Source organism: Pirellulaceae bacterium (assembly GCA_019636385.1).
In the GTDB taxonomy this organism is placed as follows: Bacteria; Planctomycetota; Planctomycetia; order Pirellulales; family Pirellulaceae; genus Aureliella.
Genome location: JAHBXT010000002.1, coordinates 288,358 through 749,730, shown reverse-complemented (window position 1 = coordinate 749,730; position 461,373 = coordinate 288,358). Strand labels below are relative to the sequence as shown.

314 protein-coding genes, 5 tRNA genes, 1 other RNA gene and 4 pseudogenes (2 of these 324 cut by a window edge) are annotated in these 461,373 nt (G+C 54.5%); 172 read left to right on the top strand and 152 right to left on the bottom strand.

All coding sequences use genetic code 11. The annotated features are described in order from the left end of the window. The 3 genes from KF752_08500 to KF752_08490 all read left to right on the top strand — a co-directional run. Window positions 1-507, top strand: the 3' portion of a protein-coding gene (locus KF752_08500) for a hypothetical protein (protein ID MBX3421580.1). It extends 1,284 nt beyond the left edge of the window; 507 of the gene's 1,791 nt are visible here — the last part of the coding sequence; its start codon lies beyond the left edge, outside the window; it ends in the stop codon at window positions 505-507. Beyond that, a complete protein-coding gene (locus tag KF752_08495) occupies window positions 504-2,516 on the top strand; it encodes a hypothetical protein (GenBank protein ID MBX3421579.1) in 2,013 nt (670 codons plus the stop codon). Before KF752_08500 ends, KF752_08495 begins: the two co-directional genes overlap by 4 nt. 305 nt (window positions 2,517-2,821) lie before the next feature. Continuing rightward, window positions 2,822-4,765, top strand: a complete 1,944-nt coding sequence (locus KF752_08490) for a tetratricopeptide repeat protein (protein ID MBX3421578.1) — start codon at window positions 2,822-2,824, stop codon at window positions 4,763-4,765. A 225-nt stretch (window positions 4,766-4,990) separates the two neighbouring features. Here the strand turns inward: KF752_08490 and dnaK are convergent, their stop codons facing one another. Continuing rightward, window positions 4,991-6,919, bottom strand: coding sequence for a molecular chaperone DnaK (gene dnaK / locus KF752_08485; protein MBX3421577.1), 1,929 nt, complete (start codon window positions 6,917-6,919; stop codon window positions 4,991-4,993). A gap of 393 nt (window positions 6,920-7,312) precedes the next feature. On the opposite strand from dnaK, the gene pheA reads away from it, so the two are divergent. The 3 genes from pheA to KF752_08470 all read left to right on the top strand — a co-directional run bounded on the left by pheA (window position 7,313) and on the right by KF752_08470 (window position 9,663). Beyond that, window positions 7,313-8,386 carry a prephenate dehydratase gene (gene pheA, locus KF752_08480; GenBank protein MBX3421576.1) on the top strand — a complete coding sequence of 358 codons (1,074 nt, stop codon included), beginning with the start codon at window positions 7,313-7,315 and terminating at the stop codon, window positions 8,384-8,386. 52 nt (window positions 8,387-8,438) lie between these two features. Next, window positions 8,439-9,083 carry a hypothetical protein gene (locus KF752_08475; GenBank protein ID MBX3421575.1) on the top strand — a complete coding sequence of 215 codons (645 nt, stop codon included), beginning with the start codon at window positions 8,439-8,441 and terminating at the stop codon, window positions 9,081-9,083. A gap of 199 nt (window positions 9,084-9,282) precedes the next feature. Continuing rightward, complete coding sequence (locus KF752_08470) at window positions 9,283-9,663, top strand: FHA domain-containing protein (protein MBX3421574.1); 381 nt, start codon at window positions 9,283-9,285, stop codon at window positions 9,661-9,663. 58 nt (window positions 9,664-9,721) lie between these two features. On the opposite strand, the gene KF752_08465 is transcribed toward KF752_08470, so the two are convergent. Next, window positions 9,722-10,390 (bottom strand): RsmD family RNA methyltransferase, encoded by a 669-nt coding sequence (locus KF752_08465; GenBank protein MBX3421573.1) that lies wholly within the window; start codon window positions 10,388-10,390, stop codon window positions 9,722-9,724. 383 nt (window positions 10,391-10,773) lie between these two features. Between KF752_08465 and KF752_08460 the strand changes: the two genes are divergently transcribed. Continuing rightward, window positions 10,774-12,666 carry a 2-oxoacid:acceptor oxidoreductase subunit alpha gene (locus KF752_08460; GenBank protein ID MBX3421572.1) on the top strand — a complete coding sequence of 631 codons (1,893 nt, stop codon included), beginning with the start codon at window positions 10,774-10,776 and terminating at the stop codon, window positions 12,664-12,666. Between the two features lie 88 nt (window positions 12,667-12,754). Beyond that, window positions 12,755-13,783 carry a 2-oxoacid:ferredoxin oxidoreductase subunit beta gene (locus KF752_08455; protein MBX3421571.1) on the top strand — a complete coding sequence of 343 codons (1,029 nt, stop codon included), beginning with the start codon at window positions 12,755-12,757 and terminating at the stop codon, window positions 13,781-13,783. Window positions 13,784-13,819: 36 nt separating this feature from the next. Here KF752_08455 and KF752_08450 read toward each other — a convergent pair whose 3' ends face one another. Continuing rightward, window positions 13,820-15,415, bottom strand: coding sequence for a PQQ-binding-like beta-propeller repeat protein (locus KF752_08450; GenBank protein MBX3421570.1), 1,596 nt, complete (start codon window positions 15,413-15,415; stop codon window positions 13,820-13,822). 240 nt (window positions 15,416-15,655) lie between these two features. Here KF752_08450 and KF752_08445 point away from each other — a divergent pair, with 240 nt between their 5' ends. The 5 genes from KF752_08445 (at window position 15,656) to KF752_08425 (ending at window position 20,441) form a co-directional block, all read left to right on the top strand. After that, the gene (locus tag KF752_08445) at window positions 15,656-16,357 is read left to right on the top strand and encodes a replication-relaxation family protein (protein ID MBX3421569.1); all 702 of its coding nucleotides are present in this window, start codon (window positions 15,656-15,658) and stop codon (window positions 16,355-16,357) included. A gap of 96 nt (window positions 16,358-16,453) precedes the next feature. Beyond that, window positions 16,454-17,275, top strand: coding sequence for a Fe-S cluster assembly ATPase SufC (gene sufC, locus KF752_08440; GenBank protein MBX3421568.1), 822 nt, complete (start codon window positions 16,454-16,456; stop codon window positions 17,273-17,275). A 62-nt stretch (window positions 17,276-17,337) separates the two neighbouring features. After that, window positions 17,338-18,750 carry a Fe-S cluster assembly protein SufB gene (gene sufB, locus KF752_08435; protein ID MBX3421567.1) on the top strand — a complete coding sequence of 471 codons (1,413 nt, stop codon included), beginning with the start codon at window positions 17,338-17,340 and terminating at the stop codon, window positions 18,748-18,750. A 38-nt stretch (window positions 18,751-18,788) separates the two neighbouring features. Next, complete coding sequence (sufD, locus tag KF752_08430) at window positions 18,789-20,114, top strand: Fe-S cluster assembly protein SufD (protein MBX3421566.1); 1,326 nt, start codon at window positions 18,789-18,791, stop codon at window positions 20,112-20,114. Continuing rightward, window positions 20,115-20,441, top strand: a complete 327-nt coding sequence (locus KF752_08425; protein MBX3421565.1) for a non-heme iron oxygenase ferredoxin subunit — start codon at window positions 20,115-20,117, stop codon at window positions 20,439-20,441. Between the two features lie 55 nt (window positions 20,442-20,496). Here KF752_08425 and KF752_08420 read toward each other — a convergent pair whose 3' ends face one another. Further along, window positions 20,497-20,880, bottom strand: a complete 384-nt coding sequence (locus tag KF752_08420) for a PilZ domain-containing protein (protein ID MBX3421564.1) — start codon at window positions 20,878-20,880, stop codon at window positions 20,497-20,499. Between the two features lie 487 nt (window positions 20,881-21,367). On the opposite strand from KF752_08420, the gene rimO reads away from it, so the two are divergent. The 3 genes from rimO to KF752_08405 all read left to right on the top strand — a co-directional run bounded on the left by rimO (window position 21,368) and on the right by KF752_08405 (window position 24,552). Continuing rightward, window positions 21,368-22,804 carry a 30S ribosomal protein S12 methylthiotransferase RimO gene (gene rimO / locus KF752_08415; protein ID MBX3421563.1) on the top strand — a complete coding sequence of 479 codons (1,437 nt, stop codon included), beginning with the start codon at window positions 21,368-21,370 and terminating at the stop codon, window positions 22,802-22,804. A 24-nt stretch (window positions 22,805-22,828) separates the two neighbouring features. Further along, window positions 22,829-23,413, top strand: a complete 585-nt coding sequence (gene pgsA, locus KF752_08410) for a CDP-diacylglycerol--glycerol-3-phosphate 3-phosphatidyltransferase (GenBank protein ID MBX3421562.1) — start codon at window positions 22,829-22,831, stop codon at window positions 23,411-23,413. A 98-nt stretch (window positions 23,414-23,511) separates the two neighbouring features. After that, a complete protein-coding gene (locus KF752_08405) occupies window positions 23,512-24,552 on the top strand; it encodes a CPBP family intramembrane metalloprotease (GenBank protein ID MBX3421561.1) in 1,041 nt (346 codons plus the stop codon). 92 nt (window positions 24,553-24,644) lie between these two features. On the opposite strand, the gene KF752_08400 is transcribed toward KF752_08405, so the two are convergent. The 7 genes from KF752_08400 to KF752_08370 all read right to left on the bottom strand — a co-directional run bounded on the left by KF752_08400 (window position 24,645) and on the right by KF752_08370 (window position 34,445). Next, on the bottom strand, window positions 24,645-25,373 hold the full coding sequence (locus KF752_08400; protein MBX3421560.1) for a glycosyltransferase: 729 nt from the start codon (window positions 25,371-25,373) through the stop codon (window positions 24,645-24,647). Beyond that, window positions 25,370-28,210, bottom strand: coding sequence for a leucine--tRNA ligase (gene leuS, locus KF752_08395; GenBank protein MBX3421559.1), 2,841 nt, complete (start codon window positions 28,208-28,210; stop codon window positions 25,370-25,372). The genes KF752_08400 and leuS overlap by 4 nt, the downstream gene beginning before the upstream one ends. Window positions 28,211-28,353: 143 nt before the next feature. Beyond that, window positions 28,354-29,109, bottom strand: a complete 756-nt coding sequence (locus KF752_08390; GenBank protein ID MBX3421558.1) for a (Fe-S)-binding protein — start codon at window positions 29,107-29,109, stop codon at window positions 28,354-28,356. 38 nt (window positions 29,110-29,147) lie between these two features. Next, window positions 29,148-29,630, bottom strand: a complete 483-nt coding sequence (locus KF752_08385) for a Dabb family protein (protein ID MBX3421557.1) — start codon at window positions 29,628-29,630, stop codon at window positions 29,148-29,150. 267 nt (window positions 29,631-29,897) lie between these two features. After that, window positions 29,898-32,267: a DUF3488 domain-containing protein gene (locus tag KF752_08380; protein MBX3421556.1), complete on the bottom strand. Its 2,370-nt coding sequence runs from the start codon at window positions 32,265-32,267 to the stop codon at window positions 29,898-29,900. After that, complete coding sequence (locus KF752_08375; GenBank protein MBX3421555.1) at window positions 32,228-33,535, bottom strand: DUF58 domain-containing protein; 1,308 nt, start codon at window positions 33,533-33,535, stop codon at window positions 32,228-32,230. The genes KF752_08380 and KF752_08375 overlap by 40 nt, the downstream gene beginning before the upstream one ends. A gap of 13 nt (window positions 33,536-33,548) precedes the next feature. Next, a complete protein-coding gene (locus KF752_08370) occupies window positions 33,549-34,445 on the bottom strand; it encodes a MoxR family ATPase (protein ID MBX3421554.1) in 897 nt (298 codons plus the stop codon). Between the two features lie 242 nt (window positions 34,446-34,687). Here KF752_08370 and bshB1 point away from each other — a divergent pair, with 242 nt between their 5' ends. Continuing rightward, on the top strand, window positions 34,688-35,392 hold the full coding sequence (gene bshB1 / locus KF752_08365; protein ID MBX3421553.1) for a bacillithiol biosynthesis deacetylase BshB1: 705 nt from the start codon (window positions 34,688-34,690) through the stop codon (window positions 35,390-35,392). An 18-nt stretch (window positions 35,393-35,410) separates the two neighbouring features. After that, window positions 35,411-35,842 carry a DUF393 domain-containing protein gene (locus KF752_08360; protein MBX3421552.1) on the top strand — a complete coding sequence of 144 codons (432 nt, stop codon included), beginning with the start codon at window positions 35,411-35,413 and terminating at the stop codon, window positions 35,840-35,842. Between the two features lie 16 nt (window positions 35,843-35,858). Here the strand turns inward: KF752_08360 and KF752_08355 are convergent, their stop codons facing one another. From KF752_08355 to KF752_08345, 3 genes are all read right to left on the bottom strand, one after another. Then, the gene (locus KF752_08355; GenBank protein ID MBX3421551.1) at window positions 35,859-39,170 is read right to left on the bottom strand and encodes a hypothetical protein; all 3,312 of its coding nucleotides are present in this window, start codon (window positions 39,168-39,170) and stop codon (window positions 35,859-35,861) included. Window positions 39,171-39,181: 11 nt separating this feature from the next. Continuing rightward, window positions 39,182-39,718: an HAD hydrolase family protein gene (locus KF752_08350; protein MBX3421550.1), complete on the bottom strand. Its 537-nt coding sequence runs from the start codon at window positions 39,716-39,718 to the stop codon at window positions 39,182-39,184. A 344-nt stretch (window positions 39,719-40,062) separates the two neighbouring features. After that, the gene (locus tag KF752_08345) at window positions 40,063-40,221 is read right to left on the bottom strand and encodes a hypothetical protein (protein ID MBX3421549.1); all 159 of its coding nucleotides are present in this window, start codon (window positions 40,219-40,221) and stop codon (window positions 40,063-40,065) included. A 469-nt stretch (window positions 40,222-40,690) separates the two neighbouring features. Here KF752_08345 and KF752_08340 point away from each other — a divergent pair, with 469 nt between their 5' ends. Continuing rightward, window positions 40,691-41,083 carry a four helix bundle protein gene (locus KF752_08340; protein ID MBX3421548.1) on the top strand — a complete coding sequence of 131 codons (393 nt, stop codon included), beginning with the start codon at window positions 40,691-40,693 and terminating at the stop codon, window positions 41,081-41,083. Between the two features lie 814 nt (window positions 41,084-41,897). Next, the gene (locus KF752_08335) at window positions 41,898-42,881 is read left to right on the top strand and encodes a DUF1559 domain-containing protein (GenBank protein ID MBX3421547.1); all 984 of its coding nucleotides are present in this window, start codon (window positions 41,898-41,900) and stop codon (window positions 42,879-42,881) included. 219 nt (window positions 42,882-43,100) lie between these two features. Here the strand turns inward: KF752_08335 and KF752_08330 are convergent, their stop codons facing one another. From KF752_08330 to KF752_08320, 3 genes are all read right to left on the bottom strand, one after another. Next, window positions 43,101-43,307 carry a hypothetical protein gene (locus KF752_08330; protein ID MBX3421546.1) on the bottom strand — a complete coding sequence of 69 codons (207 nt, stop codon included), beginning with the start codon at window positions 43,305-43,307 and terminating at the stop codon, window positions 43,101-43,103. A gap of 390 nt (window positions 43,308-43,697) precedes the next feature. Next, window positions 43,698-46,004 carry an ethanolamine ammonia-lyase subunit EutB gene (eutB, locus tag KF752_08325; protein ID MBX3421545.1) on the bottom strand — a complete coding sequence of 769 codons (2,307 nt, stop codon included), beginning with the start codon at window positions 46,002-46,004 and terminating at the stop codon, window positions 43,698-43,700. Between the two features lie 32 nt (window positions 46,005-46,036). Next, window positions 46,037-46,738, bottom strand: a complete 702-nt coding sequence (locus tag KF752_08320) for a superoxide dismutase (GenBank protein MBX3421544.1) — start codon at window positions 46,736-46,738, stop codon at window positions 46,037-46,039. Between the two features lie 220 nt (window positions 46,739-46,958). On the opposite strand from KF752_08320, the gene KF752_08315 reads away from it, so the two are divergent. After that, window positions 46,959-47,032 (top strand) — tRNA-Val (locus KF752_08315). On the opposite strand, the pseudogene KF752_08310 reads toward KF752_08315, so the two are convergent. The 6 genes and pseudogenes from KF752_08310 to KF752_08285 all read right to left on the bottom strand — a co-directional run bounded on the left by KF752_08310 (window position 46,992) and on the right by KF752_08285 (window position 54,822). Beyond that, a pseudogene (locus KF752_08310) lies at window positions 46,992-48,647 on the bottom strand (site-specific integrase). The gene KF752_08315 and the pseudogene KF752_08310 overlap by 41 nt on opposite strands. A gap of 31 nt (window positions 48,648-48,678) precedes the next feature. Beyond that, window positions 48,679-49,083, bottom strand: a complete 405-nt coding sequence (locus KF752_08305) for a helix-turn-helix transcriptional regulator (protein ID MBX3421543.1) — start codon at window positions 49,081-49,083, stop codon at window positions 48,679-48,681. A 7-nt stretch (window positions 49,084-49,090) separates the two neighbouring features. Then, window positions 49,091-49,345, bottom strand: coding sequence for a type II toxin-antitoxin system RelE/ParE family toxin (locus KF752_08300; GenBank protein MBX3421542.1), 255 nt, complete (start codon window positions 49,343-49,345; stop codon window positions 49,091-49,093). 45 nt (window positions 49,346-49,390) lie between these two features. Next, window positions 49,391-49,678 (bottom strand): hypothetical protein, encoded by a 288-nt coding sequence (locus KF752_08295; GenBank protein ID MBX3421541.1) that lies wholly within the window; start codon window positions 49,676-49,678, stop codon window positions 49,391-49,393. Continuing rightward, complete coding sequence (locus KF752_08290) at window positions 49,675-52,413, bottom strand: hypothetical protein (protein ID MBX3421540.1); 2,739 nt, start codon at window positions 52,411-52,413, stop codon at window positions 49,675-49,677. The genes KF752_08295 and KF752_08290 overlap by 4 nt, the downstream gene beginning before the upstream one ends. A 378-nt stretch (window positions 52,414-52,791) precedes the next feature. After that, window positions 52,792-54,822: a hypothetical protein gene (locus KF752_08285; protein MBX3421539.1), complete on the bottom strand. Its 2,031-nt coding sequence runs from the start codon at window positions 54,820-54,822 to the stop codon at window positions 52,792-52,794. Between the two features lie 523 nt (window positions 54,823-55,345). On the opposite strand from KF752_08285, the gene KF752_08280 reads away from it, so the two are divergent. The 6 genes from KF752_08280 to KF752_08255 all read left to right on the top strand — a co-directional run bounded on the left by KF752_08280 (window position 55,346) and on the right by KF752_08255 (window position 63,857). Then, a complete protein-coding gene (locus KF752_08280; GenBank protein ID MBX3421538.1) occupies window positions 55,346-58,420 on the top strand; it encodes a type I restriction endonuclease subunit R in 3,075 nt (1,024 codons plus the stop codon). 131 nt (window positions 58,421-58,551) lie between these two features. Further along, complete coding sequence (locus KF752_08275; protein ID MBX3421537.1) at window positions 58,552-59,382, top strand: KilA-N domain-containing protein; 831 nt, start codon at window positions 58,552-58,554, stop codon at window positions 59,380-59,382. Continuing rightward, window positions 59,382-59,828, top strand: a complete 447-nt coding sequence (locus KF752_08270; protein MBX3421536.1) for a hypothetical protein — start codon at window positions 59,382-59,384, stop codon at window positions 59,826-59,828. The genes KF752_08275 and KF752_08270 overlap by 1 nt, the downstream gene beginning before the upstream one ends. Further along, window positions 59,825-61,030 (top strand): restriction endonuclease subunit S, encoded by a 1,206-nt coding sequence (locus KF752_08265; GenBank protein MBX3421535.1) that lies wholly within the window; start codon window positions 59,825-59,827, stop codon window positions 61,028-61,030. Before KF752_08270 ends, KF752_08265 begins: the two co-directional genes overlap by 4 nt. Then, entirely contained in the window at window positions 61,027-62,247 is a 1,221-nt protein-coding gene (locus KF752_08260) for an AAA family ATPase (protein MBX3421534.1), read from the top strand. The genes KF752_08265 and KF752_08260 overlap by 4 nt, the downstream gene beginning before the upstream one ends. Beyond that, a complete protein-coding gene (locus KF752_08255) occupies window positions 62,244-63,857 on the top strand; it encodes a type I restriction-modification system subunit M (protein MBX3421533.1) in 1,614 nt (537 codons plus the stop codon). Before KF752_08260 ends, KF752_08255 begins: the two co-directional genes overlap by 4 nt. A 284-nt stretch (window positions 63,858-64,141) precedes the next feature. Here the strand turns inward: KF752_08255 and KF752_08250 are convergent, their stop codons facing one another. The 3 genes from KF752_08250 to KF752_08240 form a co-directional block, all read right to left on the bottom strand. Beyond that, the gene (locus tag KF752_08250; GenBank protein MBX3421532.1) at window positions 64,142-64,729 is read right to left on the bottom strand and encodes a hypothetical protein; all 588 of its coding nucleotides are present in this window, start codon (window positions 64,727-64,729) and stop codon (window positions 64,142-64,144) included. After that, window positions 64,716-65,030 (bottom strand): hypothetical protein, encoded by a 315-nt coding sequence (locus KF752_08245; protein MBX3421531.1) that lies wholly within the window; start codon window positions 65,028-65,030, stop codon window positions 64,716-64,718. Before KF752_08245 ends, KF752_08250 begins: the two co-directional genes overlap by 14 nt. An 885-nt stretch (window positions 65,031-65,915) precedes the next feature. Further along, window positions 65,916-67,265, bottom strand: coding sequence for a Gfo/Idh/MocA family oxidoreductase (locus KF752_08240; protein ID MBX3421530.1), 1,350 nt, complete (start codon window positions 67,263-67,265; stop codon window positions 65,916-65,918). 202 nt (window positions 67,266-67,467) lie between these two features. Here KF752_08240 and KF752_08235 point away from each other — a divergent pair, with 202 nt between their 5' ends. After that, window positions 67,468-68,121, top strand: a complete 654-nt coding sequence (locus tag KF752_08235; protein ID MBX3421529.1) for a methyltransferase domain-containing protein — start codon at window positions 67,468-67,470, stop codon at window positions 68,119-68,121. Here KF752_08235 and KF752_08230 read toward each other — a convergent pair. Further along, window positions 68,066-74,050, bottom strand: a complete 5,985-nt coding sequence (locus KF752_08230; GenBank protein ID MBX3421528.1) for a protein kinase — start codon at window positions 74,048-74,050, stop codon at window positions 68,066-68,068. The two genes, KF752_08235 and KF752_08230, sit on opposite strands and share 56 nt — an antisense overlap. 56 nt (window positions 74,051-74,106) lie before the next feature. Continuing rightward, entirely contained in the window at window positions 74,107-81,387 is a 7,281-nt protein-coding gene (locus tag KF752_08225) for a hypothetical protein (protein MBX3421527.1), read from the bottom strand. A gap of 271 nt (window positions 81,388-81,658) precedes the next feature. Here KF752_08225 and KF752_08220 point away from each other — a divergent pair, with 271 nt between their 5' ends. Beyond that, complete coding sequence (locus KF752_08220; GenBank protein ID MBX3421526.1) at window positions 81,659-82,135, top strand: type VI secretion system tube protein Hcp; 477 nt, start codon at window positions 81,659-81,661, stop codon at window positions 82,133-82,135. Window positions 82,136-82,390: 255 nt separating this feature from the next. Here KF752_08220 and KF752_08215 read toward each other — a convergent pair whose 3' ends face one another. Beyond that, window positions 82,391-83,545, bottom strand: coding sequence for an FHA domain-containing protein (locus KF752_08215; GenBank protein ID MBX3421525.1), 1,155 nt, complete (start codon window positions 83,543-83,545; stop codon window positions 82,391-82,393). A gap of 245 nt (window positions 83,546-83,790) precedes the next feature. Here KF752_08215 and KF752_08210 point away from each other — a divergent pair, with 245 nt between their 5' ends. Next, entirely contained in the window at window positions 83,791-84,885 is a 1,095-nt protein-coding gene (locus KF752_08210) for a hypothetical protein (protein ID MBX3421524.1), read from the top strand. Window positions 84,886-85,056: 171 nt separating this feature from the next. Here the strand turns inward: KF752_08210 and KF752_08205 are convergent, their stop codons facing one another. Further along, a complete protein-coding gene (locus KF752_08205; protein ID MBX3421523.1) occupies window positions 85,057-90,123 on the bottom strand; it encodes a VWA domain-containing protein in 5,067 nt (1,688 codons plus the stop codon). Between the two features lie 383 nt (window positions 90,124-90,506). After that, window positions 90,507-91,925, bottom strand: coding sequence for a type VI secretion system baseplate subunit TssK (gene tssK, locus KF752_08200; GenBank protein MBX3421522.1), 1,419 nt, complete (start codon window positions 91,923-91,925; stop codon window positions 90,507-90,509). A gap of 263 nt (window positions 91,926-92,188) precedes the next feature. Between tssK and KF752_08195 the strand changes: the two genes are divergently transcribed. The 19 genes from KF752_08195 to KF752_08105 all read left to right on the top strand — a co-directional run bounded on the left by KF752_08195 (window position 92,189) and on the right by KF752_08105 (window position 117,235). Beyond that, entirely contained in the window at window positions 92,189-97,006 is a 4,818-nt protein-coding gene (locus KF752_08195; protein ID MBX3421521.1) for a hypothetical protein, read from the top strand. A 229-nt stretch (window positions 97,007-97,235) separates the two neighbouring features. Then, a complete protein-coding gene (locus KF752_08190; GenBank protein MBX3421520.1) occupies window positions 97,236-98,393 on the top strand; it encodes a hypothetical protein in 1,158 nt (385 codons plus the stop codon). A 272-nt stretch (window positions 98,394-98,665) separates the two neighbouring features. Further along, the gene (locus KF752_08185; protein ID MBX3421519.1) at window positions 98,666-99,424 is read left to right on the top strand and encodes a DotU family type IV/VI secretion system protein; all 759 of its coding nucleotides are present in this window, start codon (window positions 98,666-98,668) and stop codon (window positions 99,422-99,424) included. Then, window positions 99,421-101,055 carry a hypothetical protein gene (locus KF752_08180; protein ID MBX3421518.1) on the top strand — a complete coding sequence of 545 codons (1,635 nt, stop codon included), beginning with the start codon at window positions 99,421-99,423 and terminating at the stop codon, window positions 101,053-101,055. Before KF752_08185 ends, KF752_08180 begins: the two co-directional genes overlap by 4 nt. 156 nt (window positions 101,056-101,211) lie before the next feature. Further along, complete coding sequence (locus tag KF752_08175; protein MBX3421517.1) at window positions 101,212-102,153, top strand: FHA domain-containing protein; 942 nt, start codon at window positions 101,212-101,214, stop codon at window positions 102,151-102,153. Between the two features lie 294 nt (window positions 102,154-102,447). Next, complete coding sequence (tssI, locus tag KF752_08170; protein MBX3421516.1) at window positions 102,448-104,589, top strand: type VI secretion system tip protein VgrG; 2,142 nt, start codon at window positions 102,448-102,450, stop codon at window positions 104,587-104,589. A gap of 26 nt (window positions 104,590-104,615) precedes the next feature. Continuing rightward, window positions 104,616-106,076, top strand: a complete 1,461-nt coding sequence (locus tag KF752_08165) for an FHA domain-containing protein (protein MBX3421515.1) — start codon at window positions 104,616-104,618, stop codon at window positions 106,074-106,076. Between the two features lie 210 nt (window positions 106,077-106,286). Beyond that, the gene (locus KF752_08160; protein MBX3421514.1) at window positions 106,287-106,658 is read left to right on the top strand and encodes a PAAR domain-containing protein; all 372 of its coding nucleotides are present in this window, start codon (window positions 106,287-106,289) and stop codon (window positions 106,656-106,658) included. 12 nt (window positions 106,659-106,670) lie between these two features. Beyond that, entirely contained in the window at window positions 106,671-107,213 is a 543-nt protein-coding gene (locus KF752_08155) for a DUF4123 domain-containing protein (protein MBX3421513.1), read from the top strand. A 2-nt stretch (window positions 107,214-107,215) separates the two neighbouring features. After that, the gene (locus tag KF752_08150; GenBank protein MBX3421512.1) at window positions 107,216-107,584 is read left to right on the top strand and encodes a hypothetical protein; all 369 of its coding nucleotides are present in this window, start codon (window positions 107,216-107,218) and stop codon (window positions 107,582-107,584) included. Next, complete coding sequence (locus KF752_08145; GenBank protein ID MBX3421511.1) at window positions 107,581-109,020, top strand: hypothetical protein; 1,440 nt, start codon at window positions 107,581-107,583, stop codon at window positions 109,018-109,020. Before KF752_08150 ends, KF752_08145 begins: the two co-directional genes overlap by 4 nt. A gap of 2 nt (window positions 109,021-109,022) precedes the next feature. After that, window positions 109,023-109,478, top strand: coding sequence for a hypothetical protein (locus KF752_08140; GenBank protein MBX3421510.1), 456 nt, complete (start codon window positions 109,023-109,025; stop codon window positions 109,476-109,478). A 650-nt stretch (window positions 109,479-110,128) separates the two neighbouring features. After that, the gene (locus KF752_08135) at window positions 110,129-110,626 is read left to right on the top strand and encodes a hypothetical protein (GenBank protein MBX3421509.1); all 498 of its coding nucleotides are present in this window, start codon (window positions 110,129-110,131) and stop codon (window positions 110,624-110,626) included. 640 nt (window positions 110,627-111,266) lie between these two features. Further along, window positions 111,267-113,351 (top strand): type VI secretion system tip protein VgrG, encoded by a 2,085-nt coding sequence (gene tssI, locus KF752_08130; protein MBX3421508.1) that lies wholly within the window; start codon window positions 111,267-111,269, stop codon window positions 113,349-113,351. Window positions 113,352-113,379: 28 nt separating this feature from the next. Beyond that, window positions 113,380-114,417: a DUF2169 domain-containing protein gene (locus KF752_08125; protein MBX3421507.1), complete on the top strand. Its 1,038-nt coding sequence runs from the start codon at window positions 113,380-113,382 to the stop codon at window positions 114,415-114,417. A 12-nt stretch (window positions 114,418-114,429) separates the two neighbouring features. Beyond that, window positions 114,430-115,275, top strand: coding sequence for a DUF4150 domain-containing protein (locus KF752_08120; GenBank protein ID MBX3421506.1), 846 nt, complete (start codon window positions 114,430-114,432; stop codon window positions 115,273-115,275). 9 nt (window positions 115,276-115,284) lie between these two features. After that, window positions 115,285-115,578: a hypothetical protein gene (locus KF752_08115; GenBank protein ID MBX3421505.1), complete on the top strand. Its 294-nt coding sequence runs from the start codon at window positions 115,285-115,287 to the stop codon at window positions 115,576-115,578. 36 nt (window positions 115,579-115,614) lie between these two features. Then, window positions 115,615-116,610, top strand: coding sequence for a hypothetical protein (locus KF752_08110; GenBank protein ID MBX3421504.1), 996 nt, complete (start codon window positions 115,615-115,617; stop codon window positions 116,608-116,610). Between the two features lie 106 nt (window positions 116,611-116,716). After that, window positions 116,717-117,235 carry a DUF2169 domain-containing protein gene (locus KF752_08105; protein MBX3421503.1) on the top strand — a complete coding sequence of 173 codons (519 nt, stop codon included), beginning with the start codon at window positions 116,717-116,719 and terminating at the stop codon, window positions 117,233-117,235. Between the two features lie 106 nt (window positions 117,236-117,341). On the opposite strand, the gene KF752_08100 is transcribed toward KF752_08105, so the two are convergent. Continuing rightward, entirely contained in the window at window positions 117,342-117,968 is a 627-nt protein-coding gene (locus tag KF752_08100; GenBank protein ID MBX3421502.1) for a hypothetical protein, read from the bottom strand. Between the two features lie 264 nt (window positions 117,969-118,232). Here KF752_08100 and KF752_08095 point away from each other — a divergent pair, with 264 nt between their 5' ends. The 5 genes from KF752_08095 to KF752_08075 all read left to right on the top strand — a co-directional run bounded on the left by KF752_08095 (window position 118,233) and on the right by KF752_08075 (window position 124,559). Beyond that, the gene (locus tag KF752_08095; protein ID MBX3421501.1) at window positions 118,233-118,463 is read left to right on the top strand and encodes a hypothetical protein; all 231 of its coding nucleotides are present in this window, start codon (window positions 118,233-118,235) and stop codon (window positions 118,461-118,463) included. 135 nt (window positions 118,464-118,598) lie between these two features. Next, entirely contained in the window at window positions 118,599-119,231 is a 633-nt protein-coding gene (locus KF752_08090; protein MBX3421500.1) for a hypothetical protein, read from the top strand. A gap of 648 nt (window positions 119,232-119,879) precedes the next feature. Beyond that, the gene (locus tag KF752_08085) at window positions 119,880-120,638 is read left to right on the top strand and encodes a hypothetical protein (protein MBX3421499.1); all 759 of its coding nucleotides are present in this window, start codon (window positions 119,880-119,882) and stop codon (window positions 120,636-120,638) included. Between the two features lie 372 nt (window positions 120,639-121,010). After that, window positions 121,011-122,294 carry an acetyl-CoA C-acyltransferase gene (locus KF752_08080; GenBank protein ID MBX3421498.1) on the top strand — a complete coding sequence of 428 codons (1,284 nt, stop codon included), beginning with the start codon at window positions 121,011-121,013 and terminating at the stop codon, window positions 122,292-122,294. A 132-nt stretch (window positions 122,295-122,426) separates the two neighbouring features. Beyond that, window positions 122,427-124,559: an enoyl-CoA hydratase/isomerase family protein gene (locus KF752_08075; GenBank protein ID MBX3421497.1), complete on the top strand. Its 2,133-nt coding sequence runs from the start codon at window positions 122,427-122,429 to the stop codon at window positions 124,557-124,559. Window positions 124,560-124,752: 193 nt separating this feature from the next. On the opposite strand, the gene KF752_08070 is transcribed toward KF752_08075, so the two are convergent. Together KF752_08070 and KF752_08065 are read right to left on the bottom strand one after the other, a co-directional pair. Then, window positions 124,753-126,429: an aldehyde dehydrogenase gene (locus KF752_08070; protein MBX3421496.1), complete on the bottom strand. Its 1,677-nt coding sequence runs from the start codon at window positions 126,427-126,429 to the stop codon at window positions 124,753-124,755. A 276-nt stretch (window positions 126,430-126,705) separates the two neighbouring features. Next, the gene (locus tag KF752_08065) at window positions 126,706-128,358 is read right to left on the bottom strand and encodes a sulfatase (protein MBX3421495.1); all 1,653 of its coding nucleotides are present in this window, start codon (window positions 128,356-128,358) and stop codon (window positions 126,706-126,708) included. Between the two features lie 78 nt (window positions 128,359-128,436). Here KF752_08065 and KF752_08060 point away from each other — a divergent pair, with 78 nt between their 5' ends. The 4 genes from KF752_08060 (at window position 128,437) to KF752_08045 (ending at window position 135,868) form a co-directional block, all read left to right on the top strand. Then, entirely contained in the window at window positions 128,437-129,051 is a 615-nt protein-coding gene (locus tag KF752_08060) for a lipocalin family protein (GenBank protein MBX3421494.1), read from the top strand. Window positions 129,052-129,437: 386 nt separating this feature from the next. Continuing rightward, window positions 129,438-130,679, top strand: coding sequence for an efflux RND transporter periplasmic adaptor subunit (locus KF752_08055; GenBank protein ID MBX3421493.1), 1,242 nt, complete (start codon window positions 129,438-129,440; stop codon window positions 130,677-130,679). A gap of 158 nt (window positions 130,680-130,837) precedes the next feature. Beyond that, window positions 130,838-133,942 carry a multidrug efflux RND transporter permease subunit gene (locus tag KF752_08050; protein MBX3421492.1) on the top strand — a complete coding sequence of 1,035 codons (3,105 nt, stop codon included), beginning with the start codon at window positions 130,838-130,840 and terminating at the stop codon, window positions 133,940-133,942. 375 nt (window positions 133,943-134,317) lie between these two features. Then, a complete protein-coding gene (locus KF752_08045) occupies window positions 134,318-135,868 on the top strand; it encodes a hypothetical protein (protein MBX3421491.1) in 1,551 nt (516 codons plus the stop codon). Window positions 135,869-135,894: 26 nt separating this feature from the next. Here KF752_08045 and sdhB read toward each other — a convergent pair whose 3' ends face one another. The 6 genes from sdhB to KF752_08015 all read right to left on the bottom strand — a co-directional run bounded on the left by sdhB (window position 135,895) and on the right by KF752_08015 (window position 146,311). Next, window positions 135,895-136,734, bottom strand: a complete 840-nt coding sequence (sdhB, locus tag KF752_08040) for a succinate dehydrogenase iron-sulfur subunit (protein ID MBX3421490.1) — start codon at window positions 136,732-136,734, stop codon at window positions 135,895-135,897. Between the two features lie 54 nt (window positions 136,735-136,788). Further along, the gene (gene sdhA / locus KF752_08035) at window positions 136,789-138,762 is read right to left on the bottom strand and encodes a succinate dehydrogenase flavoprotein subunit (GenBank protein MBX3421489.1); all 1,974 of its coding nucleotides are present in this window, start codon (window positions 138,760-138,762) and stop codon (window positions 136,789-136,791) included. Window positions 138,763-138,989: 227 nt separating this feature from the next. Continuing rightward, window positions 138,990-139,778 carry a succinate dehydrogenase cytochrome b558 subunit gene (locus KF752_08030; protein MBX3421488.1) on the bottom strand — a complete coding sequence of 263 codons (789 nt, stop codon included), beginning with the start codon at window positions 139,776-139,778 and terminating at the stop codon, window positions 138,990-138,992. 156 nt (window positions 139,779-139,934) lie between these two features. Beyond that, window positions 139,935-144,743 carry a cadherin domain-containing protein gene (locus tag KF752_08025; GenBank protein ID MBX3421487.1) on the bottom strand — a complete coding sequence of 1,603 codons (4,809 nt, stop codon included), beginning with the start codon at window positions 144,741-144,743 and terminating at the stop codon, window positions 139,935-139,937. An 86-nt stretch (window positions 144,744-144,829) separates the two neighbouring features. Continuing rightward, complete coding sequence (locus KF752_08020) at window positions 144,830-145,102, bottom strand: hypothetical protein (protein MBX3421486.1); 273 nt, start codon at window positions 145,100-145,102, stop codon at window positions 144,830-144,832. Between the two features lie 6 nt (window positions 145,103-145,108). Continuing rightward, window positions 145,109-146,311, bottom strand: a complete 1,203-nt coding sequence (locus tag KF752_08015; protein MBX3421485.1) for a PQQ-binding-like beta-propeller repeat protein — start codon at window positions 146,309-146,311, stop codon at window positions 145,109-145,111. A 567-nt stretch (window positions 146,312-146,878) separates the two neighbouring features. On the opposite strand from KF752_08015, the gene KF752_08010 reads away from it, so the two are divergent. The 12 genes from KF752_08010 (at window position 146,879) to KF752_07955 (ending at window position 156,044) form a co-directional block, all read left to right on the top strand. Further along, complete coding sequence (locus tag KF752_08010; protein MBX3421484.1) at window positions 146,879-147,691, top strand: DeoR/GlpR transcriptional regulator; 813 nt, start codon at window positions 146,879-146,881, stop codon at window positions 147,689-147,691. After that, window positions 147,688-148,404 (top strand): phosphate propanoyltransferase, encoded by a 717-nt coding sequence (locus tag KF752_08005; GenBank protein MBX3421483.1) that lies wholly within the window; start codon window positions 147,688-147,690, stop codon window positions 148,402-148,404. Before KF752_08010 ends, KF752_08005 begins: the two co-directional genes overlap by 4 nt. Window positions 148,405-148,562: 158 nt before the next feature. After that, window positions 148,563-148,847: a BMC domain-containing protein gene (locus tag KF752_08000; GenBank protein ID MBX3421482.1), complete on the top strand. Its 285-nt coding sequence runs from the start codon at window positions 148,563-148,565 to the stop codon at window positions 148,845-148,847. A 47-nt stretch (window positions 148,848-148,894) separates the two neighbouring features. After that, window positions 148,895-149,164: a BMC domain-containing protein gene (locus KF752_07995; protein ID MBX3421481.1), complete on the top strand. Its 270-nt coding sequence runs from the start codon at window positions 148,895-148,897 to the stop codon at window positions 149,162-149,164. A 134-nt stretch (window positions 149,165-149,298) separates the two neighbouring features. After that, the gene (locus KF752_07990; GenBank protein ID MBX3421480.1) at window positions 149,299-150,519 is read left to right on the top strand and encodes an acetate/propionate family kinase; all 1,221 of its coding nucleotides are present in this window, start codon (window positions 149,299-149,301) and stop codon (window positions 150,517-150,519) included. Between the two features lie 85 nt (window positions 150,520-150,604). Continuing rightward, window positions 150,605-150,913, top strand: a complete 309-nt coding sequence (locus KF752_07985) for a EutN/CcmL family microcompartment protein (protein MBX3421479.1) — start codon at window positions 150,605-150,607, stop codon at window positions 150,911-150,913. Window positions 150,914-150,948: 35 nt separating this feature from the next. Continuing rightward, window positions 150,949-152,406, top strand: a complete 1,458-nt coding sequence (locus KF752_07980) for an aldehyde dehydrogenase EutE (protein ID MBX3421478.1) — start codon at window positions 150,949-150,951, stop codon at window positions 152,404-152,406. 29 nt (window positions 152,407-152,435) lie between these two features. Next, a complete protein-coding gene (locus tag KF752_07975) occupies window positions 152,436-152,723 on the top strand; it encodes a EutN/CcmL family microcompartment protein (protein ID MBX3421477.1) in 288 nt (95 codons plus the stop codon). Between the two features lie 106 nt (window positions 152,724-152,829). Beyond that, window positions 152,830-153,582 carry a hypothetical protein gene (locus KF752_07970; GenBank protein MBX3421476.1) on the top strand — a complete coding sequence of 251 codons (753 nt, stop codon included), beginning with the start codon at window positions 152,830-152,832 and terminating at the stop codon, window positions 153,580-153,582. Between the two features lie 16 nt (window positions 153,583-153,598). After that, a complete protein-coding gene (locus KF752_07965) occupies window positions 153,599-153,907 on the top strand; it encodes a carbon dioxide concentrating mechanism protein CcmL (GenBank protein MBX3421475.1) in 309 nt (102 codons plus the stop codon). A 53-nt stretch (window positions 153,908-153,960) separates the two neighbouring features. Continuing rightward, window positions 153,961-154,884 (top strand): class II aldolase/adducin family protein, encoded by a 924-nt coding sequence (locus tag KF752_07960; GenBank protein MBX3421474.1) that lies wholly within the window; start codon window positions 153,961-153,963, stop codon window positions 154,882-154,884. A 215-nt stretch (window positions 154,885-155,099) separates the two neighbouring features. Next, on the top strand, window positions 155,100-156,044 hold the full coding sequence (locus KF752_07955) for a lactate/malate dehydrogenase family protein (protein ID MBX3421473.1): 945 nt from the start codon (window positions 155,100-155,102) through the stop codon (window positions 156,042-156,044). Between the two features lie 101 nt (window positions 156,045-156,145). Here KF752_07955 and KF752_07950 read toward each other — a convergent pair whose 3' ends face one another. Further along, window positions 156,146-156,955: a sugar phosphate isomerase/epimerase gene (locus KF752_07950; protein ID MBX3421472.1), complete on the bottom strand. Its 810-nt coding sequence runs from the start codon at window positions 156,953-156,955 to the stop codon at window positions 156,146-156,148. Between the two features lie 289 nt (window positions 156,956-157,244). Here KF752_07950 and tmk point away from each other — a divergent pair, with 289 nt between their 5' ends. Then, complete coding sequence (gene tmk, locus KF752_07945) at window positions 157,245-157,883, top strand: dTMP kinase (protein MBX3421471.1); 639 nt, start codon at window positions 157,245-157,247, stop codon at window positions 157,881-157,883. 170 nt (window positions 157,884-158,053) lie between these two features. On the opposite strand, the gene KF752_07940 is transcribed toward tmk, so the two are convergent. Together KF752_07940 and KF752_07935 are read right to left on the bottom strand one after the other, a co-directional pair. Then, complete coding sequence (locus KF752_07940; protein MBX3421470.1) at window positions 158,054-158,392, bottom strand: tetratricopeptide repeat protein; 339 nt, start codon at window positions 158,390-158,392, stop codon at window positions 158,054-158,056. Window positions 158,393-158,523: 131 nt separating this feature from the next. Next, window positions 158,524-164,310 carry a hypothetical protein gene (locus KF752_07935; GenBank protein ID MBX3421469.1) on the bottom strand — a complete coding sequence of 1,929 codons (5,787 nt, stop codon included), beginning with the start codon at window positions 164,308-164,310 and terminating at the stop codon, window positions 158,524-158,526. 899 nt (window positions 164,311-165,209) lie between these two features. On the opposite strand from KF752_07935, the gene KF752_07930 reads away from it, so the two are divergent. The 3 genes from KF752_07930 (at window position 165,210) to rnpB (ending at window position 171,443) form a co-directional block, all read left to right on the top strand. Continuing rightward, window positions 165,210-167,651, top strand: coding sequence for a flagellin (locus KF752_07930; GenBank protein ID MBX3421468.1), 2,442 nt, complete (start codon window positions 165,210-165,212; stop codon window positions 167,649-167,651). Window positions 167,652-168,063: 412 nt separating this feature from the next. Next, complete coding sequence (gene fliD, locus KF752_07925; GenBank protein ID MBX3421467.1) at window positions 168,064-170,805, top strand: flagellar filament capping protein FliD; 2,742 nt, start codon at window positions 168,064-168,066, stop codon at window positions 170,803-170,805. Between the two features lie 243 nt (window positions 170,806-171,048). Next, window positions 171,049-171,443, top strand: an RNA gene (gene rnpB / locus KF752_07920) — RNase P RNA component class A. A gap of 2 nt (window positions 171,444-171,445) precedes the next feature. Here the strand turns inward: rnpB and KF752_07915 are convergent. From KF752_07915 to KF752_07890, 6 genes are all read right to left on the bottom strand, one after another. Beyond that, window positions 171,446-172,297 carry a hypothetical protein gene (locus KF752_07915; protein ID MBX3421466.1) on the bottom strand — a complete coding sequence of 284 codons (852 nt, stop codon included), beginning with the start codon at window positions 172,295-172,297 and terminating at the stop codon, window positions 171,446-171,448. Continuing rightward, on the bottom strand, window positions 172,297-173,250 hold the full coding sequence (locus KF752_07910) for an ABC transporter ATP-binding protein (protein ID MBX3421465.1): 954 nt from the start codon (window positions 173,248-173,250) through the stop codon (window positions 172,297-172,299). Before KF752_07910 ends, KF752_07915 begins: the two co-directional genes overlap by 1 nt. Beyond that, a complete protein-coding gene (locus KF752_07905) occupies window positions 173,247-174,233 on the bottom strand; it encodes an ABC transporter permease subunit (GenBank protein ID MBX3421464.1) in 987 nt (328 codons plus the stop codon). The genes KF752_07910 and KF752_07905 overlap by 4 nt, the downstream gene beginning before the upstream one ends. Window positions 174,234-174,235: 2 nt before the next feature. Next, the gene (locus tag KF752_07900; protein ID MBX3421463.1) at window positions 174,236-175,162 is read right to left on the bottom strand and encodes an ABC transporter ATP-binding protein; all 927 of its coding nucleotides are present in this window, start codon (window positions 175,160-175,162) and stop codon (window positions 174,236-174,238) included. A gap of 247 nt (window positions 175,163-175,409) precedes the next feature. Continuing rightward, window positions 175,410-176,585, bottom strand: coding sequence for a hydroxymethylglutaryl-CoA reductase (locus KF752_07895; GenBank protein MBX3421462.1), 1,176 nt, complete (start codon window positions 176,583-176,585; stop codon window positions 175,410-175,412). A 105-nt stretch (window positions 176,586-176,690) separates the two neighbouring features. Beyond that, window positions 176,691-180,299: a hypothetical protein gene (locus KF752_07890; GenBank protein MBX3421461.1), complete on the bottom strand. Its 3,609-nt coding sequence runs from the start codon at window positions 180,297-180,299 to the stop codon at window positions 176,691-176,693. A 1,090-nt stretch (window positions 180,300-181,389) separates the two neighbouring features. Here KF752_07890 and rny point away from each other — a divergent pair. The 4 genes and pseudogenes from rny (at window position 181,390) to aroB (ending at window position 187,002) form a co-directional block, all read left to right on the top strand. Beyond that, the gene (gene rny, locus KF752_07885; GenBank protein MBX3421460.1) at window positions 181,390-182,976 is read left to right on the top strand and encodes a ribonuclease Y; all 1,587 of its coding nucleotides are present in this window, start codon (window positions 181,390-181,392) and stop codon (window positions 182,974-182,976) included. A gap of 8 nt (window positions 182,977-182,984) precedes the next feature. Continuing rightward, window positions 182,985-183,944 carry a YmdB family metallophosphoesterase gene (locus KF752_07880; GenBank protein MBX3421459.1) on the top strand — a complete coding sequence of 320 codons (960 nt, stop codon included), beginning with the start codon at window positions 182,985-182,987 and terminating at the stop codon, window positions 183,942-183,944. Window positions 183,945-184,090: 146 nt separating this feature from the next. Continuing rightward, window positions 184,091-185,605, top strand: a complete 1,515-nt coding sequence (locus KF752_07875; protein MBX3421458.1) for a rhamnulokinase — start codon at window positions 184,091-184,093, stop codon at window positions 185,603-185,605. A gap of 37 nt (window positions 185,606-185,642) precedes the next feature. After that, window positions 185,643-187,002, top strand: a pseudogene (gene aroB / locus KF752_07870) (3-dehydroquinate synthase). Here the strand turns inward: aroB and KF752_07865 are convergent. Together KF752_07865 and KF752_07860 are read right to left on the bottom strand one after the other, a co-directional pair. Continuing rightward, window positions 186,896-188,077: a redoxin domain-containing protein gene (locus KF752_07865; protein MBX3421457.1), complete on the bottom strand. Its 1,182-nt coding sequence runs from the start codon at window positions 188,075-188,077 to the stop codon at window positions 186,896-186,898. The pseudogene aroB and the gene KF752_07865 sit on opposite strands and share 107 nt — an antisense overlap. Before the next feature lie 191 nt (window positions 188,078-188,268). After that, window positions 188,269-189,144, bottom strand: coding sequence for a carbon-nitrogen hydrolase (locus tag KF752_07860; protein MBX3421456.1), 876 nt, complete (start codon window positions 189,142-189,144; stop codon window positions 188,269-188,271). A gap of 104 nt (window positions 189,145-189,248) precedes the next feature. Here KF752_07860 and bioD point away from each other — a divergent pair, with 104 nt between their 5' ends. Beyond that, on the top strand, window positions 189,249-190,013 hold the full coding sequence (gene bioD / locus KF752_07855) for a dethiobiotin synthase (GenBank protein ID MBX3421455.1): 765 nt from the start codon (window positions 189,249-189,251) through the stop codon (window positions 190,011-190,013). Here bioD and KF752_07850 read toward each other — a convergent pair. From KF752_07850 to KF752_07835, 4 genes are all read right to left on the bottom strand, one after another. After that, a complete protein-coding gene (locus KF752_07850; protein MBX3421454.1) occupies window positions 190,010-190,246 on the bottom strand; it encodes a hypothetical protein in 237 nt (78 codons plus the stop codon). The genes bioD and KF752_07850 overlap by 4 nt on opposite strands. Window positions 190,247-190,707: 461 nt before the next feature. Then, window positions 190,708-192,333: a chaperonin GroEL gene (gene groL / locus KF752_07845; protein MBX3421453.1), complete on the bottom strand. Its 1,626-nt coding sequence runs from the start codon at window positions 192,331-192,333 to the stop codon at window positions 190,708-190,710. Between the two features lie 54 nt (window positions 192,334-192,387). Continuing rightward, entirely contained in the window at window positions 192,388-192,711 is a 324-nt protein-coding gene (locus tag KF752_07840) for a co-chaperone GroES (GenBank protein ID MBX3421452.1), read from the bottom strand. Between the two features lie 458 nt (window positions 192,712-193,169). Beyond that, the gene (locus tag KF752_07835) at window positions 193,170-193,523 is read right to left on the bottom strand and encodes a nucleotide pyrophosphohydrolase (GenBank protein ID MBX3421451.1); all 354 of its coding nucleotides are present in this window, start codon (window positions 193,521-193,523) and stop codon (window positions 193,170-193,172) included. Between the two features lie 176 nt (window positions 193,524-193,699). Between KF752_07835 and KF752_07830 the strand changes: the two genes are divergently transcribed. The 5 genes from KF752_07830 to KF752_07810 all read left to right on the top strand — a co-directional run bounded on the left by KF752_07830 (window position 193,700) and on the right by KF752_07810 (window position 200,299). Next, window positions 193,700-194,293, top strand: a complete 594-nt coding sequence (locus tag KF752_07830) for a peroxiredoxin (protein ID MBX3421450.1) — start codon at window positions 193,700-193,702, stop codon at window positions 194,291-194,293. Between the two features lie 244 nt (window positions 194,294-194,537). Next, window positions 194,538-194,610 (top strand) — tRNA-Ala (locus KF752_07825). A gap of 500 nt (window positions 194,611-195,110) precedes the next feature. Continuing rightward, entirely contained in the window at window positions 195,111-195,782 is a 672-nt protein-coding gene (locus KF752_07820; GenBank protein MBX3421449.1) for a FadR family transcriptional regulator, read from the top strand. Continuing rightward, complete coding sequence (locus KF752_07815; protein ID MBX3421448.1) at window positions 195,782-198,973, top strand: DUF1592 domain-containing protein; 3,192 nt, start codon at window positions 195,782-195,784, stop codon at window positions 198,971-198,973. The genes KF752_07820 and KF752_07815 overlap by 1 nt, the downstream gene beginning before the upstream one ends. Window positions 198,974-199,060: 87 nt before the next feature. Continuing rightward, entirely contained in the window at window positions 199,061-200,299 is a 1,239-nt protein-coding gene (locus KF752_07810) for a DUF1552 domain-containing protein (protein MBX3421447.1), read from the top strand. A gap of 27 nt (window positions 200,300-200,326) precedes the next feature. Here KF752_07810 and KF752_07805 read toward each other — a convergent pair whose 3' ends face one another. Together KF752_07805 and KF752_07800 are read right to left on the bottom strand one after the other, a co-directional pair. Continuing rightward, window positions 200,327-203,446 (bottom strand): efflux RND transporter permease subunit, encoded by a 3,120-nt coding sequence (locus tag KF752_07805; GenBank protein ID MBX3421446.1) that lies wholly within the window; start codon window positions 203,444-203,446, stop codon window positions 200,327-200,329. A 1-nt stretch (window position 203,447) separates the two neighbouring features. Then, window positions 203,448-204,851 carry an efflux RND transporter periplasmic adaptor subunit gene (locus KF752_07800; protein MBX3421445.1) on the bottom strand — a complete coding sequence of 468 codons (1,404 nt, stop codon included), beginning with the start codon at window positions 204,849-204,851 and terminating at the stop codon, window positions 203,448-203,450. A 989-nt stretch (window positions 204,852-205,840) separates the two neighbouring features. Between KF752_07800 and KF752_07795 the strand changes: the two genes are divergently transcribed. Continuing rightward, entirely contained in the window at window positions 205,841-207,616 is a 1,776-nt protein-coding gene (locus tag KF752_07795) for an ABC-F family ATP-binding cassette domain-containing protein (GenBank protein MBX3421444.1), read from the top strand. Here KF752_07795 and KF752_07790 read toward each other — a convergent pair whose 3' ends face one another. From KF752_07790 to KF752_07780, 3 genes are all read right to left on the bottom strand, one after another. After that, on the bottom strand, window positions 207,617-208,402 hold the full coding sequence (locus tag KF752_07790) for a phosphoribosylformylglycinamidine synthase subunit PurQ (protein MBX3421443.1): 786 nt from the start codon (window positions 208,400-208,402) through the stop codon (window positions 207,617-207,619). Between the two features lie 287 nt (window positions 208,403-208,689). Next, window positions 208,690-210,837 carry a carboxy terminal-processing peptidase gene (locus KF752_07785; protein ID MBX3421442.1) on the bottom strand — a complete coding sequence of 716 codons (2,148 nt, stop codon included), beginning with the start codon at window positions 210,835-210,837 and terminating at the stop codon, window positions 208,690-208,692. Window positions 210,838-210,986: 149 nt separating this feature from the next. After that, on the bottom strand, window positions 210,987-211,847 hold the full coding sequence (locus KF752_07780; protein ID MBX3421441.1) for a sirohydrochlorin chelatase: 861 nt from the start codon (window positions 211,845-211,847) through the stop codon (window positions 210,987-210,989). A gap of 242 nt (window positions 211,848-212,089) precedes the next feature. Between KF752_07780 and ppdK the strand changes: the two genes are divergently transcribed. After that, window positions 212,090-214,819: a pyruvate, phosphate dikinase gene (gene ppdK, locus KF752_07775; protein ID MBX3421440.1), complete on the top strand. Its 2,730-nt coding sequence runs from the start codon at window positions 212,090-212,092 to the stop codon at window positions 214,817-214,819. 153 nt (window positions 214,820-214,972) lie between these two features. Here ppdK and KF752_07770 read toward each other — a convergent pair whose 3' ends face one another. From KF752_07770 to KF752_07740, 7 genes are all read right to left on the bottom strand, one after another. Then, on the bottom strand, window positions 214,973-215,452 hold the full coding sequence (locus tag KF752_07770; protein MBX3421439.1) for a response regulator: 480 nt from the start codon (window positions 215,450-215,452) through the stop codon (window positions 214,973-214,975). A 92-nt stretch (window positions 215,453-215,544) separates the two neighbouring features. Next, window positions 215,545-216,078, bottom strand: a complete 534-nt coding sequence (locus KF752_07765; protein MBX3421438.1) for a hypothetical protein — start codon at window positions 216,076-216,078, stop codon at window positions 215,545-215,547. A gap of 370 nt (window positions 216,079-216,448) precedes the next feature. Beyond that, window positions 216,449-216,760 carry a (2Fe-2S)-binding protein gene (locus tag KF752_07760; GenBank protein ID MBX3421437.1) on the bottom strand — a complete coding sequence of 104 codons (312 nt, stop codon included), beginning with the start codon at window positions 216,758-216,760 and terminating at the stop codon, window positions 216,449-216,451. Beyond that, window positions 216,750-217,922 carry a M20/M25/M40 family metallo-hydrolase gene (locus KF752_07755; GenBank protein ID MBX3421436.1) on the bottom strand — a complete coding sequence of 391 codons (1,173 nt, stop codon included), beginning with the start codon at window positions 217,920-217,922 and terminating at the stop codon, window positions 216,750-216,752. Before KF752_07755 ends, KF752_07760 begins: the two co-directional genes overlap by 11 nt. Before the next feature lie 186 nt (window positions 217,923-218,108). Then, on the bottom strand, window positions 218,109-218,489 hold the full coding sequence (locus KF752_07750) for a hypothetical protein (protein MBX3421435.1): 381 nt from the start codon (window positions 218,487-218,489) through the stop codon (window positions 218,109-218,111). 129 nt (window positions 218,490-218,618) lie between these two features. Beyond that, window positions 218,619-220,019, bottom strand: a complete 1,401-nt coding sequence (locus KF752_07745) for a DUF1501 domain-containing protein (protein MBX3421434.1) — start codon at window positions 220,017-220,019, stop codon at window positions 218,619-218,621. Window positions 220,020-220,034: 15 nt separating this feature from the next. Continuing rightward, entirely contained in the window at window positions 220,035-222,560 is a 2,526-nt protein-coding gene (locus tag KF752_07740; protein ID MBX3421433.1) for a PSD1 domain-containing protein, read from the bottom strand. A 498-nt stretch (window positions 222,561-223,058) separates the two neighbouring features. Between KF752_07740 and KF752_07735 the strand changes: the two genes are divergently transcribed. Then, window positions 223,059-224,612, top strand: coding sequence for a hypothetical protein (locus KF752_07735; protein ID MBX3421432.1), 1,554 nt, complete (start codon window positions 223,059-223,061; stop codon window positions 224,610-224,612). A 243-nt stretch (window positions 224,613-224,855) separates the two neighbouring features. Here KF752_07735 and infC read toward each other — a convergent pair whose 3' ends face one another. From infC to KF752_07720, 3 genes are all read right to left on the bottom strand, one after another. After that, window positions 224,856-225,389, bottom strand: coding sequence for a translation initiation factor IF-3 (infC, locus tag KF752_07730; GenBank protein MBX3421431.1), 534 nt, complete (start codon window positions 225,387-225,389; stop codon window positions 224,856-224,858). A gap of 351 nt (window positions 225,390-225,740) precedes the next feature. Next, window positions 225,741-226,205, bottom strand: coding sequence for a hypothetical protein (locus tag KF752_07725; protein MBX3421430.1), 465 nt, complete (start codon window positions 226,203-226,205; stop codon window positions 225,741-225,743). Window positions 226,206-226,396: 191 nt separating this feature from the next. Continuing rightward, on the bottom strand, window positions 226,397-228,199 hold the full coding sequence (locus KF752_07720) for a SufS family cysteine desulfurase (GenBank protein MBX3421429.1): 1,803 nt from the start codon (window positions 228,197-228,199) through the stop codon (window positions 226,397-226,399). Between the two features lie 565 nt (window positions 228,200-228,764). Between KF752_07720 and KF752_07715 the strand changes: the two genes are divergently transcribed. The 6 genes from KF752_07715 (at window position 228,765) to KF752_07690 (ending at window position 235,810) form a co-directional block, all read left to right on the top strand. Next, window positions 228,765-229,034 (top strand): WXG100 family type VII secretion target, encoded by a 270-nt coding sequence (locus KF752_07715; GenBank protein ID MBX3421428.1) that lies wholly within the window; start codon window positions 228,765-228,767, stop codon window positions 229,032-229,034. Then, window positions 229,031-229,693, top strand: a complete 663-nt coding sequence (locus KF752_07710) for a hypothetical protein (protein MBX3421427.1) — start codon at window positions 229,031-229,033, stop codon at window positions 229,691-229,693. Before KF752_07715 ends, KF752_07710 begins: the two co-directional genes overlap by 4 nt. Then, complete coding sequence (locus KF752_07705) at window positions 229,690-229,932, top strand: hypothetical protein (protein ID MBX3421426.1); 243 nt, start codon at window positions 229,690-229,692, stop codon at window positions 229,930-229,932. Before KF752_07710 ends, KF752_07705 begins: the two co-directional genes overlap by 4 nt. A gap of 39 nt (window positions 229,933-229,971) precedes the next feature. Beyond that, window positions 229,972-233,814 (top strand): hypothetical protein, encoded by a 3,843-nt coding sequence (locus KF752_07700; GenBank protein MBX3421425.1) that lies wholly within the window; start codon window positions 229,972-229,974, stop codon window positions 233,812-233,814. Between the two features lie 165 nt (window positions 233,815-233,979). Beyond that, window positions 233,980-234,723 (top strand): ParA family protein, encoded by a 744-nt coding sequence (locus KF752_07695; protein ID MBX3421424.1) that lies wholly within the window; start codon window positions 233,980-233,982, stop codon window positions 234,721-234,723. After that, a complete protein-coding gene (locus tag KF752_07690; GenBank protein ID MBX3421423.1) occupies window positions 234,716-235,810 on the top strand; it encodes a ParB/RepB/Spo0J family partition protein in 1,095 nt (364 codons plus the stop codon). The genes KF752_07695 and KF752_07690 overlap by 8 nt, the downstream gene beginning before the upstream one ends. 81 nt (window positions 235,811-235,891) lie before the next feature. On the opposite strand, the gene KF752_07685 is transcribed toward KF752_07690, so the two are convergent. After that, entirely contained in the window at window positions 235,892-237,340 is a 1,449-nt protein-coding gene (locus KF752_07685; GenBank protein MBX3421422.1) for a carbohydrate porin, read from the bottom strand. A gap of 375 nt (window positions 237,341-237,715) precedes the next feature. Here KF752_07685 and KF752_07680 point away from each other — a divergent pair, with 375 nt between their 5' ends. From KF752_07680 to KF752_07670, 3 genes are all read left to right on the top strand, one after another. Further along, on the top strand, window positions 237,716-240,058 hold the full coding sequence (locus KF752_07680; protein ID MBX3421421.1) for an arylsulfatase: 2,343 nt from the start codon (window positions 237,716-237,718) through the stop codon (window positions 240,056-240,058). Window positions 240,059-240,202: 144 nt separating this feature from the next. Then, complete coding sequence (locus tag KF752_07675) at window positions 240,203-241,174, top strand: SgcJ/EcaC family oxidoreductase (protein ID MBX3421420.1); 972 nt, start codon at window positions 240,203-240,205, stop codon at window positions 241,172-241,174. 91 nt (window positions 241,175-241,265) lie between these two features. Continuing rightward, window positions 241,266-242,999 carry a hypothetical protein gene (locus tag KF752_07670; protein MBX3421419.1) on the top strand — a complete coding sequence of 578 codons (1,734 nt, stop codon included), beginning with the start codon at window positions 241,266-241,268 and terminating at the stop codon, window positions 242,997-242,999. Window positions 243,000-243,128: 129 nt separating this feature from the next. Here the strand turns inward: KF752_07670 and KF752_07665 are convergent, their stop codons facing one another. From KF752_07665 to KF752_07650, 4 genes and pseudogenes are all read right to left on the bottom strand, one after another. Continuing rightward, window positions 243,129-244,043 carry a hypothetical protein gene (locus tag KF752_07665; GenBank protein MBX3421418.1) on the bottom strand — a complete coding sequence of 305 codons (915 nt, stop codon included), beginning with the start codon at window positions 244,041-244,043 and terminating at the stop codon, window positions 243,129-243,131. 627 nt (window positions 244,044-244,670) lie between these two features. Next, window positions 244,671-245,210: pseudogene (locus tag KF752_07660) on the bottom strand (sulfatase-like hydrolase/transferase). 148 nt (window positions 245,211-245,358) lie between these two features. Beyond that, on the bottom strand, window positions 245,359-246,969 hold the full coding sequence (locus KF752_07655) for an arylsulfatase (protein ID MBX3421417.1): 1,611 nt from the start codon (window positions 246,967-246,969) through the stop codon (window positions 245,359-245,361). Window positions 246,970-247,355: 386 nt separating this feature from the next. Further along, entirely contained in the window at window positions 247,356-248,588 is a 1,233-nt protein-coding gene (locus tag KF752_07650; protein MBX3421416.1) for an outer membrane protein transport protein, read from the bottom strand. Between the two features lie 468 nt (window positions 248,589-249,056). Between KF752_07650 and KF752_07645 the strand changes: the two genes are divergently transcribed. Continuing rightward, on the top strand, window positions 249,057-249,314 hold the full coding sequence (locus KF752_07645) for a hypothetical protein (protein MBX3421415.1): 258 nt from the start codon (window positions 249,057-249,059) through the stop codon (window positions 249,312-249,314). Window positions 249,315-249,412: 98 nt separating this feature from the next. Here the strand turns inward: KF752_07645 and KF752_07640 are convergent, their stop codons facing one another. After that, complete coding sequence (locus KF752_07640; GenBank protein ID MBX3421414.1) at window positions 249,413-249,631, bottom strand: hypothetical protein; 219 nt, start codon at window positions 249,629-249,631, stop codon at window positions 249,413-249,415. 383 nt (window positions 249,632-250,014) lie between these two features. Here KF752_07640 and KF752_07635 point away from each other — a divergent pair, with 383 nt between their 5' ends. Then, window positions 250,015-252,177, top strand: a complete 2,163-nt coding sequence (locus tag KF752_07635) for an oligopeptide:H+ symporter (protein MBX3421413.1) — start codon at window positions 250,015-250,017, stop codon at window positions 252,175-252,177. Between the two features lie 160 nt (window positions 252,178-252,337). Here KF752_07635 and KF752_07630 read toward each other — a convergent pair whose 3' ends face one another. The 7 genes from KF752_07630 to KF752_07600 all read right to left on the bottom strand — a co-directional run bounded on the left by KF752_07630 (window position 252,338) and on the right by KF752_07600 (window position 262,431). After that, complete coding sequence (locus KF752_07630; protein MBX3421412.1) at window positions 252,338-255,973, bottom strand: AAA family ATPase; 3,636 nt, start codon at window positions 255,971-255,973, stop codon at window positions 252,338-252,340. Continuing rightward, the gene (locus KF752_07625) at window positions 255,970-257,238 is read right to left on the bottom strand and encodes a DNA repair exonuclease (GenBank protein MBX3421411.1); all 1,269 of its coding nucleotides are present in this window, start codon (window positions 257,236-257,238) and stop codon (window positions 255,970-255,972) included. Before KF752_07625 ends, KF752_07630 begins: the two co-directional genes overlap by 4 nt. 233 nt (window positions 257,239-257,471) lie before the next feature. Beyond that, window positions 257,472-258,320, bottom strand: coding sequence for a ThuA domain-containing protein (locus KF752_07620; protein ID MBX3421410.1), 849 nt, complete (start codon window positions 258,318-258,320; stop codon window positions 257,472-257,474). Window positions 258,321-258,694: 374 nt separating this feature from the next. Next, window positions 258,695-259,393: a hypothetical protein gene (locus tag KF752_07615; GenBank protein MBX3421409.1), complete on the bottom strand. Its 699-nt coding sequence runs from the start codon at window positions 259,391-259,393 to the stop codon at window positions 258,695-258,697. A gap of 446 nt (window positions 259,394-259,839) precedes the next feature. After that, a complete protein-coding gene (locus tag KF752_07610; protein ID MBX3421408.1) occupies window positions 259,840-260,634 on the bottom strand; it encodes a YkgJ family cysteine cluster protein in 795 nt (264 codons plus the stop codon). 67 nt (window positions 260,635-260,701) lie between these two features. Continuing rightward, window positions 260,702-261,547, bottom strand: coding sequence for a hypothetical protein (locus KF752_07605; GenBank protein MBX3421407.1), 846 nt, complete (start codon window positions 261,545-261,547; stop codon window positions 260,702-260,704). A 320-nt stretch (window positions 261,548-261,867) separates the two neighbouring features. Beyond that, window positions 261,868-262,431, bottom strand: coding sequence for a hypothetical protein (locus tag KF752_07600; protein ID MBX3421406.1), 564 nt, complete (start codon window positions 262,429-262,431; stop codon window positions 261,868-261,870). 704 nt (window positions 262,432-263,135) lie between these two features. Here KF752_07600 and KF752_07595 point away from each other — a divergent pair. Beyond that, a complete protein-coding gene (locus KF752_07595) occupies window positions 263,136-264,752 on the top strand; it encodes a solute:sodium symporter family transporter (protein ID MBX3421405.1) in 1,617 nt (538 codons plus the stop codon). 84 nt (window positions 264,753-264,836) lie between these two features. On the opposite strand, the gene lptB is transcribed toward KF752_07595, so the two are convergent. Then, window positions 264,837-265,667 (bottom strand): LPS export ABC transporter ATP-binding protein, encoded by an 831-nt coding sequence (gene lptB, locus KF752_07590; GenBank protein MBX3421404.1) that lies wholly within the window; start codon window positions 265,665-265,667, stop codon window positions 264,837-264,839. A gap of 233 nt (window positions 265,668-265,900) precedes the next feature. Continuing rightward, window positions 265,901-267,706, bottom strand: coding sequence for a signal peptidase I (lepB, locus tag KF752_07585; GenBank protein MBX3421403.1), 1,806 nt, complete (start codon window positions 267,704-267,706; stop codon window positions 265,901-265,903). A 518-nt stretch (window positions 267,707-268,224) separates the two neighbouring features. Between lepB and rsfS the strand changes: the two genes are divergently transcribed. The 4 genes from rsfS to KF752_07565 all read left to right on the top strand — a co-directional run bounded on the left by rsfS (window position 268,225) and on the right by KF752_07565 (window position 271,586). Beyond that, on the top strand, window positions 268,225-268,698 hold the full coding sequence (gene rsfS, locus KF752_07580) for a ribosome silencing factor (protein ID MBX3421402.1): 474 nt from the start codon (window positions 268,225-268,227) through the stop codon (window positions 268,696-268,698). A gap of 75 nt (window positions 268,699-268,773) precedes the next feature. Then, window positions 268,774-270,735 (top strand): arginine--tRNA ligase, encoded by a 1,962-nt coding sequence (argS, locus tag KF752_07575; protein ID MBX3421401.1) that lies wholly within the window; start codon window positions 268,774-268,776, stop codon window positions 270,733-270,735. Window positions 270,736-270,922: 187 nt separating this feature from the next. Continuing rightward, window positions 270,923-271,006, top strand: a tRNA-Leu gene (locus KF752_07570). Between the two features lie 13 nt (window positions 271,007-271,019). Beyond that, the gene (locus KF752_07565) at window positions 271,020-271,586 is read left to right on the top strand and encodes a peptide chain release factor-like protein (GenBank protein MBX3421400.1); all 567 of its coding nucleotides are present in this window, start codon (window positions 271,020-271,022) and stop codon (window positions 271,584-271,586) included. A gap of 12 nt (window positions 271,587-271,598) precedes the next feature. Here the strand turns inward: KF752_07565 and KF752_07560 are convergent, their stop codons facing one another. Further along, the gene (locus tag KF752_07560; protein MBX3421399.1) at window positions 271,599-272,174 is read right to left on the bottom strand and encodes a methyltransferase domain-containing protein; all 576 of its coding nucleotides are present in this window, start codon (window positions 272,172-272,174) and stop codon (window positions 271,599-271,601) included. Window positions 272,175-272,622: 448 nt separating this feature from the next. Continuing rightward, window positions 272,623-274,140, bottom strand: a complete 1,518-nt coding sequence (locus tag KF752_07555; GenBank protein MBX3421398.1) for a hypothetical protein — start codon at window positions 274,138-274,140, stop codon at window positions 272,623-272,625. Window positions 274,141-274,445: 305 nt separating this feature from the next. Between KF752_07555 and KF752_07550 the strand changes: the two genes are divergently transcribed. The 5 genes from KF752_07550 to KF752_07530 all read left to right on the top strand — a co-directional run bounded on the left by KF752_07550 (window position 274,446) and on the right by KF752_07530 (window position 278,403). Next, complete coding sequence (locus KF752_07550; GenBank protein MBX3421397.1) at window positions 274,446-274,955, top strand: RDD family protein; 510 nt, start codon at window positions 274,446-274,448, stop codon at window positions 274,953-274,955. 64 nt (window positions 274,956-275,019) lie between these two features. Then, a complete protein-coding gene (locus KF752_07545) occupies window positions 275,020-276,456 on the top strand; it encodes an AAA family ATPase (protein MBX3421396.1) in 1,437 nt (478 codons plus the stop codon). Further along, window positions 276,449-277,399, top strand: a complete 951-nt coding sequence (locus tag KF752_07540; GenBank protein ID MBX3421395.1) for a metallophosphoesterase family protein — start codon at window positions 276,449-276,451, stop codon at window positions 277,397-277,399. The genes KF752_07545 and KF752_07540 overlap by 8 nt, the downstream gene beginning before the upstream one ends. After that, window positions 277,383-277,697 carry a hypothetical protein gene (locus KF752_07535; protein MBX3421394.1) on the top strand — a complete coding sequence of 105 codons (315 nt, stop codon included), beginning with the start codon at window positions 277,383-277,385 and terminating at the stop codon, window positions 277,695-277,697. The genes KF752_07540 and KF752_07535 overlap by 17 nt, the downstream gene beginning before the upstream one ends. 16 nt (window positions 277,698-277,713) lie before the next feature. Next, a complete protein-coding gene (locus KF752_07530; GenBank protein ID MBX3421393.1) occupies window positions 277,714-278,403 on the top strand; it encodes a DNA repair protein in 690 nt (229 codons plus the stop codon). 4 nt (window positions 278,404-278,407) lie between these two features. Here the strand turns inward: KF752_07530 and KF752_07525 are convergent, their stop codons facing one another. Together KF752_07525 and KF752_07520 are read right to left on the bottom strand one after the other, a co-directional pair. Continuing rightward, complete coding sequence (locus tag KF752_07525; protein MBX3421392.1) at window positions 278,408-280,441, bottom strand: flagellin; 2,034 nt, start codon at window positions 280,439-280,441, stop codon at window positions 278,408-278,410. 357 nt (window positions 280,442-280,798) lie between these two features. Further along, window positions 280,799-282,256 carry a DUF255 domain-containing protein gene (locus KF752_07520; protein MBX3421391.1) on the bottom strand — a complete coding sequence of 486 codons (1,458 nt, stop codon included), beginning with the start codon at window positions 282,254-282,256 and terminating at the stop codon, window positions 280,799-280,801. A gap of 848 nt (window positions 282,257-283,104) precedes the next feature. Here KF752_07520 and rho (KF752_07515) point away from each other — a divergent pair. Both rho (KF752_07515) and KF752_07510 read left to right on the top strand, forming a co-directional pair. After that, complete coding sequence (gene rho, locus KF752_07515) at window positions 283,105-284,430, top strand: transcription termination factor Rho (GenBank protein MBX3421390.1); 1,326 nt, start codon at window positions 283,105-283,107, stop codon at window positions 284,428-284,430. 253 nt (window positions 284,431-284,683) lie between these two features. Then, the gene (locus KF752_07510) at window positions 284,684-288,445 is read left to right on the top strand and encodes an MMPL family transporter (GenBank protein ID MBX3421389.1); all 3,762 of its coding nucleotides are present in this window, start codon (window positions 284,684-284,686) and stop codon (window positions 288,443-288,445) included. A 103-nt stretch (window positions 288,446-288,548) separates the two neighbouring features. On the opposite strand, the gene KF752_07505 is transcribed toward KF752_07510, so the two are convergent. The 4 genes from KF752_07505 to KF752_07490 form a co-directional block, all read right to left on the bottom strand. After that, the gene (locus KF752_07505; GenBank protein MBX3421388.1) at window positions 288,549-289,334 is read right to left on the bottom strand and encodes an SDR family NAD(P)-dependent oxidoreductase; all 786 of its coding nucleotides are present in this window, start codon (window positions 289,332-289,334) and stop codon (window positions 288,549-288,551) included. A gap of 226 nt (window positions 289,335-289,560) precedes the next feature. After that, window positions 289,561-289,896 (bottom strand): hypothetical protein, encoded by a 336-nt coding sequence (locus KF752_07500; protein MBX3421387.1) that lies wholly within the window; start codon window positions 289,894-289,896, stop codon window positions 289,561-289,563. 66 nt (window positions 289,897-289,962) lie between these two features. Further along, the gene (locus KF752_07495; protein ID MBX3421386.1) at window positions 289,963-290,157 is read right to left on the bottom strand and encodes a hypothetical protein; all 195 of its coding nucleotides are present in this window, start codon (window positions 290,155-290,157) and stop codon (window positions 289,963-289,965) included. A gap of 427 nt (window positions 290,158-290,584) precedes the next feature. Next, complete coding sequence (locus KF752_07490) at window positions 290,585-291,448, bottom strand: hypothetical protein (protein MBX3421385.1); 864 nt, start codon at window positions 291,446-291,448, stop codon at window positions 290,585-290,587. Here KF752_07490 and KF752_07485 point away from each other — a divergent pair. After that, window positions 291,419-291,760, top strand: a complete 342-nt coding sequence (locus KF752_07485) for a hypothetical protein (GenBank protein ID MBX3421384.1) — start codon at window positions 291,419-291,421, stop codon at window positions 291,758-291,760. The two genes, KF752_07490 and KF752_07485, sit on opposite strands and share 30 nt — an antisense overlap. A 643-nt stretch (window positions 291,761-292,403) precedes the next feature. Here KF752_07485 and KF752_07480 read toward each other — a convergent pair. Beyond that, a pseudogene (locus tag KF752_07480) lies at window positions 292,404-293,012 on the bottom strand (hypothetical protein). A 629-nt stretch (window positions 293,013-293,641) separates the two neighbouring features. On the opposite strand from KF752_07480, the gene KF752_07475 reads away from it, so the two are divergent. The 3 genes from KF752_07475 to pyrF all read left to right on the top strand — a co-directional run bounded on the left by KF752_07475 (window position 293,642) and on the right by pyrF (window position 297,070). After that, window positions 293,642-294,943, top strand: a complete 1,302-nt coding sequence (locus tag KF752_07475; protein MBX3421383.1) for a PQQ-like beta-propeller repeat protein — start codon at window positions 293,642-293,644, stop codon at window positions 294,941-294,943. A gap of 9 nt (window positions 294,944-294,952) precedes the next feature. Then, on the top strand, window positions 294,953-296,020 hold the full coding sequence (locus KF752_07470; protein ID MBX3421382.1) for a Gfo/Idh/MocA family oxidoreductase: 1,068 nt from the start codon (window positions 294,953-294,955) through the stop codon (window positions 296,018-296,020). A 156-nt stretch (window positions 296,021-296,176) separates the two neighbouring features. Further along, on the top strand, window positions 296,177-297,070 hold the full coding sequence (gene pyrF, locus KF752_07465) for an orotidine-5'-phosphate decarboxylase (protein MBX3421381.1): 894 nt from the start codon (window positions 296,177-296,179) through the stop codon (window positions 297,068-297,070). A gap of 130 nt (window positions 297,071-297,200) precedes the next feature. Here pyrF and KF752_07460 read toward each other — a convergent pair whose 3' ends face one another. The 4 genes from KF752_07460 to KF752_07445 all read right to left on the bottom strand — a co-directional run bounded on the left by KF752_07460 (window position 297,201) and on the right by KF752_07445 (window position 304,542). After that, window positions 297,201-300,908 (bottom strand): DPP IV N-terminal domain-containing protein, encoded by a 3,708-nt coding sequence (locus KF752_07460; GenBank protein ID MBX3421380.1) that lies wholly within the window; start codon window positions 300,906-300,908, stop codon window positions 297,201-297,203. Between the two features lie 419 nt (window positions 300,909-301,327). Continuing rightward, entirely contained in the window at window positions 301,328-302,293 is a 966-nt protein-coding gene (locus KF752_07455) for an SMP-30/gluconolactonase/LRE family protein (protein ID MBX3421379.1), read from the bottom strand. 77 nt (window positions 302,294-302,370) lie between these two features. After that, the gene (locus tag KF752_07450; protein ID MBX3421378.1) at window positions 302,371-302,754 is read right to left on the bottom strand and encodes a nuclear transport factor 2 family protein; all 384 of its coding nucleotides are present in this window, start codon (window positions 302,752-302,754) and stop codon (window positions 302,371-302,373) included. Window positions 302,755-302,847: 93 nt separating this feature from the next. Beyond that, on the bottom strand, window positions 302,848-304,542 hold the full coding sequence (locus KF752_07445) for an alanine:cation symporter family protein (GenBank protein ID MBX3421377.1): 1,695 nt from the start codon (window positions 304,540-304,542) through the stop codon (window positions 302,848-302,850). Between the two features lie 371 nt (window positions 304,543-304,913). On the opposite strand from KF752_07445, the gene KF752_07440 reads away from it, so the two are divergent. Continuing rightward, window positions 304,914-305,909, top strand: a complete 996-nt coding sequence (locus tag KF752_07440) for a sugar phosphate isomerase/epimerase (GenBank protein MBX3421376.1) — start codon at window positions 304,914-304,916, stop codon at window positions 305,907-305,909. A gap of 78 nt (window positions 305,910-305,987) precedes the next feature. On the opposite strand, the gene KF752_07435 is transcribed toward KF752_07440, so the two are convergent. Genes KF752_07435 through KF752_07425 form a run of 3 tightly spaced genes read right to left on the bottom strand, consistent with a single transcriptional unit; the run spans window position 305,988 to window position 309,765 of the window. Beyond that, entirely contained in the window at window positions 305,988-308,363 is a 2,376-nt protein-coding gene (locus KF752_07435) for a hypothetical protein (protein MBX3421375.1), read from the bottom strand. Continuing rightward, window positions 308,360-309,313 carry an ABC transporter ATP-binding protein gene (locus KF752_07430; GenBank protein ID MBX3421374.1) on the bottom strand — a complete coding sequence of 318 codons (954 nt, stop codon included), beginning with the start codon at window positions 309,311-309,313 and terminating at the stop codon, window positions 308,360-308,362. The genes KF752_07435 and KF752_07430 overlap by 4 nt, the downstream gene beginning before the upstream one ends. Window positions 309,314-309,351: 38 nt before the next feature. After that, window positions 309,352-309,765 carry a GntR family transcriptional regulator gene (locus KF752_07425; protein ID MBX3421373.1) on the bottom strand — a complete coding sequence of 138 codons (414 nt, stop codon included), beginning with the start codon at window positions 309,763-309,765 and terminating at the stop codon, window positions 309,352-309,354. 354 nt (window positions 309,766-310,119) lie between these two features. On the opposite strand from KF752_07425, the gene KF752_07420 reads away from it, so the two are divergent. The 4 genes from KF752_07420 to KF752_07405 all read left to right on the top strand — a co-directional run bounded on the left by KF752_07420 (window position 310,120) and on the right by KF752_07405 (window position 318,175). Further along, window positions 310,120-314,013, top strand: a complete 3,894-nt coding sequence (locus KF752_07420) for a hypothetical protein (GenBank protein MBX3421372.1) — start codon at window positions 310,120-310,122, stop codon at window positions 314,011-314,013. 223 nt (window positions 314,014-314,236) lie between these two features. Beyond that, window positions 314,237-315,265 (top strand): ROK family protein, encoded by a 1,029-nt coding sequence (locus tag KF752_07415; GenBank protein MBX3421371.1) that lies wholly within the window; start codon window positions 314,237-314,239, stop codon window positions 315,263-315,265. 90 nt (window positions 315,266-315,355) lie between these two features. After that, the gene (gene lepA / locus KF752_07410; protein ID MBX3421370.1) at window positions 315,356-317,158 is read left to right on the top strand and encodes a translation elongation factor 4; all 1,803 of its coding nucleotides are present in this window, start codon (window positions 315,356-315,358) and stop codon (window positions 317,156-317,158) included. Window positions 317,159-317,164: 6 nt separating this feature from the next. Beyond that, a complete protein-coding gene (locus tag KF752_07405; protein ID MBX3421369.1) occupies window positions 317,165-318,175 on the top strand; it encodes a flippase-like domain-containing protein in 1,011 nt (336 codons plus the stop codon). Window positions 318,176-318,277: 102 nt separating this feature from the next. Here the strand turns inward: KF752_07405 and KF752_07400 are convergent, their stop codons facing one another. Next, window positions 318,278-318,601 (bottom strand): hypothetical protein, encoded by a 324-nt coding sequence (locus KF752_07400; protein ID MBX3421368.1) that lies wholly within the window; start codon window positions 318,599-318,601, stop codon window positions 318,278-318,280. Between the two features lie 157 nt (window positions 318,602-318,758). Here KF752_07400 and KF752_07395 point away from each other — a divergent pair, with 157 nt between their 5' ends. From KF752_07395 to KF752_07380, 4 genes are all read left to right on the top strand, one after another. After that, window positions 318,759-319,613 carry a hypothetical protein gene (locus KF752_07395; protein MBX3421367.1) on the top strand — a complete coding sequence of 285 codons (855 nt, stop codon included), beginning with the start codon at window positions 318,759-318,761 and terminating at the stop codon, window positions 319,611-319,613. Between the two features lie 155 nt (window positions 319,614-319,768). Beyond that, a complete protein-coding gene (locus tag KF752_07390) occupies window positions 319,769-320,722 on the top strand; it encodes an aminotransferase class IV (protein MBX3421366.1) in 954 nt (317 codons plus the stop codon). A gap of 278 nt (window positions 320,723-321,000) precedes the next feature. Then, window positions 321,001-321,648: a PEP-CTERM sorting domain-containing protein gene (locus tag KF752_07385; protein ID MBX3421365.1), complete on the top strand. Its 648-nt coding sequence runs from the start codon at window positions 321,001-321,003 to the stop codon at window positions 321,646-321,648. Window positions 321,649-321,863: 215 nt separating this feature from the next. Further along, the gene (locus KF752_07380) at window positions 321,864-323,045 is read left to right on the top strand and encodes a hypothetical protein (protein ID MBX3421364.1); all 1,182 of its coding nucleotides are present in this window, start codon (window positions 321,864-321,866) and stop codon (window positions 323,043-323,045) included. 185 nt (window positions 323,046-323,230) lie between these two features. Here KF752_07380 and KF752_07375 read toward each other — a convergent pair whose 3' ends face one another. Beyond that, entirely contained in the window at window positions 323,231-324,214 is a 984-nt protein-coding gene (locus KF752_07375) for a bifunctional oligoribonuclease/PAP phosphatase NrnA (GenBank protein MBX3421363.1), read from the bottom strand. Window positions 324,215-324,518: 304 nt separating this feature from the next. Beyond that, entirely contained in the window at window positions 324,519-325,460 is a 942-nt protein-coding gene (locus KF752_07370) for a bifunctional riboflavin kinase/FAD synthetase (protein ID MBX3421362.1), read from the bottom strand. 210 nt (window positions 325,461-325,670) lie between these two features. On the opposite strand from KF752_07370, the gene KF752_07365 reads away from it, so the two are divergent. After that, the gene (locus KF752_07365; GenBank protein MBX3421361.1) at window positions 325,671-328,067 is read left to right on the top strand and encodes a hypothetical protein; all 2,397 of its coding nucleotides are present in this window, start codon (window positions 325,671-325,673) and stop codon (window positions 328,065-328,067) included. 143 nt (window positions 328,068-328,210) lie between these two features. On the opposite strand, the gene KF752_07360 is transcribed toward KF752_07365, so the two are convergent. From KF752_07360 to KF752_07345, 4 genes are all read right to left on the bottom strand, one after another. After that, on the bottom strand, window positions 328,211-331,252 hold the full coding sequence (locus KF752_07360; GenBank protein ID MBX3421360.1) for a hypothetical protein: 3,042 nt from the start codon (window positions 331,250-331,252) through the stop codon (window positions 328,211-328,213). A 44-nt stretch (window positions 331,253-331,296) separates the two neighbouring features. Further along, complete coding sequence (locus KF752_07355; protein ID MBX3421359.1) at window positions 331,297-332,364, bottom strand: hypothetical protein; 1,068 nt, start codon at window positions 332,362-332,364, stop codon at window positions 331,297-331,299. A gap of 57 nt (window positions 332,365-332,421) precedes the next feature. Next, the gene (locus tag KF752_07350) at window positions 332,422-333,015 is read right to left on the bottom strand and encodes an RNA polymerase sigma factor (GenBank protein MBX3421358.1); all 594 of its coding nucleotides are present in this window, start codon (window positions 333,013-333,015) and stop codon (window positions 332,422-332,424) included. A gap of 196 nt (window positions 333,016-333,211) precedes the next feature. Further along, on the bottom strand, window positions 333,212-334,024 hold the full coding sequence (locus KF752_07345) for a glycerophosphodiester phosphodiesterase (GenBank protein MBX3421357.1): 813 nt from the start codon (window positions 334,022-334,024) through the stop codon (window positions 333,212-333,214). A 115-nt stretch (window positions 334,025-334,139) separates the two neighbouring features. Here KF752_07345 and KF752_07340 point away from each other — a divergent pair, with 115 nt between their 5' ends. The 5 genes from KF752_07340 (at window position 334,140) to KF752_07320 (ending at window position 341,220) form a co-directional block, all read left to right on the top strand. Next, the gene (locus KF752_07340; protein MBX3421356.1) at window positions 334,140-335,420 is read left to right on the top strand and encodes an efflux RND transporter periplasmic adaptor subunit; all 1,281 of its coding nucleotides are present in this window, start codon (window positions 334,140-334,142) and stop codon (window positions 335,418-335,420) included. A gap of 55 nt (window positions 335,421-335,475) precedes the next feature. Continuing rightward, complete coding sequence (locus KF752_07335; GenBank protein MBX3421355.1) at window positions 335,476-336,717, top strand: ABC transporter permease; 1,242 nt, start codon at window positions 335,476-335,478, stop codon at window positions 336,715-336,717. 23 nt (window positions 336,718-336,740) lie between these two features. Next, the gene (locus tag KF752_07330) at window positions 336,741-337,502 is read left to right on the top strand and encodes an ABC transporter ATP-binding protein (GenBank protein ID MBX3421354.1); all 762 of its coding nucleotides are present in this window, start codon (window positions 336,741-336,743) and stop codon (window positions 337,500-337,502) included. 106 nt (window positions 337,503-337,608) lie between these two features. Next, window positions 337,609-339,543, top strand: coding sequence for a TolC family protein (locus KF752_07325; GenBank protein ID MBX3421353.1), 1,935 nt, complete (start codon window positions 337,609-337,611; stop codon window positions 339,541-339,543). 30 nt (window positions 339,544-339,573) lie between these two features. Further along, the gene (locus tag KF752_07320) at window positions 339,574-341,220 is read left to right on the top strand and encodes an NAD(P)/FAD-dependent oxidoreductase (GenBank protein MBX3421352.1); all 1,647 of its coding nucleotides are present in this window, start codon (window positions 339,574-339,576) and stop codon (window positions 341,218-341,220) included. 63 nt (window positions 341,221-341,283) lie between these two features. On the opposite strand, the gene KF752_07315 is transcribed toward KF752_07320, so the two are convergent. Further along, entirely contained in the window at window positions 341,284-342,444 is a 1,161-nt protein-coding gene (locus KF752_07315; protein MBX3421351.1) for an exo-alpha-sialidase, read from the bottom strand. A 346-nt stretch (window positions 342,445-342,790) separates the two neighbouring features. Between KF752_07315 and KF752_07310 the strand changes: the two genes are divergently transcribed. Further along, entirely contained in the window at window positions 342,791-344,182 is a 1,392-nt protein-coding gene (locus KF752_07310) for a sulfatase (protein ID MBX3421350.1), read from the top strand. A 123-nt stretch (window positions 344,183-344,305) separates the two neighbouring features. On the opposite strand, the gene KF752_07305 is transcribed toward KF752_07310, so the two are convergent. After that, entirely contained in the window at window positions 344,306-345,649 is a 1,344-nt protein-coding gene (locus KF752_07305; protein MBX3421349.1) for a neutral/alkaline non-lysosomal ceramidase N-terminal domain-containing protein, read from the bottom strand. A 194-nt stretch (window positions 345,650-345,843) separates the two neighbouring features. Further along, the gene (locus KF752_07300) at window positions 345,844-347,412 is read right to left on the bottom strand and encodes an arylsulfatase (GenBank protein MBX3421348.1); all 1,569 of its coding nucleotides are present in this window, start codon (window positions 347,410-347,412) and stop codon (window positions 345,844-345,846) included. A gap of 260 nt (window positions 347,413-347,672) precedes the next feature. Here KF752_07300 and KF752_07295 point away from each other — a divergent pair, with 260 nt between their 5' ends. After that, a complete protein-coding gene (locus KF752_07295; protein MBX3421347.1) occupies window positions 347,673-348,722 on the top strand; it encodes an SGNH/GDSL hydrolase family protein in 1,050 nt (349 codons plus the stop codon). A 184-nt stretch (window positions 348,723-348,906) separates the two neighbouring features. Here KF752_07295 and KF752_07290 read toward each other — a convergent pair whose 3' ends face one another. Continuing rightward, window positions 348,907-349,977, bottom strand: a complete 1,071-nt coding sequence (locus tag KF752_07290; protein ID MBX3421346.1) for an NADP-dependent oxidoreductase — start codon at window positions 349,975-349,977, stop codon at window positions 348,907-348,909. 779 nt (window positions 349,978-350,756) lie between these two features. Here KF752_07290 and KF752_07285 point away from each other — a divergent pair. From KF752_07285 to KF752_07270, 4 genes are all read left to right on the top strand, one after another. Beyond that, window positions 350,757-352,265 (top strand): sulfatase, encoded by a 1,509-nt coding sequence (locus KF752_07285; GenBank protein ID MBX3421345.1) that lies wholly within the window; start codon window positions 350,757-350,759, stop codon window positions 352,263-352,265. A 331-nt stretch (window positions 352,266-352,596) separates the two neighbouring features. Continuing rightward, a complete protein-coding gene (gene nrfH, locus KF752_07280; protein MBX3421344.1) occupies window positions 352,597-353,091 on the top strand; it encodes a cytochrome c nitrite reductase small subunit in 495 nt (164 codons plus the stop codon). A gap of 58 nt (window positions 353,092-353,149) precedes the next feature. Continuing rightward, on the top strand, window positions 353,150-354,784 hold the full coding sequence (locus KF752_07275) for an ammonia-forming cytochrome c nitrite reductase subunit c552 (protein MBX3421343.1): 1,635 nt from the start codon (window positions 353,150-353,152) through the stop codon (window positions 354,782-354,784). 208 nt (window positions 354,785-354,992) lie between these two features. Continuing rightward, entirely contained in the window at window positions 354,993-355,331 is a 339-nt protein-coding gene (locus tag KF752_07270; GenBank protein ID MBX3421342.1) for a transposase, read from the top strand. A gap of 458 nt (window positions 355,332-355,789) precedes the next feature. On the opposite strand, the gene KF752_07265 is transcribed toward KF752_07270, so the two are convergent. The 5 genes from KF752_07265 to KF752_07245 are packed head-to-tail and all read right to left on the bottom strand — an operon-like array spanning window position 355,790 to window position 360,678. Then, window positions 355,790-357,304, bottom strand: coding sequence for a sulfatase-like hydrolase/transferase (locus KF752_07265; protein MBX3421341.1), 1,515 nt, complete (start codon window positions 357,302-357,304; stop codon window positions 355,790-355,792). A gap of 39 nt (window positions 357,305-357,343) precedes the next feature. Beyond that, window positions 357,344-358,603 (bottom strand): polysulfide reductase NrfD, encoded by a 1,260-nt coding sequence (gene nrfD, locus KF752_07260; GenBank protein ID MBX3421340.1) that lies wholly within the window; start codon window positions 358,601-358,603, stop codon window positions 357,344-357,346. An 11-nt stretch (window positions 358,604-358,614) separates the two neighbouring features. Beyond that, entirely contained in the window at window positions 358,615-359,568 is a 954-nt protein-coding gene (locus KF752_07255) for a 4Fe-4S dicluster domain-containing protein (GenBank protein MBX3421339.1), read from the bottom strand. Beyond that, a complete protein-coding gene (locus KF752_07250; GenBank protein MBX3421338.1) occupies window positions 359,561-360,274 on the bottom strand; it encodes a hypothetical protein in 714 nt (237 codons plus the stop codon). Before KF752_07250 ends, KF752_07255 begins: the two co-directional genes overlap by 8 nt. Next, window positions 360,247-360,678, bottom strand: a complete 432-nt coding sequence (locus KF752_07245; protein MBX3421337.1) for an Rrf2 family transcriptional regulator — start codon at window positions 360,676-360,678, stop codon at window positions 360,247-360,249. The genes KF752_07250 and KF752_07245 overlap by 28 nt, the downstream gene beginning before the upstream one ends. A gap of 160 nt (window positions 360,679-360,838) precedes the next feature. On the opposite strand from KF752_07245, the gene KF752_07240 reads away from it, so the two are divergent. Then, entirely contained in the window at window positions 360,839-361,300 is a 462-nt protein-coding gene (locus KF752_07240; GenBank protein MBX3421336.1) for a GxxExxY protein, read from the top strand. 43 nt (window positions 361,301-361,343) lie between these two features. Here the strand turns inward: KF752_07240 and KF752_07235 are convergent, their stop codons facing one another. Continuing rightward, window positions 361,344-363,014: an alginate export family protein gene (locus KF752_07235; protein ID MBX3421335.1), complete on the bottom strand. Its 1,671-nt coding sequence runs from the start codon at window positions 363,012-363,014 to the stop codon at window positions 361,344-361,346. 155 nt (window positions 363,015-363,169) lie between these two features. Between KF752_07235 and KF752_07230 the strand changes: the two genes are divergently transcribed. The 6 genes from KF752_07230 to KF752_07205 all read left to right on the top strand — a co-directional run bounded on the left by KF752_07230 (window position 363,170) and on the right by KF752_07205 (window position 368,377). After that, on the top strand, window positions 363,170-363,439 hold the full coding sequence (locus KF752_07230) for a hypothetical protein (GenBank protein MBX3421334.1): 270 nt from the start codon (window positions 363,170-363,172) through the stop codon (window positions 363,437-363,439). 81 nt (window positions 363,440-363,520) lie between these two features. Next, window positions 363,521-365,890: a molybdopterin-dependent oxidoreductase gene (locus KF752_07225; protein ID MBX3421333.1), complete on the top strand. Its 2,370-nt coding sequence runs from the start codon at window positions 363,521-363,523 to the stop codon at window positions 365,888-365,890. Then, a complete protein-coding gene (locus KF752_07220) occupies window positions 365,887-366,699 on the top strand; it encodes a diheme cytochrome c precursor (GenBank protein ID MBX3421332.1) in 813 nt (270 codons plus the stop codon). The genes KF752_07225 and KF752_07220 overlap by 4 nt, the downstream gene beginning before the upstream one ends. A 74-nt stretch (window positions 366,700-366,773) precedes the next feature. Next, complete coding sequence (locus KF752_07215) at window positions 366,774-367,241, top strand: hypothetical protein (protein ID MBX3421331.1); 468 nt, start codon at window positions 366,774-366,776, stop codon at window positions 367,239-367,241. A gap of 631 nt (window positions 367,242-367,872) precedes the next feature. Then, on the top strand, window positions 367,873-368,058 hold the full coding sequence (locus tag KF752_07210) for a hypothetical protein (GenBank protein ID MBX3421330.1): 186 nt from the start codon (window positions 367,873-367,875) through the stop codon (window positions 368,056-368,058). A 25-nt stretch (window positions 368,059-368,083) separates the two neighbouring features. Then, entirely contained in the window at window positions 368,084-368,377 is a 294-nt protein-coding gene (locus KF752_07205) for a type II toxin-antitoxin system RelE/ParE family toxin (GenBank protein MBX3421329.1), read from the top strand. 45 nt (window positions 368,378-368,422) lie between these two features. Here KF752_07205 and KF752_07200 read toward each other — a convergent pair whose 3' ends face one another. The 3 genes from KF752_07200 to KF752_07190 form a co-directional block, all read right to left on the bottom strand. Beyond that, on the bottom strand, window positions 368,423-368,761 hold the full coding sequence (locus tag KF752_07200; GenBank protein MBX3421328.1) for a DUF4870 domain-containing protein: 339 nt from the start codon (window positions 368,759-368,761) through the stop codon (window positions 368,423-368,425). A gap of 129 nt (window positions 368,762-368,890) precedes the next feature. Further along, a complete protein-coding gene (locus KF752_07195) occupies window positions 368,891-371,461 on the bottom strand; it encodes a DUF1553 domain-containing protein (GenBank protein MBX3421327.1) in 2,571 nt (856 codons plus the stop codon). 120 nt (window positions 371,462-371,581) lie between these two features. Continuing rightward, on the bottom strand, window positions 371,582-373,102 hold the full coding sequence (locus KF752_07190) for a DUF1501 domain-containing protein (GenBank protein MBX3421326.1): 1,521 nt from the start codon (window positions 373,100-373,102) through the stop codon (window positions 371,582-371,584). A gap of 257 nt (window positions 373,103-373,359) precedes the next feature. Between KF752_07190 and KF752_07185 the strand changes: the two genes are divergently transcribed. Further along, the gene (locus tag KF752_07185) at window positions 373,360-374,073 is read left to right on the top strand and encodes a hypothetical protein (GenBank protein ID MBX3421325.1); all 714 of its coding nucleotides are present in this window, start codon (window positions 373,360-373,362) and stop codon (window positions 374,071-374,073) included. 389 nt (window positions 374,074-374,462) lie between these two features. On the opposite strand, the gene KF752_07180 is transcribed toward KF752_07185, so the two are convergent. Continuing rightward, window positions 374,463-375,923 (bottom strand): hypothetical protein, encoded by a 1,461-nt coding sequence (locus KF752_07180; GenBank protein ID MBX3421324.1) that lies wholly within the window; start codon window positions 375,921-375,923, stop codon window positions 374,463-374,465. 548 nt (window positions 375,924-376,471) lie between these two features. Between KF752_07180 and KF752_07175 the strand changes: the two genes are divergently transcribed. Further along, window positions 376,472-377,602, top strand: coding sequence for a PEP-CTERM sorting domain-containing protein (locus KF752_07175; GenBank protein ID MBX3421323.1), 1,131 nt, complete (start codon window positions 376,472-376,474; stop codon window positions 377,600-377,602). A 219-nt stretch (window positions 377,603-377,821) separates the two neighbouring features. Then, entirely contained in the window at window positions 377,822-378,541 is a 720-nt protein-coding gene (locus KF752_07170; protein MBX3421322.1) for a hypothetical protein, read from the top strand. Between the two features lie 147 nt (window positions 378,542-378,688). Here KF752_07170 and KF752_07165 read toward each other — a convergent pair whose 3' ends face one another. Beyond that, window positions 378,689-379,963, bottom strand: coding sequence for an amidohydrolase family protein (locus KF752_07165; protein MBX3421321.1), 1,275 nt, complete (start codon window positions 379,961-379,963; stop codon window positions 378,689-378,691). A 216-nt stretch (window positions 379,964-380,179) separates the two neighbouring features. Between KF752_07165 and KF752_07160 the strand changes: the two genes are divergently transcribed. Further along, window positions 380,180-381,310, top strand: coding sequence for a WD40 repeat domain-containing protein (locus KF752_07160; protein ID MBX3421320.1), 1,131 nt, complete (start codon window positions 380,180-380,182; stop codon window positions 381,308-381,310). An 82-nt stretch (window positions 381,311-381,392) separates the two neighbouring features. Next, window positions 381,393-385,589 (top strand): carboxypeptidase regulatory-like domain-containing protein, encoded by a 4,197-nt coding sequence (locus KF752_07155; GenBank protein ID MBX3421319.1) that lies wholly within the window; start codon window positions 381,393-381,395, stop codon window positions 385,587-385,589. A gap of 153 nt (window positions 385,590-385,742) precedes the next feature. Here KF752_07155 and KF752_07150 read toward each other — a convergent pair whose 3' ends face one another. The 6 genes from KF752_07150 to KF752_07125 all read right to left on the bottom strand — a co-directional run bounded on the left by KF752_07150 (window position 385,743) and on the right by KF752_07125 (window position 393,021). Further along, window positions 385,743-386,201, bottom strand: a complete 459-nt coding sequence (locus KF752_07150) for a hypothetical protein (GenBank protein MBX3421318.1) — start codon at window positions 386,199-386,201, stop codon at window positions 385,743-385,745. 90 nt (window positions 386,202-386,291) lie between these two features. After that, window positions 386,292-387,020, bottom strand: coding sequence for an LON peptidase substrate-binding domain-containing protein (locus KF752_07145; GenBank protein ID MBX3421317.1), 729 nt, complete (start codon window positions 387,018-387,020; stop codon window positions 386,292-386,294). Window positions 387,021-387,304: 284 nt separating this feature from the next. Continuing rightward, window positions 387,305-387,682, bottom strand: a complete 378-nt coding sequence (locus tag KF752_07140; GenBank protein MBX3421316.1) for a DUF2237 domain-containing protein — start codon at window positions 387,680-387,682, stop codon at window positions 387,305-387,307. A gap of 48 nt (window positions 387,683-387,730) precedes the next feature. Further along, window positions 387,731-389,119, bottom strand: coding sequence for a DUF1501 domain-containing protein (locus KF752_07135; protein ID MBX3421315.1), 1,389 nt, complete (start codon window positions 389,117-389,119; stop codon window positions 387,731-387,733). A 120-nt stretch (window positions 389,120-389,239) separates the two neighbouring features. Beyond that, window positions 389,240-392,515 (bottom strand): DUF1553 domain-containing protein, encoded by a 3,276-nt coding sequence (locus KF752_07130; GenBank protein MBX3421314.1) that lies wholly within the window; start codon window positions 392,513-392,515, stop codon window positions 389,240-389,242. Window positions 392,516-392,947: 432 nt separating this feature from the next. Further along, window positions 392,948-393,021 (bottom strand) — tRNA-Ile (locus tag KF752_07125). A 164-nt stretch (window positions 393,022-393,185) separates the two neighbouring features. Between KF752_07125 and KF752_07120 the strand changes: the two genes are divergently transcribed. Then, complete coding sequence (locus KF752_07120) at window positions 393,186-394,271, top strand: Gfo/Idh/MocA family oxidoreductase (GenBank protein ID MBX3421313.1); 1,086 nt, start codon at window positions 393,186-393,188, stop codon at window positions 394,269-394,271. Between the two features lie 46 nt (window positions 394,272-394,317). On the opposite strand, the gene KF752_07115 is transcribed toward KF752_07120, so the two are convergent. Further along, window positions 394,318-395,142 carry a phosphatidylinositol-specific phospholipase C/glycerophosphodiester phosphodiesterase family protein gene (locus KF752_07115; protein MBX3421312.1) on the bottom strand — a complete coding sequence of 275 codons (825 nt, stop codon included), beginning with the start codon at window positions 395,140-395,142 and terminating at the stop codon, window positions 394,318-394,320. Window positions 395,143-395,440: 298 nt separating this feature from the next. Between KF752_07115 and KF752_07110 the strand changes: the two genes are divergently transcribed. The 3 genes from KF752_07110 to KF752_07100 all read left to right on the top strand — a co-directional run bounded on the left by KF752_07110 (window position 395,441) and on the right by KF752_07100 (window position 399,213). Next, a complete protein-coding gene (locus KF752_07110; protein ID MBX3421311.1) occupies window positions 395,441-396,901 on the top strand; it encodes an amidase in 1,461 nt (486 codons plus the stop codon). Between the two features lie 225 nt (window positions 396,902-397,126). Beyond that, entirely contained in the window at window positions 397,127-398,827 is a 1,701-nt protein-coding gene (locus tag KF752_07105) for a carboxylesterase family protein (protein ID MBX3421310.1), read from the top strand. Window positions 398,828-398,853: 26 nt separating this feature from the next. Continuing rightward, entirely contained in the window at window positions 398,854-399,213 is a 360-nt protein-coding gene (locus KF752_07100; protein ID MBX3421309.1) for a 4a-hydroxytetrahydrobiopterin dehydratase, read from the top strand. Window positions 399,214-399,289: 76 nt separating this feature from the next. On the opposite strand, the gene KF752_07095 is transcribed toward KF752_07100, so the two are convergent. Together KF752_07095 and KF752_07090 are read right to left on the bottom strand one after the other, a co-directional pair. Further along, on the bottom strand, window positions 399,290-403,147 hold the full coding sequence (locus KF752_07095) for a c-type cytochrome (GenBank protein ID MBX3421308.1): 3,858 nt from the start codon (window positions 403,145-403,147) through the stop codon (window positions 399,290-399,292). Between the two features lie 194 nt (window positions 403,148-403,341). Next, window positions 403,342-403,524 (bottom strand): hypothetical protein, encoded by a 183-nt coding sequence (locus KF752_07090; protein MBX3421307.1) that lies wholly within the window; start codon window positions 403,522-403,524, stop codon window positions 403,342-403,344. 27 nt (window positions 403,525-403,551) lie between these two features. On the opposite strand from KF752_07090, the gene KF752_07085 reads away from it, so the two are divergent. Next, window positions 403,552-404,931: a DUF1501 domain-containing protein gene (locus KF752_07085; GenBank protein MBX3421306.1), complete on the top strand. Its 1,380-nt coding sequence runs from the start codon at window positions 403,552-403,554 to the stop codon at window positions 404,929-404,931. 151 nt (window positions 404,932-405,082) lie between these two features. Here KF752_07085 and KF752_07080 read toward each other — a convergent pair whose 3' ends face one another. Both KF752_07080 and ubiA read right to left on the bottom strand, forming a co-directional pair. Further along, window positions 405,083-405,469, bottom strand: coding sequence for a type II toxin-antitoxin system VapC family toxin (locus KF752_07080; protein ID MBX3421305.1), 387 nt, complete (start codon window positions 405,467-405,469; stop codon window positions 405,083-405,085). Between the two features lie 485 nt (window positions 405,470-405,954). Continuing rightward, complete coding sequence (ubiA, locus tag KF752_07075; GenBank protein MBX3421304.1) at window positions 405,955-406,875, bottom strand: putative 4-hydroxybenzoate polyprenyltransferase; 921 nt, start codon at window positions 406,873-406,875, stop codon at window positions 405,955-405,957. Between the two features lie 392 nt (window positions 406,876-407,267). Here ubiA and ilvB point away from each other — a divergent pair, with 392 nt between their 5' ends. Together ilvB and KF752_07065 are read left to right on the top strand one after the other, a co-directional pair. Further along, a complete protein-coding gene (ilvB, locus tag KF752_07070; GenBank protein ID MBX3421303.1) occupies window positions 407,268-409,004 on the top strand; it encodes a biosynthetic-type acetolactate synthase large subunit in 1,737 nt (578 codons plus the stop codon). A 33-nt stretch (window positions 409,005-409,037) separates the two neighbouring features. Beyond that, complete coding sequence (locus KF752_07065) at window positions 409,038-409,820, top strand: hypothetical protein (protein ID MBX3421302.1); 783 nt, start codon at window positions 409,038-409,040, stop codon at window positions 409,818-409,820. Between the two features lie 181 nt (window positions 409,821-410,001). Here KF752_07065 and KF752_07060 read toward each other — a convergent pair whose 3' ends face one another. The 3 genes from KF752_07060 to KF752_07050 all read right to left on the bottom strand — a co-directional run bounded on the left by KF752_07060 (window position 410,002) and on the right by KF752_07050 (window position 412,562). Continuing rightward, window positions 410,002-410,532: a putative molybdenum carrier protein gene (locus tag KF752_07060; protein MBX3421301.1), complete on the bottom strand. Its 531-nt coding sequence runs from the start codon at window positions 410,530-410,532 to the stop codon at window positions 410,002-410,004. Window positions 410,533-410,561: 29 nt separating this feature from the next. Next, window positions 410,562-411,302 carry an RluA family pseudouridine synthase gene (locus KF752_07055; protein MBX3421300.1) on the bottom strand — a complete coding sequence of 247 codons (741 nt, stop codon included), beginning with the start codon at window positions 411,300-411,302 and terminating at the stop codon, window positions 410,562-410,564. 99 nt (window positions 411,303-411,401) lie between these two features. Next, window positions 411,402-412,562 carry an ATP-grasp domain-containing protein gene (locus KF752_07050; GenBank protein ID MBX3421299.1) on the bottom strand — a complete coding sequence of 387 codons (1,161 nt, stop codon included), beginning with the start codon at window positions 412,560-412,562 and terminating at the stop codon, window positions 411,402-411,404. Between the two features lie 173 nt (window positions 412,563-412,735). Between KF752_07050 and KF752_07045 the strand changes: the two genes are divergently transcribed. The 3 genes from KF752_07045 to KF752_07035 all read left to right on the top strand — a co-directional run bounded on the left by KF752_07045 (window position 412,736) and on the right by KF752_07035 (window position 417,070). Then, window positions 412,736-413,236 (top strand): hypothetical protein, encoded by a 501-nt coding sequence (locus tag KF752_07045; protein ID MBX3421298.1) that lies wholly within the window; start codon window positions 412,736-412,738, stop codon window positions 413,234-413,236. 104 nt (window positions 413,237-413,340) lie between these two features. Beyond that, window positions 413,341-415,041: a flagellar hook-associated protein FlgK gene (flgK, locus tag KF752_07040; protein MBX3421297.1), complete on the top strand. Its 1,701-nt coding sequence runs from the start codon at window positions 413,341-413,343 to the stop codon at window positions 415,039-415,041. 64 nt (window positions 415,042-415,105) lie between these two features. Beyond that, the gene (locus KF752_07035; GenBank protein MBX3421296.1) at window positions 415,106-417,070 is read left to right on the top strand and encodes a hypothetical protein; all 1,965 of its coding nucleotides are present in this window, start codon (window positions 415,106-415,108) and stop codon (window positions 417,068-417,070) included. Between the two features lie 10 nt (window positions 417,071-417,080). Here the strand turns inward: KF752_07035 and clpB are convergent, their stop codons facing one another. Further along, complete coding sequence (gene clpB, locus KF752_07030; GenBank protein ID MBX3421295.1) at window positions 417,081-419,741, bottom strand: ATP-dependent chaperone ClpB; 2,661 nt, start codon at window positions 419,739-419,741, stop codon at window positions 417,081-417,083. A 258-nt stretch (window positions 419,742-419,999) separates the two neighbouring features. Here clpB and KF752_07025 point away from each other — a divergent pair, with 258 nt between their 5' ends. The 3 genes from KF752_07025 to uvrA all read left to right on the top strand — a co-directional run bounded on the left by KF752_07025 (window position 420,000) and on the right by uvrA (window position 423,601). Next, on the top strand, window positions 420,000-420,356 hold the full coding sequence (locus KF752_07025; protein ID MBX3421294.1) for an STAS domain-containing protein: 357 nt from the start codon (window positions 420,000-420,002) through the stop codon (window positions 420,354-420,356). 101 nt (window positions 420,357-420,457) lie between these two features. Beyond that, on the top strand, window positions 420,458-420,979 hold the full coding sequence (locus KF752_07020) for an ATP-binding protein (GenBank protein MBX3421293.1): 522 nt from the start codon (window positions 420,458-420,460) through the stop codon (window positions 420,977-420,979). A gap of 21 nt (window positions 420,980-421,000) precedes the next feature. Further along, window positions 421,001-423,601: an excinuclease ABC subunit UvrA gene (uvrA, locus tag KF752_07015; GenBank protein ID MBX3421292.1), complete on the top strand. Its 2,601-nt coding sequence runs from the start codon at window positions 421,001-421,003 to the stop codon at window positions 423,599-423,601. A 224-nt stretch (window positions 423,602-423,825) separates the two neighbouring features. Here the strand turns inward: uvrA and KF752_07010 are convergent, their stop codons facing one another. The 8 genes from KF752_07010 to proB form a co-directional block, all read right to left on the bottom strand. Further along, a complete protein-coding gene (locus KF752_07010; GenBank protein ID MBX3421291.1) occupies window positions 423,826-427,854 on the bottom strand; it encodes a heme-binding domain-containing protein in 4,029 nt (1,342 codons plus the stop codon). A gap of 325 nt (window positions 427,855-428,179) precedes the next feature. Then, window positions 428,180-429,274, bottom strand: coding sequence for a 50S ribosome-binding GTPase (locus KF752_07005; GenBank protein MBX3421290.1), 1,095 nt, complete (start codon window positions 429,272-429,274; stop codon window positions 428,180-428,182). Between the two features lie 372 nt (window positions 429,275-429,646). Next, entirely contained in the window at window positions 429,647-430,837 is a 1,191-nt protein-coding gene (locus KF752_07000) for a hypothetical protein (protein MBX3421289.1), read from the bottom strand. A 67-nt stretch (window positions 430,838-430,904) separates the two neighbouring features. After that, window positions 430,905-431,777: a hypothetical protein gene (locus KF752_06995; protein ID MBX3421288.1), complete on the bottom strand. Its 873-nt coding sequence runs from the start codon at window positions 431,775-431,777 to the stop codon at window positions 430,905-430,907. A 60-nt stretch (window positions 431,778-431,837) separates the two neighbouring features. Beyond that, complete coding sequence (gene metK / locus KF752_06990; GenBank protein ID MBX3421287.1) at window positions 431,838-433,007, bottom strand: methionine adenosyltransferase; 1,170 nt, start codon at window positions 433,005-433,007, stop codon at window positions 431,838-431,840. A gap of 160 nt (window positions 433,008-433,167) precedes the next feature. Next, entirely contained in the window at window positions 433,168-433,851 is a 684-nt protein-coding gene (locus tag KF752_06985) for a hypothetical protein (GenBank protein ID MBX3421286.1), read from the bottom strand. Between the two features lie 344 nt (window positions 433,852-434,195). Then, on the bottom strand, window positions 434,196-434,927 hold the full coding sequence (locus KF752_06980; protein MBX3421285.1) for a UvrB/UvrC motif-containing protein: 732 nt from the start codon (window positions 434,925-434,927) through the stop codon (window positions 434,196-434,198). A gap of 163 nt (window positions 434,928-435,090) precedes the next feature. After that, window positions 435,091-436,227: a glutamate 5-kinase gene (gene proB / locus KF752_06975; GenBank protein MBX3421284.1), complete on the bottom strand. Its 1,137-nt coding sequence runs from the start codon at window positions 436,225-436,227 to the stop codon at window positions 435,091-435,093. Window positions 436,228-436,638: 411 nt separating this feature from the next. Between proB and KF752_06970 the strand changes: the two genes are divergently transcribed. Next, window positions 436,639-438,246 carry an amidophosphoribosyltransferase gene (locus KF752_06970; GenBank protein ID MBX3421283.1) on the top strand — a complete coding sequence of 536 codons (1,608 nt, stop codon included), beginning with the start codon at window positions 436,639-436,641 and terminating at the stop codon, window positions 438,244-438,246. Window positions 438,247-438,263: 17 nt separating this feature from the next. Here the strand turns inward: KF752_06970 and KF752_06965 are convergent, their stop codons facing one another. Continuing rightward, the gene (locus tag KF752_06965; GenBank protein ID MBX3421282.1) at window positions 438,264-439,388 is read right to left on the bottom strand and encodes an EAL domain-containing protein; all 1,125 of its coding nucleotides are present in this window, start codon (window positions 439,386-439,388) and stop codon (window positions 438,264-438,266) included. 379 nt (window positions 439,389-439,767) lie between these two features. On the opposite strand from KF752_06965, the gene KF752_06960 reads away from it, so the two are divergent. The 3 genes from KF752_06960 (at window position 439,768) to KF752_06950 (ending at window position 445,717) form a co-directional block, all read left to right on the top strand. Next, window positions 439,768-441,285, top strand: a complete 1,518-nt coding sequence (locus KF752_06960) for an AAA family ATPase (GenBank protein MBX3421281.1) — start codon at window positions 439,768-439,770, stop codon at window positions 441,283-441,285. A 113-nt stretch (window positions 441,286-441,398) separates the two neighbouring features. After that, the gene (locus KF752_06955; protein ID MBX3421280.1) at window positions 441,399-444,704 is read left to right on the top strand and encodes a protein kinase; all 3,306 of its coding nucleotides are present in this window, start codon (window positions 441,399-441,401) and stop codon (window positions 444,702-444,704) included. Between the two features lie 89 nt (window positions 444,705-444,793). Beyond that, window positions 444,794-445,717 (top strand): DUF4105 domain-containing protein, encoded by a 924-nt coding sequence (locus KF752_06950; GenBank protein ID MBX3421279.1) that lies wholly within the window; start codon window positions 444,794-444,796, stop codon window positions 445,715-445,717. Here the strand turns inward: KF752_06950 and KF752_06945 are convergent. From KF752_06945 to gnd, 3 genes are all read right to left on the bottom strand, one after another. Continuing rightward, window positions 445,707-446,771, bottom strand: coding sequence for an extracellular solute-binding protein (locus KF752_06945; protein ID MBX3421278.1), 1,065 nt, complete (start codon window positions 446,769-446,771; stop codon window positions 445,707-445,709). The two genes, KF752_06950 and KF752_06945, sit on opposite strands and share 11 nt — an antisense overlap. A gap of 69 nt (window positions 446,772-446,840) precedes the next feature. Then, window positions 446,841-448,295 carry a glucose-6-phosphate dehydrogenase gene (gene zwf, locus KF752_06940; GenBank protein MBX3421277.1) on the bottom strand — a complete coding sequence of 485 codons (1,455 nt, stop codon included), beginning with the start codon at window positions 448,293-448,295 and terminating at the stop codon, window positions 446,841-446,843. Window positions 448,296-448,428: 133 nt separating this feature from the next. Beyond that, window positions 448,429-449,907 (bottom strand): decarboxylating NADP(+)-dependent phosphogluconate dehydrogenase, encoded by a 1,479-nt coding sequence (gnd, locus tag KF752_06935; protein MBX3421276.1) that lies wholly within the window; start codon window positions 449,905-449,907, stop codon window positions 448,429-448,431. Window positions 449,908-450,153: 246 nt separating this feature from the next. Between gnd and KF752_06930 the strand changes: the two genes are divergently transcribed. The 3 genes from KF752_06930 (at window position 450,154) to KF752_06920 (ending at window position 452,480) form a co-directional block, all read left to right on the top strand. Further along, a tRNA-Cys gene (locus tag KF752_06930) sits at window positions 450,154-450,226 on the top strand. Between the two features lie 351 nt (window positions 450,227-450,577). Further along, window positions 450,578-452,041, top strand: coding sequence for a transcription termination factor Rho (gene rho / locus KF752_06925; GenBank protein MBX3421275.1), 1,464 nt, complete (start codon window positions 450,578-450,580; stop codon window positions 452,039-452,041). 4 nt (window positions 452,042-452,045) lie between these two features. Beyond that, window positions 452,046-452,480, top strand: a complete 435-nt coding sequence (locus KF752_06920) for a 6,7-dimethyl-8-ribityllumazine synthase (GenBank protein MBX3421274.1) — start codon at window positions 452,046-452,048, stop codon at window positions 452,478-452,480. A 268-nt stretch (window positions 452,481-452,748) separates the two neighbouring features. Here the strand turns inward: KF752_06920 and KF752_06915 are convergent, their stop codons facing one another. Further along, on the bottom strand, window positions 452,749-452,904 hold the full coding sequence (locus KF752_06915) for a hypothetical protein (protein ID MBX3421273.1): 156 nt from the start codon (window positions 452,902-452,904) through the stop codon (window positions 452,749-452,751). Between the two features lie 250 nt (window positions 452,905-453,154). On the opposite strand from KF752_06915, the gene nusB reads away from it, so the two are divergent. From nusB to KF752_06900, 3 genes are read left to right on the top strand one after another with little or no spacing between them, the layout of a single operon-like run. Further along, entirely contained in the window at window positions 453,155-453,670 is a 516-nt protein-coding gene (nusB, locus tag KF752_06910; protein ID MBX3421272.1) for a transcription antitermination factor NusB, read from the top strand. A gap of 33 nt (window positions 453,671-453,703) precedes the next feature. Next, on the top strand, window positions 453,704-456,838 hold the full coding sequence (locus KF752_06905) for a PSD1 domain-containing protein (GenBank protein MBX3421271.1): 3,135 nt from the start codon (window positions 453,704-453,706) through the stop codon (window positions 456,836-456,838). A 5-nt stretch (window positions 456,839-456,843) separates the two neighbouring features. Next, window positions 456,844-458,265, top strand: coding sequence for a DUF1501 domain-containing protein (locus KF752_06900; GenBank protein ID MBX3421270.1), 1,422 nt, complete (start codon window positions 456,844-456,846; stop codon window positions 458,263-458,265). Between the two features lie 146 nt (window positions 458,266-458,411). On the opposite strand, the gene KF752_06895 is transcribed toward KF752_06900, so the two are convergent. Next, the gene (locus KF752_06895; protein MBX3421269.1) at window positions 458,412-458,948 is read right to left on the bottom strand and encodes a MogA/MoaB family molybdenum cofactor biosynthesis protein; all 537 of its coding nucleotides are present in this window, start codon (window positions 458,946-458,948) and stop codon (window positions 458,412-458,414) included. A gap of 390 nt (window positions 458,949-459,338) precedes the next feature. Here KF752_06895 and KF752_06890 point away from each other — a divergent pair, with 390 nt between their 5' ends. Both KF752_06890 and KF752_06885 read left to right on the top strand, forming a co-directional pair. Continuing rightward, window positions 459,339-460,853: a sialate O-acetylesterase gene (locus tag KF752_06890; GenBank protein ID MBX3421268.1), complete on the top strand. Its 1,515-nt coding sequence runs from the start codon at window positions 459,339-459,341 to the stop codon at window positions 460,851-460,853. Window positions 460,854-461,070: 217 nt separating this feature from the next. Beyond that, window positions 461,071-461,373, top strand: the 5' end (the start) of a protein-coding gene (locus tag KF752_06885) for a sigma-70 family RNA polymerase sigma factor (GenBank protein MBX3421267.1). The gene runs 1,611 nt beyond the window's last position; only the first 303 of its 1,914 coding nucleotides appear in the window; the start codon lies at window positions 461,071-461,073; its stop codon lies beyond the right edge, outside the window.

Here is a 461,373-nt window from a genome sequence, read left to right as displayed (position 1 = left end):
GAGCGTTACAGCTACGAGTTGCTGGAGTCGCTAGCGGATGTCCACAGCACGCTTGTGCGTTTTTCGGACGCCATAGATGTGTTGCTGCAGTGCGTAAAACTAGATCCATCGCGCAAGTCGGCGCGATACAAACTAGCACTTCTGTATCGCCAGACTGGCGATATTGCCGAAGCTGAGCACCAGGAGCGCGCCATCGCACGCATCGAACTGGCTGAATTAGAGTCCCAACGGGCAGCGGATGCAGAAGCGGCCCAAACGTTAACCCCGCCCAGTCAGATTGAATCGTCCCCAGAAACTGACCTCCAGATGCGTGCAGAGCCGGACATAGCTCCGGAGGAGACTTCGCCACTTCCAGCAGATGCATCGCAAACATCGGGCGGCCTATCGAGGTCGCTGGTCGACACGGAGCCATTGCAGTCCGAGGAAAGTCAATCGTCATCTGAAGCGCCGCTTCAGTCACCCGCAGGTTTGACCTCAGCTAGTTCTGATACCGTACAGTTACCATGAGACCATTTGATCCGATCGAAAATCTGTATGCTTTGCTAGACTTGTTGTTGAAGTTAGCGCGGGTGCTTTCCGCCCCGTTCGTCTTCATCTATCACACTATCGCCTCGTTTGTGTTTTCGATTTTCGATCGAAATCTTGAAAAGCTACAGAATCTACGTGGACGACGAGAGGACGAAGCTGGCGGTGGTCCATCCCGACTAACTGAGTTAACGGACACGGTCTTGGAAACGATTCGGCGACCGTTTCAGTCGATATTGAAGACCGATGTACGGCCCGACGATCAAACCGGCTTCTGGGGCACCATCGCCGACTATCTGTTTGTAGTGCTCAACGTATTAGTTGTAGAACCTGCGAAAGTTGCAGCTACTTTTGCAGGAGCTATCTACGCTTGGCTGCTGTCGCGTGATTGGCCGCGCATTGCATTGACTGGGATTCCTGGCGCCATCATGCTTTTGGCGGGGGTTTTGGTTTCCCGCGGTGGTCAAATTGAACGAAGCATTTTGTCGCGCAAGTACTTAACTTGGGCCACTGACGAACTTAATGTACGGAATAGGAAAATCACCCCTGCAATTAGCAAATCGGAGGGCACAAAATCTGAATTGCCTGTGTCGCAGTATCTCGCGAACTTTGAAAACTTTTCTGCGGAAGACGAGCAATTGCCGTATTACGGAAAAATGCTGTTGAATCGCGTGCGGGTCCTGGATCCTAGTTTGCGTAGTCAGTACTTGGTTGGCACGTATATGATCCAGCTAGGAGCATTCCGAGAGGGCCAGGATATCTTGAGGCAAATTGCCCCGGACAACGCCGAGGGGCATGTGGCTGCTCATGGTGTTCTGGCGGAAGTCTACCGCTATCGCATTCAAGGGCACAATGAGCTTGAGCTTTTGCCCGCATTTGAACATCACGCCCAGATGGCCATGAATTGGCCTGATGTTAGCTACAGCGTGTTGCAATTCTTGAGCGACTTGCGATGGCAGAGACAAGAATTTGAAGCAGCGCTTCGGCCGTTGGAGCAGGCGGTTAAGCGGTTTCCAGAGTTGAATAAACTGCTGGCGACCCGTGCTGCGCAGGCTGGTGATCTGCGTTTGGCCAACAAGTCACTACAAGCGATGATGATTCATTTGCGAGCCGTCTTGGCTGCAAACCCACAGAATGAAGTCGCACGAGTTGAGATTGCTGATCTACTTGCCAGGAACCCCAATGGATTGGAAGAAGCTGCGCAAATATTGAACGAAGGCTTTGAGTATGGACAGAGCGCCCTACTCAGCCGAGCTATCTCGGAGGTCTACCGTTTGCGCTACAAACATACGTTGGTTAGCTCGCAAAAAACGAACATCGACCTGAACATGCTGGATATTGCGCTGCAGGCCGATCCTACGAATGCCAAAGTGGCAGAAGAAATTCAAGCGTTCGCGGCTTCAGATCTTAGGCCAATTGCCGACCTGACGCGGGACCTATACAAAATTCTTATTTCCGGCGCGGCGACCGTTGGAACTCATGCGATATTGGCAGAATTGAATCTACGGCAAGACAATCTATCGCAAGCCATTATCCATCTTGAACAGGTATATGCACTTGCACCAACAGCGATTCGTTATGCTCACCTGTTTGCCTCGTCGCTTGCTGCTTTGGGCAGATTGGACGACGCCTTTTTGGTTGCTTCTGAAGCGGTCAAGCTCTTGGAGCGGTCGGCAATGCTCAAAGAACGATATGCGGATGATCTGTTGGACACCTTAGGGGACATCCAAGCGGCCAAGAAGGAACCGGCAGACGCCGTTGTATCCTACGAGCGTAGTCTGGAGTCCAGACCGAACCGGCTAGAAACTCGCCGTAAGTTGATCGCACTATATCAGGAGCAAGGCGATGTAGCAGCTTCAGAACGACATATCCAGCTATTGGCGGAAATGGAACGTGATGATGCCAAAGCTACCGATTCAACACCCCAAAATGCCGATGCAGCCGGTCAGGAACAATTGGGAGATCCAGCAGATGTCCAGGAAGCGGGCTAAGCTGTTGCCATGGATACTCCGGAGCTACTACAAACGTCAACGCCCGCATATAATGAAGTGTCTCTGTTACGAATGTGCCCGGAAGGCGAGGTTCTTGCATTCTCACGGCTGAAATCTGTGCGGCACCTTAGAATAATGATGTTTTGATCCACCATCTTTGATTGAGTTCACCCCGGCTTGGCAGGTTGCGTTCTTTCGTAGCTTCATTCCCTTAGGACTTTTCGGTTATGGCAGGCTTTGACCCACTAAATTGGACCGTTTCATTTCTCGGCGCGTGCTACGATTGGGCGCTCTCCAGAGCCTGGATGAAAGTTCTATTGGGCGGGATACCCTGCGTTGCGCTTGTGCTGCTGGCGCTGACTGTTTGGATCGGTGGTCGACTAGACAAGGATACACTCGTCAACCGCTACCTTGAATTAGGGCGAACAGAAATCGGTGATTGGGAAGCTCGGCTGATCGACAGCTTTAGCATCAAGCCACAAGAAGCGGACCAAGCCGACAAGTCTCCGACCGGCGACAAATCAAATGCAGCGACAGCGGCCATGGAAAGTGTTGATCTAAATTCCGATCAACCACAGGCCGATGGCTCGTCGCCTGTCGCAATTGATACCTCCAGGGCTTCGATTGATGCGACACCAAGTTCGGCGGGCAAAACAACGAATGTTGCGCCTGCCAAGGATCAAATCGAGCAGGATGACCAAGCCGACTTAGCAGGCAGTAATGATCAAACCGACTCCACCGAAATGCAGAAGTACGTTGTCTCGCCATATGGCGAGATGTTGTACAAGCGAGCTCAATTATTGCGACCTACGCCAGAGAGTCAATTTGTGGTTGGAACTACGCTGATGCAGCGCGGTAACATCGTGCAAGGTCAGAAAGTGTTGCGAAGCCTGGCACCGGACGACAAGGCGGGTCTACCTAAGGCACATGCTATCATGGCTATGGGCTACATGGCGCAATATGCCAAGAATCCCAACAATGACTTAGTGCCTGTCTTACTGCACCACGCCCAAGAATCACTGCCTTGGGAGTACACCCCTAAGGAGGTTCTGTTTGTCGCCAGCGACATCAACTGGCAAAAACGCGATTTTGACCGCTCTCTGCAGATTTTCGAGACTCTCACTCAGCGCTTTCCGGAACATTACCACTTGCTGGCACAACGGGCCAGGGCGGCTAAACGCGACGAATTGGCTGACAATGCGATCAAGCATGCCATTGAATATTACAAGAACGAATTGGCAAAGGAGCCGAGTAATCACGGCATTCGTATTCAGATTGTTCAATTGTTAGGTGCCAGTCCAGAAGCTTTGGATGAAGGTGAAGAACTTCTGAATCAGGCTCCGGAAGATGACTCCTATAATGTAATTCGCCGCGCAAAATCAGATTTGTACCGCGTCCGATTTGGAAACTTTCTTAGGCCACTATTGGAGCAGCGGTTGATGGGGAAGACGGTTGAGCAAATCAAAGCCATGGATCGACTGACTGTCGACCTATCGTTGCTTGAGCGAGCATTGGAAATCGATCCTACCAATCCCTTAGTGTCTGAGCAAACAGCCATCCTGATTCGCGACAAAATTAATCGTAGTCCCAAATTGACTGCCGCATTAAAGGAGATGTTGGATTCAGACACTGCATCGGTCGGTACCCATGCCGTATTGTCAGAGCACTTTCTCAACGAGGGAAGGTATGCGGATGCAATCCGCCACCTAGAGAAAGTACACAAGGCAGCACCTCTCGCGGTTAAGTACGCCAACAATTTGGCGTGGCTGTACCTGGAAGAGAAGCGTATCGACGAGGCAATGGAAGTAGGGAAGAGAACGCTGGAATTGCTGCAACAAAATGGATTGCAAGGCGCGCAGTTCATCGATGAATTGTTAGACACATTGGGTATGGTTTACCAGGCCCAAGGTAAGGATACCGATGCCATCTCGCTGTTTGAACTAGCGCTACGCTACAATCCTAATCGGACAGACAGTCGCGAGAGGTTGGCAGCACTCTATCGTAAGCGAGGCAATGAAGGTGTGGCCGTAGCCCACGAACAAGCAATTGAGGCCATCAAGAAGGCCCAGATGGAAGCAGAAGAAAATGCCAAGCAAGCTGCAAGCCAATCAGTCGCGGCAGCCCCCTCGGACGCTTCTCCAGACACACCTTCTCAAGATGACTCAGCACCTTCTCAAGATGACTCAGCACCTTCTCAAGATGACTCAACTGAGGAATCTGCTTCTGAGACATCGGCAGATGTTCCGTAAGCAAATATTGGCTTTTGACACTAAAACGTATCACGCCTGCGGAATTTAGAGTCTTGGTCAACGCCGTCCTAGCTCTAATGCATCGAAATAGGGCAGCTCAGCGAGCTGCCCTATTGAAAATTTGCACTCGATTGCAAGGGCTACTAATCAAGAGGCCAGTAACAGAACCTGTCCATTAATTGCATGTCACGTCTAGGTTTGGTACCCGCCGCTGAACATTAGTAGTTACTTCACTTCAAATTCTGCGTCGATGGCATCATCGTCTGAGCCGCTAGCAGCCGGTTTGGGCTCAGCACTCGTTGCACCGCCGGCAGGTCCTGCTGAAGATCTTTCGTAAAGGATCTTGCTGAACGCTTGAGCCGCCTGTTCCAGTTCGGTGGTTGCCGCTCGAATTACCTCGACGTCGCTGCCTTCAGTGGTTTTCTTGAGTTTCTCGATGGCCGCCTTGAGTGGCTCTCGGTCGGCATCGGCCAGCTTATCTGCGTTTTCGGACATTTGCTTTTCGAGCTGGTAGACAAGATGCTGCGCCTTGTTGCGAGCTTCAGCCAATTCAAACTGACGTCGATCTTCTTCGGCGTGTTCTTCTGCATCTTTCTTCATGCGATCGATTTCGTCCTTGGAAAGTGCTGATGTCTCTTCCAGGCGGACTGAGGCCTGCTTGCCGGTGCTGACGTCACGCGCGGAGACATTCAAAATGCCGTTTTGGTCGATGTCGAATTTGACTTCGATCTGTGGCACGCCGCGTGGTGCTGGTGGAATCCCCTCGAGATTGAATTCGCCTAGCAACCGATTGTGATTGGCCATCTTCCGTTCACCTTGGAAGACGCGAATGGTGACGGCCGTCTGATTGTCCGAGGCGGTCGAAAAGGTATTCTTGCGCTCGGCCGGGATGGTCGTGTTTCGCTCGATGAGCGGCGTCAACACACCATGCTCGGTTTCAATGCCAAGGGTCAAAGGCGTGACGTCCAGCAGCAAAACATCTTTTCGATCACCCGACAGTACACTGCCTTGGATGGCAGCCCCAATGGCCACCACTTCATCTGGATTCACACCCTGATGCGGCTCTTTGCCGAAAATCTCTTTAACGATCTGGCGCACTTTGGGAACGCGCGTCGAGCCGCCCACCAATACTACTTCGTCGATATCACTGGGCTTGAGCTTAGCATCTTCCAATGCTTGCAGAACCGGCTTCTTGCAACGCTCAATCAGTTTGTCTACCAGTTCTTCAAACTTGGCCCGTGTAATCTTCATCTGCAAGTGCTTGGGACCGCTAGCATCAGCCGTAATAAACGGAAGATTCAAGTCGGTTTCCGGAACGCTACTCAGTTCCTTCTTGGCTTTTTCACAGGCTTCCTGGAGTCGTTGCAATGACATCGGGTCGGATCTGAGGTCGATGCCGTACTGGCGCTTGAAGTCGTCGGAAACGTAGTTCACCAGAGCCTCATCGAAATCGTCGCCGCCTAAATGAGTGTCGCCGCTGGTCGAGATCACCTCGAAGACTTTACTGCTATTGTCGCCATCGCCGGTGGAGGCCACTTCCATAATCGAAACGTCAAATGTTCCGCCTCCGAGGTCGAACACCACAATCTTGTGGTCACGCTGTTTGTCCAAGCCATACGCCAGAGCTGCAGCGGTAGGTTCGTTAATGATCCGAGCCACTTCCAGGCCCGCGATCTGACCGGCGTCTTTGGTTGCCTGGCGTTGGGCATCGTTGAAGTAGGCTGGTACGGTAATCACTGCCTTGCTGACTCGGTGACCGAGATACGATTCAGCGGCTTCCTTCAGCTTACGCAAGACCTTGGCAGATATCTCTTGAGGCGTGTATTGCTTGTCACCGATGCCGATCTTGACATATTCGTTGCTGCCACCGACGACAGAGTAGGGCACCATTTTCTCTTCAGATTCCACTTCCACATGCCGTCGGCCCATGAATCGCTTTGCGGAATAGACGGTCCGACGCGGATTCGTGACCGCCTGGCGGCGAGCTGGCTCGCCGACAATTACCTCATCTTTGTCGGTATAGGCGACCACACTAGGTGTCAGCCGATTTCCTTCAGCGTTCGGGATGACTTTGACTTCGCTGCCTTCCATCACCGCCACAACGGAATTGGTTGTGCCCAAGTCAATTCCGATAATCTTTTCGCCTTGTGCCACCTTTGTGTCTCCTTTGATTGTTCGTATCGAGCGGCGACTTTACGGATCGCCTAATTTTGTCCAGACTCAATGGCTTTCTCGCTGCCATTTTCTTCCGGAACCGGATTTCGCTCCCTTTGGATGCAATGCGCGTGCCAAAAAGCGACAAATCAAGCCCGGCTACTTACTTTGAGGGGTTGCTGATTAAGGGTTGTGACCTTGAAATTGCAAGCCGCTGAACTTTGATTTCTCTTGGATTGGATATGGACTCTAGAGTTGAGGGGTTGAATTGCCAGAATGACAGTGGATCGGACTTGGCCACCGTAGCGGCAGTAGCTATCGTTCCCAACGTAGAATATAAGGGATGTGAGCGGGAAAATCCCAGTTGGTGACTTCACGGGTAACAGGCGATTGATGAACAAAACATCCTCCCGGACGACCTGTCCAACCAGCAAGAGTCTGGCCGATCGACTCATCGAGATCGACAGGCAAATGTTGAAACTGCTGGCTGATCGCATCGGGCTGCTGCGATCTACCGAGCGACCGGTGGATCTGGAAGAGCAGCGCCGTGCTCTAATCCAAGAGTGCTCGGATGTCGGGCCGGCTCATCTATTATCTGACTGGCTCAATCATGCGTCGAGCTTGTCAGCTCGCCAAGCTTGGCCCAAGCGATCCGTGGCTTATCTAGGTCCGCTGTACAGCTTCAGCTATTTGGCGGCGGCCAAGTATTTTGGTATGGGGGCCGACCTAGTCGATGTGGCTTCGATCAGCGCGGCGTTCGAAGAGGTCGCGCGCAAACATACCGCCTTTGCCGTCGTCCCCATCGAAAACAGCACCGATGGACGAATCGTAGATACGTTGGGTATGTTCGCGCGAACTCCGCTGCAGATTTGTGGCGAAATCCTACTCCCAATTCACCATTGTCTGTTGGCTCGTGGCAGCCGCCAACAGCTACGCGAAGTACACAGCAAACCGCAAGCTTTGTCTCAGTGCCGAAACTGGCTGGCAACGCACTTGCCGCAAGTCAAGCTGGTGGAAGTCGCCAGCACGGCGCTGGCGGCCGCTAACGCGGCTGCCAACGAGCAAATTGCAGCGATCGCGTCGCGCGAGGCCGGCATTCATCATGGTTGCCAAATGATCGCTGAAAACATCGAAGACAACAGCCAAAACGTGACACGCTTTGCCATCATCGGTCAAAATCCCTGCGCGCCGACCGGAAATGACAAGACATCGCTGATGTTCGAATTAGGGCACCATCCTGGAGCGCTGGCCGATGCAATGATGGTCTTCAAATCCGCAGCGGTAAATTTGACGTGGATTGAGTCCTTTCCATTGCCCAATCGACCCAATGAATATCTGTTCTTTGTCGAGTTAGAGGGCCATCAGGATACCGAGTCAGTACGACTTGCTATTGAGAAGTTGCGTGCCATGGCACCTCGACTGGAGATGTTAGGCTCGTACCCCAAAGGTCGCTTAATCGAGACATGAGCTGTTTTGCACTCTGCTTGACGCAGTACTGCGTGTCGAGGACTTATTGACGATGGAACCGCTCAAGGTAGCCATCCTGCTATATTTTCTGGCGGTGGCGTTGGCTGCAGTAGATATTTTTATCCCCACTGCGGGAACGTTGCTGATCGCAAGCGCCCTGTCTGCCATCGCCTCAATCTACTTCGGCTTTTTAACGGGCGTCTACTCAGGAATGGCCATGTCAATCCTGGTCTTGGGCACCATTCCCGTGTTTACCTACGTTGCCATCAAGTTTTGGCCTCATACCCCGATTGGCCGTCGCATCCTGTTGACTCCACCGAAAATCCAAGCTGACTCGCATTCGGAGGCCCTGCGCCGGTGGATTGGTACGGTTGTTGTCAATCGCTGGCCATTGCTCCCCAGCGGCCAGATTCAGATCGGCAAACAACGCTTCAACGCGACCAGCATTGATAGTCGGCCGATCGAGGTTGGCCAGCGAGTCAAGGTGGTAGATGCTCGCGAATTGCTGCTAATCGTTGCCTCTACCAACGAGCAGGAAACAGAAATTCCAGAGGCAGATCGAATACCCAGCAGCTCCCTCGCAAGCCAAGGCTCGATGCCTTCCGAACAGGCTCTGCTGGAGGCACCGGCCGAACAACTGGGACTAAATAGCCTGGATGAATTACCACTGGACGAGACCGAGTTTCCGGCCAGGTAGCTGAGCCGACTTTTCCATCCAAATTCGAAAATATTCTCAAAATTAGGTCAACAACTGGCTGAAGTTCTTACAACCTTCAACGATAATAGAGAGAGTGAGTGAGTGAGACGACTGATTGCAGGAGGCAATTGCGACCGTTGCTTGCATTGGCAGGTTTGGGCTGTTTTTGAAGCGCAAACTCCATCGAGAGTCATAAAAGATGATCTGCATATTAAAAGTAATCGATGGCCCGGCACAGGGCGCGCAGTTGTGGATTAGCCGCAACCAGTGTTTGGTAATTGGAAGAATGTCGACGGCAGATTTCTCGATCCCAGAAGATCCTCACCTTTCCCGCAATCACCTGTTTGTGGAAAGCGGAGAGGAGTCGTTCCGGGTCCGCGATGCCGGCAGCAGTAATGGAACGTTTGTCAACAATGCGCCGGTGTCGACTGTCGAGCTCTGCACAGGCGATTTGATTCGCGCTGGCAAGTCGGTCTTTCAGGTAACTCTTAAAGATGAGATTCTGAAGCCGCAACCAGTGCCTAGCGACGTTGCGGTACAGACTCAGATTCCCAGCCGCAGCGTGTTCCAACGCGGCTAGGTCCGCCAAGGTTGACTGCTTTGGATCGGCACAACAGCAACTGTACGGCTGTCCGGGCTTAGCTGGTTGCCTCAGACGGCTTCTTGGCAATAAAAACTGTGGCCGGTTTATAGTGTCTAATGTCCCAGTCGCATTCCGGCCAATGACGGTCCAAATCAAAGGAGTCCGCTGTCTCGCAGACCAATTGCGATTCGGGAGGCATGCACTCGTAGAGGCTTTGTAGCCCTGCTAGCAGACGCTGCTGCTGATTCTGCCAGACTGCGTACGGTGGGCAGCAGAACACAACCCACGGGCAGCGGGGCAGGTCTGCGGATCGCAATTCACTTTGCCGTAGCCAGCGCAGACTGTCCACATTTTGAACATCAACCAGCGATTCCAGGGCCAAGCTGCGCATGTTGCACAGAATGGTTGATACGGTAGTTCGGGACAGTTCAAGCAGAATAGCTCCCTGAGCCCCACGACTGACCGCCTCGAACCCTAATATCCCAGTGCCAGCAAAAAGGTCGACCGCAAACTTTCCGTGAAGGTAGCCACCCAATAGGCTAAACACCGCCTCACGGGTCTTTTCTTTCATTGGCCGCGTGTCTGGGTCTCCGTTGTACTGGATATACCGGCCGCCCAGTTGGCCGGCCACGATTCGGAGACGAGTTGGCCGCAATTTTGGCGGAGCTTTACGGCGGATAGGCTGTACCGGCAAATCGTTGGTATCATCAAAATGCTTGGCCATCGTTAACTCGTGCTATTCTGCTGTCGTATCGGCGGCGGTAGACGCCATTTGGCTTGGCGCGATGCGACTAGAACCAAGTCATTGGAAAATGCAAAAACTGGCCCATCAAGCCATACTCAAAACTGAGTCGCTCTGTAGAATTTTCCAGTTGCGGAGAGCTTGCCCATTATGCCGAGTTTAATCCTACAGGCAACAGCTGGCGCTCGGAGTAGTCGTGGTGAATGACGATGTCCCTGTTCGTCAGCAAAAAAACTCCACAAAATCGGCAAAGTCTGCCGAATTGATTATTCTGGTACATCCAGCCTAGATCGCTCCGCACTATGTACCGCCATGGCAACTGCGCTCGCGGAGTTCACCGAGAAAACTTCACTACAGGTTCTTTCATGTCCACAGAGGCGCCGCAGGCTCCACGCTCCAAACAGGTTAAAGTAGTTACAGGTATCACAGTTCGCTTAGTTGGGGATTCAGGCGACGGCATGCAGTTGTTGGGAACGCAACTAACCAACACTTCTGCTTTGGCCGGAAACGATGTCGCGACCTTCCCCGATTTTCCTGCCGAGATTCGCGCACCGCGAGGTACGCGAGCCGGAGTGAGTGGTTTCCAAGTGCAGTTCGCTGCCCACGAAGTTCACACTCCTGGCGATACATTGGATGCGCTAGTAGCCATGAACCCGGCGGCGCTAGTGACGAATCTCGCAGACTTGAAGCCTGGTGGTTTGATTATCGCCGACGAGGATAGCTTCGAAGCCAAAGATCTGAAGCTGGCTGCACTGACTGCCAATCCGCTGGACGACGAATCGCTTACGGACAAGTACCGCTTGGCAAAAGTGCCAATCACGAAATTGACGCGCACCGCCGTCCAGGATCTTGGGCTGTCACCCAAGGAAGCCGATCGCTGCCGCAATTTCTTTGCCATGGGGTTGGTCTATTGGCTATACGGCCGAGGCATGGAGACAACCAAGCGATTCATCGCCAATAAGTTCAGCAAGAATCCTCAAGTTCGCGAAGCCAACGAACGAGCGTTGAGCGCCGGTTGGGCGTTTGGGGAAACCACTGAACTGTTGGACGTTTCGTATCAAGTCGACCGGGCCACTTTGCCTGACGGAAGATATCGCAACATCATGGGCAACCAAGCTTTGGCTTGGGGGCTCATGACCGCCGCCAAGCTCAGCGGTAAGCAATTGTTCTACGGTACGTACCCGATCACTCCCGCCAGCGATATTCTGCACGAGTTGTGTCGCTACAAGAATTTTGGCGTCAAGACGTTTCAGGCTGAAGACGAAATTGCTGCGGTCTGCTCGGCAATTGGCGCGGCCTACGGTGGAGCGATGGGTGTCACCTGTAGCTCTGGTCCCGGCATCGCTCTTAAGGCAGAGGCCATGGGGTTGGCGGTGATGATTGAACTGCCGTTGATCGTAATCGATGTTCAGCGAGGTGGTCCCAGTACCGGGTTGCCAACAAAGACAGAACAAGCGGACTTGCTGCAAGTACTTTATGGCCGCAACGGTGAGGCACCTGTTCCGGTCATCGCAGCATCCAGCCCTGGCGATTGCTTCAATACGGCCATCGAAGCCTGGAGAATAGCCACCAAGTTCATGCTGCCGGTCGTCATTCTGTCCGATGGCTATATCGCTAATGGTGCTGAGCCGTGGTTGATTCCTGACGTGCAGAAGATGGAGCCGATCAAGATTCTACATCCCGGGCCTCCTAGCCAGGATGAAGCACCATTCCGTCCGTACTCGCGAGACGAATTCCTGGCACGTCCTTGGGCTCTGCCTGGGACGCCCGGTTTAATGCATCGCGTCGGTGGGTTGGAAAAAGCCAATATCACGGGCAACATCAGCTACGATGCAGACAATCATGAATTGATGGTCAAGTTGCGAGCGGAAAAGGTCGAGCGCATCGCTGCGGTCATCCCACCACAGAAGGTGTTTGGACCATCCAAAGGTCAATTGCTGGTTGTCTCGTGGGGTGGTACTTACGGAGCTTGCCATACGGCAGTGCAGCAAGCGCAAGCCGAAGGCATCAGCGTTGCCCACTGCCATCTGCGACACTTGAATCCCTTCCCCAAGAATCTGGGGGAAATTCTTGCCAGCTACGACAAAGTTCTGGTACCCGAATTGAACCTTGGCCAGTTACGTAGCCTGCTGTGCGCACGCTACCTAGTCAACGCCTTGGGATACAACAAGGTGAAAGGTAAGCCGTTCACGGTAACTGAATTGGTCAGCAAGATCCGCGAAGTGACCGCGCCCAGTGGAAACGGCAAGCACGCTTGATTCAAGCAACCGGCATTGCGAAGCGTTGGTTGTACGATCGCCCATCCAGCATTAACCACAATCATTTTCTGTTATCCGACAAATTTTCATGAGCACTCAATTACCGGTACTGACCGACAAAGATTTTGCCAGCGACCAAGAGATCCGCTGGTGTCCAGGCTGCGGCGATTACTCGATCCTGGCGCAGATGAAAAAGATGCTGCCGACGTTGGGATTGCCGCTGGAGCAAATCGTCTTCATATCCGGAATCGGTTGTTCGAGCCGTTTTCCGTATTACGTGAACACCTATGGTATGCACAGCATTCACGGCCGTGCACCTGCATTTGCAACCGGTCTACGCGTTGCTCGACCTGACCTGAAAGTGTTCGTGATCACCGGTGATGGCGATGCGCTGAGCATTGGCGGCAACCACTTTATGCACCTACTCAGACGCAATGTGGACGTGACGCTTGTTCTATTCAACAATCGCATCTACGGACTGACCAAGGGCCAGTATTCACCTACCAGCCTAGAAGGGCAGGTTACCAAGAGTACCCCGATGGGAGCGCTCGATCATCCTCTAAATCCAATTAAGCTAGCCTTGGGTGCCGAAGCTACGTTTATTGCTCGTAGCATCGACGTGCATATCAAGCATCTGGGCGAGACGCTGTATCGGGCCGCCATGCATCGCGGCACTTCGGTGGTCGAGGTCTATCAAAACTGCAACGTCTTCAACGACGGTGCATGGAGTTACGCCCAAGACAAATCGACCCGGTCTGATCACACGATCGAGCTTGAGCATGGTAAGCCGTTAATATTCGGCAAAAATCGGGACAAGGGCATTCGACTGAATGGAATTACACCTGAAGTCGTTGATCTGTCCACCGGCAAGTTCTCTCACGATGACCTGCTTTTCCACGACGAGCAGGCTGATCCGGCATTGGTTAATATTTTGGCACGCATGAGACACCCCGAGTTCCCTGAGCCCATCGGAGTATTTCGAGCCATCGAATCGCCAATTTATGAGCACCAAGTTGAACAGCAAATCAACGATGCCGTCAGCTCGCGCGGCATGGGGGATTTGAACAAGCTGTTCAATGCCGGCGACACTTGGGCTGTACCCAATCAAGCCGTCTGAAGCAGTCGTGCTTTTCGAGCTACTTCAGTAATCCCGTCAGAACAGGCTGCTGTCGGCATCGAACTCGTTAGCAGGCAGACTGTTTTGACCATCGTCCGTGTCGCTATTTGGCTGGCTACTGTCGCCGAATGGGTCGTCGTCAAACGTATCGCCAGATGAAGGGGTGTCCTCCATCAGAGTCTCGGAGGGTACCGACCGGGTGGATGGTGCTGCGGCTGATGCGGTGGTAGCGGGCGAATCCGATGGTTGATCTGCCACGCGGTTAATCTTCGGCAGTACCTTTCCACGCGGGCGCAAGCATTGTAACTGGCCGTGGTTGCCGAGAAGATAGACGCGATCGGTCAAATCATTGACAAACATCATATCCATCAGCGGCAAGGACGGTGTCTCGGAAATTTGCCTGCCCGATTTGCTGTCATGAGCCACGAGAGTATTTGCCAGCGTACGGGTGACCACTGTCGAATTGGCAATCGCAATGGGGCCACGAATTCCAGTGGCGCAATAAGCGCTGCGAGCCCAGACTAGACTTCCCGTCGAATCGTCAACAGCATTCAGCTCACCGCTTTCTGAACAAACATAAGCAATTCCCTGTTGCTGATCCACCAGCGACATCGCCGAGATGCTCTGAGAAAAACGAATCTTCCACTGGGATACGCCATTTTCGGAAGTCAAAATCTTGCAGAATGTGCCAGCAGCGTCGCCAATATAGAACGCATCTCTCCCAGCAGCCAAGCTTCCGACAAAACGTGCACCACATTCGTAGCGGAATTGAATTGCGGGTCCGTCGGCGGCAGAGAACACATACATCCAGCCCTTGTCCGTTACGAAAGCCGTGTGTGATCCGTCGGGCAGCGAAATAGGAGTGTTAGCGACGCGCCCACTGAGTCGATAGGCCCATGCATTTCGTTGGCCCGAGACGCCGTAGGCATTGATCTGCCCTGCGAAGTCTGACACCAGCGCCACACTCTCCGTGCGCAATGTCTTCTCCTGTGCAGCCGAATCACTTGTCAAGGGTTGCTCAATGACTCCCACGGAATTCGAAGTACCCGAAGCAAGTTGTTTGGCGGCGATTTGTTTGCCGGTTCGCCAATCCAGCAAGTACAGCGAATCACCTTGCAGCACTACGACGCCGGCGGTCGCCAAACCGCACGAGTACACCGGCGCGGTTGCCGCTCCGCACACCGCCTTCCAGTGGAGCTTGCCGGTTTCGGCATCAAAGCAAGTTACCACCCCATCGCTACTTGCCACGACCAACTGAAGTTCAGGAATCGAGCGCTCGACCGCAGCCAACTCATACTCGCTACCTACCAGTCGCGCCGCTCGAGCCCGTGCGGTAATCTTGGCTTTTTCTATTCCCAGTGGCTGTTGTAAATCGTCCAACTGATCCACCGGTACACAAACCATTTGATCCGCAGTTTCTACGACTGCAAAATTTCGGGCTCGATGCGGGTCTCGCCACAGCCCCATCCACGCTACGCCTCGGCTTAAGTCGGACTGTGTCTGGGCGACCCAGGCTGTTTCCAGTCCGACCTTGACAACGGCTAAGTCGCTAACTTGGGCTCCTAAATCTCCTGGTGCTAAAATCGCAGCAATCAGCAGCGTTCGCCTCGCAAGAGCTTTCAAACTAGCCATTTAGGGGGTGCCCTTTATTGTCCTTTGAACATGGGACATTCGTGAACGCTTCACAGAATTGCCAGAGGGAAATTCCTATGTCGCAGTATAGTCAGAAGCCCAATTTTAGCGAGTTTAGCCTAGAATTGTTGCTCCCAGTTCGATTTTTCACAGCAGGGCTTGTCAAAAATGGTCTTGCACCTATAAAATCGGGCTGTGGCTAAGAGCGGTAGTCTTGGTCGCACCACCTAGGAGAGCGAGATGCGAGCCGCAAAAGCCGAGCATATACGTCCTATAGACCAAGCTGTTTTGGATCTGCTGAGGCAGCATCAGAATCTGACTGTCCAAGATTTAACCGAACGGCTTGAAGTGACGGCGACCGCCGTTCGTCAGCGCTTAGATCGCCTGGAAGAAGTGGGTCTTGTCGGTCGCAGCAAAGAGAGTGTCGGCCGTGGTCGCCCGCAGTTTCGCTACTTTCTCACGGCTTTGGGAATGCGGTACTCGTCGGTCAGCTATGCCGAGCTGGCCGCAGCCCTTTGGGCGGAGGTACTCGACCTTCCTAACCCTAGTCTGCGGTCACGAATTCTACTTCGTGTAGCACGACGAATGAGCCAAGACTTGATTCATGAATTGCCGCAAGATGCTAACGTCGACGACCGACTGGAAGAGATCGTTGTTCAGCTAGCACGGCGGAAGATACCGGCGACGCTTACACCTAAGGGCAATATGCCGGTACTGCACATGTTGGCCTGTCCTTTCCCGGATCTAGCCGGGGACCAAAATCAGCGTCACGTGTGTGAACTGGAACAGGAGATGTTGAGTGCTGCTGTTGGCCAGTCGGTACAACTTGAATGTTGCCGGCTAGATGGTCACGAGCATTGTCAGTTTCGTCCAGTTGCGGCTGTCGAGCCGCTGCCTGCAGAAAGTATCCGATTACTCAACGAGAATGAATCTTTGTCATAGCCCAACATCATTCGCGCCATAGAAAACGCGGTAGCAAACTGATGGTCATGGCAAGTAGTCCACTGAATTAATGATAGGTAGGAAAGAATCAACCCAATGAAACCGACACTGACTATTCATAATCTGCATGTGCAAGTTGAAGGCAAGCCAATCCTGCGTGGAGTCGACTTGGTGTTGCGCCACGGCGAGACTCATGCTCTGATGGGGCCAAATGGCTCAGGCAAAAGCACGCTAGGGCTGGTGATTGCCGGCCACCCAGGATATGAAGTCACGCAGGGGACCATCACTCTGGATGGACAAGACATTCTGGCGATGGAGGCCGACGAGCGAGCGCGGGCCGGAATCTTCATGGCCTTTCAACGCCCGATCGCGATTCCTGGCGTCCGGATGGCCGACTTCTTGAGACACGCCACCACCAACGTTCGTCGCCCCGACCGCAAAGAGGGCGAAGAGCTGATTCCAATGCGTGACTTTCGCAAAGAACTCAAATCCAAAATGGAACAATTGCAGATGGACGTTGAGTTTGCTCGACGCTACGTCAACGATGGCTTTTCCGGTGGCGAGATGAAGCGTTCTGAAATCTTGCAGCTGGCAATGTTGCAGCCCAAATTTGCCATCTTGGACGAAACCGACAGCGGTCTGGACGCCGACGCTGTTCGGCTGGCCAGTGCCAGTATCGCCGAGATCGGTCGCGAGAAGATGGGTCTGCTGATTATTACTCACCACGACAAACTACTTGAACACAATCCGCCCGATTTTACGCACGTAATGTTGGGCGGTCGCATTGTCGAAACCAGTGGCATCGAGTTGGCTCGGGAGCTTCACGAGCAAGGTTACCAGCGCATTCGACAGACCTACCCAGAGGCGGATCGAGCCAATCAGCAAATGGTCGGCGAAGAAGCCGAAGTCGGCGTGTAGAGAGCGCACACGGCCAGCGTCAGCATCTGTTTGATACTTTTCAAGATTAGGACTTAGTCAATATGTCAACTGACCTCGCACTCGAATCATCCGATGCCATCGGAGAAATTAATAAGTACAACTTCAGAACTGATTCGCCGGCTGTGTTCAAGGCTCGCAAGGGTCTAGATCGTGAAATCGTTGCTCAGATTTCCGAGATGAAAGGCGAACCGGAATGGATGCGTGAGTTCCGCTTGCATTCGCTGGACGTCTTTCACTCCAAAGCGATGCCCAAGTGGGGCGGTGATATTGATATCAACTTCCAGGATATTTATTACTATCTCAAGCCATCTTCAGGCCAGGAGCGTTCGTGGGATGATGTTCCCAAGGAAATCAAGGACACTTTCGAAAAGTTGGGCATCCCTGAAGCCGAACGCAAGTTCTTGGCGGGGGTCAAGGCTCAATTCGAGAGCGAAGTTGTCTACGGCTCGCTAAAGGAAGACTTAGCCCAGCAAGGCGTGGTCTTCCTGGATACCGATTCGGCCCTGCGTGAACACCCAGACCTGTTCCGCGAGTATTTTGGAACCATTATTCCGCCACACGACAACAAGTTCGCAGCGCTGAATTCTGCTGTCTGGTCTGGTGGTTCGTTTATTTACGTGCCGCCAGGGGTCAAGATTGAGTTTCCGTTGCAAGCCTATTTCCGTATCAACGCCGAGAATATGGGGCAATTCGAACGGACGTTGATCATCGTTGACGAAGGGGCTTCGATTCACTACGTCGAAGGTTGCACGGCACCGATGTACAGCACGGAGAGTCTGCACTCGGCCGTAGTAGAGATCATCTGCAAACGCGGCAGCCGCTGCCGATATACCACCATTCAGAATTGGGCCAACAATATCTACAACTTGGTTACCAAGCGAGCCGTGGCTTATGCGGATGCGACCATGGAATGGGTCGATGGCAATTTGGGCAGCAAGTTGACGATGAAATATCCTGCGGTCTACATGATGGAGCCTGGCGCCCGCGGCGAGATACTGTCGATTGCCTTTGCAAACCAAGGCCAACACCAAGATGCCGGCGCTAAACTGGTTCACGCAGCGCCTCATACCTCCGGTCAGATCATCAGCAAGTCGATCAGCCGCAACGGCGGACGCAGCAGCTACCGCGGATTAGTGCGTGCTGAGAAGGGGGCCTCCAATTCGCGCTGCAACGTCGTCTGCGATGCGCTTATCTTGGATCCACACAGTCGGTCAGATACCTATCCGTACATCGAGATCATGGAGCAGGATGTCAGCGTGGGACATGAAGCAAGCGTATCACGGATTGGCCAAGAGCAATTGTTCTATCTAATGAGTCGCGGGTTGTCGGAAGCCGAAGCCAGCACGATGATCGTCAATGGCTTTATTGAGCCGTTAGTCAAGGAGTTGCCGATGGAGTATGCGCTGGAGATGAATCGTCTGATCCAACTGCAAATGGAAGGTTCGGTGGGCTAGTCGCCATGCATGACTCTCGTGTTGAAATCGATTCGGTGATGACCGCCTCGGAACCCTCGGCAACGAATGCCTTCGATGATGTTGGCTTTGAGTGTTTTCTCAGCCAGCGCCAGGAACCCGATTGGCTGCTGGCCGCTCGGCGGACCGCCTGGGTCCAGTTCCAGTCGATGGCCTGGCCATCCCGCAGCCAAGAACAGTGGATGCGAAGTGACCTGCGCTCCTTTAAGCTTCAGCGCTACAGTCTTCCCAACAGCGAGGTTGCCGGATCATTCCAAGAATTGAATATCCCAGAGCGCCTAGCTGAAGGCGTTGACCCGGCAGGCGTCATGCAGACTCTTGACGGCGCAACCCTTTCGGCCACGCTGGATCCAGCGTTAGCCGCGCAAGGAGTGCTGTTTGGGGATCTCAGCCGCGCTGCAGAGGAGAATTCACAATTGTTACAGAGCTACTTGGGCAAGCAGGTCGACTATCGTAGTGACCGATTCGCAGCCTTGCAAAGTGCCACTTGGTCAGGCGGCCAGCTGTTGTACGTCCCACGTGGGATATGCATCGAGCGACCATTTCGCGTGGCCGCTGGGCTAACCTCCGGTGCCACCGATACCGGGCGAACCCTGATTGTTGTCGACGAGGGAGCCGAAGCTACTTTTTTATACGAAGGCAACAGCCCCAACGAGCAAGCCGATGGCTTTCACTGTGGTGCGGTAGAGATTGTGGTCAAGTCAGGAGGCAGATTACGTTACGTCAACCTCCAGGATTGGGGCAGGCGGGTGTGGCATTTTTCGCACCAACAGGCCCGCCTCAGTCGCGATAGTTCGTTGCAGTGGACCGTGGCGGCGCTGGGAAGTCGGTTCTCACACGTTCATCAACAGGTTGCATTAGCCGGTGCAGGTGCCTATTCGCAAGTCAACGGAGTGCTGTTCACTCAGGATAAACAACAACTGACTTACAATACGCTGCAGCATCACCAGGCTCCCTCGTGTCGCAGCGACTTTTTGTACAAGTCGGCACTGCAGGATCAATCGCGCACCGTCTGGCGCGGGATGATTCAAGTGGACCCCGTGGCGCAAAAGACTGACGGCTATCAACGTAACGATAATTTGTTGCTCAGTAATCAGGCTCGAGCCGATTCCATTCCAGGCCTGGAGATCCAGGCCGATGATGTGCGTTGCACACATGGCAGTACATCGGGCAAGGTTGACGAAGAGTTGATCTTCTATGCTCAGAGTCGAGGATTCACCCGCAAGGAAGCGGCGCGGATGATTGTCACCGGGTTCTTTCAGCAGATATTTGATCGCATTACGATTGAATCCGTTCGTGAGGCGCTGAGCCAGTCGATTGCTCGTCAGGTTCAGGAGTATCGCTAGGTGACTACCGGTCAATCGGATTTCGTTCAGGTAGCGTCGGTGTCCCAGTTTCCGGTCGACGGTCGACTGTGCGTCGAGGTCGATGATCGCTTCTTAGTCTTGGTGCATTATCAAGGGCAGTTTTACTGCCTGGATGATGTGTGTACGCACGACGGTGGGCCGCTAGGCGAGGGGGACTTGGAAGGTAATTGCTTGATCTGCCCGCGCCACGGTGCTCGATTTGATGTCTGCACCGGAAAAGCACTCACCATGCCTGCTACAGAACCTACAGCCACTCATGCTGTGCGAGTTGATGGCGATCGGATACTGGTGAAGCTATCCCATTAAACACAAGTGGAGTTTGTGTTGAGCCGAGGGTCGGACTCAAGCGGTGTCCCGTGCGTTAGCGGCCCAGAGCCAGATTGTCAGCGGCTTCAATCGTGTCTAGAACGCTCTGGTCAGCTAGACCCAAGAATTGAACTCCGTAGCACGAACGTTCTAGATCGAGCCGACTATTCCTTAGGCTGTGAACCACTTGCTGATGCTCGCGTACGACTTGGCATTGAATAAGCTGATCCTTGAGATCAGGAAGCATGATCCGTAAAAACAGCTCTTTGCTTTCTAGAGGTTTTTCGGTAACGATTCTTGCTCCAACCATCGACAAATCGTCAGTCCAGGCACGGCTTCGACGAAGTCCTCCTGTCTTCAGTTTTTCGTAGAGGACCACCGGTGTCCGCACGCCAATGCGAGTTGAGCAACGAAGTTCTTCACTGGTACTGGTAGACATAGGATTTCACCCGAAGCAATTTAAATACACATCAATAAAACATACGCCGCAGGCAACTCGCCACAGCCCATCGGCCCACCAATGCAAGCACAGGCGGGCAAATTCCAGGGCGGACTGTAGCGATTCTAACGGCGACAGGTCAATCGCAACCACGTAGCGTTGCTGGATAAACCGAATGCTTATCTGGTGTTCGCCAAGCAGCCTTGGCCCCAGTCTGGTGTCGATGACCGCTTATTGGCGGAACTTTGCTTGGAATGTGGTCGGAAACAGGGAATCAAGATGCCTGAAGATTAGCCCAACCTGTGGGACTTAAGGAGATTCGCCGCGTTACCGCAGATCGCCAAGTCAATGGGGGGTAAGTGGTATTCAATTTGCGGCACAGGACTATAATGCTTCGGCATTTTCAATCCACCTTGAACCCGCCGTCCGGCTTACTACACTGTTCCCACGCGGGGGATAGTGCAACAATCGTCGCGAATCCTTCCCCATGGCAATCAGATTACCCGTCGTAGAAACGCCGAATGCAGCTTCGGCAAACGCTGCGCAGAACCCTGTCGGGGATCGGCAGTGTCTGGGGCGATATGCTTTCGTTAGCTTGGGCTGTCCGAAGAACACCGTTGACAGTGAGCGCATGTTGGGGCAGCTGCACCGCCAAGGCTATGACTTGGTGGCCAACCCGGAAGAGGCAGAGTTTGTAGTGATCAACACCTGTGGCTTCATCGATCGGGCTCGACAAGAGTCGATGGAAGCCATCGATCAAATGCTGCAGCTTAAGCGGGATGGCAAGATCCGTGGAGTGATTGTCTCTGGCTGTCTGGCAGAGCGTGAGCGTGAAGCGCTGCTCGAAGCACGTCCCGAAATCGACTCCCTGGTCGGGGTTTTCTCCCGTGATGACGTGACGCTGATGGCCGCCCGCGTAATGGACGGATTGGACGAACAGCGCACCGTCTTTCGACCGGCTCCCATTCGCGCGCTGGACGATACCCACCGCCTACGGATCACTCCGCCTCACTTTGCCTATCTAAAGATTTCTGAGGGCTGTGATCGACTGTGCACTTTTTGCGCGATACCCAAAATGCGCGGCAAACATGCCAGCAAGCCGCTAGAGAATATTATTGACGAAGCCACCGAGCTGGCCAGATCTGGTGTCCGCGAGCTGATCGTTGTGGCCCAAGATACCACCTACTACGGCCGCGATCTGTATGGTGAAAACAGATTGTCGCAGTTGCTTGAACGGCTGAGCGCGATCGACGACATCCAGTGGATTCGGCTGATGTATTTCTATCCGATGTACATCGACGATCGTTTGCTCGATGTGATGGCAGACTCGCCGAAAATCCTGCCTTATATCGATATGCCACTGCAACATATTAACGGTGAAATGTTGCGACGCATGTCACGACGCGTTTCCCCTGAGGCAACTCGCGAGCTTATCACCAAAATGCGTGAGCGGATTGATGATCTGGTAATTCGTACCACCTTCATTACGGGCTTTCCAGGCGAAACGCAGGAGCACGTAGACGAACTGGCCGAATTCTTGCAGCAGTCGAAATTCGAGCGATTGGGCGTGTTCACTTATTCACTAGAGCCCGATACACCGGCGGCGAAGCTGCCAGGGCACGTTGATGAACAGGTCAAACTGGCCCGACAGCAGCAGCTTATGCAGGTCCAGCAGCAGGTCGCATTTGCTTGGGCTAAGCGACAGGTGGGCCGTGCCGTGGAAGTGATTGTTGACAAGGAACTTGACAAGTCGAAGAACGTGTGGCTAGCACGCAGTCCGGCTGACGCGCCAGACGTTGACGCTCTGGTCTATCTGACCGGATCGCCTCGCACGCCGCTATACGCCGGAGCGCTGGTGCCTTGCGAAATCGTGGGGCATCAGCAATATGACTTAATTGCAGCAGCGATTGGCCAGCCACGGTAGACGCTATTTTCAGGTTGCGAGTAGATGGCAAATTCGACCGATGCGACCGGCGATCCCAATCGTATTTGGAATGTGCCTAACCTATTGTCGATGGCGCGCTTGCTGCTGTCACTTTTCGTGGGCTTGTTGATCGAGTGGCAGTATTATCTGGTGGCTGCCATTCTGTTTTTGATTGCGGCGACTACCGATTTTGTCGACGGCTGGTGGGCTCGTCGATACGGACAAGTCACCAAACTTGGCAGGATCCTTGACCCATTCGTTGACAAGATCATTGTGACAGCAGCTCTGGTGGCCCTGGTCGGCCAGATCGGTAGCGGGGTGGCCGCTTGGATGGTTACGGTGATCGTGGGGCGCGAGCTGCTGGTGACCAGCTTGCGGGCGATGGTGGAAGGACGTGGCGGCGACTTTTCCGCAGTCTGGATGGGGAAATGGAAAATGGGACTTCAGTGCGCGGCCATCGTAGCCAGCTTGCTAAAGTTAGCTTATGGTAGCCAGTTTGCATGGCTAGGTTCGATCAGCAGTGTGCTACTATGGAGCGCTTTGCTGCTGACGGTTGCTAGCGGTATCGACTATGTAGCTCGCGCCATTTCATTAAGTCGTTCGCCGTAGGCCCCGATTGTTTCAGTGCGAACGAAATAGTCTCCGTCCGTCGTGTTACGCTTCCTCAGCCCCCGTCCAATCCACGAATAACGCTAAACACTATGGGAATGCGACAGACGCCTGAGATCACCCCAGAGATGCTTCAGCAACATCCGAGCTTGTTGCTGTACATGATGTTTATCGGCCTCCTGGTCTTCACAATCTTGATTAGCAGCTTGGCAAGTTGGGCCTGGCTGCTTTACCGCCAGTCCCATGGTCAGCCTTGGATTCCACGGCGTCTTGGCTGGCAGCCCAGTTGTTGGTCGCTCTTCGATGTGCTGCTGATCGCTGGCTTTGTTGTGTTGTTGCAATTAGGTCCAGCCAGTTGGGCGCTGCGAGCCATGGGTATCGGCAGCCAAGGCCAAATGTCTCTGGAAGCCATGGCGGTCGGAGGGGCAGCTAGTCTGATGGGCGTATTCTTGGGAGTCGCCTGGATTATCGCCCGCTATCGGCGAAGTATCGAACATGTGGGCTTGGGGGCGATTCCCGTTTCGCTGCTGGCACTTAGTATGGCAGCTGGCCTAGCCATGTTGCCGCTGGTCTATCTGATGATGACCGCCATTTCGCTAATGTCACAATCCGAATATAGTCATCCGCTGATTGAGTCCGCTCAAGCATCTGGATCGCTAACCGGGTTTCTATTGGCTTTCTTCGCCGCCGTTGTCGCCGCACCACTAACCGAGGAATTTTTGTTTCGGGGGATGTTACAAGGTTGGCTACAGTCGATTCCGTTCAAAAGTCTTCTAACCAATGTGCTCGGTGTCACTCCACAATCACAAGCGATGCCTCCATCGGTCATTGAACCACCCCTGGCAGATGCTAGTGCCGGCCATGCGACTGCTTTCCCAAGTGAAATGACGGAAGTCGTAGCTAAAGTCGAAGCTGTTCCCGCAGTTTGGCCAGCGGTGGTGACTGGCATTTTATTTGGGCTGGCACATATCTCTTACGGCATGAGTTTTGTGCCGCTGTCGGTACTAGGTATTTTTTTGGGGCTGGTCTATCGCCAAACGCAATCACTTTGGCCCTGCGTATTGATTCACATGTTGCTGAATTCGATTAGCATGTTGATGTTGGGCCTGATCATTTTTGTCACTCAAATCGCTGGCTAGCAGCCCCGAAGTTCATGACATTCGATCGGCGCAGGACACAAACGCCAAGCCTCGGAGCAAGATATTGCCTTTGCACTTCGAGGATAAGCCATCTACCGCTGGGCTAGTCTGCGGATCACTTGGATTGCACCCCAAGCATCTTGCAGGCTTAGTTTACTGCGCCCGGCAGTGCGCGGCTGAAACAGAATGGGGACTTGAGCCAATGGGCAGCCTGAGCGATGCAGTGCCACTAAAATCTCTTCCAGGAATCCGTAACCGTTGCAGGTCAGCTGCTGCAGGTTTACCTGACGTAATGCTGCAGCGCTATAACAGCGAAACGATCCGCTGCAATCGGTCAGGGGCAGCTTGAGTCTGCTGCCCGCGTAGCGGTTAATCTGACGGCTCATCCAGCGGCGATGCCAGGCCACGCCGATGAATCCGCCGCCCGGCAAATAGCGCGAGCCCACCGAGACGCCACCCTGCAATCCTCGGCAAGCCATCAACAGCGCGGGCGCATCGCTAGGACGATGACTCTGATCGGCGTCGAGGTTGATCAAGTAGTCGTATTCGTGTTCCAGTCCCCACTGGATGCCAACTCGCGTCGCCGAACCTAATCCGAGCTTGCCAGACCGGCTGAGCAAGAACAACTGCCGGTCGGTGGCCATCTGTTGCTGAACCCAGCGACCTGTTCCATCGGGCGAGTTGTCGTCGACTACCAGGATGTCCGCCTGTGGCAAAGCCTGATGCAATTGGCTGACCATCATTGGCAGATTGGCAATCTCATCGTAAGTACACAGCAATACTAGGACGCGCGGGGCCACCGGATGTTGCGACTCGCTCATCGAACCACAACATTCACGAGTCGCCCAGGGACGACCACGACTTTGACGATCTGTTTACCGCTGACGAGTTCCTGAATACGCGGATCTTCCATGGCCAACTTCTCCAATTCAGTCTGTGAGCACTCCGAGGGCACGGTAATTCTGGCTCGCAGCTTACCATTGATTTGTAGTGGAATTTCGACTTCGGCGGCCCGTGTCCATTGAGGATTGAACTGTGGCCACGGCTCATACGCCAGTGATGGTTGGTGCCCCAGCAACTGCCACAACTCTTCGGCTAAATGCGGAGCAAACGGCGACAGCAGCTTGGTGAACTCGCACATCGCCGCACGCGGACGCAGCTGTTCTTTGGTGAAAAAATTGACGAACTCCATCAGTCGCGCGATCGCCGTATTAAAACTCATCGACTCGATGTCTTGGGTGACGGCTGCAATTGTCTTGTGGAGCACCTGATTTTGCTGGTCGGTAGCCGACAAGTCCTGAATATTCTCGGAAAGTTCAACGGATTCGCGGCGCTGGTCGACGAACATTCTCCACACGCGATCCAAGAAATTACGAACACCGCTCACGCCCGCCATGCTCCACGGTTTGGTTGACTCCAGCGGCCCCATAAACATTTCATACAATCGCAGCGAATCGGCTCCGTACTCGCGGACAATCTCATCTGGATTGACTACGTTCCCTCGACTCTTGGACATTTTGTGTGCACGACTCTCGACGCGAATATCGGTTTGCTCAGCCAAGACAAAGCCGTCGCCCTGTTTTGTAACCTGAGATTCTTGGAGCTGAACCGACCGAACTAGACCGCCGGACTGCGCGCAACGCAGTTCACCTGTCTGGTCATCTCGGCGAACTTGATTGGGTTGAATCCATCGGCCATCCACCTGGTACGCGGTATACTCGACTTCGCCTAAAATCATTCCTTGATTAACCAACTTGCGGAACGGTTCTGGCGTGCTGACGTAGCCACGGTCGAAAAGAACTTTATGCCAGAAGCGCGCGTACAGCAGGTGCAACACAGCATGTTCCGCTCCGCCGACATACAGATCGACTGGCATCCAGGCTTGTTCTTTCTGTGGATCGCAGAGAGCATGATCGTTACGCGGATCGATAAAGCGCAGATAATACCAGCACGATCCAGCCCACTGCGGCATGGTATTCGTCTCGCGTCGATAGCGTTTGCCATCGCGCTCGACATACAGCCAGCTCGCTGGTGCCTTGCCGAGTGGTGGCTCCGGCTTGCCGTGCGGTTTATAGTCATCCAGCGGTGGCAGATCTAGCGGCAGCTCGGAAGCGTCCAAGGCGCGAATAGATCCTGTGGGCTGGCCTGCCGAATCCAGTTCGTGCAAGATGGGAAAAGGTTCTCCCCAGAACCTTTGGCGGCTAAACAGCCAATCGCGTAGCTTGTAGTTAACCGCTTGCCGCCCGGTTCCGGCCAGGGTTAGATCGGCGGTGATCTGCTGCTTAAACTGCTCGGTCGCCAAGCCATCGTAGCCTGGCGAGTTCATGGCGGTTCCAGCTGCAGCGTAACAAGCTTGCCCTGCCAGTACAGATTGGATGTCCACGCCACCATCCCTGATTGGCTGAACCACGGCAACAATCGGAAGTTGGAAAGTTTGAGCAAACTCAAAGTCACGCTCATCATGCGCAGGCACGGCCATGATCGCGCCGGTTCCGTAGCTGGCTAAGACATAGTCGGCGATCCAGATCGGAATGGCATTTCCATTGACTGGATTGATCGCATAAGCGCCGGTGAAAACACCGGTTTTCTTTTTGGCATCACTCTCGGTGCGCTCGCGATCACTCTTGAAGGATGCTGCTTGGCGGTATTGGTTGACCGCATCGCGCTGAGCTTCCGTGGTTAGCTGGGGGACCAGTGGATGCTCTGGGGCCAAGACGACGTAGGTGGCTCCGAACAGCGTATCTGGACGCGTCGTGTAAACACGCAGACAGCGCTCGCCGGGTTCCTCAGGAAACCCCTCCTGCCTACGCTGGCGTTGCCAAATTGCAAACTCCGCCTGAGTACCCAAGCAGAAATCGACTTCGGCACCGACGCTGCGACCGATCCAATCACTTTGCAGCTTTTTGATGCCAGGCGACCAATCCAAACCATCTAGGTCAGCCAATAATCGCTGGGCGTAGGCAGTGATTCGCAGCATCCATTGTCGCAGCGGTATGCGCTGAACGGGATGCCCACCGCGCTCGCTACGTCCATCAATCACCTCTTCGTTCGCCAACACCGTTCCCAGCGCCGGGCACCAATTGACTAGTGCGTCATCCTGATATGCCAGTCGATAGCGATCGCGATATCGGTTTATTGCATCCTGCCCCTGCTGCTGTACGTCGTCAGGTATACGCAACTCGGCGATCGGCCTGCCCTTGTTCGACACAGGATCAAACCAGGTATCGAACAGCACCAGAAATATCCACTGTGTCCAGCGGAAGTACTGCACATCCGTGGTCGCCAGGACACGATCCCAGTCATAACTGAAACCTAACATTTTTAACTGGCGTGTAAACTCAGCGATATTACGTTCTGTCGACACTCGGGGCGGAGTATTTGTTTTGATTGCATGTTCTTCCGCAGGTAGTCCAAAAGCGTCGAATCCCATTGGATGCAGCACACTCTTGCCCCGCATACGGCTGAAGCGACAGACGATATCGGTGGCCGTGTAGCCCTCGGGATGCCCCACATGCAGTCCGGCTCCACTGGGATAGGGAAACATATCCAAAACGTACAGTTTCTCAGCGCTAGGCAGCTCTGGAGTACGAAAAGTTTGGTTGGTTTCCCAAAATCGTTGCCATTTGGGTTCAATTTCGGCGGGATTGTATCGCGGCATAGTTGTGTTCAGTGGCGCTGCGGGGACGAATTGTCGGCGTCGTGATGCACCATTTTATAAACCGCGATTGCCTCGCCGACCAGCCGAATCGCACCTGGCGGTCGCACCAGAAGCCTCAGCCAAAACTACAGCCACGGCGTCAGCTAGACGCCGTCTAGTTTGGCACCAGCAAAAATTTGCGCAACGTGCAGCACCTTCACCGGCTGCCTGGCTCGACGAATCAGGCCCTCCAGGTGCATCAGGCAGCTTACATCGGTAGCCGTAATCACCTGCGCCCCGGCCTGCAAATGATCGTCGATCCGATCTCGGCCCATCATGACCGATACCGCTTCCTCCGCCACAGCAAATGTACCGCCAAAGCCACAACATTCATCAGCTCGCTGAAGCTGAACCAATTCAATACCGGGAACCTTCTCCAGCAAATGGCGAACTTTGCTGGGTTGCGCACCGACGCGCTCCGAGCAGCCATCTAGACGCAGTTCGCGTAGCCCATGGCAACTGCTGTGCAGTCCGACGCGATAGGGAAACGCATGTGGCATTGACTGGACATGCAAAATGTCCGTCAAGAATTCGCAAAGCTCCCATACGCGACTTTTAAGCGAGTGGTATTCAGAACTTTGCGGCAATAGACCTTCGTAGTGATGCTTGACCATCGACACGCAGCTGCCAGACGGCGCAACAACATGGTCGTAAGGAGCGAAAATTTCCACAAATCGTTCGGCCAATGGGCGTGTGTCATCGACGCAGCCGGTATTGGCCATCGGTTGCCCACAGCACGTCTGCTGCTCGGGGTAGCATAACTCGACATCCGCGAAGCGACTAAGTACGTCAACCATCGCCAGGCCGACTTGAGGATAGAACTGATCGATATAACAGGGAATGAACAGCGCGACTCGCATACACTACTCGCCCGACCAGAGCCACGAACACTTGTGACCTAACGCTGCGCCCAATAATCTACCACAACGGCCTTCTGCAAACGCGGTAGAACCACATCTACGAAGGCTTGATGGGCCGGATGCTTCAAGTATGTATCGCGATCTTTCTCGCTGCGAAAAGTAAGCAAAAAGCAGTGCGACAAGTCTGCGTTCAATTCCTCGGGGCTATTGTTGGTCCCGTATTCGTAGTCAACAATAACCTCAATCTTCTTCGGCAGCTCTCCGAATGCGTTGACCAAGCGCGCTACCTCTTCGGAGGTTGCGTCGGCTTTGAACTGAAACAGGACGACATGTCGCAGTAGCGATTTTTGCTGGCTCACTTTGGCACCTTCGAGTTTCTCATCATCGGAATTCAGACCTGTTAAGCGCTCCTCAGGCTGGTTCGCCTGGGCAATTCTGGAATACAGCAAAGGCACACTGCCGAGTGCACCGACCAGGGCAATGATTGTAAGTAAATTTCTAGGCTGGCTTAAAAAACGCATCTTAGGTGAACTCCCTGTCAAAGTAATACGCCGGCTGTACTCTGACGACATGCAGAGACTGCTGGTTGAATTAGACTTGTTTGTGTTGGAGGCAGAGTACGAATAGTTTACGCCTCGCGCGTGTTCTTGCGGCGGTATCGAATACTAGCCGCTAGTTCTAAACTACACTTCGCAGGCCATGGAGCGACAACAAAATCAGGACTCACACTGGGCGGCTGAGGGCTCTAGATTAACTGAGTTGCACATAAACGGGAAGGGTGGCCGCCGTCAGGACTTACCAGCTCTGACAGCTCTCTGGACGACTTGTAAGTGCTGCTCAAGTTGCTGTCTCGCATTAGCGGACAGGTCACGCCGATCGCCAAAACGTAAAGCGTAATACCAGTCCGTCAGGAATTTTACGGCACGATCCACTTCGGACGCGCTAGGGCCAGTCGGATGGTCAAGCTGGCCGCGAGCGCGATTCGTGTAATCTTCGATGGTCTCCCATGGATGCCGATATAATCTCAATGACTCCAGTAAATCTACGTAGCGTGCAAAGAAGGTCAGTTGGATGGAATTGGTGGCGCGCTGTCGTAGTCCGAATCGTCGCGAGAGCCCGGGTGCCAGTCGTGGAAGCCAGATAAGTAACTGCCAGAGGCCTAATGCAGCTACGCCCAACACAAAAACCCCAACCGCCAACTGCCATTGAAATCCAATAGTCCGATTTCGAAATAGGCTGCCGCTGATTGTTCCATTTAGAAGTTGCCATTCAGACATCAGCCAGCTGGCCATTTCCTTGCCACTGCCCGAGACGTTCTCGTACAGCCCACTTTGCTTGAGCATCTGAGAGCTGGCAACATAGTTATCCCATATTTTTTCAGCGAACTCCAGCGAACGGCGATTCTGGACAATCATTCGTTCTGGGTGATCACCTGGAGGTGTGGCATCCAACTGCACCCAATAGTACGGCGCGTCGTCTAAAAGCGGTTCAAGATTTGTGCCCAGCAATTCGTGACGGGCAAATCGGGCCTCGACCCATGCGTGCGCGTCGGACTGCTTAACGATAAAATGTTGGCCCATCCGATTGAAGTCGACCGGCAAGTAGCCAATCACAATACGCGATGGAATGTCGGTTTGACGTAGCCATGTTACAAGTCCGGCTGCATAGTTCTGGCACAGTCCAGCTTTCTGATTTACCAGAAAGTCTTCGATCGGATCGATGTCCGGGTCAAATGGCGGCTGCATATCGAGCGAGTAACGGTACTCGCCGGAGTGTTTCAGATGTTCCTCGAAGGCTTTTGCTGCGGCATAACGGTCTGTCGGCTGAATTTTAAGGCTGCGCAAAATCTCCATGCGCATTCGATCGGCTGCCGGCATTGGTGGTAGACCACCCGTCGCATCCAGACGACTCCTCTCATCGTAGTCCGCAAATATCCCCAGTTGCCGATGATCGGCAAAGCCAGCCGTAACAAAATGGTACGACTGGAGGTTGGATTGATGCAGTTCATACTGCACCAGTGTGGCAAACGCCAATTCGTCATGTCGATATTCTAATTTCGCCGGAAAGTCTGTTACCGGCGGCACGCTTACCAGATGGCGGCGTATGCCTTTCTTGAATTGCACCTCGACTTGCACCAAATCGCGTAGCGGATTGGAACTTGCTGGAGGTGGCGGCTCCGAGCCGTTGGGACTGCGCTGAGATACCCACACTCCGGGGTCGTACGCATTTCGTGGTGGACTGTATTGCCCCACGACTCCCACTCGCAGATAGGGCGGGTAAAACACTGGATAGGTTGTCCCATCTGCATTACTGAATTGCACCCGCATTACCGGAGTGGGATCGGACAGGATGCTGCCAAATTTGCCGACGGTAACCTGATCGGCAATTCCAACTTCGCGTACCTGAAAGCTGACGATCTCGTTGTACTGCGTGCGCGGTAGCAAATAAAATACTGCGCCACCGAATGCTAGTGCACCCAGTGCCATAGTTCCCGTCGTCCAGCCGGTCTGCTTTCGGTGAACGGTCAACAGATTGGGTTGAACTTGAGCAATGCTGGCTGCTATCGGCTTCGGCGGTTGCGCGCGCAACGAAGCCGCAAATCGTTCATAGATTAACTGGTAAAGCAGCGGCACCGGCTGGTCGATGTCCGGCGACGCATCTACCAGCGCTGCGTATCGCGCAAACAGCAAAAGTGCCGAGACCCACAGACACAATATCGGCACCATCAGGAGGCCATAGATGTAGTTGTCGTTGATCAGCGCAGCGACGATCATCTGCAACAATAGGAAGATCGACAATTGCTCGTAAACCCGCAGGCTCTTCTTCTGATAGAACAAGACACACTGGGGGTAGATCAGCAGACTGGCTACCGCCAGCAACTGTACCGACTGAAAGTCGCGATAGACACTGACCACCAAGGTTGCCATTGCTACCAAAGTAGCCAAGGCCATGCCGACAAAACTGCCGGTTCGACCCAAGTGTACGACGCCCAGCCAGTCCACCAGTACATAGGCGGACACAGTGACCAGTACGACCAGAACTGGCAAAAATAGACTACCACTTCCGCCATTGGCCACTAACACCGAGGTCAAAATAGCAATGACAGAAAACCGCTGCGTTAAGTAGCGGCGGATTCGTTGGACACGCTGGGGTTCCATCGAAACAACGGCTCCAATTCACCTCTCGAGGCATTCAACCAACGAATTGCCAAACGCGCGGCTGACTGTGGCCCCCAATCCAGCGCCAATTCGGTGCGCAACTGCTCGGCTCGACTGGCACGAGTGCTGATTACCAACAGACTAGGGTATTCTAACAGGATAGCAGACATTTTCTGTACTGCATCCCGGTGTTCGGGCCGAGCCGCAGGCTGAACGACGGCCAATTCATCCAGCAGATTGCGAACCAGCACTGGACTTTGGACGTTCGTCAATGTCAAACTTTCTGACGCTGCGATGGCCACAGCGATTCTCATTCCAGACTCTCTAGCAACGCAGCTAGCCAACGTTGCCAAGAAGGCAACCGCCTTCTCGCAGCATTCAACATTAGCAGGGCTTCGGTCGCCCTGAGCCAAGTACAGATCCAGTAATACGCAGGCCTGACGCCGTTGCAATCGATCGAACTGGCGCACAGATAACTCACCCAAACGTGCCGACGTTCTCCAGTGAATCCAACGACGCGAATCGCCGCGTGACCAAGGTCGCAACCCGTAGAACTCGGCCTCGTGAGCCCCCGCATGCATCGAAGTCTTGTGCTGCCCCTCTTTATCGCTGTGAAACAGACCTTTGGCCGCTGGCATCAGTTCACCTAGTCGAGGATGCACAATCACCTCCCCGTCCAATGGCAGCGTTCGCCAACTGCGTCCCAGACTCATCGGAAAGCGAGTTGACAATGTGCATGACTGGACTTGGTATCTGCCGCGCTGATGAAACACAATCCCGTAAGTTGCCAAGGATGTACTGCGCGGAAGGATTTGGTCGATCACAGCCATACATCGAGCCACCGAGCGCCGCTGAACCGGTGCCACTTGGTGAAAAATATCCTCCACTGTCACTAACCAAGCTCCTAACCAGCGCTTGGGATTTGTGACAGAGATCAGGCACTGATTGGTTGCGTCTTGCACGACGCGTTCGGGTAACTGGCGAGTCGCATTCAGCCCAGAGATCGTTCCAACCGCCAACCGCCAGTGGAGCAACAACAGCCCGATCATGGACGCGGCAAGCAAAATCAACAAATTGACATCACGCAAAACCGCGCCAATCGAGATGAACAATACGATAAACGTCAGGTGTGTTCCCTCGCGCGTCATGCGAAACCTGACATGCGACGCGGACCACGCCAGACGCTGTTGTCGGCGAACTTTGTATCGCCGCCACCAGCGGGTCAACCGGCTGCGGCTTACCCGCTCAATTGTCTTGCGCTTGGCCACGAGAGCTCAATTTTCAAATGGGAACGATGACGCTCTTGAGCAGACCGTGAATCACATTTTCAGCCGCTGCCCGGTCCGCCCCTGGCAACATGCCGCGCGGTACGATGCGGTGGGATAACACGGGTACAGCCAGGCGTTTGATGTCCTCGGGAATCACGTAGCTGCGTCCCTCGACCAAAGCCAGAGCTTGTGCGGCTCGGTAATACGCCAAAGCGCCTCGCGTACTGACACCCACCTGAACTGCATCCGACTGACGGGTGGCGTGCACGATATCCAGTAGGTAACCTGCCAGCGAGGCATCGACATGAATCTGCCGCACGCGCCGCTGCAATTCCAGAATCTGCGCCAAACTAATGACTGGCTGCAACCCATCTACCGGCTGTCCTTGACGGTGAGCTGCCAGCAAGTCCAGTTCTTGCTGACGCTCTGGATAACCGACGGTAATTCGCAGTAAGAACCGATCCAGTTGGCTCTCCGGCAGCAGATAGGTGCCCTCGAATTCAAACGGGTTTTGAGTTGCGATGACCAGCATTGGCGAGGGGAGAGCATGTGTTTCGCCATCGACGCTAACCTGCCCCTCTCCCATGGCTTCTAAAAGCGCACTTTGAGTTCGGGGGGGGGCACGGTTGATTTCGTCGGCCAGCACAACATTGGCGAACACGGGCCCTGGGTGAAAAGTGAACTCGCTCTTGGTGGAGTTGTAAACACTGCTGCCAGTAATGTCGCTGGGCAACAGATCCGGCGTGAATTGCAAGCGAGTGAACTTGCCAGAGATACTTTTGGCTAGCGCTTTTCCAATCAAAGTCTTGCCGACGCCCGGTACATCTTCCAGCAGAATATGTTCGGCCGCTAGAAGAGCCGTCGTAACCAGCTTGACTACCTCTGGCTTGCCCAGAACAGCTCTGCCGATGTTCGCACGAAGTTCATCTAATTCTCGACTGCTAGTGGCCAGGGTCATGAATTTCGTAATCGCTCACGGGTTTGTAGACGGCCCACCAATCGTGTAGGCAGAGTTTGGCTCGATTGGCAGTTGAATATCCTTACGCTTGCTCGCTGGACATAGTAAGCTAGTCATTTTATACAAAGAATCCGGCTCCGGGGGTACCCTGCCCAATCCGAGCTGACGGCAACTCACTCAGGCGTTTTTGGAAAATGACAGTGCAGCTCCCATTGGATATGCTGGTTGTTGCTCCGCATCCGGACGACGCGGAACTAGGGATGGGCGGAGCTATCGCCAAAATGATTCAACTGGGCTGGCGCGTTGGAATTCTAGATTTGACCGATGGCGAGCCCACGCCACATGGCGACGTAGCCACGCGCTGTGCTGAAACAATCCAAGCCAGCCAGATACTGGGCGTTACTTGGCGAGAGAATTTAGGCCTGCCCAACAGAAGTCTCGAAGCTACCCTGGACGCACGTACGCGCTTGGCCAATGTCATTCGCCTAACTCGACCGCGCTGGCTTTTCGCACCGTATTGGCAAGACGCGCATCCAGACCACATTGCAGCGACTGCGCTGGTTGAAGCGGCACGTTTTTGGGCCAAGCTCACCAAATCAAATTTGGATGGAGCACCGCACCATCCGGCACGCATCTACTATTATTACTGCGTGCATCTGAAACATCTGGCCCATCCGGCTTTTATTCTGGACATCAGCGATCAATGGACCACCAAATTAGCTGCTATCTCGGCCTACCAAAGTCAGTTTGTCGTCGGTCGGCAACAAGATAATCCACCTTTTTTGGATCGCGTACGTGACGAAGCGGCATATTGGGGACGGATGTCTGGTACGCTTTATGGTGAGCCTTTTGCTTCACGCGAGCCGATTGTGGTCCGCGATCTATGTGGCCTCCTGTAGCAGTTTCTAAGTCATTGGATAGACGTTGTTGCCGTGCGAACCCCAGTCGTTCTTCCTGATCCCAGCCAACTGCCCTCAGCGGACGTCGTGATTTGGGACGGCCACTGCAATTTTTGTAGAAGCGGAGTCGAACGCCTGCGGCGATTGGACTCGAACCAGTTGGCCTACCTGAGCTTGCACGACCAGCGGACGGCAACGCTGTGCCCAGATTTGACACACACCCAATTGATGGAACAGATGTGGGTTGTGACCGCACAGGGCAAGAAGTTTGGCGGTGCCGACGCAGCCAAATACTTGAGTCGAAAACTGCCCAAGCTGTGGTGGCTGATACCGCTGCTGCATCTACCGGGCAGCATGCCCCTGTGGCGATGGTTGTACCAACGCATTGCTCTTAGACGCTACCAGTTAGCAGGCAAAACGTGCGAGAACGGCACTTGCAAACTGCACTAGCATTATTCGTACTCGGCTATCGAGTCCCCGTTGGTTGCGGCAGCGTGCCGCGGAGAAAATTCTGAATACTGTCGCGGGGATTGGGAAGTGAAGCCCCACCGGCATTCGGCTTGGTCGTAGGGATTCCAGCGCTAGTCGCTGCGGATGATGCTCCTGCGGTATCAGATTGAAGATCCATTTGCAGTTGTAATCCCTGCGATTCTTCCAGCCCGTTTGTTTTGACATTTAGAACTGCCGAATCCACCTGAACCGTCGTAACGGATTTGTCCATCGCACCCGCTCGTGAATCGGCCTTGAGTAAGGCCGTTGATGGGATTCTCAGCAGCGCTTTGGTACGTCCATCACCGCTGATCGCCAAGCGATCTTTACCTTGAACAAACGTTACCTGGTACGCCGAACCTGCAAATTGGCCCGATATTGTATTGCCATCAAACACGACGTTACCGGTTGCTTGAGCTTCCCATAGCTGACCAGGATCGTTCGCTGTACCGGGTGACCTATAGCCCTGTGTTGAATTGAGCGGACTCGTGTCATACAGCTTAATCTGATCGCTCGAGAGACTCATTTGACCAGGTTCCAACCGCGACAGCACAAACGGATCCAGTTCCTGATCCCAATCCTGAATGGGAGAAGTCGCAATTCTGACGCTGCCATCGGCTACGATTTCGTTGCGAGCCAAAAAGGCAACTAAAGTATCGCGAAAAGCCAGATGGCCACTATACAGGCCACGCGACGACTCTGAGCTAGAACCTGCTAGCGAGCCCAGTGAACGCTGATTGCTGAATTTTGTTAAACCTCGCCCTGGACCGTTAGCTACTATCTTTTCCTGCGGTACGTAAACTGTCACCGTGGGCACTACTAAGCGCTGCAAGCTCAGTCGTTCGCCTGTTTCGCTGCGTTGAGCCATTCGCAAATCGACGTTGTTGCGGAGCGTGATGTGCGACAATTGTCCCTGGCTAGTGGCAGACGCGGCTCTAAGCTGCCTCAAGTCGATGGGCTGCGCTAGTTGCAAATCAAGCTGTTGACTTAAGCCTTCCAACAACCAGATGCGATCTTCGCGACGGAGTGCACCGGTCAGTTGAATATCACCCTCCAATCGAATGGTTTGGCCATCGAAGTTCATGTGCTGTTGCCAGGTACACTGCAATGGCCTGTCCCAGCGCAGGCTCGCATTGCCAGCCAGTGAATTGAGAGCTTCGGCGGGAAGCGTGAAGTCCCCCGGTTGATTCATCCACACGCTGCCTCGACTCTGGTTGAATTGAATGCTCGGCCCCCGAATGATTCCCCCAGCGATGAACACCTCTGCCGGTTGCCCAATGATTTGCAATTCGATATCGCGCTGCGGCGAACTGGACATCGTTAGCGATTGACTACGCACTTGAAAAGCCGAACCAGCGGAATCGGTGGCCGACTTTAGCGTAAGCGGTCCCTCTGCAGTCAAGCTGTCAATCCAAGCCTGGCCACCCACCATGGCAATAGCTGCTACCAGCCCGCGACCATCGATTTCCAACGGTTGCGGGTCGCTGCGATCACGTTCTGTGACGGGTAGCCCGCCAGTCCGTCTGGCCGCCATTTCACCGGGTTGGGCCAGAAAATCGATCCAGCGATCACCGCTAGAATCCTGCAGCTCCAAGCCCGAACTGGCCCCCATATCGACCATGCTCGGGTAAACAAACGACAAATCCATCGTCTCCACCGAGGCGCGCACGTTGCGAGCTGAAATCAAAGTTGGACCCGCTGTCAATATCCGCGACGGACGATAACTACTTTGGAACGGAGCATCTGCCGGTGCTGTCACGAATGTTTGATCAGGAGCGGCCAGATCGGGCGGCGCAAGCCACACTTCAAGACGCTCAGCCGTAATAAAGCCGTGCTGCGGACTTTCCACCAACGTTTTTCCGGACAGTTCGATCCACTGTTGTCGCCCCGACTGGGCGGGGGCCCACTTAAAGCTGTCTTGCCAGCGGGCGTGTGCTTGACCGATCGGAGAATCTGCCGTGGCGGTGATCTCGCCGGCACCCTGTGCAACCATCCATCCACCGTGCTGCGGGCGACCGTCCTCACCCGGAGGTGCCGCTTGATACTCCAGCAACGGTGCTCGAACTTGAAATCCTCGATAATTCAGTTCGGCGATTGATATGGTGGCACCTGGCTGATCCAGTTTTCCGGCCAGCTCAATTCTCTTCCGTGCAAAATCGTACTTCACACGTTTGGCCCGCGCGGTGGCACCTAAGATGGGCGATTGAAACTCGACCCACATTTCACCCACAAAATCCTCCAGCGAGTCGATTCCGAAGGCTTCTACTTCGCGAACATTCAGCTGTGCAAGGGGATCGGCGGAATCTGACCGTGCAGAAGCCGGGCTGGCCTGTTGACCCGCCAGCCTGATATTGATCTTGTGACAATGAAATTCATCGGCAGGCAATCCAGGCAGTACATGGCGAAGATGCACACCACCGCCCAAGGTCGCCAAATTCTTGGAGAAGTTGAACGTAAACCGGCCTCCGCACTCGGCCTGGATCATCGCTGGCAGCTCCTTGATTGGACCGGCTCCTTGCAATAACGATGGATTGAGCTTGGACCAAATTCCGCCTGAATCCAATCCGAGTTGGAATTGGGTCAAGTGCATCAGCTCCAATTCTTCGATAGGCATAGAAGCAGAATCGCTGCGGCCCAGTGAATCTGAATCTTTGCTCAGGATATCGCCGATTAAGCCAACTCGCAGCACTCGCCCGCGCACTTTCATCTGGGGCGACTCGATCTCGACTTCATCCTGTGTCCAAATGCGTCGGCGGTCGATCGTGATATTGCGAGTGTTGATTTGCAGCTGTGGTACGCCCGGTTCTACCAATGAAACCAATTCGACGCGAATATCTCCATCCAACTGTCCACGTAGAATGCTCGGAACTGTACCACTCTTGGGGTCCAGCGGCTGCTCAAAATGGATGGTTGCACCTTTATTACTACGGATCACCCACACCGGCCGCTCTGCGCGGGCGTTGAGTTCGTCTGACGGGTCCAACGCATCGGACATCACGATTGTCAGCGGTGTCAGCTTCCAGGTGCGTTGATCGACTTGCTCCCATGTCTCGGCTAATAGAACTCCGTTTTCATTCTGCACTACCGTGGGCTGCTTGAGCTGCCATGAGTTTGGTTCAAACAGCCCTGTCCACCAACGCTCGCCGCCCACCGAGGCCAGGAAATCAGGGATGGGATAGGATCCGCTGCGCTGAGGTTCGATGGCTGGCACAACCGTTAGTCGATAGACGATCATCACTGCAGCGACGACGCCCAAGGCTTGTAGATAGCGTTTGAAAAACAAAGCCATGCCGTCGCGACTTAGTGTTTGGAGTAAAGTGGCAGTTCGGGCTCCCACAGCCCCTTTGCCTTCAATAGCCGTTCAATCAGTTCACGCACAGCACCTTTCCCACCAGGGCGTTGCATGACCCATTGAGCCACCGCGCAAACCTCCGGCACCGCATCGGCTACCGCAACCGGTAAACCGACCTCGTTCAGTAGCGGCAGGTCCTGTAGATCGTCGCCGATGTAACATACTTCCTGGGGCTGAAGACGTAGCTGTAAAAAAATTTCCCGAGCAATTGGCAGTTTGTCGGTGAAGCCCTGACGCACCAATTCAATCCCCAACTCCGCAGCACGCAGTTTCACCGCTTGCGAGTTGCGCGCGCTTAGAAGGCCGAAATAGAATTGCTGCCGCTGCCAGAGTTTGATTCCTAAGCCGTCGCGAACGTGGAACGTCTTGCTTTCGATTCCCGAATTGTCGATGGTGATCGAGCCGTCGGTCAGTACACCATCGACGTCAGACAGCACCAATCGAATTGGCCGCGCAAGATCGGTGTCTTTGCCAGAAGCGAGCATCGTATCCGTACTGCCCAAAACGAAAAAATGGAGCTGCGCTCGCCGGTCCAATCAGCGAGACAACCGCAGCCGGTTGAAGCCCTGCGCAATTTGCTAGCGCTTCAAACATCTCCAGATTCTAGAGATCGCCTCGCACCACGACAACGTCGCTTTGCCGCCGCTAACCCAACTTAAGGCGATCCTGCATCGAAAGCAGAACCGCTCCGAACAAATCACAGTACGCAGCCAAGTTCGTCAGAACGTGGAAAGCAGCATTCCGGTCAATACGAGACACATAAACACGAGCACCACCCCCAACTCACCATCGCTAGCAATGAAACCACCGCCCCGCCACAGTGACCAAGCTAATACAGCAGCGATGCTGAAGTTGGGCCTGAACCCGTCAGCCCCGTCATGCCGGGCAAGAAAAAGCAGGCTTCACCAATCGCCAATTTGCTCTTATTGTGCGAAACGCAGCCACCAAACTGGCGAGCACTGTCTTGGCCATTTCGCCGATTTTTCATCTGTTTTCCGAATCTTCCGCTTTTCAAATCGGTAGCATACCAGCGGCCAATTGAACCAGACTTAATCACGAGTAGAGACCTACCCCAGTCACAGGTCCTTTTATTCTCCACATCGTGGTTCAGCCCGTTCTTTCGCCACTCCTTGGTCGACGTGATAACGACTGATTGCGACACCGTCTGCCTAACATCCGTCTGTCCATCACCCTCTTGTTTAACATCCCAGCAGTTTGTCTATCAGACGAATTCTACACTCGAAAAAGGCGTTCGTTGATGCCCCGAATTGCGCGGCTACGATCTTCAATCAAGATATCAACCCCAGACACTCATATTAGTGGCATCTGACTAATAGTAGTTCGTCAGGGCAGTCGTACTCGAACTCAGTGCAATGGTACTCGTACTCATACTCGAAAGGAGCGTGATGGCAGAACCGACTGTCAACCATTAAGAACGTGACGTTTATCGACTATCGATTGAGTACGTAGCGTCCTCGGGTCACAATGCGAAATCGCTAAGCGGTGCGAATCGACAGGCTCGTGACCAATGGCTGCGAGCGGCACAGTCGATTCCACTGAACATCGCACAGGGCAATGGTAAACTAAGTCTCAACGACAAGAATCGCTTCTTCGAAATCGCTCGCGGCTCAGCGCTCGAAAGTGTTTCGATACAAGATGCCTTGCGTGCTTGCGATGCCATCGACCAGGAGCCGAATCGCCGAGGCAAATCGGACTTAAAACGGATCGACTCGACGCTGACTCGACTGTTCCAACCACAACCAGCCACGACCAAGGCAAAAGAGACAATCGAGTACGAATACGAGTACCGCGATGCTGAGTACGAGTACGACCCTACCGGCGAAACCTGACGAAATCGGGTAAGGACGGTCATTGCTGACCGTCCTTATCACACCACCACGGCATGACGCCGTCGCGGTATCATCCGGTCAGACTGATGAACCTATAGTCCGCACGATTGCAGAGTCCAATAAACTCGCAACTCCTATCGGGCGGGGGTTCCCTCGCGACAAGTTGCCTGATGGCTCTTCCTTGTTCTTACTTGTCCTTACTTGTTTGGCCCTGCCTGTTTCGATTGGAGGTCGAAGCACAGTACTACGGCCACTGCTGAGTTCGGTCGGGATCAATGCTACTTGCACGGCATGGTTCCGAACTTTCAGGCAAGCCTTACTCCTCGCAACCCCACCAATCGCCCCGGATAAGGACATGAATTTCCGCCGCACGAGCTCATCCTTTACCTGATCGGTCGAAAGGGCAGGGCTTCGTGATGTTTGGCTCACTCGCCTGACCGGTCCGGCCTTATAGGATGTTTCTGTTCGTAGCCCTGCAGATTCGGTGTGAATGCATTCGAGTGGGCAGTGACGCACGGATGGCTGTCTACAGACTGGCACGCTTATCCATACATTCGCAGGCTTCCCTCCCACGGTCGGTTACCTTTCCGCAGTTGCCTTCACCATGGACTTCTTCTTTCGAAGCGGTCATTTGGTATACTGAACTCCTGGAGATTCCTATCTCGTACAGGGGATTTTAACCCCACAGACTCATGCCCATGACGGGCGTACCCAAGCCGTCAACTGGAGCACTCAAAAACGCGGCAACTGAAATCCAAGTCTTACGTTCGTGCCCGGTTACGGCAGACGTTTCGTCGGTAGGGATCAACTAGCTATGACTTTGCATCGTCGCAAGGCATTCACTGTAGTCGAGCTATTGGTGGTCATTACCATCATTGGTATCCTCGTCGGATTGCTGCTGCCAGCGGTGCAGGCTGCTCGCGAGGCTGGTCGACGTACTCAATGTTCCAACAATTTGCGTCAAGTCGGGCTTGCAGTCCATCTTTTCCATGATGCTCACAACGGCCTGCCTCCCCAAGCAACCTACACTCCGGGAGGTACTTTTAGCGGCTATTCTGTGCATGCGCGCATACTGCCACACATAGAGCAAGGTAATCTGCACTCTAGGGTGGATTTCGTTATCGGCTACGCTGCCCAACCGGACATCTGCAAGACGAAAATACCTTCTTATCGCTGTGCTAGCGATCCGATGGAAGGCACTCGAATGGACGGTGGCGTCGAGTTCTACCCTACCAACTACGGATTTGGTATCGGAACTTGGCTGGGGCTGGATACACAAACGGGTCAAGGCGGGGACGGAGCGTTCGGTTATAACATGACTCACAGCTTTGCAGCCATCATCGATGGTTTAAGCAACACAGTCTGTGCTGCCGATGTCAAGTCGTTTACGCCAGCCCTGCTAGATGGCGGAAGTCCGGGCAGTCCGTTTACTCCACCGCCAGAGTCACCTGCGGAGGTGGTTGCCTTCGGCGGAACATTTGACCCTAACTACGGTCATACGCAATGGGTAACGGGACGCACCTTGCAGAGCGGCCTGACAACCACCTTTCCACCCAATACGAAGGTTCCTTACACAATAGCTGGAATTACGTATGACGTGGACTTTACCTCGGCCCGCGTCAGTCCGACAGCTCCTCGGCATGGTTACCGAGTCGTTACGGCACGAAGTTTTCATTTTGGCGGCGTGAATGTGCTGATGATTGATGGAGCGGTACGATTCGTCACTAACAACATTTCGCAGGCAACGTGGCGAGCGCTGGGGACTCGGGCTGGTGGAGAGGTTGTTTCGCAGTACTAATAAATGATCCCCGGGGAACATAGCAATTTATCGCAAGTACTTGGCGGATAGAGTTGATAGAAGTGCAAGTCCGTTGTTGAGGAGCTTTGCAAGTCTGTTGATTTCATTGAAGCACCTGGCAGCCTGCATGCTTTGACAAGATTGGCAGGACCAAATGCTTTGCCCAAGTTTTCCACCAAAATGTAGCTCTATCCTCGATGGCCAGTCACGACTTCATAGTCACCCCTGAGTCTTGTGGCGTTGCTTCAGTTGGTCGCGCTCGCGTTGGTGCTTTGCTGGCGAGACGTCAGGCGGCGCTTCAATAGACTCGCTCAGCACGCGCTCGACTGCGGCCCCCAAAAAAGTCTGCCACAGTCTTTCCTCGGCAAATGTCTGGTCGCACAATCCAAGTGTCTGTCCGGAAGTTCGATATATGTCTAATGGCACTGATGACTTCAGCCAGTCATCAGCGCGTAGTCGGATGTGGGATTCGCTGGCTTGGACTCCAATGGCAGACATTTGAATGAGGCATTCGAGTATATGGAAGTGTTCGATCTGGGACGGTTTGTCCTCAAGACATAGAAGACGGCTTCCCGTTGGGACGCAACCGTCTGCTAGCCGTGCTTTGACTACTCTGAAACCCCCGAAGCGGTCTGAATTGATCGTTCCAGGCCGACTTTGATTGAGTACTCAACCCCAACAGCTAGCGCAATTCACCCTTGCGACGAGCGGTACACGAGAAGAACATCCGTTTCCCATCGCCTCTAAGCTTTAATTGCAGACAATCGCCATGCTTACGCAAGCCTCCACGTTCTGGCAAACGAGGCTACAGCGCTGCTAGGGCTGATTCCACATTTGACCTAGGATTCGCAGCACATCCTCGGCGGCTCGTTGCGGGTGCAGGGCGGTATTTGCAATGCCAGCGACAACGCGCGTTCGATCGTGATCGACCAGCCCTGACGAGGCCCATACGCTGCCCTCTGGGCAGCTAAAATAGACTGAGAATGTTCGATGGCCGGTGCCTGGACGCTCGCCAATGACATGCAGAATGGCTCGACGCCCCCCAAGTCCACCTAGCAACTCGTGGCCAATTTGATACCCCGCGCGGACTCGTCCGCGCTCCACTACAATTAGTTGCGGACTGACTTGGTAGCCAGCACTGTTCAACTGGTGCTGCAAACTTTCCAGGAACGGCTCTAACTGCTGGCGGTCATTCAGCGCCAGCGCATTTAATCCGTCGGAAACGACAATTTGCACATTGTACTGACCAGCTTGATGTTCGCGCAGCTCACCAAGTTTAGCCAGCGACAAGGCGCTCAGCTGTTCACCTGTGGCAGGGTGCAGGATGAAATCTTCGCGATCTTCGGAATGGGTTTCCAACCACACGGCGTCGTGATAGTGTGCACGAAATTCGGCATCAAATTCAGCTCGCAGGCTGCGCTTGGAATCGTCGTAAATGCGATTGATTTCATGAGCTAACTGAGGCTGCAAATCGCTGGGCTGCTGGCCATGACCGACGGCTAAAAACACTCCACGCTCGCGAATCTGGCGCATTTGCTGGCGACCGTCGGCCTGAATCTCGTGGTCACTGCGCTGATCGTTGCGGTGCCGACAATACTGCCTGTAAACCCACAGTGGATCGCCGAAATGCTCGGTGGGCCGCCCTTGGTCATCAATGACCTTCAAACGCTTGAAAAAACCCCACATGCGATCGTCGACGCGACAACCGAATTTCTCTCGCAGCCGAACGTGGTCCTGGTAGGCCGTAGTCAAATAGCCTAGCATCGGATCAATCTTCGTAGGCAGCGCCATCAAGTATGCCGGGCAGGCCGGGACAAGCTGCTGCTGGCACCAATCCAGATCATCTAGGCTGATGTCCATGTGCAGCGTCGAGCACACGTCCAGTCCAATGCACAATCCGTGCAGTTTACCCATGACAATATCTTCGAGGCAGCATCGCACTAACTGCTCTCGCGTGCGGAAAACCTCGGGACCAATGAATCCGGCGACATCATTGACGTGAACCCACGGTCGCCGCTGGAGGCCATTGGCTTTGGCAAACTGCTGGCTCAACAGGCGCGCCAGGCCATACTTGCGTGACTCGTGCAATACCATGTCATAACCATGGCCATGACCATTTGTAAAATCGGCACCTTGCCCCGTCTCGAAATATAGTCCAAATGGACCAGCTTTTATCGAGGCATAGCGGAGCATCTTCTCCAAGGAGATATCGAAGGTTGCATTGGCTGAATCGCTACCGGCAATACTTTGAAACCACAGCGCGGTAGTGCCCGGATGGTCATGCTCGACTTGAGCCTGCACATCAATGTGCGCAAGCACACAGTGCGGCAAAACATCGGCCAAACCAAAGGTTCGTAATATATCCTGCAAGCAGCGCTCGACTTGGGCAACAGATTCTGCTTCACTGGATACCGGATTGGTTCCCAGCAGCAGATCACCTACCGCAAATGCCCAGGCGTTGAACACTTGCCAGCGAATGTCATCCGGGTGATCGGTTGGCGAATTGGGTTGAATACGGGCACTCAAATAGCCGCGAGCGCCAATCTGGCTGCCCGGCAATGGATTGAATAGTTTCCCTCCAACAGCGATTAATTCAGCGTCACTGAGCAGCTTGACCACACAGCCGATCACATCGCTGGAAAGCCCAGTTGTTACCGCCTGTATCTCCCGCTCATCCTGCTCCAGCAGGAAGAGCTTCAACTGATCAAAGGTCCAGTCGGCAGTCCGCTGATGGGCAGCCGCGTCTAAACTCCCGCGCAGAGCGCGAAAGAGATCATCCTCAAGTGGCGGATGGGCGTCGACTATGTGAAGCGCGGTATTGGCTAGTACTTGGCGAGCCAATTCTCGATGCCGGTCATTCTTGGCGGCCACACCGACGATGCTATCGCCCTCCTTGAACGGATTGGCCGCACCCAGCAGATGCTTGTATAGACGATCGTCCCAAACTCTGCTGACGCGGGCGAGGTAGGAAACCAGATCGTCTTCCGGCAGTGCATCTGGCCAATCGTGCGTTGAACTGTCTCCCAGCACCGCAGCCTTCAGGAACGGCGAGTGTCGAACCGCAATGCTGCCGGCCGACGTTGCCGATACTGCACCGATAAAACGCCTGCGATCCAGGGGCATCGTTGTCGTCCTTGGCGCAAAAACTGCCGAACCTATTTATTCGCGCCGGCGAATAGTTCGTTGACGAATCTCCAATTCACAACGTTCCACCAAGCGGCGATGTAGTTAGCTCGTAGATTCTGATATTTCAAATAGTAGGCATGCTCCCACACGTCGATGCCCAGCAGTGGTACCTTCCCTTTGGAGATCGGCGTATCTTGATTGGGGGTGCTCATGACTTCCAGTTTGCCCCCGGAAGCTACCAGCCAAGCCCAGCCGCTACCGAATTGTCCCATGGCTGCTGCCGCGAACGCCTGTTGGAACTTCTCAAAGTCGCCAAACGTCGAGTCGATTGCCTTGCCGATGGCACCTCGATCCTGCTTACCGCCATCAGGAGCCATCATCTTCCAGAACAGCGAGTGATTCACATGCCCGCCTCCATTATTGCGAACCGCATTGCGAATCGAATCGGGCAGACTGTCCAAATCGGTCAACAACTTATCCAGCGGCTTTTGCTGTAACTGTGGATGGTCGGCCAGAGCTTTATTCAGGTTATTGATATACGCTTGATGGTGCTTGCCATGGTGAATCTCCATCGTCTGTGTGTCGATGTAGGGCTCGAGGGCATTTTTGGCGTAATCCAGGTCGGGCAAACTGGCTTCGGCTGCACGGCAATGAAGGGGACTGGACCCGATCCATGTCGCAGCCCCTACCGCGCTAGCTGCAATGACGAAATGACGACGATTGGCGTTCATTGGAAGACTCGACTCGATTTTGATTAACGTGTGAACTGAAACTAGCAAAGATTCGACCAACGGTCGGAGTTGTTTCGGCAGCCTCCACCGTTGAGCGACTTTTCTACGTTGAAGGGCATTGTACACGAAACTGCAAACATGCCTTGACGAGCTGGGCTCAAATCGACAAACTTTCACAAGCAAAGCAGGAAACGGGTGGAGTCTTCCAACCGTTTCCTGCGGGCGGTTAGCTCAGTTGGTTAGAGCGCAACGTTGACATCGTTGAGGTCACTGGTTCGAGTCCAGCACCGCCCACTACCAGAAACCCAGTATTTCTCAGTGTTTTACTGGGTTTTTTCGTGTCTTGATCGCCCAGTTCATCCGTCATCAAATTGACTGAAATGGACTGATTTTGACCACTCTGGCCCATAGTTGGTGCAAGCGTTGGTGCAAGCTTTCGAGGAGTAGTCGTTGCGTCGTTTTCCAGCGTTTCATCAGTCGCACAAGTAGTCGGTGCATTCGCAGTAACCTCCTCATTGGTGCAAGCTTTCGAGGTCGCTGACTGAGCGGGTTGATTGCGGAATATGGGTAATGCTTCGATCGCTTCGGATGTGTCGAGCAGCCGTGCATCGGTGTAAGTGCCCATCGTCAAGCCAATGTTGCTGTGACGCATGGCAGCTTGCGCCACACGCGGGGCAATCCCAGCTTTGGACAGGTGAGTCCCGAAACTGTGTCGCAACGCATGGACATGAACTACGTAACCGTCAGCGTCCTTCTTGGGGATGCCAGCCGCTTTCAAATCTCGATTCATAATTCGCAGCAATCCCGCCGGGACATCGAACACCCGGTCGCCACGTTCCCGGCCAGCGATCCATTCCCGCAGTTCGGCAGCCAAGTCCGATCGGATAGCCAATGTCGATCCTTGCCGGTTCTTTTCGTTGCCATGTTCCAGCTTGATGAACGGAACATCGCCGAACGACAAATCGCGACACGTTAGCGTTCGTAGTTCGTTCAATCGAAGACCGGTCAAAACAGCCGTCTTGTAGATCAGTGCGCGTTCAGCTCCTAAGCGCTCGAGTTCTTGCCGACGCTCCTCAGGAACCTTAGCAAGCAACTTACCCTTGTTAGCGCCACGGTAAACTGTCATCGCATGTTCAAGCGGGCGACGGCGCGCAGCACCCAGCAACCGAGATAGTTCATCCTCTGTCAATGCTCTTGCCCGTCGTCGTCGGTCGGCCTTTTCATTCAGTCGCGCCATACCGTCAAACGGATTGGCAAGCAGTCTCTTTTCGCCGTTGAAGTGTGTTTGTTTGCCAGTAACGCGCTTACCGATACACCAATTCCCAAACGCTAACCATGATTCTCGATAGCCGTTGTAAACAGCAGCCCCTAAATCACGATCGCCGCTCCGCTCTTCCGACAACCACCTTTCGAGCCGATCGACTGACAAATCACAAAGCGTCCGAAACTTGCAAGCGTTGGCAGTTTCGTAAAGTTTCGTTTCGTAATGCTTGACGCGGTCGGTATGTGTTCCTTTGCGGCGTTGATAATCCAAGAATGCATCGATGTGTTCAGAAAGTGGCGTTCCAGCATGATCGGCGATACGGTCTTGATCGGGGGACAACACCTTTGCTTTGACCAGTTCCGCACGTCGCAACAATTCATCAAGCACAGATTGAGCCGCTTGTTTATCGCGGCATCCCGTTGCCACTTCACAGACAACGCCTTCACCATCGCGATACTTAGCGGTCCATGTTGCCGCTTCCGATTTGATCCGCTCGCCGCCAGCAGTCAGTTCAGCCGATCGTCGTTTCCCTTTACGGTCGACCCACTGAGCAAACTGTTTCGATTCGCCGCTTACTGTTCGCGAAACAATCTTCGCGTCAACGGGTATTGGTTTAGTGAATTGCTTCTTGAAAAGTGTAGCCATGACTCTTATCTTTTCCGTTTGTGAATCGGTATTATCGCGTTGACTTCGGAGCCGCCCCCTTCGCTTTCAGCTTCGTTGGCTTCGCTGATTTCCCAGCTTTCTTCATTACGTCTTTGATCGCTCGATCAATCTTTTCGATTGTCGGCACACTGGGAACTTGCTTGCCTGTTTCGATTCGGCACAGATTCTCGAAACTAATACCAGCCAACTCAGCCAGCTTGCGTTGAGTCAGGCCAGCTGCCGCGCGATCACGAATAATTTTCCTCGCCAAACTTGCCGTCGCATACTCGACCGCCGGATAGTTTCCTTTCGCGTCGGCTTCTGGCAACGCAGGAAGAACAGCCGCTTTGGCAAGTATGGTCAATCTTTCATACTCATCCCGTGGTAGCAGGACATAAGCCTTGCCCTCAATCGTGATTGTTTGCTGTGTCGCCATGTGTGTTTCAGTCCTCGTAGAATTTGTCCCGATGTCCAACCTTCTCGACAACAACTTCGTCACCGCTCAGATTGAATTGCAATCGGTAGTCTCCCGTTCGTAGCCGGTATCGGCCCGCCAATCCGCCCGACAGCGGCTTAGCACCGCTCACGTCCGGCCAATTTTGCAAGCGAACCAACAACCTGATTACCCGAGCATGAATCGGATTGCCGAGTTCTTCCAACTGGCTGATTGCAGTCGGTGTTAAGGTCACTTTCGCCATAGTAGCATTCTACTCCCTTGTTGATTTTATCGTCAATACCTTGTGTTATGTTGATGGGCGATAGCCAATGAACCGACCGCAAACGCGACACGTCGTTCGAATCCAACCAGGTCGGTTAGGTGCACGCCCTTCGATGTAGTTCTCAGGCTTAGTGTGGGGTTGGCAGCTTTGGGATAGCAGGTCGATCAGTTCTGGTTTGCGATCCCGCGCTAACGCGACCGCGTCCGCTGGCACGTCACCCACTTTGGCAGTCAATCGAATCCGCCCCGGTGTTGGACAGTCTACGGAAATGCCCATCTTAGATAGTTCGGCGATCGTTTCGGCAGCCGTCATAGTTCCACCACCGATCCGCAGCCATGCGACGAACCAAAATCAAGGTCTGATTGAGTGGAGATTGACCCATTCAACCCACTTAACCCACTATCACCATTCTTGCCCGCATCGTTTTCGAGTGGGTTAGGTTGGTCAGGATGGATAATTTCCGGTCGTTCTTGGCTTGGTTGTGCGTTGTGTCGCACAGATTCAGCTTGCGACTTACCGGCATCGGGATTCAATCGGGCCGACTTTGACCTACTGAACCCACCTAACCCACTTTCGACTCTTCGGACCCGCCACCGCTTCACGCCACCTCCCGCCGATTCGTCATCGATATAGCGACCCTCCCAGACTCGCTTCCTGAACCCGCGAACCCGTCGACCGAATTGCCGAGCCTCAAACCTTTCGCCACAAATCTCAAACACCGCTTCGGCCAGAGCCTCGTTTTCGTCGAAGTTGCCCTGGCTGCCAAAAGTTTTTCGCTGAATCTCTTTCGTTGTCAGCCCCATGCCTGATGGATCAGCCTGTTCGATGCCCGTAATCAGCTTGCCGAGCAGAGCAGCCGTATCATCACCAGCGAGAGCCGTAGCCCGCGTCGGCAATGGATCAGCACCACCAGCCCAAACGATCGCCCCGCGAATAGTCGCCGACCAGAATTCAAAAGACCCCCACTCACCCTTGGGTTGAGAGGGGCAGCCCGCGACGAAGTATGCTCTTAGGATCGTTAGCGCGGCAACCGCAAGCCTTGGTCGTTGTGACTCGACCCACGCTAAGAGATCAGGATGTACGAAACCAGATCGGGTTTCCGGCGCTTCGAGTGGTGACTGCAGGCGAATGGGTAGGACGCGACGGCCCACGTCCGAGCCGAAAGCCATGTTGTTACCCGTTGCCGACCAAATTGTCCGCATTGGCAAATCGCCCGTCATCCGTGATTGTCCTAGGATTCTGTCAGACCAAGTTGAGGACGTGATTGCAGCATCCAGGGCAGCTCCGCCCAATTGAACGTCTAGATTATCAAACAACACGCTTGGGACGGCCCCAATAGCAACCGCTGTGATCGACTTTCGCATTTCGTCATCATCGCGGGTAAATGCTTTTCGAGCCGCACGCCGACCGTAAGCGATCAGCGTTGCCGCATCGACTAGCAACGACTTTCCAGCGCCGCGAATGTTGGCGGTGACTGCGAATAGTGGGACGTAGCCATCAATGCAAGATCGGCCAATCATGGACAATACCATCGATGCCCATGCCGCACCGTCTGCATCATCCTGCATCGGGAAATCGACTAGTACGTCCAGTAATTCTGCTAACGCTCTCGCCGCATCGTCCCTTGTTGGTGACTCAGGCACCGGCGGAAACAATGTTGACGAACGAAAGATCAATCCTGTTTGTCGATCGTACCCCGGCATCTGAACAATCGAGCCATCTACGCGAATCGTGGGTGACTCAATGATGCCCGACAGTGGACGTATCGCGCCGCCATAGCTTCCACGTCGATAAACCGCATCGACCAACCAGCCCGGTGGACGTGTTGGCTTAATGTCGACTTCCTCTTCGGATTCTATTTCCGTGATAAGAGAACATGCTTGCGTGATCCGCTCACGAACTAAGCATGGCGGCAAATCACGAACAGACAATCGTCCCTCTGTATCAACGTCGTCACTCTCAATTGCGTGCACCAGCACGCCACCGCGAACAAACAATCGCACCGATTCTGAATACCTAGCATTGATCCACGGTGAATCCCAACCTAGTTTACCGAGATGCTGGACCACTTCATCCGTGACAGCGGCCTCCTTCATGGTGATCTTGACTTTTGGCCTCGTGTCGTTACCGCACGCATCGGAGCTAGGCTTCCACGGTGTTGCCGCCTCGATCGTTGCCCGAACACTTTTTTCGCCGTCAGGCTTTTGCAGAACGTCGCGAACGTCATCGCCGTGTTTATCCTTCACCACGCCCGGCATTCGCGCGATTGAGACCGAAGAAGCTATGCTCGCCAGAACTCCCGCAGTTTGATTGGCCCCGAGCATTCCGGCAGTATCCAAGTCAGGCATGACAATCGCGTCCACGCCCTCAAACAATCGAGCGTATTTCGTCGCCAACTTGTTACCGCAATAGCCGAAAGCGTTGTAGCCGAGTCCAACTAACGCGGCAGCATCCTTCACGCCTTCGACGGCCAACCACTTTTCACCAGCCGCAGGTAATCGACCAGGAAAAAACAAACCGCTATTCCCTTTGCCTGGTTTCACACGGCCTTTGTCGCCCGGCCATAAATCAAAGTGCGAATGAACGACACCCGCTTCGTTGTAAAGTTCAACACGACAGACGACCAATCGATTCCTACCCCGCTGGACTTCCTTCACGCCGAACAATTTGAATGCCTCAACTGGCATTCGCTTATCGCGACACGTTGCCGTGATAATGTCCACGGGGGTAGTCGTTGGTTCTCCATTCATGCCGAGCCGACCAGCGATCCATTTTGCCGCTTCACCGTTGGTTATGTTCATCAACCAAGCAACGGTAGCAACACCATCGCCCGGCCTAATCTTCGAAGTTTTGTTGAAACAATGGCGGCAGAACACAGCACCTGTTTCGGCGACGTCTTTTGCTACGCCGTAGCGATCCGTTCCACCACACTTTGGACATGGTTGCGGGCGCTTTTCAAGGCAATCAGCAGGCAAACCGGCGTCTTGCAAAAGGCCAATCCACTGACCTCGTGCGGCGATTTTGACTTCGCGAATCGAAACGCTCATGGCTTGCCCCCTTTCGCTACGTTGCGAACATTGGGGCAGCCGTCAGCTTCCCATTGCTCGATAACAGCAACGGGAAATTTGAGCAGCGAACCAAATTTGATAGGTCGAGGACATCGACCCGCATCAGCCATGCGTCTTACATGACGTTCAGAGCAACCCCATCGCTTCGCTAAGTCCGTGATTGACAACATGGTCCGCCCATGCCCATTGGTCACCGTATTAACTACTTTGTTAGTCATAACTTTCATCCCATAACAGAGACACAAACCGTCCACTGCAAATCATGCGTGACGTGTGTAGTTATTGGGTGGCAAAGCAATGCCGAGAATTGTCACATTTGGAAGTGTGACGCAATGTGTGACGATGTAGGACGTTCCCTTACCGTCGATTCAAAGAAAACTCCATTGCAAACTTTTTTCCGATTCTTTCGGAGTGTGTCGCAGCCAATGAATAGTAACCCCGCCTGTCATCGCCTCGAATAACGTAGGTGCGTTCATCTCCATAGTAGATTCCGCCGACCCCCTCGAAATAGAACGATCTCGTCTTTCTACCTCGCCCTTCTTTCGCCTTCGCTTTGGTGCGACGGTCAACTTTATCGCTCCATTGATTATCGCTGAATCCCTCTGTTTCTTCTTTGAAGCTTTTTATCAACGCATCGATACGCTTCTTATCCGAAAGAGCGTCCAATGCCTCAATAGGTTCCTTTGCTGTTTCAGCAGTAGGACTTTCAATAGCAAAGCATCCATCACTTTCGGTCGTTCGTTCGCCACGACGCTTCAAACCCGCCAGTTCAGCAATCAGTTCATCGCTTGCTACAAAGAATTGATCGGCCTTCAACGCGACTTCACAAGCGTCAACAGGACGCATTAGTCGGCATGTTCGTCCGATCGTCCTGTCGTCATAGTCCCAAACGTGATAGATGAACCGTCCAGCTTCATCGCGATACAAAGTCCCTTGGCGCTTGTCTTGTCGAAGTAGCGAAGTGCATAGCTTCGTTAGTCCCGACAGATCAACCATGCCGATATGAACATCATCGTCATACAACGGAACCTTTGCCGACGATTGCACCGCTGAGCCGCCTTTGATCTCAGGCGATCGCTCATTCAGCAGTCCCGATTTCAGCAGTTCGATAAACTCGCCGTACTTCATTCGCAACCATCGCTCTTGATCCCAGCCAAGCACCCGCAAGTGATCCGTCATCCATTCCCATAGCTGCATGTTGGTTCGATCAGATCCAAACCTATCCCGCAGGTACGCCCGAATCGTCAGCCACTCGCGAATCCGTTCAGGGCTATCGTTCTCATTCCCGTACAGGTGTTGGCACTTAATCGCAACTTCCAATTCAGCCAACTTCCCTTTTGGTGATCGGCACTCATGGCACTCGTCACGATCGTAATCGCCGATCAGCTTTGAACACGTTCGGCAGTAGGACGGATTGTAGAAATACTCTGTTAATCGAAGGTTGTATTCGTGGGTCCCGAAATACCATCGAGTCGGCTTTCGTTCTTGCACCGGCGGTCGATACATTGGTTCGCTTTGGCGATTTCCAATGACTCCACCCCAAACAGGAATCGAAAGCTTAATCCAGCCATATTCCTGCATCCGAACTAGCGCCCATTCCACCGTATTTCGTTGGATACCATCCCTCACAGCAGCCGCAATGACATGGTTTACTTTTGCCGTTCCTGCATGGGGCAGCTTGTGAAACGACTTTTTCAGATACTCAATCGCATCATCCGTTAGCGAGTCGTTCGGCCTCGGAAACTTTGATTCGACGCGACAGTCGCCCTTGCTATGTTCCCCATTACTCAAAGCTTGATTGGCAATCGCCAGCGTATCCGATACCGCCTTCTGAGCGTCAGCAATCGCCGCGTTACCAGCCGAGAGTATTTGCAAGGGATGCGCGACTGATTTTTCTCTGTTGTTCGAACCGCTCCCTCGTTCAAACGACTTGGAAATAAACTCTTGAACCCGAATCTCTTCCTTGCGCAATTCTGCATCCAGTTCAGACCAAGCGAATTGAGGCAGGGTTTTAAGGGATTCCAAGACTTGCTGAATCGCTTTGCCAATCAAGCGTTGACGCTCTGCGGAATCCAGCTGACACAATCCTGCAAACCTGATAGTAAGCCTTGAATGCGCCTTTTCGAGCATCTCATAGGTTGCTTCGTGGACGCTCAGTGAAGTACGTCCATCCATTTCCACACTTGGCAAATCGGCGATGACGTTCATCCTGTTGAAAGGATCGAAGCAAACAGATGCCATCTTCCGCAACTTGACCAGATGAACAGTTAGAATATCGATCGAATTGGGGGCGATTAGCCGAAAGTGCTCGAACCGATCCGTTGCTTCGAACAAATCGCGAAGTACGTTCACGCACACGCGCAACCCGTCAGTTATCGTCACTGGCATTGAAAGCTTTCCAGAAACAAGAGTGATGACAGAAGGTCGCCTAGCCGACCGGCACCGCTCTTGTTCGGGACCGATCGGCTAAGGCGTTCGCGGGTAATTACTCCGCTCCCCTTTCATAGATTATGGCGGCTAAACTTACCAAGTCCACCGCGCCAGGCCCGGTTAACGGCTTTTAGCCTCTCCACATTTCTTGCAGGTTTTGATAGACTGTCTGGCCTTTCTCAGATCGTTTTGCGAGCGTGAGACCACAGCCCAAATGCCGAAACTAACTGAATACCTACACACAGCAACGGCTGCCGAGTACGTCCGTGTCGCTCGGAACACGCTTCACAAATGGTCTGCTTGCAGGGACATTCCAATGCATCGGAATCCTGCTAAGGGTTACCGGCTATTCAAGCGAAGCGACCTGAAAAAATTTCTTGGCCGAATCGAACCCACCGTTACAGCTACCAAGCGTCTGTAGAAAAATTCTGCTCCATGGAACCTGGTCTCGATCCTTATTCTACTTTCTCGCGTTTTTCTTATGTCCAAAAACGTTCCCTACACTAAACGAACCGATGCACCTCCGGCCATGGTTAGGGAGCACGATATTGAATCCGATTTCCAAAAGAGACTCGAAAGCCTCAAATACACCGTTCGCCCAGACATCCGCGACCGAGCAACCCTAGAGCAGAATTTCCGCCAGAAGTTCGAAGCACTGAACCGCGTCCATCTGTCCGATGCCGAGTTTGCCCGCCTTCTGGATGAAATCGTCACCCCGGATGTCTTCGCCGCCTCCAAGATCCTGCGCAGCATCAACAGCTTCACCCGCGATGACGGCACCCCACTGAACTACACGCTGGTGAATATCAAAGACTGGTGCAAAAACACGTTTGAGGTTGTCAACCAGCTCCGCATCAACACCGACAACAGCCACCACCGTTACGATGTCCTTCTCCTGATCAATGGCGTGCCGGTAGTGCAGATCGAACTGAAGACCCTCGGCGTCAATCCCCGCCGGGCCATGGAGCAGATCGTCGAATACAAGAACGACCCCGGCAACGGCTACAGCAAGACGCTGCTTTGCTTCATGCAGCTCTTCATCGTCAGCAATCGCGACCGCACCCACTACTTTGCCAACAATAACGCCCGCCACTTCGCCTTCAATGCGGATGAGCGTTTCCTCCCGGTCTATGAGTTTGCGGACGAGGCCAACAAGAAGATCACGCACCTCGACGACTTCGCCGACCGCTTCCTGCAAAAGTGTGCCCTCGGCAAGACCATCAGCCGCTACATGGTGCTGATCGAGAGCGAGCAGAAGCTCATGATCATGCGGCCCTATCAGGTCAATGCGGTGCAGCACATCGTGAAGTGCATCGAGGAAGACAACGGCAACGGCTACATCTGGCACACCACCGGCAGTGGCAAGACGCTCACCTCCTTCAAGGCTTCCACGCTGCTCAAGCTAAACGACGGCATCCACAAATGCGTCTTCGTCGTGGACCGCAAGGACCTCGACCGCCAGACTCGCGAGGAGTTCAACCGCTTCCAGGAAGGCTGCGTGGAGGAAAACACCAACACCGCCGCCCTCGTGCGTCGTCTGTTGTCCGAGGACTACGCGGACAAGGTCATCGTCACCACCATCCAGAAGCTCGGCCTCGCGCTGGATGAAACCAGCAAGCGCAACAAGCAGCGGAAGAAGAACGACCAGCCCACCTACAAGGAGATGCTGGCCCCGCTGAGCGACCAACGCATCGTCTTCATCTTCGACGAATGCCACCGCTCGCAGTTCGGGGAGAACCACAAGGCCATCAAAGAGTTCTTCCCCAAGGCCCAGCTCTTCGGCTTCACCGGCACGCCCATCTTCGAGGCGAATGCCAGTTTGCAGAAGATCGAGGACACCACCGCCTCCATGCGCACCACGGAGGACCTCTTCCAGAAGCAGCTCCACGCCTACACCATTACCCACGCCATCGAGGATGGGAACGTCCTGCGCTTCCACGTCGATTACTTCAAGCCCAATCGGGAAGAAGGCAAGACGCTCCCCAAGCCCGGCGAGCCTCTGGCGAAGCGAGCCGTCATCGAAGCCATCTTGTCCAAGCACGATGCCGCCACGGGCGGACGCCGTTTCAATGCGATTCTGGCCACCGCGTCCATTAACGACGCCATCGAATATCACGGACTATTCAAGGCACTGCAGGCCGAGAAGCAGGCTGCCGATCCTGACTTCAAGCCGCTCAACATCGCCTGCGTCTTCTCCCCGCCCGCCGAAGGCAATCCCGATGTCAAGCAGATTCAAGAAGACTTGCCCCAGGAACAGGCCGACAACGAAGTAGACCCCGAAGGCAAGAAAGCCGCACTCAAGGCGATCCTCACCGACTACAACGACAAGTACGGCACCAATCACCGCATCTCCGAGTTCGATCTCTACTACCAGGATGTGCAGAAGCGGATCAAAGACCAGCAATGGCCGGACGAGGATTTGCGCAAAGCCAATCCCAAGATTCCCCATCACAAGATCGACATCACCATCGTCGTCGATATGCTGCTCACCGGCTTCGATTCCAAATTCCTCAACACGCTCTATGTGGACAAGAACCTGCGGCACCACGGCCTGATCCAGGCCTTCTCCCGCACCAACCGCGTGCTCAACGGCACCAAGCCTTACGGCAACATCCTCGACTTCCGCCAACAGCAGGAGGCAGTCGATGCCGCCATAGCACTCTTCTCCGGGGAAAAGGCCGGTGACCAAGCCCGCGAGATCTGGCTTGTGGAAAAGGCCCCTGTCGTCATCCAGAAGCTGGAAGCCGCCGTGCAGAAGCTCGACAACTTCATGAAGTCGCAGGGGCTTGAGTGTACGCCTTCGGATGTGGCCAATTTGAAAGGCAACGCTGCCAAGGTCGTTTTCTGCGAGCAGTTCAAGGAAGTCCAGCGGCTCAAGACCCAGCTCGATCAATACACCGACCTCACCGAGGAAAACAAAGCGGCTATCGAGAAGGTTCTACCGGAGGACAGTCATCGTGGTTTTCGCGGGCAGTATCTCGAAACCGCCAAGAAGCTGCGAGACCCGCGACAGAAAAATACCGACACAGCCAATCCCGCCGATCAGCTTGAATTCGAGTTCATCCTCTTCGCCTCCGCCGTCATTGATTACGACTACATCATGGGCCTGATCGCCAAGTTCTCCGCCAAGGGGCCGGGCAAGTCGAAGATGACCCGCGAGCAGCTTATCGGCTTGATCAGTGCCGATGCCAAGTTCATGAACGAGCGGGACGAGATCGCCGAATACATCGGCACGCTCAAGGCGGGCGAGGGGCTGAGCGAAACCGCCATCCGCGACGGCTACACCCGCTTCAAGGCGGAGAAGAACGCCAAGGAACTGGCCGCCATCGCCGCGAAGCACGGCCTTGCCACCGCCGCCCTGCAAGGCTTCGTGGATGCCATCCTCGACCGCATGATCTTCGATGGCGAGCAGCTCAGCGACCTCATGGCCCCGCTCGACCTCGGCTGGAAAGCCCGCACGCAAGCCGAACTCGCCCTCATGGCCGATCTGTATCCCCTGCTTACCAAACGCGCCGCTGGCCGCGACATTTCAGGACTGAGCGCGTATGAGCAGTAAGAGCCCGGCCTTAATTATGGCGAATTCGCCACAATTAAAGTTCTCGAAGTCGCGACCATTAAGACTTTTGGCAGCTCTAATTCCCTCGAATTCGATGGAATTGGAACCACCTCAACCAACCAGCCAATCCCATGAGTAAAGCCAAACGAATCACCGTTGAAGTTCAAGGAGCCTCCGTCGCGATTATTTCGCAGAATCGGCAGGACTTCATCAGCCTCACCGACATCGCCCGGTTCAAGAACCCGGAGCGCAGTGACGATCTCGTTCGCAACTGGCTGCGTAACCGCAACACCGTCGAGTTCCTCGGCATCTGGGAAAAACTCCACAACCCGGATTTTAATTCCGTCGAATTCGACGGAATTAGAATTCAGACCGGACTGAACAGTTTCGTTCTCACGCCAAAGCACTGGATCGAGAAAACGGGAGCCATTGGCATCGTTTCCAGCACTGGCCGCTACGGTGGCACCTACGCCCACAAGGATATCGCCTTCGAATTCGCGTCCTGGGTCTCGGTCGAATTCAAGCTTTACCTCATCAAGGAATTCCAGCGACTGAAAGAAGAGGAAAACGACCGCCTCAAGCTCGAATGGAACCTTCAGCGGACGCTTGCCAAGATCAACTACCGCATCCACACCGATGCGATCAAGGAAACGCTGATTCCGCCCACGATCACCAAGGCTCAGGCCAGTTTCGTTTATGCCAACGAAGCCGACTTGTTGAACGTCGCTCTCTTTGGCCAGACCGCCAAACAATGGCGCGACGCCCATCCGGACGCCGAAGGCAACGTTCGCGACCACGCTCCGTTGGAGCAGCTCGTTGTCCTGACCAACTTGGAAAGCCTCAACTCCGTGCTCATCCGTCAGGGATTGTCCCAGGAAGAACGCCTGCGGAAGCTCAATGAAATCGCCATCACCCAGATGCGAACTTTGCTGTCCGACACCAAAATCAAGCGGCTGAAATAGTGAACGACCAACGACTGCCACAAGAGGCGGCTTCAATCGAGGCCGATGCCTACCAGGACTTACTCCACGACCTCTCGGCGATCATTGACCCGCTTCAGACGCTTCATCAGCAAGCCGTCGCGATCCACGCGCCTACGGTGCGGGAAATGGTTCGCAATGGCAGCCGGGATAAACAGTTGATTGAACACACGCTCGATCAGCTTCTGGACCATGCCTGCATCCCAAATGGACTGGTGCTTTTCAAAACTCTGTGTCGGTACTATTGGCCAATCGATCCACAAGCCACCGCCAGCTACGTCTACGCCTACCGCGAGATGTGGGATTCAGACGACGAAGTCGAGTCGAGTGAATATTCAGACCTTCAACAGCTTGAAGTTGCGAACGAGAAACGGGACGTGGGAGAAGCTCTCACAAAGATACGAAGGCACAGAGGAGGAAAGGAATGAAGAAATCCCGTTCGCCAAAAAAACTTAGTGCCTCTGCGCCTTTGTGCGCAACAAAACACGAAGACAGCAAACCCGCGCTGGTGCCGAAGTTGCGGTTTCCGGAGTTTCGTAACGCAGAGGAATGGGAGCGGAACGAAGTAGGCGACGTGTTTCAGGTCACGCGAGGCAATGTCCTTTCAATGACTTTGGTGCAGGATGTAAAAACTGAGGCGAACCCGTATCCCGTTTACTCATCTCAGACCAAAAACAATGGTTTAAGCGGATACTACTCAGACTTCCTTTTTGATAACGCAATTACTTGGACCACGGACGGTGCGAACGCGGGTGACGTGAATTTCCGACCGGGGAAGTTTTATTGCACCAATGTTTGTGGAGTGCTTCTCAACTCAACTGGCTTTGCGAATGCTTGCATCGCCGCGTTGATCAACGCTGTCGCCAAAAAGTACGTCTCTTACGTTGGAAATCCAAAGCTCATGAATGGCGTCATGAGCAAGATACCGATCCCGTTTCCATCCCTCGCCGAGCAGCAAAAAATCGCCTCGTGCCTGAGTTCGGTGGACGAGCTGATGGCCGCGCAAGCGCGGAAAGTGGACGCGCTCAAGACCCACAAAAAAGGGCTGATGCAGCAGCTTTTCCCCCGCGAAGGCGAAACCCAACCCCGCCTCCGCTTCCCCGAATTCAAAGGCGAATGGAATGATGCAACTCTCGGAGATCTATGTTTCAACGTCTCGTCTGGCAAAGACGCGCGGGATTCTGATGGAGCATTTGACCTCTATGGCTCAACAGGCGTCATCGGCAAAACTGCCAAAGCCAGTTACGACACTCCCCACATCCTCGTTGCCCGTGTCGGTGCGAATGCTGGCTATTTGACGAAGGCCAGCGGTCAGTTTGGCGTGACTGATAACACCCTCGTCATCAAACTCAAGCCAGCGGCAAGAATCGACTACATCTTCCATTACCTCGGAAACATAAACATCAACAAGCTGATCTTTGGTTCAGGTCAGCCACTCATTACCGGAAGCATCTTAAAGGCGCAGCGTGTGCTTGTCCCCTCTGATGCCGAGCAGAGCAAAATCTCGAACTGTCTTTCCTCCATTGATGACCTGATCAAAGCTGAAAGCGATAAGCTGGAAGCTCTCAATGCCCACAAGAAAGGGCTCATGCAGCAGCTTTTCCCATCAGCAGAGGAGGGTGAAGGATGAGCATTCCACCGTTTGCCGATTTGCCGGATTTGGCAGCTCATCTGCGGAAGGAACTCGCCTCGAAGAAGTTCATCCTGCTTTACGCTTACAATGGGACTGGAAAGACTCGCCTCTCGACCATCTTCAAGAACTTGGTCAAAGTCAGCGATGAGCCCGATACCCTCTATTTCAATGCTTTCACCGAGGACCTCTTTTCGTGGGACAACGACCTCAAGGAAGACCGTGAGAGGAAGTTAAAGATCAATCCCGAGTCTCGCTTCATTACTTCGCTCTGGGAAATCGAGATGGATACTCGCATTCGTCCCTTTCTCAGTCGTTACACAGACTTCGATTTCCGAATTGATACAGACAAATGGGAGGTCGTTTTCTCCCGCAAGGTCCCCAATCCCAATTATGTCGAGGATGCGGAGCCTCAGACTGAGGAGCGGACCAAGATTGAAACACACATCAAAGTTTCACGCGGTGAAGAGAACATTTTCATTTGGTGCTTTTTCCTGGCGGTGGTGCAACTCGCAATGGACGGCATCGAAGCCTACAACTGGGTTAAATACATTTACATCGACGACCCGATCTCTTCTCTCGATGAACATAATGCAATCACGGTCGCGAACCATCTTGCATACTTGCTCAAGACGCAGGGCAGCCATCTGAAGACGGTTATCTCAACCCACCACACACTGTTTTTCAATGTCCTCTACAACGAGTTCAGAGAGGAAAGCAGAAACAAGAAGGCATCCCAGTATTTCCTGAGCCGCGATAAGCAGCCGGGTAGCTATGTCATTCGAGAAACAGGCGAGACGCCGTTCTTTCACCACGTCGCTGCACTGGCTGAACTCTACGAAGCCGACCAAAGCGGAAAGCTCTTCACGCACCACTTCAATATGCTGCGTTCGATTCTTGAGAAGACCGCCAGCTTCCACGGTTATCGCCACTTTTCCGCCTGTATCAAAAAGGATGCGGACGACGAAGACGGGCTGCTTCACCAGCGCCTCATCAACATCCTCAGCCACGGCGGATACTCTCTATATGAGCCGCAGGAGATGCTGGAAGAGAACAAGAACTACTTCCGCAAAGTTCTTCACGACTTCATCAATCGCTATCCCTTCAATCCCGCTCTTTTCCCAACGACTCCAACGCCAATAGCGCCGCCTGCGGCTACACCAGCAAAGGCCCCGAAAAAGGCCCGACCAAAAACCGCAAAGCCTCCAGCATCATGACCGACACCAACCAAAAACAACTGGGCAACACCCTCTGGAGCATCGCCGACCAACTGCGCGGGGCGATGGATGCGGACGACTTCCGCGACTATATGCTGTCCTTCCTATTCCTGCGCTACCTCTCCGACAACTACGAGACGGCGGCGAAGAAGGAGCTGGGGCGGGATTACCCCGACACCCGTGGCGACGCCCCCAAGGTGCCGCTGTCGCTGTGGTATGCGAACAACGTGGACGACATCCCGGAGTTCGAGAAGCAGATGCGGCGCAAGGTGCATTACGTCATCCAGCCCGCCCACCTCTGGAACAGCATCGCCAACCTGGCCCGCACCCAGAACGCGGAGCTGCTGAACACGCTGCAAGCGGGCTTCAAATACATCGAGACGGAATCCTTCGAGAGCACTTTCCAGGGCCTGTTCTCCGAGATCGACCTGAATTCCCCCAAGCTGGGCAAGACCTACCCCGATCGGAACGCCAAGCTCTGCACCATCATCCAGAAGATCGCCGAAGGGCTGGCAGAGTTTTCCACGGACATCGACGCGCTGGGCGATGCCTATGAATACCTGATCGGCCAGTTTGCCGCCGGTTCAGGCAAGAAGGCGGGCGAGTTCTACACCCCGCAGCAGATATCCAGCATCCTATCCGGCATTGTCACGCTCGACAGTCAGGAACCGAAGACCGGGACCAGGAAGCGGCTGGAGAGCGTGATGGACTTCGCGTGCGGCTCCGGCTCCCTGCTGCTCAATGTGCGCAAGAGGTTGGCCCAGGCAGGCGGCACCATCGGCAAAATATTCGGCCAGGAGAAGAACATCACCACCTACAACCTCGCCCGCATGAACATGCTGCTGCACGGGGTGAAGGACACGGAGTTCGAGATCTTCCACGGCGACACCCTGCTCAACGAGTGGGACATGATGCGGGAGCAGAACCCGGCCAAAAAGCCGAGCTTCGACGCCATCGTGGCCAATCCACCGTTCAGCTACCGCTGGGAACCCACCGACGCGCTGGCCGACGATGTCCGTTTCAAAAGCCACGGCCTCGCCCCCAAGTCCGCCGCCGACTTCGCCTTCCTGCTGCACGGCTTTCACTACCTGAAAGACGAAGGCGTGATGGCGATCATCCTGCCGCATGGGGTGCTGTTCCGTGGCGGGGCCGAGGAACGCATCCGCACCAAATTGCTCAAGGATGGCCACATCGACACCGTCATCGGCCTGCCTGCCAACCTCTTCTACTCCACCGGCATCCCCGTCTGCATCCTCGTCCTCAAGAAATGCAAGAAGCCCGACGACGTGCTCTTCATCAACGCCGCCGAACACTTCGTCAAAGGCAAGCGCCAGAACCAGCTCAGCAAGGAGCACATCCAGAAGATCATCGACACCTACCAGCACCGGAAGGAGGAGACCCGTTACTCCCGCCGCGTGGACATGGCAGAGATCGAGAAGAACGACTTCAACCTGAACATCTCCCGCTACATCAGCACGGCGGTGGGCGAGGAAGAGATCAACCTGGCCGCAACGCATCGTGAACTAGTCAAAATCGAAGAGTCGATCCAGAAGGCAACGGCGGAGCACAATAAATTCTTGAAGGAACTTGGACTTCCTTTATTGCGGTAGCCCTTAGTGCAAACAGGAGTCTGTACGGGCCAGCTAAGTCTGCTTTCTCAGAGGCCAGTCGACTATTGATCTCACGGAGGTGACCAGCAAATACCCGCTACTGTTATTGCCGCTTTTTGAGCACATTATTGTTCTGAGAACTTGCCTTTGCAGCAACCCATTGAGCTGCGGGGGGCTTTTGGTTGATTTCTACCGCTTCAATTGAATGCAGTGGATTTGGTAAATTCGAGTACCAAGGCCGCCCGCCGCATTTGGACCAATTTCTTACTTACTATGCTGCGGGCCTAAGCCATGTCCTGGTTGGTTGAGTTCACTAAATCCAATTGGCTTCGCGGGCCAATTGCGGGTGATTTCGACTCCGCTACGGTCAATTCGGCTTTCAAGTCGATCCGCAATGGTAAGGCCATCTTACGAACTGTCGCCAGCATCTTGACCGCACGCAAATGTCGGCATTCGGCCCGTTCAACCCTTTCGGATTCATACTTTACACGATCGATCGATCGGTTCATGGACTGGGCGTCCACCATTTCCAACCAGTGGAGATAGAGCCAAGTTTGGCAGACACGCTCAATCAAAATGCGCTCGAGTTTCGGCGACTCATTCCAACCAAGTTCAGTTCGCATTTGTTCCAGCCTCCTCAAGAGCACCAACCGAGTCCCTTGTTGCCCGTCGCCAAGCATGGCATTTAATGTCGATTGCTCCAGACTGTTAGCGAGATTACCGACAAAGTCGATGATCGCGTTCGCATGTTCGCCGACAAGTTCACGCCTCAAAATTGCCAACGATTGTTTGTCGCCAGAATTGGCCTTTTTCACAGTTTCCACCAGGTCAACTTCGGCGTTGACAATGGCTTGTGTTTCAATCTTGCTCATGCCGTTTTCTCCATTCGCTTCGGTTGTGTTGGTGATACCCTGCCACGATCAATAACCCACGACCGATGTAGTCGGCCAGTTCTTCAAATTCGGCCAGTGCTTCGTCCATTCGTTCGGCTTGTCGTCGCGATTCGCGAATTGCTTCAGCCTCACGCAATCGCGATTCACGGTCAATTTCGTCGAGCGTTGCCACTAGCTCTCCGACTGTCCCGCCGCCGACATATTCCCGCTGAATCCGCCCTCCGACACGACGACTACGGGTATAGTACCGATTCCCGTCTGCTCTTGTTTCCCAACTCATTGTGTAACACCTATTTCGATTGCCCCGCTGTCGCTTGCATTCCTAGCAGGTTGGTTAAGTGGGTTTGGTGGGTTGGTTTGGGTCACTCGCCGTCCGAGTTCGCCTGTGTCGCACGCCTGGGACTGCATCACATTCCGTGAAAGACCTACCAAACAACAAGAGTGTGACTTGTAACCCACTGAACCCACTTCCATTCAGTCCCTTTCCGCACATCGGGTCAGAGCGTTGGCAAGTCTTCCCAATGCGTCAGGTTCGAGCGAATCCGCCAGCACTTCGGCCAGCGTTTGGAGCCTATTCCGTTCGACCAATTCAGCGATTTGGTGCAAGCATTGGTGCAAGCGTTCTCTTGTATCGCAATTTACCCAATGATTTACGGCATTTTTGATCGATCGCTCGGACGTTGACATCGTTGAGGTCACTGGTTCGAGTCCAGCACCGCCCATTGGTTACTACTATGCAGGTTCCCTCTTGGGCCATCAGGATCAGTCGTAAATGACTGTCTATTAGGTACTTCTGCCAATTCTTGACGGCTATTGCGAATTGGTGATGGCGGCTGATTTCCCCCAAATTCTTCTCCAATGTTCCGCACTGGCGCAACCTGCCTCTACAGTTTTTTGTCGTGCTGCCCTATCGGGATGAGGTGGTACCGGGCCTGGGGGACAGCAGTTGTCGAGGTGATCGCTGGGACGAATGCCTGCTAGACATCTGGAAACGACGATACGGCGTTGTGATGGTGGGCACAGAAGCCGTTCTTGGCCTATGGTCAATTCATGAGCTGAGGAGGAAGTGCCGAAGCGAGGGTTTGCGTAGGGTGCGGCGGACGAATTCGCGATTACGGATTTCGCTAAGGTTCACGAGATGTTGTAGCCGCTTGACAATTGACGATCAAACTTGCCAGCCTGAACGAAAGTCGGGCTGAATCCAGGCATCAGCTTCGGGGACTCCGATGGCTCGCATTTTGACCGGATCCCATTTGATCGGCTTGCCGGCGCGAATCGCCAGATTGCCTAGCAGGACAACTTCGGTCAATAGTGCCGCATAGGTGAAGTTGGATTGAGGCTGGGCTCCGCCTTTGCAGCCATCCAGCCATTCTCGGTAATGACTCGCCGCTACTAGGATGTCGTTGGACGCGGTCGTAACCCGAGGCAATGATGGCGCAGGTGGTTTGTAGTCAGCAAATTTATCGGCAGGAAACAATTGATATTTGTTACCATAATCGCCGGGCAAATACATACTGCCCTGGTCTCCGACCAAGATTGATCCACCTGATGCTAATTGGCTCTGCCCTACTAGTTTGGGATCTGGCTTCCGACCGCCGTCGTACCAAGTAAATTTAACCGGTGGCTGGTCGCCTCTGGCGGGAAACTGAAACTGAACGGTGCTCGACCTGGGAGGTGAATCTGGAGATTGACCGGTCGCATCGGCGACGACTAGGTCTGGATATTTCAAATCCAATGCCCAGAAGCCCATATCGACGATGTGGCAGGCCATATCTCCCAAGGCACCAGTGCCGAAGTCCCACCAGCCTCGCCAATTAAAGGGGCAGTAAGCCGGATGATAGTCTCTGTAAGCGGCACGTCCTAGCCAAAGGTCCCAATTCAAGTCGGCAGGAATTGGCGGCTGCTCGGTTGGCTTGCTCAATCCCTGCGGCCATGACGGTCTGTTCGTCCAAGCATGAAACTCAGTGACTTTACCGATAGCCCCAGACCGGATGATCTCTACCGCCTCGCGAAGTACTGGACTGGCATGACCCTGGTTTCCCATTTGAGTGACTAGATTCTTCTCCTCTGCGATCTGCTTCATCAGCCGCGCCTCATAGATCGAATGCGCGAGCGGCTTTTCGCAGTAGACGTGGTATCCCATACGAAGTGACCGAATGGCAGCTGGCCCATGAGAATGATCCGGCGTGCTGACAACAACACAGTCGATGTCCTTCAGATCATCTAACATTTCACGATAGTCCACATATCGCTTTGCCCGAGGGACCAGTTTGAATCCCTTTTGACCCCGCGACTGATCGACATCACACACAGCGACCACCTGCTCACGCATGACACCTAAAATGTTGGTCTCGCCCTTGCCCCCGGCACCGATGCAGGCAATGTGGAGTTTCTCCAATGAAGAATTGGAGTCTTTGGCTGGCAGCGACTCCGCAACGAAGCAACCACCGCCCAGCACTGCTGTGTGCCAGAGCCACTGTCGTCGATTTGATCTTGAAGTTGGCTGATTTTTCATTGAGATTTTCTGGTTACTTTACGATTTAGGTCGAATCGAAAGTTGTCCAATGGCAAGACCAATTGTGTCGGATTAGGTTATATGCTGTTGAGCGGTTGAATAGCGCTCAAACATTACCAAAAAGCTTCGATTTTTGTCAGCCAATCCCCGGTTGAAATTACTGGTTATCCCCAAAAGATGGCTTCGATGGAATGCACCACAGATGTCTAAATCTCCGCCAATTGACACTGACAAGATAACCGACATGTTTGATTCACTGGCGGACCAGTACGATAGCCAGTGCGAACAAGTCGGCTATCTGGGACCACGGCTCGTGGCCGACTTGTTGCGAGAATGTCAGTTGCCCGAAGCGGACACCATTCGCATTCTGGATGCCGGTTGTGGCACCGGCTTGCTGGGTCCGGCTCTGGGGAGTCAGAGTCGCTGGCTGGATGGAGTCGACCTATCCACGAGGATGCTTGATATGGCCCGACAGCGAGGTTGTTACCGAGGACTGATCACGGCTGAGTTGACTGAGTACCTGACGGGCACCGATACTTCTTATCACCTGATCGCAGCCGTCAGCGTTTTGCAGTACCAGGGATCGCTAGAGCAGTTCATTCAGGTCGCCTTGAAACGATTGGTACTCGGCGGCTGGCTGGTGTTCAACGTAGCCGCCGGTCCGTTGTTAGGCGATGGATATGATTGGCATACAGATGGATTCTATAGCCATTCACCGCAGTACGTTATGCGTCTGCTGGGCGAAGCCGGAGTTGCTGGGGGCGGCCTGCGGCGATTGGCCTGGCCCTGCCCCTGTCCGTTCAGCGAACACGCACTAGTATTTGCCGTTCAGCGTCCGGTCGGTTTGGCTGAATAGCTACCCCCGGAGCAACCGGAGCGGCCATGTTATCGGCAGAAAGCCAGCCAAACATGCGATTGCCTCGATCACCCGATAACAGAGTGCGACCGTCAGCGGTAAATTGGAGTAGGTTCACACTAGCCCCCGCATGTCCGGGAAGACTAAACAGCTCTTTGCCGGCTTCACCCAGACTGGGAGCGCTAAAGTAGATGGCTACCGTTCCGTAACCGCCAACAGCCACCAGTCCCTCGGTCGGCGAACACTGAAGGGACGTCACGCGCGAGGGCAAGTCGACCGACACGGGCTGTGCTCCGGGGTTGAGCGGGAAGTAGTGAAGCCGGTCGTAAGTGGCAGTCGAGGTTTGCACCAGCAGCCAGCGATCTTTGGGCTTGGCCGGGTCATTCCACGCTTCATTGAAGTATTGAACGCGCTTGGCTACTTCTCCAGCCGGCAATTTGATGATCTCAACCCATCCGGCTTCCGTTAGTCGTCCCACGGTACCATCGCTGCCCACTATGGCGAAGGTCGATGGCTGCTGGCGGTCCCAGGTGAACGCGGCAATCGGGCCACCAGCAAACTGCTGCAATAGCGCCCCGGTATCGGCTGAATATAGCCCTAAGCCTGTACCGGTCCGGATAGACAGTTGGCTGCCGTCTGGCGATAGGTCAATTGACTCGGCATCAGCCGATGCCAAAGGCAATTGCCGCCAGCTCCACTGACCATCTTGCCAGTCAGCTCGCCACAGTACTCCGCCTTCATGCAAGGTGATGATGGTGTTGGCCGACTTGTCGCCGGTGGCCGACAGTAACTTGGGGCGCCCGTAGGCTTGCAAATCAGCCTGCTGCGCAGCGACTCGTAGGACCGTTCCAGACTTGGTGGCCACATACGTGTGCAGACCTGCGGTACGCATACCAGCGATTTGTTGATCCAACCGAGGATGCCTATTCTTCATTTGCTCCAAGGGGCCTGTGATGGCCTGTGGTACTTCATCGTCGCTCAGCACGCAATGCCGGCTACCCAGCCTGGAATCGCTGTATTGCATCTGAACAGAACCGCCATTGACGGGAAAAGCAATTCGGGTCAACCGCGTCAGTCCGGACTTTCCAGGAAAGCGCACCAAAGCATATAGCAAGTTATGGCCAGATGCCGAGCGAACTTTCATATCCACGTTCCACCGCGAGGCGATGCGGATAGTGGGAGTTTGGCTTCGGCCAGCGTCAGCTTGTGCCGCAGCTGGCTGAGTCGAATCCACAGCCAGTTCAATCTTTTGACCAGCCTGACGCAGGTCGCGCTCGAGGGCCAAGCGACTTCCGTCCCACGACAATTCAATCACACGCCCAGATTCCCAGATCAGATAGAATCGATCACCAGCCGGGGACCATTGGCCAATGATCGGACGATCCCCCGTGGTGGCCAGCGCAAAGAATTCTGTCTGTCGCCACGAATCATCCAAATTGTCGACATCCACCAATTGTAGGGCACCATTTAGCTTGACGAGCATCACCAGGTTGCTCGACTTGGGACTAGCAACTCCAAAGAAACTACCAAAGTCGAACTTTGCGATTTCACTTTGGTTGGCGGTATTTCTAAACCGTGTCTCTGAATCGCTACCGTATAGTACGTAGTGGCCGCGGCCCACTAGCGAGACCGCTTGCTCCTCTCCAGACCGCCGATTCCAGCGGTCCAGCATCTTCATGCCGTTCAGGTCCCACTTGACAAATTCCCAATCCCACTCGAGCGACTTCTTCGAATCGGTTTTGTCAGCACCTGCGGACTGATGAACTTGCGTTCCCAGAGGCAATCTGGCCGAGGTAATCATGATGCCGGACTGAGGGTCGATGGACATATCGACGAATTGTGCTCGAGGATCATGCCCAACGTAGCCAATCGGAATCTGCCCAGTGTGTTCGGCCAGACCGGTATAAATGTTCCATCGGTCAATGGTGCCGTCCTCCAGAACTGAAACCGCACGCTGGCCATCTTCCGAGGTGACCATAGCCATGACCGGAGTCGCATAATCTAGCTCTTGTCCATCGGGCGTGACGCGACGCACGCGTTGCCGCAGCCGCTGGCGATTGACGTCCCAAACAATCGATCTGGTATCGCTTGATAGCGCCAGAATTTGCTGTGATGACTGTCCAAAGTCAGCCAATTGTACGTTGCTGGGAGTACCTGTCAGCCGAATGTCCAGGGTCCACCCGAGTTCCGTAGCCACCGGTCGCCAGACATTGACCTGCGGTTCCTCGGCGATGGTCAACAGCGTTCCATCTGCATGCGCTCTAATCGACTTGATTCTGGACTGGTGCTGTTGCGGAATTTCGCTGAGCAGACTGGCATCTATGTCGACACCGCGATCTGTCACGCCGCCAACTGCTGGTTGAGTAGAGGTGGTCGAGCCCAACATGTACGGCAGACTAAACAACTTGCCCGACTCGGTGCCCAGTACCAACCGCCCATTGGCGTATGCAACGGCCGACAGCCGTTCTCGGCCCAAGCCCTGCTGAGTTCGCAAGTATTGATGATCATTACTGTCTAGCAGAGACACAATATGCGGGTAACGCTGCCCATTGGGCATCTCAGCTAGCACCAGCACTGAATTATTAGGCAGCAACTGCATCGACAGCAGCCGCCCTTGAACCTTATCAATTCGTTTTGACTCTTCGTCTGAACCATTTCGACTCCACACCCACAGACCTTGGTTCAGGCCCGCCACGTCGGCAGTATCGGTGGCGACGAACCCTTGGAACGCACGCATATCGGCACCGGCGATCGGTTCGGCAGCGGTGCTACCCACCTGCCAGCGAAACAGCCTGGGCAGATCGTTCTTGCCGGCGGCCAACGAGTACAACACGCTCTGGCCATCCGGTGAAATCGAGGCGGCCTCGACGACCTCTGCTTCGAGCTTTAGCGAGTGTTGCGGATCAATAACTAATTTGTCATTGTGGATGCTGGCGATGTGCAGCCAGTTCTGCTGCTGGCGAGTCAGCGCCACCACGCCGCGATTGGCTGACTGAGAAAATGCCAACGCCGTCACCTGCTCACCGACCGGATCGCTCAATAGGTCCGAGTTGCTCAGCAGATTGATGCGATTCCAGGCCCAGTTCTTGAGAAGAGGAAGTTGCTGCTTGTCGGCTAACACTTGATGCTTACTTGGCGTGCCAATATCGCTAATAAGAGCGGTGGCGCGACTAAGGTCTGATTGTTCAACTTGCCCAAATGCAAGAGATAGATTGGATTGGATCGCTGCCAACTGCACCATGGATGTTTGGGTTTCCGCAATCGTAGCCTGTCGCTTCGCTTCTTCTTCGTTGTCTTTGGCCAGCGCTGCTTGTCGCTTCGCTTCTTCTTCGTTGTCTTTGGCCAGCGCTGCCTGTCGCTTCGCTTCCTCTTCGTTGTCTTTGGCTAACGTTGCCTGTCGCTTCGCTTCTTCTTCGTTGTCTTTGGCCAATTGTGCCTGTCGCGTAGCTTCTTCTTCATTGTCTTTGGCCAGTTGTGCCTGCCGCTTAGCCTCCTCTTCGTTTTTTAGGGCCAAGTCTTTTTGCTTTTCAGCAATATCTGTCTGCTCTACAGCAATATTCTTCTGTATGGAAGCATAAACTGCAAATGCTGTGGAAACAACGAGTCCAACTACTATCGCGCCGGCTAGGCCACTTAACGCAAACTTAAGCCATTTCGATCTATCCTCTACAGACTTCTTGGCTTTTTCAGCTTTCACGTACAACGCATTCTGATCCGGCGCATTGCGATCGAGCACTTCGAGGCACTGGCCGTAGTCCCCTTTGGTGTAGGCCAATTGACCGTAAGCGAACTTCGACGCTCGCAGACCGTCCGACGCAGCGGGGTTGTCGGGCCAGAGTTCCAGGGCCTCTTGAAATCCGAATATCGAGCGCGAAAATCGCTCATAGTCCTTATTCGCAATCGCCTGTTCCAGCAAATTCTCCGAGCGTGCGGTCATCGCGACGCTCTCGGAGTGTCGTTGATACAGCCGAATCGCCTCTTGCATCTCCTCGACCGTGGCATACCGATCTTCGACAGCGGTCTGCATGGCTCGCAGGGCGATTTTTAGGAGAGGATCGCTACTGGTAGTGGCGATAATTTCATTCTTGGCCGCTGAGTGCAGCACCTCCATTACCGTCCGACCGGCATGTGGCGGATGCCCCACGACGATCTGATACAGGATGGCCCCCAGCAAGTAGATATCGCTGCCGGTACCAATACGGTTGCGCTGGTGCAGCGCCATTTCGGGTGCCATCCACGGCGGCGAGCCCGCTCCGGAAAACTCTTCTTTTAGGCTGAGGTCGACCGCGCAGCCCCAGTCCACCACCAACACTTCACCAAACGGCCCCAGCATCACATTTTCTGGCTTCAAGTCGCGGTGGATGATTTGACGCTGGTGGGCAAAGGCCATCGCGTCGGCAACTTTCGTCAGAATATCCAGGTTCTCTTCTTTGGAGCGTTTGGAAAAACTCTGCTTCCATTCGGTACCCACGATTTTCTTCATCGTGTAGAACAGCAGACTGTTGCACATTCCCAACTCGTAGACGGGCACGATGTTCGGGTGATCCAGCTTGCCGGTAATCTGCGCTTCGTATAAGAATTTCTTTTGCAGATTGCGGGTACTGCTGGCGGTTCGCGTTCCGCCGGCGGAAGGTTGAATCATCTTGATGGCCACATCGCGACCAATGCCCACTTGGCGCCCTTGAAATACAACGCCCATCGCCCCGCGACCGATATAGCCGTTGATTTCGTAGTCCGGCGTCGCGGTCTCAGACACCTCCTTACCGCAGGCTTCGCTCAGGCAGGCTTCGATCAGCTTGGGATCACGCTGCTTGTCTTTGGCACGCTTGATAACGTCAGCTAAGATGTCCTCCCGTTGTGACGTCACCAGCAACCGAGGTGAGACGCGCTGAAAGATTGAATCCGACGCCTGCCCAACGCTGACCTTTAGGGTATGCATCGGGTCAGCCGATGACCCGCCCACCGCGCCCCAAACACGGCGCAATTGCCCTGAAGGAGTCGATCTGCCAGTATCTGCGGCCGCAGCCGCGACTTGGTCATCTGAATAGGGAATGGTGCCGGAACTGGTATTGTGCGAATCGAACGCCCGGCCCGTTCCTAAATCGAGCGTAATAGCGGACTCTTGAGCATTGTCTGATTGATCGAAGTCGATTGTGTTGACTTCGTCCGTCCGCGGGCCAGCGGTCTTGGGCGGAATGGGTTCTACAGGAAAGAAGGGCTGGTCCAAAGAACGAGTCGCCTGCTGGTCTCCAGCATTGTCGCCACCAGCCTGAAATTCCAAATCGAGCGTATCGCGCTGGTCAGAGTTGTCGAGCAGCGTTCCTGGAGGCAGCGTATCTGAGCTGACCGTTTTTTCAGGAGCAGCCGCCTGCGACAAATTCGGAATGGGGATAGTGCCAAAGGAGTCTGCCGACGAGCTACCTATCTGGCCTGACCGAACAGAATCCATGGCGGGAGCATCGGGTATCCGCAATGTTCCCTGTACCGAGTCTTCCCCCCAGCCGCTGCCCTCGGTCGATGCACTATCGGCTGCCAAAGAAGAATCAGTGTCCATCGGCAGCAATTCCGTGCCTGGCTCTTCTGCCTGCGCACCCGAAAAGTCCTGGGCAATTGCATCGACCGTTGGCGATGCTGGCTCCATGTCTATCGTCGAATCGCTGACAAAATCCAGCGTAGAGTGCAGCTTTTCAAGTGACGGTCTGTCGGCATCGTTTAGAGCGCTGGACCCTGGCGGCACCATCGCATCTTCAGACGAAAGATTGCTTAGCAGACCGCCTTTGGGAAAATCAAGCGTGTCGCTCAATTTCGCTGGTGGGTCGTCGTGCTGTTTGGCATCTTCAGTGACCGCTGGTTCCAACGTCCAACCACAGGCCAAACATGCTTTAGCGTCCACATCAAGCTGCTGATTGCATTGCGGACAACGTTGCATTTCCCAATCTCCCAAGTAAGACTACGTAGCGGTATGAATTGTCAATAATAAAGCTTCTACGAGTTGTCAGCGGTTGAAGCCAAGTATCTCAGCTTTCGCAACCGCCGTGCTCGACGACAAAACTCGGTAGGCGGGGCGCTGTTGGTAGCTGAATCTCCAGCAACGGGAGCAACGACCGAAGTGTGTCCTTGCGAACCGGACTGCAATCGACGGTACAACCACAGTGAACTCAACAGTCCAATACCTCCAGCAAACCGCGGTGATACAGAATCATCCAGCGCGTGTCGCGAATCGTTCTGACCCAAAGGATCGGTAGGCGGGAGGGGCAGGGGCCGCAGGTCGGCTGCCGGTGGCGGCAACGGCAATTCGACATCCGCTGGAGGCTCGACCGGAGTAAACGGCTTCAGCGCAGGTGGGGCGACTTCGTCGGCGGTACCATCGGCCTGGGCCGCATCAACCTGTTCTGGCCAATCGCGAATTGAGAAGACGTCCAGCACCTCTTCGCTGCCATCGAACAGCTTACGAATGATGGAATATGCGCCGCTGGGCTGATCCGGCTGGCTGGTAATCTGCAGCTTCTGCTGTTCAATTTCTCCCTGAGTGGGCGTACCGCCGTCCTGCGCTTTGATGACGATCTTTCCCTCGCGTTTCAGCTTGGCAAGCACGTCTTCATAATCCGGCAACTCGACCGCATCGACTTGACCATCGCCATTTTCATCCTCGTAATGAACCGGATAAATAGCCACTTCCATCGTTTTCGGCTGCAGGTATCCTGGCTCGTACTCAGGCCGCGCTTGATCCAGCGGCGGATCGAGCGGCAACGGATTCGGTGGGGTCACAGGTGCCGGAAGTGGAACCGTACTGGGTGGCGGGTCGGGTGTCAGTGGTGGTCTTGTTTCAATATTGGTTTCAACACCAAGTACATCTTGATGCGCGGAAGTATGATCTATCACCGCTGCGCTATTATCGGCTTGGCCATTAGAAAACAAGAAGAAGTCTAATGAGCGACGGATGACTACGTCCGTCGGCAAGTCGCGGTTATTGGCGAGGAACGCGGGATCGAAATTGCCATCCGTAGTCGCTGAGCGAGCGAAAAGTGCTTTGTTGACTGCCGGCGTATCGACTGTATTACTAATCGGTTGAATGACGCCACTTGCACTATCAAGTTTGAAGTTGCTGCCAGCGGCTAACTGGGCTACATCCGCTTGTTCAGTAAATTGTTGATAGCGATTGTCCGCGTAATGCACGATGGTCATGAATCCGCTTTCGCCAGAATTGCCAAACTCCATGCGCACTCGCTGCTGAAAGTGCGTTTTCTCGTTCTCCAAATTCTTGCGGCTGGCATCCACAACGAACTTGGTTGACACGGGATAAACGCTGCCGTCAACTATTGGTCCTAATCCGGCGTCGTAGGCATCGGCCTTGAGGTCGAGAGAATAAACAACTTGTCTATAGTCGCTCACAGCGCCTGGTGGTTGCGATTCCAGATTCAGCGATCCGCCGCCTTCAATGGACAATGTTTGTCCAGCAATCAAGACGATACCTGGATTTGGATTCGTAGTCTCACTGACTAAAGTAATCTCACCCTTAACCTTTAAATCTGAAGCACCTAACGTCTCAACATAAACTGCTGGTTTCGTGCCAGAGATTTCCATGGCCTGTCCAAAGTTGAATTTTTCAATGGACAGCTCTCCAGCGTTACGAACAAACAATGCATAGCCATCAACGAAGCGATTTGTAAATTCGAAGCTCGCTTTTATATCGTTAAAGCCTGGAGTAGTACCAATCGGATGAAGAGGATCAGGAAATGTAACATTCGCTGGAATCAGATCATGCTTCAATTCTTCCAGGATTAATGGGCCGCTGGCGTTTGCGTTAGCATTGATCAACACGGCGTTGATTTGTTGATCTCCTTCGAATACCGTCTTTTGATTCCTCGCGCCGACCATCCTCGCTTCTAGACTGTCTACGTGGGTATTCGGCAAGAAAACGGACTGTTGCGCATACAGCGTTAGCGATACTCCATCAACTTCGGCGAACTGTAGTAGTCCGTTTAAATCCGGCGAATATACAGACCCACCAGCCGCAAACCAAATATTCCCCTGGGCTGCAGAGCCATTTGATGTCACAGCAGCCTTAACAATCAAATTACCACTGATCGGACCGGCAGCCAACACGATTTGCGTCGCCGCAGTAACCGGCTGATCAACGGTGACACTGCCGGCTGATGACCACAGTTTGTATTGGCCACCCGAGGTTCCTCCAACCAACGCAGCATTGCCAACCTCCAATACGCCAGAATTAAAATGCACCTGGGTGACAAACGTTTCCGCTACGCTACCGATAACCAAAGGATCACTCTGGTAAAGATACGTGCCCTCCTTAGACACACTAGCCAAAGTTCCAATTCGTGTATCAAGCGGGTTATTCTGCGTACCGATGTTACCACCGGCTAACAATGTGCCGTCCACGCCAGATCGCAACTTGGCAGCATTAGCAATTATATTGTGAACGCGCGTGGAACCCGCCTCAACGACGAAGCCCGTAGTCCCATCAAAGCTCACTGTGTCATTGTGACTATCTAGAATATCTCGCCCCGCCGTGATCGAAACAGTTCCTGTGCCAGCGTTCAGTTGTCCCAGGCTCGCATCAATCGCTGCCATGTAGTCAATATTTCCGCCTGAACTCACTGTGAATGCCACAGCACCCATAATGACGGCGCCGCCTACGGCCTGCACATAGACCGTACCACCTCCCGTGCTGATGCCGGCGACTTGAGCGATGTCGTCTCGGGCTATCAGGCTAATATGTCCGCTGCCGCTGCCCACCGTCGCATTGACCAACACGTCACTGGCCACACCTCGCGCCTCCAGCAGCACGTCGCCTGTGCCCTGAGCACTGACGGCCGAGGCCACCGTCAGACTACCAGACTCAGCGACTACCTTCACCGGGCCGTTGTTGGTCGTTGTGCCTCCAGCCAGCCCTGCTAGCGTGCCGCTGCCTTGCCGAACAGTCTGCGTGCTGTTCAAGTTCACCTGCTGCGCATCGACTGTCACCGCTGCTACCGGAACAACTCCGATGATCAGTCCGCCTCCGGCCGCTAGCTCTCTGAGGTAAATGCCCTGCGCCGACGAGGCCGCCACCGTATCCACGTTCAAGTCCAGTGCGTTGGCGTTGATCCCGGGCGTGCCGTTGCCAGCATCGGCCTGGCCGATCGTCCCCGTACCGGCTCGCAGACTGACCGTCGTCGTCGCTGCGGCTACCGTCTCTTCTATGTTCACCCCACCACCGTTGGCATCTACAATGCTCACTCCCGCTGATAAGCCTATGCGATTGCCCGTAGCATGCGTGACCCGGATGACTCCTAACTGTAGCGTGCCCGCTGTCGCCTGACCTACTACATCTCCGCCTCCGGCCGTGAGCGTCGTCGCTGCGGCCATCGTCCAGTTGTTGCCCGCTCGTACCAGCACGTCTCCACCGCTGGCCGTAATATGACCCACCGCCGTGTGCGTAATGGTCCCACCGGCTACCAGTCCAATGTCTCCGCTAGTACTGGAGATGATTGCGCTCTGGCTAATGTCCTGAGCAGCACTTAGCAGAATGTCTCCCGTCTGCGTAGTCAGCGTGTTTTGCACGTCGATCGATCTACCGGACTGCACATACACACTGCCCGTGCCACCGGTGATCACCGCCGCATTGATGGCTACGTCTCGCCCGGCTACCAGGCTGATGTGTCCGCTGCCGCTGCCCACCGCCGCATTGACCAACAAGTCGCTTGTTACACCACCCGCAGCCAATAGGATATTACCTCCTGCCCCAACCTGAGAAGCTATCGTCTGTGTTCCACCAATCGTTTCAATCTTGATCTGACTATTGGCCGTGACACCGTTGCGACCTAGGACAGGAATGCCCGGCGCGTTGGAGTTCAGTTGAACTTGGGCAACTGCAATGCTGGCCACGGTGCCGATCGTTAGTGCATTGCTTTCGTAGATGTAAGTATTGCCATTTGAGCCAGATGCCAAACTGACGACCTGGGTGTCCAACGGATTGCCGGCGGCACCTACGTTGACACCAGCAAACAAATTGGCTGCATCCCCGATGATATTGACCTCGCGCGTTCCAATCTGCGTTGCGAAGCCGTTGGCATCTAGGCCGATCGTGTCGTTTTGGCCGTCCAAAATACTTCCCGTGGTGGCCGTAACCGCTACCGTACTGGTCAGCAAACTAGTGGAGGCATTCAGCACACCTACCGTTACATTGGCCTGCGCTAGATAGTGAATGTGCCCTCCCTGGGTGGTCGACGACGCATCGCCGGCCATGGTGATCGACCCGGTCAGGGCTCGGGCATAGATACTGCCTAGGGCACCGTTAGTGACTAAGACATTTCCACCACTGTTCTGAGCGATACTTCCACCTGCGCCCATGAAGATGCTTCCCGTATCGGTCTGCACCTGACTGTTGAGAATCAAATCACTGCCGCCCCCGCGAGCCTGTAGTAGAATATTGCCTGTACCGTGGGCGCTGACAGCTTGGCCGTTGGCACCGCCAATTGAGCCGAGGGCTCCATCGTTGATGGTCAAGTTGCCGGTCACGCTGGCTAGTAAAATGTTGCCATTGTTGGTCGTGACAAGATCTGAAAGAGAGCTTGCCGTCACTGGGTTGGTTATGAGTGGCAGAATCGAGACGACTTGCGTCACCGTGATATCGCCAGTGGAATCAACGGCTAATTCGTCAGCTTCAAGGATGTAGATACCTTCGGCGCTGCGGGCCGCCAGGATATCGACTTGCGTGGTCACGGCTTGACTGTTGGCTTCGGAATCAGCGGTCAGAGTATCGGGACGCCCGATCGTGCCCTGGCCGTTGCTGGCATTGGAGATGTTGGCATCGGCCCGCAGGCTAAGGGCCGAGGCGCGCACGTTGGTCAACTGAGTGGTGACTCGAGCTGATTGTGCGGTGGTATAGTCTTGCGCTAGGTTGCCTGACATCGTCAATACGGTTCCAGCAATGGCTGTGATCGTAAGGAACTGGGCGGGTGAGTCGGCATCTTGGATCATCAGCAGATCGCCAAGCTGAAATCCGACTGCGCTGCCTAAGGTCAATTGATTCTGACCAGCCAAGGCGTCGGCAGCCAAGTTTTCGCGTCGCGCGTTGTTGAGAATATCGCCTTCCGCAACCAAGCTGACGCGTCCCGCTCCGACGTCGATGTGGGTTAGCAGGATATCGCCGCCATTGTCAGCCACTAGCTGCACATTGCCGCCAGCGGTGGAAATGACTGCGCCAGCATTCATGACAATTCCAGCAGTGGCGTCTACCGTATTATTTCCGGCGATGAAGTATACGGTGCCTGCACCGCCGGCTGATACGAGAGCGTTTTGCACAATATCGTCGCCGGCGTTGACGGTAATATTTCCTGCAACGCTGGTGACATTGGCATTGATCGTGACATCCAACGCAGCCTCCAACAAGACGTTGGTGGCGTAATCAGCTACTTGGGAGTCGATGATCAAACTGCCATTGGTCGAGCGAACATGAATTGAGCCTGAGGGAGTGGCTTGCAACGCATAACCGTTACCATCCAAATCTGAGAAGACGACATTGCTAGGCGCGGTCACAACCAAGTCGCCGTGCGTACGTGCGTCTACCTGGACAGACTGACCGCTGATCGGATGACCGACAGTGAACTGCTCGGACTGTCCAGAGATCAGCAGGATGCGCTGGGCAACTAGCGAAAGGGAGCCGTTTGAGCTGACATCGGCACCCTGTACTCGCAAGTCGCCGGCAAAGTTCAGTGTATTCGGTAGAATAGCTGTACCTGTCGAATTACCATCCGCATCGGCGATTACCGCCAAATTCGTGGCCACGATATTCCAAGAGTTGAGGTCAACGTTATGGGCGGACATGACGATTGCAGTGGGAGCAGCGATCGATGCAGTGCCATTGAAATTGGCATTAAGAATGACGACTCCGTCCGGAGCATTCGCTGACAAGTCCTGGCTCGCCTGAACGCGCAGCCAGCGATACGCGCCTTGGAAAATCGAGCCCGATATTTCGCCAATGTTGCCTTGATTCGCTACCAAATGAACAAACTGACCTGCGACATCAACACTTAACTGGTCATTGTCGCCATCGACAACATGTCTTTCCGCAGTGATCCACACCTGCCCCAACTGCTGACCGGCTCGAACTTTGCCTACCAAGACGTCGCTGGACATGCTGTTGGCCGATAAGTTAACGCTATTGTCTGTAGAGTCGGTCTGGCTGGTATCCACTAGACGAGCATTCAAAGTACCATTGGTTGTGACATCAACTGCACCGTCCTGAGTGATCGCCGATGTCAGCGTCAGATCGCCAAGTCCATATAACCGTATGTCACCTGAAGCGAATGACTGCGCAATAACTACGCTGTCTGCCGACAGTTCCAAACGACCGTCAGCGCCATTGCCGGAAATATTAAAGGCGGCCTGCAGAGTAATCGTGCCGTTGGCAGTTAGATCGGCCAATTGATCGTCTTGCCAATCTAATATAGATCCATCAATTGCCGTAATATCGATCGTTGTTCCTGAATCGAGTGTACCAATTAAGACATCTCCACCCCGTGCCAGAACCGCCAATGCCCCGGACGTGCTGAACGACTCTAGGGATATGGTGTCCGCAACCAGCAGTGCTTGTGAGGCGGCGCTGCCGGACAGCACATGTAAGCTGCCATCGACATTCAACTGACTGGCACCCGTTGTGTTAAGCCGCAATGCGCCCACCGAATAGCTGTCGAGTGCATCTTCACCCAGCGTGACTCTGTTGGCTGCAATTATAAAATCACCAGCTACCACCAGACTCGTCCCGGATGAATCAGAAACATCTCCCAAAGTGGAGACATCGATGTTGCTGATTGTGCCAAGATCACCTTGGAGGAAGATGTTTGTATCCGTTAACGAATTGATATTTAACCCACCGGTTAGCGCGATCGACAGAATCGAGCTAGTCGTATCGATGCCATTGGAGTCGAACCACGTCCCTGAACTCAAGGTAAATTGATGATCTGAAAGCAACATCTGGATGTCTAGATGCGCGCCGTCCGCAAAGTTGGCAAGCTGAAGTTCGCCAGCAATGACTTCAAACGTCGCGTTCAAGACGCGGCGTGCCTCAAGCTTTCGAAAGTAAATCGGCGGCGCTGAACTTAACGCCTGGTGAAATTCGCGTGCTGCGTGAATTCGCTGACGCTGGCCGTTGGCCATCTGATTGAACCAGCCAATCAGAGCTGACAGAGCTGAGTAAGGTGATCGGTAGGCACCAGCCATGATGCCCATCCATTTCACGAGGAAGCCCATTCTTGTTCTCATGTCCTCGAATCCCAAAGTACGCGATCAACACTGGATTTCATGCTGATTTCGGTTTGCGGTCGCGGACCGCTGGCCATACTGAGGATAATTGGTAGGTGCGCGGATTGGAATACAACGCCAGACGGGGGAGTTTGGAGATTCAAAAAAATCACAGGAATCGAGGATTTGTTGGCAACTACCGACTCAGGCCTGCGATAACACTTGTGTGGCAGACAGGTGATCCAAGGCCGTTCTTGGATTCGGTTTCACTTCAAAGTAAGGAGAATCTCAGATGGCAGGTTATTTGAAAATTGGCGACATCAAGGGTGAGAGCACCGATGCCAAACACAAGGAATGGATCGATCTTGAGTCCATGAGCCAAGGGCTGAGCCGCCCAACTGGTGGAACGAACACTTCCCGCAATAAGGGTTCTGTTCAATGCGGCGATGTGGTCTGCACCAAGCGACTCGACGCCTCAACACCTAAGCTGATTCAAGCCGTTTGTGACGGCACAAACTTCAAAGAAGTGCTGATTGACGTGTGCTCCTCGCAAGGCGCCGGTGGTCGAGTGCCGTTCTTCCAATGGAAGCTGAAGAACGTACGGGTTTCCAACTACAACCTGAACGGATCGGCTAACGACAGCGACCTATACGAAACACTGTCCTTGAACTACGAGGCCATCGACTGGATTTACGACAAAATGGGTAAAGACGGCAAGTCGCAGGGGAAGGTGGACGCGACCTGGAAGGTCGAAGAAGGTGAGAAGTAGTCAGCTGCAACTGGCAGTTCAGGAGATCAACAGCCTTCGAGTCATATGCTCGAAGGCTGTCGGCGTCTGCAATGCGTTTGATCTTATTGCAGCAGAGCGACGCCTGCTCAGCTCACGGTCTTGACCCGTATCCGAGCTAGTGAACCGAGCAACCGGGTCTAGCGCAATTGTAGCTGACTCGCACCCTGTAGCTGATTCGCAAATTGAGATGGCCTGCGAACGATAACTGCCAGCAGGCCGTGGGCCGTATCCTAGCTAAGTTGGTCGAAACTGCGTGCAAGTCTCGAAATGAAAAGCTAACAGCGATTCGCTCAATTGCTGATTGGCAGCCAACAAAGCCGTGTGATTATCCCAGGGTGAAGCCATCAAAGCTCCGGCGATGTTACCTTGAAACAGCTGTTGGCAAGCGCTGGGCCCGCCAACTTCCAACATTGTCGCCAGTGACGACGGCCAAAAGCACGATAGAAACCCTCCTGGTTCAGAGAAGCCCTGCACTCCACGCTCTGTCAGCTCCCGTAATTCTTGCTGAAGCGGTGCGGAGTTCCGACCCAGATAGATCACCAGAGCATCTGCGGCCAAATAGCGTGGCATAAACGTGATGTAATGCACCTTGAACTCGGTCCACGATACTACGATCGGACCAATTTCTGCCGTTGCCGAATTCCAGTTCCACAAGCGAATGGTGTTGCTTGAGTGCATGGATATGTCGTGGCGAATTTTGCGTGGATGAAGGACGAATTGCACTGACCATTCTTTGCTCAGGCGATCAGCAATGATCGGTAGGCCCACGGCCAGTTCAGTTGTAAACCGCTTGCTGAATAATCGGTAGGTATCGGAGATGCCCTGATGCGCCGCACCCTCTGAGCTGGACACGCTTGGGTCCGTTGTGTCCGCCACGTTCACAGATTCGATCAGCGACGACTCGCTGATCGGCGAAATTGGCTTCGAGTCCTCCGCTTTGCGGGCCACGTCTTTGACCTTCGCAGACACGCTCGATGAATCCCGCGGGCTATCGGCATTTGCTAACTGGCGACTGGCTCCACTTCTGGACTCAAACCTGGAATCTCTGACAACTTCCGCCAGCGGATTGCTACTGGGCTGCTGTGTGCCCTGGTCGATGAGGACTTCAAAGGTCGTACAGCCAGCCCGAATTTTATCTCCTGAAGTCAATCGCTGCTTGCCGGAAATTTTCGATCCATTGACAAAAGTTCCATTGCTGCTTCCTCGATCACTCAATTCAGCGTGACGTCCAGTAAAGTCGATCTCAAAATGCACTCGCGACATATGGCGATCGGCTTCGTAACTGTTCTGTGCGTCACTGGTTCGACCAAACGTAATGCACTGGCCATGGCTAATCTCTACCTGACCCGCCGGCTCCAAACCGTGAAATGCAGTCAATTTCAACTTCATGGCTTAAATACAGCCCCGATTCAAAGTGACTCAGGCAAGCATTGGCACGGACAAGCGAGTCAATGTCGAACTTTGAAGGATTTTCGGAAATTCTGATTGGCAGCTCCAGCTCCGAATGCGGAAAGCTGAAGGTGGCGGTCGATACCCAAACTGAAGGTATGCATGTTTGCCATAACGGCAACCTCGTATTCTAGCCAAAAACCTGCGACATGTAGTGACTGCAGTTAAGAAAGTGGGGGGAGTCCATGACTTGGCGTCAGATACCATTATTTTTCCTTGTCACCACACTGCATTTGCCGGCTTTCGGCCAGACGACCGCGTCAGGTACTCGGCACAACCTGATTTGGAGTAGCATTCCCACGCAACAAGTTCACACCAGCGGTTCTGGCAGCGCGAATTTTGACTGGGTACAGCTTGCTGCCGGTGCAACCCAAAATGAGTCAAGTCGGCCCGCTGCTAAGCATGTTATTCCTCCGGCAAGTCTTCTTCTGAATTCATCGTTGCCGTGGATGCCACTGGAAACCCATCAAGCCGCCGATTCAGAACTTAATACAGTTAATCGTCATATCAGCACCGAAGCAGCGCCACTGCCTACCAGCCAGCAGCCGATGCAACTACCCGCTGGTAGCCTTGAAAGTCAATCCAGCGCAGCGGCCCCCGACCACTCCAGCCGGATCGAGCAGCCGCAACCGGGATGGTCCTCGACCACATCCAGCCGTTCAACGGTTACGACTACCGTATCGGCGAACTTGAAAGACGATTCGCAGTCACTAGAGATCGAAGTGCCGCCTTCGATTACCGCTAGTCAAGAGAAACTGGAAAAGCTGAGAACAAAGATACTTGAAGTTCGGAGCGTTGGGCACTTGTCAGTGAATGCGCAGTCTGGTGTCGATCAGATTCAGCTCAGGCCGCTAAAGAATTTAGCCGACTCCGATACCGCCAAGCCTTTGAGTGGCGATTTTAGCACAGAAAGGTTTACTGGACCGCTAAGCAGCAGCGAACAGATATTTTCGAACTTAGGGATTAGCGATCGATTCGAGGACATCGCTCACATGACCTCTGATCCAGAGTGCTCCGAGCCATACTTGCCATTTACGTGGGCTGCCCCTGGATTCTGCCATCGACCGCTGTATTTCGAGCAGGTCAATCTGGAACGCTACGGCATTGGTCATCACCGCTGCATTCAGCCATCGCTTTCCGGCCTTTCTTTCTTTGGTTCCGTGTTGTTACTACCATACAAGATGATTGTCCAGCACCCGAATGATTCGGTATACACGCTCGGACATCAACGTCCTGGAGACGCAGCCTGCTATCAGCGGCATGTTTCAGGCAAGAAGTAACAAGAAGTAATCTGTAAAGCACTGGAGCTCGCCCGGCGATACTCCATGATGCTCGCGCAACAACGCGTCAAGCCGGCATCAGCAAGATCGCGTTTGCAGATCAAGGGGCAACTGTAGTGCATGAACGACTTCAGTAAACCGCTGTACACTCGCAGCTTTCCGACTTGACTCTCACCTGCGCGGGGGGATGCCATCAAGCTCAATTTGCGTGATTGTACCTTTGCCAACTAGTTGCTTGAGCTGGTCGCTTGTGATTACAAAAATCTCTGCGTCCGCAAGCCCGTTGCTCAGCGTCAGAGTGTGCTCATCGTGCATTGGGAAATATTTGCGGCTCGCCTGACGTATATTTCGACTGACTACAAACACCCGATCAACAGCCGGCGCGGCTTTGTAATTCACCTGTGCAGTAACCATAGAACCAGACCGCGACAGCCGGATTCGTACGCGCTCACGATCGAACGGGACGTCAATATACTGTTCGTTTTGTAATGGCAGTGGTCTCAGTTCAGTAGGAAAACTGTCGGCTACCCACAGTTTGACATTTATCTTTTGGTAACCAGGGTCCAGTGGTGGAATAGGCCCCAAGGACAATAACGGATAGTGCTGATCAGGAAGAAACGAGCAGTCGGCGATGGGTACAACATCGCCAGGCAAACTGCCTGATGGCAGAGCCTCAATCAATCCCAGCACGAATTGTGGACGCGCGGTAAAATCTCGAGATTGCTTAGCGCGGAACGCCCACTTAAAGCGCAGGGGATTGGCGAAATCATTCATCCACCAGGCGTCGGATGTAAAACCTGCTCCCTGACGTTGGAGGGGCTGTACATCTCTCCAACCCGACTTTTCCGCTGCCGATACCGGATCGAATACCGGATAATCAAAGCGGCTGTCCCCATCCGTCCCTGCCAGTTTTAGCCTGATTTTTTCACCACCACACAACGCAACGCTAGTTGTGATCTCCGTTCCCGACGGACGTCTGGCAATGACTACGAAGCGCCCAGGCAAAGAATCTTGGGACACAGTAAATTCTCGCCCGTTAATAATCGGCGTGCTGGAATAACTGGCTGTTGAATTGTTACCTTGTACCTCGTAGGTCGCTCGTGGCAGTCGCTCGATCACTTCGTTGGCCAACCGGAGATGATTTGCAGATTCGTGATAACGCACAGACGCACTCGCACGATCTAGATTTTCCAGTTCTTTCTTACCTTCCACATGTTCCTTTTTCCATTTGTCTTGATAGTTCTTCGAAAACTTATCAAAAAAGTCGTAATGGAAAATATCTAGTGCCACCTTGGAACTAGCTCCCTTGAACTCGTCTTCCACGTGCTTGCTGGTCTGCCTGTAGGGTGAACCAGTGTTCACGTAGTTGGCTCCATCGGAAAAAACGTAAATCACCTTCTGAGCCCCCTCGCTACTGTACTTCTTGAAGAGGTTGCAGGCTTGGAGAATGGCATCATACAAGGGTGTATCTGTACTTGGCTCCAATGAGCTGATGATCTGCTGCAGGGATTCTCTTCTGGCTTCTGTCAGCTCTTGAAATCCAGTGGCATAAAACCGGCCAAAACCTTCTTTCTTCGTTGCCGATGTGGAGGCGGACCGTTCGAATTGTTGCCAATCGGCAGGATCCAGGTTTTCAAACTGCGCCGCCGCCAATCCGAACAACATCAACCCAACTCGCACCACCGCGTCACGCTTCTGATGTGACCGCTGCAATTCGGCCAATACCCTGAGCACATCATCGCGAACTATGTCAAAAATCTTCCTCTTGGCGGACCCGCCACCCTCAAGGGGAACTTCAATTACTTCGCTCATCGAACCTGAGCAGTCGAGCAATAATGCAAAGTCGATGAGAGGAGGCTTGTCAGCGGCTTCTACGCGAATGACCGCGTTGTTGTTAAGTTGAGATTCAAACTCGATGTGAATTGGCACTTCCGAGTCTGAAGACCAATCGAGCTCGTTCGAGCGATAATTGCCGCGCCAAGCCAGCGTACACGAAGGAAGCTTTGTTTTGCCCTTCCAGTGATCTGTCGATAGTAACTTAGTCCGGTCACCTGCTACCTGCAGATCTTCAACAGATTTGAGAGCTTCACCGTTGGATGGTGCGGGTGGCTGGGGCGCGAAAGCTTCGACTCGCCTTGGCTCCTGCGGGTGCCACTGATGGACTGCGCCTGGCGTTCCCAAATAGACCGCTGCCACGGAGTTGGCTGGCAGTCCCGAAACGGCAATCGGCACTTGCATTTCCTGTTCCTCTTGAGGAAGACGCTGATGCTCTTGCCCAATGCGAACCTGGAGCGACTGCAGATTGCTTACCGTTTCTCCCAACTGGCGCTCTACCTTAGCTTTGGCACTAGACAATTTCGTCTGCATCGGGTTCCGGTCCAGCGCTTGTAAGTACTGATCGGCCAATTGCCCAAAGTAAAAGTAATTCCATTGTTTCTCAGATGCATCCGGAATTTTCCTGTTACCCCATCCGGCCTGAGCCAACCGCTCAACTTGCCGACAACAACGCTCGAATTCAAGCTCGGCCCAGCGGTTTCGTGGCCCTGCTAACAGCTCCGTCACCGGCTCCAGTGGCGAGCTGCGTAGCGATGGCATGTCGCCTGCCAACCAAGAAAACATTCTCAAACCGTCCTGCTTGGCCAAGTGTTCGCGCCCTTGTGCATCGTACAACTTCGCATGCAGAGCAAAACGTCCGTCTCCACCCAGACCAGCCTTCCAAATATCGGGTAGCTTGAGATCGTCGATCTGGTCGAAAAACAACTGTGCGACGGACATAACCTCACGCCCGGACTCGCCGGGTTGTGCCGACCCAGTGTTTGACGAAGCAGAGGCAGTAGTCCCGAGTACAACCGCCTCGGAATTCAAAAACGCTACGACTCTATCATGCAGATCAACGCGCTCTCGCCACTCCAGCAGCGGACATTCCAAGGCGATGCGATTACGCCGAAAGGTTTGTGGAGAGCGTGCAGCGGCAGCGGTCTGTTTCAGTCCCGTATCATTCTGCACATATCTACGGACGGCGTTTTTTAGTCTCTCAATTCGCGCAGATAGCCACTGATCCTTACTCAGCGATTCACTCTCGACAGTCAATGAATTCCTCGCATCAGCCTGCAACAGAACTTGGCGTATCCCCAAGCATTGATTGAAGGCAACGCCCAGCTCCTCAAGCTGCTGTCTGACAGCAGTGAGGTCTTCGGTGATTTGAGATTCCTTTAACAACCACCCCAACAGATGAGGAGCCAAATATAGCAGCTCGCGCGAGGCCGCTGCCTCACGCGCCCATGTTTCCGCTTGCGCGTGCAGTTCCCCGAGCGACATGTGCAGCTTCTTCAATTCTCTGTCGGCTTGTTGGTATTGGCCGGCCAGCAATTGGTCGAGCGAGCGCAGAAATTCTGGCTCCCATTGCCCAATCCGCGTACTAATCCAGCAGTCGATTTCCGGGTCGGGTTGCGTACCGAGCCTCTGCAAGACATCGAATGTCTGTATTGCCTGCGCACACGCATCAGGACGCCAAGACTGTTGATTTTCAGAGTTTGCTTCCCAGTCGATATCGATCAGCATTCGCTGCAAGAGGTAGATTTCGATCGGAACCCGGCCTGCGGCCACGGAGGAGGCTTCCACAAGCCCTGGGTCGACCCAGCGTAGGGCATCCGTCAGCCGGGCTTTTGTAAACGCATCCTGTCTCTCTTTACCACCGGCCACAGCCCGATTTAAGTAAACCTGCCAGACTAGCCGCTGCTTATCAACCTCAGCGGTAAGCTCCAAGGGCTTGGGCGGCTCGGAATCAGGCTTCTTCCAAAAATCGGGGTCAAGCAATTGCGCATTCGGCGCGGACAGCATCATCGAATCCGACATATGCTTATAGAAGTCCCGTCTTTGGTCGTCCTCGATCAAGCTAACGTTCATTTCGACTGGTGGGCAATACAGCTTGTCCAGTGCATCGTCCACACGCATCGCTGCCGCACCAAAACTGCCGGGGCTATGTAAGACCAACTCCTCCATGGCTAACAATTGCGACTCGACCTTGGCGTATCCAACCGGATCCCAGTGAAAGGCCGACGTATACTTGCTAAATTTCTTCCAATACTGGTCTAACTTCTCGATTTGATTGCCATATTCCATAGCAACTGACGAGTAATATGCCCTATTGCCGGCCACTAATCCCATCGACTGATATTCTTGAAGATTCTCTGCTGGTAGCCACACCGGCGTTTGGATCGCAACGCGGTGATTGGCGACATCCGTGCTCACCTCATCGTGCAGGCGATTGCGGAATTCTTCCAGCGACAATGCACCGCGCCAAATCCGCCTGTACCACGCGCCACGGCGCGGAGCGTCTAGCAGCTTGAAGATGTGATGCCCGAAGAACGACGCCGAGTATTCCGGTGCCAGCCATGATGCTTGGCCGTCATCAGCCGGCAGCGTTACAATCAGTCGTTTACGTAGTTGGGGATCCATCCTTTCCAAGACCGTAGTAGCCGCTGTTCGCCAGCATGGATTCATATTCCCCAAGCCACCCGCCACCGATGGCAGACGCAGGTCTAAAATCACCCAGGAGTACGCGTGAGGCTTCTTGGCAACCGCTTGAACAAAGTTCTCGAGCACCTGCTTCAGGTCAACTAGCGCGCGTTCATCAGCAAACAGATCCTCAATCTGCCCGTGGTATAACCAGATTCCTTCGGGCGTCACCTTGGCATAGCTATTCACATACCAAGCCGTTACCGGGTCACCTAGCTTCTCCAAGGGATTGGTCCCCTGAAATTTCCAATCGACCTCGCCTAGAGAGTGGAGTTGCTGGTCGATTGCGGGCTCCGGGAAAACGTTAGACGAAATGTAGCGTGTATTGATAGTCTCGATTTGCTTGAGCTGGCTGGCAGCAAGGGGATTCTCAAATAGCTCCAGAATCCGCTGGTATTTATTGACGGCTAAAACGTGTAATGGCAATTTGCCAGGGGCAAAGAACAGTTCATAAATCAGCAGGAAGGTTAGGCCACAAGCCAAAACAGACATCAAGAAGACCTTGGTCCATTTCCAAGCCGAACCGGCGGATAAAGGCGGTTCAGCCTCCGGAGACATCTTCCAAGAACTGGTCGAAGTCTGGGCACTGGAACGGGCGACAGTAGGCTTCAGCTTGGACCGCCACCGCTGATCCTTGGCCGCTGATGAATCGCCCGCGTCAGGCATCTTGGGTGGCCGAACATCCAAAGGCCCGTCGTCTTGTTCACGCCAGTCAGCCATTTTCTAGCTCCCTTTACCTAGTCTCACAGCGGAACAGATGACGCCAGGAATTCTGATGGTGTTGATTTAGAAACCTCAGCGGCAAGGCGTTTACCTGGATATCCCCATCCAGTGAACTGGCGACCGGGCGGATGCCCTTCGGCTGCTCGAGACGCCGCAGTAAGTTTTGACTATTCAATATCACCTGGACAACGCGCTAACCATAGCCGTTAACAGGCTCAGCGACCACGGACCACACACAGCATTCTGCAATACCCGCTGCCCGTCAGCAACTACCGTCGCTAGAGGATGAGCGTGTTGCCTTTCCACCGCTTGGCGACGATAGCTACCATCTCAATCGCCTAGAGACGGTAGCCGCTGGCATATTCGAATTACCTGCTCACTCAAATGCGTTTGCGCACTGCAAAAATAGCAAACTCCAGACTATACATCTTCGAGCCTACCGAAAGCCGCAATCGGCGCGTACCCTCCAGTGAATCCAAATTGGCGACTTGCTGAGTCTTAACTCGCATGGCCATCGTTTGCGTGGACTGTACATGCTGCCAGGGGTGGCCATCGCGACGAATCTGGTAATAGACCCAATTACCTCGACTGGGCAAGGCGCGCGGGGCCTGCGGAACCGGCTTGAGCTTCACTCCCGGTTGACGATTGACCATGTACTGCTCAACCTGGTCGGCACTGCCCAATCGCCAGTCGACCAAGTTTGCTAACAGCTCGACACATTCGTCCTTACTTACATTGATCGGATCAACTCCAAAATACCAATCCCACTCCAGGCCAAACCAATCTGGCTCCAGTTGAACCATCATGCCCGTTCCAGAACCCACAAAATACCGTTGCTCGTAATCGTCTTCTTTGACGGCATAGATCAATTTGCGGATTTGGTCGTGAGCCCAGCGAAAAATCGTCGCCAAATCGTCGTGGTCATATCTAGGCACGTTATCAAGGCCAATCCGGTCGCCAAAAATCGTGCACATCCCCACGATTTTGCACAAAGCGGTGTAGGCTACCAAGGGATGTACACCGGCAGCAAATGCTAGGCAATTAAGCTCGCCATAAGCTTGATTCAACACCTGAATCAACAGCATCTTTTCGGCGTCACCTTGCGCCTGGCTCGACAGCGAAATATTTTTGTCTTTGATGATCTCGCTCAGCACTTGTAGCCGGCTGCCAATCAGATCGAAGATCGCCCTCATCACACCGGCCAATTGCGGCCACGACTGAATCGTCAGCACAGGCGGAAAGTAATCAGCATCAATGGCCAAGCCACCCTCTTCAGCGTGCACCTTCACGATCCGCGTCAGTGGAATAACTTCAAACCCCGTCAGCTCCTCATGGGCCAGCAACACGCGATAGTTGACCTTTTTTAATGAGACTTCCTGTCGATTGCCGCCTTCTGCTTCTTCATCGCATTGCCGTGGAAACTCCACGTAGCGACACATTCCGCCGGCGGTTCGCGTTAGATTGGGCTGCCCCTCTTGGATCATAGGAATCGCTAGATAAACCATTACCGGCTGCGCCCCGACAGAAGTCAAACGTTCCGCGAGCGCAATGCGTTCAACATGGTTGTCTTCCTGAGAAACGACCGTACCGCTGTGCCACCGCGCTCGCAGTCCCGTGAACTCCAAAATTCCGTTTGACAAAGCTTTGGTCGACAGATTGACATGAAACACGCCATATCCGTAGGCACCACCAAAGTTGACCTGTGTTGCCAACAGTTCGTTCCAGTAGCGGTCGGCCGCTTGAAAATGGTGTGGGCGAAGGAACATTCCCTCGAACCAATTCACTGCCGGGTTGCGCATGGCATTTTCACAAACAGAGGCAACTTCATTCCACAGGGGCGTTATGATAATATTATTCACCCTGGATTTCAACGCTCGTCCAAGACCCGAGGACCGTCGCCCACCTGCAAGACCGTTGGTCAAAGTTGACGTGTCGATTCGTATGATGTGGCGACATTGAAGACCAACTGCAGGTCGTTGCCCAGCCATTGATTTCCTCACCGCCGATGAATCGGCAATCGGATATCACGCGCATATTAGCTCTTTACAGGGTTGACCAAACCATGAATCAATCTGTGGTCAAACGCCCCATCAAGTCGTATGGTGAGCAACCTGCGGCTCCCACCAACAAATGGCTGGCCGTTGCAACCTTGACCGCACTGCTGGTTCTCGGCCTGGGATCATTCTTATGGATGCTCTGGCCTCGCGACGAAGAACGCGTCTTCTTATCCGGTGTGAATATCGCGGAATTTGGAGAGCGCATTTTGCCACAACCTGCATTCCCTAATTGGCAGGCCGACATGCCGGAGCCGGACGCTTGGAAGCCCTGGGTTCCACTGACCGGTCAACAGCGCACCGGATCAAGTCAGCATTCAATTACGGCTGCCACCAGTAGCCAACTACCGCAAATAGCCCAGACCATCCGCAGGGACTTCAGCGATCACAACGGAACTAGCAAAGACACGCTAATCGTCTATGTGCGTGGCCAGGCGCTGCAACCCAACGAGGGGGATACCACTGACGTTCTGCTGCTAGCCCCCGAATATCATCCCACCAGTGCCCCGAGTGCACGACTGTCCGTCAAGCAGCTTCTGGAAGAAATTAAGAAAACTCGGGCTGCCAATATTGTGGTGCTGGCAGATATTCAGGACATGTTGGTGGCACCCAAGCTGGGTGTACTGCGCAACGATGTCTGCAGCGGACTCATGAAAATCGTCAGCGACTTGCCCAAGCAGGGAACGCCTCTGTGGCTGATCACGGCCGCCAACTCTTCTCAGCCGGCTCACGTCTCTTATTTGCTTGAGAAAACACTGTTCCAAAGCGCGGTAGATTTTTCTCTATCGTTCAATCGACCGGACCAACAAAACCACTTATCGCTAGCTGACTTCTACGAAGTGATGCTGCGATATTGCCACAAGGCCAGCGATGGCTATCAGACTCCCCTGCTGCTGGCCAGCGGATACGGGCGATACTTGGATAACCCGCAATCTGACCAGTGGCGTCGGGCCGAGAAAGTCATCGTTGCTCAATACAACAAGCGTTGGAGCACCCAGCAAATAAAAAAGGTGACGCCCGAGCCCACGGAACCGCCGACAGTGGCTTCTCAAAATCGTAACTCCGCTGCGCCTCGCATGGTCTCGATCAGTCAGTTGCCTAGCTCGCCGGACGTCAGTCAACAGACTCTCTCCTCAGTTGCGAATTCACCGGCCGGCGCGGCTACAGCCACAACGGCCGGCCAAAACCAACAAAACACGCCACAGCCTGATTCACAATCCTCTGGTACCGAACAGCCCGGAACGGCCCTACCAACTGAAACAGACGCATGGTTGCAATTCTGGCAGGAACGCGACAAAGTTGCGCAAACCAAACCCGGTGCACTGCCGCCACCAATCAGTTTCGCTGCTGCACGTTGGCAGTTCGTCTTGCAGGAGGCCATACGAATCGAGCGATTGACACGATTAGGCTCCAGCAAAACCACCAATAACCGGGAATTGAACGAATTGCACCTGGAGTTGTCTGAGTGTTTGAACCATGCGCCTTCTGCTCGCAGCTTCAGCTCAACCCGTCGCGTCAACGCGGCCACGTTGTCCGAATTGTGGACTCAGGTGCAGCTGGATCTCGATAAGCCCAGCGATCCACGTCGCCCTTGGTTGAACCCGCAGCTATTGGCACCAGACATCCAGCCAATTTGGGAACAAGAGCGCGGCGCTCTGCTTGAGTTTATGTACTCCGCAGAACAGTTGTCTCAGTGGATGGAATTGTATTTGCAACCCGATATTGACGATCTGGCTGTCGGGCTACGAACATCCACAGACGCTCTTGCCCGCGAAATACAGCGAACCAAGAGAAAACTGGCGTTACGAGAATTCCTATTAGATGATGCGGCGCAGCTTTCACAAATTTCTACTACCCTGCGCGCGGCCCTCAACAATCTCCGACGGTCACTGGATGCCAGCTACAGTAAATTGTCCGCGTTGCTGCCTGGGGATCAACAGACAGTACCGCGTTCAAAATTGAGTTGGCGTGACGAACGCAAGCTTCAACTATGGCTGTCAACCAGCTTGTTGACCTATCCTCAGCGAAAGAGGTTGGCTGAATACTACCAGCTGTCCGCTGACGATCTCTTGGATTCGTTGCCCGAAAGGATTCTTCTGAGCCGTTCAAAACCTTGGTCGGAACTTTTGAAGCCGGCGCGCTCGGATGGTTTAGACGCCCAAGTCTGGCTGACGACCATTGATGACTTGTGTGTCGGTGAGAAACCGGTCGATCAATGGTTACACGGCTGCTTTAGCGAGCTGCGTCGCATTTTGCCTGATCCGTCCAGTAGCAAGGTCACCACTGGCGACTTGTTAATGCCCATTAGCAGCGATCAGCGCATTCAACTGGTGGGAATTCCAGATACGCACCAGCTTCCTAGCACATTGAATCTAGCTATTCGCCGACGCAATGGTACCAGTTTAGATAAGTGCTACCTGAAATGGACCGCTGAGCCGGTCGGTGGGCAGCCAGACTGGTGGATTGTGGGTTCTGGGGGAACTCGCGTTGAACCGGACAGCCCCGTACTTGTCGATATCCGCAATGATTACATCGATCTGGATATCCGCGTTGCTGGTGGGCCGCAGAAATTGACGTCTGCCGTCAGAGCGAGACTGCGGTTGTCAGAAGACAACGCTGATGCTGCAGACTACCTCGAACACTGGCTAACGATTGTCCCGCCAATTTCCGAGCGCGTCGAACTGTTCGTAAAGCGGTGGGATGGCAGTCAGCGCAAGCTAGAGGAAACTGTCGCTAGAGCGTCCTTCGATGAACAAGGCCATGGATGGCTAAACAATTCGATTACGGTTCCTGCCATCGGTCAAGCCACCGCGCAGTACCAATTCTATCTGTCTAATCGCTCTAACGAAAGCAAACAGTTCCGAGTGCGGTTGTATCCTGCTACAGATGACAAGCTGTCACTCGGTGATGGTCATGTGGTACCCGATAGCACAAGCGGCGTGATAGCTGGTTTGGACAAGTTAACAGCGCTGGCCGAGGTTCCATCAATCACCCTGCCAGCCTCTACGCCCAAGGACTTTGATTCTGTCCACAAGATTCCCAAAAATGCCCAGCAACTGGACTTGGCTCAACCTTCTCCACCACCTGGGGCTCCGGAGGTACTTAAGAAATCCAAGGAAAACTTGACTGGCGGCCTGCTACTGGAGCTTGCGGAGCTCGTGGAAGCGCAGGCCGTGCCTAGCCAGCCTGGACCGCAAGGTACTGAGAATGCTTCGAAGTGGACGCTAGGGCAGCAGCGGCACTATTTTTGGATCGACTGCACCTATCAGAATCCCTCTGGTTGGATCAACGGCCTAGCGTCGCAGCCCTTCATTAGGCTTGATGTCGTTCCAAACGACGAATCCGTATCGCTCCAGGCTCAGGTGGACAGGTCGTTTTGGGCATACTGGGATGTTGAGGACTTGAAGATTGTCGGCACATTCACCGACCAGGATGGTAATCCCTTACAAAACCGCCGGGCAGGCTCGGTGGACGCAGACTCTCCCGATGCTGGCTCTCAGGTCGTCATGTTGCTGAATCCTCAAAAGCCCTCGGACAAACGGCCATTTGAGCTAAGCACCGCCGGACTGACTGGTCGTCCCGAGAAGGTAGTTTTGCATGTCGACATTGGCAACTACCCGCGGGCCGTTGCCTACCAGTGGGAGCATGAAGTCTTCGATATTACTTCGTCGAATCAATCGTTCCTGTGGATTGATGAGTCGCGTATGAGTCTGACCACTGAAACTGAACAAGATACGAACTTAGTGCTTCCCAAATTTTCAAATGAGGAGGGACCTGCGTATATCTTACCTCGACGCAAGGGCGTCACCCACAATAGTCGCGGCACGGAAGTCAAGCCGCTGATGCTCAGCATTCCATTCCGGGTCGATCTACCGCGATCCAATTCAGACAGCAGCTTTACAGCCAGTCTATCTAATGACGGATTAAGCAGCCGTACTTACGATTGCGACAGACGATTCAACCCCAGTCTGCAGTTCTTCGAAGGCCGACTGGCTGTGTCTGCCAGTGCTGACGACCACGTCTTCGATGTCAAACCGGCAGAATTAGGTAGCAAATCTGGCGTGCGAAAATTTCAGGTTTCTGTCGGTGACAAATCGCGAACTTTAACGTTGATCGTGGACAATGAGCCACCGCGGGAGTCAGCAACTGTCAGGATTCGGGAAAGTGCTCGAGGAGTACTGCGAGAACGAGCGGACCTGTATGTAGGGGAATCAGTTGAAATCGCACTCCGAGCAGAAGATGTACTGAGCCCAATCAACCACGTGTACTTTGCGATCAACCGGAGATTGGATAACCAAGTAAAAATCCAATACGATGAAGACGACTTTGATCTGATCGAGTCCATATTGAGAGACGATGGAATCTGGTCTGCCTCAATCAGCGCCGAGGAGTTCGAAGTTAAACGCCGACCCAATTTAGGCCAAGAGTATCACGTTGTAGCCCGCAGCGTCGATGCGGCAGGCAATATTCAAGACCAACATCAACATGCTACGCTAGTTTGGATGGGCAAGCGTCCTGTTAAGCCGCCCAAACAGGTCGAGCCGCCAGCACCTCCGCCGCCGGAACCTCCCAAGACATTCACCATCACTGTGGTAGTCTTGGCTGAGGGCCAATCGCCGAACTACCCCGACCGAATCAAGGTCAGTGGCCCTGGAGACAGGCGGGCACCGTCGGAAAACCGTTTCCACTTCGACAATGTGCCTGCCGGAAACGCGGAATTCAAGGCCGTGTACACCACGCCGAACAACAAGATTTTTGAAGCTCAAGAAGCGATCAACGTTACCCGGTCTCAGACAATTCGGTTGAACGCGACCCCCAAGAAATAGCCAGTCAATTAGCTTGCATTTCGTGGCAAGTTGCTCGGTTTGCAGCCCCTCTGCCGTCGCCAGTTTTTCCTGCGAAGTAATTGACTGTAATGTTCCGATGCTATCAGAAGTTGCAATCAGTTCTTGCTTGAGCCCAAGAGGATCGGCGTGATTTGCGAAGCCATCAACTCTGCAACGCGTAAGATATCACGCTTATGTGACTAGACGAATGGTCGTGGGAGCATTCAAAATGAAATGGATATCAGTTGTAACCGCATTGATCTTAGCAGCAGGCGGCTGGAGCAACGCTTTTGGACAACAACCGGCAGCCGCAGTGGCTACCGCTGGTGGAAACACTGTCTGGCATCGGCTTGGCATCCCACAGGCTTACACCGGCATTCGCGACGCGGTGGTGAACAGGCGTGGAAATCTCCCGGGACTGGAAAGAAAACCGCCGGTCTTGGCCTTGGCCGACCCCAAGAACTTGGATCCCTCCAAGCCTGAGATGATTCAGGCAGCCGCGAAAATCAAACAGGATCAGGATCTAAAGAAGCAGAAGATTAAGGCTCTCAAGTTCTTAGCGGACGTCAACTGCGGTTGCTACAACAAAGACTCTAAAGTCGAGGCCGCATTCTTGGAAGCTCTGGACGACTGCGATCCCGACGTACGAAAACAGGCCATTGAATCCCTATCGGAAGCGGCAGGTAAGTGCACGAAGTGCCGTACGGGCTGCGAAATCACCTGCTGTACGGAAAAGATACTCAAGAAGCTGGATGACATCGCTAATGGCATGGAGGACGGCTGTTACAAGGAGCCAGACAAGGAAATTCGCAAAGCTGCTCAGGCCTTGTTCTGCAAGTGTCCACCACCCAAGTGCAAGCCGCTGGATCCGCCTGAAGAATTGATCGCGCCGCCACCAGCCTACCCAGAAGAACTGCTTGAAAAACGCGAGGGAGTGGACGAGTCCCCAGACGCAGAAGGATCTGTGGGCGAAGCTGACGACAATGATTCGCAGTCGTCGCGGCGCAGAAACTCTTACCGCTTCTCAGATCAGCCCGTGAGTGCCACCCCCCCGAACTCGACTGCCACAAAGACTTCTTTAATTTCCGCTCAGATCAGTCCCGCAGCACCAGAGTTAGTTGGGATTATCTCCAACCCAGAGTATCTCATCGAATGTCGCACCGTGTCCTACAACGCACACTTGGGCGAACTGGTGATACAACTTCCTCAAGCGCTGTCGCTCAGCGTCGGCTGGCAGGTCATTCTGGTGGACCAGTCCGGAAATGCATCGCGGGCCGAAGTGGCCGTTGCCGGAGGACGCCGCTTGCTCCTGACACTCGATGATCAAGGCTCTATGAATGTTGGCGTAGGCGACAAACTGAAGATGGGTGCCATCGAAAACCAATAGAGCTGCAAGCAGTTCAGGTCTTCGACAACAAGTAACGCGAACAGGCTCCGCACACAGATTTCGCTCCGAACCAGTGTTTCTTTCTGCGGATTGGCGGGTACACTAAGACGCAGCCGTTCAAGGCTTGAGCCGTTTCCTGCGGGGGAAAAGAATCGGCCGCAGGACGTTTGCTCCGATACAAGCCATAGCGCATTCGTCCAGATTCCCTGAACAAGGGCAGCCACAAGCGGGGCTAACGCGCTGCGGCCAATTCAGGCCTGAGCGGTTACACGATGGTAGGTCGCGCTCCCGTCAATAATCTGGGGAGCGAATGCGCCATACCTTGGCCGTTGTCGTCACTCCTGTTGGGAATTAGCGTGCGTCCTGAGTTTGCTGGACAAATCGATCCGATTTTTCTGTCTATTATGGACTACGTGGAGCGGATGGAGCGCCACGAGCGACTGGTTGAACGTCAGGTCCAAGCCCATATCGAAAACAAACTTGACGCCGCTGAGAACGCGCTGGGAAACACCGACCAGTGGAGGCTTTCCAAGTACGCATTATGCGCCCTGATAGACGACTTGTTCATTGCCGCCCCCTGGGGCGGACGAGCTTGGTGGACGGACAATTGCTTGGAGCGAAAGTACTTCGGCGATCGCAAGGCCCACGAGGACTTCTTCGGTAACGCTAATCGGGCTGGCGAATTGTCCTGCAAAGATGCCCTGGAAGTCTACTATCTGTCGGTGGTTCTTGGTTTTCGCGGCTTCTACGCTTCATCAGACGCCAGCTATCGGAGTTCTTGCATCAAGCGTTTCAACCTGCCCGAGTCGATCGAGGCCTGGTGCGCACGCGCCGCCCGCAGCCTACAGCTGAAACAAGGTAGGCCGCCCATACCTGATGAAATTCAAGTTGGTTCCGGAGCTCGACCGCTGGCGGGTCGTTCGTGGTTGATTACCAGCGCAGTGCTGAGTGTAGTGCTGCTGGGCTGTGCCATCGCCACGGCCACGCTGCTGATTGATTTCTCACAACTCTTTGGAGACCCTTCTCAGTGAATCCCAGCGGTCTCTTTTCAGCCATCAACTTCATTACGTCACCTGTGCGACGGTTGTTTCAACTGACACTACGCATCGTTCCTGGACTGAAGCGACTTCCGTCGCTTCCACTGCCAAAACTGGCCGCGCTAATTGCGTTTTTATTCTTGTTGATCGTGTATATCGCGGCGATAGTCAAGTATTGGATTGGCTACGATACCATTCAGCGCCAAGAGTGGTTTGTGTGGTTGCTACTGTTTGGCGGTGTATGCGTCATACCTGTCATCGTCCATTACCTGGTAAAATTCTGGATGATTCAGGAGGATTCTCGCTATCCCGAGATCGACCAACTGTGGAAGCTGGCCCTGCAGCAATGCGAACAACATCAGGTCGCGTTTAAGAACGTACCAATCTATCTCGTGTTAGGCGGCCGGGAATGTTCGACGGTACTAGAAATGCTCAATGCTGCTCAATTACCTCTAGTTATCACGTTACCGCCCAGCGAGCGGTCGGACATTGGCTTCTATGCCACGGCAGACGCGATCTTTATTTCACTCAATGGTTGCAGCTATCTGTCAGGCTTGGCCGGCGCCGAATTGACCGTCGGCAGCCCTACCAGCGCAGCAGTTCCTTCTAGCAACGCTCCAGACTTGGGAGCGACTATGGATCCGACTCACTACGCCAAATTGCTTGGCCAAACAACCGGGGCGCGCAGCGATTCCAGCGGTTTACACGATACCTATCTTCCCCCGGCAGAGGAACAAGTAGACAAAACTTTGATGCTGCCGGCCGATCTGACCGGCTTAGAGGATTTTGGCCAGGTCATCGAGGCCATCAAGCCCTCCGGATCGCTGACCGCCAGTTTGAACTCTGAACAAATCCACCAGCGTGATCAAAAACTGAGATACGTCTGCGGCTTGATTGCCAAATCACGGCAGCCCATCTGTCCGATCAATGGCATCGTTACTCTGTTGCCCTTTGAGCTGGTTGAGAAGGTCAGTGGCCAATTGCAGATCGGGCTAAAAAGTGATTTGCGAACCTTGCGAGAATTGGTCAAGGTTCGTTGCCCTCATGTGGTGCTAGTGACCGAAATGGAATCGGACGATGGATTCCAAGAGCTGGTCAAGCGCGTGGGCGAGCGTGAATGCCGCTCATCGCGTTTTGGTCGAGGAAGCGAAGTCTGGAATAGCCCAACCGCTGTGCGGCTGCAAGCCATCACCGCCCACGCGGTCGGAGCCTTCGAAGACTGGACCTATCTGCTCTTTCAGAAAGAGAACGCACTCAAGCAAAAGTACAATCTGCGACTACTGAAATTACTCTGCCGAATTCGAGGAAGATTTGCTGCAAACTTGGGCAAAATTTTGGCTGCCGGTGCAGGATTTGATCCCCAGGTAGAGCCGGAACTAGCCAACACCCAGTTCCTGTTCTCTGGGTGCTATTTTGTCAGTGCCGACCCACAGCGGCCAGCTTTCACAAAAAGCGCGATCAGCAAGATTATGCAACTTGATGGGGAGTTAGAGTGGACGGCGGCCGCCCGAGCCCGCGACCACGAATACATTATGGCCGCCAATTTGTTCGCCTTTGTCGGCGGACTGTCGCTGCTGTCCATTTTGGCCATGCTGATTTGGAAACTAGCATTTGCCGGAAGCTAACTACCTGCAAGTTAGAGTCACCGTTGTATTGCAGTTGTCCCAATTGCCGATCGGCCGCAATCGGTCATAATTCCCATTCATCCACAACTGCCTACCGCTCGCGAGCGCTGCCACTCAGGCCTTGAACTGTCGTTATGTCGCACCCTGGCACCGAACATGCTGTTCCTAACTTATCATAACGCGTCAGGCCAGATGCAAACGGTTTGGTTGAAGCCCAATCAAACTTTGATGATCGGCAGCGGCTTTGAAAGCGATGTGGATTGTCGGTTCGATCGGCAAATGGCCGACCTCCATTTCCAGCTTCAATCCGATGGTAACAGTTGGACGGTGCGACCGCTGCGGTCCGACCCGCTGTTCGTCAATGGCAATCCAGTGGCCGCCTCTCAGACGCTCCACGACGGTTGCCGCATTCGAGCAGGTGATACAGAGTTTACGATTAGCATCGAGGGTGCCTCCACACCGACTCCAACTCAACCCCCCGAAAAAGCTCCGCCACCTTCCGCTCCGAATATACCGCTTGCCTGGACTCAGCAATCGCCGATCGCGCTCGACATCCAGTGCGATCCAACCATGCAGCCGCTACTGCTGCAGTCGTTGTGCAAAGGCTACAACCTTTATGCTGCCGTCAATCAACTACGGCTCAAGCGCTCCATCGATGGATTGCCGCTGGTTGGTGACGACCTGTTTGAGCAGGCCCCGGAGGAGATTCGCGCCACCGACTCGTTGCATTTGATCTCCGTTCCGCTGGACAAACTGTCCGGACTGTCTCAATCGCTATTAGCATGCGGTCGGTCCGATGGACTCAGCCTGCTGATCGCCAAGTTGCCTCTGGAAGCAATGATTGAAGAGATGAGAATCCTGTGGGCCTGGTTCAGCCGTCCTAGCCTATTGCGATTCCATCTCCTTCAGGGTTCTAAGTTTCTTACCGACAAGTTGCTTGAACATCCACGCTGCCTAGTTTTATCGCAACCAGACGACGCCAACCGCTTGCAACTATTGGCCTCCACGGAACGGTTTGCGGATTTGACGAAACAAATTGAGCTGTTCGCTCAATCCCACCCGACCACCACCGGCAGCGTTGCGTCAGTGGCGCGCTGACTGAGCAGCCACCTACCGCCCCTCATCCATGGCGTCTCTCAATTGGCTGCCACCTGCCGCATGCTGACGATGCGATGACTGAACAGTTGAGCCGCTTCACCAAATTTGACAGCCGACTCTTTTATCCCTGCCCGACTGAATGAATTGGGGCAATCGTGCTACGCCGGTGATCCATACTTGTGGGTGGCCTTAGCAACGAAACATCCGCAACAGTCTTGACCTGAGCCCATATTATGGCTCGAATTGGGTTAGACTTGCCTGCAAGACTAAAACGAAGTTGAGGAGTATGTTGCCATGGCCTTGAAACACGCGACCCGCAATCTTCACCTGCAGAGTGCGCTCGGCCCTGACGTCCTGCAAGTCACTCGCTTTCAAGCCGCCGAAGAGCTGTCCGCGCCGTTCCACTTCAATTTAGAATTGATTTCCGACGATCCAAAGATAGCTCCCGAAGATATCGTTGGCACGAGCGCTACCATCGCCATCGATATCGCCGCCGGTGGCCAGCGGTTCTTCAACGGCTTCGTGCAACGCTTCTCGGCTCTGGACGAAGATAATCTTGGCACCCGCTACTACCGGGCTGTCATGGTCCCCTGGATGTGGTTTTTGACGCAGACCAATGATTGCCGCATCTTTCAGGAAATGACCATCGTCAAGATCATCGAAAAGATATTCAATGACCTGGGCTTCACCGATTTTGATACCAGCAAGATTTCCGGTAATCATCCCAAGCGCGAATACTGTGTCCAGTACCGGGAAACCGACTTCGACTTCGTCTCGCGGCTGATGGAAGAGGAAGGCATTTTTTACTTCTTTGTCCACGAAAATGGAAAGCATACGTTGCACCTGGCCGACAGCGCCAGCGTATACAAGGAATGCCAGGAATCAACGGTGGACTATCCTAAGAGCAAGCTGGACACGCGCGAGCTGAAGGCCCAAATCCACGCCTGGGAGCACGACTATCAATTCCGCCCCGGTGCCTGGGCGCACACCGATTACAACTTCAAAATGCCTCGCGACCGACTAATGGCCACGGAAAAGACAGTTATGAAGTTCAAGAACGTCAAGAACTTCGAAGTCTACGACTATCCGGGTGAATACGATGCTAAAGGTGACGGTACAGCTCTAGCCCGCGTTCGCATGGAAGAGATGGAAGTCGAGCACGATATAGTCACTGGCTCCAGTGGCTGCATGTCCTTTTCGCCCGGCCAAAAGTTCAAGGTCGGCAAGCACCGCGCCAAGACTGAAGAGGGTAAGTCGTATGTCATCAAGAAGGTGCTACACCTGGCAGAAGAGCACACCTACGAGACCGATCCGGTCGATCCCGGCTTTGCCTATACCAACCAGTTCGAATGCATCCCTGATAAAGCCACCTTCCGGCCGGCTCGACTGACCCCCAGACCGTTTGTTCGTGGCTGCCAAACCGCTGTGGTTACCGGTCCGGACGGCGAGGAGATTTACACCGACAAATATGGTCGCGTCAAAGTCCAATTCCATTGGGACCGCGAGGGAAAGAAGGATGAGAATACTTGCTGCTGGGTACGAGTTTCTCAGTTGCATGCCGGCGCAGGTTTTGGCGGAATTGACATCCCTCGTATCGGCGAAGAGGTGATCATCTCTTTCATCGAAGGAGATCCGGATCGTCCCGTCGTCACCGGCCGCTTCTACAACGCAGAGATGATGCCGCCGTTTGAATTACCCCAACACAAAACTCGTTCTGGAATACGCAGTAAGACTTACAAAGGCAAAGGTCACAACGAGATTATTCTGGAAGACAAGACCGATGACGAACGCATCTACATGCACGCCCAAAAGAATATGGATATCCGGGTTCTGAATGATTCGACGACGCGAGTCTTTGGGAATCAGCATCAGATCGTTGGTTGGGAAAAGGATGGTAAAAAGGGCGGAGATTACCGAGAACTGGTCTACGAGGACAGACACTCCCAAATCAAGCGTCATCAATTCGAGCACATCGAAGGAAATGCGGAGTTGCTTATTGGCGAAGGCGAAAATGACGACGGAGGAAATCTGGATGTCTTTGTTGGCAAGAAGAAATCCGAAACAATCGGCGCTGAATCACACTTGATTGTCAAAGGTCCGCACAGCGAAAAGATCGATGGTAATTTTTCAGCGACCGTGGCTGGCAATCACCATACCAAAGTCGCCAAAAACATTGCCCAAGAGGCTGGTGCTCTGGGTGAAATTCACCTGAAGGCAGGTATGAAGATCATCATCGAGGCCGGCATGCAATTGTCACTGGTTGGCCCCGGCGGGTTTATCGATATTGGCCCGGCAGGTGTGACCATCCAAGGAGTCATGGTCAAGATCAATAGTGGTGGCTCCAAAGGGTCTGGCAGCGGCTGCGAACCCATCGAACCCGAAGAAGCCAAAAAGGCCAAACCGGTTAAGCCCGCGATCGCGAAGAACTCGAAATGATCCGGATGCACCCGGCGAGACGTTCCATGGAAAGCTACGAACTGTTGGTTTTGAATGGTGAACACGCAGGACAGTCGATGCCACTGAAGCCTGGCGCTATCGTGTTGGGCCGGGCCGCAAATGTGGACTGGGCCTTCCCTCGCGATCCGCTGGTCTCGTCACGGCATTGCCAGCTATGGTGCGACACTGAAGCCTGCACGATCGTTGATCTATCCAGCCGCAATGGAACCTTCGTCAACGCCCGGCGTCTGGCAGACAAAGAAACTCTCTCAGCAGGAGACGTCATCAGAATTGGCTTGACGGAGATCGAGCTGCGAGCTGTTCCGAAAGACGCATCCATCCGCATCAGCCCGATTGTCCAAAACTTTGAAGATACATCGCTCTCGTTGCACATTGAAGAGCCCGCGCTAATGCACCTGCGCTCGGAAGGCGAGCATTCCGATTCGCAAGCTCGTTCCAATTCCGAAATGAAGGTGGATCAGATCGTTCGTTGCCAATTGCGGCAGTCAACTCGACATGGGGTTGGACAACTATGTTGGATTGCGTTAGATCAATCGATGGTGATCGGTAGAAGTGCCTGGACCGATTATCCTTTTGCCGATGATCAGAAGATGTCCTCCAAACATTTTCGAGTCACGCTGCAAGGAGATGGCTGTATTATTGAAGATCTGCGTTCTAAGCGTGGCACCTGGGTCAACGGGCAACGCATTGAGCGCTGCAAACTGTTTCATGGGGCGAGCGTCTTAGCTGGGGATACAGTTTTTGACGTCGAGCTGTTGGGGATCGACCAATTGGCAAACATCGCAGCCTCCGCTCCACCAAAATCTGTGCCGCCACCGCCGCCCCAGTCCACCCTAAAAATGACGGGCCTTCGCAGTTCGCTTGCTGACAACTTCCAACGGATTCTCGGCAACTGGGCTGACCAGCCCGCTCCGGTTGCGTGGATCGAAAAACTCCTGCTCCAAGAGGCGAATGCGTATCTGCTGTTGGACCTGATGCGCATGGACCTAGAATTGCCGGAGGAGCAGTTTCAGCATCCTTACAGTCTGTTTGACTGGCTACCTGCGCCCGCTTCACGCAAGACCCCATGTTTGTTCGATCTCAGGGCCTGTAACGACTGGCGATTAGCGGTCGATGAGGCGTGGGGCAGCGATGCTTTGATGGTCGTGTCGAGCACGAAATCGAAAGTCGAGCTGCTTGCCAGTTTGCAAGAACTGCTGCGCGGCCGGTCAGGTCAGCGTTCGGATGCCGAGGGAATTCAAGGGATTTGTTGGCCCTCAGTTTTGCGTTCGATGATTGAAGTCAATGCGCACGGATTTGCTGAAAGGTATTTTGAAGTCGTAGATGCGGTTTGGATGGAGGGAAGCGATGATCCGCTAGTCTGGGATTGGCTAGGGAAATCAACCGTTTTGGAGCCGCTGTGCGCTGCGATGGAGATTCGCGTTCGTGAAGCCTCAACGAATGATCCGCGCGAGGGCACTGTATGAAGGACTTTCGAGTCATAGATGCGGCTAATATGGCGAACGACAGACGTGTAGCATCCCTCGCCAGACTATGGATTTCCGGCTGGACCACCGTCCGACAACGGCAGCTACAAAATTGCCGACTGCCGCGTGGCTCAGCAATTCCCCGGTATTTGTCCAGCGTTCAGTTGGCAGTAAACTACTGCGATCATGAGTCTAACCGAGTAAACAACCATGCCTCCAGCGGCCCGCATTAGTGACTTGCATGTATGTCCCATGGTTGACGGACTGAAACCACACGTAGGTGGTCCGGTTGCGGTCGGCTGTCCGATGGTCATGATCGGTTTCATGCCCGCAGCCCGCGTGGGTGACATGTGCGTGTGCGTGGGCCCGCCGGACGTCATTGCCAAGGGCTCCCCCACCGTCCTGATCGGCGGCATGATGGCCGCCCGCATGGGAGACCTCACCGCACACGGCGGTTGCATCACTCTCGGCTTTCCGACCGTCATGATCGGTGAAATGGGTATGGGTGGAGCGGTAACGGTTCAGGGACAAGCTATGGTGGCTGCCAAGAAAGCCGGAAAACCGTTTTGCGAGCAGTGCTAAGAGAGGCTAGTTATGACTGACCTCGAATCGGCTGAATTATTTACAACTTCGGGGACAATCGACTCGATTGTTGACCGGTTGGAAAAAGGCCAACAAGTCTTCGCAATTTTAGATGCCTGTGATGATCCACGCGTCCCAATTGTCGTGTCGAAGCTAGGAAATGATAAAGCAGTCTCGCTCTTCAGTGGCAGCGCTGCAATGGAGTTTTCGTCAATCGCACCATACATTGCCAAATTAGATGCAGACTGGATTCGCTGGATCGCGATGGAATTCCAGGGAGCACCATGGGGCTTTCTCTTCACCGCCAATTCGAGACTAGACTTTGAGCTCGTGCGCCGTCATTGGAAAAAATTCCTGATGGTTCAAGCGCCAGACGGCCGCAAGCTCTACTTCCGCTTCTACGATCCGCGCGTCTTGGAAACGTTTTTGGGAGCATCGACGTCCTCCGAGTTGGATCAATTCTTTGGTCCGATTGAGGAGATCGTCCTACTGCGATCGAACAACGAGGTCTCTGTTTATTGTCGCACTAGCAATTCAGCCGCAGGGAATCGTTGATTGTGTTTCGAATCTCCGAGAATCAATGGCGGGCCTTCGAGGCTTCACAAGTTAGACGATTTGTGACGTTGCAAGCGAATCGGCTTGAATCTTCCTACCCGGAAAGTGTCACGAGCCAATTTAATGACGATCGTGCCAGATTCGAGCAGGCGATTGAATTATGGATCGATGAAGCCGCCACGTTTGGCGTGCACGGTGAAGATGACGTAGCCTACTATCTCGATTGTCTGTTTGAGATCGGCTTCGATTTTGCGAAGAATGACCAGTGGTCGTCGGAAATTCTTCGCCGTCGTGATATCGATGGAACGGCAAAAATGGATTTGATCTGGCAGCGACTGCATCCACAGGCAAGAGTGGAGCAAACCGAATGAGCAGTGGTCGACAAAAAGGCAACAACACTTCGGTCAAATCGCCGGTCGAACCGTGCCCAAAGCACACGATCGACTTGCTATACCTGGACTGCAAGGATCGAGGCATTGCGGGCGCCAAGTATCAAGTTGACTCTGTCGATTGGGACGGCAAGGAGGATGGTTACTTCAGCAAGTCTGGAACGCTCGATGCAGAAGGCAAAGTACACATCGACAATGTTCCTGAGATCAAAGCCTTTGTCTACTACTTCGAGAAGGACCCCAAGAATTATAAGCCGGAAGTGGTACCCTCAGTTCAGCCAGATCACCTGGCAACGAAGTCGATTTTCGACTCCATCGGTAACTGGCTGGTTGGCGCTGCCAAAGGGGACTTCAACCACGATCAGTCGGCAGGGCAGAACGCCTTAAACGCTTTCTTAGGACTGATTCCGGTTGTCGATCAAATTCTAGATGCCCGTGACCTTGCCGCTGGCCTGGACATGATCGTCGAATACTACATGGAAGAGGAGGGAAGTCAGTCGAAGCGCCCTGACGTGCTGGGGTTTGACTACGAGAAATGGATTTGGATTAACGTCTTCATCATCGCGATCGGCTGCATACCCATTGTAGGCTCGGCGGTGAAGGGGGTACTCAAGGGGCTCATTCACTACTTAAAATCGGTTGGCAAGACCGCTGGCAAACTCAGCCCGCGACAACTCCAGGCCGGTTGGGAATACCTAGTTGCCATTCTCAATAAATTCGGAGTTGGAAACGCTCACAAGTGGCTAAAGCACGAATTCCCCGCTCAGCTCGATGATTGGATGGCCAAGGGATCGAGGACTATCAGCGATGGCCTTGATCGCCTCAAAGACGCCGCTGACGCAGCGGTATCTGGCGCCAAGTTCTTTAGCCCTGCCCAAGCCGCTAAGATAGCCGAGCGTGTCAGTGCCTATAAGACCGCCATCACCAAAGCCAAATCCAAGGTAGACGTCATGGCCAACCAAGTCAAAGCTTGGTTGAAGGAGCAAGTCCAAGTACTGACTGGCGGCGCACACAAGTCAGAAAAATTGGGAGCAACAGGAACGAAAGCAAACAAAATAGAACATACTCGGCAGCAGCGAGCTGTCGACCCGCCTGAGTTATTGCCCCCATTACCTCCACTTAGAAAAAAATACGTTGATGAGGTTCATGCATTGCGTTCCAAAGCTGACCAGCTAAAGGCGAACGGCAAATCCACTGAGCAAATTGCGCGAGAGCTGCATGCTGAGCGACGCGCAATCGGGGAACGCTATAAAGATTTGACGCCTCCAGATAGGCTACGGGAGATTTATGCGCGCAACACTAAGAGATACGGCGACCCGCTCGGACCATCTATCGAATATTTACGTGGAAAAGGAAAATCGTGGGATGATATAATCGACAGTGCCTGCCGTCCGGGAGGAAAAGATTTAGGATACTGAATATGCTGAACCAACATAGTTTAATTTATTTGCAGGACTGGGATCAATATGATCGGATCGCCCAAATTGACGGCAAGTCTGGAGAATTGCAGTTACTTCCCATGAATGACAGTTCGCTTTCATTGCGAACGACGGGCCGCTTTACGGATCAAGTTGGAGCGATCCTGGCATTCTTTGCTGCTGATGGCGTGCTTTTTCTTCGATTAAATGATTTCGTCTGCGAGTTTACAGATTCAGTGGATATCCGACTTCTCGGTGTGAGCTCAGATCGAAGAATCTCTGTTTATCGCGACGGAGTCGAACTCTACAGTACTGCATGTCGAGTCAACGTCACAGACAAATTCGATGATGATCTGACTGCGTTCGTCGACGACGAAGATTTCGATTTCGGTCTGTTTCTGATGAATGTGAGCAAATCCCCGGATAGAAAGGCCATTCTACTACAACATTACTCATAGCGATGTAGACAACAAAGTGCTGCAAGCGCTAACGCCTCGGTCAGATGCAGGTTGTTAGCCTAAGGTTTTCCATCTCCTTAATTCACTTTAGGCACGCCTGAGCAACTGAAAGAATGGCGAAGGTTGCTTCGAGGCGCAATGGGCCGTAGATTCGGAGAAACGGTTGGCTGGCGCCGAGATCGCTCAATCTCAGATTTCATTGACTACTAACGCGTCAGCATGGCTTGCGAGCGACAAGGAGGTCTTGAGCCTCTCGCTGGAGGTTTATTTGAAGTTACTCGATTTTCTCGGTCGGCTCGTGCGACCGGTAAACGGAGATAGATTCCTTCTGAGCAATTGCCGATCTTGCAGCGGTTAGGGATCCAGGCCGGGATGTGGCGCGATTTGGCTTAGAGTTTCAATTAGTACTTTGGACGAAGTCGCGGCGCGGGAACGCCGGCTCGAAGGCACAAGATGGCCACCAGGCATAATCTTGCGTTCCATCTCGGTCAAAGGCGAGTGCAAGCTTATTTTAGTGGCTGCGAGCATTTTCTCGTTGCCAGTCAGGACACTGACCAATATCAAGATTCTGATTCGCGGCTAGGCAACTTTGCCAATTTTAGCACGATAACTCTTATGGCGACAGCATTCGGGGACAGGAGGAATTGACCATGATCAATGTAAACCAACTCAACACGTGGCTCGGAAAGAACATCAGCGACATCTGCTTAAACGGCTACACGGCGGCTGACTTGAATCACTGTGCTCACTTTGTTAGCCACGCGCTGGCACTTAGTGTTGGATACACGTGCAAGCACGCTACGCGGAAACAGAACTTTGGAGCTAGTCTGCGCGTCCACGAAATATTCGACCGCTGCACAGGTCATCAAGAAATTAACCAATCCAGCAATAGCTACTCCGGGCTGGTGTTTGTCAGTGCGCGAACCAATTTCCGCACAGTTGCTGGACGAATGACACTGGCAAATGTTCCGCGAAAGCATATGGGTATCATTCTTGGAGGCCAAGTTTGGCACTACTCCAACACTCGCGACATGGTTGTCGTTCAGGTAATGTCGCAATTTATCTTCCACTATTCCGGTCAAGAAAATGCTCTGTGGTGCGCCAACCCGCCCGCCGGCTATCGGGCGCTTTCTTTCGGGCAGTGCTAACTGCGAGGATTGGGACGGCATCCTGTCTTCGCAAAGAAACACTGTTACCGCGGTAAATATATCCGGGCAGGACCGGAGAGCCTCGCATCCGCCCTCCCCGTCTCGCGCCTATCGGGGCAGTCCCGATGGTCAGGAATTGGCGAGCCCATGCTGAGCCGGGGCATCCAATGATCGACGATACCCCAGATCGAAGTGCATGACCGGAATCGAAGACGGAGCAGCAAGCCTCTTGCCGCAGCCTCGAAGCATCTCTCCAACGGCCCGGTACGCCGACTACGATTGGCATCATGCCAGTGGAGCGATGACTGAGCAGCTACAGCCCGCCCATCCGCAAATTCATCTCTGTCCATGCTTTTAGTCCAGGCCCGACTGAACGATTGAGGACAATCGCTCTACATTGTCCCGCCATTGCTAGAGGGGGACGCCAGAATGCGAATTTGACCAATTCCAACTTTACCGTGCAAATTCTGGCAACAATCCTGCAGTGGCTACGATAACCACCTAGAGCTGCTGCATGGTTGCGTAGCATTTCCCATGACTCAGCTCGGGCAACGCTAGAAATCAGCCGCAGGGCGCTAGCCCCTGGATTTTGCAGCTACTAGCCCCGGTTCCCTGACCTTCAAGACAGGAATGTGATCCCATGGCCTTGAAACACGCGACCCGCAATCTTCACCTACAGACGGCGCTCGGCCCCGATGTCCTGCAGGTCACTCGCTTTCAAGCCGCCGAAGAGCTATCTGCGCCGTTCTACTTCAATTTGGAATTGATCTCCGACAACGCCAAAATCGCCGCTGAGGATATCATCGGTACCAATGCAACCATCGCCATCGATATTGCTGCCGGTGGCCAGCGGTTCTTCAACGGCTTCGTGCAACGCTTCTCGGCTCTGGACGAAGATAATCTTGGCACCCGCTACTACCGGGCTGTCATGGTCCCGTGGATGTGGTTTTTGACGCAGACCAATGATTGCCGCATCTTTCAGGAGATGACCATCGTCAAGATCATCGAAAAGATATTCAATGACCTGGGCTTCACCGATTTTGATACCAGCAAGATTTCCGGCAATCATCCCAAACGCGAATACTGCGTCCAGTACCGCGAGACCGACTTCGACTTTGTCTGCCGGCTGATGGAAGAGGAAGGCATTTTTTACTTCTTTGTCCACGAGAATGGAAAGCATACGCTGCACTTGGCCGACAGCGCCAGCGTTTACAAGGACTGTCAGGAATCGACGGTCGATTACTACAAAAGCAAATTAGATACGCGGGAGTTGAAGGCACAAATTCATGGCTGGGAACACAACTACCAATTCCGTCCCGGTGCCTGGGCGCACACCGATTACAACTTCAAGAAGCCTCGCGACCGGCTAATGGCTGCCGAAAAGACGGTCATGAAGTTCAAAAGCGCAAAGAACTTCGAGGTCTACGACTATCCCGGTGAATACCATGCCAAGGGCGACGGTGCTGCGCTAGCGCGCATTCGCATGGAGGAACTGGAATTGGAGCATGATACGGTTACTGGCTCCAGCGGTTGCATGTCCTTTTCGCCCGGACAGAAGTTCAAAGTCGGCAAGCACCGCGCCAAGACCGAAGAGGGCAAGTCGTATGTCATCAAAAAGATACTGCACTTGGCCGAAGAACACACCTACGAGACCGACCCGGTTGATCCTGGCTTTGCCTACACCAACCAGTTCGAATGTTTTCCAGACAAAGCCACCTTCCGGCCCGCGCGGCTAACCCCCAAGCCTGTGGTGCGTGGTTGTCAAACCGCCGTTGTTACCGGTCCGCCTGGTGAAGAGATTTTCCCTGACGAACACGGTCGGGTCAAAGTTCAATTCCACTGGGATCGCGAGGGCAAGTTCGACGACAAGAGTTCCTGCTGGATCAGGGTCTCGCAAATTCATGCCGGCAAGGGCTGGGGTTACATGGACATCCCGCGGATTGGCGAGGAGGTGATCGTCGACTTCATGGAAGGCGACCCCGATCAACCCATCATCGTCGGTCGAGTTTACAACGGCGACAACAAGCCCCCCTACGACCTACCTGCCGGGAAGACCCGCCGCGGCAACAAGACCAAGACCTACAAAGGCAGTGGCTTTAATGAAATGTCCATGGATGACACTCCAGGCAAGGAGCAAATCCGCATCCACGGCCAGTACAACATGGACACTGAAGTCCAAAACGATGAAACACACACCATCCACAACAACCGCACCAAAACCATCGGCGTCGATGAAACGATGACCATCGGCAATAATCAAAAACTGGATGTGGGGGTGAACAAGACGGTCAGTGTGGGCACAAACCACATGGAGACCATCGGATCGAACCAAAAAGTGACGGTTGGCAGCAACCAATCGATCTCGGTCGGTAGTTCGCAAACCAATTCTGTCGGCAAGACGAAGAACGAGACCGTCGGCATGATGAGCAACGAAATGGTTGGCATCATGAAAGCAACGAATGTAGGCGCGGTCTATTCGATCATTTCCGGCGCGGCGATGAATACGGCGGTAGGGTTTGTGAGTGCAGAAGAAGTCGGAATGAACAAGACGGTCATCGTTGGAAGCTCACTTAAGATCTCGGCTGGTTCAAAAATCGAAATCGCTTGCGGAGCCAGCAAGATCACCATGGATGCAGGCGGCAAGGTCACGATCTCTGGCACATCGTTCAACTTCAGTGCCAGTGGTCCCGTCAAGATCAACGGCGCCATCATCGACCTCAACTGACAGAGTCCAAGTAAGGTGTGAGACACCCATGTTATTTCGGAACTACACCCCCTTCCCACCGCTGCAATTCGAAAGTCGCGACGAGAAACGCAACGACTTTGGAGTCATTGTCTTACGTGGTACGTTTCAGATTGAAAGCGGAAAGCGGCTGAGGCTCGTTCAAAAACAAGAACCGCTGGTGATGGCAGACGAATACTACGGCCAGCCTGGCATGTCCAGCATCCGGTTGGAAAGCAGCATCGCTCCCTACAAGCCCAAAACCGACATTCTGGTCAACGCCACAGCTTACTCGCCCAGTGGTCAACCCGAAAAACAGTGGCTCGCCGGGATTCAATTCGGCAATATCCAAAAGGTAATCCAAGTCACCGGGCCACGCCGCTGGGAAAAGGGATTTGGAGGCTGGCGACTGACTGACATCGAGCCGATCAAATCGCTGCCCATTCGTTACGAATACGCTTACGGCGGAAACTACCGAACCGAAGACAAACACGAACTGTGCGACGAGAACTACGTGGGAGTTGGCTTTGCCAATCCTAAGACCACCGAACCTGTCCCCTGTCCACAGATACTACCCGCCAACTACGGCACACCCGAATTCGGCAAGCCCATCCCCGTCGAGGGCCTTGGCGTCATCGCCCCCGCCTGGAAGCCGCGTCGCGACCGAGCCGGCACCTTTAACCTGATTTGGGAAAAGACCCGCTGGCCCGATCTGCCCGAGGACTTTTCCTTCGAGTTCTACAACACCGCCTCGCCAGGATTAACCTTACCCGGATTCGCCGATGGAACCGAGACCGTCCACCTCAAGAACCTCACCCCCAACGGCACACTCTCCTTCCAACTCCCCCGCTTTGAACTCGCCACCTTACTTCGGTTCGAAGACGGGCGACTTGTGCCTGCCCCTATTAACCTAGACACTATCCACATCGACGGGGAAGCAAATCGGGTGTTTTTGACTTGGCGCGGAGTACATCCTCTGTCCCCACCTCTGCGAGTCGTAGAAGTTCGGATGCGAGCCCCAGACGACGTAATTGACCGTTCCCTGCCAACTTTAACAACTCCGGTATGAGGTAGGCAAACCATGGCACTAAAAGAAGGCACACGGCAAGATTCCCAGTTCATTGTTATGAGCATCTGTCCAGATGTTTGCAAATCGCCAACTGTTCCAGTTCCATATCCAATTGTAGGCTTCTTGGACAAATCGATTTTCATAAGCCCGAACGTGCGGTCGTTGGGCAAACCAGTTTTTCACATGGGCTCGCGAGTTGCGACAGTCATGGGCGACGAAGCTGGAGTGGGCGGAGGAGTGGCGTCCCAAGTTATCAAAGGTTTTTGCAAGCCGATCGTGCCCATCACCACAGTCAGAATTAACGGTCAGTTCGCAAATCACAACGACATCTGCTACATGCTAATGAATGGAGCCAGCCCAGAAGGCCCGTTCAATACGATAGGTCAAGTGCTCTTTCTGGGGCCGATGTTTTTTGCTGACGTCGGGCCTGGCGGCACAATCCCTCCTGGAACCAATCCACCGATTCAGGCGAACTCGATCGTTGAGGGTGGATGCTTGCCTGATATGAGTGGAATGCCGGGTGGTGGTTTTGGAGATTTAGGAGAGGTAATTGATATTGCAAAACAAGCGTATGCGCTCGCGACTACTGACTGGAGGAATCCGGCATCAGTTCTTGGTGCGATAGGAGGGGTCGCTGGCCTCGCAAATTTTGGTCAACTCGCGCAAGCTGCACAACTAGCTCAAACAGGTTACTCCCTCGCAACCGCAGATTGGTCGAATCCCGGCGCGGCCATGGGTGCGGTCATGGGCATTGCCGGGCCAATGCTGGCCGGCGCCACTAGAGGAGTATCCGATGGTGAGTCACTTTCGACCACAGGTTCGGCAAAAAATTTTCCACCTGGCATCGTTTGTTACTAGGATCGAGGCATGATTCAAATTGATCGACGTTTAGTTTTGACAGTCCGTCGCAATTGGAGGTCAACAAGGTTTATTTTGGACAACTCAATTGCAGCTTGCAAAATCGACGTCATGGGTCATTTACGTGGTGATACAGATAAAGAGTTAGCACCTGAGACACCCAACGAATTGTTTGCAACAATGGTTATGCTGACAATCCAAAGTGTTCGTTGCAGCGAAATCGAACCACTTAAAATTAGCGATTCAGGGCAAATTATTGGAATCATTGAGCGGCAAGAGTTTCCAACGTCTGTAAGCAATTAATAATCAAGACAAATGAATTGAGCTAGGGTTGTTTCGATGTCTGACAAAGATCAAAGATCAAATGGACTATTTGGGTCTGATGGCTTCAATCCTAGCTGGGAAGCTGCGGGGAACATTGCGTTCGGTGGCTTACAGGCTGCCGGTGGGGCGATTGTCGCAGTTCCGTCAGTAATTGGACTGGTTGCTCCCGAACCTTTAACGACCGCTGCAGGCGCGGTTGGTGCAGTTTGGTCAGCGGATCAAATACAAGCGGGTAGCCGGACTTTTTGGGCAGGTTTGTTTGGCGGTGATGCAGTTGAATCATTCGGTAGTTCCTTGCTGGGTGGAGGAGCTCTCGGCTTTTTGTACGACCTCGGACCAAGCGGCGTAACTCTCCTGAAGAAAGGCGCAGACTTTCTAAAAGGATGGAAAGCTTTGAAAGAAGCGGGAAAATTAGCTGATGAGCTAAAGGCGATGAGCCCTCAGCAGTTGGACGATTTTCTAGAGCAAGCCAAGAAAAATCTTTCCCCTGAAGAATTCAAACAACTTCTAGATGATCTAGAAGAATTAAACATTAAGCCGCCTGGGGTTAAGGCAAGCGTTCGACCCGTAAAAGTAGTCAGGAGAGTTAACCAAGATGAGGCAAGGGAGTGGTTGAAAAAGAATAGGCCAGATCTTAGCGATGCTGATATTGAGTCATACCTGAAATCATTCGATTCTAAGATGCCTCTTGAAATTGTGGAAGTCCCAGAAGGATTTAGGTTTGAAACCTATAAATATCCAAGTAGGATTGACCCAAATGCTGTAATGTCCGGGACTCATCCACCTGGGTTCGTTACGGATGTTGGTTCAGACCCTTCAATGTCCGCGATTCTATTACCAGGCAGAAGTCCGGGTGTCGCTACTACGATTCAACCAACCGAGGCTTTGCGGGGAACGACAGCGAATTGGACTGATTTTGATTACGCGTCGGGCATAGGTGGTCGGGGGGGGAACTCGCAGTATATCTTTCCGCAAAATTCAGCTTCATTCGACGGATTTGGCCCACATTAATTTCGTTCTCCAAGTTTTCAGGACGCAGCACCGTGCAGAAAGTGCCGATACCTTCGTGAAAACTAAATCGCTGATGGCAATTTCCGCATTTGTTGGTGATAGCAGTATGCTAATCTCAAATGAAACCCCATTTTCGCCATTCATCTTCGAAGCCTATTCGCAGCGGGATGAGTTGTTGCAGGTGGTGTTCTGCCGAGGGACGTTTGATATTCAGGCGGATGGGAAGTTGACGCTGGCGGCGGAGCAACAGCCGGTGGTGCTGGCGGATCACTATCGCACCGAGCCGCTGGTCTCCAGCGTTCAAGTCGATACCGATCTGGTCCCCCACAAATTCAATGCCGATATCACACTCAACGCCGTCGCTCATGCTCCCCACGGCCAGCCCAGCAAAGATTGGCTGGTCAATGTCCGCGTCGGCAAAGTCTCGCAATCGCTGCGAGTCACCGGGCCTCGACGCTGGGAGTATTCGATGCTGACCGGTTGGCAACTCACGCTACCCGAACCGACTCGATCCGTTCCGATCCACTTCGAGTACGCCTTTGGCGGCAAGTATCTCAAAGGGGAAGAAGAAGTAATCTTCGAACAAGGCGATGGCCTAGTGGTGCCATCTATCAAATATTGTTGAGCAACTCCTTGTCGGACAATTAGTTATTTACGCGCTGGCCGTAGTTCCTAAGAGCGCCTGATCTCAGTTGCTGGCTATGGAGGTAGCACCATCGCCCGCAATCGTTCTACGCAGTTACGTTCCGCCGTCTGCAACGAAGAATTATCGTTAATGGCAGTAAAACCAATGCCGCTGAACCGGGCTCAGGAACCGGTTGTCCCCAGTTCAATGAAACGTTGTCTAATCCCCAGGTTGATGAAGAACCTGTCTTGGTAAACCGCAGCCACAGATCGAATGGTAGTCGGTCACTCGTGTCAGGGTCTATTTCAGGCTGATATCTCAACACAAAATCAGCCTGAATGTTTCGCCGCCCCACTGTCACCAGATCCAGCAATGGTCGTTGAAAGATAACCTCGTCATTGGCGCGGACCGTAAATTGGTCAGCACTGCCAGGCAATGGGAAAACAGTTGGGAACACCAAGTCGAAATTCAGTAAAAACAGCCGGTCGGTAGTGTCCAACATGCTGGTACGCAAATTCAATGCTGGCAGCACATCCATCAGCCCCAATGAGACGGTGCCTGCAGCATATGGCCCAAGGAATACGTTACCGCCCGCCGTACTGCCGTAGGCTTCAGGAAAGAAATAGCCTCGGTGAACATCGAAGTCAAAGAACTCTGAATTGTGACCCGCTAAAGCCGGTTGGTGAAAAATTACCCAGAGCACCAAGACGCTTAAACTCATTTTTTTGGTCATATTGCATTCTCCATTTGTTCGGATGACTCTTCGCTCACTGATTACATGGGAGTTAGCTCGGACGTCAAGAACGTGTTGCCACGCTCTTGGGTTTGTGCCCAAGGGCAGATTTCTGATCTAAGTCGCAATCAACTCGGCTTGGCTCGCAAACGGCTACTCGCCGTGATTGCTGAGCATCTCAACAACCTGCCAGATTCTGGGACAACCCTCACCGAATTCAGGCAACATTCGTTGTCTGGTTTATGATAATCTTTGTACTTCGTTGTGCAAATCAGGAACAACCATGATGACACCGTTGGTGAAGAGATGAAGCTCATTAAAGCTGCTGTTGGTCGTGGTGGCATAAACCACCCTGAAGATGTTGTCGTGATCCAGCAATTGCTTGAAGGCTGTACTTGGCACTTGTTTCCGTTGAAACCCATCAATGTCACTGGCCGTATCGACGCAGTGACGCAAGCTGCGATTGAAACATTTCAGCCTAAGGTGGAAGGTTAAACCAGTCCTTCGGGATTAGTCTCGCCGCTTGGCAAGACGTTGGCACTGCTAAACGAATAGTTTTCAGCCAGCCCATGTCAATCAACGTCAACGGCAAAACTTAATTTTGCGTTGGACGGACTCAAATCGGAAGCATTGAATTTTGTAACGCGGTTCATCCAGGACGGAAGGGTAAGGCAAGGCTACATTCTAGAATCCAAAAAGTCTGCCAAATTGATTCTGGACGAGGTTCAATCTGGCAAGCTAACACCCTTGGAAGGTGCCGACGAGGCCAACAAAATTCGCAATTCAATCATGGACGCTGCCAGAATACGAAGCAGTGACATCGGTCGAGCGCAGGCCGAAGCGTTCAAAGGCTCTGGACTTACCCTACAGGCGTTGGAAGAGAAATACGCTCAGCGGCTATTCAATCAAACATTTGATAAATTGTCCTCAGCACAAAAGAATCAAGTTTGGTTGACCATAATCGAGTCATCAGGACGAGCCAATCCAGCGATGAATGCCAAGGCAGCCAAGGTGGCTAATGCCGGGAAAGCTTTGGTTTTCGTGTCGGCTGGTATCGCGGTTTATAACATTGCGACCGCCGAAGAAAAGGGCCGACAAGTTGTCAAGGAAGGAGCAACTGCTGGTGCGGGAATACTAGGAAGTATGGGCGGCGCGCTGGCGGAGTTGGCATGTGCTCCCGATGCTCCTGCATGCGTAGCGGTCGGAGTCTTTGTTGGCGGTGCCGCAGCCGCTAAAGTCGGTGCTGAGCCAACTGGGTATTGAAGCCTCGATATGGCGGGACCTGGTGTGGAATTTCAAGATGTACTTTGGCAAGAGCAGTTGTGCCGGTTCGCCGGGTTCGATGTCGGCAGAGGCTGAGCGTCATGGCAAACGTCGGCATCGCGGTCAGGCTCAGGTGCGCGAGTGTTTCGTGTAGCTCAATCGGGAGATTGAGATGAGATACGTGTAGCCGCCCAGTCATATTCCCATCGGGGCAGGCCCTTGTAGCTGCTCAGTCATGCTTCCATCGGGACAAGCCTGATGGCGGCCCGAAAGCTGGTAGCGACTATCGAATCCGATTTCAGTTTCGATTCGAAAACTAATGGCCACCGCTGGCCTTGTACCAGTGGAGCCATTCGCAATTCTATTGGTGAATGCCTGCACCCATGGGGCTCGCACCCCATGAGCAGGGAAACCGCTCGATGTTCCATTGGGCTATCTTTCTTCGCAGATGCCTAGTGGCTGAGTCATGATGCCGCTGTCAGAATTACTAGAGGTGTGAACAGCTCCCGATGAACTCTACCTACGGAGAAGTGTGTGCCTACATGGCCTAGCCCGTCAGTGAAGTGTCCGCAATGCGGCTGCACTATTGAGAATCGACTCGACCAGCTGATGGGCGTCTGTTCCGATTTGCGTTGTCGTGGGCGATTCTTGGCTGAAAGAAGCCGGGAGCGCGAGGCTGAACGCAGAGCTACCGAGCAGGCTTTGCTCGATCACGCGACCGAGCGACTCAGAGATGAGTTGGATGCCGAGCTTTCCAGCGTCGTGCAGGAATGCAAGAGTGCAGGCCGGCTGTCGAAGGTACCCAGTTGTGACGCACCAACTGCGACACTGCCGGCTGAACGAGTGGAAAAATTCAAACAGCATCTAAGACAGGTTCTTGAACAAGCACAAGCGATGCTTTCCCAGCCCCGGTACGTACAAGCCGTTCTGGTCGAGTACGCTCACCGTCAGGGACAAAGTGACATGGTTCCTTTGCTGCCCGTGATCAATGGTTGCACTACATGCCGGGGATACTGTTGCCGCAACGGTGCCGATACTGCGTTCCTGTCTGCGGAGTACATCGCCTGGCAGATGCTCTGTGACCCAACGGCGACGATCGAAGCGATTGAGAAGTGGTATCTGCTGCAGTTGCCGGACGAGTCCATTGAGGATTCCTGCGTTTATCATTCTCAGCAGGGATGCTCCTTGCCGCGCCAGCAGCGAGCCAGCATTTGCAACGACTTTCACTGCTGGGGATTACAAGATGCACTGGCCAAGCATCGCCAGGACGAAGTCCACCCCTGGACCTCGATCGCCTACATCGACCAGAGCGCCGTTCGGGTTGGCATCGTCACGCCAGCTGGAGATCGCATCGAGAGAGATATCCCAAACCGGTCGGTTGAAAGCCATGAGGTGGCCCCGAGCTAACGGACCAGCCTGCGCAAAAAAAATGCACTACCCAACGCTTGGACTGCCCCCCGAAGGCTGAATCAGGGGGCGTGAGAGTCTAAGAGTCTGCTGGCGCGACTGGATTTCGACAAACCTGGTAATTTGGTACAGGAGGGACGGTGCTGAGGTTGCTGGATGCTGTCCATTCCGACGTTAAATTGAAGAAAAACATGGCCTGCAAACAGGTCCTGGGGCTGAACGGTTGGCAAGGGCCTATTACAATCTGCGGTTCGCGCATACGGTGATCTGCGAGCCGGTCCCTATTTGAACGAGGCTGACCAGCCGCCGCTCGACCCACTCCAACGGTGCCGCTACTTAGGCACTTCACTTTTCCTTGCTGGACTGACAAGCATGAGCCAGAGAGTAGTGTTAATTGACGGTGCCCGAACACCCTTCCTGCGTGCCGGTACCGAATATTTTGATTTGATGAATTACCAATTGGGTGCGTTTGCCATCAAAGGATTGATCGACAAGACTGGCATCGACAATAAAATCGTTGATGAAGTTGTGTTGGGTACGGTCGTCCACAATGTGCAGACTCCAAATGTGGCACGCGAAGCGGCGCTGACTGCTGGACTGAGCTATCGCACACCCTGCCACACGGTTTCCCAGGCATGTATTTCTGCCAATCAAGCCATCAGCCGGGCGGCGGATTTGATTCGACTGGGCCACGCAGAAATTGTGATCGCGGGCGGAACGGAATGCACCAGCGACACTCCAATTGTGTATCGCAAGCAGATGCGTAAGAAGCTATTCAAGGCGCAGAAGCTCAAGACACCACTGGAGGTAGCCCGCTTTGCCGCCACGCTACGCCCTAGCGACTTTATGCCGGAGCGGCCGGCGGTGGCTGAAATGTTGACCGGCAAGCTGATGGGCGAAGATTGCGAAATGCTGGTGGCCAAATTCCAAGTCACTCGCCAGGCGCAAGACGAATTCGCACTGCGGTCCCACACACTGGCTCAGCAGGCTACCAATGAAGGCACCCTGGCCAAGGAGATCACGACGGTCGAACTGCCTCCCAAGTTTAAGTCGATCCAGCGCGACAACGGTATTCGCGTAGCCCCTTTGGATCAATTGGCCAAGTTGCGTCCAGCCTTCGTCAAGCCCCATGGATCGATCACTGCTGCTAACGCGTCGTTTTTGACCGACGGTGCCGCCGTGGTGATGCTGATGTCAGAAGATAAGGCTCGACAATTAGGCCTGACGCCCAAGGCGGTGATACATGACTACCTGTTTACCAGCTCTGATATTCGCGACGAATTGTTGTTAGGACCGGCTTACGCAATTTCCAAAATCCTCAAACGCAACAACTTGCAGTTGGATCAAATGGACGTCATCGAATTGCACGAAGCGTTTGCCGGCCAAGTACTAGCCAATATTGCGGCTCTGGCCAGCGACAACTTCTGCCGCGAAAAGCTCGGTCGCGAGCAGTCGGTGGGACAGGTGAATATGGATAAACTGAATCGGTGGGGAGGGTCGTTGAGTATCGGGCATCCCTTTGGTGCCACGGGCGCGCGAATAATGACTACCACTGCCAATCGACTCATTGCTGAGAACGGTAAATACGGCTTGCTGGCCGCCTGTGCCGCGGGCGCACATGGACATGCCACCATCCTGGAACGTTACGCTGCTTAAGCGAGCTGCTAATCAGAATCTACCTTTCGCCACCGTCAGTTGACGGAGAAAACCCAGTCTAACCACCGCGAGCGCGTCGGTAGTTACCACATTGCCGCAAGCCATAGCCTGAACACGAGAGCTGAATACGCCATGAAAAACGACTATTTTGAAGTAGAGAATCGCGACGGAATCGCTGTGATCTGGTTGGACCAGAAAGATAGTAAGGTCAATAAGATCGGGCCGGAGATGCTGGGCGTGTTTGGCCCTCTGGTCGATCATCTTGAACGCGATCCATCGGTGCGGGCGGCTGTCATGATCAGCCGCAAGAAGGACTTCATAGCCGGTGCCGATATCGAAGCCTTCAGCATGGTCAAGAAACCTGGTGATTGGCAACCGATTGCGCAACAGGCTCATGCTCTGTTGCGACGCATGGAGCACAGCCGCAAGCCGATCGTGGCCGCCATTAGCGGTGCCTGTATGGGTGGTGGACTGGAAGTCGCCTTAGCCTGTACGGCTCGCGTCGCCGCCGATGAGGGAACAATCTTGTCTGTGCCCGAGGTCAAACTGGGCCTGCTGCCGGGCGGTCGTGGCACGCAGCGATTGACGCAACTTGTCGGCATCCAAAACGCGCTGGACATGATGTTGACTGGCAAGAACGTTTATGCACGGCAGGCCAAAAAGATGGGCCTGGTTGATCGCCTGGCTACTCTGCCCGCCCTGCTATCAGCGGCTATCTACATGGCTAATGAATTGACCGAAGGCCCACTCAAGCGCAACGTCAAGCGACCCTTGGCTACCAAAATCTTGGAAGGCACCGGCTTCACGCGGGGCATTATTTTCAAGAAGGCCAAGGAGATGGTCGATCGGCAAACCAAAGGCAATTATCCAGCGCCGTACGAAATCATCGAGTGCGTCAAGGTTGGCTCAGAGCAGGGGGCCGAAGCCGGTTATGCCGAAGAGATCAAGCGTTTCGAGAAGCTCATTCTGACGCCTGAGAGCTTTCAGTTGCGGAACATCTTTTTCGCTATGACCGAAAAGAAGAAGAATCCACACCAAGACCTGGTGCGCCCTGTCAGTACCCTAGCCATGGTCGGTGCAGGTTTCATGGGTGCCGGCATCGCTGAAGTCAGCGCTGCCAAAGACATTCGCGTACTACTGAAGGATGTGAAGAGCGAAACATTATCGCAAGCTAAAGCGACAGTGTGGAGTACGCTGGGCAAGAAGGTCAAGCGTAAGGCGATGTCTCAACTGGAGGCGGATCAGATGATGAGCCGCATTGTTGGCCAACTAGACTATGCGCACTTTGAACAGGCTCAGGTCGTGATCGAAGCCGTGTTTGAAGACCTCGACTTGAAACATCGAGTCTTGGCCGAATGCGAAAGTCACATGAACCCACAAGCCATCTTCGCATCCAACACATCGGCGCTGCCCATCAAGGAAATCGCCTCGGCATCCAAACGCCCTGAACAGGTTATCGGCATGCACTACTTCAGTCCCGTGCCCAAGATGCCTCTGCTGGAAATCATCGTTACCGATCAGACGGCCGACTGGGTCACCGCCACCTGCTACGATATCGGTGTTCGTCAAGGCAAAACTGTGATTGTTGTCAAAGATGGTCCTGGTTTTTACACGACACGCATCTTGGCACCGCTTATGGGCGAAGCGCTTAACATGCTCGACGAAGGCGCGGACGCCTTGCAGGTCGACCGCGTTCTTAAGAAGTTCGGCTTCCCAGTTGGGCCGATTACGCTGATGGACGAAGTGGGCATCGACATTGGAGCGCACATCATGAGCGGCAGTTTGATGCAAACTTTTGTCGCCAATCGCGAAGGCCTTAAGTTATCGATGGGCCTCAAGCGAATGTATGACGCAGGCTACCATGGTCGCAAAAACAAGAAGGGGTTCTTCAAATACGACGCCAAAGGCAAAAAGGTGCGCGACCAACTGGACGACAACGTATACAACTACTTTGGTGGATCGCAGCGCAAGCAGTTCAGCGATCAAGAGATCACCGAGCGGATTGGACTAAGTATGGTTCACGAGGCCGCTCTGTGCCTGCAAGAGGGTATCGTGGCTAATCCACTGGATGGTGACATCGGTGCAGTGTTCGGACTGGGGTTCCCTCCATTTCGAGGCGGTCCATTTCGCTATATCGACTCCGTGGGCGCACGGAGCATTGTCGATACATTCAATCGCCTGACTCAGAACCACGGACTGCGATTCAAGACTCCTCAAATATTGGTTGAGGCTGCCAATAACAATCGCAAATTCTATGACAGTTGAGATGTAAATTGAAGTCGAGCGCCAGGCACTTTCTGCCTTACAAAACTCAATGCAGATGTAGGCTCGTAGTGGCCTGCCTGATGGGCAGTCCCGGGAGTGTGCCGCCCCACGTTCTGGGGAACTCAGCTACACTGGCGAATGTAGTTTCATTGGCAAACGTAGCTCTTCTGACCAGCGTAACGCTCGATCGCTCCTAGCCTGTTAGGGCTGCAGCCAAGAGAGCTGGAAGTCGCAGCGCAGAAGGTTTGGCACACAGAGCCAGCAAACGCTGGGCCACCTTGTCGGGATGTCGATGCGTGGAGAACCAGATGGGCTTAGGCGACATACACAACGGCGCGTAGATCACAGTCTTTTGTGGACGCTGTAACAAGTAGGTATTGTGCACCGACCCGATGCCACTTTGCACATCGGCCAACGTCGCGCCAGGATAGCCACCCCAGGGTGGCGACATCCAGGCAAAGCTAAGCCCCGCCCACTGATTGACACCAATCGTTCCATACCGCAGACCTTGCAACCCGCGATCAAATTCTTGCGATTCACGACGGCGGAAATCATCTGGCACTGTCAACTCGACAGCCAGTGTCCCAGTCATCTGTTGATTGGCAAAGTCCACTGCCCGTTGAAGGAATTGGGATGGCGAGTCAGCCTCTAACTGTGTCTCGCCAGCCACGCAAACAAACGACTCACGTTGGAATAATAACGGATCGTCCTTGATGTTCACACCGGCTCGCACTGTCCAAGGCAAACGCCCATGGCTACCCGCCTGACTTCCTCCGGAAAACTGTGCAAAGCGATCAGCCGCACCAGGATAATAGGCGTAACGCAGCGCAGTGCGTTCCAGAGCCGCTCGCAGCATGCCTAAGAATCGGTCGCGCTGACTCCAGTTCCGCGCCGTTAGAATCATCTTGGTCGCCACACAATTGAATGATGCGTTATTGGTGATCGAAGCCGCGATCGACTCGGCTTGGCTGGCGAGTTGTCGTGCCGAGTAATTCCCAGGCACAATGATCCACGGCGTCACATTGCCTAGCTCGCTGGAGATCGGTTTGGTCAGCAGGGGATCCCCCGCTTGCTTGCGTTGTTGTCGAATGGCTGCGTCGCATCCCCACACGATGGCTTCATGGGTATCGGTCGAACCGGTGATATGTACACTGCCGATCTGTGGATGTTGCGTGGCATAGGTGCCCTCAGCAGCCGCCCCATACATAATCCGCAACCAACCGCACTGAATCAGTGGCTGTAACGCATCTTGAAACACTGGTCCCAAATACTCGTTGACCGGATTCATCTTCAACAGCACAGTGCAATCGTCCTGGAAGATTTTGGTCAAGGCGTCGGTAATGGCGATGGAAGAAACGTTGCCAGCGCCCAAAACCAACTCCACTCGGGCCTCTGGCGTTTGCTGCCTCAAAAGTCTGGCTGGCGCGCTGCCAAAGATTGTCTCGGTAGTGACACCGGGCTCTAGCCAAGTATCGCCCTTGAGTCCGCGAAACGCCAATCCATCAAACAGTAGCGGTGTCGGAAATACGGGCACGCGCAATTGTCCTGCTACCTGCCGAGGCCTACCAGGCAATTGTGGTTTTCCATACTGCTTCAGATCGCCAAGGGTTTTGATGATCAATCGCAGGTACCGCAAGGTCGCAATTGGTCCCGTCAGTAACTCTTCAGCCCGTCCTACCGCTGTATCGCCGGACCGCTTGGCCTCGCAGCCCGCTTGTTGCCAGCGCTCCGCGACCGAGATCACTCCCTCCAGACACGCCTCGGCAGTCGCAATTCGCGTATCAAGCGAGCTAGAAACGAGACTGCGCGCACCCGCGATCAGATCGGCTATGGCCAAGTCGATGGCTTGATGAGTTGTAACCGCGTTCATCAAAAAAGTTCCTTTCGCAATTACACCAAAATGAATCCGCAACCGCCTACAATTCGCTTTTCCTGAACTAGGCTCACATAAAGCTACCACACCGTTAAGCCTCAATCAATCGGCAACCAATGCCTGGCAGGTCGCGCGGGGTTTCTGAGGGCTTTTCTTAGTCCCGCAGCGCTAGCGCGGAACCAACAATATCCCGCGCTAACATAGTGGGATACGATTTTCGCCTGCGTTACAACCTGCATTGTTGAGTTGTTCTGGCCTGACCGTCGAGCCTGACTAGGGCTGTGGCACGATCGGCGTGACTGATTGGCCTGAAGTGGCGTCGATCGGGAACACCGCCGAGTAGCGATGCAAGGCAGCTACCATGCCATTCATCATGCGCCCAAGCACTTCCGGCTCGCCATCCGACAGATCGGCTTGCTCAAATGGGTCTTGGGACAGATTAAACAGTTGATACCGCCGGCCCGCAGACTGCGCTGTAGGAAAATAGTGGTAGATGGCTTTCCAGGGACCTTCGCGATAAGTTGTAAAGTAGTCACTGCGGTGGGGTGCATGCGGATAGTGCATCAGAAAGTCTTGGCTGCGCCCGACGTCCGACTGACCAGTCAGCAGCGTATTGAGCGGCCTGCCGTCCACCACATGCTCGTGCGGGGCGGTCGCACCGGCCACGTTTAACAGCGTTGGAAACAGATCGTACACGGTTGCCAGTTGCGGCTGGATCGCATTCGCAGCGATTGGCAGCTCGACCTGGCACTGCAACGTCGGATTACTCTTGGCCCAGGCAACAATAAATGGAACTCGCATTCCGCCCTCGTAGTGCGACCCTTTGCGGCCACGGAGTGGCGCTGCACAAGCCACCGCGTGCTCGTGACCCAGCGGCGCATCGCTGCCGTTGTCGCCTAAGAACAATATCAAGGTATTCTCGGCGACTCCCAGCGATTCCACGTGGTCGAGCAGTTCGCCCAACGATCGGTCCATACCTTCGATCAGCGACGCAAACGCCTGCCAACTTTTCGGTCGCTCTGAATTCTGATAGTGGACAATAAAACGTGGGTCCGGATTAAACGGTCCATGAACTGCGTAGTGCGGCATATACAGAAAGAACGGCTGGTGCGCCTGCACCGCCGCAGTTACCAGTGATTTGGCTTCCTGCGTCAACGCTTCTGTCAGAAATGTATCAGTGCCATGATACTTTTTCAGCTGCGGCACGCCCCGCGGACTGTCCGGTTGCAAGTTGCCGTAATTCTGGTTGCCATAGTAGCTGCCAGGTGCTCCGATCGAGCAGCCTGCAACATTCACATCGAAACCCAAGTTCGTTGGGTCCGCACCTTCCGAGCCGCGTGGCCCAAAATGTCCTTTGCCAACATGAAAGGTTCGATAGCCACTGGTCTGCAAAATCCGGGCCAATGTAATGCTCGATTTGTTCAGCCCCTGCCAATTCCAACTTGGCGGCCCCTGCGGGCCACCATTATCTTGATCGGGGTTAATCCAATTCGTAGTCCGATGACGAGCCGCATTCTGACCCGTCATGATCGAAATCCGCGTCGGTGAGCAGACGCTCATCGCGCAAAAATTGTTGAATCGTATTCCGTGTGCTGCCAATCGCTCCATATTCGGCGTCCGATAGGCGTCGTTGAGCGGGTAACGAATCGGCTTGCGCTCAGCATCCGTCAAGAACGGAACCGATGTATCCATAATTCCCATGTCATCGACCAGGAACAGCACGATATTGGGCTTGCTCAATCGCGGCGCACCACTCTCACCGCTGCTACTGGATGCAGTACAGTCGATCAGGACGATTATAAGAAGCAGCCTGCACACACCAGCGGCGGCATAGCAGTGTCGCTTGGCTTGACGGTTCACTTCAATCCGTTCTCTATCGGGCACTTGGGGCGATACGTTGAACCCATCACCGATTGACTGTAACATAGGAGAATCATTTCGAGACATTCCAAATCGCAACTCTAAACTAGACAACATAGCCATGTTGATGAACTGCATTATTTTATGAACTGTATTATCACGCACGGTCGGATCGGTTTGGCAATCCTTCAGCTGCTGGTATTGCCTGAGATGCTTGCACACGCCCAACAGGCATTACCCACTGTACCGTATGTCGACCTCCAATCCTATTCGGGCACATGGTATGAGATTGCTCGCTTACCCAACATTTTCCAGCGAACCTGCCAATGCTCGACAGCCACCTACACCCTACATGCCGACGGTTCAATCCAAGTTGTCAACCGCTGTATTACACCGCGAGGTCGTACGCGGCAGGTCAGTGGGCGAGCAGAAGCGGTCCCGTGTAGTGGCAATGCAAGACTACAAGTGAGCTTTGGCCGCGTCTCATCGCTTTTCGCAAAAAACTCTGGGGGCAACTACTGGATCATTGCGCTAGGGCCCGCCGAATCCCACGCTGCATGTATCGACGCAACAATATCGCATTTAGACAGCTTTGCATTGAGCCATCATCCGCAGTATCAGTGGGCTCTGGTAGGCACACCAGATCGCAAGTTCTTGTGGATACTCTCGCGCACCCCCGACCTGCCAAGCGAAACCTACCAACAACTAGTTTGTCAGGCTCGCGAATTAGGCTTCGACGTTAGCCGCCTGATTCGCTGATTCAGTTGCTGAATACCAGTGCACCTGCCACCAGTACTATCTCTAGCGCCAGCCGCAGTGTGCCAATATGCGTTCTTGGATGAGCGCAGGCACTCCACCTTAAGCCAAAGGTCAGGACTCACGGATGATCTTTCAGCACAGCAACTCAAAAGGAATTGCCACTAAGCCTCAAACCGCTTACTGCAACGTACTTGTTCGGTGCTAGTGGCCAGACTACGATATCGGCTGGTGGACTGAACAGAGCTTCAGCAACCGAGCATCGCCGATCGTACTTGTTATCCTGGATAAACAGCATTGTGTTACGAGCCTGCCATCGATGCACAGCGACCGGCCCCCGTTGGCGTGCTGGCCATGTTCATCTTTTCCTAATAGTTGTTTCGGCACTCTTGTTTAGTAACGCTGGCTGTGCCTCCCGCTCCAATCAGTATTCGCCTGCTCCACCTCCGGAGGTAACGGGGATTCGGCCACTGGTCCAGGATGTCGTGGTTTTTCTGGATAAGAATGGCGAAACTGAATCGGCTGGTAAAGCCGAAGTGCGTTCTCGGGTACGAGGCATCGTTCAGAGAATTCATTTTCAATCCGGGCAGCTGGTTGACGAGGGAGCTGTGCTATTTTCGATTGAGCCCGATGCCTACCAAGCCGCAGTGTCGGCGGCGCGGGCAGAAGTGGTGGCGGCTCAGTCTCAAGTATTAGTGGCTCAGGCGAACATCGCAGTCAACGAGGCATCGGTCGAGCAGACGCGCAATGAATTCGCCAGACAAGAGCAGCTACTAGCCCAACGCGTAACTTCGCAGGCTGAGTACGATTCTGCTAAGGCGAATCTTGTGTCAGCTAATGCAACCTCCGATGCCGCGCGTGCAGCTCTGGCCACTGCCAACGCGGCGGTTCTACAGGCCCAAGCAAAACTGGAGAGTGCAGAGTTGGAATTGGGCTACACTGAAATTCGCGCTCCTATTCGTGGCCGACTGACTCAATCGTTAGTGTTACTAGGAAATCTAGTCGAACCTGGCACTTCGCTGGTAACAATCATCGACGCTGACAAGCTGTACATTAATTTTACTCTTAGCGATCGCGAAGCGCTAGTCCTGGCAGACACTCAACGGCAGGAGGGCGCTCAACCGGCTCGCAAGGGTCCCTTGGCCTGGGCAGAGACACCTGTCTTGATCGCCCGTGAGACAGATTCTCAATTCCCATTTCGCGGGCAATTAGAATATGTTGCTCAAGAAGGTGTAGATGCAAACACCGGTACGCTTCGATTGCGAGCAACGGTGGAAAATCGCGCAGGCCAATTGTTGCCTGGACTTTTTGTGCGATTACGAGTCCCGGTCGCACTACAACACAAAGCCATCCTGGTTCCAGAGACCGTGGTTCAAACCGAGCGTAGCGGCAAGTTCGTGTTGATCGCCGACGAACGCGGAAAACTTCAGCGCCGGCCGATCAGGCTGGGCCGCCGGTTGAGCGGCTGGGTGGTGGTCGAGCAGGGACTTGGCGCTGACGAACAGGTCATCAGCGACGGATTTCACCTGGTTGCTTCAGGACAAGTTACCGTCAGCCTGCGATCGTTTACCGATAGTGAATTACCGATTCAGGACGATACCGAAATTGTTGACCTGATGCGTCAGCGCTAGCCAAACAAAAGGGAGAATTGTAGCTCCCGTCAGCCGACGGTGGGCGAGCTGACTTTTCACCGTCTGGTGAAACTGGCAACGAGTACATTTTGAAGTGCCGCCAGCTTCACAGCGCGGACTTGCCATTTTGGCGAATGCCTACCGAGAGCTTCTCACGTATGTCCCACTTTTTCATCCATCGCCCAATCTTTGCTGCGGTCATCTCGATTGTTATCGTCATTGCTGGTGCCGTATCCTTCACGTCTTTGCCGATTGCCAAGTTCCCAGACATAGCTCCACCGACAATCAAAGTTTCCGCTGTTTATCCTGGAGCCAGCGCTACCACAATCGCTGAAACTGTAGCAGCTCCTATCGAGCAAGAGGTCAATGGTGTGGAAGGCATGATCTACATGTCTTCCAACAGCGCTGCCGACGGCTCGTATGGCCTGACGGTCACCTTTCGCCAGGGCATCGATTTAGATTTGGCCGCCGTGCTGGTGCAAAACCGTGTTGCCGTCGCCCTGTCAAAATTACCGCAGGAGGTAAGACAGCAAGGCGTCACTACCAAGAAGCAGTCAACTCAGATTTTGCAATTTATTACCTTAACCGCAAACTCACATTCAGATTCGGTGGCCGATGACTTATTCTTGAGCAATTACGCGCTCAATATCAAGGACCAGCTCAGCCGAGTCGACGGTGTGGGCGAAGTTCAAGTCTTTGGCGCTGGCGAATACAGTATGCGCATTTGGTTAGATGCCAATAAACTGAAGCAGCGCTCATTAACGACCGAAGAAGTCATTCTGGCTATCCGGGAACAAAACGTACAGGTTGCTGCTGGTCAGGTGGGCGCGGCGCCTGCGCCGGAAAATACCGGAGTCCAGTTAGCGGTTACGACACAGGGGCGTCTTAACCGCCCTGAGCAATTTGAGAAGATCATCTTGCGCACCGGGGATGGCCGAGCAACCTTGCAATTGTCAGATGTTGCTCGTGTTGAACTTGGTGCCAAAGACTACACGCTGACCTCCACGTTCAATGGCCGGCCGGCAGCCTCCATCGCCATCTATCAGCTACCTTCGGCCAACGCAATTTCTACCGCGCAATTGGTAAGACAGCGTCTGACTGAATTGGCTGATAGTAGGGACTGGCCGCAATCAATCAGTTATGCAATCCCCTTCGATGCAACGACTTTTGTTTCTGCTTCGATTCGTGAAGTGTACAGCACGCTGGTCGTGGCCGTCCTGTTGGTGGTAGTGGTCATTTTCATCTTCTTGCAGGATTGGCGTGCCACACTCATACCCACAATTGCGATTCCTGTTTCACTTGTGGGCACTTTTGCCGTTATGAGTCTGATGGGGTTTTCCATCAACATGCTTTCTTTGTTCGGCATTGTATTGGCGATTGGCATCGTGGTGGACGATGCCATCGTGGTCGTAGAAAACGCAACCCGACATTTGGCGGAGGGCTTACCACCTAAGGCAGCCGCTGAAAAAGCGATGTCTGAAATCACGGGTCCCGTGATTGCCACCACCCTGGTACTCCTGGCGGTTTTCGTTCCAACAGCATTTATGCCTGGAATTACCGGACAGCTGTTTCGCCAATTCGCGCTGACCATTTCAGCGGCTGTTGTTGTTAGCACCATTAATGCCCTGACTCTCAGCCCAGCGCTCTGTGGTCTGTTACTGCGCGCTCCCCAACCTGCTTCATTTTTTGGGTTCCGCTGGTTTAATTCCGGGTTCGACTTGGCTACTAAGGGATATCGCTGGAGCGTCGATCGCCTTGTGCGCTCTGCAATCCTCACGGTGGTAGCTTATTTGGGATTGGTAATCGTAACCGGAGGAACATTTGCGCGCATTCCCACCGGCTTTATACCTGAGGAAGACCAGGGCTATCTATTTGTGAACGCTCAACTGCCCGATGCGGCGTCTAATCAACGTACCGACGAGGTCATGCAGCGGCTAGAACAGATTTATCGGCAAGTCCCGGGAATTGCCGACTCCGTGACCATCTCCGGCTATTCATTACTGGGTGGAAACGCAGGATCGAATCTCGGGTTTTCCATATTGATTCTGGAGCCTTGGGAGAAACGTGAGACAGGCGATTTGTCCGTGCAGGGAATTAGGAATGCTCTACGAAAGGAATTCTCGGCACTGCGGGCGGGACTGGTATTTTCTTTTACTCCTCCAGCCATCGACGGATTGGGAGCCGCCGGCGGGTTCCAGATGGAAGTCCTCGATCAAGGCGGAGCGGGCTACACGCAACTGCAGGATACTGCAGCGGAATTGGCTCGGGAGGGCAATACGCAAAGTGGTCTACTGGGATTGAATAGCACCTTTCGAGCCGAAGTGCCGCAGGTGTTAGTAGATGTAGATCGTACGAAAGCCAAAACCATGGGCATTGCGTTGAGTTCAATTTACGGGACTCTACAAGCCTATCTGGGGTCGGTGTACATCAACGATTTCCATCACAACAATCGGCTGTACCAAGTGCGCGCTCAAGCCGATCCAAAGTATCGTGCCACCGCAGACGATATTCGCCAACTCGAGGTTCGCAATGGTGCGGGCGAGATGGTGCCCCTAGCATCAGTGGTCTCCATCGACGATACCCTTGGCCCCACCACGGTTCGCCGCTTCAATCTGTTTCCCGCAGCAGCCATCAATGGTTCAGCGGCACCCGGATTCAGCAGTGGACAAGCTTTGCGCGTCATGGAAAGTATGGCAGATGCCAAACTGCCAAGCGGTTTTGGATATCAGTGGACTGGAATGGCCTTTCAAGAGAAGTTAAGCTCGCAGGGACAACTAGTCGTCTTGGCGTTAGCGGTCGTGTTCGTCTTTCTAGTTCTGGCCGCGCAATACGAAAGTTGGACCAGTCCGGCAGTGGTCATTGCCATTGTACCGCTGGCCGCCGTAGGTGTCGTGGTTATGTTGCTGCTGTTTGGAGCTGACAACAATACCTACACGCAGGTTGGCCTAGTTCTGCTGGTGGGATTGGCGAGCAAGAATGCAATTCTGATAGTGGAGTTTGCCAGCGAATTGCGCAAGCAGGGACACAGCATTCGCGAAGCTGCGGTCAACGCCTCGGCCTTGCGGTTTCGAGCAATTCTGATGACCTCTGTGAGCGGTATCTTCGGATTCCTGCCCCTGGCCGTCGCCACTGGGGCTGGGGCAGCCAGTCGGCGAGCCGTTGGCAACGTACTGATTGGCGGCATGATTGCAGCCACCGTGTTTTCGTTGCTATTTGTCGGAGTGTTCTTCTATCTCTTGCGATCTGCTTCTGAGAGGCGATGAATGTGGCCGCTGGTCGCTGCCATAGTCATCGTTGTCATAGTCGATGAGTAAGCAAGACCCGATGGAGTCGCCTGACAAAACGGTTCGAAACAAGGCGGAAATCATCGGCCAGCTCATCTACCGGCCTTCATGCCCCCCTATTTACCTAGTTCACCAGTAATGCAATGCGGTCCGCTTGCATAGTGTCGAGCAAAGTCTTATGTTGAGTTCCATCTACTTTCTTCGGTCTTTGAATTTCGTCGCGCATTCGCGAAGTGAACAGCGACTCTCGGATCGGTAGCGCTACTCGATTCAAGTTTCCATTTCTTTTGCTGTATTGTCGGGAACAAGCATGGTATGATGCTGCCGGCACTCAACCTTTATAGGGGACCAATCATGAACGTAAAGCGGCGAGCGTTTTTGGCGGATGTAGGTCGCGGGATGATGGTTTCGACGCTTGGCACGTCGCTGGCCATCGAATTGGGGTTGGAACAAGCCGTTGCTCTAGAAACATCGCAGCGACTGACCTTTGGCGATATCGAGCCGCTGGTCGATATGATGCAGAATACGCCTGCCGACCAACTTCAGCGAGCGGTTGTCGAGCGCCATCGATCTGGCGTTGACTTGCGGGCGCTGACCTCTGCCGCTGCGCTGGCCAATGCCCGGGCTTTTGGCGGCCAGGACTACGACGGCTACCATACATTTATGGCGCTCGGTCCAGCTCTAGATATGGCGCGCGAACTGCCGGCTGACCAGCAATTATTGCCACTACTCAAGGTCTTCTATCGCAACACCAGTCGCATTCAACAGACCGGGGCCAATGCCAATGAGGTGTTGCGGCGTATCGAAATATCGAAGAATTCCGGGGCGGCGGCGGATGCGCGGATGCTGCAAGCGGCCACGCGCGATGTGGATGTCGATCATGCTGAAGAACTGTTTGCCGTAATGGCCAGTGCTCCGCCTAATGAAGCGTACAATCATCTTCAATTCGCTATTCAAGACGAGGTGGATGTGCATCGGACGGTACTGGCTTGGCGTGCTTGGGTCATGCTGGATATTGCCGGCCCACAACATGCCCACACCTTGTTGCGCCAATCGGTGCGCTACTGCGTTGACTCGGAAGATCGCCGTCGAAAGAACAATAGAACTCCATCGGATGTCCGCGAACTGCTGCCCAAATTGTTAGATGAATATCGCCTATTGGATCGAGTGCCCGGGAGCGCTCGATTGAGTGATGATAGCTTGAACGATCTAACACAGGTCATTTTCAGTGGCGATCGTTCGCAAGCTGCTACGGCCGTTGCCGCTGCCTTATCGGATGGGATTTCACCGGCGACGGTTGGCGAAGCGTTGTCACTGGCGGCAAATCAACTGCTGTTGCATGACCCAGGTCGATCCCCCGAGTACTCTACCCCAGACAAGCCAGCCGGCAGCGTTCATGGAGCCAGCGTTGGCGTGCATGCTATGGACGCTGCCAATGCTTGGCGAAACATAGCCAGCGTGTGCAATGTGCGTAATCAATATGCCAGCCTGATCGTGGGAGCCTTCCATACGGCTGGCCAGACAAAAACCAGTGGTCCAACCCCAATACCATTCGTTGATGCTGCGGAGTCGTTGCCTTCAAACGACAAACCGTCATTGCTCGAAAGACTAACGGCATCGGTGCGGGCTAACGATCAGGTAGGAGCAAGTGCTGCCGCCTATGGACTGAGCCTGCAAGCAGACGCCAGCGAAGATGTCTTTCGTGCCTTATTGCCGTTCGCTGTCAGCGAAGACGGGGCGCTGCATGCCGAGAAATTCTATCGCACTGTTCGCGAAGAATTCGCGCGTACTCGGCCTTCCCGACGCTGGAATCACCTGATCGCACTGGCGCGCGTGACGGCCAGCGAATTTGGAAATCCCGCCCCAGGTCGCAGTGAAGCACTCCAGCTCTTAAACCTGAGCTAACATTAACACTGCGGCAAATTCCTCAATTAGGCTCCAAACAGTTTTTTCAGTAGGTGGACCGTCGTCGCTCGACCGGCTCGTCCAATGGATGTGGTCAATGGAATAGCTTTTGGGCATACCGCGACGCAATTCTGTGAATTGCCACACTCATGCACGCCGCCAGGACCTTGCAAAGTCTCCAGGCGATCTTCTTGCAAGGCATTACCTACTGGATGCGCGTTGAATAACATCGCCTGGCTTATCACCGCCGCACCTAGAAATTGCTGATCAAAAGCGGCCTTCTGGCGTTGCGCAAACTGCTGATCCGTTTCCCCTGGATTGCGAACTAGTTCCGCTTTTTGATATTGCGGACATGCGTCCAAACAACAACCGCAACTCATACATTCACTCAGCGGGTAGGCCTGCTCTTGCTGCTGACGGCTTTGCCGAGGACCAGCCCCCAAATCACCGTAACTGTCGACCGGCACCCACGCTTTGACGCGCTGCAGTCCGCGAAACAGTCGGCTGCGGTCGACCACTAAGTCTCTCAGTACCGGAAACTTGGTCATCGGACGCAGTTCGATCTCAGTGCCATTTTCATCCAACAACCGATCAACCAGTGCCGAACAGCTCTGGCGAACGCGACCATTGATGACCATGGTGCAGGAACCGCACACTTCCTCGAGACATCCGCATTCCCAAGCAACTGGGCAAACGCTTTGGCCGTCAGCGGTCGTAGCTTGAGCAGCAATCTTTTGCAGCAAGCTAATGACGTTCATATTCTCTTCGTACTCTACTCGATGCCGCTCCCAGTAGGCGGGCTGGTTAGGGCTCTGTTGGCGAAGAATTTTGACCTGAATTTTACGGGCTGACTGACGAGCGTGCATGACTGCCGATTACCATCTTGAACTCTAAAGGAAACCAAACTTAATACAACTCTGTTACTGACTGGCGGATACTTCGCGGCGCTGAGCCAGCGAGGCGCTGCGCTCTTTCCACGCTTGGTCGATCTCCTCCGCCCCAACCAATCCATACAATCTGGGACGCGGCGGGATGAGTGACGTATCTATATCTTCATATTCGATGTGCACATCCATTCCTCGGCAAGTCGCAATTGACGACCTGAGGAATCTGCGGCTATTTTCCGCGAACCGATCGCACCAAGCCTGCGCCTCGACCCGGCGCCGCTCCGGCTCTCGTTCCGCCAAGCTAGGCATAGCAAACTCGGGCTTGAAATGCGCTCCACGACATTCGTCGCGCAACAACGCTCCCTGCAAAATCGCCTTGGCTATAGGAAACATATCTCGCAAGGCCTTGGTGAAAATCGCATTCTGGTTCGTCCAGCTGCCAGTGTCTGACAGCGAACAGTTCGTAGCCCGCTGGTGAAGCTCGGCGACCTTGTCGATGGCTTCTCGCAATTGATCGTTGCGGCGCACGACGGTGGCTGCACGAGTCATGACATCGCCCAACTCTTGGTGAATTAGATACGGATTCTCACCGCCCGTGTTAGCCAACAATTGCTGGTGTCGACGTTGCTCCTGAGCCACGGCTCGCTCATATACACTTGATCGCAAATCGACCGCCGCTTTAGCCTGACCGTTAATGTAGGTCTCAATGCACGGGCCGACGAATAGCCCGCTGAAGATACAGCTCAATAGCGAATTGGCTCCCAGGCGATTGGCCCCATGATATTGGTAGTCGCATTCGCCTATCGCGTACAGTCCCGGAATGTTGGTGGCTTGATTCCGAGGGTGACCGGCTTGCAGCCCACCGTCGCTACTCTTTGCATAATCCACCCACAGGCCACCCATCGAATAGTGCACTGCCGGGAAGATTTTCATCGGCACTTGGCGCGGATCCACCCCCTGGAACTTTTCGTAGATATCCAAGATTCCGCCGAGTTTGCGATCCAACTCTGGCCGTGCGATGTGCGTTAAATCCAAGTAGACACACATTCGCTGGCTCTCAACGCTCAGCCCCTCGTTGACGCAGATATCAAAAATCTCGCGTGTGGCAATATCGCGCGGAACCAAATTGCCATACTTGGGGTAGCGATCCTCCAAGAAATAGTAGCGTTCGGACTCAGGGATCGACTTGGGCGGTCGGCTATCCTGAGGCTGTCGCGGCACCCACACACGCCCACCTTCACCGCGAGCTGATTCGCTCATGAGCCGCAATTTGTCAGCCCCCGGTATGGCGGTGGGATGCACTTGAATGAACTCGGCGTTGCCGTACTTGGCACCGACTTGGAGACAACGACTTGCGGCACTGCCATTGCAAAACACAGACATCGTCGAGCGGCCATAGATCAAGCCACATCCTCCCGAGGCCACAATGGTAGCTTCTGCGGGAAATGCTCGAATCTCCATGGAGACCATGTCCTGTGCTACAGCACCGACACAACGACCCTCATCATCAAGCACCGGCCCCAGGAAGTCCCAGAACTCGAACTTGCGCACCATGGCGTCAACTTCCCATCGTCGCACTTGCTCATCTAGCGCATACAGCAACTGCTGGCCGGTCGTTGCGCCTGCGAAGGCGGTGCGCTTGTAGAGAGTTCCACCGAACCGACGACGATCGATAAACCCCTCTTGAGTGCGATTAAAAGGCACTCCCAGGCGATCCATTAAGTCGATAACTTTTGGTGCCCAATAAGACATCTCCTTGACTGGCGGCTGATGCTGTAGAAAGTCGCCGCCATAAATGGTATCGTCAAAATGCTTCCACTCCGAGTCGCCCAGTTGACGCGTCTGATCGTTGCAACTATTGATTCCTCCTTGAGCACAGACGCTGTGAGAGCGTTTAACTGGTGTCAAACTGATTAAGTCTACAGCAATACCCAGTTCAGCCAATTTCATGGAGGCGGCTAATCCGGCCAAGCCACCTCCCACAACTACAACTCTACTCGCTGCCATTTTCTCTCCACTTTACCGAACGCTCTAATCACCACGGCTATCCGCAGCAGGCGAAACACAGGTTGCTATCTATCAAACTAAAACTGAACGTATCACTGGTGTGCCGTTACAAGCTGAACTAACCAAAGTCTTAACGCTGCCTTTCGTCTATCTTGCGAAACACCATGCTGGCGCTGTTTGGGTGTCGCACTCTACAAACCCCAGTTCCAATTAGATATCGCACAGTGTCACTGGGGCTTGGATCGTTTTTCTGGAGCGGGTGTGGTTTGCCCAGACCTCACGCCCGCGTCATACATTTGATTTTCAATGGTCCGAGCTGCGTCGACATCGACGCGACGGGCACTGACCAATGCCGCCAAGCCAACCGTCAACAAGCCTACGCCCATGAGGCTGCATGCTCTGGAAGCCCAGCGCTGAGCCTGAGGGGAGACCCAGATCCCCCAGGTAATTCCCATCGTCCAAAGCCCGTTGGCCAAGTGGTACACGCAGGCCACTATTCCCACCACATAGAAGACCGGCCACACCATGCCACTGAGCGCCATCGCTAGCGTACTGGCCGCATTGTACGGGCGAAAATTCGCCATCCCCAACGGCTCCGCGATGCCGTGACGCCACCAATCAGCATGAATCCAGCCGTGCAAGTGAAAGACGTGCCCGAAGATAAACACAATAGCGATCATCCCGCTTGCCCGCTGAAGCGAATAGCGCCAATTCGACAGATAGGGATAACTGGCCGTGTTAGACCGACCGGTACGAATGATCCACAATCCAAACAAGCCATGAAACAAAATAGGCAAAAAGATGAACACCCACTCGATCAGCGGCAGCAGTCTGCCCAGCGAGTGAATTTGATTGACGAAGAACTGGAACCTGCCAGGTCCGATCACCAGCGAGGCGTTGACCAGCAGATGGACTACCATGTAGGCCCCCACCGGGATCAAGCCTGTTAGGGAATGCAGGCGTCGGATTAGAAATTCATGCTTACCCAAGAAATCGGTGGACTGAGGCACACTCATCGCATTGTCATGCTGCACAAAGGACTCGTCGCTTGCCAACAATCATCCTGGTACAATCGAAATCCTATGACCTCGACCACACTGGCAAGCCAACTTGTGCCAAATATACCGGATCCGGCCCGATTCGTGCAGTCCAACATCGGCCAGATCGGGCCGCTAGCGCCTGCGGCGATTGTGCGCTTCACGCTCAATTTGTTGAAATGCCATCCACCACAGTCGAGGATCGGCCGCAGCCCCTTGAATTGATGCAGCTTCACCCTCGGCAGGAAATGAGGCCGACTGGCGCTGTGCGGGATCGTTCAAGAAATTGACGACAATCAATGCATCCATGGCGGTCAAGCGATTGTCCCCATTGACATCGTAGTCAAACATTGTTTGCTGCTGTAAGCTGCGCGGTATCGTGAGCGGCTGTGAGGGCTGGGCATTCAGTCGATTGACGACCTGCAGCGCATCCTGCGCGGTCACACGACCGTCGCGATTGACGTCTGCTCGCAAAACGGGATTCTGCCAGGGTGGGCGATCAACAATCTGAATGGTCACCAGCAACTCCGCAAAACTGCTGGCGTCTGACTGATCGGTTACCAGCAAGCGAGCCGTTGTCGTACTGCCACCGGCCACAGACTGGAGATATTGATCGGGCTTAAGCGCCAAGTTGCCGTCACGAATTTCAAAGCGAGGATCCAGTGAGCTGAACGTGTAACCGCCATCTGGCGAATCCTCATCCTGCACAATCAAGGGAGTTGTTACCGCACCCAGCCGCGCGGTCAAAATGCTGACGGGCAGCAAACCGTGTGGAGGATCATTTACATCGCTCAATTCGATGGGGATTTCCGCTTCTATGTGCCGAGTCGCTCCGTTTACCTCTACGGTCTCCAGCACCCGCACCTTCAGAGCTTGGCGGATAGGGTTCTCAAAATTAAAGCGACTAGCATCCGTTGCGGTCACGGCTCCCGTGGCGGAATCTAAGCGCACCCAATTCGCTTCGCCTCCCAAGACTTCCAACAACTCGAACCGCAGCGGGGTCCCATCACGATCGCTGGCACGCACGGTTCCCAAGTACTGACCAGGCGGCGGATTCTCTTGAAATCTCAGCACCTGGGAGGGTTCAATCTCGGGCGGGTAGTCGTTGGGCGGTAAAACGTTGACCACGAACTGAGCCGTAGTCGCTTTTTGTGGTGTGCCGCTGTCGTATGCTTCCACAAACAACCGAAACTGGGGCTTGACTTGCCAGTTGACCCATTCCAGCAGTCGCAGTTCGCCGGTATCCCCGTCCAGCGAAAATGCGACCGCATCCCCATCTACTATACGGAATTGGACGACTTGCCGGATATCATCGTCGGGTGCCAGCAGTCTGGCGATCAGGCTGCCGGCGGCCGTCCCACTTGGAATACTAAACGCTTGGCCAGTCAGCTGTGGGTAATGCTCGTTGACATCCTCGACTTCAAAAGTGATCGCCAGAGAGGCTGACAATGGTGGGTCCTGGTTGTCAGTAGCCTGGAAGGTGACCCACACTTGAGGCTCGACTTCATGATCTAGCGCGGTGGTCAGGCGCACCTGATTGCCCACAATCTGAAAGCGCGGGTCGGACGAGGACCACGTGATCGGATCGCCGTCGGGGTCCACTGCGAACAGCGTCCCCACAATAAAATTGCTGTGATTTTCAGGCAGGCCCTGGCGCACCAGCCGCAGTTGCTCCGGCGGGTCGTTTACATTCTGGACCGTTAACGTCACAGGCAACGATGCGGAGTATTGCTGGTCGTTTACGATCAACCACAGATTATGCACACCTACATCACGATTGCGCGGCGTGCCCGTCAGCAATCGGCTGGCAGGCGAGAACGACAGCCAGCGCGGTAGCGGACCACCTCCCACCGCCTGCATCGACCAAGTCAGTGGTGAGTCAACGTCGAAAAACAAGTCTGCTGAAAACTGATACTCGAGCCGCTGATCCTGAACAATCGCGACCTGCTCGGAGCTGGACAGCGCCACAGGCGGATCGTTCACGGGGATCACAACCACGCCCAGCGTGACCGACTGGACAGCAATTGCAAATTGTTCACTGGGATTGATCATGCGACGGATGCCGGATTGCGTATCGCTAAAACCATCCAGATAGCTGTCATCCAGCGCGCGCACAAACAGTGGATCGGGCGTACCGTAGTAATCCACAGCCGGCGTAAAGCGCAGTCGGGTAAGCCGTGACAAAGCCAGCCCACCGCTAGCATCACCTACCTGACCGATGTCTTGCCAAGGACCGCCAGTTGTGTACTGCCAATGTCCCTGCTCACTAAGCTGCGGATTGGCCACAACAACGACGCCTGCCAGAGTCGCGCTGTCAGGATCAACAAAGCTACCGCTCCACAAAGCCGCGACTGTCGCACCCAAATTCTGGACAGCGTCTTCCAGTATTTCAGGCAAATTGGCTGAGCTAATGACTGGAGGATCGTTCACGGGCTGCACGGTTATATTAACCGACTGACGGAACGTACCGGCCAAGACAAACTCGACCGTTCGGGTAGCACTGGAAGGATTATCTGTCACGTGCACAAAACCGATGCTGCGCAACACAGTCTCCAAACTACTCGCATCCGCATTGTTGCCAAACTGTATGGACAGTCCTGTTCCAGCAAAGGCCGATGCCCAGGTTCCCAGGTCGGTATTGCCCAACAAAAGTCGATTTCCCAGTGTGCTAATTCCTTGGCTATTGATAAAGGTCAAGAAATCTCCTACCTGGGATGCAGATGTGATAGACACCGTCAACGTCACTCCCACCACGTTTTCAATCTGCAGGACCTGACTAGTGGCAGCTACGGCGACAGGCGGCTGATTTTCAACATAATTGGTCTGCGCCGGTGCAATATTCACTTCGATTGTCGAGACTTCAATGGCGAAATCAGCATTGGAAATGTCAAAGAAGATATTGTTGTGGCCGCGAACCATGACTCGCGCGCGTGCCGTAGAAACATTGGGAACTGTAATGGTGGCTGATCCCGTGTTGGGAACTTGATCGGCAATTACAATCGGGTATGTAAAACCACCGTCTAACGAGAGATAGATTGAAACGTTGACGGCTCCGATTGGCAATGCACTCGTCCCCGCCACATCCCACTGGACCGATTGTTGCGACAGACCGCGCCAGCGAACCGCCGCAGTATTGGGCTGGGTGACGGCAAATGGCCTGCCGGTATCGACGACTCGCAGTCGCACATTATCCGTATTGAATGCCCCCGCTCCTGGAAAATTGTCGCGCACCGTGACTCGGAAGTTTAAGTCGCGGTTGGTGGTGGGCAATGTCTCCGACGATTGCGATACATTATTAATCAAATCTGGAAGTCGCGGTACATAGCGCGTACTTTCGGTCACCGGAGCAAATGCGCGGATGATAGCTCCTTGGCCAGTGTCTCCCGCCGACAAGGCTCGCTGCGGTCCGAGATCAAACTGCTCCCAACTATAGGTCAGCGATTGTGGATTGTTGGCATCGGACCCAATGGCTTCCAGGACGAATGGCGTTCGAGCCGGAATGGACAACCCAGATGGCACCAGTGACTCCACTTGCGGAAGCGCATTGGCAAATGGAATTCTCGCTCCGACGTCGGGCACAATGTTATCCATATGGTTCATGAACAATTGTGCACTGAGACTGTGATAGTACGGATCGTAGTTATTCTGAATGTTATCAGCACCACATAGCCCTGCATAACTCATAAACGTGGACCCGCTCCCCGGCTCAATGGCGGTCTCCAGCGCAATATTGTCTGCACAGGCCCCACCGGCACCCGAAAACGTGTGACGCGAGCCCATTTGATGGCCGATTTCGTGCAATACAACGTGGTCAAATCCGACACTTGGCCATCCGGACGTGGCCCCCCCGGCTTTAAAAGGTCTGCCTAATGAAGACACGTATGCGACGCCATTACCCGCTCCCGACGCATAGACATGGCCAATATCGTAGTTATTGGGTCCAATCACTTGGTCCATCAACTGGATGTTCTCGTCAATGTTGGCGCGTACATTGTTAGCGGTAAACGGATCGTTACCTGCGTTCAAAAATGTCAATTGATCGTTGTTGGCAATCAATTGAAAGCTGATGGACAATTCGTTTTGCGTAATAGCGTTGATTCGATTGAGGCTCTCGACGATGGCCGACTGAACAGCCTGCATCGTGCCACCAATCTGCTGGGCATATCCACTATTGGCTGAAATTCCAATGCGGTAGACTCGCAAACTGGTTCCCGAGTTGACCGCTGCCGTTTGCCCGGCACTCACGTCTCGTATTTGTGCAAGGAATTGATCATCGGTGTCATGTCTAAGGGGCGTTGACCATGAATGATGGTCACCCAACGACTTATCTACCAGTAGTTCGTCAGACTCGAGCCAGGACGCGCGGGCCGATGGCTTATACGCCACATATTGATTGTCCGCGTGACCATCAACAACGCGATCGACAACGTAATCTCCGTCGAGAGAGCGGACGATAGCATGAAACCCAAGGTCTGATATCCCAAAGCGGAGTGTCGTTCCGGGATTGTCCTGGCTGTAACCTGCATAGGTACGAATACTGGGAAACTTCTCAGCAAATTCAGCCGCATAAACCGGTGAATACGCAAACGAAAACTTTTCGAATCCACCCTGTATCGTAGGCAACTCAATGCTTGAAAGTCGGTGGCTGGCGGACACTAAATCATTCAGCCCAGCAATCGCCTCTGCATCTCGCGGAATCTGGCTGAGCTGATTTGTTAGTTGCGACAAGTTCAACTGAAACACCAGCGACGCCTCCGAGACTGGTTGGCCAACTACAGCCTCTGTGGCTGGCGAACGCTGGTCGTTGGGCCAAGACTGAGCCTCCCACAGTTCACGGCCAATGGCCGCTGCCAACAATAGGCGCCCCTCCAACTTCTCGACTCCCAAGATGCGCTTGCGGTTCGCAGCAATACAATACCGACGGCTCTGGGGGTGACGACTCATAAGAACCTCAAAGCAAGTAATTCTCGACAGTCGATTCGATGCTCCATAGTATACACACCTGGCGGATGGTTTCCGCAAAGCGACTGTTATCCGAGTGTGTAAAATGAGCGGTTCTTGGTCCTGCTGGCTAATCGCCGATAGTTGATGACTGGACTATCGTACTCAATGAAATCAGGCTCATACTCGAAGGCGGTGGAGGATTCGGCCGCGAGTACGGTCACCTCCAACAGTAAGGTACTGGTAATAGTGAGCCGAACTCTGGGTTCATCTGAGTCTCTTTGACGCAACTGTTCACGACTCGACTGGCAATTATTGCGATCAGCCATAGCGTTTTCTTTTCGGTCACGTGATTCCGGCATCGAAAGCTACTGTGCAATTCGCACTAACTGTGATGTGGTTCTTAAAATAAGTGAATCTCGCAAGAGTGCCGGCGACGCGTTGCAACCTTCGTCGAGCCGATTTTCGCCAACCAATTGCGGTTGGTCGGCGACGGTGAACACATAGCCCGCACCATCATGATCCACGGCAATGACATGCTGGTCGGTGGCCACCAAAGAAGCACTGAATTTGCCTCCTAGACGTTGTTGCCAGCGAATCTCACCAGTCTGGACATCTAAACGCGAGATTACTCCGTCGTCGGATACTACAAACAACTTTCCGTTGACCAGGACAGGGCTCGGCTTGGAACCGATCGACTTATGCTGGCTCCATACGATGTGGCTGTCGGTCACATCTCCGCTGCCGTCGGCTCGCACACACAGCAATTTGGGTTTGCTGAAGCCGGTACTTAAATACAGAAATTGACCATCGAACAGCGGGCGAACGGTCGTCGAGTGCTCTTCGTAGCGGACTCGCCACAATTCTTTCCCGGTCAGCGGATCAAGCGCCAGACAGGCCATGCTGGCGGGGCTGATCAATTGGTCGTGGCCGTCCAACTGGATCACTCTTGGAGTCGAAAAGGCCTTGTAGTAATCGCCATTGTCAGTCCCATACTCAACTTGGCGATCGGCCTTCCAGACCGTCTGCCCGGAGACGCGATCCAGTGCGATGGCATACTGATAGTCAAACCCGTCCATGTGAAAAATCAGCAAATCGCGGTAGAGAATTGGCGAACTGCCGGGACCGCGATAGTGATTACAAGGCAAATCGCGTCGTTGCCAGCGCAGGCTGAAGTCACTCCTTCGCAAACAAGCGGTACCGTAAGCCCCAAAATGAACATAGATGTGCTGATCATCCAGAACCGGGGTCGGGGAGGCATAGCTGTTCGTGATGTGATAGTCTGGCTGGACGACTTCATTTTCGAAAATCAATCGATCGTGAACAATTGCACCGCTGTCCAAAGCAACGCACACCACATGCATCTTCAGCCCGTCTTCGGTTGCCGTCGTCAACCAAATCTCATTGCCATCTACCACTGGCGACGACCAACCACGACCGTGAATCGTAGTCCGCCAGCGTAGGCCGCTGGTCGGGCTCCACTGAATCGGAAATCTGGCCAATGGAGCGCGGCCGTCATCGAGATTTCCACGGAACTGGCGCCACGAATCCCCGGAATACTGAGCACACAATACCGTGTGACTGCTAGCACTAGCGAGGAGAGCCGCGGCTGCAATTACGCAGAATACAATCTTCCGGTTAACGTCCATAAACTCCTCAGCGTTTTGCGATGCCTGCGCTGAACATAAAGAATTCTGACACCCACTGCTGCTAGCAAGAGATGCGGCGCAAGCCCCACTTGTCCCCCACTTCCTGACCACCTGTGACAGGGCATGCATTATAGGCACCTAATTTGGCGAGCGTCTGACCAGGTGGCGTTTAATTGGATGGTTCAACTCTTGCGCTCGTTCGGCAGGCCAAGCCCAGGATCAATGAGAGTTTCACCACCAGCAGCCGTCACCAGAGGATGACCGCCCAAATCTCTCGCCGCCTGAACCGTAGTGTAGTCACCTTCACGCCACTGACCAAAACAACAGACAAACCACCCAAAAGAGCTACCAACATCAGCCAAACCGGCCAAGCCTAGCCATTTTGACTGAATTATTCCACACAAACGATTGATAAATGTCACGTACGTGATAGATTTGATTGTTGAATTGACATTCTGTGCTCAACACCGAGCTTTGGAGTGATTGATTTTGAGCACAGCTGGTATCACCGAATTGCGTCGAGCGAAGCTGAAGGAGCTGATTCGCAATCAGGGATTCGTGTCGATTCCCGACCTGCGAGCGGCATTGGACGTCAGCGAGTCGACGATTCGTCGCGATTTGGATTACCTGGAAGCCGAAGGCGAAGCGCAGCGGACGCATGGCGGAGTCTTTTCCACGGGACCTACGGCTTCGCTCAAGTTGTTTGAGCATCGCCGCGCCGAACAATGGGAAAAGAAACGGCAGGTCGCGCAGGCCGCCAGCCGCCTGATTGAAGATCACGATACAGTGCTGCTAGATGGTGGCAGTACAACCTACGAATTAGCCAAACAACTGGTGGGACGCCCACTGCAAATCGTGACCAATTCCCTGCCGCTAGCCAGTCTGTTTACTTCGAACGATCAAGTCGACTTGGTTGTCTTGGGGGGTTATGTACATAGTCGCACCGGAGTCACGATTGGGCCCTACACCAATCAGATGTTGGGCACGATCAACGTCCAGACCGCCGTACTGAGCATCGCTGGTGCCGATCATCGCGGTTACTACAACAGCAACTTGCTGCTGGTCGAGGCTGAAAAAGCCATGATGCGCTGCGCCGATAAGACCATGGTAGTGGCCGATAGCAGCAAATTTGGCAAGAGTTCCCTGGCCCGACTGTGCCCATTGCATGAAGTACACACCTTAGTGAGTGATGACCAACTGACCGACGCCTGGCGCGAACAGCTCAGTAACGCAGGGGTCAACTTGGTAGTAGCTCCGCCGGACAGGCCCGCGACAGATGTTCCCGAGGCAACCAACGCATGAATTCACTTGCGCATAATCCCCTGACCATCGACCGCAGCCGCGTAGAGTCATTAGTACGGCAGATCGTTCGCCAAGCTGCAACTGCGAGCGCTACACCACACGCGTCCAGCAGGTCACCGGAGCTACGCGTGAGCATCTCGGCGCGGCATGTCCACCTGACCGACGAACACGTCGAGCAATTATTTGGTAAGGGCCATCGGTTGACTCCAGGCAAGCCGCTTTACCAAGACGGCTTTTATGCGGCGCAAGAGACGGTGATGTTGGTCGGTCCGCGTCGCCGGATGTTGCCAGAAGTTCGCGTACTGGGACCAACACGACCGCATAGCCAAGTCGAATTGGCACTGACCGATGCCATATCGCTGGGCATCGACGCTCCCGTTCGGCATTCAGGCGCTATCGCCGGTACTCCGGGCTGCGTTCTTGTAGGTCCGGCCGGTGCGGTGGAATTGCATCAAGGCGTCATTCGCGCTGCGCGGCATGTACACATGAATTTTGACGAGGCCGCTTACTACGGGGTAAAGAACGGGCAGCTGATGGCATTAAAAGTCGTCAGCCCGCAGTGCACGATCACTTTCGACGATCTGCTAGTGCGGGCCGATACCAAGGCCAAACTAGAGGTACACATCGATACTGACGAAGGCAACGCCTGCAATTTGGATTCAGCCACCGAGGTCATTTTGAAACCTCAAGGTGATTGCAGGTGTCAACATTAATATTAGACCGGCAGCCGGTTTGGCTACAGTTGCCACCAAAACCATCGGCGATGCCAACTGAGCCTGTGCGCTTCATCAATACATTCCCAATTTCGTTTCTTTAGCTGCGACCTGCGAAGGTCGAACCAACAATGTCAACTGCCAGGAGAAAATCGAACATGGCACAAATTTCTGAAGCGCTAGGCATGATCGAGACCAAGGGATTCGTCTCTTTGGTCGAATCGGTCGATGCCATGATGAAGGCTGCCAACGTGCAGTTCTTAGGGTGGGACAAGGTCGGCAGCGGCCTGGTTTCCGCATTTGTATCTGGCGATGTCGCGGCTGTAAAAGCAGCTACCGACGCCGGAGCCGCAGCGGCCGGCCGCGTGGGTGAGGTTGTGAGCGTGCAAGTCATCGCTCGACCTCATCAAGACCTGCCCAAAGTTCTGAAGGTCAGCCTGTAACTCATTTTGTCGTACACACTCAATCAACAGTCTTAGGTTAGAACACCATGCAAACAGCAATTGGAATGATCGAAACAAAGGGCCTGCTGGCCTTAGTCGAAGCTACCGACGCGATGGTCAAGGCGGCCAACGTTGAAATCGTCAAGCGCGTCGATATTGGCGGCGGCTTGGTTACTACTGTGGTCAGTGGCGATGTGGGCAGCGTGCGTGCAGCCGTTGAAGCCGGCGCCAGCGCAGCGTCGCAGGTCGGCGAACTGGTCAGCAGTCACGTCATCCCTCGACCGGCTGAAGGTCTGTCGAAGGCTTTTTTCGCTTAAACTCGTCGACGATGCACTGGCCGCCGCCTGGCAATTTCATTCCGGTGGCGGTCGGATTAGCCACGCCGACCGAGGCTACGGGCACTGATTCGTATCAGAAACGTGAAATCGGCCGAAGTACACGGGAATCTGGAATGAAGGTCTTGGTTGCCAACCTGGGCTCGACGAGCTTCAAGTATCGACTGCTGGACATGTCTGGCCAGTCACAGAGCCGGCCTGCGCGCCAATTGGCTCGTGGCGGTGTCGAGCGGATCGGTTCTAAGAACTGTCCTTGTACAGTTGAAATTGGCGATCGACGTACCGTCATGGAACTGGATATTCCGCACCACGGTGCGGCGGTGCGTGCTTGCCTAAACCAATTGACCGATCCGCAAGCGGGCTGTTTAACCAGTGCCGACCAAGTTGCCGCTATCGGCTTCAAGGCGGTGCATGGCGGGCGATTGCAAGGCGTATTTCGCATTACCAGCGAAGTCTTGGATGCTATGCAACAAGTCAGCTCGGTTGCCCCAGCGCACAACCCACCTTACCTTGCGGCCATGCGACAGCTGGCCGAAACAGTTCCGGACATTCCACTGGTGGCAGCCTTTGAAACCGATTTTCACCGCACGATTCCGGAAGCTCGTCGCCGATATGCACTGCCCAAACACTGGGCCGATGCATTGCCAATTCGCAAGTGGGGCTTTCACGGTGCCAGCCATCGTTACATTGCTACTCGCGCCGCAGAAATATTGGGCTCTCAAAAACAGCGAATCATTTCATGTCATTTGGGCGGCTCCAGCAGCCTGTGCGCGATCGACAACGGTCGGAGTGTGGCCACGACGATGGGCATGAGTCCGCAATCGGGATTGCCTCAAAACAATCGCGTCGGTGACTTGGATCCTTTTTGCCTGCCGATGTTGATGGAACACTCGGGACAAAGTCTCCAACAGTTACTGACGACGCTGTCGACACAGGCCGGTCTGCTAGGCCTGTCGGGCGGAGTGAGCGGTGACATTCGCGATTTGGAACAAGCCGCGATGCAGGGCCATGCCGACGCCAAGCTGGCGCTGGATGTGTACGTCGAGGAAATCCGACGGCATTTGGGGGGAATGCTGGTGGCTTTGGGGGGCTGTGATGCCTTGGTGTTCACCGGCGGCATCGGCGAAAACAGCGAATCCATTCGCGCAGCGGTTTGCAATGGATTGGCCGAACTGGGATTTGTATTGGACAGTCAGCAAAACACGTCGGCCCGCAGCCGCGAGCAACGCATCGACGGCAGCGGCAGCCGCTGCCAGATTTGGGTCATACCCACCAACGAAGAACTAATTGTAGCTCAGCAGACCATAGCGCTGCTAGCCGCCGAGGACCGACGCTAAGAGTCCTGCCCATCAGGGTCGAGGCTCCGCAGACCAGAAGCCGCCTGAGTGGCTTCGCACTTCATACTGAATAACGGACCAGAACATGTTTGTTGCTAAAGTCACCGGATCGGTGGTTGCGACTCAAAAGGTCGAAACCATGCGCGGACAAAAATTGTTGGTGGTCGAGCCGTATCGTTTGGAGTCTGCCAACCGCAGCCAGTTGGTTACCACGGGCCGCACATTCATCGCCGTAGATACGCTGGGCGCGGGCGTGGGGGACTATGTGCTCATCGTGCAGGGAAGCAGCGCACGCTTTACGCCAGAAACTCAAAAGCTACCGGTCGACTGCGTGGTCATTGGCATCGTCGACACCGTCAATATCGGGAACTCCTCGGTTTATAGTCGCCAATAATTCCGTGACTCAATATTTCTAAGCAGATGTCCATTATGCAAATCACTGAAGACCTGATTCGTAGTGTCGTCACTCAAGTGCTGACCGAAGTACGCGGCCAAGGTCAAGCGCAGCGCCCGTCGCCAGTGGCAACTGGTGGTTCAGCTGGCGCCGAGCGATACGGCTTATTTACATGCGCCGATCGGGCGGCGGCGGCAGCGCGGCGGGCCTTCGAGCAATTGCGTTGTCGTCCCATGCAAGATCGCAAGAAGGCCATCGATCATATTCGCCGCATTTCCATTTCACAGTCCGTAGAGCTGGGCACGATGGAAATGAACGAAACCAAGATTGGACGCTTGAAGCACAAGATCGACAAATTAGAAACACTCGGACGACGCTCACCGGGTACTGAGTTTTTGTCGACTCAGGCTTACAGTGGAGATCGGGGTCTGGCGGTCATTGAGCACGCCCCGTTCGGTGTGATTGGGGCGATCACTCCGGTGACGCATTCGCTGCCGACGATTACCGGCAACGCGGTCAGCATGATCGCCGCCGGAAATGCGTTGGTAGTCAATCCACACCCCAGTGGTCGCAAGGTCGCCGCCGAGGGCGTCAAGCGATTCAATCAAGCCATCTACGAGGATATTGGCATCGACAACTTGATCTGTCTGATTACCGAACCGACGCTTGAATCGGCATCGGCTATTTTTCGCAGCCGCGACGTATCTCTGATCTGCGTAACTGGCGGTCCAGCCGTCGCACGAGCCGCCTTGAACAGTGGTAAGCGGGCCATTGTGGCGGGTCCGGGCAATCCTCCGGTCGTGGTCGACGAGACAGCGGATTTGGACCGCGCAGCGCGATGTATCATTCAAGGTGCCGCCTACGACAACAACCTGCTATGTATCGCAGAGAAGGAAGTGTTCGTGGTTGACTCGGTGTTCGAGGCCATGCTGGCAGCCATGGAACGCGCCGGTGCCGTGAGACTCAACAGCAGCCAGATCGAGCGACTAACGTCAGCCGCCTTCCAAGAGGTGGGAGAGGATCGGCACCTGACGCCGACCAAGGAGCTTCTGGGTCAGGATGCCGCCAAGTTGGCAGCAGCCGCTGGAGCGCACGTAAGCCCCGACGTGGAGCTGGTGTTCGGCGAAACGCCTGCCGAGCATCCGTTTGTGTCCGTCGAGCAGATGATGCCGTTTCTACCGTTTGTTCGCTGCCGCGATGTGCGACACGCCATCGAACTGGCGCAGCACTATGAACACGGTTATCGCCATACCAGCATTATTCACTCGCGCAATGTCAACAATATGACCAAGATGGCTCGCGCACTAGATACGACGCTTTTCGTCAAGAACGGTCCGTGCATGGCCGCTTTGGGATTGGGTGGTGAAGGCTATCTTTCATTCTCAATCGCCGGTCCAACCGGAGAAGGCGTGACCACGCCACTAACATTTACCCGTGAACGACGCTGCAGCTTGATTGACGATCTGTGGATTTTGGGTGGACCGGATCGCTAGTTTTATTGTTGACAACTGGATAAATCACTATGCAAGTAGCCTTGGTCGTTGGCCACGCACACGCCACCATCAAACATTCGACGTTGCGGTCACTAAAACTGCTGTTGACTCAGCCGTTGCAGTCCGATGGTGTAACCGCCGATGCCGCACCTGTGCTGTCAGTTGACAACATGGGCGCGGGCCCTGGAGATCGGGTGATGTTGACGACTGACGGTGCTGCGATTCGCGACCTGTTTGGAATTCAGAATTCGCCGATTCGTTGGGCTGTGCTGGGCATTGTCGATGGCCAATCCTGTGAAACCAACAACAGAGGCTGATATCCCTGATCACACTGAACCGCATCACCGCCCCTCAAGCTGAACCAACCTCCCCGCCACAAACCAACATCTCAGCCACTGTCTTGGTGACGGTGGCTACCGCGATATGAACCAGCCTTCTAATCCCGAAGTTGAACGCATCGTCCGCCTAGTGGTCGCACGCCTGAGCCAGCAGAATGCCGTGAGCAGCGCTGCCACAGTCGGATCGAGTGCCGTCGCTACGGTGCTCGAAGAACAGCAAACTTCAGTGTTAGGCGAACCGCAATCTGCGGCTGAATCGACAACCGCTGAGCAAACAGCTGGAGCATTGCATCTTTCCAATCGAATCGTCACCTTAAACGATTTGAAAGATCGGCTCACCGGTGTCCATAAGTTGCATGTAGGCCCCAAAACGGTTGTAACTCCGGCTGTATGTGACCTATTGAGGCGACTCGAAATCGCGCTCGTTCGTTCCTCAGGTCATACGACCAGTCGCGATAGCGCTGCGGGCCCAAAAAATGGCCAAGCTTTCATTGTCATTGCCAATCCTGAAAAACTACAATCGATTTCAGCACTGGCCAAACAACCGCTGAGTTTATTTCCTGCGGGGGCTGCGATTGATCAGGTTGCCTTGCAATTGTCTCAACAGTTGGAAAGCAATTCGCAGAGTGTGTGGCTCTCGACGCACCCCTTCGCTGTACAGATCGCCTGCGGGGCTAAATCTAGTCCAGCACTGCGAGCGGTTTCTCTGCATGCCTCTACCGATTTACCCCGAGCCATGGCGGAGGCGCGTCCAAATCTATTGATCCTTGATGATAGCCGTTGGTCTGCGTATCAGGTCGCGAAATTGATTCAATCTTGGACTCACAGCAAGCACTAACCGGGGAGCCCGAACTATGAAAATTCACAAGGTGATCGGTAATGTGACGCTTAGCCGCTGCCATCCGTGCTATCAATCGGCGCGATTGTTGGCCGCTGAACCTCAAGAACAGACGACACTCACCGGCAAGCCTACCCCACAACCAGAACTGGCTGTGGTGTGGGACGATTTGGGAGCAGGACTCGACAGTTTAATCGCCGTCAGCGACGGTGCCGAAGCCGCTCAACCGTTTCGACCAGACCTGAAAGCCGTTGATGCCTATTGTTCAGCCATTCTCGATAACGTGCATGTCGACGCGGTCGCCGTCGGACAACTCAAATTCTAATACATCCTTTCATTCCCTGGCAAATTCAATTCACAGTTAACTAAAGCACAATCATGCTCAACAGCCATAAGATTAAACAGGACATCTGCGAAATTGGCAGCCGCATCTACAACAAGGGATTTGCGGCCGCCAACGATGGTAACATTTCGGTGCGCATCGGCGAGAACGAAGTGTTATGCACGCCGACCATGCAATCCAAGGGATATCTGAAGCCCGACGATATCTGCCTGATCGACATGACCGGCAAGCAGTTGGCTGGCCGCAAGAAGCGCAGCAGCGAAGCGCTTTTGCATCTGGAAATATATCGCCAGCGGACAGACATTAAATCGGTGGTCCACTGTCATCCGCCACATGCCACAGCGTTTGCAGTAGCCCGCGAACCGATTCCGCAGTGTGTGTTACCGGAAGTGGAAGTATTCTTGGGAGATGTACCAATCACCAAATACGAAACACCGGGCGGACAAGCATTTGCCGACACGATCATTCCGTTCGTAAACAAATGCAACGTCATGATCTTGGCCAACCATGGCACAGTCAGCTTTGGTGAAGACGTGGAGAAGGCCTACTGGTGGACGGAAATTCTAGACGCCTATTGCCGGATCTTGATGCTGGCTCGTCAATTGGGCCATGTCAGTTACTTGGACCAGCAAAAGAGCCAAGAGTTGCTGGAACTGAAGAATAAATGGGGTTTCGCCGATCCGCGGCTGACCGAAGAGTACAAGAACTGCGACATTTGCGCCAACGATATCTTTCGTGATAGTTGGCAATCGGCTGGCGTGCAACGGCGAGCCTTCGACGCTCCACCGCCGATGCCGGCCCAAGCCCCCAGCGGCGCAGCAGCAACGCCCAGCACCGGCAGCTCGTCTTCAGCCAAGTCCGCTGCGGCTGCGGTCTCAGGCTCCACAGGGCTGGATGAGGAGCGACTGGTGAAAATGATTACCGATTTGGTGATGACCCAGCTAGCCGCCCGCAGTTGAAGGGCGGTGCAGAATACGAATGAACAGGCAGTGGTGCCTAAAGTGACGCAAGCGAAGCTGGTGCCGACTGCGTGTTACACTCCAAAACACGTGCAGTGAGCCCAAATCACTTCAAATGTGGTCGACTCCAGTTCCATGCCGGCCAGCAACTTCGCCCTGGGGAGCGTGGCCTGAACATTTACAAACTCATGGGCCCTTAACAGAACGAAACACACATGACTAAAGTAAGCATTATCGGTGGAGGTGGATTGGTAGGCAGTTGTGCTGCTTTTGCCTTGCAGTGCGGCGGCATTGCCCACGAAATCGCACTGTTGGATGTCAATCAAGCTCTGGCCGAGGGTCAGGCGCTGGACCTGCAACACGGTTCGCCGAGCGTGGCGGACCAGGTTTTGGTTGCGGGCTCGTACGAACACATTCCATCCAGTGACGTGATCTGCATCACCGCTGGCTTGCGACGCAAGCCCGACGAGTCGCGCCTGGACCTGATCAATCGCAACACCGACCTATTTGTCGATATCCTCCGCCAAGTCAAAGCAGCCGGAATCAAAGAATCCGCCAAAGTCCTGGTGGTCAGCAATCCAGTGGACATCTTGACTTACGTAGCGGCAAAAATGCTGGGCATACCTAATGATCATGTCATGGGGCTTGGGACGCAGCTTGATACGATTCGTTTTTGCAGCTTGATCGCGCAGCAGATTGCGGCACCAGCCACGCAGACTCGAGCCTTGATTCTGGGTGAGCACGGAGACAGCATGGTGCCGATTTGGTCAAGCGCTGCCGTGGGTGGGTTGCCGCTTGACAAGTATCCTGGCTGGAATCTGAATTTGGCAAATCAGATATTTGCGCGCACCAAACAATCTGGTGCCGAAGTATTGTCGCGCAAAGGTGGTGCAGGATTTGCTGTGGGAATCGCCATTCGCGACGTTATTGAGTCGATCTTGTTAGACCAGCACCGCATTCTGCCGGTCAGCAGTGTGCAAACTGGATGTTATGGAATTCGCGACGTAGCCCTGTCGGTTCCGACAATTGTCAGCCGGTGTGGTGTCAAGCAGCGTCTGGAAATAGAACTGTGGCCCAAAGAGTTGCAGGGACTTCGCGGTAGCGCTGCGGCACTGCGACCGACACTCGAGAGCGTCATGAAGCGGGTCAGTGCCGTTTAAGACGAGCAGAATCATAATATTTTGCGGCACCAGACCGTGGACTAACTGGAGTTCACCGTCGGGGACAGTGGCGACTGGTCTACTCTTATCGACCGCGCAGCCTAGGCCAGTTGCAACTGCCACTGGCGAGCCGTTTGATGGGAATGATCCAGCAGTTGCATATACTCCAGGTGCTGGACACCTTCGCCTTGGAGTTCAATTTCGTAGTAGCCGCCATAACGACTGCTTTGAAAGAGATCAATCAGTTCTAGCAGCGGCAAGTGACCATCGCCTAACGGGCAGCGATTCTGTTGTCCGACAGGAGCAGACTTGGCATCGCCCAGTTGCACTAATCGAACTAACGAGGCGGCGGCTTTCATCCACTGCCATAGCGACGAGTCATGCGCCACATGATAAATATCTATATTAAGTCCAAGGTTCGGACTACCGATTTCAGCGATCACATCCAGGCATTGTGGAATTGTGTTTAGATACGAATCGCTCGAACAGCCCAAGTGTGTCGGCTCGAGAGCCAATTGAACTCCCACAGCCTGAGCTGCTTCGGCTAAAACATGGAGAGCGGAACGTAGGATTCGCAGCGCATGATTGCGCGTGTGGCCGTTGCGGCTACCAGCCACAAGCACAACTGTGGGAGCACCGATATCGGCAGCCAGCTGGATAACATCCAAGGCTTCTAGAATACTCTGTCGATAGGTAACCCCACAGTGTCCGGTGAACCCGCTCACGTAAGACAACGAGGAAATCGAGAAACCGTACTCCTGCAGCAACTCACTGCCTTTCTCTTCTCCGTAGCGAGCCAACTTGGGATACCAGATGCCGATTGTCGAGAATCCCGCTTCATGGTAGTGAACAACATCTTCTTCGAAATTCCATTTCATCGTCGACAGTTCATTGACCGAAAGCTGCAACATCCTAAACATCCATTCTGGTTGAATCGCCTAAGCCTGCGGCTTGTGAACTTCATGTCCCACTCGCAGACTAATCTTATTGCATTGTCAAACGCTCGTCACTCACGGCATTGAGGCTGAGTATTGTGAAGTAGACGAGCGAAATTGTAAACTGCGACTTTCAAGATTCCTTCTATGCTAGCACGCGGCGGCCTGTTTGCACTGGAATTCAATTCACCCCTAGCTCATGACGATCACGCGTGATATTTTGACTGCCATCAAAACCTCTAACGCTCACATTCTTGCGCGGACCATGTCAGCATACTTCATTTCGATCGACGGCATTGATGGCTGTGGTAAGTCGACCCAGTGCCGGCTGTTAGCCGACTGGCTTGAGAGGCAGGGTCAGCCCACCATCACCTTGCGCGATCCAGGCGGTACGAAACTTGGCGAAAGCCTCCGAGAGATATTGCTGCATCGCCTCGAAATTCCGATGACGACTATGGCCGAGATGCTGCTGTACATGTCCAGTCGCGCCCAATTGATTCAAGAGGTGATCCAGCCCGCCTTGGCAAGCGGTCGCAGCGTTGTTTGCGACCGCTTTCTACTGGCAAATGTGGTCTATCAAGGCTGTGGCGGCGGACTGGAGCCGCAACACATCTGGGATGTCGGAGAGATTGCCACTGGCGGTGTCACGCCTGACCTGACCTTCCTACTCGATTTGGATCCGGTACTGGCGCGAAGTCGCCTAAAGGGTCGTCCCGACCGCCTTGAAAGTCGGGGCCTAGAATACATGCAGCGCGTTCGCGACGGATTCTTGCAACAGGGCAAACGACTGAGCAAACAACTGATGGTAGTCGATGCGACTCAGTCCATCGAAGCTATTCACCTGCAGATTACAGATGCGATTGCTCATCAACTGCTATTGCGCTCCAGCGACGCCCCGCGCTGAATATCTCGCTAAATACATATCGCTACTGCGCTTTACGGACCGTAGCTTGGCAGCGCCGTGCGCAACACGTTACAGTACGCGGCCTAATCACAAGCGGCTACCTTGTCTCTCGGTCATGCGGCGCATTGTGTATGCAGCCCATCGTGCCATGCAGCTGGGCGCTCTGGCCATTACCGGAGGGATTCCAAGCGGCGAGATTCGGCCATGGCATCTTCGGCTAGCTGTATAAATTGCGTGTCGCGGGTCCCGGCATACGTCCGCTGAAATGTCAAGCTGAGAGCTGTAAAATTAAACGGCTCGTTCGGCTCTAGTTCGCACGCCTTCCGACCATGCTCGATGGCTTGCTGAAATTCACCAGCCAACGTATACAATCGGCAGAGGGTCAAATGACTGAGGACGTGATGTGGGTCATCGTTTAGAATATCTCGGAGCGCCGCGATGGCCTCTTGCGATTTTCCCTCGTCCTTTAGTTTTTCGGCAGCGTTATAGCGCTCGCTGATCGTTGACATGAATTCCCATGTTCCTTTGCAAGATCGAGTACGTCGCAGGCTCATACCTGCGGAACGAGGATTGTAACCTCAATCACCAGCTTTGCGACAGTACCGTTGACGCCTGTGCCGCTGCAAAATCCGGGCAAAGGCTACTTCGTCAATAGCCGCTTGAGAGCCTGCTCCAGCGTCTTGGCATTGGTTGAGTGTAGGCGAATCAGTTCGACGCGTCGCGATGGCGTGTCAGCGGTCCTCTGATCTAGGGAACCGACGAATGCCTGGATTTCCTGTGACAAGTCAGGTGGCGCACGCACAATCAACGAATTCGTGGTTTCGTCGGCTGTGATGGTCAGCAAGGGGCTGGCCGATTGAGCATTGAGCTGCTGCAGTAGCGTGGCAACATCAGCAGATACTCCTTCGGGAATCGCAATGGGACGTCTGGAACCGCTGGTTGCCAATTGCGAGCGATAGATATCGCGCAGAATGTTGAGGACCTGATTGGCGGTGGCACTTGATAGCTCCAGTACCACTGGTACCATCTGCTGTAATCCTCCCATCAAGTCTTCCGAGTCCAGGACACCAATTAACTCTTCGACGACTTTGCGCTCGGCGGCAGAGCCTGAAACGACCAGTGAATTGGTACGGGCGTCGGCGACAATCTTGATTCGCCTATACAAGTCGCTCGAACTGCTTCGTGAGGACCGTCCGTCACTGGAACGCAATAAATCCAGTAGCAGCGTTTGCATATCGACGGCATTGGCGCGTTGTAGGAGGTACAGCGAATAGCTGCCGGTCGATACCAAAGGTTCGGCTTTCGGATTGCGAATCGCTTTTAGTACCCGCTCAAGTTCGGCGACGGCGAGCGGGTCTTCTGAGGCGAGCAACCATTGCTGTTCTCCAGTCACTATAACAACAGGCGCTGCGTTTGCCTCAGGGGCGCCGGACTGAGCAGCTGCCTGGCCAGAAGGTTGCTCCTCTGACTCCTGAATAGTATTTACTAGCCGAATCGTTGAGGACCGAACCTTGGCTGTGTCCATTTTTCTGTGAATTTGATGCAGTGCGTCCTTTGCTGCAACTTGCAGATTGCCATCCAGCCCTTGAAAAGCAGCCCCTTCATCGCTAGCAGGCGCCGACAGAGTCTCGGGCGAAACGATTCGCAACGGATTGGTGCGCAATGTCGGCCATATCTGTTGCAATTGCTCCAAAATTCGCTGCGAACCGCGAGGCATGGGAAGCACTCTGACATGGCTGTGCCCAGTTTCCATCGGACCTGCGGCCGGACCACGATCGTCATTGGCGGTCGCAGCTCCTGTCATCTGCCTCAGCAACGAGCGAATTTGTTCGTGCTGTGCCTCGGTTGCCTTGATCAGCAGACGTTGTTGGTCCGCGTCGACTGTGACTAAGGGAGTACGACTGTAGGGCGTATCGGTAAACAGCGTGTCAACCGCCTCTTTGGTCACGATCGGATCTAAGTCACCCAGCGCAATAACCTGCAACGTTCGGGGCAGGGGCGCAAGACTCTTGATCACTTGTTCGGCGCGGGACAGTTGGTGTTCATTGCCGAACACATAGAGCCGGCCAGCCGTATAGTCATGACGCATTTCCAGACGCTGGGGGTCATCGCGAAAGACCGCTTCCAGCGACTCCATCACCGAGCGACCATCCAGTCCATCGACTGAAAACACTTGCAACTGTCGCGGCTCGCGGTTTTGCCCGGGCACATCCACCATTCGCACTAGCTCTTCGGCCATCTTCAAGTCTTCGCGCATGCCGACGACAAAGACCGACTGAGTATCTTCGTTAAATGACACACTGGCTGTACCTCGTCGCCCCAACGTCTCGGTCAGCGCTTTTGCAACAGCCGGTGGTGGCACATGTTCGACTATAAATGTTCGCAAAGCCGCTAAGCGTCCGGGCTGTTCATTTAGTTGTTCTACGAGCGCGCGTATCTGCTCGTGCTGCTCTAGGCTGGCTGTAACAAACACACCGCCACTAGTAGTGTCGCCAGCCACAGTGGCTTTGGGAAAATTGACTTGCAAAGCCCCCGCCAACACCGTCGGATTGGCTGATTGCAGCACATAGAATCGCGTTACCTGCTGATCGCTGGCCGACCCGTCAACATCGGCAACAATCTGCTCGATTCGCTTCAGCTCGTCGTCCGTTGCAGAAACAATCAGAGTATTGGATGCCACATCAGCTGACACTTTGACATTGCGATTCCATTCAAGTACTGCGGCACGCAATGACTGCGCGTTACCTCGCTGCAGTGGAAAAACTCGTGTCGATGACGGTGGTGCAGCTTTTGCCAGTTGGTCAATCATCGGTTGAATCCGCGCGTGCTGTATGTGAGTCGCCACCGCCAACACCGCATTGCCTTCGCGATCCGGGAAGAAGCGCGCATCGGGAAATAGTGCCGTTAGAGCACTGGCCAGCGCCGTTCCACCGCCACTTTCCACGCGGTAGACCTGATAGATTTGGCCGTTCTCACGCGGAGTATCGAAGAGCTTCAGAAACTCCTCGATTTTCTGACGATCCATCGGAGTTGCCGTGACAGCTATGGTTTGCGTAGTTGCGTCCTGAGCAAGAGTTGCTTTGGGAAACAAGGCTTGTAACATGGCTAGCGTGGTAGCGGTGTTGGCGTGCTGCAATTTGAATACGCTGGGCTGCGGCAGTTCTCCGGCGGGCAGTTGTTGCTTCAGCGAATCAACTTGTCGGGCAATCTCAGCTAACTCCTCCGGTGTACCAACCGCCAAGATTGCTCCCGATTGAGGGCTCAACGATAGACGAACAGGCGACGGGACGAGTGTTTGAAGCGTCGCTAGAAAGCTGGCGGCCTCCGAACGATGCTCGTCCAGCGGAAAGGCTTGCACCGTCCGTTCAGCACCTCCCGCACCCGTGGCTAACATTTCCACAACCTTGCCAATTTCTTGATGTATGGGTTGCCCAGCGACGACGATTACTTGTCCAGTAGTCGCGTCACCAGCTAGACTGATTCCTGGGAACAGTGACAACAAGGTGTTCTGCACGGCCGTTAGTTGCGAAGGTTTGACAGAATAAGTAGTCGCCTGCTTGGAACTGCTGGCTGCCAGGGTGAGTTGCTCTAGGGCCTGCCGAACGCGCGCGTGTTGCGATTCATCAGCGGCTACTGTAACCGTTCTGGAAAGCGGATCGCTACTGATGGTGGCGTGCGGTGCAATCTGCTTCAAAGTCGCGGGCAAGGAATTCATTTCGCCCTGTGGCACCGCATACGTGCGAATAATATCCGGCGTTGCGGCCGGCGTGTGCAGCAGTTGTTCAAGCGACTTGCCAACTTGATCCAGTTCAGCGGATGATCCCGAAGCAATCAAGCGATTGGCCGTTGAATCGACGGACATCTTCAGGTTGGGCCACAGGGGCTGCAGTGTCGTCAACAATTGTGCAGCTTGAAATGACTTGACATCATAGCTGCGCACTAGCGGCTGGGGGCTGGTCGCAGACTGCCGGTCGATCTGCGCAATCACCGACTGCAAAATGCCATGATCGGCAATAGTCCCGGTGACGGCCAGTTGCCGGAGCTTGTCATCTGCCACCACCGTTGCGCTTAGCCCCAGCTGATCAAGCACCAATTTGACGTTACTGGCCAGAGCGCTGGTCAGCGGATAGACCACGACAATCTTTTGCCGGTCAGCGTCAGGGCGTTCACTCAACGTTTTCACCATGGCCGCGATACGTTCATGGATGTCTGGCGTGGCCCAGATCAGCAGTCGCTCGCGCTGAACATCCAACTGCACGGTACTGGTGGCCGTCGCACTGGTAAGGGCCTGTTGCAAGGCCACTGCAGTCATACCCGGTACATCGTACGTTTCCAACACCGCCTCTTCGCGCGGCGGCAATTGCTGATTCATTTGTTCGACCCGAGCACGAATCCGTTCGTGTAATTCCTCTTCCGCAACGCAAACAAGCTGTCGACCAGTGGGACTAAGATTGAATCCGGCAGCCGGAAACTCAGCTGTCAGCAGTTGCATGGCTGTAGCCGTATCGTGCATGGCCAACGGGTAAACGTGAGGCGATCGCACTTGGGCGGGTGGTGGCGATTGATCAAGCTGCTGCAAATAGTCCGCAAACGCGGCATGCTCTTTGGCTGTTCCCCACACGAATAATTCTGACGCTTGCCCCCCGTCAGCCACGGTCATGCCCGAGAGTTCTTTGGGCAATCGGCCGAGAGTCGATCGGCGCAGCATTTGTTGCTTGGTCAGCGAATAGATATGCAGCTTCCTTTCGCTGGACTCAGGCAATAGCTCATTCAGTGCCGGAAGTGACGATTCGACGGTCCGAATATCTTCTTCACTGCCCAACATCAACAAACGTGTTGCTTCCTGGGCTAGCCACAATTTGCCGCCAGGCACCAGCTGCGATGTTGTCGCTAGCCACTCGGAATCTGCCGGGCGCTGCAAACTCCAGACTTGCAATCTGAGCTGTCGCTTTTCAGTGGAACGTTTCCAGGCCTGGACAATCTCTTCTGCGCTGGCTAACTCTGCAGCCGATCCGCGAACGATTAAGCTTCCCTGCGGATTGGCAATCACGCGCCCTGCCGGCAGAAAACTGCGTAGCGCTGTGTCGAGCGAAGCGACATCAGCTGCGGCAACCTCAAAGCTACGTGTGTCTTGCTCGACTTGCTCTGGATGAATGCCAAGTGCCGCGAGTCCCTCCTGAATCAGCCCGTGCTCAGACGGCATAGCAACGATCAATCCGCGCTGGCTGGTGGTTAGGACCTTGACGTTTGGAGCAAGAATAGCCACCTGCGTCCGAAACTCAGCCGCCGTCATGCTGGTCAACGGATAAACCACTGACTGGAGTGCAGGTAGCTCGGACTGCTTCTCCTGCATGGTATCGAGAGCCCGTTTGATCGCTACATGTTGGTCGGGAACTACAAAAGCGCTCAGGACCGCTGTGCGTTGGTCTACCGACAGGTGCTCACTAGGAATTAACTGACGAAGTACAGTCAGTGTCTGGCTAGCCTCAAGATTGCCAATCGAGTAAGACGCGAAGACTGGCGATGGTGGGGCCGGTGGTCGATCGGGCGATTTTGCAACTGGCACCGATGATATCAACTCGTTGATCATCTGCATTTTGCCAGCGTGCTCTATAACCAATAGATGACTGCCACGCGCCAGCGGCAATACGCGGCCATAGCTGCTCAAATAAGGTTTGACCTCCGCTAAAACTGAATCGATCGGCCTGCCGTCGAGAGAGAAGTCAACCGTGACCAGCTCGAATTTGCCGCGCTCAGGTAACTGTTCGAGTCGAATTTTGGGTAACAATTCGATCGGCAATCCATCGCCTAATTCCATTAGCGTCAACATTCGTTCACGTCGCACCAACGTGAAACCGCGTGTCATCAGTACGCTATTCAACAAATCCAGGGCTTCGGCGGCCGAGTAAGCTCGAGTGTCGCTGTAAGTGAAACTGCCAGGTGGTGTTCGATCCATCACCAGAGTCAAATCCTGTTGAGAGGCAAACCAATTCAGGACTTGGTCCCATTTCATATCCCGGAATTGAAACATCAACTTTTCAGCCGGCCGTGACTGCTGCCAGCGCTCGAGCTGCTGAGCGGTCAGCAGCTTTTGCAGGCGGGAGTCAAATTCCCTCTTGACCGAATCGGCCGCCTTGGCGTCAGCAGCTGCAGCAATCTCATTGGCGCGCTCTAACAGAATCTTCTGCACCTCAGCCCGTTGCTGGTCGGTCAAGCTCAGACGCTCAGCCACCTCAGGGTGCGCCAAGGAGGTTATGTCTTGCTCTTCTTGAGCAGCGATTACTGTTGGGAATAGCAACAGCCCTAGAAGTGCTAGGTTCAACGAATTCTTCAGGCATTGATTCAGCATTTTCAGATGTACCCGGTTGGGTACCAAATAGGCGGGAAGGGCAGGGAAGGCGGGAGCTTCCAGTTTAGTCGATCGCATCCCCATACGCCAAGAAAAACTTAGTTTCTGCCAGGCTGAAAGAATGCGTTTTCTTTAAAATTTTGGCTATTTATCGCCAGCCAACAGAATTCTTGTCTTCCGAAAGCTTGTCTAGTGTAGGGCACTATGCAGCCTACGCCTGAGTCTGCTACCGGGCGTGAATCATCAACGGCTGCCGCGGGCGCTCCGAAGGCTTCACAATGCGCATCTTCAAGGGCCATCTGGAGCCGCTGCCGGTCGAGTTTGTGGCTAAGACAACCAACAGATGATCGGGGCAGAGCCTCTGATCAACATGAGTCTGGAACAGACTCAGTTGAGTTTTATCGGGCTAGATTCTCGATTTCTTGCCACGTCCCCGTATCGCAAGGTTCAACGTTAATGCCCCCCGAGTAAATGCATCACTAGCGCCCGTCAACTTCCTTTGACCTCAATTAAATTCAGCTGCTTAAATTCGGCTGCGCCGAAACCTTCAGAGCCCGCTGAGTTCACCAAGGCTCAGGGCCTTGTTCAGTGATTTATTGACTGCTGCGCGACTTCCTCCACGCGCTATCAAGCGCAACACTGGGCACGCCGCTGACTCTGGGACGCGTTAAAGGCTTAGGGTCGTAACGGTTCTGCGGATTGACAAGAGGCTGTCACCTGCACTGTCTCAGCTATTTGAGCAAATTTGTTGCACTTGTCCGACTGCGCTAGTGCTAGGTGCTAAGGTCTACCAGCACGTTTCCCAAGGTGTGTCTGCACTGTGAGGCTGGCAAGCGTGCTAAGGAACTGAAGCGTAACCAAAAACCAATTAGCCAAGCCTGACCGCTGGCAAACCTGTTCGATCGCCTTTCCAGAACGACTCAGCCCTACAGCGAACCTGTCTGTTCTAGCGATCCGACCAACCGGAGAAGTAAAGAATGACACGAATCAACACGAACGTGGGCTCGTTAGTAGCCCAAAACCGCCTGAATCGAACGAACATGGATTTGCAAACGGCGCTGACTCGCCTGAGCACCGGTATGCGAATCAACAGCGGCAAAGATGACCCGGCTGGTCTGATCGCCAGCGAAGCACTGCGCAGCGATATTACCAGCCTGAACAAGGCTATTTCAAATACGAAGCGGGCTTCGCAAATCATTGCCACCGCCGATAGTGCTCTGGGACAGGTCAGTTCGCTGCTGAACAACATCCGCGGTTTGGCCGTGGAAGCAGCCAACAGCGGTGCCATGAGTGAATCGGAAATCGCCGCTAACCAGTTGCAAGTCGATAGCTCGTTGGAAGCCATCAACCGAATTGCTCGGACCACCACCTTCCAAGGTCGCAAGCTGTTGGATGGCAGCATGGACTTCTTGACTACCGCTGGTACCAACTACGCTCAAGTCAAGGACTTGAAGATCAACCAGGCCAACCTGGGATCAACCGGTCAAATGGCGGTTTCGGTCAACATCAGTAGCGCTGCTCAGCAAGCCCAAGTGGCTGTAGGGGACATTGCGGCGACGGTTGACTCGGTGGCCTCCACAGGCTCGCTGACCCTCGAACGCTCCGTTACTGGAAGCGGTGCCTCGCGCACTCTCGAATTCACTCGAACCATCGCTGGCGCTGTCGCCGAAACTGGTGCCATCGACATCGACGGTGGTGGTGATCGCGTGTTCACCTTACTCACTAAAGAACAAACCGACGCTTATAACGGCTATACCGTCAACGTCACCACTACTGACGCTGGCAACTTCTCCTCCATCACCATCGACGATGATGCCCAAACCATCACCGTGCGACTGGAAGAGGGTAAGGCACTAGGGGCCATCGCTACCGAACTGGCAGATCATGCGGTTTTTGAGTTGGATGTCACGTCCAACACCGGCACCGTCACCAACGGCGACGCCGCTGCTGGCGTTGCCTTCGCTACCGCTGGTACTGCGGCTACCACCCAGACAGCCAGCATCACGGTGACCGCCGCTGTCGATGGTCTGACCGATTTTGACTTCGTAGTTGCCGACAATACCCCTCCGGACGCTGTTCCGTCGGCGGCGCTCAATGGTAGCAATATCGAAATCACCGTTGGTTCGGCCGGTAATACCCGCCTGGATGTGATCCTGGCTGCCATCAACGGCATCCAGGGCTTCAGCGCCACGCTGGACGATCCAGACAACATCGAGTACTTCGATCCCGCTGACCACACCACCGCCTCAGGCGACTTGGTCGAGGCCGTTGAAGCTGCCAATCTGTCAGCCACAATCAACCTGTCTCGTAACGGTGCCGCAGCCAATGGTGCTACCATCACTTTTGCTACCGGCGGTACGGGGGCTCCCACAGTAGCCGTGGATGTTGACGGCAACCTGACCATCACCGTCGATGACAGCATCTCCACGTCGATTGACGATATCGTTGATGCCATCAACCAAGAAGGCACTTACACGGCCGAAGCCGCTGAAGACAATACGCTAACCAGTTTCCAAAGCGGTGATGCTGATTCCAGCGTTAGTTTCGACAATGGTGTGGACGGCCAAGCCGGTGGTATCAGCCACAATGTGGTTTTTGAACTGCTGGGCAAGAACGGTTCGGAAGTATTCAACGTCAGTGCTGGTACAACACTCGCCGAACTGGTAACGCAGATCAACTTAGTTAGCGATGCAACCGGCGTTAGCGCTGCTGTTGATTCAGACGACAACACCCGATTGATTCTGAAGTCGACCGCTTACGGTTCAGAGGCTATTGTCGATCTGCGAGTAATCCAAGAAAACGCACTTGGCTCGTTCACCTCGGCGATAGGGGCCGGTGCCCGCGACTTTGGTGCAGACATCGCTGCCAAAGTTAACGGTACCAATGCCAAAGGCCGTGGCAATACGCTATCGGTTAACACCGCCAGTCTGGCCATGACTCTGACAGTTGCCGAAGGTTCCAGCGACAACATCGAATTCTCGATTACTGGAGGCGGTGCCCTGTTCCAGTTGGGTAGTGATGTAGTCAGCAATCAGCAGGCACGCGTGGGCATCTCCAGCGTCAGCACCTCTCGCTTGGGCGGCGTTTCTGGTCGATTGTTCCAGTTGGGTAGCGGCGAAATCGCATCGCTTGAGTCGAATCCAGGTATGGCGGTTCAGATCGTCAGCGAAGCGATATCTCAGGTGACCAGCCTGCGAGGTCGATTGGGTGCATTCCAATCTACAACGCTGGAGAGCAACATGGTTTCGCTAACCGACACCGTCGGCAATCTGACTGAAGCTGAAAGTTCCATCCGTGACGCCGACTTCGCTCAAGAGACGGCTCGTCTAACGCGAGCTCAAATCCTGGTCCAGTCCGGTACTACGGTGTTGGCCTTGGCCAACCAGAGCCCACAAAATGCTCTGGCTTTGCTGCGATAAGACAAAGCTAGCGTAAACTACTAGGGCGGCTGGTGCCGAGCGATTCTTTCCCCAATCTCGCTCGGTGCCGCCGCCTCAGATAACTGCAAGCCGCAGCGTGCCAGTTGGACACGCTGCGGCTTTTAGCTGTCGCAACGCTCATCAGAGCGGGGAGACGGCTCGGTGACTACGCTCGTTAGAGCGTGGAGGGCTACGAATAATCACGGTCTGACGGCCGTAGCTACCGAAGACATCACGCATCCGCACCACGCGCGCGTAACGATTACGCAAGATATGTCTGGCAGATACTCCTCTTGCGGCTTACTGTCTGCCAGGAACCCAGGGAATCAGCGGACGCTGGTGGAGCCGACAGACTAAAAAAGTCGATTTTAAGACTCGTGTCGCTGCCACAGAGACCAGTCAGGAAATTGCCATGGGACGCATCCAATCCAGCGTCGGACTCATAACCGGCGTTCCCATCGAAGAGACCGTCAATCAATTGATGCAGATCAATGCGCTGCCCAGGAACCGACTATCCAACCGCAATGCAGAATTGACCAAAGAACAAACCGCGATCACCACACTGACGACGTTGGTAATCGGAGTCCAACTAAGTGGCGATCGACTCGGCCAAGCCTCGCTGTTCAACTCGGCCAAAGTCACCAGCTCCAAACCCGAGACTATCGCCGCCCGCAGCACCGGTACGGCCGCCTTGGGCAACTATAGCTTTATCCCGGTCCGCCAGGCGCAAAGCCAGCAATTAACCAGCTCACTATTTGCCTCGAGCCAGCACAAACTGTCTGCCGGTGATATCACCATTCACACCGGTGGGTTCTTAGACCAGTCTGCCAACCTGGATCAGCTGAACGGCGGTCGTGGCGTCGAGCGCGGGATGATACGCATTACCAATCGCGCTGGAACCAGTCGCGAGATCGACTTGCGTTTTGTTCAAACCGCTGCCGATGTAGTTACAGCGATCAACTCAGCCGAAGGTCTGTCGGTCGTCGCCAAAATTAACGGAGGCCAATTCGAACTGACCGATGTCTCGGGCAGCGTCGTCCACAACTTGAAAATAGTCGATATCGGTAGCGGTACAACCGCTCGCGATCTCGGATTCCAAAATGTTGACGTAGCATCCAGTACCGCCGTTGGAAATAATATTCATATCCTGAGTAATGCCACGGCGCTGCGGAGTTTGCGGGATGGTATTGGCATTGATATCCCGACTCAAGGCACCGCGCTGCGATTGTCACTGCGCGATGGTTCGACAGTTAATTGGACCAGTCAATTAGACGCCGCCAACGCCAGCGTTGGACAACTGGTTCAGTCGCTTAACACGGCCTCCAACGGCAAGTATGTGGCTCGCATCAGCAACGACGGGCATTCGCTCGAAGTACAAGACTTGACCTCTGGCACTGCCCAATTCTCGATCTCCAGCCCAGCCGGCAACCTGGCGCAACAACTCGGCCTAACCGGTCCTGGAATGGGTGGCACGATTACGGGCAGGAAACTACTTTCCGGACTAAGCGATACGCTACTGGACAGTCTCAAAGGCGGGCGTGGTCTGGGAGAGATGGGTTCTGTCACGATCACCGATCGACTAGGTCAGAGCGACACGATCGACCTGGCGGGTGCCAAGACGTTGGGTGATGTGATTCAACGCATAAACGACGGGGCTTCTAACGCTTCATTCCGCGTGCAGCTCAATCGTACAAAAACGGGCATCGAAATCGTGGATACTAGCGGTGGCACTGGTAGTCTCGTAATCGAAGATGCTGACTCGAAGAACTCGGCTACCGCTCTGGGTATCGCCCGAACAACAACCGGTACCAGCATTGATAGCGGATCGCTGCAGCGCCAATTCGTGAGCCGCACTACCTCACTGGACGACTTTCTAGCTGGCGGAACGTTATCGCAGTCCTCATTTCGCATCACCAATTCCGCTGGCAGCTCGGCGACTTACAATGTCTCTACGCGGTCTCCCAAGACCATCGGCGATATCATCGACGGCATCAACGGCATGGCGATCGGCGTTACCGCAAGCATTAACCATTCGGGCGACGGCATATTGCTGGTGGACACTGCGGGAGGAGCGGGCCCCATGACCGTAGCTGACGTCGGCACGGGATCAGCCGCCAAGCAACTGCGTATCGCTGGTTCTGCATCGACAATAACCATCGACGACGATCAGGTTTCGGGCATCGATGGCAGCAAGACGCTGCGAATGACCACAACCGCCACGACTACTCTGGCGGATTTAACTCAGCAGATCAACGAACTGTCTGGCTCGCCCGTTAAAGCCAGCTTGATTAATCTGGGAGCCAGCGGAGTTCGCTTGCAACTCAACGGACAAGCGACCGGCCAAGCATCGCGAGTAGCCATAAGTTCGTCTTCAGACATCGACTTCGCTCAGACCTCCGAAGCTCGCGACGCGTTGATATCCTACGGCACCAACAACTCGGGAGGCGGAGTGCTGGTTAGCTCGCGCACCAATCAGTTCAAGAATCTCATCGATGGCGTTGATTTAACAGTTAATTCGACATCCACCACGCCGGTTACAGTGGAAGTCTCCAGCAACAGCGACAGCTTGAGCAAGCAGATCGAAACGTTTGTCGACCAGTATAACAAACTGCGCGAGAAATACGATGAATTGACGGTGTTTGACGCGCAGAGTAATCAAGTTGGCTTGCTATTTGGTTCGAACATTGCCATTCGCATGGACTTGGCCTATTCCCGGCTGCTGACTGGATCGATCCGCAGCGGGTCGGGAGGTGCCATCCAGTCTCTGCCTGAATTGGGAATACGTTTGAACGACCGAGGCCGATTAACGTTTGACAAACAACAGTTCGAGCAGGTATTAGAGAACAATCCCGGTGCTGTTCAGGATTTTTTTACTAACACGGAAAACGGATTTGCCCGCCGCGCTAAAGCCGTCGCCGATTCGTTGGCCAGTATCGAGAGCGGTTCGTTACTGGCCCGCAACAATTCGCTGCAACAAACGATCGAACAGAACGCAACTCGCATTCAGTCGATGGATTTACGACTGGATCGCGAGCGGACCCGTCTGCTGCAACAGTTCTACAACATGGAGCAAGCCATCTCGCGGCTCCAAAGCAACATGACCTCCGTCAATCAACTGCAATCCCTCGCTCAGTCGCTGCGCTCGAACCGGTGATCGTACTGAAAGAAAATTCAAACATTGAAGCACTTCTCGTGAATCGACAGTCCTCTTCCCTACTTCTATGGAGCAGCCTAATCCGGAAGATGTAACTGGTAGCTTCCGGGCTGGCTAAGTCACCTCCAGCCTTCGTCTTGGAATGCATTGGCACTGAGGCTTGGCCCTCACGCAGGGACTGGCAGTTCCATTTCGGAAGACTAACCTTGGGTCTAGCTCTGATTTTGTTACAATGCGCGTGCATCGGTTGGCCGGATGGTCGCTGTTGGATTCGTCTGATGGAGGAAAGTCCGGGCTTCGCAGAGCAGGGCGGTCGGTAACGCCGACCAGTCGCAAGACTCGGGAAAGTGCCACAGAGAATAGTCAGCCGAACGAGTACCTTGGTACTGCGTGGCGATGGTGAAACGGTGGGGTAAGAGCCCACCAGCGCTGCAGGTGACTGCAGCGGCTCGGTAAACCCCGCTCGAAGCAAGATCAAACAGAAGGCAGCCTCGGCCTCGGTCGAGCACCTGGCGGCTCGCTGGGTCAGACTTTCGGGTAGATCGCTAGAGGCCGCAAGCAATTGCGGTCCCAGATAAATGACCATCGGCGGTTGTTCGCAGCCGCCACAGAACCCGGCTTACAGGCTAACCGATGCGCTTTAGACTTCCGACTGCCAGCGATACTGCGATCGTTCGACGCGCCACACCGCAACGGCCAGCAGTACAGCAACCGCAACCGCCATCACGCTCAAGTGCATCACCGCATCTTGCTCCCAGACAAATGGCAGCTCATCGTCGATCAATGCTTCCAAGTCAAGATCCAACCAATCAATTAGTAGTGAGCGCAATCGAAACGAGATGGTAAAGCGATTGACCACCGCTGGCACCCAGCCGAGGATGGCCTCGACGGCAACGGCATATGCGAAAGCGTAGACCATCGCGCGGCGCTGAAACAGCGTACCAATCATCATAAACAGGGCGCCATGTGCCATTGCGGATACCCAGTTCACAGCGACGATGGCCATCCCAACTTCCAGCGATCGTTCGATTCCAGCTGCCGTCGTAATAACGACGGCCAGCACCGCTGAAATGCTTGTGCAGGTACCGGTCCACAACACGGCGATCAGATATTTGCCGAGCAACAAACTGAGCCGCGCTCCCGGTCTCACCAGGATGTAAATCCAGGTTTGACTCTCCAGCTCCTCGTTCACGATCGGTGCTGCCCACAACAACATGCACAGCACTGTAACCACTTCAGACAGCAACACGTACAGCAAACCGCTGAGGACCACATGATTGTATTCCGGATCACGCACTTGGACCAAATACAACATTGCGGCGACTAACGCCACTGGCAACAGCATCAGGCTGAGCCACAATACGCTACGAAGCGGTGTGAGTGTCCGCGCCGCTTCGTAACGGATCACGCCCCCCAGCGCCTGCCAGAATCGCATGATCGGTCCTTGGGCTTGTGGATTGTGACGGAGCCTGTTAGCGAATTGGCTGTTCATCAGGCCACGCCTTTCATCATCACTTCGCCGCGATGTTTCGAGATCAGAAGATGAAACAATGCGCTGATATCACCTTCGCTGCCCGATATCTGCTCGACGGCGACCTGCCCCTGGGCCACCCATTTGGCGACGCTTTCGTATAGTTCTAAAGGTCGATCCACAGCCACTGTTAACAACTCTCGTTCCTCGCCGGATCGCTGGATTTGTCGCAGCCAGTTCATCGTCGCCAACCGCTCCGCCAACGCATCCGGCGTCGAAGAGCGGATCAAGATCTCCTGGGGCAGCCCTGCTAACAGCCGCCGCAGCTCACCCGACGTACCGCTGGCCAGCAATCGTCCACCGTAGATTAACAAGAACGAGTCGGTAATGCGTTCTACTTCGTGGAGGACATGGCTAGCCAATAGCAAACTCTTGCCGCGCGAACTCCAATCGCGCAGCAATTGCCCCATGTGATGACGGCCGATGGGGTCCAAGCCGTTGAAGGGTTCATCCAGGATCAATAAATCGGGATCGTTGGCCAGTGACTGCGCCAACTTGCAGCGTTGCCTCATACCTAGCGAGTAACTATGAATGGGCCAATGTTGCGCCTCACGCAAACCAACCAAGTCCAGCAACTCATCCAGTCGCTTTGTACCTTGCCTACCCGCCCAGCCGCTGAGCGACAGTTGCAGCCTCAGCCACTGACGCGCTGAGACGCCGTGAATCAGCAGGTCGCTGGCGGGGCACAGTCCGATGCGTCGCAACACCTGAGGCTGTTTGAATGGATCGAAATCAAACACGCGCACACTACCGAGTGTTGGCTTTAGGGCTCCGGTCAGCAATCCGATGAAGGTAGACTTGCCTGCTCCGTTCGGGCCCACCAGGGCGTAGGCGCCTGAAGGCAATTCTATGTGAAAGTCGTTGATGCCGATGACGGTTCCATATAACAATGTCGCATGATCTAACTGAATCATGATTTCAACATCCTCGACACACGCCAATAAGCTGTCCAGTATCCAACAAGCGTGATGGCAACGATCGCCAGCAGCGGCAGCCATAAGGGCGCGTCGCCAGGCAACAATCCGAAGACCATCTTCTGCATGTACCCCAATAATTCATAGGGCGAAAAATAGATAAATCGACTATAGGCCTCGTCGACAACCCGAGTTCCTGCGGCCCATTGGGGCAATCGCTCGCTCACCCAAAACGCTTGAAAAACGACCTGCCCTAAGAGCCACAGAGCAAACCAGATGAACCCAGCGTACCGACTCTCTGCAACCAGCGCAGACAGCGCCAGTGCAATGGCGGATGTCGGCAGAATCAAAACCAGCGATGCGCCCAGAATGCGCAGCGGGATATCCCAGGTTTCGAAGAGGGCCCACGAATTGGTGGATAGAAACAATCCCATCAAATAGATGGCGAGCGCCGGCAAAGTGGCCACCAAGAATACGATCACATATAGTATCCCCGCCTTGCCCAGCACATATTCGGCGGGAGTTAGCGGCCGCGAAAGATACAACAGATAACCACGACTGCGAATGTCGTAGCTAATCAAACGTGGAGCTACCAGGCCCACCAGAAGTATCATTCCGAAGGCCTGCGGATAACGAAATAATGAAAAGAGTACATACGTCCATACAAAGTGGCGAGCGATTTGCGGGTCGCTTCGTACTTCGGCCATATCCAGGCCTGCGTTCAGGGCAGCCTGTCGCGCCCTTGGGAATTCATCCAGAAATCTCCAAGCATCACGGGTCGAACTATTCGAGAGTGTCTGCTCAAACGTTCCTACCAAGATGGCCGCAATCAGCGACGGAAATGTCAGCAATATTAACAACCGCCTGAACCAAGCCCCGCGCCAGACCAGGCTGACTCCTGTGCTAGCCACTACCCAAGCTCGCGTCCAAGCCGGGCGGCGTTCTCCCTGCCAACTACGATAGCCGATATCTAGGATTGGCACCGCTAGCCCCCTGCCACTGCGTCGAGAAACGTTTGCTCAAGCGAATTGCGAGCCGGTTCGATACGTTGGATCAATACGTTACAACTTTGACTTCCCGACCATATTCGCGAGACGTCCGCTTGATCGCCTCGGATCAACAACCCCTGATCGCTAACTAATTCTGTGGTCACACCGCTGTTTGCCAGCGCCTGTTGCAAGCGAACTGCATCGGAAACGACCTGCACGAACAGTGTCGCCTCCGACGGACGCTGCAGATTGGCCAGCGAGTCGACCAAACGGACTTGCCCGCGTACCAGAATGATGACTTGATCGCAGACTCGTTGCACATCGTGCAGAATGTGCGTCGACAGCAGAACCGATTTTCCTTTCTGGCGCGACAGCACACGGACTCGATCCAGCAAACTCTCACGTTGCGAAGGGTCCAGGCCCGTGGTCGGCTCGTCCAGCACGACCAATTCCGGATCATGGACCAGAGCCTGAGCAAACTTGAGCTTCTGTCTCATACCGGTCGAATAGGTTTCGACGTTGCGATAACGCTCTTGGCCCAGATCGCTGAAGTCAGCCAATTCGTGGGCTCGACGCAGCGCCTCCATGTGGTGCAACCCAGACAGCCGAGCCATCATCTGAATCGACTCAATACCCTGTAAGCCGTGAATGTAGCAATCATCTTCGGGCAAGAAGCCCACGCGATCACGAAGGGCGCGAGTCTGCCCCGGCCACGGCAGCCCCAAAACCTGACCGCTACCGGAGTCGACTTTTACCAGCCCTAAAAGTGCCTTGATGAGCGTGCTCTTGCCAGAACCGTTTGGTCCGAGCAGCCCAGTAACCCCTGGCGGCAACTCCAGGCTAACATCTGACAGCGCCCGACGGGCGCCATACGACTTACAAACAGATTCAATTCTGGCAATGCAGGTGTTCGACACGCTGATGAATTACTTTGGCATCCTGAGTGCTCACATCGACAAATCGCCGCAGGGAGTATTTTATTCAACCCAAATCTAAGTATTCGATACTCCTGGGCCGATCTTGGCTCCAAAACCGAGAAATCTCGTAAATCTCCACGGCTCGACGCGCCTCTTGGGTGGGCAACGAACTGCGATCTCTGCGGACCAGCCTGCCTGCGATTCAGGACGCTCAATGGTCCCAGGCCTGGTCTTGCGGGAACGGACACAGCCACTATCGATTGCGTCCTAGCCTTTCGTGAGCATCGACAAATTCGTCGGCAACGATGGCGCTAGACAACGAAATATCACCAGCCAGAATGGTGGCTCCGATGATTTCAGCCAGCTTGCGTGCTTTTCCCTTACCAACACAACCAACCATCGCCAAACACTCGCGTTGGGATGGCAGACTTGTACCGCCTCCGTGAGTCGCGCAAATAACCGACGGTAAAGTAACTGAATAGTACAGGTCGCCATTGTCATGCAGGTCCAAGAAATTCAGGCCTGCGTGGGATTCAACCACATTGGCTACGTCCTGTCCGGTCGCGAGGAATAGCGCGGCGATACCATTTGCCGAATGTGGACCGTTGTATGCGGATCCAGACAATACTGCACCGGTCATTGAACGCAGACGCACACGAAACAAATCCGCAGGCTCGGCCCGCGTAATTCTGACCAGGACCTCACGCGGAATGGTTACCTCGGCGATTACGCGTTTGCCGCGACTGTGCATCAGATTCATGTGCGAATGTTTCTTATCAGTTTCGATGGCGCCGGACAATTGAACCCGCATAAAGCCACCTGGAAAATGTTCCGCGATCCACATCATGGCCGCGCGCGTTGCACGGCTGGTCATATTCTGTCCGGCAGCATCACCGGTGCTAAAGTTGAATCTCGTGTAGAGCATTCTGGCAACCGGCCACCGTTGGATGTTCTGCAACTTGCCGATCCGTGTAGTTGCCTCTGCCGCAGCCGCGATTTCATGAAAGTTCTCATCGATCCAATTGCTCAGATCGCGTGTGTCGCGAGCGTCGTGGCACTCGAACATGGGCGCGCGCTGCATGACGTCATCAATCACGGTGACCTTGGCACCGCCACTCTCCGATATCAACCGCATGCCGCGACTGTAGGAGGCCACCAGTGTTCCTTCGGTCGTGGCCATCGGTACATAAAACCAGCCCTCAGCGTGCTCGCCGTGAATCAGACAGGGCCCCGCCACACCCACCGGCATTTGAACTACGCCGATAAAATTCTCAATATTGCCCGAAAAGTCGCTCGGTTTGGCACTGTAATAAGAGGTGTAATCGAAATTCGCCCCCGTTTCTGCCGACAGAAAGGTGCGACGCTCGGCTGCTGAATGCTCGGTATAGTTATCATCTTTTTGGCGAGGAATTGGCTTGCGTTGGTTCATACACCATGCCCTGCGATCTAGTTAGATAGTAGCGATTCGGCAATTCACTGGTGGGCAATAACGAGGCGGCAGCAATGGCATCGAGAGGTATCTGGGCGTGATGCGCTACTGCTGACGGAACAGCTTTTCGAGGCCTCGATTGAGGCCCTGTTGGATCAGACCTTGGGCGGCGTTTTCGATGGTCTGACGACCAAATTGCCGCATCAACGATGCGTCTAATTGCGGGCGTGTAATCGTACCGCGCATAGGAAATTGTAGGGTTTGACCGCGCATGGCGGCCAGCACCGGACCTTTTTGAGTCCAACTGTCGGGGATGGGCAGTGATGCCAACATTTCCAGCTGGCCCGAAACATCTACTGAACCAGCGGTCGAGATAGATGCGTCGCCAATCGTTAGATTTAGATCGCGATGGTACACCCGGCCTTCGACCATGCGGAATGAAATATTCTGTTGAGGCATTTGCAGCCACACGCGACTCTGCGTGCTGACAGCTTGAGCCGGCTCGAGCTTGCGAATGGCTTCGAATTGCCGAATCAATCCGGCGATTTCGTTTGTCAACGGGCCGGGACCAACTTCGGCTTTATGAATCTGCAGCCGGCCTTCTACGGTTTGTTTTGATAGATCGGTGGGTGTCAATTCGGCGCGATCCAATGCTAAGCTCAGGCGACCGTCAATGCTGGTGGTTTCCGCCACCAAGGGTGCCACGTACTTCAGCCAGCCACTACACATCTCGCGCGTGATCGCCACGTTCTCCAGGACTACCATGGGCTTTTGCCGGATGACTAACAGGTCTTGGGTTAAGTCGCTGAAAATGTCCCAGCGCAACGTGCCTCCACTGACTGGGATTTCAGCGGCCGTGGTTAGCTGGCCAGCTTGAATCATTACCGGAACATTCGCCTTGCCGACTTCAATTCCGACGACGCGTGCTTGCTCCCAACCCAAGTGAGTACTGGCCTGCAGTCCAGCCAGTGCCGATGTTCCGGGTGGGACTATTGCAGATTGTTGCCAGCGAACCTCGATGGGTGCCGTGTGTTGCCCAACAAGCTGAATATTGTGGCCGGTCATTGGGCCGAGTTTGTTGGACAACTGAGCCGCATCGTAGACAGCCTGACCATTGACGGACAGATCGGAGCCTTGGTCGCCACTGCGATAGGCGGCTTGGCCTTGGTAGCTCAGCCAAGCGGTTTGCAACTGCAGCGTCGGCAGATCGATCGCGTTGTGCTCAGCCATCCACTTGCCTGCCACAGAAATATCCACCGTCGGCTCGGACCACAGCGGTGCCGACTCTGCAGTATTTACACCTCGACTGCTCACGAGCATATTCTGGCCCTTGGCTTGAGCTGCAAACTCAGCTCCAGACTTGCCAATTAGCCACTGAAGGTTCCCCTGCAATGTTCCCCCAGCCGCATATTGGCTAGGCGAGTTGGCTGCCGACGATGTGGCTGGCATCGAGGGGGATGTAGTATGCGACGTGGCAACGTTGCTCATCAGTCGCTGCAGGTCCACCAAAAAGTTCGCCTGGCCAGTACGTGCATCGGACTGGTCAGCGGCTTGATCGCGAGCCACAATCCAAAATGAATTGGCCTGAACGGTCAATTGGTCGACTTGCAAGCGAGTCAAATCTGCAGTGTCAACACGCCCCTTAAAATTGCCGATCATTTTTGGTTCGGCCAATGCCATGTCGGACATGCGAAATTGAACCGGTTCCATGTCCCAGTTCGCCTGCAACAATTCAACATGCTGTCGATCCAGTTTGCCCGATGCCGCCAAGCGCATGGTTCCCTGGACGTCGATGTCAGGAGGTTCGCTGAGCCACACCCAGCCACGACGCTGCCAATTCGCCAAGTCGCCGGAAATAGTCAGGCTGAAGCTAGCCGGCGGCAGACGTGAGGCGGTGGCGGCTGCCTCAGCAGCCGTCGCATCGATCATCTGTAGCGGCTCATGCAGCTCAACAGTCAATTGTTCATCCGGTGCGACCAGTTCGAGTCGCATTTTGTTGAGCCGTTCAGGGATGCCATCGCGCAATTGAGCGTTGGCTGTAAACGAACCCTGCCAATTCGGCTCGCGCATCTGCCCACCAGCTGAGGTTGCAATTAGCAGCGGTGTTGTATTCAGGCTTCCCGTGGCGGTAACTTGCTGCTGATCGTCCATCTTCCACTGAGTATCCAACCGCGCGCTGCCGGACATCGAGGTCACTGGCAGTTCTACGAACTGGCTGAGCCGATCGTAGAGTTGCTGTAAGTCGACATCGCCTTGCAGCGATCCGTTTTCGATTGTGCCGTGACCGGTCAAATTGCAGAACTCGGCAGTGGCCACGACATCAAAGATGGCGGCTGGCTGGCCGTCAGTGGCTCGTAGCTGGACGCTCAAGGGCTGATCCCAAGTTAAGGCTTGGCCGCTGGCGACCGCCTCTAAACCCGATAATCGAACTTCGACACTGGCCTGCGCGGTGCCAGAACCAGAATGAGGAGGCTGTTGAGACGCCTTGAACTGCATTGCTCCAGAGACCAAGCGAGTGTCTTCGCGAACCGGTATCAGCGACTGAGCAGCCTGCGCCAACTTGGGTAAATCTACGTTGCCCGACGCAGTAAATGTGGCTCGCTCCAGAAATGGATTCTTGAGCGATGGAATGACCAGCGGCCAAGGCACTGCTGCTTGGGCTTGTAAGTTGCCTACGTCACACTGCAGTTGAGTCTGATCCAGCTGCATCCATTGCTTGGCTAAGGTGACACGCCCGACTGCCTCAATACTGTTCAATCGAGCGGGCGACTCGCCAATCCAATCGGGTGCCAGCATGGCAAAGTTGCTGACATGGACCTGCTGAAGGTCAAACGACCACTGCTCGGCATCCATCGCATGTCCAGCCAACATACCCGATGCGCGACCTTCCAGAGCCAAAATGGGTAGCTCAGGAATCCTGGATCGAGCAACTTGCCAAATTTCGAGCGGCAAATTCTCCAACTTGGCCCGTAACTCGATGGAGCCGTCGGCAGCATGTTGAGCCTTGGCCTTGATCTGTCCCGTGCCTCCAGGGGTCGCCCCCGAGACGTCGGAAATAGTCGCCAACAATTCGATTGGACCAAACAATTGATCCGCAGCAGGCAGCTCCGCTTGCAGATTAGGCAGTTCGATCAACCACTGCTGCGGGTTGTCCTGCTCAATTAACACAATGCGTGCATCGCTGATTACAACGGTACCACTTAATGTTAGGTCTGAGGTGGGCGTATCGGCAGGCAGTTCTTCAGGTTGAGGTAACAGCCCAGTCATCGCCTGCTCTAAATTGGTAGTACCCATCGCAGACACCACGGTGGCCTCTACGCCGTCGATGCGTACCGTTCCCAGTTGACTGTAACTGCTGAGCCAACCAAACAGGCCTTTCTCAGTGGTGATCGACCTGATTTTGGCAAGGTCTCGTCCATTTTCATCGCGCACCGTCAGTTCGCCGATCTTCAACGGCGAAAACCACCCTGCCGAAAAACTTCCAACTTCAGCAGTCAGTGGCTGCAATCCTCCAAAGCGTGCCACAAGGTTGTTGATGAGAGGTGCCTTCAGGAATAACCAGGGAGTTGCTGCGATCAGCGTTAAGAACAACAGTGTGCACCCCATGCACCCGCGAACCAACCAGCGCACGATTCCGCCATTTTGCCTTCCTCGCGAGGCTCGCGTCACTGCGGGGCGAGGATATTCGTCGCGACTCCTTGATTTTCCCGCCATAGGTTGCACTCCTTGATCTAGGTTTCGCTCATGAGGCGTTGTGCCCAACTAAAGTTTTTCGCTCAAAGCTTGGCGTTAGCTAGCCCCTCATAGACTGCGCAGGTTACGCACAATCCGTCATAGGCAGATTCTTGCAGTCTGACTTGGCTAGAGCTAGAGAGAAACGGTGCGGATTCGCCAAAATCAAAGATCGACGCCCACCGCGCTTGACATGGATGCGCCTTGTGCGCTGCAATGAGATATCTGGCTACCAAACTGGATAGTTACAGTACTCCCGGTGCCCCCCAATCGACTTGCAGCACACCACAATAAGCGGTAAACTGGCGATGCTCCGGGTACGGCATGCTATCATTTAATCTTGATTGTAAGCCGCCCGGGTTTTGGGAAGTTACGAATGCGCGTAGGTGCGGTGGACGGCCAGCCCGACGAAAATAAGCTGGCTTACCTAATTCCGCCGGTACCCTCGCCGATCCGTCAACCGTAATAGTTTTCGCATGGATTCTATTCCCAAACAGAAGTAGAGCTTCGAGTTAATTTTCGGGAATCAATGTTGTCTGCATGGTCGACCTTCGAGGTTCGTCCGGTCAGGCTAGGCTCAGTTTCGCAATGCTTATTTGGTTGCTCGTTCTGCTTGAATTGACCGGCATGTTGGTTATGCGCATGGGTGCGAGTGCGAGTCGCCGGCTTGGTGTGCGGCAATCCACCCGTTACGCTAGCCATGGCGCGAGCCCGAGCATTCTCCGGATGCTTTTGTGCGAGCCAATGACGGTGGGCTGTAAGATTGGCGTTGAGTGTCGGCAATTGACATGCGCCTGGCTTGTTCCCTGGTCATTGGTCGAACGTGGCTGGAATGCAACCGGTTGGTGGCAGACAAGCAAGCGTTTACTAGCGTATAGCGGTTGAGTTGCGGGCAGCCGCGTCGACAAGACCGAAGGCTGCCGACGAAAAGCGTTCCGATTGTTCCTGAAAAAGGCTTAATGCGACCTCTGTTGGGGATGGAGTACGTCAACAGAAAGGTCGCTCCATGAACCCTATTTCAGTTAATTCCAGTAGCCACTGGCTGCTGTATTTCTTGGGCGACAGCGCCAGCATGGGGAGCGATTGGCTCCTGATTGCTGAGACAGAAGTATCAAACGTCGCTGTAGTGATTATCGCTGGGGTGGGCTTGATAATTGGTGCTGCTGCCGTGTGGTTGGTCTATCACTTGCGCGGCTTGGACCTCAAAAATCAGGCCCGCATCATTTTGGATCAAGCGCGTGGCGAGGCGGACAATCTGCGCCGTAGCGCGGAGCTGGCGGCCAAGGAAACAGCGCTCAAGGAAAAGCAGCAGGCGGAAGCCGAATCCAACAAATTGCGTGACCAGTTGCAGAAGCGCGAGACGGCACTGGATCGTCGCGAAGAGACGATTCAACAGTCTGCCGACGGACTGAAGAAACAAGAGAAAATGGTGGAAGCCAATCAGCGACGCTTTGCTGAAAAGGTGCAAGAAGCCACGAAAAAGTCCGAACGCTTGGATGAGCTGCTCAAAGCGCAGTCAATCGAACTCCAGAAACTGTCTGGCCTATCGAAAGACGAGGCGGCAGCGCGGCTGCTCAAGAATATTGAACGCGATTTGCAGCAAGAGATTGGCGTTCGATTGATCAAGCATGAACGCCGAGTGAGCGAAATGGCCGAGCAGAAGTCGCGAGAAATCTTGTTGACCGCCATGCAGCGTTACGCCTCGGCTCATACCGCCGACAGTACCACCAGCAGCGTCGATATACCCAATGATGAAATGAAAGGCCGCATCATCGGCCGCGAGGGGCGCAACGTGCGCGCCTTTGAAAAGGCGACGGGCGTGGACGTCATCATCGACGATACTCCCGGAGTTGTCATCGTCAGCGGCTTTGATCCTGTGCGGCGTGAAATCGGCCGGCGGTCTCTGGAAAAACTGATTGCCGATGGCCGAATTCACCCGTCGCGAATCGAAGAGGTGGTCGCCGAGACAACTCAAGAAATTGACAAACTAATTCGCCGCAAGGGACAGGAAGCTGCCGAAGAAGTAGATCTCCATGGGCTTCACGACAAAGTAATCGAAATGTTGGGTCGCCTGTATTTTCGAACCAGCTACAGTCAAAACGTACTGCAACACAGCATCGAAGTGGCATTTCTCTCCGGCATGTTGGCTGAAATGATCGGCTTGGATGCCGAGCAGGCCCGGCGGGCCGGCTTGTTACACGACATTGGCAAGGCAGCCGATCACGAACTGGAAGGTGGACATCCCAAGATCGGTGCTGACCTACTGAAGCGCCACGGCGAAAAGGAAATCGTCGTTCATGCCGCGTTAGGTCATCATGATCAACTTACCAGCGACTATCCATACACCTTGCTGGTTGCCACAGCCGATGCTTGTAGTGCTTCTCGGCCCGGTGCTCGCCGCGAATCACTGGAGCGTTATATTAAGCGCATGGAGGAATTGGAGACGATTGCCAAAGGATTCGATGGTGTCGAACAGGCATTTGCCATCCAGGCTGGTCGTGAATTGCGAGTGATCGTTAGCGCCAAGGATACCGACGACGCACTAGCAGGCAAAGTTTGCCACGACATCGCTCGAGCTTTCGAGCAGCAGTTAACATATCCCGGCGAAATCAAAGTCACGGTAGTGCGCGAGTCGCGATTCACCGAGATAGCGCGTTAGTTCACGCCATGTCAACAGCCGATGGAAATCAACCGATCGTTCACCCGCGTAGCCCAATCCCAGAGGCTCCTGGCGCTAACTATCGCCGAGTCGTGCTGGTGGGTGATACAGTTGGCAAACCAGGCATGCGCATTGCCTGCCTGGCAGCCGACTGGTTCAGAGAGCAATTGAACGCCGATTGTCTATTGATTAATGCAGAAAATGCAGCCGACGGTTCCGGCTTGCGCCAAGCTGACTACCGCCGCCTGATCCAAGCTGGTTACAACGGCATCACCTTGGGCGACCATATCTACAAACGTCAAGAAATTGTGCAGACGCTTGAGTCAGAACCCAACATCGTTCGCCCTTGTAATTTTCCGGCAACTTCGGCTGGCAAGTCACACATGCTGCTGAATCTCGAGCGCGGCGGTCAGGTGGCAGTCATCAGTGCGTTGGGACGGGCGTTTATGAAACCGGTTGACTGTCCGTTTACGTCAGTCGACCGCGAATTACAACAATTGCCCAAGGCTGCCACGATTCGCATCGTTGATTTTCACGCGGAAGCCACCAGCGACAAGCAGTTGATGGGGCGGTATTTAGACGGTCGAGTCACCGCCGTATTGGGAACGCATACTCACGTGACAACAGCGGATGAGCAGATATTCCCAGGCGGCACGGGCTTTCAATGTGATGTTGGAATGACCGGGCCATTTGACAGCATCATAGGCCGGAGTATTGATGCTGTGCAAGCCGTTACTCTGACAGCCATGCCCGCGCCTTTTCATGTGGCAAAAGGCGATGTGCGACTGAGCGCTACCTGGTTGGATGTCGATCCCACCAGCGGACAATGTCAGGCCATCGGTCGCATCAGTTTGAAGCTTAATGATCTAGAAGACTACGCCAAGTCCCGTGAGTCCGACGTGCGAAAAACTAGACCAATCTCAGCCGTCCGCGCAAGACGTACGGCGGGACAAGCGGAGCCTGAATGAACGTTATGGAATTGCACAGCAGTCCCTGTGAGTCTGCAACACGACTTTGAACTCACCGGCTCCTGCCCCGCGAAGGTCCGCTCATAGCGCATTCGCAACACAATGCCAGACAGTACAAACACACGATTGCCAAGCGAGGCTGATGAATGAAATCGAATCAAGCTCCAGTTCACTTAGCGATTGACGTGGGGGCTTCCGGAGGTCGCGTTCTCGCGGGCTGCATTCAGGATTCCAACATTCTGTTGGAAGAGGTGCATCGCTTTCCCAACGGCCCGCTGCCATTGGGCAAACGACTGGTGTGGAATCTGCTGGCTGTCTGGGAAGAGATTCAGAATGGCCTGCAAAAATCTGCAGCCCGCTACGGTCAACGCATTGTCAGCGTGGGAGCCGATACCTGGGGCGTCGACTTTGTCTTACTGGATCTGAATGACGATCTAGTTGGTCCCGCCTTCAGCTACCGCGATACGCGCACGCGCGGCGTCATGCAGCGAGCCTTTCAGCGCATAAGTCGCCAAGATATTTTTGCGCATACCGGCCTACAGTTCATGGAATTCAACTCGGCTTACCAATTGTACTCGATGCGATTAGAGAAATCGCCATTGTTGGATGTGGCTCGCCAGTTTTTGATGGTGCCCGACTTCTTTCATTGGTTGTTGTGCGGTGAAAAAAGCAACGAGTTCACCAACGCGTCGACAACTCAGTTACTGGACCCACGCACTTGCGATTGGAGCCAACCGGTTATCCAAGCACTTGATATTCCCCAGCAGATTTTTAGCAAGCCCATTCAACCCACTACGGTGCTGGGCAGCGTGACATCGGCGGTGCGTGAGCGCACTCACCTGGGTTCGCAGGTCAAGGTCGTCGTGCCTGCCACACACGATACCGGCTCGGCAGTGTTGGCGGTTCCCGCAAAAGCGTTCGCTCAGCAACAGCCAGATTGGTGCTACATAAGCTGTGGAACATGGTCGCTGATGGGCGTTGAACTGGCCTGCCCCAATCTCACTCCGGAATGCCAGGCACTGAACTTCACCAACGAAGGTGGCGTTGCGGGCAGTGTAAGGCTGCTCAAGAATATTTCTGGCTTGTGGATAGTCCAGCAGTGCCGCGATCAATGGCGACGCGATGGTTTCGATTGGGACTGGAACCATTTGACTCACTTGGCCAGCCAGGCAGAGAGCATGGTTGCCGTCATCGATCCTGATGACCCTAGTTTTGCTGCGCCAACCAACATGCCCGAAGCCATTCGACAGTATTGCAAGAAAACAGGGCAGCGAATTCCCTCGACCGAAGGAGAAGTGACTCGCTGCGCTCTGGAGAGTTTGGCGCTACGCTACCGAATGGTTCTGGATTCGCTACAGCAGTTGTTGGGTGCACCGTTATCCGTGGTTCACATGGTTGGCGGCGGCGTGCAGAATCGGTTATTGTGCCAATTCGCAGCCGATGCCTGTGATCGTGCAGTGGTTGCCGGTCCAGTCGAAGCAACCGCGCTAGGGAATATGCTGGTCCAAGCCGTCGGCAGTGGCGGTCTGGACAGTGTGCAACAAGCCCGACAGCTGGTGCTTGGCCTGCCGGATATCGTGCGCTACGAACCTGCGGTTGATTCTGCAAGTCGTGAACGTTGGCAACAGGGTTTGGCGACCTTGTCACGCCTGACAGGCTAAATCTAGTCGCTAATCATTTCCCGCTGGATATTGACGGATGCCTCACATAGATAAACTGCTGGTTGAACTTGGTCAGCGCAGCTACGCGATTGAAATCGGCCACGGACTGTTGCCCGGGCTGGGTTCCGCGATTGGCAAGCTGGTACCCAATTGCCGACACACGGCGATAGTATTTGATCGTGCCGTCGCGACTCATGCCGCGCAGGTCAGCCAATCCCTATCGACCCAAGGATTGCGGGTCACGGAAATTGAGGTGCCTAGCGGCGAGGAGAGCAAGAGCGTCGAGCAATTAAGCGCACTTTGGCAGCAATTGCTTGACGGTCGAACAGATCGCGGCAGCTTGATCGTGGCCGTCGGCGGTGGCGTAATCGGTGATTTGGCAGGATTTGCTGCCGCTACTTTTGCGCGCGGCCTGTCACTCGTTCAAGTTCCAACCACGCTGCTCAGTCAAGTCGACTCGAGCGTCGGCGGAAAGACCGGCATCAACTTGCCGACTGCCAAAAACATTGTCGGCGCGTTTTGGCAACCGTTGCATGTGTGCATCGACCTGGCGACGCTTGTGACATTGCCTGATCGCCAGTTTCTGTCGGGACTGGCAGAGGTGGTAAAATATGGCGTGATCATGCTGCCAGAATTATTGGACTACCTGCAGCAAAATGCCAACTCGATTCGCTCGCGCGATCCGGCGGCGCTCAGGCATATCATTGCTCAGTCATGTCGAGCCAAAGCCAGCGTCGTGCAGGATGACGAACGTGAATTGACCGGACGTCGAGCCATCTTGAACTATGGCCATACCTTTGCGCATGCGATCGAAGCTACGGCTGGCTACGGCACTTGGTTACATGGCGAGGCGGTCGCGATCGGAATGAACATGGCTGCGATCTTGGCTGCCGAGTTGGGCCGCGTCGACGGGACATTCGTAAATCGGCAGCGACAGTTACTGTGCGACTTGGGATTGCCCATAAACTACGCTGATGCCGATCCGGAAGCGATGTGGCAGGCCATGCAGCACGACAAAAAGGTCCAGCACGGCACGCTACGTTTCATTTTGCCCATGGGTCGATATGGAAACGTGCAGTTGGTAGATGGCATTAGCAAGCAGCAGGCAGTCGCCGCCATCAATGCGGCTCTCGTGTAGGCTGCAACCGGCTAGCTGTTGCACAATCACCGCATTCCAGCGACGATTAAATCCATCGCACATCGCAAAACGTCAATCACATAAACTTCGGTCCCGCGCCAACCGACTTCCAGCCCCTAATGGCACTCAATCACTACTGCCCCAAAGGCCGCTTACTTCTCAACTGTCTCCGAAAGCTCCTGCTTCATTGCGTTTAAGAATTCACGCAATTCTTTGCTCCCTGGGCTCAGCGCGACGGCCTGTGTCTGCACTTCGATAGCCCGCTGTAGATGATCGCTGAGGTACAGCAGTCGAGCCAATGTATCCAGAATCATTCCATTGTTGGGTGACAACTTGACCGCCTTTTCAGCCGCCTCAATCGCTGCGGTCAGCAATTCCACCGGAGCCTCTTGGTCAGCTTCTTGTGTTAGTTCAATGACTGAACTGGCTATTCTATTGAGCACCTCTGCCTCCATTTGCTGAGCAGTGATCTTTTGCAGGGTAGCTACGGCCCGTTGCGGATGTAGCTGAACCAGCAGTTCCAGCTGCAGAATTCGTAGCTCGACCTGAGTACTGGTGTCCTTGGTTCGCGCGATGAGTTCGTCCAATTCTTTGAGCGCCGGTTCCGTTTGACCAGCCTGAAGCTTCTGGTAGATCTCCGTGATCGCCGCCTGGATCGCACGTTGTTCAGCACGTTTTTGGATGAGCGCTTGGCGATCCCACTTGCCAGCTACAACCTGTGCCAACGGTTCGTCCAGTTCCATGGGGTGCCCAATCCATTCCACGACGCCATCCTTGCCAACGATAAATGCCGTCGGAATCCCACCTTCCTCTGAAGCTTCCATGAAGTCACGATAGACCGACTGATCAGGGTCGGTGGTTAAGCAGTAGCCAGCAGTCAGCTCCCCAAACGTCAGCTTTGCTGGCGGATCGGCCGCTGCCGGTGGCTCGTCGGATTTAGACTGGTCGCCTTCTTTCTTTAGCGCGCGCGTGATCCCTTCTGGGACCGGTTGTTTCAAGAACTCCTGAACGGTCGACTGCTCCTCGTCGCTAATGCTGACAATTTGAACTCCGTGATCTGCATAGCTGCGCTGTAACTTAGCCAAATGCGGCATGCTGGCCACGCACGGTGGACACCAAGTCGCCCAAAATTCAATTACATAAACTTTACCCGGCTCGAATTCTTGCACCGGCTTGAATTTTCCACCACCATCGCTGATCCAGTACTGAACATTGATCGGTGGAGCCTTTAATCCGATATCCAAGGTCGGCTGTGCTGTCGCTGTGGGCAATTGCAAAGACATCGTTGCATGCACGGCCAATAATCCGACGGCGATCATACGAAACGGGAGCATGTGATAATCCTATCCATTCAATAAACAGTGTACCGATCACGCAATTCTTAGGATGGGTCAAGCGAGAAGGATGGGAGTCGGCGGTTGGACCCGAATCACGTTGTTCGTGACAAAGTTTGCTTTACTACAACCAATCTGGTCCCGTGCCAGCCCGCCACAGGCGTGTACAGTTACAAAACAACAAACCCTCATTAGTCGATAAACCGCTTGGTTAGATCGCCATAAGCATCAACGCGCCGGTCGCGCAGGAACGGCCAGTGGGTACGCACCGAGTCGATTGAATTCAAATCGCAGGCCACCAGTATAATCTCTTCTTCGGTGTGGCTGGCGCGGCGAAGTAACTGGCCATGCGGATCGGCTACAAACGATGCACCCCAGAACTGCAGGCCACCCTCCACGCCGACGCGATTGGCCGCTGCCACAAAACATCCGTTGGCGATCGCATGCCCGCGCATGGCAGTTTCCCAACTGTCGTGTTGCACCATTCCATATTGCTCACGCTCCTGATGAATCCAGCCGATGGCCGTAGGATAAAGCAATATTTCTGCACCACGCAAGGCCAAGAGCCGAGCCGCCTCGGGATACCACTGATCCCAGCACACGCCAACTCCCAAACAGCCGTAACGGGTACGAGCGACCGTAAATCCCAGGTCGCCTGGTGTGAAGTAGAACTTTTCGTAGTACAGCGGGTCATCCGGAATGTGCATCTTGCGGTACAGACCAACTCGCTGACCATCCGCATCGAAAGTGAGCGCTGTGTTGTGGTACAGCCCCTGCGCACGCCGCTCGAATATCGAGCAGACAATCACCACACCATGTTGCCGGGCAGCATGGCTGAGCCGTCGGCTGGTGGGGCCATCCACGGGTTCTGCCAGCTCAAATTGGGCATGCACTTCGCTCTGGCAGGGATACTGTGTGTTGAACACTTCCTGTAGGCAGATAATGTTAGCACCATCACTGGCCGCCTGGGCAATGCACTCGATCGCTTTGTCAAGATTGTGCTGCTTGTCGTGAGTGCATGTCATCTGGACTAAAGCAAGCTGGACAACGCGGGAGTCAGACGTCATGATTTTGGGACAGGCGGTCGCGAGTATTTGGGCAGGGCAAACTCAGGCATGGTAATGATATCGTTGCCGCAGCCTCTAAGCCACAGCTTGTTGCTCCTCTCGCTATGAAATCCATACTCAGCATGATTCCGCCCGTCAAACCGCCTCCTGGACTCTTCTTCGTTGGAACTGACACCGACGTGGGCAAGACCTATTGGGCCTCACGTCTAGTGCGCGAACTTCGACTCGGCGCCGTGCGCGTTGGCGTCTATAAAGCGGTAGCTAGCGGTACAGGTCAATCCAATGTCGCTGGCGACGCCGAACAACTCTGTGAGGCTGCCGACCTGAACCCTGACCTTATCGACCGCGTCTGCCCTCAGCGATTTGCCGCGCCCTTGGCACCACCAATTGCAGCGGCCATAGAGGGTCGCACTGTAGATGAAGAAGCTCTGGTAAGCGGAGCGACTTGGTGGGCTGGCCATTGTGACTTGCTGGTCGTCGAAGGTGCTGGCGGCGTGCTGTCGCCAATTAGCGCATCGAAAACAGTATTGGATCTGGCAGAGCAATTAAGACTACCGTTGATCTTGGTGGTTGCCAGTCGCGTCGGTTGCGTGAATCACACCCTGCTGACTGTCGAAGCCATCGGGCGGCGCGACCTGTCATTGAGCGCGATCGTTTTCAACCGCATTTCCGATCGTCCCTCACAGCCTCTCGCTAACAGCCTGGCGTCCGCAAACGATCAATTGTGGCTAGACGACATACATTCGGGCAATCTCCAAATGCTGCGTACTTTCCTGCCTGAGGTGCCGTTGATTGAAACTTCAGAGGATCTACTGAAGTTGGCTCTGACGCAGATGAGCAACGCTAGATCAGAAAACCTCAATAGCTAAAAACGAAGCCCTCTGCCGATTCTACCCGCAGCATTGAATCTCGCTGACTCGTATTGTGGCTCAGTAGGCTTCTCACTAGTCACTAGTTGCGAAGCTGCGCCAGACGGTAGCCGGGGGCAGAGCGCAACTTCGATACAAAATCCTGCGACTGCCCAATCTTGGCAGGCTACTGGCGACGCCGCTCCAATCTTCTCGCCTAGCTGACCGAGCAACTTTGCGCAGCGAGTCTTCAACCGCTGGTCAGGTAACTTGCACCCTTCGATCTCTAGTTCGCCCCCAGCCTTCCATGACGACGGCCTCCGCAGATCGCAAACTCAGAAATCAATTTCTGTAGTTGCCAATCAAACTACTATCGACTCGAATCCACGGATACGGCAATAATTGCGCGTAATTGAAAGCTTCACGGAACGCTCACGGCTTGCCTAGTGCCGTTCCATTTGACTAGCCGGCGCGCAACCAGCCACAATTGACTTTCTTACTTCGCAGCAAAATTGGCCCGATTCACTCCTGCAAATTCCTGAACGATTACGAGTGAATATATATGAAAAAAACGCATCCCGCCGAAACCGTTATTTCGGTTCAGCGGGATGCGTCTTATGAATGTCTCAGGACTGCTGATGCACTAGAGCCGAGCTTGACCAGACCAAACTTATAGGTTCGATTAGCCGGCCGTTGGCAGATGCATGCCAGCCTGTTAGTACATATCGTGATCGCCAGCATGTCCGGCCTTGGAACCCTTGTCATCCTTGGGCTTTTCAGCGATCAGGGCATCACTGGTCAACAGTAGAATGGATACACTGGCTGCATTAGCCAGGGCGGTACGCGTGACCTTGGTGGGGTCGATCACCCCGGACTTGACCAGATCTTCGTAGGTGTCGGTCAACGCGTTGTAGCCCTGGTTGCCCTTGGCTTCCGAAACCTTCTCGCACACAATACCGCCATCTTTGCCCGCATTTTCGGCGATCATGGTCAGCGGAGCACGGCAGGCGCGAAGCACGATGTTGTAGCCAACGATTTCGTCAGTGCTCAAATCATCGCTAGGCTTCAGACCCACGCTGGCACGCAGCAGCGCCACGCCACCTCCAGGCAACACACCTTCTTCTACAGCGGCTCGTGTAGCATAGAGTGCGTCTTCGACGCGGGCCTTCTTCTCTTTCATTTCGCTTTCTGTAGCAGCCCCAACGTTGACCTTGGCAACACCACCGGCCAGCTTTGCCAGACGCTCATCCAGCTTTTCGCGATCATAGTCGCTGGTCGTGTTTTCGATTTCACGGCGAATCTGATCGATTCGCGACTTGATATCGGAACTCTTACCAGCGCCTTCGATAATCGTGGTGTTATCCTTGTCGATAATCACCTTCTTCGCGCGGCCCAGTTCAGCCAAGCCAACCGATTCCAGTTTGATGCCCAGAGCTTCAAAAATCGCTGTCCCACCGGTCAAGATGGCAATGTCTTCCATCATCGCCTTACGACGATCACCATAGCCCGGAGCCTTGACTGCTGCGATATTTAGCGTGCCGCGCAGGCGATTGATCACCAGCGTCGCCAAAGCTTCGCCATCGACTTCTTCAGCAATAATCAGCAGCGGCTTACCCTGCTGAACCACGGCTTCCAGTACCGGCACCAAATCCTTGATGTTAGAAATCTTCTTTTCATAAACCAAGATGTAGGGGTCTTCTAACACAGCTTCCATACTGGAAGCGTCGGTTACGAAGTACGGCGACAGATATCCACGGTCGAACTGCATGCCTTCCACGAACTCTAGTTCCGTATGCAGGCTCTTGCCTTCGTCTACCGTCACCACGCCATCCTTACCCACTTTTTCCATAGCTTCAGCCAACAGTTCACCGATCTCGCGGTCGTTGTTAGCGGCAATCGAAGCCACGTTGGCCATTTCACTTTTGTCGCGAATCTTGATCGACATCTTCTGCAAGCGTTCGGAAATGTCGGCGACGGCCTTCTCGATTCCGGCCTTCATTTGAATGGGATTAACACCCGCAACTACCGACTTCAGACCCTCATTGAAAATGGCTTCCGCCATCACAGTCGCAGTGGTCGTGCCGTCGCCAGCCACGTCGCTGGTCTTGCTGGCGACTTCGCGCACCATGCGTGCGCCCATGTTTTCGTAAACGTCTTCCAGGTCGATTTCTTTGGCCACGGTAACGCCATCTTTGGTGACCGTGGGGCTACCAAAGCTCTTTTGAATAATTACGTTACGACCCTTGGGTCCCAATGTCACTTTAACCGCGCGAGCCAACTTGGAAACGCCACGCCGAATCGCCTCACGCGCTTCTTGTTCAAATGCAATTATCTTTGCCATCGCTCAATATCACTCCACGTTTAGTTATGTTGGTTAGAACTTGAAAGCGCTCGATTACTCGATGACCGCCAGGATTTCGCTCTCGCCCATCAGAAGCACTTCTTCGTCAGCGATCTCGATCGTCTCGCCGGCGTAGCTCGTAAACAATACACGGTCGCCAGCCTTGACCTGCATCGGCGCTCGCGAACCATCATCCAGCAGACGACCATCGCCGATACTGACGACTATGCCTCGAGTCGGCTTATTCTTGGCGCTATCGGGCAGATAGATACCACCTTCGGTTCTCTCTTCGGATTCTTCTCGACGGACCACTAGGCGATCGCCTAGAGGCTGCAGCTTTACTTGATTGGAACTCTTTTTCTTTGTAGCCGTCGCCATGAGCGGCACTCCTCCACAAGGTTCTTCGGGTCAGATTGTGATCGCAGGCTGCATCTCAGGCAGCCCAACAGACGATTGTTCAGGTCGATCGCTGGTTATTGGCCAATAATCAGCTTCGTACAGGGCCTCACCATCTCGGTTAGGCCCGACACCAGGTCCATGCTCCATGTTTAGATTCTCAGCCAGTCAAAACGGCATAGGCACCCAGCCCCTAACTGCAACAGCAAACGGCGTGCCATTCACTCGTGGACCAGATTCTCAGTCCGCGCTTGATTATTCGGTTCTTGCCAGTAATTGACTGTCGAAGTTGCCAAAAGCCTATGATTACTAACTCTGGTTGAGTCATTTTAAGAGCTGATTAGTTGGCTTTGTCAATTTGGCAGCGGCCCTATTCGCGTCGGTCAGCCAACAAGCTAACTGCCTAACCATACGGGCTTAGCTTCTATGGCCTTGGATGTTCAGAAGGAACTGCCAATTGGGTATTTTTGACGGTTCTTGACCATCTTTTCAGCCATGGCCGTGGACAAGTCAATTCCTACCGCGTTGGCAATGGCCAAAGTATAGCACAATACATCGGCCAACTCTTCGGACACGCGACTGCGGTCGACCTGCAGCCCGGATTCAATTTTGCCCGTTTCGACCTGACTGGTTGTCAGCCATTGAGTCAACTCCATCAGTTCGGCGGCCTCCACGGCCAAAGCCATCGACAGATTCTTCAAATTGTGGAAACGCTCCCACTGTCGCTCAGCCACAAACAGTCGCATCGCCTGTCGTAATTGGTCAACGGTCGTATGACGATCATCACAGGCCATTTGTTTGCCTCAAGCAGAAAGTGTCTTCCGGTGGCTCAAACTCAAGCGCCAGCTGGCGCGCCGAGGTCCTCCACAACTCTGCCGGTCAAGATTAGAATTTCAGCGTTCGAGAAGATGGCAGCGAATCATCCTCGACCAATCATCATCCCTATAATCTTCAGAAAAGGAAGTAGAACATGAGCGTTCTCGTTACGCAACCTGCGCCTGACTTTAAAGCCGAAGCCGTGATGGAGGATGGAAGCTTCAAAGAGATCAGCCTCAGCGATTATCGTGGCCAATACGTGCTGCTGTTCTTCTATCCGCTGGATTTTACCTTCGTGTGTCCCACGGAAATCATCGCCTTTTCTGATCGAGCCGGCGAATTCAAAAAACTTGGCGTGCAGGTGATCGGTGTCAGTGTCGACAGCAAGTTCTCGCACCTAGCCTGGCGCAAGACGGCCCGCGATCAGGGAGGACTAGGCGACATCCAGTATCCGCTGGTGGCTGACTTGAGCAAACAAATCGCCAAAGACTACGACGTGTTGGTGGGAGGCACCGTTGCCCTCCGCGGCCTGTTCTTGATCGACAAACAAGGAACGGTTCGCCATCAAGTCATCAACGATTTGCCGTTGGGTCGGAGCGTCGACGAAGCGTTGCGGATGGTTCAAGCCCTGCAGTACTTTGAAGCCCACGGAGAAGTCTGTCCAGCTAATTGGAAACAAGGCGCTCGAACCATCAAGCCAAGTGTAGACGGTAGCAAAGAGTTCTTCGCCGCCGAGTACAAGGGGTAAGACAAACCACACGGGGCGTCGCCGCGGCGGTTGCCAAGAACGTGCTCATGCTTCTTGACGCCCTGCTTTTTAAGACGCGTTTGGTACTACGGATTCCGCTTTCAGGCTGCTGAGACTTCGAATCGAATGTTCTAATCCGAATCGTCGTTACCGACGGTAAGAGGATCAAGATAATGCGCGACTAAAAATGGCAAGCCTCCTTCACTGGTCCTGTGGGCCAAGCTACAATCTCACGCCAAGTGCTGGGGGATTAGCTCAGTTGGTAGAGCGCTTGCATGGCATGCAAGAGGTCATCGGTTCGAGTCCGTTATCCTCCACTGCGAAGAACCCTGTATTTCCTTCGGATTTACAGGGTTTTTTCGTATCGAGACTCTAGTCGCCAGAACTTCCTGAATTGCCAAGAATTGACATGCCGCACAACGTTTGGACTGTGGTTAGTGCAACCTTTGGTGCAACGAAGACTTTATCCAGGTCGGTCCCGGTCGCTTGTACAATCCCCGCAGTGCCTGGCTGCTCGCGCACGCTTGTGTAGCCGGCGCCATTCCACCCAGGGCCTTGGCAATCAGTCGCCGTCTCTCGGGTATAACGGTTGATCATACCTGTCTGAATAATCGCCCTGCGACTTCACCCATTCAGTAGTCGGCAATGTTACAGACGGGGAAGCTGCGCTCATTGGCTACCTGCTGGTACAATTCCATTGCTGTGGAGGAGCTGGCAAGCGGTCCACCACGCTTGCGATCGCCTGACTTGACGACCATTCGATTGTCAGATAATCTGTCAGCCAGGAGATGGTGACACAATCCGCCCAGGCAGAAAAATGCAAGTCGTACGTCGCCCCAAAGTGCGTGACCAAGCCACTCAACAGATCAAGCAATACATAGTCGACCACAATCTGACTCCTGGCGATCGGCTGCCGACGGAAACGCAACTTGCCGAAACGCTTGGTATTAGCCGGCTCAGCCTGCGTGAAGCAACAAAGGCGCTCGAGTTTTTGGGGATCATCCAATCGAAGACCGGCGTCGGGCTCACGGTCGGGCGCATCGACATGAGACGTGTGACTGAGCATCTCGGTTTTCACGCAGGTCTGCTGGATGTCGATCCGCTGCAGCTCATTGACAGCCGTGTGATCTTAGAAACCGGTGTCGTACCGCATGTCATTCGGCGGATGAAGGAAGACTCGGCGATTGAATCCGGCCTGCGTGAGATCGTCCGGCAGTTTGAGTCGGCGCGCGACTTGAAGAGCTTTATCGCACTCGACATCCAGTTCCATCGGTCGCTGCTGGAAGCAAGCGGCTTGCAGCCACTGGCGGCTTTCGGCGATTTGTTGCATGTTTTCTTCCAGCGATTTCGCGAGAGCGTGAAGCAGGCTGGCTGGAAATTGGGGGTGGAGAGCCACCGTCGGCTTGTCGACTTCCTGGCAGGTGGCCAGTCGGAAGCCGCTACCACTGAGCTGCGTAAGCACATCGAGAGCCACAGGGAGCGAATCTGATGTCGCTCATGCGCATGGCAAGTGGAGATTTCCGAGTCCGGCGTTCGAGACGGCTGGCCAAATTCGTTTCCGTTGTGCCAGTGCTTGCGTGTCTCCTACTCTCTACGGCCTCAGCCCTGGGGGCGGACGACCTCGCGCATTCCTTTGACAGGCATATTCAGCCGCTACTTGTCAAAGCCTGCGGGGACTGCCACGGCAAGACCCCCAAGGACAACGACCTTGACCTGACGAGCTTCGGCTCTGCCCAGGTGATCCTGGCCAATTCTGAGGTGCTGAGCGACGTGGTCGAGCGGTTGCGGTTGGGGGACATGCCTCCAAAGGAATCGCCACAGCCAAGTGAGGCCGAGCGGGAGCAGCTGCTGGGCTGGATCATCGCGGCGCTCGATGCCGAAGCTGCCGCGCGCGCGGGCGACCCCGGGCCGGTGACGCTACGACGGCTCAGTAACACCGAGTACGACAACGCGATCCGCGATCTGACAGGCATCGACTTGCGGCTGACACAGGCTCGCGAGTTTCCTACCGACAGCGTCGGCGGTGAAGGGTTTGCCAACGTTGGCGATGCGATGCCGGTGACTCCCGAATTGGTCGAACGCTATCATCAGACCGCTCGCGATGTCGCCGCACGGGCCGTGCTGCTGCCCACAGGCTTCCGCTTCTCTGCGTCTACCGAGCGCCCGGATTGGGCCGAGGAGGCTCTCCAGCCGCTTCGCGACTTCCACGCCCGCTATGCCGGACCCAACGGAGAGCCGCCGCTGGAGAAGCATCTGGCGGCGACCCTGAAGCACCGTGACAGGCTCACCCGTGACGGCCCGGCTGCCATCGGCACAGTGGCCGCCGAAGATAAACTCAACGCTACCTATCTGGCGGCGCTCTGGACATGGTTCAACAGCGAATCCGCAAGCCAAGCGGAAGTCGATGCCCACCCTGCCGATCTTCCTCCCGACACCCTGGCCCTTGTACGCGCCAAGTGGCGAGAGGCCACCTCTGATCCATCACCGGTCCTGGCGGAGATCAAAGCCGTGCAGGGCCAGTTGTTTCAAGGCAATTACATGAGGAATGCGGCCCTCGCAGTCGGCAATGGCTTTCCAGCCTGGGAGGAATTGCGTCGCGTGGTCGCGGTGGAGCGAGTTCAAGGTGCCGCCCGTGAACCGCTGTTCCGCATGGTCGCTTTGCCCGTTCAGCCTGACACGTTCGTGGTTTGGGACCGGCTGCGACTGGAAGGTGGTGACGGACCGCCGCTGGTATTTGCCGAGCACCCCGAATTGGGTGCCGCCATCGAGCACGCGACCGGACTAAAATTCGGCCAGCACCCACAGGGGCGATCGGTGCCCAAGTCCGCTTTGGTCACAGCGGCCGGTGACGAGGTGGTCATCGATCTGAGCAACCTCTCAGCCGAGTTGCAAAAGGCGCTCACGCTGCCTCGGTTCCTGCGTGCTGACGTGAGCTTGGACGCAGCCAGTCCGGAAGCGGCCTCGGTTCAGGCCTTCCTCATTGCTGCGACAGGCGGTGGCGGCAATCTGGCCGAACCGGTCGCTACGGCGACGCCCGGCGATCCGAGGGCCGCCCAAATCGCGCATCCGCGCGTCGCCGCCCAACGGGCTCGAGCGGCTGCCGAGTTTCGCGCTTTGTTTCCTCCTGCGGTCCTCTTCCAACCGATTATCCCACGAGACGCTCAAGGGAGCGTGTTTCTGTACCGCCGCGAGGACGAGCCGCTACGTCGACTCCTGCTCGACGACGCGGGTCGGGCAGAGATCGATCGACTGTGGAGCGAACTGGAGTTCGTGAGCGAGCAAGCTCTCGCCACCCCGATCGCGTATGCGGGGCTGGTGCAGTATTACCGCAAACCGAACGACGGCGCACGGATCATGTTCTTCTACATCCAGGAGTTCGAGGAACAGATCAAACGCGAAGAGCAGGCCCTCGTCGCGGCCCAAATCGCGGCAGAATCGGAACACCTTGAAGCGTTGCTGGCTTTTGCCGCCCGTGCCTGGCGCCGGCCGCTGGACGCGAACGAACGCCAGGCGATTCTGGCGTCCTATCATGCCGACCGAAACGAAGGCGTCAAACACGATCCAGCGTTCCGCGACGCGCTGACTCGGGTTCTGTCGTCGCCGTGGTTCCTCTACCGGGTTGAACAGCCGGCGATCGGGTCGCACTGGCAGCCGGTCTCGGGCGACGAACTGGCGACGCGGCTGAGCTTCCTTCTCTGGGACTCGATCCCCGACGATGAACTCCGTGCCAAGGCCGCGAAGCTCCACGAACCTTCCGTCATCGAGGAACAGCTCCGCCGCATGTTGAAAGATAGCCGCGTGAGCGGCATGGCCGCAGAGTTCGGAGCCCGCTGGCTCGGCGTGCGAGACTTCGCCATGAACCATGGCCGAAACCTGCAGCACTTCCCCGAATTCACGCCGGTCTTGCGAGACGCATTGGCCGAAGAGCCGGTGCGGTTCTTTGAGGACCTGCTGGTCAACGACCGCCCGGTGGCCGATGTGATCGCCGCCGACGCCGTGGTCATCAACGATATCCTCGCCGAGCACTATGGCATCCCCGGAGTAACTGGTCCTGAGTGGCGGCGCGTCGAGAATGTCTCCGCCTACGGACGCGGAGGTTTTCTGGGTTTCGGCGCGGTGATCGCCAAGCAATCGGCTGCCGCGCGAACGAGCCCCATCAAGCGTGGGGCGTGGCTGGTGCAGATGCTCGGCGAGCGTCTACCTAAAGTCCCGCCCGACGTGCCGCCGCTGCCCGAGACTCCCCCCGCCGGGCTCAGCGTCCGCGAGATCTCCGAGCGTCACCGTCAGGACTCAAAATGTGCCGGCTGCCACGTCCGCATCGATCCGTTCGGCATGGCGATGGAACGGTTCGACGCCATCGGTCGATTTCGTCCGGCCAGCGAGTTGAAGCCGAACGACACCATAGGAACGCTCAGCGACGGCACTCAGATCGAGGACATCGCCGGTTTGCGGAACTACGTGGCTGGCCCGCGCCGCGAGGATTTGTTGCGGTCGCTCGCCCGCAAGCTGACGGGCTACGCGCTGGGCCGCGCCGTGATGACATCGGACCGCAGGCTAGTGGACGAAGTGACCCAGACCATGAACGGCGGTGGTCGCTGGTCGGATGCCCTGCTCCTAATCGTCCGCAGCCAGCAGTTTGGCTGCATGCGACCGACGGCCCAAACCAGCTCAAGCAAGTAACCAACTACCCACGACTGGAGACTTCTGATGTTTATGAAATCAGAGCCCTTCTCGCGACGCACTCTGCTGCGCGGGCTGGGCGTATCCATGGCACTGCCCTGGCTCGAATCGCTGTCCTGGGCTGCGGGTAAGCGAACTACCGCTGCCGATCAGCCGCCGAGCCGCACGCTGGTTACTTTCACTGGCATGGGCTTCCACTCGCAGCACTGGTGGGCCAAGGGAGATGGAGCCAACATGGAACTTGGCCCGTGCCTGACGCCACTCGAGCCCTGGAAAGAACGACTGATCTTCCTTCGCGGCCTGTGGAACGAACAGGCCAATAACGGCGTCATCCACTGCATGCAAACAGGGAACATGCTCAGCGGTGCCCCGATGTCGAAGACCGAAGTCCGCACGGGCGTCAGTTTCGACCAGGTGATGGCCCAACGAATCGGCGACCGCACCCGAATTCCTTCGCTGGTGCTGGGCTGCGAAGGACCGATTCCAGGTCTTCAAGATGGGCATCCGTTGCTCTACAGCTCGCATATTTCCTGGAGCACGGCGGTATCGCCGACGTGGACCGAGACGCGTCCGGCGCTCTCGTTCGACCAGCTCTTCCGCACTGAACCCAACCGGGGCGATCGTCGTGTCGTCGATGCCGTGCTCGAAGACGCCCGGTCGCTACGTCAACGGCTCTCCCTGTCGGATCGTCAGCGGTTCGAGGAATACTTGGGCAGTGTCCACGAGATCGAAGGACGCATCAAACGATCCGACAAGCAGCGCGATGCAAGCGGTTGGCAGCCGACCCTGGCCGCGCCTGATCATCCGCGACCGGCCGACGGGATTCCCGCCGACATCCCGGAGTATTGGAGGCTGATGAACGATATCGTGTTGCTCGCCTTTCGCACGGACACCACTCGGATCGCAACCCTCAAGTATTGCAACGACGGCTCCGCCGAAACTCACACTCACTGCGGTGCCCAAGATCAGCATCACCAGATGGCCCACACTCAGCCGCCTGAACTCATTCCACTCAACCAGTTCTTTATGTCGCAGCTCGCCTATCTCTGTGAGCGGATGTCGGAGGTCAAGGAAGGGGACCGCACATTGCTCGACAACACGGCTATCATGCACTGTTCGAGCATGTTGCACGGCAACCACGACGCGAAGCAGTTGCCGATCCTCCTGCTTGGCGGCGCAGGAGGCCAGCTCCGGGGCGGACGCGTGCTCGACTACCTGAACTCGCCGAACCGCCGCCTGTGCAGCCTGTTTCTGCATCTCATGGACTGGGGTGGCCTGGAACTGGACCGCTTCGGTGACTCGAACGAACGGCTGACGGGCATCTGATGCACGTCGCCCAGCGCCCATTGACAGTTAGTGCTGAAACTCACTCATATCCACTGGTTCAATTGCGGATACTTTGGGTTCAAACCAACGGTAGATCGATGGCAGCACTAGCAAGGTCAAGACTGTGGAAGTTATCAGTCCACCAATGACGACTGTCGCGAGTGGCTGCTGAACTTCAGCACCTGAACTTGCAGACAGTGCCATCGGTGTGAAACCCAGTGCGCCGCAAGAAGCCGTCATTAGTACTGGTCGCAAACGATCCATCGCCCCATTGACCACGGCATCGCGCTGACTGGCACCTCCGCGGCGCAAATGACGAACGTGTTCAATCAATACCACGCCATTCATGACTGCGATGCCAAAGAGGGCGATGAACCCCACGCCAGCCGAAATAGAAAATGGCATATCGCGAAACCAGAGCAACAGGACGCCCCCGGTGGCTGCGATAGGCACGTTGAGATAAATCAGCATGGCAAGTTTGACTGAGCTGAAAGTCATGTAGAGTAATGCAAAGATTAGAAATAGTGCTACAGGCACAGCGATTGCTAAACGCTTGGTGGCTTGTTGCAGATTCTCAAATTGGCCACCCCACCTGAGTGCGTAGCCTTCAGGCAGTTTGACCTCTCGCTCTACAACTTCCTGGGCTTCCGCGACAAATCCGGCGAGGTCTCTTCCACGCACATTGCACTGCACAAGAATACGCCGTCGAATCGAATCGCGACTTATCTCAACCGGCCCTTCCTCAACGAAGATCTGCGCCAGTTGCGAAAGTGGAATCTGGCTGCCTTGCGGATCTTCAATTTTCAGATCAGACAGCTTGGTTACATCTTTACGCCAGTCCCAATTCAGGCGAACCTGAAGTGGAAAGCGTCGCTGTCCCTCAAAGACCTGCCCGACAACGGTACCGCCTACCGTTCCAATCGCATCCAGAATTGGTCGCGCATTTATTCCGTAGCGAGCGATTGCCTTCCGATCGATCACCACCCGCAAATAGGGCAAACCGGCGATTTGCTGAGCTTGCACATCAGCCGCTCCTGGCACTTTATTAAGGGCCGCAACTAACTCATCGCCTTTGCGTTTGAGTTCTTGTAGATCGTCGCCGTACAAACTAAGCCCAATATCAGACCGAACACCCGCGACAAGTTCTTGAACCCTAAGTTCAATCGGCTGAGTAAAGCTGTACGTGTTGGCAGGTACTTGGTCACTCAAGCTAGCTTGCATTTCCTCCACCAATTGAGCTTTAGAGATCTTGCGTTTCCACTGATTCATTGGCTTAAGGCGAACGAAGATGTCAGTTTGATAGACCCCCATTGGGTCATTCGCGATTTCCGGACGTCCGGTCTTTGAGACAACTGTTTCTACTTCCGGGAACTTGAGGAGACAGCGTTCCATTGACTTGGTCATCTCGACAGACGTTTCAAGAGATACGCTTGGTAGTCTGGCGGCTTGAATGGCAAGATCGCCCTCATCCAGCCGAGGTACGAACTCAACACCGAACCCGGATGCGATCCAAATGCTGATGGCAAACACAGCTACAGACGACGACATCAATAATTTGGGGCGTTTCATCGCCAACGCGAGCATCGGTTGATAAGCGGCTTTTATCCAACGGACCAGAAATGTCTCCCTTTCCTTGATTCGACGGGCAAGTAACAAGGAAGCCATTACTGGCATTACCGTAACTGCGATCACTAGTGCGGCCGATAACGCCGTCATGAACACAAAGGCCATCGGACGAAACATCTTCCCTTCCATTCCTTGCAGGCTAAGGATCGGAATGAAAACAAGGATGACAATGATTCCCGCGAACAAAATCGGCTTCCCGACTTCACTGGCTGACTCGCGATACACTCCCAGTGGAACATGGTCCTGGTTATGAGTCCTGCGATAATGCGCAGCTCTCCGTACGCAGTTTTCGATCATCACCACAGCGCCGTCGACAATAACACCGAAATCAACCGCCCCCATACTCATCAGATTCGCAGACACCCCTGCGTAACGCATGGCGATCAAGGTGCATGCGGCAGAAAGTGGAATAGCAGCGGCCACGATTAATCCTGCACGAATATCACCTAACAACAGAAAGAGCATTATGACAACCAACACCACCCCCAGACCTATGTTCTCGGCCACCGTATGAATCGTCTTCTCGACCAGTTCGGTTCGGTCATAGAAAGTGTCAGTGTAAACGCCTTCGGGAAGAGTCTTTTCAATTTCATGGATTTTGCGTTTGACATCCTCGACGACTTGCCGAGAACTCCCTCCCATGATCATCATGACCATTCCCACGACTGCTTCACGGTCGCCATCACGGGTAACGGCCCCTTGTCGGAGCATAGGCGCATATTGCACATCGGCAACGTCCGTGACTAAAACCGGCACTCCATTGTTACTCGTGAGGATGATTGAGCCTATATCTGCGAGACTTCCAACCAAGCCTTCACCGCGTATTAAGCGTTGCTCGGCACCATGAATTATATACCCTCCACCTGAGTTGCCATTGTTCGCCTGAAGTGCTGTAAAAACATCGTAAAGGGACAGGTTGTAATTCTGCAGCTTAGCAGGGTCAACTTGCACCTCATAGGTTTTTAGCTCGCCACCAAATGTGTTGACTTCAATGACTCCGGGTACGCTCCGAAGCTGAAATGCGATCTGCCAGTCAAGTATGGTCCTCAAATCTTTCAGTGAGTGATGGTAGCCTTGTTTGGCGCGAACTTCGAATTGATAGATCTCACTCATCCCGGTTGCAATTGGGCCCAGCTCCGGTGTGCCCATGCCTGGCGGGATCTCCTCCTTCGCACGTAAAAGCCTTTGACTAACAATATTGCGAGCCCAGTAAATATCGGTGCCATCTTCGAAGGTCACTGTAACGGCACTTAGGCCAAAACGACTGATCGAGCGGATTTCATCAACCTGTGGAATGCCGCTCATGGCATTCTCAACTGGAAAGGTTATGAACTGCTCTACTTCAACAGGCCCCAGGGCAGGGGAATTGGTCAAGACCTGAACTTGGATATTGGTAAGATCTGGCACTGCATCCAGTGGAATTGTAGTGGCAGCAAAACCACCCAATCCAAGCGTGACGACTGCCAGTAAGATGACAATAAATCGATTATTCAGGGACCACTCAATGAGATGATTCAACATCTTATTCATCTCCCATCAATGATTCGAGCATCTTTGATTTCAGGACGAAGCCACCCGTCGTAACGACCATGTCCGACTTGGCAATGCCCCGGTGAATTACGGTGGATGAGCCATTATTCTCTCCAACCTCCACGTCGCGTCGTTCAAATGTTGAATCATTGAGCTTCACAAAGACAAACTGGGAACCTGCGTGCTCAAGTACTGCGCCCGAGGGCACTTGTATCACCGGTTTGTCGTTACTCTGCGATGCGAAGGAGATCGTCACAAACATGCCTGGCTTGAGTAGGTGGTGGGCATTGTTAGCAACGGCCCGCATCGAGATAGTTCGCGTCTTCTCGTCCATGATTTCACCAGTAAAGAAAACCTTGGCTGGAAAATCTCTCTCCGGCCAGGCAGCATTGCGGACGCTCACCGATCGATCCTTGAGTGACTCCAGTAGCCGAGCGTCCTTTTCGTAGACATTGGCTTCGATCCAAACTGTCGACAGGTCCGCAATTGCCATGATTTGTGAATCGGGCCTTACTTGTTCGCGCCAGACGACATCCTTTGAGATGACCGTGCCACTCAGTGGAGCGCGAATGAAATAGTCGGAAACCGCTTCGCCTTGCTGTAAGGGATCGAAATTCTCAAAATCCCTGAGCTCACAGCCCATAATTCGTAAATTGGTAGTGGCTATCGCCACACGAGTCTCGGCCTCTTTTACGAGTTGTGAAGCCTGCAGTTGAGAGGTGCTTAGTTCATAGTCGATTTGCTCCAGCCTCGCATAAAACGTGGCTGAGTCTGCATTTCGCGAGGCCTTGGCGTACAGCAGTTGCTTAGAAGAAATCGCTCCAGAGTCAGCCACGTTGATCAATCTCTGAACATCTGCTTCCGACTTAACATACACGGCGTAGGCCTGCAACAGTCGCTCTCGATAGTCCCCCATCGAACGGCCCGTAAATTGTTCTTGTAACTCCGTGATATCCATCTTTTTTGTTAGCGCGACAAGAAGCTCTTTCGTGTTACTGGCGATTTCAGCTTGCAGATTAAGCTTGAGTCTAGCCAGCTCTAACTGCAGTTTCGCTTGAAAGAGATCCAGCTTGGCGGCTCCAACTTCGCGGCTATTGACGATTACGAGCACGTCCCCTTCAGCCACGGTATCGCCCAAAGCTACCTTTACGGCCCCTACTTGGCCACTGACATTTGGATAGATGTGCGCTAGCTTCTCTTCATTAAGCGACACCTTTCCCGTCAAGCTGATCGAACTTGAAAACGGCCCTTCAATAGCTGGAGCCACTTTCACAATAGCGGCCACACGCTGAGACTCGGTGAGGTTTACAGTTACAGGCAATTGAACCGATGAACTTGGCCCGCCAGTCTCTTTGAAGTTTGAACTTTCTTGACAACACCCGATGTTCGGCATCATCAACCAGATCCCGAATAGCATAGGAATCAACATCGCATAGTGGCAGCATTCGCGGCCGGATCGTAAACAAGGAACGACCATCAGTAAATAATGTGACATAGTAGAAGTATCTCTATTGATCAATAAACGGAAGACGCTGGCTGTCGACGCAGCATAAGAGCGTTAAGGACTGCGGTCTTTGACAAAGAAGAGAGCGAATGAACGAAGTGTCGTTAGTCGCTTTTCGCGGTATCCGCGTCAGATATTCCAAACGCAGAAACAGACACGTCGGAAACTGCTTGTGCTTGGGTGTTGGGGATCGCCACAGTCGGCCACTAGTGTTTCAGATTTGCGATCGGGCTCTTGCAGAATTGGCTCAGACTGCCAGCCCTGCTCAAGGCGCTCGAGCAGCGTTGAGTAACCTCCAGCGCCGCTCCCGCAAATACTGACCACTGAAGTCCCACAGGGCACTTCGGAAGACAGAAGCGAAAAAGCCAGGTGCAAGTGGAACTGATTCTCATCAACTAGCGACTTATCCGAGCCGTGATAGCGCTCGATATGTACAGCCAAGCTTTGATTCGCTCCATCGAGTCGGACGATATCAGCATGACGATGACCGACAACTCGCGGCGCAACCAGCGAAGCTACAAGTAGCCATCGAATTATGGTAACACTTGTCACGGCTCTCGGTTTGGCGAACATCATTATTCTATCAGACGGGCAGCAGACCTGCGATTTTTAACGGCAGATCGGAACACTAGCCTTATTGTACTTGCCGAATTTACGACCGTCTATGTGAATCAGAAAACCGTCAGGGCAAGCCATCGTTTGACTACCTGAGAACCTTATCGTAGCATGGGCAGGCTTGATTAACGGGCTGAACTTTGACATTTTAAAGGGCAGTTATGCGCATTTTCCGCAGACGGGAGTTGGCAGTCAATGTTGGCGGCAATTCCCGAATTTCGCGGGCGACTTCCAATTTCGCGACGAGCTAGGAGTCCAGTTGAGTTATGGGTGTTTTGCTTCAGATTCGCGGTGCCCAGAAGAGTTACGGTGAGCAAAGGCTGCTGGATGACGCTAGCGTTTCACTGACCGATAAGACCAAAGTCGGCTTTGTGGGGCGCAATGGTGCTGGCAAGTCGACTCTGCTGCGCGTTTTGATGGGCGAAGAGGAGTTGGAAAAAGGAGAAATCATTCGCAGCACTCAGTTGCGCATCGGCTATCTGCAACAGCACGATACCTTTCTACCTGAAGAATCGGCCATTGATTTTTTGATGCGCGATAGCGGTCAACCCGATTGGAAGTGCGGTGAAGTGGCCGGCGAATTTGAACTCAAAGGCGCGTATTTGAACGGTCCCATTTCTGCACTCTCTGGCGGTTGGAAGACGCGAGTCAAGCTAACGTCGCTTCTGCTGAAAGATCCGAACCTGTTGGTACTTGACGAGCCCACGAACTTCCTCGACATTCGCACGCAAATATTGCTTGAACACTTCTTGCGCCATTTCGACAGAGCTGCGCTGATCGTGTCGCACGATCGCTCCTTCCTGCAAGCCACTTGCGATCATACGCTTGACTTATCGCGTGGCAAACTGACGATGTTTCCTGGCAAGATTGAGGCTTACTTGAAATTTGCAGCCGAGAGACGCGAACACTTCGAGCGATCCAACGCAGCGATCGTCGCCAAGCAAAAGCACCTGCAGAATTTTATTGACAAGAATCGGGCTCGAGCCAGTACCGCTACTTTGGCGCGCTCCAAAGGCAGGCAACTCGAACGCCTACAGACGATCGACATCGATGCAGATCTCCCGACCGCCGCGATTCGTGCGCCCATTGTTCAGCCGCGTAAAGGGCCGGCTGTGCGGATGATCGATCTATCGATTGGCTATCCTGAAAGAACCGTTGCCACCGGAATCGTGCTGGACGTTGAACATGGTCAACGAGCGGCCATTGTCGGTGACAACGGTCAAGGGAAAACTACGTTGTTGCGTACTGTGGTTGGCTCGCTGGCTGCAATTCACGGTAGCGTAAAATGGGGATTGCATTGTGAGATCGGCGTCTATGCGCAGCATGTTTACAGCGCTCTGGAACCGAAACAGATGGTGCTCGAATACCTTGAGAGCAAAGCTGCGCCTGGCACGACCAATCAGCAAATCTTGACCGTCGCTGGTTCGATGCTCTTCCGTGGGGATCACGTTCGCAAGAAGGTTCAAGTTCTTTCCGGCGGCGAACGGGCTCGGTTGTGCATGGCCGGATTGCTGCTGGGAACATACAACGTGCTCGTGCTGGACGAACCCGGCAACCACTTGGATGTCGAAACCGTCGAATCTTTGGCGCAGGCACTGAACGATTATAAAGGAACGGTTCTCTTCACAAGTCACGATCGTCACTTCATGAGCCGTGTGGCCACGAACATCATTGAAGTTCGGGATGGTTCCGTGCGAGCCTATGAAGGCGGTTACGAAGGCTATCTCTACTACATCAATCGGGAGATCGAAGAAGGTGAACGAATTCGCGCGCCGGCGAATCGCTTGACCATTCCTGCTTCTACATCTGTGACAGTGGCACCAAGCCCGCTGGACGCCAAGGCAGTTGACAAGGAAATGAAGTCGCTCAGTAAGAAGATCAAGGCGCTCGATTTACAACGAACCGAACTTCATGACCAACTAGTACAGACCAACGACGCCGGCGAGGCCGAGCGGCTGAGTCGAGTTGTCCAGTTACTGGAAATGGAAATTGGAATGGCCGAAGAGCGCTGGCTTGAATTGAATGCCATGCCACTCGAATAATCAAGCAAAGTAGCTAACAGCATTGTTGAAGATGGCTAGTCCATCACCCGCAGGAGGCTGGGGGAAGCGACGAGTCCAATAGGGATGCTGTGTAGGCTCGATGTGTCGCTCGGGGTGCGGCATTAGTCCAAAAACTCGACCGCTGGGATCGGAGATACCAGCGACATTCAGGTCGGCTCCGTTGGGATTGTCAGGAAATGGCAAGAGCTGATCGCTAGGCGGCGCGCTTTCAGCGCAATAACGCAAGCCGAGCTGCGACTGGGATGCTAATCGTTCTCCAGCCTCTGGATCCCGCAACACGAAGCGGCCTTCGGCATGAGCCATCGGTAGATAAAGTCGCTCGATACCGCGCAAGAAGACACTATTGGTTTTCGCCGTGCCCAAATGGACCCAGCGGCATTCAAATCTGGCTTGCCGGTTGAGTGTCAATGTGGCCGGGGGCGAGTCGAAATGATCGGGAAAGAAAATTCCCAAACGCATCATGACTTGAAATCCGTTGCAGATACCCAACACCAGCCGGTCGTGGCCACGAAAGTGCTCGATCATGTCACGCAAATGAACATTCAGACGTTGCGCCAGAATGCGGCCAGCTGCGATGTCGTCGCCGAAGCTGAAGCCGCCAGGAAAACATAATATCTGAAACGTGCTCCAGCCGCCCGGGTCATCCATCAGAGCGTTGACATGGACCGATTTCACAGTCGCTCCAGCCCGCTGGAAGGCATAAGCTGTTTCAACGTCGCAATTGGTACCTGGGGCTCGCAAAACGAGCACGCGCGGAGAAGCCATGAGTATTCCTAGGCTGCGAGGCAATGGTTCATCGTTCAACGAAGCAGCCATAAGCAAGAGCCTGCGGCGGAATAAAGTACTCGCGCGAAACCCAGTTGCCTACGTACTCTGCCTGTTCGTGAAGCTCAACTTTCTACACGATTTTTCGATGACCGCTAGGGCTTGGTCAGAAGATGCCAGCAAGCGTCGACTCGCAAATGGTAGCCGCCATCGCCAGAAGCTGGAGGGTTTCGACGGTTTTCCAGGTTTTGGCGAACACAGCTACATTTCTGGCGAACGCTGCGACTTTATCCGGCGTTGGCCAGATTGAGTTTGTTGAGCGCGTCGTAGTAGTCCTTGGAGATATTTAGCACTTCGCGGTTGTAGTGATCCATGCGAAATACCTCTTTCTTGGGAATTTGCGACTCCAAGCTTTGCTCTTCCTCTTCCCGCTGAGCGTCCAATTCCGCTCGCCGTTTCAAGAATTCCTCGCGGTTGAGTGAGATGAACTCTTCCCCTTTCTGCTGACGATAGAGGTCGATTCGTCGCAGCGTTTTGGCGAATCCATCGCTTTCTCGAACACGAGACATGCTCTTGGCGCGCAGATCTGCCAACAAAGTACTATTAACCAGGTTGTATTTGGAAAATCGCGTCGGAGTGACGGTGTCGTTAGGCAGCGCATAATCCAGGTCGGCTTCGCCATTGTCAATTTCGGCCGTGATCTGCGGCAGAATCAGGTCGGACATGACCCCTTGCCGCTGCGTACTCTTACCTGCCGGCAGATAAAACTGCTGAATGGTAATCTTCAGCGCACCCATAGCGGGGCCACCTCCACCTAACAACTCTTCACTCAAGTCGTACAAACTTTGCACCGTGCCTTTGCCGTGAGTGGCCGGGTCACCGACGATCAAACCACGACCATAATCTTGGATCGCACCAGCCAAGATTTCACTGGCAGAGGCGCTCTCTTTGCTGGTCATGACGATCAATGGACCGTTCCAAGCAACACCCGATTCTTCGTCTTCGTACACCTGAACCTGACCTTGAGGATTCTTGACTTGAACCACAGGTCCGCGATCTATGAACAGCCCCGTCAAGTTAATGGCCTCGGTCAAACTACCGCCACCATTGCGACTCAAGTCCAACACCACGACATCTACAGATTGGTCGCGGAAATCGGCCAAAATCTTCCGAACATCTCGCGTCGTACTACGAAAGTTATTGGAGTTCCTGCGTGCTGCTTCCATGTCCATGTAGAAGCTGGGCAAGTCGATATATCCAACTCGAAACGGAGTCGCCGACGCTTGTTGATCTTCCAGTGGATAATCGACAATCTGGCTACGCGCTGCACTGTCTTCCAGCGTGATCTTGGCCCGAGTAATGTTATAGACTTGGGATTCGCCGCCACTGGCCGGCAATACAATCAAGCGCACAATGGTCCCAGCCTGACCGCGAATCCGCTGCACGACTTCGTCTAGTTTCATATCAATTACATCTTCCACCGGACCTTCCTGGCCTTGCCCTACGGCTACAATGCGGTCGCCGGGCTTGAGTCGTCCATCTTTGTCGGCCGCCCCACCGGGCACGATGCTGGTCAGTTTTGTATAGCCGTCTTCACTGGTCAATTGAGCGCCGATGCCATCCAGATTCAGCTTCATGCTAATCATGAAGTTTTTCTGAGTGCTGGGGGACATGTACGAAGTATGAGGATCAAAGCTGGTGGTCAGCGCCGAGACATACAACTCCAAGAGTTCGTTGGCATCAAACTGTTGCCAGCGCTTATGCAAGGTCCGATAACTGCGATGTAAGCGCTCGCGGGGATCTTCGTTAGGATCGCCGATCAGAACTCGCTCCAGGTCTGATTGCTGCTTGCCGGCCTGAAGATCCTGCTCGGCGCGAATTCGGTCACTCTCCAGACTCAACATACGGAATTTTACCTGCTTCCGCATGCGATCGTTGGCTTCGGCTGTATCTTTGGGATATTCGATTTTCTTGGGTTCGCGAGCGATAGATTCTTGAATCGTAAAGTCATGTTCAGTATCCACGTACTGATGAGCCGCCGCAATGCGCTCATCGAGCCGCTTCAGAAACAGTTGGTAGAGCTCAATGGCGAAGTCCATCTTGCCTGCTTGAACAAAGTCGTCGATCTTGTCCCGATTCTTGGACAACGCATCGATATCGCTCTGCAGAAAATAGATCTTTAGCGGGTCCAACAACTTGAGCATCGAGTCATAGGCGCGCCGCGAAATTTCGTCGTCCAGCGGCTGATTGGCCAAGTGCACTTTGGTCATAAGCGCGGCTACTGTCTTTACGATGCGAGCATCTGAGGCTCGCTGGCCTGCCATGTCACTGACTCGCGGAGCTGCCAGCTTGGGGTCGTCCGCCCAACTCTGGCTTGTATAGGCGAGTGCAAGTCCTGTGAGCAGTCCCAGTATCAGACCAATTTTAAGTCGCATTTGGCAGCCTCAAAAAAAGTATATTCGCGGCGTGTAACAGGCGGTTGATCGCCTTTTCTAATTGGACGACCGATGGCTGGCAGTCAAGTTAGAGAGTTTCTACGGACTACACAATCCTATGAAATCACCAATTGGGCAGCAACATGAGTTTACCGCATTCCGACGTTGGGACCAGTTAACTGAGCTAAAGCCAATGAACCCAATAGTTCGGCCAGTCGCCAGTCGCCCCCCAAAGTATCGGTAATGACCCATGCTTGGCGTGGGTTGCGGCTGCCGCATTCCTGTACTTGATGCCGCAGTTCGTCCAGCAGCCTGCCCGAGAACAACAGATGTGGCTGGACGACGATGCGGCTGGCATCAGACGACAACAATCGGTCCAGCTCCTGCTCGACAGTTGGTGTTTGTCCAAAGATATAGGCTACCGACGCTTGCTCGACCGGAGTCCATTGTTGCCGGAGCTGCATGAATTGTTGCAACTTCAAGGCTGCACTTTGGCTGCTGCTGCCCCTACCGACCAGTAGCCAACGCGTTCGTGCACAGGCGCTGCCAGCGCAGTGTACAGCGCATTGCTGGCCGCATGACATGGCTTGGCGAAAACGGGTGGCCGATAGTTCGAGCACTTCCGTCGAGCACTCTAAAGTCGGCGTCTGCCCAATAATGTGAAGGTTGCACTTGTGCTCGAGCGAATCGACTGCTGATTGAACGGCCCGAGGAATATCCTCTTCTGCGTGACCGGCGGTGAACAGCAGAGCCGGGACAACGATCAGTCGTCGAATCAGTGATGATTCTGTAAGTCGCTCGACAGCCTGTGATATCGTCGGTTCAGCCAGCTCCAGGAAGGCGGGCTGGCTGGTAAGCGGCGAAACGAACCGCGCAAAGTGCCTAAACAGCTCCAGGAACTGCTCTTGACCTTGCCTATCGCGTGTCCCATGGCCAACTAGCAACACACCGATGTCGTCAGCGCTGGTGGTTTCGTAGCTGGCTTGGCCAGAACGTGGAGGCTTCGTCACAGTTTTCTGCCTTTGCGTAAACTTTTCCAATTCTCATTCCACCGTCGGGCGACAGTAGCTACTGGCACCGTCCAATTGACGATTACGGCGGTCAGCGTTACACTCGCCTGACCAATTTTATAGCTGAATTGCACGCCTAAGTAGCCTGCCAATCCTGGTTCGATTCAAGGCCCGGCAACAGCTTTTTAAGACACCACTTAGGGCAACTTACCAGCCCTTGAACCAAAAACGGATTCACAGCTATGTCTAGCAAGAAAACGATCTACTATTTTGGCAAGTCAAAGACCGATGGCACTGGCGACATGAAGGCGCTGATCGGCGGAAAGGGAGCGAATCTGGCGGCCATGACACGCATTGGTCTGCCTGTCCCTCCAGGTTTTACCATCACGACCGAGGTTTGCGTTTACTATTACCAGAACCGCAAGAAGTATCCTGCAGATTTCGATCGCGATCTATCCAAGGCAGTGGCTTGGCTGGAAAAAGAGACCGGAAAAAGATTCGGTGATCCCAAGAATCCGTTGTTGGTGTCGGTCCGCTCCGGTGCGCGGGATTCGATGCCGGGCATGATGGATACCATCTTGAATCTCGGATTGAACGACGAAACCACTGAGGGGCTGAAGAAGGCGACTGGTAACGGTCGATTCGCCTGGGATTCGTATCGCCGATTCTTGCAGATGTACGGCGACGTGGTGATGGGCGTTCAGAAAAAGCACGAAGACGATCACGAGCCGTTCGAGGAAGTAATTGCCAATTTGAAGAAAGAGGTCAAGGTCAAGGAAGATGTCGAGCTGACCGAAGAACACCTGCAGGAGCTGGTGAAGCGCTTCAAGAAACTGATCAAGGACTGGACCGGCAAGGCCTTCCCGACCGAGCCGATGAAGCAGCTTGAAGGTGCCGTCAGCGCCGTCTTCGGATCGTGGATGAACGAACGTGCAATTCTGTATCGCCAGAAGTATCGCATTCCCGATGACTGGGGGACTGCCGTCAACGTGCAAAGCATGGTCTTCGGCAACATGGGCGACGATAGTGCTACCGGCGTTGCGTTCACCCGCGATCCAGCCAATGGTGAAAATGTGTTCTACGGTGAATACCTGGTGAACGCCCAGGGTGAAGACGTGGTGGCCGGAGTGCGCACACCCCTAAAGATCGCAGAAATGGCTAAGGACAAGGTGATTGGGGCCGCCTACAAAGAGCTGAACGACGTTCGCAAGGTGCTGGAAAAGAATTTCGGCGACGTTCAAGACTTCGAGTTCACGATTGAAAAGAAAAAACTGTACATGCTGCAAACCCGCAATGGCAAGCGCACCGCCATGGCCTACGTGAAGATCGCTCACGATATGGTCAAGGAAAAGCTGATGACACCGGAGCACGCGATTAAGTCCGGTGATCCCGAAGCGTTGAACCAACTGCTGCAACCGATCTTTGATACAGTTGACTATGAGAAAGCGCGCAAGGCTGGGCGCTTGATGGCGACGGGCCTGCCCGCCGGTCCAGGTGCGGCTTCGGGCATGGTTGTGTTCAATGCAAACAAAGCCGAAGAGTTGGCCAAGAAAGGTCACAGCGTGGTGTTGGCGCGGATCGAAACCAGCCCGGAAGACCTGCGCGGCATGATCGCCTCTGAAGGAATTTTGACTTGCCGCGGAGGCGTCTCCAGCCACGCGGCACTGGTGGCTCGCCAGATGGGTAAAGTATGCGTGGCCGGTGCCGGGGATATCGACATCGACTACCGCAAGGGAACACTCAAGTGCAACGGGGTGACTTTGCGTGAAGGCGATCCGATCAGCATCAACGGTACTACCGGCGAAGTCTTCAATGGCAAGATCGCTACGACCGATAGCGAGCTGAAGCAGGTGCTGGTCACCAAGAAGCTGAAGCCCAAGGATAGCAAGATCTATCAGTACTACGAATTCATCATGTCGTTGGCGGACAAGTATCGCACGCTGGGTGTTCGCACCAACGCTGATCAACCCGATCAGGTCGAAAATGCGGTGGCCTTCGGAGCCGAGGGAATTGGCTTGTGCCGCACCGAACACATGTTCTTTGACGGCGATCGCATCATCGCCGTGCGACAGATGATTCTGGCTGAAAAGGAAGAGGATCGTCGCAAGGCACTGGCCAAATTGCTACCTTACCAGCAAAAAGACTTTGAAGGCATCTTCCGAGCGCTCAATGGCCTGCCGGCCTGTATCCGCTTGCTCGATCCGCCCTTGCACGAATTCCTGCCGCAAGCCGACAACAAAAAAGGTCAAGAGGAAGTCGCCAAGCAACTCAAGACCAGCGTTGTTGAAGTCGAACGCCTAGTCAACGAATTGCACGAGTTCAATCCGATGCTCGGATTCCGCGGTTGCCGCCTAGGTATCATTCGCCCCGAGATTTCGGAAATGCAAGCGCGTGCCGTCTTTCAGGCGGCTGCTGCGGTGATGAAGGAAGGTATTAAAGTTAAGCCGGAAATCATGATCCCGTTAGTCGGCTTCAAGCGAGAACTGGATTTGCAAGTCGAAATTGTGCATCGTGTAGCCAAGGAGGTCATGAAGGAGACCGGCAAGAAGTTCCCATACTCTGTGGGCACGATGATTGAAGTTCCGCGCGGCTGCTTGACCGCAGATGAGATCGCTGACACCGCTGAATTCTTCTCGTTTGGTACCAACGACTTGACTCAAACCGCTTTGGGCATGAGTCGCGACGATTCGGGGTCGTTCCTTCCGGCCTACCAGGACAAGGAGATCATCAAGGCCAATCCTTTCGCTTCGATCGACACCGCTGGTGTCGGTCAGCTCATGAAGATCGGCGTTGACAAGGGACGTAGCCGTCGGGCCGATTTGAAGATCGGCATTTGCGGCGAACACGGCGGTGACCCTGCATCGGTCGTATTCTGCCATCAGCTGGGTCTGAACTACGTAAGCTGCTCACCATTCCGCGTCCCCATCGCGAGACTGGCTGCAGCTCAAGCTGTACTCCGCAGTCAGAAATAAAGTGGTCCTGCTACGCACTGGTCAGTGGCTGCCACTGACCAGTGCGTAGAGTTTGGTACGATTGTCTGCCTTGCCTGAGCCTTCGATTCGTAGCTGCGCTCGCCAGAGCACAGAGGCTGCGTCAGAGACCTAGCCACCTTCTGGAAACATCAGCTACGTCGCGTTTTCACTCGGAACCTGTGGATCGGTGGAGGCCGCATCGAGCGCCAGCGCCAGTGAATTCAACTGGCGCATCACCGACAAGAATTTTTCTTCATTAAACGGCTTTACAATATAACTGCTGATGCCCAGCTTTTCACATTCTTCGCGATCAGCACAGTCCTCGCTGCCAGTTAGCACGACGACCGGAACATCTTTGAGCTGCTGATTTTCGCGGAGCATGCGCAAGAAGCTAACGCCGTTACTATCGGGCAAGAACAGATCCAGCAGAATGATCTGCGGCTTAGCGGCGAGCGCATACACGCCGCGCTTATTTAGAAATTCGATCGCTTCGCTGGCAGTCCGAAACAGAGCTAGGCGGTGATGATAGCCGCAATTCTTAAGTGCTTCGATGGTAATCTTGGCATCCAACCTGCTGTCTTCAATCAGCACGATGTGGATAACTTGATCTTTTTCTTCAGCATTTACAAACACGTGACAACTCGCCCATCAGCCTCGATTTCAGTTTTCAAGCAGTGTTACTCCGGGCAGCCGAGCTGCGTTTCACCTATCGCGACCGCCGAGCTTTAACAAGTTGGATCGGTTCGGCCAGCGCGATGGGCAATAAGTTCGGCCAACAGCGCTTCGTGGCTGCGCAGCGATTCCTCGAACTGTTGTAGGGCACCCGCATAAATCGGAAAATCGCGAATGATGGTGCCACGATATTGCGCTTCTTCTACCAGCTCGCACAACTCGGACAACTGAACGTATAGCTCGGCATGTTGGTTACGCAAGCCGGCAGGCTGACGCGCGTCGTCTGCTACTGAATAATCCAGGTCTTGAGCATCATCGAATTGTGGCGATGGCTCCTGACCAGCAGTCTGAGACATGTAGCCGTAGGAGCCTTCGGCACTGAACTGTTGAGCCAGTCGCTGGCGGAACTCAGCCAATTGAGCTACCCATTGATTGGCATCGATCGATAGCGGAACCCCATTGGCCGCAGTTTGACGGAGGTGGCTGAGTTGCTCGACCAAGTCGCTATAGGCTTCTTTTGTCTCGATCAGATGCGCTGGATTGTCGGCTGCTGTGCAGTCGGTCTGACGGCTGTCAAAGTTAGACATATGCGCGGATCCTGTTATGCGAGAAGAGTAATGCGAGAAGAGTTGCATGCGATCGGTGCCCAGCTCATCGCCTGGGTCGCACTGCCCGAGGCCCGTCTGAGCAGATTGTACCCCAACCGGCCGACAATTTGCAAACTCAAAAGCCACGACGGCCTGCAGCAGACCAGTGGCTACCGTTGCCGGACGGTTGGCAACAGAGCTTCCACCGCCTAGTGACGGTGGCTGCTGGCCAATTGCTGATGGCCGCTCAACTATCTAGGGCGGGGCCGCTGACTTGTACACAGCAGTTCATAGCTGCCACAGACCTTGGACCTGAAAACCTGCTCAGCCAACGTTAGGCAGAAGACTACCATGGCCTTACTACCCGGCCCTAAGTTTCAGATTCCGGCTTGGGGGGAGTGCCATGACCCTGTGCAATATAACGGGCGCGGCCGGTGCGGTAGTTTGCGCTGGCTGGGTATTTCTCAGCAAGCCATTGGTCCACTTGATCCGGAGCGGGGGGATCGTCTTGCATTTGTTGTACTAGACACTGCATGGAACGACGACACCAGCCGCAGCCTGTTCCCGCATTCTGGCAGTTGGCTAACTGACTGGGCAGCTTCACGCGGTGGACACGGATGTAGTTCATCACCTTGCGCCAGGTAACGTGAAAGCACAGACACAGTTCATCGTCAGGCCGCATGTGTTAGGACTCGCAGGGCGATCTTGCAGGCGGCCAGATAGTCTGGAATGTCCAATTGCTCCTGATTGGTGTGCACATGGCGCTGGCCGCAACCAAGGGTTACAGTTGGAATGCCATGCTCAACCAACCAATTGGCATCGATGCCTCCATTAGTCACGCCTTGCTCAGGCTGCATGCCCAAAGATTCAATCGCCCGTTGGGTCACGGCCACGATCGGGCTATTAGGGTCCAGCAGGAACGAATCGTAGTCCACTCGCCGCTCGACGTTAGCGCGCACCGCTTGTCCTTGATCATTGACCACCTGAGACGCCGCTTGATGAAAAGCAGACTGGATGGCTTCGGCAATCTCCGTGCGCATTGCGCGGTCATGGCTACGGGCTTCGGCCGCAATCTCAACCAATTCTGTGACGACGTTGGTCGCCAGGCCGCCACGGATGATGCCAATATTGCTGGTGCCTGTTCGTCGGCCCTTGCGAACGGCACCAAGCCAGCGGCCTTTGTGCAGCGCGGCGATGGCCAATCCCGCAGCTTCAATGGCGCTGGCACCTGTCTGCGGTGCTAGGCCCGCGTGAGCAGGAATACCGAGCAAGCGAATCCAAATCCGCTCACCGCCAGTGGCTCCTAAGGTCAACTTGTAAGGATTGCCTCCATCGAAGTTCAGCGCCATGCTCGGCCGACCGAGTTTGTTCACAGAAAGATGGCGACTGCCTTGCAAACCAATTTCCTCTTGAACGAAAAAACAAGCCGTTATCGGCGGCCGCTGCGGCATTTGCAGGACATGCCTGAGGCTGGTCAGCACGGCAGCTACCCCAGCGCGATCATCAGCCCCTAACCCGGTTTCACGGTTGGCCGAATAGATAACCTGGCCACGACGCTTCGGAACGCACCCCACGCAGATTGGCACCGTGTCCAGGTGCGCCGACAACATGATTCGCGGCAAGCGTCGGTCGCCAGGTAACTTGGCGATCAGATTGCCGACTTGCCCCGGCTGTGGCGTTCGCTGGTGAGCGTTATCGAATGTAATGCAAGTGGACGGGATTCCTAACTGCTCTAACTCGGCAACGACCGATTGGGCAATCAGCGATTCCTCGCAACTCTTACCCGGAATGGCCATCAGTCGCATGACCAGTTCAATAGCACGTTTCTCGTCGATGTTATTCATGAGGCATTCTAGGTTGCGTGAGCGGCCAAACAGTAGCTACCGTCGCCAGACGACAGGCAAGCTGACCGCCAACACTCTGGCGATGGTAGCGCGTGGGAAAATCGCATTGGCCGCTCAATTAACGAGTTCAGGTGGGGTCAGTTGCTTAAGGACCGCCGGGCCCTACTGGCCATTGATTGTCGCCTGTTAGGGTGCTTTGCGATAGGCGGCAATCTCAAAAGGGTTATCCAGATATGCGTGGCCGCCGCGCAACCAAACGTAGAGTGATGCCGACAGGTATGCCGGCCCCATCAACGGTCCCCACAGCTCGAATTGGCGGACATGAACCCGCTCATGCTCGGCCGCGTATTCCAACGCCTGCGCACTTTGTCCCAAGATTACATGCCCCCACGTAACGCCCAGGGTATGAGCACCGGTCGGCAGGTGCTGGACAAACCATCTGGTAAATCCACCGTAGAATTCCAGCACGCCTCCACTGAGGCGCACATGTCCCCCGGACAGCAATCCCACCCCTCCCACCAGTACTCCAAGCAAACTATAGGGACTCGCCCACACAATCCTGGTCAGCTTCCACAGCCACACCCAGAGTGTTAAACCAGCGGCACTGGCGGTTCTAGTATTCACGCTGAGTCCCTAAGGCAATCTGTGCACGACCATTCACCGCCGCCCAGGTGGTCGCCAAGACACGAACATTCATCAGGCCATAATTTGATGCACAACATTTCCATCAACATCGGTCAAGCGAAAGTCACGACCGCCATAGGGATAGGTCAGTCTCTCATGGTCGATCCCTAGCAGATGCAGAATCGTTGCATGCAAATCGTGGACGTGTACCTTGTCGTGGGTTGCGTAGAATCCAAAATCATCCGATTCTCCATAGCTGAATCCAGCTTTGACGCCTCCACCCGCCAGCCACCAGGTAAATGCGTGCGGATTATGGTCGCGACCATTTTTCCCTTGCGCCGTTGGCGTCCGACCAAACTCACCGCCCCACATCACCAGCGTTTCATCCAACATTCCTCGCTGCTTTAAATCCTGTAACAAGCCCGCGATCGGCTTATCCACTTCGGCAGCCAACTCCTGGTGTTTTTCTTTCAACTCCGAGTGCTGATCCCAATAAGCGTGCGACACTTGAACGAACCGCACACCGGCCTCGGACAGGCGCCGTGCGATCAGGCATTGCCGACCGTAGTTGTCGGTCGGGCTGCCATCGATACCATACAGTGCTAAGGTGGCTTCCGTCTCGTCCGTTATATCCATTAGGCTCGGTGCGGCCGATTGCATTCGAAATGCCAACTCAAAGGACTCGATCCGCGCGTCGAGTTCCGATTCGAGCCGGGCCGATGAACCGGGTCGCTTCAACCGGTCCAAATCCCCTAACAATTGGAGCTGCTTACGTTGTAATTCAGGAGAAACGCTATCGTTAGTCAAGTTTTCGATTTTCGCGCTCTTCATTCCTGAACCGGTCTGACCGATCCTTGTCGCTTGATGAATCGGCGGCAGAAACGCAGAACCGAAATTACGAACGCCGCCATGACCGAGTGTTGGGTTGATAGTTACAAAACTGGGCAGGCTTTCGTTTTCCGTTCCCAAGCCATAACTGATCCATGCACCCAAGCTGGGTCGCACGAAGGTGTCCGACCCGGTATGGATCTTTAGCAACGCTCCTCCATGCGCTTCGTTGGAGCCATAAATCGACTTGATAAACGTAATGTCGTCGACGCACTGCCCAACGCGCGGAAAGAGATCGCTGACCCAGGCTCCCGACTGGCCATATTGCTTGAATTTCCAGGGGCTGCGCAGCAGATTTCCTGTTTGGGCGAATTGAATTCGTGGCTTTTCGAAAGGCAGCGGCTGGCCGTCTTGTTTCACCAGTTGGGGCTTGTAGTCAAAAGTGTCGATATGCGATGGCCCGCCATGCATGAATAAGAAAATGACCCGCTTGGCACGTGGCGCGAAATGTGGCGATTTGGCTGCCAGCGGGCTACGGCTGGCTATCCCTTGCTCAGCGGCTGAGCATCGGGCCAATAAATCGATCAATGCCAGAGAACCAAAACCAGCGGAGGTTCTGTGCAAAAGTTGTCGGCGATTCCACATGGCAATCCGGCTGGATTAGTCGATGTACAAAAACTCATTCGCGGCGACCATGGAACGGCAGAGGGCCGCCCAAGTTTGTAAAGTCCGCAGGGAAGAATCAGTCAGGCTTTCAAGTTCGGTCTGGGCAGTTTCGATAAAGTGCATCGATCGGCTCAGTTCCGCTGGAGACGGTAAGCGAGCATACAGCATTCGAAATAATGCGGTGATTCGTTCATGCGGCGTCTGGTAATCAGCCATTATTTTGTTAGCAGCGGCGGTGGCTTGTTGGTGGACTATGGGACTATTCAACAGAAACAATGCTTGCTGAGGTACCGTGGTTGTGGGGCGTTGCTCGATATGGTTGGCCGTTTCGACGTAGTCAAAGGTGGAAAACATTTCATAAAACGAGGCGCGATTGATCGGCAAATAGAGCGCGCGGCGACCGGCGTTGGTATCGGGGGCTTTTCCGCCAAGTGTAGTATCGAGGCCACCTCCGATGAAGAACACCGCATCGCGAATCGGCTCGGCTTCGAGTCGCCGACGCTGGCGACGCCACAGCAGTCGATTGTCAGGGTCTTGATCGGCATATCGTCGCGATTCAGGGAATTCGATATCACTGGACATTTGATAGGTAGACGAATTCATGATCATGCGATGCATGTGCTTGAGCGACCAGCCGTCTTGGATCAATCGGCCGGCCAAATAGTCGAGCAACTCAGGGTGCGTCGGCTGGTCAGCTCGAAGCCCAAAATTCGATGGAGTCCGCAGCAGCGCTTGACCAAAGTGCCACATCCAAATTCGGTTGACCATAACCCGAGCAGTCAACGGGTTGCCGGGCGAGACCAACCAGTAAGCCAACTGCAATCGACCACTTTGGTCCGCCGGAATAGCTGGCGACGGTTCAACGGCAGTTAGTATCTCGGGCATGCCGCGACTGACCTTTTGATTGGCCAACGTGAGGTGGTTGCCACGAATGTGGATCGGCAGTTCAGTGGGTGTCGCTTCGTCCACCGCCATCACCTTGGTGAATGACGGCATCGTTTTTTCGAGCCCCTCTAGCGTCTTTTTTTGCTCGTCGACATTTTGTGTTAATGCGTCAACCTCGGCTTTGAGCGCCGCTAGTTCAGCCTCCGGGGGAGATTCAGCATTCGCCAAGTCAACCACCGTCTGTAACGCCGCTACCGTCGCCAGCCGGTGGGGGTCGTGGGGTGCTTCAACGGACGCTGAGTCAAGCTTGGCTTGCAGCTTTTCAAGCTTCTCGGTTTGAGACTTGAGTGTTGTGGCGGTAGCGGCCAATTCCGCTTTGGCAGCATCAACTTTCTTCTGGTGTTCGGAGCGTCGTGATTCGATCTCGGCCGATGGAAGTGGTCGCTCCAACCAATTGGATACAAAGGCCCGGTCGGCCATCGTCTGAGTGCTGTAAAAAATGCCCGCAAGCGCGTAATAATCTGTCGTGCTGATGGGATCGAACTTATGATCATGACAGCGGGCGCAGCCGATGGTTAGACCGAGCATGGTTCGGGAGACGGTATCAATCTGTTCGTCGACGATATCGATCACCATCTTATCTTTATCCTGTTCGGCCAACATCTTAGGGCCAATGACTAGCATTCCCGTTGCAGTCAGTCGATCTCCGTCGATCTGCTCGTCACCGGTTTTGGGCAACAAGTCCCCAGCAAGCTGTTCGATAATGAATTGGTCCAACGGCTGGTCCCGATTGATCATTCGGACCACCCAATCGCGATAGTGCCAAGCGTTGGGAAGTTGGTGATTTTCGTCGGCACCATTGGAGTCAGCGTAGCGAACCAAATCCAGCCAATGTCGCCCCCAGCGCTCGCCGTAGTGCGGCGATTCTAATAGAGATTCAACTACGTTTGCGAACGCAGCGGGGCATTCGTCGTTCAGAAAAGCATCAACTTGTGCGATTGTTGGCGGCAGACCGACGAGATCAAAATAGGCCCGCCGTATCAACGTCTGCCTGTCCGCTCGCGGGCGGGGTTGCATGCCAGCGGCTTCTAGTCGTGCCAGCACGAACCGATCGATGGGGCTTTGAATCCATGATTCTCCGATCACCTCAGGTGGAGTTGGCTCAGAGATGGGCTGGAATGCCCAGTGTGACTGGGCAGTCTCGAAGTCGACTTCGCGTGGTGGCTCGGCGGTCCCGGCATCGCGTGGGTCTAAAGCACCACTTGAAATCCATTGCTGAAAGTCCGCAATCACCGGATTGGGCAGTTTTCGATCCGGCGGCATCTCAAACGACTCGTGTTTCAATGCGGACAACAACAAACTTTCCTCGGGGTTGCCGGGAACAACAGCCGGCCCGCTGTCGCCGCCTCTGAGCAAACCCGCACGGCTGTCGAGGAGCAGTCCGCCGCGAATGATTTTTGAATCAGCAGCGTGACATGTATAGCAATGTTCGACTAAATAAGGCCGAATTTTGCTTTCGAAGAACTCGATTGCAGCAGTCTGGGACTCTGCATTTAGTTGGCTGAGTTCAATGCTAGACGCTGGAGGCTGGACGGCTGTTGCCAGAGGCAGACTGATCCAAGCAAAAATGGCCATCCAGCCGAATCCGGACCGATGGAGTTGTGGACCAGACTTCATCCAGGTGGGCATGGCGGGGATTGTTCACTAGTGGGGATTGGCAGGCATTAGCCAGCTTACTCAATCCCGACGTGAGTGGCAACAAGGGCCCTGGCCCAAGGGCTAGGTGCCAAGCTGGCTTCAATACGCATCATTTAAGAAATTTAAGAACATGGCCACCCTGGATATGCAACTGGGACTGTCCTTCCAACGCCATGAGCGCTCCAGGTGGCGACGTCGATGCTCCTGTCACCAGTGCGTTTCCAGCACCACCCCAAAAATTGCTAGCGAAGCTGCGATTGCTTTGGCAAACGCGATACCGACGAAGCGCAAAGTGCAACCGCCGTAAACTGCCGTGACCAGAAACAGTATTGACGATCCTGCTGTCAATCGACTACAGCAGACGGCGAGAAGTGGTGCGCAACGCGTGCGCGGTTGGGTTTCACTATTCCCGTTTCCATCATACGCCAATTCTATATGCGGTCGACTGCCTTACGATTGATTGCCGGCTTGCTGAGCGTGCTCGTGGGAGCTACGCCGAGCTGGGGGCAATTGTCTGGCGCACTTACACCGGCTCATGGATTGCGGATCGCGCAGAACGGTGCACCGTCTACTTCAATCCCTCCTATGGTACCGCTAAATTCGGGTTCTCCCCTGGGATTTGATCCGTATGCTCCGAGTACAGGGGCATTCAGCGGATTGCGACCACAAAGTGGCGCGGCGTTAGCTGTTCCAGCCAGCACGGTCCCGCCATCGCTACCCAATACCAGCTATGCACCCCAGGTTCTGCCTGGCTACACACCCAGCGTTCCCTACCCTACGGGAACACCTTTGGGTGGCATTGGACCGGGAACCTATCCATCCTATACAGGTCCGCCACCGCCTTTGCCTGGCGCAGGCCAAAGCGCGATCATCAATACCAATCCAGCATTGGCTCCTGGAGCGATTTCTGGGCCAGGCATGTATCCCAATAGCACTCCATCGGCGCTCTTTCCGGGTGCTTACAATTACGGAAGCGGCTCGGGAGGACTGTTTCAAAACTGGTTTGGAGGTTCCAGCAATAACGGCTTCGGTGGCGGCACGTATGGTGCGCCGGCATACAATCCAGGTTACCCTGGGGGGTGGCTGCCGGGACAAAGCGGAGGCTGGGGCGGCACGAACTGGAATCCGTCTGGCTCGATGTTCAACGGGCAGCTTGGCCAGCCCCCAACTTTTATCCGCTTGTTCCAAGGCCCGCGTTTTCGACACACATATATTCACGGTGACAAGAAGCACAATGACTTGGCAATTAACGATACGGACGTCTCGCTGGCATTTGCGATTCCCAACTTTCTGTTTTCGACGCAGCCTGTCTATTTGCTGCCTTCATTTTCGCTACATCTGTGGGATGGTCCGCGATCCTATCTGAATCCCGCCAATACAGCCGACTTACCATCAAACGCTTTTTCGGCGTTCTTGGACGTTGGCTGGCAATCCGATCCAGCGCGTATTTTTGGAGCTGAGCTTGGGACACGCGTTGGTATCTTCAGCGACTTCGATGCGATCAGCACGCGAAGCTTACGCATTCTAGGGCGTGGCATCGGTCGCGTGCGGTTGACTCCACAAAGCACCCTCAAGCTGGGCATCCTGTATTTGGATCGCAACCGGGTCAAACTGTTACCGGCTGGTGGCTTTTTGTGGCAACCCAATCCCGGCACACGATTGGACATATTCTTTCCCGAGCCCAAGCTGTCGTCGTATATGACAACTCTGGGTAATACGGACACCTGGTGGTACGTAGCGGCCTACTACGGAGGCGGCAATTGGACGGTGCGTCGCGATGACAGCACCAAAGATGCCGTCGACATCAACGATGTGCGGATCGTGTTTGGGTTGGAGTGGGGGCGCAACGAAATGATGCGCGACGGCCGCCGCGTCGGCTTTGCAGAAGCCGGTTACGCGTTCAGTCGCGAGCTACTTTACAAAGACCGACCGGCTGACAACCTGGATTTACGCGATAACTTTGTCGTGCGCATTGGCTTCGGATACTAGTGACTGTACGTTACGTTGCAGTCACCAGTCTGCGCACACACAGCCTCGGTGGTGGACCGGCGCTGCGCGAAACATATTACGGTTGAATGAGTCGTGTGGCTTGGCGCACACTTAAAGATGCAACCCCCCAGGCCACCTTGGACAGGCTTATCCCGCCCTACCAGTCAAATGGTCCTCAAGCAACGTCCGGCCAAAGCCGCCACTCTCTGTCGAGAGTGGCTCCTAAGCTGGTGGCGAGCGTAGCTACTTGGGGGCTACTGTGCACATCATGCGGCGGCCCATTTGTTGTGGGCTTGATTCAAGCTTACCGTGTTGCAAAAGCTGTTCAAGCACGCCCTCCATGACGCGCAAGCCCTCTTCGACGTGAGCCATCTCACGACCACGGAAGATAACAGACACCTGCACTTTGTCTTTGTGCTTTAGAAAGCTGACGGCTTGCTTGAGCTTGAACTGGATATCGTGATCGCCCGTCTTGGGACGCAAGCGTATCTCTTTGAGCTTGGTTTGATGAGCCGAAGATTGACTGTGCTTCTTCTTGCTCTTTTCATATTTGTACTTGCCGTAGTCCATGATGCGGCAAACCGGCGGCTTCTCCGTAGCCGCAACTTCAACTAGATCGAGCCCCACTTCGCGGGCTCGATCCAGGGCAGCGTCGATGGTCAGAACCCCCAACTGCTCCCCGGTCTCACTGATGACGCGAACTTGTCGTTCGCGAATATGATTGTTAATCCTTGTGGAATCGGCATTCCTCTCGTTTCGACGATTTACTGGAGTCACCACGTCTTCAATTGTCCCTTTCGGTAAAGTCAGCCAGCGCTCTGAACGTCGCCATAAACGGCTATGGCGGTAGAGCTGGTCAATGGTCTCGTTGGCGGCCAACTTCGGGTGAAGTCTGCCGCGCCCCTACAATTGTAACTCTTGGAAAGTGCGCCGCGCGGCACACACCTCCCAAGTATCACATATTTATCGGATTTAAGTCAATATTCCCTATCTTAATATCGCGCATTCTAGTGGATTCAACCAACGGCGTTGGCACAAAAAAAACGCATGCCCACCACGGGCACGCGCTATTTGTCCAGTAGCTCGCTTTACGAGCCCCGGGGTTGCAAAGTGTTAAGCAGGGCCCAATTACTTGGACTCGACCTTGGTGAATTTGGCTTTGGCAAACGCTTTCTCGCCATAGACCGTTTCCATCTTTTCGTCATCCTTCATGCTCTCAACTTTGCCCTTGCAGTTGCCACAGCAGAATGCGACTTTAGCGCCACCGACTTCAATGGCGGTGTCAAGATTCAGCTTGCCACCAGAAATCGGGCAGGCTTCTTGCTTATACTGCTTGGTAGCAACCAGCTGAGCGTTTGACTTGGCAGCCATCTTTTCTTTGTCGTCCTTGGACATCTTCTCGAACTTGCCCTTGCAGCCGCCACAGCAGAAGTAGACTTTGCCATCTTTCCAGTCAGCTGCGTTTGCTTCCTTAGCGTCCTTAGGCGCCATCAAGCATTTGACGCCTTCCAACGATACACCTTCAGCGAACACCAGGGAAACGCATACGACCAGCGTCGCGACTAGCGAACCAACGAGAGTTCGTCGTTTCATAATTCTTCTCCGTAGTTAGAAACACTTGACTTCGGCGATCGCTACTCGGACGCCGACTTGAGCCCATCAACCACTTTACTCTACGGAATGTGACAAACCGTCGCAACAGGTAGGAGCCACAATTCCTGAAGCTTCCCGGTAATTTCCCGAGCTGCTCCCACCTGCCAGGACCTGCTCGTCCTATTTACTCATCAACTGGCCCGCAGGCGGTCCAGTTGGCCTTGGGCGAGCACTTGAATCCGTCGCACCATTCCGGCCAAACCGCTACGGCGCTGGCTGGTAATGAATTGGTCCAGTCCAATGCGGCGAAAGAAGGATTCAACGTCAAACTCCAGGACGGCGGCTGCAGATTGTCCCGAAAACAGCTGCTGAAGCACTGCAATCAACCCACGGACGATCTGCGCATTGGAATCGCCAGTAAATTCAATACGCTGAGGATCGTCAGCCGTGGGGCGTCCAATCAAATACACTTCGCTCATGCACCCCGGCACACTAGTGGTGATTGCTTTGAGCTGTCCAAAGGTATCGGGCAATTGTTGACCTAATTCCAACAGAAACTTAGTCTTACTGGCCGGATCATCACACCACGAGAATTCATCGGCTAATGTTTGCGCGATAGCCTGCGGGCTGTCACCGGCGGGGCCAGCAAACGTGATTTCGGAAACCTCGGCAGATTCAGTAGCAGTTCTATTGAACCGGTCAGCGACGGAGGATGGCTGTTTCGATTTCTCAGTCAGGCCGATGCTATTTCTGCCCACGACTGCCCGATGGCGTTCGGCAATGTACTGCTCGAGCACATCTGCTAGCCGATCGACTTCCGCAATAGTATTGTAAATAGCAAATGAAGCTCGGCAGGTGCCGGCAATTCCCAGATGCTGCATCAGCGGCATGCAGCAATGATGTCCTGTGCGCACGGCAATGCCTTCCAAACTCAGTGCGGTGGCGATATCCAGTGCAGCGATCTCTGGTTCCCGAACGACAAAGCTCACGATAGCCGCCTTGTGTGACGATTGCCCAATGATTTGCAAACCACCGATAGCGCTCAGTCGCTTGGTAGCCTGACTGAGCAGTTCCGCTTCATGAGCGGCAATCGCACCCCATCCGATCTGGCGGATGTAGTCGATAGCGGCCGCCAGTCCAATTGCGCCCGCGATGTGCGGTGTGCCAGCTTCAAAGCGATTCGGCAAGGCGGCATAGGTCGTTTTCTGGAAAGTCACAGTGTCGATCATATCACCACCGCCCATGTACGGCGGTAGCGACTGCAACAATTCACGTCGCCCCCACAAAACGCCAATACCTGTCGGACCGTACAGCTTGTGCCCGCTGAAGGCAAAAAAATCGCAATTCAGCGACGTCAAGTCGGTGGCTTGATGCGCAACGGATTGCGCACCGTCGATTAGAATTGTCGCTCCGGCCTGTCGCGCCAAACGCGCAAATTGGTGAACATCGTGCACAATCCCTAGAGCATTGGACGTATGTTGCATCGCCACCAGTCGCGTGCGTGGGCCCAGGGCGGCCTGAAAGTCCTGGACGTGGATGACACCATTTGCATCGGGCTGCACCACTCGCAGGCAGGCCCCTGTTTCTTGACAGACCATTTGCCAAGGCACGATGTTGGAATGATGCTCTGATCCGGTCAGCAGCACTTCGTCGCCCGGCTGCAACTGGCTGCGCCCCCAGGAGCTGGCCACCAAGTTAATCGACTCGGTCGTGCCGCGCGTAAAAATGCACTCTTCTGGCGCGACACCGCCTAGGAACTTGGCCACTGCCACGCGAGCCGCCTCGTACTGATCCGTTGCCCTTTGACTCAATTCATAGACACCGCGATGAATATTGGCGTGATCGCACCGATAATAGTTGGCGATGGCGTCGATAACCGCCACAGGCTTTTGCGTACTGGCAGCATTGTCCAAATAGACCAAGGGCCGGCCGTTCATCGAAGTCGACAGAATCGGAAAATCGTCGCGCACGCGATCAAGCGTTTGGTCTGGCATAAGACTCGTTCATATCGATAGAGAAATACTGCACTTGACGTTTCACTTCAACTTCTGTCCACGCTGCCGGCTGGCCGTCACGCGGCCGAACCAATCGAATTCAATACTCGTGGGGCGATTTCAATGTACCTTGAGCGATTCGATGCCGCTGTGAGCGGCCCAGCTGGTGCCAACCGCCCTGCCCGTGAACACTGACAAAGCTAGCCCGGTTCATTGTAAGCTCAACAGCCAATATTGTTGAGTATGCACGGGCGTTGGAGGTTCGCTGCAACAATGGTGCGTGCACCCCACAGCATATACCAGTCGCCCAGCCTGGCGACGGTAGCTACTTTTACGCTATTGCCATTGCCACGGCTACCGGCATCCATCAGATTTACACTCATGGCCGTAGGAACAACAGCCATTGGGGCGTAGAATGGCTGGGAGGGCAAACGATCTGCCATCGTGAGCTGCTGCAAAGCAAATGCCATGCGGTGGCGGTCTAGCCAATTTGTGCGGCGGTTGTATGGCCGACTGCTGGTGCTGCTCTGCAGACGTTATTTGTTTTTCATGAATAAGACGTACCATGCCTCAGGCCATCGTTGACCCAGAACAGCTGCGACAGTTTGCAGCCATGCTCCAGCGATATACACAGTCTATTCGCGAGTCAACTGCGGCGCTGACACAAGCCCAGGCTCGTCTGAATGACAGTTGGCGAGACCAGGAGCAACGGCGCTTCAGCGACGAATTCGACCAGCAGGTCAAACTGGTTCAAAAGCTCCTGGAAATGTCAGAGCGGCATGTGCCGTACCTGGTCAAGAAGGCCGAGATTATTGAACAGTATTTGCAACGATGAGTGGTGCCAAAGTCTTTTCGCTGGAAGCCCTTGAGCGGTTTGCTCAGGATCTACAGCTGGTGCGTCAGTCGCTGCTGAAGGAGTTGGACGGACTGGAGCTGGAAACGCGACGCTTGACCGGGTGGATCGATAACGACGCCGATGCCTATTGGCGCGGTCAGTTACAATTGTCTCAGCGCCGGCTGTCCGAGTACTCGCAACAACTTTCGCGGTGCCTGGCCAGTGTCCGCCCAAACGAACAACGACCGTGCACTGAGGAAAAGAAACGGGTGGCCCGCGAAAAGGAACGACTCCAATTGTGCGAGCAAAAAATCAAACAGGGACAGGCAGCCAGCCTTCGCTGGCAGCAACACTTGCTCAAGGTACACACCAAACTGCATCGTTGTCGCGACCTAGCCGAGGCGGAGTTGCTGGTTGCCCATGACCGGCTAAAGTCGCATATCGAGAGGCTCATCAACTACACGCAACTGCGAAGTGGTGCGTCCGCGATCTCGACCAACAGGTCCGCTGCGACATCTGACACCATGCCCGTGGCAAATGACGCAAGCCATTTAGAGGGCTCAATGTTGTCTGCGGCTCCTCTGGAGGAACATCCGACAGAACAATCATCCGATCGCACAAGCTCGCTACCTACTCCGCAATCGGGGGAAGCTTTATGAGACGTTTCAGCCATGACTTGACGGGGGCTATACAGCGCATTAGCAAACTTAATGATCAGTTTGATAATCAAGTGCAGTCGATTGCCGAAGTCTGGAAGGACGATGTTGGTCGTGGATTTTTGAGGCAGCACACGTCTGATGTTCGGCCGCAGATTAGCCAACTGATTGCAGAGTTGTCGGTGTTGGTTGAACAATTTGAAGGTATTTGCAAGCAGCTTCAGGACCCCGACCTTTCGTAGCCGCTCAGTTCCCGCCAGTCCCAGGAGCTTATGAGCTCGATGAGCCATTCCAACGCTTACCCGCTGCCGCGACCACGGCTCGAACGCCTACTCAATGGATTGCAACAGCGCAGCGCGAGCAGCGCTCAGCAGTTATCCAGCCAAGTCGGGGAGCTTACCCAGCAGATTCGGCAACTGGAGCAAGCCCATCGTCAGCAACTTGGACAACTGGCCCATGAGTCTCAACAGCAACAATTGGCGACGACCGACCAGTGGGATGAAAGTAGACTCCAGTATTGGGACGCTGCTGAGCTGAAGGCATATCGCGCGGTCTCTGAAACACACAGCCGCGAAAAGAAGCTGCGCGAGGAGGCTCAAGCCGACTTGGAGCATGTTCGCGAACAGGCCAAATCGCGGGCAACTGACTTAGAAAAGCAATTCATGGTTGCAGTGGAAGCCGCGGGGGCCAAGTTGACTCAGTATCGCGGACAAATAGCGGCTTGCACTCGCACCATCGCCGGAATCCAACAGGCTGCCGACGCAGCTTTGGCGGTACACAATTTGTCACAACCCCAAGGGATCGAAAACTTTCCAGCGACTCAACCCGCCGATTCGCAGCAGGCGCTGAAGCTCGCAGAAGATGCCGTTCGCACTGCCGGTCAAGTTGTTCACAAACTCGAGAATCTACCGCTGGGCCGCTTCCTGTCCTCGGTCACCTGGTGGCTACTGTGTGGATTGTTTTTTGTGGTCACCAGCACCGGCTTGATCATGGGAGCCAGGCTACCACCGCTGCTGGCCATTCCCATAGGTGTTGGCGGTACGTGCGCTATGGTGGTCGCCGGCATGCTTGGTGTGCGGCCTTGGCAAAAGCGGGCTGCCGCTGCCGAGTATCCGCGAGTCCGAGGCCAATTGGCTGTGGCTCGCAAATACCAGGAACAGGGACTGGAATTAGCGACCCATGAACAGGAACAAGAGCTCAAAAAACGAGCGCAAAAGCGTGATGAACGACTGGAGCAGGTCAAATCATGGCAACGCTCCGAAAGTTCGGCGATCAAGCAACGACTGGAAACCACCATTGCCAGGATTCGCGCAACCGCACAGCAAGACAAGTCGGTCGCTGCGCAAGAATTGACCAGCCACCTTCAGGAGGTTGACCAACGGTTCACTCAGTTGATGCATGAGGGCAACCAGATCGCCCAACAGCGGGAATCGGACGCCAACCAGCAAGTGTTGGCGACCACTGCCGAGTTAAATCAGCGTATTGAGTGGTTAACCCGCCAAGGATCATGGCGATTAAATTCAGGAGTCCAAAAGGCATTGCGACAGATCAACCGCTGTCGCAATTGGCACCAGGCGAGATTTCCTGACTGGGCAAAAATGGAAACACTACCGGACTGGCCCGAGTTGCTTTCGCAACCGGTACTTCCCATAGGTCAATTGCAGCTGGATGGGGCATCCTTTGATTGGCTACCTGCAGAGCAATCGTCGCTGACGGTACCGTGGCTCTATTCGCCGCTGATCGACAACTATTTGGTCATTCATGGCGATCCCGCGCAACGGGCCACAGAGCAACTGGTGAGATCGTTGATTTTGCGTGCTTTGACCACGCTGCCGGCGGGCAAGACCCAGATTTGCGTCATTGATCCGCCGGGGCTAGGACGCGACTTTGGCTGGCTGATGTCCTTGGGTGATATTGATCCCGCATTGGTCTCACATCGCGTGTGGACTCAGCCCAGCCACATCGCACGCCAATTGCAGACGCTGGCAGCAGCTGCGGAAGATTTCATACAACAGTCGCTGCGCAATCAGTTTTCAGATATTTCCGCGTACAATCGCCAGGCTGGAGCGTTGGCCGAGCCGTTTCGATTGTTGGTCTGGTCTAGCTTCCCCAACGGCTTGGACGAGTCCTCGTGGAAAAGTTTGCAAAGCCTGCTGGACAGCGGCGCGCGGTGCGGCATCCTACCCATCCTGATTGTGTCTCCGGCCAGTGGTTGGACGGGGCCGCAGCGCGATTATGTGCAGCGTCGCGGCATGCATGTGCAGGTGGATGAACGCGATGGAATAAGCGTCCAATCACTAAGATTGGGTCAGCAGAAACTGATTTGCGACGCGCCTGCCACCCAGCAGCAAACCAATGCGATGATTGCCGAGGTAGGCCGACGAGCGCAGGCGGCAAGTCGTGTGGAAGTTCCCTTGGCTCGGATGATCCCCATCGATCCGCCACAGCGCTGGCGGGCGGACAGTTCACGACTGCTAGAAATCCCGATTGGTCAGAGCGGCGTTGGGCGCGTGCATTCGCTGAAGCTCGGTGTTGGCACGGCGCAGCACGCCATCATCGCTGGTAAAACGGGGTCGGGTAAATCCAGCTTGCTGCACGCACTAATTACTAGTGCGTTAATCAAATACTCGCCCGAACGCTTGCGACTGGTGTTGCTGGACTTCAAAAAGGGAGTTGAATTCCAGGTATACAGCGATGCACAGATCGCACATGCCGACATTATTGGCATTGAAAGTCATCGGGAATTCGGCCTCAGTGCACTTGAGTATATTGATGACTGTTTGCAACGCCGAGGTGAACTGTTCCGGCAAGCTGGAGTGCAGGATATCGCTAGTTGGAATCAAGCCCGGCCACCGCAGGCGATGCCACGCATGTTGCTGGTTGTGGATGAATTCCAAGAACTGTTTGTCGAAGATGACAAACTAAGCCAGGCCGCCAGCTTGATTCTGGACCGAATCGTTCGACAAGGTCGTTCGTTTGGTGTCCATGCGGTTCTCAGCAGTCAGACATTGGCTGGAGCTTACTCCCTGCCGCGCACGACACTGGGCCAGATGGCTGTTCGCATCGCCTTGCAGTGTGATGCTTCCGACGCGCAAATTATCTTTAGCGAAGACAATCCGGCTGCGGCGCGGCTGAAGTATCCTGGTCAAGCCATCTACAATGACGCAGGAGGTCGGATCGAAGGCAATCAACCCATGCAAATTGGCTGGCTGGACAAAGCCACGCAGGTCCAATGGTTTGCCGACTTGCCGCGCGGCTATCGTAATGCTGATGGCAGTACCAATCGACTGGGACGCACCGTTGTCTTTGATGGCAATCGACCTGCGTTGTGGCAACCCGATCAGGTACAACGGGCAATACAACAGGCTTCCAATGAAGTAAACGCCGAGGCGATTTGGTGCGCGGTTGGCGAAAGTGTGGCCATCCGTCCGGCTGTAGTCTTTCCGCTGACCAATCAATCGGGGCGCAACATGTTGATTGTCGGTGGCGAGGACTCGCTGGCCGCAGCCGTCATCCATGTAGTATCGCATTCGCTGATACAGGCATCGCTGGCCCGGCAAGTTCGGCCTCAAGTGGCCGTCATTCAAGGTGCCAAACCGACCGACACATGTTCGCTCGCGTTACCCAACCGCCTACGTAAACTGCCTTGCGAACTCAGCGTTGCCGACATGCGCACCGCCGATGTGTTAATCCAACAAGCTCACGGCTGGCTGCTGGAGCGCATGGCTGACCCCACAGTGCAACATCCTCCGGTGCTGTTGACGATCATCCAGTTGGGGCGCCTGCGCAGCTTGCGGCGCGAGGATGAGTTCAGTTTTGGTCAAGAACAGGTTACGCCTGACAAGCTGCTTGAAGAAATACTGCGCGACGGTCCGAGCCATGGGATGCACACTCTGATGTGGGCCGAAAGTTACTCGACCGTCAATCGCTGGCTCTCCCGAACTGCGCTCCGCGAAATTGAAATCCGCTTATTGATGCAGATGAGCGCCAATGATTCATCGAATCTTGCCGACTCCATCGCCGCCTCGAAGTTAGGTGATTACGTAATGCTGTTGTACGACGAAGCGACCGGTCAGGAGCAGAAATTCCGTCCCTACGCCTGGAATAGCCTGGAGACTTCCTAAGGCGAGCGGCAGTTGACAAATTACCGCTGCGACCGTCGCCAGCCGCTGGTCTGGCTTGGGATCAACCCGCTGGCGACGGTGGCTACTTTGCGGCCGCTTGCCTAAGTACAATTGCTGCCAGCATTGGCATTCACGCAGCACCAGAATTTTGGCACAATCGCGACCATGGCCAAAATCCTCTGCGTAGCAAATCAAAAAGGCGGCGTGGGCAAAACGACCACCGCCGTCAATTTATCGGTAGGGCTAGCTAAAGCCGGCCAGCGGACGCTGTTGGTCGACTTGGATCCGCAATGCAACGCCACTAGCGGAGTCGGACTAGCGCCAACTACTAGCCATCCGCTGCTGCTGGAAAAACCTCTCGCCGAAAGCCTGCTCGATACTGCCTGGCCAGAACTGAAATTGCTGCCCGGTAGCCGGAGCTTCACAGACGTCGATCGTCTGGAAAATTCGCGCAGCGACAGCTCGATGCTGCGCTACCATCTCGATGCCGGAATGCACGCATTTGATTATGTGCTGATCGACTGCCCGCCATCGTTGGGTCAACTGACGCAGACGGCGCTTAGTGCTAGCACTGAAGTGCTGATGCCGATCCAATGTGAATTCTACGCGATGGAAGGCCTGACGCAGATGATTCACGTAATTCGTGATGTAATGCAGCGCGGTGGTGGCAGATTGGCCTTTGGCGGAATCGTGTTGACGATGTATGATCCCAGTCTGGAGTTGACCAGCGAAGTGGATGCTGAAGTCCGCGAGTTCTTCGGCGATATCGTCTTCGACACGGTAATCCCGCGTGATGTTGCGGTATCCGAGGCACCCAGCCATGGTCAGAGCGTAATGGATTACGCACCGCGGTCACGTGGGGCCAGAGCCTATTTAGAACTGTGCATGGAGGTACTTGAACGTGACTAAAGATCGCCGACTTGGTCGGGGCTTGGCGGCTCTATTGGGGACCCCCCTTGAGGGCGACCTAGCTCCGGGTGGACTAGGCCATGCAGAGCTGAACGCGACTGGTCATCTGCCGAATTCTGCTGCCGCCCCCTCATCGCCGAGCGTACTTTCGGCCACTGCCGGTACGCCATCGTCATCTCCCGCCCATGGCAGCCAGGTTGTCAACCGTCAATCGGTCACCGGCGCAGTTCCACTGGCGACTACGGGCCGTCCAAGCGGCACGGCCACGCTGGAATTGAGCGTTTACGAGATCGACAACAATCCATTTCAGCCTCGACGCAAGTTCAACGAGGAAGAGATCGCTGCCCTGGCGGCCAGCATTCGCGAACATCAGCAGCTGCAACCGATCTTGGTGCGTCGCGTCGATGGCCGTTATCAACTGATCAGCGGCGAACGGCGACTGCGAGCTGCAATTCATGCCGGACTGAAAACCATCCGGGCCGAAGTGCGACAAGCCGATGATCGGCTGGTTGCCGAATTAGCCATTGTCGAAAACCTGCAGCGCAAAGACCTGGATGCCATCGAAAAAGCACTCTCCTTCCGCCGCTACATCGATGAACACAAGTGTACGCAAGAGGACTTGGCCAAGCGTCTCAAGATCGATCGCAGTACGATTGCCAATCTGATGCGATTGTTAGAATTGCCTGCCGAAATCCAGCAGTGGGTCCAGAGCGAACAAGTAACCGCCGGCCATGCCCGCGCTTTGTTGCCACTAGGCGATGAAACTCAACAATTGGTATTCGCGCAACAAATCCGCGAGGAAGGCTGGAGCGTTCGCGAGACCGAGCGCCGCGTGAGCGAACAACTAAAATCCGAAGATGATGCGCAATTGGCAAATGTTCAGTACGAAAAGCCCAACCGCAAGCGAACCTCGCCGCAATTGGCGGCTTTAGAGCAGCAGATTCGCCTGACGCTGGGAACCAAAGTCGAAATCCGCCAAACCACCACCGGGCGTGGCAAGATTTCAATCACCTTCAGCAGCCATGAAGAATTCGAGCGGCTTTGCGCTCAACTCTGCCCCAACAGCGACCGCCAACGCGCGGCGTAAGGTGACAACAGGCAAACTGCCCGCTGAACAGCCATTTGCCATTCGAGCTACGATGCAGCCGTCAGTTCTTGACTACAGTCCTCAAAAAGCGGCTACTAGCCGTAGCCCAGGTATAATTGCGGTTTGGAATTCGTCTGTGCTTGGACGGACTACCTGACAATCTCCGGTTAGTCGAATATTGTTAGTCAGCGCCGCATTGTAGAACCATTCAAGGCCGAACTCGTCCTGCTGCGCTAAAACAGGTGCCGTCAGTGCGCGGAACTGACTGCTAAGCCCCAGTTGGAAGACTCCGACGCCAAACGTGTCGGCTGGTCGGTTGGCACGCATGACTTGTCCGCCAAATCCTGCAATCGCAGTGTACTTGATTGGGTTAGGATTGCCGTCGGAAAGCCCCAGCCCGCCGAAAACTCCCCATCGCCGCTGTGCATTACATGGGTCCACCCATAGGGCTTGAAAGAAGTTTGTATACAGCGACCAGGAACCTGACTCTTGCGGGAACACAATCGGCGGTAATTGAATGTTCAGATAAGCGGCTGGATCGACCGAGGTGTAATTTGCGCTGCTGTAGGTGCCTCCGAGGTTATAGATTCCAGGCAGCCCCAACGGCTGGATACGGAAAATAAAATCAGGCACCAGCACGACGCCGCGTTCATACAAGTTTTCGAGGCCTTTGGTGGCTCGCTCTTCCGGGTCAAATACGCAGAAAGAGAATACGGGCTCCAGATCCTGCAAAATCGCAAAGCCAGTTCCGGCAGCCGCGTAGGGAACGGTGCGCGCCGCAATAGGATTGAATATTAGCGAAGTGTTCATGAAGCCGCTCAGGCCAGGCCGTCCCAACCCCATATCGCGGTTATAGCGAATCGGGAACTCGTCCAGCGTATTGATCTTCCCAGCAAAGACGGCGAAGTTTTCCGACAGTGCCTGGGTGACCTTCAAGCCCGTCAAGGCAATGACATTGCCTTCGTTTTCAGGAAAGGCCATAGCAATGTTGCTTGGGGTCAGCAATCCGTCGATGTTATTGACGGATTGGCCAAGCCGAGCTTCCAAGTGCGCATCGACGAACAGCCCCTGCCACAACCCCACCTTTTGTCCATCAACGTTGGTGAATAGGTCTAGCTTGCCACCGTAGGGCCAGCTCTGCTCGCGGCCCCCGGCTGCTAGACCTTGATAGAATTGGCTAGCGTAGAAATCAAACTTTAGGCCACGGCGAGCTAGTCGAGATTTGAATTCGGACAAAACTCCGTCGCGATGTAATCCATCGCCAAATTGCTCGAATTCATCACACAAGGCGCCACTGCTGCAGGCCGGTTTGAGATCGCAGCTTGTTGAGTTGTTAGCTGTAGAGACGTTGCCTGTTGGATCGCAGCCGCACAGTCGGATATCGCCAAAGTAGCCACCCACCGGTCGATTCGTATCTAACGTCTGAGCAGAGCAGTTTGCGCTGGATAAGAGTAGCAGCGCTGCGGCTGCCCTCAAGACAGGGGCATACCGCCGATGCCCAGCCCACATTTTAATGTACTTCAACAGCACGTTCGCCATTCCCTTGACGAGCCTTCGCAGACTTTCTGTGCAAAAAGCTAATTTTAACTGCATTGCAGTTAAGATCGTGTCAAACTGCCGGTCTAGTGAATAAACCTACCCGACGTGAGTCAATTTACCTAACCGACAGAGTCGCGGACATTGAGTCACAGGCTAAGGATTTGGAGATGCAGCCCTCGACTGGAGATCGCTTCTAATTGACCTGCATGTAAAATATGGTGGAAAGCTGCCATTGGCCAAGAATCAGCCAAAGTCGCGGCGTTGATCATTTTTTAGGTAAGCCGACTGTATTCTCAATACGAGATGGAGATTGATGTGCCAAATTCTAATTGGACTCAGGTGGTGCGAAGTGTTTTGTGCTTCGGAATGTTTGGAATTCCAGTTGTCGATTGTCCAATGCTGCGCGCGCAGGAGACCTTGCCATTTCCTCCCACTCCCACAGCATCAACGGCAGGTCTGACTATCCAGGACTCGGTCCATAAGAAGCGGGGCACAATTGATCGCTTACCGAGCGGCGCTCCTAACGTACTGATTATTTTGATTGACGATGTAGGGCCTGGGGTCGCGTCAACTTATGGCGGTGAGGTGAATACTCCTACGCTCGATCGAGTAGCCAAAGGTGGTGTCTCTTATAATCGGTTCCATTCCACAGCCATGTGCTCACCTACACGTGCAGCTTTGCTCACAGGTCGAAATCACACCCGCGTCTGCAATGGACAGATCTGTGAGTTGGCAAATGACTGGGATGGCTTTAGTGGCACGATACCGAAGTCAGCAGCCACTGTAGCGGAGGTACTAAGAAACTACGGCTACAACACGGCAGCCTGGGGAAAGTGGCACAACACGCCTGCAGAGCAGACTACTTCCAAAGGCCCGTTTGATTATTGGCCAACCAACTATGGCTTCGAGTATTTTTACGGATTTCTGGCAGGCGAAGCTTCACAGTACGAACCACACCTGGTGCGCAATACGACGATTGTAGAACCTCCGCATCGATCTGGAGGTAATGAACACTATCATCTCACAGAGGACTTGGCTGATGATGCAATTCACTGGCTGAGGGAACAGCAGGCATTTGCCCCGGACAAGCCGTTCTTGATGTATTGGGCCACTGGCGCCTCACATGGTCCCCACCATGTTACCAAGGAATGGGCTGACAAATACAAAGGCAAATTCGACGACGGCTGGGACAAGTACCGCGAAAGAGTTTTTGCCAGAGCCAAGAAGTTGGGCTGGATTCCTGGGAATACGAAACTCACCGCCCGCCCTGAGACCTTGGCATCTTGGGAGTCCATTCCTGACTCCGAGAAGCCATTTCAGCGCAGGTTGATGGAAATCTGGGCCGGGTTTACGGAGCACGCAGACTTCCATGCAGGTCGGGTGATTGATGAAATTGAGCGTCAGGGAAAATTGAAAGATACGATGGTCATCTACATCATGGGGGACAACGGTTCTTCATCCGAAGGCCAAAATGGAACAATCAGCGAAATGCTGGCCCAAAATGCAATACCAACTACGACTCCGCAACATATCCGGGCACTTGAGCAGCTGGGTGGCCTGGACGTCTTGGGAACTGCTAAGACGGACAACATGTTCCACGCAGGTTGGGCCTGGGCTGGAAGCACCCCCTATCGCTCGACAAAATTGATCGGTGCTCATTTCGGTGGAACTCGTCAGAATTTAGCGATTTCCTGGCCGGCGCAAATTAAGCCGGATTCAGTGCCACGATCCCAGTTCCATCACGTCATTGATCTAGTGCCCACGATTTACGAAGCCGCGAAGATCACACCTCCAAACTCGGTCAATGGCTTTCCGCAGGATCCAATTGACGGAGTGAGCATGGTCTATTCGTTTGCCGATGCGCAAGCCGCAGGACAGCGCAAGACGCAATTCTTTGACATCATGGCCAGTCGCGGTATCTATCACGATGGTTGGTTCGCATGCGCATTTGGCCCGCGAATTCCTTGGCTACCGGGACTGCCAGCCGGCTTTGAGACTTGGAGCCCCACAAACGACCAGTGGGAGCTGTACAACCTGGATAAGGACTGGAGCCAAGCCGATGATCTGGCGACACAGTTGCCAGACAAATTGGCCGAAATGAAAGGTTTATTCCTGGTTGAGTCTGCCAAAAACAAGAATCTGCCGATCGGTGGTGGGCTGTGGACTGCGGTATACCATCCTGAAGATAAACCTGGACCGACGGCAACTGAGTGGACATTGACCGGGCACATTACCAGAATGCCTGAGTTTGCCGCACCCGCCCTCGGAAATCGCTCCAATACTGTATCCATGGACGTAGATGTTCCGGCTGATGCAAATGGAGTTCTTTATGCACTGGGAGCCTTCGCTGGCGGCTTGAGTTGCTACATTCAAGACGGTGCATTGTGTTATGAATACAATCTGTTCCAAATCAATCGCACTCGTATTCGTGCACAACAGAAGCTTCCCATAGGCCGCGTTAAGATTGAAGTGGTTTCAACACTCAAGGAATCAAAACGTGCTGCCCCCATGGAGGTGGTACTGAAGGTCAATGGCACGGCGGTTGCCAGCGGCCAAGTGCCCGTCACAGCTGCGCTGGCGTTTACTGCCAACGACTGTCTGGATATCGGCAGTGACCTGGGTTCTCCGGTAGCTCTGGACTACTATGACTTAGCACCATTTAAGTTCAATGGTTTGGTTGAGGCTACTCAAATCAGCTATCTCAAGTAGCTGACCTGGCAACCATCTTTCGAATGTGAATCCCTACCCTCGATAGTTTTGAACTATACTGACAAGTGGTTCGTGAGCAACCTTAAGGCTGTGATGCGTTTGGTGAGCAGCGCTTTCAACTATCTTTTGCGATACTGAGTTCAGATGCGAAAATCATTGTTTCAGTTCATTGTCGTACTACTGTGCAGCCTGATGGGGTCGAGTGCATTTGCCGACGAAGCCGCAGTTCGCAAGGCGATCGCGGATTATATTGCCGCCTTCAATGGTGGAGATGTCAATTCGCTAGTAGACGCTTGGAGCGATGACGCCGTCTGGGTCAATTCTTTCGGGATGCGTTTTGAAGGCAAAGAAAACATTGCGGCAGAATTAAGAGCTGGTCTGGCGGGCAAGGCAACGCTGGATGTTCGCGATGTCAGCATCCGAGTCGTCGCTCCTCAAGTCGTCATCGAGGAGGGCACAGCGATTTTCAGTATGGAGGGTACGACTCTCAGCCAGGCTTCCTATGAAGCCGTCCATGTCCTAGGCGAGAAGGGCTGGAAAATCGCGACGTTACGCGAGTTCGTAGTGCCTGAGAGTTCTGGCCATCCCAACTTGCAGCCTTTGGCCTGGATGGTTGGATCCTGGATAGATGATTCAGTGGACTCGCGCGTAGTGACGCACGTAGAATGGGCGAAGAATGATTCCTTCCTGATCAGCAATTTCACTCTGGCGTTGCCGGATATGGATTCCCTTCAAGGTGTACAAATCATTGGTTGGGACGCTGCCCAAAAGAAGGTTCGTTCGTGGGTTTTCGATTCCGATGGAGGCCACGGTGAGGGAACCTGGAAATCAGTTGGAAATGACTGGATCGTTCGATCGAAAATGACTTTGGCGGATGGTCGCTTGGCAGAGAGTACCAACGTCTATTCCCCAGTGGACCAGAACAGCTATAGGTGGAGGTCCTTTGGGCGTCGCGTGGGGGCGGAGTTCTTGCCTAACATCGAGAATGTCCTGGTCGTTCGTGCTGGCGTAGAATCCGGTCAGCAACCACGCGCTAGCGACAGTCCTCATCAAGCAGGCGCAGCTAGTCAAGCTGAACAGCCTGACATAGAGTCTAAGCCTGATACTGAACAGTAATCCAAGAACCTTAGATTGCTGAAGAGCCGGGTCCTGTCAGTAATCATAGCGCAATCAAACATTAGCCAGAGATAATAACTAGGAGTTCGCGATGCGTTTTTTCAGTGTGGCTGGGCTGGGATTGTTGATTGCAGTATGGGTATTGAGTTCCCAGCTTGCCGTCGCTCGAGGTGGTGGGATGCGCGGTGGTGGCGGTGGTTTTTCAGGTGGTGGAATGTCACGTTCTGCCGGTAATGCGGGCTTCAGCCGGCCTGCAGCCAGCCCCGCGATCAATCGCGCTACAGCCGGTTCGCTGAGTCAATCTGCAAATCGCAGCCCTTCACTTAGCCGGACCGTACCGCATAACACGACGCTGGCGGCAACGACTGCGTCACGCCCCGCAGTGGCTGCCAATCGGCCAGCTCTTGGAACCGGTGAGGCAAGAGCCTCGAATGTTGCCGCTCGACCACATTCGGCCGGGACAGCCTTCCAATCCGGACAGTCCTTTCAAAGGCCAACCTCCAATCAGCTCGATGACTTCTTGAACCCATCGGGAACAAACCGCGCAGCCACGACCTCTGCGCGGAGCACTGAATCAGGAAGTGGATTTCAGTCAAAGTCCTTTACCACAGAGGGTGGTCATACGATTACTGTGGTGGGTGGTCGTGGAAGCGGTACTACCGAGGGCGGGGTCACAGTGGGCGGTGCCGCAGGCGGTGTCAAAATTGAAACTGCAGGTGGAGACACCTACGTTCGAGGTAAGGGAGCCGCTGGTGCTTCACAAGGTGACAACAAGGCAATTGCAGCCGGTTCACGCTCCGGTATCAAAACAGCCGAGGGGGCATCCGCCGTTGGAGGTCGGGGAGTGCGCGCGGCAACGGATGGTGAAAACAGTGCCATCCGTACTGGAGGAGGCTTCGCAGCTCAAGATGCACAAGGCAATGCCATTGCAGCTGGACGCGGCGGATACGCCGATTCGTCCGGCTATCGTCAAGGTGGTGTCGCCGTCGCTCAGAGAGACTCGTCGGGATATGCTCGAGTCAATGTGGCGGGAGGCTATAGCCAAAATGGAACTGGGCAAACCTTTCGCGGTGCTGCCGTGAAAGGTCCCAACGGAAACGTGGTCGCAACGGGCCGGGGAGCAGCGTATGTAAATGGGCAATTCGTGGGTGGCACGGCTTGGTCAGCCATCAACGGCAACTACACTCGCTGGAACTATTTTGGCCCAGGCTACTACAACAATTACCCCGGTGCTTGGTGGCCGGGGAAATGGGCCATTGCGGCTACTGCCTGGACGGCCGCTACCTGGGCCGTCGCGGGAGTGTACAGCGGATGTTCCAGCGAACCCATGTATTATGACTATGGGCAAAATGTATCTTACGAAGATGGCACTGTATTCTACGACGACCAACCGGTAGCCTCCGCAGAACAATACTATGATCAAGCTAGCCAGATCGCAGACACTGGCGAGCAGACTCGGGACGATGATTGGTTACCACTGGGTGTGTTTGCGGTGGTTGCATCCGCCGAGCAGTCATCAGCTGAAAAAGTCGTACAGCTAGCCATCAATCGCGAAGCGGCCATTCGTGGCAATCTACAAGATATGCTGACCGATCAGGTTGTGCCCGTAGTAGGCGCCGTAGATCGTGAAACGCAGCGGGTAGCGCTTCGACTTGAAGGTAACGATGACCTATTGGTTGAAACAGGTCTCTACAATCTGACCAATGACGAAGTGCCGGTGTTGGTCCATTTTGGTCCCGATCGCAGGGAAGAGCGCTCTTTCATTCGATTAAAGCAGCCCGAGTCAGACTCAAGCACACAGGAAGGCAGCCCTCTCCAGCCGTAGTGGCGCTCAATGTACGTCAATTGTCTTGGCGGAACTGAATCCCTATTGCCTTCCTGTCCATCATTGAATCGGCAACCAAAAAACGCGCAGTCAGACCCAATGCCAAAACGAGGAACCTGAACAATAGCTCTAACGGTTGGCTCGACGAACCCCCACCAGCACGTATCCTGGATATTTCTGTAAGGCTTGAAAAGTCGCTTGCTGGCTGTCTTGGGCTGGCACCATCACCGATAGCGGTCGGCCAATTACGCCGGGACCAGGCATTAGGCCGACTTGCCAAATGCTGACCACTCCAGTCGCAGTGGCTAACAACTGCAGTTTCATGACTTCAATCTGTCTGTGCTCAGCTTCGCGGTTGGCTTGATAGGCCCGGGCTGCAGCTTGCACCAAGAAATCTTGCTCCGACTTCCGGGACGAGCGAGATGAATCGCGAGGCGCCAGATCGTGATCGGCTAGCCAAGCATCCCAGCCGGGTTGCAGCACTTTTTGATCCTGCTCTGAGAAAAGAAAGAAGGGCACTCCAATGAGATCGCCCGTAGCCAGCTGCAACATGACGCCCTCGAGTGTGTAGCTCTTGGGTTCAGCTCCCAGTCGTATCGCCCATGAACGCAGTGACTTTTCATCCGATAATTCAGTCTTCTCCAGCTCGGAGATGATCCGCAGTACGACCTTTTGATGAATAGGATCCAAGCTGGAAAAGTCAGAACCGTTCACCTGAACCTTGCCTTGTCGGCGCCGAACTTCCAAATCCTTGCGACCAAACGCCCGAACCCGTCCCTCCACCTTCATACCGTTCTTGCTGGTCCAAATCTGCATTTCATCGGCAGCTTTTCGTTCTGCCTCCTGCACTTCTTTGGATAGAGTATACTGTCGATCTGCTTCACACAGTTCACTCAGGTCTACGGCTACTAATTCTCCCGAGGAACGTTTCAACACAACCTGTTCGTCATTGAAGCTAATCATTTCGGCCGACATCTCATAGACGCCAGTCGAACTCTTCCACACGCGCTCGGCCGCACAAATATAGCTAGCTGGCAGCAGCATGTAGGCCACCGCTAGGATTACGCGAATCGTCATGAATCACCTTTGATGAAAACGTCTCTCGACTGGACGGACTGACGACGTCAGACACACAACCGCAAGTCCGGCGGGCGTTTGCCCTTCATTCACGTCCAGCGCCGCCCATTTAGAACTCGGCAACTTCCTATTTCGCCAGCACCTTCCCCGGCAATTGAGAGTTGTCGAATGAAATTCACAGCGCCCATTATAAGATAGTTGGTCGAGAGTTAGCGTTGACGCGGCTAGCGGATTTAGGGTACGTCAATCCAAAAAAGGACGCAAGCCCTACACTTCCCATAGGGAAAAGGGAAACTCCCAACTGCATAGTAACACCGCTTGCCAGCGGCATTGGTTCAAGCAGGGTGAGAAGGTGGAAATGAGAAGACTGTGGACTGGTTGCTTGCTGTTGTTGTGAGGTCGTTAGCCCTCGGAATCATTCAAGATGATGTGTCGCAGCAAAATCGCGGTCGGACTCTTCTACTGTCTTCTCTGCCCTGGACACTTTACCAGGGGCCAAGACGCGTCATCGCCTGAAAATTTCTTTACTCGCTTGCAATCCAGCTCACCGAGACTAAATGCCAGCAATGCCGCGACTGCCAATGTTAGTCCCGGTTAGTACCAGTACACCGTGCCAGGCTTGATCACACCCGGCCAACGCACGACTTGCGGAACACGGAAGCCGCCTTCCCAGGTCGTTCCTTTTTCTCCATGAAATGGGGTGATTCTCCCATCTGGCGAACTTCCCGATTCCGCTCCGTTGTCAGTGCTGTAGACCACGATGGTGTTGTCGTCGACTCCTAGTTCCTTGAGTTTAACCAGGAACAACCCGACATGATCGTCATGTTCCACCATTCCATTGTGATAAAGCCCGATGCCGGTGCGACCCTCAGCTTCCCTTTTTTTTAGGCGAGTCCAAATGTGCATTCGCGTGGTGCCCATCCATACGAAGAATGGCTTGTTGGCTGTGTGGGCACGCTCGATGAAATCCAGACCCACAGTTGCGAATTCTTCATCGGCCGTTTCCATCCGTTTTCGATTTAGCGGTCCAGTATCCTGGATGCGTCCATCGGCTTAGGACTTGATGACACCGCGTGGCCTAAATTACTATTTGAATTCGAAGTCCCAAAGCCGATAGCTCCAGTAACGGTCCATCCAAGAAAACCCAAACCGGCCAAACCCACAAACCGGGAACCAGTGTCGACTCAAGCCCAAAAACTACCTAAAACCACATCAATCACTGGCTGGTCTTAATTCATAAACTGGTGGCTGGTTTTAACCCGCAAACTGACGATATTGCAGCTTAGTCGCCACCGCGGGTCATGTTCTTGATCTGTTTTTCCAGCGTATCCAGGCTCCAATCGCCAGGCGTCTGGCTGGGCGGATAGTCTTTCATTGTTATCAAGAACTTGCTTGCCAGTGCCTGAAGCGGAACGAGCACGAAAGCGCGATCGATCATCCAGTCGTGATAGGTGTTCGAGTTTTCCTGGGCCTTCTCGAATGGGTCACGTCGCAGATTGAAAAGTAACGGCAGACGCAGATGAACAAATGGTTCACGCCATACATCGAGTTGGTGAGCCCGATTTTCAAGATAGACGGCCTTCCAATCGCCCACGCGAATCGCTACGACTTGGCCCCCATCGTTGACATAGATAAACCCATCGCGCGGGCATTGATCGGTTTTGCCCGCAAGATAGTCGCTCAGGTCGTAGCCATCAATGTGGTTTTTGTAACTGCGGCCATTGAGTGTAACTCCCGCATGAAGCTGCTCTTTGATGCCAGGAGCACCGGCAGCGGCTGCGAAGGTTGGCAGCCAGTCCTCATGAGAAACAACGCCGTTGACGGTTACGCCAGCCTGATATTTGCCGGGCCATTTTACGAAGCAAGGCACTCGGAAAGCACCTTCCCAGTTCGAGTTTTTCTCGCTGCGAAATGGAGTGGTGCCAGCATCCGGCCAAGTGTTGTAATGCGGGCCGTTGTCGGTGGAATACTGGACAATAGTATTATCAGTGATGCCTAGTTCATCGATTAGTTTCAACAGTTCGCCAACGTGCATGTCATGCTCGACCATGCCGTCGCCGTATTCATCTTGACCGGAAATTCCAATATGGTCCTCCTTCACGTGGGTACGGAAGTGCATGCGGGTGCCATTCCACCAGCAGAAGAACGGCTTTCCCGCTTCATGGTGCCGGATAATGAAATCCTTGGCAGCGGCCAACGTTTCCTCGTCGATCGTTTCCATACGTTTCTTGGTTAGCGGTCCAAGGTTCTCGATTGTCTGGCCGCCGCGACCGTCGGCTTTGCACTTTAGAACACCGCGAGGGCCAAAGGTTTCAAGAAACGTCTTGCCGTTAGCCAGCTGCATATCCCGGGGATAGTCGCGGTTCTCTGGTTCTTCTTCGGCGTTGAGATGGTAAAGACTGCCAATGAACTCGTCGAAGCCATGCATTGTGGGCAGGTGTTCGTCCCGGTCGCCCTGATGGTTCTTGCCGAACTGTCCTGTGGAATATCCTTGTGCCTTGAGAACAGTGGCGATGGTCACATCCGTTTTTTGCCAGCCTTGTGGAGCACCCGACATCCCGACCTTAGTCATCCCCGTGCGAACGGGTACGGTACCATTGAGAAAAGCCGCACGACCGGCAGTGCAGGACTGCTGTCCGTAGTAGTCAGTAAAGGAAACGCCCTCACGTGCGATGCGATCGATGTTCGGAGTCCGATAGCCCATTATGCCACGGTTGTTGTGGCTGATGTTCCAGGTTCCGATGTCGTCTCCCCAAATCACAAGAATATTGGGCTTCTTCTTTTCTTGCGCCGACGCAACGCTCGATAGCCCAACCAAAATAAACAGCGCGATCGCTGAAACGACCTTTTTCCTGGTGTCGACAGGAATGGTGAAACGTAATCCCGATGTCATCGTAGCCCGCTTTCCAATTGTGAAATTCAATTGCAAAGCGCCGACTGATAGCACCTTGCGCCATCAGTATATCCCATGACTAATCCGCTGCCAGAGTTAGTTCAGAGGGCATCACGCCGATTTGATTGTTAAAACTGCAAGCCGGCCTGCGCTGACCATTGGATCAAATACAGTGTAGTCTCGGCATTCTGAATATGGCTGCTCAGCGTCAAGCTCAACCCCAAAAGCTGGAATGCGAACTGCTATCAGGTGCAGCTTTTTTGAGCTTAATCGCTCTGGAGAAGGAAACCGGTGAGAAGGAAGCTGGCAAGCCTGCCAGCATCGCCTGATGCTGTGTGCTTAACTACCGTGAACTACATTCACCTCCGTACTGGTTTGACAATTGTTTAGCGGCACCTCCCCCCAAATCGCCAGGTGGTACCAAAGCCTAACCAGTAATTGCCATCTAAGTTGACGCTTGTATCACCGAACTGGTCTTGTGCGTCAAATCCGTAGCCGGCGAACAAGTCCAAATCAATGCCCGGTCGTATATCCTTGACGCCAAGTCCGCATGTGATCCGGTGCTCGGTAATCGCCGCGAACTGAGCTTGAACGTAGCGTACGGCTGGAACGCCGTCAGGAAGATCGACGCCACCAATCGACTCAAGCTGCGCGGACTTCATCGGGTTTTGAGCGTAAACATATCCCATGCGAAGGCGAGTCTTGGACGTCAGCAGGAACTGACTTCCAAATTGAAAGCACCATTGGTCTCGATAGATGGCTCGTAGAGCATCTGCATTGCTGTAGTTCTTGAAGACGATATCCGACGCCAGTAGCAACCGTCCATCCATCAGTGCGTTGTTGGCGATGCCGAAAACAACGTTCGAAGGATGATCGAAAGCAACATCGCGAGCGCTACCCACAATCGGCAGCAGGAAGGCATCCTCAAACTTCAAATTCTTCTTAGACTGCCAATGTGCCCCAATGGAAGTCTTTCGATTGAGCCAATAGTTTGCACCGACGGTACCTCGAAAGCCATACGCTGTGGTCATACCGGCGAAATCGGTGAATGGACCATCCAAATAGGAAGTACCGATCGCCCCAGACCCACCAATGGTCAATCGATCGGTCAGGGAATACGCCACTCCTGGCACAATGTCCAAGGACAGGTACTGTGCGGCCGTACCGTTTGATTCGGGGACAGCGCGAAAGTTGACTCCCGCACCCGCGTTAGTGATCAACCCTAGTCCCATGGTGGCAGGCAGCCCTATGCCATCTAAGTCTCGCGTCAGGCCAATATTCCCCAACAACCCGCCGGGGGTCGAAGATGTTGCGCTGTAGGGACTTACCCCCAGCAGTGGAAGAGACGAATTCTGTGTGACCGAGTAACTAACGTCGGCCCAGGCACCCCCGAACGAGAACTGAGTACCCTCGAAGAGCCGCAGTGTTGCGGGATTTCCCGCAATGGCTGACTGCAAATCCTGCGGACGGCTGACGCTGGCGCCTCCCATGCCACCAGACGCCGGCATCGCGTTATTGTGCAGTTCAAGGCCAAAGGTTTGTGCGTAAGAACGCTGGCCATCGCAGACCCATACCGACAGAGCACAGGCCAGTGTCAACCAACGAATGATAAACAACATAGAGGCCCCAAAAATAAGACAAATGTACCTCAAGCGTATAGTCTGCTTGAGTCCGAGCCCACAAACAACAGACAGTCGCTGACTGTCACCCACAATTGCCCGTACATCGCCGCAGGCGCAGTGACAACGATCGACCCCTAGCGCAGCATATGGTTAAGCCTCAGATTCGATTCTTCACGTAAAATGCTGGAACAGTACTCCGGTGCTCGTTACCAATCGCAACAGTTTCAAACTCTGCTAAGAATAGAATGCATTGGCTGTCGGACTATCAAAGGTAGCGGCCGATTCAGCATCAGGAGGTTCAGGCTTTTCCTTCGTTGATAAGGTCGCTAACAAAGCTGGTATTCGTTTGGCGGTATTGGCAACTCGCGACATCAGTACAGCCCAGCAGATGCAATGGTCGGATTGACGACCGTCGACAGTTTTGACCTGTTGGTGATGGGAACTGACAGGGCTTGTGGAAGTTCAATGTTCAATAGTCCATCTAACTCCGTTACCGTGGCGCAACCGGTTCAACTGCCGACCCTATTTATCGCCGCTGGGGCTCATAGCTGCGTCGATCTCGAAACGGGGCAGGGTTCACTTAGCAAAATCCTGTTAACAGTTGATCACCAGCCCAAGGGCCAAGGGGCTGTCAATCGAGTCGTCACCATGCTAGGAAACTTAGGAGGCAGCGACTTCCAGGTGACTTTGCTAGATGTGGTTCAAGACGATGATTTTCCTTAGCTAGAGTTGCCTACCGACGATAGGATCACTTGGTCCCGGGCCGTTCGGCAGGGCTCGGCTGCTTCGGAGATTACGAAGCAGGCCCAGGAAAGTTGCTGCTATTCCCACTCTGAATGGGCGTTGGCCAGCATCCTGATACGATCCAAAACAAAGGCCAATTGCACATACATCGGCTGCTCCGACCAGAGAGTGCCATCGTTGGTGAACACGGCTATGCGCTGTGAAGGCGGCACGAAATCAGCTGCGGTCGGATCCGTCAGCCGTTCTACAAAAGCAATAATGGCTTGCTTCGATTTACCGGCATTCCAAGATGTCAATGCTTCCCCTGCCGCGCATGGGCGCACAACGATGGTGCACTTAGTCGAAGTACCATCAGCAAGATGATATGCCGTTGCATGGTTGTATTCATACTACTTTCGAGCCGCACCTTCAAACTGCCTGTACCAAGCGAGTGATGCTAACTACCCGTAGACCTCCCCGCAACGTTTGGGAGTGCCGTAGATTATCGGCACTCTCTCAAGCTGCTCCAACAACGCGCCTCAGATACTTCGAGTGCTACGAATGTTCGCTAACCACTAACGCTGCAGGTTGCGGTTTAATAATGGTACGCGCTCTGATAAACTACCTGGCTTTGACTCTGTGGGCAATTTCAGCCGCCAGGACGCGGCGTGCCGGCGGGGGTCTTTCGCATTAGGAGCATATGATGCGCGATGGTACTTCCCTAACGGCCTCTACCAACTCGCCTGCCGCCGGATTGCCGGAACTGTTTGGGCATCCCACCGGCCTGTTTACTCTGTTCTTCGCCGAGATGTGGGAACGATTCTCATTCTACGGTATGCGGGCTCTGTTGGTACTGTACCTCATTAAAGGCTTTTTGGGGTTTAGTGATAAGGATGCCAACGCAGTCTATGGAGCCTATACAGCACTGGTGTACATGACTCCGTTTTTTGGAGGCTTGATCGCCGACCGACTGCTAGGCAAGCGAACTGTTGTGATTCTGGGTGCGGCCTTGATGTCCTTGGGTCACCTGTTGATGACGATTCAGAAGGAGCTGTGGTTCTTCACTGCTTTGGGATTCTTGATCGTGGGCAATGGATTCTTCAAACCGAACATTTCATCCATCGTTGGCACGTTGTATGTCCCAGGCAGTCCCAAGCGCGATGGCGGTTTTACAATCTTTTATATCGGCGTAAATCTAGGTGCGGCGCTCGCGCCACTGATCTGCGGGTACGTGGGCGAGACCTATGGCTGGCACTATGGCTTTGGGTTGGCAACCATCGGAATGTTGTTGGGCATGGCGGTATTCGTAGCTCCCACGCGGCTGACGCAGGCTTTGATCCTTCTCACTTCGCTGGTCAGCGCGGCAGCTACACTGTACTTCAACGCTGGCGATCTATTTTCAGTGGCTTCCAATATCTTCGTCTGCCTGTCGCTGATTGCCAGCGCTTGCATCTCGGTGGCCGCGCTGGGGCGTGGCGGACTGCCCAAGTGGGCTGGCCAGCCGCCCTGCGAACCGGCACAGTGGCGGCTAAACCTGATCAAAGTTCTGCTGGGGACGCTGGTCTCGATACCCGTGTTTGTCCTGCTTGTGTCAGGCTTTTCCGTGCTGCCTGGATTCGACAAACAATTAATTCTGTTGCCAGAAAGTATCACAGAGCAACTGCGCAACAGCCCCAAACCACTATTGCGCGGACTGGCAGAGTTTGTAGCCGAAGTCAGCCGGCCTGCGGGCTTGGTATTGATCGTCTCCGGTCTGGTAGCCACCGTTATTCTGACCCGCGCTACCTTGAAAGAAAACCTCGTTGGTCGCCAGCGACTGTATGTGGCCTTCATTCTGACTTTTTTTTCGATGTGGTTTTGGGCGTTCTTCGAGCAATCGGGCAGCTCGGTTAACAATTTTACGGATCGCAACATCGATCGCGTTCGCGAACAACGGATGGTATCCGAGGCCGATGTAGGCCAGAGCGTGCGGTTAAGCCTAATGGCTAATCCGAAAGACAAAAGTCTGGCATACCTCAGCCAAGAGTTCCTTGGTCATGAAAACGCGGCAGATCTATCGGCCCAGTTGCAGCAATCCATCCGCATCGTCGAATCGGCCAAAGAGCCCAACAAACGTATGAGCGAGCAAAAATTGCAAGAAACCATCGACATCATCTGCCAACAGCCGCGATTGACGATGACCGCTCTGACCTATCTACGCGAAGCCGCTCGATCACACTCTGGTCCGGATGATGCTACCGTACCTTGGACATTCACTGCAGAAAACGTGGACCGCATTGGCTGGGGAGGTACCGAGATTCCGGCCTCGATATTTCAGTCCGTGAACGCCATTTACATCATGCTCTTCGGGCTGGCATTCACCGCAGCTTGGGGATACCTGGCCGCTCGCGGATGGGAACCCAGTACACCCGTCAAATTTTCGCTGGGCCTGCTGCAAGTTGGACTTGGCTTTGCCATGTTGTACATCGGAGCGCAAACCGCCGACCAGGACGGAATGGTGGGCATGACCTGGTTGCTGTTGATGTACCTACTGCTGACAACGGGCGAGCTGTGTTTATCTCCGGTGGGATTGTCGATGGTCACCAAGCTATCGCCCCAAAATCTGGTTAGCACCGTTATGGGTACCTGGTTTCTGGCAACTGCGTTCTCGCAGTTTCTGGCTGCGATCATTGCTCAATATGCCAGCGTCAATGAAGGTTCTAGCAATCTAATTCCAGTTCCGGCTGAGACTGTACACGTTTACGGCGACGTTTACGGATTAATCGCCATTATGGGCTGCTCTGCAGGCTTCGTGTGCCTGGCAATGTCACCGCTGTTGAAGCGCTGGATGCACGAAGAGCCAGACATGGCCGCTAGCCCGTAGCAACGCTCGCCTAAGCGAGGGGGATCGAACCGTAGCGTTGTGCACAATCTCCGTCATCTGGCGACGGTGACTATGCGGCGTTGCCACATTTCCCAGAGCGCAGACTCAACAGCAAGCCAGACGGCAGAGGCAGAAAATTCTGCCTCCGGCTAACCGAAACTCAGGCGATCTTCATGTGGCTGACGCCGTTTGGGCGCCACCATAAGTCCTCTGGTGTGGACCGCTGGTCAACCTCGTCTTGCGACTCGATCCAGCCCCAATCCAGCTTGCTTTCTGATGGGCTTTCAAATCTCATGGGACCGCGTTCGTACCATAACCAGTCGATCGATGGCGGTTGCTCGGCCTCCTCAAGGGGCTCTGACGTCGCCCAAGTATCTGGGGGTGTATCGGCGGCAACTTCCTCTACTGCGACAGCCTCTGGCACTACCACTGGTACGTGCTCTAACTCGTGCAGTTCAACCATTTCTGGTTGCGGTTCCAGCACTTCCTCGCCTGAGAGCATCCCAGGATAAAAAATCTCAGCTTCGCCAACGGTACCTTGTGCTGGAAGCACACGTACTTGGACCCCAATGTTGTAGAAGATTCGCATGATGTGTTCATGGCAGGTGAACATAATTACTTGATGCCCCAAGTCGGCGAAGTCGCGCAGCACCTTGGCGGCCGATTCGGCTCGACTGGAATCAAAATTCACCAGTACATCATCCAGCACTAGCGGCAGCACGACGCCACGCCGAGCGTACGCTGCAGCTAGCGACAATCGAAGCGCAATAAACACCGCTTCGCGCGTTCCGCGTGACAGCACTTCCAGCGGCAGCGCCTGACCGGCTCGATTGTCGATGCGAAGCTGATTCTTGCCCAGCGGCGTCCAGATGCGCGTGTACTTGCCCTCAGTCAATTGATTGAGAAATGCCGAGGCTTCGCGGAGCGTCTCGGGTTGGCGCTCGGTTTCATACACCTCGCAGACACGATCCAACATGTGCGTGGTCGTAGCCAACGTTTGCCAATGAGCCGCACAGGCCGACAATTGATTCTCGATGCAGGCCAGTTCCAATCGAGCTTCTGCCAACCGTCCGTCGGCGGCCAACGACTTCATCTCTTGAGCCAACTCGCCCTGCCGTTGGTGCAGTTGCTCGACACGCTGCTTGGCCTGTGTTGTGCGCTGCCCAATTGCCTCGCGTCTTTTCAGCAAATCTTCGTTGCTACCGCTCTCCAGCAGCCGGACCACCGTCTCCATGGGAACCATGCCGGCGATCATTTCTTGAATGCGCTCAGCGAAGCCAGTCTGTTCGCTCTGCAGTCGCAAATACTCTTGTTTGAATTTCAACTGCTGCAGCAGTTGCTCGTCGCTCTCACAACCGTATTCGGCCAGCAACGCACTGTGCCGTCGTTGCAGCTTATCGATCGCCTTTTCGATGGCGGCAGCATCTTTGGCAAATTCCGCATCCTTTTCGCGCAATTGCCGTTTCTGAATGATGTACTGCTGCTGTGAATTCAACAGTTCAGTCAGCTTGGCCAGTTGCTCTAAGGCTTTATTACCAGCTTCAACGCTGGCTTTATAGGCCCCTGGGACATCGCGAGGATCAACGCTAGGCCGTGAGCGGAGCTTGGATGGATTGGGGTCTTGCAGAATGTCACCTTCGTCGTTGCCGATCACCGCGTCGCCCGCTGCATTGACCGCGAATACTTGACGCGTTAACGCGTCAACACGTTGAGTAATCGCACCCAACTCGAACTGCCGCGACTCCAGCTCCTCGGTCAGGCTGCTTAGCCTGCGTCGGCTTTGCAACAAGGAATCATAACCATCGGCCATCAGTCGAATGCTCTTGGGAGACAGGCTCTCGGAAATCCCAAAGTGCTGAAGCGTTCGCTTCCAGGTTGCACGAGCTGACTGAAGCGACTCGGCGGCTTGTGCCGCACGCTTTCGAGCGGCTTGGTAGCGTTGTTCGAGCGCTTCCAGATTCTGCTTGAGCGGCAATAGGCTTTCCAGTGCCTGAATACCTTGTTCCATTTCGCGCAATCGCATTTCGGGATCGCCCGAATGCACTGGCAGCCGACGGTCCAACTCTTCGCGTTCCAACTGCGTTCGCTGAATTTCCTTGCGAATAGCGGCCAGTTGCTCCTCCACTTCGTCCAACTGGTCGTGCCCGCCTTTGCCCATCGTGATATTCATCATGTACACTAAGAACAGGGCACACATACCCATTACAAAGAACAGTAGTCCTTTATTTGGATCGACTGGGGCCGTCGAATTGAACATTCGCACCCAATAGCCCATGCCCCACAGGATCATGAAAGCACCGGCCACGAAGATCACGCCAAGTAGCAGTGCCCGTTCGACGCTAAACGCTTCATCTACTTGCAGGTCTACCGCGTCTTGATCCAATTGATCGCGGCGAGCGACTTGCTTCTTGAGCTGTTCTTCGATGGCAATTCGCTTGCGCAACAATGTCGTCAACTCACTGCCTTGACTGAGTCCGGCATGAATATCGCTCTGACCGCGAGCCTGCAACCCGGCAGTCAATTCTTGACGAAGCTTTTCAATTTCTCGTTTTTCGACGTCGCATTGGTCCTTGGCTTGTTTGAGCCGAGTGGTCCACATACGCACATCGCTGGCCGGCTGGGCCAGTTGATTGACGGCTTGGCGCGACAAATCAGGGACGCTCGTCAGTCGCTTGTCTTCCAGAATTCCTTTTTGATCTTCTTCGCTAAGTCCTAAACGAACCGCATCCTCGATCAACTGGGCACGCGTCTGCTCAATCTGTGATTCCAGACGCTGTTGCGCCTTTTGAATGGAAGCGATCCACGGACTCTGTTCGGCCGCAGCTTCGATCCGGGCAGCCAGTTCCATCAAACCGCGACGCAGCGGCAACCGCTGAGCCTGCTCGCGCAGTTCGCCACGACGTTGATTGACCTTGGACAATTTTGCCTGTTGTTCTTGGCGTTCTAGTTCGAGTTCGGCCAACCGGTCAGCCGATTCATCCGGCAGTTCCAGACGCGCGTTCAGTACGCTCATGCGCTGAGCTATCTCAGCCTTTTTGAGCCATGTCGGTCGAACCTGTAGTGACAAATCGTAGCTCTTGGCCTCCAGCGCCCACTGCTCGATGCGTTGCTTCAGTTCGTCCAACTCTTGGGACTGCGTGGTCCGCAACGACGCCAGTTCGGCCCAGCGTCTGCCGTGATGAACCAACTGCTCTATTTCATCTTTCAGCTTTTCACGTTGGGCCATCAGTCGCTGTAGCTGACTGGGCTCGCCACCGTCGCCGGCGATCTGCTGGCGGGCTCCGCGTAACTGGCGAATCACATCCACCAGCGACACACGATCTAGGCCGCTAGACAACTTGTACAATTCGTCGGCTGCTGCCGTATCGTCCAGCGTACTCAGCTCCTGCAATTCGCGGAGGCCGATGGCAAACACATTGGTGAAGATCGACTCGTCGACCTGTCCCATCAGCATGGCCAAGCGATGCGGCCCTTGTGACAGACCATCGCTCCCGGTGACCGACACAGCCCCCATCGAACCTTGCTGGTCCAACTGCGCTCGGCGGCAGATTTCGTAACCACCGCCGGGACCCGTCACGCGAATAGCCCCACCCGGCTTACCACCAAACACGGGCGGCAAGTATCGCGTGCGCCGATCGGCAGTGAAGCCGTAGAACATGGTCCGCAGGAACTGCATCAGCGTCGTCTTGCCGGCTTCATTTGGGCCGTAGAAGACTGTCATGCTGTCAGGCATCGAATGCACCGACAGTCCCGACCAGACTCCAAATCCATCGACTTGAACATCCTTTATTTTCACTTGGCAGCTCCTCCGAATCGGCGGGTGGGTGCTAACAGATCGACCTGATGGCCACGCAGCAAATCAACTCCCAACAACGTACTCTTTTGTAGCGTCGCCAACTGAATCGAAGCGTTGGCCGGCAACAGCGTCGCCTGCCACAAATGTGTACTGGGAACTTCGAGATCGGCAATTGACTTCAGATTTAGATGCTTGGCGCTCTCTTTGCGATGCTCGGCCGACGTTCTCAAGAAATCACCCAGAATCGTATCCTCTTCCTTCCATTTGGCTGGCAGTTCGCCAGGTGGCAGTATCTCGATGTCGGTTGACCAGCAACACGGCTGACCATGCCCGAACTCGCGCCGCAGCCAACTCAATAGTTCTTCTACCGCTGATGGTCCCACCATCTCCGCGTTCTCTAAATCCAACTTAATGCGCCATTTCACCAGCAAGTGTCGGCCAGCCGCGTCACTTTGCAGCCGCGCTACGCGCTTCGCCAGCGTTTGCCGCAAATCGCGTCCTAAGGCTACGTCATCAGCATCGATGTCTTGCTCCGAGTAGCGAATCAGGTCTACGTCTATGGTATGGATTTGGACATGCCGCTGAGCATCGACATCCACCAGCACAAACCCATGTGCCCCCTCCTCTTGCAAGCAGCGCGCCTGCGGAGATCCGCTGTAGCGAATGGCCGGCTCTTCGGTTTGCACGATGCTGGCTTGATGCTTGCCACCCAACGCCCAGTAATGGACATTTTCAGCAGCTAGCGACTCTGCATCGGCCTTGCCGTAGGCAACGGCGATAACAAATGTTTCATCAGGGTCGTGAGCGTGTTCTGCAGCGCGAACCATTTCATTGCCATCGACGCTACGCCCAATCAGCGTCGCCAAGCAGGTTTGATGGCGACGAAACACGAAGCTTTCGACAGCCTTCTTTGAGAATACATGAACATTGGCAGGCAAAGCCACTGCGGCTGGCCAGCGATCCATGTCGTCAGCGGTTCCTCCCAGCCAGTAGACCTGAATGCCGCGAGCCCGCAGCAGTTCAAATTGGTCCAACAGAAATGCAACGCCTTGTGCCCCGGCGGTCGCTGGATTCAAGATGTCGCCGGACAGGATTACAAAGTCAACGTTCTCGATGATCGCATGTTCAAATACGGCTTCAGCCGCTTTCCATGGGGCTTCGACCAACGTCCGCTTGAGGTGTTCGGGCAGGTCATAGATATCCTGCAGCGGTCGCTCTAAGTGAAAATCGCTAGCGTGAATAAAGCGAAATGATTCCTTGGCCATCTGTAACACCCTCCATGGCTGACAACAGGCTTTAGGGAACAGCGAGTCAGCGTAGCTTTCGCCACCTCAAACGTTCGCGAGGAACCTATACCTAAGCCCTCCGCCCGCTCACGCATCAGGTTACGCCGGCTTGCACCCTAAGATATGAGCCGTCCTGGTGGCGAGTTTAACGCATCACACCATCCTGTGCCAACAGCGTTTATTTGCCAATCCAGCTAAATTTGGCAGCTGACCTATTTCGGAACCGGCAGTTTGCTAGCTTCCGGAGTCACTTCGGCCATGTTCGGTTTGATATCAGCATCGAATTGCCGTGTGACCCACTGCAGCCCGCCAACAACGATCGACTGAAAGATAGCGTTGGTCCAAACGTCTTCACGGTGACCCATCGAAGTATAGAAGACGCGACCTTGGTTATGCCGGCGAACCCATGTAGCCGGGAAGGGTGGTCGATCGTAGTCCAAGTCCTTCATGCCTTTGGTTTCCTGCACCAGCAGCACGTGCATATCCTGAGCAAAATTCTTGAGCGAATACCACTCTTCGTGCATACGGAACTCCATTCCCGCCGGCCCCATGCCCGGGAATTTGGCATCCACCACGCGCTGCGTTGCCTCCTGCTGGCGGCCATGCCGAATGAACTCGCCCCCCAGCATATCAATATAGGGATCGCGCTCACTTTGATTCTCAAAGGCCGGCCCAGCCGAGTGAAAAGTGTCGCTAGCACAATGACTACCGAACATGCCCTTGCCCGCAGCAATCGCGTCCAGCAAGCGCTGCTTGCCCTTTTCCGACATCGGCGGCTGTTTGTCGCCACCGGATTTGGTCAGATCGCCGGTTGTGAAAAAGAAAAAGGCGTCGTATTGGTCCAGGTCGCCATCGAACACGCTGCCATCCTTGGTCTCATGGAATTCAAAACCGGCAGCCCCTGCAAACTCACTCATCACGCGGCCTGCGTGGCTAGGTGCGTCACTGATTCGTCGAATTACGGAGTGTTCAAAGGTCTGGCTACGAGTGAAAAACAGAATCCGCTTCTTAGGGGCCTTATCTTCGGCAAACAATTGAGCCGAGCCTCGCAGCAATGGCATCGCAACTGCCAATTGTGCTGTAGTTTTGAGCAATCGGCGACGGCTGAGTCTGGAAGAGCATGTTGGTTGCATGTGTTTACGTCTTTATCAAATAGTGTAGATCAATAGTTAATCGTGTACGGATTCCGACTTGTAGGGTGGGTGTGTAGGGTGGGACAAGCAGGCAGACTCACCTGGTAGCGTATTTCTACAGCTAAGCCCAATGCGACAACTGGACATATCAAGCGAGTGGTCGGCTTGCGCCGGCCCCGCCCACCAACATCGCCGCCCACTAACTTCACCGGCCGACCGTCATCGCCATTAGGCATGCAGCAATCGAACATCTACCGTAGCCAGCGTCTGGCGACGGTCGCAACGTTTTTTGCGGCTTGCCATCATGCCGTCAGCGGCAAGGCGCGTTGGGCCAGTCGCTGATAAGCTTGAGCAACATCCTGATGGTTGATTTTACTCGAACCCACCAGCAATTGCATCCGGGCGCGGCGGATTACGCCTTTCTCCAAGAACGCCCCAAACAGATTTCCTCGCTGACTCGATTCCTGAGGGCTGCTGACCCAGTGAACTTGCACTTGATCTCTGGGCTCGATCATCCACAACCAGGTCGCCTGTGAGTCTGTGCTGGACAGTACCGCCGTCGAATTAGAATCCAACTGCTCATCGTCGCCAGACTGAGCGGCAAGTTCGCCGTGTGTCCAGCGCTTCCACCCCGCCGACGACTGGCTCACGATTTCGACGCTCGGCGATGAATCCAACAATTGCGTCTGGATGCTGATCCACACTTCAACCGCAGCATACAGCGGTTGAGCGACCGGCAGCAACCGCCAGTCAACTTGAAATCCGTAGCCGTCTTGATCCGCCTGACGAAATCGAGCGATCAGGTCACAGTCGCGCTCATACAGTTCATCCACGGTCAATGAATGTTTCGGTAGCGGTCGAATCGCCAGCGCCTGCCAGCTTGATCCATTCTGGCCGGCGATCACCAACGGCACGTCAGGCCGGGCTGGATTCACCTGGATCGACCAATCACCGCACCGGGCCCCCACCGAGCCTCCAGACCACTTCCAATCAGCTTGCATCGAGTACTACCTCTACGTTGTCAACGCCAAACTCTGCTACAAACAGAATTATGCGCGACGTGATTCTTTCTGCGAAGGCCGTGGAAACTGTGTCGCTGCTGGATCTTCTGTAGAGCCGATCATGTCCACTAAAAAAACAGGTCGAGTCGAACTGGTCAGTCAGCGCTTCGAGAGCTTGTCCAATTCGAGAAACACCCAGAACCACAATCACAAATTGACTGGTCTGATCGTGGTCGGCAATTGAGCGATTATCTTGGGTGCCAAAGATCCAACAGGCATGGAGCGCTGGTTTCGGTTCTTAGCTGGGTATCAGTGAGTGTCCAGCCATGAATGGCACTGTTTCGCTAAGGTGTGGGCAGATTTCGTCTGGCACCGCCAAAGGCGACGATTGCCTGGCAAAGCCCAACTGCTCGAGGAAGTTTCAAGATAGTTCAATGGTCTGATGGCTAGCGAGGCTTAGGACGGCGGGCCAATCGAGCCAAAAAGTGCTGTATCCACTGTGGACCTGGTCGTGGGGTCGGTTCAGGTGTATCTTCGGTCCATTCCAGTGATAAGACCAGCGGCAACCAGCCTGCGCCCAAGGGCAGCGCATCCCAATCCATGGCACGCAGAACCCAGGAAGTGCTGACCGAAATCGGAACGCACCGGACATTGCTGGAACTTGGACGCGAACACTCCACTGCTGGCGACGTAACCAGATACTCCCGACAGGCCAGAGGTCGATCCTGATGGATCGAACATGATTCATCCTCCAGAAAGGGGCATGCAATACCCAACTGGAAATAATCGGAAGCCACTTGAGCTTCATCAATTTCCGACTTTGCGTCTCGTAGCGACTCCAACAAATTGGCTTCATCCAGGCGTTGGACAGCTTGTCGAAAGCGTTGACGAATGGTCTCACGCCGTTGTTCGGGAAGCGATTCCACTAACTGATGAACTGCATGGGCTTCGGATGGTGAGATCGGTACGATTTGACGACAACAGGCACCGCAGCCCGCCTTGCATGAAACCTGCTCATTAGCCTGAGCTGCTTTGGTAACTGCTGCAGCTACAATCTGATTGGCAAAGCCCTGTAGGATTGGCAGTATGCAGCTGAGTTTCACCGGTTCTGTTGGGACCGTAATCGACAACTGAAGCTGCTTGCCTTCAATGGCAACCGGAATTCTGGCCGTTGCGGAAGGTGCGCCATCGGCCTTTAGTTCGACAATTGGCGATTGGCCGTGCCCGGAAGGCTCAGTCATTTATCACTCCGCTGCTCGATTACAATTGGCAACTCCATCGCCATGCAGCCAAAGCCAACATCCAAGATTAGATGCTCTTAGGTACTGGTTTGGCGTTGGGCACAATTTCGACGTGCCAGCAGTTATTCGACTTGTTGGTTTCGTCGATGAACTCCTTGATGTAGCCATCGGATTTCGCCTTCGCGAAAGCCGCAGTGATCTTGGCTTTATTGAAAGTGGTGCCAGCGGCTGCTTGCGTCGAGTTGACTCCGATGTCAATGATGTTCTTTTGCTTGTAGGCTTCTGGGGTAGTCACATGCAGTGAGACCCGCTTGCCAGACTTCAGCAGCTCTTTCACTTTATCGACCATCAATTTCTTAACATCCGCCTCGGGTTTGGTCTTGTTGTTCTCGTAAACTTTGAGGACGGCGTCTCCATTGGCTCCATACAAAGCGTACTGGCCAGCCAAGTTGATTTTGGCATTCCTGTACATGATATCCACCTGCTCCTCCGGAGTGCGTATCGTGCTGGTTATCACGGCTTTTGAGCAGCCTGCGTTAATCATGACTAGGCGGATTACGTCAAAACAGTACGGATCGACGATTCGCTCGCCGCTTGGCAGAGAATCCTTGTATACCACGGCAGCCGAGCCGCTCACATTGCTTGTTGCGGGCGCGGGACCGTTGGCTGACAGCCAACGCCATGTTGTACCCCCTGGATCAACTCGGCCATCTGGAGCCGACATTTTTACAATTCGCTTCTGGAATTCCACGATCGCAGCAATAGTATTCGGCCCAACGCGACCGTCGACTGTCAATGGACGCAAAGGCGTCAGCTTGCCGATATGTTGATTCAGCAATTCCTGAATCACCTTGGCATCTTGTAGATTATTGACGCCGCCATGGCCTACCGCTGAAGTGATCGTACGATTCATTGGAAATCCTCCCTCAACACACGGTAACGGACGTTCGTTCGGATACTGTTGTTATCGCGGCTGTTGTCGCGGTGTTGTTAAATTTTGCTCCAGAATCGCAAAAGTGGTCCCAACTCGAGAGATCAAGCATTCTTCCGCTGTTTCCGGCACCGCAGCAACGAGACTTCGTCACGCCTCAAGACGCCTGCTTGGGACCGCTTGTCACTCTTTCACCCTCAACTAGGCACTCTCAGAGTCAATTTTTGACGACAGTGGATGGCAGTTAGTTGTACGCCCACGGATATTGTTGGCAAGAAGGCATCAACTTCGGTTTTTCTAAGTCATGACCGGAAACTGCGGATGTTCAGTTTTGTCAGTACCTTCGCACCAAGCAAATACGCCAAATATGCTGGAATCGCCGACGCGAATACAAATACAATCAACCCAACAAATCCGAACATGCCACCCAATTGATTGGCCAACCATCCGATACCTGGCAAAATTGCCAAGAGGATCGATAGGCCGAAAAAAGATACTGTCAGTCCAAATACTGCCGAAAATAGGACCAGCAGTAAGCCCGGAAACGAAAGAGAATTCACATCAAGGTCAGCGAACTGAGACAAGCTAGGCTTTTCTCGGTGGACGCACAGAGCTGTTTCGGCGGCCTCCGGCTCTCCCGTAGCCTTCTCTCGATTTGCACTCGCGTCCTGTGGCCCATCCATTCTCAACGCCAGCGCGAACAGTGTTAATCCGCCGAGCACCATAACGGCCGAAGCGGCTGCATAGAACATCGCGGACGGCCAGCTCGCAGCGATTTGCTCTGTGAACAACTTTATCGGATAGGCACTGGCCATTAGTACCAGTGTGGCGATTACAAACACTGAAAATGCAAACAGCCGGCGCACTACAGTTACTCTCCTTGCTTCACGGTTGCGGCCCCCGCCGCAGGCGCAGCTTACAGAAACCTGTGAGCTGCACAGCAAATCCTGGCGACGTTCCGCAATCAAGCAGACATCTTCCGATGGCAGTTTAACATGCCTTCAGATCGCTGTCATGACAGACCAGAGAGACTCACCCTGTTGTTGCGATTGTTCGTCTGTCCATTTTGCGTTTCTTGCAACAGCAATCGAGTGCGAAAGCCAATGTGGGAGATCACTTCAGAATTTGGTCGTGGCTCAGTCCAGATTTCGAATAACAGCCGCAACTGATGCGAGCCTGTACCGATGGGAGCATGACTGGGTAGCTGCACGTACATGATACATTAAGAGCAGCTTGGCCCTGCGCCAGCCCAACCCTGATCTGAACTACTCGCGTTCGAAATCGCTGCCTGGGCAAGAGCCCGACCCGTGGTGCTGCCTGAGGGCCGGAGGCGGGGCAGTGTAACCCGAGCTAGCATCGACGGTAGCCGACAACATTTGGCATGATTCAGGCACGAAGTTTGATTTGACTAGGCTTGTGGCCAGAGCATTGATGAATTCTTGCTACTCGAAGTTCCGGCGAATGTAGGCACGCGGAAGTACGGTTATAATCCTGGCCTCCGATTCTGAGACACAGGTGATCGGATAATTTCTCCACCAGTGGACGCTCCCAGGTACAGGATTCGACTTTTATGACTGTGGTTACTTTCTTGCTGTTTACTGGGTTGGTCGGGTTGTTGACGTGGTGGATCGTACGGGGCTCGAGTCTCGAGACGGATGTGGATTACTTTCTGGCCGGACGTAGCTTAACCGGAAAATACATTGCCGGGTCACTTTTGCTGACCAACCTGTCGACCGAACAGTTGATTGGACTGAACGCTGGAGCCTTTAAGGAGGGTCTGTCGGTCATGGCCTGGGAGGTGGTAGCCGGCTGCTCGCTGGTCGTGCTGGCTCTGGTTTTCCTGCCGCGCTACCTCAAGTCTGGTATCGCGACAATTCCCCAGTTCCTGGAGCAGCGTTACGGCACGGCGGTGCGGACATTGGCCAGCTTGATTTTTATCGTGGCTTACATGCTGATCCTTTTGCCGTTCGTGCTGTACTTGGGCGCGCGAGGTCTGACCGACATTCTAGATTTGAGCAACATACTGCCCGGCAGTGATTTGCAGATTATTTGGCAGGTGATTGCGTTTATTGCCATCGTCGGCGGAGCGTACGCGATCTTTGGCGGGCTGAAGGCGGTGGCGGTCTCGGATACGTTTAACGGAGCAGGGCTACTGATTGGCGGTTTGCTGATTACCTACTACGCGTTGGGGACCATTACCGAACCTGGTGAATCATGGCTTGACGCACTACAGAAAATCAAAGCACACGATCCCGATGCCTTTCAGTCGCTAGGTAGTCTGGATGAAGACGTTTCCTGGCCCACCCTGATGACCGGAGTCTTGCTACTGAATTTCTTCTATTGGTGCTCGAACCAACAGATCATCCAGCGCTCATTGGCTGCCAAAAACCTGGCGGAAGGGCAGAAGGGCGTTCTGATCGCAGCTTTCTTCAAGATATTGGCCCCCATCATTCTGATCCTGCCCGGCATCATCGCAGCCTATTTGGTGGCGACCCACCCCGAGTTCGCGCAGCGAGTCGGCGGCGATGCTAATCAGGCTTATGGTGCGCTGGTGGGTCATGTACTGCCGGCGCCGCTGGTGGGCTTTTTTGCTGCCGTCGTCGTTGGCACGATCCTGTCCACGTTTAATTCGGTACTGCACTCCTCGGCAACATTGTTTTCGCTGGATGTGCATCAGAAATTCCTGAATCCGCAAGCCACCAAACACCAATTGGTGCGCTCGGGGCAGATATGCAGCCTGATCGTAGGCATCTTTGCAGTGCTCGCAGCCCCCAACTTTTTTCATGGCCGTGAACAGGTATTCGGCTTTTTTCAGAAGCTTAACGGCGTGTACTTCATTCCACTGTTGGCCATCATGTTGGTGGGGCTATTCAATCGCACCGTTGATGGACGTTCGGCTCTAATTGCATTATTGTCCGGTTTGACGCTAATGGTGCTGGGTACATTTTTCCCGGGAGAATGGCTGAAACAATGGTTTGCATCTGGCTACCATTACATGGGCTGTGTATTCGCGGTGCTGATCTTCCTGCAGCTGGCGCTTGGCAAGCTTGGCTGTCGGCTACCCGCGCCCTACATACAGCGCGATGTACAAGCCGTCGATCTAACGCCCTGGAAGATGGCCCGCCCAGTCGGTGCCATTTTGATCCTGACGGTTATAGGGATCTATGCGGCGCTGGCGATTTGGTAAGTCGCCCATCTGGCTGGGACGAGCTGCAGAAAAATAACTACTGCCGCCAGACGGTGGCGACGGTGATTTGCAACTGCCGCTCGGCTAGACATCTGTGCGGCGCGATGGACGATGCGCCGGCTGGATGGTAGCACGCTGACTGCGGCGGAAGAAGTGTGGCCCGGACAGCGGCGCGGGCTGGCTGGAAATTTCACCCAAGTACTGCTTGCGCACCTCGGGATGATTCATGACGGAATCCGGCGAGCCCTCATGCAATACACTACCTTTGCTAATGACGTAGCAGCGATCAACGGTCTCCAGAATTTCACGAGCAGCATGGTCGGTAATCAAAATGGCGATGCCGCGCTCGCGTAGCTTAACAATAATCTGCTGAATGTTCTGAACTGTAACCGGGTCGATACCGGCAAACGGTTCGTCCAGCATGATGATCTTGGGATCGGAAACTAGGCAGCGAGCAATCTCCAGTCGCCGGCGCTCACCACCGGACAGCCGGCCAGCCTTGGAGCGGCGGATATGTGTGATCTCGAAGTCTTCCAGCAGCTTGTGAGTGCGTTGCTTGCGCTCGCGATACGGAACGCCCAGTAGCTCGTAGAGGCTGGAGATGTTTTGCTCGACAGTCAACTTGCGAAACACGCTGGACTCCTGAGCCAAATAGCCCATACCACCCTCACCTGCGCGGCGGAATAATGGCCAGTCAGTGACTTCAAGGTCGTTGAGCCGAACGCGTCCGCGATCGGGTTTTACAAGTCCGCAAGTCATTTTGAAGCTCGTCGACTTGCCGGCACCGTTGGGGCCTAACAGGCCAACGATTTCAGCCTCGCCTACCGACATACTTACGCCCGCTACCACCTGACGGCGGCCATAGGATTTTTCGAGTCCTTCGACCTCCAGTACCACATTCATCGCCGATGTCATCCTTGAAGCTATTTCCGTCCCAAAATCGAACTCGATTGAAACGCATGGTGGCCGGGTAACCGCTCACGACTGTGGTGGGCCGGCGCGAGGTCGAGACAATTCCTAATTCACGAACTCTGTCACGAGAAACTTACCTTGGTATAGATACGCACGTTAAACAGGCCCCGCTTGTCCCACCCTGTAAAACCCGGCAGCGGCTATATTGCCGGAGCAGGGATCATTGCAAAAACGAGCTAGCGGATCAAACCCATCCGGCCAAAGTCGGGCAAGAAAGGAATTGGGCGATTCCAATAATGCGGCCAAAATACTAGCAAAGCCTTGCCGAGCAGATACTTTTCGTCCACGAATTTACGTTCCCACATGCGCGCGTCAGAGCTTTGAGCGCTATTGTCGCCTAATGGAAAATACTGGCCTTCACCGAGGGTATACTCGTTCTTATTGCGCAGACTAAAAAGGGCAGTGGTTTGCCAAAGCTTAGGTTTTGCGTAAACGGCCGCAATGATCTCGTCGTCGTCCATGCCACTGGTACCATTGCCCAATACATCTGGGGCGCGCAATCGGGAGCGGGCTTGACCAAAGTCAGTCGAATCATAATTGCGATAACCGTGCCGCTGGACAGCGGTGTAGTATAAGTCGCGGAAGACTTGCGCCCGATGCACGGTCATATCAATGTCCTTCCCGCCAATGGCAATCGGTGCTGCGTCCAATGGCCGCGATTCCAGCCAAAACGGGCGCCGCTGCTTGTCGTCTCTGAGACTCCAGGAGTCGAATTCTGCCGGGCGATTGAACTTGACCAATCGCCCATTGACCCACAGAAGAATTTGATCGTCGACGTTGGCCAAGGCAACTTGGTAGCGTCCCGGACCGCGAATTTTACAAGCGGCCACCAATTCGCTTTCGCCGCTAAAAAACCCGTCCAGGTTGCTGCGTTCCAACTGACTTGCATCCCAGGCCGTCAACTGAACATCCCCAGTGGTGATATCGATGGCCACCTGGAATTCAAGCCCGAACTCGACAACTTGCAAACACAACTGGCCGCTAGACGATTCGACTTCGACATCGAATTCGCCTATCAAATCTCCGACCCAGTGAACGCCATTTTCCGACTGCGGTTGTTGGACAAGATCATCGACTTTGATCTCCCGGATATCTTGCTGCCTCAAGGATTTAGCGTAGTAGCTGTTATAGGCCAGAAAGTCAGTAATCAATTGTGATTGCGTGGGCGACACCTCTGGCAACTGTTGGCCTTGCTCGACAGCCAACCATTGTCGAGGAGTCAAATCTTTGTGATAGTAGCGGAGCCAACTCGTCTGTGGGTCAGCTGACAAATTGGCTGACCAAGCTTCCGGCGAGTGATTTACCTGCCAAGGCGTTTGTTTTCCGCCTTCAGACCAAGGTTGCCACAAACTTGGGAACCCTCGTTTTACCAATTCGGCAGCTTGATGGCTCGTATCCGCCACTGGTTGACGCACGGCCAAGACCTTGTGGGCCGGCTTGCGAGCGATTACCCAAGGAGCATTTGATTGGGTCCGCGTATAGATATCCCCCTCTTGAATCAGAATCTGCTCGCCGGGCAATCCCACCAGTCGCTTGATATAATTCATGCGCGCCTCTTCAGGGAATTTGAAAACCAATACATCCCAGCGTTGAGGCTTGCTGAGAACGTAATCAAATTTACTGACTAGTATGCGGTCGCCACTGAATGTGGCTTGATTGGCGTCGTTAAAGTCGATTGGATTCACCGCTCGGCAGATCGACGAATGACTTCCAATCACATAGTTACCGGTGCGAGCCCCCGATTGGCTGTCAAATTCAAGGCTAGCACCCACTTGATACCGCGAGCCACATTGGTTGCAGTATAAATCCTTGTGGGCCCCCATCAGTGTTGGTGCCATCGATCCGGTGGGAATGACGAAGGCTTCAGCTACAAATGCGCGGAACAGGAAAGCTAATATAAAGGCCACCACAATCGACTCGACGGTCTCGCGCAGGTGATGATTGGGCTGAATCGTTCCCTTGGGGATGGTCGCCGCCGCCATTGAGTCTTCATCCTATACTTGTAATTATTCTGTAATTATTCGCAGGCTTCGTAGGCCCACCATGGACTTGGAAGCCATCGAGGGTGACCGGATACAGTCTTCTCGACCAAGTCCGGCACGAACTATAACAGTAAATTAGCCAATCTAAAACGCCAATGGGAAGGTGATGTCCTGGCAGTGCTTGCGCTGCATGGCAAACCGCTGGCTTTCGAAAACCGTCGCGGGGCTTCATCACTCGTTGCATTAGCCGAGAAGGAATTTGATCCCTTTGAAACCGACATCTATTCCTCCCTCTGTCGACGGTAGCTACCTTAGCGACCCAGTGGCATTCGCCGGGCAGGCTCAATTCTTGATGCCGGACGACTGAACCTGAGCCTCAAATGCTGGTCTTTTCTGTCGAAACCTGGATTTTCGGCTCTGCGCGGTAGGAATTGGGCCAGTAGAAGTGTTTCAATTCGGCTGAGAAGTTATAATTTCGAGTTTAGGGCCTAAGTTCACCATATCTTGTCAAGCAGCGCATGTCCGCCGACCCCAATCAACATTCACCGGCCAATCCTTCGAATCAGGTTTCCGAGCCCCCTTGCTTGGTTCCTCAGGCGCAGCTTGACGAGTCGCTCAATATGGCTCGGGCGGCAGTAGAGGCTGCGGCGGAAAACCGAGGTCAGGACATTTTGCTGCTGGAGTTGACACGGCAGACGTCGCTGTTCGATTATTTCGTAATCGCCACCGGCGCAAGCAAGCGGCAGCTTGTAGCCATCAGTCACGAAATCGATCGACGTATGAAGACTCAGTTCGACCAGCGGAAGTTGAGTGTTTCCGGCGTCGAGCAGGGGCGCTGGATCGTCTTGGACTATGGCAGTATCGTCGTCCACCTGTTTGATCAGGAAACCCGCGAGTTCTACGACTTGGAGTCGCTGTGGGGAGACGCTCGACAAATCGACATTTCTGCAATTGTCGCCCAAGCATCAGCCCAAATCGCTCGACTTCAGTAACTCGCTCGAACTCATTCACTCGACTGACTCAAGCCACACGAGTTCACCAGCCCCCAGAGAAAAGAGACTTGCACGATGCAAATCCTGTCTTTGATACGCCAGCGTTTCGCCGAGGCCTTGGACGGTTGGGTTGCCAACCCGCAAGAACATCTGCAGCGCATCACGCTGGCTCGAGACCCGCAACACGGGGACTACCAGGCCAACGTGGCCATGCCGCTCAAGCAGGAGCTGGGCAAGCCACCTCAGCAGATCGCTGCTGAACTTGTCAGCCGATTGCGGCTGGACGACTTGTGCCATCCGCCTGAAGTCGCTGGCCCAGGCTTCATCAACTTACGCCTGCGCAGCGATTTTTTGAATCGCCAATTGGAGTTAATGGCCAGCGACTCACGGTTGGGAATAACGCCCTGCGCGGTTCCTCGCACCTATGTCATTGATTATTCAGCCCCAAATGTTGCCAAGCCCATGCATGTGGGCCACATTCGCACCACGGTGATTGGCGACGCACTAGCCAAGATTCTGCGATTCCTTGGACATCGCGTGATCACCGACAATCATCTGGGAGATTGGGGAACGCAGTTTGGGATGATTATCTACGGCTACAAACATTTTGTTGATGCGGAGGCCTATGAGCGCGATGCTGTAGCAGAACTCGGCCGTCTGTACCGACTCGTCCAGCAAATCATTGGCTATCAAGAGACGCTATGCAAACTGCCGCCAGCGGAAAAGAAGCTGGCGGACGCTCAACGCAAACTCGCCTCCGCAAAGGCGGTATCCGGCGTGCCTGAGCCACAGCAAAAAAAGGATATCGCGGCGGCTCAAAAGGCGGTGCGGGCCGCGCAGGAGCAACTTGAAGAACTCCAGGGCAAGGTTCAATTCGTTCAAGATTCCCCGGCGCTACTTGCGGTGTCCGCTGCGCATCCGAATTTGGAAAAGCGGTGTCAACTGGAAACGGTGCGACTACACGAAGGTGACGAGCAAAACCTAGCTTTGTGGAATCAATTCCTGCCCATCTCACTTCGCGAAATCGAGACCGTCTATCACCGGTTGGGAATTGAGTTCGACTACACGTTGGGCGAGAGCTTCTATCATCCGCTGCTTGGTGACTTAGTTGAACAATTCTTGAGTCGTGGTTTGGCGACGATCAGCGAAGGGGCTACCTGCGTCTTTTTAGACGGCTTTGACGCGCCAATGATTATTCGTAAAAGCGATGGGGCCTATCTGTATGCAACCACCGATCTGGCTACTATCCAGTATCGCATGCAGCAGTTTCGCCCTGATGTGATTCTGTACGTCGTCGATATGCGTCAAAGCGAGCACTTTGCCAAGCTGTTCGCGGCAGCCCGCAAAATGGGCTACAACAAAGTTCAATTGCAGCACGTCAGTTTTGGTACCGTGCTGGGGCCGGACGGCAAGCCGTTTAAGACTCGCAGCGGCAGTGTGGTGGGGCTGGAACACCTGCTGGATGAAGCCGTCGAGCGTGCGTTTCAAGCGGTGTGCACGCCGGAACGTCTGCAGAAAGCTGGCCTCGATATGCCGCTGGACGAGCAACGGCATATTGCCAATGTAGTTGGACTGGGCGCGATCAAATATGCCGACCTGAGTCACAATCGTACCAGCGATTATGAGTTCAACACAGAGAAAATGGTCGCGCTGGATGGCAATACAGCTACCTACGTCCAGTACATGTACGCGCGCACCCAATCCATCCTACGGCGTGCCGAGGCTCAGGGGTACTCGCTGATGGCCGTGCCTGACTCGATCGTTGTTCAACACCCGGCCGAGCGAACCTTGGCCCTGCAGTTGCTACAATTAGAAGACGTGCTGCATCAGGTAGTGGCCGAATACTATCCGCACCTGTTAACAGGATACCTGTACGAACTCGCCAAGCAGTTTGCCTCCTTCTTTGAACAGTGCCCAGTACTTACGGCCGACGACCATGCTCAGCGCCAAAGTCGTTTGAGAATTTGCCAAGTAACCGGCCGTGTCTTGGAGCATGGCTTGGGGCTGTTGGGAATCGGCGTCGTGCCCAGAATGTAGTCGCGGCAGCTTTGCTTGTCTGCGGTATGTCCTCGCTATTGGCAATCAATCGCTGCTGTGGGCAAAAGTGTGGCGCTATTCCCAATTCTGGCAGATGCTCCGAACGACATCGCGGCCTTGACGAACACGGACCAAATCCTATAGTGAACATCCGCCAGCCGGTCGCAGCGCAAGCTGGACATTGGCTGCCCAGGTGGCGAAATTGGCAGACGCGCAACGTTGAGGTCGTTGTGGGGGCAACCCCTTGCTGGTTCAAATCCAGTCCTGGGCATTGATGGATACTCATGCATCCAGCTTGTTTAGCTGAAGAACAGTTGATGAAGGCGTGCCTGTTTCGAACTGGTCGGCGCAGCGGTCCAGGCGGTCAACATCGCAATAAATGTGAAACAGCCGTGATTCTCGTACATCAGCCGACGGGCATCGAGGCGCAGGCAGGCGAGCGGCGCAGCCAAGCGGCTAATCGCCGTGTTGCCATAAGTAGGTTGCGATTGAAGCTGGCCGTACACCACCGCAGCCCGTGGGCCGATTCAATTGGCGCAGGTTTGCCTGGCTGCGACTTGACCGCGGCAGGAGTTCAACTGCAGGCTGCAAATGTTCCCGAGCCTAGTAGTCTGTGGTACCAGCGACTTAGCCGCCAACGCCTGAGCATTGCCTGCGATCATAGCGATTTTCCGGCTCTGTTAGCTGAAGCGCTCGACCATTTGTCAGCAGCCGGTTGGAAGCCAGCCGCTGCAGCAAAGAAATTAGATACCACCAGTTCGCAGTTGGTGGCGCTACTCAAGGCCCAACCACAAGCACTGCAATTGGTCAATCAGCAGCGGCAACAACTCTTGCTGCCGCCTCTGAAATAATGACCGCTGGCCTCAAGTCATAATCGTTCCCGCCAAATTCTGCGTACCCAAGACCTTGCGAGCTACTGCCCTCCGTTGGCAACAGCCGTCACCGGCGTGCTTTCGCCAACGGTAGATCTTTAACGGAGGCACATTTCGGTACTCACGAAACATCTCGCCGGGGCCGAAATAGGGTTCGGCCAGCGACACAACTACGTTCCGAACCTGATAGGCAATGAAATACCCGCCAGGCGCTAACAGCTCATAGATTTGCTGCATCAATCGCTGCGCTTGCTCAGGTTTGAGAGCGGAGAAGGGGATTCCAGAAATGATGCGATCCGGTTGGGGCAGCCGTCGATCGGTGAGAATATTTCGCAGTTCCACCGCATCGGCTTGCTCCACGACAAGCCGAGGCTCCTCAATGGTCTTCAATTGGCGAGCCAGTGAGGGAATCAGTTCGATGGCCAGTAAAGTCGCGCTGTGATCCATCGCAGCCAACAGCGATTGAGTTGTCCCTCCCGTACCGGGCCCCAATTCGACGATACAGCGGACCTGTGGCACCTCCGCGACATCGACCAGGCGTTGCTCTAAGAATCGAGAACTAGCCACGACGGATGCCACATGGCGCGGTCGACGCAGACACTCTCGCCAAAAGTCAAGGTGCAGCCCTAAGCCCCGCAAGGATCGGCGAATGTCACGGCCCATTGTCTGAACCCCAGAGTGGCGATCTTAGTTTGCCCACAACGGCCTGTTTGTGCGATCCTGCAGAACAGCAATCGATTTCAGTAGCTACTTTTAAATTTTACTGCGCAACCGAGCCCAGCGCATAGCCGTCCTTCCCATGCTCGACTGCTACATTTTCCAATTCTATGACCGCATCAGCCAACATGCAGGAAAAACTAATTCGCCTCGAAGCGGCCCGACGAATGGGTAGGCCACAGAACTGTCGGCTCATTTGCAGCGCCTAATGGAGCTTGACTTACGCGTGGACCAGAAAGGCGTGGAGCGATGCAAGTTAATTCTGTCTATCGATGCTTGACGATGGGAGCCTCCGAATCTACGGCTCGGTTGGCGATCCGTCGCTGCCAGACGATTCGCCTACCGTTCCGGCCAACATCTTGGCCAACCGCTTTTTGAATTCGATTTGCATCAGCCGCGCAATTTGAATGCGCTGGGCTTGCGGCGACCCGGCACCGTGCATCGACTCGGTCAAGTAACCGACGGCATTTCTCCCGAGCGTCATATTTTCGATCAAGCGGAGGATGCGCACTCGATTTTCCGTGCTGATCTCCGGACGGCCGCGCAAATACTTTTCCAACAGTGGGCCAGTGGTTGGCGATTCAAAATCTCGTTGTGAAGGCAATGTTACCATCAGCCCGCCGGCTAGGTCCTGAGCCAATCGACCAATCTCGTAGGGCATCTTGGTCACATGATGTTTGCAGACATTGGCCAGCATTTCATCATTTAGATAGACGCCTGAATCTAGCTGGCGAGCTTGATACGAGGAGGCGATGCCGGTGGCGTAAATCGTCTCATTCAAGTGCGTCATCTCGACCAGTTTTTCCTTGATGTGCGATGCGCGTTCAACGCCGTTGTAATCCGCCACGGTAGCCGCCGCACCGATCAGCACATCGCCTACACCGGCTTTACAGACATAACTGCGACGATGGTAACACGTAAAGCGATCGACCAGCATCGACGCAAACTCGTATTGGCCATCCATGAAAATGTGCTGGGTGGGGATGAACACATTGTCGAAAATCACCAGTGCTTCCTGACCGCTGTATTGAGCATTGCCGGCGTCAATATCGCCCTCGATCGCGCGCGTATCGCACGACTGTCGGCCATAGATATAGGTCAGGCCGTCAGCATCGACCGGAATCGCCCCCACGATGGCATAGTCGCGATCTTTTTCACCCAATCGTAGCGTGGGCATGACGACCAGCCAATGTGAATTGAGGCAACCGGTTTGATGCGCTTTGGCACCACTGATGTAAACGCCCTCGGCCGTTCGTCGAACCACGTGTACGTACAGGTCGGGATCGGCTTGAGCGTGCGGAGGCTGACTGCGGTCACCTTTGACATCTGTCATTGCACCACCGATTACGAAGTTGCGAGCCTGCACCCCTGCCAGAAACTTCAGGAATCTCGAATGATACTCAGTGCCATGCTGGGCATCGATTTCGAAGGTCACCGAATGCAACGCGTTCAACGCATCCATGCCGACGCAGCGCTGGAAGCAGGTGCCGGTGTTTTGACCCAGCTTGCGCTGCATCTGGTTCTGCATTACCAAGTCATCGCGACTAGTAGCGATATGCAAGAAGCGATTGATCCGCTGGCCAGTAAATGGGGACATCGCCGTCGCCAATTCAGGCTCTCGCACGGCCAAATCGTATGTCTCCGCCACTGCATTAATGGACGGGCGAATGATCGGATGGTCGACCGGCTCCTGAACTAATTCGCCAAAGAGATAGACTTTCAACTTGCGCCCGCGCAGACTGTCGATATACTGCTGGCCGTTGGCAATTGGGCTAGCTTCCGAGTGCGCCGGTTCCTGATTAGCGATACTTGCCATGCTCTACTCCATCGGCTGCGTCGATCGTATCGAAACAGTATACGCTAAAACTCGCCCTGTTTGTCCGGCTGTAGGCTGGCCCCCAACTGCGAACACCAGTCGCTCCAGGCACTGACTCAGCAAGCATGCTCAGTTTTAGCTTTCCGGGACGATTGCAACTGACATCAGCAATCGCTAGGTTATTGCTACTTGATGTTGAATTGAGTAGCCAGGCGTGTCGTAAGCGACCAGGTCACGGCTTGGATGTTTGCTCCACTGGCTTGGACATTTTGGTTTATTGTTAACATTTAGCTGATGAGGTTCCCATGTCGAATGCCTTCAACCCGTACTCTGCTCCTGCCAGTTCGGACCCATTCCGCGCACCCCGACGAACTGCGGATTTGGGCAAGCGGTTCCTGGGCGCGCTGGTCGATGGACTGGTGGGCTTGATTGTGCTGCCCGGCTACATTGCCGTGATCATTGGCGCACAGGCTGCGGAACGATCAGGAAACGTAAGTATTCCACTACTTCTGGGCATGGGCTGGATGGGTGTTACCATCATAGCGGTACTAGTCGTACAAATCTATCTGTTGGCCACGCGCAGCCAAACCATTGGCAAGTATGTGATGAAGACTCAAATCGTAGATTTTGCGACAGGTCAGCCGGCAGACTTCGTGCACTGTTTCGTGTTGCGCGCTTTGGTAAATGGCTTGATCGGCGCTGTGCCGTGCGTAGGTAGCATTTATGCCATCGTTGACATTTGTTTTATCTTTCGCGAGGATCGGCGGTGCATTCACGATCTGCTGGCCAGCACAGTGGTCGTTGACATTTCATGAGTAACTGCCCTTCGCGATTTGCCAATTCCAGACTCTCAGGGCATTTGCACATAGTGCCAACTTCATGATTCGCCGAATAGTGCTGGAAAACTACATGTCGCATGTGCGAACGGAGATCGAGCCGGCGCCAGGGCTGACAGTGTTGATTGGGCCAAACAATTGCGGTAAGTCGGCGGTTGTGTCGGCCTTGCAAACCCTGTGCTCGAAAACCGCTGGCGAGTTCATGGTCCGGCACGGTCAAAAAGAATGCCGTGTCACAATCGAAACGGACGACGGACACAGCGTCACCTGGCAACGCAGGCGAGGAGCCGTAAGCTACATCATTGACGGTCGTCAGATTCCGCGCGGGGTTATGCCCGATGACCTCCACGATATCTTGCGACTGCCGCAAGTTGTATCGGAGGATGGCAACGAAGAATTCGACATACACTTCGGCGCGCAGAAGTCACCGATTTTTCTGGTAAACGATTCCGGTCGCCGCACAGCCATGTTTTTTGCGTCGTCGTCCGATGCAGAATACCTCATGCGGATGCAGAAACTGCACAAAGATAAAGTTCGGACAGCAAAACGCGAAGCAGAAAAACTGTCCGAACGCCTAAAAATGCTGGATGCTGAGCTGCTGTGGCTAGAACCGGTGTCGGAGATTTCTGGCGCGATGCAAGCGGTTGTCAAACAGTATCAGGCCGTTGAGCAACATCAGCAGCTTTCGATTCAACTTTCCAGCGACCTGCAGCAGCTTGTACAGCTGAGTTCGGAGTTGGAGCAACATACAGCCGAGCTGAATTGCTTGAGTCGCCTCACTTCGCCACCGCAGTTGGTGACAACCCAACCGCTGCAGGACATTCTTTCTTTCTGGGAACAATCGGATCGGCAGCTACATCATGAAGCCAGTCGCTTGAAGGTGCTTGCCGAGCTTACAGAACCTCCAGCGCTTCCAGAAACGTTTCGTCTTCAGCTGACAGTGGAGGAACTGGCCAAGGCCCGCTGGGAACGCGACGTCTATAAGAATCTCACGATCGCGATCCAGCCGCTGGCAGTCCCGCCGCTCATGGCAGAGACGGATAGGCTTCAAGACGTCATGGATTCACTCGCGACCACTCTGCAGCAAGCTGAATGTTTCAGTCAACAAGTGACATGTTTACAAGCTCTACAACCAACGCCCCAACTGAATGAAGTTGTGGTCTTACAGCGAATGCTCGCTGAATTGACCGCCGCTGCCGAGTTGGCTGAGGAAACCGCCAGCGAGCACGCGGTCCTGACGATGCTGGCCGCACCACCGGAGCCGCTTGAGATGCAGCCGTTAAGGCAGCTCATTAAGGCATATGACTTGGCGGAAGTTGAGATTGCGAATTGCTTATTGGAAACCACACAACTAGACGAAGAGCTTGAGCGGGTCATCCGTTCCGTGGAGCTGTGGACCGTCGCCAATCCCATCTGCTCAAATTGCGGCGCCGAAATAGATCCCCAACGTCTACTAAAGTGGGGGCACACGCATGCATGAACCTAACTATCGCGGACTGTTAGCTATTGGTGATCCACACTTGGCCAGTCGAGTCCCCGGCTTTCGAAAAGACAATTATCCGCGCGCGATGCTCAGCAAACTGAAGTGGAGCCTTGAGTACGCCCGCCAGCAATGCCTGCTGCCTTGTTTGCTAGGCGATTTATTTCATTGGCCGCGTGACAATGCGAACTGGCTACTGAGCGAGCTGCTCGGTCTACTGACCACTGAAACTCTAGGCATCTGGGGCAATCATGACTGCACTGAGCTGTCACTTGGCAGCGACGATTCACTGAGTGTCATTGTCCAAGGAAGCCGTCTGCAATTACTGGACGAGACAACAACCTGGTCCGGCCAGATCAACGGCCGTTCGGTGATCATCGGCGGTACTCCCTGGGGTCAGCCAGTGCCAAAATCATTTGCAGCCCAGCGAGCTGGCGCTGAACTGGTCGTATGGCTGACGCATCACGACATTTTGTTTCCTGGCTACGATGAATCGGGGAGATTCAAGCCGTTCGAGATCAATGGCATCGACATCGTCATTAACGGCCACATCCATCGGCCGCTCTCGGATGTCATCCAAGGTCAGACAACCTGGATCAATCCAGGTAACATAGCGCGCATTTCGCGAAGCGATACTACGCGCGGACGAGCGCCACAAGTTTTGCGAATTGACGTGGCGGCCAACCGTTGGCAACAGCAGATTATTGAGGTTCCGCATTCACCATTTGATGATGTATTCCATGCCGAGGTAATCGATGAAGATCTACCTGGCCACGAATCGGCTTTCGTCAATGGTCTGGGCGAGCTGCTGACGCGGCGGACACAAACCGGAGCCGGCCTGCAAGAATTTCTCAACCAAAACGTGTCTCAGTTTGATCCGCGAGTAGCCGCTGAAATTCGCTGCCTCGCGCAGGAGGTATTGAGCAATGGCAAAAAAGACTGAATCGACTGCATTACCCGAAGGTCAACAGGATATTGAGGGACTCAAAAGACGCTACGAAAAATTGAATGAGAAGAAGATCGCGGCACAAACCAAGCAGGGTGCCGCCGAAGATCGACTGAAACAGCTCAAATCGCAAGCGCTACTTGATTATGGAACGGACGACCTGGAGTTGCTCAAAAAAAAGCTACATGATCTACTGGAAGAAAACGAGCGCCAGCGGTCGGATTACCAGCGACATCTGGAGGCGATCGAAGCACAACTTGCTGAAGTTGAACAATCGAACATGCCGACAAGCTAGCCTGACAGGGGTCCCCATGAGCATCTCACAGCCCCTTACGCCCGGGCCCACCAGCCTCCGTTCACCGCAGGTGGCTCAAACTCGTTTGGCGATCTTGCAGGATCGACAAGACAATCGTCGCAAGGACAGAGCTCGCGAGGCAGGCGAATATGAGCGGTTGAGTCAATATTTGGCGATCGCCGACACCGTGCATGATGCGCTGGACAAACTGAGCGAAGACATGTTCGGCCAAATCGTGCGGGTGTTGGAAGATAAGCTAACGCTGGCTCTGCAAGAGGTGCTCGAACAGCCAATTTTGCTGAAAGCCGACTGCAGCTATAAAGGCGGTAGCGCGAGTATCAGCTTTTACACCGAACGCAATGGCCATCGCGAAGACATCATGCGTGGTCAAGGGGGTTCCGTCGTTAATATCCTGTCGGTCGGCTTGCGGATGTTCGCACTGGCGACCCTCGATCCCTCCCAACATCGGCGGTTTTTGGTGCTGGACGAACAGGATTGTTGGCTGCGTCCCGATCTGGTTCCGCGGCTGGTCAAAATCGTCCACGAAGCTAGCCGAGCACTGGGGTTTCAAGTCCTGATGATAAGCCATCATGACCTGCCAGCCTTCGAGCAGTATGCTGACAAGGTGTACGAGTTCCAGCCCGACGCGAATGGCCTGCGGGTTACTGAGCGCTGCAAGACCGCCACAACGACAGACTGCCAGTGATGGATTATTGCAGTAGTCGCAGAACGTTTTCTGGATTCTGGTTGGCGATGCCCAGGACAACGTTGTTTGATTGAACCAGTATTTGGGCGCGCGTCAGTCGGGACGTTTCTTTCGCGAAGTCGGCATCGCGAATCATGCTTTCGGCTTCGGTTAGATTGCCAACTGTGTCGTTCAAGGAGGTTAGATTACTCTCCAAAGTAGTCGCCTGAAATGCTCCCAGACGGCCGCGCAGGCTTGTAACTTGGTTGATGGCTTCGGAAATGACTCGCGATGCTCCCCAGATATCACCTGTCAGCGCTTTAGCTTGGCCCAGGGCTAGTTCATACAATTTGCCGCTGATGCCACCAAGTTTACTAGTGGTCACGCTGCCAATACCCATGCGGGCCTGCTGGTTGCTGACCACGTCACCACCGAGTTGAAACAGGGCTCCGCCACCGGAAATCGCGAAATTCAAGCTGGTTAATATGGAGCTCGGATCGAGGCTCATTTGCAGCGAGAGGGCAGCGGTGTTGATCGACAGTTGATAGCCGTTGCCATTAGCCGGAACACCGTTGACCGTAGCCGCAATATCAGTTCCATGCTGGCGAATACTGCTGAGCGAATCGCGGAAAATGCCATTGGGACCCTCGCGAAGAATCTGGATGGCAACGCGACTGCGCGAGCCGTAGTCGGTGCTTTGAAATGTAATCTGGCCTGTGGTCGGGGACAGAGTGGCCGTAACGCCTATCGCATCGCTCAGCAAGTTTACGGACGCTACTAGCTGTTGTGCGGTTGTTCCAGCAGGTCGATTGAAGGTCTCGATGCCATTGGTACCTTCCAGTTCGAAAACAACGTCGTCGATCAGGATCCCACCGCCGGTCAACTCCGTGTTTGCGGTGGCTTGGCTATCGCCGGACTGCGTCAGATTGGCTCCACCGGAACCTGCCATGGCGCTGAATTCTGCCAAAGCATCGATTTCAGCCACAATATCATCGATCGTGGATGAACCGGCTGCATAGTCAATGGTCAGGGTCTTGGTCAGAGCATCATAAGCAGCCCCAGCAGCAGTACCCTCTTGGAAAACGATCTCAACGTTATTGAATTCCAAGCCAGCTTGCACGGCCTGGATCGTCAACGACACGGCATCCAGCACCGCGTCGACCGGCGGTGAACCGACGCCCGAAAAATCTCCAGCCGGGTCGGCTGCTGTACCCGCGTCGGCAGTCGCTGTGAAATCGTCAAGAGCGTCGATGGCTGCCGCAATCTGAGCCTTGGTAATCGAGCTGTCCGTGCTTCCCTTGGCGCGAACAGTAATCACGTTGGTGCCGGAATCGAAGTCTGCTTCAACCGTATCGTCAGCTAGCGTATTGTCGAACTGGAACTGGATTGTGGCAGGTGCGGTATTCTCCAGCGCCGCGACAGTAATGTCAGTCAGTATAGTGGAGGATCGGGCAGCAAAACTGACGGTTGCATGCGCGTTGTCGATAGCGAATGCTGAAGTGGTCAATTCGGCTTGGGTGGCAGGTGAAATAATGTTGACCTGCACGTTCATGATACCGGTAACGCCTAGGTTAGCCTGATCGATTCGCGAGTCCAGAACTTGGGGTATACTTCTCAAGTCACTGATAAAATCAAGCGAACCATCCAAGAGCTTGCGGCCCTGGAAAGTCGTGGTTTGAGCGATGCGGTTGATGGCGTCGAGCGAACTGTCAATCTGCAATTGATTGGCCGCGATTTCATCATCACTCATGGCACCCGAGTTGGCTGCTTCTACTATCAAGCCGCGCATGGTGTTGAGAATGGTGCTGACCTGCCCCAGAGCGCTATCGGCCGTGCCGATGATTTGTGCGGCACGCTGCGTATTAGAAATGGCCTTGTTGATACTGACGATATCGCTGCGCAGCGCTTCACTGGCGATCAGACCAGCCGGATCATCCTTGCCCGTGTTTATGCGTAAGCCGGTACTAAGCCTTGCCAGCGCAACTTGCAAATCGGAATTGTTCCGATTGAGGCGGTTTTGCGCGACCAGTGAGCTGACGTTGGTGTTGATGCGAGTCATCCGTGACTCTCCGGCTTTTAGGTAACCTCTCCTGAGGGCAAATTGCCCGTGAGCTAGTCAAGGCTAAGAACGGGGTTAGCTTGGCTGGTTCGTTTTGGTATCCACTGCCTCAGGCTGCGTGCTCAGCCTGTAACTGGCAAAGTTGCTAGCATCGTCACCTTGGGCCTAGGTGACGTGCCGAACTTTGGATTCCCAGAAAATCTGATCGAAAGATTTGAGTGCGCAATCAACATGAAAGGGTCAAACATTGCCGCAGCTGGTATTGCTACTAAAGCGTATTCGGATTCGTGCGTACAGACGCCCCAGACTATCAGCACAGTTTGTAGAGTCCAACCACCGTGTGGATAGTCAAGCTGCTTAGCGAGCGCTGGCCCGCGTCTTGACCGCTTCTAAAGCTTGCATATTGCGATCGAAGTCCTGCTGGAACTTGGTTTTCGATTGCGCAGAACTGAAAAGCAGTACTTGGCCGGTACGTGCCTCGAACAGCCCGTGTTGTGTTGAACCCGGTGACAACCGACCTTCCTCTAGTAGCAGCATGGGATCATTGCCTGATAGCGTGGGAATGAAATCATCCGGAGACTGCATGAATGCATCCACAGCAGCTTGACTGGAGAGTAGATAGACTCTACCACGGTGCCGTACGGCTAGATGCATATCGCCAGGCAGCCACTGTTGCCTCTTCAGGGACACTGGGCAGTAGCCATCCAGCGCTGGCGGACCTGAAGCGGATTGCGGTAAATTGACATTGGCCGCCTTGGTCGAACTGGCAACTTCAGTTTCATTCGGAGAAACGGATGTTGCGCTGATTGAAGGTGCTAGGGTCGAAGCTGCTGGTGGCTGATAATATGGGTTGGTTGATTCGGTGCTCGTGTTGCGAGGCGTGGAGACGAGCTGAGCGGATATCGACCGAGTAGCTTGTCCTGGCTGTCCTGTCGTACTTGCAGAGTCAGTTTTATCCACCGTTGGAACGTGCGGAGCGTTGGTAAATGCTGTTGAGGGGTTCGCGGTGCTGGGGTGGACCGTTTCGGATCGTGATAGCCCTGGCAGCGGTGGGAACGGGACCCCCTCCAGGCCGGCTGGCTGAGCGTCAGCCGACATGCCTGGATGCCGGGCTGCAGGTTGCGGGCCGAGGATCGAACTTGCTTGTAAACTGGCGACCGTTGGTCCGCTGACTATCTGAGGCGAGGCAGTCGAACCGGTGGCCAATTTTGCTCGGTGTTGGTTTTCGGCAGTTGCCGAATAGTAGTTGGGTGCCTGCGATCCCGACTGACGCGTTTCGCCCATTGGAGTCAACGTTGACAATCCCGGCTGTGGCGCTGGGACACCAGACGGAAGCGTGGGGGCTGCTGTACGATTGTTCGTTGACGTTTTTTCAGCCAGCAACGCCAACCGGTCGCGGTTCATGAGAGCTACGTTTTCAAGCGTTCTTTGGTACGAATTGGGATCCTGGGGACACACACCTTGATACAGTGGCTGGCCGTCAGGACTGACAAACACATCGGTCGGCCAACTGTGGACTCCATAACTGGCGGCGACCTGAGTTTGCTGGCTGCCGTTGATAGCAATGCAAATGAAGTATTTGTTAAGCGTCTGAATGATTTCGGGCCGCGACAGGACTCTCTGCTCTAGTGTTCGGCAGGGCAGACAGCCATCTCCATAGAAGTGAATCAGCAAGGGCACGTTGAACTGCCGGGACGCCGCCTCAGCGGCATGCAAGTCGGGCGCCCAACGAATGGTGGGGGAGGGTTCGTTAGCTACCGCTAGACCGCACAGAAATGCCAGCGTCAACCAAACTAGGTGGAAGCGGAGGGTCACGATTTCGATTCCTTCAGATCAAAGGGCGTTGGTCAGCACTTGGAAGGCACGGCCTACCGAAGTGCGGATTGGTTCCTGAGTGAAACATCGGCCTGGGAAACTTTACCGCTCAAGCCGAGTTTGCCGGAAAAATCGAAAAAATCGCCGAATTCGAGGCTAGCAAATCAGGTTTCGCTTGACAGTAATGCGGCAAGAGATAATATTCTTAGGCGACTCGACGATGGATGCTTCATGGCAGAGTCACCTGGCGGTCTGAATCAGTATTGGTGAGTTAGCTCTAGTATTGTTCAGACGCATTCAGCTTTTGAAGCCAAGATGGTTTCAGTCGTGGCGAATCGCAATGGAGCGAAGCGCTGACTGGCAAGACGCAGATTGGCAAGACATAAATTGATAGGCCGCCTTTCTGAAGGCGCTGTCAGTGCGAATGGTGGTGGTTTCCGCAACAGCTTGCGGACAGCAGTTGGTATACAGCGATAATTGGCATGGCAATCATAGGCCAGCTGCCTCTGTTGTAATCCTGGGCTGTTGATTTCACAGCAGCTTAATATGTGACCATCCGAGCTCCAGAAGCTTTCAGGTCCAAACTAGAGACAAAACAGTTCACGCGGGAGCGGAGCCGAATTGACGGCAACTCAATCTGCACTCGTAAATGCCCAGCTTCCCACACGTACTCAGTCAGATTAACGGGCGGTTGATTCTTTACTCAACCAGCGTTTTAGGCGGTGCGAAGAATTCCTTTATTGCGGACGGTCACTTAGCAATCGGCGTTTCTCTCTAGTTTAGCGACAGTTGACTGGCTGCAACGTTCAACAACCTGTCTCTCTTAATTCGGCGTTGGAAATCAAGTAATGAAGAAAAAGCGGTTTCGCTCGCGGTCGGGTTCTGGTTTTTCGGGCGCTCCTTCTGGGGGCTATTCCGGTTCACAGGGAGGCCCGCGTTCGGGCGGTGGTGGTCGGCGAGGCGGCCGGCATCGCCGCGGTTTGCCTTCACAAACCGGCAACGAACCGTTTCCGGAACCACAAGTCGACGAAAACGGTGAAATTCCGTTGGTTGAGTTTGTCGGCATCCTGGAGATGCATCCCAACGGCTACGGCTTCTTACGGAGTGCCGAAAATAATTATTCGCGTGAGCGCACCGATCCCTTTGTCCCCGGGACGATGATCGAAAAATTTGGCTTGCGACAAGGCGTTCGCATCACTTCCATGATGCAGCCGGGAAGACGCCAGCAGGGCCCACGGGTCAGAGAAATTATGGATGTCGATGGGTTGCCGCCCGATGACTACATCAATGTCCGCAATTTTGATGATGACAAGGCGCTTACTCCAATTAACCCTGAGCAATGGCTGCAACTGGAAGTGGGTAAGACTCCGCTTACCAATCGCGTTATCGACCTGTTGTCACCGCTGGGCAAGGGCCAGCGAGCGCTGATTGTCGCTCCGCCAAGAAGCGGCAAAACGATCATGTTACAAGATATCAGTCGCGGAATTGCCGAAAATCATCCGGACGTGCACCTTTTGGTGCTGCTGATTGACGAGCGACCTGAAGAGGTGACTGACATGCGCCGCAATGTCAAGAATGGCGAGGTCATCGCGTCGAGTCTGGATATGGATGTTGACAGTCACGTCCGCTTAAGCCAATTGGTGATTGATCGCTGCAAGCGTTTGGCCGAAGAAGGTAAAGATGTGTTTCTATTGATGGACTCCATCACGCGACTTGCACGTGCTTTTAACAAATGGGTGGGCAACAATGGTCCTACGATGACCGGCGGTGTAAACATCAAGGCCATGGACATCCCGAAGAAGCTGTTCGCGACAGCGCGAGCTTTTGCCGAGGGCGGATCGCTAACGATCGTTGGCACCGCACTGGTAGACACCGGTAGCCGCATGGACGATCTCATCTTTCAAGAGTTCAAGGGTACGGGCAACATGGAACTGGTGCTCGACCGCCGCCTAGCCGATCGTCGCGTTTGGCCGGCTATCGACATTTCTCAATCCGGAACGCGCCGCGAAGAGCTGTTGTTGGATGCTGAAACATTAGACACCGTGACCAAGTTGCGGCGAACCTTGAATTCGATGCATCCGGTCGAAGCCATGGAGCAATTGATCAAACAATTGGGGCGATTCGAGTCCAACCGTGAGTTTATCAAGCTAATTGCAGCCGCTCGACTGGATTAACTCGGGTGTGGGTGGCTGCAGGATTTAGGTGGAGGCAAGCCGCCGAACATGGACCACTATGTCCAAATTATACTGTAGCGGCTGACCCACACTCTAGGTGGTCCGCACCAGTCCGACCATAAGAATTCAGCCAATCGGTCCAGCTTTGCTGGTCGTTATGGAAGTCATCTGTCGAATGAAAAGAACGGTCTTTTTGATTTTAGATACTGGAATGGCTATGCAAGCAAGGCTACCTTAGAGGTTTCGACTGCGATTGCCCGGTGTCTCGGAAATCGTTCGTTTAGAGGGTGACCCGTTCGGCATGGATTACGGCTTCTTTCAGAGAAAATCGCTGTTCGGCGCGCCGATGGCGCTGCTGCTGTTGATGGGTGTGTTCTTCCTGGTCCCATTTGCCGCTCGCGGTGCACGCATGGCACTCCAGCGCACCGAGAACAACGTCAAGGACTGGCTGCCCAAGAGTTTTCGTGAAACTGAAGAACTCGAATGGTTCAACAAACGCTTCGTCAGCGAACAATTCCTGGTTGCCACCTGGGATGGGTGTACCGAGGATTCTGACGGGCTAAAGATGTTTGTTGCCAAACTGCAGCATGAGATGTCACCGCAGTTCGGTGATGAATTGGATGAGCAAATCGCATATGCTCAAGAGGCACTCAAAGACTATGCCCTATTCTTAAATGGCGATGACTACCGCAATTGGGGTGGTCAAGACGAGAAATGGCTGGTGGATGAAGACGGCAAATACTATTACATAACGCCCGAAGGGCATCTCTATCGATGGGATGGTGGAGCGAACCTGGTTTCGGGTATCGCCCATTGGCTACAGCGCGTCACAGGCAGTCTAAAACTCAAAGGACGATTTATTGCCGGCCTTGGGAAGCCAAGCACCGACGATAAGCCCAATCCGTTTTGGCAAGATCTACGTTTGGTAGCTTCGCCGCTGATCAAAACTGTCAGCACGGGGCCACAAGTGGTTCAGCAATTGGCTGGTCCAGGCAGATCGCTGTATGTCGAGAGCAATCCGATTGCCGGCGAGCGAATGGCTGTGGCTCGATTGACAGGAACGTTGTTCGGACCACCGGTGCCGGCAGACTTTGGCTGGCGCAGCGACGATTTGGCCAAGTTGCTCACTCCACAGAAGCTGGCTGAATTGCCCGAGGGTTGGCAGGAAGTATGGGCTCAGGTCATTCAGCGCGCAGCCGACAAGAATTACGGCGGTGATCTGGTTCGGCTGCGGAAGGCCGATCCAGTGAATCAAGCCGAAGTGTGGTACGAGTTCTTTGATGAAGTGTCGGTTACTGAGCCACCTCGTCAGACCTGTGTAATGCTGACGTTTACTCCGCCGGCGCGGCGAAATCTGGCGCGGGTTCTCGGACGTGGGGTGCTGGGTCAGCCAACCGGTCGCGTATTTGAGATTGCTCGGGAATGCGGCGTATCGCCCCCCCCCAAACCCACCATGGCTCCTCCGCCCTTCAGTTGGCTGGTAGAAGCACCTCCGATCGTCGGGCCGGTGCTGCGCGTGGGTGGGCCGCCGATCGATAACGTGGCGATTGACGAAGAAGGCACAATCACGCTCGTCCGGTTGATTGGTTATTCGTTGGCTGTAGGGCTGATGCTGAGCTATTTCCTGCTACGCTCACTGCGGCTGATGGCTATGGTGTTTTTCGTTGGCGGGGTAAGCGCCATGGCCAGTCTCAGCATGGTGTGGTGGCGCGGAGCTTCGGTGGATGCAATTCTGCTGACCATGCCTTCGCTGGTGTATGTGCTGGGGATTTCCGGTGCGATTCACTTCATCAATTACTATCGCGACGCGGTTCATGAACATGGTCAAGCCACCGCTGCTGGACGGGCTCTGGCTCATGCGGCGGTTCCAACTACGCTGTGCGCAGTGACTACGGCCATCGGCATGGCGTCGCTGGGTAGTAGCAATATCCTGCCGATCCACAAGTTCGGGATTTATTCAGCCATTGGTATTGTTGGGACGCTTGGATTGCTGTTCGTGTTTTTACCCAGCGCACTGACCATGTTTCCGCCACCGTCCAAGCAGGTTACCGGTGCCGGCAAACGCATAAACGACTTTCTGGCCGACAAGTGGGAACGGCTGGGTAAGTTTGTGATCCAGCGGCAAGCCTACGTCAATATCGTTATGGCGACTGTCTGGATCGCCATGGGGTTCGGACTGTTTAAGATTCAGACTAGCGTCCACCTCCTGAAGCTGTTCGATTCCGAGTCGCAGATCATCCAGGATTATGCCTGGTTGGAAGATCATTTTGGCCGCTTGGTCCCCATGGAATTGGTCGTTCGTTTCCCGGAATCATTGCAAGCTCCGACCGGAGAAATTGCGGATTTATCCAGCGATGAGATACGCCAAGCACGGACCAAGTTGACATTGCTAGAGCGGGCCGAAGCGGTGATGCGCATTCAAGATGTGTTGCAGAGCCGTTTCGGTTACGAAGGTGAAAATGTCGTGGGGCGCGGTATGTCTGCAGGCACTTTCATCAAAGACTTGCCTGAGCCATCGTTAAGTTATAGCCCCTCACGCAGCGGTGCCAACAATTTGCTGCTCAATAGTCGCGACGAATTGATGAAGAGCGAGTATTTAACGGTCGAGACCAGCGAACTATCGCCGCAGTCCGAGCTGTGGCGCATTAGTTTGCGACTGGCCGCTCTAAGCGACGTCGATTATGGTCAATTTGTGGGGTCTTTGCGCTCTGCCGTCGAGCCGATCGTGGCAGCATATCGCTGTCGCAAAGCGGTGATGGATGCTGTGGTAGCCCAGAGCGGCGAGCAGATCAAGGGGCGTGTGCTGGTGTTGGGTCAGGCTCGGCCTGCACTTCCAGCGGCCGGCAATCATACTGGCCACCCAATTGCCACCGCCAAGTCCGATGAAACAGTGTTGGCCGAGACGTTGCGATCGTGCCTCATCAATAACACAATTCGGGCTGTCGAGTGGCATGATCCGGTGAAGTTCCCGTTGGCCGACGAGGGGCGTGCCACCTCGGACAAGTGGGCCAAGTATCTGCGTGAATACGACTGCGTTGTCCTGCTGCGCAATCATTCCGACTACGATGTTGGCTTTGTCCGCGATAACGCAGTGAAATTTGTAGATGCCAGCTTGATGCTGGACGAGATACGACAGTTCAATCGCACGCCACGGCAGGCCGATGGAACCCCCGTGGAATTGCCTACGCATCCGGGAGAAATGGACGTGGTCTATTCTGGAATTATTCCAGTAGTCTACAAAGCTCAGCGAACGCTTCTGGAAAGTTTAGTGCAGAGCGTCGCGTCGGCGTTTGTGCTGATTTTCTTGGTAATGATATGTTTGCTCTCGCCTGCCAAAACATTTACTTCGGCTTTCCAACTCCGCAATATCATGCAGTCGATTGGTAGCGGCGCGGTATCGATGATCCCGAACATCTTCCCTGTCGTAGTGATCTTTGGTTTTATGGGACATGCCCGAACATTGGTGGATATCGGAACAATGATGACCGCCAGCGTGGCGTTAGGTGTGGCTGTCGACGATACAATCCACTTTCTGAGCTGGTTCCGCGGGGCCATGCGTCGTGGACTGGATCGCCAACAAGCCATACTGGAGACGTACCGCAATATGGCTCCCGCCATGACGCAAACCACGATCATTAGCGGTTTGGGCCTGAGCGTTTTTGCGCTCAGCACCTTCACGCCCACTCAGCGCTTTGGAACGCTGATGTTGGCGCTATTGGTTGCAGCGGTCATCGGTGACTTGATTTGGTTACCGGCACTGCTTGCGAGTCCACTGGGGCGCGTCTTTAATCTTGGACGCAGCCGTTGGCCAGCACCAGAATCCGCTGCAGATTTGGCAATCACAGTGAATACTGCACCTGACTCAGTTGAAACATCCGTCGGTGCACCAATCCATACTCAGCCCACTTCCGCACTTGGCAGACCTCCCTTGGACTTCAAATCGCCTGATGAACAGTCGGTGCCACCACCCAAGCTCCACAAGAATCGTTCCAATCAGGCGCGCAAACGCAGTTAACATTGCCATTGGCTTGAGTGTGTGCGACGTTCGCCAAGATTCGTTCCGCCGTAAATAACGCACTATCCGCGTTGTGGCCAGCGCAGTGACGCGCCACCCCGCTTCATGCTCTATACGATCGTAGCAGCAGGCGATCGGTCAGGCCGGGAAAGGCTTGACTCAACCAGACCATGGCTCTAGCGGTGAGGGATGGAAACGCGCTGAGTCGTCGTGCTTGCAGGGCACCGATAATGCAACTAGCAACCTGCGATGCAGACTGGCTCCCCATGCTACGGCTAGCCGTTCCAGGAAGCGTTTCGATCAGTGAATCCAAGAATTCGCTGCGCGTGGTGCTGGGATATACGGAAATGACATCGATTCCCAAGGGCATCAGTTCGACTCGCAGTGATTCAGCCCAGCCGCGCAGCGCGAATTTTGCTGCACAGTATTCACTCTTATCAGGCACACCACGATAACCCAGTACAGAGTTGACGAGGCAAATCGCGGGAGATTTAGCGTGCGTCAGCGGCTCTATGGCCAAACGCGTTAGCTCGACAGCCGCAAAAAAGTCGACTTCAAATATTCTCCGCAACCGATCGGGAGTTGCCTGGCGGAATGGACCGATGGCCCCAATTCCGGCGTTATTGATCAAGACGTCCAGCCCTCCCAACTGATTTACAGCAGCATCCATCAACCTTTGCCGATGAATTGGGTCGCAGATATCACCGGCAATCGCCATCAGTTGTTGCGGGTTCTGAACTGTTGATTTCAGTGTGTCCAACCGCTCGCTGCGTCGACCTGTAGCAATGACAATCGCACCCCGGCGAACAAGAATTCTTGCAAGCTCCCACCCAATGCCACTGGTGGCACCCGTCAAAATTACACGACGGCCAAACCATAAACCACTCATTAACCATACTCCACCCAAACTAACTAGACATCCTGCATTAACATTAAGGGGCAGCTATAGACTTAGATGCTTGCCTCGCGGCCCCGTTGACATAGTAGTTCAGGGCGTTAACCTTAGCCACAGTTCGTCAGCTTGCGTAAGCGAAACACTCTCTGTCAACGGCAGGATTTGCCTGCCAAGTGGGGGGAGCGTAACGCTCGCCAGAAGTTCGTTGAATTGAAGTAACCTACTGAACGCGGGACTGCGTTGGACCGCCAGTATCAGTTTTCGTCCCCCAACAAGGAGAATCTAGAATGAACCGATTGATGATCGTCGGGACCATTGCCGCAGTGATGGTAGTAACGCTTGCCGAGACCAGTGAGGCTCGCCTGCGTGGTCGTCGCGGAAATTGCTGCCCAGCGCCTACCTGCTGCTCGGCTCCTGCCCCTTCCTGCTGTGCCGCCCCTGCACCAACATGTTGTTCGGCACCAGCCCCAGCTCCTTGCTGCGGCGCGAGTGTTGCTCCAGACTGTGGCTCTTGCCATGTAGCCAGCACCTGCAATTCCTGCACAGCTGCGAGCACGTGCGATACTTGCAATGCTTGTGATTCTGGCTGCGGTCGCCGGATGGCTCGTCGCTCATGCGGTTGTCAAGTAGTTCTGGCTAGCCACTGCCAAGCGAGTACCTGTGGCGGTTGTGCGACGGCATGCGCTTCGTCATGCCCTTGCTCGGGCGCAGTAGTCACCAGTGGCGGTTGCCCAAACTGCAGCACGTCGGTCGATTCTGGCAACGTCGTCGAGAGCACTTCGCCTAGCTCGGCTCCGCCAGCACCACAGACCAGCACGACTACAGCTCCAGCTCCAGTTCCAGACGCTGGAACCTAAGCGATCCAAGTTGGCAAGACGAGCTATGCGAATCTGGTCGCTCGTGGCCCGTAGCGATAGATTTGCAGCCAGTTACTGCCAATATAACGAAGCTGAGTCTCGGGACTATCAGAAGTAACCGCCAGTTGTAATTGGTCGAAATCGAAATTCCAACGGTCGAGCTAGAAATGGCTCGGCCGTTGCCTTTTTGATAGCTAGCAACAGCCGCTACGTGATCGAACAATTGGTTCAGCGTTCGCTCCAAGCCGGCAACCGCTAACGCGAATTGATCAACAAACACTAACGCCCGCAACCAGACATGAAGCGGCAGCGAAAAAGAAACCGCGCTCAGCATTTTACCAAGCGCGGTTGTTCATGATTTTTGATAGCACGATCCGACGCTGGCGGCTATCGCAGCAGACCCAGCACGTTCTGAGGACTTTGGTTGGCGATGCCCAGCACGGCCGTACCGGACTGAACCAGTACCTGAGCTCGCGTTAGACGAGCCGTCTCTTGAGCGAAGTCAGCATCGCGGATCGAGCTTTCGGCTTCGGTCAGATTGTTGACGGTGTCGTTCAACGAAACCAGGTTGCTTTCCAGGGTTGTAGCTTGGAATGCACCCAATCGGCCTCGCAGGCTGGTCACCTGAGTAATTGCCTCATTCACGATCTGTGCAGCCAAATTGGGATTTTTGTCCAAAGCAGCGCTCTCCCCAGACCCCAATTGATACATCCGGCCAGCCGCACCGCCTAGTCGAGCAGTAGTGACACTGGAGATGCCCACGCGTGCCTGCTGATTGCTGACTACATCACCACCCAACTGGAACAGGGCACCGCCTCCAGTAATCGAGAATTCGATGTTGTCGCTGGAACCTTCGGCAACTGTCAGAGACATGGCCAGACTGGCGGTGTTAACCGACATGCTGTTGCCACGCCCATTGGCATTCACTCCGTTAATCTTGGCAACAATGTCTGCACCAAAGTCGCGGGCACCGGCCCCTATCGCCGAGGTGAACGAGCCAAGTGCGTTTTCTTGGATTACTCGCAGATCGACAATAGCCTCTGAACCGTAAGCGGTCGACTTCAGAATCAATCGGGTGTTGTCGTCTGAATCAACAGCAGCGCTAACGCCGGTTGCATCGCTAACTAAGTTGATCTGCGTTACCAGTTCGGCGAGTGTTGTACCAGCACTGACGTTGGACAACTTCGAACCGTTCTTGCCCAGCAGTTCAAAAACCACATTGTGGCTGATACCACCGGCTTGGCCGTCCACACCATTGTCAGGAAACTAACGCTGGAATCCAGCATCACCGCTTTGGAAACTGGTTGGCGTATTGTCTTCAGCGGCTTCGGCCGTGTAAGTGCCTTCTTGGTTGATGGCATCAACGATATCGTCAACATCGACGTGGAGATGCTGTCATCGACGGTGATGGTCAGGTTGCCGTCAGCATCCACGGCTGCTGTGGGAGCCCCCGTACCGCCGGTAGCAAAAGTGATGGTAGCACCATTGGCTGCGGCACCGTTACGAGACAGGTTGATTGTGGCTGACAGATTGGCAGCTTCGCGGCCTCGACCAAGTCACTGAGGCGGTGGTGTGGTCGGGATCAGTACTCGATGTTGTCTGGATCGTCAGCGTGGCTCCGAAGCCCTGGATGCCGTTGATGGCAGCCAGGATCACATCAGGCGGGTATTACCGGCCGAACCAGCGGTGATTTCGATATTGCCACCATTGAGCGCCCGCCGACGGAACAGCGTCCGGAGGGGTATTGTCGGCGCTACGAAGTCAAAATCAGTCAGACCCATCGACAGCGGCGGTCACCCATCGATGCTGGCTGTCTGGGTGGTAGCCGTACCAGCGGTAGCGAAGGCAACGCCAGCAGCGGCGTCGCCGTTGGTGACAGTGCCGGTGTTGAGCGTGACATCCAACTCAAAAACCGCATGATCTGCCAGTTCGGTAGCGATGGCCCCTAGTGCCTTACCTCTTCAAGTCGCACGGTGATGGTTTGGGCATCATCGTCGATGGTGATGGAGAGAAGTTGCCAGCGTCAGTAGTGGTGACGTTGACGGTATAGCCGTTATAAGCGTGGTTTTGTTCTTTAGTGAGTAAGGTGAACGCGATCCACCACCACCGTCGATGTCGATGGCACCAGTTTCGGCGACAGCGCCAGCGATGGTTCGAGTGAATTCGAGTGCGCGAGCACCGCGCTGCGTAACGGAGCGTTCGAGGGTCAGCGAGCTGTATGAGCCACCGAGTCAACCGTCGCCGCATGTCCCCTACAAAAGCCACTTGGGCTTGCTGAGCAGCAGCTACTGATGTTGACCGAAACCGCCATTTGACCGGTTGATCCCAGGTTGGCCTGGTTGATCTTCAAGTCCTTGACTTGAGCGTAGTTGGGTACCAGCGGTAGTCAAGAAGTCCATGCTGCCATCCAACAGCTTGCGACCTTGAGTGGTGGTCGAGCAATTCGGTTGATGGCTTCCAACAGCTATCGACTTTGCAACGGTTAGCGGCGATTTCCGATTCACTCATGGCACCGCTGTTGGCCTTCCCACGGCAAACCGCGGATGTTGTTCAACAGCGAACTGACCTGTCCCAGAGCACTATCGGCGGTGGCAATGATTTGCGAAGCCCGCTTCGTATTTGAAATAGCCTTGTTCAGGCTGGTAATATCGCTGCGCAGTGCTTCGCTGGCGATCAGACCAGCCGGGTCATCTTTGCCGCTGTTGATTCGCATACCGGTGCTCAGGCGAGTCAGCGCCGTTTGCAAATCCATGTTCGTTCGATTCAGGCGGTTTTGGGCTACTAACGAGCCCACGTTCGTGTTGATTCGTGTCATTCCAAGTTTCTCCTAGTGGTTGTTGATCGCCGCTAACAGTCAGGCCAATGCGGGCTGAATCCACCAGGCGGGATTGGAAGGTGAACGGCCAAGCAGCGGGTTATGCGGTTCCAGGCGATCTGATATGCAGCGAACACTCGTTGTTCGCGCTTAACGCGAGGCCCCTGGTCGCAGCCGAAACGGAAAAGATGCCTCCGATTCGAGCGACAGAGTTCTCGCTTCCTGAAATCGAATAGCTAGCATCTGAACCTTCGGAGATTCCGAGGGCGGCACAAGAAATTGCTAGCAACCAGGCTGTTCGCGCGGAGAAATCGCTGCAAATGCTAGCTCAAGCGGTCTTGAAATAGTTAGAAAATGTTATGCAGTCGGCAAGATTTGCCGCTTTGCATAACCCGGAGTGTTGGCTGACGATGCCGCGCTAAGCCGAACCATCCTGGTTGGCCAAGTCACTGAAATGCGGAAATACTCGTAACTATGCCAGTGGCTACCCTGATTTTCCCGATTGGGCCGGTGGCATGGTGACCTCGAAACCGTCATAATAGCAGCGCTTCAGAACACTGATGGCGGCGAACCCCAAGTCGATCGGTCCTCAGCGTTAGTAACCATATCGTTAGAGGGAGAGCCTGCACGTGTATTTCGAACAGCACCGCCGCGCAGACGGCCTAACATGCGCCTGCCTGGCCGTCTTGGCGACCGTAGGCTACCAAGCTTCAGGTCAGGACTGGCCGACATTTCGTGGTTCCAACCGTACTGCCGTTGCAGGCGATTCGGGCCTTCTGAACCAATGGGACGCTAGCGGACCAAGACTGTTATGGACGGCTAAGGGAGCCGGATCGGGCTACTCGAGCGCAGCTGTCGCCGCAGGTCGCGTCTACACGCTGGGCGATGCTCCTTCGACCGCTGCCGACGAAGACGAGTACCTAACGTGCTACGATTTATCATCTGGCAAGCAGTTGTGGATGACCAAGACCGGTCCGGCCTGGAATGGACATCCCAGCCAGCCAACCTGGAATGGCGCGCGCAGCACGCCAACCATCGACGGCGATCACGTCTACGTGCTCAACCCCAACGGGATGTTGCATTGCGTCAGCATTCATGGCCAGCCGATTTGGAATAAGAGCTTACCAGATGACTTGAGCGGAAAGAAGCATGACGGCTGGGGCTACGGCGAGTCACCGCTGATCGACGGCAATCTACTGATCTGTACACCAGGCGGTGAAAAAGCGACCGTCGTGGCGTTGGACAAAGTGAGCGGCGAAGTCGTCTGGACATGCGCCAGACCGAACGACGTTGGCGCCGGTCACTCGTCGGTGGTAACAAGCAATGTTGGCGGTCGTAAGGTATATGTACAGAACACGGGGGGCGGTCCTCTTGGAATTGACGCGGCTACCGGAGCGCTGCTTTGGAGCTATGACGTTCCCCCGCCAGTCGCGTTTATCCCTTCTCCTGTCATCAAGGATGATTTGGTGTTCACCGTCGCCGGCTACGGAACCGGCGGAGCACTGTTGCGACAAGTCCCTGGCGATGGCGGACGAGTAACGATCAAGGAGGTCTATGGGTTGAATAAAGACCTCGACAACAAACATGGTGGCGTGATACTGGTTGGCAACCACCTGTATGCCGGCTGCAGCGATCGCAGTCAAATCTACTGTGCTGAACTAGAGACGGGAAAAATAGTCTGGCGGGGACGAGGCAGTGGTAGCGGCTCTACGTCGGTCATCGCCGCCGACGGCAAATTGTTTATCCGCTATCAAAACGGCAAGGTCGGTCTGGCACCAGTCTCAACCGAGAGCTTCGACGAGGTCAGTAGCTTTCAAACGCCTGGCTCCGGCGATGGCAAGCCGCCGAGTTGGGCGCATCCGGTAATCGCCCATGGCAAACTGCTGCTGCGCGAGAACGATACGATTCTATGCTACGATATCAAGCGCTAAGCCAACGTTATGCCGTCAGCCGCTCTCTGTGAACTGGAATATCGGCCACAAAGCCCCGGCACATATTGTCCGCGAATCGGTTTGATCGGTTGCGGAGGAATTACTGCTGAGCACTTGGCGGCTTATCGCGATGCTCAGTTTAATATCGCTGCATTGTGCGATCTGCGGATGGATCAAGCCCGATTGCGCGCCGCACAGTATTTTCCAGACGCCAAAGTCTATCAGGACTATCGGCAGCTGTTGCGTGACGAGTCGCTGGAGGTGGTGGATGTTACCACTCATCCTGCCGAGCGACTGGGCATCGTCCGCGACTGCTTACTGGCCGGCAAACACGTGCTCAGCCAAAAGCCGTTTGTTACTGACATTCAGCAAGGGCAGCGGTTGGTTGAACTGGCCCAGCAGCAGAACGTCCTTCTGGCCGTCAATCAAAACGCGCGTTGGGCACCGCACTACCGATGGGCGTACAGTGCTGTTCAGGCGGGATTGTTGGGCGAGCTGTTCGCGGTGCATCTGGGCTGCCACTGGGATCATACTTGGGTGGAAGGAACTGAGTTTGAAAAGATTCGGCATGTGGTACTGTATGATTTCGGGATACACTGGTTCGACCTAGTGCGATACTTTCTTGGTGGAGCGATGCCGCGACGGGTGTTCGCTTCGACCGCGCGCGTACCTGGTCAAAAACTGTCGCCGAATTTGCTGGCTCAGGTCCTGCTGGAGTTCGATTCGGCTCAAGCCACATTGGTATTTGATGCTGGTGTCAGGATTGGACCATGGGATCACACCTATTTAGCGGGAACTAAAGGCAGCCTGCGAAGCACCGGTCCGAACCTGCACCAACAGAGTGTCGAGCTGCATGTGGCAGGTGGTAGTTGGCAACCAGAATTAACAGGCCGATGGTTCCCTGATGGATTTCGCGGTACGATGAGCGAGTTGTTGTGCGCCATACATGAGGGCCGCCAGCCCTGCATCTCAGCCGCCGATAACTTGAAGAGCCTGCAACTATGTTTTGCAGCATTGGCAAGCGCTGATACCGGTCAGCCGGTTATTCCAGGCAGTATCAATAGATTGCCAGATTAGCGCCCGTGGTGGGCCGTCGCACGCCGACCTGTTGATATCCGAGTTTCCTGTGGCACTGTTGACTGCCCCTTGATAGTTCACCATTCAGCCTGGCTTGCTTGTGCCACCCCATATCTGTCCCACCCTACATTTGTAACACTTACCTAAAAGATTGACGTGAAGAATAGCTTTGGAGATCGACTAGCTGCCGCTGTACTAGATAAGCGGTCAACGGTGTGCGTTGGCTTGGATCCGCGTTGGAATAATTTGCCTGAAGCGCTGCGAAATGGAGTTCAGCCGCATGATTTGTCGGCTGTTGCTAAAGTTACTGAGCGTTTCTGCTGCGAAGTCATCGACGCTGTTGCCACATGTGTTGCGGTGGTTAAGCCTCAGTCGGCCTTCTTCGAGCAGTTGGGGGTAGCGGGCATGATTGCGCTATCCGAAGTCGTGCGTTACGCACGACAGCAACAGTTGTTGGTTATCATGGACGGCAAACGCGGAGATATCGGCTCAACCGCCGAAGGGTATGCCGATGCCTATCTCGGTGCAGCAAGTGCGTGGGGTTGCGATGCGCTGACTGTCAACCCGTACCTGGGGGATGATACTTTGCAGCCGTTCATTTCGACAGCTCACGATCGCGGCGCAGGACTTTTCGTATTAGTGAAGACGTCCAATCCAGGCAGCGGCTTCATTCAAGACTTGACCATCGATGGCCAACCGCTCTATCGCCGCGTGGCTCAGGTCGTACAGCGGGCTTCAGCGGCCGAGCTTGGATCAAGCGGTTATGGCAGTGTGGGCGCTGTTGTGGGTGCTACCTACCCCGAACAATTATCCGAACTACGACAAGCCATGCCTAACGCTTGGCTACTCGTTCCAGGCTATGGTGCCCAAGGCGGATCGGCAGATGATGTGGCCGCCGCTTTCGATCCACACGGCTTAGGCGCCATCGTCAACAGTTCGCGGGGAATCATTTTTGCCTACCAGAACACATCCCCAGCATCGGCGGATTGGCAAACAGCGGTAGCCAAAGCCGCGCAGGCGATGTCGCAACAACTACCACGGCCCAGTTAGTTGAACGACCAGTACGAAAGCACTACCGAACACACGTAGCCACCGTCGCCAGACGGTGGACGAACCAGTTAACCGTGAACGAAACGGATAATCACCGTCTGGCGATGACAGCCTCTGATACGTGCACACCTCAGTTCTTCAAATTTCGATGTAGAAAATCGGTCATCAGACAATACAGGTGATAACGCTTGGCCGGGTTATCCACAGCGTGGCGCGCACGTGGATAGACCATCAGTTCGAATTGTTTTCCAGCCTTCTGCAACGCGTCCGCCAGCTGCAGCGAATTGCTCAGGTGTACGTTGTCGTCTACATCACCATGAATCAGTAGCAGCCGACCAAACAACTCATCGGCCGCTGCCACGACGGAACTGGATGCATAACCGGCTGCGTTGCGCTCAGGCAAATCCATATAGCGCTCGGTGTATATGGCATCATAGTTTTGCCAATCGGTAACTGGAGCGCCTGCTATACCAGCCTTGAACAATTGGCTGCGCGTCATGGCATAGGCTGTCATGTAGCCACCGTAGCTCCAACCCCATAGCCCAACTCGCTGTGAATCGGCCCACGGCTGTGCAGCGATCCAAGCTACGGCATCTTCCAAATCCTGCAATTCAATTCTGCCCAACTGACCGCGAATAGGCCACGAGTCGCTCAACCCGCGCCCTTGAGCTGAACGATTGTCGCACAACACCACAGCGTAGCCTTGTGAACACAGCCACTGATGCCACCGAAAGTCTCGTGGCTGCCAACGATCGCGAATCGAAGGTGCTCCGGGGCCACCATAAACATGCACCAACACTGGAAACTTGGCATTTGGATTCTGTCTCTCGGCCACGCCAATACTCTGCATCGCTTGGCCTGACGAACCGCTCGCTCTGCTCTCGGAATTCGCGGTGACAGCAGCATCGCTTGGTAGCCACGCTAAAGCTTGCAGCGGCTGACCGTCGCGGGCACTGATGGTTAGACGCAGCGGAAGCTGACCGATCACGTAGTCATGTCGATCTCCCACCGGGCAAGAAACGATCCGCGAAACGCTGCCATCCGTAGCATACAGTGTGGTAACAGGGCGATTATTCCAGCTACTAAATGTGTCCATATAAAACCGTCCGCTCGCCTCCAAACTCACATCGTGCGTTCCGGCTGTGGACGTCATCTGTTGCGTAGCACCCGTTTGCAGATCGACCGACAGCAGGTGTGCCTGAACTGAATCATGAGGACTGCCACCAATCAACGCATAACGCTGATCGCTAGACACACCATACAATTGACGGACATCCCAATCGCCGTTTGTGACTGGTTGCCTTTGTCCGTTGGAAGCACTGACCTTAAATAATCGTGTGCGACCTTCGGGCAAGTCGCTCAACCACAAAAAATCACCGCTTGCCAGGAATCGTGGAGTTCCCCGAATCTCGATCCAGTGCGGCGTCTCTTCGCGTAATACCGTTCGCGAACCGCCGGTTCGCGGATCGACTTCAATCAAGTCTTGGCGGTTCTGTACTCGATTGAGCACTTGCAGCCACAATCTGCCATTGGGTGCCCAGGTTACACGGGCGACCAGCCGATCCGAGTGATTCCCCATCTGTGGCAATTCGACTTCGCGTTTTAAACCGGTAGCAACATCTACGATCCACGCACGGACGACTGGTAGCGGCTGGCCGGCTTTAGGATATCGCGTCCTCTCCAGCGACTGCTGGACACGCGAACTATCCGTCAGCAGATACTCGGGCACCGGTTGTTGCCCCAACTGCAAGTAGGCCAATCGCTGGCTATCAGGGCTCCACCAAAACCCCTTGAAGTCACCGCGACCATACAACTCTTCCTGATAGACCCAATCTAATTTGCCATTAAGAATCAGCTCGCTACCGTCAGACGTCAATTGCAGAGTTCGACCAGAGCTGCAGTCAACTACCCATAGATTGTTATCTCGGACGAACGCCACTTGCCCTCCCGACGGACTAAGCTCTGCTAGCTCTTCCTTCTTTCCCACCGAATGCGTCAGGCGTTTGGTTGATTCTGCGCGAGGATCGACCCAATACAAGTCTTCGGCCTGCTCGACCAGCCATGGCCCTGGCGGATTTAGCCAATACCGGCTGTTTTCAAGCGACTGGCGAGCCTTGTCCGATGCAATGTTGGCGATCTGCCCAAATCGTTCAACGAGCCGTTGACTTGGAGCGACCGGATGCGCCTGGCCAGTCGCCGCATCGACGATAAGCCATTGGCCATCGTGCTGGATGGCATACTGAACGTTGGACTTCGTTGTGACCCAACCGCCGAATCTAGTTAATCGCTGCCCAGTTAAATCGACGGCCGTTTCAGGATGAAAGAGATGCTCTAGAGTCAACTGCTCACCAGCAGGAATGTGTTCGACTTGCTCAATCCAGGAGGGGATTTGCTCCAGCCGAAACACCGGGTACGTCGCGCCGGCGGCAAGATAGGGGTCCAAATAGTTCCATTTAGCCAGACTATCGCCTGATTCAGGCTCAAGCAGATAGGCGGCCAGGCGTCCCACCGGCTGGGTATGCGGAATAATGTAAGTGCCTTCAGCCAGTGGCAGCTCAACGGACTGCCACTGGACCTCGACTCGACGTAGCGTGTGCCCCTGAACTTTCGCATCGTTGTACGATTTGGCAATTATTGCGATCTGCGCAGGCGCCGATTGATTACGAGTCAATTGAAATACCGGAATGCCATGGCGCACCAAACGACTGATAGCCCAAGCGTGTTGAGGCGCGATTGCGTAGGCCATGGGCATCCTGATGCTTCGCTGACTGGCCGCCGACACGGACTCCTCGGCGGGAGTACCGGACTGGACAATCGGTATCTCACTCCCTGGAAGGGACCAATCTACGTGATTCTGCATCATCTGCTGGACTCGATCCGCATCCGAGGCTAAACGTCTTAGTGTCTCGTAGATAAGCGATCGAGACGTCTGATAGCTTGATGCAAAACCTTCAGCAGGATTAGCCGCAAGAACCAAGCCCAGTTTGCCGCGCAGTCCCATATAGCGGCTGCTATCTCCCCCCGAGCCGTTAGCGTTCAGCAACTTCCGAAACTCTTCACCCAGACTGCCACAAGTCACCGCAACATTATCGCCTTTAACAATCTCTCGAAATGCAGCCGGAAATAATTCATGGCGCAGATAATCCTCTAGCTGCGTTGAGGCTGTCGAAATACGTGGAATGTCAAAGGCTGCTTGGTGCTGTTGCAATTCTCGACTTATTGCGCGCATATCGATCAGCACATCTACGTCAAACTTGTGAATCGCGGATACAAGTGCTTGCGTTTCAGGCGATTCTAATTTGATGAAATCCATCCCCAAATCTAATCCTTGCGCGTTTGGAACCGCGCCAGAAAGCACATGTGCATTAGTCGATGGCACGGTCTTGGAGAGGCCGTACCTCGCATTGCCGTCGGCATTCAAATTAGGCACGACAATCAGTCGTACGGAATCGAGCCAGTCGCGAGACTGTGACAGTGCTAAGTCGCGGACCAGCCCTAAGACCGATTCTTTACCGACATATTCTGCCGCATCCGTGCCCGCCAGCAGCATGATGGTCAATCTATCGTCGACTGAAGTGCTCGTGGCTTCAGTAGCTGAATGCCCCACAGCGCTATCGATCACCAGAGCATCGACTGAACGTCCTTCGACGGTTGAACCAAGTGAAAGTAACCTCGCAGCCTCCCAGGACCGATCTATTTGAGCCAGCAGTTCTTGTACTTGCAGCGGAGTAGCAGTAGCCGTATAGGCACTGGCTTCAGCCACCGTTTGGAGCGGTTCAGCCTGCTGCGCCTGGCATATCGCTGACTGGAAAACTGCAACTGCCAGCCAGCAACTCATCGCCAGCATCTGCGAACAACAAACATGGTTCCCTCGCAGTGTCCGGCAGCTGTGCAGGACAGACACGCGGCCCGGCCGCGCGTAGCGACTCTCGCTAGGTGCGTAGAACATCTGCCACAATGAGGGCCAACAATCATTCCCGGTTTGCACCATCGTCCGATTCCTTCCAAGCCTCAAACGTCCCACCAAGCGGATCACACAGCAATTCAAGGCTGATTGCATTCGCAAACCGCAACCTTGTCTCGGCTGCACCGTGATATTCTTTCTTGGTTCTCGCAGAAACACGCAGTCACCGACCGCCTCACGGCTCACTGCACAGGATCAACATTCCACTTTCGTGCTCAAGCAACTCTGCGAATCTGTGCCTCTGCGACTTTGTGCCTCCGTAAGAAAGTCCGTCCGGGGGGCAAGATTTAGCGTCACCATTGCCCGCGATACAGGTGTCCGGCAATTGGCAGGCTGCAGCGATATAATCCGGTGCGTGCGGTGATATACAGCGTCTTGTTATCTGCACCACCAAATGCGCAGTTGGCTGGCTGTTCCGGCACTTGAATGATCCCCAACAATTCACCGGCGGCCGAGAAGACTTGCACACCCGCTTCTGATGTGATGAACAGATTGCCTTTAGAGTCAACCGCCAATCCATCGCCGCCACTAGCCGACTTACCTTCTAATTGCTGGAGTTGACAGAAGACGCGACCTGTCCCTAACTTGCCCGGCGCTTCGACAGGATAAGCCATCATCTCCGACTGCATAGACGGGATCACATACAAGGTGCTCTCATCTGGCGACAGCGCCACTCCATTGGGAGCTTTCAGGTCAGCGCCGAGGCGTGTCACGGTGCCATCGGGGGCACGGTAATAGAATGCTTCTACCTGTTGCGGCCACGGCTGAGGCGCTCGATAGCGTGGGTCGCTAAAGTAAATGCCGCCTTGTCGATCAATGACCAGATCATTGGGTGCGTTCAGCCTTGCGCCACCATGCTCAGACGCCAGTACAGTAATCTGCTTAGTGGACAAATCAATCTTGACCAACTGCCCAGCCATCTGGCAGGCCAGCAACTGGCCGTCGCCTCCATACATCAGTCCGTTTGCGAATCCTGAGGGTTTCAGGAATTCTTCAATCTTTCCATCCACCGTTAGCTTGTAAATCGCCTCGGCAGGAATGTCCGTAAAATACAGCGCCCCGTCAGGAGTTTTGGCAGGCCCTTCCAAGAATTGAAAGCCCTGCTGAACCAGCTCCACCGGCCCAACCTTACCTAGCGAAGGAATGTCTTGTGCGTTGGTCGTCGGAACTGGATGCGCGAAAAGAGTTGTCAGAACAAATACCCAACTGGATCGCAGCACGACTTTCCATTCTAAACCAAACAACAAACTCTTGATCATAACGCATCCACCTCAGTTCATGCACGTTGCTCTGGATTGCTTAACCGCAATGCGGGCCTGGCGGCTTCCACTCAAGTTTACCCAACCACGCAGCGATGAAAATGCACATGTTTCCAATTACCGCTGATCTTCTGCCACACACGTGTCTCCTCTGCCGACTTGGTGACCACAGCGCCCGCGGTATCAGCAACTTGAGTTAATCGAACGTAGCTAACGACCGCCGCGTCGCCCATCAGCCGCACATGAGGCCGCACCATGGTTACCTGTAGTTTCGCGCCACTTAGTCCCAAGTCAAAATAGAAGCGATGAAAATCCATTCCTTCAACAAAATTGCCACGCGCTTCGGGCTCAAAGCAGGAAATACTTGGATCGCACAACTCGCTATACGCCTCCCAATTACCTGTGATAATGCTTTCCAGCAGGCACTTCGTCAAGTTAATCAAATTCGCTTCTTCACTCATGGCTCGCAATTCTACTCCTGGTCTATTCTTGGTTACAAACAACTAGTCGCCGGCAAACTAAAACGTGATCCGACTACCCCAATGTGCAGCAGATCAATTGGGGCTCCTGCGCTCTTTGATGGCCTCCAGAAATCGGTTCAGTTCTTCGCGTACTTTTGGAGCCAGTAGGATCAAGCCCAGCATGTTAGGAAAAACTAGCGCCAAGATCATCGCATCGGAAAAGTCGATCACCGCCTGAAGCGAAGATGCCGATCCGACCACAATAAACGCACAGAACAAAATTTTAAACGACAGATCGGACCAGCGGCTACGCCCAAACAGGGCTTTCCAACTTGTCAAACCGTAGTACGACCAGGATATCATCGTCGAAATCGCAAATAGCACTACGGCCACGGTCAAGACATAGCGAAAATTAGGTAGCGCCGAATCAAAAGCCAACGACGTCAGGTCAACTCCACCGACTCTGTGGCCTGTCTCGAGCATCAAAACCTGACCGTTGACAACGCTGCTGTACTCAAATGCTCCATTCATGTTGTACAAAATGATTACTAGCGCGGTCATCGTGCAGATAACCACCGTATCCAGAAAGGGCTCCATCAGCGCTACAATTCCCTCGGAGGCGGGATAGCGCGTGCGAACTGCCGAGTGGGCGATCGACGCCGAACCCGCCCCGGCTTCGTTGGAAAATACAGCGCGCTTGAAGCCCACCAAGATCACACCGACCACCCCGCCCATTCCAGCTTCGTGAGTGAACGCACTGACCATGATGGTCCTGATCGCCTCAGGCAAGTGCTCAATGTGAATGACGACGATAATGATACAGGCCACCACATACAGCGCAGTCATCAGCGGGACAACCTTATCAGTGACGTTCGCAATCCGCTTGATGCCACCAATGATGATAAATCCAACGAAGATCGCCATTACGAGCCCAATCAGCGCGCCGCTGGACTTGGCCCACTCCGATTGCGTAGCCTGAATCCCAATTAACGTCTGAATCTGCGCGGTAGCTTGATTGGCTTGAAACATATTTCCGCCACCAAACGAGGCTCCCACGCACAGAACCGCAAAGAGACCACCTAACAACTTGCCCAGCGGAGCCAGGCCCATTTGTGCGAACCCTCGACTTAAATAGTACGTGGGCCCGCCGTGAACGGTGCCGTCGGGTTCGATATCGCGATATTTTACCCCCAGCGTACATTCGACGAATTTGGTAGACATGCCCAGCAGCCCACAGACGATCATCCAGAATGTAGCACCCGGTCCACCGATGGCAATCGCCACAGCGACTCCACCGATATTTCCCAGCCCAACGGTACCTGACACGGCCGTTGCCAATGCTTGGAAATGACTGACCTCGCCATGTAGATGTTCATCGCGAATGGTATCCACCAAGTCCCCATCGACTTCGTGCACCTCGACATGCTTGATCTCCGGCGCGCCGGCCTCCTCGGATATTCTGTACTTGCCACGCACGACGCGAATGGACAGCGGAAACAAACGCACATTGGCAAAGCCGAAGTAGACCGTAAAGTATGCAGCACCAGACACCAAGACGACCAACACCAGCGGAACGCTGGGGATTGGACCGAACTGCGGTATGGACCAAAAAACGAAATTGACAAACGCATCTGATACTGGCCGGAACGCATTGTCGATACGCTGGTCAAGCCCCAGTGAACGGTTTGCACTGCCGGAACTCTCCTCTTGCGACCACTGGTGGCCCGACTGACTGGAGTATCCCCCCTCGTCAACAGCCTGAGATTCGACAGTCAACGATGCGTCCATCTCCTGCTCGGATGCCGACTGCGCCGACACCGATAGCCCCGTCAGATTCAGCCACCAGGCAATCAGCAGGGCTAGCCTGACAGCTCGCAGCGTTACGAACAGCGGTGCCAACAACGAATGCTTGCAACAATGTCCGTCGTGACACATTTCCACGTGCTTTTCCTACGCTGCTAGTGTGAATTCGCGAGAGTCAACATGAACGAATCGCAGGCCCGCAATGCCATCCGGAGAACCCTGTAGGCTACTAGATTCGTCCCGTCAATCAAGACTAGCCGCTGAAATATCGCCAACTAAATCTACATGCCTGTTCCGAGTTCGTTATACTGCTTATCCCAATTCTCCATGGCTGCCCGATCAGGAAATCTGACCCAATGTTCGATATTGAAGACCAACCCCAGTCCCCAAAGCTTACTCGCCTCAGCCGCCGCTCGTTGGTCGGATGGCCGCTTTTCGCCGCAGCCTCAGCCGGTGCCGGAGCATTGCTCAGCCAGGCCTCGGCGGGATCGCCTACCGGCCAGTCGCCTACGGCAGCACCGCGACTGCGTTACTGTCTAAACACCAGCACCATCAATGGTGGAGTAATTCCCGTTCGGCAACAGCTAAAGATCGCAGCCGATGCGGGCTATGACGCCGTCGAATTGTGGACGCGCGACATTGAAAAACATGTCGCCGAAGGCGGCAGCTTGACGGATCTGCGCAAAGAACTGAACGATTTGGAATTGGGCTTGGATAGCGCTATTGCCTTCGGCAAATGGATCGTGGACGACGAGGCCGAGCGCGGTGCCGGTCTTGAGCAGTGCCGACGTGACATGGAATTGGTGCGGGAACTGGGTGGAAGCCGCATCGCCGCCCCGCCTGTCGGAGTTACCGGGCCGCCCAAACTGGATCTGGACGCTGCCGCCCAGCGTTATCATGCGCTGCTGGAAGTAGGGCGGCAGTGCGACGTCGTACCGCAGCTGGAACTGTGGGGGTTCTCGCACAACCTATCTACCCTAGCCGAAGTCCTGTACGTTGCTGCCGCTGCAAACCATAGCGATGCTTGCCTGCTGCTGGATGTCTACCACCTTTACAAAGGCGGAAATGACTTTCGCAACGTCGGGCTCATTCCAGCCAGTCAAATGCACTGCCTGCACATCAACGACTACCCTGGCACGCCAGAGCGCGCAAAAATTGCTGACAAAGATCGAGTCTATCCTGGCGATGGCGTTGCACCTTTGGGCAACATCCTCAAGCGACTCTTCGACAGCGGCTTCAGCGGCACGCTCAGTCTTGAACTTTTCAATCGCAATTACTGGCAGCAACCCCCCGACCAAGTTGCCCGCATAGGCCTGGAAAAAACCAAGCAAGCCGTGCAGGCAGCAGGGTAGCTAGACGGCGTATTGGTCACTCGCTAACGCAGCGAATTACCAAGCTCTTCGATTTCGAAACATCGTGCGGCCGCGCGCTCATCGCAGGTCCCATTCGCGATTGAACGTTCGCTGGTAGGCAAAGCCGATCGTTAGTGCTGCTATCGCCATCAAACCGACACCGATGATCCCCAAGTAATTCAAGATCACCGCCAGTTTTTCTGGCACCGCGCCCCATAAATGCTGCGCAAAAACGAACGACAGTGCGAGTGACGGTGCGACCAGCGCGGCGAGAGGCAGAAGATGCAGCACGAAGGCTGCCAAGCGATTTTGGGGATGAAAATAAGCAAACATCATTGAGCCCATCGCAACGGACAGAGCCACATTCCCCAACGTCCACAACAGCGCCATCGCAATAGCGCTCCAGGCCCAATGAGCGAGTATTCCATACAGCAGAATTACCAATGGCACCATGAGTACCGGTCCGATACTGCGAAGATATGCGAGAAAAACGGCTTGAACAAAGATCGTTCGTTTCACAGGACGCAGTATGTCGCAGCTCATATGTTGGAGTCGTACCGACCAATAAGTAAGCCCAAAATTCATTGTCATCGAGGCCGCCACGATGATGCCCAAGGCTAGTCCCGAGCTTGGTCGCCAATTACCAGCGATGACGGTGTCGGGAGAAAGTAAGATGATTCTTGATAACTCCCAAATTATACCGGTAATTAGGATCGGCATGAGAAAAAAAGCCGTTGTGCGGTAGATCGATTGTGGCAAGCTGTTGTACCACAGAGCGGCCATGTGACTGACCTTGTATTGGTGCCACTTCCAATCTCGCTGATCAGCTGTCTTCTGCAGGCAAGTAGACAACCAATGGATCAGACCCCTAGATTCGCTTGTTCCTACTTGGTGTTTGACGATAGCAGGGTGCCAAGTTTGTGTCGCCTCATTCACGTTGTCGGCTCCTCCCTCAGCCAGGACACGCGCGGTTGAACGCAACCAGCCGACAAACCGCGCAATCAACACACATTCCAACGACAGCACAATCAGGGCAATCCAATTGAGGTATCCTTGCCAGTAGGCGTAATACCAACTCGGGAACTGGGATAGTAGCACTAAGTGCGACATGAAGAACAGCAAAAGCAAAAGATATGCCAGGAAGTATGACCGCATTGGGTTAGTCAATGAAGTCCGGGAAACACGAGAGGCAATAATTGCTAGGGCGCAAAACAACGGGCACGCTACGTAGACTGTCAATCCAGGCAGCGGGTGAATGTGTGATCGAAAACAGGCATAGAGCATTACCAGACATCCCGTCGTGGCGATCAATGCCGCCACAATCCAGTGAGCACCTTCGAAGTGTGGTGTGGCAAGCAAACTTGGTAATGAATAGTGCGTATATAGTTGCCTCAGAAGAATCGCGAACAGAAAGACCGATGCCATGAAACTCCAAGTCAAACGTGCGTACCAGCCAGAAGAGGTTGAAATCGGTAACGCCCAGATTGGCTGCAGCTCTTGAAATGCCTGGCTATCTGTGATGCCCAGTTTATGCCAATCGGCGTACACCCATTTCAACGTCGGGTGAGCCGTTAGTCGCTGTAGGTCAGCAGTTGTTGGCCGCACCAAGCTGTCACTTTCAACGCTGGTTGTCCAACCAGGCAGCGGGGTATCAAGAGCGTTCGAAGAGGCAAGCCCGCGATACAAACAATCATCTACCACCAGTACGCGTAAATTGGGAAGCCGCATCGCCAGATCAATTATTTGTGTTGTTAGCAGCAACCCGTGCAACTCGAGATGTTCCAGCTCTAAGAACGATGACAATTCATCCAAGTTTTGAGCGAAGTCGCCGGAATTGCTACCGAGCGATAGTCGATCAACTGTCAAATAGCGAATCGGGAATCGCTGGCCAAATGCCCGCAAAACATTCTTGGCCAAACGGCAATTCTGCAGTTCTAGTCGATTCAATGAATGTGTGGAGATCACTTCCAAGTCCTGTGGTTGGAGGCGTCTGTGGGACCACCGCTTGATAGATTCGGAAAAGGCTAAGGGATCCTTTGGCAACGGTGACTTATGAGTCAACTGTGAGTCGACACCCGGAATGTTGTGCAATTCCAGTTCTCGTAAATCAGCGGCATGGCGCATCTGCGCCGGCAACAGTGCGTCGTCGGCTCCGTAGAGTTTCAACGATCTCAGCTGTGGCCAATCAAGACCGGGAGCGGGCGGAATAAATCTATCGAAGTGTGAGCTGGAGCTGGGATTTCTGTGCATGCTCTTCGACAGATACCAATTGCCCGCATAACCCACCAAACGGGTCACATCGCCGGATTTCGTTGGGAACTCAAAGTAGGCTGCTGTCATGCAAGCCAGCACTCCCGTCATCACGATCCACAAACCGCGACGATTAAAGTAGGTCGTGGCCACAGCCCAGACGCGGCCTGCCAATGTCGAAGTGCGCTGCCTAGTGGTTGTCATCGACTGGCTCCCTCAAGTCCAGCACGACTGCTGGCGGACGCCGGAAGCCAGCGGCCTTCAAGCTCTAAGAATATCTCTTCTAGATTCAAATCCTCGACGCTGACAGCTACACCAAACCGCTCTGCCAACATGTCGAGATCAACCTGCGCGGTATCGATGCTTAGCACGGCGTGTTGGCCATCAAAGCGTGCTTGAATGGCCTCCGGGCACTGAAGTCCATCGGGAAAACGTTCTGGACGTGACAAGCGCACGCGTTTGATCCGCTCCTTGAGTGAGTCCAGTTCGCCAAAGTAAGAAATTCTTCCGCCGGACATGATGGCTACATGCGAAGCCACTCGCTCAACGTCCGACATGATATGCGTAGAAAACAGTACCGTATGACGTTCGTCAGCCGTCAGCGCGATCAGCTCCTGCATAAACTGCCGGCGAGCCGCAGGATCCAGGCTAGCCACCGGTTCATCCAGGATCAACAATTCCGGACTGTGGCCCAACGCCAGGATCGTGGATAGTTTTTGTTTCTGTCCCACAGACAGCTTGCCGACGATCTGCTTGGGATCCAAGTTCCAATCACGTACCAATCCGTGTGCACGCTCGGGTTGCCAGTACTGGTAAAACGCGCCGACATAATCCACCAGTGAAGCCACTGTCATCCAGGGTAACAGTGAACTGATCTGCGGGACGTAACCCAGCCGCTCTTTGACATCCACGGTCAAATCCCAACTTGACTCACCCGCTAGCTCGACCGTGCCCGAACTAGGCTTCAGCAGCCCCAGTAAGCACTTGATCAAAGTCGACTTACCGGCACCGTTGGAACCCAACAAACCGACCGTCAATCCCCGAGGGATCTCCAGGTCAATTCCCTGTAGCACCTCGTGCTTCAAAAAACTCTTTCGCAATCGGCTTGTCCGAATCACGATTTCCCGGCCGTTAGACTGGTCCGCATGATGCATGTTTCTCTCCCCATGAAAAGCGCAGTTACTTGCGATGGCTACTTGCCGACCAGCGACTTACCCTTCCATACCTTCAGTGCGCTTTCCATGCAGGCTCGGATGTGTTGATCCGATAATCCGAGCTGACGCCCGCGAATAACCGCTTGTTCGAGCAGCGGACGCAATTCGGCGGAGCGCTGAGCCACTGAACCGCGAGGCTGCCAATCGCACAGTACCATTCCCTGACCGCGCACCCGGCGGACGATCCCTTCTGCTTCTAATCGCGCGTAGGCCTTCGAAACCGTCATCATATTGATGTCCAGTGCTGCTCCCAATTCGCGGACGCTGGGCAGCATGTCCCCTGGCTGCGCCTGGCCACCCACCAACAGCATCGACACCTGATCCATCAATTGTCGGTAGATGGGCACGCCGGATGACGGCTGCAAATTGAATTGTGAAGCGGATAAGGGCATAACCAACGCCTTGCCTTAGTGCATTACTACAATAATACACCTCTTGCAACCCAGGTCAAGGGCCATGCATCGGCACCGGCTGAGTTGACGTACGGTTCAGTCATGTAAATCAGCGACAGGGCTGGTACTATACTACGGGTGAACGTAGCGATCAGCCGATCGCATTTGAGGCCGCATCAAGTGCACTCCCAGTAAGAAAATGTTTATCTTAAATCCGTGCGATCGAGGACCAATCAGCGTGCAACTCAATCGTACGCTTGTATGCTAGTCATTGAAGCTAACCGATCTACCATCGCAAGTTAGCATTATAGGAGAGACAGGGCATGATTTTACTTTCAAGTTGGAGTGCTGCTGATGATTAGCCAGTTGGCCGCATGGTTGCTGACGATGTCGTTGGTCGGACAAATCGAATTGGAAACCGATGAACTGAGGCCGGGATTGGTGGCCGAATATCGCTCGGTGTCACATCCGGAAGTCTCTGTTCTGCGACTGGATGCCAAGCCCGCGCTGACTCTGGGTGATTCGAGCCCCCACCCACGAATTCCTCCTGGCCCGATCAACGTAACCTGGAATGGTGCAATCCTGATTCAAGACAGTGTTACTTTTTCAGCGTATGTGGGTGGCGCAGTCTCCGTGACGGTCGATGGCCAGGTTGTGTTGCAGGGAACCGGCAGATCGGACGACTCGCACATCACCGCGAGCACTCCGCTGAAGGTCGTTCCTGGATATCACCGGTTGGTAGTATCTTTCCGCTCTTTACCGGGCGTTGCCGCGCGTCTGCAACTATGGTGGCAAGGCGAGTCGTTTGCGAGCGAACCGTTAGCTGCATGGCGACTGGGACATCTGGCAGAGCAGGAAACACCGCAATTCCAATTCGATCAATTGGCCGAGCAGGGTCGCATCGTGATCGAACGTGCCGGTTGCGCGCGTTGCCATGCCGGCGCGTTTCCCTCGATCGACTTTGTACCAGGGCCAGCGCTGATCGATGCTGGCCAGCGACTGAATCAGCAGTGGCTAGTGAGCTGGCTGGCAGATCCAAGTGCCTTACGCCCCGATGCGCACATGCCAGCGGTTTTTTCAAATGATCATACGGGGTTCGTCGAACGCTGGCTGGTAGCGGACTGGTTAACTAACAGGCAGCCAGCAGTGTCGGCTGAAGTTAAGACAGCGGTTGGCGATCATCGCAACGGTCGCCTGCTGTTTATGAACTTGGGCTGCGCAACCTGCCACTGGATTCCGGATGACGTCGAGCGACAGCAGCAACCGTCAGTGGGCCAACGCGGATTGGCCGACATTGCCGATCGAATGTCACCGGCGGATATCGCTGGTTTTCTACGCGATCCCCACGTTCGCTTTCCCGATGGACGCATGCCACGAATTCCTGTGCAGGCTGGCGAGGCGGTCGACCTAGCTGCGTACCTGCTGCTGTGGTCCAGGCCCACCTTGCTGCCAAAGATGGTTCCGCCGACACAGGCTGAGATTATTGCCGTCCTTGGTAAACTAGGAGTTAACAGTCCGTCAGAGGCGGCCCAGCGGCTGATCGTTGATCGTGGCTGTGTGGCGTGTCATTCTGGACTGGGAGACACGCGAACTATGAACAATCCCATGGCAACCCAAGCTGCATCAGCAGTTAGTGACGAGAGTTCATCCAGGCAGAATCCGACCTCACCAGACACCCTCGCAAACTGTCGTGGAGCCCGCTATTCGCAATCTGTACTACAGCGCGCACAGCCCTACCTGTCAGTCGCCGCCAGTGAGCACCACCCATCTCCTTATTCAAACCGACAGCGTCGCTTGGCTAGAGCTGGCTGCGTCAAATGTCATCAGCGCGACAGCAGCCAGCGATCTCCACTGGAAGTCGTTGGTAGCGCGATCGTCGGCGCTTATCTGCAAGAAGTCCCCTTTCAGCGAGCGCCGCGACTTACCAATCCACATCAGAAGCTCACTCGCGAACACTTGCTGAACGTCGTCAGTCAGGGAACAACTAGCCTGCGCGGAGAAAATTATAGTTATCGTATGCCCCATTTTGGAGACGATGCGCATCTGCTAGTCCAAGCATTGGCCGAAGCGGATGGAGAAATAGTCGATACGCAGGATGCCGCAGTTTCGGCCAGCGATGATCCGACGTTGGCGACGCTTCACGGCGCGCATCTTGCCGGATTTCAGGGCTACGCTTGCGTTTCGTGCCACGTTTGGAATGGCAAGCTCCTCGGCGCGCCAGACCCAATCGCAATCGGCCCCGACCTAACGCGCACGCTCGGCCGTGTACGTCGTGACTGGTTCGACCGATTCGTCGAGTCGCCGATGCGGTTTGCACCAAACACCCCCATGCCCGACATTTTTCCACATGGACAACCAGCCACACTCGCGCACATCTTGGACGGTGACTCGGATAAACAAAAGGCAGCCCTGTGGGCCTATCTATCGCTTGGCAAAGACGCTCCCAGTCCAACACCGCCGCTACCAGTCCCCGTCCAGCCACCGCGTGAGGGAGTCATTGTTGCACAAATACCCATCCGCCTGCCCGACGGTAGCGTCGTGGACAGCATCAGCGTGCTGAACGCTCACCATGACTTGCTGGTGTACGATTTGCGTCAACACAAGCCCGTGGCACTATTCGTAGGAGGGCAAATTCAGCGCAATGTCATCGGTCGTATTCGCCAATTTCTGGCTCGTGGCCAGTCAGTTCCCCTCGAAATGCAGCCGCTGGATAATCAGCCGAATTTTTTGGGCTACCATCGGCTGGCTGACGGAGTGCGATTGATTTGGTCAGCCGATAAGGAGTTTAGCGAGACCATTCGCTTGGTGTCACCGGCTGGCGGTTCACGTCAGTTGATTCGTGACGAACAAACCATTGAATTGCCCGACCCGGAGGATCCCGCTGCCTGGCCCAACCAACCGCTTACATTTCCTGATGCGGAGGAAGGCTCGCTGGAACGTCCGGGCTATCGCGCGGTGATGTTGCCCAGGCCCAAGATCGTATCGGGCGAAGATCGAATCATGGCGGGGGCCTTGGCGGTGCATCCGACCGACGGACGCGTGTTTGTAGTTTCACTTAAGACCGGCGAACTGTTGGTTTTTGAGGCTGATAAGAACGCGTTTGAATTGTACGGTCAAGGACTCTACCAAGATGCACTGTCAATGCTGGCCGAAGAAGATGCGATCTACATTTTGCATCGAGGGAGTTTGACCAAGATTATCGAACAGAACGGCCAGCCATGGCGATTTGAACGGCAGTTTGCGCTGACTCATGGCATCGCCGACAGCTACGACATGGCTTACGGCCTGTGTCGCGACCAGAGTGGCGCGTTTGTCATTTCGTATGCTCCGTATGCCAACCAGACGCAGATCGGCTCCAGCAGCGCAATACGCTTGCGGCCAGGACAGCCACCTGAAGAATTTGCATTTGGGATGCGCAATCCGCTGGGATGGTGCAGCGGCCCTGGTGGGGAAGTTTTCTTTACCGACAATCAAGGTGAATGGGTCGCGACCAACAAGCTCTGCCATGCCACTGAAGGAAAATACTTTGGTTGGTTCAACAACTCCAAGCCCGGCGACAAGGACCGACCGAGGGGCCAGACCACGGTCTGGATTCCTTACGCTTGGGCACGGTCTATTAACGGGGTAGCCTACGAAAACACCCAAGGCAACTTTGGACCATTTGCCGGACAGTTGTTCATGGCCGAGTTGATGTTTGGGGGCGCAATCATTCGGGCCAACGTCGAAGAAGTCAATGGCGTCTATCAGGGGGCCTGTTTTCCGTTTTGGAATAAGGGCCTGCTGGGTCCGTTGACGATCGCCTTTGATCCACGCGGTACAATGTATGTGGGCAGCATTACCGAGCCCGGTTGGATGGCGCAACCCGACCGTGGCGCGCTGTTCCGCATCGACTTCACCGGCCAAATCCCGTTCGAGATGCAGTCGATCCACGCGCGCCCCACCGGCTTCCGCATCCGGTTTACCGCTCCGGTGAACCCCTCGTCCGCCGCTGATCCAGCTTCCTACGCCCTGGAAAGCTATCGCTACGAATACACCGGTGCTTACGGTTCGCCAGAGCTGGATCGACGCAGTGTGAAGACGGCAAGTGTAACCGTAGCCGACGATCGCATGAGCGTGGATCTGGTGGTGAGCGATTTAGAAGCCGATCGCGTATTCATGCTGAAGGCTCCCGCAGTTCGGTCAGCGGCCGGCGAGCCACTGGTCTTTCCGGCTGGTGCGTATACGCTGAATGAGATACCCAATGAGTGACATCCCTTCGAGCCCGCGAAAACGGAATTAAAACGCAATTCGCACCGTTTGCTAGGCGGTGGTTCCAGCTCTCGCTACACATTGGACTTACCTCTTAGGTTCAAGCCGCATTGGTTCTGCATGGTTGAGCGGGACGTCATTCCGGGTTCCTCTGGGCGTTTGAGCCCTAAGTACCTATACTGGGACTCTCGCCACCTCTCGTGACCGTAAAGCTTGCAACATAATGACCTCACAACCTATCGTTCCTCTTTCCCAGGCATCCGACCCCTTCTTTTGGGGAGTCGACCTGGGCGGCACCAACATTAAATTAGGAGTCCTGGATAACTTAGGGGCAACTCTGGCGTTTACTTCGATTGAGACGCTGGAGTCACAAGGTCCGCAACAGGCGATTGACAGGATAGTTGCTGCAGGTCGTGAACTGACCCGCAAGGCTGGCATTTCAATTTCCCAAATTGGCCGAATCGGATTAGGAAGTCCCGGTTCGATGTGTTTGCAACGCGGCATGTTACTCGAACCGCCTAACCTACCACACTGGCATCAGTTTCCGATTCGAGATGCTCTGGCCAAGGCCACCGGGCGACCGGTCAGCTTCGTTAACGATGCGAACGCTGCGGCATTCGGCGAGTTCTGGATCGGAGCCGGTTCGGCACACCAAAGTCTGATCATGTTTACGCTGGGTACTGGTGTGGGCGGAGGCGTGATCCATGAGGGCCGGCTAATCAATGGAGTGAACAGCTTTGGCAGCGAGTGCGGGCACATGATTGTCGACAGCTCCCCGGAAGCTCGCCTGTGCGTCTGGGGCGGCGGGCGCGGCGAGTTGGAGGCTTACGCGTCGGCGAGCGCTGTAGCCGCTCGAGCCCGAGAGCTAGCGGAGAGGGAGCCTTCCAGCGATCTATCGCGTCGGCTGCAAGAGCAGGGTAGGGTGTCAGCCAAAGACGTCTATCTATCAGCCGTTGGTGGCGACGGTCTGGCCTTGCGGATCATTGACGAGACAGCACATTTTCTGGGCATTGGAATTGCCACTGCAGTAGCCATCGTTGATCCCGGCTTGGTCGTTCTGGGCGGCGCGATGGATTTTGGCGGTCCCAAATGCGCTATAGGTCAGCGGTTCTTGGCCGCAACTACCGCCGAATTTCGCAAGCGGGCGTTTTCCAACGTTGCCAGTGGAACGAAAATAGAATTTGCGTCTCTGGGAGGAGACGCCGGCTACATTGGTGCTGCCGGCATCGCCCGAGCAGATAACGAGCACTGAGTACTGGCAACCTTCACAAATTTCAGTTAACAAGGTCCGCCATTCAACGGTCACCGTGGGAGTCAAGCGCTGAGCCAGCCACCGAACGATATACCGATTAGTAACATTCGTAATTTTTGCATTATCGCTCACATCGATCATGGCAAGAGCACGCTGGCGGACCGTCTATTGGAACGTACCGGCACGGTAGCGACGCGCGAGATGCGCGAGCAACTGCTGGACGGCATGGACCTGGAGCGTTCGCGAGGAATCACGATCAAGGCCAAGGCGGTCACGTTGCGCACACAATACGAAGGTCAATGGTACGAGCTGAATCTAATTGACACACCCGGCCACGTCGATTTTCACTACGAAGTATCGCGTAGCCTGACCTGTTGCGAAGGCGCATTGCTATTGGTGGATGCCTTCCAGGGCGTCGAAGCTCAGACGGTTGCCAACGCCTACGCCGCCATGGAACATGATCTGAAGATCATTCCGGTTATCAACAAGATCGACCTGGCCTATGCGCGAGTCAATGAAGTGATCGACGAGATGGCCCAGTCGCTGGGAACGGCTCCTGACGAAGTCGTGCTATGCAGCGCTAAGGCCGGCCTGGGCATCGACGAATTGATCGCAGCGATCATTACGCGCGTGCCACCACCCACAGGCGATCCAACTGGACCCCTACAAGCCATGGTGTTCGATTCTCACTACGATGACTTCCGCGGTGCCATCACCTATGTGCGATTGATGTCAGGCACGGTCGTCAAAGGTCAAAAGGTTCAATTGGTGCGAGCAGCAGCAACCTATGAAACTTTGGAGATCGGCCAGTTTGTGCCCAAGCGCCGACCAACCGCAGCGTTGCGAGCAGGACAGGTAGGTTATTTGATATGCAACATTAAATCGCTGCACGATGTGCACATTGGCGACACGGTTGTGGAAACCGGACCTCGGGCGGCACCGGCGCTGGATGGATATCAACAACCCAAACGCATGGTGTATTGCGGTCTATACCCCAGCGAAGGACAGGAGTTCACGGAACTGCGCGACGCTCTGGAGAAGCTAAGTATCAACGACCCTAGCTTCGAATTCGCACCGGAAACCAGCGAAGCGCTCGGTTTCGGATTCCGTTGCGGCTTTCTGGGGCTGCTGCACATGGAAATCATTCAGCAGCGTCTGGAAAACGAATGCGACGTGGACTTAGTGCAGACCGCGCCCAACGTAACTTATCTGGTGACCAACAAACGAGGCGAGGAACTGGAGATTCATAAACCACAGGATGTGCCGGATTCAGGTGACATTGAAGAATTCAAACAGCCGATCGTGCGCGTGAATTTCGTTGTACCTAACGATTATATCGGCCAGGTGATGAAGCTGAGTCAAGACCGTCGCGGCGTTCAAAAGAGCACGGAATATCTATCGGCAACGCGGGCAATGATAACCTATGACCTGCCGCTGGCCGAAGTCATTTACGACTTACACGACAAGCTCAAGAGTGCCACGCGCGGTTATGGCACTATGGATTACGAATTGATCGGATACGAACCCGCCGATTTGGTGCGCATGGACATCTTGGTCAACGGCAAGCGAGTAGACGCACTGAGCGTCATTTGCGACCGTCGCGATGCTGACCGCCGAGGTCGAGCCGTCGTAAAGAAGCTGAAGGATGAAATCGATCGGCACATGTTCGAAGTCGCGGTACAGGCGGCTATCGGCACGCGGATTATCGCTCGCGAAACCAAACCGGCCTTACGAAAGAACGTGACCGCTAAGTGTTATGGCGGCGATATCACCCGCAAACGCAAGTTGTGGGCCAAGCAAAAAGAGGGCAAGAAACGCATGAAGTCGATCGGCTCGGTCGATATTCCCCAAAAAGCCTTCATGGCGGTGCTGGATACCGGCCAGGAAAAGTAGCCGATCTTGAGACGCTCGTTGCTATATTTGATCAAACTCGGCCTGCCATTGGCCTTGTTTACATATCTGCTATGGAGCGTCGATCGCGCAGACTACCAGACGTTTTGGAGTCAGCCGAAGCGCTGGGATTTACTGCTCGGCGCGCAATTGGTCGCGCTGATCGCAATTATCATCAGCATCCTGCGGTGGCAACTGCTGGTACGTTGCCTGGATATCCCGTTCAATACGCGAGAAGCATTACGGCTGGGTTTCTTGGGCTACCTCTTGAACTTCATTTCGCTGGGCAGCGTGGGCGGAGACTTGTTTAAAGCCATCTTGGTGGCCAAGGAGAAGCATTCTCAGCGCCCGGAAGCGGTGGCCAGTGTGCTGCTGGATCGTGCGATTGGACTATTGGGGCTCATCATTTTGGCCTGGATATCCATTCGCTTCTTGGCTGATAACGCGATTCCAGCGGCGCTGCTGCGAATCGGGCAGTTGGCGGGCGCCTTGTCATTGACATCCATCTTCGCGTTGTTGGTAGCGGTGTATGCGGGCAGGTGGCTGGATAGTTTGATCGAGTGGGTCGGCCAGCGAATTCCGCGCATCGGCTCGCCGCTCTCCAGAATGGCGCATTCGGTTCGGCTTCTCAGAAGGCGCCCAGCTTCAATCGCTGTTTTGTTGTTCAGCGCCATTGTCGTACATGCGATGCTGACGCTAACGGTTTATCTCGTGTCACATGGCTTATATCCGCTGGCTCCCACTCTATCGCAGCACTTCGTGGTTGTTCCACCAGCCATGGCCGTCGGTGCGTTGCCGATAGCGCCGGGAGGTTTGGGGGTACAAGAAGGCGCTATCGTCGGGCTGTTTAGAATGCTACCGGATGTGCCTGAGGGATACTCGTCCACGCTGGTGGCCACTGTGTTCCGCCTAGTCACACTGACCATCGCTGGAATTGGTGTGGGATACTATCTGGCCAGCCACGGCCGCGAGTGGCGTTATGCACAGCAGGTCGTCGCAGAAGAAAAGTCGGACGATTAGGAGTACTGGTAAATTACCGACTACGGCGCACCGCGTTCGCAGGATGCCTGTTCGCAGGATGTGCGCACCGGACTCGCCGCCCAGGCAACAACCGCAACTGCTCTACCACCCCATGACCATATTGCTTTCGATCACCTTGCGGGCCTTTTCCAGGTCGCTACCGGTTTCGTGCATGTACAGCCGAATAGCGTGCAGCTTGTCACCAGCCGACTTCGCCAGGCATTCACGGGCGATCGAGCAGATGTCCATGCGGCTTGAGAGCCCCAGCACCCCCTTGGAAATGACCCATGAATCACGCGGTCGGCGAGTCAAACGAATTACTTGGTCCGACGGATAGGCCTCTTTGACCACATCGCGAGCTATCTGCTCGTCATCGGCCCAAGTAATAATAATGTGTGCGTCCGTTTCGACTTCGTAGAGTGGCATTTGTCAGTTCCTGTTCCAATTCAGTGGGCTTGAGTCACGCCAGCGTGAATACCGCTAGTCAACTGGCGCTGGCTAACGTTAATATAGCAGATCGTTCGAAAAGCGTTCACGGGGCGGAATCGAGAAACGGAAAAACTGCTAAAATGGAGCGGCTGCCTTGAGAAACTGGGGGATAGCCGGAATTGTCGCGCTGGCGGTAGCATTGGTGATTGTGCCGGTTGCGCTGGACCGTACCCAAGGTATGCGTGCGCGTTGGGCACTAGCTAGAGTTGCCAACTCCGTGGATCTGAATAGCGGAGATCCGGAGCGTGAACTGGCCGAAGCTATCCGTGACCTGCCTGCTCCAGAAAAAGAAGCGGACTACTGGCTTGTAAGGCTAAAACTGGCGTTACGGAATGATGATTCCGAGGAGGTCTTACGGGTACTGCGAAGGTCGATGGCCGAGCTGGGTGGCGCTCCCTACTTGGCTGGTATCGCTTTCAGGCACTATGATTCCAAACGCGAATTTGACAAAGCACTGCAAGTTCGACTGCTAACGTATTCGCCTCCGGACAGGACGTCTGTGTTTGTGCTCAATGAGATTGCTTATCTGCGCTCATTGGCCGTTGTCGATTTGGATCAGGGCTTGGAGGAAATCAATTTGGCGCTGGAAAGATTTCCTGAGGTTGCAGCATTTCGAGATACCCGTGCCTGGATCTTGTTCCAAATGGGCCGATTGCAAGAAGCGCTGGCAGACGCTGACTTTGCAGTCAAGCAAGGTGAAAACGACTATCAGCAAACCATAAGCCAGCCCAGCTTCCGAATTGTCGAGTGGCTCTATGGCAAAGCTCGCCCAGCCGCTGAAGATGGATTGCTGACCGAACGTGAGGCTGGACAAGCACTGTGGACTCTCGGCACGCTGCACTATCATCGCGGTAAAATTCTCGAAGCTCTCGGACGTACCGACGAGGCGGATCAGGAATGGAAATGGCTGGCCGACCGCCAACTTCCCAAAGACGAACGCTTGCGATGATGCTGGTGGCCAAAGCCACTTCAGGACGACCCGATATGATAGTGTTGCAGCGGAATCTTCTCGTCAAATACCAACTTTATTGTCTTGGATCGAGTTTGAGTCGGTGAGGCTCGACGGAATGGCTGCCTCAAAGTCCCCTGAATTCCGGAGTTTCCATGGACAAACCTGAAGCATCGTCGCCACCCTACGGATATCGCAACCAGCAGCTTGTGCCGTCGAGCCAGCTTGCGGTTCCGGTCTGCGACTTGGGATTGATCAATGGGACAACGATTGCCGAACAGGTTAGAACATTTGACGGCAAGCCGTTTATGCTCCGACAGCATTACGATCGTTGGCTTCGAGGACTTGAATTGCTGGATGTCCCCCCACCATGCACGTTTTACGAGTTGGAGCAGAGGACTGCGACACTGGTACGCCTAAACGGGGAATTGTTGCCGGAAGGAAGCGAACAAGGGATTTGCTTTATGTGCTCGCCTGGTGTTCACTCGGCATTCACCTGGGAGGCCGATATCGCCACGCCAGAACCACCTGCTATTTTTCTAGCACACACCTACCCTCTGAATACTCGACGATGGCAACCGTGGTACCAAACTGGCGTCGCTCTCCAGAGTACGCCGATTCGCGACGTTCCCCAGAACTGCTGGCCAAAGCAAGTAAAAATTCGCAGTCGTTTGCACTACGCGTTGGCGCAACGATATGCCCAGAGGTTGCAACCACAATCGTTCCCGATCCTCCTGGCAGACGATGATTCAGTGAGTGATTCCGCCACGGCCAGCTTCATCTGCTACACTGCCTCCAAAGGCCTAGTCGTCCGCCCGGCCGCCATGCGATTCGATAGCCTATCAGTAAACTTTGCCTGCCAATTGGCTCATCAAATCGGTATTCCCGTAACCGAGAGCGCGTTGAGCTTGAATGAATTCGTGAGGATGGACGAAGTAATGTTGGCTTCAACCCCCTTTTGCCTGTTGCCGGTAGCCAGCGTCGATGGCCGGCAGTTGGGCGGCGACAATCCCACCAGTAATCAGCGATTTCCAGTTTTTCGCCGACTACTCTCGGCTTGGTCAAAGCAGGTTGAATTCGACATCGCTGAGTCATCGGCTCACTGCTAGACTGCAGGCAATACGCTGTCTGGGCACAGCGCATTTCCCCAGCCTGTGTTAGCACCGCTCCAAGCCCCGTAGAATATCTAACTCCAGCGTACGCCGAATCGGTCCTAGATTACTTGACATTGAATTCGCGAAACATTAGGACTTATCCTAATGTTTCGACTACATTCCGTAGGAAGCCGAGCAGTGATTGGTATCCTGGCAACTTCATGAAGCAGATTGGGTAGCAATGGGTGCAGTCGGCGTGAACGCGGCAAATTCCATTCGGGAGTGATTGTCTGATGAGTCAACTAAGCTCCTGTGTCACAGGGTTGATTGTGGGTTTGGCTGTATTGTGCGCGACAGGTCGTTCGGCCAGCGCAGCGCTGGTCACGATTGACTTCGATGACTTGACGCCGGCCAACGGTAGCTTCTTCGTAGAGAACCTGGATGACCGCCCTAATCCATATCAGGGCCTATTTTGGTCAGATCTCAACATGTTCGCACACTCGTACTATTCAAGTACCTATGCTGATCCAACACCATTTCCGAGCCTGACCATGGCCGCGTTTACCGACTCGGCAGGTAACGGTGCGGCGGCTGAAGTCGATTCTACTTTGGGAAGTCCGCTTTTTGACTTGGTGTCAGTAGATATCTCCAAGAAGTGGCCGTGGATTGCTGGGTATGCCGCCGATGAAGTGACTATCTCCGGTTTGGTTGGTGGCGCGGTTGTTGATACGCGAGCCGTATCGCTTACCGGCAGTTGGCAGAATATTGTGTTGGGCACAGGCTTCAAGAACCTGGATGAATTCCGGATCAAGAGTAGCGCCGGTGGAGGTTACTTCATATTCGACAATGTCGTTATCCGCCCAGTCCCAGAGCCAAGTAGCTTGGTCTTAATTGCGACGTCACTGGTCGCAGGTCAACTGCGTTCTAGGCGACGTCGCTAGAAACTGTCGCTACATTGGCTAGAGCGTACACTCCCCAATTAGCTCCCAGACACGCGGCTTGTCAAACCTCTAGCACAACGCCGCCCGACACCATCCTTGCCTGGCACACTGACGCAGCCGCTTGTGCGCTGAGCAGCTCTTGGGCATAATCTGTGGCCTCTCCTAGATCCAATTGTCCGTCTGCCACCATCCATGTTCCCCGGAGATCCCCAGTCGTGTTCACAACACTCCGCGCTACGTGTTTATGGCTATTCTTTGCTAGTTCGCTGACTTACGCTGAACCGACCAAACTGATCGACTTTCAGCAGCACATTCAACCGATCTTGCAGCAGCGCTGCTTGGAATGTCACGGTCCCAAACAGGCCAAGAACGATTTTCGTGTCGACCAGCGTGAGAGCATAGATGCGTATATTGATCCGGGGAGTGCCGACGGCAGTTCACTGTGGACTGACTACTTGAGAACCGATGATCCCGACATGCTCATGCCGCCTGCAAACGAAGGACATTCTGGAGGTCTGCCGGTCGGTGAACTACTGCTGATCAAAGCCTGGATCGACGAGGGTGCTGAAGGCCATTGGCAGGCCGATCCCGCTCAATCTGAATCCATCCCCACAGTGCCGAGCAGTGACTTGGCTAAGTGGTGGGCCTTTCAAGGACTTTTTCATCCGGCCACCGTACATTTTCCGGTAGCGCTGCTGTCTGTGTCGGCCCTGTTCGTACTATTGTCGTTTCTTAATCGTCAGTCGTTCGAGCCGGTTGCCTACCATTGCTTGTGGCTGGGTGCCTTGGGAGCTGTGGTAGCTTGCTCGGCCGGTTGGTCATACGCGGTCTATCGGGGCTACGGTGAAGGCGTCGGATTCGATTTGGCTGCCAGCGCCATCGATCGCCATCGTTGGGCAGGCGTGTTTGTGGCAGTCCTGGGCCTGCTGACCATTCCACTAGCTCGTAGCGTGCGGCGAGGTGCCGGGTTAAATAAGCGAATCGTTTGGCTGCTGGCCAGTTGCATTCTAGCAGCCGCCGTATCGCTCAGCGGGTACCAAGGCGGCGAGCTAACCTACGGAGAAGATCACTACCTTCGCTACTTTGAAACTCTCTTTCCGCCAGAAACGGCTGAAACAAGCCAACCAGATGCAGCCGACGCTGAGAGCATGAAGGTCAACGAAAACACCGCCGAGGCTAACAATTCCGCGCCCGGCGAAACTCAAGAGACCGTTACGGATCAGCCCCAAGCTGACCAGCAGGAAGCTCAGCCAAGCGATGCAGAAACTAGCGATGCAGGTGCTCAGCAGAATAACGACGACAAACCTGAAGACGCCAGCGAAAATAAAGCCGAGCCTTCGCCTGCGGACGACGAGCCTGTAGCAACACCGAGCACTGAATCAGATGCTGGAAACTAAACTGAACACCCATACGCAGCAAGACTCAGCGCTGAATCATGCAAGTGGGGGACGGGTTGTGGCCAGACGCGGTACCATACGATCCATCGGTTAAACTTGCGGCGTCACCACCGCAGTCCTTGTCAGCCGTTGAGTCGGATTCCAGCTACAGTACCAGTTCACCGATAAATCGCTGATGCGCGAGGTTAAGAGACCATGGCTTGTCGGACCTGGGGCAGGACTTGCGATTGTACTTCGGCAAGCGTGCCTTGCAGGAATGCTCCGGCAGCGGCCTTGTGGCCACCGCCACTAAACTGCCGTGCAAGTTCATTGCAATCGACTCGGCAGCGACTGCGAAAACTCAGTTTAAATCCGCCGGCTAACTGCTCGACAAAAATAACTGCCACCTTCGCTCCGGCAATCGCCAAGGTCATGTTGATGGCATCCTCTGTATCGGTTGGTCGAGCGCCGGTTTCTGCAAAATCTTCCTTTAGAACATGGGTGTAGACCAACTGACCATCTAACTCCTCAGTCGTTCGCGACAAGATGCGACCGCGCAGACGAACTCGACCAATCGTATCGCGTTCGTAAAGGTCCGAGTAAATTTCGGTCGGTAGCGCACCGGCCTCCAGCAGATCGGCTGCTACTCGGTAAGTAGCTGCGGTGGTAGAACTGAAACGGAACCAACCGGTGTCGGTAGCAATTGCGGCGAACAACGCGGTGGCCATGGGCTTAGTTATGGTGACTTTTAAATGTTTGGCCAAGCGCGCGACCAAATGCCCGGTAGCCTCAGCACTGGTGTCTTTGAAGAACTCGGTGCCCAATTCATCCTCGCCTACGTGGTGGTCAATGCACAGTTTTTTGCCTGCGAATCCGCGCAGCACATCGCCCATCGGTCCCAACTGCGCCCAGGCGCTGGTGTCCAGAATGATCATGCAGTCAGCCTGCACATCCTCTGGAAGCACGTGTTCGTGAATGACTTCGATGATTTGCGAAGGGTCTAAAAACGCTAATACCGGCGGCGTTGGATGGCCGTTGATGATCCTGACTTTTTTGCCCAACTGACTGAGGATGCCCAGCATCCCTAATTCGCTACCTAAAGCATCGCAGTCGGGGCGAATGTGGCTACAAAGCACAAAGCTGTGGCAGGCGGCGATACGCTGAGCCAGAATATCCAAGTTAAATGACATAGGTACTTCTAAATTGTTGGTCGAGTAATCGTGTAGTTTGCACAGGCCTTATCGTGGCCGAATCGGACGAATTGAGCAACCATACCGGCCGAATGTGGCGCCAGCAACCCTGATGAACTTGCGATCGCACACATTATGGGGAATCCACCTTGGCAATACCTGGTGCCCACTGGGACGCAAATCTTGGCTTGCCAATTATTCTTGCCTAGGTAGCGGTCCCGTCGGGGCACCATCCCGGGATGTCCCGGGGTACAGCAGTAATCCCTATTCTTGAGAAAGTCACTGCCTTATGTTTTGAGCATTGCTAAAACGTACTTGGCAACAGCACGGTTTGTTGGACATGGAGGATGTCAGATTGAATTTGCTTCATCAGCGCATCTACGGAGTCAAACCGCAGTACAGAACGGATTCTAGTCAACAAATCGCAGTTTAGCGATCGTCCGTACAGATCACCGTGCCAATCGAGAACGTGCACTTCAATTTTGGACTGCTGATCGTTGAATGTTGGATTGGGTCCGATGTTGACGGCAACTCGGTGCGATCGTCCCTCCAGCGAAACCGATCCACCGTACACGCCGTGCGCTGGGATGATCGACTCAACCCCAACCAAATTGGCGGTGGGTACCAGCAATTGTCGGCCGCGACCTGCCCCGGGCTCGACACGTCCCGACAAACGAAACGGTTGAGTCAACATGCTATTGGCGGCCGCGACGTCACCTGCAATGAGCAGTTGGCGAATTCGAGTGCTGGAAATCATGCCAGCCCCGTCGTTTTCAGCCGATACAATTTGTAGTTCGATACCTCGATCATTGCACAGTTGATGGAGCAAATTTGTGTCTCCGGCGCGATCTTTGCCAAAACGAAAATTTGGCCCTTCGACGATCCCTGAGGCCTGAAGCGTGTCGACCAGCACCTGCCTGAAGAACTCACTAGGCGACAACTTGAGCAGTTCAGGCGAAGTGGGGAGCACTATCAGTCCGTCGACACCCAGTTGCCCGACCAGTTCTGCGCGCCTTGCCAGCGGAGTCAGCGGCGGATGAAGTTTGCGCTCCGGCTGCAGGATGGCTATGGGCGGAGGGTCAAACGTCATGACAACAGCGGGACCGCCCATCCGATTGGCCAGCTTGACCAGATGTTCGATTAAGCGCGCATGCCCTCGATGTACCCCATCGAAATTGCCCACAGCTACCGCGCCTCGCTGCAAGTGGGCTGGTACATCTGCCAAATCTCGGAACAATCCAATCATGCGAAATGCCACAGTGGTGCGGTGCAGAAACTCGCTTTCTCAAGCCAAACCACTGTCACCGAAAACCGGTATTATGGCAAGGCCAGGATGGTAGATAGACAATATGCAGAACTTTCAAGCTAACTCGGCGGGTGTAGGCTGTTACAATTGAAAAATATGCTCCGGCGATCCCTCTGTGAACCAATTTTCAATCTGGCAGCTGTTGTGGTGGTGATTTGCCTCACGACCACGCAGGCCGTCTGCCAGGAGATGCTGTTGGTCGAACTCCGCAACGGCATGCAGTTGGGACCGGGGACCGTCGAGCCGACGGATACGGTTAGCACAGACAGCATGCAAAAAGGCACTTCGGGTGAGGTCATTAGCAAGCCGATCGACGTTTTGAACGATGGTCTGCGGCGCACCTATTACAATGCATCTCCTCGAAACGTCATTAACAGTCAGGTAGTCGCCCCCGATCAATCCACCAAGATCGACTTTGCCGCTGCCAGCGAGGCCAACCGTACCAGCGGTATTCAATCGTTTCGCGCTATTGAGCAGATATCGAAATTCAATCGCAATGGGCGCCGCACGCTAACATGCCGCTTGGCCGATGGCAATACGATGGTCGCCCTGCAACAGATCACACAGTTGACGCCGCAGTATGCCAAGCTTGAGATACTGCGCGGCTCCGACCAACGACTGGCTTGGGAATCCCGCGAGGCAATCAGCTCGATTCCTGCTGAGGAATTACAATTGGTGCTCGAGAACGCATTGGACCTGACTCGATCAAGCGAATGGCTACGCATGTATGCGTTTTATCTAGAAGCGAAACGTTATCGCGACGCCCGGCGCACCATTGAAGAAGCGATCAAACGCTTTCCCGCAGAATTGGGTGGTCGCGCGCAGCTTATTGCTCAAACCGAGCAGCTTTTGGCTACTCAGCAATTCGACGAAATCAGCGTGCGCCGCCAGGCCGGCCAGACGCAGATGGCCTACAGCCTGTTGAGCGCCTTTCCGCGTGAGCTGATCGAGACACAATTGAAGGTCAAGAACGAACTGGAGCAACTATCACGGACTTTGGTGACCATTCGCAGCGTGACGCAGTCGCTCCGGGAACGACTGGATCGGCTACCAGCACCCGATCAGGAAATCGCTGGACCGCTGGTCGAAGAACTGCTGGAAGAAATATCGATCGAATCAGCGGTGCGGCTAGATGATTATATTCGATTGGGTGGCGACGACTCACTGGCCAATGAAAATCTGGTTGCGATGGCCATCGGGGGCTGGATACTCGGACCGGGATCAGGCATTCAGAACTTTGCTGTCGCCAAATCGCTGATTCGCGTCCGCGGACTCGTCGGCGACTACCTCCGCGAACCGGACGCGTCTCGACGTGAGGCCATTTTAGGCCAGATCCGTAGCCAGGAAGGTGCCGAGCCACAATTGTTGGCCAGAATGCTGGAGCACATGAAGCCTCCGCTGGACTTAGCCGAACATCAGCCGTCGGATGCCGAGGGCTTTTATCGACAATCGGTTACCGTAGGTCGCCAGCCAACGGAATACACCATACAACTGCCGCCTGAATACGATCCGCTGCGCAAGTACCCCTGCGTGGTAGCGCTCCCCGGTTCACTCAATGAATATCGGCTCAGTATCCCTATCGACTATTGGTGCGGGCAAACCATGGCACTGGAAGAATCGCAGGCACGCTTTGGCCAGGCGACGCGACATGGCTTTATCATTATCTGTCCAAAATGGATGTCTGATTCACAAGCTGCCTATGCCTACACCGAAGTTGAGAAGGCGCGGGTGCTGGCCTGTTATCGCGATGCGCTGCGCCGCTGCTCGATCAACACCGACCGCGCGTTCATCGCCGGGCATTTTGAAGGTGCAACCGCCGCCTGGGATATCGCTCAATCACATCCCGATCTGTGGGCCGGTGCCGTGTTGATTTCGCCAACTGCCGACAAATATATTTTGCAATACCATCAGAACATTCAGAGTTCCAAAGATGCCGCGGAATTACCGCTGGCGACGTACGTCGTCTACGGTCAGATGGATGGAGTGCGACTAAACACACCCGCCATCGGCACCGCTCTGGACCGATATTTGAAGAGTTTCAATTACGACTGCATGGTGGTCGAGTATATCGGACAGGGGCGCGGATTGTTTTCTGCCGAGTTGCCGCGCATCATGCAGTGGATGCAACTTTCCAGCCGTCAACGCCAGCGCACGCCACGCACCATCAACTGCGTGAGCCTGCGACCTGGTGACCGCTTCTTCTATTGGCTGGAGGCCCCGCAACTCGCTCCTGAAAACTCAAGCAACGCGATCGAATATGAACCATCTCGCGATGCAGCACGCAAGGGGGCGTTTGAAGCCACTTTGCTGGGCCCCGGTCAGAACGGGGTACGTGTCCAAAAAATCCCCTCAGCCGATCGCAGTGCGTGGGTGTGGTTAACACCCCAAATGGTCGATTTTGGCCGCGAAATTCAGGTAGTGTTCCGCAGCAAGTCCAGCAAAGTTACTCTGTCTCCTGACATCTCGGTCATGCTGGAAGACGTTCGTCAGCGCGGTGATCGACAACACGTGTTCTGGCAACGACTCAAGCTAGGCGGCAAGGGCTGAAACGAACAACGTCGCTGTCGCTTACAAGCATCACGCTCAGGCGAGCCTGCACATGGCTGCCATTGAAATCGATCTTCGCATAGTCCAGGTTGCGAATGCACGCGACCCAAGGGGTTGCACGATTGAGGACCATTATCCTACGATCAGAATTCTTGAACTTCACTGGCGGCAGGTTGCTGGTCTTTTGCCGGCTGCTTACCGAACAGCTTCATGGGAAGCTCAAAGATGTTCATGGCCGGCATCGGCTGCAGTAGTTTGCTTGGCGATTCCGCAGGCTGCATGACCAATGGTGGCAATTGTGTTTTCACAACTCCTACCACGGCCAGTGTGCTGGGCAGTTGAGTCACGTGAACTTGGGCCCCGCGAAACCACTGCAGCCAGGGTGCCATGTAATCTTCCGGAGGCAGCGGCCGGCCATGGGCCATGGTACTTGACGACCATGCAGAGCTCGCCCACCAGCCGCTGGTAATCCGCTGCTCCAACGGAGTGCTATCGACGTCTAGGGCCGATGCCTTGGATTCGGCTTCCGATTCGGTCCACTGCGACTGAAACTGATACTGGCCGCCAAGTGGGCACTGAATCTGCGCATCCAGAAGCCGCTCAGTTACTTGCCGACATTGGCCTGCGGGCACTTTGAACTGCTGATGTATTAAATCCATTACATGGGCGTTGGCGTGACTGGCAGTCCAACCTTGTTGCCACGACTCGCGATTGATCCAGCTGGCAAGTTGAGTATTATCCAGATTCGCCACTCTAAGACGAACTTGTGCCATATCCGCTGACGGCTTGAACTTCACTTGACCTACGGCACGGTCCAAAATGCTTTTGTGGAACGATAACAGACTCCACTGGTCGTCCTGCCAGCGCCACAAACCGCCAATCATACGTGAGTACCCGGACGAATCTGGCTTCCCCAACCGCGAACCGATTCCCAACGGCAAATTCTCGACGATATCCGGTTTGGGCCAGGCGCCTAAGTATGCAGGCGCTGACTTAAAAGCTCGTAGCGATCGGATCAGACCCTGCGTCTCTTCCTGGTCTGGTGGCAACATATCCTTTAAGCCACCAAACAGATAATAGGCTTGTTCATCGCCTTTGCCACCGTGAACTCGAGCCTGCAAGGAAACGATATCATCTGCCGGTAGAGCCAGCTCAACTAGACTGGCTTCGGCTAGCTGCTCGGCAATCCACCCGTACTTGCCGGGATGAAACGGAGCGATGTAGGCCTCGATCGTAAATTGTTGGTCGACCTCGGTTTGACCTTGAAAACGCCGCACTCCAAAGAAAATCGGATCGGCGTAGGCCCAGTTCTGCTGGTAGTAGTCGGCCAAGCCTTGGTATTGCTGCACTTCCTGAGTAGACACATGACCGATAGGCACGTCGACAATTGGTAAGAAACTGCCGCGCGCTCCTCGGCACGAGTCTAGCCAACCGTTCTGGCTGCGAAGCACGTGCGCTCCGTCAGCGCGGTGTTCAAACGTTACCGGCAATAGTCCAGCAGACTGGAGGTCGGCAACACTTTCCAACCGCTCCAGCCCCTCGGCAGATGCCACTAGCCCAGCCATTTCTGCCAGTTCAAGACGCGCCGCAGCACTCAATCGACGGCGCAGCTCGATTTGATACTGGGGGCTCAACAGCCGCTGAATGAATTCGGGAGGCAGATAGCCAAAAACGCTGTAGTCATTATCAACTGGCATCAAACTGCGAACCCAACGAAACATCGGACTAGCCGCCAACGACGCTACCTGCGCACCAGAAAGCTCTGCACCCGTGGCCTGCTCGCCCCCCGCACTAGCCCCTGCCTCTTGGGTGGCTGGCCGTTTATCAGCCACCGCAACGAACTGCTCAACCAGCGCTCGGCTTGTCGAAACCAACAAAAACTGGCCGTCTTGCACCATGAAGGATCGCAACCGATTGTCCGGCGTACTAAGCAATGACACCGACTGGCCAGCCATTTGAACTGTTTGCAGACTCGCATCGCTATTGTTAGCAATCAGTCCGCGACGATCCGATTCCAACGAAGCCTTGAGCAGTGCAGGGTTGGCAGCCTGAAACAGCACGCCTAGGCTAGCACCATCGGACACAAAAAAATCGCTGCCACATAGGGCCATATCTTGAATAACCTTGTCGCCAAACAGCTTGGCAATCGACGATGTGCCGATCGCCAACATCCGCTCGACACGCGCCGTCCCCCCGCGATTTAGCGCGTTCAGGGAAAACGCTTGCGACAACTCGCCACCAAATCGCCCGCCCAAATCTTGAAACCACAGATAGTTAGAGAACGAGCCAAACCGCAAATAAAACCAGTCTGCGGGAACTCGCTCAGCCAGCGGTTCAACTGCCACCTGGCCATCTACAATGGGCGCTGGCACCCTTTGCCATTGGGGCTCTGGTGGGAGTGGAAATTCATCAGAGATCGGTAAATCTTGTTGGCGGAGCAACTCGCGAAACGCATCATCCTTGAGGCTCTGCTGACCAGCCAACAACTGCATCGTCTCCGCTAACTGACTGGGCTCAGTCGGGGGGGCTTCGATTGGCGCGGTCAAATCGACGTCGGTTAACCCTAGCCGACTGGCAAGCATGGACGTCAGGTACCTAGGGATTTGTTGAGGCACTTGCAGGTCAGCCACTGCAGTTTTGGCTTGCTGAGTGTATTGAGTCCACCAGTGTTTCAAGTGTCGCTGATGCTCGGCCGGAACATCGCGTTTAACGGGAACCTGAATTGATCGCTGCACATCACCCAGTATTTGCACGGCCAAAGCCGCTTGCCCATGAAAAAGCGTATCAATCTGAATACTGACGGGCACCTGGTGCCTCGAGATTCCAGGACGAATAATGCGCCGCGCGCGATCGAGAAGCCCTCCAGGGCGACCAACACGAGGCGGTGGCAAGTCTTCGACCGGCAATGGCACCGACTGCATTCGATAACTGACGACTGGATAGAAAAGTCGATCATCTTCGGCACGAATCACGACCTGCGGCAACTGGTCGCCCCAATCACTGGTAAGCGGAATCTCGATGTGCAGCACGCCAAACGGCTCGCCATCGATCGCCTGAGCTGACGAGTTCTTGGCAGTCGAATTCGACTGAGCCCCTGCGATGATTGTGCCGAAAAAAAGCACGAGCCCAAGCGCGACTATCCCACCAAGCCCCCAGGTTCGGATGTGCAACGAGCGATCATGCATTTCTAAAGTCCAACCATGGGTGCCAAGAAAACGAACGGTCGGCGCTAGTTCCCAGCGGGGGCGAACGTCGCCAACCGCAGATTGGAACCCAGCGGGGCATATGGGCTTGGAGCCAGCGAAGCATCGCCTTGATCAACGCCGGCTTCCAATTGCCCACTACGGTTATGAAACGGATGATCGGAGCTGTGATCTCCATCCAGCAGTCGCTCACTAACTACAAAGCTCACGTGGCCATCATCGTACAGTAAGTTACTGCCACGACCATCGTGCGACACTATAGAAAAGCCCTTGTCCAGGATTTCCGGCGCATCGGACAGTACAGCGAAATAACTTCGGCCGTCGTTACGTGGAGGCACCAACCGTCCGTTTTCATGAACGCCCAAATTGTATGCATAGTCACCTCCCAAGATTTTCGTCCACTGCAACCAATGTGCTTGCGACGCCGCGCACACCTGGTCAAGCGTCGGCAATTTCGACAGGTAGGTTGTCATCGGCTGCTTTAGCCCCAACAAACTACTGCACTGCAACTGGCTGGTGGAATCCAGCAGTTGCGAGTCAGCAAGGTGAACAGCATAAATCCCCGAAAACGCCTGAGGACCGCTACTGGCCACTGCAGGAAATCGGCGGTTTTCGTTCCGTATCGCAAAAGCAATCAGCGCTGTACCGCTAAGTCGAAGGTTTTCGGCGCACTGAGCCCGCCGCGCCTGGAATCGCGCCGAGACGATGCTTGGCAGTACCAGACAACAAATGGCCGTAACGCTGAACGTTAGGGCGATCGAATCGGACCATTTATTGCGATCTCCCCAACTCGCCGTCGACGATCGCTCACAATTGGCAGGTTGCTGGCGTTTGGCTCCAGAATCAGTAGCCGGCTCAGACGGAATCTGGCTCGACAGCTGCATGCGTAATCGCTGGAGCGTAGCATCCACCAATCCGGCAGGTGGTTCAAAAAATTCGTCGGATCGATCCAAATGACTCAGTACCGATCGATAATGACCGATCCTGTCGGCCAGTTGGCGATCGATGGCCGCCTGCTGCCGAATCTGCTGAACCAGGACTTCGTCCGCGTCTCCAAGCAGAAAAGAAATGAGCTGATCATCGGAAAAATACATCGACTTGCTTCCGCAATTAACGATGAAACTTGCAAGCTTCAATCTGACGCGCCGCAATCATTTGCTCGGCTTCCTGTATCTACGTTGCCAAATGGCTGCAAGTTTTCGTACGGCGGCATGAATGCGACTTTTGATGGTACCAACCGGTACGTTTAGCGTTTGGGCAGCATCGCGATAGGCCATGCCTCGCAAATACACCAACTCTACGGCACTCTTTCCTGGTTCGCCCAACTCATCCAGCACCGCCCGAATCTGCTCGCGTTGCTCCAGAAGGTCTGCCTCGCGTCCACTCGGTTCACGATGGTCGGCAAGCTGGCTAGCGATGTCGGATATACCGTCCAAATGCGAGCTAAGGGAACTGTCCAGGCTCAACATCCGCCGAGCCGACTGATTACTGCGTTGGAAGTCGATCGCCTGGTGGGTGGCGATGCCATACAACCAGGGGCGGAATCGTCGAGTCACATCGAACTGCTGTCCACGCAAAAAGACTCGCAGGAAGGTTGCTTGGAATGCGTCTTCAGCGTAATGGTCGTTGCCAAGATAGCGCCGCAAATAGTTGTAGACTTCAAACTGATAGCGACGCATCAGGACTTCAAAACAGTCGCGGTCCTGTTGCCGTATAAACCGCTCCATGAGTTGTTCGTCGCTCATGTTGACCAAACCCAAGGGGGATTTAGCAGAAGTGAGAGCAGTTGAACTCTGATCCCTAGAGCGACTGAGTACTTTCCGTGCGCTGGGCATGATGCTGTGCCAAAGGAGTAAATCGAATGAATGGCCAGATTTAGCTCAAACAGGGCCGACCGATAGCCCAAGCCCAATTGTAGCTCAATCAGCCCCAATCGTGCAACTATTGACTGGCCGGCTCTGCCAGAGCCTGCCGCAAATCGCCTGGACAGTTGGATGTGATAGCAAACGCCCCAAGGTCTCGGTAATAACGTGCCCAGTCCGGTTCATCCACAGTCCAAATATGGAACTGGTCGATCCCGGCGGCGCGCAGTTTTCCGACAAACCGGTCAGTCACCACATTGGGGCGATGCTCCGAACCCAGTCCATCCGCCCCACAACGACTAAGGGTGGATATGACCTCATCGGCAGTCGGATGCCACTGTCCGCTCGTCTCATCGAACCGATAATCTGTCAGCCAATGTGCAGCAACATTAGGCAACAGGCGTTTCGAAAGTTGGACGGTCTGCTCGTCAAAGGCAATGACCAACAAGCGATCAGCGGGGAGATCCTCAGCTTGCAGCACAGCCTTTAATAAGGGTACGATGTCAGGACCAGTCTTCAGTTCCATGACCAGCCAACGATCCTTCGGCAATTCGCGCATGATGTCGCTCAGTAACGGCAACCTTTCGCCGTGAAATCGAGCGGCCTTCCAACTGCCATATTCCAAGTCCCGCAGTTCTGCCAAACTAGATTCCGCAACGATTAATGAACGCCCACCTGTGCGCTGCGTATCATAGTCGTGAATGCATACGATCTGGCCGTCTGCAGTAAAATGGAAATCACCTTCAACACCATCTGCTGACTGTTGCCAAGCCAGACGGAATGCCGCCAGCGTATTCTCTGGCGCATCCCGCGAAGCCCCTCGATGGCCAAATACCAAAGTCTGGTGGCGAGTTACTCTCGAGTCCGAATTGGCTGAATCCTTGGTGCTCATAGGCGTCTAATTTAGCGTCGCGACGATAGACTTCTACGGTGCCGTCAATCAGAATGAGTAGTTTTAACCAGACACCGATCACCCCCATTCAATTCAGCCACTAGAACCTTAACTCATGCGGCTTCTTGTAAAATTGTTGATTGGACTGCTCGTGCTAGCTGGAATTGGCTGGGCAGGATATAGCCCTACTATGAACTATTGGCGTGAGCGCAATCGCCCGCAATTCGAAACCTCCCAGATCATTCGCGGAGACGCCCGGCGCGTGATTACTTCTACTGGCAAGATTGAGCCGGTGCTTAAAGTTTCCGTGGGTGCGTTCGTTTCAGGTCCGATCACGGAGTTATACGTCGATTTTAATCACGAGGTGAAGAAGGGAGACATGCTGGCCAAGGTCGATCCCATGCTCTATCAGGCCGCAGTCGACCGTGACCAAGCTTTACTGATCACACGCCAAGCCGAGGTCAATCGAGTTCAAGCTCAATTGCTATTGGCAAAAAACAATTTACAGCGCGGTGAGCGACTGCGAGAGAAGAATCAAAAATACCTATCGGACCGCGAGTTCGATGCGTTGCGAGCAGAATTTAACGCACTGGAGGCATCGCTGAAGGTTGCCGAAGCTTCTGTCAAGCAGGCCGAAGCGCAGCTGAAAAACTCCCAAACTAATCTCGACTACTGTGATATCACCTCTCCGGTTGACGGTGTCATTTTGGAACGCAAGATCGATCCTGGGCAGACTTTGGCATCGCAGTTTCAGACCCCAGTACTGTTTATTGTCGCTCCAGATCTGCGCGAAAAACTATTTGTGTACGCGTCGGTAGATGAATCCGATATCGGTTTGATTCGCCAAGCTGCTGAACTGAAACTGCCTGTTACGTTTAACGTCGACGCCTATCCGGGCGAACTATTTCAAGGCACTATCGAACAGATTCGCTTCAGTGCCACCGAGGTGCAAAACGTCATTACCTATCCCGTGGTCGTGTCGGCAGCTAACCCCGAACTCAAACTGTTGCCAAGTATGACAGCTCAGATTTCATTCGAAGTCGATTCGCAAGACAACGTCCTGAAGATTCCCAACGCTGCCTTGCGATACTATCCGGAGAATCCGCGATTGGTTCGCCAGCAAGATCGCAAGTTGCTCGACGGCTCTCAGTGGGCTGGTCGGCGGCGATCGGAGCGTTCCGAAGAGGCCAACCAAGAGCCGCCTACGCTTTCGGCCCAAGAAAAGGCTGAATCGCAGCAGAAGGATAGCCGACGTCACGTATGGGTTGAGCGTGATGGAATCCTGCAGGCCATTGAAGTCCAAGTTGGATTTTCCGACAGCCGCTATACTGTGGTCACTTCCGGCGACGTCCAGGAAGGCACACCGCTGGTGACAGGCATCAAAAAGCCGACGTGACCGTACAAGTTTGCTAATCGCACTGGGCCAAAGTATTCTCAGGAAAGTTGTCTGGATGTCGTTTTGGGATACCTTCCGCATCGCTCTTCGAGCACTCCGAAAAAACAAGCTGCGTGCCAGCTTGACTGTGCTGGGAGTAGTCATCGGTATTGCTGCGGTCACCACCATGGTTTCAATTGGCCAAAGTGCCAGCGCACTGGTGCAGGGGCAGTTTGAGGCGCTGGGTACCAACGTGATTGTGGTCATGCCAGAATTCCAGCGACGCGGCGGCGTTCGGCAATCTGCCACCGTGACGCTGACCGCCGCCGATAGTCGCGAGATTGCACTTCAGTGCGACGATGTTCTGGCTTCGTCGCCGCTGGTCACCACCATGGGTCAAGTCATCTACGGCAATGCCAATTGGAGCCCCAATGAAATGTTCGGCGTAGGTGCCGACTATTTGACGGTTAGAAACTGGCCAATTGCAGCCGGTGGCTTTTTCACTGAAGACGATATCAAAGCCAACGCCAAAGTGTGTGTCATTGGCCATACGGTGGTGACTAAACTGTTTCAAACCGCCAATCCTCTGGATCGAATGATTCGCGTCCGCAATATCCCGTTCCGGGTCATCGGCGTCTTAGAGAAAAAGGGCGTAGATATGGTGGGCAATGATAAAGACAATGTTGTGTTGATGCCCTACACAACCGTCCGCAAGCGACTGCAAGGGTCGAATTTCGATGATGTCAACGCGATTATGCTTTCCGCCTCGTCGCCCTCGCGTATGGCCGAGGCCACCAGCCAGGTTGAACAGTTGCTATTCGAGCGGCATTCAATCACTCTGGGCAAGCCGGCCGACTTCCGGGTGCAGAACACAACGGAAATCGCTCAAACGCTGGGCGTGATTACTGGGACGATGACGCTGCTGCTGTCAGCCATCGCCGGCATTTCTCTGTTGGTGGGTGGTGTGGGTATCATGAATATTATGCTGGTGTCCGTTACCGAGCGTACCAAAGAGATCGGCATACGCATGGCCGTGGGCGCACGCGGTGGCGATATACTGCGACAATTCCTGGTCGAAGCGGTCGTGCTCAGTTCCATCGGCGGATTGATTGGCGTACTGCTAGGCACGAGTGCTTCGATCGGCACAACGATGATTATCAATCGCTTTACGGTAGGCGAGGACTGGCCGGTAATCATTTCGGCACAGGCCGCCGTGATCGCTATGCTGTTTGCCGCGGCAGTGGGCGTGTTTTTCGGCTTTTACCCGGCTCGCCGAGCCAGCCGATTGGATCCGATCGAAGCCCTGCGCTACGAATAGCCCCCCGAGACTACCAAATGCCGCTGATTGAACTGCGCGATGTGGGACGTTCTTATGACCTGGGCGAAGTCCAGGTACACGCACTACGCAATGTAACACTGAACATCGATCGCGGTGAGTTCGTAGCCCTGATCGGTCCTAGCGGATCCGGCAAAAGCACACTGATGAATACACTTGGCTGCCTAGACCGGCCAACCGAAGGCAGCTATCTGCTCGATGGTCAAGAGATCGTCATCATGTCACGCGATCAGCGCGCGGAAATCCGCAATCGACAACTGGGTTTCGTGTTTCAGAACTTTAATTTGCTCAACCGCACTTCAGCTTTAGAAAACGTTGAACTGCCGCTGATGTACAAGAAAGGCCTGACCGGTCGCCAACGCCACAGCACCGCCATCGAATTGCTGACCAAGGTTGGCTTGGGCGATAGAATCCACCACCATTCAAGCCAACTTTCTGGCGGTCAGCAACAACGGGTCGCCATTGCGCGCGCTTTGGCTAATAGCCCATCCGTGCTGATGGGCGATGAGCCGACAGGCAACCTGGACTCAAAGACGAGCCGCGAGGTGATTGCCCTGTTTCGTCAATTGAACCAACAACAAGGTTTGACGGTTATTCTGGTCACGCACGATCCGGCGGTGGCTCGCAATGCCAATCGGATGATCGTGCTGCGCGACGGCTATGTCGTCGAAGACACGCAGGATTTTCAACGCGCTATGTCGGCACTGCAACACGAAACTTTTGCCGACGAACCTGGCGCAGCGCACAAGCCAACCGGCGAGGCCTAGTCATGTTCGTTATATCCGGCACCTGTGGCAGGAACCGGTCGAGTGCTTTAACTGGCAAATCGTGATTGACTCGATCGCCAGGCATGAGCGCTCGATAACCCCCTGCATGAACAAACGATTCTGCCTTAACAACACCGTATTGCTAGCAGCAATTTGCTTGCTTTCCACAGTTTCGGCTCAAGAACCGTGGAGCTGTATTCTGCCCGAACAGCGGTGCCTAGAGTTACGTTCGCCCACTCAACTGTGCCGGGCGAGCATTGCTCCATCTTTGCCACCAGCCACCGTCGCCGACCCGCAGTGGGACGCCCAGCCGATGTACCTGTCGCTGTCGGATGTAATCAACCTGAGCCTGCAGAATATGGACGTGGTCCGCATTCTGACTGGTGTGGCTGCTAACACTACGGGACGCACGGTCTACGATACGGCCATCACCAACGCCGGCATCGATGCCGCGCGCGGGCGATTCGACCCGACCTTGTTTGCGAATAACGGTTGGTCGCGAAATAACACCCCCAGTGCCATCCCTGACCCGGGTGACCCGACGGAATCTCTGATCGTCGGCAATCGCTTTGATCGCCACAGTTTAAACATGGGACTGTCCAAGCGAACCGTCACTGGTGGCATCATCGACTTTGGATTGCTGGGTACCGGCACTCGGCTTCCCGGGGTTGTCGCACCACTGAATCCGCAAATCAATTCCAGCCCCGCCGTTCAATGGACGCAGCCTTTATTACAGGGAGCCGGGATGGCTGCTAACCAAGCACCGATCGTCATCGCCCGCATCGACACCGAACGCTCATATTTTCAGTTCAAAGATGCCGTTCAAACGCATGTTCAAAGCGTCATTCAGGGCTACTGGCAGTTGGTTCAAGCGCGCACCGAACTTTGGGCGCGGCAGCAGCAGGTTCGCCAATTGGAATTCGCCGTCAAACGTGCTGAAGATCGCGTCGAAGTTGGCGATGCGCGGCTGGGCGAACTATCGCAGGCACGAGTCGCTTACGAAAACTTTCGAGCCATCCTTCTGGTGGCCGAAGCGAATATCCTAGCTCGTGAGGCGGCTCTGCGCAACGTGTTGGGGCTAGAACCTTACAGCGGCCAGCGAATCATTCCTACCTCGCCCCTCGTTGATGAACAACTGCAGATTGACTGGGATCAACTGATGCGATTGGCAGAAATTCAACGGCCCGACATCATCGAATTGAAATTGGTCCTCGAAGCCGACCAGCAGCGGCTCCTGTTGCGCAACAATGAAGCCCTGCCGCGTCTGGATGCCTTGGCCCTGTATCGCTGGAACGGATTGGAAGGCACAATGCCCAACGGCGACACTATCGCAGGCAGCGGATTCGACGACTGGACGCTGGGAGTTAATTTCTCAGTTCCCATTGGCCTTCGCAGTTCGCGCGCATTGTTGCGGCAACAAGAATTATTGATCCAGCGCGATCAAGCCAACTTGCGACAAGGACTCCATCAAGCTTCACACAACCTGGCCATCAACGTGCGGAATCTCGACCTGTTCTACGCGCAATACCGACGTTACCAAGAGGTCCGTCAAGCGGCTCAAGCAAATCTCGACCAACAGTTGGAAATTGGCAACGCGCTGGAACAATTTATCGTGCTGCTGCAAGCCATCGTCGACTGGGGAAACGCCGTTTCCAATGAAGCTCTGGCGTTGGTGCAATTCAACTCTGAACTCGCAGCCCTGGAACGCGAGACTGGCACGATCCTCCAGTCACACGGAATTACGTTCATCGAGGAACGCTTCGGATCCATCGGACCGCTGGGCAGGCTCGCTCTACCGGTCGCCTATCCACGCTCTGTGACTCCCGTGGGCCCTGTCGATCGCTATCCCAGTGGCGACCAACCCAGCGAGCAACAATTTGATTTAAGAAATCCGCTGGAAGGGTACGATGACGAACTGCCAGGGGGAGATGGGCAGAGTAGCGGGGAAGCTCCCACTCCAACAGACTCTCCCAAATCCAGCCGTCGTCCGCGCTCCGGATCGCCCGGAATGGTTCAGCGCTTCAAAGACTGGCTACGTTAAACTCTCGCTCAAGCATTTCAGGAAGTCAACGTGCAGTATTCAAATTCCAAGCTGAGCGGTACCTACGACTTGATCGTTATTGGAGGTGGACACAATGGACTGACGACGGCGGCCTATCTGGCCAAAGCCGGCTGGCGAGTCCTGGTTGTCGAACGGCGCTCGGTGCTGGGAGGCTGCAGCGTCACCGAGCCGCTGTGGCCCGGTTATCGCGTTTCCACTGCGTCCTACGTGGTCAGTCTGCTGCTGCCGAAGATCATTCGTGACCTGAAGCTCAAGGAAAACGGCCTCAAGATTTTGCCGCGTAATCCGTCGTCCTTTACGCCGTCACTAGACGGACGTTATTTATTGCTCGGACCAGATTTTGCCGAAAACCAACGGCAGATCAGCAAGTTTTCGCCGCAGGATGCCCAGGCCTACCCACGCTACGAAGCGCTGCTGGGAAGAGTGGCTGAAGCCATCGAACCGATTCTACAGCAACCCGCTATCGACTTGTTACCGTTGCCTTCCAGTTGGCGGCGCATCGGTTGGCTCGAGCGACTGAAGCAGCTCAATCAGGCTCGCCACATACAACATTCACTGAAGCAGTTGGGATCACAACTACCCGAAGCCATCGAGATCCTAACGGGTGCCGCGCGGCCGATCCTCGAACGCTGGTTTGAGTCGGACATTGTGCGGGCCACCTTGGCTACCGATGCGATCATTGGTGCCTTTGCTTCCATCTCATCGCCGGGCACAGCGTATGTCTTGCTGCATCATGTGATGGGCACCGCTGGAGGGGCACGCGGAGTGTGGGGTTATATCCAGGGAGGCATGGGTGGCCTAGCCGAAGCCCTTGCCGCCACCTGCCGCCAGACAGGAGTGGACATTCTGACCGACGCACCGGTCAGCCGTATCCATGCCAATTCCAGCGGTGTCAGCGGAGTCGAATTGGCGGATGGTCGGTCATTTGATTGCCGTGTTGTCGCGTCGAGTATCGACTGCAACTGGACCTTCAACCATCTGCTGCAGGGGGTTGAATTGCCCGATGAGTTCCGCGCGGCCATCGGGCGCATTGACTATTCATCAGCTTCGATGAAGGTGAATCTTGCCGTTGGTGAGCCGCCGCGATTTTCCTGCCTGAACCAGGCTGGCGTAGGGCCTCAACATCACGGCACCATGCATATCTGTGATTCGGTCCAGTGGATTGAGCAAGCCTATGCCGACGCTCTGTGCGGACGCCCCAGCGATAAACCGATTCTGGAGATCACCATGCCCACTAGCGTCGACCGCACGATTGCGCCCGAAGGCAAACATATCTTGTCGATGTTTGTGCAGTACGCTCCCTATCGCTTGCAGCCTGGATTAGCTTGGGACGACATCAAAGAGGATTTTGGTCGGCGATGTGTCGAGCTGTTAGGCCAATACGCCCCTAATATCCCGGGCTGCATCGAACACATGCAGGTCTTGTCGCCACTGGATATTGAGCGCATCTATGGTTTGACCGGCGGTAACATTTTTCAAGGTGCAATGACGATGAATCAACTGTATTTGATGCGCCCTGTACCAGGCTGGTCCGACCATCGCACCCCCTTGCGCGGGCTGTATCTATGCGGCGCAGCCAGCCATCCCGGTGGCGGAGTCATGGGAGCCTGCGGCAGAAACGCCGCTCAGGCAATTCTGAAAGATGGAAGAGGTTGACAAGTCCACCGTTGACTTGCATCACCAGCCAACCTAAATTGCGGGTCGTGTGCCCGGGCAGGTTCAAGGGGCAGTTAGCCATTCAAGTTTAAAGCGGGACAATACAAGCGACTGATCGGCTTCATACAGACAGAGAATACTGCCGTCGGGCATCACAGCCAAATCGCTATAGGCACTGGGACCTGCATCTAGCGTCTTGTTTACTGGCCATGTCACACCACCATCTCGACTGAGCTTGACCGACAGATTCTTGCGTTTTCCCCTGCCGGCCGGCTTCTCATTTCCATTGGCGTCCAAAGCCAAACTGTGCGGATTGGAGAACAGCAGCATCCCGGGTGCTGAGGGATATGCCACAATGCCAGCCATACAAATTGGCTCCCAGAGTTGCTGGTGAAATGTGGGCTGACTCCACTGCGTGGCCCCGTCCAAACTGGTCGAAATGATCTTGCGATTGGGTTTCGAAACGCTGCGCGTGACCATTATGACGCGACCATCCGCCAGCGTCGCCAAAGCGGACTCGTTGGGATTGCCGAATTCACCTGCGTTAGGCACTGCGATATCGCCAGCCACCCAGCTGTGGCCATGATCGTCGCTAAAGATTGTGCCACAGGCTGATGGTGCATGGTCTCCAACGGCTCCATAGGCCAGCCAGATCGGAACGACCAGCCGCCCGCTAGCCAACTGAATTCCGTGCCCTGGTCCGGTAGCGATGACTTTCCAGTCGTACTTAGCGCGGAACGGTTCAAACGCATGGGTAATCTCCCTCGGAACGCTCCAGGTCTGGCCGTCGTCGCCGCTGGTCATGGAAAAACAACGTGCATAGTTGACACAGTAGAGAAACTGAATCTCTCCAGACTTCGCATCCACAATGGCTACGGGGTTGTTTACTGTTTGCTCGTGCTGTCCAGAGGCTTTGTTTCGAGGATTTCCCTCAATACGTTGACCGTGGTGGGCGATATGTTGAGTCGGTTGCCAGCTCTTCCCACCATCGACTGAACGTCGCAGGTGTATTTCGATTTCTCCCCAGTCCTGGCTGTCGTTGCGTCGGGCTTCGCAGTACGCCAGAATCGTACCGCGCTCCGTCACAACCAGGCCGGGAATGCGATAGCGCGCCACGCCGCCCAGGCCCGGTGGAAACAACTCGACACTCTGCAGAGAGTTGTCGTTTGCGCTTGCTAAACCAGCCAACCAGCACAGGGCCCCTACGAAACAATACCATTTCATTGGCTTACTCACTAACAACATTATGACGGTTAGGAGTCAATTACTCTAACCGATGAACCGCCTTAGGACCACGCATCATCAGCTACTATACCCTCGTATGTGCAAACCTTCCCTGATACACTCATCCAGAATCCCATCCGCTATTTGTAGGGCACAAGCTGGAAGCGCATGCGACAACATCTGTCGTGTTGGATGATTCCTCGTCAGTCGCCAGCCGACAGACGCTAACATCAAACCTATTATTGGTGGCCTTCAATTCGGAGCAGTTGGCGAAGAGGCATCGATGCGACTCATGAGACCCTGGATTTCTGTAGCACCTTTCATCTAATTCTGGCGATTCATATTTATGCAACTGACAAAGTATCTGATACTGCTCGCGTTCTTGGCTTGTTCCGCCGCGGGACTTACAGCCGAGCTAGCTGCGGGACCACCCAACGTGCTCTTCATCGCCGTTGATGATCTGCGACCGGAGCTTGGTTGTTATGGCGATACGCAGGCCCGAACACCTCACATCGACCAATTGGCAGCTTTAGGCGTCCGATTCGAACGTGCCTATTGCCAAGTGCCGGTTTGCGGCGCCTCGCGGGCTGCGTTGATGACCAGCATCCTACCGACACCCAAACGGTTCGTGAATTTCGATAGTCGTGTCGATATCGATGCGCCCAATGCCGCTACACTGCCTCAAGTATTCAGGCAGGCTGGCTATACGACGCTGTCCAACGGCAAGGTTTTCCACCATACAGGCGACACGAGCGAGAGAAGTTGGAGCCAGCCCGCGTGGCGACCAAGCAACACTAAGAACAGCCACGATTTGGAAACCATGCGACAACGCTCAACTAAGGAACGCGGACGTATTTTCGAGTTCCCCGATGTGCCCGACGACGCCTACCATGACGGACAGATCGCTATCAAGACGATCGACGACTTGCGGCGACTGAAACAAAGCGGTCAGCCGTTTTTTCTAGCTTGTGGCTTTTTGAAACCACACCTACCGTTTTATGCTCCGAAAAAATACTGGGACCTCTACCTACGCGACGAAATCGACATCGCCGATAATCGGCAGCCACCCCAGAACGCACCGACACAGCTCAAGGGCAGCGGCGAGTTCCGTAGTTATCATCTGGCCGACTTTGACGAGGACTCTGATGACTTCCATCGTCTGATGCGACATGGCTATCTGGCCTGCACCAGTTACATAGACAAGCTGATCGGAGATGTGCTGGCCGAACTGAATCGACTGGGGTTGGCGGATAGCACCATCATTGTCCTGTGGGGCGATCACGGCTGGCATCTGGGCGAGCATGGCTTCTGGGGGAAACACAACACCATGCACCTCGCCATGCGCATCCCCCTGATCGTGAAAGTGCCTGGCAAAAAGGCCGGAAGTTCGGCGGCGCTGGTTGAAACCATCGACCTCTTCCCAACTCTTTGCATGCTGACCGGTATCGCCATTCCGGAATCCGTCCAAGGCCGCAGCTTCACCGAACTACTTGACCATCCTGAACGCCGCCATCGCGAAGTCGCGTACAGTCGGTTCCAATCCGGAGACGCGGTCATCACGGATCAATTCACTTATACCTGCTACCAAGGTGGTAAGTCCGAGATGTTGTATGACCTGTCGCGCGATCCACTGGAAAACACGAACGTCGCAGGCGAGTCTGAGTATGCTGCGAAGCTGGGTGAGATGAGAGAGTTCCTGAATAATCGCAAAGCCCAAGCCGCTTCCGCTCAGTTCTGAGCTACCGCTAAGACAGGGTCGATTCACTATGAAAACGGCCTGCACCAATCACAACCATCGAACTGCAATTGCTGGTAGCTGGCAGGTAGCGTCTGTGCGGCTGTGCTTTCCGAGGCGGGCGCCCTATCGCTCACTCAGTTCCATAAGCCCCTGGCTGGCTTCAATAGCTTGACGAACAACTTCTGGCCCAAGAGTTTCGCCGTAGAAAGAAACGCCCGGTTCGTAGCCGCCTGCGTGGTACTCGTCACTGTCCAGCATGTAGCTGATCCACTCATTGCCTAGGCCAACTATCACAGGCCGCTTGGCGCCAAGCTGGCGAAGCGATTGCTTGATCCGAAGCCCCAAGACAGAGGTCATTTCACCTGGAATGGACACTGCAAGAAAATCGTCAATCTGCAGGACGCCAAGATACGAAGTTTCCGGTGCCATTGCGTTGACCACCTGCATAATATTCTCTTCGTTCAATCCATATTCTGGTCCAGCCGACTGCATGAGCGCCTTGGGAACCTTTCTCTCCGGCAACGTCAAGGTGAGCGTCCGAAAGGCAAAGCGGCTGACCGGGCGAGTTTGAATGGTCTTAACTAAGTCCACCGCGTGCGCTGCCAGTCGCTGGCCGTAGGACTCTGCCCTTTCAAAAGGAGTATTCCCCTGGCCACCAGCAGGTGCCACATCGCCTTCAGCCCCGTTGGAGTACATACAGGTCGTCCCTGGCAGGATTGACTCCATTGTACGCTGCAGGTAGCCAGGCCAACCGGCCGACAACTGCATCACCTTGGCGGTCATGTAAGTTGGGTGCGCCGTATAGTTCACATGAACTACTAGCGGTGAACCATCTAATCTGTCTAGCCTCAGGACCGTCATTTCGTTGTCAGTCAGTTTGCCGCCGCGTCGATTGCGGTTCATCCCCGGCAGTTCGATCGATGCCGTGCCAGCTTGGACCGGCACATAACTCTTATCTGCTGCCTGAATCGCTTCGGCAATCTTATCGGCCGTATACACCAGCAGTCGCTCATCGAAAATCCCGATCGCTGCATTGCCAAATACATTGGCGCGATTCATAGCCGCCATCTCGACGGAAGCATGCGTATGACTGGCGGCCAACATCAAATTGCTCGAATCAATACCTGTATCGGCGATGCGTGCGATGACTTCGTCACGCAAAGAACGCGGCACACCCAGTAGGTCCAACGTGACCAGCGCAAACTTTTTATCACCCTGACGGAGCATCAGCGCCTTGGCCATGGTGCTATCATGAATCCCCTCGGCCGGCGCATTCATGCGCTCGCCGTAGCCGCCCAGCGGAACATGAAACAACTGAGGATCAGGCGTAATGTCCCGCACTGCCAGACCAGCTTCGAACGGTATCGGGGCTTCCGTTCTGCCCTGCGTTGCAGTCAAGACAGCAACGGAGAAGCTAAGCCATGCCACAAGTCGCGATGCGAAATTTGGGCTCGAAGAATATTTCATGGTTAACAACTCCAGAGGTGTGCGAAGGCAGTTTACATGATGAATTCGTCCACAACAACTCGCCGCAATGCTCTGTCGCGGATGGAGTTGCGTATAGTTCTCTTAGTATTTCCAAGACCAAGTCGGCGTCTGCCAAGCCCAGAGGAACCCTGGAGAATCTCAGCATCCGGCACAAACGAGGCTGCCGCCTACGATCATGGCATCGCCAGGCGCGGAGCCGAATATCCTTGAGCGCGGATACTTTTTAGCAACGTTTGCATGCACTCGACACGCTGTGGGTGCTGGGCGGCCAGGTTGTGACGCTGGCCAATGTCTTCCTTCAGGTGATAGAGTTCGACTGGCAGTTCATCTTCCGCCGGGTGTCCGTGCTTGGCTTTCCATCCGTCTGGTGCTTTATGCCCTGTGTAGCCTGATCTGGCGTCAATCAGCAGCCAATCACCATCTCGCAAAGCATAGTGGTCCTTTTGGGTATTGTGGACTATCGACGTGCGCGGTCCTTGCTCTGACTGCCCGCTCAGGTAGGGCAGAAAATTGTGCGAGTCTTCAGCGGAATCATTGGGTAGTTCGTAGTGGAGCAGGGCAGCAAAGGTTGCCATGAGATCAACCTGTGAAATCAATGCATCTGACAGGCTGCCCGGCTGAGTGACGCCCGGCCAGCGGATAAGAAACGGGACGTGATGTCCGCCTTCGTAAATGTCGCGTTTCAGACCTCGAAAGGGAGCCGATGACCAATGATCGTATTTCTCGTCGCGTGCGTAGGCGTAGTTCTCAGGGCCATTGTCGGAGGTGAAGATGATGATGGTGTTTTCACTTTGTCCGATGTCTTCGATAGCATTGAGAATGCGTCCGCAGGCATCATCTGTCTGAAAAACAAAATCACCAAATGGACCGGCCAGCGATTTTCCGTCAAACTCATCATTCGGGATGATCGGCGCGTGAGGTGATGGAAAAGGAACATACAACAAAAAAGGCTGCTGCTTCTCTTTACGGGAGAGCACAAAATCGACGCATCGCTGCGTCAACGTGGGTAGTACCTGGTAAAAGTCCCAGTCAGCCAGGGCTGGACCGGGCCGAGCCTCCCACTTACCCTCTTTGGTGGGTGCCTTGAAGTTGCCATCGATGACCGCGTCGGGCGTTCGCAGCAGTTTACGGCCGTCGATCCAAGCGTAGGGCGGAAAATTGATTACGTCGTCTCCAAAATAGTGGTCGAATCCATGGTCTAGCGGTCCACCGGGTACCGGTTTGGTCCAGTTAAAGTCCTGAGGTTGGATAGAGTTCTTTTTCGTTCCGAGCCGTCGAATGGCGTCCCAGTCCCAACCAAGGTGCCACTTGCCGATACAAGCCGTGGCATAGCCTTTCTCCCGTAGCATTTGTGGCAGAGTGAGCTGACCCTCCTTGAATACAGAGGCTCCCAGGGCTCCGACAATGTCATGAAAGTCACGCCAGTGGTGCCGGCCCGTGAGCATCGCATAGCGTGAGGGAGAGCAGATACCGGAAGAGGAATGCCCATCGGTAAAACGCAAGCCTGTAGCAGCCAACCTGTCCAGATTCGGCGTAGGAATCTTCGAAGCCGAGTTGTTCGCCCCCAAGTCACCGTAGCCCATGTCGTCCGCGTACAAGATGACAATGTTCGGCCTACTTGAGTCTGCGGCACGGAGCGAAGCGGCAGAAATTAGCGTCGCTGTCAGCAGACAAATGACCATCGTATTCCCAACCGCAAAGCCGGGAGTTTGACGGCTGATGCCATAATTCGATCTGCACATGGACTGAGATGTACGCCGACTGTTCTCGGCTGCCATTTGAGGCCGTTTAATACGCTGCTGGACTTGCTCTTCAGACATGGTGCCACGCTTTCGGAATGCCTGTAGAATCATTGCTCGGCCATATCGTAGCTGGAAGAACGACTGAGTGAAAGGCAATCACTGTGAATCTTATATTTAGAGTTGTTCCGCTTGTGCTGGTCATTGCAGCCGCTCCTTTAACGGGGCAGGAGACACTAGATTTATCGAAGCTCGATCCGGCCATGGCCGCTAGCCAGAGAGCTGGCCGAACAGACTTGGACTGGCATGATGTATCCAAGTGGGGAATCGAAGGCCGAATACTGCCTGATCAGGAGAGAATTAGTTGGTTTGATCGCTTGCCAAAATCGGCTGAAGGCAAAGTGACCGACGCGGTGTGGAGTCTTAGCCGCGATAGCGCAGGCATGCTGGTTCGCTTTCGCACGAATTCTCGATCGATTTACGTCCAGTACAAGCTGACCAGGTCGCGTTTAAGCATGCCGCACATGGCTGCCACCGGGGTGAGTGGAGTTGATCTGTATGCGCGCAACGAAGCGGGGAAGTGGAAGTGGGTGCAAGTCGCCAAACCCGATACTCAAGAGGTTCTGGTCGAAGTCATCAGTGGTCTGGCCCCGGGCCTGCGCGAGTACGCAGCCTACTTGCCACTGTATAACGGTGTCGAGTACTTGAATATCGGTGTGGTTAAAGGTTCAGAGTTCGAAGGTCTGGCACCGCGTCAGCGGCCTATTGTGTTTTACGGTACCAGCATTACTCACGGAGCCTGTGCTAGCCGCCCCGGAATCGTACACACGGCAATTCTGGGTAGACGATTCGATGTGCCGGTGGTTAATCTTGGCTTTTCCGGCAACGGCAGAATGGATTTGGCAGTCGGTGATTTTTTGACTCAAATCGATGCATGCGTGTACGTGATCGACTGCCTTCCTAATATGAAGCCTGAAGAAGTTACTCAAAAGTGCATGCCGCTCGTGAAGCAGATTCGCAGTGTTCGACCGCACACTCCGATTGTGCTGGTCGAAGATCGGCGATTCACCAACGACTGGATCACCCCCGCCAAGCAAGCCTTTCACACCGCTAATCACGCAGCCCTGCGAGCCGCTTACGAATCGCTGTTAGCCGAATCGACTGTGAATCTATTCTACATTCCTGGGGACTATTTATATGGTGATGATACCGAAGGAGCCACCGATGCGTCGCACGCCAATGATTTGGGGTTCATGCGCCAAGCCGATGTATTTGAACCCATTTTGAGACAAGCTCTCGAAAAAGCACGATGACCAGCGTGGTGCGTGCACGGAGGACCACACAATTGGGGTGCTGGTTGTTTGCCCTCGACCTTTCAAGGCACTCTATTTGGCTCCCAAGTTGCTCCTTTGCTCGGTCTCAATTGGAAATCGCAGATCACCCAGCTTGACCGACGTCGTGGGCAAAGTGACCAGCGAAGTTTTATCTTAAGGCTTCTTATTCCTTGGCAACCTCTAGCACCAGCTTGCCGAAATTTTGTCCAGTGAAGAGCTTCAGCAGCGTGGCGGGGAACGCTCGCACTCCGCCTTCAACCACATCCTCGCGGCTCTTCATGCGGCCGTCTTGCAGGTAGCCAGCCATCTCGGCGATCGCTTGCGAGTAGCGATCGGCATAGTCGAACACGACCATGCCTTCCATCCGCGCTCGGTTGACCAGCAGCGACAGGTAGTTCTTCGGCCCCACCACGGCACCGCCGACGTTGTTGTACTGGCTGATTGCGCCGCAAATGACGATGCGCGCCTTGCGATTGATACGTGTCAGCGCCGCATCCAGGATGTCGCCACCGACGTTGTCGAAGTAGATGTCGATTCCATTGGGGCAATGTTGCTTTATGCCTTCTCGTACCGCGTCCCAGCGCTCGGCACCGGGGGGCGCTGGGGCCTTGTAGTCAATACAGGCATGCAGGCCCAACTCGTTCACGACCCATTGGCACTTGGCTGGACCGCCAGCGATGCCAACAGTCCGCAGACCCTTGATCTTGGCCAGTTGCCCTACCGTCTGGCCCACCGCACCTGCAGCGCCCGAGACTAGCAGCGTCTCGCCGGCTTTGGGCTGGCCGATATCGGTAAGCCCGAAGTAGCCCGTCATTCCGGGCATGCCCAGCACATTCAGCCACTGGCTGACCGTCCCTAGACGCGTGTCGATGTGTGCCAACCCCGAGTGCTTGAGCCGATCGGGGGCGATGTTCCAATACTCCTGTACACCGGGGCCGCCGGTGACCATGTCACCTTCCTTGTAACTTGGGTGTTTTGACGCGATGACGATGCCGACACCGCCCGCGCGCATCACCTCGCCCAGGCCAACAGGTGGGATGTAGCTCTTACCTTCGTTCATCCAGCCGCGCATGGCCGGGTCGAGCGACAGAGCCAGCACCTTCACCAGTAAACCGCCTTCGACCGGCTCGGCCACCGGCTCCTCGGTGAATTGCCAGTTGGCATCGGTGGGCAACCCGGTCGGTCGAGCGGCCAAGCGGACTTGGTGGTTGACGAGAGTGGCAAGCGTAGTCATCGAGGCGGTCCTTGGTTTGATCAAAGGCAACACCGCAAAATCGCGGCATCATCGGTGTTCACTGAAAACGAATTGAACTGATCATCAAAACGTGAGATTGTAATCCCAGACCCACCGATTGGCAGCGGGCTGGCTGCTCGCTAGACCTTTCTTGAGCGGGTTACCCTCTGAATTCACGCTGGTTAGTTAGAGCAGGATGCCTAGATCGAACTTTCGAGGGAGCAGTCGAATAGGCTGTCGCAGTTCAACTGTTACCCGTCGAATTGCAACGGCTACCGAAACATCCGGTAAAGCTTCATGTCTTGCTGGTAAAATCCCGTGGTTGAAGTGACGGGTATTACGTATTGGATTGTGGACGAGGATATAGCGGAACGGCACAAGCCGTTCGGTACCTTGCGGATAAAGTGCCCGCCTTGCGGACGTCAGAACCGGACGGCTCGCGCCCTAACGCATACAAGAAAAAGCAATTTACCATCATGTACTCGGACCCGCTCGCGTACTTCATAACTTGGACATGTTACGGCACGTGGCTACCAGGGTACTACACTCGATAGGCACCAGCGCGACGCGAAATCCGATGTGTTGGCGGTTGATTGGAGGCAGCGATTGACGCATGACTTCAAGTGTACCGAAGAGTACACTATTTTCATCACATTCGCACCGGACCTGGGTCTTAGAATCATTCCCTTTTGGTGGTAAAGTCGATCGTCTCTCGTTCGATCATCCCGTCAACACACGCTTCCAACATCCACTGAACAATCCAAGTCAAGACAGGAATCATGATTAGAGCATACCAGTTGGCGGCAAATCTCTTGTTGAATTGGTCACAGTGGATTGCCTGTGCATCGGGATTGTGGGTTGTCCTTCCTGAGTCTTTGGCTGGAGAGCGTCCACCGAACGTAGTCCTGATCTTGGCAGACGATTTGGGCTGGAGTGACCTAGGCTGTTACGGTAGCGATCTTCACCAAACTCCGCGACTGGATGAACTTGCGACACAGGCGGTACGTTTTGCTCAAGCGTACTCTGCCTCGCCGGTATGCACTCCAACCAGAGCATCCATCCTTACGGGACGTCATCCAGCGCGATTGCACATGACCATCTGGCGCGAAGCGTCCCAAGATCGCGGCACTCGCCAGCTACTGGAACCCGTTACCCTCGCCGACCTGCCTCATTCGGAGATCACTCTGGCCCAGCGACTGTCAAGTATGGGCTATCGCACGGCTCACGTTGGCAAGTGGCACTTGGGTGGCGAATTGGCCTATCCCGAAACCCACGGCTTTCAGTGGAACATCGGTGGTACCGGTTGGGGTGCCCCGGCCAGCTACTTCTATCCGTTTCGAGGCGATCAACACTTTAAGAATTTTCGATACGTGCCAGGGTTGGAGCCGGGAAAGGAAGGTCAGTATTTAACCGACCGATTGACGGACAAAGCGATTGAAGTCATCGATCAGTGTAACACGCAGCCCTTCTACCTGAACTTGTGGTACCATGCCGTGCATACGCCCATGGAAGGTAAGCCAGATTTGGCTGCCAAGTACGAAGCGCTCATCCAGCCACATCACCGGCATCGACACGCCCACTACGCGGCCATGGTTGAGACACTCGACAGCAATGTAGGTCGGGTCATAGACCACCTGCGCCTCCGCAATCTTTGGGAGCACACGATCCTGATCTTCTTGTCAGACAATGGCGGATTTATCAATGGAGATCGGTTGCGGGGCGGCATTCCAATAACCGACAACTCTCCTCTACGCAGCGGCAAGGGATCCTGCTACGAAGGAGGTATCCGCGTCCCCATGATGATCTACTGGCCCACAGTCAGTCAGCCGGGACTGGTGAGCCAGGTTCCAGTTACCACTTGCGATCTATTCCCCACGCTGTTGACCGGCATCACTGTCGATCGCAATACCAAAGGTACAGAAGACCGACCGTCGAACAGCGGAGTTGATTTTGAGCGTGCTGGTGGCCAGAAGCTTGTATTGGATGGACAGGACATCCGCTCGACCCTAGACGGCAGCATGGCTGATAGCCTCCGCCGATCACTTTACTTCCACTTTCCGCACTATTACCCAACCACGACGCCGGTCAGCGCGGTGCGACAAGACGACTGGAAGCTCCTGTATTTTTACGAGAATCAGACGTGTGAACTGTACAACCTGCGCACCGATCCCGCTGAGTCTACCAATGTTGCTGACAAGTATCCACAACGTACCGAAGAACTACGAAACGATCTGGTTGCCTGGCGTGTGCGCTTAAACGCACAGCTGCCCGAACCAAATCCCAACTAGGCCAGAGTTGTTTCGACCAGTTGGGTCAGGTGTGCGCGGGTCACCAATATAGAAGCTGAACGACATCCACTCCTGACAACTTAGGTAGAAATTGCAGCTTCCAAAGTTTACCTGTGACAATCCGGCACAGCAGCCGACATGCGACCAAAGTGCGCAACCGAATGAAGTTTTATTCACAGACGATTTACCGACGTTCCACAGCGCGGTACGCTCTTAGTTGCTGTTTGCCAACGGGATTAAGGTGGATTTAAGAACAGCGCTTCGCGGCGCGAAGCGTTTCCGGTTTTGGCTGGTTTGATTTTCGAGGTTGGCTCGCAATTGGATTAGATAAATGAGCGACCTGTCGCCTGAGTCTGTAGTACGGAATGCCCGAGGGCATTGGCGTTGGCAGGTATGGCTGTTGGCCTGTGCACTCGGTTCGATGATCGGCTTGGGCGGCTTTACGTTCGAATATGGTGGAGGAGCGTCGTATCTCTCCAACGATCCAGTCGCCTGTAAGAATTGCCACATCATGCAAGGACATTTCGACTCGTGGCAAAAGTCGAGCCATCATGCTGTGGCCACCTGCAATGATTGCCATCTGCCGCATGATTTCTTGGGCAAGTGGTTCACAAAGGCCGATAACGGCCTGTTGCATTCGTGGGCTTTTACTACCGGCGATTTCCATGAGCCGATCCAAATCAAGCCACGCAATCGTCTGGTTACGCAAGGTGCCTGCCTGCACTGCCACAGAGAGCTAGTACACCACATGCTTCCGACTGGGCCATACGCTGATATGCTCGACTGCATCCACTGCCATGCTGCGGTCGGTCACGCCCATCGCTAGCCAGCCAGCACAAAACCATTGAACCAACTTTTCCATCCAAACGAGGAAGCGCACGGCCATGTCCGAAACGGCTCGAACCACTAGTCGACTTAGCCTACTGCCCCTTTTTCTGGCGGTTGCCTTCACCGCTCTAGGAACGGCTGGCATCGCCTGGGTATTGGTGAATATGCATGGTCACAAGCAGGAAGCTGGCCGGGCCTTTGCGCGGGTCGTGGAATTGACCGAAATCAGTACTGACCCAGCTCCCTGGGGCCTGAACTTTCCGCACCATTTCGATCAGTACAAGAGTACGGCTGGCGACCGCTTTCACGGTGGTTCGGAAGCCATGCCCGACAGTAAGCTTGAAAAGAGCCCCTGGCTCAAGCGCTTGTACGCTGGCTACGCTTTCGCGCTCGACTATCGTGAAGCTCGCGGACACGCATACATGCTGTACGACCAAGTCGTCACCAAGCGCGTCAATGAGCGTCCGCAAGCCGGAGCATGTTTACATTGCCATGCTTCGCCCATCGTGTTGTATCGCAAGGTTGGCCTACAGTCGCTGGGGATGCCACACGACGACGAGGCTTTGGCCGAACAATTCAATATGCCAGCCATCATGAAAGGTTTTGAAGTGCTCAGCACGAAGCCCTATCACGAAGTACTGGAGATGCTCACGCAAGTGCCCGATGGCACTCCAACCGCCCAAGCTGGGCAGGTCTTTGAATCGCCACCGGTCGGTGGCTTTGAGGGGCAGCCGCCACCCGGGCATTTTGAGATGAGTCAAGCACATCCGGTAGGTTGCATCGACTGCCACGATCCGCAGACGATGGCGCTGCGTATTACCCGACCCGGCTTCATGACCGGCATCGCTGTGCTGGCCAGCAGCGATCAACCCTTGCCGCACATGCCTAGCGTCGATCGTTGGCGACGCGGCGATCGTAGCTCAGACTATGATCCCAACGTACTGGCTACTCGTCAGGAGATGCGCAGCTTCGTGTGCGCTCAGTGTCACGTCGAGTATTATTGTGCGACCAAAGATGTGCTCGAGTTTCCATGGCAGAACGGGCTGAAAGCAGAGCAGCTTGAACAGCACTGGCAGGACAAGAAATTCCCTGACGGATCTGCGTTTTTCGATTTTATCCACACCGAAACTGGTGCCCCGCTATTTAAAGTGCAACACCCGGAATTCGAGTTATGGGCGCAGGGAACGCATGCAGCGGCCGGAGTCAGTTGTGCCGACTGCCACATGCCCTACGAACGCGTTGGTGCCATGAAGAACAGCAATCACAACGTGCGCAGTCCGCTGGACAACATCAATCACGCCTGTCAGAATTGCCATCATGTGCCTGAAGCGCAGTTACTGGCCCGCGTGGACTTGATCCAGCAGCGCACGCTGGAGTTGATGGAGCGTTCGGCGGGCGCGATGGTGCAGATGTTAGACGCCATCCAGGAATGCAGACAAGCTGGTGCCACGCCAGAACAATTGCAGGCAGTCTTCGCACTGCAGCGAAAGTCGATGTGGCGTTTGGACTACATCAGCAGCGAAAACTCGCGCGGCTTCCACGCGGCGCAAGAGGCTGCTCGAATCCTGGGCGAATCTATCGACTACAGCCGCCAAGCCGAGGTCGCAGCGCTGCGACTGAAGTTCGATTTGTCAGCCCCCCCAACGGCCAACTCCAGCCCGCCTGCTGGCGACGAAGGGGCTCAGCCGTAATCCGAATACCGCAGTGCCCCTTCGTTTAACGTGTTAGCCCAAGCTGTCAGCGGAAGGCTGGCAACTACGGGCGAGTTGCATTACAGCTCGCTGGATACAACCGAATCGAAATCGCTAGCGCGAGCTGCGGCTAGAGCAGACCTCGAATTGATGTAGCGTCGGATGTAGCGGATTTGCTTTAATACATTTTGCCCAAGGAGGTGGCCAAATGCGTGCTTATTCGATGGATTTGAGAATTCGTGTACTCAAGGCCTGTGATTCAGGGTTGGGAACGACGGAAGTTGCCGAATTGTTTGACGTGTCGACCGCTTGGATTCGAAGGCTCAAGCAACGCCGTCGTGAAACAGGTCAAATCGGTGCTCGTGAGCAAAGACACGGCCCGCTTCCCAAACTACACGGACACGAAGAGGAGCTCGTGAGAATTGTCGAGGAACAGCCGGATCGAACGGCCAAGGAAATCGCGGCATTACTTCCGCTTTGCATCTCGCATCAAACCGTCGACCGCTTTGTTCGTCGTTTGAACTATCGATTTAAAAAAAGACATTGACGGCGGCCGAGCAGCAGCGGCCTGATGTAGCAGAGAAGCGGCTGCGATGGCGTCGTTCGGTGCCACACCTGGACGCAAGGCGATTTGTCTTTCTGGATGAGACTTGGGCAAAAACAAATATGTCACGCTTGCGAGGTAGAGCCCTCCCGGGCAAGCGAATCATCGAAATGATCCCCCACGGCCATTGGAAAACCACGACTGTATTGATGGGACTACGATCCGAAGGAATCGTATCTCCATTGGTCATTGATGGGCCGGTGAACGGTTCGGTCTTTCTAGCTTGGATAAAACAGCAGTTCTGCAAAGAGCTTCGCTATAAAGACATTGTCGTCATGGACAATCTCTCGGCGCACAAAGTCGCCGGAGTCGTCGAAGCCATCGAGTCGGTTGGCGCCGAGGTTCGCTACCTTCCCCCATACTCGCCCGACCTGAACCCGATCGAAAATCTCTACAGTAAACTAAAGTGGCTGATTCGAAGCGAGGCGACCCGGACCGTCCAAGCCCTCTGGAACGCAGTTGGCAAACTGGTCGACCGATTCCATCCGAAGGAATGCCTCAACTACATTATCCATGCCGGATATCGCCTGAAGAATACAGCCGCTACAACTACTTGAGGTCTGCTCTAGGCGGTGCATGAGTTCTGCCCGTTTCTCCGGATAGTCGGTAGCCACGTTGCGGGTCTCACTGGGATCATTGCTGATGTTGTACAACTCGACTCGCTCGGCCTCCTGATCGCTGTCGGAAAACTGAATCAACTTCCAATCTCCGACTCGCAACACCAACGCTCGAAATGCCGGCGTTACCGAGTACAGGGCACGCTGAGTCAGGAACTGGTCACTGTCTCCACGTCCGACGACTGCCGGCCAGATGTCGGCACCATCCCAATTCAAAGCTGCTGATGCGCTATAGCCGGCCAACCTACAGAAAGTGGGCATCCAATCAGTGATATGCACTGGTGTGTGACAGACGGATCCGGCGGGTATTACCGAAGGCCAGGCGACCAAGGTAGGTACCCGAGTACCGCCTTCGTAGCCATCGCCCTTCTTGCCTCGTAGCGGGCGGTTGTTGCCTGGCAATTTGCCTGAGGGATAGTCATCCGGCGGATAGTCTTGGCCATGATTCTCGGCGTTGCTGGCACCGTTGTCACTGGTGAAGACGATCAGCGTCTGCTGCGTCTGCCCCTTGTCCTGGATGGCTTGCATAATTTTTCCAACCGCCTCGTCCAAATGAATGATGCTGGCTGCATAATGCCTAGCAACCCGTTCGGTAATCGCGGCCGGCACTCGTAACAAATACTCATCCGGCTCCTTGACTGGCAAATGCACGGCGGTAAACGGCACATACAACAAGAACGGAGCCTCGCCGCTGCCAGCGATCCACTGAAGTGCCTCGCGCGTAATCAAGTCGGTGACATGGCCGGATTCGTCGATCAATTGGCCGTTGCGATGCCAAGTCCGCTGGTAGATGCCACGCTTGTACGAGTGGTCGTAGGGACCAACTCCGCCACCCAACGAACCATAGCTGTGGTCGAAGCCGAAATGTTGTGGTCCCCACTGCGGCAACGAGCCTAAATGCCATTTTCCGGCAATGCAGGTCTGGTAGCCGCATGCTTTCAGGGCCTTCGGCAATGTCACGGTTTCAAAGGGGAGTGCGCGAGTTGCCTGCGGCTGCGTCACACCATAGCGGCTCCAGTAACGCCCGGTCATCAGCCCGGTACGCGTTGGGCTGCAAACGGGTGCGACGTAATGCTGCGTCAACTCGACCCCCGCCCCGCGCAGGCGGTCTAGATTGGGCGTGGCAACATTGCCTCCGTGGAATCCAACATCGGCCCACCCCAGATCGTCCGCCATGATAAACACGATATTCGGCTGGGACGATTGAACTGCTTCTGCGCAGCAGGTGCGGCCAGGTTCATTCAGTCCCATCAGTAGGATGCATAATGACAAACAGCACATTACTATGTGTTTAAACATTAAGTCACTCTTTCGAATAACGGTGGCACACATCAGCACTCAATGCTCGGCCAGCGTCCGACGAAAGACGGCGATCGCCAGCTTCAATAATACGGTCAAGATCATCAGCCCCAATGCCCAGATGCCTACGCTGACCTTCCATTCGGTCAGACTCGGCGTGTACTCGACGATCTCGTGCAGCGTACTGGGAATGAAGCCGGGCACGACCAAGCCCATGCCCTTTTCAATCCAGGCGCCTACGAAGGCCAGACAACAGGCTATCCAGCGCACCATGGGACTTGAGTAAATCCACGGAGACAGAAATAGCCCGGCGGCCACGAGGTCAAAGGCGATGGCGGTCCAAATCCAGGGTACCAGCGCAGAATGTCCGTGCAATCCAAAGAACAGATAGCGCGCCGCAGCGGTATGCGCGCCGCCCGAATAGAACTCGGTGAACACCTCCGACACCACCATTAGCAAATTGACCAGCACCGTCACGCGCACGATGCCGATCAGCACGCGAGCAGGCCCCTCATCCAAGCGAATTCCAGCCGTCCGCTGGATGACTTGAAATAGAATCAGTATTAAAGCTGGCCCAGCCACAAAGGCGCTGGCCAAAAAACGTGGTGCCAACAGTGCCGTATTCCAAAACGGTCGCCCCCCCAATCCGCTGTACAGGAAAGCGGTCACCGTATGAATGGAAATTGCCCAAAAGATCGACACCATCACAAAGGGTATGTACCACGTCTTGTTGGGCGTTCGCCCCAAGAACCGCATGTACATCAGATATCCACAGATGTGCATGTTTAGCAGGAGGTAGACGTTCAGCACGATGACATCCCAGGTGAGCATTGACATGGGCCAATTGAACCGCCCAATACCGGGGATTAAGTGCCAAAACCTTTCGGGGCGCCCGAGATCCACCGTCACAAACAGCAAGCACATGACAATGGCGGCGATAGCCAATATCTCGCCGACAATCACCACATCGTGCATCTTGCGATCGTGGTACAGATAGGCCGGAATGACCATCATCACCCCGCCGGCCGCCACACCAACCATGAAGGTAAAATTGGCGATATACAATCCCCAACTCACATGGTCGGTCATGTTGGTGACAATCATGCCGTCGTGGACCTGAACAGCCCAGGCATTGGCCCCTACCAAGGCAACGGCGGTGAGCGCAAACATCCAAACATAGAACAGCAGATTGCCGTTGGTGGCTTCATCTATGCCCCACAGAATGAATTTGGGGTAACTGCGCACCACATGCTGGGCGTCTGCCGGCGTGATGTTGGTGACGGAAGTCCCTGACGACATGGCAGTTCTTTTCAGTCAAAGAAATAGAAAAAACTGGGCCGAGTTCCCAAGTCTTCTTTCAGCACAAACACGCGTTTGTGCTGGAGTATCCAATTGATGCTGGAGTCGGGGTCATTCAAGTCGCCAAACACGCGGGCTCCGGTCGGACAGGCCTCCAGGCAGGCTGGCAATCGCCCCTGGCGCGTGCGATGCAGGCAGAAGTGGCATTTTTCCATGGTGCCCTGAGGTCGCACGCGGTTGGACAAGTAGCCTTGATCGGGATTGATTTCGTCGGCTGGAATCTGTGGTGCTTCCCAATTGAAGCGACGTGCGTGGTATGGACAGGCGGCTTCGCAATAACGACAGCCAATGCACCAGTTGTAATCGACCACCACAATACCATCCTCTTCCTTCCACGTCGCTTCGACCGGGCAGACGCTAACGCAGGGTGGATTGTCACACTGCTGGCACTGGACCGGCATGTAATACTTGTCCGGCTTGGGCACCGTACCCTCATAGGTCGTCGTGCCATGCTCCATGTCCATCGTACCTTTGGACATCTCCAACACGCGAATATAGGATTGCTGTGTGCCACGATGATGATTATTCTCCTTTGCACAGGCCTCCATGCACTTGCCGTTTCCGTTGCATTTGCTGAGGTTGATCGCATAGGCAAATTTCACACCTGGAATCGGGCGCGGATCGGAGATGGTCACCTCGGCACCGTAACGCTGCTGGGTTTCATCCTGCAATCGCGCAAAGATTTTTTGCTTATCATCTTCGCTCAGCTCCTTGTAGTGCCGTTGCAGGAACTCTTCGATCGACACGTTCTCCGGAATCGTCCACAACGGGGAGATAGCTTTGCCAAAGGCAGCCAGCCCTAGCGCTGCTCCGGCCGCTTTAAGGGCCACTCGCCTGGACGACATTTGTCCAACTATCGGCAGCTGAATGGGCTCAGCTTGCTTGGGTGATGTCTGGTTAGTCATGCGATCCGCCTCCAGGCCTGGCGCTCGGACCGGATAGAAATCGATCTTGAGGCTTAAAATCGGTCTGCATCTTGGGAAATTTCGGATGGTGCGGCGGGTGGCAGTCGATGCAATGGTTTTTGTACTGCGGTCCTCGGCGACGATCCCAATAGCCGTTCATGCCACCATGTACACCATGCTGGTATTCGCGCAATTGCTGGCCATGACACTGGCCACACAGTTGCATGACGTCTGGCAGCGGTATCGGCGTGCCATCGGCTAGCCGCAGCGTCTGGTAATCGCTGGGATTGTGGCATGACAGACAACTGACGCTGCCGTGAGCTACGCTGACGTCGCGATGAAACTCCCTCAAGTCGCTAGCGGCGCGGATTTCAAAATTCGGCCTGCGGTTGGCGTGACAAACGGAACACTGCGCCGTTATCGAGTCGTCAGCACGTGTGCCCGCCTGGATGTTCAGCGCCAAAGTGGTGGGAAGCTGATTGATTATGACGGGATGCAATCCGTCATTCGGCTCCGCCTGGCTGGAGCCTTGCGCCCACTGATAGCCCGACGGTGGTGGATTGTGGCTCTGTTCAGTCGCTGTACCAACCCGCCAGCGTAACACCGCCAGCATACTCAACGTTAACACAATCACCAACAAGACCGGACTGGAAACATTACCTGTCGCATGCGACAGCGTTAGGAAGTTACGCGAGGAAAAGCGCACGACGATATACTCCGCTTGGTCCTGGCCAATTCTGAAATAGTTACCCTGCCAAATGCGTCTTCGACCCGTTGTGCCGCCTCATCCAGCAGTCGATGCAGCGGGCACAATTGAACATGCCCGGGAATGTCTAAGGGACAACGCTTGATGCGCGGAATCGTGTCGACAGCCTCGATGACTTCCAACGTCGTCAATGTTGCCGGATCACGAATCAGTCTATAACCGCCTCCTGGTCCGCGCTTGGGCTCGACGATACCTGCTTGGTCCAAGGCGCTCAGCACCTTGTGCAGGTAATCGACTGGCACGGCCACCGCCTCGGCAATTTCTTGCCGACTGACAACCGAGTCCTGGGACCCAGCCAAAAATACGATGGTACGCAGAGCATATTCGGCAGTCGTAGAGATCATACACTTTATTTGTAGACGTTGCTATCTACATTTCCGTAAAGAGAAAACGCAAATTCTATCGCATCCGCCCGTTCGTGTTAGGCCGGACATGGCATTTGGTCGCGAATCTGACGAATGGGCATTTCAGTTGAGGTTGGGAGCGCCATGAGGAAGAGCGGATATGGGCAAGACGAAGGAAGAGATTGAAGCCGTTACCAAACAGCTTGTGGATTCAACGCTCACCGTGCATCGTGCGTTGGGCCCGGGACTATTGGAATCGACTTATCAGACAGGTCTGGCCTTCGAGCTACGCAGCCGCAGGATCGAGGTTCAATGCAAAGTCGAATTGCCGGTTATCGTCAAGGGCCTGGACATCGAGACAGAGAATCGCAGCGGCATGCTGGTCGCGGGATGCATCCTTGTTGAAAACAAATCTGTGCCGTCTCTGGCACCAATCCATGAGGCCCAGTTGCTGACGTATTTGAGGGTTTCTGGTCGCCGGCTTGGCTTCCTGGTCAACTGGAACTCGCCCCTGATCAAAGACGGCATCAAACCAATGGTGAACAAACTGTTGGAAGGAGTCTCATGGCGGAGCCCGTCACGACAACAACCACCCTTTGCGAACTTCGCGCCTTCGCGGTGAATAAAATTCTGAATCGTCAGCATGGCATTGGTGCCCACCTGATTCAGTAGGCAATAGACCACTGCGTATACAGAAAATTGGCGTCGCTACTGGTCGGCACGCCTGGTGTTCGCGAGTAATACGCTCCGGACCAGAAGTAGGAGAAGCCGACCTGCAGTTGTTGGCGAGGTGCGATGGCATAGATACCTAGCAGGTCCAATTCATGGCCCAAGTCGCGGCTGCCCGGTGCATTACCTGGATTAAACGGGGTCATGACGACTGAGTAAGGCGTGTCGTTGCCATTGACTAGCCAGAAGTAATGATACCAGACGATCATATTCAGCTTCTTGGTTGGCTTGCAGGTCAAGAGTGCATTAGCATCGCCCAAATTGCGGCGACCATAGAGGTCCATCAAGCCGTTGTAGCGGTGGGCCAGCGGGAATAGATGGTGGTAGCCATTGCCGGCGCCACGTGCGTCGTCACCGGACGCCCAGTCAAAGTATAGCCACAGGATCGGATTCGTCTCAGAGGCACTCAGCTTGTGACCCGCACCGATGGTAAAGGCACCAGCATCATGGTCGGAGCCATCGGTGTTACGCCCGCCTTGGTAGGCACCTTCAAGATCCCATAGAAAATCACCGCTGCTGCCATTCCAGCGCGAGCCAAGTGTATTGATGTCGTAATCATTTGCGCCAGTATGGTTTAAATATCGCAAAGCATACAGGTCAATGGTCTCGTTCTTACGAGCTGTGCATGACGTATACAATCCCATAAACTCTTGATCCAAGGTCGGCGAGTCAAAGCGCTGGGCATCGGGAAATACCGGGTTGGTCCAAAATCCATCCACAGTTAAGGTTTTAGTTTTGGCAGTCGCGCGATATCCGTCAAAGGTTCGTCGCGTATTGGCCCAGTCCAAAGGCGAAATGACGCGTTGATCGCCAAATAGCAATTCTTGGCGGCCTGCACGAGCGGTCAGGGACTTATCACCATTAGACCATAACCGAGCATCGACAAATAAATTCAACATGTCGTACTCGTTGACTTCGATTCCTCGCGGATTGAAATTCTCGAAGTCGCTGCGCGCGTCAATCATTTCGGCAAATACGCGTAGATTTTCGGTGGGCTCGAAGTTTCCATACAACCGACTGCGACGCAATAAAAAATCATCGTCGTTGCCGGTTAACCCCAAGCCGCGCATATTGTTTTCACTGTGATAGCGCAGTCGATATTCGCCACCAATGTCGTAGCGACCGTTATGCAACAATGGACGGCGCTTGAGCCCATCACCCAGTTGGTAGCCGCGATAGGCCGGGTCAAGCACGTAGGAGAAATCGTTCAGATAGTAGACTGGCTTGTGAGCCGTCGCCACCTTTTTCTTCAACTCCTCCTGCTTCTTTCGGGCATCCGCAGCAGCTTTGGCCTTCTTTTGGGCTTCAGCCTCTGCATCCTCCGTGACTTGACCCGGGACAATCGAAGCGGCTCCCGCAACTCCTTCAGCGTTCGACGAACCTGCAGCCTGCGACGGCATATCCAAGGCGATGCTGTTAATGTCAGCTATCTCACCAACTGCGGTGGCGGTAGTAACCTGCGTTTGCCCCCTGACCGGCACAATGGGGCTGATTGCCAGCGCTATAATTGCCCCCAAGCCGCTCCCAAACGACCATAGCCATGGTTGACAATGCCGCTGAACGCGGATTGACTGGGTATTGTACCTGGGGAGACGTCGCGCTGGCATTGCTGAAGTACGTCCTTAAATTGTAGACTAATAGGTCATGATTTAGCTAGTGTCGGCCTACCGACAAACAGTGTCTGACTGAAATGCGTACTGCCAGGCGCTGACTGCGCAATAGTTGTGCCGCGAACAATTGATACTCTTTGTGAAAGAATGACATGATTAGCAGCTTGGTCATTCGCTTTGAATCTGTCAGCCTGCTCCAACAGGCTCGGTCAGTCCTGCTTCAGACGGATCATTGTGACCCCGGGCAGCCGGTCGCGGGTACCGCTCTGCCAATGGTCTGCGAGGCGGCCGATCGCCAGGAAATGCAGGGACTACACGATCGCTTGCGTGAACTGCCAGGCGTGATGTCAGTGGATGTGGTGAGCGTTTTCTTTGAACCTGCGGATACATTTCCGCAGACGGATGATATCCCCGCGAGGTAACCAATGAATACCAGTCCAATGGACCGCTCAGCATTCACGGCATGGGAGCGACGACAATTTCTAAAGTCCTCGGCGCTCAGCATGGCCACTGCGGCTGCCGCCAGCGGCAGTTTGTCGGCTGCTCCGATACTGCCCATCTTGGAGAGCAATTCAACAGCCGACGGGCAGAGCGATATTCAGTGGGATAAGGCACCCTGCCGCTTCTGTGGTACTGGCTGCCATGTGCAGGTCGGTGTGCAGGCTGGCCGAGTGGTTGCCATTGCCGGTGACAAGGACGCTGAGGTCAACCGCGGGTTGCTGTGCGTCAAAGGGTATCACGTCGGCGGAATCTTGTACGGCAAAGACCGATTGACTAAGCCTCTGTTGCGACAGGGTGACAGCTATCAAGCGATTTCCTGGGACCGAGCACTGGACATCATCGCCGATCGCATCCAAGCCGCACCGGCGCGGTTCGCCTTCTACGGTTCCGGTCAATGGACTATTCCCGAAGGCTATGCCGCCCAAAAGTTTATGAAGGCCGGGCTGTCCAACAACCACATCGACCCCAACGCGCGACTGTGCATGGCCTCGGCCGTCACCGGCTTCTTAGCCACTTATGGCGTCGACGAACCGGCTGGCTGCTACGACGACTTGGACCATTGTGATGTACTGATCATGTGGGGCAACAATCCGTCGGAAATGCATCCTGTGCTGTTTTCTCGCGTTATCAATCGTCGTAGTCAAGGCCAGCAAGTTACGCTGATCGACATCGGCACCCGCCGCACGCGTACCACCGAGCACTGTCAGCACTACCTGGAAATGAAAGGTCATGGCGACCTAGCCATCGCCAACGGCATCGCCCACCAGCTTATTAAGCACGGCACCTACAGCCGCGCGTTTGCAGAGTCTTACTGCAACTTCAAAGCGCCTGACGACAACAATCCCAATCTCCACGGCCAGTCGATCTCGTTTGAAGAGTATCGACGGCGCGTCGAGTACTACACGCCGCAGAAAGTGGAAGAATTGTCGGGTGTGCCCGCCGAGAAGATCGTGATGCTGGGAGAATTGTTCGGCAATCCAGCCCTGAGAATTACTTCGCTGTGGTGCATGGGAGTCAACCAGCATACGCGAGGAACCGCCATCAACAACTTGATTCACGGGATTCACTTGCTGAGCGGACATTTTGGCCGACCAGGGGATGCTCCCACGAGCCTGACTGGACAACCCTCAGCCTGCGGGACCGCGCGCGAAGTCGGCACACTAGCGCACGCTTTGCCCGGTGGTCGGCTAATCGCCAACGCCCAGCATCGCCAGCAATGCGAGCAGATGTGGAATGTGCCCGAAGGTCGCATCAACCCCAAGCCGGGCTTCCACACCGTGCAGATGTGGGAGAGCTTCTGTACGCCCACCGAGCAAGGCGGAGAAATCGGGACGCTGTGGGTCCAGGTGACTAACCCAGGTCAGTCACTGCCGAATCTGAACAAGCTGTTCAACCCCAAAGCCAATCTGGCCGACAAGTTTTTGATCGTCAGCGATGTCTACCCCACCGCTACCACGCGGCTGGCCGACTTGATCCTGCCGTCAGCCATGTGGGTCGAAAAGAACGGCATGTTTGGCAACTCCGAACGACGCACCCAGCAGTGGTTCAAACAGGTCGAGCCACCCGGCGAGGCACGTGATGACTGCTGGCAAACCATCGCCGTTGCACACCGGCTGTATCAGCGCGGCATGGAAGGCATGCGCAATCGCGAGGGCGGCTTTTTGTTTGAAATGACCGACGACAGTGGTCGCATCGTACCCGTTTGGCAATGGGAACATTATTACGACATCAACGTGGACGAGCGACTGTTTGAGGAGTACCGCCCGTTCTCGCGCATGAAGCACAAGGACCTGGCACCCTACGCAGAATATGTCAAGGCACGCGGACTGCGTTGGCCGGTCATCGAAAAGGACGGCCAGTGGCAGGAAACTCGCCTGCGATTCTCCGAAGGTTTTGATCCCTACGTTGCGGCAGGCAAAGGCATTCAGTTTTATCACTCTAGCACTAACGATGATCGTGCTCAAATCTGGTTTCATCCCTGGGAGCCGCCGGCAGAAGTGCCCGACCAGGATTATCCGCTGATGTTGTGTACGGGCCGCGTGTTGGAACACTGGCACACCGGCACCATGACGCGTCGCGTTCCACAGCTTAGCCGTGCCATGCCCGGAGCCTACTTGGAAATCCATCCAGACGACGCTCGTGCGGCGAATTTATCCAATGGCGACTGGGTTCAAGTACAATCGCGGCGCGGCTCGCTGAAGATCCAAGTCTGGATCAACGGTCGTGGTTATCCACCGCCGGGAACTGTGTTCATTCCGTTCTTCGACGAGACATTGTTGGTCAACGACCTGACATTGGACGCAGTGGATCCATTTTCCAAAGAGCCCGACTACAAGAAAAGTGCCGTACGAATCGCTAAGGTGTCGTCATGAACCGGAGCGAACAGAGCGGCCTGCGATGGATACTGGCAGCCACGGTCATGTCGTTGGCTGTCGTCGGCTATTTTACCGGCCTGCAATCTCCCATGCACCGCTACGAGACTGCGCTGGAGTCCGGCCCAGCAGCGGCTACCGTCATAGACAGACCAATCGCCACCACGCCGCTGAACTCGATAGTTGACAGCGTTGTACCTGCGACACACTATAGCCAAATGTCGCTGCTGACGCGCTCGCGCCGTTCACCACCTGCGAACTTCTCCGAGCTGCAAACTGCCAGGTCGCTTAACGAAACGATCACGATTGAACCGACTGACAAGGTCGCTGCACTGGCGCAGCGAAGCGCCAATCGGGCATTCAACGGTGCACCGCCCACCGTGCCGCATCCGATCGACCAACTCTCATCAGCCGCCTGTATTGCTTGCCACGGAGCTGGTCTGAGCCTATCCACGGTGCGTGCCTCGCAGATGTCGCATCCCTACTTGGCAGGCTGCACTCAGTGCCATGTCGAGCACAATCCGCAGCACCTGCCGCCGAATCTGTTTGGTGAGACAACCTTCGTCGGACTACCAGCGCCCAGCGGTGGCCCTCGCGCCTATCCCGGTGCTCCGCCGCAGATCCCGCACGCCACCTGGATGCGCCAGGATTGCCTGAGCTGCCACGGGCCGGGTGCGCTGCTTGGATTGCGGACCACACATCCTTGGCGTCAAGAGTGCCAGCAGTGCCACGCGCCAGCGGCGACTTTTGAGCAGGTAAAACTCAATCCCCAGCCAGCTTTCCTCGAACCCCCTAAGGTTATTGATTGATGAGTCTGCCATGTCCACCGTCTAGAGACGGTAGCTACAATTGGCTTCTTCAACCCGCGTAAGGTAATCCACTGATGAGCCAACCACAACTGAGCCGCCGCGATTGGTTCCGCTTACGATTATCCGATAGCGATAGCGAGCCAGCCATCACTGTGGATTCGGATTCCGATCGGCAAGGCATCGCCTCCAGTCGCCATGGTCTGCAACCACTGGAGCAACCGCCCAATCACGATGGCATGGACCTCTCGCAACTACCACCGATCAGTCAAGCGCTGATAAACGGTCAAGAGCTTGAGGATCTTTTCAATGACATCCCAAGCCTGGCCACCAACGTCACCTTGTTAGCCCCCGGGCTATTGAGCGACACTTCTTCAGAGCACCGTACAGCCTCGCCGCAACATCTGCAATTAGCGCTCGCCGGCCTGCTTGGCGGACAACTTCAGCGCCTGCAAATACGTTACACCTGGCAGTCCGCCCACTGGATTGACACCCTGGAAACCAAACCCGACGGCTACCGCCTCATCCGCATCTGTCATCGCTGAGCTACTTACGTCATGTCCCTACAGGACAGGTGCTGCGCTGGATCAAGCGGGCTTGCTACCAATATTGTGCCCCTACGGGAGGATTCGCTACCCCGTAGGCGTGCAATATTGGTAGAAACCATAGTCCATTGCGCTGAAGATTAGTCTTGCAGGGACGAGATGCGGGTTATTAACGCTCGTTCCCAGAATGACCGCAACACACCCCATGACCGGGAACCGTAAATTGCGCTTCCGCTCAAAGCAACAGGTCGGTTTCGCGGACAGAACATCGTCTCACAACTGAGCTGTCTGAGGCGGTGTTCGGGATCGAACAACGGCACTTCCTATTTCAGGCAGCGTTCTTCATGCTGTTCAGACTGCCTATTACACTCTGATGGATAGTTGGTTCCGCCCCTTCAGCGGGCCGGGGCCATCATTCTGACAATTGACACCAGCGGCTTGCGTTTGTGGTATTCCAATTTCAAGCGGATAGGTCGAAGAATAGTGGTGTACGGTGAGGGTACAAGAAGCAGGCGTTCAATTGTAGGACCCGCCCTGCCATAATGGAAATGTAAAGCGAGGAAACCGTGTCGACCGCTTTGTCACCAGAGAACAAGCCGTTATCTCCAGGCTAGTCGCAGATGGGATTTTCGTGAATCGCCAACAAGCGCTTGACGTGAGTGTGGCGCTGCTGCGCAAGAGAAATGAGTTGGTACAACGGATTGCCGAGGGACGCCGTCAATGGGACGCTGGGGGATTCGTCGAATTTGACGATGAGTCCCTCTTGGAATACCTCATTCAGCTGAAAAGCCGCTCGAAGGGCAAATCGAGTTTGTGATAAAAGGCTTGATCGACTTGCCAGAATCGCACTGAACGATCTTGAGTCGATTGCGATCGGGGCTTCTAACGACGTCGCCGCAGCGACCATCCCTGACCGGCTCTTTGATACCTTTCAGCTAATTGCCGAGCATCCGGAAATCGGAACTTGGCGAAACGACTTGGGAGCTGAGGTGCAAGTGTTTACACCTCAAAATCCGGCATGCAACTATCTTGTATTCATCTACACTATCCCGAAAGGAGTAGCAATCGCCGGAATTGTGCATGGTGCCAGAGACTGGAATTCGCTGTTTCAGTCCGATGAACGAATTGCGAGGTAAGAATAATTGGAGAGAGCTTCGCCGCCTAACTGAAGTTCCCCTGACTCACTTGACCAATTGCAACATGCCTGGATAGGTCCAAAGCACTCCGTTGTTGGCTTTGATGCCGCCGATGATCGGGAAAACGATCCCCACGATCATCAATGCGAAAAACAGGAACAGACCTACGAACACAAAGGTGAGCAGGAACGCAACCAAACTGTAGATCAACATGCTGATCAAAAAGTTCAACACCATTTTTCCGTGAGCTTCGATCTCCGGAAAATCTTCTTTTTTCAATTGCCAGATCAGGATCGGAGCGATGAGCCCTGCAAATGGAACCACGTACCCCAGGAAAACTGAAAAGTGAATGAGCATGGCCCATGTTTGCGAATTGGAATTCATAGCCTAGCACCTGAGTTCGAGGACGACGCAACCCATCTGGGATAGTAACGCGACTGTTGGGTAATCTGAACTCGTCTGAGTCTACCAATGAGGCTGGCTAAATCAAGGGTTACAAGGAGGAGCCTGTGTTTAGTCGAGGTACGCAAATTCATTGACGTTTAGGATGGCACGTGACAGTTCGCCCCATCCGGATCGATTCAATAATGGCAGACACTGCTCCACTTCGGCAACCGTTGGAGACCTCTGCAATGTCCACCGGAAGAGTTGCTCCAATCGCTGCAGGTCGCTGCCTTGGATGGCGTTCAGTCTCTGCTCAAGTTCGCGAGCAGCGGCGGAAGATAGTGGCCCGTTCAGCATGACCAAAGCTTGTGGAGCGACGACGGAACTGCGGCGTCTGGCACACGGCACCGAGTTTTCCGGTTGATCAAAGGCTTCCATGAATGGCAGCCGCGTGTTTCGCTTCTGAACTAGGAAAATACTACGGCAATATTGCTGCTGGGCCGGCGATGGATACCAGCCTTTGACTTTCAACTCGTTGTCGTCCAGAAAGGCAGGATTGGCTTCCAACACCTCACGTGGGAGATCGGGCCACATCGGCGGTCCATCCAGCTTGTCGGTCAGAAGCCCCGAAACGCTTAGCACAGCATCTCGCAACTGTTCTGCCGACAGCCTCCTCGGACGACGTACCAGGGGGGCCAGTTCATCGGACGGCTGACTGTAATGTGCCACCTGCTGATAGTGAGCACTGAGCACGATCGTGCGAATCAACCGCTTGAGCGACCACCCTTGCTCGACAAATTCAGCAGCCAACCAGTCCAGCAACTCAGGTTGGTCCGGCGGCAGGCCGGAAAGACCGAAGTCGTCCGGTGTGCGCACTATCCCTTCGCCAAACAGGTTCTGCCAAACGCGATTGACGATCACTCGGGCCGTGAGTGGATTTTCATTGGAGACAATCCATTCGGCCAGTGTCAATCGCCGTCCCGAACTGGCTGCCCGCAACGGTTTGACGACAGAAAGTGGGTTCGGGTTCAATGCAGAAAATACACCGGGTAGTACCGGTTGCCGAGGTGATTTGTAGTCGCCTTGATTCAGCACATAAGTCATCGGCATTTGGCTGGACTCAATCATCAACATGGCGGTTGTCTCTTTGAGACGGCGCTGCCGGAGCGCATCTAATTCGGTTTGCAGAGCTTCCATTTGCTGCCTTTCCGACTGGTTAGCCGCCGCCATCAATTCTTTTTCACTGAGTTCTGATGCCGCAGTGCTGTCATCTGCGGAGTTTGAATCAGCAGTGTTCGAACTCGATAGCACGGTGGCTGACGTATCGGACTCGACCTGCCTGACGCGCCGAGTAATCATTTGCACCAGGGCCTTTCGCGACTGGTCTAGTTCCTCAGCCTGCGTATCCAGTGGCTTGTTATGCTGCGCAATCGCCTGCAATTGTTCCGGAAGATCAATGGGCAAGTCATCTGCAAACTGCACGCCCGCAAAAAAAGCCCGCAATCGAAAATAGTCTTCGTGCGAAAGCGGATCAAACTTGTGATCATGGCATCGACAGCAGGAGAGCGTCATTCCTAATAGGGCGCTACCTGTCGTCTCCACCAAATCAGTCAATAATTCGTCGCGACTTCGATCCTGTTCATTGAACAACCCCGCAGCATTGTCGTGCGGTCCCATCCGCAGAAATCCGGTGGCAATCAGTCGGTCCTGCTCGCGGGGTGTTTGCGGCGGCCCCTCCAACAATTCATCGCCAGCCAACTGCTCGCGGATGAACTGATCCAACGGCTTATCGGCATTGAGTGAACGAATCACGTAATCACGAAACCTCCAGGCTTGAGGCCGGAATTCGTCCCAATCAAAACCGTTGCTGTCGCTGTAGCGGACGGCGTCTAACCACCAGCGTCCCCAGTGCTCGCCAAATCGCGGTGATTCGAGCAATTGGTCGACCAACCGCTGAGTATCGTCTGCTGCAGTGCCCTGTACGAACTGCTCGACTTGCTCGATCGTAGGCGGCAAACCTGTCAGATCGAAAAACAGTCGCCGCGCCAAAGTGCGGCGATCTGCAGACTTCGGTGGCACTGCCCCCATGGCTTCCAGCGCTGACAACGGAAAACGATCCAGATCACCACGAATCCAATCAAGCTGCCGAACTGGTGGCAAGCTAGATCGCTGAATTGGCCTGAACGACCATAGCTCCAGCCGCTCGCCGCCAAACAGCCGAACAATCGGGTTGCGAGGGTCGGTCCACGCGTCGCCCAGATGCTCGGCAGCCGGCGTTTCTGACTCCGTCATTTCACGATTCTGCGACGTATCGTTCAACGGGTTGTGAGCCTGTGCATCGTCGGGCTCCTCCCAAACTGCTCCCATCTGCACCCATTGCTTAAGGAGAGCGATCTCGCTCGCACTGAGCGGAAGCTTGGGAGGCATCTCCAGATCATCTTCACCCAAGATCGACCTGATCAGCCACGACCGATGGGGGTGCATCCTATCAATGGCCGAGCCGCGGTCCCCGCCGGTCAGTAGAGCTTCCATTGAATCGACTCGTAATCCCGATTCGGCCTTCTCCGGCCCATGACAGGACATACAACGGCTACGCAACACAGCCAGGGCTTGTCGCCCGATGGCTAACACACGACTCCTATCTTCCGATGGCGCTGGATCGCGAATCTGCTCATCCGCCAGTCCGACTGTTGGGCTCAAGAGCGCAGCTGCGACGGCAAGTATGATCCCTCTGAAAGCCAGCCCGCCATGCTCCCACCGATAGAGCGTTTGTAATTGAGTTTTTGTTAGCTTCAATGCAAACATCGCGGAAACGCTGCCTCACGCAAAAGCGTCCTGAATTACTTTGGCACCCCCAGCCACGCCGGTCAGTCGTTCTTGGCGACCACTGATCTCAAAGTACAACTCCTCGTGCCTCAGGCCCATGGCATGCAAAATGGTGGCATGTAAATCGCGCATCGCCGTGGGCCGCTCGATCGCTTGCAGCCCGAATTCATCGGTGCTGCCAATGCGACCGGGACGCACTCCGGCACCGGCCAGCCAAACCGTAAAGCCGGCCGCATTGTGCTGCCTGCCGTCTTTGCCTTGCACCGTCGGCGTGCGACCAAACTCGCTGACCCACAGGACCAACGTCTCCTCCAGCAAGCCACGCTGACGCAGATCGGCTAACAGGGCGGCTATCGGCTGGTCGGTCCAGCGTGCTCGCGGAACATGGTTCTCCACCAGCCCGGCGTGCGCGTCCCAGCCGTCCTTGTCTGGCATGTCGTACAGCTGAACGAATCGCACTCCCCGCTCTACCAATCGACGCGCCATCAGGCACTTGCGAGCAAAGCTGACCGTGCGTGGGTCGCTGTGATCCAGACCGTAGGCGCGATGGGTGGCAGCAGTTTCCGATCCCAAATCGCCCAATTCAATAGCAGACGTTTGCATGCGGTATGCGAGTTCATAACTTGCAATTCTAGCGTCCAGATCGGTAAAGCCAGCTCGGGTCTGGCGGTGCTGAACGTTCAACTGTTGGACCAGATCGATCGTCGCGCGCTGATGCTCAGCCGATTCCTTCGGCGGCAACAGACCCAGGACGGGACTCCCCGAGGATCTCAGGTGCGTCGGCTGGTAGGCGGCTGGCAAAAATCCGTTCGAGTAGTTGGCGGCTCCTCCCAGTGGCCCTGCATCAAACAGCACGACGTAGCCCGGCAAGTCCTGGTTCTCGCTACCCAGTCCATAGGTAACCCACGATCCCAAACTGGCCTTGCCCGCACGGATGTCTCCTGAGTGAAACTGGTAGCTGGCCGGAGCATGGTTGTTCGAGTCAGCCTGAAGCGAATGGATGAAACACAACTGGTCTACCTCTCGAGCGACGTGTGGAAATAGCTGGCTGACCCACATCCCCGACTGACCATGCTGACGCCACTGAAAAGGGCTGGCCAGCAAACGATCTTCCGTCCCATGCAGCACGTTGGCGAATTTGGTGTCTTCCAGTGACTGACGGAGCGAACGGGGAAGTGGCTGGCCATCCCTATCTTGCAGCACCGGCTTATAATCGAAGGTATCCATCGAAGCCGGCCCGCCGACCATGAAGAGCACGATGACCGATTTGGCTCGAGCCCCAAAATGCGGCGGGCGGGCAGCATTGGGACGTAGCGGGTCGACGGCTCCACCCAGCTTGGTTTGGCCACTGGCAACTTGATGGTTCAGCAGACCGGCCGCCAACCACCCCAATCCGCCGCCTGTTCGTTGCAGAAACTGCCGGCGGGAACTAGCATCACGCACAGGCAAGTCACCACAACCCCAATTTGCCAGGCCAATCGACTGCCGATCATGAGATGTCCGTGGAGTCTGCATGGCTCCGATGCTACTTGATACGTTTTGGCTTGTCCAGCAGCGTATCATTAGCCCCTGATTCGCAAGAGCCTTGCCCGCCCCAAGGTAACTCCCCAATTTATCGGTACAAACGCTACTACGCACGATTTGGGTTGAGCGTCATATTCTGTGCGGTTTGAAAAGATTGACTATCGACCTTCGGGTACTTAGACTGGGCAGCCTGAAGCGAATGGACCGCTACGGACGACAACTTTGACTTTCACCTTTGAGTTTGCGCGATGAGCTTGCTGAAGACCTATTTCACAGAGTCCCTAACCATACGTCGCTACCAAGTGCTGATCTATGGATTGGGAATCATACTATTTTCACTCGGTGCAAAAGGATTTATCGATGCACGGCTTGGAACAGACCCCTTGGATGTGTTAGTCATCGGCATGAATCAGCACCTGGGATTTGGGCTTGGTGTTTGTTCGTCTTTGGTAGCCATTTTTTTCTTGTCGTGGTGGATGATCTGGAACATGAAGCTTCCGCCCATCATGCCATTTGTCAGCACCTCTGCGGTCGGATTTTTGTTGGACTTCTGGAATGCTATTGAGCTTCAGAAGTATACGATCGAGTCATTACCGGTTTGGAATGTAACAGTGAACGAGGGCGTGATCAATTTGAGTTCCATCGCCTTGGCAATAGTATCACTGCTGATGTGCTCGTATGCCTCCGCGCTGATCATCATGAGTGGAATCGGGATTCGCATCATGGATTTAGTCGCAATTACCTTCCTAGAAAAACTGGGGTGGACCTTTTTTAGAGCCAAGATGCTTTTGGAAATCGGATTGTTTACCAGCGGCTGGCTGCTAGGTGGTCCGATGGGAATAACGACCGTCCTATTCCTGTTTTTGGTAGGGCCGTTTATTCAACCCTTTATGTGGGTCAACGCAAAGTACTTGAGCATCCCGAATCACGGCATCCAACCGCGCGATCTGCAAACTGCATAGTACCCACGGACATGGCCAAGCATCACCTTCGGACTTGCATCGCCTTGCTAACCAATGGCTGACGTGACCTAGGACATGGCGGTCTTGAATCGCTCGAGCTTGCCGGAGCCACCGGAATCTCCGAAGCAGCTCGTGAGTGCGGTAAATATTGTAACCCAGCCGTAACCGTTCACGCCTGTAGAGTATACGCGCTCATTCTGGCCTGTAGACTTGATGACAACGAAGCGGCAGGGGCAGTCCTTTGGCGTATAAGACAGGTCAAAGGTTGGACAAATTAACGCTGCGTTGCCGTGGAGTTGTGATCACCGGAATTGAACAACCGGTCATGCTATGTGCGGTGGAGTGGATTGCAACTGGCAGTAGAAGTCACGATTGCTTTAGGCGGCTGCTTATCGTGATTCCTCACTGTTCAAACGACGGGGCACCAGGTCGCGAGCAAAAACTTCATCGATGGATTCGGCTCGCCGAATGATCTCCGCCTGATCGCCATGAACCAGGACGGTGGCTGGTCGCGGGATGGCGTTAAAATTGCTGGCTGAGACCTCTTGGTAGGCACCGGTATCCAAGATGGCGATCACGTCACCCGTACGCAAGGGGGCCGTGGCCACGCGTGGCAGCAGTCGATCGCCGTAACAGCTCCGTCCAACGATGTCCACGATATCGCTTTTGACCGTCGAGGCGTTATTAGCGACCCAATGTTCGTGCAAGTGGTGTTCATAACGACCGCCTGTAAACCAGAACTCTGTGGTATCGGTGGCGGCAACTTTCCAGACGATCGGTCGTTGAAAATGTTTGATCGACTGTATGGTCGTCAGGTGAACACCACAATTACCGAACAGTGATCGCCCCGGTTCGACTTGCAACATGATGCCAGTGGGGTCCACACCATGCCGGCGCAGACTGTCACGTAAGGTACCAGCCGCCGCTTGAGCGTATTGGTCGATCGTGGGTACTGGTTGAGTATTGGTCGATGAGACCATTCCACTCAGAAACCGAGCAATCCAGCGGTATCGCATGGTTGGCCCCAACCGATGCAGCCATCGAGAAAGCCGGTTGAACCATTTCAGCAAGCCAGGCAGATGGTAGTCGGTCGCCGCGTTGAAGGGGTCTCTTGGCGAGGCAAATCCACCTCCTATATCCAGCTCCACAGGTCGCGGGATACCCGCTGCCTGGCATAACTTGGCTACGTCACGCGCATAGGATTTCATCTGCGACTGCCAGTATTGCGCTAGACGATGATGGCGACCATGATGTTGGTGAAAGCCAGTGATCTGAATCTGCGAATGCTGCACGATACGCGGCAGATAACCGAGTACTTCGTCCAGCGACAAGCCACCTTTGTAGGCCAGTGCTGCTATGTCCGTGGGCAGCGGGCCTTCAGCGACAAACTGTGAGGGCTCAATAAAATCATCCAGCGTTGGACGGATACGGATACCGACGCGCGCCTGCAATTGTGGCTGCTGCTGGAGTATCTCTAAAAGAAGCGTGACGTCTTCCAGAGAGTCAATGGTCAACCGAGCGCCAACTTCAAGCGTTCGCTGGATGTGCGACTTGGCTTTGGGGCAACCATTCACCGAGATGAGTTGTGGGTCGACTCCAGACCGCAATGCTACTGCCAGTTCACCCTCAGAATACGTATCGCAACCGCAGCCTTCCAGAGCCACGATGCGCTGGATCGCCGGTAACCAATTGGCTTTGGCCGCTGGCATGATTTTCACGGGTCCATCAGGCCAGTGGGCCGAAAAGGACTGCTGGAATTGCCGGATATTGCGCCGCAGTTGATCTTCGCTGAACACGAACAGCGGCGATCCGAACCGGCAGGTCAGTTTCGCCAGGTTCACTTGCTCCATGAACAAATGATCTCTGCGAATCGATAGACATTCATCGATCCAGGCAGTTGTATCTGGACCATCTATTGGCGGGCCTGCTTCGCTGAATTGGCTGGCGATAATGAAGCCGTTTCTGAAATTTGGGGCAGTTGCTTACTAGGTTGAATGCTGCATTGTAGCGGCTAACGGAATTCTAGCCAAATTGGGGGCCAGCGAGCTAAAAAATTGACATACACCTGAGACCAGGATAGATTAACGACCAATGTACCTGTCACGCCTCGCGGCAGCGCTACATCTAATAATTGCGACTATATGTCGATGCGGGACTGACCTGCTTTGCTCTCGTTCCGCGTTATCTGAAATAAATTAACGTCGTTCTGATCCGATTGTCGCCTTGATTGAATTGAGGCGCTGGTTGCGTTGAAAAAGCCTGAGGTCAAGACGGAGCTGTTGCACAGCACGAGGCCAAGTCTCAGCCAGATTGCCCTACAGACTTTGCCGCTTGAGTTAGCAGGTCGTTTGGTTTTTTGCGCTGGACTGTTTGTGTTCTTAACCATTAGGGGTGCTCTATGCTTCGCATCACATCATGTGCTCGGATTGAAAGTCGCCGTATGTTTGCTGGCTGGTTGTCCGGCCATCAATGTCTATCGAGCTGTCCAACTGTCAGACGAGTGTTGTGGCTGGTAGTGTTCTGTTTATTGCTGTCGCCGGCCTCGCGATGTAGCGCGCAGCTTGAGATATTTAATCCAGCTTGGTCGATTACCTTGACCTCACATGGATATGCTGACTTACTATTCGACCAGCGTCCACTATTTGTAGGACGCGAGTACTTGTCGGGAGAATGGGCGGCGGCTTTCAACTACAGCAAGGGCGGAGTCCCCAAGGGGACAACTTGGCTTGAGCCGCATTTCATCGCCCCAAATTGGCTGACAAATTCCGACTTTGCGATTGTCACACCGATTGCAGGCACCGGGGTCTTCAATGCTTCGGGATTTGAGGTGTTTACTTCCACGATAAGCAACGCGGACTTGAGCGTATCCATGACCTATCAATTTTTCGATACTGGTATCGGGATCGAGCAGGGGATGACTCCCAAGAGCGCGTTTGGCCCAGGTGTTAGCAAGACCAGCAATCGCTACATACTTCATCAAGCCTATGAACTTGTCAACATTTCTGGCGGGTTGTTGACGGATGTACATGCTTTTCAATTCCTTCACGGCCTGCAGTCAACGCGAGCCGTTTACGACGATCGACCCTACGGTGGGCCATTGGCAGCCTACCACTACGATGTGTCGTTGCGTGGACTAAGTGTAATCGGCTCATATATGCACGACGACATTTTGTCGATGCATTCGTCGCGACTGCCCACGGGCTGGGAAGTTGGGCGTTATGGTATCGAAGGGATAGACAGCCATGTAGCGGGCAAGCCCAGTGTTGGCGTGCATCTGTCGGTCGAGGCCGATGCACTGAGTGGGTTGGACCTATTTGATATGGCTACGCCGCCGAGATGGGTTTCCGGGGCGATGCGCTGGACATTCCCGGATATGCCCAACGGTGCAGTGCACCGCTACGACGTGCTGCTGTCTTTGTCTACCGAGACGGTACCCGAACCCTCAACAGGCGTGCTGGCAGGAATTGTCTTACTGACAACTTGCTTGCGACGTCGGCGCATGGACAACCACGTCCATCGTCTGTTCTGACGTAACCGTTTCAACTGACTGAACAAGCGTACTTTCGACTATTCGCGAGGAAACTGGCTCACCTTCAGTAGGTCAGCGATCGAGTTACAATGCTGTCATGACTTTGTTGATTGACAGCTGCCTAGTGACAGATCGGGACTTTTGAGTGTTGCCATGCGTGTAGCTTTTCTCACTAATCGTACATCACGCGATAACTTGGTCGTCCTAGATCGCCTGACAATGAGCGACCAGGTCGAGCTGGCGCATGTCTATTTCTTCGACACACTGACTCAAGGCCGACAATCACTACGGAAAACAATCCGTGAATTCGGATTCCGCAAGCTACTGACGAAGGCAGCTCAGTTGGTATTCGGCAAGTTGCGGATCGTGCTTAGCAAATGGCTACCCTGCGGCTGGATGCGACCGCAATCTCCTTTGGAACTGGTGATATTTAGAGGATTGCCGCATTCGATGGTCGATAATATGAACAGCCAGTTGGTGCAACAGCACTTGCAACAATCTGGCGTTGATTTATTAATTGTGTGCATCTGCAAACAGATTCTATCCAGGCCGACATTGGCGATTCCCAAATACGGTGGGCTGAATATCCATCCGAGTTTGCTGCCCAAGTATCGCGGACCAGCGCCAGTATTCTGGGTGCTATATCACGCTGAATCACAGTCCGGTGTGACATTCCAACGAATGACGGCCAAAATTGACCAAGGTCCAATCGTCGCCCAGTATGCGCTGCAGATTCAAACGGGAGTAGACGAGGCATCGCTGAGCCGACAGTTGTTCAACATGGCCGCAGAACATTTGAACGAGACGATATTGAGAGTCAAGAACAACGAAACTCAAACATCACTGGCGAATTGTTCTGGCCACTATTTTTCGTTCCCCACTCATCAAGATCGGCGTGAGTTATCGCAACGGCTGAAGGCGCGAATTCCATCCAGGTAATGCACGACGTTGCCCCCCTGGGCAGATCACGCCTGGCACAAGATTGAGGTGACCGTCACCAGGCAGAATTGCGGCCGATGCAGCACACTGACTTGAAAGTTCAGGTCGCTCACACACGCCTTCTGGGTAAAAACGTGATTTGCCACACTATGGAGTTAGCGGATTGGCCGCTGGATTGGCTGCTTGCCAGCGATGCAGGCGCTCGGCGACACCCGGAATTAGCCGAGCTGCGTTTGCATGATAGATTTTGCGAAGTACTACGTCGGGGAGGTCAACTCCATAGATTCGCCAAATCCCTTGCGGCGGGATGGCCTTCTCCGAGTATGGAAAATACTCGTCGCGCGTCTCAAGAAACCGCCAGTACAGTTGATAACGCGCTTCAGGCCACGGGCCATCGGTTGCGAACAAGATGCGATCCTGATAGCGGATCATAAATTCTCGCGCCGAATAGGGCTGACGTCCCAGCTCACTGATGCGCGACGCGATGTCTAGGACAACGTTGGGATAGATATCCAGCAACCGCGCCGTGGCGTCCAAGTCTTCACCGTCAAAAGCGGCATGAGCAGCGATGAAGGTCGTGCCGGCGTGTCGCGCAATGAGCCGCCGGCGAGCCTCATGCAAGGCGACTCGCGATGGAAAGCGATCCGCTGGAAAATGCCACTCGGGATGTCGCGATAGCTCTTCGTAGCGTTCGTTCTGGGCCGTGATCGGCTCGAAAAAGGCGCTGGGGTCGGCGGTGTGGATGAGCACTGGCAACCCAAGCTGTCCACACACGTGCCAGATCGGATCAAACCGCGGATCGTCCACTGCGATGAGCGATCCATCGGGATTGCGATACTCTAATCCAAAGGCCTTAAATACCTTGACACCAGATACACCACGCTGCTTGGCATTCTCAAGTTGCATTGACACGCGGTGTGCAAAATCGGGACGGTGGCAATCCCAACTGGCAGGATCATCCGCTTTTCCGTCACCCTGCCAATCGACATTGGCGAATATTACGAAGCGGTCGCGATACTCGGTCCACAGGTAGCTCATATGATCGTCCAACCGCTGTCCAAGCATTCCATCCAAACTGGCACAAACGGCGATGCGCTGGCGATCCATAAGTTGGATAAACCCATGCAACTGCTGCGGATCGTGGCGCAGTCGTAACCAAAAGTGGGAATGTACATCCACTACGGGAAATTTGGCGTGAGCGAGCTGAGTCGTTCGCAGTGCGGCCCGTGGCTGTGGGTGGAACCGGTCAAGCGTCATTACCCCGGGCGTCTCGCTTACCGGCTCCTGCGACAGCAGAGTTCCCGCGAAGGAAAAATAACACCCTAGAGTTAAAGCTGCGTACCCTTGCACTGCCCGAATTCTTCGGGCACCGTAACCCGCTGCCTTGCTGAGAATCTTCATGATTCGACCCCACCCTGCCATTGCTAGCCTTTGTCGTAATAGGTGTCGTAGCAGGGACCTGAAAACACGGAAAGGTTGACGCCAGTGTTAAAGTTTAACAAATCAGATTTAGATTGCATGTCGAAACTCCGATATTGGTTGAAGCGTGCAGATCGGTGTAGCCGCTAAGGCGTGCGGACTATTGGTTACTACCGACGCCAGCTGATGGCGGATGTCTTTCAAGGAGTGGGATTTAGCATGAGAATCAGGCGGATTCTCTTACCTGCGCAGTCATATGCAATCGTGGTAGCGATCGCTTGGCTCAGTGCGCTGCCCGTCGTGGCCCAACCTCCGGGGCGTCCCGTGAACACGGCCACGGTGGACAGTTCACACGCCATGCGCGATTTGCAATCACATGAGATTCAATTTGAGCGACTACCAAATTCAACTTCGGCTCCGGTCATTTCAGCGATTACCGGTACTGAAGATGGGCGGTTTTTAGCGGTCGCAGGAGACGATCACGCGATTCGCATTATCGACTGCCAAAGCGGTCAGACAGTGCAAACGGTTATTGGTCATCACGATTGGATTCAGTCGCTGTTGTTTGTCTACCCAGAAGGTGCCCAGACGCCTGAACTGTATTCGGCTGGAAATGACGGTCGCGTTTTACGATGGAAGTACACTGAGCCCCTTGAATCGCAAGAACTAGTGATCGTGCCCTACGCCATTCGCAGCATCAGCGTCACCACGGCACAGAATTTACTGGCCATCGGCGGTTTTTCCGATGAACTTCTGGTATATGATTTGCAAAACGAAGTCTACGTTCAGCGTTTGTCTTGTAGCACCAACGATCAGCGTTGTGTGCGATTTAGTCCCGACGGTGCGCGCTTATTGTCAGCCAGTCGCGATGGACATGTCCATGTGTGGGATGCAACCTCCGGTCAAGCACTGGTCAGTTACAAGGCACATCTATCCCGAATTCATACAGCCGCGTTTTCCGCCGACGGCAACTGGATAACCAGTGCCGGCGAGGATCGACGTGTTGTCCGCTATGACATTGCAGCCGGACAAATGTTGTGGAGCCACGAATTAGCCGCCTCCAAGATGATGTCGTTGTGCCTGGTCAACGACTATTTGGTGGCGGTGGCCGGCGCGGACAACAATATTCGACTATATGACGCTCAGTCGGCCACCATTATTGCAGAGTTAGAGGGGCACTACGGCACGGTATCCGTGATGGCTCCCTGCGGCGACTTTCTGGCAAGTGGCTCATTTGACACTACGGTTCGCGTTTGGAACCTGCTGGAGCTGGAACAACGCCGCGCGCAGCGCAGCATCCCAACTTCGCGGACGCCAATCAAGTTGGATTCAAAGTTGAAAATACGGTAACCCTCAGGACAAGGATTGTCGCGCGGCAACTTGACTGCAGAACCACACACCGCGACCGTTGCTTGCTGGCTGGAGGCCAACCTTGCAGATTTCACGAACATTTAGACGTATCCTGGGCTGGGCGGATTCTACTGCCTCGGCACCCGATCGCGCGCCACTCCGCACAACTGGGTCGCAAGCACTAGCCTCCTCAGGATCGGCGGCGGCTCGTCCTCCAAGACAGAGGCGAAATCGCCGCGCAGTGCTTGAGCAGCTTGAACCTCGGCAATTGATGGCTGCGGATATTCGTATCGGAGCGGTGTACACTGAATTCGACTCCGGTTCCGATTTAGAACCCGACAAGTTCATCATTACCTTTGACGGCGGGGCACCCAATACGCAGCTCACGCGCGTCGTGTTTGACGCCGACCTGTATGACCGCGGACTGAGCCGAGGCGATTTAATATTTGATACTGCGCCAGGAGGGCTGGGGGCTGATCGCTCCCATCCGTTCAAAGTGGTCCAATTGCACACCAAAAACCCTACGGCCACAGTCAAAGCAACAGTAGAAGATGGCAGCAGCCTGCTGATTTTGGAATTCACCAATTTTACCGCAGGCGATAAGCTGATTTTTTCGATTGATGTCGATGAAGTCGTACACATGCTGCCCGGCGAAACCGACATCGCGGAAATCAACGAAGGCGTCGATCCGATTGCCTCAGGCATTGAATTTCAGGGCACGAGGTTTACCGCCGAGTTTAAAGCACCGCACTATGAAGATGCCAGCGGCGTTGAAAAGTTTCTGAACGCTTATGACCGCCTGCTGGATCCGCTGCAATTGCCACTACCGCGCGATGACGATAATGGCTTGCACGATCGAACCACCGGCGTTGGCTTGGTCCTGAAACAGCAACCCAAGCCCATCTCGCTGGCGGGTACTGTGTGGGTCGATACGAACGAAGACCTGAAGATCGGTGCCAACGAACAACGGCTGGCTAATGTTTCTGTAGAATTGTTCGTCTTGCAAAACGGAGTCTACGTAACTACCGGACATACCACCCAGACTGACTCACAAGGTCGCTACTCCTTCAGTAGTTCACTGGGTCTGCGACCAGCCACCTATCAGGTTCGACAAACGCAACCGGCCGGGTACTACAGCGTAGGAGCCACCACCGGAAAACTCACATCCGGCGGATCGATCGGTCAACTGGTCAGCGGTAATCCGGACATGCTGACCCACATCGAACTGGTATTGGGTGACACCCACGCCATCGAGCTTAATTTCGCGGAGAATCTGCCTGCCAGCTTGAGTGGTCGTGTATGTTACGTCGTCAGTGGGATGGATTGCCTGAGCGAAGACGCGGTGCGTGCACCACAGGCGCAGGTGTTAATCGAGTTGTTGGACAGCAGTGGCAAGGTGGTCGCCAGCACGCGCACCGCAGCCGATGGAACTTACCAATTCAGTAATCTACGAGCCGGTACCTACACCGTCCGCCAGACGAATCAAGCGGGATTCATCGATGGAGTCGCTAAGCCAGGTTCGGCCGGCGGCACAGTGGCTGATCCCAATACCATTACGCAGATCATCATCGGTGGCGGCGGCCTGTTGACCGACTACAACTTCTGCGATTTGCAGCCCGCGCAGGTCAGCGGCCACGTTTACTTCGATGCCAACAACAACGGCCAGCGCGATAACGGCGAACTGCCGCTGGGCAACGTGCTAATTCAACTGTGGGATAGTTCTGGTAAGGTGGTCGGCACGACGCGTACCAATTCGGCTGGCTTTTATTCATTCAATAATCTGCGACCGGGCATCTACCGCATCACTGAGCAAACGCCGGCTGATTACCACCCCGGGCGTGCGTCAGCGGGTTCGTTGGGTGGCACCACGGACGCAACGGGGGACGTGATCGCTGAAATCCGCTTGGGTTCCGGTGCCCAAGGCATCAACTATGATTTCGGCGAACTGCTGCTGGGAAGTATTCAAGGTCGAGTGATTGCCGATACCAACGGCAACTGCATTATTGATGCACAGGGCGACATGCCCTTGCCCGGTGTGCGCATCGAATTGCTCGATCGCAATGGAACCATTATCACCTACGTCTTAACCGATGCTCAAGGCTATTACCGATTCGACAACTTGACTCCAGATACCTATACAGTTAGAGAGATTCAACCTGCAGGATACTTCCAAGGAGGCCAGCGTGCTGGTAGCGGTGGTGGCGACGCATCGATCGCCGATCTGATATCACAGATTATTGTCCAGCCCGGTGCCCGACTGGTGGACTATAATTTCTGCGAAGTTCCTCCGGCACAGATTTCTGGCCAAGTATTTTTTGATCGCAACCAGGACTGTGTGCGCAACGAAGATGAACCGCCCATAGCAGGCGTTGTATTGACGTTGCTCGACCCATCTGGCAACGTGATTGGCACGACCACCACGGACGCACAAGGCCAATACCAATTTACCAATCTGCGCGCGGGTAACTACACCATCCGTCAGACTCAGCCAGCCGGCTATCTGCAAGGCGGGCAAAAGGCAGGATCAGGTGGCGGAATTGACGCTGTGCAGGATGAGATATCCGCCATTATCATCGGAGCCGGCGCGAATCTGGTTCACTACGACTTCTGCGAACTGCTGCCCGCCAGGTTGTCGGGCTACGTCTATCAAGATGGCCCAACGATCAAAACGGTCTTCGGCCAGTTCCCCGCAAATATTCAGGGGACTCACGACGGTCGACGCACGGACGATGATCGTCCGATTGCTGGCGTCGTTCTGCGTTTGCTGGACCGCCATGGGCAACCCGTCTCCAGCAACCTGGCTTTGCCGGGCACCTATTCTGGTCCATTTATCGAAGCTAAAACCGACCACAACGGCTACTACGAATTCGCTGGTCTGCCGCCGGGAATCTACCATGTCTTGCAGACCCAGCCAGAGGACTATCTCGACTGGATCGACTCACCGGGGACTACTGGAGGGCGCGTGCTTCCCAATCAGGCGGACATTGACCAGTTCCTTGACTCCCTAGCCCCTGCTCACCCGTTGCGACAACTGGGCGCTGCTCAACTGCGGGATGCAATATTCGCTATTGAACTGCAGGTCGGCGAGCACTCGATGGAGAACAATTTCAGCGAGGTTCAGACCGAACCCATCTTTCCGCCACCACCGCCGCTGCCTCCACCGCCTCTACTGGAACGCCCGCTGGTAGACCGCGAATTATTCCCAGGCTTGCAGCCGATCTTGTGGCAGCCCCTGCGTTGGGCCCCATTGCCGCTGATCGTTGGCGGTGGTCATTTACCGGAAATGACCTGGCACCTGAGCGTTGTCAACGGCGGCTTCCCGCGTGGCATGCGCAATGGCGATCCTATCAGTCCCGAGACCGTTCAGGATCAAGCCAACTTGCTGGATGTCCAGTCATGGACAGTGCGCGGAATGCGCTCGAGTCAGTATCGCTTTACAAGTCTAACGCCAAACACTCCCGACTCCGAGTCACCAGCAGCATTCTATCTGCAGGGTGCAACACCCTTGATGGGTGACTTCAATGGTGATGGCTTCGACGAATTGGCGCTGTTCCTGGATGGCGAATGGTTTATCGACATCAATGGAAACGGGCGCTGGGACGAAGAGGATATCTGGCTCAAACTGGGAACCAAAGGCGACCAACCGGTCGTTGGCGATTGGGACGGAGACGGCAAAGATGACATCGGTATCTTTGGTCATAAGTGGACGGGAGATGATCGCGCACTGGCGGTAGAACCCGGCATGCCTGATCCGCAGAACTTTGTGCGAACTCAACGACCTAAGAATATTCCTCGGGGACCAGACGAAACTCCAGACTCTCCCCGCCTGATGCAACCACGACGAGACGGGCAGGGTCGTGCCGATGTGATTGACCACGTCTTCCGATTCGGAAGCGCACGCGATATCGCAGTGTCAGGCGATTTCAACGGTGATGGCGTTTCAACCATCGGCACCTTCCGCGACGGCCAATGGAATTTGGACACCAATGGCGATGGCAAACTGAACGAGCGCAGTTTCCTCGGTCAGCCCGGCGACCTGCCGCTAGTTGGCGACTTTGACGGTGATGGCATCGACGAGCTGGCCGTTGTACGCGGTAACCGCGTGCTGGTGGACAGTAATCGCAATGGTCGCTTCGACGCAACGGACCGCGTTTTCGAGCTAGATTCCACCGATGGTACCGTCATCGTCGGTGACTTTAGTGGCGACGGTTGCGATGAACCCGCGCTGTATCAATCACCGGACCAGCGCCGCCTGCAAGCCCGCCGCCAGGCCGGTTGAGACATTGCCGGTGCTAAGTCGCGCTGCCTACAGGCAAGTACCAGCAGCGATCATCATCAGTCGATCGCTGTTCAGTTCGACCAGCCTGGGGTGAACCGTAGCTGAGAATACACGGCTGACCTAGGTCACCGGCTGTCTCGGGCATTTGTGAGGCTAAGGTGCTGGTAAGACGATGTTGCCACTGACCTTGAGGTAGCCGGACACGATTACAATCGCCAGGCCCAACAGGCACACGATCTTCAGCCAGCGCGTCGCATCACGGCGCATTGTCTCGAATCTCGCGCTGCGGCCCACCAAGACGGAAGCCAGAAAAAAAACCACCACAGCCAGGAGAATCTTGGTACCAATCAGTGCATGGTACAAACCGTGACCTTTGTGAAGCGGCATGGCTCGAAAGTAATTGTAGAAGCCGCTCAGCAGCATCAATCCAATTCCCGCATGCACGATGGGCTGCCAACGGCTACGCAATTTCTCCAGCCACTGCGTTCGCTCAGCAGCCTCGCGCTGTTGCAACTCGGGCATCAACACCAGTAGGACATAGCTGCTGCCGCCCAACAGTACGATGGCCGTAGCAATGTGCACGACTCGCGAGAACACATCCAGCATCATCATCACAGCACTCCAGACAGGATTGAAAGGTTGTTATCTCAATTAGTAATCAGCCACTTGCCGGTGGGTGGTCGCCAAGCTGCCACCAGACTATCAATTCTCTGAAAACGGTGGCGGGAAGTTGCCTGCCAATACATCCTGGCGAAGCGAAATCTCTGCGGACGCATCCGAGTCGGCGCTGCGCTGTTCCAAGCAACGCATCAACAATCGACAACGACTATCGACATTCGCTTCGGCTAACAATTGCAGTTTGATAGCCATCGGCAAATTGGTTACATGTGCGATGGCATCGGTCAAAGTTCCCAGCGGAATAGGCTGTCCAATCAACTGTTGAAAGCTGTCTTGGGCGGCCAATCCATCGGGTACGAACCGCATAAACGAGTTCTGAAGATCTTGCGTTAATTGTTGGCGGAGTTGGTCCGGATCATCCGGATAGTAATCCTCCAGCACTTCAACTTCTGCCACACGATACATCTTGGGACTATCCAACTCGCGGGTGATCCGTGCTCGTTTTAATCCCAACATCAAGATGTTGTGTCGGTCGTTGTCGCAAGGTGTGTGAGACACAATTTTGCCTACGCATACCGACCGTTCTATCTGTGGACGCTGATCATAGTGAGCCTGCCAGTCGGGTTTCAACACCGCCATCGCAATTAACCGATCAGACGCCAGGGCGTCAGTCAGCATTTCGCAATATCGCGGCTCGAAAATATGCAGTGGCAGAATTGAATTGGGGAACAGAATTGCATTGGGCAACGGAAACAGACTTACACGACCGGAAAAATCAGATGGCCAAGCAGCCGAAAAGGGCTGGAGACTCATGATTTGCGTGCCCATCAAGAGAATTTACGAACGTATCCCAGTGCCTGCTGTGTAGACTATCCAGGGCAATTGAGCAATCGTGATTAACGTCAGTCACTTTACCGGATAACCGACAATAGCTCTAGTGGTCAGCCATCCATCGTTGCCGCATTTGCCAGAACATAAACGTAACTTCCTTCGCCAGAAGGTGGGCGTAGCCGTCTGTCTCAGATCATAGCCGCCAGGTCCAGTAGATAGACACCCGAAAAGATTTCAGGCACTGGCGCGCAGAACGACGAGCAGAGCTAATCGTCTAACGAGTCCCCAGTAGCATATTCTTTGAGAGTCTCCAAGTCGATAAACTCCAGAGCGCTAATGTGTGTTGCACGCAAATTGACCAGCGGAGCCATTCCAGCCTCAAACGCTTCCTTCCACCGCAGCACGCACAGACACCAACGATCACCGGACTCCAAACCTGGAAAGTCGTACTGCGGCATAGGAGTCGACAAATCGTTACCGCGACTCTTGGAAAACTTCAGGAACTCGTCGGTCATTTCAGCGCACACCAAATGCAACCCAGCGTCTTCAGGCCCCGTGTTGCAGCAACCATCACGATAGAACCCCGTCATCGGCTTAGTACCGCAGGCTTCCATCTCTCGACCCAAAACATTCTTGGCGCCCATCGCATTTCACTCCACTTGTGAATCGAAATCTCTTTTTTTGATTGTGTATTAACTCAGAATATCCTGGATGATGGTGCCATGCACGTCTGTCAGGCGGTAGTGCCGCCCTTGATACTTGAAGGTCAGCCGCTCATGATCGATTCCCAGCAGATGCATGATAGTAGCGTTTAGATCGTGGATGTGAACTGGTTGCTCGAGGATGTTATAACTGTAGTCGTCGGTCACGCCATAACTGGTACCTGCTCTCACCCCTCCGCCGGCCATCCACATTGTGAAACAACGCGGATGATGGTCTCGACCATAATCAGTCGCCGTTAGTTTGCCTTGACTGTAAGCGGTGCGGCCAAATTCCCCCCCCCACACGACCAGTGTTTCAGCCAGCAACCCCAGACGCTTCAAGTCTTGAACCAAAGCAGCTGAGGCTTGGTCGACTTGGCGACACTCGGCCCTGATAGCACCGGGCAATCCACCATGGTGATCCCAATCCTTGTGAAATAATTGAACGCAGCGCACATCGCGCTCGATCAATCGCCGCGCCAGCAAACAATTGGCTGCAAACGTGCCGGGCTGACGGGCTTCCTCACCGTACAGATCAAATGTACTCTGAGGCTCATGGCTGATATCAGCCACCTCGGGTATCGACGCTTGCATTCGAAAGGCCATCTCGCTTTGCGCTACTCGCTGCTCAATCAACGGGTCCATGCGCGATTGAAGCTCCAATTCATGCAGTTCATTCAGTCGATCGAGCATTCGGCGCCGCGAATCTCGTGAGATACCATCCGGATTGCTTAGGTAAAGCACTGGACTGGAGCCTGCCCGAAATTGTACCCCTTGATGATTGGCCGGCAGAAATCCGCTGCCCCATAGCCGAGCGTACAGAGGCTGGCCGCCTTTGTTTTTAGTCACTAACACACAGAAGGCCGGCAAATCCTGGTTGGTACTACCGAGCCCATAGTCTAGCCAGGCGCCCAACGACGGTCGGCCAGCGACCTGAGAACCGGTCTGGATAAAGGTGATCGCCGGGTCATGGTTGATCGCTTCGGTGTACACCGATTTGACGAAACACAATTCGTCAACGACTTGCGCAGTATGTGGCAACAATTCGCTGATCCACGCACCACTCTGCCCATGCCGGGCAAACTTGAAAGCTGACCCCGCTAGCGGCAAACTGGCTTGATTGCCGGACATGCCCGTCAAGCGTTGCCCCATTCGTACCGACTCCGGAATCTCAATTCCCTGATCTTGATTCAATCGCGGCTTGTAATCGAACAAGTCGATCTGCGAAGGTCCCCCGCTCATAAACAGATAGATCATGCGCGTGGCGCGCGGAGCATGATGAAAGTGCTGCAACAGACCACCGATTCCTGGATTAACCGCATTAGCATCGCTGGCGTGCAACTCGCGCTGAAATACTCCCGCCAGCGCCGCTGTAGACATCCCCAGGGCGCTACGTCCAAAAAAGTATCTTCTCGTCTGGCGCTGCTGCCAGGACTGGCACTCGGGCCCGGTCAGACCGATCGGCGAATTAGCTGATGACAACGGGGGCATGGCTGTTTACTACCTTTTCATGACGAATTCGTCGTAGCTCATCAATCCCTCGGCCACTACGCATAGCGCCGCCAACTCGGGACCAACCAGCTCATCCGGCGCTCGAAAGTCACCAACAGTTAAGAACTGCTCGATCGCCGACGGATTCGATTGGAAGTAATCGAATTGTTCAGCGTACAGTCGCTGGAGAACATCTAATTCTGCCGAGACAGGCTGACGTGCTGTCAGCCTGCGGAATATGGATTTGAGTCGATCTGGCAAGTGACCATGCTGCTCGGCGACATGGCTGGCCAGCCCGCGCGCCGCCTCGACAAACTGCGGGTCATTCAACAACACCAGCGTCTGCAGCGGTGTCAATGTCCTCTGGCGCTGGACCATGCAGACTTCGCGATTGCTGGCATCAAACGTCATCATCATCGGTGGCGGTGACGTTCGCTTCCAAAAAGTGTACACGCTGCGGCGGCGACTGCCTTCGCCGATGTCGCGTTGATAGGCTTGTCCAGACTTTTCCTCCCATAATCCGTCGGGTTGATACGGCTTAACGGGTGGTCCACCAAGTTTAGTGACTAATAAATTCCCAGCCTGTAACGCGGCATCGCGCAGCTGTTCAGCGCTCAGGCGCACGGCGGGCCCGCGCGCCAGCCAACGATTCTCTGGATCATCTCGCAGCAATGCCGTATTGGCAGTGGACGACTGCTGGTAGGTCTGGCTGGTGACAATCAATTTGATGAGCGCCTTCGTATTCCAACCTGAGCGGATATACTGCCCCGCCAGCCAGTCCAATAAATCGGGGTGTGTTGGCGGCGTACCTTGCGATCCAAAATCCTCGGCGGTACTCACTAGCCCACGACCAAACAAGGACTGCCAAATGCGATTGACGGCTACGCGGGCGGTCAGCGGATGTTGGGGACTAGTCAGCCACTGCGCCAGGTCCAACCGGCTGGGACGGACGCTAGCTACCGCAGGGACTACATCGCTAGTCTGATTGCTCTGCCCTGTAACGCTTGCCAACGACAAGATGCTTTCCGGCACACCGCGCTCAACAGCCTCTTGAGGCTGATCGTATGTACCACGACGTAGCACAAACGTTGGACGCGGCTCAGGCAACTCGCGCATGACCATCATTTCAGGTATCGGCTCCGCTAGTTGGCTCAGTGAGGTGCGCAACTCGAACAACTCAGATTCTAACTGCGTTTGCTCTGGCCCACAGCGGGCCGCAAACTGTTGCCACTGTTGTGGGGAGACCAACGCCATCTGCTCTGCTACCGAATCAGGGGCAGTGTCTTGCCAGTACAGATATTGGCATTCAAGTTCAGTAAGCGCTGCTTCATATAGACGCAGCTCATCGACTCGTCCGTCTTTGAAGCCGACATCTCGAAATCGCTGGCCAATCGTTAGCTCGCTCGCTTCTGAACCATGCGCCGACTGTGTCAGGCAGTCGCGGACGATGGAAGTCGCCTGCCGCTGGCCATTGACATAAAGTTCCATGCCGTCCGCCTGACTAGAACCGTCATAGACCCACGTCACTTGACACCACTGGTCCAGTGGCAGCGGTTGGTCGGCCAACACGCGCACAGCGTTGCCCGGCCAAAAGTGGATCATGGCGGCACTCAACTTTCCGTCTTCCAGCAGCAGTTCGTAGCCGCGACTACCCGCATCCGTCCAAGCCCGAGAACGATGGAAGACCACGCAGCGGTTAAAATGTCGTGGCACACGAATCCACAGCGAGATCGTAAACGGCTGATGGCGCGTCCACGAACCGCCTTCGGGGATGGTGGCGTTGTTCTCACCACTCAGTAACAAGCCTTGGCCGAGCACGCCGTCAATCAAACTGGGCGAATCGCTGACCTTGCCTGTATCTTGGGATTTGACCTCGTTACGCAGTTTATGGTCTGCGATGCTGTCGAAAGAATAGTGTGCAACTTGTCGCGTGTTGAGTCGCTGCTGGATGGCTGAAATTTGCTCAGAAACTTCGGGCAGCCTGGACAACGACTGAATTTCAGCAGAACCGGAACTTTGATCGGAGATCGGTTGCTGTTCGGGATGAATCTGATCTGCCGACAGCACTCTTAGCTGTTGTAGCTGCCGCCGCTTCTGCGCTATCCTGTCAGCCAGTTGAGCGATCTGCGATTCTTGCTCGGGAGTCGGCAACGGCAAGGCCGGCGTTGGTACGGCTGAGGTGAAATGCGAATACAATCCCGATTCATCGATATTGTTAAAAAACGCCGACAACTGATAGTACTCTCGCTGAGTGATCGGATCATACTTATGATCATGGCACCGCGCACATTCCATGGTCAATCCAAGAAATGCAGCCCCAAAGGTGTTTACCCGATCAGCCACGTATTCCGATCGAAATTCTTCTTCTACGCTTCCACCTTCGTTCGTCTGCCTGTGTAAGCGGTTAAAAGCGGTAGCGACTAATTGATCGCGGGTTGGATTAGGCAACAAGTCTCCTGCCAGCTGCCAGGTAATGAATTGGTCGAACGGTAAGTTATCATTCAACGCACGGACCACCCAATCGCGCCATGGCCATGTCGCACGATAAACATCGGCCTGGTAGCCAAACGTGTCGGCGTATCGAGCCGCATCCAGCCAATCTACCGCCCATTTTTCGCCAAAGTGAGGACTCCCTAGCAACCGATCCACCAGCGGCTCGCAATTTCCTGGTTGGCTCGTCGATAACCATTCATCTAGCTCCGCCTCGGTAGGCAACAATCCTGTCAAGTCGATGGTCAGTCGTCGGATTAGCGTCACTAGATCAGCGCGTTCAGACGGCTCCAGACCAATGGCTCTTAGCTGTTGGCCTACCCAAGCGTCGATAGGGTTTGAGCTTTCGTTCCATGCGAACGACTGCGGCATCGGCGGCGGCGTCAATTCTCGCAGGGGCTCGAACGACCAATGCCTGTCGAAAGTTGCCCCCAAGTCGATCCACCGCTGCAGAGTCTGCTTCTGTTGGTCGGAGAGAGCACTCTTGGTGCTCGGTGGCGGCATCACATAATCCGGATCGGACGACATGATGCGCTTGACCAGCTCACTACCTGCCGAGTTGCCTGGCTGGACCGCCCACTCGTAAGTCGATTGTTGATCGTCCAGCCGTAATTCGGAAACTCGCTGCGAGGCATCAGGACCATGGCACGTGAAGCAGCGATCCGACAAAATCGCCCGTGCCTCGGCAGACAAATCCGTTGGCGGCGAACCAGCCGCTGGTGTATCTGCGCGCAGGTGACCGTTACAAACAACCAACAGCCCCAAGCCGAACGCTTTGCGAAGTGAAACGAACATGAGAGCTAGATCACCGGAGAGCACGAAACCACTGAAGTTGCGAAGACTCCATTGTAGACAACGCTAGTCGTTTCTGCACCGCACTCAAAGACACAGTTAAACCAGCAGGAAACGCCGCAAAACCAGAATAGTTCCAACAAATTGTAGTTCTACGGGTAGTTCCACGGGGACATACAACGCAGACGCATGGTGTATGGGGACATACAACAGTCTTTCAGAGCACTACCTACTTAGACCAGCAATTGCGATCGCTAGAACAAGCGTCCCCGCCGAAGGCGGCCGTCGCGCGCGCATCACCCGCGCCCGACTAGAAGCGAGGAGCAATCAATTCGGCATCCGCTTGGCACTTTCCAAAACAGCGATGCTGAAATATCTCGCATACGTCCCAAACGACCTATTCTGCTACTTTCGCTTTCCCTGAAATCCCAAGAATAGGCCGGGCAGGACTTGAACCCGCGACCAAGGGATTATGAGTCCCCTGCTCTAACCAACTGAGCTACCGGCCCATGGGTAAGGGCGAACTCAAAGAATATACGCGGCAACCACTATCTGCCAACTCCCCTTAGTCTCCGATTATCGACTAGCATGATGGGGATTCTGCCGCCCACTGGCCTTCGGAAATATTAGGCGGGCGAACTGTCAGTACGCAAATGTAGAAGGAAATTGCATCGTGTCGACCGTCGGGGTTGGAATCATTGGTTCTCAGTTTATTTCCACGATTCACGCTGAATCGGTGGCGCGCTGCCCTCAGGCTCGTCTGGTGGCTGTGGCGTCCCCCACTCCTGGCAATGCGGCTCGACTGGCCGAGAAATATGAATCGACCCAAGCTGTACTGGACTACCGCCGACTGCTCGACATGCCCGAAATTGAGATGGTTGTAATTGGTGCACCAAACGACCTGCATTGTCAGATGACCGTTGATGCCGCTGGGGCAGGTAAACATGTAGTGGTAGAGAAGCCGCTGTGCTTGAGTCTAGCCCAGGCTGATCAGATGCTGGAAGCCTGCAGCCGTGCAGGTGTCAAACTGATGTACGCCGAAGAGCTGTGCTTCGCTCCCAAATATGTAAGACTAAAGCAATTGCTAGACTCAGGGGCCTTGGGCACCCCAACTTTAATTAAGCAATCGGAAAAACATGACGGTCCCCACGCCGACCATTTTTGGGATGTCGCGCGTTCGGGCGGCGGTGTGACCATGGATATGGGGTGCCATGCGATTGCGTTTTTTCGCTGGATGCTGAACAATTCACCGATCAGCTCTGTGTATGCGCAAATGTCAACTCAGGTACATGGCTCTAAAACGCGCGGCGATGACAATGCGCTGATCATCGTTGAGTTTGCCAATGGGACGTTGGGGTTGGCTGAAGAGAGCTGGACGAAGCTAGGAGGCATGGACGATCGCGCCGAAGTGCATGGCAGTGACGGAGTGGCCTATGCGGACCTGCTACATGGCAATGCGATCGAAACCTTCAGCCGTGCCGGTTATGACTACGCCGTGGAAAAAGCCGGCTCGACGGCGGGCTGGAGCTTCACCATCTACGAAGAGGCTTGGAACTATGGATTCCCTCAAGAGATTTCACACTTCGTCGATTGCGTTTTGAACGACAAGATACCACTGGTCACCGGGCAAGACGGTCGGGCCGTGTTGGAAGTGCTGTTTGCGGCATACGAGTCGGCGCGGCGCGGCTGCAAAATTCGGTTGCCATTTGAGACGCGTGCGGACAGACCGATTGATTTATGGCGCGCCCCGCTGCACTGACATGATTGGCGCGTCTCCACGCCCTGTTGCGATCCACGCCTAACACTTAGGGCACTTCTCCCGTAGCAGACCTCAGAAATTCGCTGAGCTTTGGCAGATCATCGGTCCCAATCAGATCGACCCCAGCTGCGCACAATACTTGCCACAGTGTTTCAGATTCTGGCGTGGCCCAGAACCGTACGCGCCGCTGACTACGATGAGCGCGATCCACGATATCTCGCAGCTTATCCCGTTCGGTCTGACTCATATCGCCTTGACCCCGATAGCGAAAATGCAACCGCCAATTGTCACTGATCAGTGGAAGCAGATCCGCTGGCAGATCACTATCCAAATCACTTAACCTTCCATCAACGCCTGCGTAGCGTGGCTGCGAGGCACGGATTAGTTCCGTCGGTCGGTTGCCACTAATCACGACGGTGACAGCACGGTTGGTATACAGGCCGCCTTCGGAAACCGACAGCATGTACGCGTAACCAGCCAGCAACTTATCGAGCGCTGCATAAGTTGTCGCGCCTTCGCTCTTGATATCAATTAACAGGGTCACTGTGTCACCTGCCGGATAAACGGCACCATACTCCTTAACACGCTGACTCAACGGTTCAAGATATAGACCTTCAAGCGTTCTAGTCGGCCGGACGTCTCGCAGGTTGTGCGCCACTAGCAATTGCCCATCGACCAAGAAAACATCCGCCTCAATACTGGTAAAGCCGTGGTCCAATGCTTCTAGCAGCGGCCGTTGATGCTCATAGTCGTTGTGGGCATGCGCAGCGGATAGGGGCCGCACCGGCACTTGGCCTGTCAACGGCACTTGACCGATGACCAAACATGCCAGGCCGAATACAAAGGCAATCAGCTTCTGCAATCGAAACATGGAAAAACACCTTTGACAAGTAGAAGCTGAACTATCAAGTACTCACGCTGCCAGTAGCTTCCAAAGGCTAGTGGCGATGAGCATAGCCCGACAGCCAACGTCACACGACTCCGAGTTTGCACCAACGGTGGGATAGTATAGGCTTTCGTGTTATATTGACAGCCTGCTGGTCGAGTTAGAATGGGCAGTCTGTCAGATTTAACTTTTTTCGCAATTCATTTGTCTGACGAGGTCGGGGCAGGGCGGACAGCGTCAGCCGCTGTATACTATTCGTCTCGCCTCCATTTCCTTGTCACTCGTGGCTAGCGTACTGCACGACGACATGTCCAACAATCAGATACATGCTTTCTGCGATGATGTCTTAGGCGACCACGATGCGGTGGGCTTGGCGGAACTTGTCCGTCGCGGTGATGTCAGCTCGCTTGAACTGGCAGAGGCCGCAATTGCCCGTGCCCAACGGGTCGACGAACAACTCAACGCCATCCAAGTACCCATCTTCGACAAGGCGCGCGAGCAAGCTCGACGGCCCAGTCAGGGCACATTTGCTGGTGTGCCTAGTTTCATTAAAGACAACACCAATGTGGCCGGCTTACCGACTCGCCATGGCTCCCGCGCAGTGCCCCCGACCCCGGCCCACAAGGATGGTGCCTTTACCAAGCAATACTTGGCGCAAGGTTTTATACTGTTAGGCAAGACACGGCTGCCGGAGTTTGGGTTCAATTGTAGCACTGAGTTTCAACATGAGCGCCCGACCTGTAATCCATGGCACAAAGATTACTCTTGCGGCGGTAGTTCAGGAGGGTCGGCTGCCATGGTCGCCTCAGGCGTCGTGCCAATTGCGCACGCAAACGATGGCGGTGGATCGATTCGAATTCCTGCGGCCTGCTGCGGTTTGGTGGGATTGAAAACCACGCGTGAGCGCTTTGTGATGCACGAATTGGCCAAGTCGTTGCCAGTGAACGTGTTTTGTGATGGCGTCGTAACTCGCTCGGTGCGCGATACGGCGCATTTTGTGGCTGGTGCCGAGTTGTATTGGCGCAATCTCAAGCTGCCTGCCGTTGGCTTAGTCAAAGGTCCGGGAAAAAAGCGGCTGAAGATTGGGCTAGTGTACGATTCGTTGACGGGACAGCCTTGCCCGCAAACGCGAGCAACCATGGAGCGCACGGTGGCCCTGCTTGAGGGGATGGGGCATCGAACCACAGAGATGCACAAGCCAGTTAAGTCGTCATTTGTGGATGATTTTGTGGACTATTGGGCATTCTTGGCGTTTATGACCGGGAAGATTGGCAAGCGGCAATTCGGCGGCGAATTTGATCCCGCACAATTCGACGACTTTACGCGTGGTCTGGCCAATCGCTTCCGCAAGCGACTTTGGAGATTGCCATTGATGTTGCTGCGACTGAAACGCACCTGGTCTCAATATGTACAAGCCATCCAAGAATTTGACGCTGTGCTGACCCCTGTGTTAGGGCACGTAACACCACAGTTGGGATACTTAGGCCCCAACGTTCCGTTTGAGGAACTGATCGGACGCCTGATGAAATATGCGGCGTACACGCCACTAAATAATACCAATGGTAGCCCGGCAATCTCATTGCCCATGGGAATGTCGCGAGAAGGACTACCAATCGGAATTCAGTTGGCGGCAGCGCACGGCGCCGAGCGAACTTTGTTAGAATTAGCTTACGAACTCGAGCAAGTTCAACCATGGCCGCGTGTCGGAACCACCCCGGCGATAGACGGCCAGTTGGCACGTTGAGTTACCACGTTTCCTACAACTTCCTAGTGAGTGACCCGACAGAATGTAGCCGGTAGCACTGTCCGTAGATGGTGCTGTCCCCAGATGGTGGAAATCCAGTTCGCCCGCCGTCTGGCGACGCCAGCTACTAATTTGCCGCTCGCCGTCATGCGTATTCGAAAATCGTATTCAGAAGTTTGGTTTATCTTTGTAGCATCTGCAATTATGCAGAAGAAGGGTGCCAGTATGCATACCAATTTTCAGAATCATTGGCAAGCTGAGCAGTGTACATCGAGTCATCGGCTGCATATCGACTGGGCTTGGTTGAACTGTTTGTTCGTGGTCGTTTGTTTGTCCAGTGCTGGATTTGCTGTCGAGCAAGCGACCGTAAACGCTAAGGCAGTGGCGGTAGCTACGACCGAAGTTCAGCTGGATTCTGGAACAATCCGTGGCCTAGTGATCGGCGCCGACCAAGATGTGCAAGCGTACAAGGGCATCCCCTATGCCCGCCCCCCAGTTGGTCAGTTGCGATGGCGGGCTCCCCAACCTCCGGAATCATGGACGGGTGTTCGCGATTGCTTTCAGTATGGTAGCGCCTGCCCCCAGCGCATACCACCGATGATGAGCGCCATCCCACAAATGGCAATAGGCGCCGAGCAAGACGAAGACTGCTTGTACCTGAACGTCTGGACTCCAGCCGAGCGCTCTGCGGAGAAACTGCCCGTGATGGTGTGGATTCATGGTGGTGGCTACACGATGGGAGCTGCGTCGCAGCCGCTATACGACGGCGAGGCCCTGGCGCGAAAAGGTGCTGTGCTCGTATCCATGAATTATCGTTTGGGCGCGTTTGGCTTCATGGCGCATTCCGCACTCAGTCAAGAATCTCCATTGGGAGTTTCCGGCAATTACGGCATTCTGGATCAGATTGAAGCCCTGCGCTGGGTTCAGCGGAATATTGCAGCCTTTGGCGGTGATCCTCAGCGCGTCATGATTTTCGGTGAATCTGCTGGTGGCGGCAGCGTACTGTGCCTCATGGTATCGCCGCTGGCCAAAGGCTTGTTTCATGCCGCCGTGGCACAAAGTGCTCCTGAAATGAATCTCGCGCATCTGCAAGCCGCCGGTGTCGGAGTGCCGTCGGCTCAAGACCAAGGGGCTCAATTGCTCCAGCAATGCGGACTAGCTGAAGACGCGACGCTCGAACAAATGCGAATGCTGGATGCGCAACTGCTAGTGGATGTCTTTCCGACATTGGAAATCGACAAGAACGTCGAGTTAAATCTACGACGGACCTCTCTGGCGATTGCCCCGATTGTAGACGGCGTTGTCATACCTGATCTTCCCAACGCCGTGTTCGCGGCTAATCAGGCGCATCCGGTCCCTTTGGCGATCGGCAATACTCGCGATGAGATGACGCTGTTCCTCACGCAGACACCTTTGCCAAAAGAAGTCGCCGAATACCAGCGCATCATACACACGAATTTTGGCGAACTGAGCGCCGAAGTGCTGGCGGCCTATCCGGCATCAACGACCAAAGAAATTCGGGAAGCAATCATTCACCTGGTAGGCGATGCAGTGTTTGGTGCGCAAGCCCGCCATGCTGCTCGGCTGCATACGAAAAACGGGCATCCGGCATTTCGCTATGTGTTCTCATGTGGCTCCAAGCAGTTCCCGCTGTCGATGCTGGGAGCTCACCACGCCTGCGAGATTCCATTCATCTTCGGACAGCCGGCCAATCCCAACGATGCCGATAAGAAAACCGTCGAAATCATCCAAAGCTATTGGATGAATCTGGCGGGTCAAGGCAATCCCAATGCACAAGGATTACCTGAATGGCCAAAATACAATCTCGCCAGCGAAATATTAATTGAATTCGACGGCGATGTGACCCTGCGTGAAACGCACCGCAATGTACAGCTCGATTTGGCTGACCGTCTTCTTGGGCGTTAGACGAGCAATCTAGTTTGGAGGATAGAATGGAAGTGATTTCTAGTGAAGCGCTAAAACAGAAGCGCTGCCTGCCCTGTGAAGGCGGCATCGAAGCCTGCCCGTTGGACTCGGCTACCGCCCAGCTCCAGCGACTCGATGGTTGGCGTTTGACTTACGATGGCAAGCGGATTCGCAAAGATTGGCAGCTGCAGAATTTCATGCAGGGCATCCGCTTCTTTGAGCAGGTAGCCGAGTTGGCTGAGGCCGAAGGGCATCATCCCGACTTGCACCTGGAAGGGTATCGCCACGTCTGGATCGAAATCTGGACGCATGCTATCGGTGGATTGAGCGAAAACGATTTTATCTTAGCCGCCAAGATCGACGGGCTACGATGTGAGCGTACTTAGCTGGCTCAAGCCATGCTGAGGTCCAGAGAACAAGCCAGCAGTGGCTCTGCATGCACTGGCTAGCGAAGCTGCAGGTTCAGCGAGTGCTCTTAGCGGGCGGCTGCTGGGCAACTTGCTGGACGCCTTCAGGTACATACCCCAAGAATGCCATCAGATCGCGAATCTCGGCGAGCGTCAATTGATCCAGCAAACCGCTGGGCATCATCGAGGTGTGGCTGATGCTCATTTCTTCGACATCCTCCCGCGCGATAGTGTGCTCCTGCAAATTGGAATCGCGCACTACAATCACATTCGAATCACTTTCGTTCAGAAGTCCGGTGTAAACTTGTCCATCGACAGTCAACACCCGCTGCGATCGGTATTGGTCGCTAATGATATGCGAAGGGAACAAAGTTGCTTCGAGCATTTCTTTGCGAGTAAACCGATTGGCCACTGATGTTAGATCGGGGCCAATCGACTGACCAATCGCCCCCAGACGATGACAATCGGCGCACTTGGCCTTCGAAAAGCTGAGTTTGCCCGCATCGCTGTTGCCTCGGCGACCTTCGCTGGTAGCCAGGTATTCACTGAGCGTTTCGATAGTCCAAGCCGAGTTCCCTGCCAATTTGGGTAGTTCGGCGGCAGGTTCATCGGGATATTGTTGCACGAACCATTGCTGCCACTGAGTCAATTGAGTCTCAATGTCTTCAGTGCTTATCTGAGCATCTTCGCCGTGCACCCAATAGTTCAATAGATCCACAGCGCTTTGCGGCGACTGACCATCGGCCTGCATTCTGAGACCATGCAAGATGACGTGTCGAATGGCTTGGGAGTCGTCCGTAGCTGCCGGAATTTTTAGCAGCGCCTGCATGACCTCTGCTACCGCGTACGTTTCCAGAACAGGGAAGCTGCGAATTAAGTAGTCCCAATTCTCGTCGCTTGGGAACTGAGCTAACCCCAGAGCTATTGCTTGCCTGCGTTCTGGACTACGCACCCATGCCTCGCGTAGATACGCTTGGGACTGATCATCTCCGTGTTGCGATAGTAGGGCAACAATACCTGTTCGCAATCGCTTGTATTGCTCGGCCTCGAACCCCTTCTGGTCGATCTCCATATCTACTTGCTTGAGCAACTTCAAATCCTCTTCCGTTAGGCGATCAGGAAAATGATGTAGACCGACCAGCGCAGCGTTTGGCCAACGAGCGCCCTCGGCTACAAAGACCCGTGCCTCTTCCAACGTCAAGTCCTTGCACAATCGGCGTGTCAGTTGCATGACATACAGTGGAACGCTACTGCCCGCATCTGCGGCAATAGCCTGTTCAAAGAATTTCACAATCGCATATCTCTGTTCGGTAGTCCACGAATGCTTCATCAAACTTAGATGCAAAGCTGTCAGCATCCGCTCCTCCAACGGCAAGTCTTGTTGCAACGTGGCAACGGCGGTAGGCACGATCTGCTGGCAATTGAGAAAGGCTAAAATGCGGAACAACTCTCGATTCAGAATGCGATCGCCCACCGGATATTCTTTAGCCAAAGATTCAGTCAGCTCCGGAATGGCCGCTGCCGACAGACCACCGCGATGTAGCGCTACCTCGGTTAAACGCAAAACGTCGATGAAGTTGCGATCACTAATAAATCCACCCAACATTTGTTGAACACTGTTTAGTACCTGCAAGCAATTTTCGCGACTTGGATCGACAGTCACCAATGCCAAACCAGACTGGAGCTTCACACGCTGGTCGCCATGATCCAGCATTTCCGCCGCCCACTGCTGAGTAGGCAGTCGCTGTAATAGTTGACGTGCAGTGTAGGAAAGTCTGCGGTCTGTGCTTTTCAACAGCGGCACCAGCTGGGTGGCGGTCACTTCATAGCTGGCTCGCAATAACGCTTCGGCTGCTTCCAATTGCACTTGGCGATCCGAGTCGTCCAGTAGCTTCGCCAGCTCAGCGCTCACCAGCGGATTGGCCTCGGCCAGCCCCAGCAGCGCGGCGGCTCGCGCGCGGACTTCGGGATTCGCGGCGGTGGTCAGCTCGGTTAGCAGCAGCGGCGTAGGAGCTGGCCCGAAGAGCTGCATCAACTCAAGCGCTCGAGTGCGCTGGGCTGGTGAGGCTTGTTCGTTGCGCACCAGCTCAGAAATTTGAGTATTCCACTGGTTACCCATTTCCCGCTTGAGCGCAGCAATTGCCTGTCGTGCCCAAGCAGAATCGAGTTGAGGTTGTTTGAGAGCGCTGGCCAAGCCACTGCCCAGGTTTTTTACGGAGTCGGGCACTTTGCCTTTCCAACTTATGCGATAGATGCCACCTTTCGTACCGCGACCACCAGTGCAAAAATAGAGTGCGCCATCTGGGCCTACGGCGATGTCCGTTGCATTGAGAGGATGACCTTGAATAAACACTTCCGAGGTTGGACCGTCTTTGTCGTTTAGCCGCACACACAGTATTTTGCCTTGCGACCAATCTGCCAGGAACAGGCTGTTGTGGTAGCGTTTGGGAAACATGTGATGTGCATACGTGCAACCACCCGTGGGTGAACCTCGACCTGTTTCTAAAGTCGCTGGCAAGCGATCGAAATAGTAGTTTGGCCAAGCCGCCCATCCGCTGCGCCAGCCGTATTCGCCACTTTGAGCAATTTCGTAAAGCGCGGTGGGCCGATACCAGACAGCGCCTTCATCGGCTTCCATGTCGCTGTCGTGCGCGAATATCTTGCCGCTTGGATGCAGTATCAGGTCGTAGGCGTTGCGCAGTCCGCCAGCTACCAACTCAACTCGATCACCTTCGGTATCGAAGCGAATGACCGAACCACCGGGAGCTTTAACACCAGCAGCATGTCCGCCTGGGTCTTCCATTCGTGGTTGAATCAAGTCCCCTTCGTACATGTGTTTGTAAGGGCTGGAGTCGGCGAATTCTCCATCGTACTGAACGTGATTACCCAGAACACAATAGATGTAGCCATCCGGCCCAAACACCAGACCGTGCGCGCCATGTTCGCCAAACTTGCCTTTGAAGCCCACAATCCGCGTGGCACGATCAATGCTACCATTGTGATCTTCGTCGGTCAGGCGATAGACGCCATGACCTTCTTCCCCCTGGCCAGTAACATACACTTGACCGTTCAGAGGCAAAATGCCCTGAATGCCGTGCACTGTATTGCAGTACTCGCGAGTCTTATCTGGGATCCCATCTTTATCTGAGTCGTAAATCAACAGCAGTGGACCAGACTCTTGAGCGGCGATGATATGGCCAAATTCATTGAAGGCCATATTGATCAGCGAACCGACTTTTTCTGAATCCAGAATCTCTTTGACTACAAATTCTGCGTTAATCTTGAAGCGACCGTCTTCGGTGGTCGTCTGTTTGGAGTTAGTCTCCGGATCGCGATCCCAAGGTGCGGTTTCGCCTAGCAGTCCGAGTACACGCGCAGACTTCCATGTCGAATCGTCAAAGCCGGTGCGCTGCCAACCCTCGGCCGCCAGCGTGCTGCAGCGCCAGGTTGCATCTGTTGAATAGTTCTGCCACGACTTGCCCTTGGATTTGACGTACATTCGCGCCGCCAAAGCCGCATGGCCCGCAACCAGATTGGTAACGCGAACGGCGACAACGTTGTTTCCTCGAATTAGCAGCTTACTGATATCGTACTGCTCCATCTGTCCCGTCGAGCGTCCGTTACCAACCAACCGACCATTGAGATATAAATCGTAACGGTCATCCGCCGTGATCGTGAGCGTCGCTTGCTCGACATTGTCAACCATCAACTGCTTGCGGAAAAACCCGTCGCCTGCGGGTATTTCGCCTTGTACCTGGTCGGCCGACCAAATCCAATTGGCCTCTTGCGCAGCGACGCGGTTCGTCGCCGCCAACGCAAGCAGAAATAGAACTGCAAGCAGAGACTTACGATCCATCAGCGGTCGGGTAATCGAGCCTTCCGCTATTGCACTGTTGAAATGAAAGATCGACACAGGGCAATTCCTTTTGCCAGAATGACAATTTCCATCGGTCAATCAGCCTGTCGAGAGACTGTCCTAGGGCCATTCTTAGCCAAAGGTGGTAGGGAGTGTCAAGGCAACGTAGAAACCGCAGCGACCGCTCCATGACTGCTTGCATTAACCACCAACCCAAACGCTAGCAAGCCTCCAGCGCTCGCTATCAGGTTTCAAACTTCTGTCAGCAGCCGCTGGAAACCCAATTCGACCACCGCCTGCCGGCGGTAGCTACATATTTGCTGCTCCGCCTCGATTGTCAGTTTTTCCTCGGTCCTGGCACCGTATCCGCATTGGTTGGCTATCGGCAAACGGTATGTTATGCTGGACGACGGTCCTGCGAGTTTAGACTTCATTCTCCGCATTCTGTCAGGATATGAACGATGGGGCAGACGAATCGCACCGCAGTTGGCGGGGCTGCAGGCAATGTGCTGCGTTGCCCTGGGACATTGCCGAGACGCAGCTTCTTACGCACGGGGGCTGTAGGACTGACGCTCGCCGATTTGCTCCGAGCCCAAGCCACCGGCTCCGAATCCTCTGCGGTGAAATCCGATAAGTCAATGATCGTCTTGTGGTTGTGGGGCGGCCCCAGTCACTTGGAAACATTCGATATGAAACCCGAGGCACCGCTGGAGTATCGCGGTGAATTTCGGCCGATTCGTACCAATGTGTCGGGTATCGAAATCTGCGAACATTTGCCGCGATTGGCGGCCCGAGCAGACCGCTTTTCACTGATTCGCTCCCTGAGCCACGATAGTCCGGGGCATGTCAACAGCACGCATACGTTGGTGACCGCTTATCCGGGCGAACTGAACGAGATGCCCCCCTATGAACCCAAGCACCCCAATGCCTGGTCGGTTATCACCAAGCTGCTCGGTCAAAAACGCCCCGACCTGCCGGCGCACGTTGCCAATCACGTCCGCTACGATGGCGCCGCTTACCTGGGTCACGGGCTGCAACCCTTCTTGGTTACAGCCGATCCAAACTTGGCTGATTTTCGCGTCGCCAATGTGGGAATCGAAAAGATTGCCAGAGAGAGGTTTCAAACTCGTGCTGAACTGCTGGCTAAACTTGATCAGTTCCGACGCGACCTGGATACTCATGGACACATGCAGGCGAGAGATCAATTCAACCAAAGTGCTATCGACATGCTGGTTAGTGATGCAGCCCTCAGAGCCTTTGACATCTCGCAGGAGAGCGACGAAACTCGCGATCGCTATGGACGAAACACGATTGGCCAGCGGTGCCTACTGGCCCGTCGCTTGGTAGAAGCCGGCGTGCGGCTGGTCACGATTGATTTTCCGTATGTGGCGGGTCAGAAGGCGAAGAGCTGGGATGACCATGCTAGCGTCTGGAATATCTTTGATGAGATGCGTGTCCGCTTGCCCGTGTTGGACCAAGTCGTCTCCGCCCTGATTGATGATTTACATTCGCGCGGCATGGAACGCGACGTGCTACTGTTGGTTATGGGCGAGATGTCACACACGCCGCTGTTATCGAACTACAACGGTCAGCCGGGCCGCGAACATTGGGGCAAAGCCATGTCCGTTTTCATGTCTGGCGGCGGACTGCAGATGGGACAAGTCATCGGCTCGACTAACGCCAGGGGTGAAGAGCCGCAGAGCAACCCGGTAACTCCCAATGATTTCCTGGCCACGCTCTATCGCGCCATGGGCGTACCGTTGGAAACGCAATTCAAAGACCATTCCGGCCGCCCCGTGTCAATCGTGCCCGACGGCGAGCCAATTCAAGGACTTTTTTAGAGCTGTATCCGCTTCTCGCGTCATCTCGGCCGCGCGAAGAATCCCCCGCTTTCCCAATGCTCCCCGGCTCGTCCGGGAGATTTGTTCCGCTTCCAGCTACTGCAGCACATATCAGGCAACCACCTTCTGGCGACGGCTGCCAAACCTTGGTTTACCACAGAGTACGCACCGGATACTGCGCGAACACCAAGTGATTGGTCGCCAGCGTCATTTCATAGAAATTGACCTGAGCGATCAGTAGGCGATCAAATGGGTCGCGATGTATGGCTGGTAAGCGATGCACTTGGCATACTTCTGCTTCGTCGATCACGAGTAGTTCAAAGCCAGCCATCAATCTTTGCTCCGGCAAATACTGGTCCGGCTGACGCGGCAGCTTGAGCTTCCCCGACGAGTACTTAATACAGATCTCCCATGAAGAAGCGACGCTAACAAAGACTTCGTTGGCCGGATTAGAGATCGCGTCGATCACCCGAGCCGATAACTGCGGATCGCCAGTAATCGCCCATAGGAACGTGTGCGTATCGAGCAGGATTTTCACAACTTTCCCTCGAACCCATCCATGATCTCGTCGGGCAAGGGCTCGAAGAACGACGCCTCGACGACAAAATCGCCCGCTGCCAATCCCAGCTTACGCTGCTTGCGATCGGCTGAAGGCAACAGCGAATCTCAGCGACCGGCTGATTGCGTCGGCACAGCACGATACGGTCGTCGCACCCCAGTTCGTTCAGATACCTAGATAAATTCGTCTTGGCATCATGGATATTCAAACGCACGTCACTCATGGTTTAGTTATGAACTAACTACCGAACTAAGTCAAACGGTCCGGAAAAGAAGGCAGAGGTGAAGTGGTCCTCAGCAAAACGGGGGCGTTGAACAACCTTAACTGCCGTTGCCAGGCGGTGGCCAAGCGGAATTTTGTTTACTGTCCGGCAGCCATGGCTACCGTAGCCAGAAGCCGAACAAACCACCGGTCGAGCAAGACGGGATTCTAGTGGCGCTGGAAAGCCAAATGGGCTGGGCAGATTACAAACATGCGTCCAGAGCGGCAAACATACTTAGGCCGAAGCTGATGAGTGCGTTGAGAGTGAAGAAGGCTTCGTTGACTCGATTCAAGTCGTCTGCCGATACGATCCAGTGCTGACGCACCAATAGTACAGCCACGATGACTAATGAACTCCAATAGATCGTGCCTAAGTTCAACTGCGGGACAAGCCAAGGGATACTGACCAGCAGGAGCCACATGAGCAAGTGCAGAACTGCAGCCAAACGCAAGGCTCTAGGGATCCCCAATCGAGCTGGAATACTGTGGAGCCCGCTACGACGGTCGAAGTCCGCGTCTTGAGTCGCATAGATAATGTCGAATCCGGCTACCCAGCAGGCGATGGCTGCGCCTAGCAATGCTGGAGCAACTAGATCGCTAAGGCCCAGTTGCACGATCTCTCCGCGGATGGCTACCCAAGCACACAGCGGTGACAGGGCCAATGCTACGCCCAGCCACAAATGAGCGGCGGCGGTAAATCGTTTGGCGAAGCTGTAACCACAAATCCAGGCCAGCACCGGCAGTGAAAAGAGCAGCGGCAGTCGATTGGGTAGGAACAACAACGTGCCGCCTACGAATATCAGACTACAGCCCAGGAAAAACAACACGACCTGGCTACGACTGAGTAGGCCAGCCGGCAAGTGTCGCATGGCGGTTCGAGGGTTGGCACCATCGATTGAGGCATCGACCAGTCGATTGAAGGCCATGGCTGCCGACCGGGCGGCGACCATGCAAACTAACACTCCCAGCAGCCGCCAGGCAACGGCACTGAAGGCTGCCCACTGCGGTTGTTCGGGCATAGCCAGTGCCCAGACGCAGGCAAGCGCAGCAAACGGCAGAGCAAAGACCGTGTGGCTGAACCGGATTAGACTTAAGAATTGCCGAGAAACATCGAGCCAGCGAATCACAGGTTTTCCCAGATACTATGAATGGTTGTGCGCCTGCGATCGCCCTGGGCGTCCCGTTGGGCGATTCCACTGCCAAATTGCGGCAATAGAATCGGCGATTGTCGCCTGTCCGGCACCCACTGAGCGTTGAAACATATTGCGATTTCACTTATCCTCTTATCAGCGACTGCTGCTAATGGCCTCCGATCGGCTGCCGAGGGTTTCGGCAAGCGATGAACCTCAAGTTGACGATCGTGGTCTGTGGATCATCGGCCGCTCAAGCCGTCACACCACCCGAAATGGTGGTCCAGAAATGACTTGAGAGCGATTGCCGAGATACCTTTATTAATTGGACGATGGAAAGGCAAGAATTCATGGCGACGGCTGAAACGAAACGTGCAACTGAGGTAATGACCGGAGCGGACATCCTGGTTAAGTCTTTGGTGGACCACGGTGTTGAGGTCGTGTTTGCCTATCCCGGCGGATGCAGCATGCCGATGCACCAGTCGCTAACGCGTTACGGCGACCGCATTAGAACCATTTTACCGCGACACGAACAGGGCGGCGGCTTTGCTGCGCAGGGAATTGCGCGCAGCACCGGCAAGGTCGCCGTGGCGATGGCCACCAGCGGTCCGGGCGCGACGAATCTGGTAACAGCTATCGCTGATGCCAAACTGGACAGTGTGCCGGTGGTATTCATAACCGGACAGGTACCCACGGCGGTCATGGGCACCGACGCCTTCCAAGAAACGCCGATTGTCGAAGTTTGCCGGAGCATCACCAAGGCTCACTATCTGGTTACGCGCGTCGAGGATGTAGCCCGAGTCATGAAAGAGGCTTTTCACATCGCGGCCACGGGTCGGCCAGGTCCGGTATTGGTTGACATGCCCAAAGATGTGCAACTGGCGTCGTGCGAGGTCGACTGGAATGTAGCGATGGAGTTACCCGGTTATCGCGTGCAAAAGCCCAAGGCCGCACCGGAACAAATTCGGCAGATCGCGGCAGCCATCAAGCATTCACGACGTCCGATCATTTACTGTGGTGGCGGCATTGTCACGTCCGAAGCTTCTGCGCAACTTCGCGAATTGGTCAAACTAACAGGTATTCCGGTCACAATGACAGTCATGGGGTTAGGAGTCTACCCGAACGACGGTCCCATGTCGCTGGACATGCTGGGCATGCACGGTTCAGCCTATGCCAACTATGCGGTGCGTGATTGTGATTTGCTGATTGCACTGGGAGTTCGTTTTGACGACCGCGTCACAGGTAAAGTGGCCGAATTCGCAAAGAACGCCAAGATCGTACACGTTGACATCGACGCCTCGGAATTGAACAAGAACAAAGTCGCGCACATCTCCGTCTGTAGTGATGTAAAATTCGTACTCGAGCAGCTCAACCGTATTGTCGAAGCCCCGGAAATCGAAGAGTGGGTTAAACATTGTAAGAAGCTCAAAGGCCAATATCCTTTCCACTACGACACCGGCTTTGATGGCATCTTGCAGCAACATGCCATCGCTGAGCTGTCCGATTTGACGCGTGACCGGGAGACGTTTATCACCGTGGGCGTAGGGCAGCACCAAATGTGGGCGGCTCAATTCTACAAATTTAATCGCCCACGACAGTGGCTTAGTTCGTCGGGCCTAGGCACGATGGGATTTGGTTTGCCCGCAGCCATGGGCGTGCAGGCGGCCCATCCTGAAGCTTTAGTGGTGGACATTGATGGCGACGGTAGCTTCCAGATGAACATTCAAGAACTGGCCACGCTGCATTGCGAAAAATTGCCGGTGAAGGTCTTGCTGTTGAATAATCAGCACCTGGGAATGGTGGTCCAGTGGGAAGATCGCTTCGAGAAAAGCAATCGGGCCCATACCTACTTGGGGCCAATCCATCACGAAGAAGCCAGCGGCCCAGGCATCACCGATCCTCATGCTTATGTAAGTGAACGGTATCCCAATTTTGTGGAGATCGTTAAAGGTTATGGGTGTGGTGCGGCTACGGTCAGCAAGAAATCGGAACTTCGTACGGCGCTGGAGGAGATGATCAACTATCCTGGACCTTTCGTGTTGGATGTGATGGTACCCTATCAGGAGCACGTGCTGCCGATGATTCCAGGGGGACGCACGGTCGATGACATGATTCTTGAATAGTCACCAGGCAGTGAGGCGGCTATTGAGATTCTAGTGGACTGGCAGTGGGTAGCGGACCACCTGCTGAATCAACGCGTCGGAATGAGCCTGCTAATTCTGGCCTTGTCAGCGCTCTTGCAGGCCACCGCCGGCTTTGGGTCGGCGCTGTTTGGCCTACCCCTGCTGCTGTGGGTGGGCAACTCGCTGGTCGAAGCTCAACTGCTGATTGTCACCGCCATGTTGCCGCAGAACATTTTTGGCTGCTGGCGACTGCGGCGGAGTATCGATTTTCGCGAAGTGGCTGTGCCAGCCCTGTTGCGCATTGTGGCGTTGCCGATAGGCGTCGCCGGTCTGACGGTGCTAATGAATCAGTCCAAGCAGACCGTGGGACAAGTGGTTGGTGTCGTCATTCTACTGGCGATTGGCCTCCAGTACCTGGCGGGTATTCAGTGGCACAATGCACGAAGGTGGCCCTGGATGTTAGCCACCTTTTGTGGAAGCGGGTTTTTGCAGGGTCTGATGGGCACCGGCGGGCCTCCGATGGTTCTGTGGATTCACGGCCAGAAATACTCAATCGACCGAGGACGCGCGTTTCTGTTCGCGACTTACGTGATTGGCTTCATCCCGCAGGTACTGCTGCTGCGCTGGAACTTCGGCACGCTGGTATGGCTGCCCATGCTGATCGCGATGCTGGCAATACCGCTGACCTTGCTGGCGGCAGAAGCTGGACTTCAAATTGGCAGCCGCCTAGGAGACGGCCTGATGCGCTCGGCGACCTATGCAACTTTGGCCATATTGGCCATCGCCGCAATCGTCGAGCCATGGATTACCAATTAGGAAACCGCTTCATAAAATCACCGGCGTGTTTCGCAACTCGGCGGTTTGGCCGATCAAACTAAAAAACGATTGGCCATTCGCTTTGCCGCTGCAATACGTCAATTTGCTCGCGACTTGCTTCACACTCCATACGCAAGCTATTGGGGATCCAGCGTCTGTTGACGGTGGCTGCTGGTATACACTATTGCCCGCTAGTCTTTGCATTGGATTGGCGATCGAGGTGCAATAGTCCGGGCGACTCCTGAAACAGCCGACGCAGCATTGTACGGGCTTGTCGCTGCACACCGGGTGCCGAACTGGCTCGCGGGCCGGCAATGTTCAGTACTCCAATGGCTGAACTGTGAAGCCAGTCAATGATAACGAGATAGTCGATGGCGCGATCGAGTCGAACACTTAGAACCGGTTTGCCATGTTGCTTGGCAAGCCGCTGTGTCAGTCCACTGCCCCCCTGTAGGCGCTGGCGATACAGAATTAGAGTGCCGTCGGAATCAATCACGTTGCGCAGGGTGCGGGCTGCGTATTCGGGGGTTGGAAGTTCGGTCAGTTGGTAACGTTCATCGATCCTGCCATGCTCACATAAGCGACCTTTGGGGCACCAACCTCCGTGCGGAATTCCCAATTCAAGAGCTACATCCAGCGCAGCTTGGTCCACGCCGGTCTGCCCCCCGGAAACGATCTTCACGACACCGTGAAATTTTTCTGGGCCACTCACAGATGCTCGCTCGTCTCCACCAATGCTCGTTAACTTTGATCACCCGACCACGATCCGTGGATTTCCAACTGCTGGATCATTCGATTATACGCGTCTGCCCCCAAGCTTCGTTGCCAATGACTGGGTAAAACGCTAAAACTGAGCGGCTGGCAGGTAGTCGGATGTTGTATGGAGTTTTTCCAGCAGTGTAAGGCGATACCGCTGCCCCAGGGCGATTGCCCGCCATATTTCTTATCGCCGGCGATAGGATGTCCCATTGCCGACAACTGCACGCGAATCTGATGCTTGCGCCCTGTGAGTAGCTCGACCTGCAGGATCGAACTGGCTCGGGAGTCACTCAGCAGACAGCGATAGCGCAACTGTGCCAACTGCGCCTGGCCGGCAGGCGAATACTGAGCGCGCATGCGATGCGCAGTCTCATCTTTATATACATAGTGCTGTAAGCTTTGGTATTGCTGCGAAGGCTGAACCTGTCCTTCCACTACCGCCAAATACCATTTGCCTGTAGCCTGTCGCCGAATCTGATCTGACAGTCTGCCAGCGGCCTTGCTAGTTCTGGCCAACACTAACACACCGGACGCGAAAGCATCCAAGCGGCTGACCACACCGATGTAGACATTACCCGGTTTGTTGTACTTGCGTTTCAGGTATTCCCTTGCCAAACCCACGACCGATGGCTGACCGTCGATCACACCCATCGTCGCCAGTCCGCAGGGTTTGTTGACGACCAGCAGATGGTTGTCTTCGTACAGAATTGGCAATGATTTCACGCTGCATTCCGCTGGCAAACGGAACCGTTGCATCCGAACACGCTCCAGGCGATCGCGGCTACAAGGCAGCGCACCGGGGACGGGGATACTGGGGCGGGGTTAGCTTCTGTAAGGATATTGCGCGGTGAATTCAAGTTCTTTCCAATTCTCGTTCATAGCCTCGGTCTTATAAGCTGGCAGTGGTCCCTGCCAGGCCTCGATCATGATACGTCCGATGTTGGGGTCAATGGCTTGCGCCAACCCAACGATCGATGTCGTCAACCGCGGGTTGACTTCAATACTCCACCACCGCCCCTGACTATCTCGCAGTAAATCGACGCCAACCCATCCCAGGGCACCTGGCGACGTGTAGGCATCCAGCGCCCGTAGGGTCGTATCGAGCAATTGCGTTGGTCGCTCAGACTGCAGCTCTCGACCAACAATTCGTCCACCTTGATAGATTAGTCTTTGTTGACCGGGTGAGACATCTTCTGGTCCAAGCTTCTGAGTTACCAGGGGCAACCAATGCGCGTGATGACCAATATCGACAATCGCGCTACAACTGAAAGCCTGACCCTCAATCCAAGGTTGTACTAGCCAGTTGTCAGGTTGCGCCAAGCCACCTACTCGATCGAGCACTTGTCCTGCCGCCACGATCATCAGTTCTTCACAGCCGGCACCGCGCCGAGGCTTCAAACACCAGCGCTCGGAGGTGGCGATCGCTTCAGGTTCAAAGCTACTTGCCAGCCATGTTGGCGGATGGGGAACACCGGCCGCGTGCAGAGCCTGAGCGGTCAGCCATTTATCGCAACTAGCTTGAAGAAAGCGACCGGAGCAATTGATGACCTCGCGACCATCGTCCATGAATCGAGCAATGCAGTACTCCAACAAACCGTCGGATTCGGGTGCCAAAATCAGGCTGACGCCATCACGTGGCGCTGCCTGCAACCAAACTTCCAAAGTGGCATCCCACTGGTTTAAGGCAGACGACGTTTTGTTCAGAGCAAAGACATCTGTATCCCCCTTAAAGCCTGAAAAGGTCCCCGCTGGGTCTATTCGACGATCGATCCAGGAAACGGCGCGATGTCCTGATCGGTACCAGCGTTCGGCCAAGCAGCACATCATGGCCCAAGCCTCGCGCTTCATGCCACTGGGAATCTGTGCGAGGGGCACGGCGTGCATTCCACCGCACCAAATCCATTCGAACAAGAACACGTTCAGACCGAGTCCTCGATCAAGGGATGAATCCCATCGATATTGCGGAGCCAATCTAGAGCGCATGCCGCCTCCAACCGCACGATGGGGTATCAAAAGCTTTCATATCCGGCGACGCTGACGCTAGCATTCCCTGCGAGAATGTTCACATAAAGACGGTTGTTTGGCAAGCCGCCTGAGGCAAATGCCGAACTATAGAAACGTGGTGTTTTCTTATCTTCGTCACCAGTGTACCGGAAATGAGCCTGTCCGTGGATTCCAGTCAAGCATTATCGCTGCGGATGGAGGCCTACATCCTGCAGCTGAGCGACATTTATCAGCGGTGGATGGCCTGGCTGACCGCAACTGAGTTGCTGAGCATCGATGCAACTCCAGAAACGGTTGGACAACTCCAGGAGCGTGGACTGAGCTTGATTACGGAATTGCGAGATGCGTTGGAAGGGCGAGAACAGATACTCGACAGCGCCCAGCAGGCTGGTTGGACCGCCACGACGTTGCGATCGTTGGCCGAGAGCCTACCTGCCTGGAAGCGGCCACGTTTTCGTGCGGCGTTCGATGCTAGTCGGCAGCAATTGGCACAGCTGCGGCGACTACATACAGCCACCTGGGTGTACTTAAATGAGTCAGCCAATTTTTATAACGACCTGACGCGACTGATTTCGGGGACGGTGGCACAACATGTGTACATGGATGACCGACCGCGCGAATGCGGAGGCCATCTGCTGGACGCCTGCTTGTAATACCATCGAGAGATAATCGGTTAAACGCACAATTCCGTCCACAGTGTGAGCGATCATAGCTGCAACTGCAATATCGATGTGAAATGATTAGCCTGACGTAACCCATGACATTATTCAGCGCAATTCAGAATAGCGCCAATGCGCTGCAGGTGGCTGCTTTGGGCTTGCACGTTGTCGGAAACAACGTGTCCAATGCGGGGACGCCGGGCTATATTCGCCAAGAGCTACTGACGACGACCGGGCCCTCCGTGCGCATGGGTTCCAGTATCTTGACCAACGGAGTGCGTTCTGTTGGCGTCAAACAAAAGGTCGATTTACTGCTGCTCGATCGCATGCGCGAGGTACGTAGCAGCCTGGAAGAGAATGGGCGGCTAGGCCAGTTCTATTCCGAACTTGAGTCGATGCTGGGCGAACTCAGCGATAACGATCTCAGCTCCAAGATCAATGATTTTTCGGCCAGCATTCAGGATTTGATGAATCATCCCGGCAATGAAGCGATTCGGCGGCTGGTGATCGAAAGTGGCCATGAATTGGCGTCGAATATCCGCTCGATCAGCCGACAACTCTCCAGCTTCGGCGACACCTTAAATGCCGAAACCTACCAGGTCGCTGGGGAAATCAACCGACTGACCGGGCAAATCGCCAATTTAAATCGGCGTATTGTTGAGCTGGAGGGTGGCGCTGGAGCTAAGACCAGCGATGCAGCCGGATTGCGCGACGAACGCATTCGAGCCTTGGACGAACTGAGTATATACATCAATATTCGATCGGTCGAACAAGAATCTGGAGCGGTCAGTGTCTTCGTAGGTGGCGACTATCTGGTAGCCGATGGCATACAACGGGAAGTGAAATCTGCCGTGAGGTCTACCGGAACCGTTGCATATCCAGAAGTGCGTCTGGTAGACACCGATTCACCTTTGGAAGTCACCGGAGGCCGCCTGTATGGTATCTATACGGCTCGGGCGCTGAGTATGGAGAGAATCAGCAGCCAGCTAGACGACTTTACCCGCTCCTTAATCGACCAATTCAATCGCATCCACACACAAGGACAAGGGATCCAGGGGTTTCAAAGAATCACCAGTGCCAACGCTACCGATGACCCGCTGGGGCCACTCGATTTGGCGGGTCTACACGGGCAAATTCAAAACGGGGCGTTCCAAATTCAAGTCACCGATTTGGAGACTGGTTCCGTGATCACCCGCGAAATTCGCGTTTCGCTGGGCGCTGGCACCAATGATAGTTCGCTGGAGGACATCCGTAGCCAATTGAGCGCGGTATCCGGGCTGACCGCCACTATTTCCAGTGATGGCCGTCTGCAAATCGCTACCAACTCGCACAAACTACGCTTCACATTTCAAAACGACACATCCAACTTTTTGAGTGCCGTGGGCATCAATACTTTTTTCGTGGGCAACTCGGCCGCTACGATCCAAGTAAATTCAATTGTGGCCAACGATCCACGCATGTTGGCTGCCAGTTTGACAGGCGTTGGGTTTGGAACCCAAAACGCAGTACGCATGGCGCAAGCCTTTGACGATCCTGTAGCAAGCCTCGGCGGACGATCCATCAAAGAATCGTATGAAGAAATGGTCGTTCAGCTCGCGCAGAACGTCAGTCAACAGCAAGGAAAATTGAATGGATTGGAAAACTTCTACAAGACGCTCGAAGCTCAGCACTTGGCGGTCTCGGGGGTCAACTTGGATGAAGAAGCGGTGAAGATGATCTTCTTCCAGCGGATGTTTCAAGCCAACAGCAAGGTTATTCAAACATCGAACGAAATCTTGGACGTGTTGATGGATTTGTAAGCTCCGACTCCTGAAATCGTACGCTGCCGGCGACAGCTAAACCCCACGCGCACAAATAATATTCATGTCGTCATTTTACCCTGCAATTACCGGACGATACTCAGCACCGCTGGCCATCACGCGCATGCTGTCGCAGGTGCATGGTGACCAAGCGGCAGTTCTGAAGCTGCAAATGCAGCTTAGTACCGGACTGCGGTTCCAAAATCCCAGTCAGGATTTGCCGGCGGCTACCAAAGTCATGTCGGCGCAGCGCCAACTAGAGTTTCGGGCACAGACCGACGTCAATCTCAGCAGCGCCGATAATATCCTGTCTGCCTCGGAATCCAGCCTGTCCCAAGCACACAACATTCTGAATGAAATTCGAGCAGTGGCCGTCGAAGGCGCTGGAAATACATTAAGCGACGACCAACGTACGGCGTTGATAAGTCAAATCGATACTTCGCTGCGAAGATTGGTCGACCTGGCGAATACAAAATTTGGAGATCAATTCATTTTTGGAGGCAGTGGAGTTCGCAATAACCCACTCGAACTGGTCGGCAATTCAGTGCGGTTTTCGGGTAATCATGAAGAACTCAACTCGATCGCGGATTATGGAACCACATTAGCCGCGAACGTAACTGCCCACGATGCGTTTGGCGTGCAATCGTCGCAAGTGGTTGGCAAGATCGACCTCAACCCGAGCTTGTCTATGGAAACTCCGCTGGCGCAGCTTAATCAAGGCGCTGGAGTGCGGACTGGGGCAATTCGCTTAAGCAGTGGTGTCGAATCTGTGGAGATCGACCTCGCTAATGCCTATTCGCTAGGCGACGTCATTCAGCGCATTAATCAGTTATCACTTGGAGGGCGTCAAGTTCAAGCTACCCTGCTGTCTCATAGCCTGGAGATTGACTTTCAGGATGGATTAGGTGGAGTATTGCGAATCGAGGATGTCGGCAGCGGTGCCATGGCGTCGGACTTAGGAATCAACAACTTGGATTCGAATCAGAGTAGTCCCGTACAGGGCAGTGATTTGAATGTGATTCTAACACCTACAACTCGTCTGTGGCAGTTGTTTGGTGGTGCTGGCTTGCAACCTGGTGAGTCATTACGAATCACACAGGCAGGCACCAATTATGTCGTTAATACCAACGGAATGAATACCGTCGAAGACTTGCTCAATCGCCTGGAGCGTACGGGAGCCCGCATCAAAGCCTCGATCGACAGCAGCGGGCGATATCTGGTGGTTCAGAGCACCGAGAGCGGCAGTGATTTTTCGATTGGGGAGAATGGGGGTACTCTAGCCACGAGCCTCGGGTTGCGCAGCATGACTCTCGACACACCTGTATCCAGTTTGAATCATGGCGCAGGAATTGGCATCAATGCATCTGGTGACGATTTGATTTTTACTCGCAATAATGGTACTCAAATGCGAGTCAATCTGACTGGAGTCCAAACGATTGGCGATGTCATCACGCGCATCAATGAAAATGCGGCGAATTTCAATGTGGGACTGCAGATCACGGCCAGCCTGGAGACTGTCGGCAATGGCATTCGGTTGACATCACCTTCCGGTACGCAACAAATATCGGTGACCAATGCGGCTGGCAGTACTGCCGCAATCGGACTGGGTTGGGCCACCAAAGACAGTGTCACGTCCGAAGGGACCACCACAGGCACTAACAGCGTGATTCATGGTCGCGACGTGGCTACGGTTCAGGTCGATGGCATATACTCGTCCATATTGAGCTTGCGAAAAGCCATCGACAGCAATGACCCACAAGCGGTACTCAGTTTGTGGCCGGCACTTGAGCGAGATTTAGATCGGCTGTCGGTAGCCAGAGGTCTGGTTGGGGCCAGGCAACAGTCGATCGAAAACCGCTTGGACAAATCTGCGCAACAACAACTTAAACTCAAAGAAATGGAATCGGACTATCGTGACGCTGATCTGGCCAGTGTGATTTCGGAATTAGCCCAGCGCCAGGCAGCTATGCAGGCCTCGCTTCAATTGATGGGTCAAACAGGACGTCTGTCGCTGTTCGATTTTCTGTAGCCGGTTATGATCAACGAAAAACGATTTGGTCGCCTTGAAGATCAATGACCACTTTGCCGCCTTCGTCGATGTGACCTTTAAGCAGTTCCGTTGCCAGCGGATTCTGAATTTCGCGCTGAATGACGCGCTTCAGTGGTCGCGCTCCATAAGCCGGGTCGTAGCCATCGCTGGCAATGTGGTCGATAGCCTGTGGAGTCACCTCAAGTTCAATCTGTCGATCTTGTAGCTGTCGGCGCAGATGCTCTAGTTGCAGTTTGACAATCTTGTGAATCTCTTGTTTGCCCAATGGGTGGAACAAGATTGTTTCATCAATGCGATTCAGGAACTCGGGCAAAAACTTTGCCCTCAGCGCTTCATGGACGGCATCGCTCACTTCCTCATGACTAGCGCCTTCGCTGGTTAGTCGCTGGATGACTTGGCTACCCACGTTGCTAGTCATAACCACCACGGTATTGGTGAAATCGACTGTGCGTCCCTGTCCATCGGTCAGTCGCCCATCGTCCAAGACTTGCAACAGCACGTTAAAGACATCAGGATGTGCCTTTTCCATTTCATCTAACAGGATCACACTGTAAGGTCGGCGCCGAACGGCTTCGGTCAATTTGCCGCCCTCCTCATAGCCTACGTATCCGGGAGGGGCCCCGATCAGTCGACTAACGCTGTGGCGTTCCATGAATTCGCTCATGTCGATGCGGACCATGGCCTGGTCATCGTCAAACATGACCTGAGCCAGTGCCTTGCACAGTTCTGTCTTGCCTACGCCTGTCGGACCCAAAAACAAGAACGATCCGATTGGGCGATTGGGATCTTGCAATCCGCTACGGCTACGACGCACCGCGTTAGAAACTGCCGTTACCGCATCATTCTGGCCGATGACGCGTTGGTGCAATCGCTCCTCCATCACTAGCAGCTTGGCCCGCTCGGTTTCCATCATTCGTGAGACAGGCACACCTGTCCAATGGCTAACCACGTTGGCGATCTCATCAGCCGTTACTTCTGTGCGCAACAGCTTTGGTTTTTCACTCTGACCCGCCTCACCACCTTTCTCTTCCGCTAACTCAATCTGAGCGGATAGAGCGGAACGCTGCTTGTCGAGTTGGAAAAGCTGCTGGTAATCGCTTTCGGGAACCGGTGATCCAGTACGTTGTTTGTCGCGAATCCCTGCGTCTAACTGCTGAAATTGGACATCCAGTTGATCCAACTGCTGGCGCATCGAGTGCACGTCACTCATGCCCAGCTTCTCCGCTTCCCACTGTTCACGCAAGCTGGCCAATTCGCGCTGCAGCGACTGCATCTCTTGCTCGATCGGCTCCAGTTGGTCCTGTAGCGACTCGTCGCCCTCCTCCGTGAGCTGTCGCTGAGCCAGTTCCAGTTGCCGCAATCGGCGCTGTACCTGGTCGATCTCTGCCGGCACGCTCTCGCGCTCCATGGCCAGGCGACTAGCCGCCTCGTCCACCAGATCGATCGCCTTGTCGGGCAAAAACCGATCGCCAATGTAGCGATTGGACAGATTCGCGGCGGCTACCAATGCTGAGTCACGAATCTTGATACCGTGGTGCGCCTCGTAACGCGATTTAAGCCCACGCAAGATAGCGATGGTGCTTTCAACGCTCGGTTCGCCGACATAGACCGGCTGGAAGCGACGCTCCAGCGCGGCGTCTTTTTCAATATATTTGCGATACTCGTCGAGGGTGGTTGCTCCAATACAGCGCAGACTACCGCGTGCCAATTCAGGTTTCAGTAGATTCGCTGCGTCACTACCGCCCTCGGCAGCTCCGGCACCTACTACGGTGTGCAGTTCGTCGATAAACAAGATTACTCGGCCTTCTGCATCTTTAATCTCGCGGAGCACGGCTTTTAAACGCTCTTCGAATTCGCCGCGATACTTGGTGCCGGCCACTAAAGCCCCCATATCGAGCGCGATGACTCGCTTGTCTTTCAAACTCTGTGGTACGTCGCCTTGAACAATGCGCAGCGCCAACCCCTCTACAATTGCCGTCTTGCCAACACCTGGCTCGCCGATCAGGACCGGATTGTTTTTGGTGCGTCGTGACAACACCTGAATGACTCGCCGAATCTCTTCGTCACGACCAATGACCGGATCGATCTTATTTTGCTGCGCTTGGCGGATCAGGTCGATGCCGTACTTTTCCAACGCATTGAATTTACCCTCTGGATTCTGATCTGAAACTCGCGCACTACCGCGTAATGCTTGGAGGGCTTTGAGTACATCATCTTCATCGATGCCATTGATACTCAGCAGATCTTTGGCTTTGCTGGCTGATTGCAGCAGACCAAGAAATAGGTGCTCGGTGCTGACGTACTCGTCTTTCATCGTATCGGCCGCTTTGGCAGCGGCTTCCAGAGCAGCTCGCAGGCCGCTGCTGAGTTGCGGTTCGCGACCGCCCTGAGCGCGTGGTAGTCGCTTAATTTCAGAATCCACCAGTCCCAGTATCTGCTCGCGCGCTCCCCCAATTTTCTTCAACAGGTGGCCAACGATTCCCTCGCGGTCGCTCATGAGCGATTCCAAGAGATGTAACGCATCTAATTCTGGATTCGCCAATTCGGCCGCCTTGCTTTGCGCTGCGGCAAGCGCTTCTTGAGCCTTGACTGTCAGTTTGTCAAATCGAAAAGCCACCACTGTCTCCTTGCGACTGTGCGAGAATGCCATTCTGGCTGACTACAGCCAGTATGGCCCTTACTTTGAAAATAGGATGCCAAACCACAAGAATCTAGCTCCATCTCCGCAGATTATGCGGTCGCTTGGCAGAATAACACAGCTCGATCGCTTGCTAGGTGTGCAGGGATGACTTAGCATAAAGGCTTGGAGATTCGAACACCCCAATTGTCGGGGCCAATAAGGTCGCCAACCTCGTCAAGTCAATTCGGATTTAATTCACAATTGTCATCCTGCACCAGCTAAATCACCATGCCAAGCTTGATTACCAATACAGTCAACGGTGTCACCATCGTGCGCTTCAAGGAGAAGCGGATTGTGGACGCCGGCAATATAGAGGCCATCGGGGACGAGATGGTATCTCTGGTCAAAGTCCAGCACCTGAAGAATATCTTGCTGAACTTCGAGGGCGTCGAATTCTTATCCTCAGCAGCTTTTAACAAACTGATTCAGTTGAATCAGGAAGCTAAAAACGTCGGCGGTATCCTGCGTATTACGGGACTACGAGCCGAAATTCTGGAAGCCTTCAAAATGCTACGACTGCATAAGATTTTTGACATCCGCAAATCGGAAGCGGATGCTATCAAGGCCTATGGCGTGACAACATAATTCGCCCTTGCATGGTGCGTGTCGCATGACTGACTTGCAGTGCTTGACGCTTCAGTGCTTGGAGCCTCATCAGAAACGATCACTCCTGACGGAACCCGTTTATGTCTGATTCGCCATGGACGTGGAGTCTGCATGAACGCATTCCCAGCACGCTCCCAATCGCCCATCAATACTTGGATATCTTTAATCGCGCGCTGCAAGACTCGGGGTGGGATGGTCGCGATCTTTTTCACGTGCAAATGGCCAGTGAAGAAGCTTTGGTCAACGCCGTGACTCACGGCAATAAACAAGACGGCAACAAGCATGTCGAGATAGAGTTGCGAGTATCGCCGGACCGAGTCTATATGCGATTTAAGGATGAAGGAAACGGCTTTTGCTTGGACAAAGTGCCTGACCCTCGCGAGGATTCGCGACTGGAGTGTGTTCATGGTCGCGGCGTGTTGTTGATTCGACAAATGATGTCGGAGGTCCACTATCACGGATGTGGCAACGAAGTGGAAATGCTCAAGCGGCGCCACGAGTCGATCCCATTGGCTAACGATGAAGACGAAGATGATGATGATGACGTCTTCGGCGGTGGTCATGAACGCCGTTCCGATGACTTGGAGCACTCCGAGGACTAACGGTTGCGCGCAGACAATCTCATGGCTTCTGACCTTGTCGTCAACCCGGTAGCACACATAACAATTGAAGGTGCACGCACGCACAATCTGCGTAATGTCACGTTGCACATTCCACACAATCAATTGACCGTGATTACCGGAGTGAGTGGTAGCGGCAAGAGTAGCCTGGCCTTTGACACACTTTTCGCTGAGGGACAGCGGCAGTACATCGAAAGCTTGTCGACTTATGCACGACAGTACTTGAATCCATTACCGCGACCCGATGTGGATGGCGTTCACGGGCTGCAACCAACGCTGTGTATCGACCAGCGTAGCACCACCGCTGGCCCGCGCAGCACAGTTGCCACTGTCAGCGAGGTGTATGACTACCTGCGACTGCTGATGGCCCGTGCTGCTACGCCCTACTGCTTCAAATGTGGACAGAACATTCAGCAGCAAAGCCAGCAGCAGATCGTGCAGTCGATTCTCCAACTGCCTGCTGGAACGAAGTTAGTCGTACTGGCTCCGGTCGTGCGGGGACGTCGCGGTGGTCATCGGGATGAATTGCGGGCGATACAACAAGCTGGCCTGATTCGTGTGAGGGTGGACGGCGACCTGCTGGATATCGAAGCGGTTCCAGAACTTAACCCTCGCCAGAATCACACTATAGAAGCGGTTGTGGACAGAATTGTACTCGGCTCCGGCAGCGACCAGCGGCTCTCTGAATCGGTAGCCATCGCGCTCCAGTTGGCTCATGGTCTGGTGTCGATCAGTTATCTACCAGGGAAATCGTCTAAGTCCGATGCGCCGCAAGACTGGCAGGAGCGCTTGTTCAGTTCGCGCTTTGCCTGCGCGAGCTGCGGTGCCAGCTTTGAAGAACTGGAGCCGCGGACCTTTAGTTTCAACAGCCCATACGGTGCTTGCCCAGACTGCCATGGCATGGGTCAGATTGTTCAACAGGTCGGAACGAACGCTGAAGAGCGAGTGGAGCCGACAGATACGCCGCAAACCTGCAGTGCTTGCAAGGGAGCGCGTTTGCGACCCGAGGCACTGGCGGTGAAGTTGCATGATTGTTCCATCGCGGACATTGTGGCCAAGAACATTATGGAACTGCTGGCCTGGTTGGAATGTCTCAAGTGGGATGAAGAGACGCTGCCCGTCGCTCGCCCCATCCTCGGCGAAATGCTACATCGCCTGCGATTCTTAGTGCAAGTTGGAGTCGGATATTTGACGCTTGATCGCCCCGCCGATTCACTCAGTGGAGGTGAATTGCAGCGTGTGCGACTGGCAACATGTATCGGCAGCGGCCTGGTGGGCGTATGCTACATTCTGGATGAGCCATCCATTGGCCTGCACCCGCGCGATAACGATCGACTGATTCAATCGCTACGACAATTACAGGCTCAAGGCAATACGGTGATTGTTGTCGAGCACGACGAAGCCATGATGCGGGCCGCCGACATGTTGGTCGATATGGGCCCTGGAGCCGGGCCGCAAGGTGGAATGGTAATCGCAGCCGGGACGCCTACCGAAGTAACGGCGGATCCGCGATCGCTGACGGGTGCGTACCTGCGCGGCGAGCGCCAAGTCACTGAAAATCGCTCGGTAAGGTCCATAGCCAAATCCAAGAAGCTGCGATTGAGCGGTGCAATCCTGCACAATTTGGACAGCGTATCGGTCGAAATACCGCTGGGATTGCTCGTCGGCATTACCGGGGTCAGTGGCAGTGGCAAGAGTTCGCTGATAAGCCAGACCCTGGTACCCGCGATCCTGCGCGAACTTGGACAAGCCCCAGCCGCTCGACCCGGACCGTATACCAAACTAACCGGCGTACAACACGTCGATAAACTCATTGAACTGACCCAAGCTCCCATTGGACGTTCGCCACGCAGTACCCCCGCCACTTACTGCGGCGCATGGGATCTCATCCGCCAGCTCTGGGCCAACACGCGCGACTCCAAGAGCCGCGGATATACAGCGGGTCGCTTTAGTTTCAAGGCCGGTACGGGGCGCTGCCCAAAGTGTCAGGGACAAGGGCAAGAAAAAATCGAAATGAATTTTTTGCCCGATCTGTTTGTCACTTGCTCGGCCTGTCAAGGGCAACGTTATAACCGCCAGACTCTGCAAGTGCGCTACCGCCAGCGCAGCATCGCTGACATATTGAATATGTCCGTCGACCAGGCGGCTGAGTTCTTTTGCAACTTCGAGAAGATACATCGACTACTTACTACACTGCAGCAAGTGGGGCTCGGCTACGTGGCGCTCGGCCAGAATTCTGCAACGCTATCTGGCGGGGAAGCTCAGCGAATCAAACTGGCTACCGAACTAGCACGTCCCGAAACCGGTCAGACGATTTACATTCTGGACGAGCCCACATCGGGCCTGCACTTTGAGGATATCAAACGCCTCATCATGGTACTCAATGACCTAGTCAGCCGCGGCAACACCGTCATCGTCACCGAACATAATTTAGACGTCATCGCAAGCTGCGATTGGCTTATCGACCTTGGTCCTGATGGCGGCAAAATGGGGGGGCGCATTGTGGCTACTGGTACTCCAGCGCAGATTGCCAGTCAGACGCATAGTCTGACGGGGCAGTTTCTGCGCCACAAACTGACCAATTTCAGTGAGTCGCCGACGTAAATTCCTTAACCTCACTGACACCAAATCCTGATCACGCCTGTGGCAGGCCGCCGCATCCCCAGGTTCATTGCAATTGAACGCGCTTTGTCGCCAGCCGCATGCTATATGTGCTTACCAGGCATGCTTCTGTCCCAGTGTCACGCCCGAGCTATCTCAGACCAGCTTCGGTTGCTCCCCGACGAGTCATCTCAACGGTTACTCTATCTTGAGAACTCCACAACAAATTACTCGACTACCAGTACACCATTCATCACCATCCAGTGTCCTGGAAAAGTACATAGATACGGATACCGCCCCGGCTCATCCGGTGCTTGAAAATGAATTGTCTGACGACTTTCCGGTGGGACGACATCGGTATGCACAATCACCGCTGGCGATTCGGGAATGTAGTGTCGCGCGTAGGCATCGGGACTGGCAATCAACTGATTGGCAAGTGTGCCTACCGCCTGCAGTTGACCGGGTCGAACCAACACCCAATTGTGCGGTACCACATCAGGATTTGACAATGTAAGGGCCAACTCCTGCCCGGCCAGCACGTGAATCTCAGCCTGCTGAAAAGTCAAATTCTTCCCTGTTTTCACGACGATTTTCTGGGCGTCCTCAGATCGCTTTTGCAACCAGCGATTTTTGGGTATAGCCGCAGTCTGTGCCATATCTACCAACAATGGATGGGCTGCGATCGTCTTCTCGATCGGCGCGTAGCTTGGATAGTCGGCAAAATCTTGATCCAGACGATGCACCGTTATGAACAAATCGTGGCCAGCGCCAACGGGACTGGTGGTCAAAACGCTATCAGCCAGATTGACGTGCATTCGCAAATGGAGCTGGCTGACGGGCTGTAGATCCGGCATCTCCAGGAACAAGCGATTCGTGGCAATTGGGTGCGCTCCGATGATCGTCAGGGGATCATGCCCGGCAACTCCGGGATGCGACGGCGACAACTCGGGTGATCCGTAAGCTCCGCTGTAACGGTAGTTCCAAGCCTGTGCGAAATGACTGCTGACATCCGTCGCTACCTCCGCATCCAGCGGCAAGGCAAATTCAACCACCACGCCATTGCGATGAACGTGAAATCCGACTGGCTGTTGAAAGTTGTCGCCAGTGTAGCGAATTCTCTGGAAGCAACCATCATCTTTGGTGTAGGTACCCCAGCCAGCCATACCGCTAACGTAGCACTGCCCGTCGGCGGGCGAGAATCGTCCTCGGTGAACTCCTGACAAGAATTCACCGGCCATCGGTACTACTGCACCTTGCAACTGCCCATCCACTTCGTCGACCAGCAGTGTAAACCAACTGCCTGCCCCGAAAGACCAGTGAAGACTCTTACCGCCCAGCGGACCAAAACAATTTGAAGGCACTGCTGTCTGTTCACCGCTGGAATTGTCCAATCCCCGTGGCAGGTAAGCTAACGGCAGTTCAGGAGGACGATTTTCAATTGGCCCCCGAAAACCAAAGTGGGGTACTCGATCAGTATGTCTTTGCATGGCCGGACGAATCGCGCAAATCATTGAAGCGGGTGTCCAATCGCCCTCGGAGCAGGGCACCGTTAGGGTACCATCTGGCAGAATGCCCAAGCCATCTGGATTGCGAAATCCGGCAGCCACGATTTGAGCCTGCCGACCGTCCGAGGAGATGCGCACCACGCCTTGGTTGCCTGAAGCCATATAGAAATTGCCATCAGCGTCGCGCTGCAATCCGCAGATGAAATCGTGGCCAGCCGCCGATGTTACTTGAGCGTTGCTATAGCATTGATAGTAATCTGCCTCGCCGTCCTGATTATGATCGACCAAGCGTACCAAGTGGTCGCGACACTGCACGAAGATACCCTGCTGGTCAACTAGCAATCCAAGCGGATGATGCAGTCCGGTAGCAAACCGCTTCCATCGGGCTTGGTTGGAACTGGAATGCAGGCCGCTGACATGCCAGACATCGCCCTGCATTGTACTGACCAGAGCGCTGCCATCAGGCAGAAAATCGTGTGCCGCACAGAACATCAGCGAGCGCCATGGATTGTCGATAGGCAACTGGATTATATCGACTGCCAAGGGACGCTGTTGACCCAAAATGATCTCGGTTGCCAGAACCTGCGGCCATTGCAGATCGCCACCGCGCAGCGCGGCTGGCCCGAGTGAATGCTGGTCCAATAATGCCAACTCATTAGTGAATTGACCGTCGTCTGTGAGCCACGGTGAATCAAGATAAACGTCTTGACCAATCTGCACCGCAAAGGCAACTCGCTGACCAATTCGATAGAAACCCAGGTACTTCCCCGCAGTCTTGTGGTCACTCGGATTGTCCGCGTTCGCTTGGCTGTTGGGCGTTCTGTCGGCCAACTGAACCGGTCGAGCCCCAGCCACGATTTGGCCCTGCATTTGCAAGCCATCCAAAAAACCGTGGCGAAACTCGGAGAACCCCACAAAACCACCGGACCATATTGCACGGTAACTGAGCGTGTCTGGGTCATAGCAACATGCCAGGTCACCATTCTCGCCCAGTTGTACACATACAGCCCGGGCAATAGTCAATTCCGCTCCATGAAATACGCCGCACTGCACAGAGCCCAGTTGCGTCTGGTTCCAGCGACCATCGGCCCAGTTCTTGTCGCTCTGATTACCCCAGTGGCCGTCGGCACCGCCGTCCAGACCGGGATGAGCCTGCAACAAGAGTGGCACGCCCGGCAACTGCCGAAAATATTCGGCTTGCTTCGTATAGAAGTCATATACGCGACCTCGATTGACATGCGCGGTATGGTAGGGCCAATTGGCTGGCTGGAGGGGAGACTTTTCAACCGGAAACTTAGCTGGACCATGGCGCGGTGCGCTGGAGAATGTATCCAACTGTGAAGGACTGGGGCCGCGGCCGTCCCTCAGTTGAAACAGGTAGGCAATCAGGTCCAACTGTTGCTGGCCAGTTAAACGGGACGTTAATTCGGGCGGCATCGGCGTACCCATAGCCTGCATCGCCTCAACCTGTTCAATTGCCACAGTGTTAACCTGTCCAGTCGCGAGATCGCGTACGTGGATCGCCTGGGCATCCTGACTGAGCTTATAGCCGGTATGAACCGTGCCATCATCAGTCAGTACTCGCCAAAGCTGATAGTCTGCTGCTACTTGCCGCTCGGGCCACAACAACGACTCGATGATCTGCGCTTGGGTTCGTGTGGGGAGCCACTGGGCAAGATCGGGACCAATTTGGCCTCCAAGTAAACTGCCATCAGGAGCGGCCGCTGCGTGGCACGATAAGCAGGCAGTATGATCGCTGGCGAAGACTGCCGCACCACGATCTGCGCTGCCGCGCCGTCCAGCGTCACCGATCAATTGGTCGACTCGCAGATTGGCAAACTCCGGAATGAAACCTTTGAACCTCGAAGAACTTAACGGAGTTGCTTCAGAGGTTGATTTAGGATTGAGCGACAGACTCTTTAGCCCAGCTAAATTCTCCTGCAGCGCCTGTTTGGCATCCAATTCTGGACGGTGATCAATAATTCCGACTGGGCCACAGTAACCACTGTCGACAAGCGTTTGAATCATCGCCCGTTCGTGCATGCCTTGGCCGATATTCAGTATCTTCGGCTGCGCGGCGTTGTTCATTCCGTTCAGGTTGATGCACAGCAGATACGGTAACATGCTGGCCAGTGCGGACGGCCAACGTTCGATGTGATCGTGTCCGTGATGGAAATTGTAAACAATGCCCACGTGGGTATAGCCCCAGGCATGAAGCCGTTGACAGACCGCAACCATGTTCTCGGGTTCACCGTCCCAACCCATGTGATTGTACAGTGCCAATGGCAATTGAAGCGATTCGGTTCGTTGGGCCAACGGTACCAGCGATTTGGCTGCACGCTCGACTTTCGTATTTGCATCGCCGCCCGGATCACCAATCATCTGCCAAATTTGCGGGTGCAAATCGTACTTTTGAAACAACTCGAAAGCGAATTCATGCTGCCCCCAAAAGGCCGTCATTTCGATTCCGTGCTTCTGGTACTGCAGGATTTCCTCCTCGAAGGACGGCACCTGCTCCTCGCGCCAATCGTAGGCACAGCGGCGGATTCCCAAGTCGACCAGCATTTGCGATCGTTCAGCCGGCCCCCGTTTCTGAGAGTCAAAAGGCACGATGCACCAAGCAACTAGATTGTTTGGATGTAGAAGCTCGAAACCATCGGCAGGATGCTGATGCTGGAGCTGACTCCTTCCCTTGGCTGATTGCCTAGCTGCCTCAGACGCCACTTGAGATAGGGCCTGTTCCGGCCACATGCTCAGAGTCAGCCATCCAAGCAGGCCGAGGCTGGCAAATCGAACAAATTTTTGGGTAGCACAACTTGAGACAGGTCGAGTGCTCCAGCAGAATTTGGCTGATCGAGATGTATTGCTCATTAACTTAAGGGGTTGCGCTTGAACCATGCATAGTTCCTGTAACCGATTGTTGTCAAATTATACCCATGCAAGCCGTGGTCCGCCGCGAGGCCTTACTCACTGCAATCAAGTCTCGATTGCAGATATCATCGTATTCTAGGGCATTAGCATGCTGATTCCATCAGCCCCGCTCGTCCCAACCCGCCAAGCCCACTCGAATTCACATTTACTTTCCGATGCAAAATCGACTGAAGACTTCGCCGAGGATATCATCGCTATGCACCTGACCAATCATGGCAGCCAAGTCATCCAGAGCGACGCGCAGTTCACTAGCCACCAATTCGTCGCCGGCCACTGACTGGTTCAACCATTGAGCGTGCTGCAGGGACTGACGGGCGTGCTGCAAAGCTTCAGTGCAGCGAATGGCTGTGTGCAGAGTCGCTTGCGTGAACTGATGTTGAGATCCTGCCGACGCTAAACTTTGCAGACATTCCCTCAGTGCTTGGATCGATTCGGGTGCATAGGCTGATACGGCAATATCGACGGGCAGATGTGGCTGTCGTCCGCCTAACAAATCCGCTTTGGTACCCACGGTCAGTACCCGCAATTGATCAGCCTCAAGTTGCTGCCGTTGCTGTATGATCCAAGCTGTCGTCGGCGGGTGGCTACTGTCAACGCATAGCAGGGCAATGTCGCAGGTCTGCAAGCGCTGCCGCGTATGTGACTGTGCAAGCAATCGAGGACTCGCCTCGGCGGGTTGGCTTGCAGGTAGATCGGGCTCTAATCCGGCCGTGTCAACCAAGGTAAGCGTAATATCATCCAAGCCCAGCGGTGCCGAGATTACATCGCGCGTCGTCCCAGCCTGGTTGGAAACGATGGCTCGCTCGCGCTCGAGCAGTGCGTTAAACAGGGAACTCTTGCCTGCATTGGGCAGACCCACTAAAGCAACTTCCAATTGGCGTTGCGGAGTGCCTCGCGACTGCAGTCGCGATCGCAACTGTTCGATCTGTTCGAGAACGCGTGTCAACCGCTCATGAATCTCCTGTGGCGTGATGAACTGAATATCTTCCTCCACGAAATCTAGCCCAGCCTCTAGTCGTGAAATCAATTCCAACAACTCGGCGCGCAACACATGAACTGGCTGACTGAGATTGCCACCCAATTGCGACAGAGACCATTGCAACTGATCGCGATCCACGGACTGGATGACACCCAGCACCGCTTCAGCCTGCACCAAGTCCATTTTGCCAGCCAGGAAGCTGCGGAGTGCAAACTCGCCGCGCTCAGCGGGACTTGCGCCCAGGCTGACAAAGCAATTCATCAAGCGTTGTGCTAGCGGCAGGGAACCCAGCAGATGCAATTCAGCAACGGGCTGCCCGGTAAAGCTACGCTGGGTCGGCCAATAGTATACTCCAACATCTAGCCGCCGACCGTGCCAATCCAAATCCGCAGATGCCTGAATATAGCTCGGGTGTTGTGCCTGCCATAATTGCTCCAATGCAGCTGGTTGGCAGTGCTGTTGATTCATGTCTTGGTGTGGAACTTTAGGCGAATCGCATTCCGCAAGCACTTTCTGAAGCAGCTCACGGGTCCGCACACCGCTCAAACGAACGATGGCGCGTCGAGCTGGCGACAGGGGACTACTGATCGCGACGATCGTCCGGTCTAAATCCAACTGCATGCGCCACCACTATTAACGATCCGACGGATTGGCGTAAATTCCGAGTAGCGCTCCGTCCAGTCCAGGTACTCCAGCCCAATCGCCCAGAAACTCCGTTGGTACGATAGCTGAAGGCACTGGAAAACCCGGAAACTTGAAATTCGCTAACAACTGCTGAAACTCTTGTTGAGATTTGGCCTGCTCCAATTGTTTGAGCAGCGGCTGTAGTCCTTGCAGCATCTCTAGAATTTTTTTCGCAGATCGCGCGCGAAGTTCCGGGGTAGCGTGTTTGGCAATATCCGCCTGCAGCTGGTTCATCTTTTCTGGCACCAACCAAATATTGCCAAACTTTTGAAAGTCCAGACTGTGGGCCGACTGCAATCCGACGGTCAACCGCGCCTGCGCGCGATCCGCCGTCTGGCTGGTAATTTCGTACCGAGCCTGATACAAGCGCGGGTCGACCTGTTTGAGAAATCCCGCTGCAACCGACAAGTTGGCGAGCCAGGGAACGATACGATCAGACTGAAAATTGTCGGCGTGCCACAAGGACTCGTCGGCCATCGCTCGCCAGTAGCCAACCACCGAGGGCCAACGCTCGTGCAACTCAGCGACGGTCAGTCCACCGGCGACTGGCGACTGCAACATCGGCGAGCCCAGGACCCAGTCGCTCTTCTTAGAAACAATGTTGGCTAGACTGCCAAACACTGTGCGCATCTGCTGGCAGCCAGACGGCCCCAGTGCGTTCATGTGCCCGGCGATGTGTGCCGCCATGTCTCGCTGAATCTTGGGTGGCAACGCATGCCAATTGACGAACGTATTGCCTCGCTGCCACTGGTTGCAGGTGGCTTGCAGGAATGCATCGATCGTTGGGTTCTCAGAAAAGCTTGAAGCAAGAATCGCCTCAATACTCAGCAGGTCAGCCGGCACCTGAGGCTGAACTTCGATCGGTGCGCGCAGCAGCTCCTTACTAAACGCCCCAGGATTGGCCAGCTTCAGAGCTTGCAGATGGCTCTCCAAGCTGAGCGCCGAGAGCTTGACCGTGACCTGCTTGCCCGATGACAGTTGCAGGACCACCGCCTTGTCATCCAAACGCAGGAACTGCCCTGAAACAGTCTTCCCGTCCAGACTGGTCCACTGCTGTGCGTCTTGGCCAAATGCCACCCAGCAGTTCAATATCCACAAACTGACCCAACCCAAAGTAAGGCTGGCAAATCGCATACACATCAGAAAGCTCTCCCACCATCGTAAGCCTGAATTATAGTCTCCGGCTTGCGACTTTGCAGGATGGTTATTAGGCCAGGGGCAATCTGGATATCTCGGATTGCTGGTTTGCCTGTTCACGGCCAATTTCCAGCGCGTACCACGTCAGCGTACAGTTCTCATAAGTACTTGGAGAAATTCGTTTGACGAGGACTCTCATACCCGACACCGTCACAGCTAGGCAGCGACCAGAGAATTCTGCTGGCTCGATTTCGAACTGTATGTCCGGTATGGATTCGAACGCCGGAACGAAACCAACCACTACAACTTGCGAGTCTTGCTGATGCGACCACTCCAAGAACGCCTCGCCAGACACGTAGCGCTGACCATCGGCGTCAATCCCGTCTTCTGCGACACGGCGAACAGTACAACCTGGCTCAACTTGGTCGCTACCGTCGCCAGATGATGGAGCGCTGTCCACATCCACGTTGCTACCGTGGCCAGACGGTGGACTGCTGTAGACGGCCCGAGAGCTAAGCTCGTCATCAACAACCGTCGCGCCATGTTCCTTGGCCCCAATCCAAGCGTTGGTCCTGACTGCTCCGCAACTGATTCGATCAGTGATCAACCATTCTGCGGCGACGACGATGAAGAAAGCAGGCACGCAATCCACTAGACTCGACGAGCTAAGACAAATTGCCCCGAGCCAATTAACCATCGAACCAATAGCCAGCCACCACACCAGACAGCGCAGGCTGCTGGAGTGGCGGTCGAAATTCGTCAGAAACCGACCGCGCAATGTGGCGGCTACAGCAACTGCCAGCAGTGACACACAGGTTAGCGTACTGGGCTGGGCCGTCAGCTGCAGCTCACCCAACCAGACTCGCAGCCAGGCAACCAGGCTTATCAGCCACCAGGCCAGCGCACCGCAAATCCACCAACGCGTGTATTGATTTGAATTCATGGGCCTGACCGTCGAAGCGAACCAGCAAATACTCGCAGCGCTAAGTGGCCCACAATTCTATCAACTAGCGGCCTTTTTGAGTTCAGCAGCCTTCTTGTCGGTAGCTTCCCAGGTAAATCCAGGTTCGTTGCGACCGAAATGGCCACCAGCGCTGGTGGCTCGATAGATTGGTCGTCGCAGTTGCAGGTAGTCGATAATTCCGCCTGGCGAAAGCGGGAACAACTTGCGAATAACTTCGCAGATGCGTTCATCGCTGATCTTGCCGGATCCTTGAGTGTCCACATGAATGCTAACCGGTTCAGTGACACCGATTGCATACGCCAATTGAACTTCGCAACGGTCAGCCAGCCCGGCTGCAACTATACATTTGGCGACATGCCGAGCCATGTAGGCAGCACTGCGGTCCACTTTGGTCGGATCCTTGCCGCTAAAGGCTCCGCCACCGTGACGCCCCCAGCCACCGTAGGTATCCACGATGATCTTGCGACCAGTCAGACCACAATCGCCTTGAGGTCCGCCGACAACGAACTTGCCGGTTGGGTTGATGTGGTATTTGATGTCACCTTGCACGAGTTCGGGCGGCAAACAGCCTAGGATGACCTTGTTGACTACAAAGTCACGAATGGCTTCTGACGATACGCTTGGACTGTGTTGGGTCGAGACTACCACAGTGTCGATGCGCACCGGCTTGAAGCCGTCGTATTGAACAGTAACCTGGCTCTTGCTGTCAGGGCGCAGCCAATCAACTTCTTTGGAGAATCGAGCCTCAGTCAGGCGATTGGTGATTCGATGGCTAAGCGCAATCGGCATGGGCATCAGCTCGGCCGTGTCGTTACACGCAAAGCCAAACATCAATCCTTGATCACCGGCTCCGATTTCCTTGCCAGAGGTGGCGTCAGCATTGACGCCCATGGCGATGTCTGGGCTCTGTTCGCCCAGGGCAATCATCACATTGCACGTATCGGCAGATATACCCATCTCGTCATCGGTATAGCCGACTTCACGAATGGCCTGTCGAACGACTCGGGCGTAGTTTACATTCGCCTTGGTGGTAATTTCACCAGCGATCAACGCCAGCCCGGTAGTAACTAATGTTTCGCAGGCAACCCGGCTGCTGGGGTCTTGCTCCAAAATGGCATCCAGTACGCTGTCCGAAATTCGGTCGGCCAACTTGTCGGGGTGGCCCATGCTGACAGATTCACTTGTAAACAGATATTTTCCGGAAGTCACTGATTAGCCCTCGCTTCTTGGCTTGATACATTGGATTGGAACTGACGCAGCCGCACGCACTTGCAAGGCGGCACAATATAACTAGCGGCATCCGTTTGCGGAAGTATGAAAACTGGCAAACAAGGCCTAGAATCCTGCCCTACTGAGTCTGTGAGAGGGATCACGCCGAACGAAAGCGGAGGGTCCGCTGGCTGAACTGTCGCGTGCGCCGAGCCGCCGATGCAACAATGCGCTCCACCATCTTGATCTTTTGATAGACCACCGGGCGACTAGCAAATCGCTCCAAGGTGCGGCGGTATTTTAAGTAGTACATAAAAGTTTCGGCAAAGTCTTCGCTGGCACTGGTCGCTGCATAGTCTGAGATAAACTGTAGTCGCTGCAGCTTATGCAAGTATTCCTGCTGAGCCGCCGGCGTTGGCCGGCGCTGCTTGCCGGACAGATAGTGTCGACTGCGAAGTGTCCGCCGACGCCAATTGCGGTAGGGCAGGGCATCAAGATTGGCATACGCCGCGCCAAAAGTGCGCGCAAACCATTCCCGACGGAATAGCGATGAATCCAAGTAAAACCAGGCATGGGCATATTCGTGGCGGATGGTATCGGCCAATGTCGATCCCGGCGTGTAGGGGTGGTGCGGCAGATCACGCGGCAGATAGATTACCCCTGGTCGGTAGCCGCGCTTAGCATAGTGACCGACGCGTTCGAACACATAACCACACTCGCCGTCACCGCTCTTTTCATCCGACACACATAGCTCGACAGTATCCAAGTAAACGCCATCGGCCAGCAGACCCACTTCGGCCAGCTCGTTGCGGACTTTGTTGTATGCGCGGTCGACGTTTGACATAGCGTAAAATGCAGATAATTACGGGCCAAGATTGGCGATTTGTTGGATTTCATAGGTGTACTCGCCTCCGTGCTGATACCAGTCTGCTCCAATACTAGAGCGATCGCAAATGGATTCCAGAGAATCACGGCCAGCCCCCCCAAAAGATAGTTTTTGACCCGCCTGTGTGCCGGTCAAAACAACCTCAACCTCCCAGACAGCACCACCCCAAGGAGGGGTCTGTGGCTGATTTTGGGCCAGACATTTTGGTGGCCGTTCTTTTCAATCTGAAGCGCTAAGAGGCGGGACAAAATCGCACCGCAGCGTGTCAGAAAAGGCTGTTGGCACAAAAGCCAGAAAGCGTGCTAGACGTCACGGCGAGCCAGTTGGTCTCGCAATCTTGCGGCCAACTCGTACTGTTCAGCCTGAACAGCTTCGTTGAGCTGCTCCTGAAGCGACTTGGGAATTGAGTACTGGCTGCGGAGCGTCTTCCGAAGCTCCTGTAGCCTTTCAACCAACTCGTCGGATTCAAAGAACTCTTCCCAGCCCATCTCCTCAAAGCTGGACCGTATCTCTTCCAAGCCGATATCGATCAATTCAATCGCCCCCTCGGCTTGGTCGCTGTTGATGGCCAAGATCGCGGCGGCCTGAGTCCGGTGAAACAGAACAAACGCTCGATGCTGTTCATGCTGCATGGTCCAATCTTCGTCTGGCGAATGCTCGCGGCAGAAATCCATTAGCGCCAGCGTATGATCGGCGTCTCGAACCGCATTTTCGTAGCGTTGCAATCGCAGCCAAGCGATTCGTCGATGATAAAACTGCACGAATTCGCGGTCAATTTCATCGCACAAATCCTCGTCCAGCTCAAAGTCTGGAGATTCCAATTCACGATGCGTCAGGCTATCCAGTAGCGTTTGAAAACCATCTGGCCGAGTACCGTCTGGGCGGCCGGTGACCTCTAATTGCAGCAGCCCCAGGTCCAATCGAACCTGAATCAAATCGCGGCCATCAGCACCCTTGATCAAGCGAACGCCGGGATCATCCGAGTCGTACGGCCACTCTTTCAGAAGGTGATCAATATGATGGCTCGGCCTCATGGCGCTTCCCTCCATCGGACATCTGCAGGGGTCAACTACGTAAATGATAGTTCATACAGGCAAGTATAGCAAACTAGCTCGGTCGGTGAAGCTCTGAACTGGTCGCTAGAGACGATTGCCAGATAACGACAGGCGGGATGCGCCGTTCCAAACCGCTGAACTATTACAACAGTGTCATGTTGTCGCGGTGGATTACCTCGGCATAGGGACATTGCCCTAAGACCTCCTCAATCTGCCAAGTTCTCAGCCCACGAATTTGCCGCAGCTGTGCATCGTTGTAATTGGTCAGGCCGCGAGCCACTTCGACACCATCGTCAGACATGACCGACACGACTTCTCCCTTGGCAAATCCGCCAACTATCTCAGTCACTCCCACCGGCAGCAAACTGGAACCTTGGACGCGCAGGGCTCGCACAGCACCAGCGTCAATTTGAATTCTACCAGCAGGCTGAGTCGAGAAGCCCAGCCATCGTTTGCGAGGAGTTAGTCCCGCTGATCGCGGCAAAAACAGCGTCCCTAATGGCTCACCATTCATCAATCGCGGCAACACGTTTTCTATTCGGCCGCCAGCAATTACCACCGGTGCGCCGCTTTGTGTGACAAATTGTGCCACCCGCAATTTGCTGGCCATCCCGCCCTTGCTGACCCCCGCCTGATGAGCTGATGCTAGATTCAACACTGACTGGTCGACTTGATCAAATTGCGAGACGACTCGCGCGTTGGAATCGGACGGGGAGCGATCGTAAACCCCATCCACATCGCTCAAGATAATCAGGGCTGGCCGCGAGAACACGCCAGCCACCATGGCAGCCAGCCGATCATTATCTCCAAACGTCGTTTGCAGTTCTTCTATGGCAACTGTGTCGTTTTCATTGATGACGGGGATCAGTCCCAGTTGTAGGCAGGCCAGCAGCGTGTTACGAACGTTTAGATAGCGCGTCCGATCATCCAAGTCGTCGGCGATCAGCAGGATTTGAGCCGCATGTCGCCCCATTTCTGTAAAATAACGCTCGTAGGCTTGGATCAAATGCGCTTGGCCCACAGCCGCAACAGCTTGCAGTTGGGGGACATCAACCGGTCGTTTCTCTAAGCCCAGTTTGCCAATGCCAGAAGCCACGGCTCCGCTACTAACCAACACAACTTGCTTGTTCATGTCGGCTACTTGCACCAATTGGCGCGCCAGCGAACGAACTCGCTGTTCGTCCAGCCGACCTTGATGGGACAGCACTCGGGAACCGACTTTGACGACAATCGTTTCAGCGCTGGTTAGCAACGATCGCTGCGATGGCAAGCTATTCATGTGTGCCTTCTGACCACTTTCCTCGGTAAGTGAACCGAGGAGCGTGATTCCTGGTGATCCGTGATTATTGAAGAACCTTGCTTGAACCGTGGGGTCATGCCACTGTCCAGAGCTGTTCCCCAAATCCGCCTCCAAACCGAGGCAGTCAGGCTGCTGCGCTGCATTATCTACCGAATTAGTGAATCTGGTAGGTCCGACAGCTAGGGTCTCTAGTGTAAATTCACTTTACAATCATTCACAGTCGAGTTAGCCGGAAACGCGTGCACGACGACCCAAACAGATTTGACACTGTCCAATTGTCATCGCGCCGACGGCAACTGCGACTTGTCATCTGCGCGTGAGCTGAGGACAATAGCGGACATTCACAACACGATGTTGTGAGGCGCTACCGGCAGCCAACCAGGGAATACGATGAGCGAACTACATCACGAATGCGGCGTTGCGGCTATTTATCACTTGGCCGGTGGCAATGCCAGCCCGATGAGCCCGGAGCAGGGACCGACTGAAGTCTCGCGACTACTGCCGAGAATGCTACAAGACATTCAGAATCGAGGACAGTTAGCGGCGGGCATGACGTCCTACTGCGCCGATCGACCCAACATTCTAGACACGATGAAGGACATCGGCACCGTCGCCGAGGTATTTCGCTTATCGCACCGAGGTAAGTGCGAATCCTTGATGAAAGACTACGCTGGCTCAGCCGCCATTGGTCACGTGCGCTACGCTACCTGTGGCAAAGACGACCGCAACTATGCACAGCCTTTTGAACGCCAGCACATCCACAAGCACAAGTGGTTCAGCTTCTGCTTCAACGGACAACTTGCCAATTATTCGCAACTGCGAGCCAAATTGCTGCATGAAGGCGAGCATCACTTGGCCCGGGACACCGACACCGAAATCATCATGCATGAGATAGGGCGAGTCTTATCGGCGGGGCCTGCCAGCCAAGACATTGGCGACATGTTCGCTCAAGTGGCTCGACAATTCGATGGTGCCTACAGCTTAGCGCTGTTAAACGCGCGGGGTGAACTGCTGGTTGCTCGCGATCCGTTGGGGATCAAACCCATGGCTTACGCCATAGAGGGCCCGCTGTTCGCGGCTGCCAGCGAAAGCGTGGCCCTGTTGAATCTGGGCTTTGAACCCAGTAGCATTCAGTCGTTGCCACCTGGCCACTTGATCGTAGTACGCCCGAGCGGGATTGAAATCAGGCAGTTTGCAAGTTCCGATCGATCAGCGCACTGTTTCTTCGAATGGATATACTTCGCCAACGTCGCCAGCACTTTGGACGATCGCAGTGTCTACCTCACGCGGACGCGGTTGGGTGAGGAATTGGCTCGGTTGGAACTAGCCGAAGGGCGCGTGCCGCTGGACGCCGATACCGTCATTGTTCCTGTACCAGATACGAGTAAAGCGGCCGCCGATGCCATGGCCTATAAACTGGGAATCCCCAGTCGCGAGGGACTGATTCGCAATCGTTACAGTGGGCGTACCTTTATCGAAGGTGGACGAGCCCGCATGGCCAAAGCTTCGATCAAGTACACCCCGTTGCGCGAAGTCCTAGAGGACAAACGGGTCATCCTGGTGGAGGATTCGATCGTCCGCGCTACGACGATGAAAGTTTTGTTGGATCGAATTCGGCTCCTAGGGCGCGCCCGTGAAATTCACGTCCGCGTAGCCTGTCCGCCCATCGTCGCCCCATGTTTTTACGGTATTGATATGTCGACCGTAAACGAGCTGTTTGCGCCTCAGTTCATGACTGGCCCGACGATCACGCCCGAAGCCCAGGCTCAAATGGCGGTGGTGCTGGGGTGTGAATCATTGCGTTATTTGCCGGTCAGTGCCATCGCTCGGGCTATCAATCTGGATCAAGATCGGCTGTGTCAGGCCTGCATTACCGGCGACTATCCGACTGAGCATGGTCGGCGATTGTACAGCCTGGCACTGAAGAATTGCGGCTCGATACACCCCTCTTCAAACCGCACCTACGAAGCGGCTGTGGCCAACGGCGAAATGGACTAACGGCTATTGGAAATCGGCTACTGGTAGTTCTGGCAGGGAGCCGGGCGGCCAAAATGATAGCCTTGGGCAGTCTGAAATCCAAGATTGCGACAAACATCTGCCTCGGCGGGGGTTTCAATGCCCTCTGCCAGCGGATTGACGCCTAGGTCGAGCACGATCTGTACCAGGGCAGCCAGCATCTTCTGTCTTTCAGGAGGAGCCTGATCAATACCGCGAATCAGCGACATATCAAATTTGAGGTAGTCCGGTGGTGCCTCAATTAACTCGCTGAGTCGTGTTTGTCCAGCACCAAAATCGTCGTAGGCGATACCAATGTTCAGGTCTCGCAAGCGGGCTTTCAATTCTCGCATTTCAGCAGGATCGGTAACTGCGGCTTCGTGAACTTCCAAAATGATCGGCTTGTCGTACGATAGTTGCCGAACTGTGACCAGGGAATCCACCAACCCGTCTTGACGAATCTCCAGTGGATGGGTGTTGAGGAAGATCGTCATATTGTTTGCCAGTTCTAAGGCGTGCCGCACGCCTTCCCAACGCAACATGCGGCTCAACTCAACTTCCATATTCAACCGCGAGGCTGCGTCGAACATTGCTTGGCAGGACTCCAGTCCAAACAAGCGGCTGCGCGCCAGCACTTCATAGCCCACGAAATCACCGGATCGAATATCGACGATCGGCTGAAAGTTGGGGGTGACCAACCGATTCTGCATTAGTCGGTCAAACTGCACTAGCGCCAATGCACTATCGCAAACATCTTCCTGCATCGTTTGACAAACGGTCGAACGCTGCGACTTGCGAACCCGGAACACAATATCGGCAAACTGTAGCAGGTCCTCCTCTGCGAGTTTGGTCGGCTGAGAGATCTTTTGTCCATTAACATAGGTACCGTTGGTGCTGCCATTGTCGGTAACGCACAGCCCATCGTCCTCACAGGTTAACGTTGCGTGTAGCCCTGATATCGTACGGGAATTGATTTGCAGTGAACTGCCTGGCCGGCGTCCAACTGTAAACGGGATAGGAGTAACTTGAATTTGTTGCGGTCCGTCGCTCGAGTCACCGCGCACTAGTATCCACGAGCTCTGCAGGGCCATTGCATCGGCCGGGTGCGCCAGGACGTGGTCAGTGGTGCTAGTTATCGAATGCATTGAATTATCGTTTTTCTTCTGCGTACAACTGCGCGCAATCCTTAGCTCGCAATCCAAGAAACTGCTGTGGTACCGTAGCTTATAAAATATCATCCGGCGCAGCTGATCCTGAGAAATGCCGATTTAACTGCGGCTGTGGTCAGCAATCTACCCAAGCGCGTTAATCGGCGCAATCGCTATCACCCCTAGACCCGTTGGCAATGACCAATTGGCATTAACAACTTGCAACAGTTGGGAGTGTAGTCAGTGACTTCGCGTATTCCATAACGCACAGTTTGACGGTTAATATTCCGACGGCAGGTTGAGAAGCTAGCTGAATCTTTGATAGTTAGCTCGGTAGCGCTGCGCGTGGCAAAGTTCCCAGGGGCCGACTATACCCATGACTTTTCATAACACGCTCCAGCTCTCGCCAGAGGCCACAAATTTCTTGACTGCGGCAAACAACTTGCCGGAAGTGCTTCACGAAGATCACTTTTGGCCCGCTGAACCGACGTCTCTAGAAGATTGTGGGCTCAGCAGCACCATGGTGGAATCCATTCTCTGCCAGATACTGATGGGAATTGGCACGCAGAGCGGACGGAAGCTTGCGGAACAGATTGGCTTGCCATTCGGAATTATTGATGCGCAGTTAGCCCACATGCGCACCCGCCAAATAGTCGCCCATGCTCGGTCAGCTCCATTGAGCGACTACTATTACGCGCTGACCGAATTGGGGCAGAAAAGAACACTCCAGCATCAGCAGGTTTTCAAATACGCCGGCGTGGCTCCAGTGCCGTTATCGGAGTATCTACTAAGCGTTGATGCACAAGCCAATCAATTTGAACCCATTCAGCGTAATCGACTAACCGAGGCGTTGCAGCACATTTCCTTTGAGTCGAGTTGGCTGGATTTTTTGGGTCCAGCCGTCAATAGCAATGGAGGCATCTTCTTGTATGGACCACCCGGTAACGGCAAGACGACGCTGGCCAAGTGCTTGACGCTGCTGCGCGGCGAAAGCATTTGGATACCTCATGCGATCGTTGACGACGGAATGATCATCAAACTATTTGATGCTGCCTTTCATCGTCCTCTGCAGGATGCCAGCCACAGCCCGATAGTACAGTTGCAAAACCACGATCGCCGTTGGGTGCGCATTCAGCGTCCAACGGTCATCGTAGGCGGTGAATTGACCCTGGATAGCTTGGAGATTCGCCATGATTCACGCAGCAATACCTGCGAAGCCCCATTGCAACTGAAGAGCAATTGCGGCAGTCTGCTGATCGATGACTTCGGACGCCAAAGGGTGGCTCCAGCAGAGTTGCTCAATCGGTGGATCATCCCGCTTGAGAATAAGATGGATTTCTTAACATTGCCCACCGGCAAGAAGATTGCCGTTCCATTTGAACAGATCGTTCTCTTTTCCACCAATCTTCAACCCCATGATTTAGTGGACGAAGCCTTCCTGCGACGTGTGCCCTTCAAAATTGAGATTCGAGACCCAGGCGAACTGGAATTCATGAAATTGTTTCGCGCTGCCTGTGAATCGATGGGATTCCCTTGGCGACCTGATGTCGTTCAACAATTAATTCTGGGGTTCTTCAAGGCCAATCGCGTGCCATTGCGGCGATGTTATCCACGCGACCTCCTCAATCAAGTAAGAGCCTTGTGCACCTATCGCAATGAACCATTGGATCTGCGCATCGACTATCTGAAGCACGCCTGCCGCAATTACTTTGGCAATTCGATCAATCTCAGTAGGTCCGCTTCAGCTCAGGCTGGCAATCAGCCTCAAGCCGCGCCGGCACAGGCAGATCTTGTCAACCTGGAATCCACTCGAACACTCCAGACGCCCGGCCCAACTCCGGCGACTTACGAGGCTACGATTCCCACGTCAGAGATTAGACCTTCGCTGACCTAGAGCCTATTGATGCCGGCCGACGCTCAATAGCCCTGAGCCTCAGCCGCCCTCCCGAATTTCCCTAGTCCCTGTATCAGTTGCTGTTGAGACTTTATCTAGCTGATTGACGAATCATGAATAAATCATCCTTTACGACCCCTGCGGGATCGGAGCCAATCCCAGGATATTTTTTACGTAAGCGTCTGGGTGCGGGGGGGTATGGCGAGGTCTGGTTGGCCGATGCGCCTGGCGGATTACAAAAAGCCGTCAAATTGATCTACGGCAATGTAGACGAATCACGAGCAGCAAACGAGTTAAAGAGCTTGGAGCGGGTGCGACGGGTGCATCATCCTTTTTTGCTTTCGCTGGAGCGAATCGAAATTGTTCGCGGCAAGGTCATCATTGTGACCGAATTGGCAGAATGTAGTCTACAAGATCGCTTTGAGCAGTTCCGTCGCCAGGGTGTGGCTGGCATTCCACGAACCGAACTGCTGGATTTTATGCGCGACACCGCTGACGCCTTGGACTTTTTGGCTCAGAAGCATTCGCTACAACATCTGGACATCAAACCCGGCAATCTGCTGATCATTGCTGATCGAATCAAAGTTGCCGACTTTGGGCTAGTCAAAGACCTGCACGGCAACTGTCAGTCATTGGTGGCCGGACTGACACCCGCCTACTCGGCTCCGGAAGTCTTCGATGGTCGCCCCGATTTTCGTAGCGATCAGTATTCGTTAGCCGTCGTCTACATGGAGTTGCTGACTGGGAATTTGCCATTCAAGGGTCAGACGCCGGGTGAACTGGCCAGGCAACATCTCAACCTGTCACCGGAATTAGACCCCTTGCCGCCAGCCGATCGCATGATTGTACAGCGAGCATTGTCCAAAAATCCACTCGACCGCTACCCGACCTGTCGGCAGTTTGTCGAACAGTTGATGAAGGTTCGCAACGCTGTCTTGCCAATCCAGTCGAAGGTCGAAGCGACGGAATCGCATCACTTTGAGCATACTCAAAGTACAGTCACCATTGCCCAGGCAAGTATTCATGCCGGGAGTCAAAAAGCGGCCTTTCATCCGGCGTTGTCCAGCGAAGAATTCGCTTGCCAATCCAGTAGCGTTCCCGCCATGTTCATTGGTATCGGGGGCATGGGGCTGCTGGCGCTGAAGGAGTTACGCGGCGATCTGATACAAAATGTCGACGATCCTTACACTTGTGAAGATCATGAGTGGCTAGGTATTGATACAACATCCGAAGCATTGATAGACGTTACCAGCGGCCAAGACCTGCAAGCCATTCCCTTGAACTGTGTGGTCGAATTACCAATTCAATCGCCACAAGCCTATCGTAAACTTTCCACCGAACAATTCGCTCCATTATCGCGACGCTGGTTGTACAACATCCCCAGATCACGCAAGACTGACGGTGTACGTCCGATTGCTACCTTGAGTTTGATAGCCAACTATCCGGCTTTATGCAAGATCGTTGAGCAAAAAATTGTTCGACTCATCGAGTTCCATAAGAATAGTGCGGCTAGCGCTTCGCCGCTGCACGTTTACGTGATCGCTTCACTGCACGGGGGAACTGGATCGGCACTACTGTGCGAATTGGGATTCATTGTTCGACGTTGCTTTATTAAGCACGGCTATACAAACTACCGTTTGTGTGCAGTTGCCAGCGCTGCAACCACATCCAACAGTCAAGCTGTCAATTTGGCATCCGGCAACGCTCTAGCAACATTGTCTGAACTTGCCTACTTGATGGACCCTCAGCAAGAGACTCCCAGTCTCGACTATCGCACAGGTTTCGCGCTGTCTAGCGCTCGACCCTTTGATTGGGTGACATTGATCGATGGAGGCATGTACGAAGATCGGGAAGCTATCCATCTAACCACGCGACAAATGGCGCGACATATTTCGCTCGATTGCCAATCGTTGTCGTCCGCCGCGTTAGCCGAGTCGCGTCGCAGTCTAGCCAATGAACCGATGGGCTGGCTGCGCACGGCTGATGCGTCAACCGTCCGTCCTGTTCAAGCGATTACGCCAGAATTGCTTGCTGGTTGGTGCAGCTGGCAGGCACTGAACACAGCCCTGGGATTCTTTGATATCTGTCGCCCGCCCGAAACTTCGAATTCGAATAACACGCCTGCGTATCAATTCGATCCAACTTCACCTACCTACAGGTCGCTGACCGATGAGGCTCGTGACGAGTTTACGCAGCGAGTGCTTCAAGAACTGGGGCTCTACCAACAGACGGAACAGATTTTCAATGACAGCGAGTCGATTGGAAAATGGGCTCGTCGGTTAAGTCATGATCCACAGGTCCAAGAAATTCAATTGTCCAATGACCTGCAGACTTGGCAGAAAACCGTGATCCAACTCACCGAGGCAAAATTCTACAACTGGAACCAACTGGAACGCATTCAGTTGCGAGTCATTGAGGCGATTCAAGATTACTCGGAACGAAATTCACCGCAGTTAGTTGAACAATTTGCCGCCTTCTCGCAGTTACTGGGGGATGCTGACCAGTTGCTGAGCAGTATTCGTGACTACCTTGACGAATACTGTATGAACTGCATCCGTTTTTTCGAACATACGAAGGCGGCTGCCGAACAGTTGGCCAAACAGCTCGAAATGTGGAGAGTATCCGCACTCAACAACGAGGCTCTGCAACTCAGTATTGCTGGCTTAACATCTCTACCATCGCCAATCCAAATTTTGCATCTACGGGTTGTGGATGAATTAACGCAGCATTTGCATCAGCGACTACTGACTTGCATCGAACAAGCACCCCTACAACTGAATTCTGTTGAAGCGACTGAGGCCCCAGACCAATCAGCATCCACAGACAAAGAAGACATCCGTGACTACGGTCATCTGTTGCGATTGGCGTTTGAAGGAGTCTGCCAGGGGTGTCGCGAACTTGGCATTGCGCAAGATGACTTTCTCAACAGCCGCTATGCACTCTCCGTTATCAAGTTTGCAGACATTCAGCAGCATCTGCCACCGCTTGCATATGTCGGCAGCCAAGCCTACCGACTGCTCATCACCTCTGAAGGTCAGCGAGGTCCCATAGATACAGAACTTCGATCTGCCGGAATTCGTGAACACACGACGTTGCTGCCGGGAGCAACCTGTTTGGGGACGCAACTGGTCTGTGACATCACCCGTCTAAACATCGCCCAATTGATAGCAACACTGTGGCGTCCTAGTGGAGCCACCTTGAACCTGGCGGAAAGGTTGCATACGCGAGTGGACATCGACTGGCCACCAGTCAGCCAACTGCTGGTCAATACAGACGGTGGCCGAGGAGACCATGTGTACAGCTCGGAGGACCAGGCAGCGGGGGCCAGCGATTCGCTGCTGAATGACGAGCAGGGTAGAACGCTTTTCAGCCCTGTAGTTCCTGTGGAGCCCACCGCACAGGCCCCCGCTGTGAACTAACGAACTGATCTTTAGACGACTGCGGTCGTCAACTATGATAGAGGGCGTGGGCCATAGCTAGATTTGGAATGGAGTCCTAAGCGGTATTTATGCCTGCCAGTCGTATCCTTACGTTCAGCGCCTTCATGGTGTGCGGCTGCAGCCAATTCTCAAGCCCAGCGCCCAAGGCAACATCCGACGCCGGCCCACGTCGACCGCTGCCGACGATCCTCGCGTCAACACGCCAAAGCAATCCGCCATCGCACGATCGCCCATGGCGTCCTAATTTAGCGGTTTTGCCCTACGCGCAGATATACAGTAATCGCGTCGATTTATTGAATGTTCGCGACTGCTACTATCGTTCAGAGACCGACTATGATGTGCGGCACGCGGATCGCACAATCTGGCTAAACGATCTGCGGACACTGGATTTTATCGTTATCCCTTTCCCCGAGTCGCCGGCACTTGCGCATACCATGCTCAGTTTTGGCATGGCCGACGGCCAATATCTGGTGTTCTCTGTCGAAGCGCGATTGGAACAGCACGAGTCGTACAGCCCTCTCGACGGTGCCAGGCAGAAATACGAACTGATGTGGGTCGTGGGCACTGAGCGCGATTTAATTGGCCTGCGCACCGAGATCCGCCGCAACGATGTCTATTTGTATCGTACGACAGCCAATCCTGAACAGGTTCGCAGTGTATTCTTGGCATCCATCGCTCGCGTGAATGAGATTGCCAGACAGCCCGAATACTACGACACCCTACGCAACAATTGCACGACCAACATTGTCGAGATGGTCAATCGACTTCGACCAGGAACGATCTCAGAAGATATCCGTGTACTCTTGCCAGGTCATTCCGACCGAATGCTCTATGATCAAGGCTTGCTGGCAGTGCATGGGCCGTTCGAGCAAATCAAGCGGGCCAGCCGAATCAACTTGGAGGCCAGCCTTCACTACGGTTCAGCCGAATTTTCGCAAGCTATCCGTGGTCTGATCCAGCCTCCACAGACTGGCCCGACATCTACCTTTTGAAAATCTGTTGTAGGCGCTGCGACGATTCTGGCCACCTGCTGGCGGCAGATTCAAAGTTGGCTGCCATCCAGCGGATCAACAATCGCTGTCCATCCCGAGAGAATTGTGCCCTGGACAATTGGCTGTGGCCTGGCCGAATCGGAAACTGACCACTGGCCCCCATCGCTAATCGGCCTTCTGTATCTTCTGACACCAAGTAATTGGCCAACTTGACTGCCGCCACGGGATGTGGTCCCCCCGCAACTACCGCCACAGTATTGGGAATCCGCAAGGTTCCCAATTGATGTGGCAGTTGGTCCGGATAGACGATATTCACTGGTAGTCCGGCGTCGATCTCCAGCAGCGCGTCGTCCGTGTCCGTCAATCCCCAAGCCAACTTGCCGGCAGCAACTTGCAAAGCCACTTGCTTGTTACCTGACAAGACAACTGCATTGTCAGCCACCTGCTGAAAGAACTGCTCGGCGCGTTCGACACCAAGTTGATCGTATAAAACCGTAAAGTGAGTGGCGGTGGTACCGAACAGCGGTAACGCCACGCCACACTTTCCAGACCATTTTGCATCCCCTAGCTCCAGCACCGAATTGGGCCACTGCGCAACGTCGGCTAGTACTTGGCGATTGACGATCAAGACCCGCGCTCGTGCAGCGACACCGACCCAATGGCCAGACCGACTGCGCATTTCGGCAGGCCAGTCGTGTGGAATTTCCCAGTCGATCGGCTGTAGCAATCCTTTGCTTTCAAGAGACAAAGTATGCATAATCTCATTATTCCAAAACACATCACACTGCGGTCGCTGTGCTTCAGCTACGATGCGGTTGGCTAAGCCCACCGTCTTAGTCGATTCAATGTCAAACTGCCTGACAATCTCAATGCCCTCCGCGCGGCGCTCGAAGGCGTCCAGTATGGGTTGTGCATATTCGCGATCGGCTGCGCTATACAGCACGACGGCGTTTTCAGGCTGTGGGACGCAGCCCAGGCAGTTGGCGACGGCCAGCCACGCACTCAGCGTCGAAAACCGCAGACGGCGGTTGATACTTCGGAAGAACGAATTCATGAAGCTGTCACTTGCCATAACCATAGAACCGACATTGGCGTGCCACCGATTGGGCCGCTACGAACGCAATTAGTGAATAACCGGACAGACATCAAACCAGCTTCTACCGTCCTTGGATAGCCATTGGGCAGATTCGTCTGGGCCCCAACTCTCCAGCGGATAGATGTTCAGATCGGGGGCAGCCGGGCTGCGCCAAGCCGCCAGAATCGGGTCGATAATCTGCCAAGACATTTCAACTTCATCGCTGCGCGCAAACAAGCTGGCGTCACCCAGCAGCGCATCCTGCAGCAACCTTTGATAAGCATCTGGCACCGACTGACCGGCAGCATCGTCAAAGCGAAAATCCAGCTGGCTAGTGCGCAGCCTCATGCCTTGATCAGGGACCTTCGATTGAAAGTGCATCTGTATTCCTTCGGCCGGTTGCACCTGGATCACCAATCGGTTTGCTTGAGGTGTCGACTCACGTCCACCACTGAACACCAAATGTGGTGGCTCCTTGAATTCGATCACGATCTGCGTGGTGCGGCAGCTCATCCCCTTGCCACTACGCAAGTAGAACGGCACGCCCTTCCAACGCCAATTGTCGATAAACAATCGCAAAGCCGCAAACGTCTCTGTGGAGCTGCCTGAGGCCACCCCATCTTCTTCAGCGTAACCTGCATACTGTCCGCGAATCCCACCTTGTGCGAAATCGCTGCCGTGAAAGGGTCGAACCGCCCGAAGTACTTTCACCTTTTCGTCGCGCACACAGCTAGCGTTGTATTTTACTGGTGCCTCCATGCCAACCACCATCATCAACTGGAACAGGTGATTCTGGAACATATCACGCAGCACGCCGGATTTCTCGTAATAGGCAGCCCGCCGACCGATAATGACCTCTTCGGCAACGGTGATTTGGACGTGATCGATATAGTTGCGGTTCCACAGGGGCTCGAAGATCGAATTACCAAAACGGAGCACCATGATGTTCTGCACGGTCTCTTTACCCAAATAGTGGTCGATCCGATACACCTGGTCCTCACGGAATGATCGGTGGATGACTTGGTTCAGCTCACGAGCCGACTCCAGGTCGGTGCCGAAAGGCTTTTCCACCACCAGTCGGCGAGCCCCTTCAGAATCATCGGCCAGCCCGGCCTCGCCTAATTGTGTCGCGGCCAGAGGATACAGTTGCGGCATGGTGGCCACATAGTAGATGCGATCGGAGCGCTGGCCTCCTTCCAATTCGTTCAAACGCTTGGCCAGCTTCGAGAAATCCGCAGCTTGTTGTATGTCCAACGCACAGTAGTGTACGGCTTGGGAGAACTCGCTCCATGCTTGGGCGTCGAAACCATTGCCAACGAACCGTGCCGTGGATTCAGCCAATTGTTGTCGCCAGGCTTGATCATGGAATTCGCTGCGTGCCGCCCCCACGATGCGCGTTTGCACTGGCAACCTTCCACGGCGAAATAATTCGTACAACGCCGGAATCAGCTTGCGACTGGTTAGATCGCCTGATGCGCCAAAAATTACGATCGTATGGGCCATGTTAACGTCCTTTTGAATTTACGAGGTGCAGTCAACGCCAACGATTGATTTTGCAGGAGCATGCAGGCTAAAGCCTAGTTCCGGGCGCTGCCGAATTTAGAAAAGGCTGTGCTGCCAATCCAGCGGGCGCAAGTCAGTTGGGCTGTCGCCGCAGTTCCAGCCACTGGCTATGAAAGGTTCCCTGGCGATCGACGCGCTGGTAGGTATGTGCTCCAAAGTAGTCGCGCTGGGCTTGCAACAAATTAGCGGGCAAACGACTGCGACGATAACTATCGTAGTATCCCAGGGCCGCCGAAAAGGCTGGGGTCGGCACTCCCAGGTGAGTCGCCGCGATCAAGACTGAGCGCCACGCAGCCTGACTATCGTGAATGATTTTTTGGAAATATGGATACAGCAATAGGTTTTCTAAATCAGGCTGAGTATCAAAGGCTTCCTTGATTCGATCGAGAAACTGCGCGCGAATGATGCAGCCACCGCGCCACAGCAATGCACAATCGCCGTAATTCAGCCCCCAATCATGCTCTTTGCTGGCCGCCTGCAATTGAACGAAGCCTTGAGCATAGCTGCATATCTTCGATGCATACAAGGCTTGGCGTACGGCTTCAACAAACCGCGGGCGGTCCCCAACCAACTCCTGCACCGCGCGACCGCACTGCGGATTATCGTTGGGACCAGGCCCGACAAGCGACTGGCTGGCGCGAACCCGGGCATCTTTTTGAGCCGACAAACCGCGGGCATATACCGCCGTCGTCACCAAAGTACTTGGCACCCCAAGATCCAGGGCCAATTGACTCATCCACTTGCCCGTGCCCTTAGCTCCGGCCTTGTCTAATATCTTGTCCACCAGATAGCCATCGGCTCCCGGCTGGTCATCGCGAACGCTAAAGATATCCCGCGTGATCTCGATCAGGTAGCTCTGTAACTCGCCACTATTCCACTCGGAGAACACGTCATACAACTGGTCGTTATTCAGTCCAGCGACTTCCTGCAAGATATGGTAGGCTTCGCAGATCAATTGCATGTCGCCATATTCAATGCCATTGTGGACCATTTTGACATAGTGACCGGCACCGCGCGGGCCAACCCATTCGCAGCAAGGAATGTCACCACGCGGACCAACCTTGGCGGAGATAGCCTGAAAAATCGGTTTGATTAACGGCCATGCAGCCGGTGAACCACCGGGCATCAAACTGGGCCCTTTCAGCGCACCCTCCTCACCACCGGATACGCCGGTTCCGATATACAGTAAGCCGTGGCTCTCGACATGCGCCGTTCGACGCTCGGTGTGCGTGTAGTACTCATTGCCACCGTCGATGATGACGTCACCTGGCTCAAGGTGCGGCAACAACTGCTCGATTAGCTCGTCCACCGCCTGGCCAGCTTTGACCAGCATCATGACCAATCGAGGACGTTTCAGAGAACGGACAAATTCGGCGATGCTGTGGCAGCCGATAAACTTCTTGCCCTTAGCGCGACCGCTGACCAATTGATCTACCTTGTCCGTAGTCCGATTGTAGACCGCAATCGTGTACCCCCGGCTCTCTACGTTCAGCGCCAGGTTCTCACCCATGACCGCCAAACCAATTAATCCAAAATCGGCAGTTCCGCTCATCGCCATTCCTTGCAGTGTAGGTTAATGATCAAATCCGCACGCGAAAACACGTCGGCAACGCAGCGGAGTATTCGATATCCGCGTACCACGCAGCAGCCGGGCCAAGCCAGCATTTCCGCAAACCCTCAGGCTGACTCAGTTTAGGCAATACAGCGCCGTTGGAAACTAGGCATCGGCATTAGGTGGCTTACCCTTGACGTCAAAGTTTGAGCATTGTAGAAATTGGAGTTCGTTGGCAACAGCGTGGGCGTCGTAGCCAAGTGGCTAAGGCAGCGGATTGCAAATCCGTTATTCGTGGGTTCGACTCCCACCGACGCCTTTTCTACCTCTTTCAGTTCACCGATTTGCCAGTTTTGTCCTTCTAACTACGGGCTTCTGGGCTATACTAGTGGCTAACTGCTCATCGATTTTCGGCCAGTAGCCCTGCTTCTACTGCCACATGGTGACTCATCTCGTCGTCAAATTGCCTGGGCAGTCCTTGTCCCATCTCCCTCCCCAACAGTTTGTATCGAGTTTACTCGCTGCCCAGAACCCATTTGGCCAACGGCCTTTTCTGATGACCGGCCCAGTTACGCTGGCAATCACTGATCTGCTATCAGATTGCCCAAGATTGACGGCTGCCATCGACCGTTGGCTGTGTGCTGCGTAGCGCAGTAGGAGCAAACCAGACATGACAGGTCATCGACCTTCGCGGGCGCGTGGCGAGCGTCCAGTGAACGACGACTTACCCGTTTCGCGATCCTTGCCTCCTGAGGCTCAGCAGCGCGTTCGCGAATTGGATGCCGAACGTGATCCGCTCTCGTTAGCCGAACAAATCTCCCATGAATTGCAGGCCGAGCAGCCGGGTAGCTCGACTCCCCTACCCACAATAGCGCGGGCTCCGACATTCGCTGAGCTACAAAAGCTCAGTGACGATCAACTCAAGCAGACGGCTGTTGCTGAACATGTCGCCAGCGAAGGACTAAGCCGCAGCGAACTGATCTTTCAGCTACTTAAGTCGCGGCTGAAAAACAACGGTTTGATGTTCGGCGAGGGAACGCTGGAGGTCTTGTCCGGAGGTTATGGTTTCCTTCGCAATGCCAGCAATCACTACCTGTCCAGCCCTGAAGACATTTATGTTTCGCCGAGCCAAGTACGTCGATTTGGCTTGCAAACCGGCTCGCAGGTCGCCGGCCAGATTCGTCCGCCCAAATCGACGGAACGCTACTTCGCGTTGCTGCGAGTCGAGGCGGTTAATCTGCAACAACCCGAGCAAGCCGCCCGCACCAAGCCGTTTGAAGAGCTGACTCCCTTGCATCCCAATCAGCGGATCATCATGGAAACGCAACCGGACATTGTAGAGACCCGCGTTGTGGATTTGGTTGCGCCCATCGGTTTTGGCCAGCGAGGCTTGATTGTCAGCCCACCGCGGGCCGGCAAAACACTGCTGATGCAAAAGTTGGCGCGCGCGGTTCTGAAGAATTACCCCCAAGCCTACGTGATTATGCTGTTGGTCGACGAACGGCCCGAAGAGGTCACTGACATGCTGCGCGAGGTGCGCGGCAAGAACTGTGAAGTCATCAGCAGCACGTTCGACGAATCGGCTGCACGGCATACGCAGGTTGCCTACATCGCTTTGGAAAAAGCCAAACGCATGGTGGAACATGGTACGGATGTGATCATTTTCTTGGACAGCATTACCCGATTTGCTCGAGCTTGGAACAGTCACTGTCAACAAAGCGGCAAATTGCTATCAGGCGGACTGGATGCCAATGCTCTGCAACGGCCCAAAGCGTTCTTCGGTTCGGCTCGGAAAGTGGAAGAAGGCGGGTCGCTGACGATCATCGCTACCGCTTTAGTCGACACTGGTAGTCGCATGGACGAGGTGATCTTTGAGGAATTCAAGGGTACCGGCAACCTGGAGATCGTCCTCGACCGTAGCCTGGTCGATCAACGCATTTGGCCCGCGATCGACATCAACGCCAGCGGCACACGTCGCGATGAAATTCTGATGCAGGCTGACGAGCACCAGCGGGTTACCGCTGTCCGACGACTGCTATCCGAGATGAACCCCTCAGACGCTATGAAATCACTGGTTGATCGCCTGGCTAAGACCAAGTCGAACGCTGAATTCTTGATGAATGTAAGGACGTAACACAATGACCATTGCCCAGGGCATGATTGGAGTCGCCGTCTCCACGTACAACGCCAACATCACCAGCCGCTTGCAACAAGGCGCGCTGGAGACCTTGCTAGCCGCCGACATCGGACTACCACGAGTTCTGGTGGTCGAAGTGCCCGGTGCATGGGAGTTACCGTTGGCCGCGAAGCGACTCGCCCAGCGTTCCGATATTCTAGCCGTCATCGCCTTGGGGGCCGTCATTCGCGGCGAAACGACTCACGATCAATATATCAACAGCTCGGTCAGCAGCGCGCTGATGCAACTCATGATGCAAACCGGCAAGCCCATCGGCTTCGGGCTGCTCACCTGCAACTCGCTCGAACAAGCCCTGCACCGCGCCGGCGGCAATGTCGGCAACAAAGGCCAGGAGACTGCCGAAGCCGTACTCGCCATGCTCAAGCTTGTGGTCTAGTGCAACCTCTGGCCTGATTACAGCATCGCGGCACCGGCGGGCGATAGCGTTTTGACTCCAGACTAGCGCATAGCACGATTCGGAGTCTTGCAGGCGGCCGCTTGGCAGTTCCTAGCATCCAATCTTGTGGCCTTGGCGGCTCTCCATCAGCACGGCTCTCCATCAGCCAAATCGCCGCCGCTGAAAACAGTCCGAGGTCCAGTTGCTGCGTGCTGCACTTCGCTCGCAATAACGGATGCATGTTACCGTGAGCTAACTGCGCGACCATTCACTGTTGATACTTGGAACGACATTTGGCTACGTTGATCAGTTCGATTTCTTTACTGGACTGCCAGATACCTCGACCGAATAATTCTTCGATGCGATGCAGCTCAACAACGGCTGCTCGTTTGTAAGCCTGGAGTGGCTCAAGCGGCTGAAGCATGCGTCGAACGCACCTAAAGACCATCTCGGCTTGGAAAATCTACGATAAGCATCGACGGTTCGCATGCCAAGGTCCATCAATCGACTTTTCAGTGCGGGTTCAGCGGCAGGTAGAAGTACGATGCATGTTGAAATGACGACCAGTTCGCACTGGACGAATTATCAAATGTGGCTAATATGCTAGGGTTGCCTGGGCGCAGCGGTTTGCGCCCGATGTTGCTGAAAACCTCCAGTGGCTCGCATCCCTGACCATGACAACCCGCCGTCGCGCTCGTGAGGTCGTTCTACAGTTGCTGTACCAAGCCGACCTCAATCCTGAACATCAAGTGGAATCTGCCGATCAGTTCTTGGCGGCGCGGTTACGTTACAATGTGCCGTTGGTTGAGTTCGCTCGCCAATTGTACTCAAGCATAACTGGCCACCGCAAACAAGTTGACGCAGCGCTGTCGCAGCGGTCAGCCAATTGGTCACTGCGGCGCATGTCGGCAATTGACCGTAATGTGCTGCGTGTTGCCACTGGCGAGCTGCTGTTTGTTGGCACACCTGGACCTGTGGTCATCAACGAAGCGATCGAATTGGCCAAGCGCTATGGCGATCGCAATTCGGGCGGTTTTGTCAATGGCATTCTGGATCGACTGTATCGAGATCAGTTGCAAAATCCGTCAAACGCCGATTCTCAAGTGGCCCAAGCCAACGATCTGACATCGGCGCAGTCAGATTCCCGGACAACCGCTGCGATGGTGATTGAAGCCACCGCGAGGGCTTAGTCCGTCAGCGGCCGACCAGCAGTGGAGGTGTCGATGTATGCGATCCAACTTTACTCGATACAAGCCCTCGAGTTCCGCTGCTTGGCAATTCTGATCGTCGTGCTCAATGTCGTGCTAGGTGGTCTGGAGCTGCCGACGGCCTGCGGCGAAGAGATTTCGTACAGCCGCGATATTCGACCGCTGCTGTCGGATAAATGCTTTCGCTGCCACGGCCCCGACGATTCGGCTCGCCAAGGTGATTTGCGTCTGGATGATATGCAGCTGGCAGTCGCCGCTGAAGCCATTGTTCCCGGTGATGAAGCGGCCAGTTCGCTCGTCCAGCGAATCACGACGCAAGACGCGGAATTAAGAATGCCTCCGCCCGGAAGTGGTAAACAGCTCTCCGCAGCCGAGATTGCCACACTTCAGCAGTGGATTGCCAGCGGTGCCAAGTTCGATGAGCACTGGGCGTTTGTTCCTCCGCAGCGTCCGGATGTACCTGCGATCGCTCAGCGGGCCACAATCCACAATCCGATCGACAACTTCATCGCTTCGTCGGCAGCAGCCAAGGGCTTGTTGCTTAGCGCGCCAGCCGATCGTTCGACACTAATTCGCCGGCTCTTCTTGGACCTCGTCGGCTTACCGCCGTCGCCAACCGAGTTGTCTCGCTGGAACTCGGCGGTCGGCAATGATTGGTCGCGGCAATTAGTCGAAGAACTGTTGCGTTCACCGCATTTTGGCGAGCGCTGGGCCCGATGGTGGCTGGATGCGGCGCGCTACAGCGACAGCGACGGCTACGAAAAAGACAAGCCCCGTGAAGTCTGGTTCTATCGCGACTGGGTCATTGCCGCCATGAACGAGGATATGCCCTACGACCAGTTCATCATTCGGCAGATTGCTGGAGACTTGCTACCACAGGCGACTCAGGCCGACCGCGTCGCCACCGGGTTTTTAAGGAATTCGATGGTCAACGAAGAGGGTGGAGCGGACCCCGAACAGTTTCGCGTCGAAGGACTGTTTGATCGCCTGGACGCCATCGGCAAGGCGATTTTAGGCATTACAACCCAGTGTGCTCAGTGCCATACGCACAAGTATGATCCGCTTACGCAACTGGAATACTACCAGATGCTGGCCGCGCTGAATGACGATCACGAGGCAATCATCTCGGTCTACACTCCGCAGCAGCAAGAACAGCGCAAGGCCGTGTTGGAGCAAATCGCTGCTATCGAGCGGGATGTGCAAAACCAACGTTCTGGTTGGCGAGACTCGCTGGCTCAGTGGCATCAGCAGCTGTCCAAGGACCGGCCGCAGTGGCAGACGTTAGTGCCCACGGAATTGCCCTGGGAGGGACAGAAGTTTCGAGCGCTCGAGGATGGTTCGATCATCAGCGAGAGTTATGCGCCGACTCGCAATGACATTTCATTCCCATGCCAGTTATTACCGGGCACCTACACAGCAGTCAGGCTTGATCTATTAACGCATCCACAACTGCCACATGGCGGTCCAGGACGTTCGATCTACGGGACTGGCGCGCTAACGCAGTTTGATGTTAAATTGGCAGACGACGCGACCGGTAAGAAGACAGCGTTGAAATTTCGCCGTGCCGTTGCTGACGTCAATCCTCCCCGGACGCCATTGCCAACTGTCTATCGCGAGCGCGACCCCAGCACAGATCAACGCGTGACCGGCGGTATCGAAATGGCCGTGGACAACGATGGGTTGACGGCCTGGTCGACCGACGTCGGTCCGAGGCGCAGCAATCAGGATCGGCATGCCATATTCGAGTTCGAAACACCGCTGGTGATCACGCAACCGACCACGATCTGGTTGCGGATGTTACAGAATCATGGTGGCTGGAACTCGGACGACAATCAGAATTACTTGATGGGCCGCTATCGCTTTTCGATCACCCAGCATCCTCAACCTGCCGAGCGGGTAGTGTCCAGTGAACTCGAACCGCTGCTGGCACGGGACTTTAACCAGTTGAACCAAACTGAAGTTGAACGTCTATTTTCGTTTTGGCTTACTGCGGAATCCGAACTGGACTTGATCAACCAGCAGATTGAAGCTTTGTGGCAGCAGCATCCACGACCGGCGAGTCAGTTGGCCGTGATCCAGCGCGACAAGCCGCGCGAGACTTATGTCATGCTGCGCGGCGATTTTCTCAAACGTGGTCCGCGCGCCGAACCGGGGGTGCCAGAGTTTCTGAATCCCGCCGTCCAGTCGGATCAACCGCCGCGTCTACGATTCGCCCAGTGGCTAGTAGACCGCCAGTCGCCCACCACGGCGCGAGTCGTCGTGAATCGAATTTGGCAAACCTACTTTGGTCGAGGCCTTGTGGCGACACCGGAAGATTTTGGCCGACAGTCTCCCGCACCGACTCATCCACAGTTGTTGGACTGGCTAGCGGTCGAGTTAATGGACAACGGCTGGAGCCTGAGACATATACACCGACTGATCGTCAATTCAGCCACGTATCAGCGATCGTCGGCTACCACTGCTGAACAGTTAGAGCTTGATCCACAGAACCAGTGGCTGGCGCGCGGGCCGCGATTTCGATTAGAGGCAGAGATAGTGCGCGACGTGGCACTGTCGGTCAGCGGATTGTTGAACGACACATTGGGCGGCCCGAGCGTCTATCCACCTGCGCCGGCCTTTCTGTTTGTTCCCCCAGCCAGTTATGGGCCGAAGGTATGGAACGAATCGCCGCCAGACCAACAGTATCGGCGCAGTCTGTATGTACACAGTTTCCGCAGCGTGCCTTATCCTCCGCTGCAAGTCTTTGATTCCCCCAAAGGTGACGGTGCTTGCATCCGCCGTGAGCGCAGCAACACTCCGTTGCAAGCTCTGGTGCTACTGAATGAGCCCCAATTCGTCGAGTGTGCGCGTGGGCTGGCGCTGAGAATTTTGCGAGAGGCTAGCGATGACAGTGACGAGAGTCGCATTCGTTTTGCACATCAATTGGTTACCGGCCGCATGCCGAAGACTGCCGAAATCGCGGTCGTCGCGCAAGTGCTTGAACAACAGCGTCAGCGTATGGCGGCCAGTCAAATCGATGTGGCTGCGCTGGTCGGCACGGACCAAAAACTGACTCGGCAGTTGACAGGCTTTTCCCCAGAGGAGATTCTGCCGTGGATTGTGGTGGCGCGTGTGCTGTTGAACTTGGACGAGACGATTACCAAAGGATAACCGCCATGCAAAAACCAGAAATCGAGACTGCCAACAACGTGGCGCGGCGCTGGTTCCTCCAGCAATGTGGAATTGGCTTGGGAGCAGTAGCCTTGTCTACGCTAATCGCCCAAGACGACTTGGTAGCCGCTGACGCGCGCGATCCGCTGGCACCGCGAGCGCCACATTTCCCAGGCCGCGCCAAGAATGTGATTCTGCTGTTCATGGGCGGTGGCCCTAGCCAATTGGAGTTGTTCGACTACAAACCCACGCTGGAAAAACTGGATGGAACCCTGCCGCCGGCCGATTTGTTGCAGGGATACCGAGCCGCCTTCATCAACCCTAATTCAACTTTGCTTGGACCCAAATTCCAATTCGCCAAACATGGTCATAGCGGAGCGGAGATTTCTGAACTACTGCCGCACACGGCGGCCATGGTTGACGACCTATGCATCATTCGCTCGATGACAACCGACGCCTTCAATCACGCGCCGGCGCAGTTGATGATGAGCACTGGAACGCAACAGTTTGGACGTCCCAGTATGGGTGCCTGGGTCACCTACGCGCTGGGCAGTCCGTCGCGCGATCTACCCGCCTACGTGGTCATGAACAGCGGACAAAAGGGGCCCAGCGCCGGCAGCGGCAATTGGCATAGCGGCTTTTTGCCGACACTCCATTCGGGAGTCGAATTCCGTTCTGGTAGCGATCCCGTGCTGTATCTGAGTAATCCGGCGGGCGTCGATCGACAAATGCAACGCCAAACGTTGGATGCTCTGGAAGCGCTGAATCGCGGCCGACTGGAGGAGCTTGGCGATCCAGAAATTGCCACCCGCGTGGCCTCCTACGAGATGGCGTATCGCATGCAGGAAAGTGCACCCGCCGTCATGAACTTGGCCAATGAACCCGATAGCGTTCTGGAGTCTTATGGTATTCAGCGCGGCGAGTCGTCGTTTGCCAGTAACTGCCTGCTGGCACGGCGGTTGGTCCAGCAAGGTGTGCGATTTGTACAGCTGTTTCACGAATCATGGGATCAACATGGCGGGCTGAAATCGGATTTGAAGAAAAACTGTAAGAATACCGATCAAGCCTGCGCGGCACTGGTGGCCGATCTCAAGCGACACGGTCTGCTGGAAGAGACACTGGTGATTTGGGGCGGTGAATTCGGCCGGACCCCGATGGTGCAGGGCGGCAACGATGGACGCGATCATCATCCCAATTCGTTCACGATGTGGCTGGCCGGCGGTGGTGTCAAACCTGGCATGGTCTATGGAGCTACCGATGAATTGGGATTTAATGTGGCCGAGAGCCCTGTTCATGTGCATGACCTGCACGCTACCATTTTGCACCTGCTGGGGCTGGACCACAAACAATTGACCTTCCGCTTCCAAGGTCGCGATTACCGATTAACCGACATTCACGGCAATGTCGTGCAGGACATTCTGGCGTAGGCAAAAGCAGCTACGCTCGTCAGCGCCTAGAGCCTGTAGATTGCGTGAAGTGGCTCTTAACCGCCAAACGCGCCGACCAGATAGGTGTTCGTACAACCACTTCAGGAGTGTTACACACGCCCTACTTTGTGCATGCTGTACGTGCCCTACGGGTTGCGCGCATGGAAGACGAGATGCGGCAACTCGGGTACCAGCAGTTTTTCGAGAGCCAAGCGAACTGCGGCTGTTGAACCTGGCAGGCAAAAAATGATTTGATTGCCCATTCGGCCTGCAAATGCCCGGCTGAGCATGGCTGCGGCACCGATTTCTTGATAGCTCAACCAGCGAAACAATTCTCCGAAGCCCGGTATGTGAGCCTCCAATAGCGGCTCAACCGCTTCCGGTGTGCGATCGCGCGGAGAAAGCCCCGTGCCTCCCGTTAGCAAGACCGCATCTACCAGAGTATTCTGCCGCAACGCCTGAATCGCAGCTACAATCTGATCCGGTTCGTCTTTGACGATTTGCCTGACTGCAATCGTGTGTCCAGCAGCGCTCAAACTATCCACCAGCAACTGTCCGCTACGATCGGTTTCGATAGTGCGCGTATCGCTGACCGTGATCACAGCCAGTCCTAAACGTTCGGGCGCGCAATCGCGGTGTTGTTGAGTACTGCTGGAGCATTGAGGCGCTGATGATGCCGACATCGACTCTCTTTCGAATTTACGGGATTCTTGCTGTGAGGTGCTGTGGATTCGTTGGCGTTACCTGATAGGCGAGTATTATAGCCGCCGGGCAGACGGTTCCTACGGGCAGAGTACATTTCCTGAGCAGGTGCCACTGGCCGCCTGCATCAACCCAGCCAGATACGATTTGTCCAGCTGGACTGCGGCGAAAAACTCGCAGTTGAGCCATAGATCGCTTCACGGCCCACTCTATGTGCATTCTGCGGACCACCCAAGTACAACTTGCTTTCGCCCGATGTTTCCGGTCGCATGTGGTATAATCATGCTCCGCGTTTAGTTACGCGTCACGCGCCTCAGGCCTTTCCTGGCTTGAAGTCCAAAACAACTACACTTGTTACGGGAAAAACTATGATGAAATTGCCTCACCTATACCAATTTGTTGTATTGATTGCGACGCTGGCTGGCGGATCGGCGCTGGCTGAAGTGCGCGTGCCAAATGTGTTTAGCGATCACATGGTCTTGCAGCAACAGCAACCCAATAAAGTCTGGGGGCGAGCCGCTGCGGGTGAGCGAGTAACGGTGTCTATCGCCGAGCAAAGCCACGTCACAACCGCTGCTGCCGATGGCAATTGGCATGTCGTACTGACGTCGTTGCCGGCCGGTGGACCTCATGAGCTGACAATTACTGGCACGAACGTAATTAAGCTGTCTGATGTGCTGGTGGGTGAAGTATGGATTTGCTCTGGTCAGTCCAACATGCAGTGGAATGTGCAACTGTCCAATGATGCCGACCTGGAGAGACTAGCCGCCAAATATCCAGGTGTACGGATGATTAATTTTCCACAAATTGGCTCTCAGGAACCAATTTGGGAACATGAAAAATCGAAGTGGCAGGTGTGCTCGCCCGACACCGTAGCATCGTTCTCGGCGGTGGGCTACTTTTTTGCTCGCCAGCTTCATCAAACTCTGGATGTGCCCATTGGCATGATCAACAACGCTTGGGGCGGTTCGGCTTGCGAAGCCTGGATCAGCCGTCCTGTCCTGGAAGGCGCAGGCGATTATGCGAATTTGCTTGCAGCCTGGGATGCCGAAGCCGCTACGGCATCAGAACTGGCCAAACAGGGTGATTCGCTCTCTACGGACGACCAAAAGAAGTTGAAGACATTGGAAGGTCGCTTGCGTGGCAACCATCGTCCGGCCAATATCTACAACGGCGTTCTCAAGAGCCACTTGGGCTACGGGATTCGCGGCGCAATATGGTATCAAGGCGAATCCAATGCAGGCCGTGCCTATCAATATCGCGACTTGTTCCCCTTGATGATATCCAGTTGGCGACAAGAGTGGGCTCAAGGAGATTTTCCGTTTTATTGGGTACAATTAGCCGACTTCCAAGCCGAAGTTTCGGAACCTGGCAATAGTGCTTGGGCGGAGCTGCGTGAAGCTCAAACGATGACACTGGATCGACTACCCAAGACCGGACAAGCCGTAATTATCGATATCGGCGAAGGACGCGACATTCACCCGCGCAACAAAGTAGACGTTGGCCGCCGGTTGGCCCGACTGGCGCTGGCCAATGACTACGGTGTTGCCATAGCGGCCAAGAGCCCACGTTATCAGTCGATGGAGCGGCAAGGCAATAAGATTGTGCTGACCTTTCAAGACTTGGACCACGGTTGGCGGCCGTTTGATGTCGTTCAGCCGGTGGGATTTGCCATTGCCGGTGAAGACCAGAAATTCGTATGGGCCGATGCTAAAGTCTTGCCCGACAATCGCATTGAAGTCTCCAGTCCGGCGGTCGCCAATCCGCAATCGGTCCGTTACGCCTGGGCCGACAATCCCAAGTGCAACATGTATGACGGGGCAGGACTACCGCTGACTCCCTTCCGTACCGACGATTGGCCAGGTGTCACCGCTGAAAACAAGTAATCACTGAGCTCGTTTGGCCGCGCGGGCAACTCCCCGCGCGGTTGCTCGGCCTGCGCTGAACCGGCCGCTTGAGAGTCGAACCTTCGCCGTGAACGAACGATTGGGGGACATTGTTCGATCACGGTTACCTACGAACTCATGGCAATCCCCAAGAATTGTCAGTAGTTTTTAAGAATTCGCGCCCGGCGGGCGGCAGTGGGTGCACTAAAATGGCGTCATGCAGCCAACTCGCCCAAACACTACTGTGCTAAATCAGCCGTCGCCGCTGCCGGATACTTCTGCAGAGGACATTCCGGCCAAGCAACTGCGTTTTTTGTTAGAACCCGAGCAGCAGGCACGCATCGAAACCGATGCCGAGCTATTGGCTAGGTTCTTGTATGCCAGCGACCGCAGCGCAATGGAGAAATTGGTTATCCGCTATTCGCCACTGGTAGCCAGTATTTGCAGGTTGAACCTGTGTAATCCCTCGGATGCAGAAGACGCCTTTCAAGCCACGTTTTTAATTCTAATGCGTTCGGCG

Coding starts and splice junctions, on each gene's coding strand:
- rsfS (MBX3421402.1), top strand. CDS start 268,225: ATGTCCGCCGACCCCAATCAACATTCACCGGCCAATCCTTCGAATCAG.
- KF752_07335 (MBX3421355.1), top strand. CDS start 335,476: ATGTCGTTTTGGGATACCTTCCGCATCGCTCTTCGAGCACTCCGAAAA.
- KF752_07175 (MBX3421323.1), top strand. CDS start 376,472: ATGCTTCGCATCACATCATGTGCTCGGATTGAAAGTCGCCGTATGTTT.
- KF752_07565 (MBX3421400.1), top strand. CDS start 271,020: ATGCATCCAGCTTGTTTAGCTGAAGAACAGTTGATGAAGGCGTGCCTG.
- KF752_08390 (MBX3421558.1), bottom strand. CDS start 29,109: ATGCGAGTCGCGCTGTTCATTCCCTGTTATATCGATCAGTTCTATCCT.
- KF752_07525 (MBX3421392.1), bottom strand. CDS start 280,441: ATGACTCGCATCAACACCAACGTCAGCTCACTGGTCGCGCAAAACCGC.
- KF752_07310 (MBX3421350.1), top strand. CDS start 342,791: ATGCAACTGACAAAGTATCTGATACTGCTCGCGTTCTTGGCTTGTTCC.
- KF752_07890 (MBX3421461.1), bottom strand. CDS start 180,299: ATGGCGGGAAAATCAAGGAGTCGCGACGAATATCCTCGCCCCGCAGTG.
- clpB (MBX3421295.1), bottom strand. CDS start 419,741: ATGGCATTCTCGCACAGTCGCAAGGAGACAGTGGTGGCTTTTCGATTT.
- KF752_08025 (MBX3421487.1), bottom strand. CDS start 144,743: ATGAGTCGTCACCCCCAGAGCCGTCGGTATTGTATTGCTGCGAACCGC.
- rimO (MBX3421563.1), top strand. CDS start 21,368: ATGGCAATCAGATTACCCGTCGTAGAAACGCCGAATGCAGCTTCGGCA.
- tssI (MBX3421508.1), top strand. CDS start 111,267: ATGGCCTTGAAACACGCGACCCGCAATCTTCACCTACAGACGGCGCTC.
- KF752_07790 (MBX3421443.1), bottom strand. CDS start 208,402: ATGGCTTCTCCGCGCGTGCTCGTTTTGCGAGCCCCAGGTACCAATTGC.
- KF752_07595 (MBX3421405.1), top strand. CDS start 263,136: ATGACTGTGGTTACTTTCTTGCTGTTTACTGGGTTGGTCGGGTTGTTG.
- KF752_08295 (MBX3421541.1), bottom strand. CDS start 49,678: ATGACGGCTGCCGAAACGATCGCCGAACTATCTAAGATGGGCATTTCC.
- sufC (MBX3421568.1), top strand. CDS start 16,454: ATGAAACCGACACTGACTATTCATAATCTGCATGTGCAAGTTGAAGGC.
- KF752_07400 (MBX3421368.1), bottom strand. CDS start 318,601: ATGCCACTCTACGAAGTCGAAACGGACGCACACATTATTATTACTTGG.
- KF752_08045 (MBX3421491.1), top strand. CDS start 134,318: ATGAACGTAAAGCGGCGAGCGTTTTTGGCGGATGTAGGTCGCGGGATG.
- KF752_06905 (MBX3421271.1), top strand. CDS start 453,704: ATGTATGCGATCCAACTTTACTCGATACAAGCCCTCGAGTTCCGCTGC.
- KF752_08300 (MBX3421542.1), bottom strand. CDS start 49,345: ATGGCGAAAGTGACCTTAACACCGACTGCAATCAGCCAGTTGGAAGAA.
- gnd (MBX3421276.1), bottom strand. CDS start 449,907: ATGAGCGGAACTGCCGATTTTGGATTAATTGGTTTGGCGGTCATGGGT.
- KF752_07440 (MBX3421376.1), top strand. CDS start 304,914: ATGTTCGATATTGAAGACCAACCCCAGTCCCCAAAGCTTACTCGCCTC.
- KF752_07115 (MBX3421312.1), bottom strand. CDS start 395,142: ATGTTTCGATTGCAGAAGCTGATTGCCTTTGTATTCGGCCTGGCATGT.
- KF752_06945 (MBX3421278.1), bottom strand. CDS start 446,771: ATGAATTCGTTCTTCCGAAGTATCAACCGCCGTCTGCGGTTTTCGACG.
- KF752_08490 (MBX3421578.1), top strand. CDS start 2,822: ATGAAAGTTCTATTGGGCGGGATACCCTGCGTTGCGCTTGTGCTGCTG.
- KF752_07370 (MBX3421362.1), bottom strand. CDS start 325,460: ATGATTGGATTGTTCCGAGATTTGGCAGATGTACCAGCCCACTTGCAG.
- KF752_07505 (MBX3421388.1), bottom strand. CDS start 289,334: ATGAGTGGTTTATGGTTTGGCCGTCGTGTAATTTTGACGGGTGCCACC.
- KF752_08420 (MBX3421564.1), bottom strand. CDS start 20,880: ATGTCTACCAGTACCAGTGAAGAACTTCGTTGCTCAACTCGCATTGGC.
- KF752_07000 (MBX3421289.1), bottom strand. CDS start 430,837: ATGTGTATGCGATTTGCCAGCCTTACTTTGGGTTGGGTCAGTTTGTGG.
- sufB (MBX3421567.1), top strand. CDS start 17,338: ATGTCAACTGACCTCGCACTCGAATCATCCGATGCCATCGGAGAAATT.
- KF752_08225 (MBX3421527.1), bottom strand. CDS start 81,387: ATGAGAACAAGAATGGGCTTCCTCGTGAAATGGATGGGCATCATGGCT.
- KF752_08220 (MBX3421526.1), top strand. CDS start 81,659: ATGGCAGGTTATTTGAAAATTGGCGACATCAAGGGTGAGAGCACCGAT.
- nrfD (MBX3421340.1), bottom strand. CDS start 358,603: ATGTCGTCAGGGACTTCCGTCACCAACATCACGCCGGCAGACGCCCAG.
- pheA (MBX3421576.1), top strand. CDS start 7,313: ATGAACAAAACATCCTCCCGGACGACCTGTCCAACCAGCAAGAGTCTG.
- KF752_07550 (MBX3421397.1), top strand. CDS start 274,446: ATGTCGAATGCCTTCAACCCGTACTCTGCTCCTGCCAGTTCGGACCCA.
- KF752_07315 (MBX3421351.1), bottom strand. CDS start 342,444: ATGAAATGGTATTGTTTCGTAGGGGCCCTGTGCTGGTTGGCTGGTTTA.
- KF752_08125 (MBX3421507.1), top strand. CDS start 113,380: ATGTTATTTCGGAACTACACCCCCTTCCCACCGCTGCAATTCGAAAGT.
- KF752_07445 (MBX3421377.1), bottom strand. CDS start 304,542: ATGGACGCATCGTTGACTGTCGAATCTCAGGCTGTTGACGAGGGGGGA.
- KF752_07105 (MBX3421310.1), top strand. CDS start 397,127: ATGCATACCAATTTTCAGAATCATTGGCAAGCTGAGCAGTGTACATCG.
- KF752_08275 (MBX3421537.1), top strand. CDS start 58,552: ATGAGTAAAGCCAAACGAATCACCGTTGAAGTTCAAGGAGCCTCCGTC.
- KF752_07715 (MBX3421428.1), top strand. CDS start 228,765: ATGCCTCAGGCCATCGTTGACCCAGAACAGCTGCGACAGTTTGCAGCC.
- KF752_06995 (MBX3421288.1), bottom strand. CDS start 431,777: ATGAATTCAAATCAATACACGCGTTGGTGGATTTGCGGTGCGCTGGCC.
- KF752_07820 (MBX3421449.1), top strand. CDS start 195,111: ATGCAAGTCGTACGTCGCCCCAAAGTGCGTGACCAAGCCACTCAACAG.
- KF752_07355 (MBX3421359.1), bottom strand. CDS start 332,364: ATGTATTTTTCCGATGATCAGCTCATTTCTTTTCTGCTTGGAGACGCG.
- KF752_07965 (MBX3421475.1), top strand. CDS start 153,599: ATGAAAATTCACAAGGTGATCGGTAATGTGACGCTTAGCCGCTGCCAT.
- leuS (MBX3421559.1), bottom strand. CDS start 28,210: ATGCCGCGATACAATCCCGCCGAAATTGAACCCAAATGGCAACGATTT.
- KF752_07360 (MBX3421360.1), bottom strand. CDS start 331,252: ATGCATGATCGCTCGTTGCACATCCGAACCTGGGGGCTTGGTGGGATA.
- KF752_07165 (MBX3421321.1), bottom strand. CDS start 379,963: ATGGCAGGGTGGGGTCGAATCATGAAGATTCTCAGCAAGGCAGCGGGT.
- KF752_07375 (MBX3421363.1), bottom strand. CDS start 324,214: ATGTCATTTAACTTGGATATTCTGGCTCAGCGTATCGCCGCCTGCCAC.
- KF752_08190 (MBX3421520.1), top strand. CDS start 97,236: ATGAAATGGATATCAGTTGTAACCGCATTGATCTTAGCAGCAGGCGGC.
- KF752_07430 (MBX3421374.1), bottom strand. CDS start 309,313: ATGCATCATGCGGACCAGTCTAACGGCCGGGAAATCGTGATTCGGACA.
- KF752_06970 (MBX3421283.1), top strand. CDS start 436,639: ATGAGCGAACTACATCACGAATGCGGCGTTGCGGCTATTTATCACTTG.
- argS (MBX3421401.1), top strand. CDS start 268,774: ATGCAAATCCTGTCTTTGATACGCCAGCGTTTCGCCGAGGCCTTGGAC.
- KF752_07035 (MBX3421296.1), top strand. CDS start 415,106: ATGTCGTCATTTTACCCTGCAATTACCGGACGATACTCAGCACCGCTG.
- rho (MBX3421275.1), top strand. CDS start 450,578: ATGACAGGTCATCGACCTTCGCGGGCGCGTGGCGAGCGTCCAGTGAAC.
- KF752_08100 (MBX3421502.1), bottom strand. CDS start 117,968: ATGACCAAAAAAATGAGTTTAAGCGTCTTGGTGCTCTGGGTAATTTTT.
- KF752_07720 (MBX3421429.1), bottom strand. CDS start 228,199: ATGCCAGACCAAACGCTTGATCGCGTGCGCGACGATTTTCCGATTCTG.
- bioD (MBX3421455.1), top strand. CDS start 189,249: ATGAAATCCATACTCAGCATGATTCCGCCCGTCAAACCGCCTCCTGGA.
- KF752_07020 (MBX3421293.1), top strand. CDS start 420,458: ATGTCTGATTCGCCATGGACGTGGAGTCTGCATGAACGCATTCCCAGC.
- KF752_07955 (MBX3421473.1), top strand. CDS start 155,100: ATGACTAAAGTAAGCATTATCGGTGGAGGTGGATTGGTAGGCAGTTGT.
- KF752_07950 (MBX3421472.1), bottom strand. CDS start 156,955: ATGTTGCAGCTTTCGGTCAATGAACTGTCGACGATGAAATGGAATTTC.
- KF752_08230 (MBX3421528.1), bottom strand. CDS start 74,050: ATGCAACGTTGTCCGCAATGCAATCAGCAGCTTGATGTGGACGCTAAA.
- KF752_07270 (MBX3421342.1), top strand. CDS start 354,993: ATGCGTGCTTATTCGATGGATTTGAGAATTCGTGTACTCAAGGCCTGT.
- KF752_07470 (MBX3421382.1), top strand. CDS start 294,953: ATGCCGTCAGCCGCTCTCTGTGAACTGGAATATCGGCCACAAAGCCCC.
- KF752_08075 (MBX3421497.1), top strand. CDS start 122,427: ATGAAAAACGACTATTTTGAAGTAGAGAATCGCGACGGAATCGCTGTG.
- KF752_07145 (MBX3421317.1), bottom strand. CDS start 387,020: ATGAGTCTCCAGCCCTTTTCGGCTGCTTGGCCATCTGATTTTTCCGGT.
- KF752_08450 (MBX3421570.1), bottom strand. CDS start 15,415: ATGGCTAGTTTGAAAGCTCTTGCGAGGCGAACGCTGCTGATTGCTGCG.
- KF752_06955 (MBX3421280.1), top strand. CDS start 441,399: ATGAATAAATCATCCTTTACGACCCCTGCGGGATCGGAGCCAATCCCA.
- KF752_07200 (MBX3421328.1), bottom strand. CDS start 368,761: ATGAATTCCAATTCGCAAACATGGGCCATGCTCATTCACTTTTCAGTT.
- KF752_07645 (MBX3421415.1), top strand. CDS start 249,057: ATGTTCAATAGTCCATCTAACTCCGTTACCGTGGCGCAACCGGTTCAA.
- KF752_08115 (MBX3421505.1), top strand. CDS start 115,285: ATGATTCAAATTGATCGACGTTTAGTTTTGACAGTCCGTCGCAATTGG.
- KF752_07760 (MBX3421437.1), bottom strand. CDS start 216,760: ATGCGGCCTGACGATGAACTGTGTCTGTGCTTTCACGTTACCTGGCGC.
- KF752_08350 (MBX3421550.1), bottom strand. CDS start 39,718: ATGCTCGCTTCTGGCAAAGACACCGATCTTGCGCGGCCAATTCGATTG.
- KF752_07705 (MBX3421426.1), top strand. CDS start 229,690: ATGAGACGTTTCAGCCATGACTTGACGGGGGCTATACAGCGCATTAGC.
- KF752_08475 (MBX3421575.1), top strand. CDS start 8,439: ATGGAACCGCTCAAGGTAGCCATCCTGCTATATTTTCTGGCGGTGGCG.
- KF752_08000 (MBX3421482.1), top strand. CDS start 148,563: ATGGCACAAATTTCTGAAGCGCTAGGCATGATCGAGACCAAGGGATTC.
- KF752_07895 (MBX3421462.1), bottom strand. CDS start 176,585: ATGAACCAACGCAAGCCAATTCCTCGCCAAAAAGATGATAACTATACC.
- KF752_07805 (MBX3421446.1), bottom strand. CDS start 203,446: ATGTTGAATCATCTCATTGAGTGGTCCCTGAATAATCGATTTATTGTC.
- KF752_08305 (MBX3421543.1), bottom strand. CDS start 49,083: ATGGCGACACAGCAAACAATCACGATTGAGGGCAAGGCTTATGTCCTG.
- KF752_08405 (MBX3421561.1), top strand. CDS start 23,512: ATGCGACAGACGCCTGAGATCACCCCAGAGATGCTTCAGCAACATCCG.
- KF752_07665 (MBX3421418.1), bottom strand. CDS start 244,043: ATGCTGCTGCCAGCTAGCTATATTTGTGCGGCCGAGCGCGTGTGGAAG.
- KF752_08030 (MBX3421488.1), bottom strand. CDS start 139,778: ATGAGTGTGCCTCAGTCCACCGATTTCTTGGGTAAGCATGAATTTCTA.
- KF752_07695 (MBX3421424.1), top strand. CDS start 233,980: ATGGCCAAAATCCTCTGCGTAGCAAATCAAAAAGGCGGCGTGGGCAAA.
- KF752_07545 (MBX3421396.1), top strand. CDS start 275,020: ATGATTCGCCGAATAGTGCTGGAAAACTACATGTCGCATGTGCGAACG.
- KF752_07975 (MBX3421477.1), top strand. CDS start 152,436: ATGCAAGTAGCCTTGGTCGTTGGCCACGCACACGCCACCATCAAACAT.
- KF752_07680 (MBX3421421.1), top strand. CDS start 237,716: ATGTTTGGAATTCCAGTTGTCGATTGTCCAATGCTGCGCGCGCAGGAG.
- KF752_07840 (MBX3421452.1), bottom strand. CDS start 192,711: ATGGCGACGGCTACAAAGAAAAAGAGTTCCAATCAAGTAAAGCTGCAG.
- KF752_08205 (MBX3421523.1), bottom strand. CDS start 90,123: ATGGCTGACTGGCGTGAACAAGACGACGGGCCTTTGGATGTTCGGCCA.
- KF752_07540 (MBX3421395.1), top strand. CDS start 276,449: ATGCATGAACCTAACTATCGCGGACTGTTAGCTATTGGTGATCCACAC.
- KF752_07880 (MBX3421459.1), top strand. CDS start 182,985: ATGTCAACAGCCGATGGAAATCAACCGATCGTTCACCCGCGTAGCCCA.
- KF752_07005 (MBX3421290.1), bottom strand. CDS start 429,274: ATGAATTGCTTTGTCAGCCTGGGCGCAAGTCCCGCTGAGCGCGGCGAG.
- KF752_07655 (MBX3421417.1), bottom strand. CDS start 246,969: ATGACATCGGGATTACGTTTCACCATTCCTGTCGACACCAGGAAAAAG.
- KF752_08070 (MBX3421496.1), bottom strand. CDS start 126,429: ATGAACGCGGTTACAACTCATCAAGCCATCGACTTGGCCATAGCCGAT.
- KF752_06920 (MBX3421274.1), top strand. CDS start 452,046: ATGACCATTGCCCAGGGCATGATTGGAGTCGCCGTCTCCACGTACAAC.
- KF752_07980 (MBX3421478.1), top strand. CDS start 150,949: ATGCAAATCACTGAAGACCTGATTCGTAGTGTCGTCACTCAAGTGCTG.
- KF752_07350 (MBX3421358.1), bottom strand. CDS start 333,015: ATGAGCGACGAACAACTCATGGAGCGGTTTATACGGCAACAGGACCGC.
- zwf (MBX3421277.1), bottom strand. CDS start 448,295: ATGGCCCATACGATCGTAATTTTTGGCGCATCAGGCGATCTAACCAGT.
- KF752_06895 (MBX3421269.1), bottom strand. CDS start 458,948: ATGTCGGCATCATCAGCGCCTCAATGCTCCAGCAGTACTCAACAACAC.
- KF752_08460 (MBX3421572.1), top strand. CDS start 10,774: ATGTCCACAGAGGCGCCGCAGGCTCCACGCTCCAAACAGGTTAAAGTA.
- KF752_07285 (MBX3421345.1), top strand. CDS start 350,757: ATGATTAGAGCATACCAGTTGGCGGCAAATCTCTTGTTGAATTGGTCA.
- KF752_08160 (MBX3421514.1), top strand. CDS start 106,287: ATGCCTCCAGCGGCCCGCATTAGTGACTTGCATGTATGTCCCATGGTT.
- KF752_07830 (MBX3421450.1), top strand. CDS start 193,700: ATGAGCGTTCTCGTTACGCAACCTGCGCCTGACTTTAAAGCCGAAGCC.
- KF752_06985 (MBX3421286.1), bottom strand. CDS start 433,851: ATGTCAAACGTCGACCGCGCATACAACAAAGTCCGCAACGAGCTGGCC.
- KF752_08280 (MBX3421538.1), top strand. CDS start 55,346: ATGTCCAAAAACGTTCCCTACACTAAACGAACCGATGCACCTCCGGCC.
- KF752_07435 (MBX3421375.1), bottom strand. CDS start 308,363: ATGACAACCACTAGGCAGCGCACTTCGACATTGGCAGGCCGCGTCTGG.
- KF752_07225 (MBX3421333.1), top strand. CDS start 363,521: ATGGCCACTGCGGCTGCCGCCAGCGGCAGTTTGTCGGCTGCTCCGATA.
- KF752_07930 (MBX3421468.1), top strand. CDS start 165,210: ATGACACGAATCAACACGAACGTGGGCTCGTTAGTAGCCCAAAACCGC.
- KF752_07970 (MBX3421476.1), top strand. CDS start 152,830: ATGAACCAGCCTTCTAATCCCGAAGTTGAACGCATCGTCCGCCTAGTG.
- KF752_07915 (MBX3421466.1), bottom strand. CDS start 172,297: ATGAACAGCCAATTCGCTAACAGGCTCCGTCACAATCCACAAGCCCAA.
- fliD (MBX3421467.1), top strand. CDS start 168,064: ATGGGACGCATCCAATCCAGCGTCGGACTCATAACCGGCGTTCCCATC.
- KF752_07615 (MBX3421409.1), bottom strand. CDS start 259,393: ATGCAAGCTGATTGGAAGTGGTCTGGAGGCTCGGTGGGGGCCCGGTGC.
- KF752_07420 (MBX3421372.1), top strand. CDS start 310,120: ATGATTAGCCAGTTGGCCGCATGGTTGCTGACGATGTCGTTGGTCGGA.
- KF752_08470 (MBX3421574.1), top strand. CDS start 9,283: ATGATCTGCATATTAAAAGTAATCGATGGCCCGGCACAGGGCGCGCAG.
- KF752_07735 (MBX3421432.1), top strand. CDS start 223,059: ATGCGGTCGACTGCCTTACGATTGATTGCCGGCTTGCTGAGCGTGCTC.
- KF752_07325 (MBX3421353.1), top strand. CDS start 337,609: ATGAACAAACGATTCTGCCTTAACAACACCGTATTGCTAGCAGCAATT.
- nusB (MBX3421272.1), top strand. CDS start 453,155: ATGACAACCCGCCGTCGCGCTCGTGAGGTCGTTCTACAGTTGCTGTAC.
- KF752_08240 (MBX3421530.1), bottom strand. CDS start 67,265: ATGAAAAATCAGCCAACTTCAAGATCAAATCGACGACAGTGGCTCTGG.
- KF752_07190 (MBX3421326.1), bottom strand. CDS start 373,102: ATGCAGACTCCACGGACATCTCATGATCGGCAGTCGATTGGCCTGGCA.
- KF752_07940 (MBX3421470.1), bottom strand. CDS start 158,392: ATGTCAACGATCAGCGAGCGCTATAACGCTGCCGAAAAACTAAAGGAC.
- KF752_07290 (MBX3421346.1), bottom strand. CDS start 349,977: ATGACTACGCTTGCCACTCTCGTCAACCACCAAGTCCGCTTGGCCGCT.
- KF752_07090 (MBX3421307.1), bottom strand. CDS start 403,524: ATGAAGTCTAAACTCGCAGGACCGTCGTCCAGCATAACATACCGTTTG.
- KF752_07535 (MBX3421394.1), top strand. CDS start 277,383: ATGGCAAAAAAGACTGAATCGACTGCATTACCCGAAGGTCAACAGGAT.
- KF752_07755 (MBX3421436.1), bottom strand. CDS start 217,922: ATGAATAACATCGACGAGAAACGTGCTATTGAACTGGTCATGCGACTG.
- KF752_08215 (MBX3421525.1), bottom strand. CDS start 83,545: ATGAAGTTGAAATTGACTGCATTTCACGGTTTGGAGCCGGCGGGTCAG.
- KF752_07865 (MBX3421457.1), bottom strand. CDS start 188,077: ATGCTCCCGTTTCGTATGATCGCCGTCGGATTATTGGCCGTGCATGCA.
- KF752_08290 (MBX3421540.1), bottom strand. CDS start 52,413: ATGAGCGTTTCGATTCGCGAAGTCAAAATCGCCGCACGAGGTCAGTGG.
- KF752_07215 (MBX3421331.1), top strand. CDS start 366,774: ATGAGCCAACCACAACTGAGCCGCCGCGATTGGTTCCGCTTACGATTA.
- KF752_08265 (MBX3421535.1), top strand. CDS start 59,825: ATGAAGAAATCCCGTTCGCCAAAAAAACTTAGTGCCTCTGCGCCTTTG.
- KF752_07345 (MBX3421357.1), bottom strand. CDS start 334,024: ATGAGCACCAAGGATTCAGCCAATTCGGACTCGAGAGTAACTCGCCAC.
- KF752_08345 (MBX3421549.1), bottom strand. CDS start 40,221: ATGAAAAATCGGCGAAATGGCCAAGACAGTGCTCGCCAGTTTGGTGGC.
- KF752_07990 (MBX3421480.1), top strand. CDS start 149,299: ATGAAGGTCTTGGTTGCCAACCTGGGCTCGACGAGCTTCAAGTATCGA.
- KF752_07245 (MBX3421337.1), bottom strand. CDS start 360,678: ATGATCTCTACGACTGCCGAATATGCTCTGCGTACCATCGTATTTTTG.
- KF752_07835 (MBX3421451.1), bottom strand. CDS start 193,523: ATGGCCTGTGATGATCGTCATACGACCGTTGACCAATTACGACAGGCG.
- KF752_08145 (MBX3421511.1), top strand. CDS start 107,581: ATGAGCAGTGGTCGACAAAAAGGCAACAACACTTCGGTCAAATCGCCG.
- tssK (MBX3421522.1), bottom strand. CDS start 91,925: ATGCGCAACCCGGCAGTGAATTGGTTCGAGGGAATGTTCCTTCGCCCA.
- KF752_07745 (MBX3421434.1), bottom strand. CDS start 220,019: ATGTGGAATCGCCGACAACTTTTGCACAGAACCTCCGCTGGTTTTGGT.
- KF752_07140 (MBX3421316.1), bottom strand. CDS start 387,682: ATGGGCGCCAAGAATGTTTTGGGTCGAGAGATGGAAGCCTGCGGTACT.
- KF752_07150 (MBX3421318.1), bottom strand. CDS start 386,201: ATGATGATGCTGGATGTGTTCTCGCGAGTCGTGCACATTGCTACGGCC.
- KF752_08355 (MBX3421551.1), bottom strand. CDS start 39,170: ATGGCTTTGTTTTTCAAACGCTATCTACAAGCCTTGGGCGTCGTCGCT.
- KF752_07230 (MBX3421334.1), top strand. CDS start 363,170: ATGATTAGCAGCTTGGTCATTCGCTTTGAATCTGTCAGCCTGCTCCAA.
- nrfH (MBX3421344.1), top strand. CDS start 352,597: ATGAGCGACCTGTCGCCTGAGTCTGTAGTACGGAATGCCCGAGGGCAT.
- KF752_07220 (MBX3421332.1), top strand. CDS start 365,887: ATGAACCGGAGCGAACAGAGCGGCCTGCGATGGATACTGGCAGCCACG.
- rho (MBX3421390.1), top strand. CDS start 283,105: ATGAAGAAAAAGCGGTTTCGCTCGCGGTCGGGTTCTGGTTTTTCGGGC.
- KF752_07765 (MBX3421438.1), bottom strand. CDS start 216,078: ATGTCTAACTTTGACAGCCGTCAGACCGACTGCACAGCAGCCGACAAT.
- KF752_08260 (MBX3421534.1), top strand. CDS start 61,027: ATGAGCATTCCACCGTTTGCCGATTTGCCGGATTTGGCAGCTCATCTG.
- lptB (MBX3421404.1), bottom strand. CDS start 265,667: ATGACATCGGCGATGAATGTGGTACTGGAGGTCGAAGGACTCGAAAAA.
- tmk (MBX3421471.1), top strand. CDS start 157,245: ATGTCAGCATACTTCATTTCGATCGACGGCATTGATGGCTGTGGTAAG.
- KF752_08455 (MBX3421571.1), top strand. CDS start 12,755: ATGAGCACTCAATTACCGGTACTGACCGACAAAGATTTTGCCAGCGAC.
- flgK (MBX3421297.1), top strand. CDS start 413,341: ATGACATTATTCAGCGCAATTCAGAATAGCGCCAATGCGCTGCAGGTG.
- KF752_08005 (MBX3421483.1), top strand. CDS start 147,688: ATGAATTCACTTGCGCATAATCCCCTGACCATCGACCGCAGCCGCGTA.
- KF752_07810 (MBX3421447.1), top strand. CDS start 199,061: ATGGCACTGCCCTGGCTCGAATCGCTGTCCTGGGCTGCGGGTAAGCGA.
- KF752_08285 (MBX3421539.1), bottom strand. CDS start 54,822: ATGCCAGTGACGATAACTGACGGGTTGCGCGTGTGCGTGAACGTACTT.
- KF752_07385 (MBX3421365.1), top strand. CDS start 321,001: ATGAGTCAACTAAGCTCCTGTGTCACAGGGTTGATTGTGGGTTTGGCT.
- uvrA (MBX3421292.1), top strand. CDS start 421,001: ATGGCTTCTGACCTTGTCGTCAACCCGGTAGCACACATAACAATTGAA.
- KF752_08250 (MBX3421532.1), bottom strand. CDS start 64,729: ATGAGCAAGATTGAAACACAAGCCATTGTCAACGCCGAAGTTGACCTG.
- KF752_08210 (MBX3421524.1), top strand. CDS start 83,791: ATGACTTGGCGTCAGATACCATTATTTTTCCTTGTCACCACACTGCAT.
- KF752_07100 (MBX3421309.1), top strand. CDS start 398,854: ATGGAAGTGATTTCTAGTGAAGCGCTAAAACAGAAGCGCTGCCTGCCC.
- KF752_07910 (MBX3421465.1), bottom strand. CDS start 173,250: ATGATTCAGTTAGATCATGCGACATTGTTATATGGAACCGTCATCGGC.
- KF752_07045 (MBX3421298.1), top strand. CDS start 412,736: ATGAGCCTGTCCGTGGATTCCAGTCAAGCATTATCGCTGCGGATGGAG.
- KF752_07985 (MBX3421479.1), top strand. CDS start 150,605: ATGTTTGTTGCTAAAGTCACCGGATCGGTGGTTGCGACTCAAAAGGTC.
- KF752_07390 (MBX3421366.1), top strand. CDS start 319,769: ATGGACAAACCTGAAGCATCGTCGCCACCCTACGGATATCGCAACCAG.
- KF752_07275 (MBX3421343.1), top strand. CDS start 353,150: ATGTCCGAAACGGCTCGAACCACTAGTCGACTTAGCCTACTGCCCCTT.
- KF752_07800 (MBX3421445.1), bottom strand. CDS start 204,851: ATGATGCCGAACATCGGGTGTTGTCAAGAAAGTTCAAACTTCAAAGAG.
- KF752_07650 (MBX3421416.1), bottom strand. CDS start 248,588: ATGTTGTTTATCATTCGTTGGTTGACACTGGCCTGTGCTCTGTCGGTA.
- KF752_06965 (MBX3421282.1), bottom strand. CDS start 439,388: ATGCATTCGATAACTAGCACCACTGACCACGTCCTGGCGCACCCGGCC.
- KF752_07725 (MBX3421430.1), bottom strand. CDS start 226,205: ATGAAACGACGAACTCTCGTTGGTTCGCTAGTCGCGACGCTGGTCGTA.
- KF752_07675 (MBX3421420.1), top strand. CDS start 240,203: ATGCGAAAATCATTGTTTCAGTTCATTGTCGTACTACTGTGCAGCCTG.
- KF752_07265 (MBX3421341.1), bottom strand. CDS start 357,304: ATGTTTAAACACATAGTAATGTGCTGTTTGTCATTATGCATCCTACTG.
- KF752_08050 (MBX3421492.1), top strand. CDS start 130,838: ATGTCCCACTTTTTCATCCATCGCCCAATCTTTGCTGCGGTCATCTCG.
- KF752_07620 (MBX3421410.1), bottom strand. CDS start 258,320: ATGCCATTGCTGCGAGGCTCGGCTCAATTGTTTGCCGAAGATAAGGCC.
- KF752_07635 (MBX3421413.1), top strand. CDS start 250,015: ATGATGCGCGATGGTACTTCCCTAACGGCCTCTACCAACTCGCCTGCC.
- KF752_07425 (MBX3421373.1), bottom strand. CDS start 309,765: ATGCCCTTATCCGCTTCACAATTCAATTTGCAGCCGTCATCCGGCGTG.
- KF752_07740 (MBX3421433.1), bottom strand. CDS start 222,560: ATGGCCATTTTTGCTTGGATCAGTCTGCCTCTGGCAACAGCCGTCCAG.
- KF752_07815 (MBX3421448.1), top strand. CDS start 195,782: ATGTCGCTCATGCGCATGGCAAGTGGAGATTTCCGAGTCCGGCGTTCG.
- tssI (MBX3421516.1), top strand. CDS start 102,448: ATGGCCTTGAAACACGCGACCCGCAATCTTCACCTGCAGAGTGCGCTC.
- KF752_07455 (MBX3421379.1), bottom strand. CDS start 302,293: ATGATCAAGAGTTTGTTGTTTGGTTTAGAATGGAAAGTCGTGCTGCGA.
- proB (MBX3421284.1), bottom strand. CDS start 436,227: ATGAATAGCTTGCCATCGCAGCGATCGTTGCTAACCAGCGCTGAAACG.
- KF752_07170 (MBX3421322.1), top strand. CDS start 377,822: ATGAGCGACCAGGTCGAGCTGGCGCATGTCTATTTCTTCGACACACTG.
- KF752_06915 (MBX3421273.1), bottom strand. CDS start 452,904: ATGCTTCAGCCGCTTGAGCCACTCCAGGCTTACAAACGAGCAGCCGTT.
- KF752_08495 (MBX3421579.1), top strand. CDS start 504: ATGAGACCATTTGATCCGATCGAAAATCTGTATGCTTTGCTAGACTTG.
- KF752_07795 (MBX3421444.1), top strand. CDS start 205,841: ATGGGTGTTTTGCTTCAGATTCGCGGTGCCCAGAAGAGTTACGGTGAG.
- KF752_07025 (MBX3421294.1), top strand. CDS start 420,000: ATGCCAAGCTTGATTACCAATACAGTCAACGGTGTCACCATCGTGCGC.
- KF752_07700 (MBX3421425.1), top strand. CDS start 229,972: ATGAGCCATTCCAACGCTTACCCGCTGCCGCGACCACGGCTCGAACGC.
- KF752_07935 (MBX3421469.1), bottom strand. CDS start 164,310: ATGCGATCGACTAAACTGGAAGCTCCCGCCTTCCCTGCCCTTCCCGCC.
- eutB (MBX3421545.1), bottom strand. CDS start 46,004: ATGCCCCTGGATCGCAGGCGTTTTATCGGTGCAGTATCGGCAACGTCG.
- KF752_07085 (MBX3421306.1), top strand. CDS start 403,552: ATGGGGCAGACGAATCGCACCGCAGTTGGCGGGGCTGCAGGCAATGTG.
- KF752_08385 (MBX3421557.1), bottom strand. CDS start 29,630: ATGCGTTTTTTAAGCCAGCCTAGAAATTTACTTACAATCATTGCCCTG.
- KF752_08135 (MBX3421509.1), top strand. CDS start 110,129: ATGATCAATGTAAACCAACTCAACACGTGGCTCGGAAAGAACATCAGC.
- KF752_08445 (MBX3421569.1), top strand. CDS start 15,656: ATGCGAGCCGCAAAAGCCGAGCATATACGTCCTATAGACCAAGCTGTT.
- KF752_08060 (MBX3421494.1), top strand. CDS start 128,437: ATGAACTGTATTATCACGCACGGTCGGATCGGTTTGGCAATCCTTCAG.
- KF752_06980 (MBX3421285.1), bottom strand. CDS start 434,927: ATGAGGCCGAGCCATCATATTGATCACCTTCTGAAAGAGTGGCCGTAC.
- KF752_07135 (MBX3421315.1), bottom strand. CDS start 389,119: ATGTCTACAGCGGCGCTGGCGGGAGTATTTCAGCGCGAGTTGCACGCC.
- KF752_07460 (MBX3421380.1), bottom strand. CDS start 300,908: ATGAGTTGCTGGCTGGCAGTTGCAGTTTTCCAGTCAGCGATATGCCAG.
- KF752_08195 (MBX3421521.1), top strand. CDS start 92,189: ATGAATCAATCTGTGGTCAAACGCCCCATCAAGTCGTATGGTGAGCAA.
- KF752_07185 (MBX3421325.1), top strand. CDS start 373,360: ATGAGCTTGCTGAAGACCTATTTCACAGAGTCCCTAACCATACGTCGC.
- KF752_08320 (MBX3421544.1), bottom strand. CDS start 46,738: ATGAACGCCAATCGTCGTCATTTCGTCATTGCAGCTAGCGCGGTAGGG.
- KF752_08155 (MBX3421513.1), top strand. CDS start 106,671: ATGACTGACCTCGAATCGGCTGAATTATTTACAACTTCGGGGACAATC.
- rny (MBX3421460.1), top strand. CDS start 181,390: ATGGGGAGCGATTGGCTCCTGATTGCTGAGACAGAAGTATCAAACGTC.
- KF752_07240 (MBX3421336.1), top strand. CDS start 360,839: ATGGGCAAGACGAAGGAAGAGATTGAAGCCGTTACCAAACAGCTTGTG.
- KF752_07050 (MBX3421299.1), bottom strand. CDS start 412,562: ATGCGCTCTAGATTGGCTCCGCAATATCGATGGGATTCATCCCTTGAT.
- KF752_07555 (MBX3421398.1), bottom strand. CDS start 274,140: ATGGCAAGTATCGCTAATCAGGAACCGGCGCACTCGGAAGCTAGCCCA.
- KF752_08020 (MBX3421486.1), bottom strand. CDS start 145,102: ATGCCGGAATCACGTGACCGAAAAGAAAACGCTATGGCTGATCGCAAT.
- KF752_08185 (MBX3421519.1), top strand. CDS start 98,666: ATGGTAGGTCGCGCTCCCGTCAATAATCTGGGGAGCGAATGCGCCATA.
- KF752_07300 (MBX3421348.1), bottom strand. CDS start 347,412: ATGTGCAGATCGAATTATGGCATCAGCCGTCAAACTCCCGGCTTTGCG.
- KF752_07995 (MBX3421481.1), top strand. CDS start 148,895: ATGCAAACAGCAATTGGAATGATCGAAACAAAGGGCCTGCTGGCCTTA.
- KF752_08165 (MBX3421515.1), top strand. CDS start 104,616: ATGGAAAGCTACGAACTGTTGGTTTTGAATGGTGAACACGCAGGACAG.
- KF752_07255 (MBX3421339.1), bottom strand. CDS start 359,568: ATGACTAACCAGACATCACCCAAGCAAGCTGAGCCCATTCAGCTGCCG.
- KF752_06950 (MBX3421279.1), top strand. CDS start 444,794: ATGCCTGCCAGTCGTATCCTTACGTTCAGCGCCTTCATGGTGTGCGGC.
- KF752_08465 (MBX3421573.1), bottom strand. CDS start 10,390: ATGGCCAAGCATTTTGATGATACCAACGATTTGCCGGTACAGCCTATC.
- KF752_07610 (MBX3421408.1), bottom strand. CDS start 260,634: ATGACTGAGCCTTCCGGGCACGGCCAATCGCCAATTGTCGAACTAAAG.
- KF752_08120 (MBX3421506.1), top strand. CDS start 114,430: ATGGCACTAAAAGAAGGCACACGGCAAGATTCCCAGTTCATTGTTATG.
- bshB1 (MBX3421553.1), top strand. CDS start 34,688: ATGACAGTGCAGCTCCCATTGGATATGCTGGTTGTTGCTCCGCATCCG.
- lepB (MBX3421403.1), bottom strand. CDS start 267,706: ATGGCGGCGGCGACCATCCCCAAGGGAACGATTCAGCCCAATCATCAC.
- ilvB (MBX3421303.1), top strand. CDS start 407,268: ATGACCGGAGCGGACATCCTGGTTAAGTCTTTGGTGGACCACGGTGTT.
- KF752_07235 (MBX3421335.1), bottom strand. CDS start 363,014: ATGCCAGCGCGACGTCTCCCCAGGTACAATACCCAGTCAATCCGCGTT.
- KF752_07710 (MBX3421427.1), top strand. CDS start 229,031: ATGAGTGGTGCCAAAGTCTTTTCGCTGGAAGCCCTTGAGCGGTTTGCT.
- KF752_07180 (MBX3421324.1), bottom strand. CDS start 375,923: ATGGAGCAAGTGAACCTGGCGAAACTGACCTGCCGGTTCGGATCGCCG.
- KF752_06900 (MBX3421270.1), top strand. CDS start 456,844: ATGCAAAAACCAGAAATCGAGACTGCCAACAACGTGGCGCGGCGCTGG.
- KF752_08110 (MBX3421504.1), top strand. CDS start 115,615: ATGTCTGACAAAGATCAAAGATCAAATGGACTATTTGGGTCTGATGGC.
- KF752_08235 (MBX3421529.1), top strand. CDS start 67,468: ATGTCTAAATCTCCGCCAATTGACACTGACAAGATAACCGACATGTTT.
- KF752_07295 (MBX3421347.1), top strand. CDS start 347,673: ATGGCCGCTAGCCAGAGAGCTGGCCGAACAGACTTGGACTGGCATGAT.
- KF752_07860 (MBX3421456.1), bottom strand. CDS start 189,144: ATGACGTCTGACTCCCGCGTTGTCCAGCTTGCTTTAGTCCAGATGACA.
- KF752_08140 (MBX3421510.1), top strand. CDS start 109,023: ATGCTGAACCAACATAGTTTAATTTATTTGCAGGACTGGGATCAATAT.
- sdhA (MBX3421489.1), bottom strand. CDS start 138,762: ATGGCAGCGAGTAGAGTTGTAGTTGTGGGAGGTGGCTTGGCCGGATTA.
- KF752_08065 (MBX3421495.1), bottom strand. CDS start 128,358: ATGTTACAGTCAATCGGTGATGGGTTCAACGTATCGCCCCAAGTGCCC.
- KF752_08380 (MBX3421556.1), bottom strand. CDS start 32,267: ATGGAACCCCAGCGTGTCCAACGAATCCGCCGCTACTTAACGCAGCGG.
- sdhB (MBX3421490.1), bottom strand. CDS start 136,734: ATGCACGCTCGTCAGTCAGCCCGTAAAATTCAGGTCAAAATTCTTCGC.
- KF752_07010 (MBX3421291.1), bottom strand. CDS start 427,854: ATGTGGCCGGAACAGGCCCTATCTCAAGTGGCGTCTGAGGCAGCTAGG.
- KF752_08080 (MBX3421498.1), top strand. CDS start 121,011: ATGAGCCAGAGAGTAGTGTTAATTGACGGTGCCCGAACACCCTTCCTG.
- KF752_08400 (MBX3421560.1), bottom strand. CDS start 25,373: ATGAGCGAGTCGCAACATCCGGTGGCCCCGCGCGTCCTAGTATTGCTG.
- KF752_07875 (MBX3421458.1), top strand. CDS start 184,091: ATGAAATCGAATCAAGCTCCAGTTCACTTAGCGATTGACGTGGGGGCT.
- groL (MBX3421453.1), bottom strand. CDS start 192,333: ATGGCAAAGATAATTGCATTTGAACAAGAAGCGCGTGAGGCGATTCGG.
- KF752_06890 (MBX3421268.1), top strand. CDS start 459,339: ATGAAATTGCCTCACCTATACCAATTTGTTGTATTGATTGCGACGCTG.
- KF752_07670 (MBX3421419.1), top strand. CDS start 241,266: ATGCGTTTTTTCAGTGTGGCTGGGCTGGGATTGTTGATTGCAGTATGG.
- KF752_07625 (MBX3421411.1), bottom strand. CDS start 257,238: ATGGCCAAGGAATCATTTCGCTTTATTCACGCTAGCGATTTTCACTTA.
- ppdK (MBX3421440.1), top strand. CDS start 212,090: ATGTCTAGCAAGAAAACGATCTACTATTTTGGCAAGTCAAAGACCGAT.
- KF752_07605 (MBX3421407.1), bottom strand. CDS start 261,547: ATGAATCGTACGATCACTTCAGCGGTAGGCCATGGCGGCGTCAATAAT.
- KF752_08335 (MBX3421547.1), top strand. CDS start 41,898: ATGACTTTGCATCGTCGCAAGGCATTCACTGTAGTCGAGCTATTGGTG.
- KF752_07450 (MBX3421378.1), bottom strand. CDS start 302,754: ATGAGTGAAGAAGCGAATTTGATTAACTTGACGAAGTGCCTGCTGGAA.
- KF752_07530 (MBX3421393.1), top strand. CDS start 277,714: ATGAGCATCTCACAGCCCCTTACGCCCGGGCCCACCAGCCTCCGTTCA.
- KF752_07785 (MBX3421442.1), bottom strand. CDS start 210,837: ATGCGACTTAAAATTGGTCTGATACTGGGACTGCTCACAGGACTTGCA.
- KF752_08245 (MBX3421531.1), bottom strand. CDS start 65,030: ATGAGTTGGGAAACAAGAGCAGACGGGAATCGGTACTATACCCGTAGT.
- KF752_07305 (MBX3421349.1), bottom strand. CDS start 345,649: ATGAAATATTCTTCGAGCCCAAATTTCGCATCGCGACTTGTGGCATGG.
- KF752_06960 (MBX3421281.1), top strand. CDS start 439,768: ATGACTTTTCATAACACGCTCCAGCTCTCGCCAGAGGCCACAAATTTC.
- KF752_08105 (MBX3421503.1), top strand. CDS start 116,717: ATGCTAATCTCAAATGAAACCCCATTTTCGCCATTCATCTTCGAAGCC.
- KF752_08175 (MBX3421517.1), top strand. CDS start 101,212: ATGCTGTTCCTAACTTATCATAACGCGTCAGGCCAGATGCAAACGGTT.
- KF752_07415 (MBX3421371.1), top strand. CDS start 314,237: ATGACCTCACAACCTATCGTTCCTCTTTCCCAGGCATCCGACCCCTTC.
- KF752_07130 (MBX3421314.1), bottom strand. CDS start 392,515: ATGTTCGTTTCACTTCGCAAAGCGTTCGGCTTGGGGCTGTTGGTTGTT.
- sufD (MBX3421566.1), top strand. CDS start 18,789: ATGACCGCCTCGGAACCCTCGGCAACGAATGCCTTCGATGATGTTGGC.
- KF752_07340 (MBX3421356.1), top strand. CDS start 334,140: ATGCGGCTTCTTGTAAAATTGTTGATTGGACTGCTCGTGCTAGCTGGA.
- KF752_07160 (MBX3421320.1), top strand. CDS start 380,180: ATGAGAATCAGGCGGATTCTCTTACCTGCGCAGTCATATGCAATCGTG.
- KF752_07960 (MBX3421474.1), top strand. CDS start 153,961: ATGCTCAACAGCCATAAGATTAAACAGGACATCTGCGAAATTGGCAGC.
- KF752_08255 (MBX3421533.1), top strand. CDS start 62,244: ATGACCGACACCAACCAAAAACAACTGGGCAACACCCTCTGGAGCATC.
- pgsA (MBX3421562.1), top strand. CDS start 22,829: ATGGCAAATTCGACCGATGCGACCGGCGATCCCAATCGTATTTGGAAT.